The sequence below is a fragment of the Sphingobacteruim zhuxiongii genome, assembly GCF_009557615.1.
In the GTDB taxonomy this organism is placed as follows: Bacteria; Bacteroidota; Bacteroidia; order Sphingobacteriales; family Sphingobacteriaceae; genus Sphingobacterium; species Sphingobacterium zhuxiongii.
Map to the genome: position 1 here is coordinate 288,358 of NZ_CP045652.1, position 461,373 is coordinate 749,730.

403 protein-coding genes, 8 tRNA genes, 1 other RNA gene and 3 pseudogenes (2 of these 415 cut by a window edge) are annotated in these 461,373 nt (G+C 38.7%); 232 read left to right on the plus strand and 183 right to left on the minus strand.

The window, feature by feature from the left end; genetic code table 11:
- From sufD to GFH32_RS01245, 4 genes are all read left to right on the plus strand, one after another.
- Positions 1–733 carry the 3' portion of a Fe-S cluster assembly protein SufD gene (sufD, locus tag GFH32_RS01230; RefSeq protein ID WP_202111307.1) on the plus strand. Its footprint begins 572 nt before the window's first position, so only the last 733 of its 1,305 coding nucleotides appear in the window; its start codon lies beyond the left edge, outside the window; it ends in the stop codon at positions 731–733.
- 257 nt (positions 734–990) lie between these two features.
- Positions 991–2,223 carry an MFS transporter gene (locus tag GFH32_RS01235; protein WP_153509351.1) on the plus strand — a complete coding sequence of 411 codons (1,233 nt, stop codon included), beginning with the start codon at positions 991–993 and terminating at the stop codon, positions 2,221–2,223.
- A gap of 192 nt (positions 2,224–2,415) precedes the next feature.
- Positions 2,416–5,517, plus strand: coding sequence for a SusC/RagA family TonB-linked outer membrane protein (locus tag GFH32_RS01240; RefSeq protein ID WP_153509352.1), 3,102 nt, complete (start codon positions 2,416–2,418; stop codon positions 5,515–5,517).
- Positions 5,518–5,524: 7 nt separating this feature from the next.
- Entirely contained in the window at positions 5,525–7,087 is a 1,563-nt protein-coding gene (locus GFH32_RS01245) for a SusD/RagB family nutrient-binding outer membrane lipoprotein (protein ID WP_153509353.1), read from the plus strand.
- 98 nt (positions 7,088–7,185) lie between these two features.
- Here GFH32_RS01245 and GFH32_RS01250 read toward each other — a convergent pair.
- Positions 7,186–7,258, minus strand: a tRNA-Gly gene (locus GFH32_RS01250).
- Positions 7,259–7,344: 86 nt separating this feature from the next.
- A complete protein-coding gene (locus tag GFH32_RS01255; protein ID WP_153509354.1) occupies positions 7,345–8,886 on the minus strand; it encodes an NAD(P)/FAD-dependent oxidoreductase in 1,542 nt (513 codons plus the stop codon).
- A 151-nt stretch (positions 8,887–9,037) separates the two neighbouring features.
- On the opposite strand from GFH32_RS01255, the gene GFH32_RS01260 reads away from it, so the two are divergent.
- From GFH32_RS01260 to GFH32_RS01280, 5 genes and pseudogenes are all read left to right on the plus strand, one after another.
- On the plus strand, positions 9,038–9,616 hold the full coding sequence (locus GFH32_RS01260; RefSeq protein WP_153509355.1) for a LemA family protein: 579 nt from the start codon (positions 9,038–9,040) through the stop codon (positions 9,614–9,616).
- Between the two features lie 87 nt (positions 9,617–9,703).
- Positions 9,704–10,138, plus strand: coding sequence for a TPM domain-containing protein (locus tag GFH32_RS01265; RefSeq protein WP_153509356.1), 435 nt, complete (start codon positions 9,704–9,706; stop codon positions 10,136–10,138).
- 4 nt (positions 10,139–10,142) lie between these two features.
- Entirely contained in the window at positions 10,143–10,979 is an 837-nt protein-coding gene (locus GFH32_RS01270) for a TPM domain-containing protein (protein WP_228384183.1), read from the plus strand.
- A gap of 46 nt (positions 10,980–11,025) precedes the next feature.
- Complete coding sequence (locus GFH32_RS01275; protein ID WP_153509357.1) at positions 11,026–12,153, plus strand: TlpA disulfide reductase family protein; 1,128 nt, start codon at positions 11,026–11,028, stop codon at positions 12,151–12,153.
- Between the two features lie 151 nt (positions 12,154–12,304).
- A pseudogene (locus GFH32_RS01280) lies at positions 12,305–13,825 on the plus strand (IS1182 family transposase); the annotation flags it as partial.
- A gap of 247 nt (positions 13,826–14,072) precedes the next feature.
- On the opposite strand, the gene radA reads toward GFH32_RS01280, so the two are convergent.
- Entirely contained in the window at positions 14,073–15,461 is a 1,389-nt protein-coding gene (gene radA, locus GFH32_RS01285) for a DNA repair protein RadA (protein ID WP_153509358.1), read from the minus strand.
- Between the two features lie 69 nt (positions 15,462–15,530).
- Here radA and GFH32_RS01290 point away from each other — a divergent pair, with 69 nt between their 5' ends.
- A complete protein-coding gene (locus tag GFH32_RS01290; protein ID WP_153509359.1) occupies positions 15,531–16,037 on the plus strand; it encodes an RNA polymerase sigma factor in 507 nt (168 codons plus the stop codon).
- Positions 16,037–16,660 (plus strand): hypothetical protein, encoded by a 624-nt coding sequence (locus tag GFH32_RS01295; RefSeq protein ID WP_153509360.1) that lies wholly within the window; start codon positions 16,037–16,039, stop codon positions 16,658–16,660. The genes GFH32_RS01290 and GFH32_RS01295 overlap by 1 nt, the downstream gene beginning before the upstream one ends.
- A 234-nt stretch (positions 16,661–16,894) precedes the next feature.
- On the opposite strand, the gene GFH32_RS01300 is transcribed toward GFH32_RS01295, so the two are convergent.
- Positions 16,895–18,073, minus strand: coding sequence for a dipeptidase (locus tag GFH32_RS01300; protein ID WP_153509361.1), 1,179 nt, complete (start codon positions 18,071–18,073; stop codon positions 16,895–16,897).
- Positions 18,073–19,803, minus strand: a complete 1,731-nt coding sequence (locus tag GFH32_RS01305; protein ID WP_153509362.1) for a serine hydrolase domain-containing protein — start codon at positions 19,801–19,803, stop codon at positions 18,073–18,075. The genes GFH32_RS01300 and GFH32_RS01305 overlap by 1 nt, the downstream gene beginning before the upstream one ends.
- Before the next feature lie 90 nt (positions 19,804–19,893).
- Here GFH32_RS01305 and xseA point away from each other — a divergent pair, with 90 nt between their 5' ends.
- The 11 genes from xseA (at position 19,894) to GFH32_RS01360 (ending at position 35,972) form a co-directional block, all read left to right on the plus strand.
- Entirely contained in the window at positions 19,894–21,162 is a 1,269-nt protein-coding gene (gene xseA, locus GFH32_RS01310) for an exodeoxyribonuclease VII large subunit (RefSeq protein WP_153509363.1), read from the plus strand.
- On the plus strand, positions 21,152–21,367 hold the full coding sequence (xseB, locus tag GFH32_RS01315; protein WP_153509364.1) for an exodeoxyribonuclease VII small subunit: 216 nt from the start codon (positions 21,152–21,154) through the stop codon (positions 21,365–21,367). The genes xseA and xseB overlap by 11 nt, the downstream gene beginning before the upstream one ends.
- Positions 21,351–21,914: a sigma-70 family RNA polymerase sigma factor gene (locus GFH32_RS01320; RefSeq protein ID WP_153509365.1), complete on the plus strand. Its 564-nt coding sequence runs from the start codon at positions 21,351–21,353 to the stop codon at positions 21,912–21,914. Before xseB ends, GFH32_RS01320 begins: the two co-directional genes overlap by 17 nt.
- A gap of 95 nt (positions 21,915–22,009) precedes the next feature.
- The gene (locus GFH32_RS01325; protein ID WP_153509366.1) at positions 22,010–23,041 is read left to right on the plus strand and encodes a FecR family protein; all 1,032 of its coding nucleotides are present in this window, start codon (positions 22,010–22,012) and stop codon (positions 23,039–23,041) included.
- Positions 23,042–23,148: 107 nt separating this feature from the next.
- Positions 23,149–26,703 carry a SusC/RagA family TonB-linked outer membrane protein gene (locus tag GFH32_RS01330; protein WP_153509367.1) on the plus strand — a complete coding sequence of 1,185 codons (3,555 nt, stop codon included), beginning with the start codon at positions 23,149–23,151 and terminating at the stop codon, positions 26,701–26,703.
- A gap of 18 nt (positions 26,704–26,721) precedes the next feature.
- Positions 26,722–28,191 (plus strand): RagB/SusD family nutrient uptake outer membrane protein, encoded by a 1,470-nt coding sequence (locus tag GFH32_RS01335; RefSeq protein WP_153509368.1) that lies wholly within the window; start codon positions 26,722–26,724, stop codon positions 28,189–28,191.
- A 22-nt stretch (positions 28,192–28,213) separates the two neighbouring features.
- Positions 28,214–29,383: a TlpA family protein disulfide reductase gene (locus GFH32_RS01340; RefSeq protein ID WP_160366910.1), complete on the plus strand. Its 1,170-nt coding sequence runs from the start codon at positions 28,214–28,216 to the stop codon at positions 29,381–29,383.
- Positions 29,380–30,891 (plus strand): TlpA disulfide reductase family protein, encoded by a 1,512-nt coding sequence (locus GFH32_RS01345; protein ID WP_153509370.1) that lies wholly within the window; start codon positions 29,380–29,382, stop codon positions 30,889–30,891. Before GFH32_RS01340 ends, GFH32_RS01345 begins: the two co-directional genes overlap by 4 nt.
- 128 nt (positions 30,892–31,019) lie before the next feature.
- A complete protein-coding gene (gene uvrA, locus GFH32_RS01350; RefSeq protein WP_153509371.1) occupies positions 31,020–33,821 on the plus strand; it encodes an excinuclease ABC subunit UvrA in 2,802 nt (933 codons plus the stop codon).
- 14 nt (positions 33,822–33,835) lie between these two features.
- A complete protein-coding gene (gene pafA, locus GFH32_RS01355) occupies positions 33,836–35,479 on the plus strand; it encodes an alkaline phosphatase PafA (RefSeq protein ID WP_153509372.1) in 1,644 nt (547 codons plus the stop codon).
- Between the two features lie 46 nt (positions 35,480–35,525).
- Entirely contained in the window at positions 35,526–35,972 is a 447-nt protein-coding gene (locus GFH32_RS01360; protein WP_153509373.1) for an RrF2 family transcriptional regulator, read from the plus strand.
- A gap of 3 nt (positions 35,973–35,975) precedes the next feature.
- Here GFH32_RS01360 and gloA2 read toward each other — a convergent pair whose 3' ends face one another.
- From gloA2 to GFH32_RS01395, 7 genes are all read right to left on the minus strand, one after another.
- Positions 35,976–36,365, minus strand: a complete 390-nt coding sequence (gene gloA2 / locus GFH32_RS01365) for an SMU1112c/YaeR family gloxylase I-like metalloprotein (protein WP_153509374.1) — start codon at positions 36,363–36,365, stop codon at positions 35,976–35,978.
- Positions 36,365–37,669 carry a UDP-N-acetylmuramoyl-tripeptide--D-alanyl-D-alanine ligase gene (locus GFH32_RS01370; RefSeq protein ID WP_153509375.1) on the minus strand — a complete coding sequence of 435 codons (1,305 nt, stop codon included), beginning with the start codon at positions 37,667–37,669 and terminating at the stop codon, positions 36,365–36,367. The genes gloA2 and GFH32_RS01370 overlap by 1 nt, the downstream gene beginning before the upstream one ends.
- 71 nt (positions 37,670–37,740) lie before the next feature.
- Positions 37,741–37,899, minus strand: a complete 159-nt coding sequence (locus tag GFH32_RS01375; RefSeq protein ID WP_153509376.1) for a hypothetical protein — start codon at positions 37,897–37,899, stop codon at positions 37,741–37,743.
- Between the two features lie 138 nt (positions 37,900–38,037).
- Positions 38,038–39,012 (minus strand): 6-phosphofructokinase, encoded by a 975-nt coding sequence (gene pfkA, locus GFH32_RS01380; RefSeq protein WP_153509377.1) that lies wholly within the window; start codon positions 39,010–39,012, stop codon positions 38,038–38,040.
- Between the two features lie 373 nt (positions 39,013–39,385).
- A complete protein-coding gene (locus GFH32_RS01385; RefSeq protein WP_153509378.1) occupies positions 39,386–41,086 on the minus strand; it encodes a protein-disulfide reductase DsbD family protein in 1,701 nt (566 codons plus the stop codon).
- A 73-nt stretch (positions 41,087–41,159) separates the two neighbouring features.
- Positions 41,160–41,612: a protein-disulfide reductase DsbD domain-containing protein gene (locus GFH32_RS01390; protein ID WP_153509379.1), complete on the minus strand. Its 453-nt coding sequence runs from the start codon at positions 41,610–41,612 to the stop codon at positions 41,160–41,162.
- A gap of 91 nt (positions 41,613–41,703) precedes the next feature.
- Positions 41,704–42,483, minus strand: a complete 780-nt coding sequence (locus GFH32_RS01395; protein WP_160366911.1) for a biotin--[acetyl-CoA-carboxylase] ligase — start codon at positions 42,481–42,483, stop codon at positions 41,704–41,706.
- Positions 42,484–42,532: 49 nt separating this feature from the next.
- Here GFH32_RS01395 and rsfS point away from each other — a divergent pair, with 49 nt between their 5' ends.
- The 4 genes from rsfS to GFH32_RS01415 are packed head-to-tail and all read left to right on the plus strand — an operon-like array spanning position 42,533 to position 46,340.
- The gene (gene rsfS / locus GFH32_RS01400) at positions 42,533–42,907 is read left to right on the plus strand and encodes a ribosome silencing factor (RefSeq protein ID WP_153509381.1); all 375 of its coding nucleotides are present in this window, start codon (positions 42,533–42,535) and stop codon (positions 42,905–42,907) included.
- Between the two features lie 34 nt (positions 42,908–42,941).
- Positions 42,942–45,020: an ATP-dependent zinc metalloprotease FtsH gene (gene ftsH, locus GFH32_RS01405; protein WP_153509382.1), complete on the plus strand. Its 2,079-nt coding sequence runs from the start codon at positions 42,942–42,944 to the stop codon at positions 45,018–45,020.
- A gap of 43 nt (positions 45,021–45,063) precedes the next feature.
- The gene (locus tag GFH32_RS01410) at positions 45,064–45,711 is read left to right on the plus strand and encodes a LutC/YkgG family protein (protein ID WP_153509383.1); all 648 of its coding nucleotides are present in this window, start codon (positions 45,064–45,066) and stop codon (positions 45,709–45,711) included.
- Positions 45,711–46,340, plus strand: coding sequence for a rhomboid family intramembrane serine protease (locus GFH32_RS01415; protein WP_194285658.1), 630 nt, complete (start codon positions 45,711–45,713; stop codon positions 46,338–46,340). The genes GFH32_RS01410 and GFH32_RS01415 overlap by 1 nt, the downstream gene beginning before the upstream one ends.
- A gap of 54 nt (positions 46,341–46,394) precedes the next feature.
- On the opposite strand, the gene GFH32_RS01420 is transcribed toward GFH32_RS01415, so the two are convergent.
- Together GFH32_RS01420 and GFH32_RS18685 are read right to left on the minus strand one after the other, a co-directional pair.
- Positions 46,395–46,787 (minus strand): magnesium chelatase subunit ChlI family protein, encoded by a 393-nt coding sequence (locus GFH32_RS01420; RefSeq protein ID WP_458296198.1) that lies wholly within the window; start codon positions 46,785–46,787, stop codon positions 46,395–46,397.
- Between the two features lie 9 nt (positions 46,788–46,796).
- Positions 46,797–46,841, minus strand: a pseudogene (locus tag GFH32_RS18685) (hypothetical protein); the annotation flags it as partial.
- Positions 46,842–46,843: 2 nt separating this feature from the next.
- Between GFH32_RS18685 and GFH32_RS01425 the strand changes: the two are divergent.
- Positions 46,844–47,320, plus strand: a complete 477-nt coding sequence (locus tag GFH32_RS01425; protein WP_153509385.1) for a helix-turn-helix domain-containing protein — start codon at positions 46,844–46,846, stop codon at positions 47,318–47,320.
- Between the two features lie 380 nt (positions 47,321–47,700).
- On the opposite strand, the gene GFH32_RS01430 is transcribed toward GFH32_RS01425, so the two are convergent.
- The 4 genes from GFH32_RS01430 to bla all read right to left on the minus strand — a co-directional run bounded on the left by GFH32_RS01430 (position 47,701) and on the right by bla (position 51,854).
- Positions 47,701–49,377, minus strand: coding sequence for a hypothetical protein (locus GFH32_RS01430; RefSeq protein ID WP_153509386.1), 1,677 nt, complete (start codon positions 49,375–49,377; stop codon positions 47,701–47,703).
- A gap of 380 nt (positions 49,378–49,757) precedes the next feature.
- The gene (locus tag GFH32_RS01440; RefSeq protein ID WP_228384184.1) at positions 49,758–50,588 is read right to left on the minus strand and encodes an IS3 family transposase; all 831 of its coding nucleotides are present in this window, start codon (positions 50,586–50,588) and stop codon (positions 49,758–49,760) included.
- Positions 50,566–50,838, minus strand: a complete 273-nt coding sequence (locus GFH32_RS18290; RefSeq protein WP_228384185.1) for a transposase — start codon at positions 50,836–50,838, stop codon at positions 50,566–50,568. The genes GFH32_RS01440 and GFH32_RS18290 overlap by 23 nt, the downstream gene beginning before the upstream one ends.
- A 113-nt stretch (positions 50,839–50,951) precedes the next feature.
- Positions 50,952–51,854, minus strand: coding sequence for a class A beta-lactamase (bla, locus tag GFH32_RS01445; RefSeq protein ID WP_153509388.1), 903 nt, complete (start codon positions 51,852–51,854; stop codon positions 50,952–50,954).
- Positions 51,855–52,114: 260 nt separating this feature from the next.
- Here bla and GFH32_RS01450 point away from each other — a divergent pair, with 260 nt between their 5' ends.
- From GFH32_RS01450 to GFH32_RS01460, 3 genes are all read left to right on the plus strand, one after another.
- Positions 52,115–52,426 carry a YtxH domain-containing protein gene (locus tag GFH32_RS01450; RefSeq protein ID WP_370659306.1) on the plus strand — a complete coding sequence of 104 codons (312 nt, stop codon included), beginning with the start codon at positions 52,115–52,117 and terminating at the stop codon, positions 52,424–52,426.
- An 89-nt stretch (positions 52,427–52,515) separates the two neighbouring features.
- Positions 52,516–53,004 (plus strand): hypothetical protein, encoded by a 489-nt coding sequence (locus tag GFH32_RS01455; RefSeq protein WP_194285659.1) that lies wholly within the window; start codon positions 52,516–52,518, stop codon positions 53,002–53,004.
- Between the two features lie 6 nt (positions 53,005–53,010).
- Complete coding sequence (locus GFH32_RS01460; RefSeq protein ID WP_153509390.1) at positions 53,011–53,562, plus strand: hypothetical protein; 552 nt, start codon at positions 53,011–53,013, stop codon at positions 53,560–53,562.
- Here the strand turns inward: GFH32_RS01460 and fcl are convergent.
- Entirely contained in the window at positions 53,559–54,500 is a 942-nt protein-coding gene (gene fcl / locus GFH32_RS01465; RefSeq protein ID WP_153509391.1) for a GDP-L-fucose synthase, read from the minus strand. The genes GFH32_RS01460 and fcl overlap by 4 nt on opposite strands.
- Before the next feature lie 56 nt (positions 54,501–54,556).
- Between fcl and trmB the strand changes: the two genes are divergently transcribed.
- The 8 genes from trmB (at position 54,557) to GFH32_RS01505 (ending at position 66,142) form a co-directional block, all read left to right on the plus strand.
- Positions 54,557–55,219 carry a tRNA (guanosine(46)-N7)-methyltransferase TrmB gene (gene trmB / locus GFH32_RS01470; protein WP_153509392.1) on the plus strand — a complete coding sequence of 221 codons (663 nt, stop codon included), beginning with the start codon at positions 54,557–54,559 and terminating at the stop codon, positions 55,217–55,219.
- Between the two features lie 197 nt (positions 55,220–55,416).
- The gene (locus tag GFH32_RS01475; RefSeq protein WP_160366870.1) at positions 55,417–56,016 is read left to right on the plus strand and encodes an RNA polymerase sigma factor; all 600 of its coding nucleotides are present in this window, start codon (positions 55,417–55,419) and stop codon (positions 56,014–56,016) included.
- A 72-nt stretch (positions 56,017–56,088) separates the two neighbouring features.
- Positions 56,089–57,327: a FecR family protein gene (locus GFH32_RS01480; protein WP_153509394.1), complete on the plus strand. Its 1,239-nt coding sequence runs from the start codon at positions 56,089–56,091 to the stop codon at positions 57,325–57,327.
- Positions 57,328–57,416: 89 nt separating this feature from the next.
- A complete protein-coding gene (locus GFH32_RS01485) occupies positions 57,417–60,722 on the plus strand; it encodes a SusC/RagA family TonB-linked outer membrane protein (protein WP_153509395.1) in 3,306 nt (1,101 codons plus the stop codon).
- Positions 60,723–60,732: 10 nt separating this feature from the next.
- On the plus strand, positions 60,733–62,247 hold the full coding sequence (locus GFH32_RS01490) for a RagB/SusD family nutrient uptake outer membrane protein (protein WP_153509396.1): 1,515 nt from the start codon (positions 60,733–60,735) through the stop codon (positions 62,245–62,247).
- 17 nt (positions 62,248–62,264) lie between these two features.
- Positions 62,265–63,587 (plus strand): Gfo/Idh/MocA family protein, encoded by a 1,323-nt coding sequence (locus GFH32_RS01495; protein WP_153509397.1) that lies wholly within the window; start codon positions 62,265–62,267, stop codon positions 63,585–63,587.
- A complete protein-coding gene (locus tag GFH32_RS01500) occupies positions 63,588–64,508 on the plus strand; it encodes a sugar phosphate isomerase/epimerase family protein (RefSeq protein ID WP_202111260.1) in 921 nt (306 codons plus the stop codon).
- Positions 64,509–64,702: 194 nt separating this feature from the next.
- Positions 64,703–66,142, plus strand: coding sequence for a M28 family peptidase (locus GFH32_RS01505; protein ID WP_153509398.1), 1,440 nt, complete (start codon positions 64,703–64,705; stop codon positions 66,140–66,142).
- Here GFH32_RS01505 and GFH32_RS01510 read toward each other — a convergent pair.
- From GFH32_RS01510 to GFH32_RS01540, 7 genes are all read right to left on the minus strand, one after another.
- Positions 66,139–66,936 carry a M48 family metallopeptidase gene (locus GFH32_RS01510; protein ID WP_160366871.1) on the minus strand — a complete coding sequence of 266 codons (798 nt, stop codon included), beginning with the start codon at positions 66,934–66,936 and terminating at the stop codon, positions 66,139–66,141. The two genes, GFH32_RS01505 and GFH32_RS01510, sit on opposite strands and share 4 nt — an antisense overlap.
- Positions 66,920–67,390, minus strand: coding sequence for a DUF4870 domain-containing protein (locus tag GFH32_RS01515; RefSeq protein WP_153509400.1), 471 nt, complete (start codon positions 67,388–67,390; stop codon positions 66,920–66,922). Before GFH32_RS01515 ends, GFH32_RS01510 begins: the two co-directional genes overlap by 17 nt.
- On the minus strand, positions 67,366–67,800 hold the full coding sequence (locus GFH32_RS01520; protein ID WP_153509401.1) for a DUF2752 domain-containing protein: 435 nt from the start codon (positions 67,798–67,800) through the stop codon (positions 67,366–67,368). Before GFH32_RS01520 ends, GFH32_RS01515 begins: the two co-directional genes overlap by 25 nt.
- Positions 67,776–68,117: a TM2 domain-containing protein gene (locus GFH32_RS01525; protein ID WP_153509402.1), complete on the minus strand. Its 342-nt coding sequence runs from the start codon at positions 68,115–68,117 to the stop codon at positions 67,776–67,778. Before GFH32_RS01525 ends, GFH32_RS01520 begins: the two co-directional genes overlap by 25 nt.
- A gap of 88 nt (positions 68,118–68,205) precedes the next feature.
- Entirely contained in the window at positions 68,206–69,177 is a 972-nt protein-coding gene (gene trhO / locus GFH32_RS01530) for an oxygen-dependent tRNA uridine(34) hydroxylase TrhO (protein WP_153509403.1), read from the minus strand.
- A gap of 88 nt (positions 69,178–69,265) precedes the next feature.
- Entirely contained in the window at positions 69,266–69,502 is a 237-nt protein-coding gene (locus GFH32_RS01535) for a DUF3820 family protein (RefSeq protein ID WP_153509404.1), read from the minus strand.
- Positions 69,483–70,241 carry a glycosyltransferase family 2 protein gene (locus tag GFH32_RS01540; RefSeq protein WP_153509405.1) on the minus strand — a complete coding sequence of 253 codons (759 nt, stop codon included), beginning with the start codon at positions 70,239–70,241 and terminating at the stop codon, positions 69,483–69,485. Before GFH32_RS01540 ends, GFH32_RS01535 begins: the two co-directional genes overlap by 20 nt.
- A 319-nt stretch (positions 70,242–70,560) precedes the next feature.
- On the opposite strand from GFH32_RS01540, the gene GFH32_RS01545 reads away from it, so the two are divergent.
- Together GFH32_RS01545 and GFH32_RS01550 are read left to right on the plus strand one after the other, a co-directional pair.
- Positions 70,561–71,361: a hypothetical protein gene (locus GFH32_RS01545; RefSeq protein WP_153509406.1), complete on the plus strand. Its 801-nt coding sequence runs from the start codon at positions 70,561–70,563 to the stop codon at positions 71,359–71,361.
- A 78-nt stretch (positions 71,362–71,439) separates the two neighbouring features.
- A complete protein-coding gene (locus tag GFH32_RS01550; RefSeq protein WP_202111261.1) occupies positions 71,440–72,132 on the plus strand; it encodes an FkbM family methyltransferase in 693 nt (230 codons plus the stop codon).
- Here GFH32_RS01550 and GFH32_RS01555 read toward each other — a convergent pair.
- Positions 72,129–73,052: a glycosyltransferase family protein gene (locus GFH32_RS01555; protein WP_153509407.1), complete on the minus strand. Its 924-nt coding sequence runs from the start codon at positions 73,050–73,052 to the stop codon at positions 72,129–72,131. The genes GFH32_RS01550 and GFH32_RS01555 overlap by 4 nt on opposite strands.
- Before the next feature lie 120 nt (positions 73,053–73,172).
- Here GFH32_RS01555 and GFH32_RS01560 point away from each other — a divergent pair, with 120 nt between their 5' ends.
- The 3 genes from GFH32_RS01560 to GFH32_RS01570 are packed head-to-tail and all read left to right on the plus strand — an operon-like array spanning position 73,173 to position 77,105.
- Entirely contained in the window at positions 73,173–74,621 is a 1,449-nt protein-coding gene (locus GFH32_RS01560) for a lipopolysaccharide biosynthesis protein (protein WP_153509408.1), read from the plus strand.
- A gap of 5 nt (positions 74,622–74,626) precedes the next feature.
- Positions 74,627–75,997: an asparagine synthetase B family protein gene (locus GFH32_RS01565; protein ID WP_153509409.1), complete on the plus strand. Its 1,371-nt coding sequence runs from the start codon at positions 74,627–74,629 to the stop codon at positions 75,995–75,997.
- Entirely contained in the window at positions 75,981–77,105 is a 1,125-nt protein-coding gene (locus GFH32_RS01570; protein ID WP_153509410.1) for a CapA family protein, read from the plus strand. The genes GFH32_RS01565 and GFH32_RS01570 overlap by 17 nt, the downstream gene beginning before the upstream one ends.
- On the opposite strand, the gene GFH32_RS01575 is transcribed toward GFH32_RS01570, so the two are convergent.
- The 4 genes from GFH32_RS01575 to GFH32_RS01590 all read right to left on the minus strand — a co-directional run bounded on the left by GFH32_RS01575 (position 77,102) and on the right by GFH32_RS01590 (position 80,782).
- Positions 77,102–77,845 (minus strand): DeoR/GlpR family DNA-binding transcription regulator, encoded by a 744-nt coding sequence (locus tag GFH32_RS01575; RefSeq protein WP_153509411.1) that lies wholly within the window; start codon positions 77,843–77,845, stop codon positions 77,102–77,104. The genes GFH32_RS01570 and GFH32_RS01575 overlap by 4 nt on opposite strands.
- Before the next feature lie 53 nt (positions 77,846–77,898).
- Positions 77,899–78,987, minus strand: coding sequence for a hypothetical protein (locus GFH32_RS01580; RefSeq protein ID WP_153509412.1), 1,089 nt, complete (start codon positions 78,985–78,987; stop codon positions 77,899–77,901).
- 117 nt (positions 78,988–79,104) lie between these two features.
- On the minus strand, positions 79,105–79,830 hold the full coding sequence (locus GFH32_RS01585) for a YebC/PmpR family DNA-binding transcriptional regulator (RefSeq protein ID WP_153509413.1): 726 nt from the start codon (positions 79,828–79,830) through the stop codon (positions 79,105–79,107).
- A gap of 4 nt (positions 79,831–79,834) precedes the next feature.
- Positions 79,835–80,782 (minus strand): NAD-dependent epimerase/dehydratase family protein, encoded by a 948-nt coding sequence (locus tag GFH32_RS01590; RefSeq protein ID WP_194285660.1) that lies wholly within the window; start codon positions 80,780–80,782, stop codon positions 79,835–79,837.
- Positions 80,783–81,214: 432 nt separating this feature from the next.
- On the opposite strand from GFH32_RS01590, the gene GFH32_RS01595 reads away from it, so the two are divergent.
- Positions 81,215–82,204, plus strand: coding sequence for an aspartate-semialdehyde dehydrogenase (locus tag GFH32_RS01595; RefSeq protein ID WP_153509415.1), 990 nt, complete (start codon positions 81,215–81,217; stop codon positions 82,202–82,204).
- Between the two features lie 305 nt (positions 82,205–82,509).
- Here the strand turns inward: GFH32_RS01595 and GFH32_RS01600 are convergent, their stop codons facing one another.
- Together GFH32_RS01600 and GFH32_RS01605 are read right to left on the minus strand one after the other, a co-directional pair.
- Positions 82,510–83,493 carry a Kelch repeat-containing protein gene (locus GFH32_RS01600; protein ID WP_153509416.1) on the minus strand — a complete coding sequence of 328 codons (984 nt, stop codon included), beginning with the start codon at positions 83,491–83,493 and terminating at the stop codon, positions 82,510–82,512.
- Positions 83,494–83,496: 3 nt separating this feature from the next.
- Entirely contained in the window at positions 83,497–84,867 is a 1,371-nt protein-coding gene (locus GFH32_RS01605) for a DUF4270 family protein (protein ID WP_153509417.1), read from the minus strand.
- A gap of 116 nt (positions 84,868–84,983) precedes the next feature.
- Between GFH32_RS01605 and GFH32_RS01610 the strand changes: the two genes are divergently transcribed.
- Genes GFH32_RS01610 through pncA form a run of 3 tightly spaced genes read left to right on the plus strand, consistent with a single transcriptional unit; the run spans position 84,984 to position 87,704 of the window.
- Complete coding sequence (locus GFH32_RS01610) at positions 84,984–86,414, plus strand: sensor histidine kinase (protein ID WP_153509418.1); 1,431 nt, start codon at positions 84,984–84,986, stop codon at positions 86,412–86,414.
- Positions 86,415–86,418: 4 nt separating this feature from the next.
- Complete coding sequence (locus GFH32_RS01615) at positions 86,419–87,093, plus strand: response regulator transcription factor (RefSeq protein WP_153509419.1); 675 nt, start codon at positions 86,419–86,421, stop codon at positions 87,091–87,093.
- 20 nt (positions 87,094–87,113) lie between these two features.
- Positions 87,114–87,704: a bifunctional nicotinamidase/pyrazinamidase gene (pncA, locus tag GFH32_RS01620; protein ID WP_153509420.1), complete on the plus strand. Its 591-nt coding sequence runs from the start codon at positions 87,114–87,116 to the stop codon at positions 87,702–87,704.
- Between the two features lie 11 nt (positions 87,705–87,715).
- Here the strand turns inward: pncA and GFH32_RS01625 are convergent, their stop codons facing one another.
- Positions 87,716–90,502, minus strand: a complete 2,787-nt coding sequence (locus GFH32_RS01625) for an outer membrane beta-barrel protein (RefSeq protein WP_153509421.1) — start codon at positions 90,500–90,502, stop codon at positions 87,716–87,718.
- A gap of 127 nt (positions 90,503–90,629) precedes the next feature.
- On the opposite strand from GFH32_RS01625, the gene GFH32_RS01630 reads away from it, so the two are divergent.
- The 11 genes from GFH32_RS01630 to GFH32_RS01680 all read left to right on the plus strand — a co-directional run bounded on the left by GFH32_RS01630 (position 90,630) and on the right by GFH32_RS01680 (position 106,197).
- Positions 90,630–91,169, plus strand: coding sequence for a TetR/AcrR family transcriptional regulator (locus GFH32_RS01630; RefSeq protein WP_153509422.1), 540 nt, complete (start codon positions 90,630–90,632; stop codon positions 91,167–91,169).
- 94 nt (positions 91,170–91,263) lie between these two features.
- A complete protein-coding gene (locus tag GFH32_RS01635) occupies positions 91,264–92,970 on the plus strand; it encodes a glycoside hydrolase family 3 protein (RefSeq protein WP_153512972.1) in 1,707 nt (568 codons plus the stop codon).
- Positions 92,971–93,373: 403 nt separating this feature from the next.
- Positions 93,374–94,801: an L-serine ammonia-lyase gene (locus GFH32_RS01640; protein WP_153509423.1), complete on the plus strand. Its 1,428-nt coding sequence runs from the start codon at positions 93,374–93,376 to the stop codon at positions 94,799–94,801.
- Positions 94,802–94,854: 53 nt separating this feature from the next.
- Complete coding sequence (locus tag GFH32_RS01645; protein ID WP_202111262.1) at positions 94,855–95,709, plus strand: MBL fold metallo-hydrolase; 855 nt, start codon at positions 94,855–94,857, stop codon at positions 95,707–95,709.
- A 210-nt stretch (positions 95,710–95,919) separates the two neighbouring features.
- Positions 95,920–96,480, plus strand: a complete 561-nt coding sequence (locus tag GFH32_RS01650; RefSeq protein ID WP_153509424.1) for an RNA polymerase sigma factor — start codon at positions 95,920–95,922, stop codon at positions 96,478–96,480.
- A gap of 72 nt (positions 96,481–96,552) precedes the next feature.
- Positions 96,553–97,677 carry a FecR family protein gene (locus GFH32_RS01655; protein ID WP_153509425.1) on the plus strand — a complete coding sequence of 375 codons (1,125 nt, stop codon included), beginning with the start codon at positions 96,553–96,555 and terminating at the stop codon, positions 97,675–97,677.
- Between the two features lie 249 nt (positions 97,678–97,926).
- The gene (locus GFH32_RS01660) at positions 97,927–101,316 is read left to right on the plus strand and encodes a SusC/RagA family TonB-linked outer membrane protein (protein WP_153509426.1); all 3,390 of its coding nucleotides are present in this window, start codon (positions 97,927–97,929) and stop codon (positions 101,314–101,316) included.
- 3 nt (positions 101,317–101,319) lie between these two features.
- Positions 101,320–102,813: a RagB/SusD family nutrient uptake outer membrane protein gene (locus GFH32_RS01665; protein ID WP_153509427.1), complete on the plus strand. Its 1,494-nt coding sequence runs from the start codon at positions 101,320–101,322 to the stop codon at positions 102,811–102,813.
- Between the two features lie 4 nt (positions 102,814–102,817).
- Positions 102,818–103,585, plus strand: coding sequence for a DUF4843 domain-containing protein (locus tag GFH32_RS01670; protein ID WP_160366872.1), 768 nt, complete (start codon positions 102,818–102,820; stop codon positions 103,583–103,585).
- A gap of 10 nt (positions 103,586–103,595) precedes the next feature.
- Positions 103,596–105,068, plus strand: a complete 1,473-nt coding sequence (locus GFH32_RS01675) for a PKD-like family lipoprotein (protein ID WP_160366873.1) — start codon at positions 103,596–103,598, stop codon at positions 105,066–105,068.
- Between the two features lie 10 nt (positions 105,069–105,078).
- Entirely contained in the window at positions 105,079–106,197 is a 1,119-nt protein-coding gene (locus GFH32_RS01680) for a TlpA disulfide reductase family protein (RefSeq protein WP_153509430.1), read from the plus strand.
- 64 nt (positions 106,198–106,261) lie between these two features.
- Here the strand turns inward: GFH32_RS01680 and lipB are convergent, their stop codons facing one another.
- The 4 genes from lipB to GFH32_RS01700 all read right to left on the minus strand — a co-directional run bounded on the left by lipB (position 106,262) and on the right by GFH32_RS01700 (position 111,042).
- A complete protein-coding gene (gene lipB, locus GFH32_RS01685) occupies positions 106,262–106,960 on the minus strand; it encodes a lipoyl(octanoyl) transferase LipB (protein ID WP_153509431.1) in 699 nt (232 codons plus the stop codon).
- A gap of 27 nt (positions 106,961–106,987) precedes the next feature.
- Complete coding sequence (gene hflX / locus GFH32_RS01690; protein ID WP_153509432.1) at positions 106,988–108,178, minus strand: GTPase HflX; 1,191 nt, start codon at positions 108,176–108,178, stop codon at positions 106,988–106,990.
- A gap of 88 nt (positions 108,179–108,266) precedes the next feature.
- Entirely contained in the window at positions 108,267–110,372 is a 2,106-nt protein-coding gene (gene recG, locus GFH32_RS01695) for an ATP-dependent DNA helicase RecG (protein ID WP_153509433.1), read from the minus strand.
- A gap of 283 nt (positions 110,373–110,655) precedes the next feature.
- Positions 110,656–111,042, minus strand: a complete 387-nt coding sequence (locus GFH32_RS01700) for a RidA family protein (protein WP_153509434.1) — start codon at positions 111,040–111,042, stop codon at positions 110,656–110,658.
- Positions 111,043–111,242: 200 nt separating this feature from the next.
- Between GFH32_RS01700 and nagA the strand changes: the two genes are divergently transcribed.
- The 12 genes from nagA to GFH32_RS01760 all read left to right on the plus strand — a co-directional run bounded on the left by nagA (position 111,243) and on the right by GFH32_RS01760 (position 129,440).
- Positions 111,243–112,352, plus strand: coding sequence for an N-acetylglucosamine-6-phosphate deacetylase (gene nagA / locus GFH32_RS01705; RefSeq protein WP_153509435.1), 1,110 nt, complete (start codon positions 111,243–111,245; stop codon positions 112,350–112,352).
- A gap of 72 nt (positions 112,353–112,424) precedes the next feature.
- Positions 112,425–114,077, plus strand: coding sequence for a glycoside hydrolase family 10 protein (locus GFH32_RS01710; protein ID WP_228384187.1), 1,653 nt, complete (start codon positions 112,425–112,427; stop codon positions 114,075–114,077).
- Between the two features lie 692 nt (positions 114,078–114,769).
- Entirely contained in the window at positions 114,770–116,002 is a 1,233-nt protein-coding gene (locus GFH32_RS01715; protein ID WP_153509436.1) for an exo-beta-N-acetylmuramidase NamZ family protein, read from the plus strand.
- A gap of 188 nt (positions 116,003–116,190) precedes the next feature.
- On the plus strand, positions 116,191–119,676 hold the full coding sequence (locus tag GFH32_RS01720) for a SusC/RagA family TonB-linked outer membrane protein (protein WP_153509437.1): 3,486 nt from the start codon (positions 116,191–116,193) through the stop codon (positions 119,674–119,676).
- An 11-nt stretch (positions 119,677–119,687) separates the two neighbouring features.
- On the plus strand, positions 119,688–121,547 hold the full coding sequence (locus GFH32_RS01725) for a RagB/SusD family nutrient uptake outer membrane protein (RefSeq protein WP_153509438.1): 1,860 nt from the start codon (positions 119,688–119,690) through the stop codon (positions 121,545–121,547).
- 60 nt (positions 121,548–121,607) lie between these two features.
- Entirely contained in the window at positions 121,608–123,437 is a 1,830-nt protein-coding gene (locus GFH32_RS01730) for an outer membrane protein assembly factor BamB family protein (RefSeq protein WP_153509439.1), read from the plus strand.
- A 435-nt stretch (positions 123,438–123,872) separates the two neighbouring features.
- Entirely contained in the window at positions 123,873–124,691 is an 819-nt protein-coding gene (murQ, locus tag GFH32_RS01735) for an N-acetylmuramic acid 6-phosphate etherase (protein WP_153509440.1), read from the plus strand.
- A gap of 8 nt (positions 124,692–124,699) precedes the next feature.
- Positions 124,700–126,211 (plus strand): sodium:solute symporter, encoded by a 1,512-nt coding sequence (locus GFH32_RS01740; protein WP_153509441.1) that lies wholly within the window; start codon positions 124,700–124,702, stop codon positions 126,209–126,211.
- A 71-nt stretch (positions 126,212–126,282) separates the two neighbouring features.
- On the plus strand, positions 126,283–127,092 hold the full coding sequence (locus GFH32_RS01745; protein WP_153509442.1) for a purine-nucleoside phosphorylase: 810 nt from the start codon (positions 126,283–126,285) through the stop codon (positions 127,090–127,092).
- A 49-nt stretch (positions 127,093–127,141) separates the two neighbouring features.
- Positions 127,142–129,127, plus strand: coding sequence for a putative porin (locus GFH32_RS01750; protein ID WP_153509443.1), 1,986 nt, complete (start codon positions 127,142–127,144; stop codon positions 129,125–129,127).
- A gap of 152 nt (positions 129,128–129,279) precedes the next feature.
- Positions 129,280–129,357, plus strand: a tRNA-Val gene (locus GFH32_RS01755).
- An 8-nt stretch (positions 129,358–129,365) separates the two neighbouring features.
- Positions 129,366–129,440, plus strand: a tRNA-Val gene (locus GFH32_RS01760).
- Between the two features lie 100 nt (positions 129,441–129,540).
- On the opposite strand, the gene GFH32_RS01765 is transcribed toward GFH32_RS01760, so the two are convergent.
- The 3 genes from GFH32_RS01765 to GFH32_RS01775 form a co-directional block, all read right to left on the minus strand.
- On the minus strand, positions 129,541–129,864 hold the full coding sequence (locus tag GFH32_RS01765) for a DUF6686 family protein (RefSeq protein ID WP_153509444.1): 324 nt from the start codon (positions 129,862–129,864) through the stop codon (positions 129,541–129,543).
- A gap of 404 nt (positions 129,865–130,268) precedes the next feature.
- A complete protein-coding gene (locus GFH32_RS01770; RefSeq protein WP_153509445.1) occupies positions 130,269–130,955 on the minus strand; it encodes a 3-keto-disaccharide hydrolase in 687 nt (228 codons plus the stop codon).
- Positions 130,956–131,028: 73 nt separating this feature from the next.
- Positions 131,029–131,550: an NADPH-dependent FMN reductase gene (locus GFH32_RS01775; protein ID WP_153509446.1), complete on the minus strand. Its 522-nt coding sequence runs from the start codon at positions 131,548–131,550 to the stop codon at positions 131,029–131,031.
- Positions 131,551–131,763: 213 nt separating this feature from the next.
- On the opposite strand from GFH32_RS01775, the gene GFH32_RS01780 reads away from it, so the two are divergent.
- Genes GFH32_RS01780 through lepB form a run of 5 tightly spaced genes read left to right on the plus strand, consistent with a single transcriptional unit; the run spans position 131,764 to position 136,448 of the window.
- Entirely contained in the window at positions 131,764–132,561 is a 798-nt protein-coding gene (locus GFH32_RS01780; RefSeq protein ID WP_153509447.1) for a ParA family protein, read from the plus strand.
- A gap of 1 nt (position 132,562) precedes the next feature.
- The gene (locus GFH32_RS01785; RefSeq protein ID WP_153509448.1) at positions 132,563–133,486 is read left to right on the plus strand and encodes a ParB/RepB/Spo0J family partition protein; all 924 of its coding nucleotides are present in this window, start codon (positions 132,563–132,565) and stop codon (positions 133,484–133,486) included.
- Positions 133,486–134,247, plus strand: a complete 762-nt coding sequence (locus GFH32_RS01790) for a DUF5683 domain-containing protein (protein WP_153509449.1) — start codon at positions 133,486–133,488, stop codon at positions 134,245–134,247. The genes GFH32_RS01785 and GFH32_RS01790 overlap by 1 nt, the downstream gene beginning before the upstream one ends.
- Before the next feature lie 20 nt (positions 134,248–134,267).
- Positions 134,268–135,011 (plus strand): 4-hydroxy-tetrahydrodipicolinate reductase, encoded by a 744-nt coding sequence (gene dapB, locus GFH32_RS01795; protein ID WP_153509450.1) that lies wholly within the window; start codon positions 134,268–134,270, stop codon positions 135,009–135,011.
- A gap of 6 nt (positions 135,012–135,017) precedes the next feature.
- Entirely contained in the window at positions 135,018–136,448 is a 1,431-nt protein-coding gene (gene lepB, locus GFH32_RS01800) for a signal peptidase I (RefSeq protein WP_153509451.1), read from the plus strand.
- A 62-nt stretch (positions 136,449–136,510) separates the two neighbouring features.
- Here lepB and GFH32_RS01805 read toward each other — a convergent pair whose 3' ends face one another.
- Positions 136,511–137,227: a pyridoxine 5'-phosphate synthase gene (locus tag GFH32_RS01805; RefSeq protein ID WP_153509452.1), complete on the minus strand. Its 717-nt coding sequence runs from the start codon at positions 137,225–137,227 to the stop codon at positions 136,511–136,513.
- Positions 137,228–137,333: 106 nt separating this feature from the next.
- Between GFH32_RS01805 and cdaA the strand changes: the two genes are divergently transcribed.
- The 3 genes from cdaA (at position 137,334) to GFH32_RS01820 (ending at position 142,070) form a co-directional block, all read left to right on the plus strand.
- Positions 137,334–138,128 carry a diadenylate cyclase CdaA gene (gene cdaA / locus GFH32_RS01810; protein ID WP_194285661.1) on the plus strand — a complete coding sequence of 265 codons (795 nt, stop codon included), beginning with the start codon at positions 137,334–137,336 and terminating at the stop codon, positions 138,126–138,128.
- A 105-nt stretch (positions 138,129–138,233) separates the two neighbouring features.
- A complete protein-coding gene (locus tag GFH32_RS01815) occupies positions 138,234–139,139 on the plus strand; it encodes a DUF1338 domain-containing protein (protein WP_153509453.1) in 906 nt (301 codons plus the stop codon).
- A gap of 3 nt (positions 139,140–139,142) precedes the next feature.
- Positions 139,143–142,070, plus strand: coding sequence for an FAD-binding and (Fe-S)-binding domain-containing protein (locus GFH32_RS01820; RefSeq protein ID WP_202111263.1), 2,928 nt, complete (start codon positions 139,143–139,145; stop codon positions 142,068–142,070).
- Positions 142,071–142,132: 62 nt separating this feature from the next.
- Here GFH32_RS01820 and GFH32_RS01825 read toward each other — a convergent pair whose 3' ends face one another.
- The 5 genes from GFH32_RS01825 to GFH32_RS01845 form a co-directional block, all read right to left on the minus strand.
- Positions 142,133–142,978 carry a DUF2911 domain-containing protein gene (locus GFH32_RS01825; protein WP_153509454.1) on the minus strand — a complete coding sequence of 282 codons (846 nt, stop codon included), beginning with the start codon at positions 142,976–142,978 and terminating at the stop codon, positions 142,133–142,135.
- 93 nt (positions 142,979–143,071) lie between these two features.
- The gene (locus GFH32_RS01830; protein WP_153509455.1) at positions 143,072–144,334 is read right to left on the minus strand and encodes a sugar MFS transporter; all 1,263 of its coding nucleotides are present in this window, start codon (positions 144,332–144,334) and stop codon (positions 143,072–143,074) included.
- Positions 144,335–144,645: 311 nt separating this feature from the next.
- Entirely contained in the window at positions 144,646–145,068 is a 423-nt protein-coding gene (locus GFH32_RS01835) for a hotdog fold thioesterase (RefSeq protein WP_153509456.1), read from the minus strand.
- A complete protein-coding gene (locus GFH32_RS01840) occupies positions 145,058–145,594 on the minus strand; it encodes a DinB family protein (protein WP_153509457.1) in 537 nt (178 codons plus the stop codon). The genes GFH32_RS01835 and GFH32_RS01840 overlap by 11 nt, the downstream gene beginning before the upstream one ends.
- On the minus strand, positions 145,575–146,798 hold the full coding sequence (locus tag GFH32_RS01845; RefSeq protein WP_153509458.1) for a sensor histidine kinase: 1,224 nt from the start codon (positions 146,796–146,798) through the stop codon (positions 145,575–145,577). The genes GFH32_RS01840 and GFH32_RS01845 overlap by 20 nt, the downstream gene beginning before the upstream one ends.
- Before the next feature lie 80 nt (positions 146,799–146,878).
- On the opposite strand from GFH32_RS01845, the gene gltX reads away from it, so the two are divergent.
- Entirely contained in the window at positions 146,879–148,408 is a 1,530-nt protein-coding gene (gene gltX, locus GFH32_RS01850) for a glutamate--tRNA ligase (protein WP_153509459.1), read from the plus strand.
- Between the two features lie 22 nt (positions 148,409–148,430).
- Complete coding sequence (locus GFH32_RS01855) at positions 148,431–149,300, plus strand: sugar phosphate isomerase/epimerase family protein (protein ID WP_228384188.1); 870 nt, start codon at positions 148,431–148,433, stop codon at positions 149,298–149,300.
- A gap of 315 nt (positions 149,301–149,615) precedes the next feature.
- Here GFH32_RS01855 and GFH32_RS01860 read toward each other — a convergent pair whose 3' ends face one another.
- Complete coding sequence (locus GFH32_RS01860; RefSeq protein ID WP_153509460.1) at positions 149,616–152,495, minus strand: DEAD/DEAH box helicase; 2,880 nt, start codon at positions 152,493–152,495, stop codon at positions 149,616–149,618.
- A gap of 336 nt (positions 152,496–152,831) precedes the next feature.
- Here GFH32_RS01860 and GFH32_RS01865 point away from each other — a divergent pair, with 336 nt between their 5' ends.
- Genes GFH32_RS01865 through GFH32_RS01880 form a run of 4 tightly spaced genes read left to right on the plus strand, consistent with a single transcriptional unit; the run spans position 152,832 to position 159,390 of the window.
- Positions 152,832–156,011, plus strand: a complete 3,180-nt coding sequence (locus GFH32_RS01865; protein ID WP_153509461.1) for a SusC/RagA family TonB-linked outer membrane protein — start codon at positions 152,832–152,834, stop codon at positions 156,009–156,011.
- Positions 156,012–156,021: 10 nt separating this feature from the next.
- Entirely contained in the window at positions 156,022–157,590 is a 1,569-nt protein-coding gene (locus GFH32_RS01870) for a RagB/SusD family nutrient uptake outer membrane protein (RefSeq protein ID WP_153509462.1), read from the plus strand.
- Between the two features lie 17 nt (positions 157,591–157,607).
- Positions 157,608–158,324, plus strand: a complete 717-nt coding sequence (locus GFH32_RS01875; protein ID WP_153509463.1) for a hypothetical protein — start codon at positions 157,608–157,610, stop codon at positions 158,322–158,324.
- Positions 158,325–158,331: 7 nt separating this feature from the next.
- On the plus strand, positions 158,332–159,390 hold the full coding sequence (locus tag GFH32_RS01880) for a DUF5007 domain-containing protein (protein WP_153509464.1): 1,059 nt from the start codon (positions 158,332–158,334) through the stop codon (positions 159,388–159,390).
- Positions 159,391–159,465: 75 nt separating this feature from the next.
- On the opposite strand, the gene dapF is transcribed toward GFH32_RS01880, so the two are convergent.
- Entirely contained in the window at positions 159,466–160,254 is a 789-nt protein-coding gene (dapF, locus tag GFH32_RS01885) for a diaminopimelate epimerase (protein WP_153509465.1), read from the minus strand.
- Positions 160,255–160,450: 196 nt separating this feature from the next.
- Between dapF and GFH32_RS01890 the strand changes: the two genes are divergently transcribed.
- From GFH32_RS01890 to GFH32_RS01935, 12 genes are all read left to right on the plus strand, one after another.
- Positions 160,451–162,007 carry a Do family serine endopeptidase gene (locus GFH32_RS01890; RefSeq protein WP_153509466.1) on the plus strand — a complete coding sequence of 519 codons (1,557 nt, stop codon included), beginning with the start codon at positions 160,451–160,453 and terminating at the stop codon, positions 162,005–162,007.
- Positions 162,008–162,126: 119 nt separating this feature from the next.
- Entirely contained in the window at positions 162,127–162,570 is a 444-nt protein-coding gene (locus GFH32_RS01895) for a low molecular weight protein-tyrosine-phosphatase (RefSeq protein ID WP_153509467.1), read from the plus strand.
- Positions 162,571–162,581: 11 nt separating this feature from the next.
- Positions 162,582–162,929 (plus strand): hypothetical protein, encoded by a 348-nt coding sequence (locus GFH32_RS01900; protein ID WP_153509468.1) that lies wholly within the window; start codon positions 162,582–162,584, stop codon positions 162,927–162,929.
- A gap of 1 nt (position 162,930) precedes the next feature.
- Positions 162,931–163,689 (plus strand): peptidylprolyl isomerase, encoded by a 759-nt coding sequence (locus tag GFH32_RS01905; RefSeq protein ID WP_153509469.1) that lies wholly within the window; start codon positions 162,931–162,933, stop codon positions 163,687–163,689.
- Between the two features lie 2 nt (positions 163,690–163,691).
- Positions 163,692–164,456, plus strand: coding sequence for an exodeoxyribonuclease III (locus GFH32_RS01910; protein ID WP_153509470.1), 765 nt, complete (start codon positions 163,692–163,694; stop codon positions 164,454–164,456).
- A 177-nt stretch (positions 164,457–164,633) separates the two neighbouring features.
- Entirely contained in the window at positions 164,634–165,662 is a 1,029-nt protein-coding gene (gene proB, locus GFH32_RS01915; RefSeq protein ID WP_153509471.1) for a glutamate 5-kinase, read from the plus strand.
- On the plus strand, positions 165,662–166,921 hold the full coding sequence (locus GFH32_RS01920) for a glutamate-5-semialdehyde dehydrogenase (RefSeq protein ID WP_153509472.1): 1,260 nt from the start codon (positions 165,662–165,664) through the stop codon (positions 166,919–166,921). Before proB ends, GFH32_RS01920 begins: the two co-directional genes overlap by 1 nt.
- Before the next feature lies 1 nt (position 166,922).
- Entirely contained in the window at positions 166,923–167,312 is a 390-nt protein-coding gene (locus GFH32_RS01925; protein ID WP_153509473.1) for a hypothetical protein, read from the plus strand.
- A gap of 661 nt (positions 167,313–167,973) precedes the next feature.
- The gene (locus GFH32_RS18295; protein WP_228384189.1) at positions 167,974–168,372 is read left to right on the plus strand and encodes a TonB-dependent receptor plug domain-containing protein; all 399 of its coding nucleotides are present in this window, start codon (positions 167,974–167,976) and stop codon (positions 168,370–168,372) included.
- A 63-nt stretch (positions 168,373–168,435) separates the two neighbouring features.
- The gene (locus GFH32_RS18300; RefSeq protein ID WP_228384190.1) at positions 168,436–169,674 is read left to right on the plus strand and encodes a SusC/RagA family TonB-linked outer membrane protein; all 1,239 of its coding nucleotides are present in this window, start codon (positions 168,436–168,438) and stop codon (positions 169,672–169,674) included.
- A gap of 20 nt (positions 169,675–169,694) precedes the next feature.
- Entirely contained in the window at positions 169,695–170,837 is a 1,143-nt protein-coding gene (locus GFH32_RS18305; RefSeq protein WP_228384191.1) for a TonB-dependent receptor, read from the plus strand.
- A gap of 11 nt (positions 170,838–170,848) precedes the next feature.
- On the plus strand, positions 170,849–172,390 hold the full coding sequence (locus tag GFH32_RS01935; protein WP_153509474.1) for a RagB/SusD family nutrient uptake outer membrane protein: 1,542 nt from the start codon (positions 170,849–170,851) through the stop codon (positions 172,388–172,390).
- Positions 172,391–172,432: 42 nt separating this feature from the next.
- On the opposite strand, the gene GFH32_RS01940 is transcribed toward GFH32_RS01935, so the two are convergent.
- Positions 172,433–173,572 carry an acyl-CoA dehydrogenase gene (locus GFH32_RS01940; protein WP_153509475.1) on the minus strand — a complete coding sequence of 380 codons (1,140 nt, stop codon included), beginning with the start codon at positions 173,570–173,572 and terminating at the stop codon, positions 172,433–172,435.
- Positions 173,573–173,825: 253 nt separating this feature from the next.
- Between GFH32_RS01940 and GFH32_RS01945 the strand changes: the two genes are divergently transcribed.
- Positions 173,826–174,461 (plus strand): peroxiredoxin, encoded by a 636-nt coding sequence (locus GFH32_RS01945; protein WP_153509476.1) that lies wholly within the window; start codon positions 173,826–173,828, stop codon positions 174,459–174,461.
- 43 nt (positions 174,462–174,504) lie between these two features.
- Here the strand turns inward: GFH32_RS01945 and GFH32_RS01950 are convergent, their stop codons facing one another.
- The 4 genes from GFH32_RS01950 to GFH32_RS01965 form a co-directional block, all read right to left on the minus strand.
- The gene (locus GFH32_RS01950; RefSeq protein WP_153509477.1) at positions 174,505–174,702 is read right to left on the minus strand and encodes a hypothetical protein; all 198 of its coding nucleotides are present in this window, start codon (positions 174,700–174,702) and stop codon (positions 174,505–174,507) included.
- 152 nt (positions 174,703–174,854) lie between these two features.
- Positions 174,855–175,922 (minus strand): S1C family serine protease, encoded by a 1,068-nt coding sequence (locus tag GFH32_RS01955; protein WP_153509478.1) that lies wholly within the window; start codon positions 175,920–175,922, stop codon positions 174,855–174,857.
- A gap of 17 nt (positions 175,923–175,939) precedes the next feature.
- Complete coding sequence (locus GFH32_RS01960) at positions 175,940–176,518, minus strand: RNA polymerase sigma factor (RefSeq protein WP_228384192.1); 579 nt, start codon at positions 176,516–176,518, stop codon at positions 175,940–175,942.
- 185 nt (positions 176,519–176,703) lie between these two features.
- Positions 176,704–177,063 carry a DUF4870 domain-containing protein gene (locus tag GFH32_RS01965; RefSeq protein WP_202111264.1) on the minus strand — a complete coding sequence of 120 codons (360 nt, stop codon included), beginning with the start codon at positions 177,061–177,063 and terminating at the stop codon, positions 176,704–176,706.
- Positions 177,064–177,212: 149 nt separating this feature from the next.
- Here GFH32_RS01965 and GFH32_RS01970 point away from each other — a divergent pair, with 149 nt between their 5' ends.
- Complete coding sequence (locus GFH32_RS01970; protein WP_153509479.1) at positions 177,213–177,440, plus strand: (4Fe-4S)-binding protein; 228 nt, start codon at positions 177,213–177,215, stop codon at positions 177,438–177,440.
- Between the two features lie 99 nt (positions 177,441–177,539).
- Here the strand turns inward: GFH32_RS01970 and GFH32_RS01975 are convergent, their stop codons facing one another.
- The 8 genes from GFH32_RS01975 to GFH32_RS02005 all read right to left on the minus strand — a co-directional run bounded on the left by GFH32_RS01975 (position 177,540) and on the right by GFH32_RS02005 (position 181,639).
- The gene (locus GFH32_RS01975; RefSeq protein WP_237249276.1) at positions 177,540–178,388 is read right to left on the minus strand and encodes an IS3 family transposase; all 849 of its coding nucleotides are present in this window, start codon (positions 178,386–178,388) and stop codon (positions 177,540–177,542) included.
- A gap of 14 nt (positions 178,389–178,402) precedes the next feature.
- Positions 178,403–178,831 carry a helix-turn-helix domain-containing protein gene (locus GFH32_RS18310; RefSeq protein ID WP_228384109.1) on the minus strand — a complete coding sequence of 143 codons (429 nt, stop codon included), beginning with the start codon at positions 178,829–178,831 and terminating at the stop codon, positions 178,403–178,405.
- Between the two features lie 93 nt (positions 178,832–178,924).
- Positions 178,925–178,998: transfer RNA gene (locus tag GFH32_RS01980), tRNA-Asp, on the minus strand.
- A 49-nt stretch (positions 178,999–179,047) separates the two neighbouring features.
- Positions 179,048–179,124: transfer RNA gene (locus GFH32_RS01985), tRNA-Asp, on the minus strand.
- Positions 179,125–179,206: 82 nt separating this feature from the next.
- Positions 179,207–179,280: transfer RNA gene (locus tag GFH32_RS01990), tRNA-Asp, on the minus strand.
- 73 nt (positions 179,281–179,353) lie between these two features.
- Positions 179,354–180,427: a peptide chain release factor 1 gene (gene prfA, locus GFH32_RS01995; RefSeq protein WP_153509480.1), complete on the minus strand. Its 1,074-nt coding sequence runs from the start codon at positions 180,425–180,427 to the stop codon at positions 179,354–179,356.
- A gap of 96 nt (positions 180,428–180,523) precedes the next feature.
- Positions 180,524–180,853 (minus strand): DMT family transporter, encoded by a 330-nt coding sequence (locus tag GFH32_RS02000; RefSeq protein ID WP_153509481.1) that lies wholly within the window; start codon positions 180,851–180,853, stop codon positions 180,524–180,526.
- A 21-nt stretch (positions 180,854–180,874) separates the two neighbouring features.
- Positions 180,875–181,639, minus strand: coding sequence for a UDP-2,3-diacylglucosamine diphosphatase (locus GFH32_RS02005; RefSeq protein ID WP_228384193.1), 765 nt, complete (start codon positions 181,637–181,639; stop codon positions 180,875–180,877).
- Between the two features lie 81 nt (positions 181,640–181,720).
- Between GFH32_RS02005 and GFH32_RS02010 the strand changes: the two genes are divergently transcribed.
- On the plus strand, positions 181,721–183,871 hold the full coding sequence (locus GFH32_RS02010; protein ID WP_153509482.1) for a prolyl oligopeptidase family serine peptidase: 2,151 nt from the start codon (positions 181,721–181,723) through the stop codon (positions 183,869–183,871).
- Positions 183,872–183,934: 63 nt separating this feature from the next.
- Here the strand turns inward: GFH32_RS02010 and GFH32_RS02015 are convergent, their stop codons facing one another.
- The 17 genes from GFH32_RS02015 to GFH32_RS02095 all read right to left on the minus strand — a co-directional run bounded on the left by GFH32_RS02015 (position 183,935) and on the right by GFH32_RS02095 (position 200,622).
- Positions 183,935–185,191, minus strand: coding sequence for a thioredoxin family protein (locus tag GFH32_RS02015; RefSeq protein WP_228384194.1), 1,257 nt, complete (start codon positions 185,189–185,191; stop codon positions 183,935–183,937).
- A 107-nt stretch (positions 185,192–185,298) separates the two neighbouring features.
- Positions 185,299–186,480, minus strand: a complete 1,182-nt coding sequence (locus GFH32_RS02020; protein WP_153509484.1) for a C1 family peptidase — start codon at positions 186,478–186,480, stop codon at positions 185,299–185,301.
- A 167-nt stretch (positions 186,481–186,647) separates the two neighbouring features.
- Complete coding sequence (locus GFH32_RS02025) at positions 186,648–187,682, minus strand: TerC family protein (protein WP_317162869.1); 1,035 nt, start codon at positions 187,680–187,682, stop codon at positions 186,648–186,650.
- A gap of 22 nt (positions 187,683–187,704) precedes the next feature.
- Positions 187,705–188,679 carry a polyprenyl synthetase family protein gene (locus GFH32_RS02030; protein ID WP_153509486.1) on the minus strand — a complete coding sequence of 325 codons (975 nt, stop codon included), beginning with the start codon at positions 188,677–188,679 and terminating at the stop codon, positions 187,705–187,707.
- Positions 188,680–188,734: 55 nt separating this feature from the next.
- Entirely contained in the window at positions 188,735–189,301 is a 567-nt protein-coding gene (locus GFH32_RS02035; RefSeq protein WP_153509487.1) for a DUF3109 family protein, read from the minus strand.
- Between the two features lie 3 nt (positions 189,302–189,304).
- Positions 189,305–190,096 carry a DUF3108 domain-containing protein gene (locus tag GFH32_RS02040; protein WP_153509488.1) on the minus strand — a complete coding sequence of 264 codons (792 nt, stop codon included), beginning with the start codon at positions 190,094–190,096 and terminating at the stop codon, positions 189,305–189,307.
- 30 nt (positions 190,097–190,126) lie between these two features.
- The gene (locus GFH32_RS02045) at positions 190,127–190,642 is read right to left on the minus strand and encodes a DUF2480 family protein (RefSeq protein WP_153509489.1); all 516 of its coding nucleotides are present in this window, start codon (positions 190,640–190,642) and stop codon (positions 190,127–190,129) included.
- Positions 190,643–190,706: 64 nt separating this feature from the next.
- Positions 190,707–192,809, minus strand: a complete 2,103-nt coding sequence (locus GFH32_RS02050) for a peptidylprolyl isomerase (RefSeq protein ID WP_153509490.1) — start codon at positions 192,807–192,809, stop codon at positions 190,707–190,709.
- Between the two features lie 154 nt (positions 192,810–192,963).
- Entirely contained in the window at positions 192,964–193,581 is a 618-nt protein-coding gene (gene lptC, locus GFH32_RS02055; RefSeq protein ID WP_153509491.1) for an LPS export ABC transporter periplasmic protein LptC, read from the minus strand.
- Between the two features lie 5 nt (positions 193,582–193,586).
- Positions 193,587–194,933, minus strand: a complete 1,347-nt coding sequence (locus tag GFH32_RS02060; protein ID WP_153509492.1) for a hypothetical protein — start codon at positions 194,931–194,933, stop codon at positions 193,587–193,589.
- Between the two features lie 166 nt (positions 194,934–195,099).
- On the minus strand, positions 195,100–196,083 hold the full coding sequence (locus tag GFH32_RS02065) for a DUF6427 family protein (protein ID WP_153509493.1): 984 nt from the start codon (positions 196,081–196,083) through the stop codon (positions 195,100–195,102).
- A gap of 10 nt (positions 196,084–196,093) precedes the next feature.
- Positions 196,094–196,300 (minus strand): CcmD family protein, encoded by a 207-nt coding sequence (locus tag GFH32_RS02070; RefSeq protein ID WP_153509494.1) that lies wholly within the window; start codon positions 196,298–196,300, stop codon positions 196,094–196,096.
- A 3-nt stretch (positions 196,301–196,303) separates the two neighbouring features.
- The gene (ccsA, locus tag GFH32_RS02075; protein WP_228384195.1) at positions 196,304–196,966 is read right to left on the minus strand and encodes a cytochrome c biogenesis protein CcsA; all 663 of its coding nucleotides are present in this window, start codon (positions 196,964–196,966) and stop codon (positions 196,304–196,306) included.
- A 13-nt stretch (positions 196,967–196,979) separates the two neighbouring features.
- Positions 196,980–197,639, minus strand: a complete 660-nt coding sequence (locus GFH32_RS02080) for a heme exporter protein CcmB (protein ID WP_153509496.1) — start codon at positions 197,637–197,639, stop codon at positions 196,980–196,982.
- A gap of 53 nt (positions 197,640–197,692) precedes the next feature.
- A complete protein-coding gene (locus GFH32_RS02085; protein WP_153509497.1) occupies positions 197,693–198,070 on the minus strand; it encodes a YtxH domain-containing protein in 378 nt (125 codons plus the stop codon).
- 97 nt (positions 198,071–198,167) lie between these two features.
- The gene (locus GFH32_RS02090) at positions 198,168–200,003 is read right to left on the minus strand and encodes an ABC transporter ATP-binding protein (protein ID WP_153509498.1); all 1,836 of its coding nucleotides are present in this window, start codon (positions 200,001–200,003) and stop codon (positions 198,168–198,170) included.
- A 58-nt stretch (positions 200,004–200,061) separates the two neighbouring features.
- A complete protein-coding gene (locus GFH32_RS02095; protein WP_153509499.1) occupies positions 200,062–200,622 on the minus strand; it encodes a hypothetical protein in 561 nt (186 codons plus the stop codon).
- A gap of 542 nt (positions 200,623–201,164) precedes the next feature.
- On the opposite strand from GFH32_RS02095, the gene GFH32_RS02100 reads away from it, so the two are divergent.
- A complete protein-coding gene (locus GFH32_RS02100; protein WP_153509500.1) occupies positions 201,165–201,443 on the plus strand; it encodes a hypothetical protein in 279 nt (92 codons plus the stop codon).
- Positions 201,444–201,476: 33 nt separating this feature from the next.
- Here GFH32_RS02100 and GFH32_RS02105 read toward each other — a convergent pair whose 3' ends face one another.
- The gene (locus GFH32_RS02105) at positions 201,477–202,265 is read right to left on the minus strand and encodes an SAM hydrolase/SAM-dependent halogenase family protein (RefSeq protein WP_153509501.1); all 789 of its coding nucleotides are present in this window, start codon (positions 202,263–202,265) and stop codon (positions 201,477–201,479) included.
- A gap of 256 nt (positions 202,266–202,521) precedes the next feature.
- Here GFH32_RS02105 and GFH32_RS02110 point away from each other — a divergent pair, with 256 nt between their 5' ends.
- From GFH32_RS02110 to GFH32_RS02160, 11 genes are all read left to right on the plus strand, one after another.
- Positions 202,522–203,496: a PhoH family protein gene (locus GFH32_RS02110; RefSeq protein WP_153509502.1), complete on the plus strand. Its 975-nt coding sequence runs from the start codon at positions 202,522–202,524 to the stop codon at positions 203,494–203,496.
- Positions 203,497–203,530: 34 nt separating this feature from the next.
- Positions 203,531–204,481 carry a phosphoribosylaminoimidazolesuccinocarboxamide synthase gene (locus tag GFH32_RS02115; RefSeq protein WP_153509503.1) on the plus strand — a complete coding sequence of 317 codons (951 nt, stop codon included), beginning with the start codon at positions 203,531–203,533 and terminating at the stop codon, positions 204,479–204,481.
- A 10-nt stretch (positions 204,482–204,491) separates the two neighbouring features.
- The gene (locus tag GFH32_RS02120; protein WP_153509504.1) at positions 204,492–204,869 is read left to right on the plus strand and encodes an STAS domain-containing protein; all 378 of its coding nucleotides are present in this window, start codon (positions 204,492–204,494) and stop codon (positions 204,867–204,869) included.
- A gap of 4 nt (positions 204,870–204,873) precedes the next feature.
- Positions 204,874–205,785 carry a ribonuclease Z gene (locus GFH32_RS02125; RefSeq protein ID WP_153512981.1) on the plus strand — a complete coding sequence of 304 codons (912 nt, stop codon included), beginning with the start codon at positions 204,874–204,876 and terminating at the stop codon, positions 205,783–205,785.
- 55 nt (positions 205,786–205,840) lie between these two features.
- Positions 205,841–206,893 (plus strand): histidinol-phosphate transaminase, encoded by a 1,053-nt coding sequence (gene hisC, locus GFH32_RS02130; protein WP_194285662.1) that lies wholly within the window; start codon positions 205,841–205,843, stop codon positions 206,891–206,893.
- Positions 206,894–206,898: 5 nt separating this feature from the next.
- On the plus strand, positions 206,899–208,038 hold the full coding sequence (gene hisB, locus GFH32_RS02135; protein ID WP_153509506.1) for a bifunctional histidinol-phosphatase/imidazoleglycerol-phosphate dehydratase HisB: 1,140 nt from the start codon (positions 206,899–206,901) through the stop codon (positions 208,036–208,038).
- A gap of 33 nt (positions 208,039–208,071) precedes the next feature.
- Positions 208,072–208,662: an imidazole glycerol phosphate synthase subunit HisH gene (hisH, locus tag GFH32_RS02140; RefSeq protein WP_153509507.1), complete on the plus strand. Its 591-nt coding sequence runs from the start codon at positions 208,072–208,074 to the stop codon at positions 208,660–208,662.
- Between the two features lie 15 nt (positions 208,663–208,677).
- Positions 208,678–209,430, plus strand: a complete 753-nt coding sequence (locus GFH32_RS02145) for a 1-(5-phosphoribosyl)-5-[(5-phosphoribosylamino)methylideneamino]imidazole-4-carboxamide isomerase (RefSeq protein WP_153509508.1) — start codon at positions 208,678–208,680, stop codon at positions 209,428–209,430.
- 1 nt (position 209,431) lies between these two features.
- Positions 209,432–210,187 carry an imidazole glycerol phosphate synthase subunit HisF gene (gene hisF / locus GFH32_RS02150; RefSeq protein ID WP_153509509.1) on the plus strand — a complete coding sequence of 252 codons (756 nt, stop codon included), beginning with the start codon at positions 209,432–209,434 and terminating at the stop codon, positions 210,185–210,187.
- 11 nt (positions 210,188–210,198) lie between these two features.
- Positions 210,199–210,786 carry a bifunctional phosphoribosyl-AMP cyclohydrolase/phosphoribosyl-ATP diphosphatase HisIE gene (hisIE, locus tag GFH32_RS02155; protein WP_153509510.1) on the plus strand — a complete coding sequence of 196 codons (588 nt, stop codon included), beginning with the start codon at positions 210,199–210,201 and terminating at the stop codon, positions 210,784–210,786.
- Between the two features lie 125 nt (positions 210,787–210,911).
- Positions 210,912–211,835, plus strand: coding sequence for a WD40 repeat domain-containing protein (locus GFH32_RS02160; protein ID WP_153509511.1), 924 nt, complete (start codon positions 210,912–210,914; stop codon positions 211,833–211,835).
- Here the strand turns inward: GFH32_RS02160 and GFH32_RS02165 are convergent.
- The 5 genes from GFH32_RS02165 to dacB form a co-directional block, all read right to left on the minus strand.
- Positions 211,795–212,631, minus strand: a complete 837-nt coding sequence (locus GFH32_RS02165; RefSeq protein WP_153509512.1) for a hypothetical protein — start codon at positions 212,629–212,631, stop codon at positions 211,795–211,797. The two genes, GFH32_RS02160 and GFH32_RS02165, sit on opposite strands and share 41 nt — an antisense overlap.
- A gap of 46 nt (positions 212,632–212,677) precedes the next feature.
- Positions 212,678–213,160: a GAF domain-containing protein gene (locus tag GFH32_RS02170; RefSeq protein WP_153509513.1), complete on the minus strand. Its 483-nt coding sequence runs from the start codon at positions 213,158–213,160 to the stop codon at positions 212,678–212,680.
- Positions 213,161–213,242: 82 nt separating this feature from the next.
- Positions 213,243–213,827, minus strand: coding sequence for a Holliday junction branch migration protein RuvA (ruvA, locus tag GFH32_RS02175; RefSeq protein ID WP_153509514.1), 585 nt, complete (start codon positions 213,825–213,827; stop codon positions 213,243–213,245).
- A 9-nt stretch (positions 213,828–213,836) separates the two neighbouring features.
- Positions 213,837–216,116, minus strand: coding sequence for an NADP-dependent malic enzyme (locus GFH32_RS02180; RefSeq protein WP_153509515.1), 2,280 nt, complete (start codon positions 216,114–216,116; stop codon positions 213,837–213,839).
- A 39-nt stretch (positions 216,117–216,155) separates the two neighbouring features.
- A complete protein-coding gene (dacB, locus tag GFH32_RS02185; RefSeq protein WP_153509516.1) occupies positions 216,156–217,586 on the minus strand; it encodes a D-alanyl-D-alanine carboxypeptidase/D-alanyl-D-alanine endopeptidase in 1,431 nt (476 codons plus the stop codon).
- A gap of 128 nt (positions 217,587–217,714) precedes the next feature.
- On the opposite strand from dacB, the gene GFH32_RS02190 reads away from it, so the two are divergent.
- A complete protein-coding gene (locus GFH32_RS02190) occupies positions 217,715–219,490 on the plus strand; it encodes an aminopeptidase P family protein (protein WP_153509517.1) in 1,776 nt (591 codons plus the stop codon).
- A 219-nt stretch (positions 219,491–219,709) separates the two neighbouring features.
- On the opposite strand, the gene rpsO is transcribed toward GFH32_RS02190, so the two are convergent.
- Both rpsO and GFH32_RS02200 read right to left on the minus strand, forming a co-directional pair.
- A complete protein-coding gene (gene rpsO, locus GFH32_RS02195) occupies positions 219,710–219,988 on the minus strand; it encodes a 30S ribosomal protein S15 (protein ID WP_153509518.1) in 279 nt (92 codons plus the stop codon).
- A 116-nt stretch (positions 219,989–220,104) separates the two neighbouring features.
- Positions 220,105–221,316, minus strand: coding sequence for an acyltransferase family protein (locus GFH32_RS02200; RefSeq protein ID WP_153509519.1), 1,212 nt, complete (start codon positions 221,314–221,316; stop codon positions 220,105–220,107).
- 206 nt (positions 221,317–221,522) lie between these two features.
- Between GFH32_RS02200 and GFH32_RS02205 the strand changes: the two genes are divergently transcribed.
- From GFH32_RS02205 to pnp, 5 genes are all read left to right on the plus strand, one after another.
- Positions 221,523–222,698 (plus strand): ROK family transcriptional regulator, encoded by a 1,176-nt coding sequence (locus tag GFH32_RS02205; RefSeq protein ID WP_153509520.1) that lies wholly within the window; start codon positions 221,523–221,525, stop codon positions 222,696–222,698.
- A 65-nt stretch (positions 222,699–222,763) separates the two neighbouring features.
- Positions 222,764–226,048 carry a SusC/RagA family TonB-linked outer membrane protein gene (locus GFH32_RS02210; protein ID WP_228384196.1) on the plus strand — a complete coding sequence of 1,095 codons (3,285 nt, stop codon included), beginning with the start codon at positions 222,764–222,766 and terminating at the stop codon, positions 226,046–226,048.
- Between the two features lie 11 nt (positions 226,049–226,059).
- Positions 226,060–227,643: a SusD/RagB family nutrient-binding outer membrane lipoprotein gene (locus tag GFH32_RS02215; protein WP_153509522.1), complete on the plus strand. Its 1,584-nt coding sequence runs from the start codon at positions 226,060–226,062 to the stop codon at positions 227,641–227,643.
- 161 nt (positions 227,644–227,804) lie between these two features.
- The gene (locus GFH32_RS02220) at positions 227,805–229,601 is read left to right on the plus strand and encodes an alpha-L-fucosidase (protein WP_153509523.1); all 1,797 of its coding nucleotides are present in this window, start codon (positions 227,805–227,807) and stop codon (positions 229,599–229,601) included.
- Positions 229,602–229,753: 152 nt separating this feature from the next.
- Positions 229,754–231,937, plus strand: a complete 2,184-nt coding sequence (gene pnp / locus GFH32_RS02225) for a polyribonucleotide nucleotidyltransferase (RefSeq protein WP_153509524.1) — start codon at positions 229,754–229,756, stop codon at positions 231,935–231,937.
- Between the two features lie 269 nt (positions 231,938–232,206).
- Here the strand turns inward: pnp and GFH32_RS02230 are convergent, their stop codons facing one another.
- From GFH32_RS02230 to GFH32_RS02240, 4 genes are all read right to left on the minus strand, one after another.
- Positions 232,207–233,925 carry a hypothetical protein gene (locus GFH32_RS02230; protein ID WP_153509525.1) on the minus strand — a complete coding sequence of 573 codons (1,719 nt, stop codon included), beginning with the start codon at positions 233,923–233,925 and terminating at the stop codon, positions 232,207–232,209.
- Positions 233,900–234,061 carry a hypothetical protein gene (locus GFH32_RS18230; protein WP_194285663.1) on the minus strand — a complete coding sequence of 54 codons (162 nt, stop codon included), beginning with the start codon at positions 234,059–234,061 and terminating at the stop codon, positions 233,900–233,902. Before GFH32_RS18230 ends, GFH32_RS02230 begins: the two co-directional genes overlap by 26 nt.
- A gap of 592 nt (positions 234,062–234,653) precedes the next feature.
- Positions 234,654–234,977, minus strand: a complete 324-nt coding sequence (locus GFH32_RS02235) for a DUF493 domain-containing protein (protein WP_153509526.1) — start codon at positions 234,975–234,977, stop codon at positions 234,654–234,656.
- A 66-nt stretch (positions 234,978–235,043) separates the two neighbouring features.
- Positions 235,044–237,308 carry a GH92 family glycosyl hydrolase gene (locus GFH32_RS02240; protein WP_202111204.1) on the minus strand — a complete coding sequence of 755 codons (2,265 nt, stop codon included), beginning with the start codon at positions 237,306–237,308 and terminating at the stop codon, positions 235,044–235,046.
- A 159-nt stretch (positions 237,309–237,467) separates the two neighbouring features.
- On the opposite strand from GFH32_RS02240, the gene GFH32_RS02245 reads away from it, so the two are divergent.
- On the plus strand, positions 237,468–238,496 hold the full coding sequence (locus GFH32_RS02245) for a LacI family DNA-binding transcriptional regulator (protein ID WP_153509527.1): 1,029 nt from the start codon (positions 237,468–237,470) through the stop codon (positions 238,494–238,496).
- On the opposite strand, the gene GFH32_RS02250 is transcribed toward GFH32_RS02245, so the two are convergent.
- On the minus strand, positions 238,468–238,926 hold the full coding sequence (locus tag GFH32_RS02250) for a methionine-R-sulfoxide reductase (RefSeq protein ID WP_153509528.1): 459 nt from the start codon (positions 238,924–238,926) through the stop codon (positions 238,468–238,470). The two genes, GFH32_RS02245 and GFH32_RS02250, sit on opposite strands and share 29 nt — an antisense overlap.
- Before the next feature lie 241 nt (positions 238,927–239,167).
- Here GFH32_RS02250 and GFH32_RS02255 point away from each other — a divergent pair, with 241 nt between their 5' ends.
- The 16 genes from GFH32_RS02255 to GFH32_RS02330 are packed head-to-tail and all read left to right on the plus strand — an operon-like array spanning position 239,168 to position 256,276.
- A complete protein-coding gene (locus GFH32_RS02255) occupies positions 239,168–240,448 on the plus strand; it encodes a cytochrome c3 family protein (protein ID WP_153509529.1) in 1,281 nt (426 codons plus the stop codon).
- 41 nt (positions 240,449–240,489) lie between these two features.
- Positions 240,490–243,501 (plus strand): TAT-variant-translocated molybdopterin oxidoreductase, encoded by a 3,012-nt coding sequence (locus GFH32_RS02260; RefSeq protein ID WP_153509530.1) that lies wholly within the window; start codon positions 240,490–240,492, stop codon positions 243,499–243,501.
- Between the two features lie 27 nt (positions 243,502–243,528).
- Positions 243,529–245,010 carry an NrfD/PsrC family molybdoenzyme membrane anchor subunit gene (nrfD, locus tag GFH32_RS02265; RefSeq protein ID WP_153509531.1) on the plus strand — a complete coding sequence of 494 codons (1,482 nt, stop codon included), beginning with the start codon at positions 243,529–243,531 and terminating at the stop codon, positions 245,008–245,010.
- A 5-nt stretch (positions 245,011–245,015) separates the two neighbouring features.
- Positions 245,016–245,552 (plus strand): DUF3341 domain-containing protein, encoded by a 537-nt coding sequence (locus tag GFH32_RS02270; RefSeq protein WP_153509532.1) that lies wholly within the window; start codon positions 245,016–245,018, stop codon positions 245,550–245,552.
- Entirely contained in the window at positions 245,545–246,174 is a 630-nt protein-coding gene (locus GFH32_RS02275) for a c-type cytochrome (RefSeq protein WP_317162870.1), read from the plus strand. Before GFH32_RS02270 ends, GFH32_RS02275 begins: the two co-directional genes overlap by 8 nt.
- A gap of 18 nt (positions 246,175–246,192) precedes the next feature.
- A complete protein-coding gene (locus GFH32_RS02280) occupies positions 246,193–247,428 on the plus strand; it encodes a quinol:cytochrome C oxidoreductase (RefSeq protein WP_153509534.1) in 1,236 nt (411 codons plus the stop codon).
- Positions 247,429–247,470: 42 nt separating this feature from the next.
- Positions 247,471–248,814, plus strand: a complete 1,344-nt coding sequence (locus tag GFH32_RS02285) for a cytochrome c oxidase subunit II (RefSeq protein ID WP_153509535.1) — start codon at positions 247,471–247,473, stop codon at positions 248,812–248,814.
- A gap of 27 nt (positions 248,815–248,841) precedes the next feature.
- A complete protein-coding gene (locus tag GFH32_RS02290) occupies positions 248,842–250,713 on the plus strand; it encodes a cytochrome c oxidase subunit I (RefSeq protein ID WP_153509536.1) in 1,872 nt (623 codons plus the stop codon).
- 54 nt (positions 250,714–250,767) lie between these two features.
- Complete coding sequence (locus tag GFH32_RS02295) at positions 250,768–251,838, plus strand: COX15/CtaA family protein (RefSeq protein WP_153512983.1); 1,071 nt, start codon at positions 250,768–250,770, stop codon at positions 251,836–251,838.
- Between the two features lie 14 nt (positions 251,839–251,852).
- Positions 251,853–252,758: a heme o synthase gene (cyoE, locus tag GFH32_RS02300; protein ID WP_153509537.1), complete on the plus strand. Its 906-nt coding sequence runs from the start codon at positions 251,853–251,855 to the stop codon at positions 252,756–252,758.
- Positions 252,759–252,764: 6 nt separating this feature from the next.
- A complete protein-coding gene (locus GFH32_RS02305) occupies positions 252,765–253,367 on the plus strand; it encodes a cytochrome c oxidase subunit 3 (RefSeq protein WP_228384197.1) in 603 nt (200 codons plus the stop codon).
- A 9-nt stretch (positions 253,368–253,376) separates the two neighbouring features.
- Entirely contained in the window at positions 253,377–254,114 is a 738-nt protein-coding gene (locus GFH32_RS02310) for a cytochrome c oxidase subunit 3 (protein WP_153509538.1), read from the plus strand.
- Positions 254,115–254,145: 31 nt separating this feature from the next.
- Entirely contained in the window at positions 254,146–254,523 is a 378-nt protein-coding gene (locus GFH32_RS02315; RefSeq protein WP_153509539.1) for a cytochrome C oxidase subunit IV family protein, read from the plus strand.
- Between the two features lie 11 nt (positions 254,524–254,534).
- Entirely contained in the window at positions 254,535–255,257 is a 723-nt protein-coding gene (locus GFH32_RS02320) for an SCO family protein (RefSeq protein WP_153509540.1), read from the plus strand.
- Position 255,258: 1 nt separating this feature from the next.
- Complete coding sequence (locus GFH32_RS02325) at positions 255,259–255,801, plus strand: DUF420 domain-containing protein (protein ID WP_153509541.1); 543 nt, start codon at positions 255,259–255,261, stop codon at positions 255,799–255,801.
- Between the two features lie 13 nt (positions 255,802–255,814).
- Positions 255,815–256,276 (plus strand): ABC transporter ATPase, encoded by a 462-nt coding sequence (locus GFH32_RS02330; RefSeq protein WP_153509542.1) that lies wholly within the window; start codon positions 255,815–255,817, stop codon positions 256,274–256,276.
- A 38-nt stretch (positions 256,277–256,314) separates the two neighbouring features.
- Here the strand turns inward: GFH32_RS02330 and GFH32_RS02335 are convergent, their stop codons facing one another.
- Positions 256,315–256,710, minus strand: coding sequence for a DoxX family protein (locus GFH32_RS02335; RefSeq protein ID WP_153509543.1), 396 nt, complete (start codon positions 256,708–256,710; stop codon positions 256,315–256,317).
- A gap of 149 nt (positions 256,711–256,859) precedes the next feature.
- Between GFH32_RS02335 and metG the strand changes: the two genes are divergently transcribed.
- Positions 256,860–258,926: a methionine--tRNA ligase gene (metG, locus tag GFH32_RS02340; RefSeq protein ID WP_153509544.1), complete on the plus strand. Its 2,067-nt coding sequence runs from the start codon at positions 256,860–256,862 to the stop codon at positions 258,924–258,926.
- A 295-nt stretch (positions 258,927–259,221) separates the two neighbouring features.
- Here the strand turns inward: metG and brnQ are convergent, their stop codons facing one another.
- From brnQ to GFH32_RS02365, 5 genes are all read right to left on the minus strand, one after another.
- On the minus strand, positions 259,222–260,517 hold the full coding sequence (brnQ, locus tag GFH32_RS02345) for a branched-chain amino acid transport system II carrier protein (protein ID WP_202111205.1): 1,296 nt from the start codon (positions 260,515–260,517) through the stop codon (positions 259,222–259,224).
- Positions 260,518–260,526: 9 nt separating this feature from the next.
- A complete protein-coding gene (folP, locus tag GFH32_RS02350; protein WP_153509546.1) occupies positions 260,527–261,369 on the minus strand; it encodes a dihydropteroate synthase in 843 nt (280 codons plus the stop codon).
- A 102-nt stretch (positions 261,370–261,471) separates the two neighbouring features.
- A complete protein-coding gene (locus GFH32_RS02355; RefSeq protein ID WP_153509547.1) occupies positions 261,472–261,951 on the minus strand; it encodes a DUF4920 domain-containing protein in 480 nt (159 codons plus the stop codon).
- 2 nt (positions 261,952–261,953) lie between these two features.
- The gene (locus GFH32_RS02360; protein WP_153509548.1) at positions 261,954–262,532 is read right to left on the minus strand and encodes an L-threonylcarbamoyladenylate synthase; all 579 of its coding nucleotides are present in this window, start codon (positions 262,530–262,532) and stop codon (positions 261,954–261,956) included.
- A 19-nt stretch (positions 262,533–262,551) separates the two neighbouring features.
- On the minus strand, positions 262,552–263,376 hold the full coding sequence (locus tag GFH32_RS02365; protein ID WP_194285664.1) for a 2,3,4,5-tetrahydropyridine-2,6-dicarboxylate N-succinyltransferase: 825 nt from the start codon (positions 263,374–263,376) through the stop codon (positions 262,552–262,554).
- Positions 263,377–263,478: 102 nt separating this feature from the next.
- On the opposite strand from GFH32_RS02365, the gene GFH32_RS02370 reads away from it, so the two are divergent.
- The 7 genes from GFH32_RS02370 to GFH32_RS02400 all read left to right on the plus strand — a co-directional run bounded on the left by GFH32_RS02370 (position 263,479) and on the right by GFH32_RS02400 (position 274,224).
- A complete protein-coding gene (locus tag GFH32_RS02370; RefSeq protein ID WP_153509549.1) occupies positions 263,479–263,886 on the plus strand; it encodes an RNA-binding S4 domain-containing protein in 408 nt (135 codons plus the stop codon).
- Positions 263,887–263,935: 49 nt separating this feature from the next.
- A complete protein-coding gene (locus GFH32_RS02375) occupies positions 263,936–265,534 on the plus strand; it encodes a DUF6377 domain-containing protein (RefSeq protein ID WP_153509550.1) in 1,599 nt (532 codons plus the stop codon).
- 195 nt (positions 265,535–265,729) lie between these two features.
- Positions 265,730–268,708, plus strand: coding sequence for a SusC/RagA family TonB-linked outer membrane protein (locus tag GFH32_RS02380; protein ID WP_153509551.1), 2,979 nt, complete (start codon positions 265,730–265,732; stop codon positions 268,706–268,708).
- Positions 268,709–268,726: 18 nt separating this feature from the next.
- The gene (locus GFH32_RS02385) at positions 268,727–270,247 is read left to right on the plus strand and encodes a RagB/SusD family nutrient uptake outer membrane protein (protein WP_153509552.1); all 1,521 of its coding nucleotides are present in this window, start codon (positions 268,727–268,729) and stop codon (positions 270,245–270,247) included.
- Positions 270,248–270,258: 11 nt separating this feature from the next.
- Positions 270,259–271,749: a glycoside hydrolase family 30 protein gene (locus tag GFH32_RS02390; protein WP_153509553.1), complete on the plus strand. Its 1,491-nt coding sequence runs from the start codon at positions 270,259–270,261 to the stop codon at positions 271,747–271,749.
- Entirely contained in the window at positions 271,746–273,077 is a 1,332-nt protein-coding gene (locus GFH32_RS02395; protein ID WP_153509554.1) for a DUF5125 domain-containing protein, read from the plus strand. The genes GFH32_RS02390 and GFH32_RS02395 overlap by 4 nt, the downstream gene beginning before the upstream one ends.
- Before the next feature lie 187 nt (positions 273,078–273,264).
- Positions 273,265–274,224, plus strand: coding sequence for an isoaspartyl peptidase/L-asparaginase family protein (locus GFH32_RS02400; RefSeq protein ID WP_228384198.1), 960 nt, complete (start codon positions 273,265–273,267; stop codon positions 274,222–274,224).
- 21 nt (positions 274,225–274,245) lie between these two features.
- Here the strand turns inward: GFH32_RS02400 and mtgA are convergent, their stop codons facing one another.
- The gene (gene mtgA / locus GFH32_RS02405) at positions 274,246–274,989 is read right to left on the minus strand and encodes a monofunctional biosynthetic peptidoglycan transglycosylase (RefSeq protein ID WP_153509556.1); all 744 of its coding nucleotides are present in this window, start codon (positions 274,987–274,989) and stop codon (positions 274,246–274,248) included.
- Positions 274,990–275,352: 363 nt separating this feature from the next.
- On the opposite strand from mtgA, the gene mutS reads away from it, so the two are divergent.
- Genes mutS through GFH32_RS02420 form a run of 3 tightly spaced genes read left to right on the plus strand, consistent with a single transcriptional unit; the run spans position 275,353 to position 279,187 of the window.
- Complete coding sequence (gene mutS / locus GFH32_RS02410; protein ID WP_153509557.1) at positions 275,353–277,959, plus strand: DNA mismatch repair protein MutS; 2,607 nt, start codon at positions 275,353–275,355, stop codon at positions 277,957–277,959.
- 11 nt (positions 277,960–277,970) lie between these two features.
- Positions 277,971–278,678 carry a tRNA1(Val) (adenine(37)-N6)-methyltransferase gene (locus GFH32_RS02415; protein ID WP_153509558.1) on the plus strand — a complete coding sequence of 236 codons (708 nt, stop codon included), beginning with the start codon at positions 277,971–277,973 and terminating at the stop codon, positions 278,676–278,678.
- 14 nt (positions 278,679–278,692) lie between these two features.
- Positions 278,693–279,187, plus strand: a complete 495-nt coding sequence (locus GFH32_RS02420; RefSeq protein WP_153509559.1) for a metallophosphoesterase family protein — start codon at positions 278,693–278,695, stop codon at positions 279,185–279,187.
- A gap of 1 nt (position 279,188) precedes the next feature.
- On the opposite strand, the gene GFH32_RS02425 is transcribed toward GFH32_RS02420, so the two are convergent.
- Positions 279,189–279,524 (minus strand): MerR family transcriptional regulator, encoded by a 336-nt coding sequence (locus tag GFH32_RS02425; RefSeq protein ID WP_153509560.1) that lies wholly within the window; start codon positions 279,522–279,524, stop codon positions 279,189–279,191.
- A 103-nt stretch (positions 279,525–279,627) separates the two neighbouring features.
- Between GFH32_RS02425 and GFH32_RS02430 the strand changes: the two genes are divergently transcribed.
- Entirely contained in the window at positions 279,628–279,969 is a 342-nt protein-coding gene (locus GFH32_RS02430) for a hypothetical protein (protein WP_153509561.1), read from the plus strand.
- 186 nt (positions 279,970–280,155) lie between these two features.
- Here GFH32_RS02430 and GFH32_RS02435 read toward each other — a convergent pair whose 3' ends face one another.
- The 6 genes from GFH32_RS02435 to dprA all read right to left on the minus strand — a co-directional run bounded on the left by GFH32_RS02435 (position 280,156) and on the right by dprA (position 285,820).
- Positions 280,156–281,553: a sialate O-acetylesterase gene (locus tag GFH32_RS02435; protein WP_228384199.1), complete on the minus strand. Its 1,398-nt coding sequence runs from the start codon at positions 281,551–281,553 to the stop codon at positions 280,156–280,158.
- A gap of 242 nt (positions 281,554–281,795) precedes the next feature.
- Positions 281,796–282,638 carry an acetyl-CoA carboxylase, carboxyltransferase subunit beta gene (gene accD / locus GFH32_RS02440; RefSeq protein WP_153509562.1) on the minus strand — a complete coding sequence of 281 codons (843 nt, stop codon included), beginning with the start codon at positions 282,636–282,638 and terminating at the stop codon, positions 281,796–281,798.
- Positions 282,639–282,735: 97 nt separating this feature from the next.
- Positions 282,736–282,833: signal recognition particle sRNA small type (ffs, locus tag GFH32_RS02445), an RNA gene on the minus strand.
- Positions 282,834–282,916: 83 nt separating this feature from the next.
- Positions 282,917–283,144, minus strand: a complete 228-nt coding sequence (locus GFH32_RS02450) for a DUF6814 family protein (RefSeq protein WP_153509563.1) — start codon at positions 283,142–283,144, stop codon at positions 282,917–282,919.
- Position 283,145: 1 nt separating this feature from the next.
- Positions 283,146–284,687 (minus strand): MFS transporter, encoded by a 1,542-nt coding sequence (locus GFH32_RS02455; RefSeq protein ID WP_153509564.1) that lies wholly within the window; start codon positions 284,685–284,687, stop codon positions 283,146–283,148.
- Between the two features lie 32 nt (positions 284,688–284,719).
- Entirely contained in the window at positions 284,720–285,820 is a 1,101-nt protein-coding gene (dprA, locus tag GFH32_RS02460) for a DNA-processing protein DprA (protein WP_153509565.1), read from the minus strand.
- 95 nt (positions 285,821–285,915) lie between these two features.
- Here dprA and GFH32_RS02465 point away from each other — a divergent pair, with 95 nt between their 5' ends.
- The gene (locus GFH32_RS02465; RefSeq protein WP_153509566.1) at positions 285,916–286,149 is read left to right on the plus strand and encodes a hypothetical protein; all 234 of its coding nucleotides are present in this window, start codon (positions 285,916–285,918) and stop codon (positions 286,147–286,149) included.
- Between the two features lie 179 nt (positions 286,150–286,328).
- Here the strand turns inward: GFH32_RS02465 and rsmG are convergent, their stop codons facing one another.
- Complete coding sequence (rsmG, locus tag GFH32_RS02470; RefSeq protein WP_153509567.1) at positions 286,329–286,964, minus strand: 16S rRNA (guanine(527)-N(7))-methyltransferase RsmG; 636 nt, start codon at positions 286,962–286,964, stop codon at positions 286,329–286,331.
- 18 nt (positions 286,965–286,982) lie between these two features.
- Positions 286,983–288,125, minus strand: coding sequence for a glycosyltransferase (locus GFH32_RS02475; RefSeq protein WP_153509568.1), 1,143 nt, complete (start codon positions 288,123–288,125; stop codon positions 286,983–286,985).
- 129 nt (positions 288,126–288,254) lie between these two features.
- Here GFH32_RS02475 and tgt point away from each other — a divergent pair, with 129 nt between their 5' ends.
- The 6 genes from tgt (at position 288,255) to GFH32_RS02505 (ending at position 295,789) form a co-directional block, all read left to right on the plus strand.
- Positions 288,255–289,385 (plus strand): tRNA guanosine(34) transglycosylase Tgt, encoded by a 1,131-nt coding sequence (gene tgt / locus GFH32_RS02480; RefSeq protein ID WP_153509569.1) that lies wholly within the window; start codon positions 288,255–288,257, stop codon positions 289,383–289,385.
- A 7-nt stretch (positions 289,386–289,392) separates the two neighbouring features.
- On the plus strand, positions 289,393–290,475 hold the full coding sequence (locus GFH32_RS02485) for an LptF/LptG family permease (protein WP_153509570.1): 1,083 nt from the start codon (positions 289,393–289,395) through the stop codon (positions 290,473–290,475).
- Positions 290,476–290,486: 11 nt separating this feature from the next.
- On the plus strand, positions 290,487–291,365 hold the full coding sequence (locus GFH32_RS02490) for a DMT family transporter (protein WP_153509571.1): 879 nt from the start codon (positions 290,487–290,489) through the stop codon (positions 291,363–291,365).
- A gap of 756 nt (positions 291,366–292,121) precedes the next feature.
- A complete protein-coding gene (gene der / locus GFH32_RS02495) occupies positions 292,122–293,423 on the plus strand; it encodes a ribosome biogenesis GTPase Der (RefSeq protein ID WP_153509572.1) in 1,302 nt (433 codons plus the stop codon).
- Between the two features lie 16 nt (positions 293,424–293,439).
- The gene (gene cysS, locus GFH32_RS02500) at positions 293,440–294,906 is read left to right on the plus strand and encodes a cysteine--tRNA ligase (RefSeq protein ID WP_153509573.1); all 1,467 of its coding nucleotides are present in this window, start codon (positions 293,440–293,442) and stop codon (positions 294,904–294,906) included.
- Positions 294,907–294,928: 22 nt separating this feature from the next.
- Positions 294,929–295,789 carry a YybH family protein gene (locus GFH32_RS02505; protein ID WP_153509574.1) on the plus strand — a complete coding sequence of 287 codons (861 nt, stop codon included), beginning with the start codon at positions 294,929–294,931 and terminating at the stop codon, positions 295,787–295,789.
- A gap of 76 nt (positions 295,790–295,865) precedes the next feature.
- Here GFH32_RS02505 and GFH32_RS02510 read toward each other — a convergent pair whose 3' ends face one another.
- Positions 295,866–297,236: a peptidylprolyl isomerase gene (locus GFH32_RS02510; protein WP_194285665.1), complete on the minus strand. Its 1,371-nt coding sequence runs from the start codon at positions 297,234–297,236 to the stop codon at positions 295,866–295,868.
- 171 nt (positions 297,237–297,407) lie between these two features.
- On the opposite strand from GFH32_RS02510, the gene GFH32_RS02515 reads away from it, so the two are divergent.
- Complete coding sequence (locus GFH32_RS02515; RefSeq protein ID WP_153509576.1) at positions 297,408–298,505, plus strand: lactonase family protein; 1,098 nt, start codon at positions 297,408–297,410, stop codon at positions 298,503–298,505.
- Here GFH32_RS02515 and mnhG read toward each other — a convergent pair.
- Genes mnhG through GFH32_RS02550 form a run of 7 tightly spaced genes read right to left on the minus strand, consistent with a single transcriptional unit; the run spans position 298,502 to position 304,254 of the window.
- Complete coding sequence (mnhG, locus tag GFH32_RS02520; RefSeq protein WP_153509577.1) at positions 298,502–298,918, minus strand: monovalent cation/H(+) antiporter subunit G; 417 nt, start codon at positions 298,916–298,918, stop codon at positions 298,502–298,504. The two genes, GFH32_RS02515 and mnhG, sit on opposite strands and share 4 nt — an antisense overlap.
- A complete protein-coding gene (locus GFH32_RS02525) occupies positions 298,911–299,183 on the minus strand; it encodes a monovalent cation/H+ antiporter complex subunit F (protein ID WP_149527151.1) in 273 nt (90 codons plus the stop codon). The genes mnhG and GFH32_RS02525 overlap by 8 nt, the downstream gene beginning before the upstream one ends.
- A complete protein-coding gene (locus GFH32_RS02530; RefSeq protein WP_153509578.1) occupies positions 299,180–299,656 on the minus strand; it encodes a Na+/H+ antiporter subunit E in 477 nt (158 codons plus the stop codon). The genes GFH32_RS02525 and GFH32_RS02530 overlap by 4 nt, the downstream gene beginning before the upstream one ends.
- Positions 299,653–301,170 carry a proton-conducting transporter transmembrane domain-containing protein gene (locus tag GFH32_RS02535; protein ID WP_153509579.1) on the minus strand — a complete coding sequence of 506 codons (1,518 nt, stop codon included), beginning with the start codon at positions 301,168–301,170 and terminating at the stop codon, positions 299,653–299,655. Before GFH32_RS02535 ends, GFH32_RS02530 begins: the two co-directional genes overlap by 4 nt.
- A complete protein-coding gene (locus tag GFH32_RS02540; protein WP_153509580.1) occupies positions 301,167–301,523 on the minus strand; it encodes a Na+/H+ antiporter subunit C in 357 nt (118 codons plus the stop codon). The genes GFH32_RS02535 and GFH32_RS02540 overlap by 4 nt, the downstream gene beginning before the upstream one ends.
- A 4-nt stretch (positions 301,524–301,527) precedes the next feature.
- Positions 301,528–301,941 (minus strand): Na+/H+ antiporter subunit B, encoded by a 414-nt coding sequence (locus tag GFH32_RS02545; RefSeq protein ID WP_153509581.1) that lies wholly within the window; start codon positions 301,939–301,941, stop codon positions 301,528–301,530.
- Positions 301,942–301,944: 3 nt separating this feature from the next.
- Positions 301,945–304,254: a putative monovalent cation/H+ antiporter subunit A gene (locus tag GFH32_RS02550; protein WP_153509582.1), complete on the minus strand. Its 2,310-nt coding sequence runs from the start codon at positions 304,252–304,254 to the stop codon at positions 301,945–301,947.
- A 92-nt stretch (positions 304,255–304,346) separates the two neighbouring features.
- On the opposite strand from GFH32_RS02550, the gene GFH32_RS02555 reads away from it, so the two are divergent.
- Complete coding sequence (locus GFH32_RS02555; RefSeq protein WP_228384200.1) at positions 304,347–305,483, plus strand: metallophosphoesterase; 1,137 nt, start codon at positions 304,347–304,349, stop codon at positions 305,481–305,483.
- A gap of 299 nt (positions 305,484–305,782) precedes the next feature.
- Here the strand turns inward: GFH32_RS02555 and acs are convergent, their stop codons facing one another.
- Positions 305,783–307,705: an acetate--CoA ligase gene (gene acs / locus GFH32_RS02560; RefSeq protein ID WP_153509584.1), complete on the minus strand. Its 1,923-nt coding sequence runs from the start codon at positions 307,703–307,705 to the stop codon at positions 305,783–305,785.
- A 185-nt stretch (positions 307,706–307,890) separates the two neighbouring features.
- Between acs and GFH32_RS02565 the strand changes: the two genes are divergently transcribed.
- The gene (locus tag GFH32_RS02565; RefSeq protein ID WP_228384201.1) at positions 307,891–308,757 is read left to right on the plus strand and encodes a UbiA prenyltransferase family protein; all 867 of its coding nucleotides are present in this window, start codon (positions 307,891–307,893) and stop codon (positions 308,755–308,757) included.
- Positions 308,758–309,037: 280 nt separating this feature from the next.
- Here the strand turns inward: GFH32_RS02565 and GFH32_RS02570 are convergent, their stop codons facing one another.
- Genes GFH32_RS02570 through rsmA form a run of 3 tightly spaced genes read right to left on the minus strand, consistent with a single transcriptional unit; the run spans position 309,038 to position 311,915 of the window.
- Positions 309,038–309,964 carry an NAD(P)-dependent oxidoreductase gene (locus tag GFH32_RS02570; RefSeq protein ID WP_153509586.1) on the minus strand — a complete coding sequence of 309 codons (927 nt, stop codon included), beginning with the start codon at positions 309,962–309,964 and terminating at the stop codon, positions 309,038–309,040.
- Between the two features lie 6 nt (positions 309,965–309,970).
- A complete protein-coding gene (locus GFH32_RS02575; RefSeq protein WP_153509587.1) occupies positions 309,971–311,134 on the minus strand; it encodes an FAD-dependent monooxygenase in 1,164 nt (387 codons plus the stop codon).
- A 1-nt stretch (position 311,135) separates the two neighbouring features.
- A complete protein-coding gene (gene rsmA, locus GFH32_RS02580) occupies positions 311,136–311,915 on the minus strand; it encodes a 16S rRNA (adenine(1518)-N(6)/adenine(1519)-N(6))-dimethyltransferase RsmA (RefSeq protein WP_153509588.1) in 780 nt (259 codons plus the stop codon).
- A 133-nt stretch (positions 311,916–312,048) separates the two neighbouring features.
- Between rsmA and pdxA the strand changes: the two genes are divergently transcribed.
- The 6 genes from pdxA to GFH32_RS02610 all read left to right on the plus strand — a co-directional run bounded on the left by pdxA (position 312,049) and on the right by GFH32_RS02610 (position 320,063).
- Positions 312,049–313,104: a 4-hydroxythreonine-4-phosphate dehydrogenase PdxA gene (gene pdxA, locus GFH32_RS02585; RefSeq protein WP_153509589.1), complete on the plus strand. Its 1,056-nt coding sequence runs from the start codon at positions 312,049–312,051 to the stop codon at positions 313,102–313,104.
- Positions 313,105–313,175: 71 nt separating this feature from the next.
- Positions 313,176–314,588 carry a CCA tRNA nucleotidyltransferase gene (locus GFH32_RS02590; protein ID WP_153509590.1) on the plus strand — a complete coding sequence of 471 codons (1,413 nt, stop codon included), beginning with the start codon at positions 313,176–313,178 and terminating at the stop codon, positions 314,586–314,588.
- Between the two features lie 63 nt (positions 314,589–314,651).
- On the plus strand, positions 314,652–315,236 hold the full coding sequence (locus GFH32_RS02595) for an IS1096 element passenger TnpR family protein (protein ID WP_153509591.1): 585 nt from the start codon (positions 314,652–314,654) through the stop codon (positions 315,234–315,236).
- Positions 315,237–315,323: 87 nt separating this feature from the next.
- Positions 315,324–316,235 (plus strand): tRNA (adenosine(37)-N6)-dimethylallyltransferase MiaA, encoded by a 912-nt coding sequence (gene miaA, locus GFH32_RS02600; protein ID WP_153509592.1) that lies wholly within the window; start codon positions 315,324–315,326, stop codon positions 316,233–316,235.
- A 221-nt stretch (positions 316,236–316,456) separates the two neighbouring features.
- Positions 316,457–318,553, plus strand: a complete 2,097-nt coding sequence (locus tag GFH32_RS02605) for a glycoside hydrolase family 2 protein (protein WP_153509593.1) — start codon at positions 316,457–316,459, stop codon at positions 318,551–318,553.
- A 4-nt stretch (positions 318,554–318,557) separates the two neighbouring features.
- The gene (locus GFH32_RS02610; protein WP_228384202.1) at positions 318,558–320,063 is read left to right on the plus strand and encodes an alpha-L-fucosidase; all 1,506 of its coding nucleotides are present in this window, start codon (positions 318,558–318,560) and stop codon (positions 320,061–320,063) included.
- A 106-nt stretch (positions 320,064–320,169) separates the two neighbouring features.
- Here GFH32_RS02610 and GFH32_RS02615 read toward each other — a convergent pair whose 3' ends face one another.
- The 7 genes from GFH32_RS02615 to recJ form a co-directional block, all read right to left on the minus strand.
- On the minus strand, positions 320,170–320,523 hold the full coding sequence (locus GFH32_RS02615; protein WP_153509594.1) for a hypothetical protein: 354 nt from the start codon (positions 320,521–320,523) through the stop codon (positions 320,170–320,172).
- Positions 320,524–320,549: 26 nt separating this feature from the next.
- Positions 320,550–322,496 (minus strand): RagB/SusD family nutrient uptake outer membrane protein, encoded by a 1,947-nt coding sequence (locus GFH32_RS02620; protein WP_153509595.1) that lies wholly within the window; start codon positions 322,494–322,496, stop codon positions 320,550–320,552.
- Positions 322,497–322,507: 11 nt separating this feature from the next.
- Positions 322,508–325,777: a SusC/RagA family TonB-linked outer membrane protein gene (locus tag GFH32_RS02625; protein ID WP_153509596.1), complete on the minus strand. Its 3,270-nt coding sequence runs from the start codon at positions 325,775–325,777 to the stop codon at positions 322,508–322,510.
- A 364-nt stretch (positions 325,778–326,141) separates the two neighbouring features.
- Complete coding sequence (locus GFH32_RS02630; RefSeq protein ID WP_153509597.1) at positions 326,142–327,212, minus strand: branched-chain amino acid aminotransferase; 1,071 nt, start codon at positions 327,210–327,212, stop codon at positions 326,142–326,144.
- A gap of 959 nt (positions 327,213–328,171) precedes the next feature.
- Positions 328,172–329,683, minus strand: coding sequence for a GH3 auxin-responsive promoter family protein (locus tag GFH32_RS02635; protein ID WP_153509598.1), 1,512 nt, complete (start codon positions 329,681–329,683; stop codon positions 328,172–328,174).
- A gap of 21 nt (positions 329,684–329,704) precedes the next feature.
- Positions 329,705–330,439 (minus strand): LPS export ABC transporter ATP-binding protein, encoded by a 735-nt coding sequence (gene lptB, locus GFH32_RS02640; protein WP_153509599.1) that lies wholly within the window; start codon positions 330,437–330,439, stop codon positions 329,705–329,707.
- A gap of 30 nt (positions 330,440–330,469) precedes the next feature.
- Positions 330,470–332,170 carry a single-stranded-DNA-specific exonuclease RecJ gene (gene recJ / locus GFH32_RS02645; protein ID WP_153509600.1) on the minus strand — a complete coding sequence of 567 codons (1,701 nt, stop codon included), beginning with the start codon at positions 332,168–332,170 and terminating at the stop codon, positions 330,470–330,472.
- 116 nt (positions 332,171–332,286) lie between these two features.
- On the opposite strand from recJ, the gene GFH32_RS02650 reads away from it, so the two are divergent.
- The 3 genes from GFH32_RS02650 (at position 332,287) to GFH32_RS02660 (ending at position 334,930) form a co-directional block, all read left to right on the plus strand.
- Positions 332,287–333,069, plus strand: a complete 783-nt coding sequence (locus GFH32_RS02650) for an MBL fold metallo-hydrolase (RefSeq protein ID WP_153509601.1) — start codon at positions 332,287–332,289, stop codon at positions 333,067–333,069.
- Between the two features lie 70 nt (positions 333,070–333,139).
- The gene (locus GFH32_RS02655; protein ID WP_153509602.1) at positions 333,140–333,619 is read left to right on the plus strand and encodes a cation:proton antiporter regulatory subunit; all 480 of its coding nucleotides are present in this window, start codon (positions 333,140–333,142) and stop codon (positions 333,617–333,619) included.
- A 9-nt stretch (positions 333,620–333,628) separates the two neighbouring features.
- Positions 333,629–334,930 carry a cation:proton antiporter gene (locus tag GFH32_RS02660; protein WP_153509603.1) on the plus strand — a complete coding sequence of 434 codons (1,302 nt, stop codon included), beginning with the start codon at positions 333,629–333,631 and terminating at the stop codon, positions 334,928–334,930.
- A 40-nt stretch (positions 334,931–334,970) separates the two neighbouring features.
- Here the strand turns inward: GFH32_RS02660 and era are convergent, their stop codons facing one another.
- Entirely contained in the window at positions 334,971–335,849 is an 879-nt protein-coding gene (gene era / locus GFH32_RS02665; protein WP_153509604.1) for a GTPase Era, read from the minus strand.
- A gap of 113 nt (positions 335,850–335,962) precedes the next feature.
- Here era and GFH32_RS02670 point away from each other — a divergent pair.
- Positions 335,963–336,035 (plus strand) — tRNA-Met (locus GFH32_RS02670).
- Positions 336,036–336,083: 48 nt separating this feature from the next.
- Positions 336,084–336,156: transfer RNA gene (locus tag GFH32_RS02675), tRNA-Met, on the plus strand.
- 300 nt (positions 336,157–336,456) lie between these two features.
- Here the strand turns inward: GFH32_RS02675 and GFH32_RS02680 are convergent.
- Positions 336,457–337,923, minus strand: a complete 1,467-nt coding sequence (locus tag GFH32_RS02680; RefSeq protein WP_153509605.1) for a glutamate synthase subunit beta — start codon at positions 337,921–337,923, stop codon at positions 336,457–336,459.
- Between the two features lie 18 nt (positions 337,924–337,941).
- A complete protein-coding gene (gltB, locus tag GFH32_RS02685; RefSeq protein ID WP_153509606.1) occupies positions 337,942–342,441 on the minus strand; it encodes a glutamate synthase large subunit in 4,500 nt (1,499 codons plus the stop codon).
- 208 nt (positions 342,442–342,649) lie between these two features.
- Between gltB and GFH32_RS02690 the strand changes: the two genes are divergently transcribed.
- From GFH32_RS02690 to GFH32_RS02705, 4 genes are all read left to right on the plus strand, one after another.
- Positions 342,650–343,750, plus strand: coding sequence for a mandelate racemase/muconate lactonizing enzyme family protein (locus GFH32_RS02690; RefSeq protein ID WP_153509607.1), 1,101 nt, complete (start codon positions 342,650–342,652; stop codon positions 343,748–343,750).
- Positions 343,751–343,943: 193 nt separating this feature from the next.
- Entirely contained in the window at positions 343,944–344,924 is a 981-nt protein-coding gene (locus GFH32_RS02695) for a deoxyhypusine synthase family protein (RefSeq protein WP_153509608.1), read from the plus strand.
- Positions 344,925–344,951: 27 nt separating this feature from the next.
- Entirely contained in the window at positions 344,952–345,503 is a 552-nt protein-coding gene (locus tag GFH32_RS02700) for a hypothetical protein (protein ID WP_228384203.1), read from the plus strand.
- A gap of 61 nt (positions 345,504–345,564) precedes the next feature.
- Positions 345,565–346,140 carry a non-canonical purine NTP diphosphatase gene (locus GFH32_RS02705; RefSeq protein WP_153509609.1) on the plus strand — a complete coding sequence of 192 codons (576 nt, stop codon included), beginning with the start codon at positions 345,565–345,567 and terminating at the stop codon, positions 346,138–346,140.
- A 121-nt stretch (positions 346,141–346,261) separates the two neighbouring features.
- On the opposite strand, the gene GFH32_RS02710 is transcribed toward GFH32_RS02705, so the two are convergent.
- The gene (locus GFH32_RS02710) at positions 346,262–348,457 is read right to left on the minus strand and encodes an OstA-like protein (protein ID WP_153509610.1); all 2,196 of its coding nucleotides are present in this window, start codon (positions 348,455–348,457) and stop codon (positions 346,262–346,264) included.
- A 238-nt stretch (positions 348,458–348,695) separates the two neighbouring features.
- On the opposite strand from GFH32_RS02710, the gene tilS reads away from it, so the two are divergent.
- From tilS to GFH32_RS02745, 7 genes are all read left to right on the plus strand, one after another.
- Positions 348,696–350,018 carry a tRNA lysidine(34) synthetase TilS gene (tilS, locus tag GFH32_RS02715; RefSeq protein WP_153509611.1) on the plus strand — a complete coding sequence of 441 codons (1,323 nt, stop codon included), beginning with the start codon at positions 348,696–348,698 and terminating at the stop codon, positions 350,016–350,018.
- Positions 350,019–350,023: 5 nt separating this feature from the next.
- On the plus strand, positions 350,024–350,509 hold the full coding sequence (locus GFH32_RS02720; RefSeq protein ID WP_153509612.1) for a hypothetical protein: 486 nt from the start codon (positions 350,024–350,026) through the stop codon (positions 350,507–350,509).
- An 82-nt stretch (positions 350,510–350,591) separates the two neighbouring features.
- The gene (locus tag GFH32_RS02725; protein ID WP_153509613.1) at positions 350,592–350,891 is read left to right on the plus strand and encodes a DUF4834 family protein; all 300 of its coding nucleotides are present in this window, start codon (positions 350,592–350,594) and stop codon (positions 350,889–350,891) included.
- Between the two features lie 36 nt (positions 350,892–350,927).
- A complete protein-coding gene (recF, locus tag GFH32_RS02730; protein WP_153509614.1) occupies positions 350,928–352,037 on the plus strand; it encodes a DNA replication/repair protein RecF in 1,110 nt (369 codons plus the stop codon).
- Positions 352,024–352,338, plus strand: a complete 315-nt coding sequence (locus GFH32_RS02735) for a DUF721 domain-containing protein (protein WP_153509615.1) — start codon at positions 352,024–352,026, stop codon at positions 352,336–352,338. The genes recF and GFH32_RS02735 overlap by 14 nt, the downstream gene beginning before the upstream one ends.
- Positions 352,339–352,364: 26 nt before the next feature.
- A complete protein-coding gene (locus tag GFH32_RS02740; RefSeq protein WP_153509616.1) occupies positions 352,365–353,261 on the plus strand; it encodes an EamA family transporter in 897 nt (298 codons plus the stop codon).
- A 4-nt stretch (positions 353,262–353,265) separates the two neighbouring features.
- Positions 353,266–353,826, plus strand: a complete 561-nt coding sequence (locus tag GFH32_RS02745; protein WP_153509617.1) for a Crp/Fnr family transcriptional regulator — start codon at positions 353,266–353,268, stop codon at positions 353,824–353,826.
- Positions 353,827–353,833: 7 nt separating this feature from the next.
- Here the strand turns inward: GFH32_RS02745 and GFH32_RS02750 are convergent, their stop codons facing one another.
- Entirely contained in the window at positions 353,834–354,667 is an 834-nt protein-coding gene (locus GFH32_RS02750; RefSeq protein ID WP_153509618.1) for a nucleotidyltransferase domain-containing protein, read from the minus strand.
- A gap of 85 nt (positions 354,668–354,752) precedes the next feature.
- On the opposite strand from GFH32_RS02750, the gene GFH32_RS02755 reads away from it, so the two are divergent.
- A complete protein-coding gene (locus GFH32_RS02755) occupies positions 354,753–355,193 on the plus strand; it encodes an SRPBCC domain-containing protein (RefSeq protein WP_153509619.1) in 441 nt (146 codons plus the stop codon).
- Here the strand turns inward: GFH32_RS02755 and GFH32_RS02760 are convergent.
- From GFH32_RS02760 to hemA, 5 genes are all read right to left on the minus strand, one after another.
- Positions 355,190–355,810, minus strand: a complete 621-nt coding sequence (locus GFH32_RS02760; protein WP_153509620.1) for an L-threonylcarbamoyladenylate synthase — start codon at positions 355,808–355,810, stop codon at positions 355,190–355,192. The two genes, GFH32_RS02755 and GFH32_RS02760, sit on opposite strands and share 4 nt — an antisense overlap.
- 93 nt (positions 355,811–355,903) lie before the next feature.
- Complete coding sequence (asnS, locus tag GFH32_RS02765; RefSeq protein WP_153509621.1) at positions 355,904–357,349, minus strand: asparagine--tRNA ligase; 1,446 nt, start codon at positions 357,347–357,349, stop codon at positions 355,904–355,906.
- A gap of 70 nt (positions 357,350–357,419) precedes the next feature.
- Positions 357,420–358,391: a porphobilinogen synthase gene (gene hemB, locus GFH32_RS02770; protein WP_153509622.1), complete on the minus strand. Its 972-nt coding sequence runs from the start codon at positions 358,389–358,391 to the stop codon at positions 357,420–357,422.
- 49 nt (positions 358,392–358,440) lie between these two features.
- Positions 358,441–360,027: a hydroxymethylbilane synthase gene (gene hemC, locus GFH32_RS02775; protein WP_153509623.1), complete on the minus strand. Its 1,587-nt coding sequence runs from the start codon at positions 360,025–360,027 to the stop codon at positions 358,441–358,443.
- A gap of 107 nt (positions 360,028–360,134) precedes the next feature.
- Positions 360,135–361,376 carry a glutamyl-tRNA reductase gene (gene hemA / locus GFH32_RS02780; RefSeq protein ID WP_153509624.1) on the minus strand — a complete coding sequence of 414 codons (1,242 nt, stop codon included), beginning with the start codon at positions 361,374–361,376 and terminating at the stop codon, positions 360,135–360,137.
- Positions 361,377–361,708: 332 nt separating this feature from the next.
- Between hemA and GFH32_RS02785 the strand changes: the two genes are divergently transcribed.
- Positions 361,709–362,110 carry a hypothetical protein gene (locus GFH32_RS02785; protein WP_153509625.1) on the plus strand — a complete coding sequence of 134 codons (402 nt, stop codon included), beginning with the start codon at positions 361,709–361,711 and terminating at the stop codon, positions 362,108–362,110.
- Positions 362,111–362,182: 72 nt separating this feature from the next.
- Here the strand turns inward: GFH32_RS02785 and GFH32_RS02790 are convergent, their stop codons facing one another.
- The 5 genes from GFH32_RS02790 to rbfA form a co-directional block, all read right to left on the minus strand.
- Positions 362,183–363,949, minus strand: a complete 1,767-nt coding sequence (locus GFH32_RS02790) for a mechanosensitive ion channel family protein (RefSeq protein ID WP_153509626.1) — start codon at positions 363,947–363,949, stop codon at positions 362,183–362,185.
- A gap of 305 nt (positions 363,950–364,254) precedes the next feature.
- Positions 364,255–364,893 (minus strand): hypothetical protein, encoded by a 639-nt coding sequence (locus GFH32_RS02795; protein ID WP_153509627.1) that lies wholly within the window; start codon positions 364,891–364,893, stop codon positions 364,255–364,257.
- Positions 364,894–365,150: 257 nt separating this feature from the next.
- Positions 365,151–365,969 (minus strand): aminotransferase class V-fold PLP-dependent enzyme, encoded by an 819-nt coding sequence (locus GFH32_RS02800; protein ID WP_153509628.1) that lies wholly within the window; start codon positions 365,967–365,969, stop codon positions 365,151–365,153.
- Complete coding sequence (gene aat, locus GFH32_RS02805) at positions 365,947–366,615, minus strand: leucyl/phenylalanyl-tRNA--protein transferase (protein ID WP_153509629.1); 669 nt, start codon at positions 366,613–366,615, stop codon at positions 365,947–365,949. The genes GFH32_RS02800 and aat overlap by 23 nt, the downstream gene beginning before the upstream one ends.
- Before the next feature lie 13 nt (positions 366,616–366,628).
- Positions 366,629–367,003, minus strand: coding sequence for a 30S ribosome-binding factor RbfA (gene rbfA / locus GFH32_RS02810; protein ID WP_153509630.1), 375 nt, complete (start codon positions 367,001–367,003; stop codon positions 366,629–366,631).
- A gap of 840 nt (positions 367,004–367,843) precedes the next feature.
- On the opposite strand from rbfA, the gene argH reads away from it, so the two are divergent.
- Positions 367,844–369,178 carry an argininosuccinate lyase gene (gene argH, locus GFH32_RS02815; protein WP_153509631.1) on the plus strand — a complete coding sequence of 445 codons (1,335 nt, stop codon included), beginning with the start codon at positions 367,844–367,846 and terminating at the stop codon, positions 369,176–369,178.
- A gap of 57 nt (positions 369,179–369,235) precedes the next feature.
- Here the strand turns inward: argH and GFH32_RS02820 are convergent, their stop codons facing one another.
- Positions 369,236–370,300, minus strand: a complete 1,065-nt coding sequence (locus GFH32_RS02820) for an aldose epimerase family protein (RefSeq protein ID WP_153509632.1) — start codon at positions 370,298–370,300, stop codon at positions 369,236–369,238.
- Between the two features lie 107 nt (positions 370,301–370,407).
- On the opposite strand from GFH32_RS02820, the gene GFH32_RS02825 reads away from it, so the two are divergent.
- The 6 genes from GFH32_RS02825 to GFH32_RS02850 all read left to right on the plus strand — a co-directional run bounded on the left by GFH32_RS02825 (position 370,408) and on the right by GFH32_RS02850 (position 376,721).
- Positions 370,408–370,881, plus strand: a complete 474-nt coding sequence (locus GFH32_RS02825; protein WP_153509633.1) for a hypothetical protein — start codon at positions 370,408–370,410, stop codon at positions 370,879–370,881.
- A 49-nt stretch (positions 370,882–370,930) separates the two neighbouring features.
- The gene (locus GFH32_RS02830) at positions 370,931–372,277 is read left to right on the plus strand and encodes a deoxyguanosinetriphosphate triphosphohydrolase (protein WP_153509634.1); all 1,347 of its coding nucleotides are present in this window, start codon (positions 370,931–370,933) and stop codon (positions 372,275–372,277) included.
- 135 nt (positions 372,278–372,412) lie between these two features.
- Positions 372,413–374,524, plus strand: coding sequence for a type IA DNA topoisomerase (locus GFH32_RS02835; RefSeq protein WP_153509635.1), 2,112 nt, complete (start codon positions 372,413–372,415; stop codon positions 374,522–374,524).
- Between the two features lie 18 nt (positions 374,525–374,542).
- A complete protein-coding gene (locus tag GFH32_RS02840; RefSeq protein WP_153509636.1) occupies positions 374,543–375,193 on the plus strand; it encodes an alpha/beta hydrolase in 651 nt (216 codons plus the stop codon).
- 83 nt (positions 375,194–375,276) lie between these two features.
- The gene (locus tag GFH32_RS02845) at positions 375,277–376,257 is read left to right on the plus strand and encodes a hypothetical protein (RefSeq protein WP_153509637.1); all 981 of its coding nucleotides are present in this window, start codon (positions 375,277–375,279) and stop codon (positions 376,255–376,257) included.
- Positions 376,258–376,280: 23 nt separating this feature from the next.
- The gene (locus GFH32_RS02850) at positions 376,281–376,721 is read left to right on the plus strand and encodes an energy transducer TonB (RefSeq protein ID WP_153509638.1); all 441 of its coding nucleotides are present in this window, start codon (positions 376,281–376,283) and stop codon (positions 376,719–376,721) included.
- A gap of 51 nt (positions 376,722–376,772) precedes the next feature.
- Here the strand turns inward: GFH32_RS02850 and uvrA (GFH32_RS02855) are convergent, their stop codons facing one another.
- Entirely contained in the window at positions 376,773–379,616 is a 2,844-nt protein-coding gene (gene uvrA, locus GFH32_RS02855) for an excinuclease ABC subunit UvrA (RefSeq protein ID WP_153509639.1), read from the minus strand.
- 152 nt (positions 379,617–379,768) lie between these two features.
- Here uvrA (GFH32_RS02855) and GFH32_RS02860 point away from each other — a divergent pair, with 152 nt between their 5' ends.
- Positions 379,769–380,815: a DUF2157 domain-containing protein gene (locus GFH32_RS02860; RefSeq protein WP_153509640.1), complete on the plus strand. Its 1,047-nt coding sequence runs from the start codon at positions 379,769–379,771 to the stop codon at positions 380,813–380,815.
- An 82-nt stretch (positions 380,816–380,897) separates the two neighbouring features.
- On the opposite strand, the gene lpdA (GFH32_RS02865) is transcribed toward GFH32_RS02860, so the two are convergent.
- Positions 380,898–382,286 (minus strand): dihydrolipoyl dehydrogenase, encoded by a 1,389-nt coding sequence (gene lpdA, locus GFH32_RS02865; RefSeq protein ID WP_153509641.1) that lies wholly within the window; start codon positions 382,284–382,286, stop codon positions 380,898–380,900.
- Positions 382,287–382,476: 190 nt separating this feature from the next.
- Between lpdA (GFH32_RS02865) and GFH32_RS02870 the strand changes: the two genes are divergently transcribed.
- Positions 382,477–382,773 (plus strand): DUF3817 domain-containing protein, encoded by a 297-nt coding sequence (locus tag GFH32_RS02870; protein WP_153509642.1) that lies wholly within the window; start codon positions 382,477–382,479, stop codon positions 382,771–382,773.
- Here the strand turns inward: GFH32_RS02870 and GFH32_RS02875 are convergent.
- From GFH32_RS02875 to GFH32_RS02910, 8 genes are all read right to left on the minus strand, one after another.
- Positions 382,770–383,177, minus strand: a complete 408-nt coding sequence (locus tag GFH32_RS02875) for an acyl-CoA thioesterase (protein ID WP_153509643.1) — start codon at positions 383,175–383,177, stop codon at positions 382,770–382,772. The two genes, GFH32_RS02870 and GFH32_RS02875, sit on opposite strands and share 4 nt — an antisense overlap.
- 60 nt (positions 383,178–383,237) lie before the next feature.
- Complete coding sequence (lpdA, locus tag GFH32_RS02880; protein ID WP_153509644.1) at positions 383,238–384,644, minus strand: dihydrolipoyl dehydrogenase; 1,407 nt, start codon at positions 384,642–384,644, stop codon at positions 383,238–383,240.
- Positions 384,645–384,836: 192 nt separating this feature from the next.
- Positions 384,837–385,376 carry an azurin gene (locus tag GFH32_RS02885; protein ID WP_153509645.1) on the minus strand — a complete coding sequence of 180 codons (540 nt, stop codon included), beginning with the start codon at positions 385,374–385,376 and terminating at the stop codon, positions 384,837–384,839.
- An 83-nt stretch (positions 385,377–385,459) separates the two neighbouring features.
- Entirely contained in the window at positions 385,460–387,067 is a 1,608-nt protein-coding gene (locus GFH32_RS02890) for a response regulator (RefSeq protein WP_153509646.1), read from the minus strand.
- 8 nt (positions 387,068–387,075) lie between these two features.
- A complete protein-coding gene (locus tag GFH32_RS02895; RefSeq protein ID WP_153509647.1) occupies positions 387,076–387,645 on the minus strand; it encodes a chemotaxis protein CheB in 570 nt (189 codons plus the stop codon).
- Between the two features lie 2 nt (positions 387,646–387,647).
- Positions 387,648–388,481 (minus strand): CheR family methyltransferase, encoded by an 834-nt coding sequence (locus tag GFH32_RS02900; RefSeq protein ID WP_153509648.1) that lies wholly within the window; start codon positions 388,479–388,481, stop codon positions 387,648–387,650.
- Positions 388,469–391,903, minus strand: coding sequence for a response regulator (locus GFH32_RS02905; protein ID WP_160366816.1), 3,435 nt, complete (start codon positions 391,901–391,903; stop codon positions 388,469–388,471). The genes GFH32_RS02900 and GFH32_RS02905 overlap by 13 nt, the downstream gene beginning before the upstream one ends.
- Positions 391,904–391,925: 22 nt before the next feature.
- Positions 391,926–393,056, minus strand: a complete 1,131-nt coding sequence (locus GFH32_RS02910) for a hypothetical protein (protein WP_153509650.1) — start codon at positions 393,054–393,056, stop codon at positions 391,926–391,928.
- Between the two features lie 134 nt (positions 393,057–393,190).
- Between GFH32_RS02910 and floA the strand changes: the two genes are divergently transcribed.
- The 3 genes from floA (at position 393,191) to GFH32_RS02925 (ending at position 395,726) form a co-directional block, all read left to right on the plus strand.
- Entirely contained in the window at positions 393,191–394,168 is a 978-nt protein-coding gene (gene floA / locus GFH32_RS02915; RefSeq protein ID WP_153509651.1) for a flotillin-like protein FloA, read from the plus strand.
- 449 nt (positions 394,169–394,617) lie between these two features.
- Positions 394,618–395,136, plus strand: a complete 519-nt coding sequence (locus GFH32_RS02920; protein WP_153509652.1) for a KdsC family phosphatase — start codon at positions 394,618–394,620, stop codon at positions 395,134–395,136.
- Entirely contained in the window at positions 395,136–395,726 is a 591-nt protein-coding gene (locus GFH32_RS02925; RefSeq protein WP_153509653.1) for a Maf family protein, read from the plus strand. The genes GFH32_RS02920 and GFH32_RS02925 overlap by 1 nt, the downstream gene beginning before the upstream one ends.
- Before the next feature lie 24 nt (positions 395,727–395,750).
- Here GFH32_RS02925 and GFH32_RS02930 read toward each other — a convergent pair whose 3' ends face one another.
- The 10 genes from GFH32_RS02930 to GFH32_RS02975 all read right to left on the minus strand — a co-directional run bounded on the left by GFH32_RS02930 (position 395,751) and on the right by GFH32_RS02975 (position 406,033).
- A complete protein-coding gene (locus tag GFH32_RS02930) occupies positions 395,751–398,306 on the minus strand; it encodes a TonB-dependent receptor domain-containing protein (RefSeq protein ID WP_228384204.1) in 2,556 nt (851 codons plus the stop codon).
- Between the two features lie 172 nt (positions 398,307–398,478).
- Positions 398,479–398,913, minus strand: coding sequence for a hypothetical protein (locus GFH32_RS02935; RefSeq protein WP_153509655.1), 435 nt, complete (start codon positions 398,911–398,913; stop codon positions 398,479–398,481).
- A 278-nt stretch (positions 398,914–399,191) separates the two neighbouring features.
- The gene (trpA, locus tag GFH32_RS02940) at positions 399,192–399,947 is read right to left on the minus strand and encodes a tryptophan synthase subunit alpha (protein ID WP_153509656.1); all 756 of its coding nucleotides are present in this window, start codon (positions 399,945–399,947) and stop codon (positions 399,192–399,194) included.
- A 4-nt stretch (positions 399,948–399,951) separates the two neighbouring features.
- Positions 399,952–401,136, minus strand: a complete 1,185-nt coding sequence (gene trpB, locus GFH32_RS02945) for a tryptophan synthase subunit beta (RefSeq protein WP_153509657.1) — start codon at positions 401,134–401,136, stop codon at positions 399,952–399,954.
- Positions 401,114–401,755 carry a phosphoribosylanthranilate isomerase gene (locus GFH32_RS02950; protein WP_153509658.1) on the minus strand — a complete coding sequence of 214 codons (642 nt, stop codon included), beginning with the start codon at positions 401,753–401,755 and terminating at the stop codon, positions 401,114–401,116. Before GFH32_RS02950 ends, trpB begins: the two co-directional genes overlap by 23 nt.
- Positions 401,748–402,737: an anthranilate phosphoribosyltransferase gene (gene trpD / locus GFH32_RS02955; RefSeq protein WP_153509659.1), complete on the minus strand. Its 990-nt coding sequence runs from the start codon at positions 402,735–402,737 to the stop codon at positions 401,748–401,750. The genes GFH32_RS02950 and trpD overlap by 8 nt, the downstream gene beginning before the upstream one ends.
- A 203-nt stretch (positions 402,738–402,940) precedes the next feature.
- The gene (locus tag GFH32_RS02960) at positions 402,941–403,402 is read right to left on the minus strand and encodes a hypothetical protein (RefSeq protein ID WP_153509660.1); all 462 of its coding nucleotides are present in this window, start codon (positions 403,400–403,402) and stop codon (positions 402,941–402,943) included.
- 92 nt (positions 403,403–403,494) lie between these two features.
- Positions 403,495–403,716, minus strand: a complete 222-nt coding sequence (locus GFH32_RS02965) for a DUF2795 domain-containing protein (RefSeq protein ID WP_002996718.1) — start codon at positions 403,714–403,716, stop codon at positions 403,495–403,497.
- 139 nt (positions 403,717–403,855) lie between these two features.
- Complete coding sequence (locus tag GFH32_RS02970; protein ID WP_153509661.1) at positions 403,856–404,602, minus strand: lysophospholipid acyltransferase family protein; 747 nt, start codon at positions 404,600–404,602, stop codon at positions 403,856–403,858.
- Between the two features lie 60 nt (positions 404,603–404,662).
- Complete coding sequence (locus GFH32_RS02975) at positions 404,663–406,033, minus strand: dipeptidase (RefSeq protein ID WP_153509662.1); 1,371 nt, start codon at positions 406,031–406,033, stop codon at positions 404,663–404,665.
- Between the two features lie 210 nt (positions 406,034–406,243).
- On the opposite strand from GFH32_RS02975, the gene GFH32_RS02980 reads away from it, so the two are divergent.
- Together GFH32_RS02980 and GFH32_RS02985 are read left to right on the plus strand one after the other, a co-directional pair.
- The gene (locus GFH32_RS02980; protein WP_153509663.1) at positions 406,244–409,036 is read left to right on the plus strand and encodes an outer membrane beta-barrel protein; all 2,793 of its coding nucleotides are present in this window, start codon (positions 406,244–406,246) and stop codon (positions 409,034–409,036) included.
- Positions 409,037–409,038: 2 nt separating this feature from the next.
- Complete coding sequence (locus GFH32_RS02985) at positions 409,039–409,830, plus strand: GLPGLI family protein (protein WP_153509664.1); 792 nt, start codon at positions 409,039–409,041, stop codon at positions 409,828–409,830.
- Positions 409,831–410,181: 351 nt separating this feature from the next.
- Here the strand turns inward: GFH32_RS02985 and GFH32_RS02990 are convergent, their stop codons facing one another.
- Both GFH32_RS02990 and GFH32_RS02995 read right to left on the minus strand, forming a co-directional pair.
- Positions 410,182–410,364 (minus strand): histone H1, encoded by a 183-nt coding sequence (locus GFH32_RS02990; RefSeq protein WP_153509665.1) that lies wholly within the window; start codon positions 410,362–410,364, stop codon positions 410,182–410,184.
- A gap of 127 nt (positions 410,365–410,491) precedes the next feature.
- Positions 410,492–412,630 (minus strand): S46 family peptidase, encoded by a 2,139-nt coding sequence (locus GFH32_RS02995; RefSeq protein ID WP_153509666.1) that lies wholly within the window; start codon positions 412,628–412,630, stop codon positions 410,492–410,494.
- 111 nt (positions 412,631–412,741) lie between these two features.
- Here GFH32_RS02995 and GFH32_RS03000 point away from each other — a divergent pair, with 111 nt between their 5' ends.
- The 6 genes from GFH32_RS03000 to GFH32_RS03025 all read left to right on the plus strand — a co-directional run bounded on the left by GFH32_RS03000 (position 412,742) and on the right by GFH32_RS03025 (position 419,246).
- Complete coding sequence (locus tag GFH32_RS03000) at positions 412,742–414,088, plus strand: DEAD/DEAH box helicase (protein ID WP_153509667.1); 1,347 nt, start codon at positions 412,742–412,744, stop codon at positions 414,086–414,088.
- Positions 414,085–414,327 carry a hypothetical protein gene (locus tag GFH32_RS03005; protein ID WP_153509668.1) on the plus strand — a complete coding sequence of 81 codons (243 nt, stop codon included), beginning with the start codon at positions 414,085–414,087 and terminating at the stop codon, positions 414,325–414,327. Before GFH32_RS03000 ends, GFH32_RS03005 begins: the two co-directional genes overlap by 4 nt.
- Before the next feature lie 2 nt (positions 414,328–414,329).
- Positions 414,330–414,680, plus strand: coding sequence for a gliding motility protein GldC (gene gldC, locus GFH32_RS03010; RefSeq protein WP_153509669.1), 351 nt, complete (start codon positions 414,330–414,332; stop codon positions 414,678–414,680).
- 13 nt (positions 414,681–414,693) lie between these two features.
- Positions 414,694–415,098: an EVE domain-containing protein gene (locus GFH32_RS03015; RefSeq protein ID WP_153509670.1), complete on the plus strand. Its 405-nt coding sequence runs from the start codon at positions 414,694–414,696 to the stop codon at positions 415,096–415,098.
- Between the two features lie 194 nt (positions 415,099–415,292).
- Positions 415,293–416,024, plus strand: coding sequence for a LytR/AlgR family response regulator transcription factor (locus GFH32_RS03020; protein ID WP_153509671.1), 732 nt, complete (start codon positions 415,293–415,295; stop codon positions 416,022–416,024).
- A 9-nt stretch (positions 416,025–416,033) separates the two neighbouring features.
- Positions 416,034–419,246: a sensor histidine kinase gene (locus tag GFH32_RS03025; protein WP_153509672.1), complete on the plus strand. Its 3,213-nt coding sequence runs from the start codon at positions 416,034–416,036 to the stop codon at positions 419,244–419,246.
- 5 nt (positions 419,247–419,251) lie between these two features.
- Here the strand turns inward: GFH32_RS03025 and GFH32_RS03030 are convergent, their stop codons facing one another.
- The 7 genes from GFH32_RS03030 to GFH32_RS03060 all read right to left on the minus strand — a co-directional run bounded on the left by GFH32_RS03030 (position 419,252) and on the right by GFH32_RS03060 (position 427,089).
- Complete coding sequence (locus GFH32_RS03030) at positions 419,252–419,779, minus strand: acyl-CoA thioesterase (protein WP_153509673.1); 528 nt, start codon at positions 419,777–419,779, stop codon at positions 419,252–419,254.
- Positions 419,769–420,698 carry an SDR family oxidoreductase gene (locus GFH32_RS03035; RefSeq protein ID WP_153509674.1) on the minus strand — a complete coding sequence of 310 codons (930 nt, stop codon included), beginning with the start codon at positions 420,696–420,698 and terminating at the stop codon, positions 419,769–419,771. Before GFH32_RS03035 ends, GFH32_RS03030 begins: the two co-directional genes overlap by 11 nt.
- A gap of 1 nt (position 420,699) precedes the next feature.
- Positions 420,700–421,650: a M20/M25/M40 family metallo-hydrolase gene (locus GFH32_RS03040; RefSeq protein ID WP_153509675.1), complete on the minus strand. Its 951-nt coding sequence runs from the start codon at positions 421,648–421,650 to the stop codon at positions 420,700–420,702.
- A 70-nt stretch (positions 421,651–421,720) separates the two neighbouring features.
- A complete protein-coding gene (locus GFH32_RS03045) occupies positions 421,721–422,371 on the minus strand; it encodes a lipoprotein signal peptidase (RefSeq protein ID WP_153509676.1) in 651 nt (216 codons plus the stop codon).
- A 54-nt stretch (positions 422,372–422,425) separates the two neighbouring features.
- A complete protein-coding gene (locus GFH32_RS03050; RefSeq protein ID WP_153509677.1) occupies positions 422,426–422,809 on the minus strand; it encodes a TraR/DksA family transcriptional regulator in 384 nt (127 codons plus the stop codon).
- A 3-nt stretch (positions 422,810–422,812) separates the two neighbouring features.
- The gene (gene ileS, locus GFH32_RS03055) at positions 422,813–426,226 is read right to left on the minus strand and encodes an isoleucine--tRNA ligase (protein ID WP_153509678.1); all 3,414 of its coding nucleotides are present in this window, start codon (positions 426,224–426,226) and stop codon (positions 422,813–422,815) included.
- A 509-nt stretch (positions 426,227–426,735) separates the two neighbouring features.
- A complete protein-coding gene (locus tag GFH32_RS03060) occupies positions 426,736–427,089 on the minus strand; it encodes a HesB/IscA family protein (protein WP_153509679.1) in 354 nt (117 codons plus the stop codon).
- 89 nt (positions 427,090–427,178) lie between these two features.
- On the opposite strand from GFH32_RS03060, the gene GFH32_RS03065 reads away from it, so the two are divergent.
- The 7 genes from GFH32_RS03065 (at position 427,179) to GFH32_RS18315 (ending at position 433,593) form a co-directional block, all read left to right on the plus strand.
- Complete coding sequence (locus GFH32_RS03065) at positions 427,179–427,703, plus strand: DUF7935 family protein (RefSeq protein WP_153509680.1); 525 nt, start codon at positions 427,179–427,181, stop codon at positions 427,701–427,703.
- A gap of 110 nt (positions 427,704–427,813) precedes the next feature.
- Complete coding sequence (locus GFH32_RS03070; protein ID WP_153509681.1) at positions 427,814–429,085, plus strand: serine hydroxymethyltransferase; 1,272 nt, start codon at positions 427,814–427,816, stop codon at positions 429,083–429,085.
- Between the two features lie 238 nt (positions 429,086–429,323).
- Positions 429,324–429,914 carry an RNA polymerase sigma factor gene (locus GFH32_RS03075; RefSeq protein WP_153509682.1) on the plus strand — a complete coding sequence of 197 codons (591 nt, stop codon included), beginning with the start codon at positions 429,324–429,326 and terminating at the stop codon, positions 429,912–429,914.
- Between the two features lie 276 nt (positions 429,915–430,190).
- Positions 430,191–430,874, plus strand: a complete 684-nt coding sequence (locus GFH32_RS03080; RefSeq protein ID WP_153509683.1) for a zinc metallopeptidase — start codon at positions 430,191–430,193, stop codon at positions 430,872–430,874.
- A 289-nt stretch (positions 430,875–431,163) separates the two neighbouring features.
- The gene (locus tag GFH32_RS03085; RefSeq protein WP_153509684.1) at positions 431,164–432,396 is read left to right on the plus strand and encodes a phage integrase SAM-like domain-containing protein; all 1,233 of its coding nucleotides are present in this window, start codon (positions 431,164–431,166) and stop codon (positions 432,394–432,396) included.
- A 10-nt stretch (positions 432,397–432,406) separates the two neighbouring features.
- Complete coding sequence (locus tag GFH32_RS03090; protein WP_153509685.1) at positions 432,407–432,688, plus strand: hypothetical protein; 282 nt, start codon at positions 432,407–432,409, stop codon at positions 432,686–432,688.
- A gap of 215 nt (positions 432,689–432,903) precedes the next feature.
- The gene (locus GFH32_RS18315) at positions 432,904–433,593 is read left to right on the plus strand and encodes a hypothetical protein (RefSeq protein WP_228384205.1); all 690 of its coding nucleotides are present in this window, start codon (positions 432,904–432,906) and stop codon (positions 433,591–433,593) included.
- Positions 433,594–433,608: 15 nt separating this feature from the next.
- On the opposite strand, the pseudogene GFH32_RS18600 reads toward GFH32_RS18315, so the two are convergent.
- A pseudogene (locus GFH32_RS18600) lies at positions 433,609–433,962 on the minus strand (HNH endonuclease); the annotation flags it as partial.
- A gap of 189 nt (positions 433,963–434,151) precedes the next feature.
- On the opposite strand from GFH32_RS18600, the gene GFH32_RS03100 reads away from it, so the two are divergent.
- The 24 genes from GFH32_RS03100 to GFH32_RS03215 all read left to right on the plus strand — a co-directional run bounded on the left by GFH32_RS03100 (position 434,152) and on the right by GFH32_RS03215 (position 454,020).
- Positions 434,152–434,625, plus strand: coding sequence for a terminase small subunit-like protein (locus tag GFH32_RS03100; RefSeq protein ID WP_153509687.1), 474 nt, complete (start codon positions 434,152–434,154; stop codon positions 434,623–434,625).
- On the plus strand, positions 434,622–435,932 hold the full coding sequence (locus GFH32_RS03105) for a phage terminase large subunit (protein WP_202111208.1): 1,311 nt from the start codon (positions 434,622–434,624) through the stop codon (positions 435,930–435,932). Before GFH32_RS03100 ends, GFH32_RS03105 begins: the two co-directional genes overlap by 4 nt.
- 173 nt (positions 435,933–436,105) lie before the next feature.
- On the plus strand, positions 436,106–437,488 hold the full coding sequence (locus GFH32_RS03110; RefSeq protein WP_153509688.1) for a phage portal protein: 1,383 nt from the start codon (positions 436,106–436,108) through the stop codon (positions 437,486–437,488).
- 160 nt (positions 437,489–437,648) lie between these two features.
- Positions 437,649–438,440, plus strand: a complete 792-nt coding sequence (locus GFH32_RS03115; RefSeq protein WP_153509689.1) for an NCBP1 family protein — start codon at positions 437,649–437,651, stop codon at positions 438,438–438,440.
- Between the two features lie 97 nt (positions 438,441–438,537).
- The gene (locus tag GFH32_RS03120) at positions 438,538–439,230 is read left to right on the plus strand and encodes an HK97 family phage prohead protease (RefSeq protein ID WP_153509690.1); all 693 of its coding nucleotides are present in this window, start codon (positions 438,538–438,540) and stop codon (positions 439,228–439,230) included.
- A gap of 4 nt (positions 439,231–439,234) precedes the next feature.
- Complete coding sequence (locus GFH32_RS03125) at positions 439,235–440,491, plus strand: phage major capsid protein (RefSeq protein ID WP_153509691.1); 1,257 nt, start codon at positions 439,235–439,237, stop codon at positions 440,489–440,491.
- 86 nt (positions 440,492–440,577) lie between these two features.
- Entirely contained in the window at positions 440,578–440,778 is a 201-nt protein-coding gene (locus GFH32_RS03130) for a hypothetical protein (protein ID WP_153509692.1), read from the plus strand.
- Positions 440,779–440,780: 2 nt separating this feature from the next.
- Positions 440,781–441,089 (plus strand): head-tail connector protein, encoded by a 309-nt coding sequence (locus GFH32_RS03135; protein ID WP_153509693.1) that lies wholly within the window; start codon positions 440,781–440,783, stop codon positions 441,087–441,089.
- Positions 441,089–441,424, plus strand: a complete 336-nt coding sequence (locus GFH32_RS03140) for a head-tail adaptor protein (RefSeq protein WP_153509694.1) — start codon at positions 441,089–441,091, stop codon at positions 441,422–441,424. Before GFH32_RS03135 ends, GFH32_RS03140 begins: the two co-directional genes overlap by 1 nt.
- A complete protein-coding gene (locus GFH32_RS03145; protein WP_153509695.1) occupies positions 441,417–441,890 on the plus strand; it encodes a hypothetical protein in 474 nt (157 codons plus the stop codon). Before GFH32_RS03140 ends, GFH32_RS03145 begins: the two co-directional genes overlap by 8 nt.
- On the plus strand, positions 441,890–442,348 hold the full coding sequence (locus GFH32_RS03150; RefSeq protein WP_153509696.1) for a hypothetical protein: 459 nt from the start codon (positions 441,890–441,892) through the stop codon (positions 442,346–442,348). The genes GFH32_RS03145 and GFH32_RS03150 overlap by 1 nt, the downstream gene beginning before the upstream one ends.
- A gap of 4 nt (positions 442,349–442,352) precedes the next feature.
- Complete coding sequence (locus tag GFH32_RS03155) at positions 442,353–442,808, plus strand: hypothetical protein (protein WP_153509697.1); 456 nt, start codon at positions 442,353–442,355, stop codon at positions 442,806–442,808.
- Between the two features lie 2 nt (positions 442,809–442,810).
- Complete coding sequence (locus GFH32_RS03160) at positions 442,811–443,221, plus strand: hypothetical protein (RefSeq protein WP_153509698.1); 411 nt, start codon at positions 442,811–442,813, stop codon at positions 443,219–443,221.
- A gap of 203 nt (positions 443,222–443,424) precedes the next feature.
- On the plus strand, positions 443,425–443,568 hold the full coding sequence (locus GFH32_RS03165; RefSeq protein WP_153509699.1) for a hypothetical protein: 144 nt from the start codon (positions 443,425–443,427) through the stop codon (positions 443,566–443,568).
- The gene (locus GFH32_RS03170; RefSeq protein WP_153509700.1) at positions 443,565–445,451 is read left to right on the plus strand and encodes a hypothetical protein; all 1,887 of its coding nucleotides are present in this window, start codon (positions 443,565–443,567) and stop codon (positions 445,449–445,451) included. The genes GFH32_RS03165 and GFH32_RS03170 overlap by 4 nt, the downstream gene beginning before the upstream one ends.
- Positions 445,451–447,760, plus strand: a complete 2,310-nt coding sequence (locus GFH32_RS03175) for a hypothetical protein (RefSeq protein ID WP_153509701.1) — start codon at positions 445,451–445,453, stop codon at positions 447,758–447,760. The genes GFH32_RS03170 and GFH32_RS03175 overlap by 1 nt, the downstream gene beginning before the upstream one ends.
- Positions 447,761–447,773: 13 nt before the next feature.
- A complete protein-coding gene (locus GFH32_RS03180) occupies positions 447,774–450,080 on the plus strand; it encodes a hypothetical protein (protein ID WP_153509702.1) in 2,307 nt (768 codons plus the stop codon).
- Between the two features lie 50 nt (positions 450,081–450,130).
- On the plus strand, positions 450,131–450,583 hold the full coding sequence (locus tag GFH32_RS03185; RefSeq protein ID WP_153509703.1) for a lysozyme: 453 nt from the start codon (positions 450,131–450,133) through the stop codon (positions 450,581–450,583).
- Between the two features lie 4 nt (positions 450,584–450,587).
- Positions 450,588–450,884 carry a hypothetical protein gene (locus tag GFH32_RS03190; protein ID WP_153509704.1) on the plus strand — a complete coding sequence of 99 codons (297 nt, stop codon included), beginning with the start codon at positions 450,588–450,590 and terminating at the stop codon, positions 450,882–450,884.
- Positions 450,881–451,048, plus strand: coding sequence for a hypothetical protein (locus tag GFH32_RS03195; RefSeq protein WP_153509705.1), 168 nt, complete (start codon positions 450,881–450,883; stop codon positions 451,046–451,048). The genes GFH32_RS03190 and GFH32_RS03195 overlap by 4 nt, the downstream gene beginning before the upstream one ends.
- The gene (locus GFH32_RS03200; RefSeq protein ID WP_153509706.1) at positions 451,035–451,682 is read left to right on the plus strand and encodes a hypothetical protein; all 648 of its coding nucleotides are present in this window, start codon (positions 451,035–451,037) and stop codon (positions 451,680–451,682) included. Before GFH32_RS03195 ends, GFH32_RS03200 begins: the two co-directional genes overlap by 14 nt.
- A gap of 102 nt (positions 451,683–451,784) precedes the next feature.
- Positions 451,785–452,846: a fatty acid desaturase family protein gene (locus GFH32_RS03205; RefSeq protein ID WP_153509707.1), complete on the plus strand. Its 1,062-nt coding sequence runs from the start codon at positions 451,785–451,787 to the stop codon at positions 452,844–452,846.
- Positions 452,847–453,130: 284 nt separating this feature from the next.
- Entirely contained in the window at positions 453,131–453,322 is a 192-nt protein-coding gene (locus GFH32_RS03210) for a cold-shock protein (RefSeq protein WP_153509708.1), read from the plus strand.
- Positions 453,323–453,783: 461 nt separating this feature from the next.
- Entirely contained in the window at positions 453,784–454,020 is a 237-nt protein-coding gene (locus GFH32_RS03215; RefSeq protein ID WP_153509709.1) for a hypothetical protein, read from the plus strand.
- A gap of 33 nt (positions 454,021–454,053) precedes the next feature.
- Here GFH32_RS03215 and GFH32_RS03220 read toward each other — a convergent pair whose 3' ends face one another.
- From GFH32_RS03220 to GFH32_RS03230, 3 genes are all read right to left on the minus strand, one after another.
- The gene (locus GFH32_RS03220) at positions 454,054–454,521 is read right to left on the minus strand and encodes a hypothetical protein (protein ID WP_153509710.1); all 468 of its coding nucleotides are present in this window, start codon (positions 454,519–454,521) and stop codon (positions 454,054–454,056) included.
- A gap of 54 nt (positions 454,522–454,575) precedes the next feature.
- On the minus strand, positions 454,576–455,265 hold the full coding sequence (locus tag GFH32_RS03225) for an SOS response-associated peptidase (protein ID WP_153509711.1): 690 nt from the start codon (positions 455,263–455,265) through the stop codon (positions 454,576–454,578).
- Positions 455,266–455,373: 108 nt separating this feature from the next.
- Positions 455,374–455,571, minus strand: coding sequence for a CsbD family protein (locus tag GFH32_RS03230; protein ID WP_153509712.1), 198 nt, complete (start codon positions 455,569–455,571; stop codon positions 455,374–455,376).
- A 135-nt stretch (positions 455,572–455,706) separates the two neighbouring features.
- Here GFH32_RS03230 and GFH32_RS03235 point away from each other — a divergent pair, with 135 nt between their 5' ends.
- Complete coding sequence (locus GFH32_RS03235) at positions 455,707–456,249, plus strand: ferritin-like domain-containing protein (protein ID WP_153509713.1); 543 nt, start codon at positions 455,707–455,709, stop codon at positions 456,247–456,249.
- Between the two features lie 128 nt (positions 456,250–456,377).
- Here GFH32_RS03235 and GFH32_RS18605 read toward each other — a convergent pair whose 3' ends face one another.
- From GFH32_RS18605 to GFH32_RS03270, 7 genes are all read right to left on the minus strand, one after another.
- Positions 456,378–456,749, minus strand: coding sequence for a helix-turn-helix domain-containing protein (locus GFH32_RS18605; RefSeq protein ID WP_153509714.1), 372 nt, complete (start codon positions 456,747–456,749; stop codon positions 456,378–456,380).
- Positions 456,746–456,916 (minus strand): hypothetical protein, encoded by a 171-nt coding sequence (locus tag GFH32_RS03245; RefSeq protein ID WP_153509715.1) that lies wholly within the window; start codon positions 456,914–456,916, stop codon positions 456,746–456,748. The genes GFH32_RS18605 and GFH32_RS03245 overlap by 4 nt, the downstream gene beginning before the upstream one ends.
- A gap of 1 nt (position 456,917) precedes the next feature.
- The gene (locus tag GFH32_RS03250; protein WP_153509716.1) at positions 456,918–458,711 is read right to left on the minus strand and encodes a DNA cytosine methyltransferase; all 1,794 of its coding nucleotides are present in this window, start codon (positions 458,709–458,711) and stop codon (positions 456,918–456,920) included.
- Positions 458,708–459,103: a hypothetical protein gene (locus GFH32_RS03255; protein WP_153509717.1), complete on the minus strand. Its 396-nt coding sequence runs from the start codon at positions 459,101–459,103 to the stop codon at positions 458,708–458,710. The genes GFH32_RS03250 and GFH32_RS03255 overlap by 4 nt, the downstream gene beginning before the upstream one ends.
- 35 nt (positions 459,104–459,138) lie before the next feature.
- Positions 459,139–459,750, minus strand: a complete 612-nt coding sequence (locus GFH32_RS03260) for a hypothetical protein (protein ID WP_153509718.1) — start codon at positions 459,748–459,750, stop codon at positions 459,139–459,141.
- Between the two features lie 686 nt (positions 459,751–460,436).
- Entirely contained in the window at positions 460,437–460,763 is a 327-nt protein-coding gene (locus tag GFH32_RS03265; protein WP_153509719.1) for a hypothetical protein, read from the minus strand.
- Positions 460,763–461,373 carry the 3' portion of an AP2 domain-containing protein gene (locus tag GFH32_RS03270; RefSeq protein WP_153509720.1) on the minus strand. 40 nt of this gene lie beyond the right edge of the window, so the window shows 611 of its 651 coding nt (coding positions 41–651); the start codon falls outside the window, past its right edge; its stop codon occupies positions 460,763–460,765. The genes GFH32_RS03265 and GFH32_RS03270 overlap by 1 nt, the downstream gene beginning before the upstream one ends.

Below are 461,373 nucleotides of genomic sequence, written 5' to 3' on the forward strand. Positions count from 1 at the left end.
AAATGCTGAGTTGGAGATTGTTGAGAGTTTCATCACATCTGAAAATACAGCCAACAACTTAAATAATAAGGTTACAGAAATAGTTGCGCAAGAGAATGCAAAGATTCAACATTATTACTTGCAATTAGCAGCAGAGTCTGGACATTATATCAATCATACGGAGGTTTATCAAGAGAAGCACAGTCTGTATAACAATTACAACTGTAATTTCCCTGGTCCTTCATTTGTTAGAAATGATATTAACGTACGTTTAGATGCCGAGCAAGTAGAATCGCATTTATACGGGATCAACTTATTAAACAAAAAGCAATTTGTAGATAATCACACTGTTGTGGATCACATGAAACCACACTGTGAATCATACGAATGGTATAAAAATATTCCTCAAGAAGAGGCGACAGCAGTATTTAACGGAAAGATTTTTGTGCGTGAAGATGCCCAAAAAACAAATGCCTTTCAACAAAACAACAATATGTTGATCGGTGAGAAATCGACCGTATTTACTAAACCACAATTAGAAATTTTTGCTGATGATGTAAAATGTTCGCATGGTTGTACTATGGGACAGTTTGATGATGAAGCTTTATTCTATTTGCGTGCTCGCGGTATTGGGGAAGACTCAGCTCGTATTCTTTTGGTACATGCTTTTGCATTCGATGTTACATCAAAGTTCTCGAATGAAATTGTTAAGCATTATGTTGAAGAGTTAGTAGCTCGAGGTTTAGAAAGCTAATAGTAGTGTAGTTTTAGTATAGAGAGCGTTTAGGAGAAATCTTAGACGCTTTTTTGTTTTATAGAATCGCGTCGTGGTAGGGGGTGACTTAATGTCGCTTGCAAATTTGATGTATTGTCTTAATTTTGTGTCATGCTAGTAATTCATTATACAACATCTGCTTATAGACCTTGGACTAAATAATTGGTCTGAACAGTTTATTTATTAATTAGTTGTACTCCGCGACTGGAGTTGTATAATCATTTCATTTGTTTTTTATGGAAAAGAGAAATTGGGTTAAAACCTATCTATTTATATGGGCAGGGCAGTTTGTTTCGTTGCTAACGAGTTCTGCAGTAAACTTTGCTGTTATTATTTGGCTGAGTATTGAGTTTAAATCGGCAGAAATTCTAGCCTTGTCGGCTATAGCTGGATTGTTGCCTCAGGCAATCATTGGTCCATTTGCCGGTGTATATATTGACCGATGGAACAGAAAATATGTGATGATATTTGCTGATGCATTCATCGCTTTTTGTACTTTCTTGATGACTTTTGTATTGCGTGATGGGGCGATACATTTGGAGCTTGTATACTTGATAATGGCGCTTCGATCTGTAGGTTCTGCATTTCATTCTCCCGCCATGCAAGCAATTGCTCCGCTCTTAGTACCAGAGGACCAACTATTACGTGTCTCTGGCGTAAACCAGATGTTGCAATCGATAAGTAGTATTGCAGGGCCAGCATTAGGAGCCCTGGCAATTGCAGCATTTCCAATCAATAAAGTCTTATATCTAGATATTATCGGTGCGTTGGTGGCAATTACTAGCCTGCTCTTTGTTCAGATACCTCATGTTAAGAGTGGTGTTTCCGGTTCTATTAAGCAAGTATGGAATGACTTAAAGCTCGGTTTGTCCGCGATATATGGTAATCGAGGATTGAGCCGCATGTTTATATACTCAATGCTCGCAACAGTGGGTATTATGCCGGTTGCTATTATGTTTCCATTATTGACGATAGATCATTTTAAAGGGGCAGAGTTTGAAATGAGTGTTGTAGAAATTGTATGGGGAATTGGGATGTTAATTGGCGGATCACTTTTGTCAATATTTAAAGTAAACATCCGGAAAGTCATTATGGTAAATAGTATGCATATGCTGTTGGGTTTTACTTTTGTCCTCTCAGGAATCCTTAACCCTGATCTATTCACCGTGTTTGCTGTTCTTACCTGCTTGGGAGGGGTGGCTATGTCAATTTTTTCTGCAGCTTTTATGACGATTATTCAAGAGGAAGTTGCGCCAGAGATGCTAGGTCGTGTGTTTTCTCTGTATTTCAGTTTTGCAATATTGCCTAGTCTGATTGGACTTGTATTCGCTGGAAATATAGCTGACAAGATTGGCGTTGCGAATGCGTTTGTTATTGCTGGAATTCTATGCTTTCTAATCGGTATAGCTTCATTTTTTACTCCTTCGCTCATGAATATAGGTCGAAATAAAACGCATAATAAAGAATAAGCCTTCAATTTTTTGCTGTTAATTTAACTATTTTCGATAAAAATCGCGTTGTTATCGTTAAATTTTCGCGTGTTTGTAAATAATGGCGCATAAAAACGCAAAGTATTGTTTTTTTTTCGTAGAATTGTTTCGACTAAATTACTGATATCCATATCCGTTTTAATCGAAACCATTTTTTAAACATAATCAAACATGAAAAGAAGATTTTTACTTACTTTTTTCGGGGTTTGCCTCTATGCAACTTGTTTGATGGCACAGCAAAAAGCAATTACAGGGAAAGTAACATCTGTTTCTGGGGAAGCAATGAGCAATGTTACTGTTATTGTGAAAGGTTCAACTCGTTCTGTTCAGACAAATGCAGACGGATCGTTCTCTATTCAAGCGGCGCCAGGAGAAACATTGATTTTTAGAGCAATTGGCTCGAATGGAGCACAGCAGATCGTTGGCTCCGGAAGTATCTACAACATCGAATTAACGAATTCTGAGGAGTCCATTGATGAGGTAGTGGTAACAGCGCTAGGTATCAAAAAGGAGAAGAAAGCATTAGGTTATGCTGTTCAAGACATCAAAGCAGATGAGTTGATGAAGAACAAAAATCCTAATATGATCAACTCCTTAAATGGTAAAATCGCAGGTTTAAATATTACGAATTCTGGCGGCTCGCCAGGCGCGTCGGCATCCATCGTTATACGTGGCGGAACTTCCTTAGAGCGTGATAATCAGCCATTATTTGTAATTGATGGGATGCCTATGGATAACTCCACAGGTATGGGTGATATGTCTGCATTCGACGGTAATACCAATATTGCTACAACCAATGGTAACCGCGCGATGGATATTAATCCGGAAGATATTGAGTCTATTTCTGTATTAAAGGGGCCTACAGCAGCCGCGCTTTATGGTATTCGTGCGGCAGCAGGTGCAATTGTAATTACAACTAAAAAAGGTAAAGAGGGAAGCGCTTCTGTAGGTGTAAATTCTCGTGTAGGAGCAAATTGGGTGAATAAGCTTCCTGAATTACAAAAGAAATATAAGTTAGGGACAAATCCTGATGGCAAACTATTGGATTTAAATACAAATTTGTCCTGGGGAGATCCTTTTGCGTCGGGAGAGACAGTTTACGACAATCTAGAGGATTTTTATGAAACAGGTTACACCTACGATAACAACTTCAATGTAAGTGGTGCCTCAGCGAAAAACAGCTATTACTTATCGGGAGCTCACTTGAAACAAACCGGAATTGTTCCAACCACTGATTACGGACGTTATAACTTCCGCTTTAATGGTGAGCAAAAAGTCGGTGTGTTTACTTTCGGTGCGAATGCAGCATATTCACAAAGTCAGACTCGAAAAACCTTGACAGGTACGGGCCTTTGGGGGACGGGAGGAAATGGTTATATGGAGTCAATCATAGGGTTTCCTCAAAGTGTAGATATGCGTGACTATTTAAATGTCGACGGATCGCAAAAATTCTTATACAGCCGCGGAGATACGCCAGAGGCGATTCTTGAGAACGGAATGGACAATCCCTATTGGACGATATACAAGAATCCACAAACAGATAAGACAAACCGTTTCTTGGGGACATTTTACACTAATGCTCAGTTGACTGATTGGTTGAATTTTACATATCGTTTGGGTGTAGATAACTATACGTCAACCTATCGTTCATTGGTATCTGCTGGATCTGCAGTAATTAAAGAAAATCAAAAAGGTATGTTGTCTCAGAATGTAAGGCAATATAATTTTATAACAAACAACTTTTTGTTAAGTGCAAATAAGACCTTTGCGGAAGTTTGGGATTTAAGCGTATTGTTAGGTGCATCAACTGAAGATATCAATTCTAAATCAACTGCAAATAAGGCTCGTAATTTTAAAGTTCCAGATTTTTATTCTTTTAGTAATGCTCCAGACGCAGATCGCTTTGTTTTAGATAATTTAACTGAGATTAGAAGAGTGGGTGTATTCGGAGATGTAAAACTTGGTTATAAGGGGATGGCTTACGTCGGTATGACGCTTAGAAATGACTGGTCTTCGACGCTTCCTAAGAAAAACCAATCTTTTATGTATCCTTCCTATAGTGCCAGTCTTGTGTTTACGGAACTATTCGACAAGAATGACATCTTAAGTTATGGTAAAATTAGAAGCTCTTGGGCGGAAGTAGGTAAAGATGCACCAGCATACCAGACCAACTCTTATTTGGATCCATACGAATTAACGGTTGGAGGAGGCTTTAAGAACTCATGGACTCTTGGGAATCCAAATTTGATTCCAGAGAAGACACAGTCTTTTGAAGTTGGAGCGGACTTAAAGTTTATGAAGAATAGATTTGGTTTAGAGTTTACATATTATAACAATAAATCAGTAGATCAAATTCTTTCTCCTCGTGTAGATAATGCGACAGGAGGTATATTTCAATACGTGAATTCGGGTATTCTACAGAACAAAGGTTTTGAATTAACGCTTTCGGGAGAGTTAGTGAAAAAAGACCACTTTTCTTGGGATGTCATGTTAAATGCATCTCATAATAAAGGAAAAGTAAACGCTTTACCAGGTGGATTGGCGATACTTTATGTGACGGATGTTCAAGTTGCTGATGGTAAAGCCGCTTCATTTAATGATGGTGACTTTATGGGGATCTCGGGTAAAGACTGGACAAAAAATGAAGAAGGAAAGTATATTCTAAATTGGAATACTGGAGAACCAGCTGCTAATACAAATGCTACGCTTCATTTGGGGAATAGAGAGCCCAAGTTTATCGGCGGTTTAACAAATAATTTCAGATATAAAGACTGGGGTTTATCCTTTCTAATTGATTTCCGTAGAGGTGGAGATATCTTCAATGGAACGGAGGTGTTATTAACGCAATATGGTTTAAGCAAACGAACAGAGAATAGAGGCGAGAAAGTAGTATTGACAGGTGTTGCTTTGAATCCGGCGACTGGAAACTATGAAGATGTCACTCGTGAAATTGTTGCGGATCAAAAATATTATTCGAATTTTTATATCAATCAGACAAGTAACTTTATTGAAGAAGTCAATTGGTTGCGTTTAAGATCTGTAAATCTATCTTACGATTTGCCACAAAGTTTGTTAGTAAAATCTGGCTTTATTAAGGGAGCTTCATTTAACTTGAATGCGACCAACCTATTATTATTTACGAATTACTCAGGTATGGATCCGGAAGTAAGTGCAGCTGGTGCAGGTGTTATTGGTTCTGGATCTGTGGGCATTGATTACGCTGGTGTTCCAAACACTAAAGGAGTAACATTTGGTGTTAACTTAAAATTCTAAGACAGACATGAAAAAGATATTTTCTATAATGGCGGTTGCAGGAGCTTTGATGATGACATCTTGCGATAAGTGGCTCGATGTAAATGACAATCCTAATATACCAAATACAAAGGTTCCAACGGTGGACTTACGCTTACCTTCAATCATTGCTAGGTTTGCTGAGGCTTATGAAAGTGGAGGAACACGTGCAGCGATAATCTCGCAACAGTTAGCTGGTACTACGGTGAATAACTGGGCGCTATCACGTTGGAATATTTCCACCGCTGCTGTGAACTGGCCTTATCAACCTTGGTACATCTATACAGCGAATAATATTCCTGATTTAATTGAAAAGGGAGAGGCGACAGGAGCAAACCACTATATCGGTGCCGGTAAAGTTATTTGGGCATGGGGTTTTGCAGCGTTTTCTGACATGTATGGTATGTTGCCTTACGAGGAAGCATTTCAAGGAGGTCTAATGACCCCGAAATATGATCAAGGCGATTTGATCTATGATAAATGTTTAGCTGAACTAGACGAGGCGATAAGCTATTTGCAGATGGGGCAAGATGCTGCTGCACCTGCGTTATCCGTAGGTGACTATCTTTTCCAAGGAGATACAAAAAAATGGATCGCTTTGGCAAATGGTATCAAAGCACGTATGCTAAACCACTTATCGAAGACCGACAAGTTCAAAGCCGCTGATGTTTTAGCGTTATTAGAGAAAGCGCCAAAAACAGCATCAGAAAGTGCGTTGTATCAATATCAAGATCGTATAGTCTCAACAAGACCAGAAACGGAATCATTGCAATTTCAGAACAACTCTTCGAACCGCTTAACCAAATTGTATATTGATTATGTGTTAGGAAACTATACTGGTGCACCGACAGGAGCAAACAATATGGAAGATCCTAGAGCAGATCTGTTAATTCCTCGCTTCGTTGCTTCGGGGCTGCGTACACCAGGAGTTGATATGAGTCAAATTCCTGAAGCAGGTTTCGCTTCTTCGATAACAACTTACGCTGCATTAAGACCTACAGCATCGGTGTCAACCGGTTCTGCATATGTTGCACCTGGCGCAAAAGGTCTCCTTTTAACGAGCTCTGAAATGCATTTTATTAAAGCGGAAGTATTATTCAACCAGAATAATAAAGCGGGTGCTTTGCAAGCTTATAAAGATGGAATAAAAGATCACATGGAAATACTTGGTGTTCCTGCGGCGAATATAACGAGTTACTTAGCGAGTACTTCAGTAGCGCAATCTGCTAGCGCGCTGACCCTAAGTCAAATTATGATTCAGAAATACATCGCTTTGTCGTATTCACCAGAGGTATTCAACGATGTTCGCCGTTTAGAATACTGTACGGATGCTTCAGGTAAATACAATGAGTCTGTAGGTATCTACAAGGGCTTAAAACGCCCAGGAGCAGTATTTACAATTGCATTGCCATCTGAAGATATGTGGCCTCGTCGCTTTACAGTTGCGAGTTATAGTATCAACTATAATTATGAACAAGTGATTAAAGCTGATCCAGATGCTGCTGATGCTACTTATACAGCTAAGCGAATTTGGTGGGATGTAAAGAAATAAATTTTTAATTGTAAAATAGAAAGCCTGTGGAAATCGCAGGCTTTCTTGTTTTTATGTCTAGAGCAAAAAAAAAGCTCCCAGAATATGGAAGCTTGATGAGCGAAAGACGAGATTCGAACTCGCGACCCCAACCTTGGCAAGGTTGTGCTCTACCAACTGAGCTACTTTCGCTTATTGTGATACAAAAATACAATAATATCGCATTCTTGTCAATATTGAAGATGAAATAATTGTTGAATCGACTATAAACAAAGATTTTAAAGTTTTATTGCATCCACACAATTTATACCATCAATCGCTGCAGATACAATTCCGCCGGCATATCCAGCACCTTCGGCACAAGGATAGAGCCCTGCAATTTGTGGGTGTTGGAAGCTGTCTTTGTCGCGAGGGATGCGGATAGGAGAAGAAGTTCTTGATTCAACCCCGACAAGAATTGCCTCATTCGTATAGTAACCGCGCATTTTTTGTCCGAAAATAGGAAGAGCCCCTTGTAGAGATTGATGAACGAAGTCCGGTAATACTTCTCGAAGGTCAACAGAGCGTGTGCCTGGTTTATAGGAATTGCTCGGTAGATCATTTGAAACCTTATTCTGTACGAAATCTACCATACGCTGTGCAGGAGCTACTAAGTTCCCACCTCCTAATTGAAAGGCCTTCTGCTCAATCGCACGTTGGAAATCAAGCATCGCAAAGGCATCTTCAGTTGATTTTGCAACGTCCTCTAAGTTTATTTGAATTACTGTTCCCGAGTTTGCATGCGGATTATTGCGTTTGGATGGCGACCAACCATTAACTACAATTTCGTCTAAATCTGTTGCGCAAGGAGCGATAATTCCACCCGGGCACATACAGAAAGAGAATACACCACGGTTATTCACCTGTTCTACCAAGCTATAATATGCTGGGGGAAGATTCTCCGGACGGATAGAGCAATGATATTGTGCTTGGTCAATAATGGATTGCGGGTGTTCGATTCGAACGCCCAATGCGAAAGGTTTTGCTTCTAATAACCAACCCTTTTTATGGAAGAGCTCAAAAATATCTCTAGCGGAGTGTCCTGTCGCAACAATAACGTGTTCTGCTTCAAACGAATTTCCATCTGCAGTTTTGACACCTTTTACACTGCCAAATTGATCAACGATATCAACCACCTTACAATCAAAATGTACTTCGCCACCACATTCAATTATTCGCTCTCGCATACTCTGGATAATATGTGGTAGTTTATTCGTTCCAATATGAGGACGAGCGTCGACCATAATATCCTCCGGCGCGCCATGCTCTACAAAAATGGAGAGCACTAACTGTACATCGCCACGCTTGTTTGAACGAGTATAAAGCTTCCCGTCTGAATAGGTTCCAGCACCTCCTTCGCCGAAACAATAATTCGACTCTGGATTTACAATTCCCTCCCTATTTATCTTCGCTAAGTCGCGACGTCGATCCTGAACTTGTTTGCCGCGTTCCAATATAATCGGCTTTAAACCACGCTCTAAGCATCGATATGCTGCAAATAGACCTGCGGGGCCAGCACCGATAATTATGACAGGCTTCCCATTATTTACTTGCTGAAGTTTGGTGTAAAACTGGGGCTGTTCGAATGGTTCGTCGACAAAATATACAACACGCAATCGGAAAAGGACTTGCTTCCCGCGAGCATCGATGGAGCGCTTGCGGACATGAAAACCTTGAATACGTTTTTCGGATATGCCTAGCTTTTTAACACCTTCTTTTAGGATTAAAGACTCGTCATTTACATGCGCTGGGCTAAGGGCAATTTCAATTTCTTTCTGCATATGCTTGTGTTGGGGTTTTATCCCAAAAGTCTTGCAAAGATATTAAATCTCAAATAATTTCGGTTACGACATCATTTGGTATGTGCTTTGATATTGCATGTTTATAAAAACAATTTCTTAAATTTAAACGTATACTAAGAAAAAATTGCACATGAAAAGATTATTAATCGTATTTGTTGGCCTACTTACTGCTCTTTCGTTTAGCTCTTGTGGATACAATACCATGGTATCTCAAGACGAGAATGTAAAAGCGAAATGGGCGCAGGTCGAAAATGCGTATCAACGCAGAGCCGATCTTATTCCAAACCTTGTAGGTACTGTAAAAGGTGCAGCGCAACATGAAAAAGGAACGTTAGAAGCGGTGGTTGAAGCACGCGCGAAGGCGACTTCGGTAACAGTGGATCCATCAAATTTAAGTGAAGAAGCAATCGCTAACTTCCAACAAACGCAAGATGCGTTATCGCAATCTATCGGTCGTTTATTGGTTAGTGTAGAGGCATATCCTGATTTGAAAGCGAATTCAAACTTCCAAGAGCTACAAGCGCAATTAGAAGGTACTGAAAATAGAATCTCGGTAGAGCGTCGCGCCTATAATGATGCTGTTCAGGAGTATAACACTACAGTACGTAGCTTCCCGAACAATATTATGGCAGGTATTTTTGGTTTCAAATCTAAAGGTACTTTCAAAGCTGCTGAAGGGGCTGACAAGGCACCAACAGTATCATTTTAATGATTTTAATTGGTATTAAATCATAAAACGAAGATGAATGTTGGTAATCTTTTTTACCAAGCATTCATCTTTTTTATTGGAATAAAAATGGAAATATTCAATCAAGAGGAGCAAGAAAAGATAGTACAAGCCATTAGTTTGGCAGAGAATCAAACCTCTGGTGAGATTCGTTTGGTGGTTGAACGTCAATTACACGGTTTAGAAGCGTATGATCAAGCTAGACATTACTTCGAAAAACTAAAAATGCATCATACGAATTTACGCAACGGTGTATTAATATATCTAGCGACCGAGGATCATCAGTTTGCCATTATTGGTGATGCCGGTATCCATGCCAAAGTAGGGGATGATTTTTGGCAGAGTACAAAAGAGAAAATGGTTTCTTTCTTCCGACAGGGAGATTATACGAATGGATTAATTGAGGGGATTCACGAAGCGGGAACGCAATTAGCAACCTTCTTCCCAAGACGGTCTGATGATGTGAATGAACTTCCTAACGATATTTATTTTGGTAAACAATAAGAATATGTTCGAGAAAATGCAGAGCTATAAGAGCTCATCAAAACTAGTATTTACTTTTTTCTTGAGTTTACTATTGTCAGTTGTCGCAATGGCGCAGGATTTTCCTGCGGTTCCAAATCGATTAGTGACGGACTATACAAATACCCTAAGCTCAGCGCAACAGACAGATTTAGAGCAAAAGCTTCTAGCCTTTGAAGATTCCACATCCATACAGGTTGCTGTTGTCGTCATGAAATCGACGGGAGACTACGATATTGCAGACTATGGAGATCGACTCGCAAAACAATGGGGAATCGGAAACAAAAAATACGATAATGGTATTCTCTTCCTTGTTGCGTTAGGCGATCGTGCTGTTACTATACGAACAGGATACGGTCTTGAAGGCGCTGTTCCAGATGTTATCGCTTACCGAATTATTGAGAATAAGGTGAAACCCTTATTCAGACAAGGGAATTACTTTGCAGGAATCGATAATGGAGTGAATGCGCTTATCTCTTACACTAAAGGGGAGTATAAGGCAGATCCAAATGAAAAATACTCTACTGAAGGCGGTGGAGGAATCCCAATTATTTTTATCATCATAATAATCTTTATTGTTTTAGCGTTAATTTCTCGTTCCGGTGGTGGTGGGAAGAATGGTGGCGGACGTGTCATGAACGGTAGAGGTTCCTCAGATTTATTCTGGTGGACACTATTAAACTCATTAGGTCGAGGTGGAAATGATGATGATGGCTTTGGTGGAGGTGGCTTCGGCGGTGGTTTCGGCGGCGGCGGAGGTGGCGGCTTCGGAGGCTTCGGTGGAGGTGGCTTTGGCGGAGGCGGTGCCAGTGGGCGATGGTAGAATTAATAAAAATGTTTAACTTTATGGTAAATAATATATGAATATAATGAAAAGAGAAATTTTATGTTTGTTAGGAGCAATTCCTAGCTTATTGTTTGCCCAAGAAGGATTTTCTGTAAAGGGTAATCTAAAGAACGCTGATGCGCCAGCGAAAGTATTTATTCAGTACGCTGCAGATGGGCAACGCGTTCTTGACTCTGCGAATGTAGTAAAAGGTGTTTTTACATACAATGGTACGGTTGCGGAACCTACTCAGGCTCAGTTAATTCTTTCACCAGAAGGTGCGGGAATCAGTACATTGCGAAATCCAGATCGTACTAGTGTTTATTTATCAAAAGGTGTTATCAATGTAGTGGGAGCTACTTTGAAAGATGCGAAAGTATCGGGAAATGCAATCAATGATGACTACGCTAAATATAAGGATGCGTTAGCTCCGTTAACTGCCGAGTTTGAAGTGTTAAATAAAGAATATCAAGCAGCAACAGACGCTCAGAAAAATGACGAAGCATACGTTGGTGCATTACAAGCACGCGCAGGTGCAATCTTCGATAAGCAATCAAAAATCGGTGAAGAGTTCGCATTAAACAACCCAAATAGCTACGTAGCAATGGGTTTATTAGAGGAGTTAATTTCAGCTGAAAATGTAATTTCTGTTGGTGAACCCGCTTATAATAAGCTATCTGCGGCATTGAAAAACACAGTAAAAGGAAAAGCTATAGCGAAGAAAATTGAAACTTTGAAGAAAGTTGCGATTGGTGCTACAGCTCCTGAGTTTGCGTTGCCAGATACAACAGGTAAAGTACTTGCATTGTCCTCATTACGTGGGAAATATGTGTTAATTGACTTCTGGGCAAGCTGGTGTGGTCCTTGTCGTGGTGAGAACCCGAATGTAGTGGCTGCTTTTAATAAGTTCAAAGACAAGAACTTTACTGTATTAGGCGTTTCTTTAGATCGCGAAAATGGTAAAGAAGCTTGGATGAAAGCTATTCACGACGATAAATTGGAACAATGGCCACACGTGTCAGATTTGAAATTCTGGAAATCTGAAGTAGTAGGCTTATATGGAATCCAAGGAATTCCTCAAAACTTCTTAATTGACCCACAAGGCAAAATTATTGCTTCAAACTTACGTGGTGAAGCGCTAGAAGCGAAGTTAGCAGAGCTAATTAAGTAACAATTTAGTTGGTTTTAAAAAAATTACAAATTGAAAGGGGCTGTCTAAAAAGGTCTCTTAAAGAAAGAACCCCGTCATTAAAAAATGGCGGGGTTTTTCTGTTTTTTTGTCCTTAAGATTTTGTATCTTAAGGTGCACCCAAAAAAACAATATGGCAAACATACAATTCAAAGCGCTTCCATCCAATAGTCCGAGTCTATTTCCTGAGAATATTTTAGATCGTATTCCAATGAACCATCGGGTTCGGTTGGTGAGTCAGGTTGTTGATCAGTTGGATCTAGATCATATTATCCGTCAGTATAAAGGCGGAGGCACCACTAGTTTTCACCCTAGAATGCTCATTAAGGTGCTGTTCTATGCCTATTTAAGCAATATCTATTCTTGCCGAAAAATTGAGCGCGCCTTACAAGAGAATATCCATTTCATGTGGCTTTCGGGCAATAGCACACCTGATTATCGTACGATCAATTATTTTAGAGGAAAGCGTCTTAAAGGACAGATACAAGAGCTGTTTGCAAGTATCGTTCGTATGCTGCATGATATGGAGTATGTTAGCCTGAAAGTTCAATATGTTGATGGTACCAAGATCGAGTCGGTCGCTGGTCGTTATACGTTCGTTTGGAAGAAATCGGTCGAGAAGAATAAGGTAAAGTTAGAAGCAAACATTGCTTCGGTTCTTTCGGAAATCGAGGCTCAGATCGCCCAAGACCAATCTTCATTAGGGCATCAAGAAGTTAGCAAGGCCATTGATAGCAGTCGGTTGAAGGAAAAGATCGAAGCGATCAATGCCAAGTTCAAAGGAGCCAATAAATCTACTGATAAGCAGCTTAAGAAACTTGAAGAGGACTATTTGCCTCGACTAGAGAAATATGAAGAGCAACTGGAAGTACTGGGAGATCGCAATAGTTATAGCAAGACCGATACCGATGCTGTGTTTATGCGGATGAAAGAGGACCACATGAAGAATGGCCAGCTTAAGCCAGCCTATAATACCCAAATCAGCACCGAAGATCAGTTCATCACCCATTACAGCATCCATCAAACAACTGCCGACACCACAACCCTGCCGGAACATTTGGAAGGCTTTGAGTCCCATTACGGAAAACAAAGCGAACAGCTTGTAGCAGACGCCGGTTATGGTAGTGAACAGAACTATGAATTGATGGAAAAACAGGGCATAACTGCCTTTGTCAAGTACAATTACTTTCATGTGGAACAGAAGCGCAAGCATAAACAGGATCCTTTCTCGGTACAGAATCTGTATTACAACCAGCAAGATGACTATTATGTATGTCCGGCCGGACAGAAGCTCAGCTATATCGGTCATGCAACCAGAGTTAGTACCAATGGATATACTGCCCGGGTAAGCTGTTATCAGGCTCAGCGATGCGAAGGCTGCCCAATGCGCAGTGGGTGCCATAAAGCAAAAGGCAATCGTATTATTGAAGTGAACCACAGGCTTGATCAGCTCAAGGCTAAAGCCCGAAAAAGACTGCTATCAGAAGAGGGAATGTACCATCGAAGCAAGCGACCCATAGAAGTGGAAGCTGTTTTCGGTCAGATGAAAAGCAACAACAAGTTTACCCGGTTCACGATGAAAGGACTGGAGAAAGTCGCTGTAGAGTTCGGTTTGATGGCCATTGCTCATAACCTCAGAAAATGGGCAAAAAAGTGGGCAAACGATGTCTTGTTTCGAAATGGTTATAGCGATAAAACACTATATACGATAAAAATTGGAGTCAGGAGCGTTAAAACCACAAAATATAGACTTACTGCTTAAAACTCAAAAATGAAAACAGTAATGGAATCGCAAAAGCTATAAAACAGAAGAAGGTGCCTTTTTAGACACCTTCTTTTTAATTCAAATATCTTGTACCGTATCGCTGTTTTATACGCAAAGTATGGATTAAATATTTTTCTTATCCGAATAACGCAGTAAATACGTCTTCCAATGTGGCTACTGGACGAATAGCGATATCATACTTTTTCGCGTCTAAGCCTTTTGTGTTGTACTTGGAAATAAAGATTTGCCCAAATCCTAGTTTTTCTGCTTCTTGAATTCGCTGCTCAATACGATTGATTGCACGTATTTCACCAGACAGACCTACTTCCCCCGCAAAAGTGATATTGGAACCTAAAGGAATATCTTGTTGAGAAGAAATAATAGCGGCTATAACCGCTAAATCTATCGCAGGATCTTCTACACGTATACCTCCAGCAATATTCAAAAAGACATCTTGCGCGCTTAATCGAAAGCCAAAACGCTTTTCCAAGACTGCAAGTAGCATATTCAGTCGTTTGGTGTCAAAGCCAGTTGAACTACGTTGCGGTGTTCCATATGCTGAGTTGGAAACTAATGCCTGTACTTCAATCATCAATGGTCGCATGCCTTCTAACATGGCTGCAACAGCGGTTCCACTGACTTGCTCCTCCCGTTGAGAAAGCATAATTTCCGAAGGATTAGAAACTTCACGAAGTCCTGAACCTTGCATTTCATAGATCCCTAATTCCGAAGAAGAGCCAAAGCGATTTTTTACTGCACGTAATATGCGGTAAACGTGGTTTCTGTCGCCCTCAAATTGCAAAACCGTGTCGACCATATGCTCTAATACTTTTGGACCAGCTATTGAACCATCTTTGGTAATATGCCCAACGATGAAAACAGGTGTATTCGTTTCTTTTGCAAATCGAAGCAGCTCTGCCGTACATTCTCGAACCTGAGATACCGAACCAGGTGCTGATTCTATCTGTGCAGAATGCAAGGTTTGTATCGAATCAATGACCAACAAGTTCGGTTGAACTTGATCGATCTGTTTGAATATATTTTGCATTGACGTCTCCGTCAAGATGTAGCAGTTCGCGTTTGATGTCTGTACAAGACGTTCTGCTCGCATTTTAATCTGTTGCTCGCTTTCTTCTCCAGAGATATATAAAGTCTTAACATGGGAGACGGTTAGCGCTAATTGAAGCATCAACGTTGATTTTCCAATGCCCGGTTCTCCACCGATGAGCACTAAAGACCCTGGAACAATACCTCCACCCAATACACGATTAAATTCCTTATCAGGAGTCTCGATGCGCTGTTCCTCCGAATAAACGATTTCGTGGATAATCGCAGCTTTATTCGCGCGTTTCGTTTCGCTTTTTGAGCTTGATGTGCTTCGCCACTCGGGAACCCTAGAAGATGCTTTTTCAACCACTTCTTCTACAAATGAGTTCCATTGTTTGCAGGAAGGACACTGTCCCAACCATTTAGGAGATTCATATCCACAGGATTGACAGAAATATGCTGATTTCGTTTTTGCCATTGAGCTAAATTAAAAAAAGATAAGAACATGTTGTAACAATACTGTACTATTGTCGACAAATAAGCATAGATGTACAAAAACCTGGAACAAAAATTTGTGTCGTTGCTGGAGGAAAATCAAAATATTCTCCATAAGATCTGTAAGCTATATACTGCAGATCTAGCCTCGCATCAAGATCTTTTTCAGGAAATGGTTATCCAACTTTGGCGCTCTTATCCGAAGTTTAAAGGCGATTCTAAGTTCGCTACCTGGGCTTATCGTGTTTCGTTGAATACGGCAATATCGCTCTACCGTGGCCGAAAAACAAAGATTACAACGGTAGATTGGGATAATTCACTTGCTAATATTCGTTATGAAGAGTATAACTCCGAAGCGGAAGAACGTTTGAAATTCCTATATGAATCCGTGCGTCAACTAAATGATATTGATAAGGCATTAGTCTATATGTATCTCGAAGACAAAGATTATGTCGAGATCTCCGAAACCTTAGGTATCAGCGAAGTGAATGCACGTGTAAAGATGAATCGGATTAAAACCAAATTGAAAAGTATGTTGTCAAAACAAAAAATAGCGTAATGGACGAATTGGATTTTTTAAAACAACATTGGAAAAAAGATGATGATTTTCCGAAGGTCGATAAGGAGGGCATACGCAAGATGTTGCACAATAGTTCCTCGTCAATCGTCAAGTGGATATTCTATATCAGTCTTATTGAGTTATTTGTCGGGCTAGCGCTAAATTTCTTCATTCCTTCCGATAGCAATTCGGAATTTGATTCGGAATTATTTACTCTCTTCGAATATATTCTATCTGGTATTTTTTATATCATTGTTGCTTATTTTATTTTCAAATTCTTTTCCGCATACCGCAGTATAAAGAATACTAATAATACGAAGGTTCTGCTTCACGATATTCTAGAAACTCGCAAAGCCGTTGATCAGTATATACGTTTCAATATCTATTATATATCATTTATTTCCGTCCTTGTGACGATATCTATGTTCTTTGAAGATCACATATTTGAAAGAAGTTGGGGAGAGGCTTTATTTATGGTTATTGCCATCTCAATTGTAATGCTTCTGGTTATGTTGGTATTTTTATGGATCGTCAAATTATACTACAAATTGCTTTACCGTCGATTAGTCAATAAATTGAATAAGAATTACGAGGAGCTTGTAAAACTCGATGAGGAAGAATAGTGTATCGGTATATCAAATTAGAGTTTATATCACATAAATTTCAGCATACTTAGCGCTCAAGTACGTAAACCGAACCGGACAACGAATACTAGCATTTTAGCTTACATATGGACTGCGCCGCATCCGAATGGGTCTGCTCCGAAGCAGTCTCGAAGAATTCCTAACTATATTCTAATTTTTCTTGCGATGTAAGGAGAGTGAACATGCGGCTGAATAGGTGATTTATAAAACTTATTAGTGAGTTTTGGTAGCGGAATCGGTCTCATTTTCTTTCAAAACCCTTATAAAATTTAATCCCATTATCTTTGCTAGATCTTGTTGACTATAGCCTTTTTCCAGTAGTGCTTTTGTTAGAATTGGGAACTTGGAAACATCTTCCAATTGCTGAGGAGCCGAGTTTATTCCATCAAAATCAGAACCAATAGCAACATGATCTATCCCAACTTTGGAAACTAAATAATCGATATGTTTTAAAACATGCTCAAAAGGGGCATCTGCCTTATATTTTACCTTTGCCGGTAGTTTGCTATACATCTTATCGACAGAGATATTTGCTTCTGCCTTATCTTTAAAGTGAGCTTTATAAAGGCGCTTGACACGCGAGCGAAAGTTTGAATCGAGAAACTCCGAATAGAAATTTACGCCAACAACACCTCCATTTTTCTTCAGTGCTACTAATTGTTTATCATCAAGATTGCGGTAATGCGGTGTTAATGCTGCAGCATTGCTGTGAGAAACCAATACCGGTTTTGTCGAAATACTTAAAACATCATAGAATGTTTGTTTTCCAGCATGAGATAAGTCAATCATCATTCCCAGTTCGTTCATTCGTTTTATGATAGCTTTCCCCTGCTCGTTTAGGCCCTTATTTTTGGTGCCTTTCGTTTTTACTTCAATGGCTGCGGCACTCGCCCAAGGTAAATTGTAATTCCAAGTTAGGGTAAGATAACGAGCCCCACGGTCGTATAGTTTCTCTAAATTACTAATACTTCCCTCAATCATGTTGCCCCCCTCAATACCAATTAAAGCTGCGATTTTTCCGGATTGTTGAATACGGTCAATATCTGCGCTATTTTTAGCAAGTTCAATCTTACTTGTATTCTTTTGGATCATGGATTCCAAGGCATCGATCTGATCATTCGCATGTTTAAAGGCGCCTTTCTGATATTTTTTATCGTCAGACCAAACAGCGAATACTTGAACATCGACCCCACCTTCTTGGAGTCTAGGTAAATCCGTATGCCCCGTTTTTAACCGCTTCCCTATATCTTTTCCTGGTAATATACTTTCAATGATTACATCATTATGGCCATCAACGACTAAGAGTTCCTGATGGATCTTTTTATAATCTTGCGCTTTTACCGAAGTACAGCAAGCTCCTATGATTGCGGTAAGTAAGAGAAACTTGTTCATTATTTAGCGTTGTTGATCGTTTGATAAATAACGTCTTGTATGCGACTGCGAATATTTAGTTCAGATAATTTGGGGCTCACTTGCGGATGAACACGATTGGATAGGAAAATATAGACAAACTGATTCCTTGGATCGATCCAAATACAGGTTCCCGTGTATCCCGTATGCCCATATACCGATTCATTTGCTAGTTTCGAAGGATAATCAGCACCTGGTTTGGGATCATAGCGATCGAATCCCAAGCCGCGTCGAGAGCTTGCCGATTGTTTCGACGTAAACAAATCGATCGTTTCTGGCTTAAAATACTGAACGCCACCATAACTTCCGCGATTTAATAGCATTTGACCGTAAATTGCTAAATCATTGGCGGAAGAAAAAAGTCCAGCATGACCAGCAACGCCTCCCGCCATTGCGGCGCCCTCATCGTGCACAAATCCTTGTAATAGTGATTTACGAAAAACAGTATCGTTTTGCGTTGGAACTATTTTATTTATGTCGAAGCGGTTTCTTGGTAGATAACCCGCGGTTTTCATTCCAATGCGCTTATATAAGATTTGTTGTACATAGTCCTGCATAGGGACAGAAGTTTCATGTTCAGAAACTTCTTTCATCACGTACATACTAATGTCGGAATACACATAATTGCCAATAGGTTTAACCGGGGAGTTCAGCATCTCAGGCCACATGACGTCTTGGTAGTAATTATTTTTCAAGAAAGCATTGTCTGCCACTTGAACTTGATGCTCGGCATCTTTTGTTCTTAGTAAATCTCCGGGTTTTAACTCTTTATAAAACGGTATAAACGGGGTAAAGCCTGCTTCGTGTAGTAACACCGTACGCAGCGTGATGTTGGCTTTGTTTGTCTGTTTCGCCTGCCATAGATAGTGCCCCATGGTGCTATCTAAATTGATAATACCTTTCTCTTGTAGATGCATGACAACAGGCGTGGTTCCAGCAATCTTACTAACCGATGCCAAGTCGAATATGTCATTTAATTGTGTCGCTTGTTTTTTGTCATAGGTGTGACTTCCATAAGCTTTTTCAAAGATGACCTGTCCATCTTTTACTGCCATAACGACAATAGCCGGTGCTGCATGTTGATCTATTGCTTCCTTCGCTATTGCATCAATACGTTTCCCCATTTTTTGTAGATCCATATCAGATCTTACCCCATCAACATACTGTAGACGTGTTTGTTCTGTTTTTAAAGTGTCTTGTGTAATCCCAAGACCTCCAAAAATAGACATCGCCGCATATTCTTGTGCCTGAGCCCCTGTGTCAGCAATGCGAAGCAGGCTAGTAAATTTGCGCAATTGTTGGGGAGTTACACTTAGATTGGTGAAATCATACTCGGACCCGAATTGGCAGAGAATGACGTTTTTATTGTTTACCGCTGACTGAACCAACATAGCGAGTTGAGCCGGATGCAGCTCACTAGCAGTGCCAGCAACGATTATCGTATTGTAGTATTTTGTTTTTTCATCGTATTGTTGAAAATCTAGCGTCTGAATTTCGGAATAACGCTGTAATTGCTCGATGAACGCATTGTATTTAGTGCTATTCGGCGTTACTACAGCAATCTTATATTGATCAAGGCTCTTTAACGGGATAATGTTGTTTACATTGCTTTCTAGCCTAGTTTTGTTTTCTACAGTTTGTTTATACTGAGCGTTAGAAACTTGCGCTTGTAGGATCAGCGCAAGGAATGCGATGCCGATGGTACGAATCATACGATGATGTTGGTTTATTCATGTAAATGTACTAATAAAACGCACAAACGTGCATCGCTGTGCTGTAATAAATTCAGTATATTTGATTGTATGCCCGAATCTGTAGACAATAAAACGGTTTTTACCCTGCTTGAAGTTTCCCGAAGTATTCAGAAAACAATTGCCGATAGGTATAAAAGTTTGTATTGGATCAAAGCGGAAATGAACAAGCTGAACCATTATACCCATTCTGGACATTGTTACCCGGAGTTATTGGAAAAGAATGATGGACGTGTAGTTGCTGAAATGCGGTCTATTCTTTGGAAGATGGACTACCAGCGCATAAATCGGCAATTTTTAGAAGTCCTAGGTGAACCACTACGCGATGGGATTACGGTTTTGATGCAGGCAGGAATATCGTACGATCCGCTTTATGGTTTTAGTCTAAAAATTGTTGACATCGATCCAACCTTTGTTTTAGGTGAATTGGAGCGGGAAAAAAAAGAAGCTATTCGACTTTTAAAAGAAGAAGGGCTCTATGATGCAAATAAGCAACTTCCGTTTCCGTTAATTCCTAAACGCTTGGCAATTGTATCGGTTGAAACAAGTAAAGGATTGTCCGATTTTTACAAAATTATAAAGGGAAATCCATGGGGTTATAAAATCGAAACAACGCTTTATCCGGCTTTATTGCAAGGGGATAAATCCATTGCCTCGATAATAAATCAACTTAGCAATATTGCTGAAAAGATAGAAGAATTTGACGCTGTTGCTATTATTCGAGGTGGAGGCGGTGAAGTTGGATTAAGTTCATACAATAACTATTTGCTAGCAAAGGCAATTGCCATGTTTCCGATTCCTGTTCTGACAGGTATTGGGCACTCGACTAATGAGACGGTGAGCGAGATGGTAGCCTATAAAAATGCCATTACACCGAGTGAATTGGCAGATTTTCTTTTGCAAAAGTTTCATAACTTTTCCATTCCTACGGATAAAGCGAAAGAACGTTTGCTTCGTGCAGTGCGCGAGCAGTTTGTTCAGAATGAGCAGCAATTGAAGCAGCTAGCACAAGCGATAACATGGAATAGTAAAGCGGTATTTTTAACCGAGCGGAATAAATTAAGTCATTTTGGAATTCATATGCAGCTGTATAGCAAGAATTTGATTAAAGACGAGAAGTCTAAATTAGTGCATATTGAACAGAAGCTAGGCTTGTTAAGTCCTATTCATATTTTGAAACGAGGATTTAGCATTGTTAGGAAAAATGGTAAAGCTGTTCAGCACGTTAATCAAGTTGAATTAGAGGATTTATTAGAAATTCAAGTGGAAGACGGAATTTTACAGTCAAAAGTGGTTAATAAAGAGCAATATGGAAAATAAGTATACTTACCAAGATGCCTTTCTTGAATTGCAGCAAATAGTTGCAGAGATTGAAGAGGGTGAAGTATCTGTCGATGAGTTGTCGGCAAAGATTTCACGAGCATCTTCGCTATTGGCAATCTGTAAAGCCAAACTTACGGATTCAGAGAAAGAAGTGGAAAAATTGCTAGAGAAGCTGGATAAAAGCGATGCCATTAGCGAATAAAACAAAGCGTCTACCTGTGGAAGAAATTCCATTGCTGTTGTCTGCTATTGGTCGTGACAGGGACCAACAGGCCTATAAACGTGTGTTTTATTTTTACTATCAAGATTTAGTGCGCTATAGTTTCTCCATTGTTCGAGATTATTCGATTGCAGAAGATGTAGTAGCCGATGTATTATTGAAGCTATGGCTCCTGGAGGGTAAAGCGATGGAAATACAAAATCTCTCTTTCTACTTGTTTCGAGCTGTGAAGAATTCTTCGCTTAATGAGCTTACTAAGCTACAGCGGCAAGATAGCCTAGATCAAAATTATGAGGTCATGGATCCTCAGAATCCAGAACAACTAACAATCTCTAAAGAATTTGTTGCGAATATTGAACATGCGATAGAACTACTACCTCCAAAATGTAAAACGGTCTTTTTGTTAGTGCGGGAGCAACAACTTTCGTATGCAGAAGCAGCCGATCTTCTTGGGATTTCTATCAACACGGTTAATAGACATGTGCAGCTTGCTTTGAGCAAACTGTATGAATTGATTAATAAAAAATAAAATTAATATACTGACAGTCAGCTAGATGAAAAATAATTTCATTTTTGATTGGCGATTTTTGAGTATATCGTTGTCTTCTCTTTAAAACCTGCTTTATGCACCATTCGGAAAAGGATCATTTTTTTACATTGCTAGATAACAAGCTTCAAGGAACTTTGTCGGCTGACGAGCTGAAAGAGTTAGAGGCTTTAGTCGCTTCCAATCAGGATTACAAGCAATTCTACTCCATGGTATTTTCTTCATCACAGGTAGACATTACGAATGTGGATCTTGCTTTCGATCGGCAAATAGAAAAAATTGAAGCTTTACAGAAACCTCAAATTCGTTCTATTTGGCCTAAATATTTGCGAATTGCCGCAAGCATTTTGTTGCTGGGCTTGCTAGGCTATTTTGCGTTGTATTTTACTAATTCTAATTCGGAGCAAGTGTATATGACGATGAATGGAGAAAGGGAGTTCTTTAAATTGGAAGATGGTACTGAGGTTTGGTTGAATGGCGGTAGTAAATTACGTATTTCATCGGAGTTTGGGGAGCAGGATCGTCGTGTTGAATTGGAAGGTGAGGGATATTTTCACGTGGCGAAAGATGCCAAAAAACCTTTTTTCGTTAATGCAAAGAATACGCAAATTCGAGTGTTGGGAACAACCTTCAATGTACGTGCTTACGCTGAGGAAGACAAAACCGAAACTATCCTTATCGAAGGAAAAGTGGAATTAAAGGCAGGAGAAAAACATCAGCCCTATACCATGTCGCCCGGAGAAAAAGTTGCTGTAGTTTCAAGTTCTGATGCGCAAGCGGCATTATCTGCAGATGATGGTCGTGTAACGCAACTTGGGGATGTCGCATTAGTAGTCTCGAGTAAGGATCTTGGTAATCTTACAAATTCCAAAGAGATCCAATGGCGTTCAAATAAGCTGGTTTTTGATAATGAGTCGATGTCTATTGTGTTTTCAAAGTTGGAGAAATGGTACAATGTGAAGATTGAGACGACAGTAGGTGACATCAATAAAAGCCGCTTTTCCGGTTATTTCAATGATGTTCCTATTGACGAAGTGTTGAAAACATTGAAAGAGACAGGTAATATCAAATCTTTTAAACGTGTAGGAAATAGCTATACGGTAGAGTAAACTAAACAATATAAATTTTTTGTTTTTCAAAGACATTACCCACTGATTTGGGTGAGGTGGAACTGTATTGCCTTTGATTTTATTAACCAGAAAATACACTAACTAATATGAAAATTAAATTACTGATGTATTTAGCGTTCTCGTTTTCCTTATTATCCATAGGAAATACGACGCTTGCACAGCGAACAAATACTTTTACGCTACAACGATCTGTTCCATTGAAGAGCAGTTTAAAGGAGCTGGAAAAAAAATTTAATGTGCATTTTAATTTTAATGATCAACTTATTGAGCGGTATCAATCAGGTCCATTGCATGTGGAAAATGGAACTGTTGAAGATTGCTTAAGAAGTTTATTACAGAAAACAAACTTGTCCTTTCGTAAACTCGATGCCAATACTTACTCAATTTTTGAAGATAAAACTAAGCAATCTAAATTCGTCGTTCGCGGTCTAGTTTTGGACGCTTCGGGAGCACCTTTACGTAATGCAAGTGTGAAGGAACTTGGAGGAGCTGCAGCGACAGAGTCTGATAATCAGGGACAATTTGAAATAGAGGTTTCTGATTCTAAAAGCAAGATTCGAGTGAGTCATGTGAGCTTTCAAGCCATTGAAACTAAGTTGGATACCGCAAGAGCAAAGGCCTCCGCTAATGGGATTGAACGCTTAACAATTATCTTAAATACCAAAGATCAGTTGATCGACTCGGTTACTGTTGTGGTGAATTCGGGATATCAAAAATTATCGAAAGAACGCAGTACGGGTTCCTTTTCGGTTGTGAAAGGAAGTCAATTGGCCGAGAAGAGCGGGAGTATGAACGTACTAGATCGTTTAGAAGGCTTGACACCTGGCTTGGCGGTGAATTACGGTGAAGGGAATGACAAGATGTTAATGCGTGGGGTTTCCTCTGTGAATTTGAGCAGGAAACCACTTGTCGTATTAGATGGGGTTCCGATGGCTGAGTACAATGACATTGAGTCTTTGGTGAACCCTCAGGATGTTCAAGATGTGACCATGTTGCGTGATGCGACTGCAGCATCTATTTGGGGAGCGCAGGCTGCAAATGGCGTTATCGTGATTACGACGAAGAGCGGTAATTTTAATAGTGAAGGGGTGAAAATTAACTACGACGGCTTTGTGTCGCTACGGGGAACACCTTCATATGATTACATGAACAGAATGTCTTCGTCGGAATTTATTGACGCGGCAAAGGGAATAATGCTGGATCCAGCTTATGTTAACGCTTTTCCGCTTTCTACAGTCAATAGTTCAGGGTATCCAAAGATTTATCCTCATGAGCAGTTGTTTTACGATTTGAATGCTGGTTTAATCAATGACGCTAGTGCCAATCGTGGATGGGACTCCCTTTCGGTATTGAATAATCGCGCTCAAATCGAAAAGTATTTCTATTCGCCCTCGTTACTTACTTCACACAACATGAATTTCTCTGGAGGGGGCAAAGTGAATCGATTTTATTCTTCAGTAAGCTATAACCGTAATAACAAATATGATAAATCTTCCAAAGATCGCTTTACTGTTTCATTAAAGGAAGAGTGGAATCTGTCACCTCGCCTTAATATAGATCTTACGGCGAATATGGCTTATGAAAACTACAATACAAATCAAATGAGCTATCCTATGGGCTTGGATGACTATACGCCATATGCGATGTTTGCAGATGCTTCGGGAAATGCACTAGATCAATCTTATCTCTACCTGACAGAGACAGCAAGGCAGGCGGCCATTTCTAAAAGTAAACTCCCGCTTTCTTATGTTCCGTTGAACGAAGAGGGAAATTTACTTAATAATAATAAGAATTTTGTAGGTCGTGTAAATGCGGGGTTCCGATTGGGACTTATTGATGGTTTAAATTGGTCAAGTAGAGCACAGTTTCAAAAGGGATTTGATAAGGGATATTCATTTGCCAATGATAATGTGTATCGTACGCAATTGGAGAAGATTCAGTTTACCGCGAATCCAACTGTAGCAGGCGGAAACCCAACCTATTATTTACCTATTAAAGGAGGAGAGTATAGTACGCAAGATAATAGGAATACTTCATGGACATTTAGAACGCAACTTGACTACGAGAAAAAAATAAATGAGCTGCATCAATTGACTTTATTGGCGGGTTTTGAAAGTAGAAATACCATTTACGATATTCAAAGAACCTATACGAAAGGCTACGATTTTCAAACGCAAAAATACTCATCTTTTGATCAGAAATTTTTAGAATCGACAGGTGTTTCCAATCCTGTTCTATCTAGTAGTTCGAGAGGTGTAGGGAATAGTATATTAGCCTATATACCGTTGCAAAACGCCGAAAGTGAACTACGATTCGTGTCTTTTTATGGTAACGCCGCATATAGTTATGATAACCGTTATAACTTTAATGGTAGCTTGAGATATGATCAGTCCAATTTATTTGGAAAGAATAGTAGCAGCCAAAATAAACCTATATGGAGTACTGGCTTAAGCTGGAATATTCATAATGAATCCTTTTTCACTGCAGCCGATCAGACTAAATTAACGTTGCGTGTTACCTACGGTATTGCAGGTAATTCACCCAAACCAGGATTGGGTGGACCTTATGATATACTCTATGCGGTAAACGACCAACGCTTTGAGGGCTTAGGTACAGGTTATATAATCATTAGCCCGGCAAATAATCAATTAGTGTGGGAAAAAACCAATACATTCAATGCAGGAATTGACTTTGCATTTCTCCAAAACCGTATTTCAGGATCTTTAGACTTTTATGATAGACAAACCTCTAATTTATTAGGAGAGCGCCCTGTTGACCCTACGACCGGCTGGAGTTCTTCTTTTGGAAATTTAGGCGATCTCTATAACCGAGGGTTTGAATTAGGGATCAATACAAGAAATATAAGTAAAGAAGACTTTCAATGGTCAACGAACTTCAATATAGCCTACAACAAAAGTAAGATAACTAAATTGAAGAATTATGTAAGTCCAAATGCTTTAAACACTGTTTCAAAGCCATTTGTTGAGGGCTACTCGGCCTTTAGTTTATTGGCATTTCAATATGCTGGATTAGACCAGAATGGTAATCCGCAAGTCGTAAAAGAAAACGGTGAAAAGATAAGCTTTACTAGGGACTTAGAGCTTCAAGATGTAAATTATGAGGGGACCACACAACCCCTAGTCTACGGTGGTATGACGAACACTTTTAATTATAAGAATGTTGGATTGTCATTTCTCCTAGTGTATAATTTCGGTCATGTGATGCGTCAGGAGCTAAATAATGTCTTCTCTGGTCGGATACAGCAAAACTTGAGTCGGGAATTTGATAAGCGGTGGAAGCAGGCCGGAGATGAGGCGATAACGAATATTCCTAAATATATTCCTAGTGACTCGCAAAGCGAAAATGATAGAGCGATTACGTTTTACAATTATGCAGATGCGAATGTGCAATCAGCATCCTATTTGAGATTGAGGGATGTAACGCTTTCTTATGTCTTACCAAAAGATTTAATCAGACGTTTGACACTAGAGCGTGTTCGCATCTATGCACAAGCGAATAATATCTTATTATGGACTAAGAACAAAGATAATATAGATCCTGAATATTATAATCTTGCATCTGGATATCGTGTTCCAAAAATGCCAGCTTTCTATACGTTTGGACTCAATCTTAACTTTTAAACCTTCCATGTAAATCTTATGAAAAAATTAAATATACTTTTCATTGCTGTGCTGACTCTTGTTACGGGGTGTAAGAAGTTTCTAGACGTTGAACCCAAAGGAAAAGCGATTCCAACTCATTTCGATCATTATAATGGATTGTTGAATAATCCTTATTTAGGAGGGTTTCAACACTTGAAATTCACGTCCACTTCGAATGCAGAGACAGGAGAGATCGGTTACTCTTTCAGTATTCTTGGCGATGTCTCGGCACCCTTTTATATGTCAGATGATTTGCAAGCAAATCCTAGCTCCTTTAACAACTTTACTTTGGTGGAACAGAAATACTACCGATGGGATGATGAGTTATACCTCCCGGAAGATAACTCACCTGATTGGGGAGGTTTATATAGCTTAAACTATGCCTACAACTTAGTTATTGCAGGGACTATGAATAGCGAAGGCGGTACTGCTCAACAGAAAGAAGCGGTAGTCGCCGAGGCGAGGGCAGTACGTGCATACTTACACTTTTGGGTGGCGCAAATGTTTGCTGTTCCTTATAACGAAGCAACTGCAGCTAATGATCTTGGTATCCCAATGGTGGTAACCCCTTCTACCGAAGAGAAAAATTTCACGAGACCTAGCAATAAGGTGTTGTATGATTTCATTATTGCTGAATTGCAGGCTGCCATTCCTAAACTTAGCGAGACTACTATCAATAGGAATCGCTTATCGAGACTTGGCGCTCAATATATGTTGGGACAGGTTTATTTTCAAATGAAGAAATATGATTTGGCGCTAAAAGAGTTTACAACTACTCAGGCATTGCTTTCAAAGAGCCAGGTGCCGATGAATCTCTATGATTATAATACAAAAGTTGCAAGCTGGTATGTTCCATTTATGTCCTATATGGGGCTGGTAAATCATCCGCACCCTTCTGTTAGCGAAGAAAACATATATGTGAAGCAAACAGCAGTTCCTCTTATGAGTGCGATGAGTACAAAGATGATTCTCACGCCAGCGGTATACAGTTTATTTGGCGATAAGGATGAGCGCAAGAAGATATACGCAAGTCGTGGTATATTTTCGTCAGAACAGCTTCCTGGTGTTCAGCGTGCGGGTCCAGGTACTGTAAATATGGCGCCTTCGATCCCTAATCTTTTGCTGATGAAAGCGGAGTGTGAAGCTCGTTCTGGAAATCTGACTGCAGCACAATCGGATTTGTTCCAGTTGAGAAAGAATAGAATGCCTGAAAGCGATGCGAAGCAAACTTTTACTGAAAAAGAACCATTGGTAAAAGCAATTCTTGATGAACGTCTTCGAGAGTTCGCCGCGACAGGACTACGTTGGTTGGATATGAGACGACTATATGATGATCAGACGTATAATAATGTCAACACGAAGCGCGTGCTTGATGGAAAAACGTATACGCTAAGAAAAGAGCGACTGACCTTACGTATTCCGGCTAATATCTTAGGATACAACCCTAATATGCAGAATAACCTTTAATAATATGCTGATGAAAAAATATTTGAAATCAATAATAATGGGTGTTGCAGGGCTGTTTGCGCTGACAGGATCTCATGCACAGACACAAAAAGACTGTGTACAACTAGAGCTTCGTGGAAATAAAGGTTCTAAAACGATTGTGATGTTAATGTACTCAGACAATAGCGATTCAAAATCTGCGAGGTTAATGCCAGATGTAGAAGGTCGCTATTTGTTCAACCTGCCCAATACTCCTTTTCAAACAGTAAATGTAATGTTGATGAACGAGCAGAGTATGTTGGTAACAGAGTCCGGCTTTACACCAAAGCCTCGTCCAACGTTTCTGATCGAGGCAGGTAAAGAAAACATCATCGAGCTAAATGAGGTCGATCAACTAAATTCGAGATTATTGAAGGGCGGGGAAGAGTCAAAGCTCTATGAAGAAATTGCAAAACAAGAAAGAAAATACGCCCAACAAAGTTGGGAAGTTATACTGAAAAAAGATTCTTTGAGCAAGTTAAACAAGTCTGCTGACGACTTGAAGAAAGGATTATCGAAAACAGGGGAGCAATTATCCGATAACATGAAATCGTTCGTCGCAACACATAAGAATAGCGTCGCGGCATTAGAAGTTTTCTCTTCCTATTATACCGGATTAACCATTGAAGAAGCGACATCTGAATTTGATGGCTTTAGCAAAAAGGTTAAAGGTTCAGAGCTTGGGAAAGTCTTGGCGCAGAAATTACTTGCAGGGAAAAGTACGAATTCAGGAGAACAGATTCCGAACTTTCAGGTCATTACAAAAGATGGTAAATCTTTCAATTCGAAGAACTTGGAAGGCAAATATTGGTTGATTGATTTTTGGGGTAGTTGGTGCGCGCCTTGTCGAGCAAGTCACCCAGAATTAAAAGCGCTATACGAACAATATAAAGATGAGAATTTTGATATTCTTGGAGTTGCTTTTGAGTCAGGGCCTTTAGATAATCAATTGAAACAGTGGGGTAAAGCAATTGATGAGGACGGTATACAATGGCATCATGTATTGAATAATAAAGAGAATGAATTAGTAAAGAAATTTGGTGTTACTTCTTTCCCTACAAAATTGTTGGTTGATCCTTCCGGGAAGATTATATATCGTAGTACGGGTGGACACGGGGAGGATTTGGCGAATAAACTAGTAGAGGTTTTTAGTAAAAAAGAAAAAGTACAATGAAAAAAGTGAGCTTATACACGGCGTATACATTGTTTCTGCTGTTGTTCTGTATGCAGGTTGCTGATTCGCAAACGATCAGCATGTCGAATACAGCATCTAATAAGCCTCAGAGTTTAAGAGATGAACTGAATATACTCATTAATCAAAATACGAACGAGGCAAAAGAACAGCTAAATGCAAAAGTCGCCATATTAGCCAAATCAAATAAAGAAGATGAGCTCATGTTGGCTCGAGGTGTCTACAAGACGATTGAAGATGAAGTAAAGCTGAAAGCAATTGAAGCGCAAATATTGAAGAAGTTTCCGAAAGGTCAACTTGCTCGAGATTATGCATTCGAGGATAAGATAGGTAGTTCAATTGATCAACTTAACGCTAAAGAGCTTGATAAACGGTTCAAGGCTTGGAAAAAGCAGTTCCCAAAGGAAAGCTTTGAAATAGCACAACAGGGACGCCAAGACTTTCTAGCCATGCTTTTAGTAAAGCGATTTGCGAAGCTTGGCGAAAAGGATTATCTAGATACTTACTTAGATGAAATGGCAGATTTGAATTGGAAGACTGTCGCTTACTTCGACGCTGGAAAGCAAATGTTTGATGGGAATGATTTCCAAGCCGCAAATGCGTATTTAGAAAAGGCACTATCGCTTAGTAAGCAAGCAAAATCATCTGACTCAGCAGCATTGCAAAAAGGTTTTGCAGCAATGATGTATAACAATATCGTTAATCTGTTGGCAAAAAATCAATTGCAGTTGGGAAATCCAAAACTAGCTGTAGATCTAATTCAGCCTATATTAGAAGAGAATAACTATAAAATGTTCCAAGGTGATTCACTTGTGAATACATTAGCCAATAGCTATTTGAAACAAGGTACACCATTTCTAGGCTTCATAGCAATGGATAAGTATTTGCAGGTTAATAGTCTCGATAATGGATCTGTGTTACTCGCAAAACAACTCTATACAGCAGTCAACAACGGAGAAGATGGCTTCGATTCCTATATCTCTTTCTTGAAAACACGTAAACAAGCTGATTTAAGAGAAGAACTTTCGAAAAAGCTAATCGATAAACCTATGGAAGATTTTACGCTAAGGGATATTTCTGGAAAGTCTGTTAGCTTAGCTGATTATAAAGGGAAAGTGCTAGTTATCGACTTTTGGGCAACTTGGTGTGTACCGTGTATCAAATCTTTTCCTGGTATGCAGGCCACAATCGAGAAGTATAAGGACAATTCAAATGTCGCGTTTCTCTTCGCTAACGTTTGGGAAAAAGGAGCTGACTTTAAGAATAAAGCAACAAAACTGATGCAGGATAAAGGCTATGATTTTAAGGTTGTGTTTGATGAAAATCAAGAAGGAAATAGCCTATTAGTTGAAAGATTGGGGATTAAAAGCATTCCTACCAAAGTGTTTGTTGATGCGCAGGGTAAAATTCGCTTCATTGCTAGTGGTTCCGAAACAGATAAAGAGTCTGTTGTTGCAGAAGTTTCAAGCATTATTGACTTAATAAAATAGGGAAAAATCAAAAAAGAAAGGATGGGCTTTCGTCCATCCTTTCTTTTTTGTAATTCCTGTGTTGCATTTACATTTTTGTTTACGGCAATAGTCTGTCTTTTGTAGAGTTTTCCATAACTTTGATAGTTATGCAAGAACGTGCAAGTCATAGTCCAAAGTCTCATATCCAAATCAAAGGTGCTCGAGTAAATAATCTTAAGAACATTGATGTAGATATCCCCAAAAACAAGCTTATTGTAATTACTGGTATGTCAGGTTCAGGGAAATCCTCGCTGGCATTCGATACCCTTTATGCTGAAGGACAACGCCGATATGTCGAAAGTTTATCGTCTTATGCCCGTCAATTTATGGGGCGTATGAATAAGCCTGATGTAGATTATATCAAGGGTATTGCACCAGCAATTGCTATTGAGCAAAAGGTTATTTCAAGTAATCCACGTTCTACGGTTGGAACTTCAACCGAAATTTATGATTATTTAAAGCTTCTCTATGCTCGAATTGGGCGAACAATATCGCCGATTTCTGGGCAAGAGGTGAAAAAAGACTCTGTGACTTCGATTGTTGACAAAATGTTGGCTTTCGAAGATGATACAACAGTTACTATATACAGCGCGTTAATCCCACTTAACGACCGAAAATTAAAAGAGGAACTTTCCCTATTACTTCAGAAAGGGTTTACCCGAATTAAATATCAAGGGGCAATCAAGAAGATAGAATCGATTATTGAAGATAAGGAGGTGGCGAATACAAGCTTCCAAGTCGGAGAAATCTTTATTGTTATTGACCGTATTGTTTTGGATCATTCTGAGGATACGATTAATCGATTGGCGGATTCAGTTCAAACAGCATATTTTGAAGGGAAAGGAGAGTGTGATGTCGAAGCTGGAGATCAATCTTTTCATTTTTCCGATAAATTTGAACTCGATGGGATAATCTTCGAAGAACCAACACCTAATTTTTTCAGTTTCAATAATCCTTACGGAGCATGTAAGCGCTGCGAGGGCTATGGTAAAGTTATTGGGATTGATCCAGACCTTGTTATCCCGGATAAAAGCCGATCTGTATTTGACGGTGCAATAGCACCGTGGCGCGGAGAAAAGATGGGCGCATGGTTAGATAAACTTGTCAGGTCTGCGATTAAATTCGATTTTCCAATCCATCGTGATTATAGCGAATTAACGAAAGAGCAGCAAGAGCTATTGTGGACAGGTAATCAACATTTCCGTGGATTAAATGAATTCTTTGCAGAACTCGAAGAGCAAACTTATAAAATACAATACCGCGTAATGCTATCCCGCTATCGCGGAAAAACAGACTGTCCAGATTGTAAAGGTACGCGTCTGCGCAAAGACGCTTCCTTTGTAAAGGTCAATGGACGTTCCATTACAGATATCGTTTTACTGCCCCTAGACAAAGCGTATGATTTGTTTAATAACCTCGAATTGACGGAGAATGAAACGATAATTGCAAAGCGTTTGTTAGCGGAGATTGTGAACAGATTACAATTTTTGTGTGATGTTGGTCTTAGCTACCTGACATTGAATCGCTTAAGTAATAGTTTGTCTGGCGGAGAATCTCAGCGGATTAATTTAGCAACATCCTTAGGTAGTTCCTTGGTGGGATCGATTTATGTGCTTGATGAACCTAGCATAGGCTTACATCCGCGCGATACGCAGCGATTAATATCGGTGTTGAAGTCTTTGCGCGATGCTGGTAACACGGTGATTGTTGTAGAGCATGAACAAGAGATGATGGAGGCCGCCGACTATTTGATTGATATCGGGCCAGAAGCAGGGATACATGGCGGAGAGCTTGTCTTTGCAGGGACCTACGATCAAATTATCAAAGATAAGGAGAGTTTAACGGGCCAATATTTGAGTGGTGATATCAGCATTCCTGTTCCAAAACGCCGTAGAAAATGGGCGGATTCAATTCGGATCAAGGGAGCACGTGAAAATAATTTACAAAACATTACAGTTGACTTTCCATTACATGTTTTTACTGTTGTTTCTGGAGTGTCTGGTTCTGGGAAAACATCCCTAGTCAAGCGTATTCTATATCCAGCCTTACAAAAAGCACTGGGAAGTTATTCTGGTGAACAAACAGGTATTTTCGATGCTATTGAAGGCGCGATGGATCTTGTAGAGCAAATTGAAATGGTGGACCAGAATCCAATTGGTCGTTCTACCCGTTCGAATCCTGTAACTTACGTTAAGGCATGGGACGAAGTACGGGCGCTATACTCGAGCTTGCCGGCATCCAAAGCAAATGGGTTAAAACCTTCCGCATTTTCATTTAATGTAGAGGGCGGTCGTTGTGAGATGTGTCAAGGCGAAGGTGTTGTTAAGATAGAAATGCAGTTTATGGCAGATATTGTACTTCCATGTGAAGCATGCGGTGGTAAGCGCTTTAAACAACACGTTCTTGATGTGACCTACAAAGAGAAATCTGTTGCAGATATATTAGACTTAAGTGTGGATGAAGCGGTGGAATTCTTTGCTGATCAGCCGAAGATATTGAACAAACTAAGCCCTTTACAGGAAGTAGGTTTGGGCTACGTGAAGCTTGGGCAATCATCCAGCACACTATCTGGTGGGGAAGCGCAGCGTATCAAACTAGCTTCTTTCTTAATCAAAGGCAATAATCAGAAGAAAACGCTATTTATATTTGATGAACCTACAACAGGTCTTCACTTTCATGATATTGAAAAGTTATTGAAAGCCTTCAATGCACTTATTGAACAAGGCAATAGTGTTTTGGTTATTGAACATAACCTTGACATGATTAAATCGGCCGACTGGGTTATTGATATTGGTCCAGAGGGAGGAAATAATGGGGGTAAGGTCGTCTTTGCTGGAGTTCCAGAGGATCTTGTTAAGCAAAAAGACTCTTACACCGGAAACTATTTACTAAGACACCTAAATTCTTAAATAAAACAAGTACTATGTTAAAACGAGTATACGCAACATTGTTATTTCTAGGTTTTTGTACTGCGCTAAGTGCGCAAGTTGAAAGACCTAAGTTGGTCATAGGCTTAATGGTCGATCAAATGAGATGGGACTATCTTTATCGCTTCGCTGACCGCTACGGAAACGATGGTTTTAAACGCCTACTAAATGAAGGCTATTCTTGCGAGAATACAATTATTGATTACGTCCCTACGTTTACAGCAATAGGGCATAGCTCTGTATATACTGGGTCTGTGCCGTCCATACATGGAATTGCGGGGAATGACTGGATTGAACAACAAACTGGAAATCCTATGTACTGTACACAGGATGATGCGGTTGTTGGTGTAGGCACCGTAGAGAAAGAAGGTAAGCAATCACCAAGAAATCTATTGGCTTCTACTGTGACGGATCAATTAAAGCTTGCTACGAATTTCAACTCTAAAGTCGTAGGTATTGCGATTAAAGACCGCGGTGGTATTTTACCAGCAGGTCATTTTGCCGATGCTGCGTATTGGTTTGAGGCAAAATCTGGAGATTGGATTTCAAGTACGTATTACATGAAAAATCTACCAACCTGGGTAAATTCTTTTAATAAGCAGAAGCTTGCTGATAAGTATTTGAAGCAAGATTGGAATACGTTATACCCGATTGATACCTATGTGAATAACAGCGTGTCGGATGATAATGAGTATGAAGGTAAATGGGCAGGAGAAGAGAAACCTACCTTCCCAAGAAAGACTTCCTTGTTAATGAAAGATGCAGGATACGAACTGATAAAATCTACGCCTTATGGGAATCAGATCACGTTAGACTTTGCTAAAGAAGCTATCAAAAACGAAAAATTAGGAAACAATCCCAAAAAAGCAACGGACTTTCTTTGCGTGAGTCTTTCAGCGACTGATTATGTAGGTCATCGCTATTCTTTATCTTCAGTTGAAATCGAAGACATCTACCTTAGATTGGATCAAGAACTAGCAGCCTTTTTTAAATATCTAGATCAAACTGTTGGAAAGGGAAATTATACATTCTTCTTAACGGCAGATCATGCTGCATCTTACAATTCGCGTTACTTCATGGACATGCGTGGGAATGGTGGTTATTTCTTTTCTAGACAGCTTCATAGAAACTTGAATGAAAAGTTAAAAGCAGAATTTGGAGCTGAGAATTTAGTGAGAAGTCTGATGAATTACCAAGTACATCTAAACTATAAAGTAATTGAGGATAATAAATTAGATGAGGAGGCAATTAAGAAATCAATTATTAAGCAGTTGCGCCATGAAGATGGAGTTGCTTATGTTGTTGATGTTGAAGGAGGTGAAAACATGTTATTGCCAGCGCCTTTGCGAGAGAAGATCATCAATGGATATAATCGTAAACGAAGCGGAGCGATTCAGATTATCACTGAGCCTCAATGGTATGATGGCACGCCACGTTCTACCGGTACTACCCATGGAACTTGGACGCCTTATGACTCTCATATTCCATTAGTATTTATGGGTTGGGGTATTAAACATGGTAAGTCGAACAAAGTTGTTCACGTAACAGATATTGCACCTACCATATCCTCACTTTTACATGTGATGGAACCAAACGGATCGATTGGTCAACCGATTGTTGAAGTTTTAGGGAACGATTAAATTTAGTACATTTGAGGAACAGGGAATAGTTCACCTATTTATAAATATGCTTTCTAAGAAAACAAAATACGCAATCAAAGCCCTAATGGTATTAGGCAGGAATTTCGGACAAGAACCCATGCAAATCGGCAAAATAGCTGAGGAGGAACGTATTCCGAAAAAATTTCTTGAGCAAATCCTATTAGAAATGCGAAATGCTGGGATTTTGTACTCCAAAAAAGGTGCTGGCGGTGGATATAGCCTTAATAAGGCCCCCGAAGATATCTACTTATCGCAGGTTATGCGATTGATTGATGGACCAATTGCCTTACTTCCATGTGTTAGCTTGAATTTTTATCGCTCTTGTGAAGAGTGTGTAGAAGAACATGCTTGTGGTATTCGCGATGTGTTTGTAGAAGTACGAAATGCGATGCTTCAAATCTTGAATGATACAAGCATCTCGCATTTGATCAATAAAGAAAAGGAATTGAACCTAGAAGACGATTCCAACTAAATATTAAGTCTCGTATAGTTCGATGGGTAAGCCATCGGGATCACTGAAGAAAGTGAACCTTTTTTCAGTGATTTCATCTATACGAATCTCCTCTACCGCTATCCCTAAATTCAACAAACGGTCCCTTTCAGCCTTAATATCAAGAACGGAAAAAGCTAGATGGCGTAAACCAAGTGCTTCCGGAAAACTCGGACGTGCCGGCGGATTAGGAAATGAAAATAGCTCAATAATATATTCTCCATTTAAGCTGAGATCTAACTTATAGGAGTTTCGTGTTTCACGGAAAACTTCTCGCAGAATACCTAGGCCTAATACCTCTGTATAGAACTGCTTTGATCTTTGATAATCGCTGCAGATAATAGCAATGTGATGTACTCCAGTTAGACCAAGCATTACAAGAGATCCATTAGATTTTCGAATGCCATTCCGCGCGATGCTTTCAATAGGACCATCGCGTCTGATATAGGCTTTGAAGCAAGACTTTTTCGAAAATCCTCGGTCGTTTCATAATATTCGGCAGACTCATCTCTCAAAGCATAAAAAGCTTTACCAACGAAAACTAATTGGTCAACAGCAATAGATTTTGCGTGTTCAATCACTTTGCGGTGCTCTGCTTCACTTTCATCCCCCATTTCGAACATATCACCCAAAATGATCACTTTTTTCGGAGCTTCTATAACCTCCATATTACCCAATGCTGCGGCCATGCTGCTCGCGTTGGCATTGTAATAGTCCGCAATAACCGTATTACGTGATGTCTTAACAACCTGTGAGCGATTGTTTTGTGGAACGTAGCTGCTTAATCCATGGTTGATTTGCTCTGCGCTTAAGTCAAAATGTAAACCTAAAGCAACAGCTGCTAACATATTCTCCGTATTGTAGGCTCCAGTTAGGTTACTATTTACCTCGTATGTTACGTCATGCCCTTGTTGTTTCCAAAATATCGTTAACATGGGGTTCGCCTTTACTAAGCCGCCTTGAACAGCATTCTCTGCTGAAAATCCGTACCAAATGATGTGCTCTAAACCACGCGCCTCTGCCATGGCTCGTAGTTCCTGATTGTCGCCTTGTATAAAGGCTAATCCTTGATGTTCTTTTAGAAAGTCGTATAATTCACCTTTCGTTTTCTTAACACCTTCAAATGACCCGAAACCCTCTAGGTGTGCTTTTCCAACGTTTGTAATCAAGCCATGGGTAGGCAAAGAAATACCGCTTAAGAAAGCGATTTCTTCCTGATGATTTGCTCCCATTTCGATAATCGCAATTTCTAGATCTTTTGGAAGGGAAAGAATAGTAAGGGGTACACCGATATGGTTATTCAGATTTCCTTTGGTCGCAAAAGTTTTAAATTTCTGAGATAGAACTGCGTAAACCAATTCTTTGGTAGTCGTTTTCCCATTGGTTCCTGTGATACCAATAAAAGGGATGTTTAATTGCTTTCTGTGGTAACGAGCAAGATCTTGTAAACTTGTAAGCACATCATCTACTAGTATGTAGTTTTCCTCGTCTTTTGCATATTGAGGATCGTCAATTACAACGTATTTTGCCCCTTGTGCTAAAGCTTGCGCTGCAAAACTGTTTCCATTGAATGATTCTCCTTTTAAAGCAAAGAAAATACAATCTTTACTGATTTGTCGAGTATCGGTACAAACCTGTGGAAATGCTAGATAGAGTTGATAAAGTTGTGCTGTTTGCATTACATTATTTTTTAACAAAGGTAAGTATGCATTTAGCCATTGCCAATAAAATCAAGCAATTTTTTATCGCTCTATTTTTGATTATGAAGTGTAGAAACCGTTCGATTTCTTCCCATCTGATCTTTTGCAATCTCCTTCTCTTTACTTGCCACATATGCGCCTATTGCAAACCCAGCGAGTAGACATAGAAGTGCAATGGTGAGCACCATTTTCTTCTTTTTTGAGTCCATGTACTTTTTATATTTATATAATAGTTGTTGTGTAATATACAAGATAAGGGGTATATAAGTTTTAATCAAATTCGAATAATGCAAAAAGGTATCCCATTGGGATACCTTTTTGTTGATATTTTATGCTTGAAGAAGCGATTATAATGATAAGATTTCTACAATACGTGTTAAGTTTGTGTTGATTTTATCGATATGCTTAATTGCTTTCGTGAATGGCGTAAATTGTACGTTGCCGCAAATCAAGCCAGCCATCTCACCTTGGCGACCTTCTAAAAGACCTTCAACTGAGGCAACGCCTAAGCGGCTCGCCAATACGCGATCCATACAAGTAGGTTTTCCACCGCGTTGGATATGGCCTAAGATCGAAACTCGCACATCGTACGAAGGAAAGTTTTGTTTTATTTTCTCTGCAACGACTAATCCGCCTTCTTCATCCCCTTCAGCTACAATGATAATACGGGAAGATTTATTCTTACGCGTTTTATCGAGGCGTTTCATGATTGCGTCATAGTCAACTTTAAGTTCAGGGATTAATACGGCTTCCGCACCAGTGCTGATACCAGAGCGAAGGGCAATTAATCCAGAGTCACGGCCCATCACTTCAACGACGAATAAACGGTCATGCGATTCTGCTGTGTCGCGGATCTTATCTACCGCGTCAACAACGGTGTTGATTGCCGTGTCATATCCAATCGTAAAGTCAGTTCCTGCAAGGTCATTGTCGATAGTACCTGGGATCCCGATAACAGGAACCTCAAATTCTTCAATTAATTTCGCTGCTCCAGTAAATGTCCCATCCCCACCAATTACGACAAGGGCGTCTATATTTAGTTTCTTAATGTTCTCGTAAGCTTGCTTTCTTCCTTCAATCGTGCGAAATTCATCGCTACGTGCGGTTTTCAAGATTGTACCACCACGCTGAATAATGTTTGCTACAGATTTCGCATCCATAGAAATAATATCCCCATGAACTAATCCGTCGTATCCGCGACGGATACCAAACATATTAATACCATGATAAATACCTGTTCTTACAACTGCGCGAATCGCAGCGTTCATACCAGGTGCATCTCCTCCTGAAGTTAATACGGCTATGTTCTTTATGTTGCTCATATTTCAAATATACCAATTCCTTGGCGTTAGTATTGTTTATTGTATAGGTTGATCACAAAATTACATGAAAATCACCAAATCAGTGTCAAACGATTGCCGAATATGCGAAATCTTTTTCTAAACTGAAAAGTTCTACTTCCCTTTCAAATCCCTTACAAAGTCCTTACAATTCCCATGCGAATCGGAAGTGAAAGGGTAATATATTGGCTTAGATTGAAATCGAGTGCTTGCTTAATGGGTCGGGGATAGGAATAGAATCTTGGGAATGAATGCAATCCTTGTTTTTGTGATAGAGGGAGTCTTGATGACATTAAATAAAAAGCGCCGTATTGTTGGAAGACAATACGGCGCTTTATTTCTTTATTAGGGATTTTTATTTCGCTTTATAAGCGTCTATAGCGCTCTGCAAATAGGCTGCATAGCTCTCAATATCATAATTTGCGCCACTTGCTGGAACCAGTAATTGCTCATCAGCACCTACGATTGCATACAAGGGTTGGGAATTGCTCTGAAAGCGAGTGATCTGAAAGTCCGTATTTTTCTTACCAACCGTATTGATCTTTTTGCCTGTTTCTTTGGAAACATATTGCTCCGCTTCAGGTAATTTCAAATCGTGCTCATCAACATATAACTCGACTAAAATAAAGTTTTCATTGATTAGACCCTTCACTTTTGGATCCGACCATACCGAGGCTTCCATCTTGCGACAGTTTACACAAGTCCAGCCGGTAAAGTCAATCATCAATGGCTTATTCTCTGCCTTTGCTGCTGCCAATGCCTCATCATAATCATAGTAAGGATCGAATCCTTTAATTGTTGCACGACTGTGGAAATGGCTATAATGCTTTCTGCTAGCCGCATCCGTTGCCGTTGCGCTATGACCACTAGCACTAGAGATATCAAAATCCTGTGTTCCAATTGGAGGAAGGAAGGCTGCAATCGATTTTAATGGAGCGCCCCACATTCCTGGGATCATATAAACGACAAAGGAGAATACAACAATTGTTAATACTAAGCGAGGAACCGATAGAAAAGCTAAGTCACTATCGTGAGAGAACTTGATTTTCCCCAATAGGTAAAGTCCCATTAATCCAAAGATTACGATCCATAGGGCTAGGAATATTTCCCGATCCAATAACTGCCAGTTGTACGCTAAATCCACGTTGGAAAGGAATTTCATCGCTAAAGCTAGCTCTAAGAAACCTAAAACCACTTTCACACTGTTTAACCATCCGCCTGATTTAGGTAATGATTTTAATAATGAAGGGAACATCGCAAATAATACAAATGGAATGGCTAAAGCTAAAGAGAAGCCAAACATACCCACAGCAGGTCCTAAACGCTCGCCTTTGGTTGCCGCTTCTACAAGCAGGGTCCCGATTATCGGACCTGTACAAGAGAAAGAAACAACTGCTAAACTAGCCGACATAAAGAACAAACCGACCAATCCGCTTTTATCGGAATTGGAGTCAATCTTGTTGACAAATGAGCTTGGTAAGGTGATCTCGAATGCTCCGAAAAATGAAGCCGCAAAGACAACCAGTAAAAGGAAGAATAGGAAGTTGAAAATTCCGTTGGTGGAGAGTGCATTTAAGGCCTCTGGACCGAACGCAATGGTAATCAACATACCTAATGCTACATAAATAACGATGATAAACAGCCCGTATAAAAAGGCTTGAGAAATGGCTTTACTTCTGGAGTCTGATTTCTTGGTAAAGAAAGAGACTGTCAAAGGCACCATCGGGAAGATACAAGGCATTAGAAATGCTGCAAAACCGCCGATAAGGCCAGCGATAAAGATTCCCCAAAGAGATTTTGATTCCTGCGGTGCCGCAACAGCACTTGCAGAAGCTTTTGCTGTCGAGTCTTGACTCAAGGTATCTTGTCCATCAGAGAAGACAACATCTTCTGTGGCAACAAGCGTATCCTGTGTTGCGTCGCTTTCTACTTCACCTGCACCAAAATCTACATCTTCATAATTAACCAAAGAATCTTGAGCGAAACTGCTTGTAGGGAATGATATACTTAGAAATAACCACGAAAGGGTTATGAATAGGAATTTTAATTTGCACATATTCGAAAATTAAAGTTCAAAAATACAAAAAGGCAGGGGATTCCCTGCCTTGTAAATTGTAAATCTTAAAGTTTTACTTTATGGTTACAGCAAACTCGTACTCATCGGGTGGAAGACAACGTTCTTTATCACACGCCATAAACGATGCAACACCTTTTACAGTTGTAGGTTTGTTGTTAGCAAGTTTTACCTTTTGTTGGAATACAACTTCACCGTTGTAATAAGGAACGTTCATTTTGAACACGTCCTCGAATTTTGACTTAGGTTCTTTTGCTAAAGTTTTACCTTGAACTTTTGCTCCGTTCGCAGGAGTGTAAGTAAAAGTTGTTGATTCTGGACCACCAGCAGGTACGTTCATACCGTAGATATGCCATCCCTCTTCAACATTTGCTTTGATCAAAATAACTGCTTCATTGTTGGCTAGTTTTTTGAATCCTACCGACCATTTAACCGGGTTATGAACCTGTGCCATAACGCCTGAAACGGCAAATACTAAAAACGCAATTAATAAATTTATTCTTTTCATGTAAATTACTTTTAATCATTGACTGCTAGAAGCCAATAAAGTTTAAATCAAAGGTAGGATTTATAATGAAATTTAATTCTATGTAATCGATTTATTGCAAAAGAAATTCGACTTCTTTAAAATAAAATGTTGTTACCCCGTCATTTGTTTCTAAATATAGCTTTCCATCCTCGTCAACGCGCAATATTTTTGCCTCGAAAATTTCATCGCCAGCACGATACTTCGATGTCTGATTGCGTAGAAATAGGTTTTCGTTATATTCCGCTAGTAAATTTTCATGCGAAATCTCCTGCTTCTCTAAAGCGATATATCGTTTAGTTATGTAGTTAATAATTTCTCGGCACGAATTTTCTAGGGAGGGGACGGTATAATTTGTTTCTCGAAAAATAGAGCTTGCTTTTTCTGCAATCTCTCCTGGGAATTCTTCTTGATTGGCGTTTATTCCAATTCCAATTATGGACTCCTTAATTCCTTTAGAATTGCTCTTGTTCTCAATCAAAATGCCGGTAACTTTTTTATCGTTAATCATGAGGTCGTTCGGCCATTTGATTTTCGCGTCGATTTGTAACGAATGAAACCAATCGATAATGCCCAAACTAACACACATATTCAGTATAAAATGATCTCTTAATTTGAGAAAGACGGGGTATAGCAATAAACTGAACGTAATATTGACATTTGGGGCTGAAAGCCACGTATTGTCGCGTTGTCCACGACCATTTGTTTGCTTTCTTGCCATAATGGCAGTAAACTCGGGAAGTGGCTTGAATTTTGACAGTTGACTTTTTAAATAATCGTTTGTGGAAGTAACCTCGTCTAAAACAATTAAATTTAGGGGTCGTGAATCTCCCGAAAATATGTTATTTTGCAAAAGATAATAGCGTTTAAAAATTTATCAGTCAAAAGTATAATAAATCTTGATGAGTAAAAACAAAAAGTCTTCGTTGTCCGAGAAGCTAGCGGATGTTGTCATACACGGTATGCAAGAAAAGAAGGGAAATGAAATAGTGAGATTGGATATGCGCGAAGTGAATGGGACTTTGTCTGATTATTTTGTTATCTGCCATGCCGACTCCAATGTGCAGGTAAATGCGATCGCCAGAAGTGTTGAGGAAGAAGTTTATAAAGCCTTTGGCCAAGATACTTGGCATAAAGAAGGTCATGGAAATGGCGAATGGGTACTGCTCGACTTTGTCGATGTTGTTGTTCACATCTTTAAAACAGCGACTCGCGATCATTACAGAATAGAGGATTTGTGGGGGGATGCCCAAATTAGCACGTATCAAAGTGCATAGAGTTTAAAAAGTCAAACGTAGTTTAAGTGTATAAATGAAGAAAGTTCCTAGTAAAAAAATTACGCCAATGCCACCGAAATTTAACATGATTTGGCTTTGGATTGCAATGATTGTAGGATTTTTCGGTCTTCAATACTTATTTAGTAGTGAAGGAACGAAAAAGATTACCTACAAGGAGTTCGAGACAAAGATGCTTATCCCTGGCGACGTGGAAAAGCTTGTTGCAACAAAAAGCAACGACTTAATAGATGTAGAAGTATATATCAAAAAAGATAAATTAGCAGACGAGAAATACAAAGATGTTGCGCCAAATCCAAATTCACTAAGCATTTCGCCTAGTGTGGGTCCTCAATATCAATTTACGGAACCTTCTGCTGAAATATTGGAAGCCAAGTTAAAAGCTTCTCAAGATAGTTTAGCGACAGGGCAACCTAAATTAGGGGTTTCTTATGAAGATAGAACAAATCCTTGGGCTGGATGGTTCATTTCGTTTATGCTTCCGTTGTTAATTATTGTTGCGATTTGGATTTTGCTGATGCGCCGTATGAACGGTGGTGGCGGTGCCGGTGGTGGTGCTATCTTTAACATCGGGAAATCGAAAGCTCAATTATTTGATAAAGAGTCTCAAATCAATATCACCTTCAATGATGTTGCTGGTTTAGAAGAAGCAAAACAAGAGGTGATGGAAATCGTTGATTTCTTAAAAAACCCAAAAAAATATACTGATTTAGGCGGTAAGATTCCTAAGGGAGCTTTACTTGTCGGCCCTCCGGGAACGGGTAAAACTTTATTAGCAAAAGCAGTTGCTGGTGAAGCGCAGGTTCCATTCTTCTCTTTATCAGGTTCTGATTTCGTAGAGATGTTTGTTGGGGTTGGAGCTTCTCGTGTTCGCGATTTGTTTAAGCAAGCAAAAGAAAAAGCGCCTTGTATTATTTTTATCGATGAGATTGATGCCATCGGCCGTGCTCGTGGAAAGAACTCCGTTATGGGTGGTAACGATGAGCGTGAGAACACATTGAACCAATTATTGGTTGAGATGGACGGTTTCGGTACGAACTTAGGGGTTATCATTTTAGCGGCAACTAACCGTTTGGATGTGTTGGATTCTGCATTATTGCGTCCAGGACGTTTTGACCGTCAGATTTCTATTGATAAACCAGATTTAATTGGTCGTGAACAAATCTTTAACGTTCACTTGAAACCATTGAAGCTTGCGGAAGAAGTCGATGCGAAAAAACTTTCTGCACAAACTCCAGGGTTTGCTGGTGCAGAGATTGCGAACGTATGTAACGAGGCGGCGCTAATTGCTGCTCGTAAAAATAAAAAAGCAATTAACATGCAAGATTTCCAAGATGCGATTGATCGTGTTATTGGAGGTCTTGAGAAGAAAAATAAGATCATTTCTCCTGAAGAGAAAAAGATCGTGGCTTATCACGAGGCTGGTCATGCGATCGCCGGTTGGTTTTTAGAACATGCCGATCCATTGGTAAAAGTTTCTATTGTTCCACGTGGTGTTGCTGCCCTAGGTTATGCGCAATATTTGCCAAAAGAACAGTTTCTATATACAACTGAGCAATTAGTGGATAGTATGTGTATGACAATGGGTGGACGTGTTGCGGAGGATATAACATTTGGAAGAATTAGTACTGGAGCGCAGAATGATTTAGAGCGTATAACTAAATTGGCTTATGCCATGACAGCTGTATACGGTATGAACGATAAAGTTGGTAATGTCTCCTTCCGCGATAGTTCTGGCGAGAGTCAATTTCAAAAACCGTATTCGGATCAGACTGCAGAGTTAATCGATGACGAAGTTCGTATTTTGATCTCAGCGGTATACGATAGAACAAAGCAATTGCTGTTGGATAAACAAGAAGGCTTGATTAAAATTGCTGAGAAGCTTTTAGAAAAAGAGATCTTATTTCAACAGGATTTAGAGGAGATCTTAGGTAAGCGTCCTTTCCAAAATAAGACGACTTATGATGAGTTTGTAAATGGTGGTGCAGACGGTGGAGGAGTTCCTCAGACGGATCTGACCCTTCCAGCAAGCGACAATGATAGTTCGCCGCAAAGTACTCCTGATAATCAGTCTAGTCAAGAAAATAATCAATAATACTTAACAGACATGGTTTACCAACCATGTCTGTTCTTTATATATGAATATTCGAAATACAACAGCCAAAGAGAAGATGCTGAAGAAGATTCGGCAGGCCCTGCTTCAAAAACGTGAGAATCCTAATCCTGCGTTTGAGGACAGCCCTTTGTATAAGGATGAAGAGGAACCTTTGGACGTTACCTTTGCCCGTGAGTTCACTTCGGTTGCAGGACAGTTTGTTTACTGTGATGGAGAGATTAATCTAGTTGAAAACTTGATTATCCTGTTAGAAAAACTGAAGTTAACGAAGTTATATGTATGGGATAAGTCGCTGCAGAAGTTTCTTGATCAATATGGATTCCCTTACCATAAAAACAGAACGGATTTCGACGATATAGAAGTCGGATTAACCGCTTGTGAAGCGCTAATTGCTCGTAATGGAAGTATATTGATTAGCAATGCCGATGCATCTGGGAGACGATTAAGCGTTTACCCACCGGTCCATATTGTGATTGCTAAGACTTCCCAATTGGTGATGGATATTAAGCATGGCATGGCTTTAATGCGTGAAAAGTATGGGCATAATTTACCAAGTATGATAAGTACGGTAACTGGTCCCAGCCGAACTGCAGATATTGAGAAGATGTTGGTTCTTGGCGCACATGGCCCTAAGGAATTATACCTATTACTCCTAGAAGATAGATTTTAATGATTCAATACTATATATTAAATATGCCGGTGGCAAGTGTAATTTTTGCATTGACTGTCGGACTTAGTATTTATGTTTTTTCCAATCCAGAATGGTTTGGACGTTTAATGTTGCATCCCTATTCGATTCATAGAGATAAAAGCAAATGGTACCTGATATTGACAAGTGGATTGATCCATAAGGATTGGATGCACTTGATTTTCAATATGATTACCTTTTACTATTTTGGTTTTGGCTTAGAGGCTATTTTTGTTGAGATTAGTGGTCCTTTCGGACATGTTCTGTTCGCATTATTGTATATCGTAGCATTAATTCTCAGCGATATCCCGACCATTCGTCAGCAAAAGGATAATTATGGATATCATAGTTTAGGAGCATCTGGAGCCATAAGTGCAGTGTTGTTCAGCTATATTTTATTTAATCCTAAAATGATGCTGTATATTTTCTTTGCGATCCCAATTCCAGCCTTTGTATTTGCATTTTTGTATCTAGGTTATTGTATTTGGGCTTCAAAGAATGCGAGAGACGGTGTAAATCATGATGCACACCTATTTGGTGCGCTAACCGGAATTGTCTTTACATTGATTACGTATCCTTGGATTATCAAGCATTTTATAGATAAGTTCTAATCAGTATTACTGCTTAACGATATTAAAGCGTTCCGAATTGTCGGGACGCTTTTTTTATCCTAACCATGTCTGCCTATCCAAGCTTCGGAAGTGAATAGCTTCGGCAAGGTGTTCATTCGTGATGTCTATCGATTGTTCTAAATCTGCTATTGTACGCGCTACTTTTAGAATCCGATCATAAGCTCGGGCGGATAAGTTTAACCGTTCCATCGCAGTCTTCAAGAGGTTCTTGCCTGTCGCGTCTATTAGGCAAATATCTCGGATTTGTTTAGCGCTCATTTGTGCGTTACTGTGAACATTTTGATGGTTCTTAAATCTACTCTCTTGCACTTTCCTTGCTAAGATAACACGAGATCGTATAGACTCGCTGTTTTCTGATTTACGACTCTCTAGGAGTTCATTGTATTCGACCGGAGTAACTTCTATGTGTATGTCAATTCGATCCAAGAGAGGTCCTGAAACTTTGCTTAAGTACTTTTGTACATTGGCGCTTCCACAAATACATGGTCGGTTGGGATGGTTGTAAAATCCGCAGGGACATTCATGCGTTGCCCTGTTTGCGTTTTGAACAACAAATCAGGAAACCTCCATCAATATCAAAACCAGTAAATCCGCAGTCTCTTGGAGAACATATCCGGAAGAAACGGATTGAGCTAAGGCTGTTTCAAAAGGATGTAGCAGAAATATTTAATGTCAGCAAGGACTGTATCACCTATTGGGAGAACAACAGAAGTGAACCTCAAATCCAATACTATCCATACATTTTCCGGTTCTTGGGATATTGTCCGTTTAAATTTGATACGTCTACATTTGCAGGGAAGATTAAAACTTATAGATATTTAAATGGGCTTAGTCAAAAGCGATTTGCAAAGTTGATGAACGTTGACCCTGCTACGGTTAGTCGTTGGGAAGAAGGAACAGGGCGAGGATTCAAGAAAAACGAGATTGATATTGTTTTATCGGTAAACTTCCCTTTTTAATTAATTGCAATATAAGCCTTATCTACATTTTTTTTCGGCTTACACTTTACAATAAATTGAAAAAAGGGTAGCTTGGAGCATATATCCTTAAATACAAAAACTACAACTTAGGCGCCTTAGTAAAAAATAAACCATCAATTACTTACGAATTCGGATACCTAAAAGAATCAAAGGATGACTGTTAGCTTTAATACTGCGACATAGAAAAGTGTAGGTCTATGATTAGCACCAAGACAGGTATGCATAGCATTGCAGGTAAAAATGCGAGACGAACAAAAAGAGTTAACGAGCATTGGAACGGCTTTTTGAAGGTACATTTTATGTCAGCCTTTCGGCTCGGTCCTTAGTGGAGCCGAAGACAGAGCCTGAGGCCCAAACAATTACAAAGGCAAATATTTAGGGTCCGTCCCTGTACATTCAATAATCCCTTGCAACAAACTCTGCCATACCACCTTGAAAAAAGGGTGATTTGGATTTCGTTCATAATCAACCTGAGCAACATGATACTTCCCATTTGCATCGGGATTGCTGTCATTGATAAAGAATTTGTTTGCTATAAAAGAAAGAATGCCTTTCTTGCCAGGTCCCTTTTCAGGATGCTTCAATACATCAACCTTCAGATGGTTGTAGTCAAACGTGAACTTCCCCCAATTCTGCACATCATTGCCATGCATATCAAAAGTAATCTTTTCAATATTTCCATCAGCCAATCTAATATTTAATAGCGGTTCCAAAATCCGGTTGTAAGTACCTACTTTCATAGCCGTCAAGCCCCCCTTATAAGAGTGATTGCCAGCCTTGCTGAGCATGTCAAAGCTGAAAAACGCACTCAAACGACCTTCCCCATAAATATTGCCCACCAAGTCTGCCGTCATAATCTTGTTTCTGCACAAAACAGTTGTATCGTTGCTGACATTCTTCAATGTCCCCCTGATATTTTTGAACTCTATTTTTCCTTCCCTAAAGTACTTATCGCTGATCTGTGCATAACTGAGGTCTATGCCACTTACTTTTACTGCCTTTACAGAAAATGGCAAGCCTACTTTCATGAACTGTTGGGCTGGCGATTGGCCTACCTTGGACACGTTCTCCAATTGATAGCGTTTGTCCTTGGAAAGATCAAAAACTCCACTGACAACATGAGCACTATCGGCCTCAAATAATTTTTCTGCCAATAGTTTCTGCATATTTATACCTGTAATCCATGTTGAATCCAGATCCAGTTCTATCCTTGGTTTGTTAAGTTTGTCCTGTTTTGCAAAAGCCTCCAAGCTCAGTGTAGGCTGCAAGCTCAATTTGGAAATCTGTGCATCCCGATTTTTTGAGCTGAACTTTAGGTCTTTGAAGCTAAAGGTATAGGGCGCCCCCTCCAAATTGGTCTTGAACCCCGGAATGTGCAATGCAATATCCTTGGAATACAGAAACCTCGTACTGTCAGTGCCCGAATGTTCATCAATCAGAAAATTGTCAACGGCTATGTCAACCCCCTTCACCTTTTTTGGTTTAGTAGCTTCCTTGTTTAGGTCTGCAAGTTCCAAATCAATGCCATTCGCCCGAAACTTATCTACTCCCAAAGACTTAAAACGATCTTTGATCATATCATAAGGGTCTTTCTCTTCCTTTTCATTATATGGCCTATCCCGGAGTAGAACCTTCGCTTTCAAGGAATCCAAAGCAATGGTTCCGATATCGATCTTCTTATTGACCAATATCCCCCATACACTGGCACCACTAATCGCCAAACGATCCGCCCTAGCTTCAAACCTAGTATTAGGTGCTTTTTTGGCGCTATCCAACTTTATATATGCGGTACTGTCATTTTTGAGAAGAATGTCTTTTAGTGTAAGGTTACCACCCACGATATCTAAGTCCAGGTCACTGTACTCAATGCTGTAAAGTCCTTCGGAGGATTTGGTGATTCCTTCCTTCAGCTTCTTGTCCAACATGGGTTCCAATTTATAAGAAACAAAATATAGCCCCCCTAATATCAATAAAACCAAGGCGGCAAGGATGCCTACCCAGATTTTCCATCTGTGTGATTTTTGTTTGTTATCCATTAGATAAATAACAGATAAGGAAAGGGGATTGTTTTGTTGATAGCTCTGGTATTCAACAGAATACCAAAGGTGAGAGTTTCAGAATACCAAGGTTGATAGATAGAGAGAACAAGGGTGTTGGCAACACGAACGTCATGGTTGGTGTCCTCACCAACCATGCATAGGAAATGTTTCGGTGATAATCTCATTTGGGCAAAAAATAGAAACTATATTTGGTTTTATAACGAGAATAACTTAATCCATCTTTTTTTAAGCTTCCAAAAAATGAAATCGGGTATAAATTGGATTACCTTAAGTACAACATTGGGGGAGGGGTACAATCTGCTATTTATCTGTAGCCTTACCCTTTTTCAAACAGTGAATAAATATAAAAACGCGTATTAAGAAACCAATTGTTCTTCAGCGTATAACCATGGGCTTAATCCATTTAAAGCTTTGTGAGGATGATTACTATTGTAATCAATCTGCCATTCATAGGCCAGTGCATTTACGTGGCTGATTGATTCAAATAAATAAGCGTCTAACACATCTTCTCTGAATGTACGATTGAAGCGCTCAATATAAGCATTTTGAGCAGGCTTGCCAGGTTGGATATATTGTATTTCTATTCCATGATCGCTACAAAAATCTTTGAAAACTTTAGCTATAAATTCTGGTCCATTATCTGTTCTGATACGCTTTGGTTTTGCTCTGTGTAACAGTAATTCTTGTATTTTTTGCACCAACCTTGTTGCAGGAATAGAATAATATGCTTCGTTAAGTAAGGCTTCTCGATTATAATCATCAATAATATTGATAACTCTAAACCTTCTCCCATTAGCTAGAGAATCGCTCATGAAATCGATCGACCAGGGGTCATTAATGGAACCAGGAACAAATAATCGTTCTTTGATTCTAGCTGGTAGGCGTCGTTTCCGCTTCACTCTAAGCTTTAAATTAATATTACGATATACACGAAGCACTCTTTTTCGATTCCATAGAAGACCCTCCATTCGGATCTTACCAAAGTAAGTTTCAAATCCTCGTGTATGATATTTCGTTGAGAGATCCATCAGTTTATTAATAATGATCTGGTCATCTTTTTTATGAGCATAGTAGTACATACTACGACTCATGCAAACAATTTTGCAGGCTCTATGAATACTGATCCCTTCCGCTTCAATTACACCTTCAATCAGCTCTTTACGTTCACAGAAAGCTTTTTTTTTCAATGATGTCTTTTAAAATACGATGATCCAAGCTCAAATCAGCAAACATTCGCTTTAAACGGCTATTTTCTTCTTGTAATGCTTTCAACTCTTTCAAATGCTGGGCATCCATACCGCCATACTTTTGCTTCCATTGATAGAAAGTGGATGATGTAATACCATGTTCCCGACAAATGTCGCGTGTCGATTTACCGGATTCATATTCCTTTAGAATACTGACAATCTGATGCTCTGAAAATTTGCTCTTCTTCATAATGTTTAACAAACTAATTTAACATTTTTAATTGGTCTGAAAAACGGGGAAGTCTACCAAAAGGGTAAGGCTACAATATCTATATGCTTGTTATCGATTTATTAAGGTATTTGCTAATTAACGTATTTCCAAGTTGCAGCAGCTACTTCGGCAATAATCTTTGCAGAGACAGGCTCTTCTTCCTTACTGTCCGTAACATAAACAGAAATAAAGAACACTTTATCATTGGGAAGGCTTACCACCCCAATGTCATTGACCGCTGCTGTGATTCCCGTCTTCTTGTTTTTTCCTGAATAACCAGTTTTGTGCGCTACGACTGTGCCAGGGGGCAAATCGCCCTTTAAACGATTGAGGCCAGTCCTGGTGCCACGCATCGTATCCCAAAGGAATTGATGTGAGGTTTCTGAAAGCAGGTGTTTCGTATTCCTGTAATAGTCGTAAAGAATTTTATTACTTGAACCGACAGTTGTCCAGTTTTGAAATTGCTTTTCCCAATCTTTTTGCTGTACTTCCTCGGTAAGTTTAATCGATAAATCTTGATATCCATTAGCAATGAAATAAGCTTGAACTTTATCGGGACCGCCTAGTAACTCAAATAAAATATCACAGCCTACGTTGTCGCTATCTGCAACGGTGAAGTCAATTACTTTGCTTAGTGGTAATGTAACTCCATTTGGATATTGTTCTTTGATTGGACTATATAAGTCCGTCGTAACAGCAGCTTTTGAAATTGTTATAGGTTGATCAAGTTTTAGGACACCCAAATCGACTTGATTTAATACAGCAATAGCGAGATGGAATTTATAAACACTTTGAAATGGATAATGATGTTCGGCATTGACCGTCAGACTGTCAGTGTAATCATCGTTGTGTATCGCGATACCGACTTTAGCCTTGTATTTAGAAAGTATCGTTTCGATATCTTTTTTTAATTGTGCTTTCTTAAGGGATTGCGCATTGGCATTGAAGGAAAATAACATTAGAATTAATATCGAAAAAGCTAAATTATGCCTCATATAGTTACGTTTCAAGGAGAACGAATATCCCCAAATATTATTGTATTTCAACAATATTTGGATTTAAACTTTTTGCTAATGTATCGGTCGAACTAATTAAGACGTTCTAGGAATAGGATAGGTTTTCGAAAAGTGCTAAATATGCAGCGGCTTATTTATTGAAACATAATAAATGAAATTTTGTCATTTAGGTTTAAGTTTCTGGAAAGTTTTAGCAAATAAAAACGAAACGGTCTTTTTTTTGTTATATTAAATGAAAGTTGAATTTAAGAATTGAAAAACTTACAAAACACTATATTAAGATGAATGATAATGGAAAAATCGTAACAGCTTTATTAGCTGGTTTGGCAGCAGGTGCTGTATTAGGGATTTTATTTGCGCCTGATAAAGGGTCTGATACAAGAGAAAAAATCAATGAGTCTCTTGCGGATTTAGGTGACGCAATTAAAGAGCGTGCAGAAGAGCAATTCGATCAGTTAAATGATTTGAAAGAGAAACTTGCAGCGACTTTAAAGACGAAGTTAGGTAGAGCGGAGTCTATTATCGACGAAGAAATTGAAGAGCACGCTTAAAACTTGTTTACGCTAGTGTAAACATTTTCACATAATTTAATAGAGCTGTCTGCAATTATCGGAGCGGCTCTATTCAATCAAATCAATGCATGGAAGAACAAAAATTTTCTTTTTCAGAATCCTTTAAGAAGTCAAAGGAATACCTTGACACACAAGTTGAACTATTAAAGTTGCAGGCAATCTCGCGAATGACGCGAATTATGGGTTCTTTAATTGTCGATGGTAGCAAGTTATTGTTGACACTTTTGGTTGTGTTTTTCTGGTCGCTAGCGCTAGGCTTTTATCTTGGGGAAGTGTTAGGAAGTTATTCCCTAGGATTTTTAGCTACCGGAGGAATATTTTTGATCATCGTGTTGTTGATTCGTGCCTTTGAGCCAAAGTTAGAAGCGAAGTTTATGGATCTTTCAATCAAACGTATTCTTGCCAAGTGGGATGATCCAGATGAGGATGAAGAAGATGTTTTAGCTGCAGAGTCGGATGATAGAAATTCTGCGCAGACAGCAAATGATAATTCAGCGCCAGATTTGGAGAACGAAGAAGTAGTTAACGAAAGTGAGAACGATAAAGAACGAGTGTAAACAGTTATGAGAATAAAAATTTCAAATATTACAGATCTACAATCGGAGATTGCTCGTTTAAAAGGTAAAAAAAAGGAGCAGGAACGCTTTTTGGTAGATCAGTATCAGCTTTTAAAACATAAGGTGGAAGCGCCAGCACGTATCTTTAATATGGTTGTTTCTAACGTACCAGGTGTTGATATGGTGAAAGGTCTTGTTTCTGGTATTGGTTCTCTTAAAGGAACAAAGAAATCAGATTGGTTGACTAAAACTGTTCAATTGGGTTTACCTTTAGTGCTTAATCGTACGCTGTTGAGGAATGCAGGATGGTTGAAAAAAGGTTTGGTGCTGTTTGCTTCGGAGACAGCCGCACGTGAAGTAAACCAAACAACGGTATCTTCTATTATTGATAAAATAACTTCTTTCGTGAAACCAAAGAAGAAGAAAAAGAAAGATAAGGTTGCAGATGAAATCGAAAGGACTGAAGTTGCGCCTCCTTTACACCCTCCAATGATTACTGCAGAGGAGAGTGTACAAGATAACGCCTATGGCATCCCGAAGGATAGTGAGACTTATTAGTCTTTTAATTCTTTCTCTTTCGTAAGAAAATCTTGGTAAGCTATTGCAATACCTTCCTTCAGATTGACTTTATGTTTCCAGCCTAGGTTATGTAGTTTACTTACATCCATGAGTTTTCTCGGTGTGCCATCAGGTTTGCTACTATCAAACTCCAATTTCCCTTTGTAACCAACAACTTCTTGAATGGTTTCGGCTAACTCTTTGATACTAATATCTTCACCGACACCGATATTTATAAACTGTAATTCATCATAGTTTTCCATTAAGAAGACACAAGCATCTGCCAGGTCATCTGCGAATAGAAATTCACGTAAAGGAGTTCCTGTTCCCCAGATAGTAACCGAAGGAGCATTGCTTTCCTTGGCTTCATGGAAACGACGGATAAGTGCTGGAAGTACATGTGAATTCTGGGGGTGGTAATTATCATTAATGCCATATAAGTTTGTCGGCATAACAGATACATACTTATCTCCGTATTGTAATCGATAAGATTCAACCATTTTAATACCTGCAATTTTAGCAATTGCATAAGGTTCATTCGTGTACTCTAATGTTCCAGTCAAAAGAGAATCTTCATTTAATGGCTGTGGAGCTAACTTCGGATAAATACAACTTGAGCCCAAAAACATAAGCTTTTGAACATTGTTTTCATGCGCGAAGTGAATCACATTGTTTTGTATTGCTAAGTTTTCGTAAATGAAATCTGCACGATAAGTATTATTAGCCATAATACCCCCAACTTTGGCAGCGGCAAGAAAGACATATGCTGGTTTTTCTTTTTCAAAGAATTCCTTTACTGCTTCTTGATTACGAAGATCGAGTTCTTTGGAAGTACGTGTTACGATATTAGTGTAACCTAGTTCTTTTAGTTTGCGGTAAATTGCAGACCCTACCATACCACGATGTCCTGCAACGTAGATTTTTGCTTGTTTTTCCACGAGAATGTATTGATTAGTACAAATATAAGGTTATTTTTGCGACTTAATTCAAAGTAATGGGTAAGGATAAACTAAGAAAGTTTGCAGAAGTAGCTACATTTCTAAATGTTGTACAGCTTGACGAAGGGAAGCCGTATAAAGGTAAGTGGGCATCAGAGTTTTTTAAGAATGAGAAACCATTAATTCTTGAACTGGCTTGTGGCAAAGGGGAATATACAGTCAACTTAGCGAAGCTTTTCCCTGAAAAGAACTTTATTGGTATCGATTATAAAGGGAATCGTATTTGGAGAGGAGCGAAAACAGCGTTAGAAGATGGAATTACCAATGTTGGTTTCCTAAGAATTCAGATCGAGACTATATTAGAATACTTTGAGAAAGGTGAAATCTCCGAAATCTGGATTACATTTCCGGATCCTCAACCTCAAGATAGTCGCGAAAAGAAGCGCTTAACAAATCCTGTCTTCCTAGAACGCTATAAGCATATTTTGATTCCCCAAGGTATTATGCATTTGAAGACCGATAATGATGGGTTTTATGCATATACGTTAGAACAAATCGAGTTGCAAAACCTCCCAAAGAATAAAGAAACAACGGATCTATATCAATCTGATTTGGTTGACGAGGTATTGTCTATCAAAACTTATTATGAGAAGAAATATTTGGCTGTTGATAAGAACATTAACTATGTTCAATGGAGATTCAATAAAGAAGGAGAGTAAACAATTCGAATAAATAGCCATTCTATTTGATCAAATAGTTCGTCACGTGTAGGTGTCTGTTCGACATCGAGAAAAATTGTAAAGGATTATTCTAAAAGAGCTTCCTAAGATTGGATTTATTTCAACATCTTAGTTTTTTAGTTATATTTGAGAAGCAACCAAAACCATTTGCAATAATTTCTTGAATTCTAACGATATTGAACACGTGTGAACCACATATTGTTGAGCAATCTTTAGTTTCCCGATTAGTAAGCGGGGATTATGATGCTTTTACGCAGCTTTATCAGCAATATAGTCTACGTTTATTAGGTCGGATTATCCGTTTAGTCAAATCAGAAGAAGTAGCCGAGGAAATTCTACAAACACTTTTTCTTCGGGTTTGGGAGCGGCGGGCGCAAATTGATCCCTCAAAACCATTAAAGCCATTTCTATTTACTATTGCACAAAATTTAGTCTACGATCATTTTCGAAGAATTGCGCTGGATGAGCGATTTAGAGATGAGTTTATAAAGCAATATGCAGAGGACTACCAACATATTGAAGAAGAGCTGACCTTCAAACAGACCCAAGAAAGCGTAATGAACGCGATTAAGGCGTTACCTCCCCAATGCCAGAAAGTCTTTATCTTGTTTAAGATCGAGGGAAAGAGCTATGCAGAAATCTGCGAAACCTTGAATATTAGTAAATCTACCGTCAATAATCACCTCACAAAAGCCAATAGTTTGTTGAAAAGTAATCTACCGCTTTATCAATATAGAATACTGGCAACCTTTATCTATCTCTGGGCTAATTTTTAAATTTCTTTTCATTCGTGTAGGTACTTTTTGGGAGTTAAGCGTATTAGCTTATATACAACCTAAAACCAACCGATGCCGAAATCTGATTTACAAATCGTTTTTGACAGGTATATTGCTGGAATCTCAACAAAAGAAGACTTACTAAACTTACTGTCAAGTCTACAACATGGAGAAGATGAGTTTCTTAAGCAACATATCCTAGAGGAACTTTCAAAAGAAGACTTAAGCCTTTCTGAGCAAAGGCATAGTGTTATTGTGGATCGTGTCCTCCAGAACCTGCAAAGGAAGCGAGCAGAAGAAGAATTGCAAACCGGCGGAGACAATGGTTCATTTGGAAACGAAGACTGCCCTGAGGGCCTAAAACTAGGAGATTCAAAGATTAGAAGGTTGAGGAGAAAATGGTTTCTTGTAGCCGCTTGTTTTCTAGGTATTTGCCTGATCATCCCAACATTAAGGAAAAGCAGTTCAAAATCGAATTCAAATAAGAAGCTTGTAACCAAGGAAATCTATCTCCCTTCCCATAATGAAGCCACAATACTCTTTGAAGATGGAGAGATTTTATCGGTGCTTCATACCGATAGTGCAGTTCTAAGAAGTCGAGGAATTGAAATCATAAAGGCAGCCAATAAAGAGCTTGTGTTTAAGATCCATTCAACAACGAACCAAACCAATCAAAAGCAAACTTTTAGATCCCCTAAAGGGATGGTTTCTCAGCTTATATTATCCGATAATACCCATGTTTTACTTAATTCGGGAAGTCAGTTGCGCTATACAAATTCATTTACGCAAGCCGAACGTCGAGTTTCCCTAGAAGGTGAAGCGTATTTCAAAGTGAGCCCAGATAAGAAGCACCCCTTCATAGTTAGCGCCAATGAAACTGAAATTAAAGTATTAGGAACTTCATTTAATGTGTCGACCAAGCAGAGTGAACGGCAAGTCATTACGACACTAGAGGAAGGATCAGTATTGGTGAAAAACAAAGCAAGGGAGATACGAATGTCCCCTGGCATGCAATCTTCTTCTAACCAACTCGGAGTAATAGATACCGTGCAAGTAAATGTTGCACAAGAGACTGCATGGAAGGATGGCTTGTTCAAATTTAAAGGGGAAGAGATTCAAAGTGTTTTGGAGAAATTACAGGCATGGTATGCTATTGAATCCGTAGAGATCGATGTCGTTACCAGTGATCGATTTACTGGAACTATAAAACGAACAAGGCAGCTTTCTGACGTACTACAAAATCTAGAAAAGATATCCAATTATAAATTTCAAATTAAAGACAGGAGGATCATCGTTAGCAAAAACCAATAAAACTGATTTATTGGAGAGGCTAGAATCATATTCATATTTTGTCTCTTCACTGGAATCCCAACTAAACTTAAAACCTTAACTATTAACCAATGAGAAAACTCAACCCTAAAAGTAACCTCTTTGATCGGCGCCGGCTTATTAGAGGAATTATGACCGTTAAACTTATTGTATTCTTGGTATGTTTAATGTTTGTACAATCATCTGCTGCAATATATGCACAGAATGTCTCCCTGAAGTTCAAGAATGCACATCTGCAAAAGGTATTGGATGAAATACAAGAACAAACAGGACTAGAGCTACTATATAACAACACTTTGGTCAATAGGTCGAATAAAAAAGTGACCATTGATGTAACCAATCTACCTTACAAAAACGCATTAAAACAAGTCTTAGCAAATACTGATTTAACGTTTGAGATCAACAATCAAACGGTCGTTATTAAAAATGCAAGAGGCAATGCCATGAGTACCGATCGTAATGATAATCGCCTTCATGCCGCTAAGCAACAGTCAACGATTTCAGGTAAAGTTATCGACGACCAAAATAATCCCTTAAGTGGGGTAACAGTGTCAGTAAAAGGCACTAGCGTGGGAACTTCAACGGACAACGAAGGTAATTATAGCTTAAGTCTACCGACTACCGCACAAGTATTAGTGTTTTCTGCCATGGGATTTAACAGTCAAGAGCTCGCAATCAATTCCCAATCTATAATAAATGTTACTTTGGTAGGTCAAGTTGACAACCTTGATGAAGTTGTGGTTGTTGGTTATTCTACACAAAAGGTGCGTTACTTATCGAGCTCTGTCAGCACGATATCGGCTGAGAAATTAAAGGATGTAACCGCGAATGATCTTCCAAGTATGTTACAGGGTAAAGCACCGGGCGTTGTGGTTTCAACTGCTTCTGGAGACCCTTCAAGTACACCTCGCGTATTGATTAGAGGAGCAGGTACAATTTCAGCAAGTACTTCCCCATTAACTGTTGTTGACGGAAATATTGGAGGAACCTATAACCCAGCAGATATTGAATCGGTCTCTATTCTGAAAGACGTTGCAGCAACAGGGCTTTATGGTTCACGTGCCGCAAATGGAGTAATCATCATTAACACAAAGACCGGAAAGCCTGGACAAACTAAAGTTGAATTCAATAATTCTTTTGGAGTTGGAAATGCAACCACAGGTAGCTTCCGATTAATGAATTCACAAGAATTGTATGATTTTCAAAATACATTCTACAATCGTGATGCTAAGCTATTGGAAAATAACACGAATTGGTGGGATTTAGCATTTAGAACAAGCTATGTCAACAACCATAACTTATCGCTTTCTGGAGGTTCTGAAAAAGTACAATACTATACCTCGGGGGTGTTTTTTAAAGAACTTGGAACCCTGCAAGGAACAGGAAACACGGGATATAACTTCCGTAACAACTTGAATGTGCAGATCACTGATAAGTTTAAAGCGGCAGTCTATATTAATGGGCTTGTCAATAAGAACGATTTAGAAAATAGTAACACCATGTATGATGCTTACACAGGGTTACCATTTGACCCAGCATTTGATGCTGATGGAAATCCTACCGACGGCCGTTTTTATGAAGGCTGGACGGGAAGAGAAAAAGAAAACTTCTTACATTCTCTTCAGTACAACTATAATCGTTCGAAGAATTGGGAGGCAAGTGGAGATCTGAATCTAGACTATAATTTAAGTAGCAAGTTGACGCTTTCTAGTTACAATCGTATACAGTTGGGAAATGGCAGCTCTGCGAGTTATTATGATCGTCGAACAAAACAAGGAGGCGCTAATATAGGCGAGCTATACAACGGTACAGATGAGTATCGCAGATATTTGACCTCTAATCGTGTTCGCTACGCTGAACAGTTCGGCTTACATAACCTTGTGCTATTAGGTGCTGCGGAAGTAGAAACCACGACAACCGCTTGGGGGAATACTTCAGGAAAAGGTCTACCTGCAGGGAAAGATGTGATGTCTGTAGCAACTGGGATCTTGCAAAACCCTCGCGGTGCAAGAGATCAAGTCGGATTCCGAAAGTATCTTGCGCAAGCTGATTATAACTATAATGATCGATATTTCTTAATCGGGTCTTTCGTTAATGAATTCTCGTCGAAATTCGGAAAAAACAATTCTACCGCCAACTTTTATCAATTGGGAGCTTCGTGGGCACTATCGAATGAGGACTTCTTAAAGGACAATACAGTAATTACTTTCGCAAAAATTAGAGGTTCTTACGGTACTGTAGGGAATGCTGACGGTATTTCGAATTTTGGTGCGCGCGGTTTATACAGTATCACACAAGACGCGAGCTATTCTGGACTTCCAGGCGCTGCTCCTTATCAAAAGGGAAATCCAGATTTAAGTTGGGAGAAGATTGAGTCTGCCAATATTGGAGCAGACTTTTCGCTATGGAATCGTATATCTGTAAGCTTGGATATTTACGAAAAGAAAGCCAGCGAACTCTTGTATAGAAAACCCCTAGCAGCAACTACAGGCTATAGCTATGTTTGGGTCAATGCGGGATCGGTAAGAAATAGAGGTTTAGAATTTAATATCCTTTCACAGAATATTAAGAAAGAAAACTTCACTTGGGAAACTAGTTTTAACATGGCATTCAACCGAAATAAAGTGCTTGAACTAAGCGACGGAGCAGATGTTTTCAATCCTGGGGCTAGACAGCCAATTGCTGTAGGCTATGATATGGATGCATACAATTTCCCAATTTGGGCTGGTGTAGATCCAAATAATGGAGACCCTCTTTGGGAGAAAATAACAATAGATGGTAGTGGAAATCAGACTAAATCTACGACCAATAAGTATTCTGATGCAGCGTCTTCAGATTCTAGACAATTTACGGGTACCTCGGCCGCTCCAAAGTTTACCGGGGGAATGAACAATTCATTGACTTATAAAGATTTTACTTTATCGGCTTTCTTCAATTTTGTTTACGGTAATTATGTTTACAACGATACCAGAGCATATTTTGATAATGATGGTCTTTATGAGGCTTTCAATTCGATGGTCTTGCCAGATGGATGGACACGTTGGGAGAAGCCAGGTGATGTTGCGACACATCCTAAGCCAATCGTAGGCGGGAACAAAGAGTCAAATCAATCTTCATCGCGCTATTTAGAGGATGGTAGCTACTTACGTTTGCGTAATATCAAACTAGGCTATAATATTCCAACTTCGGTGATTTCTAAAATGAAGATATCTAAGGTACATGTGTTCGTTAGTGCAGATAACTTGTGGACTTTAACAAAGTTTTCTGGACCAGATCCAGAGGTTTCTTTGAGCCAAGTTGACTTAGCCTCAGGGATGTCCAGCTTTAAATATCCGGTAACGAAGCGTTTGCTTTTTGGTCTAAACTTAACCTTTTAATCTTAGAGAAATGAAAATATCATCAATATATCGTTCAATAACATTGATTGCATGCTTTATGTTATTGTTCTCCTGTGAGAAATATTACGACCCAACTGAATATATCGACGAGGAATCAGCATTAACGAATGAAGCCGATGTGGCAACAGCGACGATTGGGAGCTATGCGCTCTTAAAAAGTGAAGCCTATGTTCGTAGTGGACATTTTTTGATGGAGTATCCAGGAGATGCCGTAGCACAAGGACAGTCCTCTGGAGATGACTTGACACGCGCATACCGCTATAATCATATCAATACATCGGGGCACGCGACGAATTTTTGGTCGCAATCTTACAAAATTGTGGCAGCGGCTAACAAAGTCATTGAATTTGTGCCTGATGACGCATCTGCCGGTCTTCAACAATTAAAAGGGGAGAATCTGTTTCTACGAGCAATGGTTCACTTTTATCTTGTACGCGTATTTGGTCGACCATATCCGCAAGGAAATGGGGAAAATATGGGCGTACCAATCCTTAAAGAAGGATTAACGGATGAAGAAACAGCCGTTTTGACAAGAAACTCGGTAAAGGAAGTTTATAATTTTGTCATTACCGATTTATTGAAAGCGGCAGATTTAATGTCTGAGAATAAAAGTAATTCCTTTGGTTCGAAAGAGGTTGCTTATGCGCTTTTATCGCGAGTTTATCTTTATATGGAAGACAATGCGAATGCTATAAAATATGCTAACTTAGTAATCAATTCGGGTCGTTACTCTTTACTTGAAGGATCAGAATACCAAGGGTTCTTTAAGAGCTCTCCAGACAATAATAGAGAAACCATTTTCTGTATTCGACATACGAAAGTGGAAGATAGAGGGATGAGTTCCATTAACTCCATGTACTTCAGTGGCGATGTGGCAGGAAATCCACTAGGTCAAGGCGTTAGTGGATGGGCTGAGATCTATGCGTCGAAAAAATATTATGATCTCGTACAGAGCTATCCAAATGACTTGAGAAACTCTTTTATTACTCCTTTCTTAATCGATGGGAAGCTGCAATACAATCAAAAACTAACGCCCGTTACGCCAATGTATTATGTAAATAAATATGCATTACAGGAAGGGCAAATAAACTTAAGTTCACCGATATTCCTTCGACTTGCAGAAGTTTATCTAATACGTGCGGAGGCGCAAGCCAAACTAAGCAATACGGCAGCGGCATTAGCTGATGTCAATTTATTACGCCAACGAGCAGGGCTTAGTGGAGCAGCGATTCGTACGCTGAATAATCTGCAAACAGCAAATATGACCGTGATGGATGCCGTAATGGAAGAACGATACTTGGAGCTAGCATTTGAGGGACATCGAGCATATGACTTATTTAGAAATAATAGACCCATGGAGAGAAACTATCCAGGGACGCATTCTTTAAATAATACACCGACAACCAATATTACCCAGAAAGTATTACCTACCGACGCTCGCGTAGTATTTTATGTACCGCAGGCGGAAATAAATAGAAATAGTAATCTGAAACAAAATCCTTAATCAATAAACCTAAAACAATGACATTTTCAAGAAGAAAATTTATCAAAGCTGCTGGGCTAACCACCATGTCAGGAATTTTATTAAATCAATCTGGCATTGCGTCCGAGCGCGTATGGTCACTAAATAACAAAACATTAAAGATTGGGCTGATTGGATGCGGTGGTCGTGGCACTGCAGCAGCAATGGAAGCTCTTAATGCAGATCCAAATGTAATCTTGTATGCGATGGCTGACGCATTTCAAGATCATATTGATGAGTCTCACAAAACTCTAACGGAGAAGATGGGGCAAAAAATACAAGTGGCAAAAGAAAACAGATTTGTTGGATTAGATGCTTATCAAAAGCTTCTTGCGACAGATGTTGATGTTGTATTATTAGCTGCGCCACCAGCTTTTCGTCCGAGTCACTTGGAGGCAAGTGTAAATGCAGGTAAGCATGTATTCTGTGAGAAACCTTTCGCTGTTGACGCGCCTGGCTTACGTCGCGTTATTGCGGCTTCGAAGAAATCTAAAGAGAAAAACTTGGCCTTGGTTGCTGGATTCTGCTGGCGCTACCATTTGCCAAAAAGAGAAACATTTAGCCGTGTGTTAAATGGACAAATAGGAAAGGTCCTTTCTTCTGAGAGCACCTACAATACAGGCGAACTTTGGTATAAGGAAAGACAGGCGGGCTGGTCTGATTTTGAATATCAATTGAGAAACTGGCTTTACTACAATTGGTTATCTGGTGATCATATCATCGAGCAGGCTATACACAGTATTGATATGTTGCAATGGGCAATGGGCGATCAATTACCAATCCAGGTTACAGGATCAGGAGGACGCCAAAAAAGAACAGACCCTAAGTTTGGAAATATCTATGACCACTTCGCTTTGGTATACGAGTATCCTAACGGTTCGAAATCTTATTTCTCATCAAGGCAGCAAAGTAATACAGCGCCATCTTACATGGTCGAGCTGGTTGGTGATCAAGGAAAATGTTTAGTGGATTGTCGTACTGGAGAGCATAGCATTACTGGTAAGACACCTTGGAAATTTGCTGATGAAACCAAGTTTACGGATGAAAATGCTTATAAGAAATCCAATTCTAGAAGCATGTATCAACAAGAGCATGACGAGCTATTCGGCTCGATCAGAAAAAATAAACCAATTAATGATGGAGAATGGATGGTAAAGTCTAATTTAGTGGCATTAGCAGGTCGTATGGCAGCCTATTCTGGACAAACAGTGACTTTAGATGCAGCATTAGCATCCAATGAAACTTTAAGTCCGGCGGCATTTTCATGGGATTTGAAATATAATCTACCAATTGCGATACCAGGTATTGATACAAAAATCTAAATGATGAATAGAAAGAACTTTTTAAAATCCGCAGCACTATTAGCAGGGTCAACGTTCGTAGCACCACATCTTCAAGCAGCGGCTAGTGTGAATGTGGGCGGCATGCCTGTTGCGGGAAAGCTTAAGAAAGCCTTGGGCTTCGATATGATCAAGGAGGAACTCTCCTTGATCGATAAGTTTAAATTAGTAAAAGATTTAGGCTTCGACGGGATTGAATTCAATAGTCCAGTCGCTCATACAATTAAAGAACTTCTCCAAGCGAAATCCGCATCAGGAATAGAAATCCCATCCTTAGTGAACAAGGATCATTGGTCAAAACCATTGTCGGATCCTGATCCTGCAGTTCGCAAGTTTATTATCGACTCCGTATCGACTTCGCTACAAGAGGTGAAAGAATTAGGGGGCGATACAGTTTTAGTCGTACCTGGTGTTGTCAATGAGAAAGTATCGTATAAGACAGCTTATGCTAACGCGCAAGACTCTGTACGTAAGTTAATTCCTGCTGCCGAAAAAACAGGGATGAAGATTGCACTTGAGAATGTTTGGAATAACTTTTTATTGAGTCCACTAGAGGCTGCTCGCTTTGTTGATGAGATCAACCATCCATTGGTGGGTTGGTACTTTGATATCGGTAATGTGTTGCGCTATGGTTGGCCAGAACACTGGATTGAGGTGCTTGATAAGCGAATCTTCAAACTACACATCAAAGAATTTAGCCGTGAAAAAATGAATAACGAAGGTTTATATAAAGGCTTTAATGTGGAACTAACGGAGGGAGATATTAACTGGGCCTTAGTTATGAAGAAAGTACGTGAAGTCCAGTACAAAGGGCAATGGATAACTTCCGAAATTGCAGGCGGCGATAGGACAAGATTAAAAACCGTTGCCGAGCAAATGGACAAAATTATTAGCCTTTACTAAGCTTTCTTTATGCTGCGGTTTGTATATGCAGATTGATAGCGTTTGAAAGCATAAATAAGAACGGCTCTACACTTGCTGTATTCAAGAATCGCTAGTTGTGCATAACAAGCTAGCGAGAACTCGGATACAATGAGTATAGAGCCGTTTCATTTCTAAAGACCTTTTCCGTAAAGAATTCGTAAATTCATCCAATTATGAAAAGAATCTACCTCCTAAGTCTATTATTTTTGGGCTATTTTGCCAATGCTCAAGATGCCCTGAAAGAAAATTTTGAAAAAATATATCAAGAAGTTAACCTCCATGGAGAAGCTTATGATCGACTAAAGTATAGTACTGAAAAGATTGGGCACCGACTTACCGGGTCGAAAAATGGAAAGAAAGCGGAAACCTATGTACATGATTTACTGAAATCCTACGGTTTTCAAGTTTCATATCAGCCTTTTACAGCACAGGCCTGGTCCCGAAAGTCATTAAAGCTACATTTTAACAAACAAGAAATTCCATCAGTTTCCTTGGCACATGCGCCTGTTAGATCTAAAATTGAAGCAGAGCTCGTTGATCTGGGAAATGGATTGGAGGCTGACTATGAGCGTATTGGTGATAAAGTAAAGGGTAAGATTGCACTAGTCTTTTTACATATCCTTCCGAATTCAGGTCAAGGCTTAAAAAACCTGCACCGCTCTGAAAAAACTGCGCTAGCTGAGAAATATGGTGCTGCAGGAATCATATTTATCAACAGTGTGAAAGGCAATGTTTTACTGACTGGTACAGCATCTATTACTGGAAAACTTATCGATATCCCCGCAATTTGTATTGGTTTTGAAGAGGGTATGAAATGGAAAGAAAAACTCGCTAGTGAATCAATCGTCGCGGCAATAGATATGAAGAATAAAGCCGGGGAAGCAACAGCGCGTAATGTGTTGGTTCATATACCAGGAAGCAGTCTTGCTAAGGAGAAAATCGTTATTGGCGGACATCTTGATAGCTGGGATTTAGCCACAGGCGCTGTGGATAATGGCATTGGTTCTTTTGCTGTCATAGATATCGCTAGAGCTTTTAAAAAGCTAGCTCTAAATAGTAAACGCTCTATAGACTTTGTGTTGTTTATGGGCGAGGAACAGGGACTATTGGGGTCTAAAGCTTATGTAGATGATGCAATAAAATCCGGCACTATCGATCAAATTAAATACATGATTAATCTGGATATGATCAATGCACCAACAGGCTTCGTAACGACAAGAAAAGAAATGAAAGGACTTATGGATGAATGGGGCGCGTTGTATGGACAAGTTGATGCATTATTCAAGAATGAGAATGCTGTTGCCGCTGGACTGCATAGTGACCATCAGCCCTTTATGTTACAGGGTATTCCGACGGCGACAGGCCGCGGAGGAGCTTTGCCGAATAATGCGGGGATGTATTATCATTCCAATAGAGATGTATTTGGACTCGTTGAAAAAGCTGGCTTATTACAAACTACACGTGTAGCCGCTATTTTACTATATGCACTAGCTAATGCAGATGAAATTCCAGCATCTAAACTTTCCGATAATGCTATAAAGCAATTTCTTGACGATAATGGAATGAAAGAGCCTTTACAGATTTCCGGTGAATGGCGCTGGGGACAGGATTAATCCTGATCTTCTTCGGAATCGTAAGCTTTTACAAGTTCTTTAAATCTTTTCCAAGTTGCTTGCTGAATTGGAGAATTGAAACTCATAGAAAGGTCAATTTCTCCAATTTTCTCCTCTATATATTCTTTTCTATCACTAGGAGATGGGTGTGTGGAAGCCCAAGTAAGGTCCAAATCGCCAGTTAAATAAACGTCGAATAATTCCATCACATGCGTTAAGCTGTGCGGGTTTACTTTTGCTTTATTCAAATAAACAACCGCCTGTTCATCAGCTTCGCGTTCCAGGTTCCGGCTGAAAGCCTGTCCGGTAAGAAAATTAGTCATGTTTGAAGCTCCCGATCCGGACAATAGTAAGTCTAATCCAAACTTGGTAATCAATGACTTCATGACGTGTTTCTTCTCACAATGCGCTAACTCGTGGGCTAAAATAGCTGATACGTAGTTTGCACTGTCAAGGAAGTTAATTATTGTAGTTAATACGATTTGTTTATCGGGTAATGCAAAGGCATTCACCTGCGCATCTTGAAGGACTAACACCTTATAACCCTTGCGCGAAATACCGTTTTTTGCCAATAAAGGATGGAAAATAGAGTCTACGATACGATTGATACTATCGTTTTTAATCAAGGACATACTGGATTCCAGGTCATCTAAAACCAATTTTCCTAAGCGCTTTTCTAATTTTTCTTGCTTCTCATCGACTTCAAAAATACGACTCCAATTTATTTGAGATAATCCCAAATACAATATTCCGATTGATAGGACGAGTAGCAGAAGTTTACCTATGATTTTCATTTCTAAACAAGTTATCAGTGATGTCCCCAAACAAGAACCAACGCACATGAATGCCTTTACGTGTCTGAATTGACGTGTAAATCGTTGAAAAAATTTCTATGATATTGATGAAAATAACGATACCGATATAGGAAACGTAACGATTGAAGTCAGCATCGCTTAAAAACTCCTCTTGCCAAAAAATAATTCGAATAGTCCACCAAAAGGCAACAGTATTGAAGAAAAAGATGAATAATTGAGAGATTAGCGCCTGCGTACAATGCCATTTCACAAAGGCTGTAGATTTCCTATTCCCCAAGTAGAAAATGACGGTTGCTAAAAGATTGAAAATGGGAAGAGGGAGGCCTACGAAAAGTGCAAATAGTGACATAAGGTAGCTATTAGAGGCATATTCGCGTTCATCTGCTGTAACCGCTCTAGGAGAGAAGTTTATAGTCCTTTCGAGATGTTCCATATCCAGTTCAACAAAATTAGAAGGATTAAAATAGCACTTAAAATCCGCTGGGTTTGCAAAAATTGTTCAATCCAACGGTAAGTACGAAAGAAATAGTCTTTTCGAAAAATCAAATCAATCGACATGAGTAAGATAATTCCGACCGCGATCAGCACAGCGACTAAACCGAGCGGATTAATGAGTAATGCCTGATTGATATCCCCTTGCAGAAGGCTTTTCACAGATCTTGTTGTGCCGCATGATGGACATGGATAGCCAGTGACCTGCTTTATGGGGCATAACGTAGCATCTATTGGACTATGATAGTCGAAGTAGAGCCAGACAAAACCAAAAAAACAAATTACACCTGTAATGAGATATAGTTTGTTTTTTGCTGATATGCGATTTAGTAGCTCAATGACGTTACTAATTTTTCGAAGTTCTTATTTTTAGTAGCACCCATGATTAAGAAGTAATCGATGATTGCCCAAATACCAAAGCCGCCACAGGTTAATAACTTACCAATACCAAGGCCTGTATCGCCAATCATAAAGCGGTCAATTCCTAATGGTCCAGCCAAAAGTGAGACGATAAGTACTGTTGTGGGATCTTTATATTGTTGAACTTGTACGTTCGTAAATTTGCTATCGTCAGCTTTTAAAAGCATTTCCTTGATCTCCATTAGATGATAAGATTCAAAAAACTTGTTTTGAGACATCAGAAACATGTCGACTTTTTGGCTTTCCATTATTTTTAATAGTTTATAGTGTTAGTAAATAAAAAATCCATTTATTCTATTAAGATAAATGGATTTTTTTTTAAAATTACAAAAAACTTTAATTTTTGATAAGTTTTTTGTGCTTGCGTTTACTAATTTTTTCAATATTGACTTCCTGTGGTACCTTTACGTAGTATCCCGTTCCATCATATTCACGTTTGCGTGGATGCGTTTTACAGGCATCCGAACAACAACCATCCAATTCCCATCCACATTCATCACATTGCGTGAAATGCTCATTACAAACCGGATTGGCACAGTTAATCATTTTTGAAGTGGTCTTTCCACAGTTTCTACAAGTGGAAATAATCTCCGGATTCACGGAGTTTACTTCAACCGTTACTCGGTTGTCGAAAACATAACATTTGCCTTCGAAATCCTTTCCGCCGGCCTCTTTACCGTATTTGATGATACCGCCGTGAAGTTGATAAACATCCTCAAAACCTTCTTTTAAAAGTAATGCTGACGCTTTTTCACATTTGATACCTCCAGTACAATACGTTAGGATCTTTTTGCCTTTATACTGTTCAAGTTCTTTTACTTTTTCAGGAAACTCACGGAAGTTTTCAATATCTAATGTTACAGCATTCTTAAAACGGCCAACAGAGTGTTCATAGTTGGAACGAACGTCCAAAATCACCACATCTTCATCGTCTTTCATTTTCATGAAATCCTGAGGTTCTAAGTGTTTTCCCGTTTGTTTATTCGGATCGATTATTTTGGGATCTCTCAAGCCAGAGTGTACAATCTCTTCTTTATAACGACAGTGCATTTTAATGAACGATAGTTCTTCGACATCGTCAATTTTAAATTCTGTTTTTGCGAATCTAGGATCAGCGTGTACAGCATCCATATAGGCCTTACAAGACTCAGGTGCTCCAGAAACGGTTCCATTTAAGCCTTCGTCAGCAACGATAATACGACCTACAAGATTCAGGGATTTACAAAAATTTAAATGATCGTCAGCAAATTGTTCTGCATTTTCGATCGGGCTGTAACAGTAGTACAGCAGAGTTTGATATTTTGCCATATATTCATTGATACCGCTGCAAACGGCGTTTAATGTTAAAAATTCTATGCAAAGATAAGGAAATCGGGAAAATAAAAATTGATGCTAATCACTTTTTAATTAATGGACGTAACAAATATTCAAGACCATTAACTTTGATTTCATAGAGACTGGCTAATTGGATGCCCAATTTTCCCGGCGGAAAGCCCTTCTTTTTAAACCATACTAAATAAGGCTCAGGCAAATTACATAGGAGATACCCCTGATATTTTCCAAAGGGCATCTTGCTGTTTGCTAATTCTATCAGCATTTCAGGGCGAAAGAAATCAGTCTCTTGTTTTGCCATTTTTTAATCGATATAACATCAAGCGGAATGCGATGACGCCGTGGTTGAACAAATTAGGTAAAAAGCCGTAGTATCTCTTGAAAATCTCGTATCGCTCTTTCAAGCTCTGTTTATGGCGTTGTTGTGACATGCCACCGACTAGGTATTTTGCGACATAACCTCTGACGTTGACGATTTTCTTAGCTTTTTTCGCTGCACGAATAACCCAGTCAATATCGGAGCTCAGTTTATATTGTAAATCATAGGGTTCTGCAATGTCCCTTTTTACGTAAATAGCCTGATGACAGACGTTCATCCCATATTTAAAAGAAGTCCAGTCAAAATGTTCTGGACAAGCATGGCGACGATCACCTATGATTTGTCGATCTTCATTTACCAATTTCGTTTCGCCATAATAGATGTCGGCATCGCTTGCTGAATTAAAAACTTTGGTCAATGTGTCTGTCGCAAAAAGCTCATCTCCCGAGTTCAGGAACAAGACGTAGTCGCCTGTTGCGGCATGGAGTCCTTTGTTCATGGCGTCGTAAATACCATTGTCCTTTTCTGAGATTAGTACTTGAATATGCGCTTTATATTCTTCAATAATCGCTAAAGTTCCATCACTTGAAAGTCCATCAACAATGATATATTCAATATTTGAATAATCTTGCTTTGCAACCGATTCTAGGGTATAACGTATATCCCGAACATTATTGTAAACAATCGTAATTATGGAAATTTTTGGATTCTTCTCCAGCATGATTTTTCCCGAGTTTCAAAGTACAAAAGTAACGATTATTGATGGATTGTATGAATTTCTTGAATCTCAAAAATAAACTGAATCTGTAATTCTGATTCGGACATTGCTTGTACCTCGTTCGAGGAAAGACCAATAAGTACCGAAGCTGAACAGTACATGGCTCCTGCTCGTGTCGAAAGGGTAGGAAGATATTCTTATAACAACAATTTTCGTTTTTGCGATATTTTTTTAAGTTTGTGTTGTGGTTTTTATCATCTGATAATATGCCGCTCGGGACGAAAAACGTTACTTTTCTTAACCAATTACTGATTTTAGCTACATGCGTTATTATTTCCTGCTATTTGTCTGTTGTGTGTTTTTCAATTCTTGTCGTTCATCAGGCAATGAGGTTCGAATCTCTGTCGAGCATTTAAATCTGGATTCTGTTGGACTACAGTTATCGCATTATATGACTGGCCAGGAGATTCTTGACACCATGATTCCTGTGGCGGATTACGTTGCGGTATCGGGACTTCCGGCGGATATGTATATCGTCACCTTACGCTGGCCTAGAACCTATATTCCGCATCACTATTTGAAAAATCGCAGCTTTCAGGATGGTTTAGGGACACAGTATATGGTCAACAAAACGTTTTATATCGATTCGGAACAGCAGCCGGAATATAAATTTTCATTCGATCATGGACTTCAGGTTGAAGAAATTGAAATGAATGAAGTAGGGGAAGTTAATATCGATTACGGTGCCTGTGAAAATTGTAAAATTGCGGATCGGTATTGGAAAGTTTATACCGATTTCTTGAACCGAAAGGATTCTGCCATTACTAAATTGAGTGAAAACTATTATAGCGCATTAGCAAAGAAAGATACATCGAGTAGACGCCAATATCAGCAGATTGAAGCTTATAAGTCGGATGTCAATACGGATGATCTATTTTTGAATCAATTTGATCAGCTAACTTCTTCCTACTCGAACAATCCCGTGAGTAGTTTTTTCGTTTATTTCCAATCGAATATGGATTCGAAAAACAACCGTTATCGGGCTAATTTTGAACAGTTAAAAGGAGATGCTGTTTCCTCTCCTTATTATCAAAAGATCGCTGAAAAGCAGCGTGATAAATAATTTATAGCACTATTTCTTACTTATCAGATACTATTTGTAACCTATTACGGTTATTACTAAAGTTAAACCTGCAATTGGATGCCCTCATTAAAAAAGACCATTTTAAAATACTTTCCGATCGATAAGTTTTTATTTTCTAGATCCTATTCACAAGAAGGCGAGGATATGTTAATCCGTAGTTTCTATGAGACTCGGAAGCACTACAAGGGCTACTTTGTTGACGTAGGTGCGCATCATCCCTACCGCTTTTCGAATACCATGTTCTTTTATAAGCAGGGTTGGCGGGGTATCAATATAGAGCCTTCTCCGGATGCGATGAAATGGTTTCGTTGGTTTCGTCGTCGCGATGTGAATTTAAACATCGGAATCAGTGCGAGCCCGCAGGAGTTAACCTATTATTGTTTTAATGAGCCGGCATTAAATGGTTTCTCTAAGGAGATATCTGAGAAGAGAGATGGACTTAACCAAAAGTATCATTTGGTGAACAGCATCCCTGTCCCAACCTTACCACTTGCAGAGGTGTTGGACAAGCATTTGCCGAAAGGGCAGGAGATTGATTTTCTATCCATCGATGCCGAAGGGTTCGATTTCATCGTTTTACAATCGAATGATTGGGAACGCTATAGGCCGATATTTGTGTTGGTAGAAGAAGAGTTGAGTATTAAGGATTTGAGCCAATCGGCAGTCTATCGTTTTCTAAACGAAAAAGGTTATGAGTTGGCGGGTAAAACCAAGCGAACCTTAGTGTTCAAACGGGCCGACACACTTTAACGTAATCCCTTTTTTGCCTTCCTTTGATTTATTTTTTTCTCTATATACCGCGCTAATCTTTCAAAGAAAGTACCTTTTCTATTTTTATAAAAGTGTTTGATAGCTGACAGTGCAATCGGATCTTCTTCCACAATACTTGGATATTTGCGTATCGTTGTTTTGGCGAGTTGAACTTTATATACTTGATCCACATCTGAATGCGTACCGGATCCGTCGGTGCCGGTGTTTTGGATGTAAGAATTTCGCGGATATAATACCATCCCTTGGTGGTTGAACACAGATAAATACCAACGTATAGCCCAGGAATTGATTTTCCCTGCCTTAAATTGTTTTACCTGTTTCCAGAAGTTTTCGGTGTGATCTACGCTAAATGCCTTAATGTCGCGACGTTTAAGATTCTTTGTTAGCTCTTCAATATCGGGATTGAAATGTTTCCAGGCGCGATCCCATGTTGCCCAACCCCAACTGCTTGCGACGCGAAAGAAAAAGGATTCGGGTAATGCTTTGGGATTTTCTACAGGATACATGTAGCCCGCGATTTGCATCACCTTGTCGTTTTCTGCATATTGGTTAAGTGCACTATTGAAATAGGTCAACGCGAAGCGAGACGTTTCCAAGTCGTCTTCAAGCACAATAATACGTCCATGTTTCTGCACAACTTGTGTTACTCCATCGATAACACTACTGGCCAGACCTTTATTTTGACCACGTTCGATTATATAAATATGCTTGAATTTCCAAGGTTCACGAATGATTGCACGTACGGTATTAACATCGTCAATATCGTCTGCAGTTTTCGCGGCATCCGAAAAGATGTATATTTCAGACTGATCGGCAAGTCTATTCGCCTCTAGGGCTAATAAAGTTTTACGAGTGTGAACGGGTCTGTTATAAACAAATAATGCGATTGGTGCTAACATGAAGGGCTTTACGTTCTTTATTGTTCAAAGATATGGTTTAATCTAACAATGCTTATGTATATTGGCATTTTTTATATGCTGTACAAATATCTTTCCTAAATTTGATGAGTTTTAATATTCATGAGCGATAATACAAAAAACATCACCCTTAACGGCTTGTTCTGGAATGCACTAGATCGTTTCGGGAACCAAATCATAGTAACGATAGTCACGATCATCACATCGCGGATATTGAATGAAGAAGACTTTGGTGTCATTGGTGTATTAATGATTTTTTCGACCATTGCGACGGCTTTTGTTGATAGTGGATTAGCGACTTCGCTCGTGCGTTCCAAGAAAGTAGATGAATTGGACTACTCCACTATGTTTGTTTTTAATTTGTTGGTCAGCGTATTTTTCTACCTCATCCTGTTCTTTTCGGCGCCTTATATTGAAGACTACTATGGTATTCCCAATTTAGCCTTATATGCGCGCGTATTGTTTCTACAGCTTTTAATACACGCTTTTGGTATAGTACAATATGTTAAGATATTAAAGAATTTTCAGTTTAATGTGACGGCACGCATCAACGTGCTGGCTATCCTATTCTCGGGCATTATTGTGGTCATTCTTGCTTTAACTGGTTTTGGTGTTTGGGCTTTATTGTTGCAGACCGTATTGTATACCCTGTTTAGAACGGCGATGTTATGGTATTGGGGAAACTGGAAAGTGAGTATGCAGGTCTCTATGGCATCGTTAAAACATCATTCTTCATTCTCGCTCTCTTTTATGGTTGCGAATATGATGGGGAAAGCATTGTCTCCGCTATATTATTCATTTATTGGCAAGCATTTTAGTATTCGAGAGACTGGTTATTACTATACTGGAAATAAATGGGGCGAGACTCCCGGCATGATGATTTCCGCAATTATTCAAGGGACGACACTCTCGACTTTAACACCTATCCAGGATGATTATCCTCGTTTTTTAAATGCGTGTAGAAAAGCGATGTCTTCCTTGGCGTTTGTTTTATTGCCGGTTAGTATGTTGGCAATTGCTGTTGCAAAGCCGGGGTTCAGTTATTTCTTAACGGAAAAGTGGCTTCCTTCTGTTGAGTATTTTCAATGGTTATGCTTTGCGGGTTTCTTTATATCTTTTGCCGATATGAATGTCAACTTCCTAAACATTAAAGGAAGGTCAAAATATGCTTTAGGGTTAGAGATTGCCAAGTTTTTATTGGCAGTAATCGCCTTGCTATTAACTTATTCGCATGGCATTATCTACATTGTTTACGGGCAAGTTGTGGTTCGAGTATTAATTTATATTGCAACGACGCTGATGAGCGGAAAGGTCTATGGATATAATTTGCGGTCGCAGATTATAGATTTAGGACCTTCGTTTTTGATTAGTTTATTCGCTGCTTTGATTGCTTATTTACCGCTATATTTTCAGCTTATTTCGCACGATTTGCTGCTCATCATTTGTCAAAGCCTTATATTCGTAATCATTTATATTGGAGTTAATCACCTGATTCGTCAAAATATATGGATGGAAATACTGGGGATGATAAAAAAGAAATTAGCTAAATAGTTTTCATGAATTTTGTTGCAAAAGGAAATTGGGTTGGATACCAAACTGTGTTTTATAATGAGACCACAGGCGATTATGGGTTGAATATCAACGATGTGATTGACTATGCAAATCTAGAAATAGACTTGCAAGGTTTGGCGGCCTATCTAGATTTTGGTTATTCTGTTTTCGGACATACCCCTGTAAAGGGCGTAAAATTTCTGCTCCCTAACCAATCTTTATATTTTTCTGACGGAAAACTATTGGTTCATGAATCCGAGGATACCATCTCCAATCAATTGGGTAAAAAGACTCACGAAGAGGATGTGCTTCATATGATTCATCAGCGTGTGAACAATTGGGCCAATGGCTTCTCGGAGAACATCTTAATTCCGACAAGTGGAGGCTTCGATTCGCGATTAATGAATGTCATGATTGACGATAAATCACGAATTCACGCCTATACGTATGGTACATCATTTAATCAAGGGGCATCCCGCGAGTCTGTTTATGCAAGTTTGCTAGCTGAGCGATTGGGGACAAAATGGAGTCGAGTTCCCTTGGGGAAATTTAATCTGTATATGGATGATTGGTATTCCCAATTTGGACCCGCCGTTGCGGCTTCTGGTACTTACCATATCGAATTCTATCATAAAATTCGGGAGCAGGAGCGTCAAGCGAAAATGGGCTTACTCAGTGGGATTATCGGGGATGCCTGGGCTGGAGCAGTAAAGGTTCCAGAGATTCAGTCAGCATCAGCGTATCGCACTTTAGGATATACACATGGTATGAGTGCCGATTCAAAGCTGGCGATGGATGTCGATTATACAGGTCTAGCGGAAGCATTATTTGATAAACAAAAGGAGGATCTCAAGAGTGCTGATTTTCGGATAGTTACCGCTATGCGGACTAAGATGATGATGTTACAGTATTTAATCGCTGTGCCGTCGCATATGGGCTTTCCTGGCTATTCTCCCTTCGTCGAGGAAGATATTGCACTAGCGATGCTCAACTTGCCCGTAGAGCGTAAGAATGAGCGTGCTTGGCAGCGTGATTATTTTAGAAAGCATAATTTACTTTTCGAAGAAGAAAAGCATAAATATACCTATCAGAATTCTTTGAACTATTATGCTTTAGTTCATGAGACCTTGGAACCGTTAGATGTTTCACTTCTGCGGGAGGTGATAAAGCCTGAATATTTGGATTGGGTAAATCAGCGTATCTTGCATATTGGTGCTAAAGAACGCGTGTTTCAGACGCTTATGCATACGCCAAAAGTGAAAGGCGTGCTGAAATTATTGGGCGCTAGAAATGGATTATTAGCTGCTTATTTTGCGTATATCACGCTTAAACCGATTGAAACTTTATTGAAGAAAAGAAATGCCAGCATCTCATAATCATCGATTTTTATTTGTAGGGGACGCTGTGTTGCAGACCGAACCGGATTTGTCAGAAGAACTGAAAGGTTTGCTGTTTTCAGCGGATATTCGTTCGTGTAATGTTGAGGCACCATTGAAGGGCTTTGGTAAAGCAATTCATAAAACTGGTCCTTTGGTTGCTCAAAATCCATTGGCGGCTGACTGGTTAATTTCTTCTGGTTTTAATCTCTTCCCGATGGCTAACAATCATATTTGTGATTATGGTGTTGAAGGGCTGTTGCATACCATGGAAGCTTTCCCTGCCGATGCCACTTTAGGTGTGGGAACGGAGGAAGATGCTTACGATATGCTCGTTTGCGTATTTGATGACGTTAAGTATGGTTTTGTAGCTTATGGTGAGAACGGTTATGGTGCCATTAATGGAGATCGCGATGCCGGACATGCCTGGGTAAATAGTCCACGAGTCCAAGACGATTTACAACGTTATAAGAAAGAGGTAGATGTTCTGATTGTTCAGGTACATGCAGGCGTAGAATTATTGGACGTTCCAATCCCGGAATGGCGCGCTAGATATCGTCGGCTAATTGACCTAGGTGCTGATGCAGTGATCTGCCATCACCCGCATGTAATGCAGGGGATTGAAGAATACAAGGGAAAACTAATTTGTTATAGCTTAGGGAACTTCTATTTTGATTATCCGAGTAATCATCCGCAATGGAATTTGGGTGCGGTATTAACGTTAGACTTTCAAAATAAGGAACGAGTATCTTATGATTTTCGAGTAGTCAAAAAAACCGGAAGTCGATTGACCATGGAAGATGAGGCAGTTTCAGCGATGTGGTTGAAAAACTTAAATGAGAAACTGAATTCGAGTGCTTATATTGATTATGTAAATCAAGCGGCTGTTCGTGATTGGGAACAGCATCATGCAGGTTATTATGCGAAACCTTTCAATGGATTGGCGAAATATAGTTTAAAGAATCTATTGAAGCATACGAAACGTGTATTGTTCAATAAAAGCATTGATTATAACATGATTTGGCATAACATGTTTATTGAAAGCAACAAATGGCTCGTTGAAAGAGCCATTCGATATAAGTTTAATCAAGAACAAGGTAAGGATTAAATTACGGTGACTTGGTTTCTAAATTCTTTTAAACTAGGGTGACTTGGGTCTAAATCGGTAATCAAGTAATTGATATCACGTAAAGGAGCAACGCGCATTTTTTGATTCGAATTTAACTTTTCAACAATACTCAAAACGCCTAGTTTCTTTGAGCATTTAATCATTGCTTTCTTGATTTGTACAACTTCCCAATCCGAATCGGTAATACCCTCCTCAACCGATAAACTGTTGGTTCCTAATAAGCATAAATCAACTTTGATTTCTGACAAAGCATTGATTACTTGTGATCCGGAAACAATGTTTGTATTTCGTGAAAGATGTCCACCCAATAAAATAACCTCTAAATTTTCTTTCTCAGCAAGTTCTAGCGCTACTAGGGGACTGATTGCAAAGAAGGTACATTGGATGTCTTTTGGCATAAGACGTGCCAATTCAATCATGCTCGTGCCTCCACCTACTAAAATAGTCATGCCGCTTTGAATCAATGAAATGGCTTTGCTTGCAATCTCTTTTTTCGCCTCTTTTGCATAAACATTATTCTCTTGAAAAGGATAATGAAAAGATTTGGAAAGTGCACCGCCGTATACTTTTAAGACCTGGCCACTCTCTGCCAACTCATTTAAATCCCTACGGATTGTATCCTCCGAAACGTTAAGTTGAACACTTAGATCAGACGAAAGTACTTTATTGTGTAAATTGATTTGATGGATAATAAAAGCCTGTCTCTCTTCTTTTAACATAACTTATGTGTTGATTAGGATTGTAAAAATATAAAATTATTGGATAGTACGAATTATCTAGCCTCATCTGAAGGAGAATCATTTCCTTCATCTGTGATTTTCTTTACTTTAAATCGTGGAGTGAAGCCTTTAGGCTTCGCTGGATTAATAACGGATGTTTCTTCCGATTTTGTATCATCAGCTTCCGTTGATTCTTCTGCTTTTTGTTCTTTGGATTCTGGTTTAGGATCTGTTGAATTCGATGTTTTGGTTACTCCGGCTTTGAAACGAGGTTTAAAACCCTGAGGTTTTGAAGCTGTTGTTTCTTCTTGTTCCGTATTGGTAGATGTATTTTTGGGAGTTTCTTCTATTGCTGTTTCTTCCACTTTTTTTGGAAGATTCGCGGCATTAAAGCGGGGTCTAAACCCTGCTGGTTTTGTTGTTACAGTAGGTTTGTCAACGGTATTGGCTGGTTTTTCTTGGACAGAATCGCTTGATCCTTCTGCAGTCTCTTCGATCTTTTTCGGGAGGTTTGCAGCTTTAAAACGAGGTTTAAATCCTGCTGGTTTTGCAGCAGCGGTTTTTTCCTCATTAGTATTTGTCGATTCTTCAGAATTTGAGGGTGTATCGTCTAAATTCTCATTCTCTATTTTCTTCGGTAGGTTGGAAGCTTTGAAGCGTGGTTTAAATCCGCTTGGAGCCGCTTTTTTTGCTTTCTCATTAGGATTCTCTACTTGCTTTTCTGTGATTGGGTCTATTCCTTGAGCTGTCTGCGGATTGTCTTTCGGCTGAACGGCTGGTTTTGTTTCAGTCTCCCCTGACACTTCGTTTTCTACAATAGCGTTCGCCTCGTTCGTTGGATTGTTCAATGCGATTTTAATCTTAGGACGGAAACCGGCAGGTTTTGAAGTTGTTCCTTCGACTTTTATGGAGTTGCTTTCAGATTCTTGAATCGGTTTTTTAGGACTCGTTTCCACAATGGCTTCTTCTAACAAAAAGTTCTTGCGGAGTCTATTGAACCAGAACTTCTTACTATGGTCAAAGCTCTTTTCGCCCATCAATTCATAATGCGCTGCAAATTCTTGATATAATGCGGGCTCTGCCTTTTTTAAGGCTTTAATGTCGATTTTTTTCTTGGCAAAAAAGTCTGCGAATGTCAGCATTCACAAATGTACATAATCGATGTTAATTTTCTGTTATGTCCTTTACCTCGCGTTTTTTTGAGTTTTAAGCATAAAAAAAGAGGGCATTGCCCTCTTTATATTCTGTTCTTGATGGAATTAGTCCATGTTGTGGTAAACTGCTTGTACATCATCATCCTCTTCAATCCTATCGATTAATTTAAGGACGTCTGCGGCTTGATCTTCTGAAAGGGTACTATGTGATGATGAAATGCGTTCAAGTTTCGCAGAGCTAACCTCAATGCCTTTCTCTTCCATTAATTTCTGCATGTTACCAAAGTCTTCAAAAGATGTTTGTACAACAACTACGTCGTTTCCTTCTTCATCCGACTCTACGTATAATTCTTCTAAGCCTCCGTCAATTAGTTCTAATTCTAATTCCTCTACATCTAGTTCTTCAGTTGCAGGGAAACGAAAGATTGATTTACGCTGAAAGATAAAATCTAATGATCCTGTCTTACCTAAGGAACCTCCAGCCTTTGTAAAATAACTACGAATATTTGCTACCGTTCTGTTGGTATTATCCGTTGCGGTTTCAATTAATACAGGAACGCCATGTGGACCATAACCTTCGTATACATATTCTTCGTAGCCTTTAGCGTCTTTTTCGGAAGCACGCTTAATTGCAGCTTCTACTCGGTCCTTCGGCATGTTTACTGCTTTCGCATTCTGAATAGCAGTACGCAGTCTAGAGTTGTTTTCCGGGTGAGGGCCGCCTTCTTTTACTGCGATTGCAATTTCTTTTCCAAGACGTGTGAACTGGACAGCCATTTTGGCCCAGCGTTTAAATTTTCTTTCTTTTCTAAATTCGAAAGCTCTACCCATTTTATTATAATTTTGATTTCAGATTCGATAACATATCCTCTGTCATCGCTTTTAGATCAAAAGTTGGTTTCCAACCCCAATCTTTTCTGGCTTCATCATCATTAATGCTTTTCGGCCATGAATCAGCAATTGCTTGACGAGGATCATTCTCGGAATACGAGATTTCAAAATTAGGAAGAATTTTTTTAATTTCTTCGGCTATTTGTTTAGGAGTGAAGCTAATTCCTGCTAAATTATAACTCGAACGAATGTTTAATGACGATTCTGGAGCATCCATCAATTCAATTGTTCCGCGAACAGCGTCATCCATATATAACATTGGGAGTTCCGTGTTCTCGGACAGGAAGCTCGTATATTTCCCCTGTCTAATGGCTTCGAAGAAAATATGTACAGCATAGTCTGTCGTTCCACCTCCTGGTTCTGTTCTCCATGATATAATGCCTGGGTAGCGTACGCTTCTGATGTCTAATCCGTAACGGTTGTGATAATATTCAACTAGACGCTCACCAGCTAATTTACTGATACCGTAAATGCTGTTTGGATCCATCACGCAATATTGAGGCGTATCGATCTTTGGTGAATGTGGACCGAATACTGCAATAGAGCTTGGCCAAAAGATTTTCTTAATGCCTAACTCAACAGCAAGGTCTAAAACGTTTAATAACCCGTTCATATTTAAATCCCACGCTTTTTGCGGGTATTGCTCACCTGTTGCAGATAACATAGCGGCAAGTAAGTAAATTTGAGTAGGCTTATATTTCTCTAATAATGCGCGGATTCCTTCTTTGTCAAGGACGTTTAGTGTTTCAAATATTTCACCTTCGGCAATTTCTTTGGGAGGTCGGATATCCGAGGTAATCACATTTGCTTTTCCGAATTTAACTCGTAAAGCGGCTGCTAATTCTGAGCCAATTTGACCGTTGGCTCCAATCATCAAAATGCATTCTTTCATTGCTGCAATGATATTTATGTAAGGTATTTTCTGTTATTAATATGTAATAATATTACTCGGCGAAATTAGTAAATTAATGCTGGGTAATACTGCTCTACAGTGATTTTACGCAAACGTATGAGTGAGAAATCAAGGCATTTAAGCCGATTTTTTTACTGTTTTTATGAATAAAATCAATGATTTTACGAAAGTACGAAATCGTTAAATTCTAATGTTGTTGTTGAGTTTGATATATTGTCAACAAATAGGTGTTCTTTCTGAATATATTTCAGTGAAAATGAGGATGTCTTGAATAATGTTTCGTGTATGCGTTAATTGTTTATTAATAGCTGAATTTAATTGTAAACATTGCTGTTTATTTAGTATGTTTGCCCAATTAGATACCATAAGTTATAATCTATTTTTCTAAAATTTAAAGCAAAATTTGAAACTATGAAAGTTGCAGTAGTAGGCGCGACAGGACTTGTCGGGTCAGAAATGTTGACAGTATTGGCGGAACGTAATTTCCCAGTAAGCGAATTAATTCCCGTAGCGTCTGAACGCAGTAAGGGTAAGGAAATCGATTTTAAGGGAAAGAAGTATAAGGTTGTGACGCCTACTGAAGCTATTGCACTTAAACCGGATGTTGCTTTGTTTTCTGCAGGTGGTAGTACTTCCACGGAGTTTGCTCCTTTGTTTGCAGAAGCGGGAATTACAGTGATTGATAATTCATCGGCTTGGCGCATGGATCCTAGTAAGAAATTAATCGTTCCTGAGGTAAATGGGGATGTATTAGAGGCTAGCGATAAAATTATTGCGAATCCAAATTGTTCGACTATTCAAATGGTAGTGGTAATGAAGCCGCTTCACGAGAAGTATAAGATCAAACGTGTTGTTGTTTCTACTTATCAGTCTGTTACTGGTACAGGTGTGAAAGCAGTAGATCAATTAATGAATGAACGTGCCGGTAAAGATGGTGAAAAAGCATACCCTTATCAAATCGACTTAAACGTTATTCCTCATATTGATGTATTCCAAGATAATGGATATACAAAGGAGGAAATGAAGATGATTCAAGAAACCAATAAGATAATGGGCGATGACTCAATCAAGGTTACAGCAACGACTGTTCGTATTCCTGTTGTCGGCGGTCACTCTGAATCTGTAAATATTGAATTTGAGAACGACTTTGATCTTGCTGAATTAAGAGCAGCATTAGAAGGTCAAGAAGGTATAATCGTTGTAGATAATCCTGCAAAGTTAGAGTACCCAATGCCTAAAGATGCACATGGAAAAGACGAGGTTTTTGTTGGTCGTATCCGTCGTGATGAATCTCAAGCGAATACTGTAAACCTTTGGATTGTTGCTGATAACTTACGTAAAGGTGCTGCAACTAATGCTGTACAAGTTGCTGAGTTATTGCAGAGAAAGGGTCTGATATAATAAGATATAAACGTTTAACATTTATACTAGAATGGCCACCTACTCAGGTGGCCATTTTTTTATGTTGCCTATCAAGACGAGCTAATAATTCTATTGACTGCTATCCACTAACAATCAACAAAATGCCGCTGAGTTGTCTGGAGGCAGTGCTTTTACGCCCTAAATATCTCTTTGTTTTAAGTAGGATAGCGTTATCTGTATTTATTGTGCTGTTGTTATTATGGATGATCTTTAGCTTGTTGCATATCATTAAAAAAGGCTGTATCGATAGGATACAGCCTTTTTTATATTGTTTTATTCTGTTATTATCTAACAGGAACGAATTGCCAGTTCTCATCTAGGTAAGTAGACGCTGAGATACCAGTCGCTACATAACCTTTACCGTCGATTGAGAAACCGATTGCTTTTTCACGAGCAACTGATAATGCTTGGTGTTTGCTAGTCCAAGAGTCATCAGATGGGCTGTATTTCCATACGCTAGTTACAACGCCTGAAGCAGAACGACCACTAACTACATAACCATTGTCACCGATTGCGAATGCTGCTGCATTAGCACGTCTAACATCGATATCATCAGTTTTTAAATCACCTAATTGTGTCCATTCAGTTCCATTGAACGAGAAGAACTCCTCAGGGTATGAGTTATTTGAAGTACCACCACCAACGTAAGCAACATTATTGATTACGAATGCAAATGCATTTGTTTTCTTTGATGTAAATTTCGTTGTGATTGGAGTCCAAACATTGTTTACTGCGTCGTATTTGTAAAAGTCGCTGAATGTTTTGTCAGTAGGTGTTGAACCTAATCCTACATAAGCGTTATTACCAATTGTGAAAGCAACCGCACCAAAGCGAGCTTCACCAGGGAAATTTGCAACTTTAGTCCATGTATTTGCCGCTGGATCGTATTGGTAAAAATCGTTTAATGCTTTTTCACCATCATAACCCAAACCAACATATCCTTTGCCATTTACAGCAAATCCTACTGCTGAATGTCTAGCTGAACCAGTAAACTCGGCTTTCTTTACCCATTCACTGCCGTTAAAAGCGTAGTTGTCATTCAATACATTCCCTGTTTTGATGTAACCACCAACTAAGAATGCTTGTTTATTAATTGTGAAAGTAGCAGCGTTACTACGAGGGTCGTCAGTAAATACAGATGCTCTTGTCCACTCTGTCGGTCCATTGTCCGTTGTATCTGTAGTCTCGTCGTCTTTCTTACATGAATTTAAGGATGTAATAGCAAAAACGCCGACAAAAAGTAATACAAGCCAGTTTCTCTTGTTCATAAATTATTTAAATTTTGTATATACGATGTTTAATTTAATTTTTGGTTTGTTATTCTCGGTAGCTAAAATACTAGTATTTGCGCTATTGAACAATTCGTTTGGAGTGACAGATAAAAATAAAGACTTACTTTTAGCATTTTCGTCATTTGCCGAGCGAATGTATTGGATCATATTAAATACATACCGACCATTACGTCCAGTATTGTTTCCGATGATATAAGCTCCTTCTTGAATTGTGTTTGCAAATGGCGTAGTAACAAAACTTGTAGGAATATTATCGGTAGCAATCCAAAGTACAGGTTTTGGAGCCGCAACGAAGGAACCAACCTCCTTAGAAGCTACTTCTACAACCAGTTCAGCTTTGTTAATTGCAATGTCTTGAGTCTGCATAAACTCTGCTAGACCAGGAATTGTGATTTTTGTTGCAACGCCATTTCCCGCTTGAATAAAACTTACACCTTGACTTGCGTCGCTTTTAATTTCTTTTGTTGTACTTAAAGTTTCAAATGCGGTTCCTGTTCTATCAGCTTGGAAATTGTTGTATTGAAATCTGCTATCACCAGTTTGTAGTGTTTTTACACCTCTCTTTTTGAATCCATCTGTTCCAACGTAAGAGTAGTGAATACGTACAGATACTAAGTTGTGAAAGCCTACAATCGCGGTATTACTTGCTGCAGGTACTAAGGCTAAACCTTTAAAGTACTCTTGAAAGTTTGCTGTCGAGTTGAATACGTAGTCTGCAGTGCGTATCTTATTGAACAATTCAGTACCCCAAGCATCACTTAAACGGATACTTACTGAATCACGTCTGTTCATATGCGGTAAAAAGGTTACTGAACCCAATGGGGTAGCATCATAAGCGAACTTTTGATGTCCAAAGATTGCTGCACCAGAAATATAAATAGGATTTGGTAAACCTGTCATTGTATTATTCAACGTTGTTTGTTCTAACGTTTGAGTTACACGATGTGCTACAATGGTTTGTGTTTTTGTTGTGTCTCCATGCGTATAAGCTCCCGTTGAAGGACGCATAACTAACGTGATGGAGTCGTATTTTGCCGAAGTTGGAAGATCATTACTCACATTCCCTGGCATTAAACGGATGTACGCATTTGAAGACAAACTTCCTATAGGTCCTTGCGAAACTTTACCTACTAATATTCTTGTTGTTGTATCACCAGCACCTGAAGTCGGAATGTTCGGCATAAGTACTGTGGAAACTACTGTAGATAAGGTATCGGTAGAAGTTAAGTTTAAGTTATCGATGCTTTCATTTTTTAATGAAATAGACATATCCTTATCGCAGCTAGCAAAGAATAGGGCTACACTCAAACCTAGGGTAATAATGGAAGTTAATCGTATATTTTTAATCATAAAATCACCAGTCATGCAAAAGTAGTTAATGGGAACTGTTAATCAGTGTTATATTTTGTTAAAAGTGACCCTGAACCTATGCGGTGCAAATCTACTAATTTAAATTTGTTTTAATTATGTTAAAAAAGTATAAAATATTGATACTGGCGATTATCCTGACGGCCGGAGGGATAACCCTAGTACTTAGCATATGGTTGTATGGGAACTACCAGAATCGCAAAATGTATTTTCTTGGTGCGGCAGATCATGTCTTGTTCGACGTGATTCAAGACTTCTATCAAGAAAATGAAGTAGATCTGGTTAAACAGAACCAACTTCAGCGCTTTGATCGTGTAGAACGTGTCGTTGCGGCAATTGAAAACCGTTATCCCGACGTGAATCGTGATACGATTAAAAAGATCGTGGAAACGAATGGGCACAATCATGACAGCATTTTAGACGAGATGGCCATCTCTAAACGTGGAAAGTTCTCTGGAGGTAAAATATCTAGGCATCTAATCTCCACAATGGCTATTCGAAACATCAATTGGGATCAAACAACGGTCGATAGTTTATCTAGGCGATTGGAGTCTACTTTGCGAGATAGAAATCAGTATAGTCCGTTTGAACTGCATATCGTTAAGTTGGTAGGTGTCGACAGCATGAATCGAGACGAAGTCTATCAATCGCGCTTTAAGCAATTTAAAACAAGACCTATATTGATAGACCCTTCAGAAGATAAATACTTAGAGATCGACTTTATCGATCCACGATCCTTTTTGTTGTACTCTATTGGCTGGCAATTGACGACCTCGGTATTGCTAGTACTAGCGCTTATTGGGACATTCTTTTATCTATTGTCAACGATTAGGAAGCAAAATCAATTAGCTATGTTACGTCGTTCTTTCGTCAACAATATGACGCATGAACTCAAGACCCCAGTGTCTACGGTCATGGCGGCGGTTGAGTCTATTCAACGTTACGGGGCAAAAGACGACAAGGAGCGCATGGATCGATATCTTAATATTTCGAAACATGAGCTAGAGCATCTTTCTGACATGATAGAGCGTGTATTGCAGGTTGATATTGCTGAAACGAATGGGGTTACGCTCAACAAAACAAGCTTTAATCTCGCCGTGTTGATTGACGAATGCGTAGAGAATACACGACTATTTGCGAAAAAGGTAATCCGGATTAATTTTCAAAATAGCACCCAAAGCAGCATAATTCAAGCGGATCATGCGCATATAAAGAATGTGTTGACGAATCTTTTCGACAATGCCGTTAAATACTCCTCAGAGGAGGTGGAAATTGATGTACATTTGGAAGAAATAAATAATCAATTTTTACTGCAGATTCGGGATAATGGACATGGGATTCCAAAAGCTTATCAAAAATCTGTATTTGAATTATTCTTCCGAGTTCCGTCAGGCGACATTCACGATGTGAAGGGCTTTGGATTAGGATTAGCTTATGTTAAGCAGATTATTGATCAGCACGGCGGAAGTATTCAACTTGATAGTGAACTCTCAATTGGCAGTAATTTTGTAATTAGATTACCAAAATAAGGCGATGTATAATATTCTGTACGTAGAGGATGAAGAAAGCCTAGCGATGATTGTTTCCGATAGCTTGGAGGCTCATGGTTTTATGGTTAGGCACGTTTTAAATGGGCAACAGGCTCTCTTGTTTCACGGGAAATATAAGCCTGATATTGTCGTTCTGGACGTAATGATGCCCCTGATGGACGGATTTACTGTTGCTAAGGAAATCCGAAAAACAGATCTACACACCCCAATTATTTTTTTAACGGCACTCACGCAAACCGAGGACCTCGTAAAAGGCTTTAAGCTCGGTGCAAACGATTATGTTCGTAAACCATTTAAAATCGAGGAATTAATCGTTCGTATTGAAGCAGCACTTAAAAAAAGCGGTCAAGGAATGTCCGAAAGCAAATTCGTTGTTGGTAATTTCACGCTTGACACCGTTAAGAATTTGTTATCACACGGCGACAGTATCGAGAAATTGTCCTATCGAGAAGCGGAACTATTGAAACGCCTAATTGAAAGCAAGGATAAAGTCTTGCCTAGAGATGAGATCATCCGTACATACTGGAGTAACGACACCTATTTTACGGGACGCAGTCTGGATGTTTTTATTAGTCGTATTCGTAAATATTTATCAGCAGATGAGCGTATCAAAATTACAAATATCCGGGGTGTGGGATATATGTTGTCGTTGGATTAATTAGCAATAAAATAACCTTTATGAAAGCACTTATTATCGTAGATGTTCAATATGATTTCTTGCCTGGAGGAGCCTTAGCGGTGGCGAAAGGTGATGAAATCATTCCTATAATTAATACCATTCAAAAGGAATATGATCTGGTGGTCGCGAGTCAAGATTGGCATCCTGCGCAGCATAAAAGTTTTGCAAGTCAGCATGAAGATAAAATTACATTCGATGTCATATCTTTAAACGGTTTGGACCAAGTGTTATGGCCTGACCACTGTGTGCAAGAATCTTATGGCGCGAGCTTGTCTGAAGACCTAGATAGTACGCGCGTCGAGGCGATATTTCGTAAAGGGATGGATCCAGAGATCGATAGCTATAGTGCTTTTTACGATAATGGAAGACGTAAAAATACAGGACTTGCAGGTTATCTAAAAGATAGGGATATAGATGAAGTTCACGTTTGTGGATTAGCTGCAGACTATTGTGTATTTTTCACCGCAATGGACGCTTTAGATGAAGGTTTTAAAACGAGCATTATCTCCAAAGCAACAAGAGCGATTGATAAAGGGGCATTTATGGAGAAGAAAAACGAATTTATTCAAAAAGGGGGCTCCTTGTTATAGCCCCTTATATATTAAATTCTTTCTCTTCGCGTCCCGCGGGGTCTGTTCCCGCGTTCTCCTTGATCCTCTCCAAAGATCATTTTCCCACCAAAACTTCTCAAATTATACGTAAAGCTTAGTAAGAAATATCGGTTAAGGGTATTTGATGTAATGTTCGATATCGCTGTTTCGGATACAGATCGATTTATACTTGATGCATTATTTAGTAAATCGAACGCCTTTAGAGATAATTCTGCATTCTTAGGCTTAAATAGCTTATAGCCCAAGGAAGCATTTAGAAGTGTCGTCGAAATACCCGAAGACTCTCCGACACCAGAATTGTAGAAATAAGATAGATTATAGGAAACAGCCATACGCTGTAAAAACTCTAAAGAGAATGAATTGCTAACACGATGTGTTTGAACCGTGTAGTTTTGAATCGGAACCGCAGAGTTGTTTGTGAAATTCAGATTGGCATTATAGTTTAACCCAAAGATCAAAGTCTTGCTGAAATTTGTATAAATGCCGATTTGTTGACTAAATCCATAACCTTTGCTCGGGATTAATTGATCGTTTAAGTACGTGAAGTTTTTATTGTAAAATAGATTACTATTTAGATTTAAATTAATGCCTAATTTCTTGATAGGCACGCCATAGCTATTATCTGCGCGGAAGGAATACACGCCATTGACATTGACAGGGACCGAATATTGTCCACCTGCACCAAGAATGACATCGTCAAATAAAACCACCGTCGTATCCGTCATGAAAGTCGATCTTACGATCTTATCATTGGTATAGGTGAAATTAATATTGCTATTAAAACTACGGCCATTTGTTCGATTAACATCCCTATAGCTTAATCTAGCAGAGTGAATATATTCTTGATTTAAATCTGGATTACCATTGCGAATATTTAATTCATTTGACACATCCACATAGTCTTGCAAATCATTGATATTGGGTGTATTTGTTTTACCGTTATAGTTGAATTCAATATTTCTGTATTTATTGAAATAGTAAACGGTCGTAATCTCAGGGAGTAAACTAGCGAAATCTGCGGTGGTACGAAGATCAATGGGGAATGTACGATCATTTACACGGACCCCATGTTGATAGTTTAATCCAACTTGAATGCGTAGGGTGTCACGTTTATTGTAGCCATAAGAAGCTCCAACACTATGAAAATTGAAATCGTTTTGAAACTCATTTGATAGGCGTTCATTTAATTCGTCGAATTGCCCTGTCTCGGCAAGAAACTCCATCGTCTTACGATCTGAATAATTTCTCGTATTTCTAAAGTTATAATTTGCTTGCAGTCTTGCGTAGCGAGACACCCGATGCGTATAGCTTAATCGACTGTTGAAACCTGAACCGTATCCATTGGTGATGCTTTCACGATTATTGGTGTCGATGCGGCTTAGCATCGCGTCCTTATAGTATTCATTGAATGCCAAGGTTTGTCCAAAGCCCTCATCATTGCTTTTGTTTCCATTGACGTTTAGAGAGATCGTCTGGCCAGGGCGCTTTAACCGACGCATATAGGTCATATTTCCGCCGAAGCTGAAATTGCTTCTATTGTTTATATTATCTCGGTTAGAGGTGTTTAATAGCTCAGATTCGCCAATTTTACGGATGCTATTTCCTTTGTTATGATTATCGTTTCCTGAGTAGGTGAGGTTCGGAGCAAAATCAAGTTGGTTTAAACTATCAATTTTCCATTTAACGCGCGTGTTAAATTTGTGCTTGATATTTCCAAGGTTAGCTTCGGATTGTGAGCTTTGAAACTGATTTGCACGAGTCGGAAGGAGATATTCTATCTCGGACAAGGAGTTCGTATAGGAATCAGACTTGAGGAAGTTATAGTCAGCACTAAAGTCCATTTTATTCTCGATGAAGGTATTGCTGTAGTTTATCGCGCCAGCATAAGTATCTGCTAAGCCTCGGTCTGTATTTCCGTTGCCAGCACGTAATCCTCCTAATCCCTGTTCAGCAAAGTTCGTTTCGTTGATGTTATTTGCCATTAAATTAAGGGCCATCTTTTGATCTCCATTAAAAGCGTTCACATTGCTGTTGAATGTAAACTTATCCGAATCTCCTTTACCCGCATTTGCACGACCAAAATAACCCTTGCGTTTGTCTGGTTTCGTAACGATGTTGATGATTTTATTGCGTTTTCCGTCATCAAAGCCGGAAAATCGAGATTGCTCGCTCTTTTCGTCAATAATCTGAAGTTTATCAATAATATCTGCTGGAAGGTTTTTTAAGGCTACTTTCGGATCCGTGCTGAAGAACTCTTTGCCGTCTACAAGAATTCGCTTTACTTGCTCCCCATGAGCAGAAACATTCCCCTCTTCATCGATCGTAACACCGGGAACCTGCGCTACCATTTCATTCGCCTCGGCATATTCACGGGTTGCAAAGTTCCGGGCATTAAACTCTAAAGTATCCCCTTTAACGGCGACGTTTGGCGCACCAGTAACTGCAATTTCCTCCAATACGATTTCGCTAGGTTCCAATTGGTAATTGATGATAACAGGGGCACCAGTCAAATGAACCCCTCGGCTAACGACTTTGTAGCCCAAAATAGAACTGTTTAATCGGAATCGACCGTTTGAGACTTTGTCAAATGTAAAAAGACCCTTTTCATTGGTTTTTACACTCGCTAATATCGAATCTTTCTCGTTTAACAATTGTAGTGTAACATCATTCAGGGGATTGTTGTTTGTTTTATCAACAACAGTTCCGGTAATCCGTTGTTGCGCAAACGTGCATATGCTGATCAACGCAAGGCTTAGGACAACGAGGATTTTTTTCATAAATTTAAGTATCCAGGTGGTTTGACGGCTCAATATTAGTTTTTTTTGTTCAATGCTAAGGGGCAATCACAAAAAAGATACATTGGGGACTCTGAGCGAAAAAGGGTATATTTGTGATGAAGTTTAAATGAAAGAGTCAACAATAAGTAGGAAAGAGCGGATATTACAAACAGCGATGCAGTTGTTTGCAAACAAAGGTTATTTGGATACATCTACCAAGGAAATCGCAGCAAATGCTGCCGTCTCGGAGGCGCTTATCTTTAAACATTTCGGAAATAAAGACGCACTATTGTCGCATATTGTGAAAGCAGGCTACCGAAAGGTACTGATGCATCATAAAGGCATGATGAGTTATAAATCGGCTAAAGATTTCTTAAGAAATATGGTCAAATTACCATCTGAGCTTGTTGCTGATGATCCACAATTTTGGAAACTGCAAGAACGTCTATCCCACCATTCTTTTTCAAAAACCCAACACGAGCTTTTTATAAAGCCCGTTCAGCCCATTGTTCTCAAAGCATTCAATGAGCTCAAATACGCGAATCCTGAATTGGAGACGCAGTTTTTGCTGCTTATTATCGATATGTTATGGAAGAAAGAAGCATGTGGTGAGATCACTAATGCACATGAGTTGGCATCCTTGATCGAGGAGAAGTATCAACTTTAATACATGCGTGTTTATGCGTGTTTCGACACGAATATGCATAAATATTTCATTTTCTAGTATAAAATCCCTTATTTCGTAGCAAACTATTTTTATGATGATCAAACGTATACTTAGCTGTGGATTATTGACTTGTCTAATTTCGACGGCTGTTTTTGCTCAAAAAAAACCTGATTTTGTCCCATTTATCAATCAAAAACATGCATGGGTTGATTCCGTTTTTAATACATTATCTCCAAAAGAAAAGATTGGACAACTGTTTTTGGTTCGTGCGCATACGAATTTAGGGGTTAAATATATTGATTCGGTTGCCAAGGTGATTGAGAAGGAACAATTGGGTGGTTTAGTCGTGTTCCAAGGAGGTCCGGTTCGTCATGCCGATATGTTTAATAAATACCAAAGAGTCAGTAAGGTTCCTTTGATGGTGACCTTTGACGGTGAGTGGGGTTTAGGAATGCGCATGCCGGATTCTACAATCTCTTACCCGTATCAGATGACATTGGGCGCTATTCAGAACAATAGTCTGATCTACGACATGGGGCGTCAAATTGCAAAAGATTTCCTACGTATCGGTATGCATTTCAATTTTGCTCCGGTAGTTGATATCAATAACAATCCAAAAAATCCGGTGATCAATTTCAGATCCTTCGGTGACGATAAAAATAATGTAACTCGGAAGGCAAAAGCCTATATGGATGGAATGGTTGCAGGCGGTATATTGGCATCGTTAAAGCATTTCCCAGGTCACGGGGACACGGATGTCGATTCGCATTATGACTTACCTCAGCTGAAGTTTGATAAAAAGCGTTTGGAAGAATTAGAAATGTTTCCTTTTCGCGAACTAATTAAAGCAGGCGCTCCATCGGTAATGGTTGCGCATATGAATATTCCAGCATTAGACGCAACTCCAAATATTCCGTCGTCGATTTCTAAAAAAGTAGTAACCGATTTGTTGCGAAATGAGTTAGGATTCAAAGGGCTTACGGTAACGGATGCTATGGATATGAAAGGTGTTAAAAAGCATTTTCCAAATGGTGAGGCTGATGTGATGGCGATTGTTGCAGGACATGATCTGTTAGAAGTGTCTGAAAATAGTGCTCGTGCAATAGATTTAATTGAAAAAGCTATAAAAAGTGGTCGAATTAATCAAGCAGACTTGGATGCTCGTGTAAAGAAAGTCTTGGCAGCTAAACTTTGGTTAGGTTTAGATAAATACCAAAAGGTAAACACGAATAACTTAATTAGTGATTTAAATAGTGCAAGTTCCAAAACCTTAGTGCAACGTTTGGCGGATGCTGCGGTAACTGTGGTTAAATCGGATCGAGCAATTAAACGTTTTGATAGTAAGAGTAAAACGGCCATTGTTTCTGTGGGAATTGAGAAAGCGCAGGATTTTGAAACGGGAATCGCTGCTCAATTGTCGGATTATACGCAAATCTTCGTGAAAGGCACAGAAAAAGAAGAACAGCTTGATAGTTTATTAAAATTAGCGAGAGATCATAAACAAGTGATTCTTGCTATCCACGATAATCGTTCTAGACCTCGTAGTGAACTTGAACTTAGTGAAGATGTTAAGATATTTGTTGATAAGCTTGCCGGTCGTCGCACGGTATCCGTATTGTTCACGAACCCATATGCGCTAAATTCAGTTGATGTTATGCGTAGTGGTTCTGTGATCCTAACTTATCAAAATGATAGCTTTATGCAAAAGGCAGCTATTAAGGTCTTCACAAAACAGCTGAAAGCTAGTGGTAAACTTCCAGTGACCATTAGTAAAAATTTAAAATTCGGAGATGGTTTCTAGTTCAAGCGGAGTCTAGAAATTGATCCTTTTACATAACATTTAAGACAGAAAAGGCTTGCCACTCGGCAGGCCTTTTTTTATTCACTGTGAATCCTTTGTTTTTTCTAGATCCCTTTCACTTCCCTTTCAAACCCCAATCATACGCCTTTCAATTCCCATTCGAAAGGGTTGTAAAAAGTTCCTCATAGGACTTACCTATAAACATTTTAGAGCTTTCAAACTTTTTATGTGAATTCCTTTTTTCTCTAGAAATACTTGTATTTAGAAAAATCTTCAAATGATATTCGGAGATTTTTGCGATTACGGCTTGTTTTTGATAAAAAACTTTAAAAAGTCATATATTTTTCAACACGCTTTATAATGATAAAAGAAAGGTTAATTTTGCTTTGGTTACCTCAATTATATGGCGAAAGAGCAAATTTCTGTTTTTGATATGTTTAAAATCGGGATTGGACCATCCAGTTCCCATACCTTAGGTCCTTGGCGAGCGGCGCAACGATTTGTGCAAGTGCTTAAGGATCAATCTGTATTGCAGGAGGTAGAACAAATTAATATTTTGCTTTACGGGTCTTTGGCAAAGACGGGCGTAGGACACGGCACTGATATCGCTGTTCTATTAGGTCTTAGTGGCGACGATCCGGTGACCTTTGATGTACATGATGTCGTACCTAAAGTAGATCGGATTAAAGAAAGTCAAAAACTTCATCTTGGCGCAGAACAAGAAATCGACTTCTCATACGTCGATAATTTATTGTTTTTATTCGATCAAAGTCTTCCATTTCACCCTAATGCAGTCACTTTTCAAGCTTTCTTAAAAGATGGGAAAGCGATTTCTGAAACTTACTATTCCATAGGTGGTGGATTTGTGGTTCAAGAAAATGACACAGAAGGTGTGTTGTCGGAGGTCGACTTACCATTTCCTGTAGATACTGCACAGGAATTAATGGTCGCTTGTATGCGTACTGGGCTTAAAATTTCGGAGCTCGTGCTCGAAAATGAACTTTCCTGGCGATCAGAACAAGAAACGAAAACGGGTATATGGAAAATCTTTGAAGCGATACGTGATTGTATATACAAAGGTTGTCATACGGACGGCGTCTTACCTGGTGGTTTACATGTCGAACGTCGTGCTGCGAAACTAAATAAACGGATGCTGAAAGGACGCTCGTATTCAGATTTTGATAGCTGGGTGCAAGCGATTCGCGAAGGTGGGCGTGATTTTGGTTACATACTTGACTGTGTAAGTTGCTTCGCTTTAGCGGTTAACGAAGAAAACGCTTCTTTTGGTCGTGTGGTGACCGCCCCGACGAATGGAGCTGCTGGTGTTATCCCCGCAGTTTTACAGTATTACATCGTATTCCATGATTGCTATACAGAAGATAAGATAATTCAGTTCATCGCTACCGCTTCGGAGATTGGTTCGATCTTTAAGAAAGGGGCGACGATTTCGGCTGCCATGGGTGGCTGTCAAGCTGAAATTGGGGTATCCTCCGCTATGGCTGCTGGTGCGTTGACTGAATGTTTAGGTGGCTCACAACGCCAAGTCTTAATGGCGGCAGAAATTGCTATGGAACATCATCTCGGATTAACTTGTGATCCAATTGGGGGCCTTGTACAAATACCATGCATTGAACGAAACACCATGGGTGCAATTAAGGCGATCACAGCAGCACAATTGGCGCTTCAATCGAATCCCGATAAGGCCAAAGTGAGCTTAGATGCGGTAGTTAGTACGATGTGGGAGACCGCTCAGGATATGAACGTTAAATATAAGGAAACTGCGGATGGTGGTTTAGCAATTAAGGTTCCTTTGAGTTTGCCGGAATGTTAGGCTGTTTTGATTTTTTACAAATAGAGCCCTAAGGTTTTTATATCTTTGTCATCATGATTCGGTATTGCGCACTTGCTTCTGGAAGTAATGGAAATTGTTATTATGTTGCGAAAGACGATACCGCTGTATTAGTCGATGCAGGTATTAATAACAAGCATATCCATTTGCGAATGGACAGCCTGGGAATCCTTCCTACGCAGATAAAAGCATTGTTTATCACACACGAACACACCGATCATATTCAAGGCTTATCGGTGTTTGCAAAAAGATATCAAATTCCAATTTATATCACTGCCGGCACATTAGCCGGATCTAAATTAAACCTTCCAGCGCATTTAATTCGAATTATCTTACCGCAGGAAGTGGTACAAATTGGGCCACTGACAATCTATGGTATTCCAAAATATCATGATGCAAAAGAGCCCTGTAGCTTTATGATCTCCGACGGTAGTATTAACATTGCCGTCTTGACGGATTTAGGTCGCGTCTGCGATAATGTGAAGACAGCCATTCAGCATGCAGATGTACTCTTCTTAGAATCTAACTACGATGAGGAAATGCTGGATAAAGGTCGTTATTCTTATTATTTAAAAAATAGGATTAGAAGTGGTTGGGGACATATTTCAAATGCAGTTGCGCTTCAAGCGTTGCTGGAAAATCGAACAAGCCGATTACGTCATTTGATCTTAGGACACCTTTCTGGTGAAAATAATACGATTCAGCTAGTTGAAGAGACTTTTGCTCCTCATTGTACGGATATTTTGCTTTCAATCGCTAACCGGTACGAACATACCACAATGTTTGAAGTTGGAACTGCTGTCATGCATGTCGAGCGGATGCTTGTTGTTGAAGAAACACAAGACTCACAAGTGCTCATAGCGAGTGAAAAGATTGAAATTCGTAGCTAAAATACGACAATCACCAACGGATACTTATTTAAGTTAATCGACCATTTTTTAAAGGGATCGCGAAATTAATTCCTCTCGTGAAATTTATCTTCAACGAGGGGTAAAAGATTTGCGAACCCAAAAAGTTCAGCCTAACATTCATCTACTTAGTTCCTTAGCTCGTTTGTTTGTGTTTTATGAATATTCTATATTTGGGCACGAATTAGCTCAATGACTATTCCCACTCACACGACAGATGACGAATTATTAGCGTTGATTCTAAAGAATCAAACGACAGCTTTTCGCGAGCTATATGATCGCTATAAAGCTGCCATGCTGTTATTTGCGGCTCAACGTGTTCATGCGGATCTTGCGGAAGATTTGGTGCAAGATGTTTTTCTAAACCTCTGGAAGAACAGGTCACAACTTGAAATTCAAGAGCGCATTTCTGGTTATCTTTTTAAAGCATTAAGGAGTAGGATTATTGATAATATGGCGAAGAATAGTCATGCAAAGAAATATTTAGATTCCATTGATGCATTTGCACAATCACATATGCCAACCGACGCGAAAGTAAGAGAAGAGACTTTTATGGATAGTATAGAAGCATTATTAAAACGCTGTGGTCCGCAATATCAATCCATATTAAGAATGAGAATAGAAGGTTTTAGTAATCAAGAGATTGCTGATGCATTGGGTATTTCAGAAAAAACAGTTCGAAATCAGTCGTCGAATTTGATGAAAATTTTACGCTCACGGTTGTCAAATTGCATTTTATTTCTTTTTTTTTAGGGACATTTATTTCATTCGCTCGTTTTTTATATATAGCACTAATATGGAAGGGTTGTTAAAAGGGAAAACCTAATGAATTTAGATAAAAATATTTTAGAGAAATATAACCAAGGAAATGCCAATGAGCAGGAACGCGCATTGGTGGAATCTTGGTTTGATCAGTTTTCAATAAACGAACCCTTGCAGGATGAAGAGATTTTAGGAATGCTTAACTCGTTGGACGGGAAGGTACTTCCTGTAGTTGAAAATACAGGAACGCCTTGGCTTAGAATCTTTGCTATTGCTGCCAGTCTATTATGTGTCTGTGCTTTATCTTATTACTGGTTTGTATTCAAAGATTCGAGTGCAAATCAGGAGGAGGTTTTAGCGCAATATGAGTCGCCAAAAACAGCGAGCCCAATCATTGTGTTGGAAGACAACAAAGAATTTAATATCGATAGCTTAGTCAAAGGTGATACATTGAATGCGGGGAATTATTTGATAACAAAGTTGCCAAACGGCGAGTTAAAATATATTATCGAGGATGAAACAACAGAGGTCATCTACAATACCGTGCGTACGAAAAGTGGAAGCACTGCGAGTTTGCAGTTGTCTGATGGAAGCCATGTCTGGTTAAATGTGAATTCTGAAATTAAATATCCTATTCATTTTTCTTCCAATAAGCGCGAAATCCACTTGAAGGGTGAAGGATATTTTGATATTGAACATCAAGAAAAATCAGGGGTACGTATTCCATTTTATGTTCGTGGTGAAGAGTATACCATCGCTGTCCTTGGTACTAAATTTAATGCTGACTTTTCCAAAAATAATGTGACCGCATTGATTGCTGGAAAGGTTGCAATTGCAAAAGGACAATTGAATACGCAGGTAGAGCATTTGAGTTTCGATGTCAATTTGAGTCCAAATCAAGTGTATAATGCAGGAAGAGTGAGTTTTGCAGAAGATATTTATCAGTACTTAGATTGGAAGGAAGGATATTTTAGTTTAACTAATCGAACTTTAGAGACTGTAGCGGAAAAAATTTCTGATTGGTACGGACTTGATGTTGTTGTTGATGAATCCATCAAAAGAAATGTATTGCTTGGTCGTATCAATCGTCGAAAAACCCTTAAAGAAGTACTTAGTGTAATATCCGCTGCAATACCTTTAAAGTATAAAATTGAAGATAATGTGCTCTATCTAAAGGAGCCAAAATAGTCCACTATTGATGAAAAAGCAGTAAACCTGCCTATTGGAAAATATTTTTTAAAAAAGTTTGGGACAAAAGTCCTACTGCCTCGTTTTACTTGTTACAACTTCCCCATTTGACCTTTGTCCGAATGCTAAAGTTTATATGATGATAGACAGTACATTCCTGTATATCATGGATAATACTTCAATATTCTGTCATGTCTTGTGGAGAGGAACCTAAGAAACAACCATTAATAACTAACAAATTTATTGTTTATGAAATTCAAAAAGCACCTCAGGGAAAAGGTAGGCTTCAGAAAAAGAGCTAATTGGCGGGCCTATGGTTCGACAGTTAAGTTTGTCTGTAGTTTGCTGCTTTCTTTAATGACAGGAATGCTCTTTGCACAATCCGTTTCTCTGAAGGAGACGAATGCAAAGATGGGTACTGTCTTGGAAAAGTTAAGCAGACAAACGCAGAGTGATCTCGTTGGGGATATCGCTCTGTTAAAACGCACAAGTCCTGTGAGTATCCAAGTTCAAAACAAAGATATTCACGCTGTTCTACGTGAGCTGTCAAGAAATCAACCTGTTAATTTAGTTTTTAGGAATAATACAATTATTGTACAACCTAAAGATCGGAACCTGTCGGACACTGATAAAACAGAGGTTTCGAATAATCAACAGAGCTACCTCTTGCGAGGTCAGGTAAATGATGAACGCGGTCAGCCAATTTCTGGGGTCAATATCCAGAATATGGCAACGGGGCGATCGCTAGGTCACACGCAGGCACAAGGACAGTTTTCGGTAGAAGTTTCTGGTGATCAGGAATTGAGAATATCAATCGTTGGCTTCGAATCTCAAGTAGTTCAAGTTGGTCGTAGAAAGGAAATTTCGGTTGTACTGAAGGCTACAAATACAGAAATTGAAGAAACGATTGTGACGGGATATACAAAGGCGCGTCGTGAAAACTTTACTGGCGCTGCAACAACGGTGACCAGGAAAGAAATAGAGAAGTTTAATACGGGTAATATCTTCAGTATGCTGCAGGCATTGGATCCATCATTTAAAGTTGATGAGCGGGTCAATGTTGGTTCGAATCCGAATGCACTGCCGGAAATAAATATTCGTGGTATTTCTAGTGTTGGAGAATACGCAGTGAATGCTCCATTGGTTATTTTAGATGGTTTTGAGGTGGCGTTATCGACACTTTATGACTTAGATGTTAATCGTGTGGAGTCTATTTCGATTCTGAAGGATGCAAGTTCTACAAGTTTATATGGATCGCGAGGTGGTAATGGTGTGATTGTTATTGAAACGCGTATGCCTAAAGATGGGAAATTTACGATTACGTACGACGTAAAACCTTCCACTTCATTTGTCGATTTATCAGATTACAATCTAATGAACGCTGCGGAGAAGTTAGAATACGAGCGATTGGCAGGAATTTACGTGGCGGATTCTGAAGATCCTGCGTGGAATAACATGCAGCAAGAGATGTATAATAATTTGTACAACAAGCGATTACGTGATGTTCAGTCGGGCGTTGACACCTATTGGTTAAAGCAGCCTGTGCGCAATACGTTTTCTGTTGGACACAGTATCCGTATGGAAGGCGGAGGAAATGATGTTCGCTATAGCTTAGAGGGGAATTATAATGACTATAAAGGAGTTATGAAAGAATCTGGGCGAACTAGAGGTGGAGCATCATTTAATTTGATTTATCGTATTCCAAATCGGATTACGTTTAGAAATGTGGCATCTTATCAATATACAAAAGCATATAAAAGTCCTTACGGTACGTTTAGCGATTATGCGGCGTTAAATCCATATGAACGCATTAGAGATGATCAAGGGAATTATATAGTTCGATTTGGTGAGTTAGGGGCATTCTATGATTTTGGTGAAGACATGATGTTTAATCCTTTGTACAATGCTTCACTGGGACATAAGGACGAGAATAAGACACATTATATCAGTAATAATATGTCTTTAGAATGGTTTGTCAATGATAACTTTATCGTTAGGGGAAAGGCGGCAATATCTCGCGAAATGCATAATTTTGACACCTATACTTCGCCATTCAATACTCGGTTTTATAACGTTACTGATCCTAAACTTCGTGGAAGTTACGCGGTAGGCGATTCGTCACGTATCGCATATGAAGGTAGAATCGAATTGCAATACAGTAAAACGTTCGATAAACACCAGATTAATGCTGCCGCAATATCGGAAATTCGTTCTTCTGATATCACTGGTAACTCGCACTTATTGACCGGATATGTGGATGATCGATTTTTGACTCCTCAAATGGCTTTGACCTATTCTCCAAATAGCTTACCAAAGTCAAATTCTACACCCGTTAGAGAATTAGGCTTTATAGGTAACTTCTATTATACCTATGACAATAAGTATAACTTCAGTTTAACCGGTCGTTCAGATGGAGCATCCATCTACGGTCGTGAGAATCGCTTTGCTTCATTCTGGAGTACAGGTCTTTCTTATAATGTGCATAATGAATCATGGTTTAAAAATTCCTATGTTAATCGACTTCGAGTATTTGCGAATGTTGGGACCAACAGTACGGTATCGAATTTCAACGCGGGGATGGTCAGTTCGGCATTCACATTTTTAAATGGGAGATACTACAATAATCAATATGCGGCAATATTGGTAAGTCAGGGGAATCCGAAAGTTCGTTGGCCAGAACAAATGCAATGGAGCTTTGGTGCAGACATGTCCTTTTTCGAGAATCTAGTTAATTTGAACTTATCCTACTATGATCGGATTACGAATCGTATGATTTCTAAAGTGACCGTAGCGCCTTCATTTGGTTTTCCTGAAAACAATTTCTTCGCAAACTTAGGGAAAGCGAGTAATAAAGGCTTTGAAGCAATGGCGAATATCCGTTTGTACGAAAGCAATGATAACGCCATTCTATGGTACCTAAATTTAGGAGCAGTGCAGAACAGGAGCAAGTTACTCTCCATTTCCAATGAGTTACGCGAGCTAAACGAATCGCTGGTTTCTAAAGACGCAAATGGAAATATTGTTAAACCGTCGACTTATTATGAAGAGGGACAATCGTTGACTGTGCTTCGTGCGGTTCCTTCCTTAGGAATTGACCCAGCGAATGGACGAGAAATGTATAGAACCTTAAATGGTGATGTTACGTACACATGGAATGCGAATAATCAGGTTGTTGTCGGAAATGAAGAGGCTGACTTATATGGAAATGTGGGGACCTCATTTAATTATCGCGGTCTTAGTTTACAGGTGATTGGTAATTATTCGATTGGGGGAGATATTTTCAATGAGACGTTAATGAATAAGATTGAAAATAATAAACCATTTGAGAATGGAGATAGACGCGTTCTAGAGGAAAGATGGAAAGAACCTGGTGATATAGCTAAATACAAGTCGATTTCTGATCAGTCAACAACACAGAACTCGAGTCGTTTTATACAAACCGAGAGTTTTCTACGTTTGTCCGCTATTAATATAAACTATGATTTTAATCAAGCGTTATTGCAGCGACTAAAATTACAGCGGTTAAAGCTTAACTTTTCGATGAATGATGCGCTTCGATTTAGTACTGTTCGAATGGAAAGAGGGATAGATTACCCTTACGCAAGGGATTACAATTTAGGTGTTATGATTCAATTCTAGATTATGAAAAAATTAATATTTAGTATTATCTGCATATTGCTTTTCTCCAGTTGTGAGAAGTTTTTAGACGTTAATCCAATCAATAAAGCTTACGAAGACGACTTGTTAACTGATCGTTCAGGCTTTGAATCAGTGTTGGCTGGAGTTTATTTAGGGATGTCATCCAGCGCATTATATGGTAAGGAATTGAAGTTTGGATTCCTTGAAACCTTAGGAGCAACTTATAGAACTTTAGGAACTACACATTTCTATTATCGTGCTTCAAGACACGAGTATGGCTATCCAAACCCAACCAGAAATATAGAGCAAATTTGGGGAGGTTCTTATCAACTTATAAATCAATTAAATATATCGTTGAAGAACGTTGATGCAATTAAGTCCGATCCATATTACAATATTGTTAAAGGAGAAGCGCTCGGATTAAGAGCATTGATGCACTTTCAACTATTGAAATTATTTGGTCCTGTGATTGTTCGTGAAGGATTAAATGCTTCAGCAATACCTTATCTAGACAAAATTGAGTTCAAAGGCGTTAAGTTTTCGACGGCAGGTGAAGTAATCGTCAAATTGCAGGCGGATTTAGCAGAAGCGAGAGCGCTTTTGGAGAAGGATCCGATTCGTACGACTTCAAGAACTGCTAATTCAAACTTGTATGGTTATGAGAAGTATAATAGCTTGATTGATCATCGTGGCGCCCGTATGAATTACTACGCTGTTGTTGCCTTACAGGCTATGACTGCACAATGGGGAGGGGATGCTAAAGCAGCGGAGGTATTCGCTGAAGAACTTATTAAGGAGCTGGAGTCTAGAGATAATTCCATTCATTTGACTACAGCTGGTGAATTATCTCAATCTACAAATAAAAGAACGCCAAACGAGTCTCTATTTGCTCTTTTAGACGCTGAATTGCTAAATAAAAATATTTTAGCAAATCCACTTGTTGAAAATACCGCATCATCTTCAACGTCTCCTTTTTTGTTTTCAGACTATAATGCCCTTAGAAACGGCCTTTATAATGCTCCAAATCATGGCTCGCTAAATGATAAGCGATTGGTGGATTGGTTTGCGCTATCTGCTAACTCGACCACAGTTCAGAAACTCGTTAAATACCACTTTTCACAAAATTATCAGTTTAATGACGCGAACTATAAGTTATATTTTGAAAACAAAATAATCGGTTTGCATCAGATGTACATGATTGCTGCTGAGGAATATGCTAAGAGCAATCCTACGAAGGCAATGAGCTACATTAATAAGGTTCGAGCCGCTCGAGGACTTGTAGTAAACCTTTCATATGACGCTTCGAGAACAGAAGAGAATATTAAGGATTTAATCTTTAATGAAGTCAGAAAAGAGAGCACGGGCGAGGGGACAATGTTCGCTGAGTATAAACGTCTTTTTAAAGCGATTCCAAGAACAACCCCAATTGAACCGAAGCTGGAGATATTCAAATTTCCTATTCCTGCGGATGAAAGTTTATATAACCCACAAAATTAAGGATATGAAAAGATTATTAATAATTACGCTTGCATGTTTGAGTTTGTTGGGCTGTAAAGAGAATGATTTAGTTGAATTTCAACCTGACGAGTCTTTTATAAGCTTTGCGCTTCCGGACTTGACGAATAGACCTGCAGAACGATATGTAGATAGTACGAATTATAGTTTCGCAACGGACACGACGATTGGTATTCAAGAAAAAACAATTGCGATTCCTGTTGCTGTTGGCGGAGTTGCAAAAGCTGAAGCTAGAAAGTATACATATGATATTAATCCGCTTTCAGATTATGATAAATCGCTAGTTGAAATTTCTGAGCCTGTGATTGCAGGGGGCGAATATATCGATACGCTGTACGTCAAGCTTAAGCGCTCAGCGAAATTGAGTGAGAAGGAGATGACTTTGATTTTGAATCTTAAAGAAAATGAGAACTTCAAAGTTGGGCATCAGTATAATAGTGAATTGAAAATAGTATTCAGCGATATCTTGAATGAACCTACTTGGTGGAATACTTGGATAAGAGTGATGGGGCCATATCATAAAGAAGTGCTACAGAAATGGATGCAAATCTATTATTTAGGTGCAGACATGTCTCCTGATCTTTATACTGGAGTAGCCGGACCAATTTATTATTGGAACAACATGCCGAATTCAGCAACTTCAAGTTGGTATCCAATCACTTTCATGTATATCGAAGTTCTTAAAAAATATTTTCAAGATAACGTGGTTTATCCAAATGGCGATAGCAGTATGGAAAGAATATTATTACCATAAATCCAAACCAATGAAAAGTATTAAATTATTTATATATAGCCTATCGATAAGTTTTCTGTTATTATCCTGCTCAAAGGATTTGGGGAACTACGATTATCACGATGTAAATACCCTTAGAATTACTGGGCTACGAGAGGGCGATCATAACAGTAATCGAATTTATGATTTACCGTTCAAAGACACCCTTAAATTGGCGCCGACAATAACTGGCAGCTTGAGTGGTACGGACTTAAGCAATGTAACCTTTCGCTGGAAAGTCGATGGTGAAGAGTTGTCGACAACTAACAGCCTCGAGTATGTGGCTGATAAAGAGTATGGAAAACTGAATGCCGATCTAGCAGTAACGGATACAAAGACGGGAATTGTAACTTCCTACAGTTTTTTTATCAATGTGATTAATCCTTATAAACTAGGTTATTATGTGTTGTCAAAGAGACAAAATGGGGAGTCTGTGTTGTATTGTAAATCGACAATTAGTCAGAGAGATCAACTTGAGGAAGTGACAATTCCCAATATATCTCTCGGCTCCAATCCGATAACTATTGATGGGAATAGGGAATATGGTAATTCGTCAACCGATTATTATAATCGATTGGTGTTAGGGATGAAAACTGCTCCATTCCCTGTTATGATGATTGATTCTAGAGAGTTCCTACCAACTTTGCTTTATAATAAGGAAAGCTATGTAGGTGACAAAGACGATTTCGTTCTTTCACCACAAGATGTTGTAACTGATCGATATCAAGATGTGATTTACATGGTCAATAACGGGAAATTGCATATACTTCAAAAGGGCGCGATCAGTCTTCCAACCTTAGGCTCTGATCAACTAGATTATCAAATCAGCAAAGGAGGGATGTCGGGTGGTACTTATTATTCTCCGTATCTGTTTAGTTTCTATGATTCGAAGAATAAGATGATACGTGCATTGGATAACGGCATTAACTCGGGAGCACTGTTTACCTACGTTAATGTTCATGACGATATTACTAAATCAAATTTATATAAAGATCAAGAGCATGTAGTCAGTCAGTTGGCCGATATCGAAGGAGGCGCCAAATTTGTTTATCTAATGAAGAATGCCAATAAGCTCTTCGCTTATAGCGTTTCCTACAATGATGATCTTAAACCGACTGCTTTTGGGAAAATTGCTGAAAGTACAGTGCCTGGGAATGGAATTATTCGTTCGGCTTCGTACGATAGCGACGCCAACTATTGGTATTTAGCCACTGATAAAGTGATCTATAATGCTTCTTATTTAGGTCTTGAATTTCAGCCCTTCATCACTCTTCCAGCCAGTGCAGCAGGTTATATTACAAAGTATGAAATGAATCAAGGAAAGTTAATGATTGTTACGTTCGACCCGAACTATTCTGGGGAAAAGAAATCTTCGGTTTATATCTATGATCTAAACAACATGTCTTTAGAAATCTCGATGCCTCACGTCGTGGAAGAGGCTGTGGATATCCATATTGGAATTTAATAAAACGAAAATGAAAAGAATTTTAATACAAACATTATTGCTAGCCCCATTGTTGGGATTCAGTCAATCAAAACCTTCATTTGAATTAGAAGGGAAGAATATTAAAGATGCATCGAAGGTTTATGTCTTGCACTATTCCTTTGATGATGACGCGCAGGTTATTGATTCTGCGATTGTGAAGGACGGTTCCTTTACATTAAAGAAGGAATTTGCAGGAACGGCTTATGCGGGTGTACTTTTTCGCAATCAATTTGAGTCACAGCAGGCTAATCCGAAGGATTTCTTCTTTTACCTTTCTCCAGGAAAGACAGTAATTGACTTCGCCGCTAAACCAAAGGTTGTTGACGGTGGTGTTGAAACAAAACGCTATCTGAAATATTTGGAAGAGATGGAGAATAGTAAAGCCATATTTAATACAGCCGAGTACAAGGCAGATCGAAAAGAAATTGATAGCTTAAAGGAGAAAGCTCGCGTATTACAGAGTGCATTAGATGCTAAATATGGACATCCTGGTGAAGGGAGAATAAAAACCAAAATAGACTTCATTAAAAGCAATCCTAGCAGTGATATGAGTCTGGTGTTGTTGGAAACCTTAGCTGGCAGCGAACCGGATGTGGCAACCATTGAACCTTTATTAAGTTCTTTATCACCCGAATTGCAGGCGACTAACAAAGCAAAGCGATTAGCGAGTTTGTTAAAGGGGATGGAACTAAAGATTGGAGCGAAAGCGTTTGATTTCGAGCAACCAGATACGGAAGGGAAGTCTATTAAGCTGTCTGACTTCAAGGGGAAATATGTCTTAGTTGATTTTTGGGCATCCTGGTGTGTTCCATGTAGAAAGGAGAATCCGAATCTTGTGGCAGCCTACAACAAGTTTAAATCTAAGAATTTTGAAATATTAGGAGTTTCTTTAGATAATAAAAAAGACAATTGGGTGAAAGCAATTGCTGAGGACAAGTTAACTTGGAAGCATGTATCCGATCTAAAAGGTTGGAGAAATGAGGCAGCAGAAATGTATGCAGTACGTGCCGTTCCTTCCAATGTCTTGTTGGATCCTAATGGCGTGATTGTAGCAAAAGATCTTCGTGGTGAAGAGCTAGAAGCCACCTTAGCCAAGATCCTCAAATAAGTTGAACAGGGTAAAATGTTAAGTATATTGAAAAGTTCCGATCCAATGTGATCGGAGCTTTTTTTTATGTAAGTTCCATCAGGAACAATTTCGCTAAATTGTTCTTTAATTTACTCTTTACTTCCTCAAGATCTACTGGGTAACCAAGCTCTCGTTCCATTGAAGTTACATCTTTATCGTCTATTCCACATGGAACAATGTTGCCAAAATAAGTTAGGTCGGCATTGACATTAAATGCAAAGCCGTGCATCGTAACCCAACGAGAAGCACGAACACCCATAGCACATATTTTTCTAGCCTTCTCATTATCTGGATCCAGCCAAACGCCCGTATAGCCAGGATAGCGTCCTGCGGATATTCCATATTCTCCTAGCGTTTGAATGATCGCCTCTTCTAAGGTTCTCAAGTAAAGATGGATATCTGTGAAGAAATTATCCAAATCTAGAATAGGATAACCGACGATCTGACCAGGGCCATGGTATGTTATATCCCCGCCCCGATTAATCTTGTAAAAAGTCGCGTTTTTAGCTTTTAAGCCTTCTTCATCTAACAATAGGTACTCCATATGGCCGCTTTTACCAAGCGTATAAACATGGGGATGCTCTGTGAAAATAAGATAGTTTGGGGTTTCTAAACTAGTGTCATTAACCCTGTTATCATGTTTAATGGCAAGTGTTTTCGCAAAGATCTCCTCTTGTCGATCCCAAGCTTCCTGATAATCTACTAAACCCCAGTCAATAAACTGCACTTTTTTATTCTGCATGCTGTTTTGTTCGAACTCCTAATTCGATTAATACAAAAGGTTGTTATAAGGATATCGAGCGTTATGCATCTTCACAACGATATCATAAACCTTTTCTTTGAACTCTTCTACGTTAATTTTATCTGTCGCTGAGATAAAGATAGCTGGATCTGCATTTTTTGCCATCCAAGAATTTCTGAAGTCATCAAGTGTGATCTTAATTTCTTCTCCTTCTTCATCCACTTCAACAGGAGGTTTGTAGGCATCAATCTTATTGAACACGGTAATAATAGGCTTATCAATTGCGCCTATATCCTTCAATGTTTCATTTACAGCGATAATGTGGTCTTCAAAGTATGGATGAGAAATATCCACCACATGAATCAATACATCGGCTTCGCGAACCTCGTCTAAAGTCGATTTAAAACACTCTACTAAATGATGCGGTAGTTTTCGTATAAATCCAACGGTATCCGATAACAAGAAAGGTAAATTATCGATTACGACTTTTCTCACCGTTGTATCCAAGGTGGCGAATAGTTTGTTTTCGATTAATACATCCGATTTTGATATCATGTTCATAATCGTAGACTTCCCAACATTGGTATAACCAACTAGTGCAACACGAATCATCTCACCACGATTCTTACGTTGCGTTTCGTTCTGTTTATCGATATTACGTAGACGCTCTTTCAATAAGGAAATCTTGTTCAAAATCATACGTCTATCACTTTCGATCTGACTCTCTCCAGGACCACGCATACCGATACCCCCACGCTGACGTTCCAAGTGGGTCCACATACGTGTTAATCGAGGTAGTAAGTATTGCAACTGCGCAAGTTCTACTTGTGTCTTTGCTTGTGCTGTCTTCGCATGTTTTGCGAATATGTCTAAAATAAGATTAGAACGATCAAGCACCTTAATTTCAAAGAACTTCTCGATATTCCTCAATTGTGACGGAGAAAGCTCATCATCAAAAACAACAATATCGATTTCTTCTGCCTTAATAAATTCTTTAATCTCTTCCAATTTTCCGCTACCAACGAATGTTGCGCGGTCAGGAAAACTTAATTTCTGAGTAAAGATGCCTTTGGTTACCCCTCCAGCTGTCGTTACTAGGAATTCTAGTTCTTCTAAGTATTCTTTAGCAGTTTGATCGGAAACATCCGGTGTGATCACACTGACCAAAACGGCTGTTTCAGGTTTTACTGCTGTATCATATATTTTTATTCTCGCCATGTGTTTAATTTAAATCGATTAGCAAGGATGAATCATCCAAGCTTGACTATGTTCTATAGTATAGAACAAGGATACAAAGGTAAGGTTTTTAAGATATTTTGTCCCAAGAAATCGCAGAGCCTCTTTGCTTTAAGATTTGGACTAAAGCATGGTTCTTCTCTGCTGAAAGATTTGGATCCTCTTGGAAAATTTGGATAACCGAATTTCTCGCCTCTGCAAGAATCGCTTGATCTTTTGCCAGGTCAGCAATTTTCATCTCCAGAATTCCAGATTGTTGAGTGCCCGAGATATCCCCAGGTCCACGAAGTTGCAAATCAACCTCCGCAATCTCAAAGCCGTCATTCGTTCTAACCATGGTTTCCAAACGTGTTTTTCCCTCTTTGCTCAGCTTATTACTTGACATCAGAATACAATAAGACTGCTCCGCACCGCGACCGACACGCCCCCGTAACTGGTGAAGTTGAGATAATCCAAAACGTTCTGAATTTTCAATGACCATGACAGATGCGTTGGGCACATTTACACCAACTTCAATAACAGTCGTAGCGACCATAATCTGTGTTTGTCCTTTCACGAAACGTTGCATTTCAAAGTCTTTCTCTTTTACCGTCATTTTCCCATGAACAATGCTGATCTGGTATTCAGGCATTGGAAATTCACGAAGAAGGCCTTCTAATCCCGCTTCTAAATAGAGTAAATCCATTTTTTCAGATTCCTTGATTAGAGGGTAAACGATATAAATTTGCCTTCCTTTGGCAATTTCTTCTCGCATAAAGCCAAACACGCGAAGTCGTTTGTTCTCGAAAAAATGTACCGTCTTTATTGGTTTTCTACCTGCCGGCAATTCGTCGATAACGGAAATGTCGAGGTCACCATACATTGTCATGGCTAGAGTTCGCGGAATTGGCGTTGCGGTCATCACAAGCATATGAGGGGGAATAATATTCTTCCGCCATAATTTGGCGCGTTGCTCTACTCCAAATCGATGCTGTTCATCGATCACGACAAATCCTATATTCTTAAATTTTACCTTATCTTCAATCAGCGCATGCGTCCCTATCAGGATATCTAAGGTTCCATCTTCCAATTCTTGATGAATAATCCGCCTTGCTTTGGTCGGTGTTGAGCCAGTTAGTAATTTAATTTGACAAATATCATCTCCCAACAATTCTTTGAGACCATTATAGTGCTGTGTAGCCAGTATTTCTGTCGGCGCCATCATACAGGCTTGATAGCCGTTGTCAATAGCCAATAGCATACTCATCAAAGCCACTACAGTTTTTCCTGAGCCTACATCACCTTGTACCAATCGATTCATTTGTGCTCCCGTATTGGTATCCAAACGGATTTCTTTAACAACCCGTTTTTGTGCATTTGTCAATGGAAAGGGGAGTTTTTCGTTAAAGAAGCTATTGAACTTTTCTCCAACCTCAGTAAATCGATGACCACGATAGCGTTGCGTGTTTAATTGTTTGTTTCTTAACAAACGCAACTGTATAACAAATAGCTCTTCAAATTTGAGACGACGTATAGCCGCAGCCATTAACTCTTCGTTTTGAGGAAAATGTATCGATACCAACGCTTGTGCGTATGGCATCAGACCATGCTGTTCAATGATATATGGCGGAAGTGGATCTATTAAAGTCCGAAAGACTGTAGCCAAAGCGACCTCTTGAAGTTTTTGAATCCCGCGACTATCCAGATTAAATTTCTTGAGCTTTTCTGTAGAAGAATAAACTGGCTGCATACTCATATTACCAATCTTTTTTTCCTTCTGCTGATAGAGTTCCATTTCTGGATGTGTAATAGAAAGGGTTCCATTGAATTCGTTCGGCTTCCCGTAAATAATATAGGCGGAGCCGACGGATAGGGTTTTCTTTAACCAAGAAAGGCTTTGAAACCAAACTAATTCTAAGGTGCCTGTATCGTCTTTAAATTGCCCAACAAGTCTCTTTCCTCTTTTCTCCCCGAGTTCCTGTAGGGAAACTAAGCGGCCTAAAATCTGTGCCCCAATCATATCAGGATGCAATTCCTTTACCTTATGGAATTTTGTCTTATCAATATATCGAAAAGGATAGCATTGTAGCAGGTCGCCAATAGTGAATACTTGCAATTCCTTTTTGAGTACATCGGCCTTTTGGGGACCAACGCCCTTCAAATATTCAATAGGGGTTATTAATGATAGATCTGCCATGTTGGAACCCTACTAAATTAGGGAAAAACCTTTATTTGAACAAGAAATGCTAATTATTTTAGTTTTCAAATAAAAAAAGCTAAACATTATGTGGTATGTCTAGCTTTTTTAGGTTGTGTTTCAACAATTACGCTGCGCTGTAGGGCTACAGTCAGACTTTTATAGTAATAAATAAAGTGTCCAAGATTCAAAATCGAGCTATATCAGTAACTCTATACAAACTTCGATTTTTTTAGCTTGCTAAAAAGTGACACGTATTATTAAATAAAAGGATTGATTTCACTTACGCTTTCCAAGCGATTACTGAAATTTCAACATTGACCTCCTTTGGTAGGGTTTTTACAGCAACACACTCGCGTGCAGGTTGATTTTCCTTGAAATAAGTCGAGTAAACTTCGTTTACAGTAGCAAAATAATCCATGCTACTTAAGAAAATACTAGTTTTTACCACGTCGTTAAAATCATATCCAGCATTTTTCAAAATTGCACCAACGTTCTTTAGTACCTGATGAGCTTCATCGGCAACACCAGTGCTGATTAATTCCATCGTCTCAGGAATCAATGGAATCTGACCTGATACATATAATGTTTTATCCGCTTTGATAGCTTGATTGTAAGGACCAATTGCTGCAGGTGCTTGATCTGTATTTAAGATTTCTTTCTTTGACATGATCTGTTTTCTTTGTTCTACGCTATGATTAATAAAATGATTTTTTGTTGTATAATTTAGTACTAAGATACAATTAGACACTCGAATTTGTCAAATAAAAAAAATATCATCTCATGGAATTAGACAGAAAAAATAGTGTTTCAGTGCATTGTTCATGCTTGACATTTTCATAAAAAAATGAAAACTCTTTATATTGCAGCATGAATCAGAACCTAGCCTTTACCAATGGCCGCATTTTTAGCCAGAATCAAATATTGGATCAACATACGCTTTTAATTAGCGGTGATCGTATCGTGGATATTATTCCTAATCATGATATCCCTAGCGATTTTGAAATAAACGATGTAGGAGGCGCAATTGTCTGCCCAGGATTGATTGATCTGCAGATTTACGGGACAGATACCGATCTGTTCTCTGCCGAATTGAGCGTTGAATCATTAAATCGTATAGATCAGAAGTTGCTAAAACAAGGTTGTACGTCCTATATGCCAACGCTTGCCACGAATACCCTGGAGGTATTTGCTGAAGCGATCGCTGTTTTTAAAGAAGCAAAGTCTCAAGTCGCACTAGGATTACATTTAGAGGGTCCTTTTTTAAACCCTGCAAAACGAGGTGCTCATCCAGAGGAACTGATTATTCAAGCAACAAAACCGATGTTGCAAGAGCTTTTAGAAGGCCAGGAAGTAGTCAAAATAATGACAATCGCTGCTGAGCTAATGGATCAAGAATGTATTGATTATCTATTAGAATTGGGTATTCATTTGACGCTTGGGCATAGTACGGCAACGTTTCAACAGGCTACGCAGGCGTTTGACAATGGCGTTGGGATGGTTACACACTTATGGAATGCGATGTCGCCTTTTCACCATCGTGAAGTTGGAATTCCTGGGGCTGTGTTTTCACATGGCTCTGCATCTGCGTCGATTATCGTCGATGGAATACATGTAGATTATCAAGCAGTTCGATTGAGTAAAGAATTAATGGGTGATCGATTGTTCTTAATCACAGATGCTGTCGCTGCATGCAATAAAGGAGTTTATCAACACGTGTTAAATGGGGACCATTATGTGATGCCCGATGGCACATTGTCTGGGTCAGCACTCAGTCTTCTACAGGCGGTCAAGAATTGTGTACATCATGTCGGGATACCGCTTGATGAATCACTTCGAATGGCTACGCACTATCCTGCAAAGTTGATAGGGCGGGCAGATCTTGGGAATTTAAACAAGAACAGTGTTGCCAATGTATTGGTTTTTAATGATGATTTTGAAGTGCAACAGGTTGTTTTTCAGGGTGAAAAAATAATTTAACACATAACTTATCTATTACAATTTGAATTGAAGCTTTAAAAAGACGTAGTTTTGTAAGTTAAGAAAGTGTATATGATGAGAAGATGTATTAGTCTTTGTTTTTTTGCGATGATGCTGATCGCGATAGCTTCCTGTAGTTCTAAGAACAAACAGAGCAAAGCGAAAAAGCAGAATCCTACAGAGATAGCGAAGGAATCGCAAGTTGCTAACGAAACTCCTGCGACAGAAGAAGCGGAGAAACCGGCAGACAATAAGCCTGTCCAACCAGCGATAAAAACGGAGAAAAAGGAAAAGGTAAAACCTGTTTTTACAGCAAAGTTACCGCAAGTTCCACGTGAATTTCGTGCCGCTTGGATTGCTACTGTTGCAAATATCAACTGGCCTTCAAAAAATAATCTAACTACAGAACAGCAAAAAGCCGAAGCTATACGCCTGTTGGATATACTGAAAGAGAATAACTTTAACGCTGTAATTTTTCAGGTACGACCATCTGCCGATGCACTTTATAAATCAACTTATGAACCATGGTCTTATTTTCTGACCGGAGAAATAGGTAAAGCGCCATCGCCTTATTATGATCCTTTAGAATTTTGGGTTGCAGAAGCGCATAAAAGAGGATTGGAATTGCATGTTTGGTTAAACCCTTACCGCGCACATCACTCCAACGGCGGTTCTGTTACAAGTGAATCAATGGTTCGAAAAGCGTCTGATCATGTCGTGCGCCTTAAAAATGGAATGTACTGGTTTGATCCTTCAAGTCAAAAAACACAAGACCATGCTGCGGCAGTCGTTCGCGATATTGTGAAACGCTATGATATCGATGGCGTACATTTTGATGATTATTTCTACCCGTATGCAACTTATAATGGTGGATCTGATTTTCCAGATGACGCAACTTGGAATGCTTACCGCAATACTGGAGGCAAATTAAGCCGCGCAGATTTCAGAAGAGATAATGTAAATAAATTTATCAAACGCGTTTATAGTGAAATTAAGGCAGAAAAACCATTTGTAAAATTCGGGTTAAGTCCTTTTGGTATATGGAAACCTGGTTATCCTGCTGGAGTGACTGGTTCTTCACAATATGATGAGCTTTATGCAGACGCAAAGTTGTGGTTAAATGAAGGATGGATAGATTATTTTACACCGCAACTTTATTGGCCAATTGATCCTCCAAAACAAAGTTTTACCAGTCTATTAAAATGGTGGCAATCTGAGAATACCCATAACCGTCACTTATGGCCTGGACTAAACACCGTTGAAGTACGCTCGGCTAATAGAATTGAGGAAATCAAAAGACAAATTCAAGTAACTCGTGAAGTTGTGCCAAACAGTGTGGGCGCAGTGCATTGGAGTATAGCTGGTTTGACCAAGAATCCATCCATGCTGCGTGCGTTACATGAAGGTCCTTATAACCAAAGAGCATTGGTGCCTGCTTCGCCATGGTTAGCACACAATCCAATTTTAAAGCCGACCTTGTTACTGACAAAGCAGTCAAGTAGTGTTTTTGCAAAATGGCTTCATAAGCAACCTGAGCAAGTATTTAAATGGGTTGCCTATGCCCGTTATGGAGATACTTGGAAAGTTGAAATCTTAGATGGCCCTCAAACAGAAATAAGCTTCCCTAAAACGAAAGATGGACAAAAGTTAAACGCGATTGCCGTAAAACCTATCGATCGATTGGGTAATGAGGGAGATTACATAGGTGAAAATATTGAAGATTAATCGGGCCTTATCCTTCCTGTTTTAGTTGAAGGTAAATTTTGATAATTATAATACGAAGGCTCCATGCAAAAGACTGCATGGAGCCTTTGTTTTTATGGCCTTTGTGCTACCCCAATACCTGTTAAAATCACTAGTTAAATTTCCATTTTTTAGCATTTGTACTCCATTAATGTTTTCGTATTTGTAAGCTTTGCTTCGTAGCTCAGGCCTAGCTTAGCCCAAGCTAAGGCGTAGTTGAGCCCTTCTAAAATCCATTTTAACGATTAAGCTGTGTATGGAATAGATTATAGATATGTGTTTTGCGCTATGTGTGTGATTGCGATAAGGTGAAATGACTTTTCAAATGTTAGGCGGTGGACTATTCTGTACAAAGATAATTTGGCGCTGCTCTTCAATGAAAGTTACTGTACCTTTATTTGTAACCTGATTGTTACCGTATGGTGTTATTTGTACACTATGCTTTCTCGGTTGGTTTATTGAAAAACTTCGCTATTCATTTATTTGCCGCGATTTTTGTGATTTATTCGCCTAAGCCAGAATTCTTTTATATTCGTTTTTGTGCATGTTTCAAATTGTATTTTGCTTAAAGGTGTAATAATTGCGCTATCGATTGCTTTAATATGCGGTATTTATTTTATTTTTACCCTTGTAAAGTGCAGGATTCCTGTTTATTTACACCAAATCGATGGCTTATGAAACTTTTTTTGCTGAATACTGCACTCTTTGGAGTGTTATTAACGAATAGCTGCGGCACAGCCTCAAATTCCATTGTCAAACAAGAAGTGGCAAAGGAAAAAACGCAAAACAATGCAAGTGTTATTCTTCCAGGTGCGGATCAATTGCAAGCTTATTTACCTCTACTTAAAGGAAAGAAAGTGGGTATTATGGGGAATCAGACATCCGTTGTTGGAACAGGTAAAGAGCATTTGTTGGATGTGTTGATTCGCGAGAAAGTAGATTTGAAATTTGGCTTTGCACCGGAGCATGGTTTTCGAGGAGATATTGAACGTGGTGAAAAAGTAGATAACGCGGTAGATTCGAAAACTGGCTTGCCTTTATTTACTTTATATGGAGGTAATGATAAACAGGACTCTATCGTAAAGTCAATCGATGTAATGATTTTCGATTTGCAGGATGTCGGCGCACGTTTCTATACCTATATTACTTCGCTCCACCGGGTGATGGAGCTTTGTGCAAAGCATGATAAGCAACTGATTGTTTTAGATCGCCCAAATCCATGCGGGGATCAAGTGGACGGCCCTGTTCGTAAAGACGATAAATTCAAGTCGAATGTTTCTTATCATAAAATCGCTATGATTCACGGTTTAACAGTTGGTGAACTTGCGAACATGATCAATGGTGAAAAATGGTTAGAAGGCGGAAAACAGTGTAAAGTGACTGTTATTCCTGTTGAAAACTGGGATCACAGTAAAATGTATGAACTTCCGGTGATTCCTTCGCCAAGTTTACCAAATCACCTTTCTGTGCGTCTATATTCTTCATTGTGTTTATTTGAAGGTACGGAGATATCAGTAGGACGAGGTACAGATTGGCCTTTCCAAGTGGTTGGATATGATAATCCTACTTATGGTGATTTTACCTATACGCCAGGTGAAAAAGCCGGTATGGTGAAACATGTGGAAGGCAAAGGAGAGAAATTGTATGGATTAGACCTGCGTAATCTTGATGCAGACCAACAAAAATTCACTTTAAAATATATTCTTCATTTCTATAATAAAATGCCAGATAAGTCAAAATTCTTCACACGTGCAGAATTCTTTGATAAACTCGCTGGAACAGATCAATTACGTAAACAAATTATTGCTGGAAAAACCGAAGATGAAATTCGCAAGAGTTGGGAGCCGGAATTGAAAGAATATAAAGAAATGCGTAAAAAATATTTAATCTACCCCGATTTTAATTGAAAAACATGCAAAAGGCTCAAATAACTATTTGGGCCTCTTTGCTTTTATTTCCGCAAAAACACTCATAAAAACGTAAAAGTGTTATTAAATCGGGTAATTATCTTTAATTTAGTGTCGGTTTATTCGTTATCTAAAAATGAAAACGCCGAATTATGATAAATCAAACTTTTAATTTTAATCGATAAGCAATGCGAAGACTTCTACTCTTTTCTCTCGCTCTAGGCTTAACTATGCCGTCCTACGCTTCATTTGCAGAAGCGGCGACTGCAGGTAACCTTAGAAAAAATGCAAGCTGGACGACTGCTTCTTCAGTTCTTCAAAATACGGTACAGGGGACCGTGTCTGGATCTGATGGACCAATCGCTGGTGCAACAGTTACAGTTATCGGTACTACAACGACAACTGTATCGGATGGCAATGGTAAATTCTCCATTCTAGCGCCTGTTGGTGCAAAATTGAGAATTTCGTTCATTGGCTACAATTCAAAAGAAGTAACAGTGGCAGGTAATACTGTAAATGTAACTCTAGATGATGCTGCTGATGTATTGGATGAAGTGGTTGTGGTAGGTTATGGTACGCAAAGGAAAGGGAACTTAACCGGTGCTGTATCATCTATCAGCGTGAAGGATAATCTTCAAGGGCGTCCAATTGCGGATGTTGGTCGTGGTATGCAGGGAACTACTCCTGGTTTAACCGTTACGATCCCTTCGGGAGAAGTTGGTTCAGATCCTCGTATCAAAATTCGTGGAGCGCTTGCGTCCATGCAAGCGAATGGTGATCCGCTAATTTTGGTGGACAACGTCGAGATACCAAGTATTCAATATGTAAATCCTGACGATATTGAATCGGTTACGGTATTGAAAGACGCCGCATCCTCTTCAATTTATGGAGCGAAGGCCGCATTCGGTGTTATTTTAATAACTACGAAGACAGGGTCTAAGTCTGAAAAGATTGACATTAGTGTTTCAAGTAACCTTTCACTACAAAATCCATTCAAGAAATATGAAGTAGGTGGGATTAACTCATTGAAATATATCAGAGATGCTTTCCAACGTGTTGGTGATAACATCGCGGGAGCTTTCTATTATGTAACTGCCGATAGTTATGATAAAGCCGTTGAGTGGGAAGAAAAATACGGTGGTAAGTTAGGTGTAAATGATCCAACAGTTTATGGACGTGACTGGATTGTCGATCCAACAAATACAGGCCGTAAATTAGGTTTACGCACGTATGACCCTTATGAATATATGGTACGTGAATGGGCGCCAACCTACACTAACAATGCTTCCATTAATGGAAATATGGGTAAAACGCGCTTCACAGGAAGTTTTGGACATATCGCACAGAGTGGGATGTTGAAGCCTGGAAACTCGGATAAATTCCGACGTTCAAACGCTGCTGTTCGCGTTAATACTGATTTAAGTGATTACGTAACTGTACGAGGTGGAATAATGTTTTCACAACGTAATAAGCTGTATCCATACGCAACGAACTCTACAGGAGCGGATCCTTGGTACTACATGTACCGTTGGAGTAACATATACCCAATGGGAAATGATGAGCATGGAAATCCAATCCGTTCACCTTGGAGCGAGTATGGAGCTTCGAACGAAGCATCAATGAAGCGTAACTATGTGAATATGAATGTGGGTACTACAATCAATATCAAGTCAAACTGGAAAGTGGATATCGATTACAACTTCACAAACGAAGAGTATAATTGGTTTAGACCAGGAACTCGATTTACAGGAGCGAATAGCTGGACTGCCCCAGTTAAGCGTTTAGATGCAAGTGGAAATCAAGTATATGTGAATAATGAGGGTGTTGTTGTTGATGCTTCGTCAACAGGAGCGATGCCGGCGTATGATCTGTTAAATCATGAATATACGTCTCCTGGTGCAAATCCGGATCATGTGAGTCAATATACAGGGAATGAAAACAAGCATACATTAAATGCATTCACGACCTACAATTTGAATTTGAATAACGATCATGATTTCAAATTTATTTTAGGTACGAATTTGGTTTCTGATAACGGTCGTTACAATTCGATCACAAGAAATAACATCTTGGATATAACGAACCCACAGATTGACCTAGCAATGAGTCAAACTCCAACTGTATCCGGTGGAACAACTTGGGCTGGACAGTTAGGTTATTTTGGACGTGTAAACTATGCTTACAAAAACAAATATTTAGTTGAGGCGAACTTACGTTATGACGGTTCTTCTAAATTCTTGGAAGACTTAAGATGGAGATGGTTTCCTTCATTCTCTGCGGGATGGGTAGCCTCAGAAGAGAGCTTCATGGACTGGGCAAAACCTGCATTATCGCAATTGAAATTTAGAGGATCATATGGTGTGATTGGTAACCAAGCGGTTCCCGCAAGTTTATACAGTCCAACAATGGATTCAAAAGAATCGACTTGGATAGCGGCTGGCTCTAAATTGTTGTATCTAACCTCACCAGCATACAGTTTGAGTAATATTACTTGGGAAGATTTGGAGACAATTGACCTTGGTGTTGACGCACGTTTCTTAAATAATAAGTTAGGCCTTGTGTTTGATTATTATCAAAGAACAACGAAGAACATGTTCGCGCCAGTGGAAGGTACTACTTGGACTTTAGGTGGAAACGCACCTCTGGGTAATTTTGGAGACTTGGAAACGAAAGGATTCGAGATCGCGGTAGATTATAACACTCGTTTTGAAAATGGTTTAGGGATTAACATTCGCGCAAACTTTGATGATGCGATTTCTAGATTTTATAACTATACCGATAAGCGTCTGATGACTTCAAACTATGACGGACGTGCTTATGGTGATATCTGGGGATATGAAACTGATCGACTTTATCAGTTAGATGACTTTGTCTTGGGTCCAGATGGTAATGCGCAGTTATTTGCTCCAACAGAAGCTATGACTAAGTATTATAAAAGTGGAAACAGTCAAACCTATTTACAAAAGGCAGGTGCAAATGGAGAGGATCCTATTTATCAAATGTATTTGGAAAATTCTGCAACCTTCAATTTTGGTCCAGGTGACGTAAAATTCAAAGATTTAAATGGTGATGGTGAGATCGACAATGGCGATGGGTCAATCGATAACCCTGGTGATATGAAGATTATAGGTAATTCAACGCCGCGATATAATTACGGTCTTCGTTTAGGTGCTGACTACAAAGGCTTCGACTTCTCTATATTCTTACAAGGCGTTGGAAAAAGGGAAATGTGGGGTAAAGGTGCTTTGGTAATTCCTGGTTTCAATACAGGTGACGGTGCAATGGCTACTGCTATCGCAAATGACTACTGGACTAAAGATAATACAGGAGCATTTTATCCAGCTGCTTATAACAACGCAAATGGAAATACCACCAATAACATGCAGATACAAACTCGCTACTTATTAGATATGTCTTATTTGCGTATTAAAAATATGACATTGGGTTATTCTATTCCGCAATCGGTATTAAGCAAAGCGAAGATAAATTCATTGCGCGTGTACGTGGCGTTAGAAAATTTTGTGACTTGGGATAACTTAAAAGGTTTACCTGTAGATCCTGAAACTGTAGATGGATATAACTTAATGAACACTACGAATTACAATGATGGAAGAACGGGTATCGGTACTCCAACATTCAAGAGTGCGTCATTTGGTTTACAATTGAACTTTTAATAAAAACGAAGATGAAAAAAATATCATATATTCTTCTTAGTGCGTCCTTGCTTTTGACTGGTTGTGAGAAGCTATTGGATAGACCTGAATTAAATAAAGTAACGGATTCAGACAAGACATTTTGGCGTAATGAAACAGATATTAGACTATTTGCAAATGGTTTTTATCCAAATACATTCGTTGGTTATAATAGTGGTTTTGCTACTGATTACGCACCCTTAACGGGTTATAATTTCTCTGATGATCTCACATCAGAGAGTCAACAAGCGGCACTGCTTGGTTCTGTTCCTACAAACGTGGGGGGGAGTACATCAGATATTATCGCAAGTTTGAGATCTGAGCATCCAGGTCCGAACTGGAATTTTTACTGGGTGAGAAGAGCAAACTTGATGATTCAACGTCTAGAAACGCTTACTCAACCTAAGTTAGACGAAGCGAGCTATAAACACTGGATGGCTGTAAGTCGTTTCTTTAGAGGAAACGAATACGCTAAACTTGTGAGCAACTTTGGAGATGTTCCATACTATGATGCTCCGATTGAGCCGACAGATTACGATGCGCAATACAAGGATCGTACAGCACGTGGCGAAGTAATGGATAAGGTGTACGACGATTTTAAATATACCTTAGAAAATATGCGCGAATCTGATGGGGTAGGTTTTGTAAATCGCTATGCAGCAGCTGCATTGATATCAAATGTGATGTTGTTTGAAGGTTCTTGGCAGACTTACCATAACTTGGACAAGACGAGAGCAAAAAAATATCTTGAGTTGTCAAGAGATGCTGCGCAATATGTAATGGATAGCGGAAAATGGAGCTTCGGATCAGACTTTAAAAGTCTTTTCGCTTCGGAGAGTTTGCAAGGTCATAAGGAGGTTATTTTCTCCCGCGTTTACGACGATTTGCAGGCAGTTAGACATTCCGTTGGTTCCTACAGCAATGGTACAGAGAAACAAAATAGATCTATAAATTTGAATTTACTTGATGCATTTATTTGCAACGATGGTAAGTATTGGAAAAGTTCGACAACGGCGGATGCTTCTAATTTCAGATTGAAGGAATTGGTGAAGACTCGCGACCCTAGGCTAGAAGCAACCATTATGGATACTGTCAATACGCCAGCAATTGGAACGCACGTTTATGCACATAAATTTGCAGGTAGAGAAGTTTTAAGTTATTTATATAGTGGAGATGCGTATCCTGCGAAATGGTACTCTAGCACGAATACGAATGACGCTCCTGTAGCCCGTTTAGCAGAAGTTGTGTTGAATTGGGTCGAAGCTAAACAAATACTAAACGAAAATTACGGTGGTGTAGCGGTAACGCAGTCGGATTTAGATAAGTCAATCAATGCTATTCGTCAAAGACCACTCGATGCAACTGCGACTGCAAAAGGTGTAAAACAAACGGCACCGTTAAGTTTGGCGTCTTTGCCTGTTGATCCGAATCGCGATTCGGATGTATCTCAATTAATGTGGGAGATTCGTCGCGAAAGACGTATGGAATTTGTATTCGAATATGCTCGGATTCAGGATTTGAGAAGATGGAAGAAGCTACATTATCTAAATTTTGAGAAGGTAGACTATAAATTAGGATCTTGGATAATCGGTAAATTAGATTACAAAGATGAGGCGAAACCAGGGAAAATTCTAGCTTCCTATATCAATCGACTAAAGGTTATGAAGAAAGACGGTACGGTTGTAACTTATAATGGTACTAATGATGCCGAAATGGAAGGTTTTTATGTGGTAAATAATTTTGTAAATCGTCTAGCAGTAGAGAATAGAAATTATCTCTCTCCTGTAAGCCAGGCCTTACTTCAAGAGTATGAGGCCGCAGGTTATAAATTAACGCAAACCCCAGGCTGGTAAATTATATAATAGAATATTCACAAAAGGTCAAGTAATTGACCTTTTGTTTTAAAACGCTATATGAAAAGAATTCTTTTTTTATTGTTGCTTGTTCCAACGTTTCTAAACGCCCAATCTTTTCGTTTCGCTCAGGTGACCGACACGCATGTTGGGGGTGCAACAGGTGCTGATGATCTTCGCAGAACTGTTCAGGATTTGAATCAGATGCGAGATATCGATTTTGTGATTTTATCGGGGGATGTTACTGAGTTTGGTTCTGATGAAGAACTTGCCTTAGCAAAACGTATATTGGACAGTCTAAACCTTCCATTATACGTTATTCCAGGAAATCATGATAGCAATTGGTCAGAGAGTGGAGCAAATACGTTCCGTCGTGTATTCGGGAGTGAGATGTTTTTCTTTAAGCATAAAGGATATCAGTTTATTGGAACGACCTCTGGGCCAAATATGCGAATGAGTCCTGGGCAGATTCCTCGTGAAAATCTGGTATGGATGGATTCGGTTTTTAATGCAAATAAAGACGCAGAGATGCCCTTGATTGCGATCAATCACTATCCGCTAGATGAGTCGTTGAATAATTGGTATGAATCAATTAATCGCCTTAAAACACGTAATGTGCAATTGGCCCTTTGTGGTCATGGACATCAAAATCGTTTATACGATTGGGAAGGTATCCCTGGCGTTATGTCAAGGTCGAATTTGCGGGCAAAGGAAGTCATTGGAGGATATAATATAATAACGATTAAAAATGATTCGGCAATTTTTCAAGTGCGCCGACCGTTATCCATTACGGAGGATGCATGGTTAACTGTTCCTCTTCGTTCTGTACGTACGAATTCCACCAACGTGTCGGCTCGTCCAAACTATGATATGAATAATACCAGTAAAGCAAAGCTTGTTTGGGAATATGAAGATCATGGAGATATTGGCGCGGGGATGAGTACCGATCAGCGATATGTTTTTACAGCCAATACCGTAGGTGAGGTCTTTGCCTTGGATATGAAATCTGGGAAATTAATTTGGAAGTTTAAGACTGGAGGAAAAGTATATTCTACACCGGCTTTTCACCAAGGAACAGTCGTTGTTGGCTCTTCTGATCATTTTATTTATGGGCTTGATTCAAAGACTGGTCTTTTAAAATGGAAACTTGAGGCTGGTAAGGCGGTCTTGGGATCGGCAGCAGTCGATCAAGGGAAAGCTTATATTGGGGCCTCTGACGGAATTTTTCGATGCATCAACGTGTCAGATGGTAAATTGATTTGGGCTTTCGATCAGGTAAAGGGCTATGTTTCAACAAGACCAACAATAGCCAATGATAAAGTTATCTTTGGTTCCTGGAATAACGGTTTTTATGCGCTGGATAAATTAACTGGAAAGTTGGTTTGGGAATGGTCGAATGGGCATCAGAATCGTATGTTTTCAGCAGCGGCCTGTTATCCAGTCGTGAGTAATAATCGGGTGTTTATAGTGGCCCCCGATCGTTACATGACGGCAATTGACTTAAAATCAGGAAAAACGATTTGGAGAGAAAAAATTGATTCTGAAAAAGTAAGGGAATCAATGGGGCTTTCTCATGATAAGAAGCATGTCTATGCAAAGACTATGGACGGTGAAGTTATCGCGGTTCCAGTTCATGCAGACAAGATGGATGTGGTTTGGAAGTCTAAATTGAAACTTCCGTACGAATTGGCGCCTACAGCACTACAAAGTAATCGACACTTGATATTTGTTCCAAGTGATAAAGGTTTATTTTCAGCAGTAGATAATAAATCTGGAGAAGTTAAATGGCAGTATAAAATATCAAACGGTATGATCAATCCACCTTTGTTATCGAAGAACAGCGTCATTGTCAGTACAATGGATGGGAAAATCGTAATGCTTTCCTACTAGAGTTTTTGTTAGGAAGATGAAATTGTAATTTGATAAGTCTTAATCGTGTTGTCAATCGTTTATACCGATGATTAGGCGGCTGCCTGAGATGAATAGGAAATATTATTAAACAAAACATGCATAGTGTTGCATATTATTCATGGATGGCAGTAATGTTGTTATGATTCTGTTGAAAGACGGCAACAGGATTTTGCTTAATATTTAAAAGAATCGTGTCTTGTTTGGACTTGCAAATCTCTGATTTATTCATTCTAACCGAGGCTTACAGATAATTTTTTAATCGATAGTGTGAAAATTCTGATTGATTGAATTGGAAAAATGATAAATTCGCCTATCAAAACTAAATGAAAAACGCTTTTGCATGTTGTTGCGTTTTTTAGAAAATAATCGCATATTTACGGAAAGTTATAGAAGTATTTCAAAATGCTACACAGTATGATCAACACAACGGAGAAGGATTCCAATTATCAGGAATTAGACAAAATGTCTGTTCAGGAGATTCTGATTAATATTAATAATGAAGATAAAACCGTTCCGTTGGCGGTGGAGAGGGAGATTGCTCACATTGAATCCTTAGTAAAAGTGATCGTGGAGCGAATGAAAAAAGGTGGACGTTTATTCTATATCGGTGCTGGAACGAGTGGGCGTCTAGGTATACTTGATGCTTCGGAGTGTCCTCCGACCTATGGTGTTCCGTTTGATTGGGTAATTGGACTAATTGCTGGAGGAGACACTGCCATTCGTAAGGCTGTAGAATTTGCGGAAGATGACGAAGAGCAAGCTTGGAAAGATTTAGAAGAGTATGCTATCAATGCCAATGACGTTGTTATTGGAATCGCCGCTTCTGGTACAACCCCATACGTAATTGGTGGTTTGAACCGCGCAAACGAAAAAGGAATTGCTACCGGTTGTATTGTTTGTAATGGGAACTCCCCAATTGCAGCGATTGCGCAATATCCGGTGGAATTGATTGTTGGACCTGAATTTGTAACGGGATCGACACGTATGAAAGCTGGTACAGCACAAAAATTAGCCTTGAATATGATTAGTACCGCAGTTATGATACAATTAGGCCGTGTTAAGGGGAATAAGATGGTCGACATGCAACTTTCCAATCATAAGCTTGTTGGGCGTGGCGTACGTATGGTGATGGCTGAAACGGGAACAGATCAGGAAACAGCTACAGCGCTAATCGAGAAATTTGGTAATGTACGAAAGGCTATCGATAATTTTAACCTTCAAAAGAACAGCTAAACAAATTTATGTCACCTATTATATTATTATCTTTTCTAGTTGTTTATTTCGGAATCTTGTTGGCGGTGTCGTATTTCACATCCAAGGATTCTTCCGATAATTCAACATTTTTCGTTGCCAACCGTAACTCTAAATGGTATATGGTTGCCTTCGGAATGATTGGTACAGCATTGTCCGGTGTAACATTTATCTCCGTTCCTGGAGATGTAGGAAATACCCCTGGAGGATTAACTGAGCCAAACAACTTTAGTTATTTTCAATTCGTTATTGGAAATGCAATTGGATTTGTGGTGATTGCCTATGTTCTATTGCCTCTTTATTACCGAATGAATCTAACTTCTATTTATACCTATCTAGAAGAACGCTTAGGTCATAAAAGTTATAAATCGGGTGCCATGATCTTCTTGATCTCTAGAACAATTGGTTCCGCATTTCGCTTATATCTAGTTGCTATCGTTTTGCAGCGCTATATTTTTGATGCTTGGAAAGTTCCATTTATTCTTACGGTAGCTGTTTGTTTATTCCTAATATGGTTATATACCAATAAAGGAGGGCTTAAAACCATTATCATTACCGATACGCTTCAAACAACATTTTTGTTATTAGCTGTTCTGCTTTCGATTTACTTCATGGCTGACGGTCTTGGTTTAACAGTGTTCGAAGCTTTTGAGAAAGTGAAAGAAAGCTCTTACTCGAAAATCTTTGTTTGGGAGAATTTGTTAGGCGATACGAGACATATCTTGAAACATATAATCGGAGGTGCTTTTGTTACGATTGCCATGACTGGTTTAGATCAGGATTTGATGCAAAAGAATTTGAGTATGAAGACGATTGGCGAGGCGCAAAAGAATATGATGACTTTTACAGGTATCTTCATTGTCATCAATTTATTCTTTTTAGCCGTTGGAGCTCTATTGTATTTTTATGCGGATGCAAATGGGATCAAATTATCGGATATTGGGAAGTCAGATTATTTGTATCCGGAAATAGCATTGCGCCATTTGACGCTTCTTCCAGGAATTATCTTTATGATGGGATTGACGGCAGCGACATTTGCAACGACTGACTCGGCATTAACCGCTTTAACGACTTCATATTGTGTTGACTTTTTGAACTTCAACAAAAAGGAAAATCCAAATGATCCGAAGCTGGTTAAACAACGTAATTTGGTACATTTTGCTTTCTCTATTGTGATGTTATTGGTGATTCTATTGTTTCATTGGATAAATGATGAATCGGTAGTTTCTGCTATTTTCAAAATTGCTGGTTACACTTATGGACCGTTGCTAGGCTTATTCTCTTTTGGTATTCTGACTAAGCGAAGAGTGAATGATAATCTTGTTCCTATTATCTGTGTGATATCGCCATTATTGATTTTCTTACTAAATCATTATGTGTTACCGCATACGGCTTATAAAATTGGTTTTGAACTGATTGTCTATAATGGTTTGATTACTTACTTATTGTTATTAATTACTTCGCCAGGTAAGGTTGAAGGTAAAATAGCAGGTAGCAAATAATTGCTAATCTGAATGATTTGTGTGTGCAAAAAAAATCCAGTAGTTTTGACTACTAAGTATATTTTGCACACATGTATCATTTAATCGAAGAATCTATCCAATCTATACGTCGCAAAATAGGCGACTTCTCACCAGAATTTGGTATTATTTTAGGTACAGGTCTTGGTAAACTCGTTAACGAGATCGAACATCAAATGATGTACTCCAATATTCCAAATTTTCCAATATCTACGGTAGAATTTCATACCGGTAAACTCATCTTTGGTAAATTAAATGGACGTCGCGTAGTTGCAATGCAAGGTCGCCTTCATTTTTATGAAGGTTACTCGATGCAGGAGATTACCTTTCCGGTTCGTGTTATGAAGGCCTTGGGGATTGAAAAGCTCTTTGTTTCCAATGCCTCTGGTTCATTAAATCCATCGATTAAGAAAGGAGATATTGGCATTATTGAAGATCATATTAACTTGTTGCCTGACAATCCATTGAGAGGCGCTAATGATGAGAACTTCGGGCCTCGTTTTCCTGATATGAGCCAACCTTACGATCGTAAAATGATTAAGCAAGGTATGAAAATTGCGAATGAGCATGGAATTACCGCGCATGAGGTTGTTTATGTTTCTGCACCTGGGCCAAATTTAGAGACCAGAGCCGAGTATCGCTATATGCGAATTATTGGCGGGGATATTGTAGGGATGAGTACTGTTCCGGAGGTCATCGTTGCTAATCATATGGGTTTACCTGTCTTTGCAATATCTGTCATCACGGATGAAGGGTTTCATGATGATCTAAAGCCTGTTTCTTTAGAGGAAATTGTTGCAGTTGCGACTGAGGCGGAACCGAAGATGACGAGTATATTAAAAGAATTGATTGCATTGCAATAATCTTGGATTTTTGCCCTATTTTTGAGGTCGTTTATTTAGAGATCCTTACATGAGTATACTGAGTAGGTTGTTATTGATATTGCTGTTGTTCGCTCTTGGTCCAAAGGCTTACGCCCAAGTGGAAGAGGAATTTAGTTCAGCGCTCGATTCAGCCCGTGCGAAAGAAGATAATAAGAAAGATTCTGTTGTATTTACGGCAAAATATGTACGCTATACGAATTTAGCGACCATGAAACGTTTGACAAAAACATATCAGTTAGATACGTCTCACGTAAATTTCCAATATTACAATAAGCAAAATTTACCTTGGAATCCAAGTATTAACTTAGGGTCTTATGGCTTAGCAACACGTGATTTGTTGTATACGCCAAATAAGAATATTGGTTTCCAATCTGGTTATCATGCGTTAGAACGCTATATATTACATCCTGATTCGGTTGAATACTTTCGTGCTAGAGCAAGATTTTCTGAGCTCTATGCAGTGGGGTTTTTCTTTGATGATCAGGTGTTTCGAGCACGTATTGCTCAAAATATAAATCCTAACCTTAATATTGGCGCAGAATATCATGCAAGTAATACTGATGGGTATTATAAGAATCAGGAATATAGTGATCGAAAGGGCGCTGTTTTTTCTTGGTATGAGTCGCCAAGTAAACGTTATAATTTATTAACGAATTTTACCTTTAACACCGTTGATGCTTCGGAGAATGGATCCGTTCTAAATGACACCCTTTTTAGAGATACGGGTGATGACTCAGGAAATCCGGCGCGGTATCCAGTTCGTTTGAACGGTCAACAAAAGAATCGACCATACAATAAGTGGAAAGACTTCGGTTTATTCCTTAGGCAGTCGTATTACATGGGTAGAATTGATACCGTGAATAAGGGTTTGCCAGACGCAGAAATTCATCCCACGAATGTGATTGCACATAATTCTAGTATTAGACAGCAAAAGTTTCTATTCTTTAAAAATGAAGCTGATGGTAATAACGCTTTTCCATTGGCCAACTATACGGAAGTGCACGATACAACGAAAATTACAACCATTTCGAATGATTTTACGTATAGCTTCTTCCTGAGGAGTAAATCGTTGAAGAATGAGGCTAGAGTTGAGTTGGGATTTCAAAACGATTTGATTTGGTATGCCGATAGTGTACTCAGCCAAATGTATCAGAACAGTATGGCAAAAGGTAATATTGGGTATAAATTTAGCGATAAAGTCGATGTGAATTTTTCTGCGAAGCAAATACTTCTAGGAAGGAACATTGGCGACTTCTTGTATGAAGCTTATGCAGATGTTCATTTGAACGATGCGATCGGGAAATTACGCATTGGCGCGTATACGCAAAATCAATCGCCTGAGATGATTTATCAAACGGCTAACCTAACTTATCACTCTTGGGCAGATCTTGGCTTAGATAAGATTAAAACGCAGAATTTAAACTTTTCCTACGCGAATAAGAAGATTGGCTTTAGCGGTAAGGTTGAATATTTTCTAATTAACAATTATACCTACTTTACAGAACGAACTGATCCCGCGACAGGCGGATTGATCGAGAAGGATATTACTCCAACACAAGCGGGAAATCTAAACCTTTTGAAAGTGACCGTCGGGCAGAATTTTAAGTTCCGAAGATTTCACTTAGATAATATGGTGGTTTATCAGAAGTCTGATGCGATGGATGTTTTAGCAACGCCTGAATTGTATACTTTTCACAGCTTGTATTACGCGAACATACTATACAATGTAATGGATTTCCGAATTGGAGCAGATGTTCGTTTTAACACGCCTTTTCGTACACCTTCTTATGCAATCAATGCTGGACAATTCTATAACGATAATTTAGGGATCAATTTCTCGACTTATCCCGTTGTGGATTTTTGGTTAACGGCGAATATTGATCGTGTGAACTTGTTTCTAAGTTATAATTTTGCGAATCAACATGTGTATCCGAACGGATATTATACGGTTCGCCGATACCCAATGAATCCAGCAAACTTGCGTTTTGGAGTGTCTTGGAAGTTCTATGATTAGCGAAGTGGCGACTTGTCGGTTTAAAAAACAAGAGGGCCTCATAATTTATCTGTTTGGAATTGAATAAATTGCCGATATTTTAGAAAAAATGTTTTAAAATAATTTTGCAAATCGATTTTTAGACCTATATTTGCACACCGCAAGACGGAAAAGGAGAATTAGCTCAGCTGGTTCAGAGCATCTGCCTTACAAGCAGAGGGTCACTGGTTCGAATCCAGTATTCTCCACCAAAATAAAAGGAGGCTTAGCTCAGCTGGTTCAGAGCATCTGCCTTACAAGCAGAGGGTCACTGGTTCGAATCCAGTAGCCTCCACTACCGAAAAAGCATCAAGAGATTGATGCTTTTTTATTTTAAACTAAATTTGATTCTGCCAGCTTCTTCTAAATCATATTTTATCAGACGATAGTCTTCGCTATTGCATATAAGAATAGATAATTCGCATGTAGTAGGCTTCGTCTAATGAACTTATCAATTGATTTAATTCAATGCTATTAAACGAGAAATTCAGCCCATCATAGGGGGTGTTTAGTAGGATACGCATGGTTCCGTCAGGGAAAGGGATGTGACAGTCTTCTTGAACCAGATCTTTTACGATCTTGCGAAAGGCGATAAATTCATCTGTTGTGAAATTGATGTGAAGATTGTTAAAACAAAGATGGATTAAATTTGTGCCGTTTGGCATACTAATAAATCCTAATTCATTTCGGGCAAGTATAGTTGGTCTGTTGCAGGCCATATATTTTCGTATTTATATCAAGAAATGTTCATCTTGTGCCTGGTTTACCCGCATACCTATCTTATGCGGGTAAACAGGACTTTGTATGAAAATGAAGTTTTCGTCCTTCGAGATATAAATATACACCTTATTTAGAATCGTTATAAATAAATTATCATTCCATAGACTTTATGACAATTACATTATAAATCGACTGTTTAATAGGGTTACTATTTTCTTCTTAAACGAACTCTAAAACGGAATAGTATGTGGCTTTTTATTTTAACGGAACTTAACGTTTCACCGAATGTGTTGGCGAAACATTAGCGCTTTTTCAATTCAACTGATGTTGAATCGGGAGTGTAATCAAATGGGAATCGATATTTCGAGGTTTATTTAGGCTGTTTATACAAAAACGTGTAGAGTTACAGTTTTTTTAATGTTATGTTTCGGAACCCTACAGAGCCTGTGTGATTTTGAAAGGCAATTTTTCCGCTTTTAAAGGTGTTAAATGCGGGATAATTCTTCATGTTGCTGCTCGCCACGCGCTGATTGAAGGAGGGGCTATTGATGTCGTCCTCGAAAGTCAGGAGGCCGTTTAGCCAGAAACTAACTTTTCCATCCTTTTGAATAATCTTTGCTGTATTCCATTCGCCATAGGGTTTTGGCTTAGAGTTGCTAGCGATGCATTCCACGGAGTAAAGACATCCTGCCCAATGCGTGGAGTCTATCTGATGGCGATGTTCTGCATTAGCATTGTCTAATAACTGCATTTCCAATCCAGTAGCAAAAGTAGCAGCATAGGCGCTATCTTCCTTGACATTGATAAATACACCGCTATTTCCACCTTTCTTCACCCACCATTCAAAGTTTAGTTCAAAATTCTCGTATTCATGATCGGTTATAAGGTCGCCAAAAATACCATCAGCTTTTGGGTCGCATAATAAGGTTCCTTCTGAGACTTTCCACTTTGAAGCGGTCTTCATTAGATTGTAGATGTGAAACCCATCAAGATTCTTACCATTGAAAATTAATTGGGAATTATTTAGCTTGTCGTTCCCACAAGAAGTTGCTAGGAATGCAAAAAGAAGGATACTTAGAACTTTAGACATATCGTGATATCGATGTTAGGGTATATCGAATTTAAGTAATTAAAGCTAAAGAGCGCAAGTCATTGCTGCAAAATTAGTATTTGGCAATTTCTTCGAGCTGCTCGTCAATAAATTTTAAGGTGAGCGGATCTGCAATGTTACCTTCTTCGTCAATCTCGTTCTGGACGAGAGGGATATGTATTTTTAATGGTAATACATGCATGCGCAGGTAGTTGCATACGCCAGTAAAATGATCTATTCCACGTATATTTCCATATTTACCCGTTGAAAGACCTACGAGTGCCGCTTTCTTATGGTAAAACGAGCTAGGGAAAGAACAGGCGTCGATAAATAATTTAAGAATACCAGGGTAACTTCCATTGTACTCAGGTATGATAAATATGAATTTACGGGCTGCAGAAACCTTCTCTTGGATGGGGGCAAACAATTCGCTTCGTTGACCATAGAGATCTGTTACAGAAAGGTTGTCCGGCAGGTCCTCTAGAGACAAAATTTCAAACTCTTCTCCTTTTCTTAAAAGTTCTTGTTGGTAGAATTTTGCAACTCTAAGGGAGTTTGAACGTTTGCGATTTGTGCCTGAGATAATTAAATTCATTGTTTATATGTTACTTATAAAAAGCATGTTAGATGGGTGTCGATACCTAATTCAATTTTTTGTATCTTAGCATCCTGAGTAGACTGTTCCTAAGAATAGCTTCAAAATTACAAATTTAACATCATTTAAGTGTCTTATGTCACAAAGGTATGTTAATTTGCAATTTCAAAAGTGTAGGGAACAGTGCACCGTTTCAAAATCTGAGGAATCATCATGGGAAAAATTATTGCCATAGCCAATCAAAAAGGAGGAGTAGGAAAAACAACTACTTCTATCAATCTTGCAGCAAGCTTATCCGTATTAGAATATAAAACTTTGTTGGTGGATGCTGATCCACAAGCTAACTCTACATCTGGAATTGGTTTTGATCCTCGTGCAATTAAAGCTAGCATTTACGAATGCTTAGTGAACGACTTGGATCCAAGAGAAGCCATTCAGCATACAGATACGCCAAATTTAGATTTATTGCCAGCGCATATCGATTTAGTGGGCGCTGAAATTGAGATGATTAATCTAGACGAGCGTGAATTTAAAATGAAGCGTATTCTAGAGGAAGTAAAAGATGATTATGATTTCGTCATTATTGACTGTTCACCGTCATTAGGCTTAATCACGATTAACGCATTGACAGCATCAAATTCGGTAATTATCCCCGTTCAGTGTGAATATTTCGCTTTAGAAGGATTAGGAAAGCTTTTGAATACGATTAAGATTGTTCAAAATAGACTAAATACAGAATTAGAGATCGAAGGAATCTTGTTAACGATGTATGATGTTCGTCTAAGGTTGTCGAATCAAGTAGTTGAAGAGGTTAGAACACATTTTCATGATTTAGTATTCGATACCATTATCCAACGCAATACGCGCCTAAGTGAGGCGCCGAGCTTCGGTATATCAGTTATTATGCACGATGCATCGTGTAAAGGAGCCATCAACTACTTAAATCTTGCTCGTGAGATTCTAGAAAAGAATGGATTGTTAAAAGAAAATACGCAAACAGTAACAGTATAGTATGGCAGCACAACAGCGTAAAACGGGTTTGGGTAAGGGATTAGGTGCTTTATTACAACAAGAGAATATTGGAGTTGATAATACTGCGCCAGTTAACGCCTCGGCGCCGAAAAGCCCAAGTTCACCTGCGGGAAGTATCAACTTTATTAAGATGGATCAGATTGCTATTAATCCATTTCAGCCTAGAACAGATTTTGATGAGCAAGCATTACGCGAGCTTTCAGAGTCTATTGAAGTGCAAGGATTAATTCAACCAATTACCGTTCGTCAAGTTGGGAAAAACGAATATCAGCTTATTTCAGGTGAGCGCAGGTTAAGAGCTTCGAAAATGGCGGGTATCACAGAGATTCCAGCCTATGTTCGCACAGCCAATGATCAGCAGATGCTGGAAATGGCACTTATTGAGAATATACAACGTGAAAATTTAAATGCCATTGAAATTGCATTGAGTTTTCAACGTATGATTGAAGAGTGTAGTCTGAAACAAGAGGAATTGGGGGATCGCGTTTCTAAAAACCGTTCAACAGTTACTAACTACCTAAGATTATTAAAATTACCTCCAGTTATTCAAGCAGCTATTCGCGATGGAGATGTTTCAATGGGACATGCTCGTGCGCTGATTAATGTTGGAGAGGTTGATAAGCAGTTATTTGTCTTCCAAGAAATATTAGAAAAAGGATTGTCAGTGCGTAAGACAGAACAATTAGTTCGAGAAATACAGCAAGCTGACGAGAAGAGAAGACGTAAGCCAAAAAGAACTGATCAATTAGATTTTCAATATCAAAAGATTGAAGACGATCTTGCATCTAAATTTGCTACTCGTGTAAAGCTAGACCTTAAAGCGACAAAAGGGAAAGGGTCTATCGTAATACCTTTCACTTCTGAAGATGATTTAAGTCGTATTTTAGAACTTTTAGATTGGTAATGAGATTTGCTTTCCTTATAGGCCTTATATTATTTTTTACAAGTGCATTTGCGCAAGTAAAGGATACGATTCCTGATAAAAGTAAAAACGTTAAACTTCAGGATTCAGTGAGTATGAAGGCTGTTCAAGATTCTGCGAAGATCAAAGCGGCTCAGGATACAGCGAAGAAAGAAACTCGTGCAGAACGTAAGGCACGGGAAAAAGCTGAAAAAGAAAGAGCAAAATACTATTACAAAAACATTAAGAAAGATTCAGCGCGTTTAGAGATTGAACATTTATCTCGCGTTGCTTGGAAACGATCACTAATTCTACCTGGTTGGGGTCAATATACCAACAAGGGACTATGGTGGATTAAAGTTCCAGTAATTTATGGAGGTTTTGTGACCTCTTATCTTGTTTTCGACTATTGGCAATGGTATTATAGGGAATTTCTTGGCGAATTAAAATATAGGCAAGAATACGGAACTGGAACAGATACAGCGTTAGGTCAATGGGATGAAGCGGGATTAATAAAGCAAAAGGATTACGCCCGTAGAAATCGAGACTTAACTGTTTTAGTAACGGTAGGCTGGTACGGATTAAATATTGTAGAAGCTTATGTAGATTCGATGTTGAAGAATCGTTGGAACGTTAGTGACGATTTAAGCCTAAAAATATCTCCGACTTTTATGCCAACTTACGCATATACACCTGGAATGGGCACATTTAATGCGCGCAGTTTGATTACTCCAGGGATGAAAATGACTTTTACCATCAAATAAACATAACCAATTAACCACATATGAAAATCGTTTTATTGGGATACGGCAAAATGGGACAACTGATTGAGCGCTTTGCAATGAAGCGTGGTCACGAAGTTGTGTTAGTTGTCGATGAAAATAATAGAGAGAGTATTGAGATTGAAGATCTACAAGATGCAGATATCGCAATTGACTTCAGTACGCCACATGCAGCACTTGAAAATATAAGCCTTTGTTTTGAGGCTAATCTACCTTTGGTTGTTGGTACGACTGGCTGGTATGATCATTTAGAAGAAGTGCGTGAAACTTGCTTAGAAGCTGATCAAGCATTATTATATGGCTCTAACTTCAGTATTGGCGTCAATATTTTTTTCCATATTAATAAAATGCTAGCAAAGGCAATTAATCCTTACAAGCAATACGATGTTCAGGTGGAGGAAATTCACCATATTCATAAACTTGATGCACCAAGTGGAACTGCAATTACCATTGCGGAGGGAATTTTAGAGAATACGGATGGGAAGAAAAGCTGGGTTAACTCAATTGAAGGATCAGGTGAGGAAATCATTCCAAAGGCAGAGGAATTATTGATTGAGAGTTTGCGTATCGAAGAGGTGCCGGGGACTCATACTGTGCTTTATAGTTCAGAGGTTGATCAGATTGAGTTTAAGCATACAGCTCATAGTCGCGAAGGGTTCGCCTTAGGCGCGGTTATTGCAGCGGAATGGCTTTTAGGAAAAAAAGGATTCTTTCAGGTAACTGAAATGTTTGATTTTAATAACTAGAATTATATGTGGTATATTATTTTTGCCATAGCGACAATCGGAGCGCTTTACGGTCTTTGGTTGTTGTATAAAAAAGCAGGTAAACAAGGCTGGGAAGCAGTCGTTCCAATTTACGGACAATATGTAATGGCTCAATTGGTGGGGCGTCCAACATGGTGGATAATCTGGTTGTTTGTGCCGATTGTGAATATCTTTATATTCTACGATCTATATTTAAACCTAATCAAAGCGTTTGGTAAGCGTCGTTTTTGGGAGAATGTAGCGGCGGTATTGGTTCCGTTTATCGTATTGCCTATGTGGGGTCGAGATCCAAACGTGAAATACTTGGGCGAGTCTACTACTGAAGAATTCAAGCAAAAATATCCATATAGAAAGTCTACAGGCCGCGAATGGGCAGATGCAATTATTTTTGCAACTGTTGCAGCATCTTTAATTCGTGGATTTCTAATCGAAGCTTACATGATCCCTACTGGTTCTATGGAGCGTAGCTTATTAGTCGGAGACTTTTTATTTGTGAGTAAATTAAACTATGGTCCTCGTATCCCGATGACTCCATTAGCCTTCCCATTTGCACATCATACGATGCCAATTACAGGTGGAAAAGCTTATTCTGAGTTAGTCAAAGTTCCTTATAAACGTCTTCCAGGATTTCAAGATATTAAGCGATACGATGTCGTCGTGTTTAATTTCCCTGAAGAAATTGAACGACCAATTGATAAGCGTGAAAACTATATTAAACGCTGTGTTGGTTTACCTGGGGATGTAATCTCCATGGAACGTGCCAAGCTTTTCGTTAATGGTGAACCAGCATTTACAGATCCCGATTTCCAAACAAACTATATTGTCGAAACTGATCCCAATGGTTTAAATATGCAACGTCTTTTAGATATGCGTATTGAAGTCGATATGGTTAATACTGAACCTGGAATGGGTTTCTATGTGTTGCACATGACAAAAGATGAAGCAGAACAAGTTAAATCTTGGGAAAGCGTAAAGAGCTTTAGAGAGCAAATCTTTGATCCTCAAGATGCGAGTCCAGGAGCTTCGGCCTTCCCACATTATAAAAGCGGTGTAGTTTGGAATTATGACAATTTTGGACCTATTCATGTGCCAGCTAAAGGTTGGACAGTGAAATTGGATAGTCTTACTGTTCCTTTATACGAAAGAGCAATTCAAATTTATGAAGGCAATACTTTTGAACATAAAGGAGATGGTTATTATATCAATGACGTAAAAGCAGATTCTTATACTTTCAAGATGAACTATTACTGGATGATGGGCGATAATCGACACAACTCCTTAGACTCACGCGGTTGGGGATTTGTACCTGAAGACCACATTGTTGGTAAAGCCTTATTTACATGGATGAGTTGGGATAAGGACGGAACCTTCTTATCAAAAATTAGATGGAATCGTATTTTTAAGGGGATTGAGTAAACCCCTAAACCATAAAAAAAAGCGAGCTATAGATTCTATAGCTCGCTTTTTTTATGATTATATTATTTCAATGCGGCTAGATAGCGCTTGATAGTTTCCTCTAATCCTAAATAAAGAGCGTCAGCAATTAATGCATGTCCAATACTAACCTCTAGAAGCTCGGGAATATGTTGATTGAAATAAGCTAGATTGTTAAGATCTAGGTCGTGTCCGGCATTCAAGCCTAGACCAACCTCTCTTGCCTTTAAAGCTGCTTTAAAATAAGGAGCAATAGCTTCCTCTTTGTTAAAGCCATATTCTGCAGCGAATGCTTCGGTATATAATTCAATTCGATCAGTTCCGGTTTCTGCTGCAGCTTCTACCATATCTTCAATAGGGTCGACGAAGATCGAAACACGTATACCTTGATCTTTGAACATCTTCACCATATCAGATAAATAATCTTTATACTTAATGGTATCCCATCCGTGGTTGGAGGTAATTTGTCCTAAAGCGTCTGGTACTAAAGTTACTTGTGTTGGTGTATTCGCTAAGACAAGGTCAATAAATTTCTGCTCTTGGCAATTTCCCTCAATATTAAACTCGGTTTGAATGTTCGCTTTTAGATCATAAACATCTTGATAACGAATATGGCGCTCATCGGGTCTTGGATGTACTGTTATTCCTTCAGCACCAAAGCGTTCACAAGCTAGCGCAGTAGCTAATACATTCGGGACATTTCCACCTCGTGAATTACGTAGTGTCGCAATTTTGTTAATATTTACGGATAGTTTAGTCATATCAATCGTCTTTTTACAAATTTACATTTTTAAGCAGGGATGTTCAGTCATTTTATGAATTATTATACCTGCTTCAATGGATAATATTTTTTAAATTGCATGCTATATGGATGGACTGGACTTCAATCTTTTAAGTGGCTTTCGTCTACTAGACTTCATAGATATCATTCTGGTGGCTATTATTATCTATTATGTATATAGCTTAATCAAAGGAACAATTGCCGTTAACATATTAATTGGCGTTGGACTGTTCTATGGTATCTACCTAGTGGTAAAGCAAATGGAGATGCGTTTATTAACGGAGATTTTTGGTGGATTTATTTCAGTAGGGTCTATTGCGCTAATCGTCGTATTCCAGCAGGAAATAAGACGTTTCCTTTTACATATCGGAAAGAACATCTCACTTCGACGTAAAAAATTCTTCTGGTCAGTGTTTGGGACTAAAAAGGCAACCCACGCTGATAATAAGGAATTTATTCGCCCGATTGTCGAGGCCTGCCAAAACATGGCAAAGTCCAAAACTGGAGCACTATTAGTTTTCTCACGATATTTTGATGAGGATTACTATCAAACGAGTGGTACGACGATTGATGCGCCAGTGTCAAAGCGTCTACTTGAAAGTATATTCTTTAAAAACTCTCCTTTACATGATGGTGCGGTTATTATAGTTGATAACCGAATTATGACTGCAAGTTCTGTACTTCCATTATCCGATTCAGATGATCTCCCTCCGCAATTTGGACTCCGACATCGTGCAGCGATTGGTGTAACCGAAGTTTCAGAGGCGGTAGCCGTAATCGTTTCAGAAGAAACAGGTGAGATCTCTTTTGCAAAGGATGGTAATATCAATATGAACCTTTCGCCACAAGAGTTAGAGAAGATTCTTTCGGAAGAGCTTTAGTTTGCTGAATAAAATTTATCAATTACTAATATTTTTTGGATAAATGTTGTTATTTATCGGAATTTAGATAACTTTATTCATAATATAAATCTAAATTTTATTGCTATGCATTTCGAGGAGAAGAAGCCTATCGACATTGTGTTAAACGACTTATTCGAACACTATCGAGCAAATGTTGCTGATGTAGATAAAATTACCAAAGCGCTCTTAGAGCGACAAGTTGTCCATGCACAGGATGATATTGTTAATGATCATATTGCTTTCCGGACTTTAGGAGTTCCAAATTTAGGTATCAAATCTTTTGAAAAGATATTCCTTTCTTTTGGATACCAAAAACGAGATTATTTCTATTTCGAAGGCAAGAAATTGGATGCCTATTGGTTTGCTCCACCTTCCTCTGAATATCCGCGCATTTTTGTTTCTGAGCTACGTGTGTCTGAGTTAAGTGCCGCTGTTCAAGAGATTATCCTTAAATACACCAGAGATATTACTACAGACCCTGTGGATGAATTGGATTTGAATGATGGGGAGCAGGTTGCTGCATTTCTACAAAAACCATTATGGAATTTGCCAACCTCTGCAGAATATCAAACCTTGCTGGCTGAGAGCGAATATGCCGCTTGGGTGATCTACAATCGTTATTATCTAAATCACTATACGATTAGCATCCATGAATTGAAGGATGGCTACAATACGTTGGAGGAATTTAATGCGTTTCTTGAAAGTATAGGCGTTAAGTTAAATACATCGGGAGGAAAGATTAAAACGAGTGAAGATGGATTATTGCGTCAGAGTAGTACGGTTTCTGCGCTTTATGATGCCACGTTCGCCGATGCAAATACTATTCAAATCGCGGGCAGCTATGTAGAGTTTGCCGAGCGATCGATATTGCCTGAATACAAAGATTTGCCAAACGATAAAATTGAATCAAAGCATCGCAGAGATGGGTTTGAAACCAATAATGCGGATAAAATTTTCGAAAGCACCTATACTACACAAATAAAAGGATAGAACATGATAGAAGAGGAGTTGGCTTTGCTTGCACCTCAATTAGACGGTGAAATTTATTGGGATGATCAAATGCGTCTGTTGTATGCAACAGATGCATCGGCATACCGTGAGATTCCTTTAGCTGTTGCATACCCTAAGAATGAACAAGATATTGTTCAGCTTATCCAATTCGCTAATCAACACAAACTTTCTTTAATTCCTAGGACTGCTGGTACTTCACTTGCGGGGCAAGTCGTAGGTGCAGGAATTATTGTCGATGTTTCGAGGTATTTTACGTCAATTTTAGAAGTTAATGCGGAGGAACATTGGGTGAAAGTTCAACCAGGAGTGATTCGCGACGAACTGAATATGTTTCTGAAGCCTTATCAGTTATATTTCGGTCCTGAGACCTCAACCGCCAACCGCGCGATGATTGGAGGGATGGTTGGCAATAATTCTTGTGGCTCAAATTCCTTAATCTATGGAAGCGCAAGAGAGCATACCTTAGAAATTAAAGCGTTATTGAGCGATGGTAGCAGTGTGGAGTTTAAGTCTTTATCATTCGAAGAGTTTACTGAAAAGTGTAATCTTAACAGTCTAGAGGGTAAAATATACAAGGATATACGAGCGATGTTGAGTAACTATCAAAATCAACAAGAGATTCGTTCACATTTTCCAAAAGCATCGATAAAAAGACGAAATACTGGTTATGCAGTCGATATGCTATTGGAAACCGATCCTTTCACTGCAGGGAAGGAGCCTTTTAGCTTCTGTAAGCTAATATGTGGCTCTGAAGGTACGCTTGCCTTCATCACAGAAGTAAAGCTTCATGTAGACCCTCTAAACACGAATCCTTCTGGGTTACTGTGTGTACACTTCGATAGTCTTCAGGATGCATTAGCCGCTAACCTGATTGCCTTAAGACACGATCCGTTGGTGAGTGAGCTGATGGATAGTTATATACTTGAGCGTACAAAAGAAAATTTAGAACAATCTAAAAATCGTTTTTTTGTAGATGGAGATCCTGCAGCGATTTTAATTGTTGAATATGACGGATTAGACGAAGCTACTATTCGCCTAAAAGTGCAAGCGGTAGAGCAAGAGATGCGTGCGAATAATTTAGGCTATCATTTTCCGTTAGTTCTTGGCAGTGATAAAAAGCGAGTTTGGGATTTGAGAAAGGCGGGCTTGGGCTTGCTGAGTAATGTACCAGGAGACGAGAAGCCTGTTGCGGTTATCGAAGATACCGCGGTAGCCGTAGAAGATCTGCCAGCTTATATTGCCGACTTCAATCGAATTCTCGCGCGCTATCAGCTTTATGCGGTGCACTACGCGCACGCTGCAACTGGAGAACTTCATTTACGACCAATAATTAACCTGAAAACGAATGAAGGGAATCAATTATTTCGAACGATTGCCTTGGAAATAGCTGAGTTAGTCAAGAAATATCAAGGTTCTTTAAGCGGTGAACATGGCGATGGACGTTTAAGAGGAGAGTTTATCCCTTTAATGATTGGTGAGCATAACTATCAATTGCTGAAAGATATAAAACATAGTTGGGATCCTAACGGAATATTTAACCCTGGCAAAATCGTCGATACCCCTTCGATGAATAGCTTTTTACGATATGAACCCGGGCAAAAGAATCGGGAAATTAATACGGTATTTCGATATCCAAATCAAACATACATCCAACATGTTGAGCAGTGTAATGGTTCAGGAGATTGCCGCAAAACTCATCTAACAGGGGGGACCATGTGTCCATCTTATATGGCGAGTAAGGATGAAAAAGATACAACAAGGGCGCGGGCGAATATTCTACGGGAAATGATAACGCATTCCACTAAAGAGAATCCATTTGATCATCAAGAGATCAAGGAAATCATGGATTTATGTCTGAGTTGTAAGGCTTGTAAGTCAGAATGTCCATCTAGTGTCGATATGGCGAAGCTAAAGGCGGAATTTCTTCAGGGATTTTACGATGCCAATGGAATTCCGTTACGGGCCAAAATGATTGGACATGTTGATTCATTGACGAAGTTGATGCAGCCGTTTGCTGCGGTATATAATGGGTTGGTTTCTAATGTGTTCACTGGGGGAATTATCAAAAAAACGTTAGGGTTTTCGGAGAAGCGACATATCCCTAAGATAGCTAGAAAAACACTCCGAAAATGGTATGCTGAGCAGGATAAAGATTATATCGCATCTAAACAGCCCATCAAATCCGTTTACTTCTTTTGCGATGAATTCACAAATTATAATGAGGTTGATCTAGGTAAGAAAGCCCTCCAACTACTAGAACGGCTTGGATATCAGGTGCTCATAATACCACATGCCTTTTCTGGTAGAGCCTTAATTTCAAAAGGACTACTTCGTGAAGCGAAGAAGCTTGCTAATGAAAACGTCCGTATTTTTGCCGATCGACTTCATGTTAATTGTAAGTTGATTGCTGTCGAGCCGTCAACTATCTTAACCTTTAGAGATGAATACGTTGATTTGGTCGATGAAGATCTTATGGATGCCGCCCAGCGGATTGCTCCACTTGCATTGACGATCGAAGAATTTATTTGGGAAGAATTTCAAGCAGGGAATATATCTTCTTCACAATTTCGTACAGAAGAGCGGGAAATATTGCTTCATGGGCATTGTCAGCAGAAGGCATGGGGTTTATTGCCCACCGTTCATCAAGTGCTGTCAATTCCTGCAAATTATAAAGTAAAGAATATTCCTTCAGGCTGTTGCGGTATGGCCGGATCTTTTGGCTATGAAAAAGAACATTATGATATGTCCATGCAAATTGGTGAGCTTGTCTTATTTCCAGCGATACGGTCGAAGGCTACCGGAACACTAATTGCCGCTCCTGGGGCGAGCTGTAGGCATCAGATTATGGATGGTACAACAGAAACCGCTTTACATCCTGTGGAGATATTATATCAAGCATTAAATGATTAAAATCAAAGAAAAACGCCCATCGGAAACCAATGGGCGTTTTTCTTTGATATCTTAAAAGGCGACTATTTCTTCGCCGCTTCTAACGCTTGTGTATTTAACTTAACGTATTCACCGTTGTTTTGTGACTTCGCCATTTTCAAACCTTCTTCAGCCGCTTTGATTGAGCCTGCTTTATCGCCAGATTTTGCAAGGATCAATGATTTCCAATATTTAATATGTGGAGCTTTCGAATTACCTTTATCCGCCTCAACCATCCATGCTGCTGCTTTCTTAATATCTATATCGTGTGTATAGTAATATTGAGCTGCTTGGAAGTAAGGTTTTTTCTCCGCTTGCATTGCTTCATCAATACTCGCTAGAATTTCTGCTTTCTGATCAACTTCGATTAAGAAAGAAACTTTTGTCTTCTCCCAAAGAAGACAGGCTTTTAAATGTTGATCATTCACTTCTTCAAAAGCAATAGTGAAAGTTTCGATCGGATTTGTTAGTGCACGAGGTTTAACTTTTACACGCAAAATATCGTCTGCCTTATCATACGTATAAGCGCCCCATTGTTTTGCATTTTTATTGAAAATAATAGTCCACTCATCTTTTCCAGGGATTGTAAATAAGGCATATGTACCTGCCTCCAAAGCCTGACCTTCAATTTTTACATCACTTTGGAATGTAATGTTTGTCGCATTGTTTGCACCTGTACGCCAAATTTGTTCATAAGGAACAAGCTCTCCGAAGATTGTTCTCCCTTTCATATTTGGACGTTGATAAACAACGCTGACTTGGCTAATGCCTAAATCTTGAAGGATAAACTGCGTGCTACTTGCAGGAGGTAATTTAATCTGCGCGTCTGCTTGTTGCGCGCTGAACATTAATCCTGAAGCTAACAGGAGTGTTATTGCAATTTTTCTCATAGAATCAAAACTTGAATTCCCGAATATACGAAGCCTAGCTTAAAAAACAAACGGAGATAGCTAGCTATCTCCGTTTACTTGATGTTAAAACTCTTATTTTCTAACTTTATGTCCCGCTACTGCGTAGTACAATATGTATAAGTAACAAGGTAATGCAATCCAGTATGCTTGGTGAGAACCTACTGAGTGTGAAATCTGTCCGTATATCAAAGGAATTACAGCTCCACCAGCGATACCCATCACTAAAATTCCAGACGCTGCACCAGTGAAACGACCCACACCCTTTAAAGCTAAAGGCCAAATTGCTGGCCATACTAGAGAGTTTGCTAAGCCTAATAGTCCAACTAAGGTTAGTGAAACCATACCATCAGTAAATACAATACCTACTGTTAGAATAATACCTAGGATTGCACATAGTTTTAGGGCAGTCTCTTGCGCTAAGTGTTTTGGTATTGCAATAATACCGATTACGTAACCGACAACCATCGAAACCATAGTGAAGGACGTAAAGAATTTTGCTGTATCTAATGGAATTCCTAAATACGTACCATAAGCGATAATGGTATCACCCGCTAAAACTTCAACACCAACATAAAGGAATAAACAAATAAATCCTAAGATGACATGTGGGAAATCAAAAATACTTTGTTTGCCTTCGGAAGCATTGTGGTGAGAAGCATCTTCTTCTTCATCTCCTTTAACCTCTGGTAAATTAGCCTTAGAAATCCATATTCCTAATAAAATAAGTACAACGACAATCCCGATGTATGGATTTACTACCTGTAGTGCAATTTTATCCAAAGCTTGTGCCGACTCTTCAGGACTCATGGTCGCTAAAGATTTTTGTACTTTATCTGCCTCTCCTAGATTTAAGAAGTAGCCAAGGATAATTGGTGCAAGCGCACCGGCAAATTTGTTGCAAATACCCATGATACTGATACGTTTAGCAGCAGTTTCCACAGGCCCAATAATCGTTATGTAAGGGTTAGATGCGGTTTGTAAGATCGCTAAACCACCACCCATGACAAACAGTCCTGTTAAGAATAACAAGTATGTTCGCGAATACGCAGCAGGAATGAATAATAATGCGCCGACGGCCATAATGCCCAACGAGATAGCCATACCATTTTTAAATCCAAATCTATTTAAGACCCATGTTGAAACGGGAGCCATCACTAAGTAAGCAATGTAGAATGCGAATGTTACAAAGTAAGATTGAACTTCGGTAAGTTCACAAGCGATTCTTAAATAAGGGATTAAGAGGGAGTTTAGCCAAGTGGCGAATCCAAAAATAAAGAAGAGGGCGCCAATTATAATCATTGGTCCGACGGTTGATTGATTATTCTGATTGGTCATAAAATTGATTTAATCGATTATGAATTTTTTGATAGTCACAAGGCTAACAAAATAAATCGATATTTTAAAACGGAATTTGTTAGTCAAACGATTGCATTTATTAGAAATTGTTGAAGATTCCGAATTTTGATTACTTAGATTTTCAGTGCTATCAACTCGTTGTCAATGGCTTTTAAAAGTAAGAGAGACATCGAATGGGCGACATCTCTCTAAAAACCTAAACCGTATCATAAAACCAAAAAATGGTAGTATATAGGGTTAAACAATAGTTTTAAGCTATTGTTTTGAAGAATCTTTGGTTGTGCTCAAATTTATTGAGGCTTTTTTATGATGGCCATCGTGAGCCTGGAAACACAGACTAACTTATCACGTTCGTCAACAATTCTGATATCCCAAACGTGGGTTGTTTTTCCGATATGAAAAGGTTTGCAAGTCGCAAATACTTTTCCTTTAGTCACAGGACGTAAGTGATTTGCATTGATGTCTAAGCCAACAGCTGCAAATTTATCCATGTCAATGATCAACGCTGAAGCAATACTGCCGACAGATTCGGCGAGAACAACAGAAGCCCCTCCATGAAGAATTCCAAAAGGTTGTTTCACTTTTTCGTTTACGGGCATTTCTGCAACAAGAGCATCCTCAGTAATGGATATCGCTTTAATATCCAAAAAACCTGTCATGTTTATCGCAAAATAAGAGTTGATCTCCTCTAATGAGTAACTTCTAAACCACATCGTTGCTCAAGTTTTGGTTCTTTAAATAACGGGCCTTTAATATAATAGTATGATGATTAAGGTGCCCCGCGATGACATATAGTAAAGCTCTTACGCTTATTAATCGGTCAGATGCCATCCCTTTTCTTGCAAGTTCATTCTCGTCAAATGCTTCGAATAAATATAAATTCGCTTTTCTTAAATGAATAAACTCCTGGGCGATATCTGCTAGTTGACGTTCATTGTGACGACCGTTAGAGACAAACTCATCCTGCTCGAATGAAGCTAATGCGGTCATGTCATTTCTGCCAAATCGTAATGCACGATAAGCCATTACCCGTTCACAATCTAATATATGGCAAAGTACTTCTTTAATTGACCATTTATCTTCCGCATAAGCATAAGATCCCATGTTTTCAGGAATGCTGTCAATAAATTCGGGGAATGTGTCTAGCTGAGTCTTTAGTTCTTCCATAACATCGCCTGTTACGGTTTCTATATAGTCACTGAAGATCGCTGGATATTCGTCAGATTTGAGTTGGTTCATAGCGTAAATTACTTTTTAAGATAATTCTAAATGTAGTTCCTTTTCCTATTTCAGATTCTTTAACAAAAATTTGTCCTTGATGGTAGTAGACCATACGTTTTGTCAAACTTAGCCCTAAGCCCCAGCCGCGTTTACGTGTTGTATATCCTGGTTGAAAAATGACCTCCCAATTTGCTCTTGGGATCCCTTTCCCGGTGTCGCTAATGTCTATAAAAATTTCTTCTTTTGCAATGTTTTCCGAAATGTTGATGCTGATTTTACCCTCGGCTTCAATCGCATTTACAGCATTTTTTAAGAGATTTTCTATGATCCAGTCAAATACCTGAACATTCAATTTGGCTTCAACTTGTTGGTCTCCCACCAGCTCAAAAGTAATACGCTGGCTCGTTCTCACCTTAAAATAGTTGACATATTCTTCTACAACAGGATAAACGGCATGATTGGTCAAGGATGGTGTCGAACCGATTTTAGAAAAGCGATCCGCAACAATTTCAAGACGTTTGATGTCACGCTCCATTTCGTTAAAAACACTGTCATCTTCGGCATCGTAAGTAACACGGGCAAGTTCCAACCAGCCCATCATCGAGGAAATCGGGGTGCCCAATTGATGTGCCGCCTCTTTAGCCATACCTACCCAAACTAAGTTTTGCTCCGAATCACGAATAGAGTTAAAAACAGTATAGGCGATAATCAAGAAAATAGCAATCAATGACAGCTGTAAGTATGGAAATATACGTAATTGAGCTAAAGCATTTGAATCGTGATAATAGACTCGCCATTCTTGACCGCTATCCAACGAAATATGGATAGGCGGGTGAGCCTTTTTCATTTTGTTTAACTGCTTTTGGAAATAATCAGGATCATACTGTTTTAATGAATCAGGATCATTCGGATTATCAGTTTTGGTACTATCCAAATCGCGCCAAGCGACGATTGCTTCATTCTTGTCTGTAATAATTGCAGGCAAACTTAAGCTGTCTCGAACGGCTGAAATAAAACTGATAAACTCATCGTTGACATCCGGCATCGTTACGATACTTTTGGTGGACATGGCCCAAACCTCAGCCTTCGTACGTTCCGATTTAGAGAGACTTTTTACGAGATAATTGCTATATAAAAGGGATGCCGTAGCAATTAATGCCGCAAATAAAAACAATAGAAATTTCCATTGTTGCTTATTATATCTGTACGGATGTTGCTTCATAGACCCAATAATTGTCAGCAAATTAATGATTTTCCTATAGCTTCAACAAACAAAATAAAGAAATGCGTAATTTTGCGCTTATGAGTTCACAAAACAAAGTTAGGGTTCGTTTCGCGCCAAGTCCTACAGGCGGGTTACATTTAGGCGGTGTGAGAACCGCGCTGTTCAACTATCTATTTGCAAAACATCACGGAGGTGATTTTATCCTGCGTATTGAAGATACCGATCAAACACGTTTTGTACCCGGTGCTGAAGAATATATCAAAGAGTGTTTAGCATGGTGCGGATTGACGCCAGACGAAAGTCCTTGGAATGAGGGCGCGTTTGCACCCTATCGCCAAAGTGAGCGTAAGCCTTTATACCGTCAATATGCGGAGGGTTTAATAAAGAAAGGATATGCTTATTATGCCTTTGACACGTCGGAAGAATTAGAGGAACAGCGTAAACTGCATCCTAATTTTCGTTATGCCCATGACAATCGAATGAGTCTTCGTAACTCGTTGAGCCTGGGTGATGAGGAAACTCAGCGTTTATTAGCTGCTGGTACCGCACATACGATCCGAATCAAAATGCCCGAAGAAGAAGTGGTTTCTTTTGATGATATGATTCGTGGTCGAGTTAGTTTTGAAACAAAATTAGTTGACGATAAGGTTTTATTAAAAGCAGATGGTATGCCAACCTATCACCTTGCTGTCGTTGTTGATGATAGAGCAATGGAGATTTCGCATGTGTTTCGTGGAGAAGAATGGTTGCCATCAGCACCTGTACACATCCTATTGTGGGAATATTTAGGTTGGAAAGAAGAGATGCCTCAATGGGCGCATTTACCATTAATCCTAAAACCAGACGGTAAGGGTAAACTAAGTAAGCGTGATGGTGATCGATTAGGATTTCCAGTATATGCCATGAATTGGAGCGATCCAAAATCTGGTGAATTAACGACTGGATTCCGCGAGCGCGGGTTCTTACCGGAAGCATTTGTCAATATGTTGGCTATGTTAGGATGGAACGACGGAACGGAACAGGAAATTTTTACAATGCAAGAATTGATTGAGAAATTCTCTGTTGAACGTATTAGCAAAGCGGGTGCAAAATTTGACTTCGAGAAAGCCAAGTGGTACAATCAGGAATGGATAAAAATTACTGATAATACTGTATTACTGCCAAAAGTAAAAGAAATTATGGCTAATCATTCATTGGATACAACTGGAATAAGCGATAATTTTATCAATTCTATCTTGGATTTAGTTAAAGAAAGATTAACTTACGTCGAAGATTTTTGGGAGCAAGCCTCTTTCTTCTTCCAAAAGCCTACGCAATATGACGTAGATGCCGTTAAACCGAAGTGGAACACCGAAAAAACAGCCTTCTTCAATCAAATTTCTGTTGACTTTGCTGAGCAAACAACTTGGGAAGCGTCTAGTCTAGAAACCTTCTTTAAAGGTAAGATAGCAGAATCAGGAATGAAAATTGGTGAATTGATGATGCCATTCCGCATCATGCTTGTTGGGGGGAAATTCGGTCCGGATGTATTTAAGATTGCAGAGCTTTTAGGCAAAGAAGAAGTTGTAGCACGCATTGCGTTGGCATTGCCTCAATTTGAAGCATAAATAATCAACTAAACGAATACGAATGAATTTAATTAAGAAGTTACTCTTTGGATGTGCAGCATCAGCGATGTTGTTTACCACATCCTGCGCGACAACAGGTAAAGCGCAACAGGGCACAAGCCAACAACGTTTTCCAGAAGAAAAATTAGGTTGGAAGTTAGGAGCACAAGCTTATACCTTCCGTTTATTCTCTTTTGCAGATGCACTAAATAAAATCGATAGCGCTGGACTTCGCTATGTAGAAGCTTTTCCAGGTCAAACGATTGGTGCTGGCAGTAGCGAGAAGATGACTTATGATCTTTCTGCAGAAGGCAGAACTCTTGTGAAAAAACTTCTTAAAGACAAAAAAATCACTTTACATGCTTATGGCGTAGTGGGTGCAAAAGATGCTGTAGAATGGGAGAAGGTATTTGCATTTGCTAAAGACATGGGTGTTAAAGTCATCAATTGTGAACCGGATGATGCAATGCTTGATGTAATTTCAAATCTTGCCGACAAATATGATATCCTTGTGGGGATTCATAACCATCCTACACCTTCAAAATACTGGAATCCTGACGTCGTGCTAAAAGCATTGGAAGGAAGAAGCAAGCGAATGGGAGCAACTGCAGATGTTGGTCACTGGATGCGCTCTGGCTTGAATCCAATTGAGTGTCTGAAAAAATTAGACGGTAAAATTGTACACCTTCATTTTAAAGATCTGAATGAGTTTGGTAATAAAAAGGCTCATGACGTTCCATGGGGAACAGGAAAATTAGGATTGAAAGAGGTACAGGCAGAATTGAAGCGTCAAAACTTTAAAGGAATGTTATCCGCAGAATATGAGTACCACTGGGAGAACAATATGCCGGAAGTGAAAGTTTCTGCAGAAAACTTCAGAACAGCTTTGTAGTACTCAAACACCGAAAAAAAATAAAAAGCGCTAGGATCTTTCCTAGCGTTTTTTTTTGGCTATGTTTTTTTTGCCTTCCAAATTCGAACGAAGTAGCTCAGATAAGGGCTTTACTTTAAATCGGAAATTATTCCGTTTGTTCGACCAAGGGCCGAAGCATGTACGAAGAAAGTATAACCAATGCATCACTTTATCCTCTTTCCCATCAAACGGATTTCGAAAGGAATATTTGCGATAAATTAAATCGCAACGGCCAAAAAGACGAAAAATAAATTTACGGTAGATTCAGGATGTTGAGTCTATAAAAAAATCAGTTTAGCTGAATAATTCGCTGATGTCTGCTTTGCTCAATGATTTTACAAAACTTTCTTCCGTAGTGATTAGTGAGCTTGCAAGTGTCTTCTTCATTCCTTGTAGGGCAAGGATCTTCTCTTCTATACTATCCTTACTAATGAATTTATAGATAAATACATTCTTCACCTGGCCAATACGGTGGCTTCGGTCGATTGCTTGCTGTTCTACGGCTGGGTTCCACCAAGGGTCGAGTATGAAAACGTAGTCGGCTTCGGTGAGGTTGAGCCCCACGCCACCGGCTTTAATGGAAATCAAAAAGACTTGTACATCATCGTTTTCTTTAAACGTTTTAACAGCACTATTTCGATCAGCTGTTGAACCATCTAAATAAGCATAACGTATTTTTTGTTTTTCGAAGTGTTCTCGGAATAGTTGTAAATGTTTTACGAATTGAGAAAAGATTAGAACCTTATTGCCTTCCTCAATGATTGATTCCATCAACTCGATAGCCGCTTCAAATTTGCCAGAACCACCTTCATAACCTTGATCAATCATTGATGGATGATTTGCCAACTGACGAAGTTTTGTTAAACCTTGTAGGAGTGCAATTTGGGATGCTTTTCCGGAGAATGCACCATCGAGTAAGGCATTTCTGTATTCAGATTTGACACGCTCATAATATTCGGACTGCTCTTCAGACATGCTGCAGTAGAAAATCTGTTCAGATTTTGGGGGCAGTTCGGTTGCCACTTGGGATTTTGTCCGGCGCAGTACGAATGGTTTAATAATCGCCTGCAAGCGCCTTGCTTTTTCCTCATCTTTTTTCTTTTCAATCGCTTGCACAAATTCTTTCTGGAAATAAGTAAAAGAGCCTAATAATCCAGGGTTGGCAAAATGCATTTGCGACCAAATATCAAGAACACTATTCTCAATTGGAGTACCACTAAGGGCGAGTTTGTTTTTACTTTTAAGCTGCTTTATTGAGCTAAATGATTTTGAACGCGGATTTTTAATGTTTTGGCTCTCATCAAGAATGATGTAATTGAAGAAGAAACTCGACAATAGATCTTCGTCGATACGAGCAATACCATACGTACTGATGATTAAGTCGAAATGGCTGAAGGCAAAACTATCCTTACTACGATTACCCCCAGTATGCAGAAGTACGCGCAGGTTTGGAACAAAGCGTTCCGCTTCTTTTTGCCAATTAAAGATTAGAGAGGTAGGTACAATCAATAAGGATGTTTTGGGGTCTTGTGGACCTAAGGTTTCCTTTTGATGCTGTAAGAGCGCAAGGGTCTGTACTGTTTTTCCCAAACCCATATCGTCAGCAAGTAATCCACCAAATCGGTATTGTTGAAGGAAATGAAACCAATTGTAGCCGGCCTTTTGGTACGGACGTAACGATCCCTTGAATTTTATAGGAGGGTCTATATCTTCAATTTGATCAAACTCACCTAGTTTATTCAACTTTCGTTGCATAGCTACTTCGGTATGTTCGCTGACATCATTTAACAAGCCGATGTGTAGTCGACTAATTCGGATTTCATCCTTTTTCGAGGAGAATTGGAATAAATGCTCATATTGCGAAAACCATTCCTGAGGAATAATCGCAATTTCCCCATTCGGCAAAGCAAACTCTTGCTGTTTATTGATGATGTGTTGGCGTAGTGAGGTAAATGGGATTTCATAAGGGCCGAATCGAACAATTGCTCTGACATCAAACCAATCGTTCTGCTCTGCAATCTCGATGCTTATACTGGTTTTTCCAATCAGAAATCGCTTTTCTTTATGACTTTGTGTAATATGAAACCCTTGTTCTTCCAATTGAGACAAATGTTCATTGACCCATTCGATAATCGATGGGTTGAAGCCTAAACCAACATCCTTCGGTTTAAAAGTACTAAAGAGTGCGTCTGCTTTCGCTAAGCCTAAACTAAGAAGCGATGCTTCCTTTTTTTCTTCCCAAGAGGTCGCCCTTTTGATACGGAAGAACTGGTGCTTGTCATTTTCAGCATCAGGAACATAGCGGACAGTAACCGTTTGATTTCCACCTGCCGGAAAACTATATGCACCGTATTGAAAGAATAATTGAAGCTGCGCATCTCCTTCCGGACTATAAATAATCCGAAGTTCGGGACTTGCTTGCTCTTTATAGTTAAGTATTTCGAAGCCCTCCGCGTAAACATGATGCTTCTCAATTAAACCTGTTACGAAGGTCTCAAAGTACTTTTTCTCCGTGTTTCGAGGAATGGAAATAAAACGCTTGTTTAGAAATGGGGTTAACTTTTTCCCCTCCAAATCCTCATCAAAATGATACAAGGTGTTTTCTAATAATAACCAAGCTTGTTGATTCACGATGACTTCGGCATCCTTAAACATGAACTCCATACGATGCCCCTCATATTTCAGTGTAGGAAAATAACGAGTTTCAGATTCATTTCGTCGAAAATGGAAAAGTACGGAGGTTGCTGTTGGTGCAATTTGCAATTCTTGTTCCGCAGGATAGCCATCTTTGCTCATGAGGAATAAGGGTTTGTCTGCAACTTGCTGTAGAAAATTCAGCATTCGTTGTTCGATTTTTGGACGAATGTAATCGTACATGTTTTGGTCAAATACCTTGGTAAAGTAATCGACGGGTCGGATTGCTTTTTTATGAAAACGCTTTATAATATGCGTTTGTTCGATTTCATCGAGGAGTTTTATTAGTTTATAATCCAGGTCATCCAGTGCGGGGGCAAATTCATCCACCGTATTGCTAAACACGCGCTTATAGGACAACGAATAGGAGCCATTCTGATTCAAATGAACGATATGCGGTTCAATTAGAAAACCTAAGTAAGGATGTTTTCCCAAAGAATATACCAATCGATATGACAATGAAGTCTTTCCGTGCTGCATGCTGGATCTTGTACGCTAGAAAAAGCTACTAATATACGTCAAATATTGCCTCGGCAGGAAATCAGGGTATTAATTTATTGTTATTTCACTTTTTTCCTTAAAAAGTGAACTTGAGTTTCTTGCAGTTTTAACAAAAATTTAACTATGAAACACAGCATTGTTACAATTTTTTGAAAATTGAGCAAACGTTTGTGTTGTTGCTGAATGTTTTTCGCAAACGTTTGCGAAACGCGTAGCGATATTTCTATAGCGTTTTAGCTATTGCAACTTATTTTTCGCTGCTTAATTTTAGAAACGAAATTATTAACAAAACCATCACATTTATCAAGCCTTTTTATGTATCAAGATTTACGCAGATCTTATCTGGAGTTTAAAGGGATTTTTGTCGTCCTTTTGCTCATCTTATGTTGCAGTTTCTCTGCAATAGGTCAAATTAAAGTTACTGGTATCGTGTCTGATTCAAATGGAGCATTAACGGGAGTTTCTGTTCGTGTGAAGAAAAACAACAAGGCTTTGGTAGCAACCGATCAAAACGGTGCTTTCGAAGTGAGTGTTGCAGGCAATGACGTCCTAATTTTTGACCTCGTAGGTTATCAACGTCGAGAAGTTCCCGTTGAAAACCGAACTAGAATTAACGTAACGTTGGAAGAGTCTTCAAATGCTTTAGAAGAGACGATTGTTACAGGTTATACGACTATTGATCGTAGAAAAACAACAGGTTCCATTTCCAGCGTTACGGCGAAGGATATCGAAAACCTGCCTGCAGCAAGTATCGACGTTTTATTGCAAGGTAAGCTTCCTGGGGTTAACGTACAGAACTTTACGGGTATGCCGGGGGTGAAGACATCTTTAGTTATTCGTGGTAACTCAAATATCCCACGTTCAAGTAGTATGTTTGATACAGAAAACTTAACGAGTAATCCTTTGTACGTTATTGATGGGGTACCGATCGCAGACGACGAAGTTCGTGCTTATAACGTTACGGGAACAAACTTTTTGTCAAGTTTAAATCCGAACGATATCGAGTCGGTCGACGTATTGAAAGATGCATCTGCAGCGGCGCTTTATGGTGCTCGTGCGAATAATGGGGTAATCTTAGTAAAAACGAAACGTGGTCGCGTTGGGCGTCCAAGAATTAGTGTGAATACTTATCAGGGTTATATCACGCAACCAGAAAAACTAAACACTTTATTGGGAGTAGCGGAGCGTAATCAAAAACTAGATCTCCTTTATCGTTACGGATCGCATGCACAGCAGTCAAATTTGCCAATTATGTTGACTGATAGTTTAAATCCAGCTTTCAATAGTAATACAGATTATCAAGAGATTTTCTTCCGTCCTGGAGGAATTCAAAATTATGATCTTTCTGTTTCTGGTGGTACTGAACATATCAATTATCGTATTTCTGGCGGTTTATACAATGAAAAAGGGGTTGTAATCAATACAGGTTTCAAACGTTATTCATTTACCAGTAACGTCAATTTCAATTTCTCTAAATCCTTAGAATTATTAACAAACTTTAAAGTTTCTACGATGAGTAGAAAAGAAGGTCGAGGAAATACTGCATTCATTCGAGAAGGATCTTATCGGGATGTATTTGGTATTAATCCAATCGATATGTACTCGTCCTTATATAGGCTTTCAGACGAAACGCTTGATGGAATTTTAAATCCATACAATCATCAACGTAATGATAATATCAATGTGGATTTGACCGGGGTCGGGGAATTGCGCTATTCGTTTTTAAACGATTTTCGTTTAAGCACACGTAGTATTATTAGCTATTCTACAGCAAAGAATGACTTTTTCTCTCCATCCTACATGAACTCCGATGGACTTGCAGCAGGAAAATCAACTTCGACTCAATATAGAAAATATCTATTGACGAATAACTTGTTATGGACAAAGACGTTTAATGATGTTCATAATTTTACGGCCAACGCAATTCAGGAATACGAGGAGCGTACAAATAGCGGTTTGTATCTTCGTGGAAGTGGTATTCCAAATGACAATATTCAGGTTATTAAAGGAATCCAGTCTGGGAATTTAGCTGGAAATTCAGATCTTTCAAGCTACGCTAAATTATCCTATTTAGGAGCGATTCACTACGACTATGACAATAGATATTTGTTAGATGCGGTTTGGAGAAGAGACGCTTCATCGCGTTTTGGAAAAAACAATAAATGGGGAGATTTCCCATCGCTAGCATTTGGTTGGATTATCTCAAATGAGGAATTTGCTTCAAAACTAGGCTGGATAAATGAATTGAAGCTAAGAGGTAGCTGGGGTAAAACTGGTGATGAATCAAGTATTACGGATTATGACCGTTATAATGCTTATTTAGCGGGAGATGCTAGTTACGAGGGTTCGGGTACGGTTCTTACCTATGGTGGACAATCTGCTGTAATCCCTGACTATTCGGGTATTACAAATGATAACATTACTTGGCAGGAAACTGAAACATGGAACTTAGGTTTGGATGGAAGTTTATTTGGCAATCGTCTATTCTTCAATATTGATGCCTATACTCGTGAGACTTCCGGTCAGATGTTGAGTATTACTATTCCTGAGTACACAGGTTACCTAAGCACATTTACCAATGCGGCTTCTGTTCGTAACTCAGGTATTGAGCTAAATATTGGAGGTCGCGTTTTAAACAATGAAAGTGCGTTTCAATGGACTCCGTCCATCAATATGGCCTTCAACAAAAATATGGTAACATCATTGCCTAACGGGAACCGTGATATTTACTATGGTCAGGCTGTTTATGTTGTGGGTAAACCTTTAAATATGTACTATGGCTTCTTAGTGGATGGCGCAATAAGTACAGCTAATGATATCACTGTAAATCCTTATACAGGGGCAGTGGGTAGTACGAAGTGGGGTACATTGAAGCCTGGTTATGCCAACTGGGTTGATGTCAATGGTGATTACAAGATTTCTGATGCCATTGGTGAGGATGACCGCACATTCTTTGGGGACCCAAATCCAAAAGTAGTGGGTGGTTTTACGAATTTATTTACATACAAAGACTTCTCTTTGCAAATCTTAACAACCTTCACGTTAGGTAGAGATATCATGAACCAATCGTTCGCAAGGCGTATGTCGAATAGTTTCTTCTATGGAAATCCGTTTGACATGGCGAGACGTTCAATCGGTGATATGGAGCAATACAGCTATTGGAAGCAAGATGGTGATGTGGCACAATATCCAGCGTTTAACCCATATTTAGCACTGTATACTTGGAGAACAGGGCAGTCGATGTTTATGGAACCAGGTTGGTACGTGCGTATCAAAAATGTCAACTTAACTTATCGTTTTGATCCTTCTAAGCATGAATGGATGCAAAGAGCAAAGCTTAATACGCTTAGACTTTATGGGTCAATGGACAATGTCTTGATGATTCAGAAATTCTCAGGAATTGATGCTGAACGCGTCGACGGACAGGGATATGATATGGCAGACGGTTATCCGTTGCCTACAAAATTCACTTTAGGTATTCAGTTTGATTTTTAACGGAGAAACAATGAAAGCAAAAAATATAATTAGATCGATCGCAGGAATATGCATGTTGGCTAGTACTAGCATGTTTGTTTCCTGTGAAAAGCAACTTGACAACGTTTTAAAGAACGATACATATAGTAATGCTTATTGGAAGACGCAAGGGGATGTGGAATCAGCACTGAACGGAGGCTACGGTCTTTTCCGCAAAGCAATTAATACAAACCAAGCCTTCTTTATATGGGGTGACGCACCTATTGGTAAATTTGTAACCAATGGAAATACGAATGAATCGGAGGTCTATAATTCCGGAAATTTTGTGACACCTTACCGCGAGACAGGGGTCCATAACTGGACAAACTGGTATCGTATCATTGACGTTGCGAATTTAGTTATTAGCAAAACTCCAGGAATTCCTGATGCGAGTTTTGGAGAAGGTAAGAAGAAGAATTTGATTGGGCAGGCTTACTTCATGCGTGCATTAGCGTATTTTTATATGACGCGTGTGTGGGGTGGAGTTCCTTTGCAATTGACTCCTACGGAAACGGCTGATGATGCGGAAATGAAAGGTGTAACACCGTCTGACGAAATCTTAAAATTAGTAGTTAGCGATGCGCAAAAGGCGTCGTCTATGATGGATTGGAACTCGGTTGATGATTCGGAAAGACGAAGAGGGAATAAAGGGGCAGCACTGGCATTATTAGCACATGCAACTGCTTTTCAGAATGATTATGCAAAATCGTTGACTTACGCCGATTCCGTAATCAATAACACGAGTAACTTTGCTTTGCAAGCTGGCGGAAATGTTCGCGAACTATTCAAAACTGCAACTGCAAAGGAAAATATTTTTGTTGTAACGCAGAAGGATTCGGAAACTGAATCAACAGGAAATACAGGCAATTCTTCTACCAATAATGTAGGGTTCTTGTTAACAAGTAATCTTACATTTCCAGGATTTCCTTATCAGGTTCCAGGATACTACGTTGATCTCTCTCGTTTGAACAGATTGTATACTGATCCTAACGACTTGAGACGCAAGGATTTTTTCACAAAATTTGATGACGGACCAGTTTTAGCAGATAACAGTCTAATCACTGAGCGATTTGCTTTAACGAAGTATACAAATTTTGTTTTTAAGAACGCATCTAATCAAGGAAATCTTCGTGTAGAAAGTAATATTGTGATTTTTAGACTTGCCGACTTGATTTTGTTAAAATCGGAAGCGTTGTTTCAATTAAATCGCATGGGCGAAGCGCGTACAGCCGTTAACTTAATCAGATCTCGCGCAGGAATTCCAGCAATTAGCGCTGCTTTGGACAATCGAGATCTATATACCGAAATTTTATTGGAGCGTCAACGTGAATTAATTGGTGAAGGTCATAGTTACTTCGATCTTGTGCGTAACATTTGGAAGAAGAAAAGTCTAAATGATTTCCAATTTAATTCATCCTCTCTTATTTCTTGGAGCCTATCTCTGGGTGCTGCTGGATCTGATCGCTTAGCGTTAAAGGGTTATTACTTTCCAATACATAACAGTAATTTAAACTCTAACCGACTGATTACACAGATTCCATATTGGATGGGTAAATATTAATCTTAAAACTGAAAACAATGAAAAATATAAATAAGCTGTTTTTTATTATTCCTTTGATTAGTCTCTTGTTTTACTCATGTAAGAAGGATGCTGTAATCGATGGCGGAACTAGCGATCCGCATGTGAATATGACAACATACGACTATTTAAAGTCGCATCCAAAAGGGCTATTTGACACCTTGATCATGATCATCGATAAGGGTGAAATGAAAGACTTAATTAACGGCAAAGGGACGATGTTCGCGCCGACAGATTATAGTATCAAAAACTTCTTAGCCTTGCGTCAGGCACAAGAAAGGAAGATTGATGAGCGCCGTGATTTTACCTTAGATACTTTGTTTAAACGGTATACACCGAAAATGTTGAGAGACTCCATGTCCGTTTATTTGTTCCAAGATAATATCATACGTGATGTATTAACTGAAACAGGGAAAGAATTCACAAGTAAATTAAGTAATTATAAGTTTCTTATTAGTTTGGAAAGACATGGTAATGATGATTATAATGCTGGTGGTTTGATTCCAGAACGACCAAGCTTTATGTATTATACGCGTGTGATTGGAGAGCGTGATGTGCTAGTTTCTGGTCAGATTAAAGATCCTTCCGGAAATGCGAATCTATTGGATCAGAAGTACATCTGTCAGACAACAGGGATATTAACCACGAACGGCGTTCTAAATGTGTTGGTGAATTCACATTCATGGATTAGTAGTCTAAAACTAAATGTTAATTAAGAAGTCAATGAAAAATTTATATAAAATTGCAGTTTCCTGTTTTCTTCTGATTGCGGTTTTTGCAGGCTGTAAGAAGGTTGAGGTAGGATATTTGAGCGATAACATTCGTTATGGATCGAATCCTGTTGTCGCAGATAGAGGTGTATTTAAGATTGTAACTGGTATTATTCCGGACAATTCTACACCACCTTTTAAAGTAACGATTTTAAATATTCGTAATAAAGCAACAGGTAAACGCGAGGAGGCTTTTTTCAAGCCTTCTGAAGTGACGGTTTGGAAAGAAAAATATGATCCAACGACGGATACAACCTTGGCTTTGATCGAAGCAAAACGTGCGAAGGAAATGAAGCTTCCTTTAGAAGTTATAGAGAAAAGTGGACAACTTATGTTTACGCAAGCAACAGAAAATGTTCCTGTTGGTGAATATTTACTTGATTTGGAGGTTGAAAATCCGAAAGGCAAAAAGCAATATGAAGGCGTTACGACACTGCAAATCAAAGATCCACTATTCTTTGAGCATATCAACGCACCATATTTTATTTTAGTCAATCCGTCAGACGGATCAAGCAAACGCTATCCTCATGACGTCGACTGGTTTGATATTTCAAAACAGCAAAGTGCAAATACAACTTTCAAAGTGACAAGAGATGCGGAAGGTCCTAATCAGATTATCTTAAAAGTATATGATAAAAATGGAGCTGTATTCCCTGGTAAGGCCTTAGAGCGTCGTCCAAGTGGAGATACGTTCTTGAATACAATGGCGACTTTTGCGTATAAAACGACAGTTACTGAGAATTCTGTTATCCATGATTACGCTCAGGCGAGATTCCCAGATGTTTATTGGGATAATATTGGCAATGGTATTTTATGTTACTATCGTATATACGATAAGTATATCGAGTCGGTTGATTTTGTAGATGTATGGAATCCACCGTATAAAATAACTTATAAAACGGATCCTAATCCATATATCTTACAAATCAGATTCGGAATGAAGTTTAATTTACCTGGAACTTATCTAGTAGAAATGCATTTGACAGCGACGAAAAAGCCTGGTGTCAATTAAGGTAATAGTTTGAAGTAAACAAAATTGAGTGTTTGAAAATAAAAGGGGGATTCGTACAATCCCCCTTTATTATTTCTATGATAATTTGATAGCCCCTTGAAAGACCTGTAAGGCCGGTCCAGTAAGAAAGACATTGCTAAATGAGCTTCCTTTTTTGTGAAAGGAAATTTGAAGTTGCCCCCCAATAACGCGGATAGGGATATTGAAATCTCCGTCTTTTCCTTCTTTGAGTGCGACACTCATCGCTGAGGCAACCGCGCCAGTTCCGCAAGCATAGGTTTCGTCTTCCACGCCACGTTCGAATGTACGAACGAAATATCCTTCGCCTTCCTTTTCTATAAAGTTGACATTAATACCCTTTTCAATATACGTTGGATTATTGCGGATAGCATAGCCCTCTTTAAACATGTTGATATCGTTGAGTCCTTCTACAAACTTTACAAAGTGTGGTGATCCTGTATTCATAACATAAGCCTCACCATCCCTATGGTGTTCGTTTACAGGAATCATTCCTAAATGGACTTGATTGTCATGTATATCCGCATCATGTGGGCCGTCTACTGCCAAAAAGGCAGTTTTGTTTTGAATAATATCGAGATCACGTGCGAAAGCCACGATGCAGCGACCTCCATTACCACACATGGTTCCTTCATTGCCGTCTGCATTGTAATAAACCATTTCGAAATCGAAATTTTTCGTATCTTGAAGGAGCATCAAACCATCTCCGCCGATACCAAAACGACGGTCACATAGGTGTTTTATTAAATCGTTATCCTTGGCATTGAAAGCCGAGTTTCTGTTATCAATTAGTACGAAATCATTCCCTGCGCCTTGATACTTATAAAATTTAATTTCTTTACTCATTTGGATTGAAAATATGGCGTAAATTTAATATTCTTGTTACAATTCGAATGCCGATTGTTAAAAGCTGTTAAAAGTAGACTGATTCAACGTTTTGTTAACATTATTTAACTGACAAAAGCTAATTGTTCAATTCTAATGGTATTACATTTGAACAAAGCTATACGAAACATGATTTTTTAGATTATTTAGTAAAGATATGAAAAAGATAGGAGCAACATTATTAACGGCCATCGTAGGAGGAGCTATAGCTGTAGGAGGTTACAAGCTCTTTGAAAACAAACAGATGGATAACATGACGTTTGAAGAACGTCAGAAAGTATATTATGCCAACAATCCGGGAGACGAAGCTTTAATGTCGTCGACAGGCAACCCCGATTTTACACAGGCGGCTGCAGCAGTAACTCCAGGCGTCGTTCACATTAATGTGACGATGAGCGGAAGGGGTTCTCGTGAAGGCTCTTCAGAGGGAATGCCTTTTGATATGTTTGAAGAATTCTTTGGTGTTCCACAACAAAGAAGAGGACAAGCACGTCCGCAGACTGCATCAGGATCTGGGGTTATTATTTCACCTGACGGTTATATCGTAACGAATAACCACGTGGTAGAAGACGCAGACAAAATTGAAGTCGTTTTGACCGACAAGAAAACTTATGAAGCAAAGGTAATTGGTCGTGATGCGAATTTTGACCTTGCCTTAATCAAAGTAAATGCTAACAATTTGCCAATCGTGAAATTGGGAAATTCTGACAACGTACAAATTGGCGAATGGGTGTTAGCAGTAGGTTATCCGCTTGGTTTACAGTCAACAGTTACTGCGGGTATCATTTCTGCGAAAGGACGTCAGATTGGTATCCTTGGGGAGTCTCAACAACAGCAACAACGAGGTTATGGCTATGGTCAACAAGAACAAGTGATTAATACAGCTGTCGAATCTTTCCTTCAAACAGATGCGGTTATCAATAAAGGGAATAGTGGAGGAGCTTTGGTTAACGCACGTGGTGAGCTGATCGGAATTAATTCAGCTATTGCATCTCCAACAGGTACCTATGCGGGTTACGGTTTTGCGATCCCAATAAACTTAGCGAAGAAGATATTAGATGATTTTAAAGAGTTCGGAAGCGTTAAGCGCGGTTATGTCGGTGTGACATTTGCTGAAATAAACGATGCCTTGCGTAAAGAGGTCGGAATTACAGATGTAAATGGTCTATATGTTCGTGATGTAGTTAAAGGAGGCGCCGCTGAAGCCGCAGGTATTAAAGCAGGCGACGTATTAACAAAAATCGAAGGTAGAACAATTTATGGTTCGCCGGATTTACAAGAACACGTAGCTAGATTGCGTCCGGGTGATAAGGTTAAATTAACTTATAAGCGTGCAGGCAAAGAAAAAGAAGTAGTAATTACCCTGAAAGGTGAAGAATCTAAAGCGAAAACAGATGCTGGCGATGAATCAAGCGCTTCTGCTACTGAGATTTTTAACAAATTAGGCGCAAGTTTCGTTCCTGCAACCGATGCTCGCAAAAAAGAATTGGGTATCAGTTCCGGAGTTATCGTTTCTCAAGTTCATCGAGGCGGTGTTTTTGATTACTTCGGTGTTGAGCGAGGTTTAGTCATTACAAAAATTAACGGAAAGCCAGTTAATTCTGTTGATGAAGTTGAATCCGCGCTATCAGGGACACGAAGAAATATTGTCCGTGTGACCGGTGTTCCTGAAAAAGGAAGTACAGTCGAATTTAATGTACCTTTAAAATATTAGGTATAAGCATATTGTTCATATTAGAAGGGATGGTTTTATGATGAAACCATCCCTTTTTTACATCATCGTGATCTTCAATCTAGACTGCGATTGCGTCAAATAATGTTATATTTGAAACCATGAAAATATTGATGGTGTGTTTGGGTAATATATGTCGTTCGCCATTGGCGCATGGCATTATGGAGCATATGGTTCGTGAAGCAGAATTAAGTTGGGAAATAGATTCTGCTGGAACGGGAGACTGGCATATTGGTCATGCGCCTGATCATCGTTCCGTAGCTGTTGCTAAATCAAATGGCATTGATATATCGGGACAACGCGCACAATTTTTTGTTCCAGACTTGTTTGATAAGTTCGATCGAATTTTCGTAATGGATCGGAATAATTATAAAGACGTTTTGGCATTGGCAGAATCAGAGGATCACAGAAAGAAAGTCAGTTTATTTTTAGATAACGACATTGTTCCTGATCCTTACTATGATGCTGATCAGTTTGAACCTGTCTTTCGTATGATAGAGGTGCGTTGCAAGGAGTTGATCGTGGAGTTGAATCAATCAAATTAAAAGAGAATAGCATGCAAGCTGCAGAGATAAATAAAAAGTGGTCGAATTTACAAAGTGTAATTGCGACCACATTCGATACAGACATCCCGGATATAAAAGTGATGTTGTTTTTAATAGGAGTTCAAGAATTGGGGAAGGGTGCATTGGAATTTTCAAAACGTGAAAAAGAAGAGCTCATGCACATAGCAACATGTCGTTTGTTTAGTAGTTTAGGTTTTTATGAGCTGACCGGACTTGATGAACAAGGTTGGCCGCATTGGAATCTGATTAATCCAATTCCAAATTATACGTTGATGGAACAGGAGATGATTATTAAGTCATTGATAATCGATTATTTTGAAGATGTAAATGTTATATAATATGAAGAAACTCATTCTTTCGATTTCCTTTTTGCTTGCTTTTGTGATGTTGCAGGCGCAGACACCGAAGCATTATTACGTTAAGATTACAACTCCGAAAGGAGAGAGTGTCTTGCAGTTAAATAATGAGACACGTAAGCACCGCGATAATTTTGTAAAGCTAGTAAAGGAGGGTTATTATGACTCATTATTATTTCATCGCGTTATACACAATTTTATGATTCAGGGTGGAGACCCGGATTCACGTTTTGCTGGAAGTCGTCAAGAATTAGGAAATGGCGGCCCAACTTATCGTATTCCTGCAGAGATATCGCCTTCGATTATCCATAAGAAGGGAGCTATCGGTGCAGCGAGGGATAATAATCCAGCGAAGGAGTCTTCAGGATCGCAGTTTTATCTTGTACAAGGCCGTGTTTTTACGCAGGCGGCACTAGATTCATTAGAACAGTTTCGATTGAAAGGAGTGAAGCTTACGCCTTTGCAAAGAGAGACCTATTCGACCATTGGCGGTACACCACATTTAGATGGAAATTACACGGTGTTCGGAGAATTGGTTAAAGGTTTGGAGATGGTCGACGCAATTGCCGCAGTCAAAACGGATGATAACGATCGTCCGTATAATGATGAGCGATTTAGCATGCGACTGTTAACGCGTAGCGAAGCGAGAGATTTAGAAAGAGAATTACAAGGTTTAGGTCCCAAAAAAGGTTTGTCGAAATTGTTCGATTCGATGAAATCAAAAGAATATAAATTACCATAAGCATGAAAATCATCACCTATAACGTTAATGGCATACGTGCAGCTTTAAAAAAGGGCTGGATTGATTGGTTGAAAGTTGCTAATCCGGATGTTATCTGTTTGCAAGAAATTAAAGCTAACCTAGAGCAGGTTCCTGAGATTACATTGATCGAAGATCTAGGTTATGAGCACTATTGGTATCCTGCGCAGAAGAAAGGGTATAGTGGGACGGCTATATTTACGAAGAAGACTCCAAAGCATGTGGAATACGGAATCGGGTTTGAAGACTATGATTTTGAAGGTAGAGCTATTCGTCTAGATTTCGATGAGGCATCCGTTATGAGTGTATACTTTCCATCCGGAACAACCGGGGATGTTCGTCAAGATTTTAAATACAAATTTCTAGATGATTTCCAGAATTACAGTCATGAATTGTTGAAAGAGAAGCAGAAGCTTGTAATTTGTGGGGATTACAATATTTGCCACCGTGCAATAGATATTCATAATCCAAAATCGAACGCCAATAGTTCTGGTTTTTTACCTGCAGAACGGGAGTGGATGGAGAATTTTATTAATTCTGGCTATGTTGACTCTTTCCGTCATCTGCATGCTGATCCACATCATTATACATGGTGGAGTTACCGTGCCGGGTCAAGAGCAAAGAACTTAGGTTGGCGTATTGATTATAATATGGTTTCTAACGCCTTAAAGGATAATATTAAAAGTGCAAAAATTTGGACAGATGCGGTACACTCAGACCATTGTCCGGTAGAGCTAATTTTAGATTAGTATTACGCTTATCGCGCTTTGGAAAGCGGGTCACAATAGCTGTGACCCGCTTTTCTTTTAGTATACTATTTCAATAGATATTTTCTAACTCTGCTGTTTTGTTTGGAATATTATAATTAGATTTGGGTTTTAGTGCTAAAATCAAACCTATTCTATTATACTGTTATAAATTTTTAAATGAAAAAGCCGGTACTTGTCGTAAAGTTTGGTTCTGCATCGATTACCCGAGATGGGGAAATTGATGAGCAGATTGTGTTGGAGATTGCTAGGCAGTGTGCTCAATTGCAACCAAAGTACAATATTGTGCTGGTTTCTTCTGGGGCTGTCGCGGCAGGCAAGCGTTTTATTCCTAAATACACGGGTTCATTAGCACAGCGTAAAGCTGCAGCTGCTATTGGGAATCCGTTATTAGTTAGGACATACGGTACATATTTCAGGCCGTTTAAGATTGCTTTAGCGCAAAGTTTATGCGAGCGTCAGCACTTTGCTAATCGGAGTCAGTTTCTTCAATTAAAGAGCACTTATGAGACTCTTTGGAAGAATAATATTATTCCAATTGCCAATGAAAATGATGTGGTGAGTAATAAGGAACTTAAGTTCTCAGATAATGATGAATTAGCGACTTTAATCGCGGTAGGTTTCGGTGCAGAACAGGTGTTGTTTGGTACCTCGGTTCCAGGTGTATTAGATGAAAAGGGTAATGTTATTCCTGAAATTAAAGTCATCGATAAAAGTGCCCTTTCTTTAGCGCGAAAAGAGAAATCATCCGTTGGACTTGGGGGTATGACATCGAAGTTGAATTTCGCTCGACTTGCTAATCAATTGGGGATAAAAGCGGTCATTTTTAGCATGCAGACAGAAAATGCTATTTTGAAAGCTGTTAAAGGTGAGACTGGGACAGTTTGCCAAGCGCAGAAATCGCGTGTATCGTCGAGAAATAAGTGGTTAGCGAGTGGAAGTTTAATCGCTGGAATGGTTCAAGTAGACCAAGGCGCGATTGAGGCATTGATGAATAGAAAGAGCTTGCTTGCGGTCGGAATACAGACTGTTATTCAAGATTTTGAAGTTGGTGAAGTTTTTCAAATCGCTGACGAAAATGGTGTAGTTCAAGCTGTAGCAAAGTCGAAAATAGACTCAGTGAGCTTGAAGTCGGGAAATAAAAAGAATTTAGAAATCGCGCATGCGAACGATATAGTGCTACTGTAATGGAAGAAATGAAGGGTACAATTCAGCCACAATTGATTGCGGCAAGGAAAGCGAAGCAGGTGATGTTAAAACTGAGCTTGGAGCAAAAGAAAGAGGTGCTGACTGGTATTGCAAGGTCTCTGGTAGAACATTCGCAGGAGATTATGGTGGAAAACAAACGTGATTTAGATCGTATGGATCCCGCAGACTCTAAATATGACCGCCTTTTACTTGACAATTCAAGAATTGAAAATCTTGCAAAAAGTGTTTTAGATGTCGCTAATCTTGCAGATCCTACTGGGCAGACCCTGAGTACTCGAACGATGTCTAATGGTCTTTATGTTGTGAAAAAGACTGTTCCCTTGGGTGTTGTGGGCGTGATTTATGAATCAAGACCCAATGTGACTGTGGACGTCGCTTGTTTGTGTATTCAATCGGGAAACGTATGTCTATTGCGCGGAGGATCAGATGCATGGTATACGAACTCCTATTTGATAAGTTTGATTCAAGAGGTTTTGCGGAAGCAGAATCTTGATACCAGTATTGTTCAATTGTTACCGACAGATCGTGAATTAGTTACTGAATTATTGGAGGCAACCGCATTTGTAGATATAATTATTCCTAGGGGTTCTCAGTCCTTAATTGATTTTGTGCGCGAGAATGCAAAAGTTCCTGTAATTGAGACGGGGGCAGGAGTTTGTCATACTTTTGTTGATGCTTCTGCTAATATTGATATGGCGGCAAAAATCGTTGCAAATGCGAAGATTTCAAGGCCTTCTGTTTGTAATTCCCTAGACACAGTTTTATTGGAGAAGACCATAGTAGAATCCTTTTTAAGTACGCTTGCTCCACTTTTTCTTGAACATGAGGTTCAAGTTTTTGCAGATGAACGGAGTTATAATGTGCTTAGTGCTCTGGGATATCCCCATTTAAAGATGGCGCAAGAATCTGATTTTGGTAGAGAATTCTTGGATCTTATTTGCTCAATTAAAGTGCTAGATGGGTTGGATGACGCATTAACACATATTGCAAATTATTCTTCTAAACATTCTGAGTGTATTGTTTCGGAAAATCAACAGAATATTACGACATTTATGGAGCTAGTTGATGCAGCGGCGGTTTATGCCAATGCTTCGACGCGTTTTACGGACGGGGGGGAATTTGGACTTGGAGCAGAGATTGGAATATCAACCCAGAAGCTACATGCCAGAGGTCCATTCGCGCTCGAAAAACTAGTGACTGAAAAATGGTTCGTTATAGGACAAGGACAAATACGATAATATGGGAATTCGATACGAAAAGGATTCAATTCTGAATTGGATTAATGAAATGGGTAAGTTTTTACGCCTATTAGTTGATAAATATGATGCATTTGAGAAGATTGAAGAACGTTCGTTGGATGAAGATGGGTATCAATCATTTTTTGGACAATCACGCGAGTTTTTCGTTCGGCTTACTGAACAGGATCTAAAAGATTTCGTGGGAACCATTCAAATGGAACAAATTAGACCATTGGCGCAGTTAATGATGTATGATGGACTACATTTGAAAGATCGATCCATGCTTGAAAAGGCTAAATTTTTATTCAATTATCATATGCAGGTTAGCGGATCTTTTTCCTTTGAAGATTATCGCTACCTAGATAAAATTGAAAAAGGTTTGACATCCTAAATGTATATTCCAAAATAAGAGATAGATGTCAGAATATCGATATCTTTCTCCTCTGTAGGTTCCATTTAATTTATGTTTTTGGAGCTCACATTTTTCTGTTTCTTTTCTCGAATATCTTAATCCGCTCGTGTTCCTGCAATTCCGCTTCCGAGCACTCCTCTTTTTTACCTCAACAAGTCTTTATATATATCTATAGTTAAATTATGTAACTTAACGTCTACAGTATTTAACATTGTGTATTCTCGGGGTTTTCTATCTTAATTGTGTGATAAAGGCGTTTTTAACTAAAAATTATTTGGCTCTTCTGTTGGTAGTTATGCTTTTCTTTAAAGACTCTACATTAATTTAATGTTTAACAATATTATTTTTAAGTGCTGATTATTAAATAATGGCGAAAAACACTTTCCCTTAGTGTTTTTTAACCAAAACAATTAACACTAAAAACAATAAATTAATATGGAAAGAAAATTGCTTAGCTTTTTTCTGTCGTGTATGCTCTTAGTGGGATTTGCATATGGACAGAATGTACAATTACGGGGAAAAGTAACGGGTAGGAATGGTGCTGCACTAGCAGGTGTAACTGTAATTTCTGAGTCCTCCTCAAGATCTTCTAAAACCGATAACATTCCGATTTATCGGGTATGTAGACAAAACGGTTACTGTGGGACATCAATCAAACTTGGATGTGCAAATGGAAGAGTCGAATGTGGATATTGAAACGGTAGTTGTTACCGCCTATGGGAAACAAATTAAAGAAGCAATAACCGGGGCCGTAGCTAGTATTACATCAAAGGATATCGAAAAGCGTCCAGTAAGTTCTGTTACAGCTGTTTTAGAAGGGTCGAATCCGGGTTTACAGATTAATAATTCCTACGGTGAGCCGGGGTCGTCTCCCAGTATTCGTGTTCGTGGTTTTGGATCAATTAACGGAAGTTCAAACCCAATGTATGTGCTCGATGGAGTGATTTTTACAGGAAATATTTCCGATATCAATCCTGGTGATGTTGAATCTGTGTCTGTTTTGAAAGATGCCACGTCCTCCAGCTTATACGGAAACTGAGGAGCGAATGGTGTAATTGTTATTACTACGAAAAAAGGAGCGGCGGGTGCTTCTAGGCTAAATTTGAAAGCAAATCTGGGTGCTTTCTCTCGTGGAATCCCAGAGTATGATAAGTTGGGGCCTAGGGATTATATGAACGCTTCATGGTTAGGTTATCGAAATCAATTGTTGTCTTCGAATCCAAAATGGACTGTAGAACAAGCCAACGCTGCTGCTAATCGAGGTTTGATTCCGACCATTTTAAAGACGAATATTTTTGATCTTCCTGATGGGGAACTATTTGATGCTGATGGGAAACTGAAGAATGAAGCGAAAATTAAAGGGACCTACGCTGATGATTTAGATTGGTTTGATCCGATATTACGGACTGGGTTCCGTCAGGATTATTCGCTATCTGGTAGAGGGGGGAATGAAAATGCGAATTATTACTTCTCTACTAGCTACTTGAATGAAGAGGGCTATATTAAATCTTCTAATTTTGATCGACTTTCTGGTCGATTAAGTGGAGAAATTATTCCTAAAAAATGGTTAAAAGCCGGGATGTCTATAAATGCATCTCACCAGCTTGGTAATTTTACAACTGGATCAGGTAGTGCTTTTGTAAATCCTTGGTTATTCGCTCGTCAAATGGCTCCAATTTATCCGGTTCATAGACATGATAAAGTTACAGGAGACTACATTTTAAATGAACTGGGTCATAAAGTTTATGATTCAGGAGACTTAACTAGAAGTCAGAATGTCGGCAGGCATATAATTTGGGAAACTGAATTGAATGAAGATAAGAACAAGAGAAATACAATCAGTTCTCAAGGATATGTTGATGTGAAATTTCTTAAAAATTTTACTTTTTCAGTATTGGGAAATTTGGAACTTCGCTATGACGAGACTAGATCTTATGATAATGCAATCATAGGAGATGGGCAAGGTAATGCAGGGCGTGCTTCGACGACTGTATACAACTATAAAAATTATACTTTACAGCAGTTGTTAAACTATAGCAACTCGTTCAATACACGGCATAATATCGATATTATGATTGGCCATGAGAATTATGGGAATATATATACCTATCTCAACGGTTTTAAAAATTCTGAATCATTTCCAGGTGAAAATTATTTAGCGAATTTTTCGAAAATTACTAGTCTGACTGATTATGAACATAACGATAAAAGTGAAAGTGTTTTTGGACGTGCTCGATATAACTATGCTGAAAAGTATTTTTTGGAGGGCTCATTAAGAAGAGATGGTAGTTCGAGAGTTACATCTGCGAATAGATGGAAAAACTTCTGGCGTAGTAGGTAGCTTAGCTAGTTTAGGATTATATGCTGCTATATACACTTGGTCAGAATCAAAATAATTCGGCAGTGTATAGGTCAAACCTGGGTAACATCGACTTAACGTGGGAAGGAAGTCAATCTTCATCCTTTGCGTTAGAGGGACGCTTGTTAGGAAGGATGAATTTTACGTTTGAATATTTTGATAAGCGTTCAAAAGACTTATTATTTAAACTAAATGTACCATTATCGACTGGCTCAACTTTTACTAATGGCTCTGCATATATAAATAAGAATATCGGCGAATTGGTCAATAGAGGTTTTGAATTTGCAGTAGACGTGGACGTTTTAAAAAACAAAGATTTTAGATGGAACCTAGGCCTCAATGGAACGATTATTAAAAATAAAATAATAAACCTGCCTGAACAAAATAGGGAAAAAGGAATTATTAGTTCTCCCTTTAAGTATCTAGAAGGCCATAGCGTTTATGATTACTATTTAAGGCAGTTTGTTGGTGTGGATATGATGACAGGTCAGTCTCTTTATCAAGCAGATATCGATACCTATGATCCAAACGATGCTAGTGGAGCGTGGTTCAAATTTCAACAGGAAATTAATGGGGTAACATACACTAGAAATGCTAGTTATGCTAAAGAAGAGTTTAGTGGTTCGGGGATACCGAAATTGATGGGAGGTATCAACACTTCTTTTGATTACAAAAATTGGAGCTTGTCGGCCTTATTTACTTATTCAATTGGAGGGAAAGCAATCGACTATAGTTACAATAGCTTGATGAGTTTTTCTTCCTCAAGCGCTGTCCATGTTGATATTCGTAATTCATGGAATGGCGTACCGAATGGTATGACCGAATCTTCAATCGATCGTATTAATCCAAATGCGATTCCACAGATTAATTTTACCAATAGCCAATACAATAATGCGCTGTCAAGTAGATTTCTAATGAACAGTTCTTATTTCACTGTAAAGAACATTACGCTGGGATATAGATTACCAAAGCTTTTGTTAGAAAGATACGGCCTCGACCAAGTTGGGCTTATTGTTAGTGGAGAAAATTTACATACTTTTTCTAAGCTTAAAGGCTATAGCCCTCAACAGTCTTTCGGAGGGTTTAGTCAAAATCAATTCGTACCTGCCAGAACTATTTCTTTCGGAATTAATGTTGGATTTTAAGGATTTTAGATATGAAACTATTAACAATTATAATACAGTTAGCTACAATTTCATTTGCGCTAACATCTTGCTCTAAAGATTATTTGGAAACAAAGCCGACGACGGAAGTGCCAATTAAGAAAGTCTTTGAAACTACAGATAATGCTAAATATGCGGTTAATGGATTGTCGCGATTAATGAAAAGGCAATACATTTCCCAAGGGTTTAATGGAGAGGGTACTATTAAACTATACTATGGAAACTATATGGGGAATCATATGTCGACTCCGCTAGATGCTTCATGGTCTTCAATTACAAATTTTGACTTTCTTGCTAATCATACAAGTACTTACACCTACTACCCTTGGTATTACTATTATATGATAATAAGTAATGCAAATGCCATCATTGAAAATATAGAAAATGCGGTTGGTCCGCAAAAAGACAAGGAATTTATTAAGGCTCAGGCGTTAACATTTCGAGCTTATTCGTACACGATGCTTGCGCAGATATATGGCGATAGATGGGCGGATTCGAATAATGGTGCAAGTAACGCTGTTGTACTTCGTCTTCAAAGTGGATTGGATGATTTGCCTCTTTCTAGCCTCGCAGAGACTTATAAATTAGTATATGACGATCTGGATATAGCCATCGCGTTGTATACTTCCTCTGGCTTAAAGAGAGCTTCTGGTGCCAATTATCAAGTAAATATTGATGTTGCGCACGCAATTTATGCCAGAGCAACACTTAATAGAGAGGATTTTGCAAATGCCGAGAAATACGCAAAGCTAGCACGGAAATCCTATCCGTTGATGAATAATGTAGATTACTTAGATGGTTTTGCTAATCCTACGAGAGAGTGGATATGGTCTGTTTATGATTCTTCTGAGGAGACTATTTACTTCTATTCTTATCAGGCTATGATTGCCTATAATTCTACGGCCAGTGCAGTGCGAACCGCCCCTAAAAGTATAAGTAAGGAATTGTATAGTCAAATTCCGGTTACCGATATTCGAAAACAGTTATTTCTTGATCCGATTGCATCGGGGCTCACTTTCAATGAAATTACAGGTCAGGGGAATGCCGCAGGTGTTAACTATATTCGCAATCTTTATTCTTCAATACCGAGAACAGCTCAAGCCTACGCGTATATGCAATTTAAAATTAAGGCTAATGATATGCCGGGTGTTGGTCATACGAATAATTTTCGATCGTCTGAAATGGTTCTGATAGAGGCTGAGGCAAAATATCCACAAGGCAAGCCTGAAAATGAAATACAATCTTTGTTAAATGAGTTGAATAGAGATACGGGACGAGATCCGTCTTACAATTGTTCGTCTTCAGGAGATCAGTTATATTCAGAAATCAAGAGATACCGAGCTATAGAACTCTGGGGAGAAGGTTTTGATTGGTTCGATGCAAAACGATGGGGAGATCCGATTGTTCGAAAATCTTTCAAGGATGGCGGAAACTTCCAAGATATTTTTGCAATTGAGATTTTGCCTTCTGACAAGAATAAATGGAGATTTGTTATTCCAGCGAAAGAAACAGATTTTAACAAATTAATTGATTAGGAAATGAAAAAGGGACATTAAGTAATGTCCCTTTTTCATTTCCTAATCTTTAAGGATCTCTCTAGCGATTACTAATCTTTGAATCTCTGATGTGCCTTCGTAAATTTGTGTAATTTTTGCATCGCGCATAAGTCTCTCGACATGATATTCTTTAACATAACCATAGCCTCCATGTATTTGAACGGCCTCTATGGTATGTTGCATTGCGACTTCAGATGCTTTTAATTTAGCCATTGCCGCTGCTTTTCCGTATGGTAAACCTTGATCTTTCGTCCAGGCTGCCTTATAGGTTAATAATCGCGCTGCTTCAATATCAACTTCCATATCAGCGAGTTTGAATTGTATTGCTTGGTGATTGCTGATTGGTTTTCCAAATGTCTTCCTTTCTTTTGAATAGGCTAATGCCAATTCGTAGGCACCGGCGGCAATTCCCAAAGCTTGTGCGGCAATACCGATACGTCCGCCGTCTAAAGTCTTCATTGCGAATTTGAAACCAAATCCATCGTCGCCGATACGATTTGCTTTAGGTACTTTGACATCAGTGAACATGAGCGAATGGGTATCTGAACTTCGAATTCCTAATTTATTCTCCTTGGGACCAATGCTAAAACCAGGGGTGCCTTTCTCAACGATAAGCACGTTAATTCCTTTATGACCTAATTCAGGGTGTGTCTGAGCGATGACTAAATAGATATCAGCATTTCCACCGTTCGTAATCCAGTTTTTTGTGCCATTCAAAAGATAATAATCACCCTTGTCTTCAGCGGTAGTATGTTGGGAAGAAGCGTCAGAACCCGCCTCCGGTTCAGATAAAGCAAATGCGCCCAGTTTTTCGCCCTTAGCCAAAGGAACTAGGTATTTTTGCTTCTGTTCTTCGGTTCCATATTCGTTTAGTCCATACAGTACTAATGAATTATGCGCCGACATAATCACAGCCGCTGAGGCGTCAATCTTCGCTATTTCTTCCAGTGCGAGTACGTAAGCTAAGGTGTCCATGCCTGAGCCACCATATTGTTCGGGGACCATAATTCCCATAAACCCTAATTCCCCCATTGTTTTTACAAATTCTGTCGGAAATTTAGCTTGCTCATCTCGGTCAATTACGCCTGCCTTCAACTCGATTGCAAACTCTTTTGCTGCCGATTGAATCATTTTATGTTCTTCTGATAATTCGAATTGCATACTCTTGTTTATTATGGTTTAAATCAAATATAATTAAAATATACTATGCAAGCATAATAAAGACGAGAATAGTTTACGATATTTTATTATATTTTTTTTCCTCTCAAAACACTATTAGCCTTCGTATGTTCTTTATTTGTACTTTTTGATTATCAGGAGAATATCAGTTTTTTGGAAATGTAATTGTAATTAATGATAAAATCTACTATATTGGTAGAGTATTATAATTTGTTTAATATTAAAAATATAGAATATGAGTTTAAGACTAGGTGATTTAGCGCCGAATTTTCAGGCAAAAACAACTGTAGGAGATATAGATTTTTATGAATATATAGATGGCTCTTGGGCGGTATTATATTCGCACCCATCTGATTATACACCGGTTTGTACGACAGAATTAGGTAGGACGGCAAAATTAAAATCGGAATTTGATCAACGTAATGTTAAAGTCTTAGCACTGAGTGTGGACTCGGTAGAGGACCATCATGAATGGATTAAAGATATTAATGATACGCAGCAAACTGAGGTCAATTTCCCGATCATTGCAGATGAGGATAAGCATATTGCTGAATTATACGATATGATTCATCCAAATGCATCGGCAACAGCTACTGTTCGTTCGGTATTTGTTATAGGGCCTGACAAAAAAGTGAAGTTGACACTTACCTATCCAGCGTCAACTGGTAGAAATTTCCAAGAAATACTTCGTGTGATTGACTCACTACAGTTAACAGATCAATATCAAGTTGCTACGCCAGCAGACTGGAAAGATGGTGAAGATGTAATTGTAGTTCCTGCGGTTAAAACCGAAGAGATCCCTGCTAAGTTTCCAAAAGGATATACTGAAATTCGTCCTTATTTGAGAACAACGCCTCAACCGAATAAGTAATCGCAAACAACGATATTAAAAAAGCCAGCTATTAGCTGGCTTTTTAATTATATACCTTTTTCTTTTTCCTTCGATCTATGAAGGAAGTAATCGTTGCAATTAAGAATACGATGATAATTTGTTTCACTAGTGTAATGACGTCAAATTCTTCATGGGTCTCCGCATTCCAATATGCAAAAGTTTGTATCGCCAATACGATTACCATGAAAATGCAAAAGAAAGTCCAAAACGTCCGCATCATTGTAGGTTTGTGTGATTAAATATACTTAATAAATATCTTTATATCAGCATTTTATTTTTTATTTGATAATAATATTGAATCAATTTGCAAGGTAAAAGAAAAAGGTGTTACGTTTTGTAACACCTCATTTCATACATTAGTCCAATTTATTTTTAATATACCTTCACCATATAGATAAAATCTTGCAGTTTTTTAATCTGCTCGGTTCTAGGTAAATTTGATAGGCTATTCTTATTATTTAATACAATATTCCCGCGTAAAGACTCTTGAGGAATTCGGTTTAAAGTTTCTACTAGAGCTTTCGTCTTGATTGCGAATGCCGCACCATCAATCCCTTTCTGTTTTCCAGATATTATACCGATAATATTTCCAAATTTATCAAGTACAGGACCACCACTATTACCAGGGTTTACAGGGACAGAAATCTGATAAGCTGTGGTGTCGCCACTATAGCCGGTTTCTGAGCTTAAATAGCCTTCGCCATAAACAGCTTCGTCTCTAGGATATCCAATTGTATAAATTCCCTCGCCTAAGTCTAAGTTTTGACGTTTGAACGTATATGGGATAAACGTAGGTTTTGTAAAAGTGCTGTCTGAAATATGCAAGATGGCAATATCTTTCTCTGGATCCGTATGGATAATGGTAGCACGGAACGACTCTCCCTTGTTATTTTGAAGATGAATAGAGTCCGCACCATTGACTACGTGATAGTTGGTCACAATATAGCCATCCTTAGTGAGCATAAATCCTGTCGCTCCATATTGTAGGGTTGCCTGATTCGTGTTTTCTTTCTTAATATTCCGAATAGCATTGTGGTGTGCATTTACATTACGCTTTACATTATTTACTTCACGGCGTAATGCACTATATTCAGATGTTGTCTTTCTAATGGTTGAGAAGTAACCGGTAAGATATAGCGTAGCTAATGAAGAAATGATTGCTACTGCGGCAGCAGCCACAGCATTAATCTTCAATTTCTTCCACATTCTGTAGATCACAGCTTCTTTTGGCTGTTCGTTAATATTTGCGGCAAGTTTATTTTTGAATTCTAATCGAGAAGCTTGTTGCTTCATCGTTAAAATGAAAGCCTTATGAGACTGAAAAACCTCATTCAATTCAGAATCCTCATTATAAAGCGCGTCGAATTCTGCGCGCTCTTGCGCATTCATTTCCCCGCTCAAATAGCGATCTGCTTGTTCTATAAATTCTTGATGTCTCATAAAAATATTAATCCTTCTTACTTTTGATCAAAAAACAGTTTTTTTAATCGTTGTAAACACTTGTACTTTTGATTTTTTGCATTGTCAGCGTTTGTATAACCCAGTTTATCGCAGATGTACTGCATTGATTTGTTCTTAATATAGAAATCTCTTAAAATGGTACTGCAAGGCTCTCCAAGAGCTTCTAAAGCGTGATCCATCTTGTCGAATTTCAACTCCAATTCCATATGTTGCTGAATGTCTTCAGATACGTCTGGAATTTCGAAATTCTCGTTATCTGTTATGCTGTAGGAATTGCCTTTCTTGTTTAGGCTCTTTAACCATAAGCGTCGACAAATCGCGTATAAGAACGTACTGAGCTTACTGCTGAGTTCAAAATCATTATGAGTAATCTTGTCGTATAATACCATCACCGCCTCCTGGAAGATATCTTGTGCCTCTTCCTCGGTTCCGTTATTATTGAGGACCAAATGGGAGATAGATGGGTAGAATGATTTGTAGATATAGGATATCGCATCATTGTCGCCCTTTCGCATCCCTTCGAGTATCTCTTTATCTTCCCGCGTCTTTGGTAATATCTTTCTTAATTTACTCACTTATTAATACGCTAATTTTCAAATAGTAACCCAAAGTAGATGAAATATTTTTTGTCCATTCAATCTTTCAAACGTAATAGAAATTTTATGAAAAATCAATAAAATTTCTGCCTTTCTATTATCTAGATGTAAAAAAAGGGACTTCTCGAAGAAAAGTCCCTAATGCTGAATATCTTAGCGAAATATTAAATTCCGGCGAATATTGTATTATACTGTTCTCCAAGAATCGGTACTACTTTTTGTTTCCCATTGGCAGCATTCATAATACCGATGACCCACATGATGACGCCAATAATAACGCCTGCAATAGCGATAATCCATCCGATATATGGAATGTATGAAACAATGCTCACAGCAAAAAGCGTGATGAAAATTCCTAAAGACTGGCGGATATGAAATCTCGCAAATTCGTTTTTCTTTTCGTTATTTAATACAAATGCAATAATTAGCCCAATTATAGTTAAGTAAGCGATAATTGCGATGTTTTTACCTTCATCGACATTGTTGAAAGGTTGGTTTTCCATTGGATTTTGGGGTGTTTCCATATGTTTAGGGTTATAAGTTCATTTAAATTTAAGATAAATATTTGATAATGATATAGATAATTCGCTAAAAATTTTACTGATTCGAAACAGAATCAATTGTGTAAACAAATGCTTATATTCATATGTTAATCTTAGTACAGAATTTACTTATGGAAGAAAAAACAATAAAATATCCTCATCCTAATGGTGAAATTACCGTGTTGTGGAAACCTGAGCTTTGTATACATTCTGGCATTTGTGTGAAATTACTGCCGAATGTTTACCATCCTAGAGACAGACCTTGGTTAAGACCAGAAAACGCAAATACCGATGAATTGATTGCTCAGATACAAGAGTGTCCTTCTGGGGCATTATCATTTATTGATCATCGAAAATAAAAGAAAAGGGACAGCTGTTAAGCTGATAAAAGATTGAATATTTCAGTGACTAGTCCTGAAAAATAGATACAGTTTTTCAGTGATTAAAAATACATAATTTTATGCAGTAGTAGCCGAGAGGTTTCTACTGCTTTTTGTTTTATAAGTTTTGTAATTCATATTTGATTTGAGATGCATTTGATTGGGAGTTAGCATATGATTAGACCAATGTGGTCTGTCATTGTTGTAGATATTGATTGCTTCCTCTACAATTTGCTTCATCAAAGTTAGATCTAAATGATAGGTATCAATCATGAACTCTTGTTTCAGAATACCGTTTATACGTTCAGCAATGGCGTTTTCATAAGGATCAGAGTTTTCTGTCATACTGCACTTAATCTTGTATTTGTTTAGATAATATTGATACTCGTCTGAACAATATTGGATACCTCTGTCGGAATGATGGATTAATGATTCCTTTATTTTTCTTTGTTTTTGAGCCATTTTTAATGCTTTTACAACATGACTTGTACACATTGTGCTTGAGATTTCAAAGCCTACTATCTTCTTAGAATATACATCTGTAATCAAACTTAGATAACAAGGTTTTTCTCGCTTTCCGATGTAAGTGAGGTCACTCACCCAAACTTGATTGGGACGATAAATATTCATTTCTTTAATAATATTAGGATATTTTTTAAATCGATGATGTGACATGGTCGTGGTACGATAACTCCGTTTTGGAATAATTAATAAGTGATTGGCTCGTAAAATATCAAAAAACTTGTCTCTGCCAACTTTTAATACCTGTAGCTCTTGGACCAATAAATGATAGAGTTTCCGTGTACCAATTCTTGGCTGAACAGCGCGTAGTTCCTGGACTAAGCTCACAACTTTACTCGCTATATTTTGACTTCTTTTAGTTCGTCTGATTCTTCGATAATACACTTGCCTACTTAACCCGAACAACCCACAAGTAAAACTTAGGCTTTTTTGTTTTTCTTGTCGGAAACAATCGATTGTGCGGGTTTGAAGTTTTTTCTTACGTCTATTTTATATTCTTGTTCGGCAATATCGATCATCATATCAAAGATAATCGCTTTGGAATCAGCAATGTAATTCTGTCGCTCAAGCTGCGCTTTCTGCTTCTCCAACAATTTGATTTTGGCTTCTAATTCTAAAATGCGTTGTTCTGGTGACTTTGCCATACTGGATGGTATTTGATTCTCCCAATCAAAGTTACCATATTTTTTCAACCAGTTACGAATTGTGCTATCTCCTTGGATACCATACTTTCTTTGTGCTTGTGTGCTTGTCAATTCTCCGGATTCAACTTCTCTGACAACATTCAGTTTGAAGCTTAAAGTGTAATCACGCTGCGTACGTTTTACATAATTGGATATTTCTTTCATAACGATTCTTTTTATGTATCGCTATTTCAGGACGAGACACAGGTATAAAACAAAAAAGGTGTTAAACTCTACGTTTAACACCTTTTCTTTAAGCGGTCTGGACGGGACTCGAACCCGCGACCCCATGCGTGACAGGCATGTATTCTAACCAGCTGAACTACCAGACCTAACATTTTAAAAAGAATTTAATTTATCCGCTATAAATTGGATATTTTTTGGCGGTCTGGACGGGACTCGAACCCGCGACCCCATGCGTGACAGGCATGTATTCTAACCAGCTGAACTACCAGACCTAAAATCTTTTTAATTGTTGTTAAAGAACTTTGTTGAAGGTTTCCCTTCAGATTATAGAGCATCGCGCTCTTTTATTTTTAGCGGTCTGGACGGGACTCGAACCCGCGACCCCATGCGTGACAGGCATGTATTCTAACCAGCTGAACTACCAGACCATTGCCCTTCTTTTGAGAAGGTGTGCAAATATAGTGTTTATTTCTAAATTCGCTAATAAAATTTTTAAAAATCTTACTCTACAGCGCCTTCTTTCATCTTTTCTGCATTCTCAGCAAACTGTAATGCGTCGATAATATCCTGAATATCACCGTCCATAATCGCTGGAAGATTATACATAGTCAATCCAATACGGTGTTCTGTAACACGGCCCTGAGGATAGTTATATGTTCTAATTTTTGCAGAACGGTCTCCTGTTGACACCATAGTCTTACGTTTTGCGGCAACATCACCGTGCTTTTTCTGAACTTCAAGCTCATAAAGTTTATTACGTAACATCTCCATCGCAAGTTCACGGTTTGCTAATTGAGAACGCTCAACTTGACAGACAACGACAATACCGCTGGGCTTATGTGTTAATTGAACTTTTGTTTCTACCTTGTTGACGTTCTGTCCACCAGCACCTCCCGAACGGGAAGTTTGCAATTCAATATCGCCTGGATTTAACTCCACATCGACTTCTTCTGCTTCTGGTAGCACCGCAACTGAAGCGGCAGAAGTATGGACACGACCTTGTGTTTCTGTATCAGGTACACGTTGCACACGGTGAACTCCAGATTCATATTTTAACTGACCATAAACATCATCACCAATAACTTTCAAGATTACCTCTTTATAGCCACCGGAAGTACCTTCTGTAACGTCCATAACTTCGTTTTTCCAGCCTTTGGTTTCGAAGTAACGGGTATACATGCGATAAAGATCTCCAGCAAATAATGCGGCTTCGTCACCGCCACTACCGCCACGAATCTCGAGGATCGCATTCTTAGCGTCTTCAGGATCTTTAGGGATCAACATTAATCGAATCTCTTCTTCCTTCTCTTCCTTGTCAGTTAAAAGGGTGTCTAACTCCTCTTTAGCCATCTCGCGCAATTCCTGATCCTTTTCGTTCGCTAGGATATCTTTGCTGGTATCTATGTTGCTAACAATATTTTTGTAGATATGATACTGCTCAACGATTTTTGACAAGTCTTTATATTCTTTGTTCAATTTCGCGAAACGCTTCATATCTGAGATGATATCAGGTTGGCTTAATTCAGCTTCAACCTCTTCCCATCGTCCTTTTATTGCTTGTAATTTCTCTAACATATTTGTATAATTCGATTTCTATAGACTCGTGTATTGCGTTGATTTCACGAGCCAACCGACAAAAATAACTAAATTTTATCGGTTTTTTGTTGTTTTCTAGTGTGAAGAAACAGCTTTAAGTCCTATAATAGACGCTATTAAAGTAAGGATAAAGAAAATTCGCCAAAAATCTGCGGCTTCTTTGAAGATAAAGATCCCCATTAACACCGTGCCTACAGCTCCTATCCCTGTCCAAACCGCATAAGCTGTACCCAAAGGCAGGGTGGCAGTTGCTTTGATCAACAAGCCCATGCTTATCGATACAGAAATAATAAAACCGAGGTACCATAACCATTTCTCAGTGCCGACAGCGTCATTTGCTTTGCCGATACAGAAAGTGAACATCACTTCGAAAAGTCCGCCAATGATCAGTAATATCCAATTCATTCCATTAATTATGTTTTTTAATTATTCCCACTTTTTGAGCTCAAGTTCGTTTCCATCCCAAACTGCGTAGGTATGAAAATTAATCCACTCCCCCAGATTAACAATACGGCTATTGTTAGAAAGGTTGACGTCGTATGGTAAATGTCGATGTCCAAAGATCATATAATCGAAGTGTTCTTTTGCTAGTAGTTCTTTTGCATAAACAATTAACCATTCATTCTCTTCTCCGAGAAAATGTTCATCTTCGTTATTAGAAATACGACTGTGTTTTGACCATTGCTGCGCAATTCCTATTCCTAAGTTAGGGTGTAATCTCGCGAAAAGCCATTGACAAAAAGAACTTCGAAATATCTTTTTTAGAAACTTATATTTTCGGTCTCCGGGACCTAGTCCATCACCATGATGAATATAGAATTTCTTATTATTGTAAGTTACTTCTAATTCATTGCTTATGATTTCGGCGCCCAATTCATCTTTGAAATAACCAAACATCCACATGTCATGGTTACCCTTGAACAGTTTGATTTTAACGCCTAGATCGGCCAATTCGGCTAATTTTCCTAAAAATCGGATATAACCTCTCGGTACAACGGTTTTATATTCAAACCAGAAATCGAAGACGTCTCCAACAAGGTATAATTCTTTTGCGTCGACCTTAATAGCATCTAGCCAACTGATAATTTTTTGTTCTCGTAGTACGCTTGCTTCCTTTGGATAGGAGCCCAAATGGAAGTCAGAAGCAAAGTATATTTTATCGCGAGAGCTCATGAACGCCAAAACTACCATATTTAATATTTAATATCAAATAATGGTTTTTTGCAGAGCCGATTAATTGATTAGTTTTGTTTGAGAACAATTCTAATAATTATGAGGAAAATCTTAAGCTATGCTGTGCTTGTTGTAGGAATAAGTGCATGTAACCAAGAAAAGACAATAGACTCCAAAACTGATATTACTGTGAAACCCTACCCAAAAAGCCAAAAAGGAACCCAACAAGACAATTACTTTGGGACTTTAGTCGACGATCCATATCGTTGGTTGGAGGATGATCTGTCCGGAGATACTAAAAATTGGATAAAAGCAGAGAATGAAGTAACAGATGACTATCTCGGTCAAATTCCATATAGAGAACAAATACGTGCGCGTCTGGAAAAACTTTGGAATTACGAAAAAGAAGGAGCTCCATTTAAAGAAGGTGAATATATCTATTATTACAAAAATGATGGACTTCAAAATCAACATGTGCTCTATCGTAAAAAAGGGGAAAACGGAGTTCAGGAAGTGTTTTTAGACCCCAATCAATTTTCAACTGATGGTACAACCTCGTTAGCAGGTGTCAATTTTAGTAAGGATGGTTCTTTAGTTGCTTATCAAATCTCTGAAGGAGGCTCTGATTGGCGTAAAGTAATTATCATGAAGACCGAAGACAAGTCTATCGTCGGCGATACGCTTGTCGACGTTAAGTTTAGTGGACTTGCTTGGAAAGGTAATGAAGGTATTTTTTATAGTTCATACGACAAACCTAAACAAGGATCAGAGCTGTCAGCACTGACTGATCAACACAAACTTTATTTCCATAAACTAAATACCGCGCAAGCGACCGATGAACTAATATTTGGAGGGGCCAAGACACCAAGACGTTATGTGGGTGGTTACTTGACTGAAGATGAGCGTTTTTTAATTGTGACTGCTGCAAATACAACATCTGGCAATGAACTTTATGCGAAAGATCTGACGATTCCCAACGCACAATTTGTAACTGTTGTTGATAATATGGAGAAAAATCATTCCATACTGGATAACGATGGTACCAAGCTTTTAATTTATACGGAACTGAATGCCCCCAATGGCCGAGTTGTTACAACGGAATTCTCGAGTCCTACCTCGAAGGACTGGAAAGACATTATTCCTGAGGTTGAACAGGTGTTAAGTCCGTCGCTTGCGGGAGGAAAGATTTTTGCTACTTATCTAAAGGATGCGATTTCTCAAGTTAAGCAATTTGACAAAACTGGAAAATTGGAAAGGGAGATTGAATTACCTGGAATTGGTACGGCTTCCGGATTCTCTGGAAAAAAGACAGATAATGAACTTTATTATTCGTTCACAAATTATGTAAATCCAGGAACTATTTATAAATATCAAATTGCATCAGGTAAATCGGATAAATACAAAGAACCAGCGATTCAATTTGATTTTTCAAATTATGAATCCAAACAGGTGTTTTACACTTCAAAAGATGGAACTAAGGTTCCCATGATTATAACCTACATGAAAGGTGTTAAGTTAGATGGTACAAATCCAACGATGTTGTATGCTTATGGTGGCTTTAATGTTAGTTTAACCCCCTCTTTTAGTGTCAGTACATTAATTTTGCTGGAGCAAGGTGGGGTATACGCGGTAGCTAATCTACGTGGTGGGGGCGAATATGGCGAAAACTGGCATATTGCAGGCACCAAGTTGAAAAAGCAAAATGTATTTGACGACTTTATTGCTGCTGCTGAATATTTAATTAGTGAAAAATACACAAGTTCTGAGAAATTAGCGATTGCTGGAGGTTCTAATGGGGGACTGCTAGTTGGCGCAGTGATGACGCAACGTCCTGAGCTCTACAAAGTCGCTTTTCCGGCAGTAGGGGTGCTGGATATGCTACGCTATCACAAGTTTACTGCTGGGGCTGGTTGGGCCTTTGATTACGGAACAGCAGATGACAATGCGGAAATGTTCAAGTACCTTTATAGGTATTCGCCTTATCATGCTTTGAAAGCAGGAACAGCTTATCCTGCTACAATGGTTACAACGGCCGATCATGATGACCGAGTAGTACCTGCTCACTCCTTCAAATTTGCCGCAAGACTACAAGAATACAATACCGGTAAAAATCCGGTTTTAATTCGAATTGACACTAAGGCGGGACATGGAGCAGGGAAGTCGACAGAAATGGTAATCGCCGAACAAACTGATAAATGGGCTTTTATGTTTCAGAATATGGACTTTAAGTATAAGGATATTAGCAAATAGAAGTGCTACAAATAAAAAAGGTGATCCGAAAGATCACCTTTTTTATTGTTTTAATGAATTTGTCTAATTCATAATTACTTCTTCATCTTTAACCCAAGTAGGTTCTCCTTTTTTCATTTCGTCTAATGTCGCTTGATACGCTGCTTTAGAATCGGCATCCACTTTTGCTAAAGCTTTTTCTTGCCATACAATAGCTTCTTTAGTGTTTCCAGATTTATATAGAAGATTTGCATAGGTGTCTAATAATGCTGGATCCTCATTATTTTCAATTGATTTCTTGCTCCAAGCTAAAGCTGCTTTTACACATGCTGCATCGTCACAATTCTCAAATATCGCCCATGCAAAGCTATTCAATGTACTTGCGTTTACTTTTCCATCTTGTGACGCAATATATTCTTCAACGGCTTCTTTGAATGCAGGGAAATTCTTTTTTCTTAGGAAATACTGAGTTTTAAAACCTATTATATTTTCTTTGATTTTAAGATCACTATATTTTTTCTCTGCATCTGCGACTACAGTAGCATACTTGTCCCCTTCGGAACTCCAAAGCAACGGTGCGATTTCAGAATTAATTACAGCATTCGCTAGTACAGCATCTGCCTTACCTTCGCCCAATGCAGCGTCAACCTTCGCTTTATTCTCACGGATAATGCTGAAAGCCTTAGATTTTGTGTTTGAAGCACTTTTTAGAAGGAATGCCGCATTTTCTTTAGATAGTAACTCTTCTGTTGATGAATTAGCAATCACGGCTTCTGTGGCTCTCTGTTGAAGATTTTTGTCATATGCACTTTCTGCTGCAGCAGCTGTCGCTCTAGCAATCGCAACGTCTGTTGGATTAGCTTCAAATTTCTTGACCACTGTAACAAACTGCGTCTCCGGATTTAATCCCTCGCCAGCTTTTACGATAAAAGCGTCAGCCTCCGCTCCACCTACAATACGATGAACAAGTTCACCGTCAGGGTTGAAAATTAAGAATGTCGGATAGGCGTTAATAGAATAATCTTTAGTAAAACGCTTCGCTTCTTCATACCATGACTTAACATCAGCATTGTCATCTTTGGTTTCGTCCATTTGAATCTTCAAATTGACAAACTTCTCATTGAAATAAGTACCAACTTTTTCTTGTGGAAAAACCTCGCTAGCCATCCATTTACATGGACCACACCATGTTGTGAATGCATCAACAAAAATAAATTTGTTCTCCGCCTTTGCTTTCGCTTTCACTTTAGCCCAATTCGTATTATGTTCGAAATGGATTCCTTTTTCCTGAGCGACCGCCAAGAATGGAATGATAAATAATAATAACAGTGCCTTTTTCATAATCAATTCTAATGGTAATAAATTATTGTTTGAATAAAGTTAGTTATTAGAAACGGAAAAAGTCTCTGATAATTCAGAGACTTTTGTATAAATAATGTTAAATTAAGTTAAACCCCAAGTTGCTTCTGCATATTCTTAGTTAATGCTTTTTTGTGCAACAATAAAGAGATTGTCTTGTAGCGTACAAATTCCTTTGTAGCATACATGTAACCTTTGTAATCGTTGGATGCTCCCCATGAGTTTTTCACAATATAGTATTCCTTACCATTTTGATCTTTTACTAAACCAACAATGTGCATACCATGATCGTCAGTCGTCGAATAGTTATCGAACGCTTCTTGTCTTTGTGCCGCTGTGATATTCGCTTCTGTTTTCGGACCATTGAAAAGGTTATCTACCTCTTCTTTGTTCATTTGCTCGATTGGTTTCTCAGGAACGAAAGCAACACCATTTTTCCAGCTAAATGTTTTTTCTGATACGTCGGTTGCCCATGCTACAGTATATCCATTTTCTAATGCATTATCAATAATGTCAGTCAAATCATTAATCTTCACGTTGTAAAAACTTTCGAAAGACCAGTTGTCTGGAATTAATAATACAAACGGTTTGTAATAAGCATGCTCGTCAAATGAGGAGATTCCAATATAATCCGAAGGATTAATACCAATTACTTGATCAGCAAATGTTCTCGGATTGTACGATTTACCATTGTATTGGAAAGTTTCTGGAACTTCACCTAAATAGGAATCCATCGCGGCAGTAAAAGCCTTTAACCAATCTTTGCTTGGTTTTTTGCTTTTCGCTACATTCTCTGTAATACCTTGCAATAGCGGACTCATCTCGCCAAAGTTGTTTCGAGTCTGTCCATCTGGTAAGCCAGTATAAACTTCACGTGGAACTGCGCCATACTTTTTAAAGATAGTTAATACATCATGCAGTTGACCTCCGTCACCTTGAGCTTGATCGCCATGCAAACGAACAAAGTTTTTCGCTTTCTCAATGTACGTATTACGAGCAGTATAGATTTGTGAAATTTCGACCGGTTGTTTTCCCATACGGATCATTTCAGATTCTAGAAAAGAATTTCCTGAATATGACCAACAAGTACCAGAAGATCCTTGGTCTTTAATTGAAGTATTTCCTAGGTTAATTACCTCGGTAAATTTGAAACCTTCTTTGCTGTTGTCACTAGCATTCCCTTTAAGGGCATTGATTAAGTTATCTTGAGCTTGTGTTTGAGTTACGGCGAATAAGGCTGCCGCAAAAAATATAGATTTGCTCCAATTCATTGTTTGTGATTTTAATTAAAGTTCACGAATATATAAAATAGTAGAGATTGTAACCCCTCAAAAGTGTAAAAATATTAGCACAATGAAGAGATACTTTTATTAAAAAGCAAATAGCGGATGGGGAATAGAAAAAAACGCCCTCTTATGCAGAGGGCGTTTTAAATATTTTAAGAGTTTTCGAACTCTTTTTTCTTCGGAAAAACCAGGGAAGCAACTATACTCAAGGCTAAGATACCTAGAATGACAAATAATGAGTGTGCCGTCGTAAAGCCCCAATCTGCTAACCAATGGTGCAGTAACATTTTCAATCCAATGAAGATCAATAAGAATGCTAATCCCACTTTTAAATAGTGGAACTTGTGTATGATGTTGATCAATAGGAAAAACATTGAACGCAGACCAAGTATTGCAAAAATGTTCGAGAAGAATACGATAAATGGATCCTTAGTAATCGAGAATATTGCTGGAATTGAGTCTACCGCAAAAATTAGATCTGTAAATTCGATCACCAACAAAACTAAGAACAGAGGCGTCATGTATTTTACGCCGTCCTCAATATGGAAGAATCGACCTTGATCTAACTTGTGTGTCACCTTGAAGTGCTTGGATGCAAATTTAACAACAGGGTGATTTTCTGGGTCAACTTCTTCTTCTTTATTTCTATTGATATACATGTTGAAACCGGTGTATACTAAGAAAGCACCGAAAACATATAGAATCCAACCAAATTTGGTAATGAGTGCTGCACCAACAAAAATGAAGATACAACGCATAATTATCGCACCTAAAATTCCCCATACAAGTACTTTATGGTAGTATTTTTCAGGGATACCAAAGGAACTGAACAACAACACCATGACGAAGATATTATCGACAGAAAGCGCATATTCAACGACGTAACCTGTTAAATATTCAATTGTTAGGGTCTTATTATAAAGTTGAATACTTGCCGCTAAATCATTTTCATTGATATTGATATTATGGAAATGTTTGGCCACAATCTCCTTTAACCTTGCTAAATCATGGACATTATGAAGTTCATTCCCCCAATAATACAGCAATAATGCAAATAGAAGTGCGAATGCTACCCAAATCGCGCTCATGATGGCGGCCACCTTTAATGATACAGGTTTATCGCTTTTCGAAAAAAGACCTAAATCTATTGCTAACATCAGAATTATAAAAACTATAAATCCGATCATAAATAACGCTTCGTGGCTCATCTTATTTTTTTCTTTCTGTTGTAAATCGTACTAATTGTTCTAATCCCGTTTTAAATTCCCCTCCGTTTGGGATCGTTGCTAAAATATCAAAAGCTTCCTGTTGATATTGCAACATGCGTTCGGTCGCATATTCTAAACCTCCATTTGATTTTACAAATTCAATCACCTCGGCAACCTTCTCTGTATCTTCGTTATGGTTTTTTACCAAATTAATAATCTTTCTTCTTTCGGATTTGGCAACCGTATTCAAAGCGTAAATTAATGGTAGAGTCATCTTTTTTTCTTTGATGTCATTCCCTACTGGTTTCCCGACATCATCAAGACCAAAGTCAAATAAATCGTCTTTAATCTGGAAAGCAATACCAACTTTCTCTCCAAACAAGCGTAATTTCTCGACGGTGTCTTCATCGGCGCCGGCAGATGACGCTCCGCAGGCACAACAAGACGCAATTAATGAAGCAGTTTTCTTGCGAATAATTTCGTAGTATATCGTCTCTTCAATATCGAGGTGTCTCGCTTTTTCAATTTGTAATAACTCGCCTTCACTCATGTGTTCTACTGCTTCCGAAACGATTCGGAGTAGCTCGAACTCTTTATGCTTAACCGATAACAATAAACCTTTTGACAATAGAAAGTCGCCAACAAGAACGGCCACTTTATTTTTCCAAAGGGCATTGATCGAAAAGAATCCTCGGCGTTCATTGGAATTATCAACAACATCGTCATGTACTAACGAAGCTGTATGTAATAATTCGACAAGTGAGGCCCCATGATAAGTAGATTCGGTAATTCCTCCACTAACACCCGCGGAAAAGAAAACAAACATCGGACGCATCTGTTTTCCTTTTTGTTTAATCAGGTAGCCCGTAATACGGTCTAATAGAGGTGCTGAACTTTGCATAGACGCTTTGAATGTTTTTTCAAAGCGTTTCAGGTGTTCTTTTATAGGAAGTTGTATTTCGTCTAATGTTAACATGAAAATGGTTTAATACCATCAGTAATCACTGAAATTGACCATAAAAATAATAAAATTATGGTTGAGAAGCTAACGTATTTTCAAGCTCTTTGTACCATTCTTCTCCATACTCGCGAATCAGCGGGTCTTTTAAGAATTTGTATACCGGAATTTTTAACTCCTGGCCGAAAGTACATGCATCTTTACAGATATACCAGCGGTCGTAGTGCAACACATCAAACTCTGGATAATGTGTAGCACGAATAGGGTATAAGTGACAAGAGATGGGTTTCTTCCAACTTACTTCCCCTAACTCATAAGCTTTCTCAATAGCACATTTGGTGATGCCATTTTCCCAAGTTACATAGGCGCACTCTTTATTTCCATCAACGCAGGTGGTCGTTAAATCACCATCGGCATCAATTACGTGGGTTCCTTGTTCCTCGATCGCTTGAATTCCTTTTTCTGTTAAGTAAGGTTTTACGATAGGGTAGATATCTGCTAATATCTTAGTTTCAGCCTCCGTCAAAGGAGCACCGGCATCGCCTTCAATACAACAAACTCCTTTACATTTGCTTAGGTTGCAAACAAAATCATTGTTCACAATATCTTCGTGAACAAGCACATTACCTACTTCTATCATTTTTTACTTTGAATAACTTACTCGTTTTCCTAGTGGATATTTTAATCCATCAGCGCTAACTAATTCCATAGTAACCGAACCAATTAAAATATCTACTTGAGCTTTTACTGGAATGCGATTACCGTCGTTGGTGACCCAAAGATACAAACGACTATTCTTTTTAAAAATTCTTCCGGGACTTATTTCTGGACTAAGCTTGATACACTCAAGTTCTCCCAATACAGATTTTACCTTTTCGACACCAACATATTCTACTCCTAATTGAGCAACTTCATCGTTTAAGAAGTAGGTTATCTTAAACTTATCGCCTTTGCTTAGCCCCGAGAAATCCAAGTTTCTTGAAAAATAGTACGCAGAAACAAGGTCAAATGTCTGAATCGTAGGGCTGCTAAATGTTCCTTTCTTTCCACTGACTTTACGTGTTTTATGATCGAAAGTAGCATATTCCACTCGACGATAGTTGTTCTCGCGGATATTCTCTGTATAAAGAATAGGAAGATAGTTTTCCTTGTTAATATAGGAATCGTATTGATTCTTTACAGTATAGAACGCGGAGAATGCACCGGAAGTTTGTCCAAATGCATGAAGGTGAATCGGATCTTCCATACCAAAACTGTGTTTAGATTTTTGAACAGATAGTGTCCCAGTCGCAGCAGACATGATACCGTACTTCAATTTATATTTTAGTACTTCGCCTGGCTGAAAGGTCGGGTTCGATAAATGCGGCAATGTTTGCGCTGTGGAGACAGTTCCTAAACTTACAATCAGGGCTAGTAGCGTAAAAATTCTTTTCATACAATTATGACGAGGTAAAATAGCAATAGTTTAAGATTTTCGCTTGAACACAGGCACGGTAGAGCATGGCTCTCCATACATAATGCTTTTCGCACGCAGACTCAACGCTGCGGTAAACGTAACAAAAGCGCTCTCAGGGATGGCAATATCACCACATCCTTTGACAACAATACGCTGATCTTGATATTGACTAAAATCAATGTTTTCCAAGGCTTTTTCAAATAGCCTTGTACGAACAGAGTCTTCGTCTCCAAAGCGAACAGAAGCCGCGTAATCAATCATCTTCGTTGTCAATAGCATATAGGCCCAAGTTGGTACAATCGCATCTGTAGAGCAAATAATGCCTACGTGTTGCCCACTGTATTGTGACCAATCATGTGTTTTGATAAATTCTCTGAAATCCTTCTCCTTCAAAATTAAACCGTGGAAAAGGTTATCCTTGATGTCATAGATAACAATAGGTTCTTTTGGCGCATAATTCGCCAAATCAACTGTGATTAACCCACTTTGCGCTACCTTGTTGACTATGTTTTCTTGAATATCCATTTCTTAAAAATAAAAAAAGCTGGATAACATATTGCTATCCAGCTGTAAATTTAACTATTATATGTTAATAGAATTTAATACGATTGTCAACAATCTTACCGTTGTCTTGTAATGCTTTAAAAATAACACTCCAAGAACGTTGAGCTTTCGCTGCAGTAATTTGTTTTTGTTGAGCCGTTAATTCTTCAGCCGCAATAGCCTTAGGATTTACAAAACCGTTTACTTGTACAGCATAAACACCTTGTTTACCTTCAATTGCTTTAGATGGCTTATTTGGTTGCAAGCCGAAAACTGTACCAACGACAGCATTTTCAACAGCAACACCAGGGATAACTGGATTCGCTAAAACGATGTTTTCAACCGATAAAGCATTCTTGCCTAATTTTTGAGCAACTTGATCGATAGAGCTAGCACCATTTAAAGCGTTGTTTACTTTCTCTTTTAACATTCTAGCCTTAACCAAATTTTTAACAACAGGCTCAATTAAAGTCTTTACAGACTCTAACGTTTGTTGACCCTTTTGTTGAACTCCAGTCAAACGCGCTACGATAAAGTTTGATTCAGTTTCATAAATCTTATCCGAAAGATCACCAACTTTCGCTTCATATGCCCAACGGATTAATTCACGTGGAACCTCTACAGCACCTAACATGTTATCCATCGCTACAGTACGATCATTCGTTTGAACTGCCGCATTTTGTTGTTTCGCAATATCTGAGAAATTATCTTTGTTTACTGCAGTAAAGAATGTATTCGCTTTGGCATATGCTGCGTCTGTAGTTTCTTTACCAGCAACAATCGTTTTGTCGACGATTGCTAACTTCGCAATTTTCGAATTTCCAGTTTGTTTCTCAATTTTTAAAACGTGAACACCGTAACTCGAGTTTACTACAGTAACATCACCTGCTTTTCCGCTAAATGCTGCTTCTTCAAACTCAGGAATCATACGGCCGCGAGTAAATGTGCCTAATTCTCCTCCGTTGTTCTTGCTACCTGGATCAACGCTGAATTCAATTGCTAACGCCGCCATGTTTCCACCAGCTACAATTAAGTTCTTAATCGAATCAGCTTTCTTTAATGCCTTGTCAACACCACCCTCAGTTGCTGGATTCAATAGAATATGTGAAGCAGTTACTGAATCTGGACTAAATTTAGTTTCAATTACTTTTGCAATCTCATAAACTCCTTGTGTTAAGAAAGGACCAACAGTTGTACCTGAAGCAGCGTTAAATACAGTAGAATCTAAAGCTGGGCTTAATTGACCCTTACTGTAATATTTAACTGGGTATTTGTTGTCAGAATTCAAAGAAACAAATGATGAGTCATTCGTTGCTGTTTGAAGTTCTGCTTTTACTTTTTGAATATTTCCTAAAACAGTCGCTGTATCGGCAGCATTTGGACTTGCATTGAATAATACATACTCAATTGCTCTAGTCTCTTCTGCGTTTTTAAACGCATTTTTGTTCTTGTCAAAGTATTCTTTATAATCAGCGTCTGTTAATTTGATTTCCGCGTCATTTACTGAAGCGTAATCTAACATCACGTATTTAAAGTTCGCTAATTTGTTGCGTGAGTTGTAATCATACTCAGCTTCTAAAGAAGTCGTGTAAATACAGCTGTTTACTAGGTTTGAATATTTTTCATTCAAACGCTCGTTTTTAACAGACTCTAATAATTGATTCCATTGTTGACTTACTTCAGGATTTGTTTTTGCCTGCTCGATTACTGCATTAATATATGCGGCATCAACTTTCCCTGTCTGTGGATTTCCAAATTGTTGTAAAATCTGTTGTGATGGGTTATTACCGTAGATTAAGCTATTTAATTCTGCTTTACCAACTTCAATTCCAATTTTTTCAATTTCTTGTTTCAACAACTCTTGTGACACAAATTGATTCCAAACTTGTTGTACCGCAAATCCTCTCATTTGAGGAGTAGCATTGCCACCCATTTGTTGTTGATACATCGCGCTCGCCTGATCAACTTGTTGGTTGAAGATTTGGTAATCAATACCTTCACCGTTCACACTGCCGACTTCCGATTGACTACTACGCCAAAATGGAGTACCCATGTTAATGATGTCCCCAAGTAAAAACGCAACGATTGCTAAACCGATCACGAAAATGACTAAGCCCGCACGGTTTCGCAAATAGCTCATTAATCCCATAACTCTATTCTAAATTTTATTAAATGCTTAATTTTAGTTATTTAATTGTGTTTTTCTAAAACAAGGCGCAAGATACAATTTTTATGAAAAAAATAGTAAAAATTTATCAAACGCTAGGTTCTATTTTTTTTATATCCAAATGCTTCAAAACCTGTTAGTTCCCAAAGCCCGGAAGCTGCTGGTTGGAGTTCAAGTAATAAAGTCCAGTGGAACCTTGAAATTCAACGTCGTTGAAATTTGAATCTGAAGTAAAGGAAGTGCCTTGCATATGACCTCGACCGTCAGTGAATTCAATGCTAATCGGTTGAGTATTATAGTATTTTGAATTCTTTTCGTCGTAAAATAGCTCTTCCGTTTTAACGATAGACCCATTTTCCATAATCAAGACTACATTATTACGAAATTCAATAATACCTGTCTTTGCATATTGCTTTGCGTAGTTGGAAGTAATCCGTTGGTTTTCTTTCGCCTCTTCATCAAAAAAGATAATTTTCACACCTTTCTTAAACTCGTAGTCCCCTTGATTACGGTTGGTGGTATCATGATAAACGCGCATTTCTGGAGCCGTTAGCTCAGCTTTCACACGAGCGGAATCGCTATAAATCACCGTGACATGCTTCGAAATATCAACAGCCTCCTCTTTTTTTATATTGGCAATGCGATCAATATCTTTTAGATCGTTTTCACACGCAAATGACAAGATTGCCCCTAGCAATATAATTGTTAGGGGCAAAACATGAAATTTCTTTATTTTAATGCAAATACGCTGCATAGCTCTTAATCATAACTTCTTCTTAGGAACCAAGCATCATTGATGGTGAAACCTAAGTTGATATTTATATATCGCTCGCGGATTAGATTGCTTTTCAATGTTCCTTGTTGTCCAAACTCAGCAGAGATATTAACACTTGAGAACGTACGTCCAAAGTTTGTCTCCGATAGAGGTAAACCAAGGCCAACGGTGACTGCCATATCTGTTAAGCGATTGTTTTCCACCGAGATGTGACTCTTGTTGTAACGAAAGCCTAAACGATAATCGATTACATTCCAATATTTTAGCGAGGTTGCGTCTGGTTTAAACTGACCACCAACAGCAACACCAATGTTCTTTCCTAATTTCTGCTCGTTTTCACGTGTTTGAAAATCTGACCAATCAGCATACTTAAAGTCGGCTCCAACCATCCAATTTACACCTTTAGAAATCGTAAAACCAACATTATGTTTCAACGGTAGGTTCACTTTGCGGTCAGAAACTAAATTAAACGCCGATGTATCGATAGCGACTTGGTCCCCGTAATCCGATGATTGATCGGTTTCGGTTAATGTCACCATAGAAGTTGTTTTATTATTGATTTGGTTATTCAATGAACCGGAATAGCCAATCGTAAAGTTCATCTTATTACCTAATGCTTTGAAATATTGCACACCATAATCAACAGAGGCTCCGCGAATACGTCGAGTTGCTGTTTGTACGGTGTTATAATAACCGGCGTTGTACGGGAATTCAATCATTGCTTTGTCATACAAGTTACCGAATAGAAATCCTACGTTGGCACCAATACTCAAACCCTTGATTGGAGAAACTCCGTAGCCAAAATAGGCTTTGTTTACTCCACCTTCTCCGATTAAACTCGATTTATAATTAATATTTTCGAATTGACGTATCGTAGAAGAGTTATATCCTACATCAGAGAAAGGCATTAGACCAAAAGAAAGACCACCCGCTTTTGCCAATGGAATACCGATTGTAATGTGACTGAATGCAAAATCGGCCGTATTATCCTTGGCACCATTTTTCTCTAACTGCGTAATATTCCCATAAAGACCTGCGTCTAAAATGGTACGCGTAAATGCGGAATAACTTGCAGGATTCGCGATGTTTAAGCTCGGTAATCCACCAACATAGCGAACTCCGGTAGACAAACCACCCATACCGCGCGTTTGAGGTAATAAATCTTCACGCATTTGACCTAATCCGAATTGGGAATAGGGCGAATGGGAAGTTGAGGATTGTGCAGAACTTTGCAAACTACAAAACATCAAAGAGCTTGCGCCCAGTAGAGTAAGCAGTCGCGAATATGATAAAAATGGTTTAAACTGTTTCAACATATTTATTTGATTCATCGATTTGAAGAACACATTTCCGATCTTGTAAATGGACCAAAACGATGAGGTTAATTCTTCTGTAATGGTTGTATTCTCTTGAATTTTCGCTACAAAACTATCTATTTTTTAAATAGGACGTCAATTTTGTTTGTTAAAAAAGGTTAAACAACTATTAGACAATGTTTTAGAAAAACTGAAAGTAGAGGATCGTTAATAAGATTACTAAATACAGTGATTCATAGAACCATTTGGTCTTCGCATGCGTGAAAAAATATGCAAGATAAATGGATACCGGAGGTACACAGAGTAAAAAATGATTGACTGAGCGCTCCTGATTTAAATAAAATGATCCGAATATTAATAGAATCATGAAAAAGAGTAACTGAAAGCTTTTTCGAACCTGAACAACGCTCTTGAAGAAGTTATCCTTCAGGATAAATAAGAATCCCACCAGGGTAATCACGATCGGAATCAGTACGAAATAATCATACACATCCATGTCTAAGCGTGTTGGGAATGGATAGGTAAAAGGGATGAATATTTGAAAGAATTCATCCATTCGCTCTAACCAGTAGTAGCCAACAGCTAGTAAAAAATAAACCAATATAACGCCCATTAATGGGGTTATCCACTCACGCCATGAAAATGGTCTAAATATGATTAAGCTTATCCATATTAAAGCGAGCATGACAATAAATGGAAAGTAAATGATACTGCCCAATGCGACGAGTAATCCCAAGTCGAACATGATCCCCTTGACGTCTCCTTGTTTATAGATGTTGAACAGCTTATATAACATCCAAATGGTGATGAAATTACAGATAAGCGTCGGAGAGAGTACCAGAAATGGGATGAACAAACTCACTAAGGTCATAAACATTAATGCCGTTAGGAAATTTGGTTTACCTAGAAGATTGAAATGATTAACTACTCTATTTAGGTTAAAAGCTTGCAGAATAGTGAGTGCTAATGTGATCAGCACATTGATTTTTGGCGATAGGTTTTGTCCAACTTCAACACCGATTAAGTTCGCAACTGCGGGCTCAAATAATACGGGGGTTAAGCGATCTGGCAAATGCAGGTAAACTCCCAAACATAAAACAGTGCCGACGAGCGATACGATAAAAATATTTAGCCCTGAAAGCGTCCTATGTTGGTTAATAAGCATCTATTTTCGCCTATTTGTCGTTTTCTAATTTCTTAACCTTACGATCCAAGATAAATAAATAGATAGCGACTGCACTAAAAATCACTAACATGACAGCAACTACAACATATATTTTCCCTTCTGAACGTAATGTGTCAGCCATTTCGATCCCATTTTGAGCAAAAATATTGGGGATAACTGCTAATAAAGCGATTAGCATTAAGGCAATTTTTTTCATAATCTAAAACGAATTCTTTTTATCTTCAATTAAGCGCACACGATAACGTAAAGTCGTAATCCAAACGCCGATTAAAATCCAACCAATTACGGCCGTGTAAAACACAGGACGCATAAAATTGTCCATATCTAGGTCTCCAAAAGTCGAATTACCACCACTGCCAGGATGCAAGGAGTCTGTTAATTTTGGAAGGATATAGATTAAGACAAACATGATAGGAAAGGCAAAAACATTATAAATCGCCGATATCTTCGCGCGTTTTTGCTCTTCTTCAAGGGCATTTCTCAATACTAAATAAGCTAAATACATCAAGGTCGCAATCGCCGAACCATTTAATTTCGGATCATTCGGCCAAGGAGCACCCCAAGTAATATTTGCCCATAGCATTCCCGTTAGCAAACCACATGTACAAAATAAAATACCTGTATTAACGGCTTCCACAGCCAAGAAATCATATTCTCGCTTGCCGGAATTTAAATACTTAATACTGTATATCACCGAAATCAGATATAATGAAATCATCGTAAACCACATCGGTACATGGAAATACACATTTCGGATGGTTTCATGAAGAATCGGGAGAACAGGGACAGGTCCTAATAAGCCGGCAACAATAGAGGCTGCTACCATAAAAACAGCAAGGACTTTCCACCAATTTTTTCTCATAGCTGTATAAAAATCAATCTCGCCAAAGGTAAGGAAATAACAGCAAAGAAACGGCAATCGTAACGAGATTAATTGACAGTAAGACGCCTATATCTTTCCAGCTGCCTTCGAAAGTTCCGCCGACAACACCTTGCTGTGAAAGGTTAATTAAAACAATTAAAAGAGGGATGATAACTGGAAAACTCAAAATCGCCATGATGGTACTGTTGTTTCCAGCTTTTGCACTAATCCCCGCAACCATCGTAAACACGGTTGCAAAACTGATACTACCCAAAAGAATGCTGAGCATATAGATACCCCAATGACCAACTTCATTGGAGAAAATAAGGTTATAAACGATAAAGGCGATGCTGGATAGCAAAACCATAACAAAAGTATTGTAGATGATTTTTGCGAGAATAATCGCTTTTGGACTTACGATACTGTAATAATAAAGTTGTCGTGATCCGGTCTCTTGAAGGAAGCTTCGGCTCATCGCATTGATCGCCGCGAATAGTAGAATAATCCAGAACAGGGTGTTCCAAATTGGAGAATCCACGGATTTGAATGATTGATAACAGACAAAAACCGTGGATACTACATAAAGTAAGATGCTATTGATGGCATATTTTGATCGCCATTCGAGTAAAACATCTTTATATATTAAGGTCTTGACTTGTGTAAACAGATTCATTGCATACAAAGATACAAATCAATCTGTTGAGGCAAGACTATGAGCCTATATAATTAAGCGTTTTTGATGTCAGATTTTGCGCGATCAGCAAGATTTTCGGCTTTATCAGCTACACCATGTGCCGCGTCCGATGCCTTACTTGCCCATTCATTCGCTTTTGAACTTGCTTTATCTAAAACACTCTTCCCAGCATCTTTTGCACGATCCTTCAGGTCTTCTAAGTCTTCTTTTGCAGTTTTCGCGAATTTTTGCGCACGCTTAGCTTCTTTTTTTGACAGATCCTTGATAGATTTAGTTAAGCTCTTAATGCCGTCGTTCGCACGATCTAATTGTTTTTTGCCGTCTTCTGTACCTAGTAAATAATAGGCAGCAGTTCCAACTGCTAATCCTAATAGGGCAAATGCCACTAGTCCGTTTCTATTTTTTTCCATGATTATATCAATTAATATCCTATTTAATAAATGTATCGTTTATTATCATAACAAGCAAAAAGCCAAAATGTTTAAGCTTTTCAGAAATTAACAAAAATTAACTTTCGATTGTTTGCAATGATTGTAGGTTATACAAATGATGGTAGAGACCGGATCCTTTACTCATTAATTCTTGGTGTGTGCCGGCATCAGAAATAATACCATCTTCGACAACAATAATCTTATGTGCGTCTCGAATAGTAGACAATCTGTGCGCAATAATGACTGAGGTACGATTCTTCATGAGTTCTTCCAATGCAAGTTGTACTAAACGTTCTGATTCAGAATCAAGGGATGATGTAGCTTCATCCAAGATCAAGATTGAAGGATCTTTTAATAAGGCGCGAGCAATTGCAATTCTTTGTCGTTGTCCACCAGATAGCTTTACGCCACGTTCCCCAACAATTGTATCATATCCCTCCGGGAAGTCCATAATAAACTGATGCGCATTAGCACGCCTTGCAGCGGCGACAATGTCATCACCGTCGGCATGAAGGTTTCCATAACTTATGTTTTCACGGATTGTACCTCCAAACAAAAGGACGTCTTGCGGAACGATAGCAACCTGATTCCTAACATCTGTCAGTGCAAGTTGATTGGAAGGGATTCCATCGTAATAGATTGTTCCCCCTTTAGGCTGGTAAAACTGTAAGATAAGTGACGCAATAGTTGATTTGCCGGTACCGCTCGGTCCGACAATCGCTAGCTTTTTACCCGATTGAACATGAAAAGAAATGTCTTTTAATATTTCAATATCTGGACGCGTCGGGTAGGCGAAACTGACATGATCAAATAGAATATCGCCAGTAATGCGCTGTTTTATTTCTTTGTCACTTTCTGTTACACGAATGTCTTCTTGTTGTTCGTCTAAAATTTCGAGTACGCGTTCACTCGCACCTAGCGAACGTTGGATGCTGGCGTATAGTTCAGGGAAAGAGCCCATGGACCCAGCAACAAACATGGAATATAAAATATATGTGGTTAAATCACCAACCGAAATTTCATGTGAAGAGACTAAGGAGGCACCATACCAAATTACAAGAATTACAGCACCGAATATGCAGAAAATGATAAATGAGGCAAACATCCCTCGAAAGGTCGCTCCTTTAACTGCTAATTGTACCGCCTTGTTTAATTTTTGACCATAACGTTGGGATTCAAAATACTCATTTACGAATGCCTTGACATTCGATATTCCAAGGAGCGTTTCTTGCACAATGGCATTAGAGTCTGCTAGTTCGTCTTGGGATTCCTTGGATAGTTTACGAATGAATCGGCCAAAGATCAAAGCTGCAACAATAATGATTGGCAATATGCTCAAATTCATTAAAGCTAATTTCGGAGAAACGAGCACTAGTAATACCACACCAAAACCCAGACTTATCGTTTGACGAAGAATCTCTGCCAAAGTCGTTGTCATGGTGTCTTGTATTTGTGATAAATCCGAAGAAAGGCGGCTATTTAGTTCGCCAACACGACGATTCGCAAAAAAATCTATGGGGAGTGTAATTAACTTATGGTAAGTGTCTTTTCTAATATTGGCTAATGCTTTTTCCGCGATTTCGACAAATAAGCGAATTCGGAAGAACGACATAATTGATTGAAAGGCAAGGATACACATCGCTATCGAGCCGATTTGCATAACGTTAGCCGGTAGCCAAGTGTATGTTTGACGACCCTGAGCCGCATCAATCATCGCACCCAACAGCGCAGGGAACGTGAGCATAGTAAGACTGGAAAAAATTAAGAACATCATTCCTATCAAAAATTTCCATTTGAAAGGCTTGATGTATGAAAATATCTTAATCGCTTTTTTGAGAATTTCCTTACTTAACTTGGGTTTGGGTAATTCCTCTGAACGCGAGTCTCCACTATTCAATCTCGGTCTGGCCATGAAGTTTTAATAATTACAATAGAGGCAAAAGTAATTATATAAATAGGTCTTCTTATCACTATTCCGTCAATTTTTGTACATTTTTCTTTTTGTATTGGGAAAATAGCAAGATACTCAGCACAATGACCGCTAAGATGGCTAAATAGAGTAGTGCATTATTATTTGTCTCACGTTTCTGTTCAGAATTGATTTCCTCACGCAGCTTTTCATTCTCATCTTGCAGTTTAGTAATCGTTTTCATGTAAGCAGAGACCTGATTATCATATTCGGATGCTAATTGTTGGTAGCGTTCGCTTTGCGCATCCTTTAAATCTAAAAGTTTCCTAGTCTCTATAAAGATATTATTATCATTAAGCACCAAGGCTCGTAAAATATCAATAGACTTTTGCATATCTCCCTTTGTTTTGAATAAACCAAAGACGCCTGTCTTTTTCTCGAGCGACGCTGCATATTCTCCGAATTTGGCAGATCTTTCGTCTAGAAGTTTATTGACGCGCTGTCTTTGTGATTCGTAGGATAGTGAATCTGTTTTTTGGAGAATACTATCTTGGGACGCCGTTGCAATCGTAATGCTTAAAAATAAGCAAATTAGGCTGCTGAGAATATGTTGTATTTTCATGAAACTAAGTTTAATGTGTTTAAACGCCCATTCTGGGCTTTTGGTATAAAGTAAGCCATTTTCACGGCGATATCAAAAAAGATCCCTCAGTTTTTACTTATAAATTAATTTGTTCGAGACTGCTTCGTCTCTGCGACGAATTTTGACGTCTTTTTTTTGAATAAGATCGGGTTGAGTCCTGCTTGATTGAGGTTGAGGTTTATGGTGAGTAAATACGAAATGTATTGCAGAATACTTAATTATTGATTTTCTTTAAGGTTAATTAGTTGTTTGTTGTAGCGAATGGCTTCCATTGTTCGTTTTTACAGCTAATTAGGCCAATTATCACTTGATAAATGTGTCGTTCAATCAGTTTTATATTTAACCAGCTTAATTGTATGTTTAAAAAAGTAAAGATTTTTCCCTTCCTTCTTTCTTTAGTTGTAATTTAATTATTCGCCTGTGAGAAAAAAGAAGGGTATGCAGAGCCCCCAATTTTCGACAAATCAAAGTTTGATTTTGATGCAAATGCGAAAGATACCGTTCTAATAACAAAAAACAATGTGCATTGGTGGTTTTCGGACGTTAGCATAAATAAAAGAGTAGTTATAATTACGGAGCTCAAGTATGCTAGCAAGGATGTTCCAGCGGGAGCTGATAATGATTGGGCTCAGATTTATAAATTCGAAAACGACTGGTTTATTATCGAAAAACTTGATAATCGAAAAATCAAGGTTTCATTAAAAGCGAATCCGGATGCTGCTGCTAGGGAAATGAGTTTTGGAGCTACAGTAGGTAACGCAGGTGCGGGAATTACGATTTTGCAAGCGGGGAAAAAGTAAGTTTCCAGGAATCTACTAAACGGATGTGTGTTTTTATCGTTTATCGAGAAACTCGATTAAGATAGTCTCATCCTGATGGAGGCCTAATAGCTGTGCTGCATGCCCCTTATTGATGGCGATCTCTAAGAAGTTGGATATACCAAAAAGACAGAGTTTTTCCCCTTCGGAAACTTCGTTATAATGCCAACTCATCTTGGAGATCGTTTCATTACGTTTGAAGCGGAGAATAAACTCACGTCCTTCCTGAACCTTATTGAATAGTTCTTTGCTAATATTACTGATGACATTACCAAAAGAGTCAATATAACTTACATGTCCTTTGATACTGTTTTGATTGTAAACCGGTTGGAATGTTACTTTTTGCATCGCGTTGTTAATTGGCATGCCAATCCCCGATAAGCGTCCGCCGTTTGCGATATGGCATGCTGCTTTAGTCATGATATCTGCAAGGGGGAAGTGTAAGTAACGAAGGTCTTGCATAATGTTAATTTCCACCATTTCATCAGCATGATCCTCTCCTAAGATAATACTTAATATTCCATTGTCTGCTCCAACAAAGTATTGCCCTTTATAAGCCATCGCTAGGTAACGAGCTCCTTCTTGAAATACGGTGTCAACACCGATTAAGTGAACTGTTCTTTTTGGGAAATAAGGATATGCATTGTTTATAACAAAGGCGGCATGCTGGATACTGAAGGATGGTATATCGTGAGAAATATCAACAATCCGCACATCGGGCAATTGCGATATGATGCTCCCTTTGAGCGCAGCTTGATAAAAATCGCGATGTCCTAAATCTGTGGTTAACGTGATGACTCCCATTTGTTTTTTCAGACCTTCTGAAGAGAAATGTACTAAGTTTTATTTTATTTGTAAAGTACAAAAGTAGGAAAAGTAAACTGATTGCTAAATCCTAATTGAATTAAAGACTGCAAATGCTTTTAATTCTGCACAATTAGTTTGTATTTTTGAGTCATTATCGAATAGTTTGCTTAAGAAAATTGAATAATTGGTATCTTTAAGGAAGATATCAAAATTGGTAGAAATATTTATTCTAGAACATTAATAGCGATAAAATTTGAGCGAATTAGAAATTAACTTAGATGGCGTTAATTTAGCGACGCTATGGGGAGCACAAAATGAGAATTTTGAGTTCATCAAGAAAACATTTCCAAAGTTGCGTCTTGTTGCACGTGGAGATAGCTTAAAAGTACTAGGCGAAGAAGGAGAAAGGAATAAATTTCAACCCATATTCGAGTCTATCCATGCACATGTTAACCAATTTCAATCACTTTCATTATTAGAGTTGGAAGGACTTTTAGGCAACGTTGTGGTGCCAAGTTCATCACCGATTGCCATTAAAGAGGAGGTTGAAGGGAAACCTGCGGCATTTAAAGGAGAGCCTATAGTCTACGGTCCAAATGGTATTGTTGTTCGTGCGCGCACACCCAACCAACGCAGGATGGTCGATAGCATTGTTAAAAATGATGTACTTTTTGCCATTGGTCCTGCAGGTACTGGAAAAACCTATACGGCGGTCGCTTTAGCCGTCAGAGCTTTACGTAATAAGGAAATAAAACGAATTATTTTAACTCGGCCAGCTGTTGAAGCAGGAGAGAATTTAGGATTCTTACCTGGCGATTTAAAAGAAAAAGTAGATCCCTATTTACGCCCATTATATGATGCCTTGGACGATATGATACCGGCGGAGAAACTGAAGGGTTATTTAGAAAATAGAACGATTGAGATAGCACCGCTAGCATTTATGCGTGGACGAACGTTAGACAATTGTTTTGTGATTTTAGATGAGGCTCAGAATGCGACGGAAATGCAGTTGAAGATGTTTTTAACGAGGATGGGGCCGACTGCGAAATTCATCGTAACGGGTGATATGACGCAAGTGGATTTGCCGAAGAAAAATCAATCAGGTTTGGTGAACGCCGTGAAGATTTTAGACAACATCGAAGGGATCGATATTATTTACCTTAGTGGGTCTGATGTTGTGAGACACAAATTGGTAAAACGTATTTTGGAAGCTTACGGAGATATTTAATAGTGAAGATTAGCGCGTGAGGAACGCATTTGATATGAATACAATAAGAGAAACAAATTTCAACTTTGACAAGCAAACAGCCTTCTACAGAGGGAAGGTGAGAGATGTATACAGTATTGCTGAAGATTATTTAGTAATGGTTGCATCGGATAGGATTTCAGCATTTGATGTGGTCCTACCAAGAGCAATTCCTTACAAAGGACAGGTGCTGAACCAGATTGCTTCGAAGTTTTTACAAGCAACTTCAGATATTTTGCCAAATTGGGTCGTTTCAGTCCCTGATGAGAATGTAACAATCGGCAAGCGCTGCGAGCCTTTCAAAGTAGAAATGGTTATCCGTGGATATGTTTCAGGACATCTATGGAGAACTTATCGCGACGGTGGACGCGAGCTTTGTGGTGTAACATTGCCTGAAGGGTTACGTGAGAATGATAAATTGCCTGAGCCAATTATTACTCCGACGACAAAAGCTGCAGTTGGACATGATATGGATATTTCTAGGGAAGAAATTATTGCACAGGGCATTGTTTCGGAAGAGGATTATACGCAATTAGAGAAATATGCGCGAGCATTATTTCAACGTGGGACAGAAATAGCTAAAGAGCGTGGATTAATTCTAGTGGATACGAAATATGAATTTGGTAAGCAAAATGGCGAGATCTTTTTGATTGATGAAATCCATACGCCAGATTCTTCGCGTTACTTCTACGCTGAAGGCTATGAAGACCGTCAGGCGAAAGGTGAGGCACAAAAGCAGTTGTCTAAAGAATTTGTACGCCAATGGTTAATTGAGAATGGTTTCCAAGGTAAGGACGGTCAAAATGTTCCTGAAATGACCGATGAAATTGTTAATTCCATTTCAGAACGCTATATTGAGCTTTTCGAGCACATCACAGGAGAGAAATTTGTGTATCCAGGACAAGGAGATGTTCTAGATCGCGTTCAACGGAATGTTGATGCGGCTCTAAAGACCTTAACTTATTAACAACAACATTATGAAATTTACGGTAGATAAGCATGAGCGATATGTGGTGATTGAACCTCTCCAAGAGAAATTGGATGGGGATGCTGCCGCAAATTTAAAAGGAGAGTTTATGCTTCGCAATACTGGCGGGCAACGCAATATTGTTTTAGATATGAATCAGGTTCAAGATACTGATGAGGCAGGAATTCGTACTGGGCTATTAGCTCGTCGATTATGCAAGTCCTCAGGTGGTCTTTTTATCTTGACGAACTTAAATGATGGCGTTAAGGACTTTATCAAATCTTTAGGATTGGATAAGTACTTTATTATTACCACGAATGTCGAGAAGGCGAAGGATCTTATCTTTGGGAATGAGATTCGCTTAGACTTGAAGCAGGAGCAAAACTAAAATGATCCGCTTTGAGGTTTTAATACTTGGCAACAGTTCTGCGACCCCGATATACGAGCGTCATCCGACTTCGCAGGTTATCAATTACAATGAGCAATTATTCTTGATTGATTGTGGAGAAGGTACGCAAATGCAGCTCAGTCGGTATGGTATTAAAAGCAATCGTATCAATCATATATTTATCAGCCATCTACACGGAGACCATTACTTGGGCTTGGTTGGATTGTTATCTTCCATGCACCTTGTAGGCCGTAAATCCGCTTTACATATCTATGGCCCCGCGCCCTTAGAGGAAATTCTGAACTTGCATTTCAAGTATTCAGAAACGGTCATCCGTTACGATATTATATTTCATACCAATAATCCAGAAAAAGAAGAGGTAATCTATGAATCGAGAATGTTATCGGTTACCTCTTTTCCGTTGATACATCGAATTCCTTGTACGGGATTTCGATTTAGTGAAGGAAAGAGAAACGCTATTTTACGCGCAGATCTGGTGGAAGACTTAGGTATTCCTGCTCCCTATTATTCTGCTTTGAAGCGAGGTATGGATTATGTGGATCCAAGTGGGAAAGTATATCCTGCTGCGGAGCTTACATTTCCTGCTCCCGCATCGCGTAGTTATGCATTTTGCTCCGATACAGTGCGACATCCAATCTATCTGAATTCCATTCAAAATGTCGACTTGTTATATCACGAGTCTACATTTTTGCATGAGATGGTGGATCGTGCCAAGGAAACGTTCCATACAACGAGTTTAGAGGCGGCGGAAATAGCAAAAGAAGTACAGGCGAAGAAATTACTACTCGGGCATTACTCCGCACGCTATAAAACATTAACTCCTTTGTTGGAAGAAGCGCAGGCTATTTTCCCATCAACGGAGCTTTCAATGGAAGGTAAATGGTTTTTAGTCTAGTGATTTAATTAATTTTTCCTCATATTTACAGCTCTAATTTTTTATAAACATTAACATGTCGTTCAACTTAAACGCACTGCTTAGGGACAATATCAGAAAATTGGTTCCCTATTCATCTGCTAGAGATGAGTTTAAAGGTGAAGCCTCGGTTTGGCTTGATGCAAATGAAAACCCTTTTGGATCTCCACTGCCTCATGATTACAACCGATATCCTGATCCCTTACAACATCAACTCAAACATAAACTTTCGAAAATTAAAGGGGTTCCTGCCGAACATATGTTTTTGGGTAATGGATCCGATGAAGCTATCGATCTTCTTTATCGTGCTTTTTGTACACCGCAAGTCGACAACGTTATTTTAGTGCCACCGACCTACGGAATGTATGAGGTATCTGCAAATATTAACGATATAGCAGTTAGGAAAGTAAATTTGACAAATGACTATCAATTGAATTTAGATGGTATTGCTGAGGCTATCGACCAGCATACCAAACTCCTATTTATTTGCTCACCGAATAACCCTACTGGGAATAGCATAAATGCACAAGATATAGAGACTATTTTGGTCAACTTTAATGGCATTGTGGTTATAGATGAAGCTTATATCAACTATTCGAAGCAAAAGTCTTTTACACAAGCCTTGGCGGAGTTTCCAAATCTGGTGATTCTTCAAACCTTATCCAAAGCTTGGGGATTGGCGGCATTACGCTTGGGACTAGCATTCGCTAGCAAAGAAATTATCGAGGTATTCAATAAAATTAAACCACCATATAATATCAATCAAGCGACGCAGGATCTTGTCCTTGAAGCATTAGATGGGGTGGATATCATTAACGAGTGGATTAAAGCTACTGTGGCTGAGCGCGAAGTATTAGTTTCAAAATTAGCGACTTTAGCGCAAGTAGAACATATTACGCCTTCGGACGCAAATTTTGTGTTGGTAAAATTATCAGAGCCTCGTGCTCTATATGCATACTTGGTTGAACAAGGTATCATCGTTCGCGATCGTTCAAAAGTAACTTTATGCGAAGGGTGCCTTCGTATAACGGTGGGAACCAAGCCAGAGAACGAACGTTTATTAGAAGCAATCCAAACCTTTTACAATTAATAATAATGGCGAATCAACTGAAACCGATTCTTTTTATTGACCGAGATGGCACTTTAATTCTGGAACCTGAAGACGAGCAAATCGATTCATTTCAGAAGTTGAAGTTTTATCCTGGCGCACTTCAATATTTACCACGCATAGCTAAGGAGCTTGATTTTGAACTCGTATTAGTTTCGAATCAAGATGGCCTTGGTACGGATTCTCATCCGGAGGCAAATTTCTGGCCTGTGCATCAATTTGTGATCGACACCTTTAAAGGTGAAGGCGTTGATTTTGTGAAAGAGCATATTGATAAGACTTTCCCACATGAGAATGCCCCAACCAGAAAGCCTGGAATTGGGATGTTGACGGAGTATTTCGATGAATCGAAGTATGATTTAAGAAACTCTTTTGTTATCGGCGATCGTGTCAATGATGTGAAATTGGCACAAAATCTTGGTGCAAAGGCGATCTGGCTTCGTAGTAATGATGATCTTGGGAAATTAGAGAATCATAGTTTTGCGGAAGATGCAATTGCTATTGAAACGACCGATTGGAAGTCGATTTATGAGTTTTTAAAGTTAGGAACACGTGTTGCTGAGCATCACCGTAAGACTAATGAAACCGATATTTATATTAAAGTAAATTTAGATGGTTCTGGGAAGTCGGATATCGATACAGGTTTGCCATTTTTTGATCATATGCTTGATCAATTAGCGCGTCATGGAGCTTTAGACTTGACAATTAAGGCAAAGGGCGATTTGCATATTGACGAACACCACACGATTGAAGATACAGGTATTGCACTTGGAGAGATCTTTTTAAAGGTTTTGGGTGACAAGCGCGGCATTGAGCGTTACGCCTATACCTTACCGATGGATGATTGTTTGGCTCAAGTAGCCTTGGATTTCGGTGGTCGTAACTGGATTGTTTGGGGCGCTGAATTTAAGCGTGAGAAAATAGGTGATATGCCAACGGAAATGTTTTTCCATTTCTTCAAATCGTTCTCAGATGCTTCTAAGTCGAATCTAAATATTCAGGCTACGGGAGATAACGAACATCATAAGATTGAGGCGATTTTTAAAGCCTTGGCAAAAACAATAAAAAAGGCCGTTCGTCGGGATGCTGAGAATATGCAGCTTCCTAGTACAAAAGGCGTATTATAAGATTTTAAGGGCTAGGAGACTAGAGAAGAGCATATGATTGGGATTGTAAATTATGAAGCGGGGAATATATTTTCTATTACAGCCGCTTTAAAGCGCCTAAACATTGACTATGGCATGATTGATACGGCTGATCAGTTTGATCAATACGATAAAATTATCATTCCTGGCGTAGGGCATGCTGGTGCGGCGATGGCAAAACTTGAAGCGAGAGGCTTGGTCGACGTCATTCGCAATTTAAAAAAGCCTGTATTGGGAATTTGCGTTGGTATGCAGCTATTGACTGATTTTTCCGAGGAAGGAAATTCAGATCTAGTAGGCGTTATCCCTTTAAAAACGTTACATTTTCAAGAACGAATCGGGGAAAAAGTTCCTCATATGGGCTGGAACAGCATTGCTTTTGAAAATACTTGTCCGCTATTCCAAGACATACCGAATAATTCCTATTTTTATTTTGTGCACTCGTACTTTATTGAGTATGATGCAACCTATACCATAGCTCGATGTGATTATGGATTACCATTTTCTGCGGCGATTTCCAAAGATAATTTCTGGGCAGTTCAATTTCACCCTGAAAAATCTGGAGCTGTAGGCGAGCAACTTTTGCTTAACTTTGCTAAGTTTTAACCGAAATTAACGAATATGTATATAATACCTGCAATTGACGTATTGGACAAGAATGTTGTCCGCTTAAGAGAGGGAAACTACGACGACGTAACAACATACCCTATTTCATTAGAAGAACAAATTGAGAAATATCATGCTAATGGAACAGAGATCGTTCATATTATTGATTTGAATGGTGCTAAAGGAGATTTTAGCAATCAATCTTATTTATTTGATATCATTCGTAGGACAGAGATGAAAGTTCAATACGGCGGTGGAGTTCGTAGTATCGAGAAAGTGAAAGAGCTTGTTGATGCTGGCGTTTACCGTGTGATCGTAGGTACACAAGCGATTACTAATCCAACTTTCTTAGAAGAATTGAGTAAGTTGAATGAAGGACGCACTAAGTATGCTGATCATATCGTAATTGCAATTGATGTGCTGGATGAAGTCATTAAATATTCGGGTTGGTTAGAAAGCTCTCCAATCAAATTAGTTGAATACATTGATAAATGCCTTAGTTTAGGTTTTTACCGTTTCCTATGTACTGATATTTCTAAAGATGGTAAATTAGGCGGTGCGGGCGTTGAGTTATATCAAAAATTATTGGATCATTCACCAATTATTAAATTAATTGGTTCTGGCGGCATTAGTTCGTTAGACGACGTTGAAGCATTAAGTGCTTTAGGAAGAATGGAATCTGTTGTGGTTGGGAAAGCGATTTATGAAAATCGTATAAGTATTGAACAGATAAAAGATTGGAATTTAAAAGCGTTAATTCGTTTCTAAGATGCTTGCAAAGCGTATAATTCCCTGTTTAGATGTCAAAGATGGTCGTACGGTCAAAGGAGTTAACTTTGTTGATCTTCGCGATGCGGGAGACCCAGTAGAACTTGCTTGGCAGTATTCTCAACAAGGTGCAGATGAACTGGTTTTCTTAGATATTACGGCTACACACGAAAAGAGAAAAACAACTGTTGACTTAGTGAAAGCGGTAGCATCACAAATCAATATTCCGTTCACAATTGGTGGAGGAATTAATGAGTTAAAGGACGCGGATATTCTACTTAATGCTGGTGCTGATAAGATATCAATCAATTCGGCGGCAGTTCGGAATCCTAAACTTATCGATGAACTTGCGGCTGCATTTGGTGTACAATTTGTTGTAGTTGCAGTCGATACGAGATTTGTTGATGGTAAGAACTATGTACATTTGCGCGGCGGTCGAGATAAAACAGAGATTCAAACCGAAGATTGGATTAAAGAAGCGGAGCGTAGAGGTGCAGGTGAAATTCTTCTGACTTCCATGGATCATGATGGCACGAAGAATGGGTTTGATATCCATTTACTAAATAAAATAAATAAGCAAATACGTATTCCATTGATTGCTTCTGGAGGCGCGGGAAATCAGCAGCATTTTGTTGATGTATTTGAACAAGCACAGGTGGACGCAGCATTAGCTGCCTCAGTGTTCCATTATGGTGAGATATTAATTCCAGAATTAAAACAAACCTTACAGCAACATCAAATTCCTGTAAGATTATAGCTATTTGTAGGATGACCATAGATTTTAATAAAGGCGATGGATTAGTGCCTGTTGTAATTCAAGATGATCAAACACTAGAAGTGTTAATGTTGGGTTACATGAATGAAGAAGCCTGGACTAAAACCCAAGCGGAAAATAGAGTTACCTTTTATTCAAGAAGTAAGAATAGGCTTTGGACTAAAGGTGAAGAGAGTGGCAACTTTTTGAATGTGGTAAGTTCGCATATTGATTGTGATCAAGATACACTACTAATTAAGGTTAATCCAATCGGCCCGACTTGTCATACTGGCAATAGAAGCTGTTTTAATACTGACTATAATCAAAACTTCTTGTTAAAGTTAGAAGAGATTGTGAAGAATCGTTTCGATTTTCCTACAGATGATTCTTATGTGAATCGTTTGCGAAATAAGGGGATCAACAAGATCGCTCAGAAAGTTGGTGAAGAAGCGGTTGAGACCGTTATTGCAGCCTTGTATGAGACCGAGAAAGATTTTGTTAATGAATCGTCCGACCTAATCTTCCATTTGATTGTTCTTCTACGCGAAAAAGGGATTAGCTTAAAAGACATTGCAAAGAACTTAGAAAGTAGACATCAGTAAGCTATATTTTAAGATATAGAAAAAGACCAATCCATTGATTGGTCTTTTTTTGTTCATTGATTCTTTACCATGTGTAAACAAACAAATTCAGGTATTCCGAAGGAATCCGCTTATCTTTGCTACACATGCAAAACATTATCGACATTTACTTAGAAGGAACATTAACGGGGCATCAGAATCCAATTTTCGCGGTGTCACAGACGAGCAATTCTAACCTACTTTTTACGGCAGGGAATGATAAAGGTGTGGTCATTTGGGATTTAGAAAAAATGGCATTTCAGAAATTACTCTGTAAAGTTGGGTCTTCTGTTTATGTGTTGAAAGCGCTTCCAAATAGCGACTTGCTCGCCGTTGGTATGCGTTCGGGGCAGCTGTTAATTGTAGATACGATAAACCAAACCTTGGTTGCAAACTTAAAAACAGAACAAGGTGCAATCTTCGCTATAGATTTCATAGAAGGTAAACAAGAGATGATCGCAATTGGCGAAGAGGGATTTGCTTACGTTTGGGATTTGAATAGTTTTGAATTACTGTATCGTTTTAAAATTGCTGATACAACGGTGCGAACGATTGCTATATCAAAAGATCAACAAACATTGGTATTTGGCGATAAAAAGGGGAGGATTCAGTTATTTGATGCGTCAGACTATCAGAAGCGTTTGGAAAAACAAATTCATAGTATGCCCATTACAAGCCTTCTTTTTATAAATAATCATCTAATTTCTGGTGGGCGAGATGCTCAATTGTACAAGTTGAAAGCGAATGATTTGGAGATTATTCAGCAGGTAACTCCGCATATGTTTACCGTATATGGAATTGATCAAGGAAGCGGAGAGGAGTCATTTGCTACAGTTAGTCGTGATAAGACCTTAAAGATATGGAATGAAGAGGACTTCAGTTTAATAAAGAATGTTTCTCGCGATCGTGGATATGATAGTCATCACCTTTCCATCAATGGAATGTTATGGAATCAGGATCGTATTTTTACTGTTTCAGATGATAAGACTGTTAAGGTATGGAAGTTGAATTCGCTTGAGCCGCAAGGTTAATTGCAGTTCTTTTGCTATTACATCGATAAAAGTTATATAACGAGATCATTAGTCCAATGCCAAATAGAATATACAGAGGGATTAAGATATTGTGTTGCTGATAGTTTGGATAGTTTATGTTTTGGTAGATTACCCCAAATAATCCCCATGAGAACGCAGCAGATACGGACGGCAACATTTTGATATATGAATAGTACATGGCGAAACCAAAGCTGAGAACTAGGAAAATTAGATCAATAGTATATTGTTCAGTTTCAGATTGAACTAATTCGTTTTTCACAAAGGTAGTAACTACGTTAAAAGCAAATACAAACATTAACCAGCCTGTATATAAGCCAAAAGCTAATCGGATAAAATATTTGGTGAAAGAATTTGCCGTTAATTTTTCGATTTCTACTCGATTATTAACAATCAAAATGGTGATGATACATGCAATGGTGAAGATCACTGATAGTACCATTTGATGATTTAGCTTTAAGACCATACTTAATCCGCAGAATAGCTGATTCAAAATCAACATATAATCTACTCGCATAACCTTCCGGACACTACGTATATTTAAATGCTCATTTCCTGTCTCTCGATACATTAAGACCGCGACAATAATCATAGTCACGGCAATAAGTAACCAGGCTTTGAAAGTGAAATCTGCAGGGGTTAAATGTGTGGGGAGAACGTTAAATGCATGAAATAGCGACGTTCCAAATAAAGAATTAGCATCTACGACTAAAATCCAGATGAAATTGATGCTGATAATAATCAGATTAAATAGTGCTAAAGACCTTACGCCATGCATTTTGATAGCTCAGTAATTGGTTTGTATGTTCTTTGAACAAAGATACTTAAATAATGTTCTCGCTAAAGAATTTTACTATTTGTTGAAGATATGTTACATCAACGTCGTCAAAAGAGTTAAGTTCCGCGCTATCTACATCGAGTACACCGATACATTTTCCATCACTCATAATCGGAACAACAATTTCCGACTTAGAAAGTGAACTGCAGGCGATATGTCCTGGGAATTCTTCGACATTGGGAACAACGATCGTTTCTGATTTTGCCCAAGCTGTACCGCAGACGCCTTTGTTAAATGCTATGCGCGTGCAGGCAACAGGCCCCTGAAACGGTCCGAGCACAAGTTGTTCACCTTCTACTAAATAGAATCCAACCCAAAAGAATCCGAATTGTTCTTTCAAAGCAGCCGCTATATTTGCCAAATTTGCGACTTGATTCGTTTCACCCGTTAGGAGTCCTTTGATTTGCGGAAGAAGGGAACGATATTGTTCTTCTTTTGTACCTTTTGCAATGGATAAATCTTCTGCCATTATGAAATGCTTTTTGTCTATTGGTGTAAGTAATAGAATTGATAGGTATTGAAAGAGGAAGCGACGCTTCCTCTTTGGTGTTTTATAGTCGTTTTAAGGCAGCTTTGATTAGCTGTTCAACAGAGAGGTCAGGTTCTGCAATAAGAATCGCTTGTAGAGCTTTTTCTGCTTGCGGTTTTGGAAAGCCTAACATCACTAACGCTGACAGTGCCTCCTCAGATGAGGTAGGTTTGCTCAGAACAAGTGGGATTAGCGCATCTGGTCCTTGTTTCTTCAGTTTGTCTTGCAACTCGAGAATAACACGTTGTGCTGTTTTCGGTCCTATGCCTTTGATTTTCTGAATAACATTAACTTGCCCTGCCACAATAGCTTGTTGGATCTCTTCTGGCGTGATCGAAGAAAGCATCATTCTTCCTGTGTTTGGCCCTATTCCGGAAACGGATATCAGATGGTGGAAAAGATGGCGCTCGCCTTCCGTAGCGAATCCAAACAAGGTTTGAGAATCTTCGCGAACTTGGAAGGAGATGAAGAGTTTACATTCTTCTTGATCTTTGATCTGGCTGTAAGTAGTTAATGATATATGGACATAATATCCAATGCCACCTACTTCAATGATTACATGAGTAGGGGCTTTGAATACTAACTTACCTTTAAAATATTCGTACATCTTAAACGTTTAATTATTCGTTGCTTGATGCTCTATCGCATCTACAACTGCGATTGTCACCATGTTGACGATTTCGCGAACAGAACTATCTAATTGCAAAACGTGTACGGGTTTGTTCATGCCCAATAAGATAGGGCCAACAGCTTCCGCATTGCCAACTGACTGTAATAATTTATAGGCGATATTTCCAGATTCTAGATTCGGGAATACCAATGTATTCGCAGGTTCTCCATTTAACCTCGAGAACGGGAAGTTATCAGCAAGCATTTCGCTATTCAAAGCAAAGTTTGCTTGAACTTCACCATCTGCTACAATTTCAGGATGTTCAGCATGTAATATCTTTATAGCATCACGTACTTTTCCTGAAATAATACCATCATTGGAACCGAAGTTCGAATAGGATAACATAGCTAAACGTGGTTTAACATTAAAGCGTTTAACTGCTGCATCTAGTAAAACACTGATCTCAGCTAATTCTTGAGCATTTGGATTCTCATTCACTGTGGTATCTCCAAAGAATAGCGGACCTTTGTTGGTCATCATAATATACATCCCTGCAACGCGAGATCCTGGTTTTGCTCCAATCACTTGTAATGCTGGACGGATAGTTGAAGCGTAATTTCTAGTTAATCCTGAGATCAAGGTATCTGCATCGCCAAATTCAACCATACTAGCTGCAAAATAATTTCTATTGGTCATTAATTTGCGTGAATCTAATTTGTTGATTCCACGACGTTGTCGTTTAGCATATAGATGCTCGGCATATTTTTCAAAGCGATCTGATTTGATTTCTGCTTGTGGATCGATAATTTCTACACCCTCTAAATCAAATGCAAATTCTTCAATTAGGTCTTTTATTTTTTTCTCGTTACCCAATAAGATTGGGAAGGCAATTCCTTCTTCTTTGACGATTTGTGCAGCGCGTAAAGTTTTGTAATTATCTGCTTCCGCAAATACAACTTTCTTCGGGTTGTTTTTAGCTTTCGCAGTAATATTTCTCATTAATCGATCTTCCTTACCCAAGCGTTTGTGTAATTCTTCACGGTAAGCATCCCAATCTTCAATTACTTTTCGTGCTACACCTGAAGCTATTGCAGCTTTTGCTACCGCAATAGAGACTTCCGTAATCAAACGTGGATCGGTAGGTTTCGGAATAACGTAATCTGTACCAAAGCGTATATTATTTGCATTGTATGCAATGTTTACTTCTTCAGGAACTGGTTGTTTCGCTAATTCAGCAATTGCTTTCACTGCAGCAATCTTCATTTCTTCATTGATTGCTGTTGCACGAACATCAAGTGCACCACGGAAGATATATGGGAATCCTAAAACATTATTCACTTGGTTAGGAAAATCCGATCTACCTGTTCCCATAATGATGTCGTCGCGTGTTTCTACAGCCAACTCATAAGCAATTTCAGGGTTTGGATTAGCCATTGCTAATACAATCGGTTTCGCTGCCATCGACTTCAACATGTCTTGAGACAATACGTCGGCTTTCGATAAACCTATAAATACGTCGCTATCTTTTACGGCTTCCGCTAATGTATTTATATCGCGATCCGTCGCCCATTCCGCTTTTGTCGTATCTAAGCCTTCTCTATCAGAACGGATAACCCCTTTGCTATCTAACATGACGATATTTTCTTTTCTCGCTCCTACAGCAACATACATTGCAGTACACGAAATTGCAGCAGCACCTGCACCGTTTACAACGATTTTAACTTCTGAAATATTCTTTCCTTGTAATTCGCAAGCATTGATTAATGCCGCTCCAGAGATAATAGCGGTTCCGTGCTGGTCATCATGCATAACAGGAATGTTCATCTCCGCTTTTAAACGGCGTTCAATTTCAAAACATTCTGGTGCTTTAATATCTTCTAAGTTTATACCGCCGAAAGTAGGTTCTAAGGCTTTCACTATGTTGACAAACTCGTCAACATTCTTTGTGTCTAATTCGATGTCGAAAACATCAATGTCAGCAAAGATTTTAAATAAAAGACCTTTACCTTCCATAACCGGCTTTCCAGCTTGTGCGCCGATGTCTCCTAAACCTAATACAGCTGTACCGTTACTGATAACAGCGACTAAGTTACCTTTCGCAGTGTATTTATACGCATCTTCACTATTTTCAGCGATTGCTAAACATGGTTCGGCAACACCAGGTGAATAAGCTAAAGTTAAGTCTCTTTGTGTACTGTGTGGTTTTGTTGGAACGACTGCAATCTTTCCTGGACGTCCCATCGAATGGTACTGCAGTGCTTCCTTTTTTCTATTGTTATTGCTCATAACGTTTTTAAATTTACTATTCTAGTAGGTTGTTGTTTTCTATTTTAATACGTCTAATAATTTAAACATTTGCTGACGCATACGCGTTGCTCCACCGTGGTAGTTGTTCAGCAATAGGGAGAAGGTGTATTCATTTCCGTCTGCCGCTTTTTGATAGCCTGTATAGCCTAAAGTTCCACCAATGGTGCCGCTTTTCATACTCATTCCATTGATTGTAGGCAGGCTTTTTTTGAACTCCGGAAACCAAGGTCTTCCTAATGCATACCGCATGATGCGTGCTAATGCATTGCTAGTAACGCGGTTTTGAGGCGATAGGCCCGAACCATCGTAAGTTTTTATCTCTCCAACAGGTAACTTCAATTTATTTTCCCAGTATTTTGCGACTAAAGAAGCAGCGTCCTCAGTTTCGTATTTATTGGCAGAGATTCCGCCGATTACTTTCAATATCGCTTCACCATATAAATTGATACTCTTTTGATTGAACCAATGAATAATCTCGATAAGCTTAGGCGACTGCAGTGTTAATATTTTTTGTTTGTTTACATCCCAATTTTGTACTCCAGCATTTTTTAAAAGTGTCGCTGTCGTAATCAAGCTGTCGGCTACGATAATGGAATCTGCTGTTAATGCTTTTGATAGGTCGTGAACGAGACTGTAGGCAGGGTCTGGAGTAGAAAGTTCAATTGTTTTTTTTAAATCTGCGGCATATGTTCCACGTAGATAAATAGTGCTTGAGTACGGCGCCGAGTAACCATAAACATTGTCTCCTGAGCCATTAGCGCCAGTTTTTACTTCGTTAATTACTTGATAGTTTGTCGGGATGTTATGTGATTTTATGCTTGTCAGGCTGCCTGGACGTGCAGCGTTGAAATCTACTTCGTAGCTGTTTTCTTTCCAGTTGAGAGCAGATACACCTGTTCCATAATAATTGCCCATGTCTGTCCACATCCAAGTGCCTGGAACTTGATTGCCATTATAAAACTTATCGTCAGCGATTACTAAACCATTGATTTGTTTTATACCGAGCTCCATGATTGCGGACTTCCATCTCTTTAATATGGTCTCCGCATTATGCGTTGGAAATCGATCACTTCCTAAGGTTGGGTCACCAAATCCTTCGACGATTAGGTTTCCATTCAACGTTCCTACGGAATCAATTGTTCCCGTGTAGTATAAATGTGTTGGAAAAGTGTAATCAGGGCCTAATAGATCTAATGCGGTTATAGAGGTCATTACCTTCAAAGTTGATGCTGTAGGAAGGCCAATTTTGGCGTTATCTTCAAATACGATTTCTCCGGTTTTTGAATTGATAACGGTCAATGAAGCAACCCCATTTGCTAAAGAAGGTGCTGTTTTGAATTGTTGATAGGCGTTTTGGATTTTTGTATTTGCCTGTTGTGCGAATGTAGTTTCAATTCCCGCAACGACTAAAATAGCTGATAGACAAAGACAAGAAAAAAATCTTCTCATAAAGAGCAAATATCGCATTATAGTACACAAGTAGTACATTATAATTGTAAAATTTCAATTCTATGATGAAGTAAAACTTTTAATTAGTATAGTTTTTATAACTTGCGATGATTATTAAAAATAACGTAATGAATTACATCGAAAAATTAGCTTCCATCCGTCTGGTGATGAAAGAAAAGGGTGTAGATGCCTATATTATTCCTTCCTCCGATCCACATATCAGTGAGTACCTTCCAGATCGTTACAAATGTATTGCATGGACCTCCGGTTTCAATGGCTCGGCAGGCACTTTAGTGATTACACAAGATTTTGCAGGTCTTTGGACTGACTCTCGATACTTTGTGCAGGCCAATGAACAGCTTGCAGGTACCGGCTTTGAATTAGTGAAATTACAAGCCCAAGGACGCCCCGAGTATGTAACATGGTTGGCTAATAAATTAGAAAAAGGTCAGTTAGTAGCATTTGATGGTAATTTAGCAGCAGTTGCAGTTGCGCAAGCCGTTCAAGCGGAGTTGCTACCTTTGGGAATTCAAGTTGATGGTCATATTGATATTCTAGCGGATATTTGGGAAGGACGTCCAGCTTTGCCAACGGCAAAAGCCTATCTCTTGAAAGAAGAAACGACTGGTCAAAGTACCAAGTCGAAATTATCCGCAATTCGTGAGAAACTTAAAGCGAAGCGTACATCAACACATTTTGTATCATCCTTAGATGATTTGGCATGGATTTTAAATATTCGAGGAAATGATGTCAAATGTAATCCAGTCGTATTAGGCTTCCTATTGATTGATGGTGATAAAAACACGCTATTTATTCAGTCAGGTAAACTTGATGAACTTGATGTTGCAAATTTGAATGCTTCAGGTGTTGATGTTCTTGATTACGAAAAAGCTTTTGAAGCAATTCGTCAGATTAAATCGGAGAACATTTTATTGGATCCAAAGCGTACTTGTTTTGCTATTTATGATGCGGTACCAAATTCGGTGAAGATCATCGAAGAAATGAATCCTTCAACACTATTGAAAGCTGTTAAAAATAAAGTAGAATTAGCTCATACACGTAACGCCATGCGTAAGGATGGGGTTGCGTTAACCAAATTCTTTAAATGGTTAGAAGAGAATGTTGGTTCAGAGACTCTAAGTGAGATCTCGATCGCTGAACGCTTACAGCAATTCCGCTCGGAATTAGACGGTTTTGTTGATATTTCTTTCGATACCATTGCCGGATATTTAGAACATGGCGCTTTACCACATTATAAGGCGACCGAAGAAAGTAATGCGACTTTGAAACCTGAAGGTCTGTTATTGGTCGACTCTGGTGGTCAGTATGTCGATGGGACAACAGATATTACACGCGTTATATCGTTAGGAAATATAAAGCCAGAGGAACGTATTGACTATACACTTGTCTTGAAAGGTACCATTGAAGGTTCTACAGCTATTTTCCCGAAAGGAACACGCGGATATCAGATTGATGCGATTACTAGACATCCTCTTTGGGATAAGTTACGTAATTATGGTCATGGTACTGGTCATGGTGTTGGCTTTTTCTTAAATGTTCATGAAGGCCCTCACGTATTCAACAGCGCTGCAATTGATATCGCCGTTGAAGAGGGAATGATCACTTCGATTGAACCTGGTTTATATCGTGAAGGACAGTATGGAATTCGTATTGAGAACCTTGTACATTCAAAAACAATTGAAAGCAATTACTTTGGTGAGTTTATGGATTTTGAAACGCTGACGGTTTGTTATATTGCGACAGACCTAGTCGATAAATCTATTTTAGATCAGAAACATGTTGATTGGTTGAACCAGTATAACAGCTGGGTGTTTGATCAGTTGAGTCCTAGTCTAACAGCGGATGAAAAATCTTGGTTAGCGGATAAGACAAAAGCAATTTAGTAATTATAATTAGCAAATATAAAAAGCCCTGAACAGGGCTTTTTTCATTTTTAAATGAATTGTAATTATCACACGTATTGTTCTTCTATATTGCCTTTGTGAATCAAATATTTCATCTGGACTGTCTATTCTTGTATGGAGCCATGACTGAGTACCCATAAAATGAAAAGCGTCTATAACACAGTTATAGACGCTTTCAAAAGCTTTTTACTAAAAAGCTTACTTGATAATATCACGTAAACCTAATCCTTTAATAATAGCACGGTATCTTTCGATATCCTTTTTGTACAGATAAGCTAATAATGAACGACGTTTACCTACTAATTTTTGTAGAGAACGTTGTGTGTTAAAATCTTTTCTGTTGTTTTTTAAGTGCCCTGTTAAGTGAGCAATTCTCTTAGTGAATAAAGCTACTTGTCCTTCTGCAGAACCAGTGTTTGCTGCTGCACCTGCAAATTCTGCGAAGATGTCAGCTTTGTACTCTTTACTTAAATACATTCTTGAATAATATTGAAGCGTTAAAAAAATTATTAATTGGCTGCAAAGATAGCATGTCCAATTGGATTCTTAAAATTTATTTCTAGAGTTTGTTTAAAAACAGGCATTTAAGCCTATTAAACTTTAATATAGATTCTTTTTTTGTCAAGCCAGTAACATATCACCCACATAAATGCTAGAAATACAAGAGAGTAGGCGAACGAACCTACTTCTGGAGGTCCGGGTAATTGTGCACAAACATTTTTGTAAAACCAACTCAGTGGACTGCTGAAAATTGCTTCGCCGGCTTCGTTAGTTCCAGCTGGTATGCGAATCAATCCTAAGGCTTTTGGTAGTAATCCGCTTAATACAAAGATAAATAATGGGTTTTTTCCAAACACATCGAAGAACTGTGTTAATTTGTTTTTTACTCCTTGAACTTCGATATACCAAATCATTCCACCAATCGTCATGATACCTAGACCTGTAGTATAAAGAACATAGGAACTAGTCCATATCTTTTTGTTGATTGGGAATCCTAAAGACCATGCCCATGCAAGTACTACAAGGATAAATCCGGTTACAAATAGTCCCGATAGTAATTTAAAGTGAGGCTCATTACTTGCTGGAACCTTTGTCCAAAGCCAATTAACCGAGCCATGGTTTTTAATAAATACGCCTGCCAAGTATCCGAATACAACTTGTACTATAGCAGGTAAAGTGCTCATTAAACCTTCTGGATCGAATGGAATGCCCTCACCTTTATACATATGCGCAACGCCTAGGATAGCTTTATCATAGTTTGTCCCAAACCAAGATTCCAGAGAATAAGGATCTCCTGTTCCTAAAAATGCACATAAGCCCCAATAGGATAAAAGTATAATGGCGGAAATATAGATCAGGTTTCGAGGCTTAAAGTAGTAAGCTAATACCGATGCAAAGAAGTATGCAATTGCTATTCTTTGCAAAACACCTAATATGCGAACACCTTTTTCAGGGTCGGTACTGCTAACCCAATCCCTAAATTGTAATGTGCCATCGACCCATTGTACAAAAGGAAACCAATTTAACCCTAAACCAATTAAGAATATAAGGATTGTTCGCTTAATTACTTTCTTCCAAAATATAGCGTCACCTGCTTCTTGCAAACGAGGGATGACAAAAGACATGGCATTCCCTACAGCAAACAAGAAAAATGGAAATACTAAGTCGGTAGGTGTGCATCCATGCCATGGAGCATGTTTCAGAGGGGCGAACATATGCGACCAGGTACCTGGATTGTTCACCATGATCATCAGAGCGACTGTAGCACCCCGAAATACATCTAAGGAGTAATAACGTTGTTTCATAGCTAATAATTGAAACGAAGTTACAATTATTAGGCGTATTGGAGGTGTTTTAGAAGTTTTTTGACGAAACGGAAAATGGGTTAGCGTAGAAATTAAACCACAATAAATTAGGTATGCTACGAATACTTATTAAATAATTTAAGAAGTATTTGGATGTTATATAATTTTTAATTTAACTTTACCATAATATTACCAAACCATAAAACGTGGACAAGCTAAAATTATCGATAATCAGGCGTTTATATTTCGCAGGTGCGCAATCGATTGCGGAGATTAGCTCTGCTGTTGGTAAGAGTGTACCGAATATTACAGCATCAATCAACCAGCTTGTGGAAGCAAATATTGTTGTTCAGAATGGATTAGCGCCGTCGACTGGGGGGAGAAGGGCTGCTAGCTTTGTTTTGAATGCTGAAGCGCTTCCTTCTATTCTATCGGTTGCGGTTGACCAATATTATACTTCTGTCGTTGTTTTAGATTTTGCAAATAAACCTAGGACAGAAGTCTTAACAGAAAACATTCGATTAGCTGAGCAAGACGCCTTTGTTAAAATATGCTCGTTGATTTCAAAAGCAATGGAGCGTGTAAAGAAGGATTCTGTTTTTATGATTGCACTAACGATCCCAGGTTTTGTGGATAGTTTGGAAGGAATTAACAATTCTTTCGCTACAGACACGCCATTATTTGACATCGGGGGGAACATTGAAAAAGAATTCGACCTTCCAACGTTTGTTGAGAATGACTCTACTGCGATCGCTATTGCTGAATATAATTTCGGACAAGGAACGGATGCTAAGGACGTAATGGTGGTCAACTTGAATTGGGGAGTAGGTTTAGGGATGATTATCGATGGTGATTTGTACAGAGGACACAGTGGTTACGCTGGAGAGTTTAGTCATATCCCGCTTTCGAATATGAGTAAGCTATGTTCATGCGGAAAGAAAGGTTGTTTGGAAGTCGAAGCTTCCTTAATCGCGGCAAGAGATTCGGCAAATGAGATGTTAGCTTCCGGAGAAGAATCTGTTTTACAATCATCATACGCACAAAAGGGATTCATTACAGGCGACGAACTTTTAGAAGCATCCAATGGAGGAGATCAATTAGCAATTAAAGCAGTACGTAGGATTGGTTACATGCTAGGAAAGGGAATAGCGACCTTGATTCACATTATTAATCCAGAAAAGGTTGTCATTTCTGGACGCGGAGCAAAAGCTAAGCGGGTTTTATTACCGGAGATACAAAGTGCGGTTTTAGAGTTCGCAATTCCAAGACTTTCTAAAAACACCAAAATAGAGTTCTCTGATATAACAAATGTACAACTACTAGGATCCTGTTGTGTCGCTGTGGCCAACATGGACAAAACCATAATGAAAGCAATTAACTGAATTATAATTTTAAAACATCAACAATGAGCAATTTTTACTTAAAATGTTGCAGTCTATCGTTACTTATGTTCTTAGGCATAACAACGATTTTCGCACAACAAGCTGTTACTGGAAAAGTAACAGACGGTAATACAGGAGTTGCGGGCGTAAGTGTGACGGTGATTGGGACGACACGTGGAGGACAAACTGATGCCAATGGTAACTATTCTGTAGAAGCGGCAAATGGAGAAAAACTTCGTTTTTCCATAATTGGTTATGGGACGCAAACGATTACTGTTTCGTCAAGAACGCATGACGTAGTCTTACAATCAGACGAAGGAAACATTGATGAGGTGGTCGTGACTGCCATGGGAATTAAGCGTGCTCCAAAGGAGTTGGGCTATGCGATGAGCACCGTAGAATCAAAGGAACTTACTAAAACGGGTTCTCCGAACTTTGCAGGTGCTTTATATGGAAAGGCTCCAGGAGTTCGAGTTTCTGCGGCTCCAGGAGGTGCAACTTCCGGAATCAATATCAACGTGCGTGGGATTAACTCAATCACAGGAAATTCACAACCTTTAGTTATCATAGACGGAGTGCCAATGCGTCAAAGCACATTTAATAACTCTGACTACTGGGGTGATCAGCGCGCGAGAGGTAATGGATTAGAGGATTTAAACCCTGAAGATATCGAATCAATATCTATCTTAAAAGGAGCGTCTGCGGCTGCTCTTTATGGATCGGAAGCGATGAACGGTGTTGTATTGGTGACGACCAAATCAGGAAAAGGTGGACAGGGTTTTTCAGTTGATTTCAATGCAACGTATACGCATGATCAAATTGCGTATTTGCCAAGATTTCAAGACGTAAGAGGACCTGGTTTTCATTTAGGGTACAATAACAGTGGCCAATCACCAGATATGTTCGTCTATTATCCAGACAATATGGCTGTTGATGGAGTAAAAAGGGGAGTGATGGCATCGTCGATAAACTTCGGGCCAAAGTTCGATGGTCAACCTATTGTTTCTTGGGATGGTCAAGTAAGACCTTATGTTGCGCAAAATGCATATGGAAAACTTTTCAACAACCCTAATAATACTATTTTCAACTTAGCGATCGGTCATGCTACCGATAATTCGAATACTCGTATTTCATTTACGAGACAGGATAATCAGATGACGGCTCTTGATTCTTATAATAAAAAGAATATTGCGAGTTTAAATAGTTCTGTAACGCTTTGGAAGAAGTTGAAAAATGATATCGTTATTAACTATATAAATCAAAATACACATAATCGTCCATTACTTACTGACAGGTTGATTAACAACTTTACAGGGATGATTTCAACCTTCGACAATCCAGACTGGTATCTTGATAAATACAAAACTAGTTTAGGCTATAAATTTGTTGATGGTACGAATCCAAGTTTGACACCAGAAGAAAATTTGGTGTATAATGGCTACAAAGCAGATGTGTTATCTTACATGTGGGATACAAAAGCTAAAAAATACGACGAATATTCAAATCGAGTTTTAGCTTCCTATACAGCTACTTGGAACGTAATTGAAGACTTAGATTTGAGAGCAAGATTTTCTGCCGATGTAACATCTCAAAGATTTGAAGACAAACAACCTACCGAAAAGCCGTTAGCTTACGAATACACCGGTTCTTTTTCTATTGGGAATCAAAACGCTAACGTCTACTACACCGATTTATTAGCTACCTATCGTAAGAACCTTACTGACGATCTTAAATTGGGTGTTAACCTAGGTTATACGGCAACAAAGACAGATGACACTTACGTTCAATCAGAAACAGATGGCGGTTTGAGTGCTAGAGATTGGTTTGATCTAAATGCTTCTTATAACTTAGTGAAGCGCAATGATCGCTTCAATTACCGTAATAGAATGCTACGTGATGCATTCTTTGGAACATTGAATTTCAACTTCAAAGATTATTGGTTTGTTGAAGGAACCTTGAGAAGAGAAAGAATTTCAACAATGCATCCAGACAGAAATGTACTATACTACCCTTCTGTAAACAGCAGTTTGATTTTGAATGAAGCTTTTTCTTTGCCAGAAATCTTTAATTATGCAAAGCTTCGCGCTTCGTACGGTATTGTGGGTAACTACCCAGATATTTATAAAAGCGCATTATTTTATGATCAAAAAAGTTTAGGTACGCAACGTTTAGATGGACCATCGGTGATCTATGCTACAGTTCCAACTGCAGATTTTGGAAATGAGGATATTAAACCAGAGACAAAGCGTGAATTTGAAATCGGTTTGGAAGCACGTTTACTAAACAGTCGATTAGGATTTGATATTACCTATTATGATGGCTTAATTAAAGACCAAATCTTAAATTATTCCTTAGCATATTCTTCGGGAGCGAAATCTGTACTGGCGAATGTTGGTACACTAAGCAATAAAGGTTGGGAATTTGCCATCAATGGTACGCCTGTGAAAACATCAGATTTTACTTGGACATCAGTGTTGAACTTTTCGATGAACAAGAATAAGATTTTAGAATTGCCAGGAGGTGCAGGATTACTATTACATAGAGATTATGATGGCGCTGCTGCACAATTAGTGTCAAGAGTCGGTCAACCTATGGGTGATATTATGGTTCGTCCGGTTGAAACCGATCCTAATGGTAACAAAATTGTATCGGCAAGTGGCTTGCATCAAATTGATGGAAATAGCTGGATTAAAGTTGGTAACGCAATGCCTAAAGCCGTTGGCGGTTTTATGAATACCTTCTCTTACAAGAATATTACTTTGGACGCGCTTATTGATTTCCGTTGGGGAGGATACGCCATGCCAACGGGTATTAATTGGATGAAGAGTAGAGGTTTGCTTGAAGAAACACTGACCGCTATGGACGAAGAACACGGTGGATTAAGTTACTATAAAGATGCGTCTGGTAAAGGTATTGCTTTCACAGGAGCAACAGGTCCTAATGGAGAAACGGTTTACCATGATGGTATGCTTATGGACGGAGTCTTGGCGAATGGAGCTAAAAATGATAATATCATTTCACAAGCAACTTATTATGCCAATACTTACAATTGGGGAGGTCCACAATATTCGAATTCTCGCTATGAATTGTACGTTCAAAAGAACAACTATATCAAGATGCGTGAAATTTCCTTAGGATATAGATTACCTTCATCTTTTACTTCGAAGCTGCGTGCTAAGAATGTTCAAATTTCTGCATTCGGTCGTAATTTATTCTTCTTATACCGTAGTATAAAAGATCTAGACCCTGAGCAAATGACAGGTGGTTCAAACTGGATAAATGGAGTTTCAAATGCAGGAACAAGTCCTGCAACAAGAACGTTTGGTTTAATGCTACGTGCTAGCTTCTAACAATTAATCTAATGAAAAAGCAATATATATTAATGAGCTTGGCTGCAACAGCGCTAATGTTCAGTGCCTCTTGTAAAAAAGAAAATTTTGATAGTCGATATCGAAATCCTGCAAAGGTTGAATCGGCGAGTGTAGATAAGGGCTTTGCTGGGATGATCTATTCCTATAGAGAGCTGATTGTACCTTCGTATGGGAATTATTTTGTGACCTTGAGACCAACAATCTTCAGGTATACGCAAACCACCGGTTATTTCAATGAAACGAATTTATTGACCCCTGGTGCTGCGGCGTTAGACGAGCGTTGGGAAAGATACTATAGAGGCTTGACGCAATTTCGCGACATGACCAATGTATATAATAGTCTGCCTGAAGAAGAAAAGACGGAAAGACAAGCATATTTGTGGTTTGCAAAAATTGTTCATTTCGACCAAACTCAACAAGTCGTTGATCTACATGGATCAATTCCTTGGTCTGAAGCCGGAACGCTAAGAGAGAATAAAGGAGATTATAGTAAAACATTTGCTAAGTTTGATAAGGCAGAAGATATCTATAAGACAATGCTCGATGAATTGAAAGTAATCAGTGATGCATTGGTGACTTATAAAATTCCTGCTTCCCTAAACAATAATTTTGCAACCCAAGATTTAATTAATGGTGGTAATTTAGATTTGTGGAGAAAGTATTGTAATTCACTTAGATTAAGAATGTTAACGCGTGTTCAGTCTTCAGCTGCTTTTTCGTCTCGTGCGACTGCTGAATTGAAAGAGATTATTGATAATCCGACTAAATATCCAGTTATATTAGTAAATGCTGACAATGCACAATTAGATGTATTTAATCCATCAAGTGATATTAATTCGAGAGGCCTAAAGGATGCTTTGGAATCAGGAGGAGATTGGTATGCGAATTTAGGAAGCAAGGGAATGATTGACCAAATGAACACATTGAAAGATCCAAGACTTCCGATTTTATTTGAAAAAGGAGCTAAATCACCAACTGCGTTTATTGGCTTAGACCCATCACTGACTGCTACAGCTCAACTTGCTCTAGCGCGAGGAGGTACGATTTCCATTTATAATAAGTCGACGTTCTCCCAGAATCAAGTGTTCCCAGGTATACTATTCTCTGCTGCCGAAAGTAATTTCTTAATTGCGGAATACTATGTAAGAAATGGCCAAGCGACTTTAGCAAAAGCAAAATTTGATAATGGTGTTCGTGAATCGATAAATATGTATTATGCTATTCGTTCGAAAAGTAATAATCAAATCACACCAATTACGCCAGCACCTACCGCTGGTGAAATTGATACTTATTTGACGGCATTAAATTGGGCAGCAGCGCCTAATAAATTAAATTTAATCGCCAATCAGAAGTGGATTCACTTTAATATTACTCAACCAATTGAAGGTTGGTCTGAAGTGAGAAGGTTGGATTATCCTAAATTCTCATTTGTATTAGAAAATTCGGATATTCAGAAGACCGTGCCTGTAAAATGGCAAATGGCACCATCTGAAGTTACCTACAACAACGATAACTATAAAGCTGTTGAAGGAGAAAGTAATCCAAACACTAAACTTTTCTGGGATTTAAATTAATAAGTCCTATAAAAAGATCAAAGGTGCTCTATGAAAATAGTGCACCTTTTTTATAAGATTGATTTTAACTACTCGCATTCAATCCTGATAAGATTAGGATGTCGATCTGAAGAAGGAATTTGTAAGAAAAAATTATTGCCGCATAAATCACAACAATATCCATGAAAAAATTAAGCCTATTATTTTTATTTATCAGTTACCTATTATGTTCCAATGCGCAAGAAAACAAAGCGCAGTGGTTAGAAGATGCCCGTTATGGTATGTTTATTCATTGGGGTTTATACAGTGCAACGGAGGGAATTTGGAAAGGCGAGCGATTGCGTCACCCAAACAATTATGCCGAATGGATTCGTTATCGAAATCGAATTGGTGAGGCTGAATACGGTGAACTGGCTAAGCGTTTTGACTGGGAGAAGATCAATCCGGAGGAATGGGTGTTATTGGCGAAAAAAGCAGGCATGAAATATATCATCATTACTTCAAAGCATCATGATGGTGTGGCATTATGGGACACGAAAGTAGGAGATTACTCACTGCCCAAACTGAGCGGATCGAATCGTGATGTAATCAAGGAAATCGCCGATGCTTGTCGCAAGCACAACATGAAGTTAGGTTTTTATTATTCTCATTGGATAGATTGGCAGCACCCGTACGCTTGGAATCACAACCAAGAGGTTACTGGGCGTGTGACCGATGCACAATACAATCAATATTGGCAGGAGAAGGTAATTCCACAAGTTCGTGAACTCTTGACAAATTATGGAGACATTGCATTAATGTGGTTCGATATGTGGATTCCTTATCAACAAAGTATAATTAAAAAGGAACAGCTAGATCAATTAGCGAATCTGATTCATGAAATCCAACCGAATTGTTTAATCAATTCTCGATTGGGATTGCCGATAAGTAATAAAAATGTTGACTTTGAAACCTTGGGTGATAATGTGCTTGGAGAAGCATATACAGACCACGTTTGGGAGACGCCAGGTACTATAGCACATTCTTGGGGCTATAATGCGTTAGAATCTGAATGGAAATCCACCAATCAAATCTTTCAATCCTTGATTAACAATGTAAGTCTAAATGGATCTTACACGCTAAATATAGGGCCTAGAGCAGACGGAACTGTACCCTATGAAGGTGTAGAACGCTTGGAAACGATAGGGAAGTGGTTAGCGACCTATGGTGAAGCATTGTATGCCAACAAGGGAATTAAACTGCGTAGTTCACAACACGACTGGGGAAAAATCACTCAGGATAAAACAGGGAAGAAGCTTTATCTACATGTTTATAATTGGCCCTTGGACAAGATTCTCCGCGTTTCCGGTTTGATGGGTAAACCCCAAAAAGTAGAACTGCTAACAACAAAGGGAGCACAATCTCTGGCCTTTGAACAATGGGAAACGTCAATGCATATACATGTCCCTGATGAGCAAGCCGATCCATACGTGTCGGTTATCAAATTAACATTCGACGAAGTCTATCTGGATGAGCAAGTTGTTGCCGAGTCTACTTTCGGCGGATATGCTTTAAACTCACGTAATATCGTAACACCAAATATGAGTGTTAAAGCATTTGATGGAACAAGACCCGACTATTTGGATTTACTAGCAGATCAGGAAATAGCGTGGAAAGTCTATTTACCAAAGGCAGGGAAATACCAGCTCACAAGCAATATTCATAATGGAAATAAGCAAGCAGTGGCATTAAACATCAAAGTGCAACGATTATCAATCGAAGCGAGCGCTGCAGCGAAGAAATACAAACAAGAATATCAAATAATAGCTAATCCAAACGGAAAGGTTACTGTTGAGCCTAATGAAAATTGGTATGTGGAAGAGTTTTTAGATCAATCTGTCGGGGTCTTCCAGGCCGATCGCCCAGGTTACTACGAGGTTCATTTTTCTGCCAAAAAGCCGGTATGGTTTAACAAGATTTGGATGGAAGAGCTAAAATAATATCTCATTAAGAAACATTCCCTTTCTAGCTGTCAAAAAATAAATCGGTTCTAGGATAAGGGCAGAAATTTTAATTACCTTTGTGCGATTAAAAAGGTCAAAATTAAATTGATGCATTCCAATTGACGCAAATGCATCACAATGAAAACACAATGAGTTATAACGAAAAGAAAGTAACGATTGAGATGGGTGGCGGACTAGCGCCTATCGAATTGTCTACTGGGAAATTAGCCAAACAAGCTGATGGATCTGTAGTATTGAAACAAGGGAACACGATGTTATTAGCAACTGTTGTTTCTGCAAGAGAAGCCAAAACAGGTGTTGATTTTCTCCCATTATCCGTAGACTACCAAGAAAAATATGCTTCGACAGGCCGTATCCCAGGAGGCTTTTTACGTCGCGAAGCGAGACTTTCAGATTATGAAGTCTTAATTTCCAGATTAATAGACAGAGCTTTACGCCCATTATTCCCAGATACTTACCATGCAGACACACAAGTTATGGTGAGCTTAATTTCTGCGGATAAGGAAATTATGCCTGATGCATTAGCAGGATTAGCGGCTTCTGCTGCGATTGCTGTTTCTGATATTCCATTTAACGGCCCTATTTCGGAGGTTCGTGTAGCTAAAATCGATGGTCAATTAGTTGTTAACCCTACAGTTTCTGCATTAGCGAATGCTAGCTTAGAATTTATCGTAGCGGGTTCTGCACAAGACATCGTCATGGTAGAAGGTGAAGCAAAAGAGATTTCAGAAACTGAAATGGTTGAGGCGATTGCTTTTGCACATGAGGCAATTAAAAAGCAAGTTGCTGGACAGATAGAATTAGCAAAATTAGTAGGTGCTGAAGTAAAACGTGAATTTGTTCACGAGCCTTCAAATCCTGAATTAAAAGAGGCAGTATATGCTGCAACATACGCTCAAGTATACGAAGTAGCAAAATCAGGTTCAACGAAGCATGAACGTTCTGAGCGTTTCGCTGAAATTGGAAAAGAGTTTTTTGCAACGCAAGGTGAAGAGATTGATGACGATACAGCATTCTTATTGAAAAAATATTACCATGATGTTCAATATGATGCGGTTCGTAATCTAGTGTTGGATGAAGGAATTCGTTTAGATGGCCGTACAGTTCGTACAGTACGTCCTATTTGGTCAGAAGTGGATTATTTGCCAGCTGCACACGGTTCAGCAGTATTTACACGTGGTGAGACACAATCATTAACATCTGTTACTTTAGGTTCTAAAGACGATGAGCAAATGATCGATGGAGCATTCTTCCACGGGTATAACAAGTTTATCTTACACTATAACTTCCCAGGTTTCTCTACAGGCGAAGTAAGACCTAACAGAGGTCCTGGTCGTCGTGAAGTAGGTCATGGTAACTTAGCAATGCGTTCATTGAAACAAGTATTGCCTACTGGTGAAGACAATCCATATACAATCCGTATTGTTTCAGATATCTTAGAATCTAACGGTTCTTCGTCGATGGCAACAGTATGTGCTGGTACATTAGCTTTAATGGATGCAGGTGTTAAGATTGCTGCGCCAGTATCAGGTATTGCAATGGGATTGATTACAGACGAGAAAACTGGTAAATACGCTATCTTATCCGATATCTTAGGTGACGAAGATCATTTAGGTGACATGGACTTTAAAGTTACAGGTACACAAAAAGGTATCGTTGGTTGTCAAATGGACTTAAAAATTAACGGTTTGAAATGGGAAGTATTAACCCAAGCTTTAGACCAAGCGAAAGAAGCTCGTTTACACATCTTAGGAGAGATGGATAAAACAATTCAAGCGCCTCGCGAAGATTATAAGGCACATGCGCCACGCATTATCCAAATTTCTATCGAGAAGGAATTCATTGGTGCTGTAATTGGACCAGGTGGTAAAGTAATCCAAGAGATTCAACGTGAAACAGGTGCTACTATTTCCATTGAAGAAGTTGATAACAAAGGTATCGTTCAATTCTTCGCTGAAAATAAAGATTCTATCGATGCTGCAATGGCACGTGTAAAACAAATCGTTACGAAACCTGAAATTGGTGAAGTTTACGAAGGTAAAGTGAAGTCTATTATGGCTTTCGGTGCTTTCGTGGAGATTATGCCAGGAAAAGATGGTTTATTACATATCTCTGAGATTGATTGGAAACGTCTAGAAACTATGGACGGAGTATTCAAAGAGGGTGATATTGTAACCGTAAAACTGTTAGATATTGATAAGCAAGGTAAAATGAAACTTTCTCGTAAAGCTTTATTGCCTCGCCCGCCAAGAGAAGATAAGCCAAAACAAGAGGAAAAACCAGCGAATGATGCTGCTGCCCCTCAGGCATAATTCTTTTGATATAAGGATAAGAAAGAGCTACCAATTTGGTGGCTCTTTCTCGTTTAATGCCTCTATATAACACGGAATGTTTTAAACGCGAATGGCATCCATTTTCATATACTGTTATTAGAGAGATTTAATCTGTTAATCTATCACTTAGGGAAAAGGAATGGAATTAATGCTAGAAAGGTATTTATATCAATAAGCTTGAAGTATAGGAAATAAAAAAGCGAGTTGCCTTTTTAGGTAACTCGCTTTTTTATGATTATTTACAAGCTTTAATTACAATTGACTTTTGATGTACCGTAGCCGGTTCCAATCACGAATGTATTGTTCGAAACTTTCTGGCTATCCACAGCTCGATTGTTTGCTCCGCTCTGTTTCCAAACAACGGTGTTGAATTGCAAGTTATTCTTTAGGACCATTTCTACTAAAGGACCGCCGGAATACTTACTTCCAAATATTGTTATTTTTCCAGTACGACTAATTACAACTTTCAAAATTGGATTAGCTGCCGTTCCTTGCATTTTCCATATGTCGGGTATGGCTGTTCTCGTTGGATTATTTGCAGCTGAAGTGCCATGTTCGTCACCATCGATGAATCGAATGTTACGTTCAACGATACCTTCGCCATTTGCAGTGTTGTCGTACGTTTGAAATTGAATCTGCTCTTCTTTTGGATCAGTTAGAATATCAATTCCATTAATACGCATATTAAATGCATTATCTAATTTGGTCATCTCAAAGGTGAAACCGTAGTCAGTATGAGGTACATCAAATTCTTTGGTAATTTTTTGACCATTTGGAATAATAGTCCCTGCGCTATCGATTCCGGTATTACCTGGTAGCTCCGGATATTCCCATACCAAAGCACCATCGGCTAAATAGACAGGATTTACACAAGTCTTAAACGTTAGATAAAGATTATAGCGATGACCTGGATTAACTTTAATGTTAGGTATTTGTACCGATGCCTTCGTTTCACCGTCAATTGTGATATTATTTAATGTCAGCACTCGGTCTGTTGTGGTTGGATTAATAAGTAATGTCGCATTACTTTGGACGTTTCTAGTTCCGATGCCTGTTAAAAACGTAACTGCTGCATTATGATCATTATTACCATTATAGGTAAGGCTCTCGTCGCTAAATTTAAAATTAGCAGATTGGTATGTAGCGCCAATCGAACCATTTTGCAGTTGTGTAATCGCACCAGTCATCGAAGGGTCCATTCCTAAATGGATTGTTATTTCGCTGAAACGATGCTTTAAAATAACGCTTAATAGGTTTGTGCCATGGGTTAATGTAACTTGTTTTTTGAAGAACATTAAATCCTTGCTAATATTGTTTAATTGAGCCGTCGATAATGTCGAACCATCAACTGTTGGAAGTGGATCTGTTTTGCTATTAATCGAGTAAGCAACAAAAATATAGCTTTTGCCAGCATCTAGCCTAAATTCTGGGGTGTAGTTTTCACTTCCGTAAGTATATTCGCGTTCATCTACAAATAAGCCTGCGCTAGTGTAAGCCATCAATTTGTATTTTGTTCCGATACTTAATTCAAAACGAACTGGAGTAGACGTGGCAGAAAGCTGGTTACTACGATCTTGTTTTGCGGTAGATTGAATTGTTTTTTTAGCAATGCTCCCTTTGTTCTCCAATACGTAGTCGACGGAAAGAGATGGGCCTAAAGCGACGGTGCTATCTTGTACGATTCTATTCGACGTAAGGCCTAAACGCGTAGCATTTGCTGATTTTGGCTTCGTGTTAACCGTGATGTCTTCAGAATTTACGGTGATATCGCCAATTTCGACTTTGATTAATGCGTCGCCAGCGGAGACAGCGATCTCATTGTTTTCTTTACAGGATTTTAATCCAAATCCTAAAAATAAGATGAATGTGCTAATTGTAATTAGCTTAAATATGTTGTTGAATTTCATGTCTATTATATCTAATGATTTAACAATTAGGAACTTACCAATCGATTGTGCGACTCTCATCGCTATCTTGGATCCATTCCTCTTCAACAACATTTTGATTGTTCTGTGGCTTAACGATTGCTGAGCCAGCTGCGATACAGTTTTCACTGAGCACGTGAAAGACCGTGACCGTCGGTTTAATGTAACGTGTTTTCATTAATAGTGTGTGTGTGTGTAATAAGTGTGGGTGCAAGGATAATTCCCGAATTTTCGCTTATTCGAATTCCTTCTATAAACTGTTTTGTTTGTAGTTGATTCACTATATTGTTTAAGGTAAAAGATAAAATGTATATGTGTAACGAAAATTAGAGTGGTATATTTATGTAACCCTCCCTGAGAAAATTGATAGTTTGCGTAAATTTTGCTTGAATTTCCTTAAGTAAGGAAGTTATAATTTGCTGTCAATATGACACCTTTATCGGATTGCACGATAAGATGTTAGCGTCGATGCGGGCGTTGTAATAAAAAACAGTTATAGTAGCACCCTTACGAATAATGAATAATAAGGAATGCTGGCTTATTTAAATCGTCTGCTAAAACAGAAGATTGGTTTTCTTCAATATTCACTTCAAGTTGGCTTTGAATTCTTCGAAGAAGGTACGGAGGAGAGTCGAGAAAGTCGCTAGTCTGACCAATTACAAAGAAGGTTTGCGATTGCAAGACTGAATAGTGGAGGTAAAAGAAAAGGCTTTCTAATTTCTTAGAAAGCCTTTTTTATGAAAATTAGTCTTATGCTAATTCTTATTCTTTTATAGCATCATTACATCGGGTATTTCCCCTACTTTTTTATAGTAATCGACTACTTCATCAGCTGAGTTTACGTAGTTTTCTATCGTCAACGATGTGTATTTTCCGGCTGAAGATGTTTTTTCTGAAAACTTTGCTGAAGCATGTGTAAAGATTGCTTTAACCTTTTCGGCTTGATCAGTATCTGTTTTTACGATAAATTTAAAAGTATAAATAGAAGGAAATTGTTCAACTTCCATCAATTTCTCTTTAAAATTTTTGAAGAAATCCTGACCGTTACTGTTGTCTTGGATATCTTTTATGTCAATGTTATTGAAATCACTCATTTTATTATTCTCCTTTCTCTTTTGATATCAAAATGTATACCTAATGTAGAAACATGACAATGTGTTCTAATTTTCCATGGAGCTCGGTTGGTCTTTTCGCTTCATGCCAAACCTCTTGTTTGGCTTATCTGTCATTTCAATAACCAGCTCATGAGGAGTCAACATATCTTGATGACGAATATAGGATTTTGTATATTTTTTGCCATCTAATTTGATGGAATTAATATAGACATTCTTTTTACTGTTGTTTTTTACTTTGATGCTGAAGCTGTTACCATTCGGCATTTTAATTGTTGCCGCATCAATGGTTGGGCTTCCGAATACATACTCGCCGTTGACTGGTGAAGCGGGGTATAATCCCATCATTGACCAGACTGCCCAAGCGCTCATTTGTCCTGCATCTTCGTTGCCTGCATAACCATCTGGGACATCATGATACATGGAATCAATAATTGCGCGTACCTTCTCTTGCGTCTTCCAAGGTTTGCCGATGTAACTATACATATATGCAATGTGATGGCTAGGCTCATTTCCGTGGGCATATTGACCAATAAATCCAGAGGCATCGGGCGATTGGTTTTCTCCTGTCATTTCGGAAGGTGCTTTAAAAAGTGTATCAAGCATTTTTTCTAAGCCACCTTTTTTCGGGAATAGTTTGTCAAGACCGCGTACGTCGTGGGGTACAAAGAATGAATGTTGCCATGCATTTCCTTCGATGTATTGACTTTTTTCGAAATCGTGTTCAGAGTGAAAAGGATCGAATGGCTCCATAAATTTTCCGTTTTTCAGTCGCGCGCGCATAAAACCTGAGTTTGGATCGAAGTGATTGATGTAGTTTTTCGCTCTTTTGGTGAATTTGATGAAATCGTCTTGTTTGCCTAACTTTTTTGCAACAAGAGAAATACAATAGTCATCGAATGCATATTCTAATGTTTTAGTGACTGAACCGCCATTTACATCTTGCGGCACATATCCGTATTCAATATATGCGGGCACCTCGCGTATTGACTGATTTGCGCTTGCTAACATCGCTCGGTAGGCACGTTCTTGGTCTAGGCCTGGCCAATCTTTTAATATGGCGTCAGCAATAACCGAGATTGCGTGATAACCCGTCATAGTATTGGTTTCAAAGGTGCTTAAGTCCCATACAGGCAAAAGTCCATTTTCATCGTAAAAGGCGAGCATGCTATTTACTATATCGCTATACCGCTCAGCTTGTGTAATTGTAAATAATGGATTGAGGGCTCTAAAAGTATCCCATAAGGAGAATAGAGTGTAGCGTTGTCCATGATTTGGCATTTTATGGGATTCTCCTTTGTAATTCTTGTAAGATCCATCTTGATCAGAATATAAGGTTGGAGAGATCGCGGTATGGTATAACGCAGAATAGAAGATTCGCTTAATGCGATCGTCATTCGTTTCGATTTTTATTTTACTTAGTTCTTTTTCCCATTTTTCGTCGGCAGCTTTTTTTACTTGAGGGAAAGACCAATTTGAAATTTCATTTAGGGCTTGTTGCGCATTCGCCATACTACTGGTTGAAAGCGCGACTTTCATTTCTACTTGGCTTTGATTCGGGAAGGTAAATTGTGCGTTTACGGTGGCTTCTTGCTTCGAGTCTTTTTTGGAATCGAATGCAATAACTTTATTCTTTGTTGCTTTTCCGTTTAATAAATAGTATGTAAAAGGTTTAGCAAATCGGATTGCAAAATAGATGTGTTGTTGGTTTGCCCATCCATAGGAATAGCGTTTTCCAACGACAGTACTATCATTTAAGATGCTAATTTCAGTGTTGGTAGGCTTATCCCAATTATAGGCGTGATTTAGATCTAAACGTATGGTTGGTTCAGATCCAGTAGGATAGGTATATTGGTGATATCCGACCCGTTCAGTCGATGTCAAGTTGACCTTAATCTGATTGTCTAATAGGACCGAATAAAATCCTGGGCTTGCTTGTTCGTTTTTGTGAGAAAAAGAGACACGGGTATCTATCTTTTCTTTTTGTATGGGTTTTAACATGGGCATGACAGCAACATCAAGCCAATCGCCGATACCTGTTCCGCTCAAATGCATATGACTGAAGCCGGCAATTGAGTCTGATGAAATATGATAACCACTCACCCAATCCCATCCGTTTTTGCCGTTATCGGGTGATAATTGTACTAATGCGAAAGGAACTGTTGCACCAGGGAACGTGTGTCCGTGTCCGCCCGTTCCGATAAAGGGATCAACGTAATTTGTTAATTTCTGCGCTTGGCATATGCCGAATTGAAAAGACATCAACACGCATATACTCAAGTATTTGGTAATCTGAGGGCAATGAAAAATCATAATATTCGTTAATAATAGTGTATAGACACAAAAGTAGCGTTATTTTTAATATAAAACCTTTTAGCTAAGTTTTTAGCAATTAATTTAGCATTTGTTTGCTAAAATTTAGCTGAAATTATATATTTGGTAATTATCCCAATAATCCACTGTTGACCTAACATGAGAAAACGTATTTTAATTAGTGATATTGCAAAAACTCTTGGAGTTTCTGTGACTACTGTTTCTTTTATTCTGAATGGAAAAGCCAAAGAAAAGCGTATTAGCGAGAGTTTGACGAAGCGAGTTTTAGAGTATGTTAAAAAAGTAGGGTACAAGCCAAATCAATTGGCACAAAGTTTACGAACCGGACAGTCTAAAATATTGGGACTTATCGTCGAGGATATCTCAAATCCTTTTTTCTCGAACGTTGCCAAATATATTGAACGTATTGCCTATGAAAACGGGTACCATATTATCTACTGTAGTATGGACAATGATGCGACCAAGGCAAAGGAACTCATACAATTATTTTATGATCGCCAAGTCGATGGATACATTATTACACCGCCAGAAGGGCTAGAAGAAACCCTAAGTAATTTGAATAAGAACAATGTCCCTTTGGTTTTATTTGATCGTTATATTCCGCAATTGGAAACACATTATGTCGTTCTAGACAATTTCAAGGGTGCCTATGAAGCGACAAAGCATTTATTAGATAATCCTAAAAATAAGAAAGTTGGTTTTGTTTCGCTGTATTCGAATCAAACACAAATGCGGGATCGATTAGAGGGCTATATGAAAGCAGTTGATGATTTTCAGCAGCAAGCCTATATCAAAAAGGTTCGAATGGATGAAAATGAGCAATCGGTTGTTGAGCAACTTTATAGTTTTATTCACGAAAATAACTTAGATGCTGTTTTGTTTGCGACGAATTACTTGGCAATTGATGGTTTAAAAGCCGTTAAGGAATATGGCATTGATTTACCGAATATGGTCGCCTTTGATGACCACACGTTATTTAAGCTACATGAACCAGATATTTCAGTGGTAACGCAAGACACCAGTGCGATAGCGAATGAACTTATTCACACGCTATTGAACGAAATAAAAGGAAAAAATAAGGAACTACAAAAGATTGTAATTCCTTGTGAATTGTTAGTTCGCGGTTCGTCCGCTACGGTTAATGAGCTGAAGGAACAAACTTCATAGAAATAGAATTTACACAATGTCTCGTGTTTTTGGCGGTGAATCCTTCACCCTCAAAAACATGACCTAAGTGGGCTCCACATTTCGCACATAATATTTCGGTTCTTCGACCGTCTACATCAATCTCTCTTCGAACTGCTCCTGGTATTTCATCATCAAAACTTGGCCAGCCACAATGTGACTCAAACTTCGCTGTCGATTCATATAAAGGGGCATCACAACGACGACAGATATAGGTTCCAGTAACTTTATTGTCTAATAGCTCACCTGTGAAGGGGCGTTCGGTTCCTTTATGAAGAATAACATATTCCTCTTCTGGCGTCAATTTATTGTATTTCGTTTCCTCGTTCATAGTCTTGGGGGTATCCTTTGATTGTGATTGCGCACAACTTGTAAATAAAAAATAGGCGATTAAGAAAATTAACCATTTCATAGTAACACTAAGATAATAATAAAAGCGCAGGATAAAATCACATTATTGTTATATTTAGGGCACTTTATGACGATTATATGATAACTATTTAGAATGATTATAAATTGATAAATTACGTCATCAGATTGTCAGGGATTGCTTAATAAGTTATACTTTTGTGCATTGTTTTGTACGCTTTTGTGTACATGCTGGAAGTGTCAACAATTAATTATTACACATAAAATAGTATAAAGTGCTAAATATGAGAAATATCTCATCCGTTTTGGGAAGACTTGCGAAGTCAATATCGATCAGTTTGGTATTGTTATTTGCCGTTACAACAACCTCGCAAGCACAGGATGCCGCGAATGGTGCAGCGCTCTTCAAATCGAACGCTTGTAATTCTTGTCACGCTGTTGGTAAGAAAATTACTGGTCCAGATTTAAAGGGATTATCTGAGCGTCGCGAAGAGGCTTGGATTATTAAGTGGGTTCATAACCCGCAGGGAATGGTTGATTCAGGTGATAAGCAAGCCGTTGAATTGAAGGCAGAGTATCCGACAATGATGGCTCCTTACGCTCATTTATCAGAGACTGATATCAAAGATATCATTGCCTTTTTAAAAGCTGAGGAAGTTAAGTTAGCTGAAAAAGCTGCAAAAGCTCCGGCTGGAGGTGCTGCAGAGAATAGCAATGCTAGTACAATGATGATTTTAGGTTTAGTTGCCTTATTCGTTGTTGCAGTAGCTGTTATTTTTGCTTTGAACCGTGTTACAAAAACCTTAGAGAAAGTAATTTCTGCAAACCAAGCAACAATCGCTGCGAATCAAGCAGCCTACGAGGAAGCTGGTGAAAGTAGTTACGCTAAGTTTGCGAAAGCATTCTTAAAGAACAAGAAGCTTGTTTTCTTTGTTGTCTTAATGGTGGTTGGCTTATTAGGTGCTGCTGGCTGGAAGGCGATGTGGAACGTTGGTGTACACGAAGGTTACAAGCCTGTACAGCCAATTAAGTTCTCTCACCAAATTCACGCGGGTGTAAACCAAATTGAATGTCAATACTGTCACGGTGGTGCATTTAAATCTAAAAATGCTTCAATTCCATCGGCGAATGTGTGTATGAACTGTCACAATACAGTAACAGCTTCAGATCATTATGACGGTGAGATTTCACCAGAGATTTTGAAAATCTATCGTGCGGTTGATTTTGATCCAGAGACAAAAACTTACGGAAATAATCCGCGTCCAATCGAATGGGTTCGAATCCATAACTTGCCTGATTTTGCATATTTCAACCACTCACAACACGTTGTTGTAGCGGGAGTTGAGTGTCAAACTTGTCACGGTCCAATTCAGGATATGGAAGAAGTATATCAGTACTCTCCATTAACGATGAAATGGTGTGTTGATTGTCACAAAACAACAGAAGTAAATGGCGATAACGCATATTACGATCAATTGATTAAAGCGCACGAGAAGTTGAAAAAAGGTGAGAAGATGACTGCTGCGATGATTGGTGGATTAGAGTGTGGTAAGTGTCACTATTAATAGAATATAATTAGAAATACGGAATCTTATATATAGCTTAAATGGAAAGCAATAAAAAATATTGGAAAGGTTTAGAAGAGTTAAATCAGACTCCAGCTTTTGTCGAAGGAAGCAAGGGGGAGTTTGCTGAACCTATTCCCGTAGAAGATGTGTTAAATGAAGCGGGTTTAAGTACTAAAACTCCTCGTCGTGACTTCTTGAAGGCATTAGGCTTTGGATTAGGTGCTGTAACTTTAGCTGCATGTAACCGTACGCCGATTCATAAGGCTGTACCTTATGTAATCAAGCCTGAGGAGGTAACTCCGGGTATCCCTAACTTTTACGCGTCATCATTCAATGGTCAGAGTGTAATTGTAAGAACTCGTGAAGGTCGTCCGATCTCTTTAGAGGCTAACCCGAATTCAGTTGGATTAAATCAAGGTACTGATGCGCAGACAGCGGCTTCTGTACTTGACTTATACGATATGTCCAAATTACAGAACCCTCAAATTGGAGGAAAGGATGTAGAGTGGTCTCAATTGGATAAAGCGGTTGTTGATGCTTTAAACAAGGCGCAAGGAGCTGGTAAACAAATTACGATTGTTGCCAATACAGTAAATAGCCCAACAACTTTAGCGGCAATTGCTGCTTTAGCTGTAAAATACCCAACGACTAATTTGGTTCAAGTTGACGCTGTTTCTTATAGCGGTATCATTGAAGCAAATAAAGCGGCATTTGGAAAAGCAGTTATCCCATCGTACCATTTTGATAAGGCACAAGTTGTTGTATCAGTAGCAGCAGACTTCCTAGGATCATGGGTAGCAGGTGAGGAGCATACACAAGATTACATTAAGAATCGTGATCATAAATCGCTAAAAGGCGGTAAAATGTCACGTCATATTCAATTTGAATCAGGTCTATCGATGACAGGTTCAAATGCGGATGCACGTGTTGCGATTAAGCCATCAGAAGAAGGAGCTGTTTTAGTTTCATTATACAATGAGATTACAGGTCAATCAATTGCTGGTGGTTCTAATAATGCGAAAGCGAAGAAAGTAATTGCATTAGCGGCAAAAGAATTGGTATCGGCGAAAGGTTCTGCCTTAGTTGTTGCGGGTTCTAATGATTCGAATGTTCAATTACTAGTAAATGCGATCAATACAGCTTTAGGTGCTTACGGAGCAATTATCGATTTAGATAATTACTCTAAACAATACCAAGGTTCTGACGCGGCATTCCAACAATTTTTAACTGCTGCAAAAGCAGGACAAGTTGGTGTAGCATTCTTCTTAAACAGTAATCCTGTTTATGATTATTTCAAAACTGATGATGTTAAAGCAGCAATTGCGAAAATCGATTATTCGGTATCTTTCGCAGATCGCGCGGATGAAACAGCTTCAGAATTGAAAGCGATTGCACCAAACTGTACGTTCTTAGAAGCTTGGGGTGATTCATCATCAAAAGAAGGATTGTTTACTATCATTCAACCGACAATTAATCCAGTATTTAATACACGTCAGGTTGAACAGTCATTGTTAGTTTGGGCTGGTGTTACTAAGCCAATTCATGACTTTGTAAAAGAAAACTGGGAAACAAATATATTAGCAGGAACAGGTAAAACGTGGAAAGATGTTTTACAACAAGGTTTTGTATTTAAAGGATCAGCTACGGGTTCTTCATACACTGCGGCAGTTGATGTAAATGCGGTTGCAGCGGCTATCGCTAATGATAGCAAACGTATTTCTGGTGCTGTAGAATTGAAATTATACGAATCTACAACATTGAGAGATGGTCGTTTTGCAAATAACGCATACTTACAAGAATTGCCTGATCCAGTATCCAAAGTAACTTGGGACAACTACGCAGCGATTAATCCACAGGATGCTGCGGAGTTAGGTGTTAAAGAAACTGGAAAAGTAACTGTTGAAGCAAACGGCTATAAAGTTGATTTGCCAGTTATATTACAACCAGGTCAAGCAAAAGGTACTGTATCTGTAGCCGTTGGTTATGGTCGTACTAAGGTTGGTAAAGCGGGTAACAATGTAGGTGTGAATGCTTATCCATTTGCAAGTTTAGTAAATGGTACAGTTCAATTTACAGCTAAAGCTACTGTTACGAAAGCTTCTGGTATCTACGAATTAGCGCAAACACAAACGCATCATACGATTGAAGGACGTAATATTATCCGCGAAACATCTTTCGCTAAATATTTAAAAGATCCGAATTCAGAGTCTGGTCGTTTTGCAGATACGCATCAATCTTATGACTTATGGAATAAGTTTGAGCAACCAGGTCACCGTTGGGTGATGGCAATCGATTTGAATGCTTGTACGGGTTGTGGATCATGTATTGTTGCATGTAACGTTGAAAATAACATTCCAGTTGTTGGACGTGATGAGGTTCGTCGTCGTCGTGAGATGCACTGGTTGCGTATTGACCGTTACTATACAATCAATAGTGGTGAAGCGAAACTTACAAAAGAGAATGATATTGCGGATGCGGAAGGATTAGATTATGAAGATGTAACTGTTGTTCATCAACCGATGTTATGTCAACACTGTGAGCATGCTCCATGTGAGACTGTATGTCCGGTATTAGCGACTGTTCACTCTTCAGAAGGTCTAAACCATATGGCTTACAACCGTTGTTTCGGTACTCGTTACTGTGCAAACAACTGTCCATATAAAGTACGTCGTTTTAACTGGTTTAACTACTGGAATGATTCACGCTTTGACAACTACTTAAACAACGAGTTTACACAATTAGTATTGAATCCAGATGTAACAACACGTTCTCGTGGGGTTATGGAGAAATGTTCAATGTGTATCCAACGTATTCAAGCTGGTAAATTGAAAGCTAAGATCGAAAATCGTAAAGTAAAAGACGGAGATATCAAAATGGCGTGTCAATCGGCATGTTCTGCAAATGCGATTATCTTTGGAGATGCTAACGATCCAGAATCAGAAGTTTCAAAAGCACTACGTAACGAGCGTGTTTATTACGTACTAGAAGAAATCAACGTGCAACCAAATATTGGTTACATGACTAAGGTAAGAAACACATTTGAAGCGTAATTTATTCAATACTGAAATAAAATAACTATGTCATCGCATAACGAATCAATATTAAGAGAACCATTAGTAACCGGCAAGAATATCACGTATGCAAAAGTTACAGATGATATCTTGCTACCGGTTGAAAATAAACCGAACAAAGCTTGGTGGATTGGCTTTACAGTAGCTGTCCTAGGAGCAATGTTATGGGTAGTAAGTGTTGGATATACTTTCTGGACAGGTATCGGCGCATGGGGTTTGAACAAAACCGTAGGTTGGGCTTGGGATATCACCGACTTCGTATGGTGGGTGGGTATTGGTCACGCCGGAACCCTAATTTCTGCTGTACTATTACTTTTCCGTCAAAACTGGCGTAACTCCATTAACCGTTCGGCTGAGGCGATGACTATCTTTGCCGTAATCTGTGCTGCAACGTATGTAGTTGCTCACATGGGTCGCCCATGGTTAGCATACTGGATTTTCCCATTACCAAATCAATTTGGTTCACTTTGGGTAAACTTTAACTCACCGCTTGTATGGGATGCATTTGCGATCTCTACATATTTCACAGTTTCCTTAGTATTTTGGTACTGTGGTTTATTACCGGATATCGCGTCTGTTCGTGACCGTGCAACGGGTTTAAAACGTAGAATTTATTCGATTCTTTCTTTTGGATGGAATGGTTCTGTAAAGACTTGGCAGCGTTTTGAGATCGTTTCATTGATCTTAGCTGGTATCTCAACTCCTTTAGTACTTTCCGTACACACTATCGTATCTATGGACTTTGCTACTTCGGTAATTCCTGGATGGCACACCACGATTTTCCCTCCATACTTCGTTGCTGGAGCGATTTTCTCAGGTTTCGCGATGGTACAAACATTATTATTAATCCTTCGTAAGGTAATGAACTTTGAGGACTACATTACGATGTTCCATATTGAAGCGATGAACAAAATCATCATGACAACAGGTTCTATCGTAGGTATCGCTTATTTAACAGAGTTGTTCATTGCTTGGTATTCTGGTTCAGAATACGAGATGTATGCATTTGCTAACCGTGTTGCGGGTCCTTATGCTTGGGCATACTGGGCGATGATGACATGTAACGTAATCTCTCCGCAGTTGTTCTGGTTTAAGAAAATTAGAACAAGTATTCCAATTTCATGGGTATTATCGATTGTTGTAAACATCGGTATGTGGTTTGAACGTTTCGTAATTATCGTTACTTCATTACACCGCGATTACTTACCATCTTCATGGGCGATGTTCTATCCAACATGGGTTGACGTAGGTATCTTCGTTGGATCAATTGGTTTATTCTTCACTTTATTCTTATTGTTCCTTCGTTTCTTACCAGGTATTGCGATTGCAGAGGTTAAGTTATTGTTGAAGAGCGCGAGTTTACAACAAAAAACTAAACTTGTTCAAGAAGGTGCTTTCCCTGAGGATCAAGTTGAGTTCTTCAAAAATTCTTTGGAGAAATACGACACAGTAACAGAAGAGGATATTAAAGAATTACGTAAAAAATAGGAGCAATGAGCAATACAAAATATATACTAGGTAGTTTTGCGGATCCTGATGAAATGATGCACGGGATTGACAAGTTGCAAGCAAATAATATTAGCATTTACGATTGTTTCACACCAATGCCTATCCACGGTATTGAGGCGAAATTGGGAGTAAAGCCATCACGTTTACCAATTGCAGCATTTCTTTTTGGCGCAACAGGTACCATCTTAGGTTTTAGTTTATTGTTTTACACAATGGCTTACGATTGGCCGATGAATATTGGTGGAAAGCCTTCAATGCCTCTACCTAACTTTGTGCCAGTAACTTTTGAGGTTACTATTTTAATCTGTGCTTTAGGGATGGTTGCTACATTCTTCTACCGTAACCATTTGTTTCCAGGGCGTGCTCCACGTGTAATGGATCTACGTGCTACGGACGACAGATTTATTATTGCAGTTGATGCTCGTGAAAACACTGATCATGCATTAATCGATAATCTATTGAAAGAAGCAGGAGCAGTAGAAGTTAAATACAATGAAAGAAAATATGTTAGCTATGAATAAGAAGAATTTTCTTGGAACTGTATGTGTTGCTGCTGCGTTAGCTGCAGTAGTTTCTGCCTGCGGAGATGGTACTACACGCAGTACAGGTTTAGAATTCTCGAGAAATATGTATGATCCGATTGCTTTTAATCCGGATCAGCCGAATGATAACTTTAAGAATAAGCAAACAGCGCAGTTACCTCCATCGGGAAGTACTCCGCTAGGTTTCGAGCGTTTTGATTATCCAAATACCGTTGAAGGCTATCAGTTAGCTGGCGCGGAAGTTAAGAATCCATTGCTTGTTAATCAAGCAAATTTAGCGCAAGGAGAGACGTTATTTTTAACATACTGTGCGGTATGTCATGGTAAAGACGGTGCTGGTGATGGTCCTATCACAAAAGATAGATCTGTTACTGATTCTAGAGGAACTAGAGCTTTAGAGAATTTCCCTCCTCCACCATCGTATCATCAATCTGCTGGTATTCCATCATCTAGAGGTGGTAAAATGTCAGAATTAACGGACGGAAAAATTTATCACACCATCACTTATGGATACAACTCAATGGGTGCACATGCGTCTCAATTGACACCAGAGGAGCGTTGGAAAGTGGTTATGTACGTTCATGAATTACAAAAAAAATAATTAACATCGATATTATAAATGGGAACTCACAATCATCATCACGATTATAATTTCAGCGAGCAATTTCAATTCGCCGGCATCGCTAAGGTGTTGAGCTTAGTTGCAATCGTTGTAGGAATTGCCGCAGTTGCACTTGGCTTACTTTCCAGTGACCATATCATGGTTGAGCGTACATATGCCAATTTATTATTGATGGGCTATTATTTCACTTGTGTATGTGCTGCTGGCGCTTTTTTCGTAGCGTTACAATTAGTAACTCAATCTGGTTGGTCTGCCGGATTAATTCGTATCCCTCAGGCAATGGCAAGTGTATTGCCAATCGCTTCTATCTTACTTTTAGTGATTGTCGGTTTAGGTTTAACAACACATAACCTATACCACCACTGGCATGCAGAAGGGTTAACGGATCCAAACAGTCCACACTATGATAAATTGGTAGCTGGTAAAGCTGCTTTCTTAAATGTACCTGGATTCTTGATTCGTCAAGTATTATTCATGGGTAGTTACAGTATTTTTGCTTTTATTCTAGCGAAATTATCATACAATGAAGATTTGCAAGGTGGATTAAATTCTTACAAAAAAGGATTTAAGTTATCTGCTATCTTTTTAGTAATCTTCGGATTTACAACTCCAATTTGGTCATTTGATACTATTATGTCTTTAGAGGCACACTGGTTCTCTACGATGTTCGGTTGGTATAACTTTGCAGCAATGTGGGTTAGTGGTATTTCTGCTATTGTTATTATTCTTGTTCTTGTTAAGAAAGCTGGCTATATGGCTTGGGTTAACGAGAACCACCTTCATGACTTAGGTAAGTTAATGTTTGGTTTTTCTATCTTCTGGTGTTACGTTTGGTTTGCGCAATTCATGTTGATTTGGTATTCGAACATTCCAGAGGAGACGGTTTATTTTTATAAACGTTGGGAACCTGAGTACAAACCTTGGTTTTGGTTAAGCATTATTATTAACTTTGTGGCGCCATTATTATTATTAGTGGACAGAGATGCTAAGCGTAAGCAAAATGTAATGTTATTCGTGGCTATTATGTTATTATGTGGTCACTGGTTAGATTACTATATTATGATTATGCCAGGTACTGTTGCATCGCACAGAGGATTTGGTTTTGTAGAGATCGGTACTGCTATTGGATTTGCTGGTCTATTTACTTTCTTAGTATTATCTAAATTGAGTAAACATGCCTTAGCTCCTAAGCATCATCCACTTCTTGATGAAAGTTTACATCATCAGATATAGTAAAGATAAAGTTGGAATAACGTTCAAACGTCTTATAAAAAAATGAAGTTTACATTAAATAACAGATTCAAGTCCTTAGTTGGAGGTTTATTAGCGATCAACATGATGTTGGCTGCACCTACCTTTGCTTCCATTCAGGATACGGCTACCGTTGCTACCCAAACCGAGCAGGCAGCTGTAGCTGCTCCGGCAGACTCAGCGGCAACTACGGTTGCGGATTCGGCAGTAGCTCCGGCGGCGACTGATTCGACGACTGTTGCAGCAGCTTCTAGTTCGTCATCGTCTAGTACGGCAGCGGCAGCACCTAAAGAAGAAAAGAAAATTGATCCTCAGGTTTATAAGAACCTGATGTATTATGTTTTTATTTTATTAATTGCTTGTGCGGTAGTAGGAGTAATTTTTAAAGTTCTTTCGATTTATTCACTTACAAAAAGAGTTAATGGAAAGTATAATCCATTAGCTGGTAATACAGTTCAGGCAGTCCTTCTGTTTGTTTTCCTAATTGGTTTCCTTGCATTTACATATTATGGTTATGCAGTTTGGGGAAGCTGGGCATGGAGAGATGCTGTTACCGAGCATGGTAAGGATATTGATCGAATGTTTATTATTACAACGGTAATTATTACAATCGTTTTAGTATTAGTTCACATTTTATTAATGACATTCTCATTAATTTATAGAATGCGTGCTAAACGTACAGCTTACTATTATCCACACAATGATGCAATCGAGAGATTGTGGACTATCATTCCAGCTGTTGTATTGACGGTATTAGTTTTATTTGGTTTCTTTACTTGGAGATCAATTACTAACATTCCAGAGGATTTGAAGAAGTCTGCACTACAAATTGAAGTGTTAGGTGAGCAATTTCAATGGACAGTTCGTTACCCAGGTAATGATGGACAGATTGGAAAACGTAATTATAAATTGACTACACCGACGAACTCTTACGGTATTGATTTCAACGATAAAAGTTCTTGGGATGATGTAAAAGGTGACGAGATTGTTATTCCTGTGAATAAACCAGTTCGTTTCCACATTATGTCTAAAGATATTATTCACTCATTCTTTATTCCTGATTTCCGTGTTCAAATTAATGCGGTACCAGGTATGACGAATTACTTCCAATTCACGCCGACTGTAACGACAGAAGAGATGCGTGATCGTCAGAACGATCCTGCTTACGATTTCTACATGTTATGTGCTAAGATTTGTGGAAGTAGTCACTACAATATGAAGAAAAAAGTGATCGTAGTTTCTGAAGCTGAATATAAAGAATGGTTAAGCAAACAAGCTAAGTTCTTTACAGAGGATCTTCAAAAGGAATTCGCGCAAAAAGAAGACAATACAGTGAAAGAGAGCCGTATTGCAGCTTCAGTAAATTAATTGAATAGAGAGAATTTATATTAGAATATGTCAACTACAGTTATATCGCACGACGCAGCTCATCACGGTCATGATCACCATCATGAGACGTTCTTGACGAAGTATGTCTTCAGCCAAGATCACAAGATGATTGCAAAGCAATTTTTGATCACAGGTATTGTGATGGCAGTATTTGCCATGCTTTTGTCGATCTTATTCCGTATTCAACTTGCATGGCCAGATGCTGAGTTTCCAATTTTGGAAGTTTTCTTAGGCAAATGGGCTGAAGGTGGTCGTATTAGACCAGACTTCTTCCTTTCATTGGTTACCATTCACGGTACGATGATGGTTTTCTTCGTATTAACAGCAGGTTTATCCGGTACATTCAGTAACTTATTAATTCCTTACCAATTAGGAGCACGTGATATGGCATCGCCATTGATGAACATGCTTTCTTACTGGTTTTTCTTCACTGCATGTGTGATTATGATCGCATCTTTCTTCGTAGAAAGTGGTCCCGCATCTGCAGGTTGGACAATTTATCCTCCTTTATCTGCTGTTCCTACAGCGATCCCTGGATCTGGATTAGGGATGACATTATGGTTGGTTAGTATGACCTTATTCATCGCTTCTCAGGTATTGGGTGGTGTTAACTACATCAGTACGGTATTGAATATGCGTACAAAAGGGATGGAATTATGGAAAATGCCTTTAACAATTTGGGCTTTCTTCCTAACGGCTATTGTTGGTTTATTATCGTTCCCGGTATTAGTTTCCGCAGTAGTATTATTGTTTTTTGACCGTTCAGTTGGTACTTCATTTTATTTATCAGATTTAGTTGTTGGTGGTAACATTCTTCCAAATGAAGGTGGTTCACCTATTTTATTCCAACACTTATTCTGGTTCTTAGGTCACCCTGAGGTATATATCGTTGTTATGCCTGCATTAGGTTTAACTTCAGAAGTAATCTCTACGAATTCACGTAAACCAATCTTTGGTTACCATGCGATGGTTTACTCTTTAGTAGGTATTACTGTATTATCATTTATCGTATGGGGTCACCACATGTTTGTAACGGGTATGAGTCCGTTCTTAGGTGGTGTGTTCATGATTACGACATTGATTATCGCGGTTCCTTCCGCTGTAAAAGCATTTAACTACATCGCGACATTGTGGCGCGGTAATATTCGTTTTACACCGGCAATGTTGTTCGCTATCGGTATGGTATCGTTCTTCGTATCTGGTGGTTTAACGGGTTTATATTTGGGTAATGCAGCATTAGACATTAACCTACATGATACTTACTTCGTTGTAGCTCACTTCCACTTAGTAATGGGTTCTGCATCTATTTTTGGTATGTTATGTGGTGTTTATCACTGGTATCCAAAAATGTTTGGACGTATGATGGATGATCGTTTAGGTTATTTCCACTTCTGGTTGACTTTCATCGGTGCATACCTTGTATTTTTCCCAATGCACTTTATGGGTATTGACGGTGTTCCTCGTCGTTACTACGCTTTCACTGAGTTCCCTTTCATGGAGAAATGGGTATCGGTTAATATTTTGGTTACTTGGGCTGCAATTGTTTCGGCTGTTGGTCAGATTGCTTTCTTATGGAACTTCTTCGCATCGATCTGGTGTGGAAAACGTGCTCCTCAGAACCCTTGGAATTCAAATACATTAGAATGGACTACACCTGTAGAACATATCCACGGAAACTGGCCAGGAGAGATTCCTACAGTATACCGTTGGCCATATGACTATAGTAAGCCAGGTCATGACGTTGACTTTATTCCTCAAGACGTTCCACATTCTCAAACGATGAGTTCAAATATGATCCACGATTGGGAAGGTAATGAAGATGGAATTGCTGCTCAACGTGTATATGACAAAGAGCATAACAGAGAATCAGAAGGGTAGGTTCAAACCTACCTCTCTTTTATACGATAAATTTTTGTAAAGGGAGGGATATTGATGTTCCCATCAGCTGAGAAGCGATTTATTCGCGCAACAAAGATTACGATCTTCGTTCTTTTTTTAGTGATTACAGCAGGCGGAATTGTCCGTAGTACAGGTTCAGGAATGGGCTGTCCGGATTGGCCTAAGTGTTTTAATCGAATTATTCCACCGACAGATATTTCGCAATTGCCAGCTGGCTATGAGCAACATTATGTGGATGGACGAATTAAGAAAAACACGCGCTTTGCCAACATGATTGAGTTTTTTGGATACAAGGAACTTGCAGATCAGATTCGACATGATGAAACAATACATCAGCATGAAGAGTTTAACCCTGTAAAGACTTGGACAGAATATTTGAATCGTTTGACAGGTGTGGTCGCTGGTTTCTGCTTGTTATTTTCAGCTATTTATTCTTTTACCTATTGGAAAAAGAAAAAGTCCATAACAGTATGGAGCGTTCTTAATCTTGTTGTCGTTGTTATACAAGCCTGGTTAGGATCTATTGTGGTTTCCACGAATTTGACGCCTTGGGTTATTACCGTGCACATGTTATTGGCGATCGTTATTGTTTGTATAAGTATTCATACTTATTTTCTAGCGGTAACATTTCGTGATCAGTCCATGTTGCAGTCAAACTCAAGTGATCGTCGTATTTTTGTCTTATCGATTGTTTCCATTGTTCTCTTGGTTATTCAAGTAGTTTATGGAACGGAAGTAAGAGAAGCGATAGACCACCTAAATGCTCAGCAAATAGAACGTGATACTTGGATCGATTCAATTGGTTCAAATTATCATATCCATCGAGTATTGGCATATGTTACACTTGCGATTACTGCCTATCTTTTTTTTAAAACAAGATCGGTTTATGTTCAGTCAAGTCAACAATATCGATTTGCCTTAATTGCATTTGTACTAGTATGTATACAAATGTTAACAGGAATTATTTTAGCGAGGTTTCATGTTCCTGCCGTTGCACAGACAGTGCATCTCGTAGTTGCTACTTTGTTCTTCGGAGCACAGTATTATTTAATGCTACTTGTGAGTAAACCAAAGCAAAGAGCTTTGAGTAACTCGGCGGTTTAGGATATATATTCATTATGAAGGAATTTATTTCAGATTTTAACAAGCTTGTTAAGTTAAGACTTACTTTAACGGTAGTTTTCTCAGCTTCAATTTCCTTTTTAATTGGGGCTACCCAACAAGGTGATATAATCTGGTTTAATTGGGCGTTGCTTACCATCGGAGGATTCTTAGTGACGGGTGCAGCAAATGGTTTTAACGAAATCATTGAACGTGATTTGGATAAACTGATGGAGCGCACGATGGATAGACCTTTGCCATCTGGTCGTATGACTAACGGGCAAGCTTTAGTACTTAGCGTGTTTATGGGAATTGCTGGAACGCTTGTTTTAGTTAATTTGAATTTCATTGCTGGTCTAATTTCGGTGTTTTCTATTTTTTTATACGCCTTTGTATATACGCCTCTAAAGCAGAAATCACCCATTGCAGTTTGGGTAGGAGCTATTCCGGGCGCATTACCACCATTGATTGGTTATTATGCTGCTTTTGAATCGTCTGGTTTTGGTTTGGCTTATGCAGCGGTAAGTGAAAAGGCAGTTGTTATTACGCCGTTGGTGTTGTTTGTAATACAGTTTTTCTGGCAATTTCCTCATTTTTGGGCAATTGCATGGGTTGCAGATGATGATTATAAGCGTGCTGGTTTTAGACTGTTGCCAACTACAAGGAAAGATAAAGGTTCTGCTTGGATGATTTTTATTTCAGCAGCATTAATGATCCCCGTAGGTTTTCTACCGATGTACTTTGGTTTTGGAGGTTGGATCTTTACAATAGTTTCGCTCATAGGCGCATTGATGTTTACCTGGTACGGTATCCAACATCTTCAGAAAATGGAAATTAGTACTGCAAAGCGAATTATGTTTACATCTTTTGCTTATTTACCGATCACACAGTTGATCTTATTATTAGATTTTAAACCTTTTTAAGTTTAAATGGAATTGAATTTAACAATGGATAATCAGAGTTTGTTAAGCGAAGAAGCAGTAAAATCAAGAAAAGCTAAGAAGTTCAACTTATGGCTTGGAATGATTGGTATGTTTATGATGTTTGCAGCTCTTTCCAGCGGTTTTATAGTATATACAGCGAGTGGAGTGGATAAAGGAATCAAAACTATCCTTCCTTATGTTTTTATCTATAGTACTGCGGCTATTGTGCTTAGTAGTTTGACGATGCACTTAGCTTATAACGCTGCGAAAGCACAGAATTTTGCAAAGCAAAAGATGTTTTTGATCGTTACGATCGTACTTGGTATTATTTTCTTGGTTCTACAAGTAAATGCCTGGGAGGTTTTTAACGCAAGAAAGATCACGTTTGTGAATAACAATGCGTCACAGTCGTTTATTTTTGTGTTCACAGGTTTACACTTGGCGCACATTATTGCTGGAATCTTGGTATTAGTGAGATGTCTTTTAGGAGTCTTTAAGAACATCCCTTATATCAATAATCTATTCCGGATGGAAATTGCCGCTATTTTTTGGCATTTTCTAGATCTATTATGGATATATATTTATGTTTTCTTACTTTTGAATCAATAACACTAAACAATGAGTACAACAGTATCGCAATTGGATAAGGTAAAAGAGGGCCCTTGGAGCGGAGGTAAATCTCCATGGAATTTGGAGTACGGAAAAATCATGATGTGGTTTTTCTTAGTGTCGGATGCATTTACATTTTCTGCATTCTTAATCTATTATGGTGCTCAAAAGTTCGCTCAACCTACTTGGATTGACGCAGATAAGATCTTCCAATCTATCCCTGGAATCGCTGAGTCAGGTCAACCACTAGTATTCGTGGGTATCATGACTTTTATTTTGATTATGTCTTCTGTGACGATGGTTTTAGCTGTAGAAGCTGGACACCGTAATTCGAAACATGAAGTCGTAAAATGGATGTTATGGACAATCTTAGGTGGTTTATGTTTCGTAGGCTGTCAGGCTATCGAATGGAGTCACTTACATCATCAAGGTTTTTGGTTTGGTCGTAACCCAGCAAGTGGTTTAACTGATCCTGATGCTATTGTGAATGCATTGCAACCATACTTTACAAAAGAAATATCTTACACTGCAGCGTTACAATTCTCTAACTTATTCTTTACGATTACAGGATTTCACGGATTCCACGTATCTATCGGTATTTTGTTGAATATCATCATTCTATCGATGACTTTAAACAATACATTTGAAAGAAGAGGTACATATTTGATGGTTGAGAAAGTTGGTCTTTACTGGCACTTTGTAGACTTAGTATGGGTATTCGTATTTACCTTCTTCTATTTAATCTAATTTTTGGACTAATATTTATAACAAAGATATAATGAGTAATCACGATCATATTGCAGCACACGATGCGCACGGACATGAAGAGGGCATGGATAAAAAACGTATCTGGTCCGTATTCTTCATCTTATTAGCATTAACTGCCTTAGAGTTCTTAATCGCATTAGGATTTGTACATCACTGGGGTATTCTTCAAAAAGGAATGTTAGTGAATGTGATTTATATTGCGCTTACACTTGTTAAAGCATTTTATATTGTTGCATTCTTTATGCACTTGAAATTTGAGAAATCAGGATTTATAATCTGCTGTAGCGTGGTGTTTTTATTTATTGTGTATTTTATCATCTTAATGCTTACAGAAGGTGATTTCTTACACGGGGCTATGACTCACCAGCCACTATTTCCTCATAAATAAGAAAGCTTGTAATGAGTAAAAATACTCGTTCTAAGAACATATCAAAATTAATAATCCTGGCACTTGTTTTATTTGTGCCAGGATTTTTATATATACTGGTTAATAGTATGGGCTCCAATGAGTACGTTAAATTGCCAGTTTTCGGTGAAAAGAGCCTCTCAGGTAAGATGAATAGGGTAATGGGAAGAGAGATTCCTGATACTGTCTTTCACCAAGTTAAACCACTTGATTTAGTTGATTTGAATGGAAACGAAGTACCGTTTCTAAAATCTGATACGATCATCTCTGTCGTTCATTTGTTTTATTCTCGTGATTCGGCACTTTCGAAACAGCTGATTCATGATCTGAGCAGTATAGCTGAGCGATTTAAAGAAAATCCAAAAGTTAGGCTTTATTCGATTAGTGTTGATCCCCGGGATACCAAAGCAGATTTGGAACGTCAAATTCTTCCCTATAACAAGATTGTAAATCCCAATTGGTTTGTGGTATTTAAGCCTAAAGAGGACATCTTAAGTTATGCAAGAGAGCAATTGCTTATCGAGGGGATGGTTAATCATACGGATAGTAGTCGTTATATTATAGGTAGTAATTTCGTGTTACTTGATTCTAAGCGTCGAATTCGCGGTATCTATGATATTAGTTTGAAAACAGAAACTGCTCGATTGGAAGATGAGATTAAAGTTCAATTGGTTGAAGAAATAAGAAATAATCCACTTAAAGTTGAAAGGAAGTAAGATGGCAATGACAGAAGAAGAGAAGAAATATAAAGGCGTTATATGGACCTTGTCTATTATAATTCCTTTAGCTGTAGCTGCACTTTTTGGAGTTAATTTGAAACGTTTGGGTTTTGATGTAGAACCTCTAGGTTTTCTTCCTCCAATTTACGCGACAATCAATGGAATAACAGCAGTACTTTTATTTGTTGCTGTTGCAGCAATAAAAAAAGGCAATGTAAAGTTACATGAGAATTTGATTAAGCTATGTATGGTTTGTTCGGCATTATTTCTTGTAATGTATGTGGCATACCATATGACCTCAGAGTCTACAAAGTACCTTGGTGAAGGAACAATTCGATATGTATACTATTTCATTCTGATTACACATATCGTGTTATCTGTGATAATTATTCCTTTTGTCTTATTTACTTTTGTAAGAGGTATTGCAGGGGCCTATGAGCGTCATAAACAGCTTGCACGAATAACATACCCGATGTGGTTGTATGTTGCTGTAACAGGTGTGATTGTTTATCTGATGATATCGCCTTATTACACGCACTAACAAGAGAAGGAATATGAAGAAGATTTGGATATATCAAGCCAACCGCTTTTTTACTCAACCAGAGTTGGAACTAGCGCAAGCAGAATTAAAAGATTTTGTTGCGGAATGGACTGCGCATGGAAGTCAGTTAGCAGGTACTGCAGAGATTAAGTATAACTTATTTGTGATTTTGACAGTTGACGAAGCTTTGGCGCAAACCACAGGCTGTTCAATTGATAAATCGGTGCACTTGTTAAAGAAGATTGAATCGGATTTACAGATAGACCTATTCAATAGAATGTTAATTTCCTATCGAGACATCGACGGACATATACAGCTTGTTTCTCGTGATGTATTCGAAGCCTTGTATAAAGAAGGAGTGATTAAAGAAGATACGATTGTTTTCAACAATCTTATTCAGCAAGCAGAAGAGTTGTCATCAAAATGGGAAATACCATTTAAGGATAGCTGGCACGCTACTGTATTTAAGAAATAAAAAAAGAGAGCCTTTCACACGTGAAAGGCTCTCTTTTTTTATTTCTTATCTATGCTTATTTTTCCCGGTCCCATAATTCCGAATGCGACATAAATAGCAAGGAACTCTAGCGCATGTGATGCGCCTGATAATCCATCGCCCTTACTGAAGTGCATTACTGCGGCTACAAGCATTGTAAATGCTAATAACCATGAGGCTGGACGTGTCCAAAGTCCAAGGATGAGTAGAAAGGACGCTACTGTTTCCGTAAAGCCTGCTGAAAACCCCCATACAGTAGGGAGAAAGTTGATTCCAATGTTTTGCATGGATTGACCGATCTTTGTCCAAGTGTCGACGCCGCCCATTAATTTAGGGAGACCATGGAATGCCATCATGCTAGCACCAATGACTACACGGATAATCAATAAGCCGATATCTGTTTTTGAATAACGCATGTTTTTTACTCTTTTATTTAAAAATCTAATCCCAATATACTGATTTTTTATAGCTAATAGTGCTGAGATGCATTGGAATAGTACATTTTGACGTATCTTTGTAATGTACGTAGCAGTATATTTTTTAAAATTTTAATCAGCAGTTCACATTGGATATTTTTAATAAACAACGCTATACCATTACGTCGGCATTACCTTACGCTAATGGTCCTTTACATATTGGCCACCTTGCAGGGGCTTACATTCCTGGAGATATATTCGTTCGCTTTTTACGCCTAAACAATAAGGATGTTGTTTATGTCTGTGGGTCTGATGAGCACGGAGCTGCAATCACCATTAAAGCGAAGAAAGAGGGGGTGACGCCTCAGCAGATTATTGACAAATACAATCAACAGATCAAAGAAAGCTTCGAGCAATTCGGTATTTCTTTTAATATTTACCATCGTACTTCTGAGCCAATTCATCATCAACTTTCTCAAGAGTTCTTTTTGAACTTATATGAGAAAGGAGAGTTTGTTGAGCGCTTTTCTGAGCAGTATTATGATGAAGAATATCATCAATTCCTTGCCGATCGTTATATCGTGGGAACCTGTCCACATTGTGGAAATGAAGGAGCGTATGGTGATCAATGTGAAAAGTGTGGAACCTCGCTTAATCCGACGGATTTAATTAATCCTAAATCAACGTTGAGTGGAAAGACACCGATTCTTAAAGAAACAAAGCACTGGTATCTACCTTTGGATAAATATCAGCCTTGGTTAGAACAATGGTTAATTGAGGGCAAGAAGAATGTTCTAAAGTCTAATGTATTTGGACAATGTCAGTCTTGGTTGAAATCAGGTTTACAACCGCGTTCAATGACCCGTGACTTAGACTGGGGGGTAGATGTTCCTTTGGCAGAGGCAGAAGGCAAGAAATTGTATGTTTGGCTTGATGCTCCAATAGGATATATTTCTGCGACCAAGCAATGGGCGATAGATGAAGGCAAAGATTGGGGGTTATACTGGAAGAAACAGGCGAATGCTGAAAATGAGTCTACGTTGATCCACTTTATTGGTAAAGATAATATCGTTTTCCATTGCATCATCTTTCCTGCAATACTTCATGCACATGGTGATTATATCTTGCCCGAGAATGTTCCTGCGAATGAATTCCTAAACTTAGAAGGAGATAAATTATCAACATCTAGAAACCATGCTGTTTGGTTACATGAATATTTGGAAGAATTCCCTGGAAAACAGGATGAGCTTCGTTATATGTTAACCTCAATTCTTCCGGAAACGTCTGATAGCGAGTTTACTTGGAAGGATTTTCAAGCACGTGTCAATAACGAATTGGTTGCCATTTTCGGTAACTTCGTTAACCGCGTAATGGTGTTATCACATAAGTATTTTGACGGTAAGGTATTAATGGGATCCGCATTAACGGATGCTGATCAAGCCGTATTAAATGAATTAGCGACTTTCCCAGATTTAATTAAACAGTCCTTATCACAATATAGATTCCGTGAAGCATTAGCACAATTTATGAATGCTGCACGTCTTGGGAATAAATACTTAGCTGATGAAGAACCTTGGAAAGTATTTAAGACAGATGAAGAGCGCGTTAAAACGGTATTGTTTGTTGCAGGACAAATTGTTGCAAACTTAGCCGTATTAGGGCAACCATTCTTACCATTTACAAGTACTAGAATATTTGAGATGTTGAATCTAGCACAAAGAGATTGGTCAGCAGCTGGGAATGCAGATTTATTATCAGCAGGTCATGAGTTAGGAGAAACCCAACTATTATTTGATAAAATTACGGATGAGCAAGTCGAATTCCAATTAAACAAATTGGCTCAAGCGAAAGCGACAAATGCGTTAGCTGCACCTAAAGCTCCCCAAAAGGCAAATGTTTCTTTTGATGATTTCGTTAAAATGGATATCCGTGTAGGGCGTATCTTAACGGCGGAGAAAATTGCAAAGACGAAAAAACTATTGAAACTTACAATAGACACAGGGATTGATAAGCGTACAGTTGTTTCTGGTATTGCGGAGTATTTCCAACCTGAAGAGATTGTGGGCAAGCAAGTGTCAATTTTAGTGAATTTAGAACCTAGAGAAATTAAGGGAATCCAATCGCAAGGTATGATTCTGATGGCAGAAGATGCCGATGGGCGTCTTGATTTCGTGAATCCAACATCGGATATTTCTGTTGGTAGCGGGGTTCGCTAGTTAAAATATAAAACAAAATTATATATGAAAGGCCGTTCTGTTAGAGCGGCCTTTTTTATTACACTGATTGATGTTCGTTGAAATAAAAGTGTGATTATGTCATCTCAATGTACCAGATAGACTGTATTTAATGGATCTCTTGTTAAAATTTGTTAATTCAGATATCCTTTGAGACGAAAGGCATAGCAATTGCGTTTATGTATTAAAGCAAAAGTAAAAGAGTAAAAATTTCATAATTTAGGTTAATAATTGGTTTGGTAAAATCCTGAGGTTCCCCGCCTCAGGATTTTTTATTTTATGAATCTCTTTTTTCTATAGTTTTATCAATCACTAAGAATATAAGAAAGAATAGTGCTGATGGGACCACCCATCCAAGCTCATAAGCGAAGAATGGAATCTCGTTTAGAATCCTTAGCGTATGTTCATTAAGTAAACCTAGAAACTTTAATAGATTAAATGAAGCGATAATCGTCGATGCGATTAGTGCTCCAATATAAGGGAGTTTATGTTTAATAAAAGTGCCAAAGAATACGGTGTACAACACCAATGTAATTACGATCGGGTATACGAAAATCAATACTGGATAAGCAAATGATATGATGTTATCGACACCTGTAATGGATAGTAAACAGGATACAATACAGCAGCCCGTAACTAAGGCTTTATAGGATAGCCTGTTCTGTGTTAATTGCGAGAAGAAAGTTCCTACGGCTGATGTGAGGGCAATTGCTGTTGTTAAACAAGCTAATGCAATACTCAAAGCAATAGCAATCATACCGTAGTGGCCCATTAAGGCTTTCGAAATATGTATCAGAAGCTCAGAACGTTTAACCGTTAAATCGCTGATACCTGACGTGGCTCCCAATTGAATTAATCCACCATAAATCAGGAATAAACATATCGCAGAGAGTAGGCCTGATGCAATAACCACTTGATTTTTTGCTCTAACGCTACTGTAACCTTTTGTTTTTGCTGCAGTGATAATTATCCCTGCAAAAATGACTGATGCTAGTACGTCAAGTGTTTGGTAGCCTTCTGTGAAGCCCAAAGTAAAGGACTGCGATGCATCTAAGGATTGTGTATTATATTCGGAAATTGGGGCGAATACGCCGATACCAATGAGCCCTAAGAGCAAAACAAGCAATAGAGGGGTTAATATGTTTCCAATGATGTCGACGACTTTAGAGGGCTTAATAGTCAATAACCAAGTAACAGCAAAGAATATAATCGAAGTCCAAATTGGGCTACTATTAGGAAAGGAAGGAAGAACTCCAACTTCAAAGGTCGTAGCCGCTGTTCTAGGAATCGCAATGAGCGGCCCAATACAGAGCATTATGATGGTTCCAAGTACTGGTGCAATGCCTTTGTTTATTCGATTTCCAAGATCATTAAATGTGTCTCCAGAATTTACAATAGATAGGATTCCAAAGAATGGAAGTAGAATGCCTGTGAGTCCGAATGCTAAGATTGTAAGCCAAACATGGTTTCCGACTTGTAGACCAATAAAAGGGGGTAATAAAAGGTTGCCAGCTCCAAAAAACATGGCGAAAAGTGCAAATCCGATAGTAACGATATCTCCGGTCTTCTTCAAAATATGGGGTTAAATAAAAAATAAATCAACTAATTGTTTGGCTTCCTTGACGTCGTGCACTCTTAATATTTGCACGCCACGTTCAAGAAGCAATGTGTTTAGTGCGGTCGTTCCAGTCAATACTTGGTCTGCAGTACTATGCAGTTTTTTATAAATCATTGACTTACGAGAAATGCCACCTAAGATTGGTAGTCCGAAATAATGGAGTTCATTCACGCGAAGTAGTAAATCATAATTCTGATCAATGGTTTTCGCAAAACCGTAACCCGGATCTAGAATGATATCTTTCACACCCAATTCTCTCAATTGCGCAATACGTTCGCCTAAAAAGTAAGCAACCTCATTTACAACGTCGTCATACTGCGTCAACTCTTGCATGGTTTGTGGAGTGCCTCGCATATGCATTAGGATGTAGGGTACTTTCAATTTAGCTACTGTTTCAAACATTCGGGAATCCAGAGTACCACCAGATACATCATTGATGATATTTGCGCCAGCTACAACACAAGCCTCTGCTACATCAGCTCGAAACGTGTCGATAGAAATAATTGCCTGAGGATATTCCCGCACGATTTGTTCTATAATAGGGACTGCGCGTTCGATTTCCTCCGCAGCACCAATTGGCTTTGCACCAGGACGTGTCGAATAAGCTCCAATATCGATAATATCAGCTCCCTCGTCTAATATTTGTTTTGCACGTTTTATTGCGGAGTCAAGCTGAGTATATTTTCCGCCATCAAAAAAGCTGTCCGGTGTCAAATTGAGTATTCCCATGATTCTTGGGCGCTCGAAAGTCATTAGATGACCAGATAGATTGATACTTTGAGAAGGAGAGGTCTGAAAGATGGGCATATGTCAGGGAGAGATTAATAACAAGAGGAAATGGGTAACTAAATTAATAAATTATGAGCCCTAATAGCTTAGGGCTCATATTCATGCCTTGATAAAAAAGGATTATTTTACGACAAGTACAGCATCTGCAACAACAGAGATGTCTTGTTTAGGCTTGTTGATTTTGGCAATCTCTTCTTTACTTTTTCCCATGTCTTCCGCATAGTGCTTTTGCCATTCAACAGTAGTTTCTTTAACTTTTGCTTTCCCTTCAACAACAACTGTCTTTCCAACTAAGTCTTCTGGAACAAAGTAGGCGTAATCAGTAAAGCGAACCATAATCGGGTCTTGATCACCTTCTCGCTTCAGTGTTAAGAAACAGCCCTTTTTCTTGCAAACTTGGACAACTTGTCCTTCGATTTTACCTTCAAAAGTTTTGCTCTTACTCAAGTTGGATTCTAGTTTCTTAACTGAAACAGCTCCACTTTTCTCGATCTTTTTACCGTAGTTAACTCCAACTTTTGCCGGTTGGATCTTGCTTTGCGCCTGGCTTATACTCGCCAAGGCAAATACGAAAACTACAAATGCTAATAACTTTTTCATATCTATTTTCGAATAAATTCAAACTTTCCGCTTCCATCGATCTTCATTATTGTTGAAGCTTGATGTTTACTTAAATCAGACTGTCCATATTGTACAATATAATCAACACCGTCTTTGATTTCTTCAGAAATCTCAACGAAGTTTTGTGCTGAAGGTTCACCTGATAGATTTGCTGAGGTAGAAACAATTGGCTTGCGAAAGCGTTGAATCAATTCCTCGCAAAATGGATGACGAACAACACGTATACCAATACTTCCATCTTCAGCAACAACATTGGGTGCTAAGTTTTTTGCTTTTTGGTAGATAATCGTCAATGGTCGATCTGCAACCTCAATCAATTGATAGGCAACTTCTGGAACCTCTTGAACATACCCTTCAAGTTGATAATCATTTCCTAACAAAACAATCATGCTCTTCCCCTTATCGCGGCCCTTCAATGCAAAGATCATTTCCACAGCCTCTGGATTGGTTGCATCGCAACCAAGACCCCAGATTGTATCTGTCGGGTACAAGATAATACCACCAGACTTTAGTGTATCTAAAGCCTGCTTCATATCATCTTTATCGTACGGAATTCTCATTCTATTTTTACTATTTCGATTATACGGCTACGTTGTGATCACGTAAAGCATCGTTTAATGAAGTTTTCTTGTCTGTTGATTCTTTACGTTGTCCGATGATAATTGCACATGGAACTTGGTATTCACCAGCTGGGAATTTCTTTGTATACGATCCTGGAATTACAACAGAGCGAGCAGGAACATAACCTTTATATTCAATTGGTTCTGCACCTGAAACATCAATAATTTTAGTCGATGCTGTTAAAACAACATTCGCACCTAATACTGCTTCTTCTTCCACACGAACACCTTCTACAACAATAGCTCTAGAACCTACAAATACGTTGTCTTCAATGATAACTGGAGCAGCTTGAACAGGTTCTAATACACCGCCGATTCCAACACCTCCACTTAAGTGTACATTTTTACCAATTTGAGCACATGATCCTACGGTCGCCCAGGTATCAACCATGGTTCCCTCACCAACATAAGCTCCGATATTTACATAAGAAGGCATCATAATCACACCTTTTGCTAAGAAAGCACCATAACGTGCAGACGCACCAGGAACGACACGAACACCTAATTCTTTGTAATTAGTTTTCAACTTCATCTTATCGTGGTATACGAAAGGCTCGTTCTTAATGACTTCCATATTGCGAATTGGGAAGTATAAAATTACGGCTTTCTTAATCCAGTCATTTACGAACCAAGTTTCTCCCATCGGTTCAGCTACGCGCAACTCGCCTTTATCTAGATGCTGAATAACAAACTCAATCGCTTCGTAATATTCTTTATATTCTAATAATTGTCTGTTTTCCCAAGCTTCTTCAACAAGTTTTTTAAGGATTGTGCAATCGATCATATGTATAATAAACTAAATTTTGTTAATCACAAATATGGAGATTTTTGCCGAGATGTATGTCAAAATTGGCTAAAATTAAGAAGATATGTATATTTTTGTTAAATGGCAGAAGCAGAGAAATTAAGGATCGATAAATATTTATGGGCGATTCGTATTTTTAAGACACGCAGTTTAGCTACGGAGGCATGTAAAGCCGGCCGTGTAAAGCTTAATGGACAGAATGTGAAGCCTTCCTATGTTGTCAAAATCGGGGAAACATATCAAATACAGAAAGGAATTGAGCGCAAAGTTATCTTTGTGACAGGCCTATTAGATCGTCGTGTAGACGCAAAGACTGCTGTACAATTCTATGAAGATCGTACGCCAGAAGAAGAAACATATGCTTTCAAGTCAACTTTCCATGCGCCAATGTTGAAGCGAGATCGCGGAACAGGTAGACCAACAAAACGAGACCGTCGAGAGATTGATGATCTCAAGAGTGATTGGTGGGAAACTGAAGATGAGAAGTAAGCTTCATAAAATAAGCATCCTTGTTTTGCTTAACTGTCTTTTGATAGTTATGTCCTATTCCTGTGTTTTTTCACAGATAAAAAATCAGAAATTTCCTTTAGATTCCATAGAAAGAGAATTAAAGAAAACGCTGAGTCGAAAAACTGCTTTCGACAGAGATAAAGTTGAACAACTCAATCAACTAAAATCCAAGTTAAGACAAGCCAATAATGACCAGGAACGCTATGAAGTTCAAACCGCTTTATTTCATGCTTACGAGTCTTATCAAATTGACTCTGCAATACGATACGTTTCAGCGAATCAACAATTAGCAAATAGCCTCCAGGACATGGAGCTACAATTTGAGTCGTCGATTCAGTTAGCTGGCCTATATTCTTACGCAGGTCGCTTTATTGAATCGAATGAAATTCTTCAAAAGATTCCACGGACGAAATTATCGACAAATCAGTTGAGAAACTATTATCGAACCTATTCTGATTTCTATTCGCATTATGGTCAAAGTACGAATTTTCACGATTACTTCATGGCGAGTGAGCGATACAGAGATTCGTTGCTTCATATATTACCAAAAGATTCATACGAATATCGCTTAGCGATTGCGACGAAGAATTTGTTTGGAAACAATGACTCTTCGGCAGAGGCCGAATTACGGCAGCTTTTGTCGGAGTTGAACGAAACAAATCGAGAGCGTGCTGTAGTCGCCTATCTAATAGGTTTGATCTACAAACAGCGTAATAATATTGATGGTCAAATTTATTATTTCGGATTGTCGGCATTGACGGATATCAAAAATACTATTCGCGACAATGCATCCTTGCAGAGCCTTGCTTTAGCTTATTTTGAAAAAGATAACATCGATATGGCTTATGTTTTTATACAGAAAGCTGTCGAAGATGCGATATTTTGTAATGTACGATTCCGTACCGTTGAAAATTCAGCCTTTTATCCAATCATTAATTCGGCATTTCAAGAAAAGGAGTTGGAGCGGAAAAATCAATTAGAGGGATTACTGTATGTGATTAGTATACTATCAGTCTTGCTCTTTATAGTTTTAGTGGTTGTCTATCAACAGATGAAGCATCTAAAGGTGGTACGTCGAGATTTGAAAAAACTGAACGTAGAGCTTTTCATTTTAAATGATCAACTTTTGGCAACCAATCGAGACCTTCAAGAAGCGAACCACCTAAAAGAGGAGTATATGGCGCAGTTTTTTGAACTCTGCTCATCCTACATCGATAAGTTGGACTCTAGCCGAAAAGGAATACTCAAGAAGCTTTCCAATAAACAGTATGATGAACTAACGAAAGAGTTGAAATCTCCAGATTTTATTAAGACTGAACTCGATGATCTCTATCATAACTTTGATATTATTTTTCTAAATCTCTTTCCGACATTTATTCAGGACTTCAACAAACTACTTAAAGAAGATGAACGCATCGTTTTGAAACAGGATGAATTGCTCAATTCTGAACTGCGAATCTTCGCCCTTATTCGTCTTGGAATTTCTGATTCCAATAAGATTGCTCGCTTCCTTAGATATTCCCTACGTACCGTTTATAATTATCGAGTGAAAGTTAGAAACAAAGTCGTCGGATCCAAAGAAGACTTTGAGGAAAGCATCAAAAGCATCGGAAATCTACATATTTAGCCTAACAACTGGGTTACTTTTATCGGTCAATTATTTGTATTAAAAAACTGATATTCAAGCGCTTTGTTTTGATGTTTGTTTACTTTTTTCGCACGCGTAGTGAAAAAGCAGCGAAACTTGTGAAATTGCTATCTACATTTGTTCTTGAGGAAACTCACCTAAGTTATTTTTAACCCACAAACAATTATACATCCTATGAAGCTTTTTACAAAAGTAACATTTGGTCTATTCTTATTCCTGTTTTCGATACTGGGTACGCTTGCATATGCGCAGAGTAGTATCGCAATTCAAGGACGAGTAATAGACGCAATATCCCAGGAGCCTATTGCTGGGGCAACGATTTCGGTCATTGGCGGAGAGATCAAATCTTCATCTGATGGAGAAGGTCGATTCTCATTGAACGGAGTTTCAAATGGCGCAAGACTTCGTGTATCTTATATTGGGTACGACAACAAAGAGGTCATCGCACAGTCAGGGGAAATGACCATTAGCTTAACAGCATCGACGAACGCTTTAGAAGATGTCGTAGTCATTGGATACGGGTCAGTTAAACGTAAAGATGTGACCACGGCAATATCTTCTGTATCATTAGAAGATATGAACGAGCGTCCTATAGTGAATGCTGCGCAAGCTATTCAGGGACGTGCTGCTGGGGTTACTGTGACTCAACCTAGCGGTGCTCCGGGGGGAGGCACCGCTATTCGTATTCGCGGTACCACTTCCATGAATGGAAGTAATAATCCTACATACGTTGTCGATGGTATACCTGTTGATAATATAGACTTCCTAGCGCCGACGGATATTATAGATATGCAAATCCTGAAAGACGCGTCTTCCGCTGCCATTTACGGGTCGATGGGAGCGAACGGAGTAGTCTTAATTACGACAAAAAAGGGACGTGCTGGAGACGCTAAAATAGGCCTAAATTTACAGACGACTCAAAACAAAATTACCAGCAAAATTGAGCCTTTGAACACGGCGCAATACAAAGAATTAATGGATGAAGTTGGAGTCGTTAACCTTCCTATAAATTTGACTGATCAAACCAATTGGTTTGATGAAGCATTCCGAAACGGTGTGACGCAAAATTATCAGGTATCGGTATCTGATGGAACTGAGAAATTAAAGTACTTCTTATCTGGTGGCTATTTAAACGAAAAAGGAATTTTGAATACTGCTTTTTTCAGACGTTATAGTTTCAGAGCTAACATTGAAAACAATATTCGTACTTGGTTAACCGTTAATGCGAACATCTCTTACACGGATAATAACCGTAACGGAGTTTCTGAAGGACTAGGATCAAACCGTGGTGGTACGGTCTTATCGGTAATCAATACGCCGACATATGCGCCAATCTGGGATCCATATCTTCCAAATCAATATTTCAACCAATTCTACGGGATTAATAACATTACTAGTCCGTTAGAAAATATGGCTAGAAGTAAGAACAATAGAGATCGTGAGAACCGTTTATTAGCGGCAGGAAGTGCCTTGGTGAAATTCATGCCGGAATTGCAATTCAAAACATCTTTTGCGCTTGATCGCAGGAATGGTTTAAATACACAGTTCTTAGATCCGTATTCTACAGCATGGGGTCGGGAGAATCGTGGGTTAGCATTCGATGGTCGTAATATGAATACCGTATTGACATTTGATAATGTGTTAACATACACTAAATCATTCAATCTACACAACGTAGAGGCGATGGTCGGTAGTTCATGGATTAATTCAGATTATACGAACAGTTATATAAATGCATCACACTTCCGCAATGATCTCATTCAAACGCTGAATGTAGCCAATAAAATAGCATGGGATAATACAGGTTCTGGAGCGTCTGATTGGGCGACCATGTCCTACTTTAGCCGTTTATCTTATAATTATGATGGTAAATACTTAATAACTGCCAATTTCCGAGGCGATGGTTCGTCAAAATTAAGCCCTGAAAACAGATGGAAGTATTTCCCGTCGTTCTCAGCAGCATGGCGTTTATCGTCGGAAGAGTTTATGCAAGATATCAGTTGGATAAACGATTTAAAAATCCGCGGTGGTTGGGGTAAAACAGGTAATCAGTCGGGTATTGGTGATTATTCTTATTTAATGCAATATAATATCCGTCGAATTGAATGGTGGCTTGAAAACCAACAGAATGCATTAGCAACGGTAAATCCTGCAAATTTAAGAACACGCGATTTGACTTGGGAAACGACAACCCAAACAAATATTGGTTTAGACTTTACGGCTTTCCAACAGCGATTAACTGTCAATATGGATTACTATTATAAGTATACGACAGATATGCTCACCTATATCAGTTTGCCAGAGGGACAGTCCTTTGCGAGTTCTATTCGTCGAAATGAAGCCGAAATGAGTAACCGTGGGTTTGAACTGAATGTGAATAGCAAGAATATTCTTCGCGATGATTTCAAGTGGAGCACAAACTTTAATATTTCCTTCAACAAGAATAGATTGGAGCATTTAGACTTCCAACAAATTTATGATGGAGCGAAAACTTCTGATTTTGTCAATGCTAACGTCGTTCGTAATACACCTGGGCGTCCAATGAGTAGCTTTTTTGGTTATATCAGCGATGGCGTTGATCCGGAGACAGGAGAGTTAAAATATAGAGATTTAAATAACGATGGTCGATTGTCGGTGTCTGATCGTACATACATTGGAAATCCAAATCCAAAGTTCACTTATGGATTCACGAACGATTTATCCTATAAAGGTTTTAACCTAAGCTTATTTATTCAAGGATCCCAGGGCAATGATATATTCAACGCCTCTCGTATGGAAACCGAAGGTATGTACGATGGGAAAAACCAAACAGTAGCGGTTTTACAGCGTTGGAGAGTACCTGGGCAGGTGACGGACGTACCGAAGGCAGGGTTTAATATGTTAAACTCCACCTATTTTGTTGAGGACGGAAGTTACTTACGTTTAAAGAACGTTGCGCTGTCTTACAATATTAAGTCAGAAGCTTTAGGTAGAGCTGGCATCAGTAAGTTACAGCCGTTTATTTCTGCGACTAACCTATTTACCTTGACGAAATATACGGGTTTCGATCCAGAGGTAAATCAATGGGGAAATAACGGGGCAATTCAAGGGATTGACTGGGGAACTTATCCGCAGGCCAAATCATTTGTTGTCGGTTTAAGCATGGAGTTCTAGGATTTAAATGTGTTAAAGATGAAAAGATATTTCAAATATATATTGTTAGTGCTAGGGTCTGTCGCTCTGGTAACTAGCTGTTCTTTGGATAAAGATCCATTGGACGGATATTCCGATGTGACTGAAGGTGTCAATAGCGAGGGGAAAACAGTTGTATTCAAAGATAAGGCTGCTGTAGATAATCAAATGACTACAATCTACAATCAACTGCGTGACAGACAAGAACATTGGTATATGGATCAGCTTCTAATTGCTGAGTCGCACGCAGATAATGCATATGCGGGAACTACAGGCGCAGAAGTAATGCCATTTGAGAACAACGGTATCGAGGGTTCGAATTCTGTGATAGAACGCGATTGGCGAAGATTTATGGAGGATATTGGACGAGCAAATGTTTTAATAGTCAATATTGATTCAGTGACCGATCAATCCTTGACGACGGCGCTACGTAATCAATATAAAGCGGAGGCGAAAATTTTCCGCGCCATGATTATGTTCGATATGGTTCGATTATGGGGAAACATTCCCATCACAACCACGGTAGGAGGAGATATTACAGAAGAGACTTTAGAAGATGTTTATGACGATTATTTCCCAGAACAAAAAACGGAGAAGGAGGCTTATGAGCAGATTGTTAAAGATTTAACTGAAGCTATACCTTATGCTCCTTCCAATAACAGTAGTGATAAGACGAAGCTTTCTAAATCGGTAGCCAAAGCTATTTTAGCAAAAGTTTATGCAGAAAAACCTTTACGCGATTATGCAAAGGTTGTTCAATATGCAGATGATCTTGCTGCAGATGGGTTTGATCTAGAGGCTGATTACACCGATTTATTTGGCGTAGTTGAAGGTTCGGCAGATCCTAAAAAACGAAATACACGGGAATCAATCTTAGAAGCACATTATTCGCAGGGAAATGGAAACTGGGTAACATGGATGTTCGGGCGCGATTTATCAAATTGGGATAGCAATTTTACTTGGGCAAAATGGATAACCCCATCACGCGATCTTATTAAAGCTTTTCAAACGGAGAACGATCAAATTCGTGCGAATGAATCAATTGTTTATTACCAAACAGGTTGGAGCAATTACTATCCTTCGAGCAACTACCCTTTTATGTATAAGACACGTTCTGCATTTAGTAACATTATTAAATATCGATATGCTGACATTCTACTATTAAAAGCGGAAGCGTTAGTTATGGGCAATTCAGCGAATTTATCTGCTGCTGCAGAGATTATTGATAAAGTTAGAGCGCGTGTGAAGCTTTCAAAATTAGCAAGTAGTGTCCGAGGAAATAAAGAGGCTATGTTGGAAGCCGTTCTAAAGGAAAGACGATTAGAACTAGCATTTGAAGGAGAGCGTTGGTTTGATTTAGTTCGCTTAAACAAAGTTGAATCTGTGATGAACAGCGTTTTTGCGAAAGATTCAGGTCGCAAGCCTCAAATTTACCCTTTTACAGAGAATTCTTATAAGATGCCTATACCTCAGGGTATAATCGATCAGAATCCTAAAATTAATCAAAACCCAGGTTATTAAAATTCTACACTATGTTTAATCTAAAGAAACTATTATTATTTGGAACCATATATAGCTCAGTACTAATCGCATGTGGCAATGATGCCGTTAATGTGACACCTGAGCAGCCTCAAGGTCCGCAATCTGGAGATGTTAAAATCTTTACGACAACGGCGTCTTTGAGTCATGATTTTGAAAAAACGTTCGTAAACTTCAGTAAGACTTCCAATATGTCGCCAAAGACGATTAAACTCGTTGAAGGCACGAAGTATCAAACGATGGATGGCTTTGGTTCAGCAATTACTGGTTCTACAGCATATAATTTATTAAAAATGACGGCGGCTGATCGCACGAAATTTTTAACAGAGACGTTTTCGCCGACCGAAGGAATGGGCCAAAGCTATATTCGTATCGCAATTGGATGTTCTGACTTTTCATTAAGTGAATATACGTTAAATGACAAACCAGGCATTGCCAATTTTGCTTTGCAAGAAGAGGAATTAAAATATGTAATTCCAGTATTGAAAGAAATTTTAGCGATTAATCCAAGCATCAAAATCATGGGATCTCCATGGACGGCACCTTTATGGATGAAGGTGAATAATTTGTCGGATCTTCAAGCCTACGATTCTTGGACTGGAGGACACTTAAATCCTAAATATTATCAAGATTACGGAACCTATTTCGTGAAATGGATCCAAGCGATGGCTGCACAAGGGATTAAGATTTATTCCATTACCCCTCAAAATGAGCCATTAAACCATAAGAATTCAGCATCGATGGTCATGTTTTGGCAAGAGCAATTAGCATTTGTTAAAACAGCTTTAGGGCCGAAATTAAAAGCTGCCGGATTGAGTACTAAAATCTACGCTTTTGATCATAACTACAATTATGATGATATGGCAGATCAGCAAGATTATCCCGCAAAAATATACGAAGATGCGGTTGCTGCTGCGTTCTTCGCAGGGGCGGCCTACCATAACTACGGCGGTGATAAGAAGGAATTATTAGATATCCATGCGAAAGCACCAAACAAAGAGTTGGTTTTTACAGAAACTTCAATAGGTACTTGGAACGATGGAAATAATTTAGCCAAGCGATTACCCGAAGATATGCGTGAAGTAGCGCTAGGTACTGTTAATAACTGGGCTAGAGGAGTAATCGTATGGAACTTAATGTTGGATACAGATAAAGGGCCTAATCGGGAGGGCGGATGCCAAACTTGTTACGGTGCGGTTGATATCAGCAAACACGATTACAAAACTATTCGCAAAAACTCACACTACTATATAATAGGGCACCTGTCATCAGTTGTAAAGCCTGGAGCCGTTCGTATCGCTACGGAAGGTTACAACGCTATTGGTCTGGCGTACTCAGCTTTCAAAAATTCTGATGGCAGCTTTGCCTTTGTATTGTTGAACGATTCTGGCGAAGCAAGTCGTATAACGCTAAGCGATGGAAAGAACCATTTTAGCTATGAAGCACCTGCTAGTTCTGTTGTATCTTATACTTGGAAGCCATGAGAAAATTGATCAATTATACCTATTTATTGTTTTTACTCTCCATTATCGTGGGCTGTAAAGATGAACTAATTGTGCCTACCGGTGGTGGTAGTCCGACAATTGAAGTAGTTAGTAAACCTACGGCAGCCTTCTTTGCAGATAGCATTAGCTATCACGTCAAAGTCGCAGATCAGGGCGTCAATCTTTCTACCTTAAAAGTGGAGTTGCTATACAGCGAAGACGTCGTTGCATCACAAATTATACGTACCAAAGAATATGGTGACTATCAAGGGAAACTCTTCGCGCCATTCTTGAAAAATGTACCGAACGGTACAGCAACATTGCGTTTTACTTTGCAAAACATTGAACTAACGAAGACGGAGGTTTTAGTGGATTTACCACTTAGCCGTCCTGATTTCCCTTTCTTAAATCTAATTGTCGAAGGGAAAACCTACAAAATGTTGCGTAAAGGACCCAATCAATATGAAGTATCAGACAATTTCTCAACGAAAATAAGTGGCTATATTGAAGCACCCGCATTTGGTGCGAACGGAAATGTGGTTCAGTTCGGTTGGGATGGTGATGGAATTAGTGAGGGCTTGACGGCGCAAATACCTTTCTCCAATATTATCGAAGGCGTTTATCCAATTAGCTTTAATACGCTGACCTATCTTGGAAGTCCTTTTATATCTTACAAGCTAAACGGCGAGGATATGAATTTAATCGCAGATGATGTGTATAGCATTGATGTGGAGTTAGATAAAGATCAGGAGTTGACGTTTGAAGGATTAGTTGGCTTAGACAGTTGGTGGATTGATTCTGATTATATCCGTAAGGATGGGGATAAATTATTTTTTAATGCTGCAAAAGGTAAATACCGTATCACTTCCGATCTGAAGAAGAAATACTTCATTGTTGGAGCGATGAACGGTTCAAATTTAGCTTCGTTGAATGCTGACGGAACGGGGGCAATCTGGATTATCGGTGAAGGTATCGGAAAACCAAATGTGACGAGCAATGAGGTCGGTTGGAATACAGACAAAGCTTTATGTTTAGCACCAATTGGCGGGAAGAAATACCAAGTAACAGTTGTCGCAGGTACAACCATTAAAGCGAATTCCATTAATTTCAAATTCTTCCATCAGAAAGGATGGGGCGGTGAGTTTGGAGGCAACGCGATCTCTACGACAAGCGACATAATCTTTGTTGGGAACGGTACGAACGGACGTGATTCTGGAAACTTAGGAATTTTGACCGGAAAACAATTGGAAGCTGGTGCAACCTATACCTTCGTCGTAGACCTGTCTGCAGGCAATGATAAAGGCGTCTTAACAGTGACTAAACAATAAGAAGACATATAAACACTTTGTTTATTTTTCCTCAATGAGCCGTTTCTTAAAAACGGCTCATTTTTTTATGAAAAAACTACTAACTTGAGCGCAAAGTCTAATATTTATGAAATCTCGATTAGTCTATTATTTCTTTTCTATACTAGGATTAATTTGTCTGTCAAAGATCAGTTTTGCACAGAAAAAAATGGAAACATCCTATGTCTTGGTGATACACGGAGGAGCGGGGACAATTCTGAAAAAAAACATGACGGATTCCTTAGAACGCGCCTATATTGCTGTTATGACTGAGGCATTACAAAGTGGATATAAGCTTATCGAGCGTGGACAATCGAGCTTGGATGCGGTTGAAGCAGCAGTACGTGTTATGGAAGACTCACCTCTCTTCAATGCGGGGAAAGGTGCAGTGTTTACCCATGATGGAAAGAATGAACTCGATGCTTCCATTATGGATGGTAAGACATTAAAAGCAGGAGCCGTTGCCGGTGTTCGGACCATAAAAAATCCAATCTCTGCTGCCCGAGCAGTGATGGAAAAATCAGAACATGTGATGATGGCAGGAGACGGGGCGGATGCTTTTGCTAAAGCGGTAGGTTTGACAATTGTGGATCCATCGTACTTCTGGACAAAATCCCGCTTTGACGCATTACAAAATATTTTAAAAAGAGATGCCGAGAAAACCGAATTGGATCATTCCAATCCACAAACTACAATTGCGCCTTTTGTGAAGGACGAGAAATTTGGAACGGTGGGAGCTGTTGCATTGGATAAATCCGGGAATCTTGCGGCAGCGACTTCTACAGGAGGTATGACGAACAAGAAATTCGGACGCATTGGCGATTCTCCAATTATCGGTGCTGGGACATATGCCGACAATCAGACTGTTGCGGTTTCGTGTACGGGATGGGGCGAGTTTTTCATTCGTTCCAACGCTGCTTATGACCTGGCGGCAAGGATGAAATATGCGAAAAGCAATGTGACCGACGCTGCTGCTCAAGTTATTGAACGTATCGCTGCAATGGGCGGTGACGGTGGTTTAATTGCCTTAGACCGCAATGGGAAAATCGCAATGCCATTTAATACCGAAGGAATGTATCGCGGTACGGTATCGAAAGACGGTACGATAAAGGTTGAAATCTATAAATAGGGAATACTAAACAATTTGGATTTACTCCGGGATTTTATAGTAATTTAAATACCGGACAATACTATTTGCTCTGCGATTAATATACGCTGAAGGACGTCGAGCATCCCATTTTTGTGGACTCGGTAGAATAGCAATGATCAACGCAGCCTCCTTCTTTGTCAGACTTTTTCCCGATTTATGAAAATAGTATTGCGATGCAGCTTCGGCCCCATATACGCCTTGCCCCATTTCAATAACATTTAAATAAACTTCGAGAATCCGCTTTTTACTCCAGAATAACTCGATTAAACCAGTGAAGTAAGTCTCTAAGCCTTTTCGAAGCCACGATCGCTCTGGCCACAGAAAAACATTCTTTGCGGTTTGTTGACTTATTGTGCTTCCTCCACGTAATTTTTTACCTTCCTGATTTTTCTCAAATGCTTTCTTAATGGCATCCGTGTCGAAACCATTGTGCGTCATAAAATGGGCATCCTCGCCTGCTAAAGCAGCACGCTTCAAATTATCCGACATGTCTTCGTAGGATAACCAAGATCGCTCAATTTTCCAATCCTTACCCGCTTCTTTTCGCTCGAATCCGCGCTGAAGCATCAAATAAGTTATCGGAGGATTAATGAAGCGTAAAACAATGACCCATAAAATAGTCATCACAAAAAAGGCTAATATGCCCTTTAGAACCCAAGGAAGAATCTTTCTTGTTAAGACGGAGCCGGTTGTTGGTTTGCTTTGCTTTTTTTTATTCGTCTTTGTCGAACGCTTAATAGCCATCTGCACTAATTTTAATGCAAAGCTAATAGGTATTTTTTAATTTCCATGTCATAAACATTAAACTTCCTCAATTTTGTGATTTGAAATCGTTTGTCTCCAAACTGTTTTTTTTTCATTGCTTAAGCATAGCTCATTCGTACTTCTATCGTACCTTAACCCATTGATTTCAATTTTCATGGGACGAACTTAGGAACATCTGCATTTGAGTTTCAACACAAGCCAACCGAGCTCGAATACTTGATTCAGACCTGCTTATTTAGCATTCGAAAGGCTTTTAGCTAGCGGCTATTATCTCCTGTCTGATTGTTTGGCAAATCGACACAATTCTGCTATTTTTACAGCTTATATATAAAATAAAATACCTTGGCAAAAGAAAAGAAGCAAACCCCTTTAATGCAGCAATATAACACCATTAAGGCCAAGTACCCTGGCGCATTATTGTTGTTTAGAGTGGGCGATTTTTACGAGACGTTTGGAGAGGATGCGATGAAAGCGGCTAAAATATTAGGCATCGTTTTGACAAAGCGTGGAAATGGCTCGGAATCGGAAACTGCGTTAGCTGGGTTCCCACATCATTCTTTAGAAACTTATTTGCCAAAATTGGTGCGTGCTGGTCAGCGGGTAGCAATATGCGATCAGTTGGAAGACCCCAAACTAACGAAGACCATTGTAAAAAGAGGCGTGACAGAATTAGTGACACCAGGCGTGTCCTATAGTGAAAATATTGTTCAGCAGAAATCAAATAACTACTTAGCATCGCTGTTTATTGACAAGCAGATTGTTGGGATTTCTTTTTTAGATATTTCTACTGGAGAGTTCTTAGTTGCTCAGGGTAGTTTTGATTATATTGATAAGTTATTGCAAGGCTTTAAGCCGACCGAAATTATCCTTCCTAAAAAGCAGTATAAAGAGTTTGTAGAACATTTTGGATCTTCCTATTATACTTATCCGTTGGATGAATGGCCTTATTCGGGAGATTATGCAACAGAGTGTTTACATAAGCACTTTGAAGTAAATTCAATGAAAGGTTTCGGTATTGATCGTTTACCTGTTGGGATCATTGCGGCGGGTGTTGCGCTACATTATCTAAACGAAACAGAGCATCGTAATCTACAGCATATTTCAAATATTTCTCGAATTGAGGAAGAACGATATATGTGGTTAGATCGCTTTACGATTCGTAATCTTGAATTGATTGGTTCTCAAAATGAAAATGCAACCACACTATCTGACGTACTCGATGAAACATCTTCCCCAATGGGTGCACGTTTGTTGAAACGTTGGATTGTGATGCCTCTAAAAGATGTGAAGTCTATTAATGAGCGTTTACAAGTTGTAGAGTACTTTCACAAGAATCGAGAATTGCGAGAACAGTTGATTCATGAGATCAAGCAAGTAGGGGATTTGGAGCGCCTAATTAGTAAGATTGGCTTACAGAAAGCAAATCCTCGTGAAATTAGCCAGCTAAAGCGTGCTTTATATGCTGTTGAGAAGCTTAAGGAGTTAACAAATGTTCCATCTTCGGAAGCGTTGCGAATCATTTCAGAACAATTAAATCCTTGTGCATTAATTCGTGAAAAAATCGAGACGACTTTACAAGCAGAACCACCTGTTGCTTTAAATAAAGGAAACGTGATTGCCAATGGTATTGACGCCGATCTAGACAAATTACGTAAAGTTGCGTTTGGAGGTAAAGATTACCTGTTGGAGATTCAAAAAAGAGAATCTGAATTAACGGGAATTCCGTCACTGAAAATTGCTTTTAACAATGTGTTCGGGTATTATTTAGAGGTAACGAATACCCATAAGGATAAGGTGCCTGAGGGCTGGATAAGAAAACAAACCTTAGTAAATGCTGAACGATATATTACCGAAGAGTTAAAGGAATATGAAGAGCAGATTCTTGGCGCGGAAGAAAAAATCCAGTTAATTGAAAACAGAATATATGGGGAACTTTTAATATCCATCGCAGAATATATCAAACCCATTCAGTTAAATGCACAACTGATTGCAAAGCTCGATGTATTGTTAAATTTTGCAACAATCGCTGAGCGTAACTTTTATGTCAAGCCTGAAGTTAACGATGGGAAAGAGCTGGAAATAAAAGGTGGTCGTCATCCCGTTATCGAGAAGAATCTCCCAATTGGAGAGGACTACATTACGAATGATACTTCCTTAGATCCCGAGAATCAGCAGATCATTATTATTACGGGTCCTAACATGGCGGGTAAATCAGCCTTACTTAGACAGACCGGTTTAATTGTACTGATGGCGCAAATAGGTTCTTTTGTTCCCGCAAAGGAAGCTGCTATTGGCGTCGTTGATAAGATTTTTACTAGGGTCGGGGCCTCCGACAATTTGTCGTCTGGGGAATCGACTTTTATGGTCGAAATGAATGAGACGGCAAGTATCATGAATAACCTATCTGATCGCAGTTTAATTCTATTGGATGAGATCGGACGTGGAACAAGTACATATGATGGTATATCTATTGCTTGGGCGATAGCCGAATATTTGCATAGTCATCCGACAGCTCGAGCAAAAACGTTATTTGCCACACACTATCACGAATTGAATGAACTTTGCAATTCGATGCCACGCATTAAGAACTATAATGTGAGTGTGAAAGAGGTGAATAATAAAGTGATATTCTTACGCAAATTGGTTCCTGGAGGATCTGAACATAGCTTTGGTATTCACGTTGCTAAGCTTGCTGGTATGCCACCAAAACTAATCGGCCGTGCGGGTGAAATTCTAAAACGTCTAGAGCAGGAACGCACAGGAGGGGAGAAAATCAAAGATAGCATGCGTAAGATTCAGAAGCAGGCTTATCAGTTGCAGATGTTTGCTATTGACGATCCGGTATTGGAAAAGATTCGCGATATGTTAAATAATTTAGACGTTAATACGTTAACTCCTGTTGAGGCTTTAATGAAATTGGATGAAATTCAACGTTTGTTGAAGAATTAATACAGAAAGAGATGGGGAGTATATTCCAATTTAAGCAGTTTCAAGTGGATCAAAAAGATTGCCCAATGCGTATCAATACGGATGGTGTAATCTTAGGCGCGTTTGCTAGCGCAAAAAATCCTCAACAGATTTTAGATATCGGGACAGGTACTGGGGTAATCGCTTTAATGCTAGCGCAGCGTTTCGAAGAGGCGAAAGTTGTAGCTGTTGAGATTGATAAATTAGCGGCACAAACGGCACAAGAGAACTTCTCTGTGTCTCCGTTTGCTAAACGACTATCACTGGTTAACTCGGATATCTTTCTATGGAATTGTACGGAATCTTTCGACTTGATTGTTTCAAATCCTCCTTTTTACATCAATTCCTTGCACAATCCGGATGAACGCAAAAAAACAGCAAAGCATACGGATACTACTTTTTTTGAAGGTTTGATGCTTTTCGTTTCTCAGCGTTTGAATAGGGAAGGTAAACTTCAAATTATCGTTCCTGTGGAATTAAAAGAGTTTTTGGTAGGTAGTGCGCTAAGAAATGAACTACATCTGCTGGAGGAGCTTAAAATACATTCCTTTGACGATGCAGAAGCCATTCGCCTGGTGCTAACATTTGGTAAGCAAGAAGGAGCCGATAAGGCTACTGAACGTTTTGTTATCTATAAAGAACGAGCTGAACACTCGGATGCTTACCGTGAATTATTAAAACCATTCTTTCTCGCTTTTTAATAAGAGGATATCATATGAGAATCGGGTTAATATCAGATACACACAGCTACTTAGACCCTGCAGTTTTTACTTATTTCGAAGCATGTGATGAAATATGGCATGCGGGAGATTTCGGTGATATGGCGGTGATTGAAGAACTGCGTGCTTTCAAACCCTTGCGAGGAGTGTATGGGAATATCGATGATAAGCCAATACGTCTTGAATATCCGGAAAATTTACGTTTCAATTGCGAAGGGGTAGATGTATGGATGACCCATATTGGCGGTTATCCAGGTAAGTATAATCCTTTAGTACGTGCTGAAATACAGAAGAATCCTCCGAAGCTCTTTATTTGTGGTCATTCACACATCTTGAAAGTGCAATTTGATCCCAAATTAGGTTTATTGCATTTGAATCCTGGAGCGGCAGGTAAGCAGGGCTGGCATCAAGTTAGAACATTGATGCGGTTTGATGTTAATGGGGATAAGATTGAGAATCTGGAAGTAATTGAGTTAAACCCTCGGTACTAGTCTATAGACTGTCGCGCACGTCAAGTAAAAAGCTTTTTAATTTCTCTAATGAATCTACAACGCGTTGGTTTTCTTTTGCTTCGTTTTTGTTGCTACGTAAGAAATCGCGTGCACCTTGTAAAGTATAGCCTTTATCTTTTACTAAATTGAAGATAATCTTCAAATTGGAAATGTCACTCTGTGTGAATAAACGGTTTCCTTTTTTATTCTTCTTCGGTTGAAGAATATCAAATTCACGCTCGTAGAATCGAATTTGGGAAGCATTGACACCAAACATTTCGGTGACTTCTCCCATGGTGTAATACAACTTATTAATTTCTCGATCTTTATAAGGCATGTGTTTTCGCGTTGATGATACAAACAAATATACAACCTAGTTTTGATATTCAAAAAAAGCAAGACTTTAATAAAGTTGGTACCTATTTTGTAAATTTAACCCTATGAGAGGTAAGGTTATCGTCAGCAACTTCTGGACAAGGTTTTTTTCTTTCGGGAAAGCGCAAGCGATTACGATCTTTCCGTTTATTTTTTTACGCTATCGGATTGATAAGTCAGATCAAATTCTATTGAATCATGAGCGAATTCATATTCGTCAAGCATTAGAACTATTCATTATCCCATTTTATATATGGTATTTAACCGAATTCCTTTACCGCTTATTGCAACATAAGGATTTTAATACTGCATATTTTCATATTTCATTCGAACGGGAGGCTTTTAGCAATCAACATGATATGGAATATCTTAAAACGAGAAAGCCCTTTGCTTTTATTCGAAATTAGACGTTAGTCGCAGCACATAAAGAATGTTGTTTTCTTGTTTTTTAATGGTACCCTATAATTTGGTTGTAGGTCAAATGATCCAATTAAAGATTTGGAATCTAATGACTAACCACTAACGATGCCATCATTGTCCCATTACATGGGTTTTATGTGCTATGACTAATGTCTAAAACTTCCTCTTTTAATTTATTTATCAGTTCTAAATGGAGAAACTGGTAATCCTTGACTATTAAATAGGTTTGGCATTGCAGTTTCCGAGAACCCAAAACGTACAGCTACTGGGTTTTTTACTTCTTTCGATTGAACAATCAGTTTATCTCCTTTAATTGTTCCTTTTGCTACCTGAAATTGTTGGTCTTCGCCCGCAATAAAGAGTTCTGTGATATCACCTTTCGACTTTAATCCGTTTTCAGCGTAATGGAAAGATATTTCAATGGTGTTTCCCTTTACAACATGCGATTTATAGATTGGCGATTTGCAGTCCTTTATCGGTTTGTCGTATACTTCAGCAAGGGTCATATCTGCTAATCGTTTTGCAACGTCTTTCTTTAGATTTGGATGTATGTTTTTTATATCATCAACTAGGTCAGTAATCACTACCATGCCTGATTTTTGAAGCTCTAAGGCCGTCTTTGACTGTAATTCACGTAAGTACGCAGCTCTCGGTTCATTTTTACTATTGTAAGCATAGGGTGCTATCTGAACAAAGTAGAATGGGAAGTCATAATTCCATGCTGCTCTCCAAGAGGTAACAAGAGTTTTCATAAGTTTATCATAACTCGGGTAATAGCCTACGTTACTCTCTCCTTGGTACCAATAGGCAGCTGTTAGATTATATCCTGCATAGGGATGCACCATGCTGTTCCATAGTACACCACCTTCGTAGGGGCGATATGCATTTATATCTTGCATTTTCGCATATTTCAATAGGAAAGGGTCATTTTCTATGAGATGATTAGGTGTCCAGACCTCTGCACCTGTACCTCCCCAGCTTGCGTTGATAACGCCAATGGGTACATTCAAATCTTTGTTTAGTTGTTTTGCTATAAAATATCCGATTGCCGAAAATGGTTTTAAGGTTTCTGCACTCAATGTAGACCAGTTGTTGTTGATGTCTTCTTGTGGATTATTTGCGGCAATGCGACTTACTTGTAGCAAACGAATATTCGGATTGTTTGCGCTCGGTAGTTCGTCCATAATTTCCTTTAGGTTTTGATTTCCTCCCCATTCCATGTTCGACTGACCAGAACATAGAAATACATCCCCTAATAGGATATCATTTAAAAGAATAGATTCATTGTTCGAAATTACCTTGATCTGATATGGACCTCCGGCTTCGCCCTTGGGAAGTTTTAACGACCATTTTCCGTTATAATCGACTTTTGTACTTACGGTATCTGTAAACCACGAGCCAATAACTTTTATTGGTCGATTCGATCCGCCCCATCCCCAGAAGTTGATTTCAGTATTTCGTTGTAATACCATATGATCGGAAAGCACGTTTGGCAACCGAAGCTGAGCAATTGCGGATTGAAAAATCAACATGCTCGCAATAAAGGCAAGTGTAATTGTTTTTAATTTCATAGTGTTGTTATAGGTTTAGTTATAAAGGTAAACAATCTATATTATTTGCTGTCCTGTGCTTACAGGGATATTATTGGTTTTATTTATTGCTCCGTGATAGTTGCTTGTAGTCGGAAGGTTGCGGGTCAATAGGATGTTTCCTTTGTTGAATAAAATGGATAGGCTTGTTAAATGGAAGAGCTCAGAAACGAAAAAAGCCACCCTATAGGGTAGCTTTTACATATCTTGATTGTATGTTTTTCTTATTTTACGAGTTTCAAGAAAGTTGCAACTTTTTCTTTTAGTTGTCTTCTGTCAACAATAAAGTCTAAAAATCCGTGCTCAAGAACGAATTCCGATGTTTGGAATCCTTTCGGCAGATCTTTCTTGATAGTTTCTTTAATTACGCGCGGGCCAGCAAATCCTATCAATGCACCAGGCTCCGCGATATTGATGTCACCTAGCATAGCGTATGATGCAGTAACACCTCCAGTCGTTGGATCGGTTAATAGACAGACGTAAGGAAGTTTTGCTTGTGCTAGCAAAGCTAATTTCGCTGATGTTTTAGCCATCTGCATTAACGAGAATGCGGCCTCCATCATACGTGCACCACCAGATTTTGAAATAAGCATAAACGGTAGTTTGTGCTCAATACAATAATCAATCGAACGTGCAATTTTCTCTCCTACAACTGAACCCATAGAACCTCCAATGAATGAAAAATCCATACAGGCGATGACAATTTCCTGTCCTTCTAACTTTCCTACAGCAGAACGTAATGCATCATTTAAGCCAGTTTTAGCTTGGCTTTCGACAAGACGATCTTTGTAAGGTTTTGAATCGATGAAGTTTAAGGGGTCACCAGCTTTTAGATTTGGGAAAAGCTCTGTATACTCATTATTATCAAATAATATAGAGAAATAGGCAGTTGAACCTATTCGAATGTGGTAATCACAGTAATGGCAGACAAACTTGTTTTCTACCTGCTCAACGTTTAAAAGGGGCTTCTTGCAATTAGGACATTTATTCCACATGCCATCAGGAGCCTCTTTTTTATTTTCTGTCGCAGTATGAATTCCTGCTTTGTTTCGTTTAAACCAACTCATAGACTAATGTTAATCGGATTACAAATAAACAAAAAATATCTAATATGTAGTGGGAGAAATCGAAATGAGGATGAGGTTTACTTGGTATTAAATAAAAAATGGGTAAGCCCCCTTTATCGCACCGCTCAACCAAATACCCTTGCTTTGTTCCCAACCTGGGGGAGTCAATGGGAGCTGGTCGTAAAGGACTTACCCACGGCAAAATTAACAAAATTTTAATGTTTTGGAAAACATATTTGTCTTACCGAGTTATCCTGCTGACAGTCAGTCAGGAAAAATTACATTTTCTCTTTATCGTACTCGCCTTTTAGCGCGTAATATCCAAATATCCCTAATCCACAAGTGATAATTGGGGTTAAGATAAACAGGATTATAATGCCGAATACGACATCTTCTTGGTGTCCGGATACAATTTTTGGGATTCCAAATTTGGCAATACAGAAATATGCGGTTAGAAGTGCAAGGATTATCCAAACAATTCCTAATATCTTTTTTAATGATTCCATCTTAATCTAAGTCTTTAGCTACCATGTTTTTGTTAATATATAATGCTCCTATAATAAAGCATACGGCGGAAATAATAATCGGATACCACAATCCCTCTAAATAAAAGGTTGGGTTATTCGATATTTTGGCATTACTAGCCAAATAAGTAGATACCGCTGGTAAGAGTCCCCCAAAAATACCATTTCCAATATGATAGGGAAGTGACATGGAGGTGTACCGTATTTTGACAGGGAATATTTCTACAAGGAAGGCCGCGATTGGTCCATACACTAAAGTGATGTAAATTACCTGAATAAAAATCAAGAAGATGAGATAGAAATAATTGGCACCTTCAATGTGTACCGTATTTTTAACGGTTATGTTGGTTCCTTCGCTATTTGGTTTTTCTACACCATTCGCAAAGTAATGCGCAGTCTCCGAAGTTTTAAGACTTGTTCCATCGGTATATGTTGTTTGCGTGGTGCTAATCTTGTCAAATCCATTTTCTGTTGATACTTCTACTGGTTCTGATTTAACTGCTGCGGCAACTTCGGTCTTGTTCTTCAAATTGGTAACCTGATACATGGCTTCGTATATAGGTCGGTAGGTTAAGACGGCTAGCAACATACCTGTCAACATCACCCATTTTCGCCCTATACGATCAGATAGGCGGCCGAAGACGACGAAAAAAGGAGTAGCAAAGAGTAGTGCAATCCCCAATATCATATCGGCTTGATCGGAGTCTAAATTCATGACGGTTTTCATAAAACTCATCGAATAAAACTGTCCTGTATACCAAACTACACCTTGTCCCATCGCTGCTCCAAATAGAGCAAGTAGCACAAATTTTAAATTGTATTTGTTACCAAAACTTTCTTGAAGTGGACTTTTTGATGTTTTGCCTTCAGATTTTGCTTTTTGAAATTCTGGAGATTCATCCATATTCTTACGAATAAGATAGGATACATACACCATCAGGATAGACAATAAGAATGGAACGCGCCATCCCCATTGGTCAAATTGGGCTTCGGATAATAGTGCTCTAGTGATTAAGATGACCACCAAAGAGATGAATAAGCCAAATGTCGCGGTCGTTTGAATCCATGAAGTCCAATAGCCGCGTTCGCCTTTAGGTGCGTGTTCTGCAACATAAGTTGCTGCTCCTCCGTACTCTCCGCCCAAAGCTAAACCTTGTAACAGACGAAGAACTAATACGATGGCAGGCGCAAAGTAGCCTATACTGTCGTAACTTGGGATACAACCGATGAGGAATGTCGCACCTCCCATAAGTATGAGAGTCACCATAAATGTATATTTACGGCCAATCATATCACCTAGTCGACCGAAGAATAAAGCGCCAAATGGGCGGACAACAAAACCTGCTGCAAAGGTGGCTAATGTCGATAGAAAGGCAGCTGTTGGGTTGTCTGCGGGGAAAAATTTTGTTGAGATAACGATGGATAAACTTCCAAAAATAAAGAAATCATACCACTCAATGAGCGTTCCTAATGAGGAGGCGCCAATGACTTTCCAGATTCCTTTTTTACTTACTTGTTCTTGCATGATTAGTTTAGGTTTATTAGGTATTATTTATTTTATAGCATTTTGTATATTTTTCCAGGTAGTGCGTATATATATCCAGCCATTTCCATTTCCAAAAGGACGACCGCTAGCTTACTTTGAGGCCAATCGCTAAAGCAGGAGATGTCGTCGACACTTGCTTCTTTCTTGCTTTTTAGAAAGTCATAAATGATACGTTGATCGTCGGTAAAGTTTGGGATCAAAGTCAGTTGAATTCCTTCTTCAGCTGTTCTATCACTTTCGCGCTGCCATTGCATTAGGTTTAACAAATCTTGACTATTACGTATAAGATGTGCCTCATTGTCTTTTATCAGTCGATTACAGCCGCTAGAGTAAGGTTGATCGATCGCGCCCGGAAAGGCGCATACATCGCGGTTATATTCGTTGGCTAATCTAGCCGTAATCAATGCGCCTCCTTTTTCGCCTGCTTCGACGACAATTGTAGCGTCCGACAATCCCGCGATTATGCGATTACGCATCGGGAAGTTACTTTTATCGGGTTGTGTTTGATATGCGAATTCTGTTAATAGAGCGCCATTGTTGATGATTTCACCGGAAAGATCGCGATGTTGAGAAGGATAAATTCTACTTAGTCCATGTCCAAGGACAGCGATGTTTGGTATATTTCTTCTTACACTTGCGAGGTGTACTAGGACATCTATGCCCATCGCGAGACCGCTGACAATTAGAACTCCAGCTTCTTTTAAACCGTCCACTAACTCCTCAATAATTCGCTTGCCATAGGCTGTTGCATTTCGAGTTCCAACGATACTCACTACTTTTTGAGCGTTATAATCGACCCTGCCATAGCTATAAAGGAGCATTGGAGCGTCTTCGCAATGCACTAAACGTTTAGGATAATCGTTGTCTTCAATCCACAACAGATCAATACCATGCTTTTCTACATGACGTAGTTCGGCTTCGGCTTCAATAAAACAAGCTTTTGATTTAATCTGCTGTACAATATTCCTGTTAAGTCCTGGGATTGCGTTAAGCTGTTGGCTAGAGCTAGAGAAAAGGTCAACTACATTACCAAAATAAGCCAACAACAGTCGACTATACTTCGGTCCAATACCCTTGATTTTGGTTAATGCAATCTTCTCTACGACACTCATAAATGGTTAGTTCTGTTAAAGATAATTATTCAGTACTCCCTGTGCAAGCTTCTAATGGAAATTTATGGTTAACTTTGCATTTCAAAAAAATGTTTATGGAATTACAAGAGCCTTTTGATATAGAATTAAACGGTATTACTTATTCGGTATTCCCAGATGAAAAGGATACATATACCATTTTTAAAGATGGTGAGGAATATGTTCAGATAATAAAAGATACAGAAACAAGTTGGTTGAAGCTCCACCCAGAATCTGGATTGCCTTTATTTGGAATGGATGAAGAGATTCTTTTGATTGGCGCTGAAATTAGTAAGAATATCAGCGAATAACTGCTATTTAGGTAAGCTACAAAGTCGCGGAAATCAAAATGCGCTAACTATTGATTAATAAACTAAGCAATAGTTAGCGCATGGTAATTATGAAGAGGAAGTGCGTTTTGGTTGCCTCTCTCGATTTTTAACCATTAGGTTTTATACGGATACCTGATGGTTATGCGAATTCTTAAATGTTACATTGGAACGTAAACCACATACTTCGTGTCGAAGAACTCATCTTTGAAGTATGTTGAAAGGGGATGAAGTTCTGCTTTTACTCTAGCTTCCTTAATTTCTTCTTTTAAATCTCCACCTTTTAGATAAAGAATGCCGTTTGGAATACCATTCTTGTCTTGCTTTTCGAATTTGTTTCTGATCCAAGGGATAAATTCTCCCAAACGTGTCACAGCTCTAGAAACGATGAAATCATACTTGTAGTCGATTTGTTCCGCACGCATGTGATCGGCTTCTACATTGGTTAATCCAAGTGCTTCGGCGACACCGCGTACCACTTTAATTTTCTTGCCTATAGAGTCTACTAAATGGAATTGAACGTCTGGGTACATGATAGCTAGTGGAATACCGGGAAATCCACCCCCAGTTCCTACATCAAGGATCCTTGTGCCTTTGGTGAATTCGGTAATGAATTTTGCAATTCCTAGCGAATGAAGAACGTGTTTTAGATATAAACTTTCGATATCTTTTCGAGATACCACATTAATTTGGTCGTTCCAAAATGGATAGACTTCAGCTAGCTGAGCGAACTGTTGTTTTTGTTTTTCACTAAGATTCGGAAAATGCTGGTAAATGATATCGACTGTTGGATTCACTGTATTTCAATTTGGTAATTATTTCCAACTCACCTGTTTCTTTGATCGATTGAACAGGCCGTTGAAGCATATGTAAAAATAATAATATAAATCGAGGATTGGCAACCAGAAAATAAGGTCTGATACGCCAAGCTTTCTATAGATCGGACGGAATACGATTATTTGGGTAATTAATCTCAATAAATAGGCGCCTAAGCTGATGTACCATAGGCCTGGGATAAGAGCAAGACAAAGGAATACACTGCAATAAAATAACAATGCCGTTATTAATTGTGTTGCTAGCATGCGCTTATGTCTTCCTTTATACATTACAGAAGCGCCGGCATGCCTTGCTTTTTGTTTATAATAACTTTTCCAAGTCAATTTAGGTTCTGAATAGACATGAGCATCTGGATGGATTGCTATATCGACATTTGTTTTAGTTGCATTCTGATTGATAAACAAATCATCGTCACCAGATTTGATATGCATATGCGCATTAAAGCCCTTTCCTTTAAAAAAGAGCGACTTCTTGTAAGCGAGGTTTCTTCCAACACCCATGTAAGCATCCTTCTTCAAAGCGTAAGAGAGATAGCTCATCGCGGTATGTGTGGTCTCAAAGCGAATAAGTTTATTTAAGAATCCTGGATATTTAAAGTATGGCGAATAACCTAAGACAATTTCTTTTTCATTTTCAAAGGCGCTGGCCATCTCTTTAATCCAATTTGGACTATTAGGTTGACAATCTGCATCGCACATAACCAAGATTTCATGCTTCGCACTCTTAATTCCCATGGTAAGCGCAAATTTCTTACTATGCTTCAGTTGAATGTGTTCTTTGATCTCAACAACACGTAGATGGGCGTACTTTTCGCAAAGGTCTTTTAATATCCATTTACTTTCATCAGAAGAACAATCATCAACGATGATTACTTCAAAGTCAGGATAATCTTGTTCCAATATGCTGGGTAGAAATTGCTTTAAATTCTCCTGTTCATTATGCGCACAGATAATTAGAGAAACAGGCGGGTATGCTGTCATATCTTGCCGATCCTTAATGCGATATTTTGCTAATTTGCTGTAAACAAATAGGATATAGTAGAGTTGGAACAATAACAAAAGCGCTAGAATTCCGAAAGGAAAATAGGAAATAATTTGCGGAATGTTCAGTTCGATACCCATAGAATAGGGGCAAAGATAAGGTATATCTGCCCAATTCTGTCGCCTGTGTGTTAATAAATGCGAATTAACAGGGGCAAATGCATTGCGCTCGAAATTTTATAGTATTTTTGCGCTTGATTAAGGAATAGTATGAAATTTACGCTTCAAGCACAAGATAAACTCTCAAGAGCCAGGGCAGGAGAGATTGAAACAGCCCATGGAACAATAAAGACTCCGATTTTCATGCCAGTAGGTACAGCTGGGACGGTAAAGGCTGTTCATCAGCACGAATTGGTGAATGATATTCAGGCACAGATAATCTTAGGAAATACTTATCATTTATATCTACGTCCCGGGCTTGATGTGTTGAATAAAGCCGGTGGCTTGCATAAATTCAATAATTGGAGTGGACCTATCTTAACTGATTCTGGAGGTTATCAAGTTTACTCATTAACTGAAGTTCGTAAAATCCGTGAAGAGGGTGTTACTTTTAGATCACATATCGACGGTTCGAAGCACTTGTTTACGCCAGAGAATGTTATGGATACGCAGCGTGTTATTGGTGCCGATATTATTATGGCATTTGATGAATGTACGCCTTATCCTTGCGACTACCGTTATGCTCGTCGTTCGTTAGACATGACACATCGATGGTTGAAACGTTGTTGTGATCGTTTTGATTCTACAGAGCCAATTTATGGTTATGATCAAACGCTCTTTCCAATCGTTCAAGGTTCCGTTTACAAAGATCTTCGTGAAAAATCCGCTGAAGTAATCGCTTCTTTCAATCGAGAAGGAAATGCTATTGGTGGTCTTTCGGTAGGTGAGCCTGCAGAAGAAATGTATGCGATGACAGAAGTCGTGACAAATATCTTACCTAAAGAGAAGCCTCGTTATTTGATGGGCGTTGGAACTCCAATAAACATTCTCGAGAATATTGCATTGGGTATTGATATGTTTGATTGCGTGATGCCTACAAGAAATGCACGTAATGGAATGTTATTTACACAGAACGGTATTATTAATATTAAGAACGAAAAGTGGAAGGATGATTTCAGTCCGATTGAAGCGGAAAGTGATTTATTAGTCGATCAAATTCATACAAAAGCTTATTTGCGTCACTTAATCCGATCTCAAGAAATTTTGGGAGCGCAAATTGCTTCTTTACATAATTTGCATTTTTATCTTTGGTTGGTGGAACAAGCGCGAGAGAAGATTATCGATGGCACGTTCTACGACTGGAAAAATAAAATGGTAAAAGTCTTAGGTCAACGCTTATAGTATTGAAATGAATATTATCGATCGTTATATCATAAAGAAATATCTGTCAACATTTGCGTTCACGGTGGCCATCTTCTGTGTGGTTATTGTGATCTTTGATGTGTCAGAGAAGATCGATGATTTCAATAAATATAAAGCTCCTATGTCACGCGTATTTCTTGAATACTACGCGCTAGGAAGTCTTCCGTTCTTTATCAATATGCTAACGCCTTTGTTTAATTTTATCGCGGTTATCTTCTTTACTTCGAAGATGGCCGATCAAACAGAGATTGTGCCGATATTGAGTGGAGGGATGAGCTTTAATAGGATGTTGAGGCCTTATATGTTTTGTGCAGGCCTTATCTTCGCCCTTACCTTAGTTTCCAATATCTATATCATCCCGTTTACCAATAAAATCAAAGTTAACTTTGAAAATGTGTATGTTAAGCCTGATAAGGTAAGTACTTCTTCCACATCAACACATATGCAAATCGATTCCAATACCTACGTATATATGGGGTCGTTTGATACACAAGGTAAAGTTGGCTACAATTTCTCCTTAGAACGTTTCGATGGTGATAAGATGGTAGAAAAGCTCATGGCCGATCGCATTACTTGGGATTCAGTCACAAATAAGTGGAGTGCACATGCCTATACCAATCGCCATATAAATGGTTTTAAAGAAACGATGGAAGCAGGGGAAAAGCGCGATACCACTTTAGATATGCGTCCTCAGGATTTCGAAGTCTATGAGAATATCTTTACGACAATGAATCAGTTAGACTTAGAAGATCGTATTGCAAAGGAGGAAATTAGAGGGACGGGGATGATGAATGATTTATTACTCGAAAAGTATAAGCGATTAATAAATCCATTTTCAGCTTTTATTCTGACTCTGATAGGTGTTTCTTTGTCCTCTAAAAAAGTAAGGGGCGGAATCGGACTCAGTTTAGGGGTTGGGATAGGCTTGAGTTGTGTGTATATTGTTTTAGAAAGGTTCACCAGCATGTTCTCACTCAAAGGGGGATTAGACCCACTAATCTCCGTGCTGATACCAAATGTTATTTTCTTATTCTTGAGCTTTTATCTACTGAAAAAAGCACCTAAGTAAATTTTTTGTTCATGTCAAAGTTGGCAACTAATCGCAATATCTTAATATTGCATTTTACTGTGTTAATCTGGGGTTTCACTGGAGTTTTAGGTGAATTAATTACAGTTCCCGCATTGCATTTGGTTTGGTATCGGGTGTTAATTGCGGGGATTTCATTATGGCTTTACTTCTTATACAGCAAGAAGTCTATACGGGTATCCAAAGCACAAATGTTACAATATCTAGGCGTTGGAATGCTTGTCGGTACACATTGGATGTTATTCTTTCACGCAATTAAGATTTCAACCGTTTCGGTGACCTTGGTTACGCTTTCTTCTGTGACCTTGTTTACAGCAATACTTGAACCCATAATTAATCGCACTAAGATTTCTGTCGCCGATATTGTTGTAGGGCTTGTCATCATCTTTGGTATCTATTTGATCTTCAAGTTTGAGTTTCAATACTTCTGGGGTATTATATTTGGATTGTCTTGTGCTTTTTGTGCTAGTATATTCTCAATTTTCAATGCACGAATGGTTAAAAAGGGAAGTCCAACGTCAATAACCTTCTATGAGATGATTGGTGCATGGGTAGGTGTGTCCTTGGTTATGCTAGTAACGGGTCAGTTCAATGAACATTTGTGGTTAAGTCTGTCCGATCTAATTTATCTACTTATTCTGGGGGTTGGTTGTACTGCAGTTGCCTATGTGCTTGGCGTTGCGGTGATGAAAGAGTTGTCGGCATTCACTGTGGCGCTGACGACGAATATGGAACCGGTGTATGGAATTATCCTTGCGCTACTAATTTTTGGACAGAAGGAGACCATGAGCACGGGGTTTTACTCAGGTGCAATAATTGTTCTCGCAGCGGTATTTGTTTATCCATACCTTAAAGCGAAGCTGAAGTTCTAGGCATTAACTTTTTCTACACTAATCTTGAAATGAATATTATGCTTCAGCATATAATGGAAGGGTTCCATTTTGCTGATGTTGTATAATATATAGAATTTTCAACTGCCCTTTAATTTTATTATCCCATCATCAAGACATTTGCTTGTCAATATTATGCTACAATTCAATAAATATATCGTAACGAATCACTAGCGAAATCGATTGCGTGTTACCGAAGGCTTGTCAGCTACCTAATTTCACCGTATCTTTTTAAAAAATTTCAGAGGAAACTTATTTCTCGATTAAAAAAATAAGTAAAGACCTCTGTCGTTCTTTTCAAATGAGAGTAATTCCTAAAAGCTAAATAGCTTTGAAAAATGATATGAGTCACTTTTTTGCATATTAATAATGTCAATAATAAGTTTCTAATCAATTAATGTCACTGGAATTCAAATCGCTTAGTAAAACTTGCACGAAAATTGTATTGTTCGAAGAGCTTACTGGTTTAGATAATTATAAAAACCGTTTTTTTAGATAAACAAACCGTTTTTATTCGATAGAATCTCTAACTATTAATTTCAAAACGAGAAATGAGGTTGCTTTTCACACAAGCAACCTCTCTTTTTTAGCCTAAAATCCTCTTCTGTCATCTCCGAATAAATATTCCATTGATTTTGGCAATCTAGCACCAAGATGTTTGTTTAAATCGTAACTTTGTACCTTTACAAAAAGCTGAAATAATAAGTTGCCGTGAGGGTAACGATTCAATAGAATAATATGGCAAATATCGTAGCAATAGTTGGAAGACCAAATGTAGGTAAATCCACCTTATACAATCGTTTAACAGAAAGTCGTAAGGCTATCGTTGATGACTTTAGTGGGGTCACAAGAGATCGTCATTATGGACAAGCAGAATGGATCGGTAAGAAATTTACTGTAATTGATACAGGAGGTTTTGTACATGGTTCAGACGACGTATTTGAAGCTGCAATTCGTGAGCAAGTACATATTGCCATCGAAGAGGCTTCAGTAATTTTATTCGTCGTTGATGTGACGACTGGGATTACAGATTTGGATGATGAGATTGCAGATATTTTACGTCGCAGTAAAAAGCCTGTTTACATTGTTTCAAACAAAGTTGATAGTGCAAAACAAGTAAATGACTCAGCAGAGTTTTACTCATTTGGATTAGGAGAGCCCTATAATATCTCTTCGATGACTGGATCTGGTACAGGAGAGTTATTAGATGCAGTGGTTAGCCATTTCGAAGTGGATGAGGATGAAGAATCTGAGCTTCCGAAGTTTACGATTGTAGGACGTCCAAACGTCGGTAAATCGAGCTTAACAAATGCATTATTAGGTAAAGAACGTAATATCGTTACACCAATTGCAGGAACGACTCGCGATGCAATTCGTATCCATTACAATCAATTTGGACATGAGTTTCTATTAGTTGATACTGCAGGTCTACGTCGTAAATCAAAGGTGAATGAGAATATCGAGTTTTATTCGGTGATGCGTACCATAAAGGCATTGGAAGATTCTGATGTGGTTATCTTGATGATCGATGCTAAAGACGGAATCGAAGCACAAGACATTAATATTTTCCACCTTGCTGAGAAAAATAAAAAAGGTCTTGTTATCCTGGTGAACAAATGGGATACTATTGAAAAGGATCATAAAACAGCGAAGCAATTCGAGGATACGATTCGCAAGAAAATTGCTCCTTTCTCCGATGTGCCAATATTATTTACCTCTGTAACAGAGAAGCAACGTATCTTCAAAACTGTTGAGACAGCAATGGAGGTATATAAGAATAAGACGAAGAAAATTCCTACATCCAAATTAAATGATGTAATGTTGGATATCATTGAAAACTATCCTCCACCATCCACAAAAGGAAAATATATTAAGATTAAATATGTAACGCAGTTGCCAGGCAGATCACCAATGTTTGCTTTCTTCTGTAATCTACCTCAATATATCAGAGATCCGTACAAGCGTTTTGTTGAAAACAAGCTACGTGAGAACTTTGATTTTACTGGTGTTCCAATTCAAGTATTCTTTAGACAAAAATAAGCTACTTCCAATCGCTATGCAGCATAACTTAGTATTGTACAATACCCTTACGCGTAAGAAAGAAAAATTCGAGCCAATACATCCTAACTTAGTTGGTATGTATGTGTGTGGACCTACTGTTTACAGTGATGTTCACTTAGGGAACTGTAGAACCTTTGTTTCCTTCGATCTTATCTTTCGCTATTTGCTTCATCTCGGATATAAAGTACGCTACGTACGTAACATTACGGATGCAGGGCATTTAGAGGGCGACAATGATGAGGGCGATGATAAGTTTGCTAAGAAAGCAAAATTAGAGCAATTGGAGCCTATGGAGATCGTACAGAAATATACGATTGGATTCCATGATGTACTTCGTTTATTTAATACAATTCCTCCAAGTATTGAACCTACGGCAACGGGTCATATCTCTGAACAGATTGAAATGGTTCAGCAGATTATTAAGAATGGCTATGCCTACGAGGTGGATGGAACTGTATATTTTGATGTAGAGAAATACGTAAAGGAGTATAACTACACGATTCTAACAAATCGCAATCTAGAAGATTTGTTAAATAATACAAGAGAGTTAGGTGGTCAAGATGAGAAGCACGGTCGTTTAGACTTTGCTTTATGGATAAAAGCCAAACCAGAGCATATTATGCGCTGGCCTTCTCCGTGGGGAGTTGGATTTCCAGGTTGGCATATCGAATGTTCAGCAATGAGTAGAAAATACTTAGGTGATCAATTCGATATTCACGGCGGTGGAATGGATTTGGCGGCAACTCATCACACGAACGAGATTGCGCAGTCGCAAGCATGTAATCACACGACGCCAGCGAAATATTGGATGCATACCAATATGTTGACGGTTAACGGTGCGCGAATGTCTAAGTCGGCAGGAAATGGGTTCCTTCCGGGCGAACTCTTCACCGGGAATCATCCCTTGCTAAATAGAGGCTATTCGCCAATGGCGGTTCGCTTCTTTATGTTGCAAGCACACTATAGAAGCACATTGGATTTCTCTAATGAAGCTTTGGAGGCTGCAGATAAAGGATTCAAACGATTAATTACTGCAATTAATTTATTAGATAAAATTACAGTATCCGCAAAATCTAACTTCGGTGATCTAAAAGCGATTAAAGAAAATTGTTATGCAGCAATGGATGATGATTTTAATAGCCCTGTATTAATAGCCGAGCTATTTGAGGTTGTGCGAATCATTAATTCTATTTATGATGGTAAGCTAACAATTAATCAGGTTGATCTTGAGGAGCTTAAGAGCTTTGTTCATGCTTTTGTGTTCGATATATTAGGACTGAAAGATGATCAGCTAGAAAACACAGACAATGTCGATGACTTGATACAAATCATTATTAATTTGCGCAACGAGGCGAAGAAAAATAAAGACTTTGTTACTTCGGATCGTATCCGTGAACATCTAACATCTATCGGAATTCAGTTAAAGGATAGTAAGGATGGAACACTTTGGAATAAGATTTGATTGGTAAGGTAAAATTTATACAATGATTAATAAAAAGGCCTTTACGGTATTAACATCCGCATTAATAGCCTTATCTAGTTTTGGACAGTTACCAGACAAGATTGGGGGATTGTTAACAGTAGATCGGACGGCAGCAAATCTTTCTAAAACAGAGAGTCCTCATACTGGATTAAAATACATGGTAGATAAGCAATCTACCTTCTTTGTACCTTCCCCTGTTAATGCAATGAATTATTTGGATAACCGTCCAAATATCCCCGATGTGCTAACGTGGAATCCTAATTTCGTGTTAGTTGCACGAAGTTTAGATTGGGGAGTGACTTCCGGACCTTTTGAGTTTCAGAAAGTGGGAGCGATTAAACGTTATGGCCAGTATCTGACGGTTTGGAGAAGAGATAAGAAAGGGAATTGGAAAGCGCATATTCGTACAGAAGTAGAAAATTTAGGGAAAGGTAAGTCTAGTCCTTTAGAGTATTACGAACCCGACGACAAGAACTATCTTAAACATCGTTCAGACAAGCGCTTAGCGCAACGAGAAGAAGTTGTTTTACAGACGGATGAGTTATTCTCTACCATTCTAAAAGCGGATACTAAAACAGGCTATACGGAGTTTCTAGCGGATGATGCTCGTTTCTATTTTCCTTGGCAGCCAGAAATTGAAGGTAGGGATAAGATTTTAGCTTTCCTAAAAAAGGAAAGAATTGAAATTGATACCGATCCAACAGGAGTAGGGCGTGCTTATAGTGGCGAATTCGCTTACACCAATGGTACAGCAACGGTAGGAATGAAAGATAAGGTAGTTAAGTTTAACTACGTTCGTATTTGGCAATTGAAAGAGGATTTCCAGTGGAAAGTAATCTTAGAGATGATGTTCGAAAGATAGTCAGCTTCATGTAAATAGCTATAAAAAGAAAAGCGAACCATTTGGTTCGCTTTTCTTTTTATAGTATTGAATCGCTTTACTTAGCTGCGATATCATTATCTTTTGGAGTAAGCCATATCTTCAACTCTTCACATTGTTGGAAATCATCACTCACATGTACGAATGTTGCCTTTGTTTTCTTCTCAAACCATTCGCTGAGTTTTCTTCTCGTTTTATCTTCTTGCGCAGCCTCTTGAATCTTAGCGAAATCCTGATCTAGACTTGCTTTATGAGGAGGTATACGAGTCTTCAGGTAGTTAAATTTATAAGCAAGCTGTCCAGTTCTATCGGTAAATTGAAAAGGTTTGGAATATTCACCTGGTTTTAAAGGGTCAATAGCAACGAATAATTCTTTCTCCAATATATCTACTGGAATAAGCGTAGTTCTTGATTGTGATTGCTCATTAATCACCATACCACCGTTAAACTTTGTCTCTTTATTATCTGAGTATAAAGTCGCTGCAGTATGGAAAGGAAGCTTCCCAGAGCTTACTTTATCATAGATACTGTCAATCTTCGCTTTTGTACGCTCTAAGCTCGCTGTAGTTGGCTTTGTTTTTACTAAAACGTGTCGTACGTTCACTTCTTCTCCTCGTCGCTCTAAGACCTGTAAAAAGTGGAATCCAAACTGAGTCTCAAAAACTGGAGAAACTTCTCCCTCTTTTAATCTGAATGCCATTGCAGAGAACTCTTTTACATAAGCATCACGTGTTGCGAATCCTAGTTCACCGCCATATGGAGCAGAACCATCTTCTGAATAGAAACGTGCGACTGTACCAAAGTCTGTTCCGTCGATAACTTGCTTTCTAAAGCCTTCAGCTTTCTCACGAAACACACTCTTTTCCTCTTTTGTTAATACAGGATTTACAACAATCTCTCCGATTTCAACTTCTGTATTAAAGTGTGGTAAACTATCTTGATTTAAGCCTTCAAAATAACGTTTTACTTCTTGCGGAGTAATAGTGATCTTTTGAACGATAGTCCCTTGAAGTTTATTTGCCTTAAGCTGTTCTGAAAGAATAGGTCTCATTTCCTCTTTATATTGTAATAAAGAGCGTTTTAAGAAGCCTTCCAACCGTTCTTGATTTCCAGCACGACGAACCATCTCACGCATACGTGCATTTAATTGATCATCAACTTCTGATTCGGTTACTTCAACCGAGTCAATGACAGCTTGCTGAGCAAGCAACTTAGTCATAATCAATTGTTGTAATGCGCTACATTTAAAGTCGCTGTCTGGAGTACCGCCATTGGCAAGGTACTGCATGTACTGGTTGTCAATATCGGATTGTAAGATAATCCCAGAGCCCACAGTTGCCACAACACGGTCAATAAGCTTTTCCTGTGCTTTTGCTCCGAAGGAACAGAAAGACAGTAAAAGTGTTATTATAATAAGGAGGTTTTTCATTATATTATTTCAATCAAATTGAGATAGTCTAGGGGCAAAATTATTAAATATTATGCCTTTTTTCTACATTTATACTATAATAAATAATATAAGTCAAGATTACTATCCTCTCGCTGGCGCTAAAATACCGATTTGAAGATAAAATTATCGCGTTTTAACCATATTTAACAGATGAAAACTACCGGTCCATTAATTTTAATAATGCTATTAACAGCGCAAATTTCTACTGCGCAAAGTAAACTCATTCCTATGTTTGTTGGTACTTATACTTCCGAAGGCGGGAGCAAGGGGATATACTCCTATTTATTTGATATGGAAACTGGCGATTCGGAGCTACAAAGCGAAGTTGAAACGCCGAGCCCTTCTTTTTTAGCACGAACAGATAACTTCTTAATTGCTGTAAATGAGCTTGGTGGAGGCAATCAGTCTGTGTCATCTTTTAATTTACAGGATGAAATCTTAACTTTTGAAAATAAGGTCTCCACTAAAGGTGCTGCTCCTTGCCACGTGTTATTGGGCGACAAAGGACAATATGCGGTAGTCTCAAATTATTCCGGAGGATCGTTGACCTTATACTCTATCGATAAAAATGGTCATATATCCGAAATGGACGACTTTCGCGAGTTTAAAGGAAGTAGTATCAACAAGTCTAGACAAAACGCATCTCATATACATTCAGCGTTCCTAGGGCCGGACAAGTCGGTTTATGTATCTGACCTTGGCGCCGATCAGATCTATGTTTTTGATGTATTGAAAGAGGGCGGGAAATACAAATTTCAAGAGAAAGAAACAATTGATGTCCCAAAAGGGAGTGGCCCTAGACATATAGCTTTTCATCCAAAGGGAAAGACTATGTATTCTTTGCAGGAGCTTACGGGCGATATTATTGTCTTTAAAAAGGAAAAGTCCAAATGGGTGCAGTCGCAAGTAATCAATATGAACGACGCGGAGTTCAAAGGCGAGCATGGTGCTGCTGATTTAAAAATCAGTACAGATGGTAAATATTTGTACAGTACAAATCGAGTTGATGCCAATACAATCTCCACTTTTGATATCAAGAAGGATGGAACCCTATCATTGAAGCAAGTGCTCTCAGTGGAAGGAAAAGGACCAAGAAATCTAAATATTACACCAAACGGAAAGTTTATCCTAGTGACAAATCAGTTGTCTGATGAAATTGTTGTGTTTTCTAGAGATGCGAAATCAGGTGAATTGAAAGATTCAGGTAAGCGTATTGAAGTATCAAAACCAGTTTGCGTAATCTTCTAATCCGTCGCGTCGTCCGTATCGGCGATATTATCTTCCTCCGATTTGTTGGCTTTCTTCGGGTCACTTTCTAAGATGTTCTTCTCGGTATTATACATGCCCTGAAGTTCATCTACAACAGTGCCTTTCCACAGTGGGGTATGTGTCATATAGGCTGCTCTACCAATCATATGCGCGGCAATGGGTGCAGTCAAGATCAGGAAAAAGATAATTGCAATGGACTTCGTAGTTACCGAAACATCATCTGGGAACATAATAGCAGCGCAAATCAGCAACAGACCGACACCTAATGTTGATGCTTTGACGGTTACAGAAAGGCGTAAGTAGAAATCAGGCATACGAAGTACACCTATTGATGCAAAAAGTATCGAAAGGGCACCAACCGTGCTTAATACAGCTAAAATAATATCAATCATCTCTTTGTTTTTCTATGTAATAGGAGAAAGCGATAGTTCCCAAAAAGGCAATTAGCGCTAATATAATCGCTACATCCAGTAGCACTTCCTGTTCCTGACGGATACTGTAAACCGTGATAATTCCAATACCAATGGTGATGATGAGATCTAGCGCAATAACGCGATCAACAACTGTAGGGCCTTTGAACAAACGGATGAAGACCAGCAACACCGAAATGGTCAAGATGGGTAATATCACAAAATCAAAATATGCTTCTAAACTCATCGAATGATTTCTAATAGTCTACGTTCAACACCTGTTTTTAATTGGCGGATGAATTGCTGCTCATCCTTCAAATACATCACATGAATATATATCGCTTTTTTATCATCGCTTATGTCCAAAATCAAGGTTCCTGGCGTTAGGGAAATAAAAGTCGATAGTAAGTTTATCTCAAAATCTGTTTTTGTATTAACGGGGTAGCGAACGATACCTGGTTTAAAAAAGTACTTGGGTGTAACAACATCGTATGCTACCTGAATATTAGCCTTTACTAACTCATAAAGAAAGTATAGGAAAAAAGACAGGATTTTCGGAACACGATAGAAATACCGTTGATCGGTTTCATTTCTATTCATAATCCACAATACCGCAAATCCGAGCAAGTAACCAAACAAGAAGTTTGAATAAAGCAGGGACCCTGATAAAGCTACCCAAATGAAGGATAGCAATAAGTTCATCAAGAAAAACTTAATCATTTCTCAAACACTTTATCACCCAATACTGTTCTGATGTACGAGCTTGTATCCAACAATTCATTACTTATACGATCAACCACGACAACAACATTTTCCGCATTTAGACCGATATATAAAGTTACCGAACATAAAATCACAATCGGCATAACCAATAAAACCTTTTTAAAAGGAGGTAAATCTTTAAAATTATCTTCCATGACGCTTTCGTCTGGACATTTTTTCCAAAAAACATCCGCCCACATTTTCGCGATAACATACATCGTGACTAAACTTCCGACAATTAAAGCGCCGACAAAGAAGTATTGCTTTCCTACGAAAGCCTCCTGAAACAAGTAAATCTTCGGCCAGAATCCCGATAGTGGAGGAACGCCAACTAGGGAGAATAGCACTAAAGCAATAACTAGGGATATCAATGGATAGGAGGCATATAGTCCACCTAATCGGTTCATGTCCATCGTGCCGCGTACTTGCCGTATATAACCGGCAATTAAGAACATATTTGTTTTGACCATGATATCATGGATCAGGTAAAATACAGCTCCCATTAATGCGGCCTTGGTAAACATCGCGACGCCTCCCAGCATAAAGCCAATATGACAAACGATAAGATAAGAAAATAAGCGTCGTATATTCGTTTTAATCAATGCACCGAATGCCCCAGTAAGTATGGTTAATACGGCCATTACCATCAACAGATTTTTCGTGAATTCATCAGGAATAAACATCAAGCTGAAGACGCGTAAGATTGCATATACGCCCACTTTGGTAAGTAAACCACCAAAGGTAGCGGCCACTGCCGAAGGCGGCGTATGATAGGAGGATGGTAGCCAATAATACAATGGGAATACGGCAGATTTGATACCAAAGCCCAACAAGAAGAAAATAGCAGCAATATCAATCAGTGATTGGTTATGAAACTCTCGAATCCGAATGGAAAGGTCAGCCATATTCAGAGAACCAGTAATTCCATAAAGTATCCCGATCCCCGTTAGAAAAAATGTAGAGGCCAAGATATTCATCGCCATATATTTTACGGCTCCTTCTAACTGCGCTTTTCGACCTCCGAGGGTCATTAACACGAAAGAAGAGATAATAATCACCTCAAACCAAACATAAAGGTTGAAGATGTCGCCAGTCAAGAAAGCGCCATTCAATCCCATTAATAGAAAATGGAAAATTGGGAAATAACCATACAGCATCCGTTGTCTAGCAATGCCGACGGATGAAAATATGGATACCGTAAATCCGGCGATGGAGGTCAATAAGACCATAGTGACAGCGAGTAGATCAGCGACAAAAACAATTCCAAATGGGGCTTCCCAATTAGAGGCATTCATGGTCAAACTGCCTTCTGTGTATACCTTCGCAAAAAGCCGAATTGCAATCAACAAACCAATGAAGGTCCCTCCGACACTCATAAAGCGCTGCGTTACAGTTTTCCGCCAAGCAATAAGCTGCAGAATAGCTGTAAACAGGTGTATAAAAACGGGAGCTAATATGTGGTTATCAATCATAAATCTTCTTCTTCCGGCGTGTTTAAATCATCTAAATCATCTGAATCCACCAATGCATAAACACGTTTTAATAATACAATCGCAAAAGCCGTCAATGCGAAACTGATGACAATCGCTGTAAGTATTAAGGATTGGGGAATAGGGTCGGCATAAATATCTTCAAAGACATTATGGTTCTGGTCAATAACAGGCGGCTTCCCTTTTGTAATCGTACCTAATAGAAAGATCAAAATGTTCGTTCCATTGCCTAGTAACATGATTCCTAAGAGTAGTTTCACCATACTTCGGCGAAGGATTAAATAAATCCCCGCGGCGTAAAGCAAGCCTAAAACAACGACTAATAATAATTCCATATTCTTAGTCCTTGGTTAATGAAATAGTAAATAATATCGTTAATACGACCCCTACAACAACCATATAGACACCTAAGTCGAAGAAAAGAGCAGAGCCAATCGACCCGATTACAGGGATTTTTTCTTCAAACCATAAGCCAGTCATCGGAGGTAATCCAAAGAATGTAGGGGTAATTACACTTAAGGCGGCAATCCCCAAACCCATCGGTATTAATGATAATGGTTTTCTACCCAATAACTTCATGGTCTCCTCGGTGCCGTGTGCAAAACTATGTAATACAAACGCGATAGAAGCGACCAATCCCCCAACAAATCCTCCTCCAGGGAAGTAATGCCCTCTCAATAATAAAAAGAAAGAGAACAATAGTAAGATCGGTAGCAGATACCGTGTGGCAGTCTGTAAGATTATACTTTTCATAAATTATTCTTTCTCTGATGGTTTTAATCTCAATTTTAATAAACTATATACCCCAACGGCGGCAATACTCAATACAACGGTTTCAAACATCGTGTCAATCCCTCTAAAATCCGCTAGAATCACGTTTACAACATTTTTACCCTTGGCCAAAATATAGGCATTCTCACCATAGAAGTTGGTCGTGTCTTTAACAACCGGCTCATAAATCACTTTTAGGGCAATAATGGAAAGTATCGTTCCAAAACCTAATGCAACGAACATGTCCCTAATTTTCTGTTTAGGGGAGGCTAGACTTAAGAAACTTGGTAATTTATACAAAACCAATACGAAAAGTACCGTTGTGAGGGTGTCAATAGTGAACTGGGTCATTGCTAAATCTGGTGCACTATAAAATACAAACATCAAACAGATACAATAACCAATAACACTCATCGATACAACGGAGGTTAATCTCGATGGCGTGATAATAACAATTAGCAAAGCGCCGAGCAAAATGATAACGACGGCGACCTCATAGATGGTTAGCGGAGAAAGGTTGTCAAAATTAATAAGGATAGGACCACTTAACCATAATCTATAAATCAATAAAGCCTCAGCAAATAAGATAATTTTCAAATGGTAGGAACGTAAATATCCGTTGTGAAAGCTATTCGTGTACCAACTTGAGAATTTGAAGATATCGTTCGCATAACGGGTGAATATTGCTTGCGGCGAAAAAGCACTCCACTTCTCTATAAATTTAACTTTCGATTCATTAGGCTTATTGACTATATAAAGTATGGTACCGACGATAAGTGTGACTGCACTTAATAGTAAAACGGTATTGAAACCGTGCCAAATAGCTAAATGCATTGCTGTATCTTTTCCAAAAATGGCATTCGCAGTTTGGTAACTCAATAAATCACCAACGATACCTGGGAATAAGCCAAATAATAAGCTTAAGACACCTAAAACCAAGGGTGGAATCCACATGGAAAGGTAGGGCAGATGCAATTTACTATACTGTTCGGGTAATTCTCCAAAGAAGGGTTTGAGCCCTGCCATAAAGCCAGCGGCTAGGAGACAAATATTCGTAATCAGCGCTAATGCTGTTAAGATTAAACTTAGCTGCGGTGCAGCATGTAAAGTCGACTCGTAGACTAAATCTTTACCAATAAAACCAAAAGTTAAAGGTACACCAGCACTGGACAGTGCCGCTAACCCTGCAGCAATCCCTACAGGCAATAGCACTTTCCGTAATCCGGATAAAACGGTGATATCACGGGTGCCTGTCTCATGGTCGATAATACCTGTCACCAAGAATAAGGTCGCTTTATAAAGTGCATGTACTAAGATGAAAACACTAGCGGCTATTATTGCCTCTTTAGTTCCTAATCCAAGTAGGAAAACAAGAATCCCGAGTGCTGATATCGTTGTATACGCTAATATGGATTTTAAATCAATGCGAAATAAGGAATGGATAGCAGCATATAACATGGTAAAACCACCGACAATCATTAAAGGGTAAGACCACATTTCTGTCCCTCCAAGTATTGGGAAAAAGCGCGCTAAAAGATAGATCCCCGCTTTGACCATGGTTGCGGAGTGGAGATAAGCAGAAACTGGAGTTGGTGCTTTCATCGCTCCAGGTAACCAAAAATGAAAAGGGAATTGGGCGGATTTTGTAAACGCCCCAATAAATAAAAAGCCTAATATTAATGGATACAGCTGATGTTGTATAATGGTTTCTCGTTGGTCAACTAATGCAGATATGGAATACGTTCCAGCGATATTGCCGATTAAGACTAATCCCGCAACTAAAAAGAAACCGCCCATACCCGTTATTGTCAATGCGGTTAATGCACTTTTCCTAGATTCCTCTTGTTCATTATTGAATCCGATCAGGAAAAATGAACTTATACTCGTTAATTCCCAAAAGACAAATAAGAGCAAAAGATTGTCGGAAAGCACAAGGCCTAACATGGCCGACATAAAAAGTAATAGATATCCGAAAAAGCGATCAAAATAGGGATGTCCTTTCAGATAAGTACGGGCGTAAAAGAAAATGCCCGTCCCAATTCCGGTAATTAGAAGGCAGAATAGCAAGGAGAGACCATCCAGTCGAAAATCAAAATTGATATTTAAGGATGGGACCCAATTGGTTTGCTGAAAAAATGTACTTCCTTCGGCGATCTTAGGGATGTATCCCAAATAGTATGCAAACAGACATGCAGGTATAAATGGTAGAATAATACTCCATTTCGATTTGATTTTTTTGCCAAAAGGCACCAGAAATAAAGTAGCTATTAAACCAAATAAAATTGTAAAAAGCATGAAATATATTATAGTTAATTTGGGGATTGCCCTAAAAATAGTAAAAAACTACGATTTTTCCATGTTAAATTAACGTGAAACTTTAATTAGACATGGAAAACCTTACAATTATTACTAGCTTTAAACAATCAATTACTCGAATTGTTATGAATAAACAACCTTTCCTTACGCTAGGCCTACTGTTCGGCCTGCTATTATTTGTATTCCCGAGTTTCGCGCAACAAGCATATGTGAAGCCGAAACTTTCTAATCCCGAATCTTGGTCCTTAGTATTGATTCCTGACCCGCAAACCTATATGAAGTATGAGCGAAACTTAGGAACTTTTCATACGATGATTTCTTGGATTAAGGAGAATAAAGATTCCCTAAACACCCAGTTTGTATTATGCACAGGAGACCTTGTTGAGCAAAATGATTTATTAAATCCAGATGGAAAGCAAGCCAATCAAAATAGTAAGCAACAATGGACGAACGTGAGTTCTGCCTTCCATCGTTTGAATGGATTGGTTCCTTATGTTTTGGCGACAGGAAATCACGATTATGGGCATGTAAGTGCAGAATATCGTTCTACCCAATATGACAAATATTTCTCTTCGGATCAAAATCCATTAAATGGAACCGCTATTCGCGAAGTTGGGCCGAATTTAAATGGAGCCTCAACAGCAGTAAATGCAGTGTATGAATTCAAAACTCCACATCAGCAAAAGTTTTTGGTAATGGTCTTGGAATTTGCACCAAGAGACGAAGTAGTGGAATGGGCAAAGAAAACAGTAGATCAACCGAAATATGCAGACCATAAAGTGATCTTACTAACGCATGTTTATTTAGATAGAAATAGTAAGCCTATCGCTAAAGAGGGTTATAAAATTGAAGATGCCAATTACGGGGAAGCCTTATTCGAAAAATTAGTGAAACCGTCGAAGAATATCCGTATGGTGTTTTCTGGTCATATCGGCTCTCCGGATAACTGGGATGGACATTTAGGATTTCGTGAAGATAAAAATGCCGCAGGCAAGTCTGTAGCGCAAATGACGTTCAATGCCCAAGCGATGGGTGGTGGCTGGCATGGAAATGGTGGCGATGGCTGGTTAAGATATTTAGAGTTCTTACCTGATGGTAAAACGATCAAAGTGAAAACGTTCTCTCCATTATTTGCTATTTCACCTGCAACAAGACATTTGGCCTATAGAACAGAGAAAACTCAAGAATTTGAGTTCAAACTAGATTAACTTTTAAAAGAGAATAGTTCATCTTTCCAGTAAAGCGTTGCAGTTTTAAGGTCGTTCATTTATTGATTACGCGGATGAACACTTAAAATCGCAGGCTCGGAATTTCTTGCTAATTGCGCGGGTTGAATTGGGTTAAGATCCGAAGGAGTCTTATAGCATCTCCGTTGCATATGGATGTTGATAGAAATAGATTTGAAATTAATTCAATCCGATTTGTTGTAGAAGAATGAACGGATGATATAATAAAAGAGCGGCTAATCCATTGGATTAGCCGCTCTTTTATTTAATATGTATTGCGTTTAAGATTTCGATTGGAATTCTTCTGCGCCTTTGATGATCGCCTCAACAACAGTTGGATCTTGAAGAGTTGAAGTATCTCCTAAGTTGTTTAATTCGCCTTCAGCGATTTTTCTTAGGATACGACGCATAATTTTACCTGATCTGGTTTTTGGTAGATCCTGTACGAATTGTATAATATCAGGTTTCGCAATTGCACCGATAATACGTTGTACAGTTTGCAAAATGTCTTGACGAGTTTTCTCAGCGTCAATATGATGGTTTGCAATGACGTATGCGTATATACCTTGCCCTTTAACAGGATGCGGATAACCTACGATTGCAGATTCTACGACGTCAGCGTGCATATTGATTGCATTTTCTACTTCAGCCGTACCAATACGGTGTCCTGAAACGTTTAATACATCATCTACACGGCCGGTGATACGGTAGTATCCTTCAGGGCTACGATAACATCCATCACCTGTGAAATACATGTTTTCATAAGTTGAGAAATAGGTTTGTTTACAACGTTCGTGATCTCCCCAAGTCGTGCGTAGCATACCTGGCCACGGGAATTTGATACAAAGGTTACCTGATACATCATTTCCTTGAATCTCCGCGCCACTTTCATCCATTAATGCAGGTTGTACACCTGGTAGAGGTAACATGGCATAGCCTGGGATCTCTGGAGAAATTCCTGCTATTGGGGTAATTAAGTGACCACCATTCTCTGTTTGCCACCATGTATCCGCTATTGGACATTTTCCTTTTCCGACTTTGTTATGATACCATTCCCAAGCTTCCTGGTTTATTGGCTCACCAACAGAACCTAAGACGCGAAGCGATGATAGATCTTTATTGTCAATGTATTCGTCTCCAAATGCCATCAATGAACGAATCGCTGTTGGAGCGGTATATAGGATATTTACTTTGTATTTATCCACAATATCCCAATAACGACCTGCGTCAGGGAATGTTGGGATACCTTCAAACATTAACGAAGTCGCACCTTGCGATAATGGTCCATAAACAATGTAGCTATGACCTGTTATCCAACCGATATCTGCGGTACAAAAATAAACTTCGCCAGGTTGATATTGAAACGTATTGGCGAACGTATAGCCTGTATAGACCATGTATCCAGCAGTAGTATGTACTACACCTTTTGGTTTGCCTGTTGATCCAGAAGTGTATAGAATGAACAGAACGTCTTCAGCGTCCATTTCTTCTGCTGGGCAAGCTGGGTTACCTTGGGTTTCGACTTTCTTAATTTCATCTTCCCACCATACATCTCTTCCTTTCAGCATGGAGATTGGCGTGCGAGAACGCGTTAGAACGATTACTTTTTCGACAGATTTACATTGCATTAAAGCATCGTCAACAATCGTTTTTAACTCTAACACTTTTTTACCGCGGAATCCTCCGTCAGCAGTAATGACTAATTTACATTCCGCATCGTTAATTCTGTCTGCTATAGATTGCGCTGAGAAACCTCCGAATACGACCGAGTGGATCGCACCAATACGTGCACATGCTAGAACAGCGATTACTAGCTCTGGTACCATCGGTAAATAAATACACACACGGTCACCTTTGCGGATATTGTTGTTCTTTAATACGGTTGCGAATTGTTCTACTTTCTGCAATAATTGCTTGTAAGAAAGGATGCGGTGTGCCTCGTTTGGATCATTCGGTTCCCAAATAATCGCAGGCTTATCACCATTTAAATAAATATGACGGTCTAAGCAGTTCTCGGTAATATTTAGTTTACCGCCTTCAAACCACTTGATATTAGGTTCACTGAAATTCCAATTAAGTACATTGGTCCATTTTCTTTTCCAAAAGAAGTTATCGGCAATCTCTCCCCAGAACTCTTCGGGTTGCTCTACGCTCTTCTTATACGCCTCTTGATAGGCCTCAAAAGATTTAATTTGAAAACTCATTTTTAAATAACAAAAATTATAGGTCTACATTATCTTTATAGGAAGTTTTATTTGATTCGGTCAAATTGTTATTAAAAACGAAAAAATAATACCTCTTTAGCACTAATCTAGCGATTTTTATGAAGATATGCTAATTTTTGTGTTCGTCAGGCAGGCAAATAATGTCGTATAATTGCTATAATAAAATGAAATTTATTAGGACCATTTATCATTTTTTTGTGCACAGCAATTTGCTGATTGCACTAGCTGCAGTAACTCAATGCGCGCTGACTTATCATGTCCTAAACTATCCGATCAATTCGGCAATCTTACTTATTGAGGGAACCACCACTTTGTTACTGTACAATTTGAGTCTTTTTCTTTCAAAACCAGCTCATCCCGAGAATTCCCCATACTTACGAACAAGATGGGTTTTTAAACACGAATGGCTACTCTGGATTAATAGTGGTATTTCGGTATGCCTACTTTTATATGCTTTAACACAGATTAAACTCTACACCTTAGTTTACCTAGGCTTTATCGGATTGATTAGTATAGCTTATGCGGTGCCCTTTGTGCGCTTCAACGGTGAGTGGAGGGGACTTCGTCAAGTTCCTGGACTCAAATTATTCTATATCGCTGTGGTTTGGTCCTTAAGTAGTGTTGGTCTTCCTGTGGTTGAGCTATACCTTGAAGGAGACTCGATTAATTGGTTTACAGCAAATTACCTTGGTTTGGTGAAAATCTTATTCTTATTGGTTTGTACACTTCCTTTTGATATTCGCGATATCGAGCAGGATACGAAATACAATTTAAAGACGCTGCCGACAATCGTAGGCGAACAAGCCGCCATTAACTTGGCTTATTTACTTGGGATCGCACATCTATTCCTCATAGCGTTCTCGCCTTATAGTATACCTGTTAAGGCTGGGATGCTGCTGACCACAGTTTTGATTTTAGTGTTGATGAAATCTGTTCTGTTTACGTCCAAGAAGAATTATCATTCGGTTTATTTATTGGATTTAGCACTCATTGTGCAATGGTTGCTCGTTTTATTGTTTCTGATTAGCTAAATCAGTGTCACTACTTCGATATCAAAATTTAAAAGTCCTCTGTTTATGTTAGCTTTGAATAAATATGAATAGTAGGGATTTGAGATATGGATAAGGTATAAAAATAGGATACTTCCATAGCTTAATATGTTGGGCTAAGTCTTGGGATTCTTATTGGAACAATTGGTATACCATGTTGTCCATTTGTGTTTGCTAAAGTGTAGGACTGATTTTTATGTATTTGCGAAATGATATTATTGGGACGTTTGGGAAACGTCCCATTCTTTTTGTTCGCTGGTTGTTATTCTTTTATAAATGAGATCATTTTCTCGACTAAAAAGAGGGATAATTTGTAGTAACTTTCAAAAGTCCATCCTGCGACATGGGGACTCAAAAGTACATTCTCACGTTTGATCAAATCTTGATACCAGTCTTGCTCAGCCAAAGCTGGGAACTTCTCGATCGGTAGCACATCAAAAGCGGCACCCAATATTTTTCCACTATCTAAATATTTTAATACTGCAGGAATGTTTATTATACCTCCTCTAGCGCCCATCAAGAAGAAGATAGGTTTGCGAAAATGAAATAGATATTCTTCGTCAACCATATTTTTGGTTTCTCGAGTAAGCGGTATATGAAAGCTTAATATATCGGCTTGCCTTACAACTTCTTCCATCGAAACTTCTCTTGCATATTGATCCGAAAAACCAGTTTTATATTTATCGTAGGCAATTACTTGCACGTTAAATCCCGCGAGTTTCTTAGCCATGGCTTGCCCGTTATGTCCGTACCCAATTAGAGCTACAGTTCGACCTTGGAGCTCATATCCGCGGTTTTCTTCCCTTAACCATTTTCCACTACGCACTTGGTTGTCACCCCTCCGAAGATTGTTCATTAGTGATAATAACATCCCAATCATATGTTCTCCGACGGCATCTTTATTCCCATCGTTGGCGCTAAATAATGCGATTCCTTGCTTCTTCGCGTAGTCTTCGTCAATATTGTCCATTCCTGCGCCTGAGCGACCGATTAGTTTTAATTTTGATCCCAAGTCTATAAAAGCACTGTCGACTTGAAACTTCGATCGAATTACTAAGCCTTCGTATTCAGGGATTAAAAGTTCCGCTTCCTCACGTGTGATACCCGGTTGGTAGTTATATGCAATCTTTGCTTCGTCTAATTTTTCTAAAAAGACTTTATGAAGATCATCTACGATTAAAATATTCATATGGGGTTACTTATTAAGGGTCATGAAATCTTGTTTAAAAAGCTTCTCTAGCGCTTTTTGATTTAACTTTGCTGGCATCATCTTCATAAGCTTATTGCGCAGGCTAATCATAAATTGATTATCCCATTGTGAAACCTGCCCAATCCTTTTGGATGTGTCCGTGATATACCTAGTCCGACTTAGCCTTCTTTTTTCAAATGCTTTAAAAGCTGCAACGACATCAATCTTTCTTCTTAGTTCGTCCTGTAATACAGCAACGTCTTCAATTGCTTGACAGGCTCCTTGTCCCATATTTGGTGTAGTGGCATGCCCTGCATCTCCGATTAATAGGATGTTATGGTAGGCGAGGTTTTGTAGTGGTTTTATATCGATGATATCACTCCAAATCAAATCTGCGTCTTTGCTGTTTGAAAGAAGTGTTTGAATAGGATCATGGTAATCTGCAAATTGTTTTTGAAGATCTGCAATGCTGTAATTACGGAAAATTTCGCTATTCTGGGGGCCATTGATACAGGCATACCAGTATATGCGGTTGTTAACCAATGGAGTCATTCCAAAACGGCCCTGTTTTCCCCAAGTTTCCGTTCCTTGGTTTAGCTTAATATCGGTATTGTCGATTGTCGCTCTCCAGCAACTGTATCCAGCGTAGCGAGGTACAGAAGAGGGGATAAGTTGTTGGCGAAGGGGTGATTTGACCCCGTCCGCGATAATCAGATAATTGCATTCATGTTGCGTGCCGTCGGCAAAGGTCAATAATACCGTCTTTTCTTTTTGCAAGAATTTTGTTGCTTGTTTTCCTAAATGCAGTCGTTCCTGTGCGATCTTACTGAGTAAATATAAATGAAGATCTGCGCGATGAATGGCGAAGTTTTGCTGATTGTATTTATGTGAAAGACTGTTTGTGTTAGGGTTGACGAGGATGTCCCCCCACTGGTCGAGTATGGCGAAGGAATTTAGATAATATCCTATTTGTTCTACTTCTTCTCTAAGCCCGATAATTTCTAAAGCCTGCATCGCGTTGGCGGCTAAACCAAATCCTGCACCTATGCCTTTGACGATTTTAGTTTGTTCAAAAAGTTGAAAGTCCCGTCCCAATTGTTCGAGTGCAATGCTAGCGGTCAAGCCAGCTACACCTCCACCGATGATGGCAAATTCACTCTTTGTAATCATATCATTTGGTATTCGATATCTCGCGGGTTAATGCTTCGAAATCTGCGACTGTTAATCGCTCCGCACGTAATTCATATAAGGGATTGTCGCTCATCTGGTCTTTAGGTACAACGGCCGATAAGGCATTTCTCAATGTTTTACGACGCTGATTGAAACCAGCCTTTACAACACGCCAAAAAAGTTTCTCATCACAGTCTAAAGTTTCACGGTCGTTTCTGACCATGCGCATTACGCCGGAGAGTACCTTTGGCGGTGGGTTGAATGCACCTGCTTTTACAGTGAATAGGTAGGAAACGTCGTAATATGCCTGCAAGAACACCGATAAAATACCATATTCCTTATTTCCAGGTTTTGCAACGCATCGCTCAGCTACTTCTTTTTGAAACATGCCGACCATTTCAACTACACGATTGCGCTCTTCTAAGATTTTGAATAAAATTTGTGAAGAAATGTTATATGGGAAATTTCCAATAATTGCCATTTTGTCCTCAAAGTATTGACTAAAGTCTAAGGCTAAGAAGTCACCATGGATTAAACGATTGCCAACTTGAGGGTATTTATCGGCGAGGAATTCAATGGACTCATCATCTACATCTATCAAAAAGGTCTGATAAGAATCGTTCTGCAATAGGAAATCCGAAAGTACGCCCATACCTGGGCCCACTTCTAAGACTTGCTTAAATCCTAAACTTGGTGTCAAAGCCTCTACAATGCGTTGAGCGGCATTCTTATCATTCAAAAAGTGTTGACCTAAGTGTTTCTTCGCGCGTACTGAACTCATACTGTAAATATATCCGCAAAGATACTATTTTATGTCGGGTACTGAGTTAGGTTGCAAATAAGTATTTAAATGGTAATTGAAACTGCTTCTTTAGGTTTTTTTGTTATTTTTGACATACTAAAGAGCTATTACGATGAGTGAAAAGTTAAAAATTGGTATTTCAATAGGTGATATAAACGGAATTGGTTTAGAAGTGATTATTAAATCCTTGTTAGATAATCGCATTTTAGATTTCTTTACACCGATTGTTTATGGAAATACAAAAGTTGCTTCTTTTCATCGGAAGGCTTTAGGCGTTAATGATTTTAGTTTTAACGTGATTAATTCAGCTGATCAAGCGAACCCTAAGCGCTCAAATATGATCAATTGCTGGCAAGAGGATGTTAAGATCACGTTAGGTGAGCAAAATGAAGTAGGTGGTAAATACGCCTTTCTTTCTTTACAACGTGCTACTGAAGATTTGAAGGCTGGTTTAATCGACGCATTAGTAACAGCGCCAATCAATAAACATAATATTCAACAAGAAGGCTTTAATTTTCCTGGGCACACGGAGTACTTACAGGCTGAATTTGGAGCGGAGGATGTTTTGATGTTTATGGTGAGTGAGGATTTGCGCGTAGGTGTCGTAACAGGCCATATTCCGGTGAAGGATGTCGCGGCTGCCATTACAGTGGATAGCATATTACATAAATTACGCATGATGAATAATAGCTTGAAGACCGATTTTTGGATTAAAAAGCCGAAAATTGCAGTATTAGGCTTAAATCCACATGCAGGTGACGATGGATTAATTGGAAAAGAAGATCTTGAGATTATTCGTCCCGCTATCGAGCGTGCAAACGAAGAGGGTATTTTCTGTTTTGGACCATATCCAGCAGATGGATTTTTTGCGGCTGACACGTATACGAAGTTTGATGCGGTCTTGGCGATGTATCATGATCAGGGGCTTATTCCTTTTAAACATATTGCTTCTAGAACGGGAATTAACTTTACAGCTGGATTACCGGTTGTTCGTACTTCTCCCGACCATGGAACTGGATATGATATTGCAGGACAAAATATAGCATCGCACACCTCGTTTGTAGAGGCCATGTTTGAAGCGGTACATATTGTAAATCGTCGTCGCGAGCAAGCAGAATTGACTGCAAATCCACTTGCATTCCGTAGATTATCGAAGGATAGAGATTAATACATCCATGTTTGCTGCTTATTACGGTAAGCATTTTCTTTAATTTTTACTTACTTTTGCACTTTGTTGCTATGAGTGAAGATTTAACACACCCCATATTTCCCATTATAAAAGATTTGGCTGAGGAGCTACATGTAGCCTGCTATGTTATTGGCGGCTATGTGAGGGATAGATTAATGGGTCGTCCTTTCAAAGACGATGTCGATATATTAGTATTAGGCAGTGGGATTGACTTCGCTACCGCATTAGGAGAGAAATTACATACTAAAGTTGCTGTTTACAAATCCTTTGGGACAGCAATGTTAATGTTTCAAGGTCTACAAGTTGAGTTTGTTGGAGCACGCAAGGAATCTTATCGTAGTGAATCTAGAAAGCCAATTGTAGAAGACGGCACATTAGCCGATGATCAAAATCGTCGAGACTTCACGATTAATGCGATGGCCTTTTCGTTAAACGAATCAAGTTATGGAGAACTCGTTGATCCATTTCAAGGGCAGGATGATATTCAAAATCGAATTATTCGTACGCCTTTAGAACCGGGGATTACTTTCTCGGATGATCCTTTACGTATGATGCGGGCGATACGTTTTGCAACTCAATTAAATTTCAAGATAGATGCTGTTGCTCTAAATGCAATTCATGAACAAGTAGAACGTATTAAAATCATATCTAAAGAACGTATTGCCGACGAGCTAAATAAAATTATACTTTCTGACAAACCTTCTATCGGCTTTAAGTATTTATTTGATACAGGATTGCTAGCGCATATTTTTCCAGCGATGCAAAACCTTTATGGCGTTGAGTATATTGATGGAAAGGGACACAAAGATAATTTCTACCATACGTTAGAAGTGTTAGATAACGTTGCGGAATTGTCGGATGATTTATGGTTACGATGGGCTGCAATTATGCACGATATCGCCAAACCAGCGACTAAGCGTTTCGACAAAAAAGCAGGCTGGACATTTCATGGACATGAAGATAAAGGAGCTAAAATGGTTCCTAAGCTTTTTGCCGAATTGAAATTACCTTTAAATGAGAAGATGAAGTTTGTGCAAAAACTCGTTTTACTTCATTTGCGACCAATCGTATTGGCGAAGGATATTGTTACTGATTCTGCAGTACGTAGATTGTTATTTGAAGCTGGCGATGATATTGATGCTTTGATGATGTTGTGCCATGCCGATGTTACCACGAAGAACGAGTTTAAGAAAAAGAAATATCGTGAGAATTTTGAGCTTGTTAAGCAAAAATTAAAAGATGTTGAAGAGCGCGATCACCTTCGGAACTGGCAGCCACCTGTCGATGGCGATGATATCATGAAATCCTTTGCCATTGGGCCAGGAAGACATGTTGGTATAATAAAAAATGCTATTCGCGAGGCGATTTTAGAAGGAGATATATCAAATTCTAGAGACGCCGCTATGGCGTTTATGATTCAGAAGGGAATAAGTTTAGGTCTACGTCAAGTTGAGAAAGCTTAAAAACAAAAAAATTATTAACTTTATTGGTTGAAAATTAATCACAGACAACATTTATAATAAGAAATGGCAATTTATAGATTTAGAATAACCTTTGAGGATTATGAGGATGTATATAGGGAGATAGATGTGCCTTCTAAAAGCACTTTCCTTGAATTACATCAAGCGATTCACACGGCTACGGGTTATGACGTAGAACGTTCAAGTTCTTTTTATGTTAGTAATGATCAATGGAAAAAAGGAACAGAGATTGCCTATTTGCCGAACGATCGTAAAAAGAATGCAGGTGTATTGGAGATGGACCTTATCAAAATGAGTAAGTTTATTGACGATCCACATCAGAAGTTTTATTATATCTATAATTTTGATCGACCGTACGATTTCCACGTAGAGTTAATCAAAATCTTAAAAGAAGAAGACGGCAAGAGTTATCCTTCACTATTCAAATCTGTTGGTGAGGTGCCTAAGAATATCATGGCGGCAAACTTTCCTGTTGCTGGAGCAGAGGATGATGACGACGAAGAGTTTGTAGATGAGTCGGCCGAAGAGTATGGCGTTGATGAGGAGGATGATTACGATATGTTCGATGATGAAGAAGAGGGTGGAGAAGAGGAAGGACAAAGCGAAAAAGGAATGAGCGACGATTACTAGTCGATAAACATATTTACAATGATACGAGGAACTAGTGACTCAAATTAATAGGTACTAGTTCCTTGTTTTTTATATCGCCAAAAACCAATGCAGTATCCGAAATCATTAATAGTAGTTGTAGGCCCTACAGCGGTTGGTAAAACTGCTATGGCAATTGCCTTAGCAAATCATTATCGAACAGCCATTATCTCCGCAGATTCTCGGCAGTTTTATAATGAAATGAGTATTGGAACAGCAAAACCAACAGCGGAAGAATTAAAGCAAGCAAACCATTATTTTATCAATTCGCACTCGATAAATGATGAGTATTCCGCAGGGGATTTCGAAAGAGAAGCATTGATTAAAGTTTCAGAACTATTCAAGAGTAATGATCATGTCATTGTCGTTGGAGGCTCAGGTTTGTTTGTTCGGGCACTATGTGAGGGCCTTGATGATCTTCCAAAAGCGCCTGATGAAGTTCGAGCGCAGTTGAATGAAAGCCTAGAAAAGGATGGTTTAATAGCTTTACAGGAGCGTTTACGTGCAGTGGATCCAGAGAATTATGAATTCATGGATTATGATAACCCACAGCGTGTCGTTCGAGCGCTAGAAGTATATGAAGCGACAGGACACCCCATTTCTTACTATCAGAAAAATCAAAAGCAATGCCGTGAGTTTAATATAATAACGATCGGGTTAAACACAGATCGCGCGATGTTATATGATAGAATTAATCAACGCGTTGATTTGATGATGCAGCAAGGTTTGCTGGAAGAGGTGAAATCTTTAGCCATTCATAGAAATAAACCCGCATTACTTACAGTGGGTTATGCCGAGCTGTTTGATTACCTCGATGGAGAGATTTCTATGGAAGAGGCAGTAGCTCGTATTAAACAAAACTCCCGTCGCTATGCAAAGCGTCAAATAACCTGGTTTAAGAAATACGGTAATACAACTTGGTTTGAACCCAATCAATTCGAGAAGGTTGTAGAATTTATTGATCATCAAGTCGGTCAATAGGTTCAGCAGCATCCCCAACCCACCAATACTACTAAATTGGAAATTAGCAAAACTCCTTGATGCTACCAATATTTCTAATTGTTTAAACTCACAAGGTAGAATTCTTTATACTATAGAATAAAGCGTTAAATGATAAAACGTTTTCGTAGATTGTGCAATCGATTGAATTCCTTTAGGCACAATTAAATGTTTATTTTAGAACATTATAATCCGCACAATCTATGAATATTTTTAAGAGACTTTATATAGCTGCTTTTGCAGTTGTTTTCTGTCATTTATGTATAGCGCAATCTCGGATCGAACAGTCATTTAACGAGAATTGGAGATTCTATAAAGCCAATAATTCAACCTTTTTTACTGATTTCGAAAATGGTCAGAAATATTATGAAAGTCAAAGTCAATGGACAAAATTGGAGGTCTGGGAAGATATCACGCTGCCGCACACTTACAATGCTATAGACATGCAAAAGGACCGTAATTTCTTTGAAGGGAAGGCTGTTTATACCAAGACGTTTGATATAGATCCTTCTGCTAAGGAAAGACGCACATTTATCAAGTTTGAAGGAGTTGGTGCAATAGCAAAACTTTATATTAACGATAATTTTATTGGAGAACACAAAGGTGGTTATAGCATGTTCACCTATGAAATAACGAATTCTGTCAATTATGATAAACCTAATACGATTACTGTCATAGCGGACAATGCCTCAAGGAAGGATGTAATACCGACTAATCAATTTCTTTTTCCAGTTTATGGTGGGATTTATCGTCCAGTTCATTTGATATCGACCAATAAGACAAGTTTTGTTGTGACTGATCGAGCAGCGCCAGGAATTCAGATTCGTCAGCATGATGTATCAGCTAAACAAGCCAGTATTGAAGTATCGGCCAAGTTAGAAACTAAAGAGAAGTCGGCGCAGAATGTCGAGCTGTGGGTAGAAGTCAGAGATTTTAAAGGAAAGCTTGTGCAAACTGAAAAGCAAGCTGTGAGAATCAATCCACAGGGCGTTACCTACGTTAAACAAGCGATAAAAATGAAGTCTCCACACTTATGGGATGGTGTTCGAGATCCTTATCTATATTCGGTTACTGCTAAACTGGTGGCAGGAGGCGTGGAACTTGATGCTGTCAAGCAACCTTTAGGAGTAAGACATATTGAGATTAACGGAGGTAAAAATGTCCTTCTTAATGGAAAGCCGTATCCTATGTATGGCGTTTGTAGACATCAAGACAGAGAAGGTTTTGGTTCAGCTCTAAGTTTTGCGCAACATAAGGAAGATATGTTGATGATTAAAGAAATGGGTGCAACGACTATTCGTCTCGCACATTATCAACAATCTCCAGAGATTTATGCCTTAGCTGATACTTTAGGATTTTTGACTTGGGCAGAAATTCCTTTTGTAAATCGAGTTTCCTACTATGAGAACGACAATGCAAAGCAACAGATGACAGAGCTTGTTAAACAGAACATGAACCATCCGTCAATCTATATTTGGGGAGTTCACAATGAAGTTTACTCTAAAACTGCAGATGAGCAAGTACCTGTTTTGTCACGAGAACTAAATGATATCGCTAAAACACTAGATCCAGATCGTTATACTGTCGCAGTTACAGGCTACAATATTGTTGATCGGCAAGAAAACCTGTCGACCGATGTGCAGGGCATCAACCACTACTTTGGATGGTATGGAGGTAAGATTGAAGACCTCGGGCCATGGGCTCAAAAAGTACAACAAGAGTTTCCGGGGTATAAAATTATGCTATCAGAGTATGGTGCTGATGGAAATATGGATATCGGTCAGGAAGAATTGAAAGTTCCCGATGATGTTGTTTCTGGTAAATCATTCCCAGAAAACTATCAGACAGAAACTCATATTCAACAATGGGCGGCGATTCAAAAAAGTCCTATAATAGTTGCATCCTACCTTTGGAATATGTTTGAATTTGCCGTTCCTGCTTGGAATCGTGGAGGAGTCAATGCAAGAAATCTAAAGGGACTAGTAAGCTTTGATCGTAAACGAAAAAAGGACTCATTCTTCTGGTATAAAGCGAACTGGAATCCTGAACCTATCATTTATTTAGCAAATAGAAGGGATAGTGAACGTACGATAGCAACTAGTAAGGTTCAAGTTTTCTCTAATTTGAAAGAAGTTCGATTGGAAGTTAATGGTGTGTTTTATACAGCAAAACAAGGGGTTAATGATAAACACTGGGTAGTTGAAAATGTGGTGCTTCGTCCAGGGCAAAATAAGATTGTAGCAATAGGTAAGAATGGGTCGAACGAGTTGAAGGATGAAATGACTTGGAATTTAAAATAATTAAATGATGAAGATATTTAGAAAAACGATGCTCACCTTGATGGGTATGAGCTTAGCGATCGGGCCTTTGTCCGCACAGTGGACAGGACCAAAGCAAAAGCCAACTGAACGCAAGGAAATTAAATACGGGCCGATTACTCCGAAACATCGTACTGATGCAAACATGGAATCTTTCCGTAATTATGGATTAGGACAATTTATTCACTGGGGGTTGTATGCCATCCCTGGAAATGAATGGGAGGGAGTCTCTGCTAGAAAAGGAGCCGCTGCTTCAGAATGGATTAGAACATGGTCTGGGCCTGATGCACCAAAGAATTGGAAGGAGACCTATGACAATCTGTATAAGCAGTTTAATCCGAAATCTTTTGACGCAAAGGCTTGGGCAAAGCAAGCCAAAAATATGGGTGCAAAGTATATGATCTTTACGACTAAGCATCATGACGGTTTTGCTTTATGGCCGACGCAGTATTCTGACTACAACATCTCTGCCTCTCCTTATAAAAAAGATATTGTAAAAGAGGTTGTTGACGCCTATACCGCGGAAGGAATAGATGTGTACCTCTATTTTTCTATACTTGAATGGAACAATCCTGACTATTTAAGTAAGGAGCCGAAGTCCGAAGAGGAGAAAGCTAAATACAATAGGTTTCTTCAATACACGAAGAATCAATTGTTAGAATTGTTGACAAATTACCCACAAATTAAGGGTTTTTGGTTTGACGGTACATGGGATGCTTCTTGGAAAAAAGCTTATGAATTTACTTACAACTTAGAGAAAGAATTGAGGGAGAAGCATCCAGGCTTAATCATCGGATCTAGATTCCGAAACGATGAATTCGAATCGCGTCATTTTGATAGCAATGGCGATATATTAGGCGATTATGAACAAGGTTGGGAAAGAAAACTTCCACAAAGCTATGAATGGTTGGATGGTAATGATTGGGATGCGGTCATGACAATCCCTCCAAATGGGTGGGGATATATGAAAGATTGGACTGGCTTGTATACTAAAACTACCGATGATTTATTGGATATGCTAATGCATTCTGTATCGATGAATGGAAACTTTGTGCTAAACTTTGGGCCCGATGGACAAGGGAATATGCATCCTGGCGAGGATAAACTTGCTAAAGAGTTAGGAGATTGGATGAAAGTTAACTCAGAAGCGGTATACGGCACAAGACATGCAGAACTTCCAGTTACCAAATTAGGTTATTATACAACGAAAAATAATACATTATATCTAACAGTGTTTAATCGGCCGGTGAATAATATTGCCCGCATTGCCGTTCCTAAAAAGAGCAATAGTGTTCCCGTGAGTGCGGAGATTTTAGGAAATAAAACTACGCTGAAAGTCGTTCACTCAGATATAGGATTAGACTTAGATAAAAATACTTATTACGATGTAGTGCTACCTAAAGGATTCAAAAGTACGCGAGCATTCGTGATTAAAATGCAGTTAGGGGAACCAAAAAAGAATGCAGATAAGTTAATGGACGCGAAGATGTAGACACTTCTATTTCTAAATAAATGCCCCCATGCTTCGGAGAGAAGAGTGGGGGCATTTTGTTTTATTGAAACTTTAATTTTATCTGCCTAAACAGAACCAATACAACTTACTTCGTGACATTCACGACATACCAAACTTGCAAGTTGCCTGAGGAGATAACGACGGTATCTTTCCCTTCACTAACTCCAGTGACTAAGCCAGAGCTAGAGAATGTAGAAATATCGGTATGCTTGTTCTTATAGCTCGCATCTGTAACCGTTCTATTTCCAGGGGTAATTGCTAAATTTAATTGTAGTGGTGTTCCTATCTTCACTGGAATCTGCATGTTTCCACCTGCATTGACAGCTTCTCTAACTGTTAAGTTTTCTCCAAAGTCTACGTCATTCTTTTTACATGAATAAGATAGCGCTGTTCCAAAGCCAGCTAGAATTAGTAAACGTATTATATTTTTTGTCTTCATGATTTTTCTATTAATTGATCATTTTATTACTCACCTAACCACCCTGGATTTTGTTTTAATTGACTACCGTCCAGTGATAATTCAAATAGAGGAATTGGCCAATAATATCGGTAATCTGCCCAGAGTCCTTTTCCTTGAACAATATTTGGACTTCTCGGATAGGCAATAATGAATCCCTCACCATCAACAAAAACGTCTTTATCCAACTGTTCCTTCAATGCGATAATCGGCTTTTGTAGGTGACTGCCGTCATACAGTTTTTGTTTTTCACTATTAAATTTCATGCCGCGATAAGGAATAGTCAAAAACTTACCCGCTTTCCAGCGTATTAAGTCTTCATAACGACGATCTTCTAAAACCATTTCGACTCTTCGTTCCCGTCTGATCTCTCTTAGAATAGGACTTACTTCATAATCTAGCAACTGTGCGTTTATTCCGTCTAAACGTGGGTCTGGAGCTATGTTAGCTAGTTGTAAGCGACTATTTGGATAAGTAGCAAAATTAAACCCTGCACGCTCTCTTAGAGCATTTATCGTGCGGTCAAGATCTGCTTGCGTTAAGGTGCCTAGAATTGCTTTTGCTTCAGCAAGCATTAACAAGACTTCTCCATAGCGGAACTCAATAGCTGTTTGTTGTCCGCTGGTCGTTGCGTCATGTTCTTTTTTATCTCCCATCCAGTGTTTAATGGCTAAATAACCAGTAATAGACGATCCTCCCCCTACATTGTAGGATAATCGAGGATACGTTATACCATTCTCCGTGATGCTCGTTAAATCGTTGTTAACGTTGTAGATAGAGCGATTCTCTCCAGGATAATTAATCGTTTGTTTTAAACGAGGATCTCTGTTTTCCATTTCTGTCCACAGACCATCATAACCTTTGAATAACGGATTTGCGGTGTAGTTTCCTTCGGAGCCTGACAGATAGATTGGGCGTCCATCGATACATAAGTATTCCTCAACTAAGTTACGTGTTGCCCCACCCGCTGGACGAGCGCCACTGATACTATTGTTCTGTTGCCAATAACGTTGTGTGGCGTGCCCTACTTTAACACCATCATATACTCGAGCTAGAATTGCTTCTTTGTTCTGATCTGACTCTGGATTATTTTTGAATGTAAATAATTTCCAATAAGGATTGGTGCCTGTTTTATAAAGTTCATACTTACCTGAACTAATTATTTTTTCACAAGCATCGACACATGCTTCTAAGAAAGGAGTGGCAGTGCTTTTTAACTGTAGTTCGCTATGGTACGTTCTGAAAGAGCCCTCAAATAATGCGATCCTTGCTTTTAAGAATAAAGCCATGTTTTGATTAATGCGACCGTCAGCGCGTCCAGTTACACCTTCTAACTTAACTATCGATTGATTGATAGTACTCATTAGTGAGTCTGCAACTAATGTTCTTTTATCCCGAGCTTTGTATAAGTCCTCGCTGTCAATGTTCAAAGTGGCATTATACCAAGGAACATCGCCGAATAACATAAGTTTCCTATAGTAATCCCATGATTTAAAAAATAGCGCTTCACCAACATACTTGTCTAACTTTTTGGAGTCGTTGCCTACCGAAGGCAATGCGTTTTTATAGTTCTCTAGGAAGTAGTGAATCGATCTCAAATCCTCCCAAACCCAACCGACTTCAGTTCCGCTCGTTGGCGTCGTATAAGTCTGGTCTAAGATTGAATGAATATTACCATATTTCACCATATTATCCGTCATAAAGTCGCCTGCTATTAGATGACTACCGCCGGTAATCGTTGGGTTCAATTTCGCATCTCCCCAAGTGTCAAAATGACCTTTAATATAGCGACTATACAGATTGTTTAGATAAAGAGTAACTTCCGTTTCTGATTGTAAAGAGTTTTCTGAAGCAAGTTCTGTTTCTGGACTTAAATTCAAGAAATCTTTTTTGCAGGATTGAAGCAATGTTGTTGCTATTATTCCCGATAATATATATTTAAATGTTTTTTTCATGATGTAGATGATTAAAAGGTTATCTGAGCACCGAATGCGACTGAACGTTTTTGTGGATAAGCTGAAGAAATTTGATCCACATCGAAAACATTAGGTATCTCCGAGATCTCAAATAGGTTAAAGCCAGACACTGTAAAACGAAGTCGATCAATTTTAAGCTTCTCGGTAATTGTGCTAGGAAGAGTATAGCCCAATACCGCTTGTTTCAATCTTAGATAAGAGCCGTTTATTAAGTACTGATCATTAACAGAAGGTGCTCCGCCATACATTGGGAATTCTGCATCTGTTCGTTCTGGAGTCCAAGATCTTTCTAACATCCATTTGGAACCAGCACCGCCACCCCAATATGCTGAATTTCCTGTCCAAACATCACGCTTTATTACTCCCTGGATTAAGACGTCTAGATCAAAATTCTTGAATTGAACATTTCCTGTAATACCAAATCTATATCTCGGTGTCGAATTACCTAACACAATCCTGTCGCCTGATTTACCAATTTTATTTAAACCTTTATCAATCTTACCATCAGGAATGCCTTCAGGACCTCCGATATCTTGATATCTTAGGAAACCGGGATGTAAGGTTCCTTGAAAAGCACCGGGATAGATCCAGTTTCCATTTGCAGGGTTTTTTCCGTTAAAATCCGATTCTTGTAGGATTCCTCCACTCTTATATCCCCAGATTTCTCCGATTGTCTTTCCGCTGTACATTATCTCTGTTCCTGAGGCATTTTCAATGTTTAGGCTTGTGTTTCCTGCGAAATGTTTCACTTTGGTAAGATAGTCTGATAGATTGACCCCAACGCGATAACGAAGACCATTATCTAAGGTTTCCTTCCAAGCAATAGCTAATTCCATCCCTTTAGTTTCAAGCGTTCCAGAGTTTACATAAGGAGGGTTCGCGCCTAAGGTGTTAGGATACGCAGCGTCCCCATTTGTTAGGATATCCGTTGTCGTTCTGTTATAGTATTCAAAAGTAAGGTCTAGTTTATTCTGCAAAAACGCCGCATCTAAACCAATATTCCAAGTTGCTGCCTTTTCGAAAGTCAAATGTGGAGACACCAAGCCCGGAGGGTTGATATAAACAATTTGTTGTCCATTTAATAAAAAGGAGGCTCGTCCGGAACCTAATGTTGCTTGATAAGGGTATGCAGAGCCTGGTTGGTTTCCTAATTTACCCCAGCTTCCTCGTAGTTTTAACTCGTTTACCGTGTTACGTAAGCCTTCCATAAAAGCTTCTTGGGATATTCTCCAGCCTGCTGAAAACGAAGGGAAAGCGACGAAGCGTTCATCTTTCGTGAATTTTGCATTTCCATCATAGCGTAAATTACTTTCCAAGAAGTATTTCTCAGCGTAGTTATAGCTTACTCTACCAAACACTGCTCTACCGGCTAATGTTTCTGCATATCGAGTAGCCTCATTTAATGTAGGATCCTCGACAGCATTAGGATTTTGGATATCCGGATTAATTAGTCTACGATAAGTGTTGGTGATTTGCTCATAAGTAGTTTGCTCTTGGTTGTAACCAAGAATGGCGGAGAAGTTATGTTTGTCGGCCCAAGTATTGTTGTAGTCCGCATAGATGTTCACCATATAATTATTCCGATCGTTGTTGTCGAGATATGCTCGGTTTTCTTGAGCCTCAGTTTGGTTTGTTGTTAAGCCGCTCCAAGATTCTAAGACTTGTGCCATTTTAGGACTATATCGATTCAAGCTATAGCTCTGCGGCTGATAGGCCAAATCTGCCTTAACTTTCAGTCGGCTCGGAATGATGATAAATTCCGGTGAGGCTAGCAACGAGATGCGTCGATTTACCGACCTATTTCTCGCGCCATAACTGATCCAAGAAAGAATGTTGTCGGTGTAAGCATTCGGGATAGGGTCATTTGGTCCCGTAGTCAAAGGCATATTGATATTACGGCCGGGTTCAATCAACATGGACTCCCAAAGGTTTCCTTTTCCGCCTACCAAATATGGAGTTTCGTAGTGAGTCTGGTCGAAACTTACTTTTCCAAATAAGTTGAACCAGCTTGTGATTTTTGCATTGACATTAATGAGAGCATTATAGCGTTTGAATTCATCTGTATTTATCTTATACATTCCAGATTGGTTTTGCAAACCTGTAGATATGTAGTAATTTACGGCCTCACCACCACCGCTGAAGTTTAAAGTATGCTTTTGCATTGGAGTCCATTTCTTAACAGCGGTTTCGAAAGGATTTACGTTTCCGACCCAGATAACCTTACCTGACTCTTCGTACCATGCATTTTCAGGTATCGGATTGTCGAGGTACTTTTGGATCATAGCCATTTTATTTTCCTCTGAACTGTTTACAGATCCATTGGTCCATGTAGTTCGGTCCATTGACGCACGTTGGATTTCATAGGAATTTAAAACATCAGGTAGAGCTGCAGGCGTATCAAAATTACTGTCGAAGTTATAGGATATTCGACCTTTTTGGTTGAATTCACCAGTTTTCGTACGAACTAATATAACCCCGTAAGCAGCTTTTGTACCGTAGATTGCACCTGCAGAAGCATCTTTGATGAACGACATGTCTTGGATGTCGTTCGGATTCAATTGATTTAAAGCTGCTGTTGTGTTTTCAACGCCATCGATTATCACTAATGGATCACCATTTACAGTTTCAAATTCTCTTTTATTTTGATTATAGGCCATTGATGTACCTCCACGGAGGTTGAAGCCCGGTGTTGTGTTCGGAGACCCGTTTCCGAAGCTTATATTTAAGTTAGGAACTAAACCCTGCAATGCTTGTCCGATATTGGCAACAGGTCGGTTTTCAAAGGCCTCCTTGCCCACATGTGAAATCGCTCCTGTTAGATTCACTTTCTTTTGTGTTCCAAATCCAACGACGACAACTTCCTCGATTTGATCTTCCTCTGCTTGTAAAGTAATGGTTGAAGCTTGGTTAGCAGGGATTTCCTTTTGTCCAAATCCGATGGAACTGATGATTAATGTTGAACTAATTGATGATACCTTAATGGTAAATGTACCATCCTGACCACTTTGAGTAGTCTGCTTACTGTTCTTCTCTCGGATAGTGGCGCCGGAAATTGGCTTGCCCTGTTCGTCAACAATTTTCCCCGTAATCTCTTGTTGAGAATGAAAGTAATAGGAATCATCTAAAAATAATAGCGATTCCGTGATGGGACTATGACCGACATGATTCATCTCGGCATAAGATGGGTGTGAATTCAAAAATGCTAAAGTACAGCATAAAGGAATCCACCTCTTCTTGGAATTAGTAAAGAAAATTCGCATGATTCTTTGTTTAAATAATTGTAAAAGATTTACCTTTTGGTTATCAATGCGAATGTGACGAAAAAAGAATAAGGTTGAAGGAGAAATTAGTGCGCAATCGTTTGAGTAATCTACGAAAACGATGTAAACTTGTCAACTTTAGAGAATTTTGTAAAAACTATTGGTTTAAATAAATAACCCGAATAATTGAAATTAACGATGGTATTTACTGATTTACAATGTGTGCAAAATACAAGTACATTTATTATTATGCATTATTTATCAGGTGTTTATGTGTGATTTATTCTGATGTTATCAATAAATACAAAGGGTCTCTTTTGTTAAAAAGAGACCCTTTGTTAAAATCGTTTAATAGGATGGTAATTTACTTTACAATTAAATTCCAGCCGTGCGTATCTTCACTTTTTCCATAGCGTAGATCGTTTAAGTATGCAAGTACTTTTAGCGAGAATTCTCTACCTTCAACTGGAGGAAGAGTATAATCTTCTCCTTCGAAACCGATTCGATCGATATGGGTAATGGTAGCCGCAGTTCCAGCAGCAAAAGCTTCTGTAACAGTTCCAGCTTTAATGCCTTCAATTAATTCTTGAACGGAAACTTTGCGTTGCTCAGCTTTGTATCCCCATTCGCTAGCAAGCTCCATGATTGTACGACGTGTAACGCCGTGAAGAATTGTGTCGCCATGTGGTGTGATGATTGTATCACCAATACGGAAGATTAAATTAGCAGTACCTGCTTCTTCGATATATTTATGCTCATTAGCATCTGTCCACATAATTTGATCATAACCTTCGTTATTCGCTAATTGTGTTGGATACAATGATAAAGCATAGTTACCTGCATTTTTCGAGAAACCAACACCACCTTCAGCGGCACGTGTATAATGCGTCTCAACTTTTAAACTGATGGGTTTGCTATAGTAAGCTCCAACAGGGCAAGTAATAATAATAAACTTATAGGAGACGGAAGGATGTACACCTAATGCTGCTTCCGTAGCAAACATAAATGGACGGATATAAAGTGCTGTTCCTTCGATTGAAGGTATCCAATTACGATCTACATCCAATAATTTCTTTAGGCCATCCATGAAAATCGCTTCAGGAACTTCCGGCATCTGTAAACGATCTGCCGATTTATTGAAACGCTCCCAGTTTTTGTCTGGACGAAAGATACTAACTGTTCCGTCAGCAAATTTGTAACCTTTAATTCCTTCAAAAATTGCTTGTCCATAATGTAGAGCAGACATCGAAGGGCTCAAAGTCAAATCACCGTAAGGAACGATAGCAACGTCTGTCCATTGTCCTTTGTCATAATTTGCGACCAGCATGTGGTCTGACATGATTTGTCCAAATTTTAAATTGTTAAAATCTACTTGCGAGAGTCTTGATTGTTTTGTGGGCTCTACGCGAATTGAGATTTGTTCTGTCGCGCTCATATCAATTGATTGTTTTTATGCGTGCAAGTTAACAAAAAAATAAAACCTAAGCTTTATAAGCAGCTAAAATTTATTAGCTCGTTGGGTTGGGTATGATTGTGTAAGCGTTTATATTTACATGTTTAAACATATATGATTTAGGGTTGTTGTTTCTCAAATCAGTTTATGTATGTTTTCCTAGGCATTACTGTCTACTGTTTGCTATACCTAAAAATCGCTGGTATATACTCAAAGCGTTGCGGGAGCTGTTTCCGCTTCTCGGTACTGTTATTGCATATTGGGTAATGCATTTGTGGCATGTTGTCTACACAATGTAAATTAAAATAGGAGAGCCAGTTGTAGCTTTTTATGAGGATGTGGTTGACGTCATTGAAACAATATCATCTCGAAATTAGGAATCCGAATAATCAATATTCTACAACGCAGCTGACAATTTTAAGTCAACCCAATTAATCAATATGGAAAGAAAATTAGTAAATATCGGTACTACAGAAACTAAAGAAGTTGGAGTTTTTAGGTTCATTCTCGGATTTTTAGTTTTTTTATATAAAACGGCTATCCGTCCATAGTTTTCGCTTTCCGTCAAGAAAGGTATTCCCATTATGATTCTTTTTTAAGCGTCATTACTTTTGATTTGTCATGTGCAACGCTAGGCCATGACCTCCATCCTCGAAATATATTCCTATTCAAAATCTTAATTCATTTGAGCAAACATGCAGATGTTACTGTTGGCGCATGAAAATTCATGATGTTAAATGTGCTTCTATGCGCTAGTTCCCTTTCACTTCCCTTTCACATCCCTTTCACTTCCTTTTCAAAACCGTACACCGAAGGTTCTGTATTGGTTATGTAAGATCTCTGAATAGGACGTGTAAAGTCGTAAGGACGTGGCGAGTTGCATCGTAAGATATTTACAATGTCAGCTAAGGGAAAAGATTACTTTCCCTAATTGTTCTCTGCTAAGAAATAATTTTTAAAATAGACTCTAAGTATTCTCGATTGTTAGCTAAGCGAGGGACTTTGTTTTGCCCTCCCAACTTGCCTCGAGACTTCATCCATTGGTAGAAAGTCTCTGCCGGAGCATTATGAATAATAGGAGCCGACAAGGCCATATTCTTATAACGCTTTGCGTCGTAATCAGAATTAATTTCTCGTAAGGTTTGATCAAGCACTTCGCAAAAACGAGTAAAGTCTTGCGGTTGTTTCTCAAATTCGATAATCCATTCGTGTGCGCCTGCACCCTTCTCTTTGAAATAAACCGGGCCGGCGGTATAATCTTTTATACTTGCTTCAGTAGCTAGGCAAGCAGCTTCTAACGCGTGATCGGCATTATCAACAATTACTTCCTCTCCGAATGTATTGATGTATTGTTTGGTACGTCCAGAAATCTGGAAACGGTAAGGGGCTAGTGAGGTGAATTTAATCGTATCACCGATTTTATAGCGCCATAATCCCGCATTGGTTGTAATGATTAGTGCATAGTTTTTACCAATCTCGACTTCATGCAGACCCAATGTTTTCGGATGTTCATCATTTAGATTTTCCATCGGAAGGAATTCATAGTAAATTCCATAATCTAGCATGAGTAATAGATCATCGGAATCCGAACGATCTTGTAATCCAAAATATCCTTCAGAGGCATTGTAGTTCTCTAAGTAATACATGTTGTCGGTAGGGATCAGTTTCTTGAACTGCTCGCGATAAGGTTTAAAGCTAACGCCTCCGTGTCCGTAAAACTCTAGATTAGGCCATACTTCTAATAGGTTTTCTTTTCCTGTTATTTCTAGTATTCTATTGGCCATAACCATATTCCAGGTTGGTACTCCTGCCAGACTGGTCACATTCTCCTTCAGGGTGATTTGACAAATCTGTTCAATCTTTTCTTCAAAATTTGGATTCAAAGTCACTTCCAAATTGGGTGTTCTTTTGAATTCTACCCAGAATGGCAAGTTTCGAATTAAGATCGACGATAAATCACCATAATAGGAGTCCGGACTAAAATTATTTATTTGCGATGAACCACCAATGACTACAGATTTTCCAGTAAAGATCTTACTTTCAGGTTTGTTATGACAATAGATAGAAAGCATGTCTTTCCCTCCTTGAAAATGACATTCCTCTAGGGCTTCTATACTAACTGGAATAAATTTGCTACGGTCGGCTGTCGTGCCGGAAGACTTCGCGAACCATTTGATGTCGGAGGGCCAAAGGATGTTCTGCTCTCCCTTAATCATACGATCGATATAACCCTTTAGGCTATCGTAATCTTGAATTGGCACGCGTTCTTTGTAATGTTCTGGAGTCAATATGCTGTGATAGTCATGTTTTTTTCCCCATTCGGTAGCCTCTGCCGCCGATATTAAGCTCTGGAACCACTCTTCTTGTACGTCATGCGGATACTTCAAGAAAAGCTCGATTTGATGTATTCGCTTTTTCATGATCCACGTAAAGAGAGAATTGAGTAAGGCCATATGGTATGTTAAAACCTAAATTTAAAACTTTTTGCGGCGTAATTCAAAATGTCTACCTAGATAAAACTTACGCGCAAGTTCATTGTTCGCAATTTCCTCAGGTGTGCCTGTCAACATAATCTTTCCTTCCGTTAGTAAATAGGCTCGGTCCGTAATAGATAATGTTTCTTGTACATTGTGATCGGTAATAAGAATACCAATGTTACGTGTTTTAAGTTTTGCAACGATTGTTTGAATCTCTTCTACGGCAATCGGGTCGACGCCGGCAAAAGGTTCATCTAGTAGAATAAAATTGGGGTTGGCAGCAAGCGCTCGTGCGATTTCCGTACGTCTTCGTTCTCCTCCAGATAATAGATCTCCGCGGTTTTTACGAACACGATGTAAGCTAAATTCCGTTAGGAGCTCTTCCAGTTTTTCTTTTCGTTCGGCTTTGTTTGGATAATGGATCTCCAAAACCGATAGGATATTATTTTCTACCGATAACTTTCTGAAGACCGAGGCTTCCTGTGCAAGGTACCCTATACCTCGTTGCGCTCGTCGATACATCGGATCGGCTGTGATTTCCAAGTCATCAAGATAGACATGACCTTCATTGGGTTTAATCAGACCTACAATCATATAGAATGAAGTAGTCTTACCAGCACCGTTGGGTCCTAATAGTCCGACAATTTCACCTTGTTCCACATGAAATGATACGTCATTAACAACTGTACGTTGTTTGTATTTCTTGATGAGATGTTCTGCTTTAAGAATCATGGGCTTAACCTTTCCTTGCAAAGATATTTTTTAAAATCGAATAGCTTTTATATTTAGCTGCAAATTCTTTTTGCCACGCCAATTATTTTCCTCGATACTGTAGCAGATATCGAATGATTTTCCTGAGTTTATACTGTTCACATGCTCTCCTAATCCGAATCCTATGCATTCAAATGTGGATGAATCTTCGTGTTTAACGGTAAGTTTCAAATGAGTGCTGCCAACAATATAAGCTGGAGCAGCAACCGTTACATGTTTAGTCATGAAGATGGGTGCCTCATTTTGAGGTCCAAACGGTTCAAATTGCTTTAATATTCGATAGAATTTACTGTCGATTTCACTAAGCTTGATGTCTTTTTCGATCAAGACTTCTTGCTGTAGCATTTCTGGCTTAATAGAACGGCTTACTACTTCTTCGAAACGCTCTTGGAATAAAACCACGTTGCTCTGCTGCATCGTAAGTCCTGCCGCATATTTGTGGCCTCCATACTGATCTAATAAATCGCTACATTCACTCAATGCTTCATATAAATCGAATCCTAATACCGAACGTGCTGAGCCAGCAATATGTCCATTGGTTTCCGTTAAAATAATGGTTGGTCTGTAATAGCGCTCGGTTAAACGAGACGCCACAATTCCGATTACTCCCTTGTGCCAGTCAGATTTATAAAGAACAGTCGTTTTCTTTGTTTTTTGTTGAGCGTCGTTGTCTAAGAGGGACAATGCCTCTTCGGTAATTCGCAAATCAAAGTCTTTGCGGACATTGTTTTGATCGTCAATATTAACTGAGAACTCTTTTGCTTCGGATAATGATTTTGCAATCAGCAATTGTACTGCATCTTTCGCGTGGTCAATTCGTCCTGCAGCGTTGATTCGTGGTCCAATTTGAAAAACGATATCGTTTACTGTGAATTGTCCGGTTTTATGAGAGGACAGATTGATTAAGGCTTGTAATCCGCAACCTGCATTGCCATTTAGCTTAATCAATCCAAAATGAGCAAGAATTCGATTCTCGCCAGTTATAGGGACAATATCGGACGCGATACTTACGGCTACCAAATCTAAATATTGGTAGGCAAGCTCCATGTCCATGTCATTCTGTAAAATGAATGCTTGTATGATTTTAAAACCTATCCCGCATCCAGATAATTCTTTGTAGGGGTAAAGACAGTCTGCGCGTTTAGGGTCGAGAACAGCAACGGCCTCTGGGAGTTCATCGCCAGGTAAGTGGTGATCGCCAATAATAAAGTCTATGTTCTTGGAATTGGCGTATGCAATCTTATCATTGGCTTTAATTCCACAGTCTAGTGCAATAATTAACGAGAATCCATTTTCATGGGCGTAGTCAATACCCGCTGTGGAGATTCCATAACCCTCTTTATAGCGGTCAGGAATATAATATTCGATTCGAGAATGGAAATTGCGAAAAAAACTATAAACGACCGATACGGCAGTGGTACCATCTACGTCGTAATCACCATAGATCAATATTTTTTCATTATTGCCGATTGCTTTTTCAATGCGGGCAATAGCTAAGTCCATTCCCTTCATTAAGAAAGGGTCGTGTAGATAGTTTAACGAAGGTCTAAAAAAGATGCGTGCTTGCTCGAATGTTTCGACCTCACGATTTAACAACAATTCTGCAATAATACTACTGACACCTAACTCATCCCTCAGCTTATTAATCTTCTCGACATCTTTTTTTGGTTTCAGCACCCACCTTTTTTGCATATCTTTGCGTTAAATTTTAACGTGTAAATATACATTTTATAGTGTTACCTACCTAATAGGTGGTAGGCTATATATAGACACACTTACTTAACTCGCAAGTAAACAAATAAATAGATATGGTTAAAGCATATTCCCTTTATGAGGGCTCATATTCTGTTGATAAATCCAAGAAATTCATTCCGTTTGATCCAAAAAAAGATGATCCTAAGGATCGTCCGGGATCTTTATTTGTTCATATCCATCCTTTTTTGTTGGAGACCAAAGCGGGCTTAGTTTTGTTGGATACAGGCCTAGGGCGTCGTACAGACGACGATGAATTGGTAATCCATGCGAATATCAAAAAGCTGGGATTTGATATCGACGATGTTCGTTATGTCCTAATGTCCCATTTACACAAAGATCATGCGAATGGTATGGTAGACTTTAAAGATGGGTCAAAGCGTGTAGCATTCCCTAATGCCGAGTACATTATTCAAGAGCAAGAGTGGGAGGCCGCATTTAGTACCGAGTCGCCATCTTATCGTACCGACGTTTTTGATGTGCTACAACGCAGCGGTAATTTGGTCTTTGTTAATGGCGATGGTCATTTAAACGACGAGATACGTTATGAGCTTTCCGGAGGACACTCTGAGTTTCATCAGGTTTTTCATATTCAAACAGAAGAAGAGCATTTCTTCTTCGGAGGGGACGAATTACCAGAGCCTGAAGAAATCTTTCGAAACTTCATTGCTAAGTATGATTATGATGGTCGCCGGGCGAAGAAATTGCGTGAAGAATATTGGGCTGCCGGTGCTCCGGAAGGTTGGGTATTCATGTTTTATCACTCAAAAAGTATCGCTATTGGAAGGCCTGAGCAACGAGAGGATGGCACTTACAAGATCATCGATGCCACAAAGTAGCAGGATTATGCCTATATTTGGGTAAACCGAGTTTTAATATTCTTAAGTTTTATTTAATTTAAAAGTTAACATGTCGATAGTTAGAGAAAGTGATCTAATAGGCATTGGGAAAAAATATCAGATTGAAACCGAAGCAGGTGACAATATGGTAGTTGTTATTCATGACGATGGTCGTCGCGAACTATATCGCCACGAAGATGAAGACAATGAAACCCACTGTGTAATGACTTTGTCGGATGAAGAGTCACGACAGGTTGCAGGTATTTTAGGAGGATTATCCTATAAACCGAAGGCCTTAGAAACCATTGAAGTTGCTTTAGACGATTTACGTATTGAATGGTACAAGGTTGAGTCGTCGAATGACGGTGTCAATAAAAGTATCGGTGAGCTGGAAGTAAGACAACGTACAGGAGCATCAATTATCGCGGCTATTCGTGATGATGAAACGATTATCAATCCAGGTCCCGATTATGTAATTCAACCCGGCGCAACGTTAGTTATTGCAGGGAAGTTGAAAAATATCAAACTCTTAAAAGAAATCCTTCTATAATATTCGCCTATGCCTAATACAATTATTATTGAAATTGGAATTGCTGTTTTACTGGTAGCCTTGGTTGGCTTACTTGCCAATAGACTTCGTTTTTCAGTTATTCCCTTTTTTATCGTAATTGGAATGGTATTAGGCAACGAATCCTACCCAGGGTTTGTTGCTGATGGATTGGCTAGCATTGGGAACGAAAGTTTAACCAATTTGGTTAACTCAATTTGGAAGTTCTTTACGTTTACTGAAAGCAAACCCTTTATTGATTTTATGGGGCGTTTGGGCGTATTGTTCCTTCTATTTTATTTGGGTTTAGAGTTTTCTGTTGGCCGTTTGATAAAATCCGGTAAATCTATTGTTGCTGGCGGTAGTTTCTATGTTGCGTTGAACTTTGTTTCGGGGCTGTTGGTCGGCTGGATGATGGACTTACCGTTTAAGGAAATGATGGTGCTTTGTGGTATTATGACGAGTTCTTCTACTGCAATTGTAGCCAAAGTGTTAACCGATCTGAAGCGTACAGCGAACCCAGAAACAGAAGTTATCATGGGGATGATCATGTTCGATGATCTCTTTATTGCCATGCATATCTCCTTTTTATCAGGATTGATATTAACGGGAAGTAGTTCTTTCTGGGCTGTTGCTGGAACTTCATTGCTTGCTTTAGGCTTTATCTTAACGTTCCTGATACTTGGTAGAAAATTAATTCCCTTTATTGACCGTCTTCTTCAGGAAAAGTCTTCAGAGCTATTTATCCTTATTATTTTCAGTTTACTTTTTACAATTGCAGGATTCTCTGAGACAATCCACGTTGCAGAGGCCATAGGTGCTTTGATGGCAGGATTAGTATTTGCGGATTCTAAATATCTGAAAAAGATTGAGGGTATGGTTTTGCCGTTCAAAGATTTTTTTGGTGCAATGTTCTTCTTTAGTTTCGGACTATCCATTGATATGTATTCTCTAGGAGGGGCAGTAGGATGGGCTGCGTTTGCCGCATTAATCACTGTTATCGGAAATGTGGCTTCGGGTTATTTTGCTACAAAGTTTTCGAATCTGCAACCGAAGAACTCCGTGGATATCGGTTTTACCTTGTCAGCAAGAGGAGAGTTTTCGATTATTATGGCGAATATTGGTAAGGCTGGTCAGCTTTTGCCGGTCATTCAATCCTTCGTAGTAGTTTATGTGTTGATTTTATCCGTTGTTTCGCCGCTTCTAACGAAAGAATCTAGAAATATATGGAATAAGTTGTCTGGACAAAAAGAAGCTCCTAAGAAGGCTAAGAAGAGGCTTAGCGACTTAGAAGCTACTATACAAGAACCCTAAGGGCCTTATATTTTTCTTTTTATTTTGTTAGAGATGCCGATTAGTCCTCGTATCCGAATCTCTTAAGATAGTTTTTCTTACTACGCCAGTCAGGTAAAACCTTGACGAACATTTCTAAAAAGACCTTTCTTCCAATAAATTCCTCAATATCTTGACGTGCATAGGTTCCAACCTTTTTAATCATTGCACCAGCTTTCCCAATGATAATATTCTTTTGAGAATCGCGCTCTACGATGATTTCTGCAGCAATCCTTGTAATCTTTGGTTCTTCTTTATATGAAGTGATAATCACCTCTGTGCTGTATGGAATTTCTTTGTCATACAGTTTGAAGACTTTTTCACGAATAATTTCCGACACGAAGAAACGAAGTGATTTATCTGTCAATTCGTCTTTTTCATAATATGGAGCATGCTCAGGCAATTTTTCCTTAATGTAGGCCATTACAGATTCTACATTGTACCCTAATAACGCCGAGATAGGGAAAATAACTTCTGGATTAATCTTCTCTTTCCAATACTCTATTTTCGCTTTGACTTCTTCTTCTGTGGATTTGTCAACCTTATTGATTACAACGGCTACTGGAGAGCTTGTATTGCGTAATTTCTCCAACACATCGTTTTCATCATACTTTTCATTAATATCTGTAACAAATAAAAGAATATCAGCGTCGATGATCGATCCCATCACGAAATTCATCATAGATTCCTGAAGAGAATAGTTAGGTTTGATAACACCAGGAGTGTCAGAAAAGACAATTTGATGGTCTTCGTCGTTAACAATACCAATAATTCGGTGTCTTGTAGTTTGCGCCTTCGGCGTGATGATTGACATCTTTTCCCCCACTAACGCGTTCATTAGGGTAGATTTACCCGCGTTAGGTTTTCCTATGATACTTACGAATCCAGCTTTATGCGACATTATTTTCTTTTTTATTTGTTTTACAAAGAAACAAATAATATCTTTGTGCTCCAATTCGGAGATAATATAATCTGCATCTACGACGCAACGAGATCAGATTTCATAAAATATATTGCGGGGTGGAGCAGTTGGTAGCTCGTCGGGCTCATAACCCGAAGGTCATCAGTTCGAGTCTGGTCCCCGCTACTAAACGGATTAAGCGCGAGGCTTAATCCAAAGACATTCAAAATATATTGCGGGGTGGAGCAGTTGGTAGCTCGTCGGGCTCATAACCCGAAGGTCATCAGTTCGAGTCTGGTCCCCGCTACTATTTAAGGTTTCAATCGAAAGATTGGAACCTTTTTTTTTGATAGTAAACGGTAGATATTGTTAGTCGAGTAGCAATAGGTAATCTTGGTTCTCTTTTTTGTGCTTGTATTAGTTTGATTGAGATAACTGTAGAAAATAAGTCGTCATCTGCCTTTCATACTTCGCATTCGTTTTCCTATGAAACTATATCTAATGCGATTGCTCGTTGCTAAATGTAATAGGTCTAAAAATGAGTATAGCGACAATTAAATTGCCGCTATACTCGTATATCAAATGAATAAGATTTGATAACTACTTTTTAGGCGTAGTTATAAACCGCTTCTTTACTTTCTAAGACAGATGATCCCATTAGGAATTCATCAACTTTTCTTGCGCATTCACGGCCTTCAGAAATAGCCCAAACGACAAGAGACTGTCCTCTGCGCATATCACCAGCTGTGAAAACATTGCTGATATTGGTTCTATATTCTGCTTCACTAGCCAATACATTACCTCGAGGGTCTAAATCTACACCGAGCTGTTGTAATAAGCCCTCGTGTTGTGGATTCAAGAATCCCATCGCCAAGGTTACTAATTCGCAAGGGATTTCACGCTCAGATCCTTCTACTTCTGCAAACTTGATTGGACGTCCAGTTTCATCGGTTTCCCAAGCAAGATCCACGACTTTTGCGGCACGAAGATTTCCGTTTTCATCGCCTAAGAATTCCTTGGTGCTAATGCTCCAATGACGCTGACATCCTTCTTCATGAGAAGTGGTTGTTTTTAACAACATCGGATAAGTTGGCCAAGGCATAGCTTCTGTGCGTGTTTGAGGAGGGGTAGGCATTAGTTCAAATTGAGTAACAGATTGTGCCCCGTGACGGTTAGACGTACCAACACAGTCAGATCCTGTGTCACCACCACCGATTACTAATACATTCTTACCTTTTGCATGAATCTCTTCAACTTCAATAGCTGAATTGCCAACTCGCTTATTTTGTTGTTTTAGGAAGTCCATTGCGTAGTGTACGCCATTAAGCTCTCTTCCTGGAATCTTTAAGTCGCGAGGAATCGTTGAACCTCCTGCTAGAACAACCGCATCGTATTCCTTTAGTTCTTGTGTTGGAACATTTTTCCCAACTTCTGAATTGGTTCTAAATTCCACGCCAGATTCTTCCATTACAGCGATACGACGGTCGATAACTGATTTATCTAATTTAAAGTCAGGAATACCATAACGCAGTAGTCCACCTACTTTGTCGTCTCGTTCATAAACGACAACATCATGTCCAGCTTTGTTCAATTGAGCAGCAGCAGCTAATCCGGATGGACCAGAGCCTACAACCGCAACACGTTTACCTGTCTTTAGGAAACTTTTATTTGGTTGCACATAGCCCTTCTTATAAGCAATTTCAATAATGTGCTTTTCAATTTCTTCAATGGCAACTGGAGATTTGTTGATACCCAATACACATGCTGATTCGCACGGTGCTGGACAAATACGGCCAGTAAACTCTGGAAAGTTGTTCGTAGATGATAATATCTGATATGCTTCTTCCCATTTGCCATCATATACTGCATCATTAAATTCCGGAATGACATTCCCAAGCGGACAGCCTGAGTGACAAAATGGAATTCCGCAGTTCATACAACGTGCTGCTTGATTACTTAGTTGATCATCCGAGTAGGGTTGAACAAACTCTTGATAATTTTGTTTTCTGCTTTCCACAGCATCTTTCTGAGGAAGCGTTCTTTCATATTCTAAAAATCCTGTTGGTTTTCCCATGATAATATTCCTCCTTGCTTATGCTGTTACTAATTTTCTCTGAATAACTTGTTTGTATTCTCTAGGATATACTTTAATAAACTTATTCTTCTCTGCTGCCCAATTAGTAAGAATAGCATTTGCTCTTTCACTCTTGGTAAGTAAGACGTGCTTTTTCAATAAATTGATAATTGCTGTTTCATCTTCAGATTCTAGTGGATCTAAATCAACCATTTCTTTATTGCAGTTTTCACGGAAATTTCCCTTTACATCGTAAACCCAAGCGATACCGCCACTCATACCTGCTGCAAAGTTTCTTCCCGTTTCACCAAGGATGAGTGCTCTACCTCCCGTCATGTATTCACAGCCATGGTCACCAATACCTTCTACAACTGCTGTTGCTCCGGAGTTTCTCACTGCAAAGCGTTCCCCTGCACGACCATTGATAAATAAATGACCTGATGTTGCTCCGTATAATGCCACGTTACCAATAATGATGTTTTCATCAGGCACTAAAGTGCTTTCTGCAGCTGGATAGATCGCTAGTTGCGCGCCAGACAAACCTTTTCCGACGTAGTCATTGGCTTCTCCTTCTAGCTCGAAAGATATCCCTTTGGTATTGAAGGCGCCGAATGATTGACCAGCAGATCCTTTAAATTTAAAGTTGATACTATTGTCTGGAAGACCTTCTGAACCGTACAGTTTAGAAATCTCATTCGACAATAATGTACCGATTGTTCTGTCTGTGTTTTTCACGTTGAACGTTCCGAATACTGGAGTTTTTCCTTCTAATGCTGGTTTTGCTTGTGTCAATAATCCCCAGTCTAAGATCATGCTCATGCCGTGATCTTGTTCTTCGGTATTGTATAGTGTCTGTCCGTTTGCGTTTGCAGCAACATGTAAGATACCCGAGAAGTCAATTTTAGATGCTTTCCAATGTGGTAAATCTTCTCTTTTTTTCAAGAATTGTGCTCTACCCACCATCTCGTTGATAGTACGGAATCCTAACTGAGCCATAATTTCGCGCATCTCTTCAGCTAAGAAGCCAAATAGATTTACAACGTCTTCAGGTTTTCCAGAGAACAGTTTTCTTAAATCTGGATCTTGTGTTGCAACACCTACAGGACATGTATTTAGGTGACACTTACGCATCATAATACATCCTCCTGCAACTAATGCAGCTGTTGCCACTCCCCATTCTTCAGCACCAAGTAGTGTTGCGATAACTAAATCTCTACCAGTCTTCATTTGACCGTCGGCTTGTAATACGACGCGACTACGAAGTTTGTTTTGTACAAGAGTCTGATGTGCTTCTGCAAGACCTAATTCCCAAGGTAGTCCGGCATGTTTGATAGAGCTGATGGGGGAAGCTCCAGTCCCCCCGTCATAACCAGCGATTAAGATTACGTCAGCATGCGCCTTTGCCACTCCTGCGGCGATAGTACCAACGCCGGCCTTGGAAACCAGTTTTACGTTGATACGGGCGTCTCTATTAGCATTTTTCAAATCGAAAATTAACTGTGCTAAATCTTCGATAGAATAAATATCGTGATGTGGAGGAGGAGAAATTAATCCCACTCCAGGTGTTGAGTGACGAACTTTTGCAATCCAATCATCAACCTTATGTCCAGGAAGCTGACCACCTTCGCCAGGTTTTGCTCCTTGAGCCATCTTGATTTGAATCTCATCAGCCTGCGTTAAGTAGTTTGATGTTACCCCGAAGCGTGCGGATGCGACTTGCTTGATCGCTGAGCGCATCGAGTCTCCGTTTGGTAATTTCGCATAGCGAATTTCATCTTCACCACCTTCACCAGTATTTGATTTACCGCCAATACGGTTCATTGCGATCGCAAGTGTGCTGTGTGCTTCATGGGAAATAGATCCAAATGACATGGCACCTGTTGCAAAGCGTTTCATAATCTCGCTTGCCGGTTCTACTTGGTCAATAGCGATTGGTGTGCGATGTTTAGCAAACTCTAATAAACCACGAAGCGTAAACATATGCTCTTTTTGGTTGTTAATTAGACTTGCGTATTTTTTATAAGTTTCAAAACTGTCGGTTCTACAAGCTTGTTGAAGTAAGTGAACAGTTTGAGGATTCCATAAGTGACCTTCACCACGACGTTTCCATTGGTATAGACCTCCTTCAGGTAATAACTTTGGCGTTACTCTGCTGTGTTCAAAACCTCGCCAATGTTTAGCTAAAGCTTCTTTAGCAATATCATCTAATGTAAGTCCACCGATTCGAGAAACGGCACCACAGAAGTAATTGTCTACCACAGAAGAATCAATACCTAAAACCTCAAAGATCTGAGCGCCATGGTAAGACTGTAAAGTCGATATTCCCATTTTCGAGAAGATCTTCAATAAGCCATTACATACCGCTTTTACATAGTTTTTCTTCAAGTCATCCCAAGTCAAATCCGTTTCAAGTTGACCTTGCTCGCGCATAGTTCGAATACTTGCTAACGCCATGTATGGGTTAATAGCAGTCGCTCCGAATGCTAATAAACATGCAAAGTGATGAACTTCCCATGCGTCGCCAGCCTCTACGACTAGTCCCACTGCACCGCGGTTTCCGGTTTTAATTAAGTGGTGATGAACGGCAGAAACGGCTAATAAAGAAGGTATCGCGCAGTGTTGGGAGTCTATTGCTCTGTCTGATAAAATAATGACCTCAAAGCCATCTTTTACAGCGTCATCAGCGTAGCGACATAGTCTATCTAGACCAGCTTCTAAAGAGCCAGGTTTACCATCCGCGCGGAAATAACTTTGAATAGTTTTCGCTTGAAATACACCTGTGTCAATTGAGCGCAGTTTTTCTAACTCACTCGAAGTTAAAATAGGGTGCTCTAGTGTTACACAATGACAGAATTTTTTATCCTCGATAAGTATATTTCCTGCGTTTCCAATAAAGGTTGCAAGACTCATGACCAATCGTTCACGAATCGGGTCGATTGGAGGGTTGGTTACTTGAGCAAAGAATTGTTTGAAATAGCTAGAAATATGCTGAGGTTGATCAGATAAAACTGCTAATGGTACGTCTGTTCCCATCGAGCCGATTGGCTCATAACCGGTTAAGGCCATTGGAGTTAATATTGTTTCAATATCCTCACGAGAATAGCCAAAAGATTGTTGGTATCTAAATACAGATTCCTTCGATAGGTAAGTAAAAGTAACACGAGGATCTGCTAATTCTTCTAATTTAATTTTATAGTTATTAATCCACTCACCATAAGGTTGTTGACGAACAAGTTCGCCTTTTACCTCTTCGTCTGAGCGAATTTTTCCAGCTTCCATATCTACGACGAATATCTTACCTGGTTGTTGTCTACCTTTTAGAATAATGGTCGATTCGTCGATTGGTAATGCACCAGCTTCAGAAGCAACGACAACACGGTCATCATTTGTAACAGCATAACGCAATGGACGGAGACCGTTGCGGTCTAATGTTGCTCCAATGATATTACCATCCGTAAAACAAAGGGCAGCAGGACCATCCCATGGTTCCATCAATGTTGCGTGGTATTCATAGAATGCTTTTTTCAATGGATCCATTTGCTCATTACCATCCCAAGCTTCAGGAACTAGCATCAGCATCACATGCGGTAAACTTCTCCCACTATGTAGTAACAGTTCAACAACGTTATCTAAACAAGCAGAATCGGACTGACCACGGTCAACCACAGGCAATAGGATTTCCATTTCCTCGTCGGTAAAATACGGCGACGACAATGCACGTACGCCAGCATAGAACCAATTTAGATTTCCGGTCAAAGTATTGATCTCGCCATTATGAGCAATCATACGGAAAGGTTGCGCCAAGGACCATGAAGGGAAAGTATTTGTTGAGAATCGCGAGTGAATTAAGCCGAAAGCAGATACAACGCGCGGATCATGTAAGTCTTTAAAGTAAGATCCCACTTGGTAAGTGGTTAATTGACCTTTGTAAACTATTGTTTTGCAAGAAAGTGAGGCAATATAAAGAGGAAGCGGGTAGGCTTGATACGTTTTGATTTTTTGGATTATTAGGCGTCTTAAGACGTATAGTTTTCTTTCAAAATCTTCTGTATTACCAACTCCTTCCGGTCTAGAGATAAAGAATTGAACAATCTCAGGTTCTGCGCTTAAAGCTGTTGGACCAATTCCGCTACGATTTACTGGGACTGTCCGGAAACCTAAAAGTTCCATCTTTCGCTCTTCCGCAGCCTCAGCAATCACTTGACGACAGATTGCATTCATTTCAGCTTCCTTCGGCAGGAATAACATACCGACTCCGTAGTAACCAGGCTCTTGTAATTGTATACCTAGATTAATACACTCTTCCCAAAGAAATTCATGAGGTAATTGAATCATGATCCCTGCTCCGTCTCCTGATTCAGGGTCGCATCCGCATGCTCCGCGGTGCTCCATGTTCTCTAACATGGTCAGAGCGTCTTGTACCTGTCGGTGAGATTTTTGTCCTTTGATATGGGCTACAAAACCTACCCCGCAGGCATCATGTTCAAACGCTGGATTATATAGTCCTTCTTGCTGCATTGTGTTGTGAATATTTTATATTTTAACAATAGGTTTGCTAATATACGAATAAAAATAACAGTTTATTGAAAAACTAATAAAAAATATAAGAATATGTTGAGTAATACATAAAATATGGTCTTATTATTATTGATATCGTATTTGATTCGCCAATCGATTGTAAAATTGAAATATCATTCGCTAATTTTGTTGATATAACAAATGAATTATGATTATTACCGAAATTGAAATATACCGACTGAGTATCCCCATGGAACCGTTCGTTATTGCGACAGGAACTATGGACTACGCTCAAAACACATTTATTCGAATAAAGACAGATTCTGAATACTATGGCGTAGGAGAATGTTCAGCATTTCCAATGATCGTAGGGGAGACACAAAATACCTGTATTGCGGTTGCAAAGGACTTTGCCAAGATTCTATTAGGGAAAGATCCCTTGCAAATTGAAGAACGCATGGCGGAACTTCATTTGTATATCGCCGGAAATGCAACAATCAAGTCCGCATTTGATATGGCGCTTTACGATCTGTCTGCAAAGAATGCAGGGGTTCCTCTTTATCAATTTCTCGGAGGAAAGGTTAGAGATATTGTAACAGACATCACGTTGGGAATCGCGTCGCCAGAAGTTATGGCAGAGAAAGCAAGAAAACTGCACGAAGGCGGAGCTGTAGCACTCAAAGTTAAACTTGGAAAGAAACCAAAGGATGATATTGCACGTATCAAGGCAATTCGTCAATCTGTTGGATTTGATATTCCAATTCGAATCGATGCAAATCAAGGTTGGAGTTATGAAGAGGCGGTGGAAGCCTTACAAGGCTTAGAGCCGCTGAAAATACAATTCTGCGAACAGCCAATGCGTACCTATAATGATCATCTACTCGCGCAATTACGTACGGAAACTATTGTGCCTATTATGGCGGATGAATCTGTTTATAATCATCATGATGCTGAAAGACTTTGCCGCACGGATAGCTGCGATTATATCAACATTAAATTTTCAAAATCATCTGGCATTGCGGAGTCTCTCAAGATTCAGTCTGTTGCGCAGGAATACCATATTCCATGTATGATTGGAGGAATGCTTGAGAGTCGGTTAGCACTTGCGGCGAAAGTTCATTTTGCATACGCTGCACCCAATGTGAAATTCTATGATCTGGACACCTGTATGGTTGGACATCTGGAAGATCCAGTTATTGGTGGAATTCAATATGATGGATACCAAATACATATCCATGATGGATTGGGGATAGGTGCTGATATGGATCCTGCATTTTTAGAAACTTGTGATAAATGGACAATCTCTTAATAAAAAGCTATGTTAAATAATGACAGTTGGACATTAGGGATGTCTGAAGTGATCATCCTTATTATTTTACTCATCATATTGCTTTTCTTTGCCTACATTTTTACCAAGCTTCTCAAGCGAAAGTAAATCGGTAATGAGCCAAGAATAGGGAATAAATCAGTACATTTGTCCCCAATATCAGATATAAAAAAATATGAGCACACAACGCGGACCTATTTCTCAATTTATCGAGAAAAACTATCTTCATTTTAACGCTGCTTCTTTAGTAGATGCGGCAAAAGGATATGAAACACACCTTGCTGAAGGTGGAAAGATGTTGGTTTCTTTAGCAGGAGCAATGAGTACTGCTGAATTGGGTATTTCATTAGCTGAGATGATCCGTCAGGATAAAGTCGCTATCATTTCTTGTACTGGAGCGAACTTAGAAGAAGACGTGATGAACTTGGTCGCACATTCACACTATAAACGTGTTCCGAACTACCGCGACTTGACTCCTCAAGACGAGTGGGAATTATTAGAAAACCATTACAATCGTGTAACCGATACTTGTATCCCAGAGGAAGAAGCGTTCAGACGCTTACAGTCACATCTAGAAAAAGCTTGGAAAGATGCCGAAGCTAATGGCGAACGTTACTTCCCACATGAATTTTTATATAAAGTAGTATTATCTGGTGATCTTGAGCAATACTATGAAATCGATCCAAAGAATTCTTGGATTTTAGCGGCTGCAGAAAAGAATATTCCAATTATCTGTCCAGGATGGGAAGATTCAACGACTGGTAACATCTTTGCATCGTACGTTATTAAAGGACAATTAAATGTTCATACCGTAAAAACAGGTATTGAGTACATGATTTACTTAACAGAATGGTACCGTGCGAACTCTGCTGGTAAAGGTGTAGGATTCTTCCAAATTGGTGGTGGTATCGCTGGTGATTTCCCAATCTGTGTTGTTCCAATGATGTACCAAGATTTAGAGTGGCATGATGTTCCTTTCTGGTCTTATTTCTGTCAAATCTCTGACTCGACAACCTCATATGGTTCGTACTCTGGTGCCGTACCTAATGAGAAAATCACTTGGGGTAAATTAGATACAGAATCACCGAAATTCATCGTGGAGTCGGATGCGACAATTGTTGCGCCTTTGATCTTTGCTTGGGTATTAGGTCAATAAGCTATTATAACAAAATCGGATATCAAATTGGCATCGAACCTAACAACAGATAACGTAGTTGCACTTCAGACATTAATGTCTGAGACCATTTTTACAATGGGTGAGCAATCTACTTTGCCTGGAGGATCGATTCACGATCATCCGAATCAAGATATTCCTCAGTCTGCTGAACCTATTTCAGCAGCTGAGGAATTTATTTTTCAGGGAGATAAAACGACGGGTGTTCTCTTCATTCTGCGCTATCCTGATTATCCGTACTTCTCAGCAGAAGCAGAGGAGGCTTTCCTAAAAACGATTGGAGCTTTACAATTAAACGCAAGTAATGTTGCCGTTGTTAATCTGGCGAATAAGCATAATCCCAATGACTGGGGACGTATTATGAAATTCTTTGAACCCAAGAAAATAATCTTACTTGGCGTAGAACCAACCTCACTTAAATTACCTGTTATTGCCCATAACTCCTATATGAAAGGGCGTATCGCAACTGTTTTCAATACGTTTAGTTTTGAAGAGATGTTTGCAGATGTTCAAAAGAAAAAACTCTTTTGGGGAGAATTCAAAACCTTTATAGGTTCCTAATTTCAATTTTTTCCAATTATTACCTTTTCAGAATGTTAATTTTGGCAGATATTTATGCACTATGGAATTAATATTTGCTACAAACAACGCTCATAAGTTAGAAGAAGTACAACAAATGGTTGGCGATCGATTTATACTGAAAACATTGGCCGATATTAATTGTCACGATGATATCCCTGAAACAGGTATTACCTTCCAAGAGAATGCGAAGCAAAAGACAGACTATTTGGTCGAACGTTTCGCTGTAAATTGTTTTGGAGATGATTCAGGATTGGAAGTTGATGCTTTAAATGGAGAACCTGGCGTATATTCTGCACGTTATTCAGGATCTCGTGATATGGAGAAGAACATTGACTTAGTATTAGAAAAATTAGGCGATAGTTCGAATAGAAATGCGCGTTTTAAAACCGTGATTTCGCTTTACTTAAATGGCGAGCAGCATTTTTTTGAGGGAACAGTTGAGGGAAACATTATCACAAATCGTATCGGAACAGAAGGATTCGGATACGATCCTATTTTTATTCCTGAAGGCTATACGCAGACTTTTGCGGAAATGAGTATGCTAGAAAAGAACAAAATTAGTCATAGAGCAAAAGCGATTGCTAAACTGGTGGATTTCTTAAAGTCGGAGATCTAGAAAGGGATACGGCTTTTTAAAACAGCAGGTAGTAGACTAGTTCGGACCTTAAGCCTAGCTCAACCCATCAAATTCGAAAGAGAATAGGTTGAACTAGGCTCAATTAGTTAAAAAGAACTAGTTAATTCTGGATTTTTTCTTCGATTTTTTTAGTGGCAGGATTCAATTTTTTTACTTCGCCTGCTTTTGTCTCGACAGGACTACTGCTCTCATTAGCATCTTTTTTATCGTCTTTTTCTGTGTCTGGGACACTACTCTGTGGAGCTCGCTTCCGGTTTAACATGTCTTCGACAGACTTCGGCCTATCCTCGGGTTTCCATTGAAAGCCTGGTAACACTTCAATTTCCTGTGTAACGAGTTTAAAAGGGTATATCTTTTGATCTATTTTGCGGATAGAAACGTAATCAATAATTTTATTGTTCTCCATCGTAATCTTGATTCGACTACTTCGGTCGTGAAACATCTCTGTAATTGTTTTCGTTTTATCGTTCGTTGAAAACACGAGATTCTCGGCGTTACCATCAACGAAAAGACGTTCTATACTGTTGTTAGCGAAAAATGCAGTAATTTTTCGACCCTTTAATTGATTGAATTTTAGGGTGTCTAATACCGCATTCACCATAAAGGCATTTTGCTTAAGTAAGGCATTATCCATCTTGCCATTTTTTATTTGCATAAAAATGGTATCCGCGGATATCTGAGATCCATCAGACCAAATCATTGGTTTTCCCATAAAGCGGAACATGGAATCAACCATGCCATAATAAACAGAGTCGGCAACAGCTTGTAGGTCAGATTTAAATACTCGCACATTATAATTTGCACGAACAATACGCGTCCTCGCCGTGTCTGCAAATAGCTGTGTGGAATCTTTCAATAGCGTATCAGCGGTTTGTGCAGATTTAAGCGCATCCGTTATTAACTCGTCATGCTCATTTCCTGTTGGCATCTCTGCTTTCTTTCTCAAAACACTATCTGCCTTTGTCGTCAGCTCTATGTTTAAGGAGTCTGCTGCTTTGGTTTTCTCTGGCGCTTTTTTAGGTGCGATAACTTTTTTAGCACCCTCAATTTTTTTACTATTAATTTGCGGACTCTTATCCGCTATTTTGTTCGAATCAAGTTTTAAGGACAATGAGTCCGCGTTATCAAAAGAGGTCGAGTCGTCTAGGTCTCCATAATCGACTTCAGTGGTTTCTTCTATTTGCCCACCATTTCGGTCTAATTTAAGGTCTAGGGGTTTATAATCCCGAACAAATATTACGCGAGAATACAAGGTGTCTGCCGTCATATAGGCGGTGTCAACCTGAGGTGCTTGCTTTGACGGAACCAATGGTTTGTTTTCCGTTGTATCTGTAACAGCCTTTAGTTCCTGTTCGTTCTGTTGTTTTTGCTTCTCTTTTAGCTCTTTTTCCTTTTCTCGTTCAAGCTTTTTAATTTCTTTTTTGGACAGACTTTTATCCGTTTTCAGACTATCTGCGTTTGTCGTGTCGACCTTACTATTGCTGGAATCATTTTGAATGACATATTTAACTAAGGGTTTGTCAGTCATTAAGATCGATTGATCGGATTCAATGTATTTGCCGTAGCCTCCTTCGGAATAAAACTTATCCAAGGTATCTACGAATACAACATTGCGAAAAGCCTCACCAAGCCCTTTATTTCGGTCATAAAAAAGACTATCGCCTTTCAAAAAGCGACTGCCTTCCGTATAGAGGTTATTTTTGTTGAATTTTGCGATTCCAAATGCGGTGTTGTAGGTCCCTTTCTCGGTATAAAGATTTTCACCCTTGCGGCCCTTAATATTTGTTGGACCGAAGAAAAATGCATCTCTATACATGGTGTTATACTGCATGGTATCTGTATAGATTATCACATTTGGAGAGCGGACAACCACTTTATTATTAAAATATGCGTCTTTGGAGGTTTCGAAATAATAAGCACTTTGGGAAGTAATGGTATCGCCTTTCCCTTCAATACGACCACCGTTGCGGTATGTTCCACGTTGGCTACGCATATTATAAGTCAGGTAATTTGTCGTTAAAGTTGTTTCACCATCAACCATGCGGACATTTCTAGTCAACACCGCTTGTTGCGACTCCGCATCATAGTGTAAGTGCGTTCCGTAGATGGTGGTACCAGAAGGTTGATTAATGACAATATTACCATGCGCTTCAAAAAACTCGCGGCCTAAATCATCTTTGTACAGGTCTCCACTGTCTGCAGATAGGGTTGAACCTTTGTGCTCATACATGGGACGATAACTCCTGAGGATTTTTTGATTGATAAATCGACTGCGATCAGAGGATAATAAACGCATTTCACTGCCGGTTGGGGCAGGTGTTGGAGTTATTTGTCCGTAACTCGAGACAAAGCACAGTAGCGTTAGAAGAATAAATAGGTACCTCACAAGCGCAAAAATATGTAAATAATTAGCAAAAAATTGTTAAAGGCTAAATTTTAATCTACAAATCAAAAGATATTAAATAACAGCGAAAAGTAGACCAATTTTTGTATTGAAATTAGCGGTCAAGAAATGGAATGCTTATTTTTGATTTATGGCAACCATCAATAAGTTAAAAAGCTTTATTAAAGAGGAGCACCTGCTCGATGCATCAGATAAGATTCTGTTGGCTGTGAGTGGGGGTAAAGACTCGATGTTGATGGCTTGCTTGTTTCATGATTTAGGCTATAATTGCATCATTGCACATTGTAATTTTAATTTGCGAGGGGCGGAGTCTGATTTAGATGAGGCGCTTGTTCGCGACTATGCCGCAGAATTGGGATACCCCTTTTTTGTAAAACACTTCGAGACGGAAGCTTACGCCAAAAAGCATAAAGAGTCTATCCAAATGGCGGCTCGATCTTTACGTTATGCTTGGTTTGAAGAGCTGATGCGCGAAGAAGCTTGTCAGGTTGTATGCGTTGCTCAACATCTAAATGATCACATCGAAACGGCGCTGTTAAACCTGACGCGTTCAACAGGACTACAAGGACTATTGGGAATTGCACCTAAAAGGGACCCTATCGTTCGACCACTACGTTGTTTAACGGCTGAAGAAGTGGAGAAGACTGTAAGCGAATACAATGTTCCCTATAGGGATGATCAGTCGAATTTCTCGACAAAGTATGCAAGAAATAAAGTTCGTCTGTCCATTATTCCAAAATTCAAAGAGATACAACCAGACTTTGAGTCCATCATGGTTCAAAATATTAAGCATTTTGAAGATAGTTATCTGTTCATAAAACGACAGGTTGACGCGATTCGTTCTCAAATTTTTCAAGAAGAGACAGCGCGAACAGTGATTGTAAAAGATGCTTTAGGGAATTATATCAATGACAGTTATTTACTGTTTGAATTGTTTAAGCCTTATGGTTTTAATAGGGAGATTTTGATTGATCTTCAAGATTGTTTTATGCGAGGTATGGGACAGTTATTTGAGTCGCCAAGTCATGAACTTCTATTAGATCGAGATACACTAATTCTACAAGCGAAGGACAGCGATGTAGAATTGGATATAAAAATTGAGAAAGGCGATACATCTATTCAAATTGGAAATGCTTCGTTGACATGTTCGATTGGCGAAGTTGAATTCAGTAAAGAAAGTGATCGCGTTCATATCGATGCCGATTTGCTAGTTTATCCATTAACGATTCGCAACTGGCAATCGGGCGATGTTTTTGTTCCGTTCGGAATGAAAGGGCGTAAGAAACTTAGTGATTTCTTTATACAGCAGAAAATTGATCGTTTTGAAAAGAAGCGTATTGCACTTTTGGTAAATGGTAATGCTGAGATCATTTGGGTGATTAATCATCGCTTAGATAATCGGTATAAAGTGACTGAAAATACAAAGAAAGTACTTACTTTAGTATTCAAATAGGAAGCATGGAGGAACAATTACTATTTAAGGAGAAGCAGTATTTAGGTAGAGATATGACTTGGATTAGCGTTCGATTAATTCTAGCATTGTTCTGCTTTATTGCCTACTATATCAATTTGGAACATGTACTCTCGCGACAGTTGTTCTTTATTGTTGGTGGAGGTATTCTAATCGTTTCTATTATTATGCTTTATATGATAAGTTATAGAACGAAGGTGTTTCCTACACATATTTTGCTTAGTGGCTTATGGACGACTTCCGTTGTAAAAATTGATTTGAGCTCGGTCGTTAAAGTAGAGAAAAGGCGTTATTCTTCCTTTATTTTTAATAATCCCGTGTATAATTTGCATAAGAATGGGAAAATTAGATTTTACTCAGGAGGTAAAGATGCTGTTTGGTTAACTGATCGTGACGGATTAATCTACGTAATTGGTTCTCAACATCCGCAAGAGCTTTTTAACGCGATTGAAGAGGCTAGATGCAAATCGTAAAAATTTGTTAACTGATATTAGTCTGACAATTGTATTTAGTTTGAAACCAATATTTTTTTAAATTTGGTAAAAAGCATTAGAAATGACATTTATCTATTTCCTTATATCGATTATTTTATTTTACTACTTATTCAAGTTTGGTATGCGTTTGTTGATGCCGTTCTTCATGCGAAAGCTGACAGAGCGATTAATGAATAAGCAACAACAGTATGCGAATGAGGGTCCTTTTCAACAATCTTATGGTGATCCGTTCAGAACTTATAATGAACGCGAAAAGCGTACTGATGGGAAAGTGAAAGTCGAATTTACTCCAACAAAGGATGCACCTAAAAAAGGGACTGCTACCGCGGGCGAGTTTATCGATTTTGAAGAGGTAAAGTAAGATAGAGCAACATAAAAAGCCTATCTTTGTGTTGCTATGTGGCTCAAACACCTTTCTGTTTTAAATTTTAAAAACTATACGGAATCTACCTTAGAATTTCTTCCAGCTACGAATGCCTTTACGGGGCAAAACGGCGCAGGGAAGACAAATCTGCTAGATGCTATTCACTATCTTTCGCTCTGTAAATCATATTTCAATCCGATTGATTCGCAGCATATTAAGAAGGGGGAAGATTGGTTTATGGTTCAAGGAGAGTTTGATCGAGAATTGATGTGCGATCAGGTCTCTTGCAGTTTGAAGAAGAACCAGAAAAAACAGTTTAAGAAGAATAAGAAAGAGTACGGGCGCCTTGCTGATCATATCGGACAATTTCCGTTAGTGATGATATCCCCTAATGATTCCTTTATTATTATGGATGGGAGTGAGGAGCGTCGCAAGTTTGTCGATAATGTGATTTCTCAAACAGATAATCATTATCTAGATTACCTCATTAATTACAATCGAATCTTATTGCAAAGGAATACCGTATTGAAAAACATCCGGGAAACTGGTGTTTTCGATATTGGACTTTTGGAAGTTCTCAATATGCAATTAGTTGATAGTGGGGAGAAGATCTTCGCAAGACGACGCGAATTTATGAATGAATTCTTGCCAGAATTTCAACGCTATTATCAATTTCTTTCTGATGATGCCGAACAGGTTAGTTTGATTTACGAATCACAGTTACTGACGAACGACTTTATGGATTTGTTGAGTTCTCAACTAGATAAGGATCGTGCGTTGGAACGTACTACGGTAGGTATTCATAAGGATGATTTGCTATTTAGTATTCATGAAGGGATGCCGCTTAAGAAATTCGGTTCGCAGGGTCAGCAGAAGTCTTTTTTAATCGCTCTGAAGCTTGCTCAATATGCATTTTTGAAGAACAGAAAGCAATTTAAACCGCTATTGTTACTTGATGATATCTTTGATAAATTGGATGATCAGCGGACGAAAAAGTTAATGAAATTGGTTTCTGAAGACGAGTTCGGACAAATCTTTTTAACAGACACAGATTCCTTCAGAATACAGCGTATTTTTAAAGAAATTGGTAAACCTATTCGTATCTTTGAAGTTGAAGGAGGACAGGTTCATGGCGAAATATAGCGACGATTCATTTAGACGAAGTGACGACATCACAATCAAACAAGCAGTTGAGAAGTTACTTGATGTTTATCGCTTACGCCGTAAATTTGACGAGACTTCGATTATATCCGCTTGGCCAGAGTTAATTGGTGCTGCGATCGCCAACCGAACCCAACAAATCTATATTCGCGACAGAAAGTTATTCGTCAAAGTAGAGTCTGCAGTTATAAAGAATGAATTAGCAATAATGCGCCGTCAGATTATCGGTCGCGTCAATGAATATGTAGGTCAGGTCGTGATCGAAGAGTTTGTTATCCTTTAGTTCTACTATTACTGTATTTTCGATTTATGAAGTACTATACGTCAGCTTTGCTGGGTTTTGTTATTTGGGGCACTTTTGCCTTGGTCTTAAAGCCACTCGGAGCATTCGGAGCGCTCGATATTCTTATTCATCGGGTAATTTTTGCAGCCATTTCAATTGTAATTGCTTGTTTTTTGTTCCGTAGGAAACAAACTTTAGCGAGTATCCATTATATCAAAACCTTAGATCGTAGTCGAAAAACGAAATTGCTTATAAACGTCGTTTCGTCTGCTATATTCCTAGCGTTTAACTGGTTTTCATTTATCTACGTAATGAATGCTATCAGTGTAAATGCAACCTCTTTAGCGTATCTTATCTGTCCGATCTTAACAACTATACTCGCCAGTCTATTCTTAAATGAGAGGCTTAATAATGGGCAATGGTTGGCAGTATTTATAGCCGCAGTTAGTTGTATTATTTTAGCGTATGGTCATTTTATGGATCTATTCTATAGCATGATGATTGCCCTATCGTATGCAATCTACCTTATCTTACAAAAGAATAGTTTCCAGATTGATAAGTTTTTTTCACTAACGATACATATCGTAGTGAGTATGTTTCTCCTATTACCACTTTTAGGTATCGTCGACACTAGCAGTGTCAAGACTCCTGAATTCTATGGACTCGTATTTGTGATTGCTGTTGGGTATACCATTATTCCCTTATTCATGAATATCTTCGCATTGAAGGGATTAGATTCCTCAGTCGTTGGAATATTAATGTATTTAAACCCAATCATCAGTTTCTTCTTGGCAGTTTTTTATTACCGAGAACCTATCAACACACAGCAAATTGTGGCATTTTCTATGATTATGTTGGCTATATTAGTGTTCAATGCGGCTTATATTTACGAACGGCGTAGAAAATTGAAAATCCAATCCTAGAAAAATGGACTTTAAAGCTTCCTTATTTCAAATGTTTGACCTTTCTGATAAGCAGGCTGATTTAATATTGAGCAAGTTTAGGCGAGAGCGTTTAGAAAAGAACGAATTGTATTTAGAGGAAGGGAAGAAATGTGAAAAGATGAGCTTTATTCAGGCTGGATATTGTCGGGTTTTTAGGCAAACTCCGGATAAAGAAGTGACCCAATGGATAGGAGGGCAGGGGTATTTTGTCACCGATTTGGCGTCCTTTCTATTTGATCAGGAAGCCAAATGGAGTATTGATGCGTTAACTTCAGTAGAGCTTTTTACGTTGAACAAGAAGGATTATCAAACCATAGAGGGCGAGATTCCAGATTGGAATATATTGGAGAAACGTTTTATTGCAAAGTGCTTTATGGTGCTAGAGCAACGTATCTTTAACTTTATTGCACTTTCAGCAGAGGAACGCTATCGGCAATATTTTGAACAACAGAAAGATCTTTTCAATCAAGTTCCGCTTCAATATATAGCTTCCGTCTTAGGCATGAGTCCGGAGACACTCTCTAGGATAAGAAGTAAGGGATAATTAGTAATTAATAAAATGATATGAGGTTCTGCACATCTGCGGATAACTCCTCTAGAATTTTAAAGCTGACGGGCTCCTTTTCGTAAAGTTTTTCAAACACTTCATTAATTCGTACTTGATACATACTAGGGGCAAACTCAAAACTGTCAATTCTTAGTACGGCATTCTTTTCGTTCAAGAAGTAAATTTTGTTTTTAGCAAATATGACTTGATTGAGAGCGGATACGACTCGGAATATTAGTCCATTGAGGTAATATTGATCTCCAGAAAGTTTAGCTTTTTTCGCAAGTTTTAGGCTGAAATCGGCTTCAAAAAGATAGAACTGTATAATTGAAGCCTGTAAATTGTCAGGATACTGCTGAGCAATCGTTTTAAGATCGTTGAATTGCTGATTTTTAGAATACAGTATATTGCAGGTTGCCAATTCTCCACGATACATATAGCTTAGATAGGCGTGAGGATGTCCGACATGGTAATTATTGGAGAAGATACCCGCATTAGTTTGATCGATTATATTTTCGACTCGTCCAATGTCTCGAAAGATTAAGTCTACGGCATGTCCATCAATTTGTAACCAAGCGCCGAAGTTTACCCATTGACCCCAGTCACCTTCTTTTCCGATAAGTGAATCTCTCTTTTGATCATCGAGCAAGCTGGCTATATCGTTGAGTAATTCGTAGTCAATGCAATGTGGTTGATAATATAATCCAATATCTATATCAGAGTCTTTGTTGAATGTTCCCGTTGCTCTAGATCCGCCAAGAACGATACCTTCTATACAATCTAAGCTTGAAAATGCATGTGTTACTTTCTGTAATATGCTATCTATTATTGTACTCATAGTCTGTTTCTTTCCCTTAATTTACTAAAAAATCTTCTTGATAAATGTCAAGTGGCGTTGAAAATACAGCTACTATCTTTATTGTATGAAAGAAATTATAGAAACACATGTACTGATTAATAAGTCTGCTAAGGCAATTTGGAATATATTGAGCGACTTTAAATCCTATCCATCATGGAGTCCAACGATTCGATTCTTTGAGGGTGTCCCAGTTGTTGGGAAAAGGAGGCAAGTAAGTTTACAGCAGCCTGGTGGTACAGCGATTAAAATGAATCCTATTTTCTTGAAAATAGATCTGAATGAAGAGCTTCGATGGAAAGGTCGTTTAGGACTTAATGGTATCTTTGATGGGGAGCATTACTTTATTTTGAAAGCAATATCAGATCAACAGACCCTATTAATTCAGGGAGAGATATTTACTGGAATCCTTGTTCCATTTCTTAAGAAAATGATACATGGAAATACATTGGCTGGTTTTGAAGCTTTCAATCAAGCGATAAAAGAAAGAGCAGAAGCAGTTCTTTAGAGATAAAGATTTAAATCTCCTTTACCTTCCCTGATGATTTCGAATTCTCCACTTGTTAGATCAACTACAGTCGAAGCTACGTTATCACCATATCCACCATCAATTACTAGATCGACTTTCTCCTGATACTTTTCATATATTAATTCAGGATCAGTAGAATATTCAATGATCTCATCTTCATCGTGAATTGATGTGGTTACGATTGGATTGCCAAGTTCTTTTACGATTTCACGAACGATATTGTTGTCCGGAACACGTATACCAACGGTCTTTTTCTTAGAGCTTAGAAGCTTAGGAACTTGCGAACTGGCATTGAAAATAAATGTAAAAGGTCCCGGGAGAGCTTTTTTCAAGACACGGAACACAGCCGTATCAAAAGGTTTGGTATACTGTGAGATATCTGTAAGATCATAACAGATAAAAGATAGATTAGATTTATCTGGTTTTAAGCCACGTATTGCACATACCCTTTCAATCGCCTTTTGATTGGTGATATCACACCCTATACCATAAACGGTATCCGTAGGATAGATAATGACACCGCCTTTACGGAGAATATCTACAGCCTGCTGAATAGATTTCGGATTCGGGTTATCGTTGTATATTTTTAGTAGCATAAAATTAGATTAAACTAGCTCTCTTTTTATAGTAAAACAAAAACCGTCAAAATTAGTTTGTTTTGACGGTTTTTGATATTTTCTTGAAGCAGATTAAAATTCTGCGTTTTTTGGTGTTCTTGGGAAAGGTATCACGTCACGAATATTTGTCATCCCTGTAGTGAATAAGACTAAACGTTCAAATCCTACACCAAATCCAGAGTGAGGTACAGATCCGAAGCGGCGTGTATCTAAGAACCACTCCATTTCTTCTGTAGGAATTCCTACTTCACCCATTCTAGTGATTAGTTTTTCTAAGTTTTCTTCACGCTGAGAACCGCCAACCATCTCTCCGATACCTGGGAATAAGATGTCCATTGCACGAACAGTATTTCTACCTTGCGCGTCCACTGGATTCTGCTTCATATAGAAAGACTTGATTTCTCTAGGGTAGTCAGTTAAGATAACAGGCTTTTTGAAGTGTTTCTCGACTAAATAACGCTCGTGTTCTGATTGAAGATCAGCTCCCCATCCTTCGATTAAGTATTTAAACTGTTTCTTTTGGTTAGGCTTGCTCTTCTGCAATATATCTACTGCTTCAGTATAAGTTACTCGTTCGAAATCATTATCGATAACGAAGTTTAGTTTTTCTATTAAGTTAAGTTCCGAGCGATCTGCTTGAGGTTTAGATTTTTCTTCTTCCAACAAGCGATTCTTTAAGAACTCGATTTCTTCAGGGCAATTTTCTAGTGCATAGCTGATGACGTATTTCAATAGATCTTCAGCAAGATCCATATTGTCTTCTAATTCGTAGAAAGCCATCTCTGGTTCAATCATCCAGAATTCCGCAAGGTGACGTGTGGTGTTCGAATTCTCCGCACGGAACGTTGGACCGAAAGTATATATATTTCCGAATGCCATCGCGGCTAATTCACCTTCCAATTGACCAGAAACCGTAAGGTTTGTTGCTTTACCGAAGAAATCTTCTTTAAAGTCAATTGCGCCAGATTCTGTACGTGGGGGATTGTTTAAATCTAAAGTCGTTACTTGAAACATCTCTCCAGCACCTTCTGCATCCGAACCTGTGATAATAGGGGTATGCATGTAAACGAAATCTCTTTCGTTGAAGAACTTATTCACAGCAAATGCTAAAGCATTACGTACTTTGAAAACTGCATTGAAAGTTCCTGTACGGAAACGTAAATGAGCGATTTCGCGTAAGAACTCTAAGCTGTGTTTCTTCGGTTGCAGAGGGTATTTCTCAGGGTCAGAATCTCCAATAATTGAAACCTCCGTAGCTTTTACTTCTACGCGTTGTCCTTTACCTTGTGATTCTACTAGAACACCTTGTACGCGAACCGCTGCGCCTGTTGTTATGCGCTTTAAGATTTCATCAGCTGTATTTTCGAAGTCGACTACTGCCTGTATATTATTGATGGTTGAACCATCATTGATTGCAATAAATTGATTATTACGGAAAGTACGAACCCAACCTTTTACGATTACTTCTTTTCCGAATTCTTCCGATTTTAATAAGTCTTTAATTCTTGTGTGTTCCATTGTATTCAAAAGAATGATAGTAGGCTATTCTGTAAGCCCTACAAAAATAGCCATTTAATTGATTTATCAGCTATTTTACCCAGCCTTTTTCAATCACTTCCTTCGCATGGTAAGTTAGGATTGACGTTGCTCCGGCGCGTTTAAAGCTCATTAAGGTCTCTAAAATTACTTGTTCATTTAACCAACCATTTGCAATTGCGGCTTTTAACATAGCGTATTCGCCTGATACGTTATAGGCTGCGATTGGTAAATCAAAGTTGTCGTTAAGTAATTTGATTATATCAAGATAAGGAAGTCCAGGTTTAACCATTAAAAAGTCAGCACCTTCTTGCATATCTAATTGCGCTTCGATTAATGCTTCTCGACTATTTGCAGGATTCATTTGATAAGTTTTTTTATCACCTTTCTTCGGCGCGGAGCCTAATGCATCTCTAAATGGTCCATAATATGCGGAAGCATATTTTGCAGTGTACGACATCAATGAAACATTGGTGAAGCCATTGTTATCCAAGACTTCACGAAGGTAGCCAATGCGGCCATCCATCATGTCAGAAGGAGCAATGATATCAGCGCCAGATTGCGCATGAGCAAGTGCCATCTTTCCGAGAACTTCTAAGGTTTCATCGTTTAGAATCTCACCATTCTCGACAATACCGTCGTGACCATCCGAGCTATAAGGATCCATAGCAACATCTGTTACGATACAAGCTTCAGGGAATCTTTGTTTTACCGCCTCGATAGCACGCAAGTACAAAGTTCCTTTACGGTAGCTTTCCGTGGCATATTTATCTTTTAAAGACTCCTCAACGGCTGGAAATAAATCAAAGGCTTTTAGGCCAAGGTTCATACAGCTTTCCACTTCGCGAAGCAAATTATCGACAGAATAGCGGTAAATTCCAGGCATAGAGGATACTTCAACCTTTTGGTTTTCTCCATCTACAATAAACAAGGGGAAAATCAAGTTAGCAGCGAATAAGTGATTCTCTTGAATCATATCTCTAACGACTGCTGATTTTCTGTTTCTTCTAGGACGGTGTAACATGATAATTAATTAATATGAAAGGGGGCATGCCCCCTTATATGTTATTGTTTTAATAGTCTAATCCAAATATTGCTTCTGCCAATCCGATCTCATCAGGAGAGTAAGGAAGCGTGTATTTTAATCCCATTTCGGCAATTGCGCTTGCGGTACTGTTACCAATACAGATAATTTTCTGACCAGGGTCAACCAAGTTCTCTCGAAAGTAGGCCTCCACATTGCTTGGGCTAGTGAAAATTAGTACATCTGCGTTGCTCTTATCCACCTCTTCTTCGATTACCGTTTCGTAGATTGGCATATCGATGATTTTAGTGTTTTCGGTTAAAGCTTTACGAATCGTTTGCAACGAACCTTCCGCACGTGGAAATAAAACAGTTTGTCCATCTACCAATTTAGCAAATTCAGAACCAATACCATCCGTATTAATTCCTAAATGGTCTCCCGTGAAATCTGCTGTTCTATTAAATTTACGTAGGGTTTCTTCTGATCCTCTTCCCAATACAGCAATCTTTGTCTTCTTTAAAATTAAAGGATCCAATTTGAAGAAGTGCTCAATGGCATTTCTACTATTGAAGAATATCCAGTCCGCACGTTTTAAAATAAAAGAATCTAATTTATTGATTGTTGGGAAAATACGTATTAATGAACGGTCGTCAACTTCAATGTTATGTTTCTTCAAAGAACGCGCTAAATAGGAGTTCTCGTCTAAATCACGAGTAATGAAAATAGACTTAGGAAGCTTTCTTTCTTTGTTGTATTTGGAGAAAATTTTCTCTGCCATTCCTTCTGAAGTCTCTGACTCTAGAAATACACGATCAGGGAAATCCTCATTATCATCAGCAATGGACGTCCAAGATTGGAAAACACCATCTTTCTTACGACAGTAGCTTCCAAGTGGAGCATGGCATCCTGCATCGAATAAGTTTAATACTTTACGTTCTACAGCGATAGTCTCTGCTACATCAGCATCGTTTATGCCCTGAAGCGCATTAAACAACTCTTGGTCGTTTTCGCGAATCTGAATAGCTAAAACCCCTTGCGCTGGAGCAGGCACCAACATAATTGGTGATAATTCTTCAATATGAAAATCAGAAAGATCCATGTTAATACGACTAACACCTGCTTTCGCTAGCATGATCGCATCATATTTCTCATCTCTCAATTTTTGAACGCGCGTTTGCAAATTACCACGTAAATCATCAAACTCTAAATCAGGACGTATAGATAAAAGTTGCGCTTTTCTACGGTTTGATGAAGTTCCGATTGTTGCAGCATGCTTAACAGAAAGACGTTTGCTAATATCCACACAATCTTTATGAATAATAAGTACCTCTGATGGATCTTCACGATCAGATACTGCAGCAATAATTAATCCTGGAGGATTTACCGTAGGAAGATCTTTATGCGAGTGTACTGCTAGGTCAATTTGTCCAGAAAGCAATTCCTCTTCTAATTCCTTAGTAAAGAATCCTTTGCCCTCTAGCTTATCCAAACGTAGATGTTGAATGATATCGCCTTGAGTTTTAATAATTTTTAGTTCGGCCTGAACACCAATCTCTGCTAATCGGTCCTTCACAAAGTTAGCTTGCCATAATGCCAATTCACTGCCTCGGGTACCGATGGTAAGTTTTCTATTCACGTTCAAAGATTTACAAATGAATGATTCGGTTGCAAAGTTAAGGAAAATAGGGTATTAGTTCCGCCCTTTTAATGTCAGAATACCGAATAATTTAAGAAATTTTAAGACTAATTGCTCTCTGATTCTGCGGATTTTACTAAAATCTCCTTAGCCATTACCATAGGAACTTTGATGTATTTTTTCTCCATGTAATTTATGACCTTATTGAGAATCTCACGAGCTTGTGGATCAAGTTGTTCTACTTCATTTGCAAACACCTCAGTCATCGCCATTGAACGGATTTCCTTGATCTTCTCAGGAACCTGTTTCATTGCAACTTCAACACGACGTTGTTTCAATATGGGTAGGAACTCTTTAATATTTTGTGCGATAATTTCTTCAGCATTCTCCAATTCATCATATCGCTCTTGGATATTCTTCTCTGCGATTTGCTGTAAGCTACTCACTTCGATATATTGAATAGGATATTTTGCAATAACTGCTGCGTCAATATCATTAGGAACAGCTAAATCAACGATTACTTTTCTATCATCTTCGCCATTTAGCAAAGAAGCGTATAGTTCTTCATTAATAATTGCCTCAGGCGCACCTGTGCAGGTAATCATAACGTCGAAACCTTTTTTATAATCTTTCAATTCGCTCAATGGGAATGCTTGTCCTTGCAATTCTTTAGCTAAAGATTCTGCGTTGGCAACCGTTCTATTGAAGATAGTGAAATTGCTGTACTTATGTTTTTTAAGGTATTTTGCTAAGTTCTGATTTGTTTCACCTGAACCGATAACCAGAATTCTTGGGTTTTCTGATAATTTAATCTCGCGAAGCTTCCTGTAGGCTAATGAAACAACCGAAATTGGGTTACGTGAAATATTGGTGTAAGTATAAACTTCTTTTGCTGTTTTTACTAAGCGATCCATCATTAAACGAAGGAAGTCACCTGTAAAGCCCGCTGCTCTACAACGATCATACGCACGACGAATCTGTGCTAAAATCTCTTTCTCGCCAACAACTAAACTCTCTAAAGAACATGAAGTACGGAAAAGGTGGTTTAATGCATCTAAGCCTTGGTATCTATCTACCTGACCTAAATAGCATTGCATACGTTCGGCAGGAACACAGAAGTTCATCTTATCTAAGAACTGCACTACAAAATCATCATTTAGCTCATGCGCACCATAGAATACAAATTCAACTCGGTTACATGTACCGATGTAGAATATTTCTGAAATGTCTAAACTATTTTTAAGGTTAATAAGGCGGCTATCCAACTCCTCATTGCATATAACCAAATTCCCCAAATCTTTTATATCGACATGTTTATGGGTAAACGCTATAACTTTTAAATTCTTCAAAGCCTAATATTTCGCCAGTAATTTTGTTATGCAAATGTAGACTAAAACATCCTGTCAAATGTCAAAAATCTGTCAATACAGCGAATTTAGAACGATTATAAATAATGTTAAATAAATGTTAAAATACTGAAATAAAGCCTGTTAAAAAGATGCCGCTGGAAAAATGTGATTACAATCATAATGCTAAAGAATAATAAATGACTTATTTCACTGTTTAGGATAGCCCTTTCGGTATAAAAATACCAGCGTATAAGTTATTAATTCCATAAAAGCCCCACTATTTTCGCTAGTAATTAATCTGTGAAATGCTCATCTTTGCTAAAATTTAGTTTATGAAAGTTTTGCTAAAACCACTTGCTTTACTAGGATTTATTGTTGTATTCCTTTCTTCAATATTCTGTCCCTTTTTAAATATTCCTTTGAAAAAAGACTGGAACCTCTACCAGGTTGATACGTCTCTTTTTCTAATTACCATGGGTATTTTGGGGTTAACGGTATTATTATTCTTTATGCGAAAGTTGAGAGGCTTTCAGATCGCTAGCTACGTCCTTCTTGGCTGGATGATATTGGCGCTTGGTGCCGTATATTTTCAGATCAATAATTATTTCGGGACAAAGTTAATTGATGGTTTAATTTCCAAAGCGGTAACAATGAGTTGGGGATGGCTTGTCATATTTGTGGGCGTTATCATGATTTGCTTTAGTGTGAGAACGATAGCAGAGAAGAAAGATTAATACTATTTAGGCGTAAAGCCATATTCAATCTCTCCGTGATTGTTGAGTTGATTCGAAGGAGGGGGGAGCGCTTCATTTCTGGTTTAATACATGATAATTTGGCGAAAGGAGTTCAATGCCCACGTTTTGAAACACCTTTTGAATATTTTCTAGTAAACTGCTGTATATCGCTGCTTGAACATTTGCATTTCTTGTATAGGCATTAATTTGATAGGAGATATTAAAGTCGTTTAACTGTGTCTGAAGAACGAAGGGTTCCGGTAACTCTTCAATGCCATCGCTAGCGAGTGCAGCAACAATTAGTAGTCTATATACTGTTTCCCACGGCACGTCATAGCCAACAGTTACTACATAATGTATGATTAATCCTTTATTTTCCTGCTTCGTCTGATTCGAATAATTGATTGTACTGCTTGAAAGAACCATAGAATTGGGCACTGTAATTTCCTCATTCTTGCAGGTCTTTATTCTTGTGACGAGCATGGTCTTTTCTAGAACATCACCAACCGTATCTCCGATTTTTACGCGATCTCCTAATTGAAATGGCCGCATATAGGTAATGACCAGACCAGCCACAACATTGGCAATCGCATTCGAAGATCCTAAGGATACCAATACCCCAATGAATACGGTAATACCTTTAAATGCTGGAGAGCTCGAACCCGGTAGGTACGGGAATATCAATACCATCATAAAGGCATAGCATACGAATTGGACAATTTTAAAAGTAGGTAATGCCCATTCAGGATGAAAATCTCGAAAGTGAATATTCTCTCGTTGGATTTCTTGGAAGATATATCGAGCAATTCTGACGAGATATTTAAATAGAAAGAAGATTACAATGACTCGAAATAGATTGGGTAGATAATCAATAAAAGATCGAAGAATTGCGTTTAAAGGATTTGAAATTAATTTGATCAAAGTGCTTGTCCAAGCTTTTGTTTCTGGGAAAACACTAAATAATAGCGGAAGACTAAGGTAAACACTGAAAAATATAACGATAATTTTCAACAGCTTATTGAGGCGTATCAATGCCTGTTCTACATGATTTGAACGTAATACTTTTACTTTTTGAAAAACCTTGCCATTCATAATATGGTCTTTGATAGTGGCAATATTACGTGCTGTAAATCCAAAAAATCTATTAATGAGCAGCAATAAGCTAGACGTTAACACGATAATAAGGATCACAAGGCCAATACGCTTTGTAATATTGAAGAGGCTGTATGCCTCCCGCTCTTTTTGGATAACTGCGCGAATGGATTCTACGTACGACTGAGCAAGTTCATCGGTGCTTTTGTCTTCCCAAATAGCGTCAAGTATACTAACAGATATGATATGTTCTTGCTGATTATAAATAATATCTCGTCCTTCCGCATTGACTTCGATGCTTAGTAGATTGGGGTCAAAGTTGTCAGCATCGTATAAGGCATAAATCTTATTGGAGATTGCGGATGCCCGCTCTTGTGGTAGAAAGGAACCTATACGTGTATGTATATAGAAGAGTGTGTCTTTATGAAGTACAACCGGAAATGCGGTATTTGAAAGTTTTAGCTTTTTTATCTTTTCCTTGAACTCGGCTTGTTGGAATGAGTCTGACGCTTGTTTAGCCTTAATTAAGGTGTCCCCTCGATGGTTTTCATTGGAATTGAATTGTAGTTGCTTGAATGCATTCATCAAGTTTATATAGAAAATTGAATCATGTTCAATTCGGTTGCTGATTTCTTCCATCAGTAAACTTTTGTCTGAATGTTTTGTGTCGATCGTTGTTGTTTGTGCCCTTATAATTAATGGAAAGAAAAGTAGCGAAAGAGAAAGAGTGATGGTTGGTAATCGCATTGTTTTTGTAATCGTAAATTACAAATGTAGCGATTTAATATCGTTTTAGGATATATAATACCGTAATAATAAAATATCATGTCTTTTTGTGAACAATCAAAAGACTTCTGCAGCGATTATTTGATTGTTTGAAAGATGCATTTTATATGCATGTGTACGGGGAGGTGTCACTAAATAGATTTTCGAATCATTGACTTCATGGTTCACAACGAGTCTACATCAGACTTATCCTTTTCGACAAGCGAGCGCTTGCTGAAATCAAATGATTCGAAAATTATATCTTTTTTACAAATTACGATAAAGCTCTATTTTGGTCGATGAGAAATAAAATGGGCCTTTAATTTATCTAGACCTATATTTTCTTCAATCTTATCCAATTCATACAACCAAGCTTTATCGGGCAGTACCTCTGAGCGTTCCTTTGAATTGATCAAATCTAAAGCTTTCACTTTAATGGTCTTTTCAATAGGTGGAACTTCATTATGCTGTCTTCTTGAAGTACGAAGAATTTGAAACTCTAGATTTGGCCATTTATTAATATTTGCAAAGTTGGCGGTATAAATTTGATTATACTCGCGTGCAGGTATTACATTATTGTATATCCCCGTGCACTTATTTCCGATTACTTCCTTTACCGCGACCAACAACTCATAACTCGTCTCATTCGCAATAAAGAATTTGACTAATCCGTCTTTCTGTTCGCCAGTTAAGGCAAGGAAAATTCCTTTTTCGATAAACTTCGCTGTCAAATTAACCTGCTGAGGCTCTTCATCTTCTTCCATACGCATGTTACCATGCACCAAAGTGATCTTATCCTGCATTACCGGAATTTCAAATCCCGTATCATCTGTTACTCCTACTAGACCGTTCGCTAGAAAAGAAGTAATGTGCCCTTCGATAGGTTCGTCAACAAACCTAACTAAATCTCCTATTTTAAAATTCATCTCAATTTATCTATAGTCGCAATTAATCTATGTATATCGGAAAGTTCATTATATAAATGAATTCCAATTCGAATGCCTGTTCCACGTGGGAAACATTTAATACCCGCGGCCACTAGTTCTGGGTATAGAGACTGGTCAATCTGGATATTGATCAATGCCGATCGTACTTGACGGGCGGCGATCTCAGGTAATAGGAGTCCGCGATCTTCCAATAATTTGTAGGCTTCGTCGCTAAGAACTTCAATATGTTTAGCAATTTACTCAAACCCTAATTCTTCAAATAAACTTAAAGATTCACGTAGTGTTCCTTGGCTTACGGTGTCTACATGTCCAGGTTCAAAAAACGTGTCTAGCACACTTTTTGTTTTCCAGAAATCAGCAGTCGGCTTTGGAATAGAGACGAGCAGCTGATCCAGTAGCGCTTGAAACGTTTTATTTATCAATAAAAAACCATTGCCGAAGCCCGCACATAACCACTTGTATCCACTACATGCTAAAGCATCGATCCCTGAATCCGTAAAGGAGAAGTTTTCAGTTCCTAAATATTGGGACCCATCGGCAAGAATCAATAGATCTGGGAATTGTTGTTTTAATCGCTTAAAAAAACTAGGGTCAACCTTTAGGCCACTGATGTATTGAACAATACTGATCACTAAAACATTTGTATGTTTTTCGTGTAGTGCTGCAATAATGTTTTCCTCAATTTGATGATCTGCTTTTACCGTATGGTACGAAAGATTGCGCGTAATTATAGGGTGCAGGATTGAAGGATATTCACCTTCGATAGCCAAGTAATTGTAATCTCGCGGTAAACGGTCAATTAATGTAGAATACGCAAAAGAGAAATTTGGCGTCAAATAGATTTTGTGCCCCTCTGCATGAAACACGCGCGCAATGGTTTCCTTAACCGTTGCTAAGAATGAAGCTTGCTGATCACGTAAGTCGGTTTCAACTAGGAAAAACTGCTGCTCCCAATCACGGCGCCATTGAAGGCTACGTTTTGAGATCAATCCATTTCCCGAACTGTTCAGATAGCAGATTTCCTGTGATAAGTTAAAGTGTTCGCTGAAAGTCATGCGCTTTGATTTTTTGTTGTTGAATAATTGCTAAAAACTCCGCTTGGGGTATTAGTTTTGCACCCATGCTTTCTAGATGATCAGAATGTACTTGACAGTCAATCATTTCGAGATCAAATTCCTGAGCTAAACTAATTAAGGCAATTTTAGAGGCGTTTGAGGTCTTAGAAAACATACTTTCACCGCCAAATACCTTCCCAACTTGAACTCCGTATAGTCCGCCAACTAATTGGTTTTCCTCCCAAACTTCAATGCTATGCGCGTATCCTTGATGATGTAAGGATATATAAGATTCCTTCATCTCCGGTAATATCCAAGTACCCTGTTGTCCATCGCGCGAAATACGTGCGCACTGTTCTATCACTTGTGGAAATGCCTCATTAACGCTTACTCGGAATCTTTTAGAACGGATGAGCTGACGCATACTCTTGGAAATCTTTATCGCGCCCTTCGGAATAACAAAACGTTCATGAGGGGAATACCATAATATGGGCGTATCCTCGTCATACCATGGGAATATTCCATTTTGATAAGCAAGCAGGAGACGTTCTTCCTTTAAGTCGGCTCCAATGGCCAGCAAGCCATCTTCATCCGCTAGGCGAGGATGTGGGAAAGCTAATTGAGCTTCATCCAGTAAATATGGCATGCTTTATAAACGATTATTCTTCTGGTTGACGGGGTTCTTTGCTGATTTCCTCAAAGATCTTGTCCATGTGTTCGACATATTCATTGGTGTCATCTAAGAAGAATTCCAATTGCGGCACAATGCGCGCTTGATTTTTGATTCTTCCACCTAGTTTGTAGCGAATTTCGTTGGTTTTAGTACGGATATGATCAATATCAGCCTTTGCCGTATTGGTATTTAAGAAACTTAAAAATACGCGGGCAATGGATAAGTCAGGTGTTACACGAACTTTTGTTACGGTAATAAAGGCACCAGGAGCCCACGATTTACCTTCTCGCTGAAACATTTCTGCTAAATCTTGCTGAATAACGCCGGCGAATCGTTGCTGTCTTTTACTTTCTGTTCCCATAATGATATTGAATGCGAAAACGTTTCATTACGTTTCCAATAACGCAAATATAAGGATTTTTAAAAAGATGCTTTGTTAACTGATTTCAATATTCATAGGATTACTATATAAAATAATCGTAATCCTATGGATGTTCGAACTTGACTCGAAGCAATTCTTTTACAGACTCCTATTACATCCATAGCATATCCGTTGGTAAGGGGATTTGAATGGGAAGTGAATTGGGTATGAATTGGGTTTGAAAGGGATGTAGAATGTATTTACCCCAAAAATGTGACAACGACGTAAACTTGAGTAGACTCCGTATGTGGGATAATAATATCGCGAAAAGGATATCAGCTGTCTAGAGCGTTCTAAAAAATATGAGACAAAAAAAAAGACTTGTCGTGGGCATAGTGACAAGTCTTCAAATCAAAATTAGTTTATAATTGGATAGAATAATATTTTTAAAGTTTAAAGACTTTTTGGGTCTATCATGTTTAGTATTTCTAGGTGGTTATTAACGTGAGTTTCTACTCACTATTTGTTTTTTTCATTCCCCTTTACATCACAAACATAGGGCTTTAATTCAGACCTCACAAGATGTTTTTTAAAAAAAAGTAAGTGGTTACTTAGTTTCATTTAACATAAATTAACTCTATTTAATTAGTATAGATTAGGTCGCTAGGGGGAAGGTGGGTATTAAGTTTTTATTGTGATTAAGTTAGAAAACTGTGTCTAAGTCAATGTGGGTGGGGAAAATGGACTCGGGAAGGCTTGGTCTATCGAATGAAAAACAATCGGAAAAACTACCGCTTTTTGTCTGTTTAATTGGTATTTTTGCAACACAAAAGATTGATCATGAAGATTTGGCAAAAAAATATTGATGTGGATTCGTTTGTAGAATCCTTTACCGTTGGGCGAGATCGTGAGATGGATTTGCAACTTGCGGGTGCTGATGTTTTGGGTTCCCTGGCACATACCAAGATGCTTAGTAGCATTGGTTTGATGACCGAAGAGGATTTAGCGGCTGTTCAAAAGGAGCTGAAAAACATTTACCAAGAAGTATTGGACGCTAAGTTTCAAATTGAGGACTCGGTAGAGGATGTGCATTCCCAGGTTGAAATGATGTTAACGCAACGTATCGGCGACGCTGGTAAGAAAATCCATTCAGGCCGTTCTAGAAACGATCAAGTGTTGGTAGACTTGAAATTATATTTTCGTTCAGAGATCGAGAGTATTTTCAAGAATACGGAGGTTCTATTCGGGCAATTGATCCTGCTGAGTAATCAATATAAGTCTGTATTAATGCCGGGTTATACCCATTTACAGATTGCAATGCCTTCGTCATTTGGTCTTTGGTTTGGCGCATATGCAGAGAGTTTAGTTGATGATTTGCAATTGCTGAAGGCAGCATGGGCTATTTGTAATAAAAATCCATTGGGTTCAGCGGCAGGATATGGATCTTCTTTTCCTTTAAATCGTACAATGACCACGCAGTTGTTGGGTTTTGACGATTTAAATTATAACGTCGTTTATGCTCAAATGGGGCGTGGAAAGACCGAAAGAATCTTAGCGCAAGCAATGAGTTCGATTGCAGCAACTTTAGCCAAGTTCGCCATGGACGTGACTTTATTTATCAATCAAAATTTTGGTTTTATCTCGTTCCCGGCGCACTTAACGACAGGGTCTAGCATTATGCCACACAAGAAAAATCCTGATGTTTTTGAATTGATTCGTTCCCGTTGTAATAAAATTCAAGCCTTGCCGAATGAAATCGCAATGATGACGACGAATTTGCCTTTGGGCTATCATCGCGATTTACAACTATTGAAGGAGAATTTATTCCCGGCTTTCCAGTCTTTAAATGACTGTTTAGCGATTGCGACCTATATGCTGCAAAATATTACGATTAAAGATAATATATTGGACGACCCTAAATATGATTACTTATTCAGCGTTGAAGTGGTAAACAACGAGGTTTTAAAAGGTGTACCTTTTCGTGAGGCGTATAAAAATATTGGTCTAGCAATTGAAGAGGGTACTTTTAACCCAAGTAAAGAAGTGAACCATACGCATGAGGGTAGTATTGGTAATCTGTGTAATGATCAGATCGAACGAATGTTTGCGGAAGTAAAAGCGTCTTTCGGATTTGAGAAAGTAGAAAAGGCATTAGCAGACTTGCTAAAAGCATAGAAGAAATATTGTTTTATAGCGCTTATTGAAGTGCTATGGGAAGAGAAAAGGAGGCTTTTATGCCTCCTTTTTTATGCTAAACTTGAATTTGATAGTGCTTTGAAATTCTTCTCCAGGCTTTAAAATTACAGAAGGGAACGTTGCATGATTCGGACTATCTGGATAATGTTGCGCTTCGAAACAAAGCCCACCATAGCGCAGATATTTATGGCCGGATTTTCCGGTATCATCGGCTAAGAAGTTACCCGCATAGAGGTGTACGCCAGGTTCTGTCGTAAACACTTCCAATAATATTCCGCTTTCTTTCGAATACGCAGAAGCAACTGCTTGACTGGGTTCCTGATTGTTTACAAATGTATGATCGAAACCGCCCGCATTTAACAACTGCTCATCTTGGCTATCGATAAAATCTACAATTTTTTTAGGCTGTCGAAAGTCAAGTGCAGTTCCATCTACAGGGGATATATCTCCAGTTGGCACTTGGTTTTTGTCGATAGGAATGAATTCTTCGGATTTAATACATACTTCATGGTTTAATACATCGCCGTTTCCCTCTCCGTTAAGGTTGAAGAATGCATGATTGGTGAAATTGATAATTGTTTCAGCATCAGAGGAAGCTCGAAAATGTATTATAATTTCATTCTCATTGCTAAGTTCGTAAGACACATTGGTTTTAAGTTCTCCAGGGAATCCTTCTTCGCCATCAGGCGAGGTGTAGTAGAAATCAACCACTTTATTGAAGCTGACTTGACGGTCCCATACACGGTTGTGGAAACCATTGGGGCCACCGTGCAAACTATTGCTACCATTATTTTGGGCGAGCGTATAGCATTTGTCGTTTAATGTGAATGTCCCCTTGGCAATACGGTTGCAAAATCTACCAATAGTTGCGCCATGATAAGGTTCTTGAGCGGTGTAATAATCTTCGACGCTCGAGAAGCCTAGGACAACATCGATAAGATCTCCATGCTTATCTGGAACCAGAGCGCTAACCAATCGCGCACCATAATCTGTTAAGGCTACTTGCATACCCGCACGGTTAGTGAGGGTGATAAGATGAGTGTTTTTGCCATTTAGTTGGCTTTCAAAATCTTTTTTCTCGGGGAGTTTATAAACAGTCATTTTGCGATGGATTTCTATGCCTAAAGATAACAATAAAGCGATGCTTAGCCAAAAGAAAAACTTGAGCTTCCTCTGTATTTTTCGTAAATTAATTGAAAATAAGTGTCATGAGACCTATATATCCCTATTTCATTACAATAGCGATTTTATTGATTTTAATTGGCTTTTTTTCGGTCAGTTCAGAAGCTAGTTTTATTATTCAGCCGAAGTTTGGAACAACATGGGTCGTTCCCTTAAAAGATACAGTGCTGTCGCTAGCGTTCTTTGCGGTACTCTTTAGCACCTTATATCGATATACCGAGCATTTATTGTATTCACATCGCTGGTCGATTATGCATTTTATTTGTTTCGTATGTTTATCCTTGAACTTTTATACATGGAATGCACTTTCTGTGCGTTACTCACTTCGCATGGAAGAGCTAAAAGAGAATGCGCAACAACTGAAGTCATTAATGGATATGTTTCTGCGCATGGAGAGTTTTTTTAGCATTTCTTTTTTGATTTTAATTCTAATGCAAGGGCTATATTTACTCAACTTGATGGTCGGGATGATTTATCAAAAAAGGGGGGATCTGTCCTAAGCTCCCGTTTTAAAAATGTATATTTGCCTAGCAAAATCTGGTATTTTTAATGAATTGGAATCAGTTAATTTCGGCAAAGCGCTGGGGGTATGAACATCGCGAGCAAAATGAACACTTTGATGCTCGCTCGGAGTTTCAGCGTGATTATGATCGTTTGATCTTTTCCTCACCTTTCCGTCGATTACAAAATAAAACGCAGGTGTTTCCGCTTCCTGGTGTGGTATTCGTTCATAACCGACTAACGCATAGTTTGGAGGTTGCTTCAGTTGGTCGTTCATTAGGACGTCTTGTATATAACCTTTTGAAAAAGAAGCATCCCAACATAGATCAAGAGGCGCCATTTCTTCAAGAAGTGGGGAATATTATCTCTGCAGCTTGTTTGTCACATGATCTTGGGAATCCAGCTTTTGGTCATTCAGGAGAGGCTGCCATTTCGACGTTCTTCACCGACGGTAAGGGACTGAAATATCAGGAAATGGTTAGCAAAGAACAATGGGCAGACTTAACCCATTTCGAGGGTAATGCAAATGCTTTACGCATATTAACGCATGCTTTTAATGGGAAAGATCCGAAAGGGTTTGCTTTGACTTATACGAGTCTAGCATCCATTGTGAAATATCCTTGTTCAGCAATCGATGGACATGTTAAAGGGTCGCATCACCGGAAAAAATATGGCTTTTTCGACTCTGAGAAAGGTGGATTTGAGCAGATTGCTAGGGAGCTTGGCATAGCTAAAGATCCGCATAATCCGAAAGGTTATATGCGTCATCCATTGGTGTATCTTGTAGAGGCGGCTGACGATATTTGTTATAATATCATTGATTTGGAAGATGCGCATCATTTAAAGATTCTTTCCTATAAAGAAGTTGAAGATTTATTATTGCCGCTTTGCGCAGGCGAGGACCTTCGGGCACGTTTAGATAGTTTAGCAGATACCGCTAGTAAGGTATCATTGCTTCGTGCAAAAGCCATCAATACGTTGATTAATGGCTGTGCGCAGCTATTTGTGGATCGGGAAGCTGATTTTCTGGAAGGGACATTTGATAAAGCGCTGATGGACGCACTAAGTCCAGAAATTGTGGCTCATATGAAGTTGATATCGGATATTTCGGTACAACGAATCTACAATGCGCCAACGGTCGTACAGATTGAAATTGCAGGTTTTAAGGTGATGAATGCGCTATTAGAAGAGTTTGTTCCAGCCTATCTAAAAACCAATAAGTCGATGTTTGATAAAAAAGTGGTTGCTATGATGCCTGAACAGTTCCATTCTGAACGAGACGATACGTACTCCAAGATTAGAGCCGTACTCGACTATGTTTCGGGAATGACGGATGTTTACGCGGTGGATTTATATAGAAAGATTAAAGGAATTTCGATAGCGTCGTTGGATTAGTATATAGAAGTGGGATTTTAGACATGTGTGTGTGGCTGAGAATTGAAGTCTCGGTATCACAAATTACAATGCTTGTCTAATAATCAGAATCTTGCTTCGTTTGATGTATCTAAGGCCAGACGTCTAATGTCTAAAATGAAAGTAGTAATAGCAGAGAAACCCTCCGTTGCGCGGGATTTGGCAAGAGTAATGGGCGCCAAGGAGGTGAAAGATGGATATATTGCCGGGAATGGTTATGCATTTACCTATGCTTTTGGGCATTTGGTACAGCTTTGCACGCCGCAGGCCTATGGTTTTCTGAATTGGTCGGTGAAGAATTTGCCGATTATTCCGAAGGAGTTTGCTTTGGAGGTCAAGAAAGTTCGTAAGGACGGCAAACAGCAGGACGATATGGGTGCCTTAAAGCAGCTCAATACTATCAAATGGTTATTGGAGCAGGCAGAGGAAATTATTGTAGCAACGGATGCTGGACGTGAGGGCGAATTGATCTTTCGCAATATCTACTATTATTTAAAATCGAATATTCCATTTAAACGACTATGGATTTCATCGCAGACTGATAAAGCTATCAAAGAGGGCTTTGCGAATTTGAAAGACGGTACAGCGTACGACAGTTTATATATGTCTGCGCGTTCGCGTTCAGAATCAGATTGGCTAATTGGTATTAATGCAACCCAAGCTTTAACATTAGCTGCTGGAAATAAGGGACTGCTTTCGTTAGGGCGTGTGCAGACACCGACTCTAGCCATGATTTGTTCTCGCTATTTAGAAAATAAGGACTTTAAGCCACAAGCATTTTATAAAATTCAGGCTGGGTTTGAAAAAGAAGGTATTCAGTTTAAAGCGACTTCAAATAGGTTAGATAATAAAGACGTCGCTGAAGAGACTATTGGAAAGATTCGAGTTGGTGATGAAGCGAAAGTTGTTAATGTTGAAGCGAAAGAAACGAAAGAACCGCCTCCATTATTATTTGATTTGACGTCCCTTCAACAGGATGCCAATAAGAAGTATGGCTATTCGGCTGATCAGACGTTAAGTATTGCACAGACGCTTTATGAGAAAAAGGTGATTACCTATCCACGTACTGGATCAAGGTACATAGGAGAGGATGTCTTTGAAAAAATCGACGAATTGTTTCAGCATTTAGCAAATACGGCAACGGAGAGCATTGCGGTTATTAGTAAGAATCTGGTAGGAGCAAAGTTGAATAAGCGATCAGTAGATGATAAGAAAGTTACGGATCACCATGCTTTGTTGGTTACTGATGAGAAGCCAGGTCCAATGCCTATGGATCAGCAGCATATCTATAATATGATTGCGAAGCGCATGGTTGAGAGTTTTTCAGAGGTTTGTTTGAAAGATATCACAACGGTGACGATTGATGCATCAGGAGTGGAGTTAATTGCCAAAGGAACAGTTATTCGACAATACGGATGGCGTTTGTCCGCTGATCAGGTTGAGGCGCCAGATGAAGATAAGAATACCGACGATCAAGATAATGAAAACGCGCAGCTCCCAAGGCTTAGTGCGGAAGAATTACTAGAGATCTTAACGCTGGAATTAGCAGAGCGACACACGAAAGCTAAACCAATTCATACTGAGGCTTCATTGTTAAAAGCGATGGAGACTTCGGGGAAAGAAATTGAGGACGATGAAATGCGTCAAGCGATGAAAGACTGTGGTTTAGGAACGCCAGCAACACGTGCGGCGACTATTGAGACGCTTTTTCAGCGGGATTATATCAAACGCGATAAAAAGAAACTTATTCCTACAGAAAAAGGCTTGGCTGTTTATTTCTTAGTCAAGGATCGTTCGATTGCGAAGGTTACATTGACAGGTAAATGGGAACAGAAGCTGGAGGAAATGCGCGCGAATAAGGTGAGTTATGATGTGTTTATGAAACATATTAAAGACTACACCGCGAAGATTACAACCGAGTTAATGCAATTAAGAGTGGCAATAGCGCATGAAGAATTGAAGCCCCAGCAAAAGGGGAAGATCAAATGTCCTAAATGTACGGAAGGTCAAGTTCAGTTATACGATAAGGTAGCTCAGTGTAGTCAATATGCGCGTGGATGTGACTTCAAGATTTGGCGAACGCTACATGGCGTATTCCTCGATGAGAAAGAAATGAAGAGTCTTTTGGAGAAAGGAAAAACTTCAGAACTGAAGGGATTAAAGAATACAGACGGTACGATGACTAATGGATCGTTAGTCTACGAAAATAATAAAGTCCTTATCGGCTAATTTCAGTAACTTGGTTTAATGAAAACCATTTATTTATTCTCTGGATTGGGGGCTGACCGGCGAGTTTTTCAAAATTTGGACTTGTCAGGCTTTCAACCTGTTTATATTGATTGGTTAACACCTCGACCATTAGAAAGTCTAGAAAGTTATATCTTTCGCTTAGCGGAACATTATCAGATTCCCAAACAAGGCGCATTAGTTTTAGGCGTTTCGTTTGGAGGTCTCTGTATTTCGGAACTCGCAAAGTACTATGATTTTGAAAAAAGCATATTAATCTCCTCGGTTAAGAATAAATTTGAAATCCCAACGGTTTTTAAGCTTTCTAAGCTATTTTCTGTTTACAAACTAATTCCTACAGGTTCTTCCGGTCTGCTTGCTAAGAAAGCTTTGGAATGGGCTTTTGGATTGAAGTCCGATGAGGAAAAAAAACTTTTTGATGCAATTATTCAAGACACCGATTCTACCTTTTTTGATTGGGCGGTAGATAAAATAATTCATTGGGACAACACACAAAATCCAGTAAACTGTCTGCAGATTCACGGAGACAAGGATCGAATATTTTCAATTTCCAATGTGGACTGTGATATCAGGATAAAAGACGCAGGTCATTTCATGATCTACAATCGGGCAAAGGAGCTTTCCTTTCCTATTCGAAATTTTCTACTGTAGACTCCATTATTTTAGGTCATTCGATAGTAATATGTGCATGTAGGATAGCGTTGAAGTTGGCATTTCTGTTAACTTTGCAGCCTATGGAAACGAAACTTTACAATCCATTTTTAGATTTCAAATTTGATAATTCTATCTGTTTTTTAACAGGGAAGGCCTTACAGTCTGGCGATGAACAAATTCAAGTGTTTCCAACCTGGATGATGCGTGCTTTTGATCTAGAAGAGAAACCGTTTAAAATGCTTGACGAGAGCTTCAGTACCTATAAGAAGCTACAGTTGCCTTGTTCAATTGAAGTGGCAAATGCTATTGAAGCATTGGATAGACGAGTGGAATATGCCGTTGAACAGGGATATGAAGCGGTTGAAGCGTTGGAACAGGAAGTTTTGTTTCAATGGATAGCGAAGATTCTTTATGGTGTCGTTTTCAATGAAATTCAAGCAGGTATTCGTCAAGCAGTAATGACGGGTGAGGAAATGAATTTCTCGCAAGCTTTGGTACAGAAGTTTCGGAATTTGCACGCCATGTTGCAATCGTTAATTCTTCCCATGGAGTTTGAGCATAAGAATCCATTTACGATTGAAGTTTTTCATGTAGATAATGCAGATGACACCTTTCTTTATCGTGATGAAATCAATACATTGATCTTTTCATTACGTATGAAAAACTTTGGATTGATCGCGACACTGCAAGATAATGGTACGAATGCTGTTTATCATGAAGAAGCACTTACATTGAGTAAAGGTCAAAAGTTACATCCTATTCAATTTGAAGAAATTGGTGCGAAGTATTTTTACACGGCTTATTTATTCAATCGCTTACCAGCATATACTTATATGGAGGTAGGAGATCAAATATTTGTAGAGCCAATGGCTTTGAATGACTGGACCATGAAGCCAATATTTGATAATTGGCAAGCGAAAACGTATGGTCAGGTATTAGAGAATTTTTGGGAACCATGGGGGTATACCTTATTTGAGATAATTAAAGATCCTGAAAATCCGATGAGCTTTTTAAAAGATGAGCAAGGGCAATTTAGACAAAATATAGAGCTTCCTCGTTAAAGAATTATTGTGTAAATTTAAGCATGATGCGTATACTGCTGTTTTGTATAGTATTTTTCAGTTGTTCTTCTATGTATGCACAGGAGGAAAATGCTGTTGTAAAACAAGACACGGGTATCGTACGTCAAGTGGATAAGATTCCCGAGTTTCGAGGGGGAGCTTCTGGATGGGCGACGTTTGTTCGGAACAACTTTAATGCGTACCGGGTGATTGAATCTTTAGATAGTGTCGATTATGTCAAGTATGGTGCTCGACAAACTGCTATTCTCGAATTTATCGTTTGTGAGGATGGCACTATCTGCAATATCGAAATAACAAATAGAGATAAAATTAGTCCTGCCTTTGCGAAAGAAGCGCTACGGGTTATGAAGCAATCTCCCAAATGGGAACCAGCTATTTATAAAGATCGAGCGGTCAAAACGAGAATACGACAGAATATCGTTGGCGTTTTAGAATATTTATAACAAAAGAGCCCTCACATTTGCGAGGGCTCTTTTGTTATAAAAATTTTGCTATTATGCTTTCATTTCTAATTTTAAAAATCTTCCTGTTTCGGAGTTCTCTAATTTTATTAGTCCTTCGGGTGTGCCTTGGAATAATACTGTTCCTCCATTTTTTCCACCTTCTGGGCCCATGTCAATCACCCAATCGGCAGCTTTTATTACGTCCAAGTTATGCTCGATGATCAAGATTGAATTTCCTCGATCAACAAGTCGATTGATAACGCCTAATAAAACATTGACATCTTCAAAATGTAATCCAGTCGTCGGCTCATCTAAAATATAGAAAGTTTTTCCAGTATCTTTCTTCGATAATTCTGTTGCTAATTTTACACGTTGCGCTTCTCCACCGGAAAGCGTCGTTGATGACTGCCCTAAGGTGATATATCCTAAACCTACATCTTGTAAGGTTTTTATCTTACGATAAATAGAAGGGATATTCTCAAAAAAAGTGACAGCATCGTTGATACTCATATCGAGGACATCGGATATCGATTTACCACGATAGCGTACTTCTAATGTTTCCCTATTGTACCGTTTTCCATGGCACGTTTCACAAGGAACTTGAACATCAGGAAGGAAATTCATTTCGATAATTTTCATTCCAGCGCCTTGACATGTTTCACAACGCCCGCCCTTCACATTAAATGAAAAACGTCCAGGTTTGTATCCGCGTATTTTTGATTCTGGAAGCTGCACATATAATGCTCGGATATCCGAAAATACGCCGGTATAGGTGGAAGGATTCGAACGTGGAGTACGACCAATCGGGGATTGATCAATTTCTATCACTTTGTCTATATGTTCTAAACCTTCAATTTTTTTGTACGGAAGTGGTTTTGCTTTCGCTCTGAAGAAATGGTGATTCAGTATTGGGTATAGTGTATTGGTAATTACAGAAGACTTTCCTGAGCCAGATACACCAGTTACCGATACAAGTTTTCCAAGTGGAATTTCTATATCTACATTCTTTAAATTGTGCCCAGTTGCCCCTTTCAGTGAAAGTACATGCCCATTTCCCTCTCGTCTTTTTTCAGGTATCGCGACCTCTTTTTTTCCATTGAGGTAGGCTGCCGTTAGTGAATCTGCTTTTAGGATTTGCTCTGCTGTACCCTCAGCAACAACTTTGCCTCCGTAAAGCCCCGCAGCAGGTCCCATATCAATAACGTAATCTGCATTGAGGATCATGTCTTTGTCATGCTCCACGACTAATACAGAGTTTCCTATATCGCGTAAATTCTTCAAAGCTTTGATTAGTCGCTCGTTATCTCTTTGGTGTAAGCCAATGCTCGGTTCATCGAGAATATACAAGACGTTCACTAATTGAGAACCAATTTGGGTGGCTAATCTAATTCGTTGCGCCTCTCCACCCGATAAACTCTTTGAGCTTCGATTTAGGGTAAGATAATTTAAGCCAACGTCAAGTAGGAATCCTAATCGAGTTCGGATTTCTTTAATAATTTCCGTAGCGATAACAAGTTGTCTTTCGTTCAATCGGCTTTCAAGGCCATCAAACCATTCATTTAGTGCTACAATATCTAAAGCTGATAGTTCAGCGATATTTTTGCTGTCGATTTTAAAATTTAAGGATTCTACTCTCAGGCGATCGCCATGGCAAGAAGGACAAACAACTTGCGTTCTGAAGTCTTCTAATGCAGGACTTTCGTCGGAATATTTCCCGCTCATTTCTTCTAGTAATTTGAAGATACCCGCAAATTGGATCTTATATTCGCGAGCGCCATATGAGCCATAAGAAACGGTTAAGGAAATCGGTTCTTCTTCTCCAAAGAGAAGCATATCAATTATTTCATCGGATAGTTTTTCCACCGGGGTAGTTAACGAGAATTCATATTTTTTCGCTACCGCTTTCAAAATTGCAAAGTTCCAAGACTCTCGAACTGGGCCCAAGGGTACAATTGCACCTTTCTGAATGCTTAGTGATCTATCTGGAATTACAATATTTTTATCAATTTCGAAGATATAACCTAGTCCATCGCATTTAGGACAGGCACCATAAGGGGAGTTAAATGAAAAGGTATTGGGTTGCGGTTCATCGTATGAAATTCCCGATTCTGCATCCATCAAATAGCGACTAAAGAACTGTTCTTTGTTCTCTTTATTGGCAATTTTGATAATTCCCTTTGCTGTTTTCAGGGCTTGACCAATGGAAGTGTATAGGCGTTTTCGACTATCTTTTTCCACCATAATACGATCCACAACAATTTCTATATCATGTATCTTATAACGGTCGACTTGCATTTTTGCAACTAAATCTAAGATTTCCCCGTCTACGCGTACTTTGGTATATCCCTGCTTTCTGATTTGCTCAAAGAGCTCTCTATAATGTCCTTTACGGCCCTTAACTACAGGGGCGAGGATGAAGATACCTTCGCCATCAAATTCTTTTAAGATACGGTCTGTTATTTCATCGTCAGACATCCGTTCCATTTTCTTTCCTGAAACGTAAGAGAACGCTTCTCCTACTCGAGCATATAATAAGCGTAGAAAGTCGTAGATTTCAGTAATCGTACCTACCGTTGATCTCGGATTCTTAGATGTGGTTTTTTGCTCAATAGAGATAACTGGGCTTAATCCAGATATTTTATCTACATCTGGGCGTTCCATCCCACCAAGGAATTGTCGACTGTAGGCAGAAAATGTCTCCATATAGCGACGCTGTCCTTCGGCATAAATGGTGTCGAAGGCTAAGGAAGATTTTCCACTACCGCTTAAGCCAGTAATAACAACTAATTGGTTTCTTGGAAAGGAAACATCGATATTCTTCAGATTATGTTCGCGCGCTCCAAATACTTCAACTTCACTTTGATCTCCTAGGTCTACTACTTTATGTTGGGCCATTAATATCTCCTGTTTTGCAAGATGCAAAGTTACAGATTTTTATAGGAAGATTTTCAGCAGCTTTTCCTTTAATCTGATATATCAGTGGTTCCCGAAAAAGTATTACCTTTATTCAACATAAGATTGAAATATAAACCAACTAAAACAAGCACTTGAAGAAGCTAGATGTAAGTAAGAATGAACGTGAAATAATTGAGGACGCGCTGTCACACTGGCAATCGGAGTCCTTACTTGATGCGGAAAAAGTGCGTGAGCTTAAAGACAATTTAGACGAAAAGGGGTTTGAATGGGGGGTACTCGCCCGTTATGCTTTTTGGGTAGCGTTGGCGTCATTAATTTTTTCCGTTGTTTCGCTTTTCTCCGATGATTACCTCAGTACGCTTATTGAGCGATTTTATGATACACCAAATGTCGTGTTCTGTTTAGTTTTCGCTGGATTGGCCGCAATCTTTTACATATTGGGATTCCGTAACAAACAGAAGAATCCGGAGAAGACTTTTTCTAACGAGACATTGATGCTTGCGGGCTCGTTTTCTACTGCCGCTTGTATTGGATTTCTGGGACAAATTTTAGACCGTTCTGATCACTACTTTACCATTTTGTTTTTCCTATCCATAGTCATTTATGGTGTCCTGTCCGTCAAGTTAAGCTCAAAACTGATTTGGGTATTTACGCTAGTTGCTTTAGGAATATGGTTTGCAACAGAGACTGCACTACATAGTAATTGGGGGTTTAAATTCTGGGGGATGAATTATCCCTTGAGATTCACAATTTTTGGTGGCCTATTAACTGTATTTGCTGTCTTTGCGCAGGATAAAATTAAACCCATTCAACCTTTTAAGTCAACAACATACGTAATAGGTTTATTGTATTCGATGATTGCACTTTGGCTGCTTTCTATCTTTGGGAATTATAGCGATTTGGAGAAATGGTCTTCCGTCCGTCAATATGAAATCTTTTATTGGGGATTATTAGGAATCGTTGTGTCACTAGGTTTAGCGTTGTATGGGATGAAAAACAAGGACAATGTTTCTAGAGATATTGGCTTTGTGTTTTTTATTCTCAACCTGTACACCCGATTTGTAGAGTATTTATGGGATAATATTAACCGCACGGTATTCTTCTTAGTGCTTGCGATATCCTTTTGGTTTGTAGGGCAGTGGGCAGAAAAAATCTGGAAAAAGAAAGATAAAGGCTAGATCGCTAGTAAACATATTTGCACATATAAAAAAAGACGCCAATAAGGCGTCTTTTTTTATAACGTTTAGCTTGCGAAAGCTATTATAAATGGATTACTTCACCGTAAGCATCTGCTACGGCTTCCATAATGGCTTCACTCATTGTTGGGTGTGGATGAACTGCTTTTAGTACTTCATGACCAGTAGTTTCTAGTTTACGAGCAACTACAACCTCTGCAATCATTTCAGTTACATTTGCACCAATTAAGTGTGCACCTAAGAATTCACCATATTTTGCATCGAAGATTACTTTTACGAAACCATCTTTAGCTCCTGCTGCAGATGCTTTACCTGATGCAGAGAATGGGAATTTACCAATCTTCACTTCGTATCCAGCTTCTTTAGCAGCTTTCTCTGTAAAGCCTACTGAAGCAATTTCTGGGGAACAGTAAGTACAGCCTGGGATATTATTATAGTCGATTGGATCTACATGTAATCCTTTGATTTTTTCAACACAAGTAATACCTTCTGCCGATGCAACGTGAGCTAAGGCTTGACCTTTAACGATATCACCAATAGCATAAACACCTTCGATATTAGTTTTGTAGAAATCGTCTACTAAAACACGGCCTTTATCGGTCTTAACACCAACTTCTTCTAGACCTAGGTTTTCAATATTAGGAGAAATACCTACTGCTGATAAAACAACTTCAGCTTCGATTACTTCTTCACCTTTTGCAGTCTTAATATGTACTTTTGAAAGCTCACCTTTAGTATCCACCGAAGTTACTTCCGATTTTGTTAAGATGTCAATTCCTGCTTTTTTCAACGATTTCTCTAATTGTTTAGAGATTTCTTCATCCTCAACTGGAACGATACGATCCATAAATTCGACAATCGTTACTTTCGTTCCTATTGCATTGTAGAAATATGCAAATTCAACTCCAATTGCACCAGAACCAACAACAACGATTGATTTAGGTTGTTTAGGAAGGTTCATTGCTTGACGGTAACCAATTATTTTTGTACCATCTTGAGGAAGGTTAGGTAATTCTCTTGAACGAGCACCTGTGGCTAAGATTGTATGTTTCGCAGTGTACTCTTTAGTTGAGCCGTCAGCTGCTTTTACTTCAATTTTACTATCTTTTTTAATTTTTGCAGTACCCATGATCACATCGATCTTGTTCTTTTTCATTAAGAACTGAATACCTTTGCTCATACCGTCAGCGACGCCACGACTTCTTTTAACGATAGCACCAAAATCAGCTTCCCCGCCGTTTACTTTGATACCGTACTCTTCTGCATGATTTAAATATTCGAATACTTGCGCACTTTTTAGAAGTGCCTTTGTTGGAATACAACCCCAGTTAAGGCAAATTCCTCCTAATGCTTCACGTTCGATAATGGCCGTTTTGAATCCCAATTGAGATGCTCTGATGGCAGCTACATATCCACCTGGTCCACTACCAATAACAATAATGTCGTAATTCATAAATATTAAGTGTCGTTATGTTATGCTTATACAATTATCCAAAAATACATATTTTTTATTTAGTCTTTCCATTTCTTTACCCTAAATGGGATGAAAAAGGCATAGAAGTGTCATAAAGCCTGGAGAATAGCTGTGTCTTTTCGGAAACTGCGTTATTTGCTTTATTTTGCAACAAAATAAGAATTTAAGTATGTTACGTATTTTTCAACAAGTCGCTCTTTGGGAAGCAATCTCTACCATTTTATTATTCTTCGTGGCTATGCCATTAAAATATTTAGCTAATATACCAGAGGCAGTTCGCGTAGCGGGATCAATTCATGGATTTCTTGTTGTGATTTTTGTTGTTCTACTCGTAGCATGTTGGCAGACATACAACTGGACTTTCAGTCGTGTTGCCAAATACTTTGTTTTAAGTTTAATTCCCGTTGTTTCCTTTTGGGTTGAGAAAGATCTTAAACGCGAAATTCAAGCACAGAAGGCAGCTTAATCGCGTTTCTTAACATCTCTTTCGATCCCCATATAAGCATAGGTGATTTCAGTTCTCCCATGTGGAACAGGATTTCCTTCTGGATCTAGATTTACAAATACTAATTTATCGATGGAAAGTATGGTTTTCCTGCTTATTTTATTGCGGACTTCACAGCGCATGGTAAGCGAGGTATTCCCAAAATGAATAGCTTCAATTCCTAATTCGATAATATCTCCTTGCTTTGCCGAAGAAACGAAATTGATTTCCGAAATATATTTGGTGACCACATGTGGGTTCCCCAACTGTACTATGGCGTAAATAACTGCTTCTTCGTCAATCCAGCGTAGTAAGGTGCCTCCGAATAAAGAACCGTTTGGGTTTAAGTCTTCCGGTTTAACCCATTTTCTTGTATAAAAATTCATAGGATAAATTAACACAAAAAAAAGGCAAACCTAAGTTTGCCTTTTCTATTTTTTGTACGTTTAAGCGTGAATCGCTCTATTTGAAGTAGCTGCTAATGCGGCTTCTTTTAATGCTTCCGTAAATGTTGGGTGAGCATGACAGATTCTACCGATATCTTCTGCAGAAGCACGGTATTCCATCGCTACAACCGCTTCAGCAATCATATCAGCAGCACGAGGACCAATCATATGAACGCCTAATACCTCATCTGTGTCAGCGTCTGCAAGAACTTTGATAAAACCATCTGTATCTCCAGATGCTTTCGCACGTCCAGATGCTTTGAATGAAAAACTTCCAGCTTTATATTTTTTACCAGCCTCTTTTAATTGCTCCTCAGTCTGACCAACAGAAGCAACTTCAGGCCATGTATAGACTACACCTGGAATCAAGTTGTAATCAATATGCGGTTTTTGTCCTACAATACGTTCTGCAACATAGGTACCCTCGTCTTCAGCTTTGTGAGCTAACATCGCACCACGAACAACATCACCAATTGCATATACGCCTTCTACTGAGGTTTCCATATGCTCGTTAACTGTGATTTTGTTTCCGCGTTCTTCAGTTTTAATACCGATGTTTTCTAGACCTAAACCTGCTGTATATGCTGTTCTACCAACTGCAACGATACAGTAATCTCCTTCTAATTCAACATTTTGTCCTTTAGCATCTTCAGCGGTTACTGTAACCTTCTTGCCTTTCGCTGTTGCACCGGTTACTTTGTGATTTAGGAAGAATTCCATGCCTAAGTTTTTCTTTAAGACACGTTGCAATTCTTTTCCTAATCCAGCGTCCATTGTTGCAATAATTGATTTTGCATATTCAACAACAGATACTTTTGCTCCTAAACGAGCGTATACTGAACCTAACTCTAATCCAATAACACCACCACCGATAACGATTAAATGTTTTGGAACTTCAGTTAAGTTTAATGCTTCTGTAGAAGTAATGATACGAGTTTTGTCTACTGGTAAGAAAGGTAGGGCTGTAGGTTTTGAACCTGTCGCGATAATAATGTTTTTACCTTTTAGTTCTTCTGTAGAACCATCTTCTTTTGTGATTTTGATGGTATTCTTATCAACGAATGATCCAATGCCTTGGAAACTGTCAATCTTGTTTTTCTTGAATAAGTAAGTAATACCTGCCGTATTTTGAGCGATCACGTCGTCTTTACGAGCGATCATCTTTTTCATGTCAAGTTTTAAGCTACTTAGGGAAATACCGTGTTGTTCAAAGTTATGAGCAGCATTATGATAATGCTCAGAAGAGTCCAATAATGCTTTTGAAGGAATACAACCCACATTTAAACAGGTACCACCAAATGTACTGTATTTTTCGATAACAGCAGTTTTCAAACCCAGTTGAGCACAACGGATAGCTGCAACATATCCACCTGGACCACTACCGATTACAATTACGTCGTATTGCATAGAAATTTTATTTGTTTAACGGTCTCAAATTTACTATTTATCTAACGATTTAACGAACGCAAATAAACATTTCCATTGGCAATCGTTTGTCTAATTAGCGATGTGATAAGCGCTTAGTAAGATCAGCGTTAATAAAAACGAAAAAAGCCCCGAGGGTATCGGGGCTTTTAATATGTTTGAAGCTAAATAATACTATTCAGCAACGATTTTACCTTGCATAATTCCGAAGTGTCCTGGGAAACTACAGATGTAAGAGTAAACACCTTTTTCTAACGTAACTGAAATCTTATCAGACTCACCTGGACCTAAAAGTTTTGAATGAGCTACGATTGAAGTAAGAGATGATTTAGGGATGTATTCGCTATCCGCAGCTGCAGAAGCTTCACTTCCAAATGTAGGGATATCGATACCTGGTTTCAAAATAACCAAGTTGTGTCCCATTGACTCTTTTGGCATTGAACCAACATTTTTTACTGTGATTTCTACAGCCTCGCCCGCTTTGACGCGAATCAAGTTAATGTTGTATTGCATTTGGTCATTTCCTTCAACTGTCCAAGTTTGCGATGATGTAACGTTTTCAATTCCTGGAACTGTTTCTTCTGTAGTTGTTGCAGGAGCTTCTGTTGGAGTGGTTTCGGTAGATGTAGTCTCCTCTTTCTTCTCTGCATTATTTCCGCAAGAAGAAACCGCAATCGCTAAAGCTAGTGCAGGAGCTAAAATTAATTTTTTCATAACTGAACTTTAAATTTAATATCTCCGAATTTACTACAAATAATTTATTTAAACGAGTGTTAGTCTTTGAAATACCTTACTATTTAAGAATTTATCTTTGCTGACACATCAACAATCTTTTGATAAAGCTCAATTGGGTCGAAAGGCTTGCCTATTACACCGTCAGCACCCGCTTGAAAGGCTGCTGCCTGTTCATGCTCTAATACAGAAGCCGATATCGTAATGATTGGGATCCCATGTTTCTCCGGAATAATGTGGTTTTTGATTTCTTTTATTGCTTCAAAACCACTCATGATTGGCATGTGTGTATCCATCAAAATGAGATCATAATGATTTGCTTCAACATTTTCCAACGCTAATCGGCCATTACGGACGATGTCTACTTCGCAATTCCAACTCCTTAGCATGTGCGCAAGCATAAAGGAATTTAGGTCATTATCTTCGGCCACGAGCACGCGCATGTTGTTGAACTTAGGAAAAGTATTGTACGATGGCGCATTGTTTTCTTTTTGCTCTTGGTCATGGTCAGAAGCCTCAAACCAGCCTTCAAAGAAGAATTCAGAACCTTTGCCATATTCACTGCTAGCTCCAACTTGACCATTGAGTAATTTGGCAAGACGTTTAACAATAGCTAAGCCTAAACCAGTTCCACCAAATTTCTTCGTAATACCATCATCAGCTTGTTCAAAGGCCATAAAGATTTTCTCGACAGAATCTTCTTTTATACCGATACCTGTATCCTTCACAATAAAACGCAATAGCGATTTATCCTCTTTCTGTTCCATAAACTTAACGGTAAGCGTAATGGAACCTGATTCTGTAAACTTTAGACTGTTGGAAATGAAGTTGCTTATTATTTGTTGCAATCTTAATGAATCATAACGAATATATTGAGGGACTTCACTATCCACTTCGATCTCAAAATCTAAATTCTTGTGTGTTGCTTTGATTTTGAATATTTTATTAATATCCTCAATCATTTTCGACAAACTAAAATCCTCAAATTCTATCTTAAGCATACCAGAATCAATTTTCGAAAGATCGAGAATATCATTGATAATTAATAAGAGCGATTGAGAAGCATTGTCTAGACGTTTAAGCCAGTCACGTTGTTCGGTAGAGAGTTCAGAACTTTTAAACATGTGCATAATGCCCATGATGCCATTGATTGGCGTACGGATTTCATGACTCATATTCGCAAGAAAAATTTCCTTAGATTTTCTCGCCTGAATAGCTTCTTCTTTTGTTTTTAATAACTCTTGACGTGATACCTCAAGCTCACGATTCTTCTCTTTTAATTCTTGCTGAACTAAAATCTGCTGAACAAAGGATCGTACTTTGGCAATAGTTATTTCCGGCTTAAGGGGTTTGTATAGGTAATCCACGGCACCACTTTCTAAGCCCTGTAAGAGGTATTTATCTTCTTTAGAAATAGCTGTCACCATGATTGCCATGATGTGGCTAGTTTTTGGATTGGACTTAAGAATGGATACGAATTCAAAGCCATTAATTTTTGGCATTTGAACATCGACTAAGGCAATAGAAACATCTTCTTTCCAACAAATCTTTAACGCGTCGTTGGGATCTGTCGATGAAATCAGGTTAACATGTTCAACATCTTCCAATAATGCACTTAAACTGATGATGTTTTCTTCCTTATCATCAAGAAGCAAAATGTTGATAGTCTTCATTCTAGCAATTATGTTAATGAGCTAAAATAGTCAATTATTTTAGCATTGGTGAGGGTTATAACTTTTTTTGATATTTTCTGAGCACTTCTAGGCATTGTGTCTATTTTAGCTTCCTCGGGCGACTGTACAAAACAGGCTGCATTCAAATCGGCTAGTCTTTTTAAGCCCTCTGCACCGTCTGTATTCGCACCAGATAATAAAAATGCGGTGCAATTTTGACCATAAATATCGGCTACTGACTCAAAAAAGACGTCGATTGATGGGCGCGAGAATTGAACCGGCTCAGAGATGTCTAAGGAGAATCGAAAGTTCGGTTCTACCAATAAATGATAACCAGGAGGTGCGAAATATATATTATTAGCCAATATGGGTACCTTGTCTTTAACAGAAGTAACTTTTCTATCTAAACGACGCGATAAACTAGACTCTACTTTCGTTTCATACTTTGAATTGCGGTGTAAAACAACGACGATTGCAGCAGAGAAATAAGTCGGGAGATGGTCTAAAATATCGACAATGATTTCATAGGCACCTGCTGAGCCACCTATTACAATAATATTTTTTGCAATTTCTTCCATCCTTATTTTATCTTTTGGTAGATGTTAAATTCCTTGTCAACGACCTTAAAATTCTTCATCACATCATGCCTCAATAGAGTTTCCTTAGTACCTAAGCATAAAAAGCCAAAAAGAGCTAGTGACTCGTAGAAGAGATTCATCACTCTTTCTTGAAGCTTTAGGTCGAAATAGATCAAAACATTCCTACAGGTAATTAAATGGAATTCATTGAAGACCTGGTCTGTCGCTAAATTATGTGTCGAAAAAAGGATGTTTTGACGTAAATCATGATTAATGATTGCCGCATCATAACGCGCTGTATAGTAGGATGCAAAATGTTCCTTTGAATGATAAGCATTGAAGTTTTCGGTGTATTCCTTAAACTTTTTAAGTGGATAAATTCCCTTTTTTGCTACATCAAGTACTTGGCTATTAATATCTGTTCCGTAAATAAACGAGCGATCACTTAAGCCGTGTTCTTTTAATAATATTGCTAATGAATAGACTTCTTCTCCTGTTGAACATCCAGCACTCCAGATTTTTATCCGTGGAAAGGTCGAAAGATAGGGGATAATATCGCTACTTAATTTATTGAAAAACCCTGGATCTCTGAACATCTCCGTGACATTAACAGTAACCTCTTCGATAAAGTATGTTTGAAAGCCCGGAACATTGACCAATGCATTTTTTAAATCAACGATATCCATGTTTTCCAATCCCATAATTCGCTGTATTCTGCGCTTTAGGGAAGAACGTGTATAACCAGAAAGATCGAAATCTGAGATATTCTTTAATAGAAAAATCAGGTCTTCAATTTCTGAGAAACTTATTTCGTAAGTGTTTTCTAACTTAGCCATACCTGCATTAATGATACTAACTTATCAATATCTATAGGTTTACTAACATAATCGCTAGCTCCTAGTTCTATTGATTTCTCTCGATCTCCCTTCATTGCTTTGGCTGTAACGGCTATTATTGGTAAATTGTTATTCTTTTTATCTTTTCGAATAAGTTGAATTGCCTCATAGCCATCCATCTCTGGCATCATAATATCCATTAAGACAATATCAATCTTATTTTCGGGATCACTAACTAATTGAACAGCTTCTCGACCATTATTAGCAATCTCTATCTGCATATTATATTGCTGAAGGGATGATGTTAACGCAAAAACATTTCGCATGTCATCATCCGCAATAAGTACACACTTGCCTTCTAAATTGCTCTTTCCGTAGCTGTTATGATTTCCAATTTTATCCATGTTTTTGACAGGATTGTAAGAGGACTCCGTCAGCTTATTCAAAAACAGATTTACCTCATCCGTCAGACGCGTATTGGACTTGCTGGATTTCAACACCATGGATTGTGTATGACGCATAATCCGTTCAGTCTGCTCGGTAGATAAATCGTATGCTGTATTTATGATTACGGGAAGTTTCTCGTATTTCTTATCGGACTTAATCTTATCTAACATCTCTAAGCCACTACCATCAGGTAATTTAATGTCCAATATGATACAATCGAAATTCTCTTCTTGCTCTAGCTTCTTCAATCCCGACTCAACGGTGAATGCTTGAATTACATTGATTTGTTGTTCGGCAAATGCTTTCTTTATTAAATCGCTTTGGAATTCTTGGTCCTCAATAAGCAATATCTTTTTAACACCTTTATTTAGGTTTAAATTAATGTTTTCAAAAGCAGATTGTATACTTGCCTCACTTACTGGCTTTGACATAAAGCCGATTGCTCCATCTTCTAAGAATTCCTTTTTATCAAAACTCGCCGCAGACATCATATGAATAGGAATGTGCTTAGTCTCTTCATCATTTTTCAACGTTTTTAAGACTTCCCAGCCGTCGGCAATTGGAAGCATAACATCGAGAATTATGGCATCTGGAAGTTTAGATTTCGCGAGTTGAATTCCCGTCTCTCCATCATAAGCTTGAAGGGCCGTAAAACCATAATTTTCAGAGAAGCTTTTTAGGATTTCAGAGAAGTTTACATCATCTTCAATTATTAGAATGACTCTTTCTGTCGATGATTCTTTGGTTTCTACAGAAGGTTCTTTCTTCAATTCTTCCGGTTTCACTGAAACTGGCGTTGGTAAATCTTTTACTGCAGTTACTTCTGGTATCGAAGAAAATGCTTCAGATTCAAATGTAGAAGCCGCTTCAAATGGAATAATGAGCGTAAACTTGCTGCCGACGTTTGGTTCACTTTCAAGCGTTATTCTACCACCTAGGAGAGATGCGATTTCTTTAGAGATGGAAAGTCCTAATCCTGTACCCCCGTATTTACGACTAGTAGAACCATCTTCTTGTCGGAATGCTTCGAAAATCAATGACTGTTTTTCTTTAGAGATTCCAATTCCAGAATCTGTCACCGTAAAGTTCAGGTTGTTTTGATTCAAATATATTTTGAGATTGACCTGTCCATTTTTCTCTGTAAACTTGAAGGCGTTCGAAAGGAAGTTTTTAGTGACTTGCTCAAGGCGGTATTCATCGGTGATAAACTCTGTAGGTGCTTCGGAAAGATCAATTTTGAAATCGATTTTCTTGTCGTCTGCAATTTCCTTAAACAGCGAATCGATATTATTTGCAAATTCTTTACTTAGAATCGTTTCTTTATTAAGGTCAACTTTTCCAGATTCTATTTTTGCTAGATCAAGTAATTCATTGATTAACTGTAATAAATCAGAACCTGCATTATAAATTACCGAGGAGTATTTAATTTGATCCTCTGATAAATTCTTTTGTTTGTTGTCTTGCAATAGTTTGGCAAGAATCAGAATACTATTTAGCGGTGTTCTTAATTCATGACTCATGTTGGCCATAAACTCAGATTTGTACTTACTCGCTTGCTCAACTTCCGCAATTTTCTGTTCTACAACTTGCTGCGCACTTTTCAAATCATTGTTTCGCGTTTCTAGTTCGGCGGCTTTAACATTCAGTTCTTTATTTGCCTGGGATAATTCTTCTTGCTGCACACGAAGTTCCTCTTCAGAAGCTTCCAATAAGTTGGTTTTATAAACTAACTCCTCATTGGTTATCCGTAATTCTTCCTGCTGAGCTTCTAATTCTTCAGTTTGTTGTTGTGTTTCGGTCAGTAGGTCTTCAACTAAGCTTTGATCCTGCCTTGACTTAATTGCCGATCCGATTGCTCTACCCGCACGTCCTAAGAAACTAAGGATCGTTTCTTCACGTTCAGATGGGAAAGAACCAAATACCTCAAGAACGCCAATGCAGTAGTCTTCAAAAACAATTGGGAAGAGAATCACCTTGGCAGGAAGCGAAGCGATAATGCCCGTGCTGAGCTTAACTTGGTCTAATTCGGTGATATCAAGAACCTTGGCTGTTTTCGTTTCTGCAACTGTACCTACCAAACCTTCGCCAATCAATAGTGTTTTTAACAGTTGTTTCGAATCTAAACCATAAGTATCTCTCAGCGTCAATTCGTACGAATCAATCTTACGTATATAAAAAGCGGACGCGTGACTTGCTAATACTTCACGAACAATCGTAAGCGAGTTGTTCGCAATTTGATGTTCCGAAAGATTGCCATTTACGGTATTATAAACCTTTGCAGAATTTTGAAGGACCCAATTCAGTTCTTCAAGTTGATCGGTAGTTTTTTGAAACTCTGCATTCAACTTTCGCTCTGCGGCTGTCGTTTTACTAAGATATAACGACAGCTTCATGATTTGGTAAATCACATAAAGGATGACCAACAAAGAAACTATTCCTGAAAGAAGGGTAATTGTTCGAGTAGACTCTAATTTGGCTAATTTCAAGTTTGTTTTTTCTGAACGGGTTGCAATAACCTCATTGGTCATTTGGTTGCTTGCATTGGTAATCATTTCTTGTTCATCGCTGAGATGATTAGAAATGGTGTCTAAATTTCTTTTTGCATTTAGATCACTCTTGTCAAGAATTGATTCACTGACCGACCGAATTGGTTCTACGCTTTTTGGTATAGAGTCAAATAAGGCATTAGTCGCCGCTAGCTTTTCTAAAGTTGAATTGATATTTGCTCTAGCTCTTTCTCGAGAATAAGCACTAATGTCTTGATTTAATGAATTGAATTTGGAGACACGTTGTATCTCTACTTCCCAATCCTGAATTAGATAGAACTTCTCTTGCGCGAGATCCATATACTCTTTCATTGCACCTGTATATTCCTTCTGCTTGGCAGTGAAATACCAATATGAAAAGATAATTACTAACGTCGCAACGATAATACTTACTATGGCTTGCAATCGGGTTGACTTGAGTTTAAACATGTCTAATGACATAATATTTTTATTAAAATGTTAATCGATAAGTACAATGTGTCTTATATTTTTCAGCAGAAATGGATTCCAAAACTGCTATCATTCGCTTGTTGAAATCGCCAATCCAATTCATTTGAATTTCAGTATATGCTTCTGAACCCAATTGTGCTATTGATTTGGCGAACATCAGAATCATTGCGCTTTCAACGCCTCTCCCTTGGTAGGACGGATGGACTCCGAATACCATTCCAACTATGGTTGAGGATTTTCTAAATGTTTTTCGATACAAAAATCGAATTTTTTGCCATATGTTTAAACTTCCATTTCGTAAAAATTTTACTAAGAGTTGATTTAGGTCGGGTAAATTGATAAAAAAACCAATCGGTTGTTGCTTATAATAAGCGAACCAAATAATCTTTTTGTCCATTACTGGGCTCATATGGGCAATTATTTCTGCTATTTCAGCTTCGCTGAGCGAGTTTACGCCGTCAAAATCTTTCCATGCAGCGTTATATACTTCCCTGAAATTATTAATTATTTCTTTTTTCGAGAGCAGGCTGATATCGGAAAAGCGATAGTTGGAATCATTAAGTACTCTGTTGGCACGTCGTAACATCGCTGGACTAAAATCAGTATTGATTTTACGACGATAGGTATATTGTTTGAATAATATATCGAAAGAAAAATTCTGAAATAGTTTTTGGTAATATGGCGGGTGGTAGAACATACCATAAACTGGAGGATAATATCCATCGATTAGTAGCCCCCACCATTGATCTCTTGTTCCAAAATTGATAGGTCCATCCATCTGTGCTATCCCTTTGGATAGGAGCCAATTCTTCGCCTGATTAAACAGCAGATTTGCTGCTTGTTGATTATCAATGCATTCGAAGAAGCCAAAGCCTCCAGTGTATTCTCCGATTTTGTCATCAAAATGATAAAATGCAGCAATCCTGCCAATAACACGATTATCCAATTCATATAAATTCCAACGAATACAATCGCCATTGGCAAAGAAAGGATTCTTTAATCGGTCAAAAACAGATTCAATGTCCTTGTTAAGTGGATGTATGTAATTAGCGTTCGCCTGGTTAATAAGGGCAGGTAATTCTAGGAATTGTTTTAAGCTTGTGGCGTTAACCACTTCCTTTAAATGCATCATCTAAAATCACGATATTTTGTTTAAATATAATTAATAATGCGGCATTATCGGTTAGCAAGCTTAAATAATCGTCTAATCTTCTGAATAAATTTTATATCTTTAGTAAATTGAAATTTTTATTAATCTACAATTAAATGGATCCAGCAATTCAACTTGTGCTCATCATTATCGGAGCCGTAATAGCGATATTCTTTCTTTTATATTTATTGCCTGTTAATCTTTGGTTTACAGCGCAATTATCCAATGTAAAAATTAGCTTATTGAACCTCGTATTAATGCGTTTAAGAAAAGTATCTCCCGCATTAGTAACCAATGCAATGATTACCTCAACTAAAGCCGGTTTAAAAATTACATCCAATGAGATAGAAACCCATTATCTAGCGGGTGGAAATGTGAATAAGGTCATTAAAGCACTAATCTCTGCTGATAAAGCTAATATTCCTCTAGACTTTAAGCTGGCAACAGCGATCGATTTAGCAGGTCGTGATGTATTTGATGCGGTACAATTATCGGTAAATCCACAGGTGATTAATACGCCTCCCGTTGCTGCAGTTGCTAAAGATGGTATTCAATTGATCGCTAAAGCGCGAGTAACCGTACGTGCTAATATCAATCAGTTAGTCGGTGGTGCGGGTGAGGAAACGATCCTAGCTCGTGTTGGTGAGGGTATTGTTACCACTATCGGTTCTGCAATGAATCATAAAGAAGTATTAGAAAATCCAGATAAGATTTCAAAGACAGTATTGTCAAAAGGATTAGATTCTGGAACCGCATTTGAAATTCTTTCGATCGATATTGCTGATATTGATATTGGCGAGAATGTTGGTGCGAAATTGCAAACCGATCAAGCTGAAGCTGACTTAAAAGTCGCTAATGCGCGTGCCGAAGAACGTCGTGCAATGGCAGTCGCAACCGAACAAGAAATGCGTGCAAAAGCACAAGAAGCAAAAGCAAAGGTGATTGAAGCGGAATCACAAGTTCCCTTGGCGATGGCTGAAGCTTTTAGAAATGGTAATTTGGGAATTATGGATTACTATAAAATGCAGAATATACAGGCTGATACAGATATGAGAACTTCAATCTCGAGACCAAATGGTCCGGAGAAAAAATAGTAGCCTGTTTCAAAAATAAAAGCATAGAAGGCTGTCTAATAAGACAGTCTTTTTTTTGTTTATAACCTACTCCCAAGACTAAATATTAATACAATTATTTCGGAAAACTAGTATGAAGAACGTATTGCAAATTTGCTGCAGTGCTTCAGTTAGGGTAAAAAATAAACCCTGACGATGGGCGCCAGGGTTTGATACTAACCAATTATAAACCTAAATTATGAAAAGACAAATTTTAACTAATAATTCTACTATTCCTTCGAATTATGATACAAAGGTAAAGCAAGAATTCATTTCTGCCAAGAGATTAGTAAAAAAAGTTTCCTTTGCAACTACTTTCTGACAATTCTCTGATTTATGTGTTTTAACAAATAATGTTTTGGCATTTTTTGATTAATCTTGCATAATAATAACTCTGAAACTTTCCCTAATTTTGGGAATAAATTAAAAATATGATCTTTCAAAAGTTCTCACAGATAAAAGTAGTTGTGCTCGATGTGGATGGTGTGCTGACAGACGGAACACTTCAAGTCACTGAATCAGGTGATCAATTAAGAACATTCTATGTCAAGGATGGGTATGCCATGCAGCTTGCTGAAAAGATGGGTTTGAATTTGTGGGTTATTTCCGGAGGGAAGTCCGAAGGAGTTAGGAAGCGACTACAAGGTTTGGGAATACAAGAAATTCATTTGGGCGTTAGTCAAAAGATGGATGTATTAAACGATCTGCTCGCGAAATATAACTTAACACCCGATCAACTTATGTATGTAGGCGATGATATGCCAGATTATGAAGTTATGCAAGTTGTAGGGATCGCGGCTTGCCCTGTTGATTCAGTTGAGGATATAAAGGCAATAGCACATTATATGTCACCATTTAAGGGGGGACACGGTGTTGTTAGGGATGTTCTAGAGAAGATCTTAAAAATACAGGGTAAATGGGGGATACAAACTCATATTAAAAGCGTTTAATGCTACAGGATAAATTAAAGGATATTTCGGTCATACTAGGGTCGAAGTCCCCCCGGAGGAAGGAATTGCTTTCTGCCATGGATATTTCGTTTGAAGTTGAGGTCATCGAAACGGACGAAAGCTTTGATACGACACTTGATTCTGTTTCAATAGTGAAATCGATTGCCGAAAACAAATTGTCGGCATTTGACAGCGAAGGCTATTTCGATCGATTAGTAATCTGTGCGGATACAGTTGTTGTTGATGATAAGGGGTCAGTATTGGGGAAACCAGCGAATCTTGCGGAAGCAAAATCAGTAATCAGCAGCCTCGCGGGTAAACCTCATACGGTATATACGGCAGTGGCTATCGCTTATAGAGATGTTTCGCTAAGTTTCGTCGAAGAAACTACCGTTTGGTTAAACCCGTTAACAGTAGAGGAAATTGATTACTATGTGGAGCGCTACAAGCCTTTAGATAAGGCCGGATCTTATGGCATCCAGGAATGGATAGGCAGGATAGGTATTAATAAGATTGTAGGGTCTTATGAGAATGTCATTGGACTACCTACAGCTCGATTACAGCAAGAGCTAAAGACAATATTTAAATAAAAAATGGGGCTTAAGCCCCATTTTTTATTTAATGTGATATCGAATTCCAGTATAGAACATTCGTCCAGTAATTGGTCCCCAAACCAAATTAGTGTCGAAATTTGTACCGAAAGGATCATTGTATGCTAATATTGGATCTTTCTGATAGAAATTCGTTAAGTTCTCTCCGCCAACATAGATATCAAAGTTTTTATTTTTTCCGAAGGTGCGACTAACTTGTGCGTTCATTGTGACATAGCCTTTAGATTGCGTAACGGCTTGGTAAGCATCCGGTTTAGATGCTGTGCTTGGCAATCGTTTTTTGCCTACTATATTCAGTGTGTAGTCGAAAGCCCATCCAGAATGTAAGTTATAAGCTAAATTTAAGAATCCACGATGCTTAGCATTCAACGGTTTTTCTAATCTTCCTACGTTGTAATCTGTTTGAACATCTAGGAGACGGTATGCCATGCGTGCTTCGAAATGTTGCAATGGCATAAATCGGAATTCAGCTTGAATACTATTGGAGAATGATTTGCCGTCTAAGTTGTAGAAGCTAACTTGGTATGGATCCTCGTAATCGATTACTACTTGATTTTGAAAACGATTGTGGAATAATTCAACCGATACGCCTGATTCTCTTCCAAATAGTTGGAAGTTTTGGTCGATGGTCAAGCCTGTGTTCCATGAAACCTCAGGTTTTAAACCGTAAGCATTTTCGCCATTGATCAATCCATTCATGTTACTAATTTGGCGTGAGGATGCGAATATTCCTAAATTCTCTGCAAAAATATTGGCCGTTCGTTGGCCTCTTCCTGAGCTAAGTCGCAAGGTTGTACCTAACGTTGGCTGATAGCGTAATACAGCTCTTGGCGTTGTAAACCAGCCGTAGAGATTGTTGTAATCTTGACGAATACCTAAAACCGCGTCGAACTTTTCAGTTGGGCTGTATGTGTATTCGGCAAAAACCCCAGTAGTTGTTTCTTGACGTCCAAAATTGTACCGATATTGTGTTTGTCCGGCTAAATATTTGGCCATATCTTCATCATATTTATCCATCTGAACAGACGCACCAACCTTGTATTTATGGGTAACAGAACCTAAAATGTCTTGAAACAACAAATTGGCATAGAGGGATTTTTGTTCGTTATCATATGCCTGTAATCCAAAGAAGCTTTCCTGCTTAAATCGAGAAGCGGAAAGTTGAAGACCGATGCTGCGGTGTTTATTTGTTGGAAATACATACCCCAGCTTACCGAAACCTTCAATACGTTGGTTTTTGAATCCAAGTCCGTAGACGTCAGTTCCGTACTTATCAGTTTTTTCGTCAAAGTCGATTTGCCCGCCAACGCGGTCGTCGTGAAGGAATTTTAACCCAAATTGGGCAATGATACCTTTACCATTTTCAAAATGCCATCGATTAATCCCTGAGAACAGATTTCCTACTGGCATATCGCGGAAACCATTATCACTAAAATTCATCGATTTATTATACATGAAATTGTCATGTAAAAGGAGGCCAACCGACCACTTTTCATTGATATGGTGAGAGGCATTTAAGTTGATGTCAGTCCGCCCCATATTGTTCGCATAAGCATTGAAAAATAGCTTGTCTGAATTATGGGGTTTCTTAAGTTCTACATTGATTTGCCCTGCCATATTTTCAAATCCATTAGCAACGGAACCGATTCCTTTACTAATATTGATGGTTTCTATCCAAGTTCCTGCAATCGAATTTAAACCCAAAGGCGCTGAAAAGCCACGAGGTCCAGGTAAATTTTCTACGGTAATTTGCGTATAAATTCCACTCAGACCTAACATTTGAATTTGTTTGCTTCCCGTTACAGCGTCACTGCTAACAACGTCAACGGAAGCTGTTGTGGTAAAGCTTTCGCTCAAATCACAACAAGCTGCTTTAAACAGTTCTTTTGCAGTTAGGGTTTCAATTCTGTTGGGAGTAAGCTTGGAAATGTAATTGGACTTCTGCTTTCTAGAGATAACGATCTCTTTTAACACATTGTTTTTCGCTTGAATAACAACAATCTCATGTAAGTTTTTAACCTCTACGGTATCACTCTGCATTCCTGCATGTGAAACAACGAGATGGCGAAATGGCTTTTTATGGGTGATTTTGAATACACCATTTTCGTTTGTCTTCACTTTCTTAGCAGGATCATCTGCCCAATAAACGGTTACTTCAGTTATAGGGTTAAGATCCCCCTTGTCATTTTCATTAACGACAACTCCTGTAACTTCATGATCATGGTCGTGATTATGTCCGCCATCATCATCGACATGTTGTGGTTCATCATGACCTTTACCTTCTGAAGTCTGGTATTGTGCGTGATCATGACCTTCATGATCATCTTCTTCAGCCCCTAAACGTTCGTAAAGACAGCATTCATGAAGTTCTTTGTACACATCGTCTGGTGCTTTAAACTCGCCGGCATCATGTCCAATGGCAGCGATTTGCTTTTGAATATGTGCTACTTTTACTTTAGTTGTGTCTAATTTTACTGTCGCGAGGTGACTGTTTATGCTCCATTCGATTGCTGATGCGCCGGCATCTTTTCCAGCTTTCTCAATTCGTTTTTTACACATGCCGCAATTCCCGGCAACTTCAAAACTAATAGTCGTAAGATTGCTTTGAGCAACTGAATTTTGCCCGCAAAATAATAATATAATTAAGGGTAGTATTCTAAATAAATGCATAATGATTTTAATATTGAAACAATTCTTCTAATGAATAAATTAGATTGATATCAATAAAAAATCAAATTCTAAAATTGCAATTTAAGATGTAGACGGGATCTACATAGGCGAATTGAAGTTCCTCGGCACTACTTCTCCATTTAACATCTTGATCCAGCCTTTGTTCCAAAAAAGAAATTATCCAAGGGATGATCACAACGGCAGGAGTAAAGCTAAATAGTTGCTGTAAGGATGATTGCTGTTGATCGGTGTCATTTTTCAGTTCCAATTGAACGTCTTGACACATGTCTTTGTTTTCACAACAGCTCGCGTTTTGTTCGCTATGTTCTTGATTGTGATGGTGTTCAGTGCAGAGTGGACATTGATCATGCGATACTTTTTCCTCATCTAGCACAGAAATTAATGTGCGTTTTCCACAATGATGCATATAAATCGTAGCTCCTGTACTGCATACAGAATAAATCGTCAAAAGCAATATGGCTACTATTTTCCTCATGTCTTGTTTCAAATATAGAAACTATTAAAACATTTGTGGGTAAAAAATATTAAATTTTACTTGCGAAAAAGAAACAGCGATTATATATTCGTCTAACTTAATAGTATAAACCTAATAATATTATGGAACAATTAGCTGCACATCCAAGCTTGCTGTTTATTGGCGTCGGAGGACTTACTTTGGCGGCAGGTGTGGTCATTTTTTTATTTAACAAAGTGCTTAACCGAGTTAACTAAATAAAAAAGGGGATTTTTTAAATCCCCTTTTTTTATGCCTTCTTATCCTTTGATCGACTTAATGAATTCAGGAATTCGGCTTAAGTAGTTTTCTTCGGCCAGTAATTTTACAAATGCTGTACCTACAATTGCGCCATTAGCGAAATTAGTCGCCTTTGTAAAGGTCTCTTTATCATGAATTCCAAAGCCTATTATAATCGGATTCTCTAGCTTCATGTCTTTAATGCGTTGGAAATAACTACTTGCTTGATCTTGGATGTCTAACTGTTTTCCAGTTGTCGCATTCGAAGACAATAAGTAGATAAAACTCGTCGATAGATTATCAATTTTTCTTATTCTTGATTCGGATGTTTGAGGGGTTACCAAAAAGATATTACTGATTCCATTCTCTTCAAACATGTGCTGATATAGTTCCTCATACTCATACATTGGTAAGTCAGGAATGATGGTACCATTGACACCAACTTCTTTGCATGCCTTACAGAAAGCTTCTACACCAAATTGTAGAACGGGATTTACATAGCCCATTAAGTATACGGGAATTTGAACGTGCTTTCTTAAGTCTTTAAGTTGTTCAAATAATACCTTAAGCGACATTCCGTTTTTGAGAGCGACCTCTGAGCTGTGTTGTATGGTTGGCCCGTCAGCAACGGGGTCAGAGTAAGGAAATCCTATCTCTAAGAAGTCTGCTCCAGCAATTTCTAAGGCTTTCGCAATCTCTATCGTACTATCTAGATGCGGGTATCCGGCGGTGAAATAAATGGATAGTAATCCATTAGCGTGCTTTGTTATTTGCATGGTTTTAAAATCCAAAATAGTTCATGTAATTATCTAAATCTTTATCACCGCGTCCTGATAAACAGATTACGACGGTTTCATTGCCTGTAAAATTCATCTTTTCAAGATGTGCGAGTGCATGGGAACTTTCAATAGCGGGGATAATTCCTTCTAATTTCGTTAACTGCAATCCAGCCTGCATAGCCTCGTCATCCGTTGCACTAACATAAGTTCCACGTCCTGATTTAAATAACCAAGCATGTTGTGGTCCAATGCCTGGGTAATCTAATCCTGCAGAAATAGAATAGGGTTCGATAACCTGACCGTCATCGGTTTGCATAAGAATAGAACGGCTGCCGTGCAAAACGCCTTCGTGACCTAAGACTGTTGTAGCAGCAGATTCGCCGCTTTCAACACCATGTCCCGCAGCTTCTACAGCAATAAGTTGTACATCTTCATCATCTAGGAAATGATAGAACATACCTGCAGCATTCGATCCTCCGCCAACACAAGCCATTACGATATCTGGAGTCTCTTTGCCTGTTTTTTCTAATAGTTGTTTTTTCGTTTCTTCGGAAATAATTGACTGAAAACGAGCAACCATATCTGGATATGGGTGAGGGCCAACGACTGAGCCAATGATGTAATGCGTGTCGACAGGGTTATTTATCCAATCTCTTAATGCCTCATTGGTTGCATCCTTAAGCGTTTTGCTTCCAGAAGTTGCAGCGACGACCGTAGCTCCCATCATTTTCATACGCGCAACGTTAGGTGCCTGACGTTTAATATCAATCTCTCCCATGTATACAACACACTCTAAGCCTTTTAGCGCGCAGACTGTAGCTGTTGCTACTCCATGTTGGCCAGCTCCTGTTTCTGCGATTATACGCTTCTTACCTAGCTTCTCGGCTAAAATAATTTGCCCGATGGTGTTGTTGATTTTATGCGCGCCAGTATGATTTAAGTCCTCGCGTTTTAAAAAAATGTTTGCATTGTATTTTTCTGACAAACGATTTGCACGATAGAGAGGCGAGGGGCGACCCACGTAGTCTTTTAATAATTGTTCGAATTCAGTTCTAAAGGAAGGATCTTCTAAAATGCTTAAGTATTGCTCCTGTAGCTCTTCTACATTCGGGTATAGCATTTCTGGGATATATGCTCCACCAAATGGACCGTAGTATCCTTTGCTATTTACTTGATATTTGCTCATTTTCAATTATTTTCAATGCTTTACTGATATTGTCGAGGTCTTTTAAACCTGCTGATATTTCGAATTTTGAATTTAAGTCTAAACCGACTAGGTATTTATCTTTGAAGTTTATTGCTTCTGTAATATTATCTAAGGATAATCCTCCGCTAAGAAAATAGGGTTTAGCGTATGGGTAGCTTTTTAACTTTTCCCAATTGAAGGTTTTTCCTGTTCCACCGTAAGCGTCACTTTTGCTGTCGAATAGGAAAAAATCTACTAAATCCGTAAACTCTTCCAATCTCTGCCATTCAAAATCATCACTGATCCCAAAGGCTTTGATGACTTCTACGTGTAATTCTTTTAGATTCCTACATAAATTGGCCGATTCATCACCATGCAGCTGAACAGTTTTTAAATTGTGTTCCTTAATCTTTTCCTTTATTTCGTCAAAAGTAGCGTTGACAAAAACACCAGTCTTTTTGATTCCGTCCGGAATTTCTGTTTCAATAACTGATGATACATAACGTGCTGATTTAGCATAAAAGATATGTCCGATATAGTCTATAGGAAGTTTTACGAGTCCTTCAATATTGGCCGGATCTCGCATACCGCACACTTTAACAAGGAGTTCTCTAGCCATTGATCAGTTTCTTAAAACTATTGAGGGCTTTTAATCCTAATAACGATGATTCAGCCTCGTAGAAACAATCCCCGAAGCTTTTTTCTGGATGGAAAGTTTTTATACCAAATGCTGCATTGGTTAATACCGTGTTGTTTTGTTCATCCGTACCTGTTCCTTCAATAATCTGTTTGAAGATTTTAGCAGCTTCTTCGACAGTTTCTCCACCAGCTAATGCCTCTGATTTTACTGGAGTAAACCCAAGCTCTTCAACATTATAGTAGTTTTCGCCCTGATTGGTAATAATCTTAAAATCTCCTGTCAACGAGATCTCATCGTATCCATCTAAGGCATGCATAATACTATATTGTTTGTCAGTTCCTTGGTACAGATATGCATATAATCGCGCTAATTCCAAACTAAAGACACCTACGGATTGAAATTTAGGATTGGCTGGATTAGTTAATGGACCTAACATATTAAAGAATGTCTTAACTGCAAGTGCTCGTCGGATTGGAGCGACTGTTTTCATTGCAGGATGAAATAGAGGAGCATGTAGGAAACAAATGTTCGCCCGCTCCAATTGGCCCTTTAAGGTATCCGAATCATTGGTAAATTGATAGCCTAGGTGTTCCATCACGTTGGAAGACCCACAACCGGATGATACACCAACATTACCGTGTTTTGCTACATGGTAACCTGCGCCCGCAACAATGAACGATGCCAGAGTAGAGATGTTGAAGGTGTTCTTTCCGTCGCCACCTGTGCCGCACATATCAATTAAGTCATAGCCATTGAAATCAACTTTATTGCATAAGTCATACATGGCATCTCTAAATCCACCTAATTCTTCGACACGTATGCTTCGCATACCGTATATCGTCATAAAAGCGGCAATTTGATGGCTGTCATATTTACCAGTTGCAATATTCGTTAGGATATCATAGGCTTCCTTTCTGCTAAAGGACTTGTATTCAAATAAATGTGCTAGTATCTCTTTCATAAAATTCAATAAAAAGGGCTTGCCGAAAAGGCAAGCCCGCTATTTTTTGTTTCGCTAAATTAAACTAATAGGTTATTGCCACAACATTATATGCTGTGCCACCACCAAGTTTTATTTGCTACGATTGTTTTCATTAGTTATTAAACAAATATCAAAGATACTTTTGAGAATTGCAAGAAATCTGGTAAAAAAATATCGTTTTGTTAATAGGTCACAAAATGTGCTAGTTCATTCCCTTTAGAAACGAGGGTAAAAGAGGCAATTTTACCATCTTCAACATATAATGAAGTCAACAACCTGTTTTTGTAGTAAAGGAATATCATATTTTCTACAAGCTTTCCCTCAGGATCGATATCGCGTACCTCTTTACGAGGCAGTTCATTAAATCTTTTATATTGAATCTCTTCGATATCCTTTGATAATAAATTGATTCTTATTTCTTGTAAAGATGCTTCAAGATAGTCATATAGCTCATTATTTGGCTTGTTAACAATGACTTTCTCACTCAAAATTACGTCAAGCGCTACATCCAAATCAGCCATATCATTGATGAAATTCTTCGCAATTGCCACACTTTCATTAGTTCGTGGCGAACCTTCCGTAGATTGTGCGAAAGATATAATCGGAAGAAAAATAGCTAATAAAAAAAGTAATCGCTTTCCCATATTTAAAATATTTTTTGAGTCTTTGACCTTACTATTGGTAAAAGGATTAAATAAAAAGCGCCTTTTTTATAAAGGCGCTTTTTATAATGATGTTAATATTCGTCTTCGTTGAAAAAGAAATCATCTTTTGTCGGATAATCTGGCCAGATCTCCTCGATGTTCTCGTAAGGTTCACCGTCGTCTTCTAACGCTTGAAGGTTTTCAATCACTTCAACAGGTGCTCCTGAACGAATGGCGTAGTCAATTAATTCATCTTTTGTCGCTGGCCATGGAGCGTCTTCTAAATGCGAAGCTAATTCAAGTGTCCAATACATATCTCTTTAATTAAGTTTTACATTTTCGCAAAAATAATATTTAATTTAACTATTGCAAGTAAAATGTGTGTAAATCTTTTGTTAATAATATAACGAATTGATTATTAGTTTTTTAAATAGTTCAGTTGCTGCTTGAATATCAATATTTGCTTAGGTTTTCAATCCAAACTTTATTCATCTTTTCGTATACTTCCGTCTCAATTCCATTTACTTTGCCGTTTTCCAATTCAGAATGATGAATAGGTTTTAGTATTGTTATTTCAATCAGACCGGGTTTTGATCCGTATTGACGTCCATCATCCCACATGATTTTCCAAGCATTATGTATGATAACCGGTAAAATTGCGGTATGATTTTCTTGCGCCATTCGGAAAGCGCCAGGTTTGAATTTATGTAGAGTCGGCGGATACTTTTCTTCAATCGCCCCTTCAGGGAAAATAACTAATGATTTTTTTTCCTGAAGTAATTCTAGCCCACGTTTAAAAGCTTTGAATGCGGATATTTTACTTTCTCTTTTTACGGGAATGTCAATAGATTTAAAGAATATTCTAGTTACCGGATTCTTCAATAGTTCAATCTTACCCATAAATGAGAATTGTTGCGGACAGAGATAGGTAAGTGCCGTAATATCTAGAATAGAAGTGTGGTTTGGGCAGATGATGTAAGGTTGCGACCAATCAATCGGCTCTTCGTAATTTATTTTGAAACGAATACCAACTAGATGTACGCTTAAAACAGATATCCATTTGCGAAACCAAACAATAGCCGCATAGTTCTTATGTGGATTTCTCGACAACACGAAGAGCAATGGATAGCAAAGGATAAAAAAGAATAATACAGAAATGAAGTAGAGTAGTCTATGTATTTTTCTTAAAAGTAACAACATTATCTTTGATCAGTTGGTCGAAGATAAAAAAAATGCTTCACAGCGTGAAGCATTTTTATGTTATTTGCTTAATTCAGCGTAATATTTATGAAAAAGTGGAATTGTCTCTATACCCTTTAGGTAGTTTTCGATACCATACTTCTCATTTGGAGAGTGTAAGTTGTCACTGTCTAAACCAAAGCCTAGTAATACTGTTTTGATTCCTAATTCTTGCTCAAATAAAGCTACAATTGGAATCGAACCACCACCGCGTGTAGGAACAGGCTTTTTATTAAATGTTTCTTCTAAAGCTTTCTCAGCCGCTTTGTAAGCAATACTGTCTGTTGGAGTAACGACAGGCTCGCCACCATGATGCGGTTTAACATCCACTTTGATGTAATTTGGAGCAATGCCTTCGAAGTGATCTTTGAATAATTTTGTAATGCGCTCTGATTTTTGGTTAGGAACTAAACGCATTGATATTTTAGCAAATGCTTTCGAAGGTAAAACAGTCTTTGCACCCTCACCAATATATCCACCCCAGATACCGTTTACTTCCAACGTTGGACGAGTACCAGTGCGCTCAATAGTAGTATATCCTTTCTCTCCCCACACTTCCGCAACTCCTAAATCTGTTTTGTATTCTTCAATGTCAAAAGGAGCGGCATTTAAAGCTTTGCGTTCTTCGTCTGTCAGCTCTACAACATCGTCATAAAATCCAGGGATAGCAATATGGTTGTTCTCATCATGAAGTGATGCAATTAACTTCGCTAAAATGGTAGCTGGATTCGCTACAGCACCTCCGTAAACGCCGGAGTGTAAGTCGCGATTAGGACCAGTAACTTCCACTTCAACATAAGATAAACCACGTAGTCCAGTTTCCAATGAAGGGGTCTCAAGACTAATCATTGAAGTGTCTGAAATAACGATTACATCTGCTTTTAAACGTTCTTTATTTGCACTAACAAAGATGCCAAGATTTGCTGAACCAACCTCTTCCTCACCTTCAATCATGAATTTGATATTACATGCTAATTCATTGTTCTTAACCATATATTCAAATGCCTTTACGTGCATATAGAATTGGCCTTTATCATCGGCAGCACCACGTGCATAGATTTTACCATCGCGAACAGTAGGCTCGAAAGGAGGAGTATCCCATAACTCTAATGGATCGGCTGGTTGTACGTCGTAGTGACCATAAACTAATACAGTTGGTAATGATGGATCGAAGATTTTCTCTCCATAAACAATCGGATAACCAGCAGTCGGGCAGATTTCAACGTTATCCGCGCCAGCATCTTTTAATTTTTGAGCGACAAACTCTGCAGTGTTTAAGACACCTTCTTTAAATTGTGGATCTGCACTTACAGAGGGAAAGCGCAATAATTCAAATAATTCATCCAAGAAGCGATCCTTATTCGCTTCTACATAGTCTTTGATTTTTTGCATTTCAAATGGTTTTTACAAAGGTAGTGAAATAAATTTTACTATATCTGTAACTTTTCGGCCAAGTAAACGACCTATAATTAGTTCTGTAAATCGAATAGTACGTGTTAATTATTTGTTAATCAATGTTAAATCGTTCATTCGGATTACTTATTTCACGGAATTGTGATAATTTCGTAGTGCCTAAAGAATAGCAATATTTTTAATTGATTTATGAAAACACTAGCCAACGCCTTTCTCTGCCTTTTCTTTGCTCTGACTTTTGTTAATGCATCTGCACAACATAAAATATCTGGATCAATAATCAACGAATCAGACAAGAGCAAATTGACCAACGCGTCGATCATGTTGCTCCAAGCAAAAGATTCAATTTTAGTTGACTTTACTCGTGCTAAAGCTAATGGAAATTTTGAGCTTAACAATCCAGATAGTTTAGACTATTTATTAATTGTATCGTATCCTAAGTTTGGAGATTATTTTCAGTCGATTAAAAAGGGCTCAGGAAATGTAGACTTAGGTCAAGTGGAACTACAGAGTGCTGCGCATCTGATTGAGGAAGTCTTGATAAAAGGTAAGATACCCGTAGTAATTAAAGGGGATACGACGGAATATGATGCTTCTAGTTTCGTGACCGAGAAGAATGCAAAGGTTGAGGACTTATTAAAAGTATTGCCCGGGATATCGGTTGATGCTTCTGGAAAGATAACAGCGCAAGGCAAAACCGTGGAGAAGGTTTTAGTGGATGGAGAAGAGTTTTTTGGCGATGACCCAACCTTAGTGACACGTAACATACGTTCAGATATGGTGGATAAGGTTCAGGTATATGAAAAGAAATCAGAACAAGCGGAACGTACAGGTGTAGATGACGGAACTCGAGTTCAAACGATTAATGTGAAATTAAAGGAGGATGCAAAGAACGGTTCTTTTGGTAAAGCTGAACTAGCGGGTGGCTTAGACGGGGACAGAGAGTATTACATGGGCAAGTTAGCCTACAATAAGTTCAAAGGCAGTTTTAAGCTTGGGGCTTATCTGATGTCTTCAACGGACGGGAAATTTAGCCTAAGCTGGGAAGAACAAGAAAAATTTAATGTGTCGGATACGGAGTCTGGGATGAACGCTGATGGTGGATTTTATATGTTCTCTAGGGGTGATGAATTTACTCACTGGAACGGAAAAGGGAATCCGAAGGCGATTTCGCTAGGCGCTTCGGTTATGGATGCTTGGAAAGACAAAAAGCATAAACTCAACGCGAGTTATAAATACGCAAAGATTGAGAATGATGTTTATGAAAATACTTTATCGCAGAATGCCACAAACCAGGGCTTGATTAATAGTAATAAGGACGATGCGGTACGGTCGGATGCTAACAAGCATAGAATAAATGCAAAATATGATGTTGCAATTGATTCATTAACATCGCTTACAGTACGGGTTTCAGCGGATAGAACACATTCAGAACGCGCAACCAATATGAATGCAACGACCCTAAGAGATAATGTGCTAGCTTCTGATAATTTTAGTCAACAGCAAAGTGAGTCGGATAAAACAAATCTTACTTATAACGCCTATTATACTAAGAAATTTAAGAAAGAAGGGCGTTCAATTGCGTTGACTCTGAATGGAAATAATGATGAGAATAGAGGAGAATTGTACTTACAATCAGAATTGAATAATCATATACAGCAGAAACGGGATACGGTTGATCAATTTAAGGATATTAAATCCAATACAAATAGTTTCCGTACATCAATTGTCTATTCAGAGCCTTTATCAAAACGTTGGCGGTCGGCTATTGGATATGATTTTAGTAATTCGAAGTCGCACTCCATAATGAGTTCCTTCAATAAGGATAATACAGGGGCGTATACTGATTTTGACGATCTGTATAGTAATGACTTTGATGTTAGGACATTATCTAATGCTGCAAACTTAACTTTTGCATACAAATCCGATAAGGTAGATTTTAATTTAACGAATTTGATTCGTCATGATGACATGTCGATGAATAATATTTTAGAGTCAAGCGAACTTAATCGAAACTATTTAACATACAATCCCAATGCTCGCATCCGTTATAATATTACAAAAACTAAATCTATTGGATTTAGCTACACAAGGAATAACCAACTTCCAGGTTTAACACAACTTCAACCTTTACGTCAGAATACCGACCAAATGAATCAAACAATAGGTAATGAAAATTTAAAACCTTCAGTTACAAATAGCTTTAATGTGAATGGAGGCTCCTATGAGATGATGAAGGGGATTTATATGTATCTAGGAACGGGCATTACGCAGAATAAAGGGGCAATTCAATTAAATGAAACAGTTTTCCCTGACGGTTCTAGAATTATGGTGTATGATAACGCAAAGAAAGATGCCATTACTGGATACGCTTGGGGGGGCGGTGGATTTCCTGTCGTCAAGAAGTATCAAATCAAAGCTGATATTAGTCTGAATGCTAATTATAATAATTCTTATAATATGATTCGCGATGTGCCGTCCAATAACTACGATGCTATTCCATTTGAGTTGAATAAATCAACGAGTTATAACTACAACTTCCGAACAGCACTTGAAAAGAGTACAACAAAAGGATTAGACTTCGTTTTTGGTGTCTCACCTGGTTGGAATATTATGCGTTCAAGTTTCACACCTACCCGAAACTCAGAAGGTTTTGTATTAAATGGAGATGCTAGTTATAAAGCTTATTTACCAGGCAAGATTCAGTTATATGGGGAATTAACCTACGAATACCAAGCTCCTACAAAAGCATACGCTGAGAAGTTTGAACGGTTATTATTTACCCCTGGAATTCAAAAGAAATTCTTAAAAGGAGAGAATCTGGCAGTTGACTTTTATGTGAGCGATGTCTTCAAGCAGAATAAAGGTTTCTCTCGTAGACAATCTGGAAGCTCATTTACTCAACAATCATATAATACGATTTCCAGATACTTTATGCTAAAAGTAAGTTGGGATTTTACATCAATGAAAGGAGCTCAATAATCATGAAAATGAAATATTATATCACTATTGTATTGTTACTAGTTCTGGGATTACAGCAAACTTATGCCCAGAATGCATTCTTTCCAGAACAAGGTATTATCACATACGATAAAACAGTGCATGTTAAAAATATGCTACGTCGACAAATAAGCTTAATGAAAGATGGCGACTTTCAACGCAAGTTTTTTGAAGAAATGCTTGATAAGGTGCCAGAGACAGCTGTATTACAGCGTAAGCTTACTTTTGCCGGGAGTGAGTCGATTGTAGAGCCGTTGGCCAAAGAACAACCTGCGGCGATTGCCCAATTACTTCGATTCGGTTTTCTAGATTACGGAACGAAGATCTACCAAAATTTGGCGACAAAGCAAACATCGATGACTTTAGAAATAGGAGGCTCACCAATAGCTATTTCAGACTCGCTAACGAATGTTAAGTGGAAGATCACAAATGAGTATAGGAATATTGCGGGATACGATTGTAGACGCGCAAACGGCGTTACATTGGACTCTGTCTATGTGGTAGCATTCTATACGGAACAAATACCACTCGCGAGTAGTCCGAGTAGTCTACATGGTTTGCCCGGTATGATACTAGGTCTTGTTGTCCCAGAGCAGAATTTTAATATGTATGCCTCCAAAGTTGAGACGATTGGGGCGACAGTAAGCGATAACCTCATCAAGAAGAAAAGCTCTGCTGTTACGCGGGAGCAGACCAGAAAAAAGATGAAGGAGATCATTGGGCAATGGTTATCGGACAAACAATTCGGCTTTTTCTTTGCAGCCATGATGCTTTAATCGGTTTTTACACGAATATAGAAACCTATCACTAAGTAAAGCAGCGCACGAGGGGCCATTTATAGTAACACGATTTGCGGTATTTCAATGGAATTTACAGAAGGACTAAGTCGAGAGCGTTTGGATTTTAATGTTATTGAGTACCCTTGAAAGATACCTAAAGAATTATTCCGAGAATATAGAACTACCTGTAGTTGGGGTAGATGATTGGAAATCTATTACTTTACGGTTCTTATTTGATTTACACGGATTATCGGGAATAAAAGCTTCTTCTTAGACAGGATGTCGAAAGCTCTAAAATAAAAAAACCTGAATCATATGATTCAGGTTTTTATTTTCTAAACGGGTCGATTATTTCTTACCGTCGTTTTTCTTAGCAGTAACTTCGTTACGAATTTCTTGTGCTAAAGTTTTGATGTCTTGTAAACCTTTACGAACGCGAGTTCCAGCAGCTGAATTACCGTTGTTAAAGAATTTTTCTGCATCAGCTTCGATTGAAGCTACTAGCTCTTTTAATTTAGTGTAGTTTTCCATTTTTTTAATTAATATAATTTTAGTTTTTCTTAATTAATTCTCTAAGATATCATAAATATACAAAAGGAATGTAAACAAAGCTAATTTATGCGCTTTTTTTTGTGTTTAAAACCCTTTTGCTTAAATATTACTCTACAATCTTTAACTCGTCAATAATGTTTTGCGCACCTGCAAATTTATCAATCACGAAAAGAACATAACGGATATCTACGGATATAGTTCTCTGCAATTTTGGATCAAAGATTACATCGCCAGCCATAGCCTCGATGTTGCCATCAAAAGCCAAGCCAATTAATTCACCTTTTCCATTTAAAACAGGCGATCCTGAGTTACCACCAGTGATATCTTGATCACTAAGGAAGTTGACAGGTAGGTGTCCAGCTTTATCTGCATAACGTCCATAATCCTTTGTTTCGTATAATTCCATTAAACGTTTTGGAAGATCAAACTCCTCATCGTTTGGTTTATATTTTGCAATTGTACCTTTTAAGGTCGTGTAATTATTCACTTTTGCATCGTTACGTTTATCTTTAGGTAATGCTCTGATTGTTCCGTAAGTTAAACGTAATGTAGAGTTTGCGTCCGGATAGTATTTTCCATTTGGATCCATTGCTAATACACCAGCAATATATTTGCGAGATGCTGCTTGGAAATCGTTTGTTAGCTTTTCAGTCTCTGGACTCGATTCACGGTATTTATTCATCAAAGCTGTAGAAATAGCTAATAATGGATCCGTTTCAACTTTTTTCGCATCAGGATTAGCTAAATAAGCGTTTAATTTCTCTTTTGATCCAAATACACTGTTTTCAAAAGCTGACTGAATATCGGCTTGGAAATTACCGGAATTTTTGTCGGCCATTTGACGAATTGAAGGTGCAATTTGTCCTCCTTTAGCAGCATATAAGTTCAATTCATCAGCCAATACGTCAACTTCTAATGGAATATATACACCCTCATAGTTGTCATTGATGTAAGCTTCAAGACGCGGTTTCATTTCATTACGTTTCGCTTCATTTTCATTTGCATATTGGATTAACGCAGAGCCAAGGCTGTACGGTAATGCAGCAAAAGTAGATGAACGTAGCATGCCAGTTAAATAATTGTCATGTCTTGCTTTTTCGTTGGTCGCAGCATAATAAGCGTTGATTGTCGAAATAACATCACCGTATTGTTCTTTATTAGCTGGTTTATTTGCCCATTTGTCGAATTTTTTCTCCTGTTTCGCTTTAGCCTTCGCTGTTTTATGCTTGGTTAATGCATCGATCATACCTTGTCTGTTTTTCCAGTAATTGGCAACACCCGAATATTTAGATGCGTAGTTAATACGAACAGCTTGGTCTTTATCCATGTATTTTTTCATCGCGTCCATCCCTGTTTTAGATGCTTCGACCCAAGCTGGATAAGCGAATTTTACATTTTGATCAATACCTGCGGCGTTCATCCAACGGTTTGTACGTCCAGGGTAACCTAGGATCATTGAAAAGTCACCTTCTTTAACTCCTTTGATGCTAACTGGAAGGAAGTATTTTGGCTTTAATGGAACATTTTCTTTCGAATATTCTGCTGGGTTGCCGTTTTTATCTCCATATACACGGAAGATAGAAAAGTCACCAGTATGGCGAGGCCATTCCCAATTGTCGGTATCTCCACCGAATTTACCAATGCTGTTTGGAGGGGTACCTACTAAGCGTACGTCTGTATAATCTTGATAAACGAAATAATAATATTCATTGCCGTTATAGAAAGGACGAACGGAGACGATGTATTTACCATTCTCACTATTCTCAGCTTGAATCTTAGCAATTTCTTGATTAATTACTTTTTCGCGCTCTTTTTCCGACATTTTATCATTTACTAAACCTAAGATACGTTTAGAAACATCATCCATGCGAACGAAGAAACGAACCGATAATGATTTTGGTTTTAGTTCTTCAGCGTAGTTTTTCGCCCAGAAACCGTTTGTTAAATAATCGTGTTCCGGAGTCGACAATTCTGCGATTGCACCATAACCACAGTGGTGATTCGTAAATACTAGACCTGATCCAGAAACAATCTCCGCAGTACATCCACCATTGAATTGAACAATGGCATCTTTTAAGCTGGAATTATTGATGCTGTAAATTTCTTCTGCAGTAAGTTGTAATCCTTTTTTCTGCATGTCTGCCTCGTTAAGGCGCTTCAAGTGCATTAAAAACCACATGCCCTCGTCAGCGAACGAGAAGGTACTAACAAATGCCAGTACAATTAGTAAACCTATTTTTTTCATATCAACCTTATTTGTAATTGACAAATTTGCTGGAATTTGCTCGTATATCAAAATGATTTGTCAGGAAATCCATACACAAGCATGTGCTAGCTTTTCCCTATCTTTGTCGCAATGGCATCATTCGAGGACTTTAAATTAAATAGACAGCTATTAAATGCGATAGCGGAAGCAGGCTACACCACGCCTACAGAAATACAGCAAAAAGCAATCACTCCCATACTCGCGGGTCAAGATGTGATGGGCGTTGCTCAAACAGGTACAGGAAAGACTGCCGCCTTTGTATTACCGATGCTGATGAAGCTAAAGTATGCACAGGGAAATGATCCTAGAGCATTGATTTTAAGTCCAACTCGCGAGTTGGCCATGCAAATTGAAGAACATATTCGTTTATTTTCCGCCTATCTTGATTTAAGAACGGTCTTGCTCTATGGTGGTTTAGGCCCAAAGACTCAAAAAGAACTTCTAGCGAAAGGTTGTGACATTATTGTTGCTACACCTGGACGCTTTTTAGATTTATATCTCGAGGGAGATATCAATGTAAAGTCTTTGAAGTTCTTAGTTCTTGATGAAGCTGATAAGATGATGGATATGGGCTTTATTGGTAAGATCCATAGGATTTTAGAAGTCGTTCCACGGAAACGTCAAAACCTGTTGTTCTCTGCAACCATGGGTGAATTGGTTAGAAAGATTGCAGGTGATTTTCTTGCGTTTCCAACCATAATTGAAGTTAGCGAGCAAGCAACTCCTGCTGCGACGGTAGTTCAATCCCTCTATTATGTTCCCAATTTAAAGACGAAACTAAATCTATTACAGCATTTCTTAAAGGATGGTGATAACTTTAGTCGTATTATCGTGTTCTGTAGGACGAAGGTTGTTGCGGATCAGATTTTCTCTTTTCTAGAGCGGAAGTATGCTCAAGATGAGGTTCGGGTAATCCATGCGAATAAAGGACAGAATACACGTATTAATTCTATTAATGCATTTAAAGAGGGAAATGTTCGAATTCTAGTAGCGACGGATGTTGCTGCCCGTGGATTGGATGTTTCTCAAGTTTCACATGTATTTAATTTTGATGTTCCAATTGTTATAGAAGATTACGTTCACCGTATTGGAAGAACTGGACGCGCATTTAATACTGGTGATGCAATTACTTTTGCAAGTCCTTCTGAAGAATACAATGTAAAGAAAATTGAGAAGTTAATTCGTCAATCGATTCCTGTATATAACATTCCAGATGACGTTGCTATTGAAAAAACTGGCTTTGAAGAGAAGCAGGCAATTGCTAGGGAGATTGACACCCAAAAGAAAAAGGATGATCCTGAATTTAAAGGAGCTTTCCATGAAAAGAAATATGTGATAAAGGCGGCAGCTGCACGTGCTTCAGGTGCTCGTCCGAATAAAGGTAAATCGGGGAAGCCTGTAAAAAAAGGAACAGGTAAACCGGGAAAAAGAAAATGAAACTAACACCGCTGAATATAACATTAGCCTGTGTGCTTGTTTGGGCAATCTCGGAGTTGGGGAACGAAGGGGAGCCTTTGTTTTCGTGGGTATGGCTTGTTATATTATCAGTTTTATTGGTGTTTGTGGATATTCTTTTTCGCTTATGGATAAAAGATGTTCAACGTTTATGGACCATGCAAATTGGATTTATGGTTATTGTTGGCATCGTAACAGTTTTGATTAAATTACAGTTTTAGATATGAAAAAAGCGGAAATAAAGCTTAATGTGACGTTGGATGAAACAAACGTGCCTGAAAGTATTCAATGGACCTCTTCTGATGGTCAAAGCGCAGAAGAGCTACCAGCGAAGGCAATGTTCTTAGCGTTATGGGATGCTCAATATAAAAATACCCTTCGTATTGATTTATGGACTAAGGATATGCCTTATGATGAAATGAAACGTTTCTTTTATGAGACTTTACAAACGATGGCAGATTCTTTTATTCGTGCCTCTGGAGGTGATCCGATGGCTGAAAAGGTAATTGCAGATTTACGTGATTACTGCGCACACTATGCGGATAAAATGGAGATATTAGAACAACAAAACTAACGATTAGCAATACATGAACTACTTTATCGTAAAGTCTGAACCTTTTAAATATAGCTGGGAACAGTTTAATAAAGATGGTGAGACCTTCTGGGATGGTGTCCGAAACTATCAGGCAAGAAATAATCTGAAAGCAATGAAAACAGGAGATTTAGTGCTGTTTTACCATAGTAACGAAGGTAAAGAAGTTGTGGGGATAGCTAAAGTTGTTAAGGAATTTTATCAGGATCCAACGACCGACGATGAGCGTTGGGTAGTCGTGGATTTAGCGCCGGTTGAATCCTTTAAGACTCCAGTAACATTGGAAACGATTAAAGCAGATCCATTATTACAGGATATTGCTCTTGTAAAACAAGGTCGTTTGTCGGTAATGCCTTTAAAAGCAGAAGAGTTCGATCGTTTAGTTGAGCTAGGTCAATAATCGATGTAACAATCCAAAGAAATAAAATATTAAAAGAGAAAGCGCTTCCAATTGGAAGCGCTTTCTCTTTTAATAAAATCATCAATACGATTGATTTACACATTCAACTTACTTGTTCACTCATTAAAAACAATTTCATTTCCTAAATGATTTATTTTTATCTTGAGTGATCATTAACTGCAATTAAACCAATTATGATAAGGGCGGTAATATTAGACGATGAGCTAAAAGGAAGCAGTCTTTTGCAACATAAGCTTCAAGTATTTTCTAAGATTTTAGAGGTAGTTTCGATATTTAATGATCCTACGAAAGCCTTGTCGTGTATAGTCGAACAACAGCCTGATGTCCTGTTCTTAGATGTAGAAATGCCCATTATGAATGGTTTTCAATTTCTAGAATCCCTGGGTCAATTCGACTTTGAGGTCATCTTTGTTACAGCATATAACATTTACACCTTGGATGCACTCCGGGCAAATGCACTGGATTATCTATTGAAGCCAGTCGATCACGATGAGCTTGAGAAGGCTATTACGAAGTTAGAAAAGCGAATTAACGGAAAGCTTGAATTGCGAAAAATGGATGCCCAATCCTTAAAAATCAATAGTTCACGCATTGCATTGCCAACCGCAGAAGGTATTCATTTGATAAAGAGAGAGGATATACTTCGTGTCGAAGCAATGAGTAATTATTCCGTATTTTATCTGATAAATCAACCTAAAATCATTGTTTCTAAGACCCTGAAAGAATATGAACTATTATTAGATAACCCTAATTTCTTCAGAATAAACCGAGGTGTCATTGTCAACTTAGATTACGTCGTTAAATACCGTAAAGGAGATGGAGGACAATTGGAAACCATAGATGGGGCAGAATTGGAAGTTTCATCCAGCAAAAAGCAATTGTTAATGGATCGCTTATTCTCCTAAATATGCCGCATGATAGTAGTCAAGCCTATTTTTTCGATTCTATTTCTCATCGTCGTATCAGCTTTTTGTAGCGTCGCGCAGCAAAGGATTCACAACTTTATTCAATATTCCGAGCAGGATGGGTTACCGAGTAATTCGATCAATGGTTTGGCTGTTGACAGTGCGGGGATTCTTTGGTTGACGAGCAAGCATGGCTTAGCATATTTTGATGGTACTAGATTTACCCATGTTCCTTTTCAGCAAGGGACGAGTACCTATTCTAATTATTTGGGAACACTAGCCATCGATCGGGAAGACAGGATTTGGATAACAACGAATGATAGAGGGCTTCTGTGCTACGATCGCTCCAAACCTGCCAATGAGTCGTTGAAACAATTTCATGCGATTGCGGGGGCTGAAAAGTTGATTAAAACGAATTTCTATGATGTTGTACTCTCCTCCTCTGGATTAATTTATTTTGGAGGGCAAGAAACAGATTTGCAAGTGCTGAATCCTAAGACTGGGCAGGTTCGACAGATCAAAATGGTAGGAATCAATACGGTAGAACCTTTAACAATCTATAGCATTCGAGAGGATCGTGAAGGGAATCTATGGCTAGGGACACGCTATCATGGTTTTATACAGTACAATCCAAAGTCTAAACAATGTATTCAAGTCGATTTAAAGAATGCGGGGGAGAATGGTGCAACCGGAATTTCCTTTGTCAATAACCGTGTTTTTTTAGGCTACTACGATTATGATTTGGTATCCTACGATCCGAAATCAAAGCAATTGAGAAAATCCATTCTTGGTTTAGGAAAGAACAAAGAGTACTACGATAATTTTATCTCAGCACTTGCCTATTGGCCAGAAGCGAATTCATTGTTGATTGGTCATAATGCAAAAGGTCTTTGGAACTTAGATTTAACAACGAATACTATGGATTCTATCCATTGGGATGATTTGATGCCGATCCTTCCGAAGCCTAGTCGAGTGCAAACAATACTGCCGATTAAAGATGGTTATTGGTTGGGGACGGAATCAGGATTATTCTATTATTCATCAGTGAGAAATAAGATTAACACACTTATTCCGATATCGAAAAAGGAAGAAGCAATTTTAAAAATTATAGCCTGGGGAGAGGAGCTTTGGTATCGTACCGATCATTATTTTGGTCAACTCGATTCCAATTACCGGCGAATTTCATCCTATCCAATAGGAGATATCCGAATCAGTGTGATGACTGGAATTGGAGGTAAGCTTTATTTCTCAACATTCGAGGATGGCGTTTATGTTTTTAGTCGTTCGGAGCGGATTTTAAAAGCATTGCCCATCGATGGTAATTCTTATGCCTTTCGAAAAGCAGATTGTAATACGATTATTCCAGATACCATTTCGACGGTTCCAGTGTTATGGATCGGGTCCTGGAACTCCGGACTATACAAGTATGTACCTGATAAAAAAAGTATCGCGTTATATAGTAAAGATGCAGGTTTGCCCGATCATAAAGTGATTACGGTAGGGAAGGACCCTAAAGGTCGAATTTGGTTAGGGATGGATGGATTTGGAGCTTTACGTTTGTTGGACAAGGAATCACCACGATTTAAGTCCTATTTTCAAGGGAAAAAGAAGGGAGAATTGCTTTCCAATACCATTTTCGCGTTTTACACCACGCAAAATGGAGACTTTTGGTTTTCAAGTGCTGCTTCAGGTATTGGTCGAATCATTGAAAATGAGGGCGGTGAATTTGAGTTTGCACACTATTATGATCGTAATGCATTTCCTTGGCTATATGCTGTCGATATGAAGGAAGATCGCATGGGCTCTCTATGGGTTAAGGCACTTGATGGCGTGATGTTGTTCGATCAAAAAAAACAGTCATTTCGACATTTATTGGATGGGAGAGGTGTATACCCTGATAAGTCGATAAATACAACAGGCTTTTTTATTGACCATAAGACATTGATTTGGACAACCTCGAGAGGTTTAATCACAGGAAATCTAGCGGATGTTTATGCCGGTGACCGTATAACGGCTATTCCAGTGATCAGTAAATTGTCGGTATTGAATCAAGATCAAACGCATCGATTAATGGCTGATGTCGTTCAGTTAAAAGCTTTCGAAAATAGCTTTTCATTTGCTTTTTCATCGGATCGCCAGCAACTCGGAGCCGGCTTAAAATATGCTTATCAGTTGGAAGGTTTTGATAAGGAATGGATTCCTGCTGGAGAAGATTTGCAAGCTTTTTATAGTAATTTGCCCGCGGGCAACTTTAAGTTTAAAGTTCGTGTAGACGATGGTATGGGTAACTGGTCAACACAAAATGCGGTGGTATATGTTACGCTCAAATCGTATTGGTATTTGACTTGGTGGTTTAAAACATTGTTAGTTCTTCTAATTTCTTCCGCTATCATTTCCTTCTTTTTATATCGCATAAAACAACAGAAGTTGATTAATAAAATGCAGCTTTCTTACAGTTCAAAATTAGAGCAAGAACTCGCGTTGAAAGCGCAGAAAATACAAGAACAAGCGATAGACATCGAAAGAGAAAAGCAAGAGAAAATAGCGAAGGATTTTAAGCAAAAACTTTATGAAAGTGAACTGAAAGCTATTCGTTCACAAATGAATCCACACTTTATTTTCAATGTTTTGAATTCGATTGAGGCGTATGTGGTAGAAAACGATAGTAAGAATGCCTCGATGCTGATACAAAAATTCGCAAGCTTAAGCCGTATTGTATTGGAAAACTCTCAGTTCTCCATCGTCAGTATGAGATCCGAATTACAGCTAGTGAAATTATACTTAGAATTGGAACGATCTCGATTTGATCAAGCCTTTGAGTTTAAAATTGATGTAGATCCTGAAATTGAGGCCGAGGAAACGAAAGTACCTTCATTGTTAATTCAACCTTTGGTAGAAAACGCTGTTCATCACGGTGTTCGTCATCTTCAAGATCGAAAGGGAATGATTCATCTACGAGTATACCAGCAAGATGTGGAAGTGATTATTGATATTCGCGATAATGGAATTGGATTCTCAAGTTCGAAAATGGCCAATAAACCAAGTTTTAAAAGCACATCTTTCGGGATAAAGGGTATAGAAGACCGGCTAAAGATGATTAATGATAATTACAGTTCTCCTATCGCTCATCTGCATATCATTGAACTCGATTTAGCAGAAACCGGATTTAAAACGCTGTTGAGGATTATTCTCCCCAAAAGAGGAATAGTAGAGGGGGACTAGCCCCCTTAAATAGCATGGTTGAATAGCTCAACCAATGTCTTAATGCCTTTTGCGTTTTCGGGTTTTAATTTGCCACCTAACAGTAGGCGTAATTCGCGACGCTGAAGTGCTTCCTCAAATAATTTCTTCTCGACATCGGTCTCCGGAATCAATCCAGGAATAGCCTTTGGTTTTCCATTTTCATCGATGGATACAAAGGTATAGTAGGCTTCATTGGACTTGACTTTAGTTCCCTCAGGCAGGTTTTGCGCGAAGATTTCCATGCGCACTTCTACAGAAGTGTTAAATGCACGGGTCACTTGTGCTTGAATCGTCACGACCTCGCCCAACTTAATAGAACGCTTAAACGATACATTATCTACAGATACGGTTACGACCTGATTTTTACAATGCTTTTGAGCAGCCATTGCTGAACAAATATCCATCCAATATAATAAGCGTCCGCCCATTAGATTACCAAATGTATTGGTATCGTTCGGGAGCACTAATTCATTCATTTCCGTATAGGATTCTCTAGCGAAATTATCGTTCATCTCTTTTTTCTAATTCTTTTATCTGTTGCTCGATACGTTCGAACGACTCGTTTAGTGGTGTTGGACGATAGCCCAATTCCCGTATAGCTTTATTTAATATAAACCCCGTTTTTCGCGGACGGTTTGTTGCCTGTCCAATTTCTGCTGCAGAAACAGATCCAACAAGTGATTTATCTAGGTTCCAAAAATCAGCAACTTGTTCGACCACCTCTTTGACACTGTATAAAGTGTCGCTTGAGATATGATAAATGCCTTTAGCATCTTGCTTAATAGCCAATAAACAAGCGTTAGCTAAGTCATCAACCCATGTCGGCATTCTCCACTGATCGCTAACGGCTTTAATAGCTTCACCCGCTTCAAGTTTATTCTTTGCCCAGAGCACAAGATTAGAACGTTTTTTATCTGCAATTACGCCGTAAACCAAAATTGTTCTCAATATGGCTGCTGAACATCCAGAACTTAGTATTGCCTGTTCGGCATCTAATTTACTTTGTCCATAAGCATTGATTGGATTACAGGTTGCGTCTTCGCTGTATGGCCCTTCCTGACCATCGAAAACAAAGTCGGTCGAAAGGAATGTTAAATGAATATTTTGCTCCTTACAAAGCTCCGCCAAAAAGGCGGCAGAACGAACATTGACTGCTTGACACAATTCAGGGTCATTCTCACAAACTTCAACACTGCTGAGTGCTGCACTATGAATAATATGGCTTGGTTTAAAATCTTCAACGAGGGAGGCTAAACCTTTTAAGTCAACTAGATTGAGTTGTTCAAAACGGTAACCTGTATCTTGAGGATTTCTATTTATGGATGCCGAAGTACAACAAAGGTCGTAATCGGGATGCTGAAGGATGTATTCCGTTAGTTTATGGCCCAGAAAGCCGTTCGATCCGGTGACTAATATGCGTTTCTTATCCATGTTAATTGGTCCACTGAAAGTCCATCTTATCTTGCTTCATTGATTGATCTATAACCTCGATTTCCAATCGTAAAATTGCTTCTAATGCCTTGTAATCTATTTTAGGTTCATCATCCGTCGACTTATGGTAATCTTCATGTCCACCGGTATGGAAGAATAAGACAGGGATGTTTTTTCTATAGAAGGAAGTTTGATCAGAACCGCCATTACCATCTCTACTCAAATTGAATTTTATCGTACTCTTCAAACCCTGAAAGATTTTTGGAAATGCACTGCTGGTTCCGTAACCAATAACTGCAAGTCCATTTTGTTCTTGATAGCGACCAATCATGTCCATATTCAACATCCAATGAATTGCTGATAGGGGAATAGTTGGATGTTCGGTGAAATAACGAGAGCCTACTAAACCTAGTTCTTCAGCGCCAAAACCAATAAACAAGATATTAAAGGTTTCTTTTTCTTTGTTTGTCGCATAGTGGCGAGCTAATTCCAATAGACCAGCAACACCCGAAGCATTATCATCTGCACCATTGTGCAATTTGCCTACGCCCAAAGAGTCACGACTCCCCCCAATCTCCGCATATCCTAGATGATCGTAGTGCGCACCAACAACAATTGTATATTGCGATTTGTTATCTAGAAATCCAATGATATTGTCAGATTGACGAATGGAATCTGCGAGTTTTACACGTCGTATTTTTGCTTCAAAGGTCTGCCTATAGCCTTGTTCTCCCTTAGGTATTAGGCCATATTTCTTGAAGTGTTTTTCTACATAATCTGCGGCTTTATGTGATCCGGGACGGCCTGTTTCGCGACCCTTCATCTTATCTGAAGCCAAGAACTGAATATGCTTTTTCAGGTTTTTAGGATTGACCTGAGCAGCGACAGTTGAAACTAAGCCGACAAGAAATAGGCAAACTAATGTAGAACATAGAATTCGAATCGTTCTCATGCTCCAAATATACATTAAATGATAAAACTGCTAAGCCTGAATGGGTTAACTTTCCGTTATTTTACTGAAATTAGTCTTCTACCACCTCATTATTCACATCATGTTTTTCAACATGCTCTTCTTTGAAATAGCGATTGTTGAAAATCAGAATTAAGAATACACCAATGGAGATTGCAGAATCTGCAACGTTGAAGATTGGTCGGAAAAAGACGAATTCTTCACCGGACCATATAGGGAACCAAGTAGGAAAGGTTCCTTTCCAAATCGGTAGATGGAACATATCCACTACATAACCGTGTAGAAATGTCGCGTAACCACCTCCATCTGGAAATAATACTGCCTTTTGGTAAGGCGTGCTCTCACTAAAGATTAAGCCATAGAATGCACTATCGATGATATTACCTAAAGCACCTGCGAATATCAAAGCAACATTGAGAATAAAGCCTCTGTTGTATTTGTTTTTCACCATGTAGACCAATCCGTAACCAATGCCGGCAACCGCAATAATTCTAAATACACTTAAAAATAATTTGCCGTATTCACCGCCGAATTCCATGCCATAAGCCATACCTGGGTTTTCAATGAACTGAATCATGACCCTATCGCTAATAACTTTGAAGCTTTGACCGATTGTCATGTTCAGCTTTACCCAAATCTTCGAAATTTGGTCAACTAATAAAATAATGGTGATCAGTAATAATGGCTTGGTATATCCTTTCATAATACATAAAAATGGTCTTTGTGAATACAAAGACCATTGGAGCTAATCTTGTGCTTAATATTGTTTGTTCTTCGCCTCAATACTCAAAGTAGTATGAGGAACTGCTTTTAATCTTTCTTTTTGGATAAGCTTTCCCGTTTCACGGCAAACGCCGTAGGTCTTATTCTCAATGCGTACTAAAGCCGCTTCAAGATTATCAATAAATTTCTTTTGACGCGCAGCCAATTGGTTTATTTGTTCTTTCTCCAAGGTTGCAGAACCGTCTTCTAGTGTCTTGTAAGTGCCTGCTGTATCGTCAGTTCCGTTCGCATTGCTATTGCTTAATGATTTTGTCAATGATGACAACTCTTCGCGCGCTATACGTAACTTCTCAAGAATTATTGCTTTGAACTCTTGCAATTCAGCATCGCTGTACCTAGTTTTTTCTGTGTTTCCCATACTTTAATTTTTTTCGATTAATAGCAATAAATTCTTACCATCGATTTCAATAGGTTCCCCTATAGCCAGCGAATTGTCGATTTTAAGGGCGTCAGCCAAAATTTCCGTACAAATATACGAGAAATTATTCTCTACAGCTTGTTGAATTTCAGTATTTTGACTTAAGGTAACCACAATGCGATCAGTAACTTCAAATCCCTTGTCTTTACGCAAGTTTTGAATACGGTTAATTAGTTCGCGTGCCAAACCTTCATCTTTCAAATCCGGGCTGATATGAACGTCTAACGCAACTGTTAAACGACCTAAATTGGCAACCTGCCACCCTTCAACATCCTCTGCGATGATTTCTACATCTTCACTGCTAATAACATATTCCGTGCCAGTTAACGTAATATTACCATTTATTTCCAGCTCACTAATTTGCTCAGCACTCATCGCTTGAATCGCTGCAGCAACGGTTTTCATGTCCTTCCCAACCTTCGCACCTAAAGCTTTAAAGTTCGGCTTAATCTTCTTCTTAATGATTCCAGTAGTGTCGGTAATAAACTCGATATCCTTGATGTTTGTCTCAGAAAGTATCAAATCTTTTACACGTTCTACTTTCTCTTGAAATGCATTGTCTAAAACTGGTACTAGTATTTTTCCTAATGGTTGGCGAACATTGATTCCAGACTTTTTACGTAGTGATAAAGCAAGGGAAGAAATGTCCTGCGCTAAAGCCATGCGTTCTTCTAGTGCTTTATCAACCAATTCTGAATGATAAGCAGGGAAGTCAGCAAGGTGTACAGATTCAAACTGTTCTTTATTGGTAACTGCATTTAAATCTAAATACAACTGATCGGCAAAGAACGGAGAAATTGGAGAGATTAACTTAGCAATCGTATCCAAGCAGGTATAAAGCGTTTGATACGCAGAAATCTTATCGGTAGAGTATTCACCCTTCCAGAAACGACGACGACACAAACGAACATACCAATTACTCAAATGCTCATCCACAAAGTTTTGAATCGCACGTGCGGCTTTCGTAGGCTCATAATCTGCATAATATTCATCTACTTCTTTGCTTAAGCTATTTAACAATGAAATAATCCATCTGTCAATTTCCGGGCGCTCATCGAAAGCAATATCTGCCTCGGAGTAGTTAAACTTGTCGATGTTCGCATATAATGCAAAGAATGCATAGGTATTGTATAAGGTTCCGAAGAATTTACGGCGAACCTCATCTAACCCTTCTTCATTGAATTTCAAGTTATCCCATGGAGCAGCATTGCTAATCATATACCAACGAGTAGCATCAGCTGAGTATTTTTCTATTGTCGCAAACGGATCAACACCATTCCCCAGACGCTTGGACATTTTATTTCCATTTTTATCTAGGACAAGTCCATTTGATACGACATTCTTGAAAGCAACAGATCCACGTACCATGGTTGAGATGGCGTGTAATGTGAAAAACCAACCACGAGTTTGGTCAACCCCCTCTGCAATAAAGTCTGCAGGGAATGCTGAGAAATACTCCTCTTTAAATGGTAAGGCTTCACCTTTTTCTAATTTATCGTAGTCAAGACCCCATTGGGCATAAGGCATCGCGCCTGAATCAAACCAAACATCAATTAAATCTGGTTCTCTATATAGCTTTTGTCCAGCCTCGGAAACCAAGATAATATCGTCTACATAAGGGCGGTGTAAATCAAGTTGATCTGTACCAAACTTATCTAAGTAGGATTGATTTACAGCTTTTTCTTCGGCGGATAGGGCGTCAGATTGAACAGCTGCTTCTAATAAAGCTTTTAGTTCTGGCATCGAACCCACACAGATCTCTTCATTTTCATCCTCTGAACGCCAAATTGGAAGTGGTGTACCCCAATAGCGAGAACGTGAAAGGTTCCAATCTACTAAGTTTTCTAACCAATTTCCAAAACGACCCGAACCGGTAGCTTCTGGCTTCCAGTTGATTGTTTTATTTAAAGCGACTAGCTCATCTTTCAAAGCTGTTGTGCGAATAAACCAACTATCTAATGGATAATATAAGACTGGTTTGTCTGTTCTCCAACAATGTGGATAAGTGTGTTCGTATTTCTTAACGTCAAAAGCTTTGTTTTCTTCTTTTAACTTAATTGCAATTAATACATCGGTAGGACGGAAGTCTTTGTCTGCGCGTTCTTCAGCAGAATAGTATTCTTCTTTTACAAAACGGCCAGCGAAATCAGTGATTTCTTTGATAAAACGACCTGTGCGGTCTACCGTCGGAACATCTTTGCCGTTTTCGTCTTTTACCAATATCGCAGGTACGTCGTTTTCACGTGCAACTTTAAAGTCATCTCCACCATAGGTCGGAGCAGCATGCACGATACCTGTACCATCTTCAGTGGTCACAAAGTCGCCAATAATCACGCGGAACGCATTCTCAACAAGCTCGTCCGATGTAATATATGGCATTAGCTGATGATAGCGTAATCCGGCTAATTCCTCGCCTCTAAATTCTGATGCAACTTCCCATGGGATAACTTTGTCACCGAAATTATAGTCTTGGAAAGAAACCTGCTGTCCTTCTGCCTTAAAGTGTTTGCTGATTAAAGCCTTTGCAAGAATAACCGATACAGGAGCGCCTGTATATTGGTTGAATGTTCTTATTTTAACATAATCGATATTCTTTCCGACTACCAAGGCTGTATTACTTGGAAGAGTCCAAGGTGTTGTTGTCCATGCGATAAATACAACATCTTCCTCTTCGCTATCAACTAAACTGCTCATCATCGGATGAATCTGAGCTTTATCTAAACGGAATTCAGCAACAATCGTTGTGTCTTTTACGTCTTTGTATGTTCCTGGCTGATTAAGCTCATGAGAACTTAAACCAGTTCCCGCAGCTGGAGAATAAGGTTGGATGGTATAACCTTTGTAAAGTAATCCTTTTTTGTATAGATCTTTTAATAAGAACCATAAGGTTTCGATATACTCATTTTCATAAGTGATGTATGGGTGTTCTAGATCTACCCAGTAGCCCATTTTCTCTGTCAAATCATTCCAAACATCGGTGTATTTCATGACCTCCTTACGACAAGCGTCATTATATTCTTTTACACTGATCTTTTTACCGATATCTTCTTTGGTAATGCCTAAGGTTTTTTCAACAGCTAATTCAATAGGAAGGCCATGGGTATCCCATCCACCTTTACGTTTTACCTGAAATCCCTTTAAAGTCTTGTAACGACAGAAAATATCTTTAATAGCGCGGGCCATAACGTGGTGAATACCTGGCATACCGTTCGCCGAAGGAGGTCCTTCGTAGAATGTGTATGGCTTACTCGCCGGACGATTAACAATACTTTTCTCAAAGATGTTCTCCGCTTCCCAACGTTTCAATACTTCTTTGCCGATTTCTGGTAAGTTTAACTGCTTATATTCCTTATACATCACGAGTTCTTATTCTATTTTAAAGGTCGCTAATTTAGTGATTTTAAAGGAAAGGAAAAATAGCATATCGTAACTCCAATGTACTATTTTACTTCGAGAACCTAGATATTTCTACTTTTTGGACTTTTTCTGCATAGCTGAGCCAAAACGTAAAAAGTTTTGGGTGATGTTGATGAGATCATTCGACTGAAGATTGCTAAATCAACGCCTAAATTGAATCGTTTCATAGCCCATAGAAGTCGAGCTTGAAAGGGAAGTGAAAGGGATGTGAAAGGGGAGTGAATTGGGTTTGATACGAGCGAAGTCTATCTTACTGAAAAAAGGGATTTATTCAGACTTGTATTCAGCTCTCAGGAATTAAGACAGAAAAGCGATTGGTAAAAAGCTAATGGGAGTTTTCTGGAGTCTCCGCTTTATGGATTATATCGGAGGTTGCTGGGCCTAAATGACAGAAAAAAAAAGGTGTTCATATGAACACCTTTTGAATTTTTTATAGAAAAAATAGTCGTTTACGATGAGAAGCTACTTCCGCAACCACAAGTGCTTGTTGCATTTGGATTGTTGAAAGTAAAACCCCGCGCATCTAAACCATTTTTAAAATCAATTTCCATTCCCGCTAGGTATAAGCCATGAGCTTTATTCATAAATAATCGAATCCCGTGGATATCATATTCTGTATCGCCATCTTTCTTTTGGTCAAAACCCAAAATATAGCTCATACCCGAACATCCGCCACCTTCAACGCCAACACGAAGACCGAAATCTTCACTGATTTCTTGTTGGTCGATCAATTTTTTAAGTTCATTTAATGCACCTTCGGTTAAAGTTACTGGAGCTACCGCTGTTAAATTATCTGATGCCATATCCTTTCCTCGTATAAAATGTTTGACAAAATTACATATTTTTAGCCATTATTTAATATTCACGACATTTTTGACAATCAGGTAACAGTATGAGTTTGAGCCCAGAATTAATCGATTTTATAAAGTCATTATTTGTAGTAGCATTTGGTGTTTTTGCAGGTTTACTTCTCGCATTTCGCTTGGCTTGGCCAAAGATCGAACGTTTTTTGGTGGGATTAAATGTTATGAAACGTCCTAAAGCGGTCGGTAAGGAAACATTGAGAACTTCAGCCTATGAGCGTCTCTTGCTGCTGATTCATCGTATGGATGTACAACAGGTTATGCAACGCAATTATTCAAATGAGTTAAGTGCCGATCAATTTCAACAGGTATTAATTGCAGATATTGATGCGGAATTTGAACATAATTATACGCAACAATTATACGTTAGCGATACAGCATGGTTAGCTGTGCTTCAATTAAAGAAATATACCATCGATTTAATACGCAATACAGCGAGTCAAACACGCTCAGTCGATAGCTTTGTTGAAACTATTTTAGCTTACTCGAGCCAGAAAAGTGAAAATTTGAACTTGCAAACACAAATTTTGTTGAAAAAAGAGCTAAATGCTTAGCAATATCATAATAAAGAAAAATAAATAATAAAAGTTAAGTAATTGATAGTCCAATTCTTTGATATTATCTATATTTGCGGATAATTCTAAAATTGTAAAAATTCCCAATCATGGAAAGAGATCAATCCATTTTTAATCTTATTGCCGAAGAGCTAAAACGCCAAGAAGAAGGTGTTGAGCTAATCGCTTCGGAAAACTTTGTTAGCAAGCAGGTTATGGAAGCTGCTGGTTCAGTATTAACAAACAAATATGCTGAAGGACTTCCAGGAAAACGTTACTATGGTGGATGTGAAGTTGTCGATAAAATCGAGACTATCGCTATCGATCGCGCTAAAGAATTATTTGGTGCAGAATGGGTAAATGTTCAACCTCACTCTGGAGCGCAAGCAAACGCTGCAGTGTTTTTAGCAATTTTGAAACCTGGTGATAAGATTTTAGGATTCGACCTTTCTCATGGCGGTCACTTAACGCACGGTTCTCCTGCAAACTTCTCTGGTAAATTATACCAACCGTTATTTTATGGTGTAAAAGAAGATACAGGATTAATTGATTACGAAAAATTAGAAGAAACAGCACGCGCAGAAAAACCAAAAGTAATTATCTGTGGTGCATCGGCTTATTCTCGTGATTGGGATTATGCACGTATTCGTAAGGTTGCTGATGAAATCGGTGCACTAGTTGTTGCTGATATTTCTCACCCAGCAGGATTAATCGCTCGTGGTTTGTTAAATGATCCACTTCCACATTGTCATATTGTGACAACAACAACACACAAGACATTGCGTGGCCCTCGTGGTGGTATGATCATGGTTGGTAAGGATTTCGAAAACCCATGGGGTATTAAAACTCCAAAAGGAGAGATCCGTACGATTACACAATTATTGGATTTAGCGGTATTCCCAGGTACACAAGGTGGTCCTTTAGAGCATACAATTGCTGCGAAAGCGATTGCATACGGTGAAGCACTTTCTGATGAGTACTTAACTTACATCAAACAAGTGAAAAAGAATGCTGCGGCATTAGCTCAGTTTTTCGTAGAGAAAGATTATAAAATCATTTCTGGCGGAACAGATAACCACTTAATGTTAGTTGACCTTAGAAATAAAGATATTTCAGGTAAAGAAGCAGAAGCGGTATTAGGTTTAGCTGGAATTACGACAAATAAGAACATGGTTCCTTTCGATACACGTTCTCCATTCGTTACTTCTGGAGTTCGTTTCGGTACTGCTGCGATTACTTCGCGTGGAATCGGTGAATTGGAAATTGTTCAAATCGGAGAGCTTATCGATGAGGCCTTAACTAGTAGAAACGATGAAGCAGCGCTTAATCGTATACATGGTAAAGTTAAAGAGATGATGGCTCAATTTCCTTTGTACAAGTAACATAAGTATATATTTTACATAAAAATGGCTCTAAACGATAAGTTTGGAGCCATTTTTGTTTCGTTTGATTAATGTGAAGAAATGTTAAAATCAATCGTAACTTTTTGAATACTCAGCATTTTTTATTCTCTTTGGTTTATTAAAAAAATATAAAAACGCCTATCGAAACACGAATACGCTTAAATAATATATTGTAAGTACATAGCAGATACTCTAGCATTTTTGTGGAGGAATAATTATGAAACTATTGAATAAAAAGAGTGACCAGAAACTGGTTCAAGCGTACGTTAAAGGCGAAGAAAGAGCAATACAAGTTTTATTAGAACGCTATAAAACTAAAATCTATACGTCTATTTACCATCAGGTAAAAGATCAATATCTCGCAGAGGATATCTTTCAAGAGACTTTTATTAAGGTGATCAATACTTTAAAGGCTGGTCGTTATAATGATGAGGGTAAGTTTTTACCTTGGGTGATGCGTATTGCCCATAATATGGTAATCGACCATTTTCGTCGGGAGAAACGAGCGCCAAATATTGTAAATAATGATGGCTTCGACATCTTTGAGGTTTTACAGTTTTCGGACGACAGTGTCGAAACGAAGATGGTGAAGACACAGCGCGATGTAGATTTAAAGAAAATTATACAATTGCTGCCTGACGATCAGAAAGAAGTGCTAATAATGCGCCTGTTCTGTGATATGAGCTTTAAGGATATTGCAGATATCACCGAAGTGAGTATTAATACTGCATTAGGTAGAATGCGTTATGCGCTCACAAATTTGCGGAAGATGATTGAAGAGAACAATTTGATGTTTCAAATTGGATAAAAGGGATATCAAAAAAAACAAGAGCCGCCTTTAAAGGTGGCTCTTGTTTTTTTAATCGTAGCACGCATGTTTTTTATCGGTCATTAACGTATCAGCAATACCAAACATACCTATCCCTAGATTGTTTCACTAATAGAATTACTTCATGCTAAATAGTAACGAAGCGCACTTTTTCTGTCATTTTGTCGTTTTTATTTAGTTTATTTGAGGAAAGTCGGGTTTGGAATTAGATTTGATGAGTATTAATAAATTAGAAAATTAAAAGAAATACAATAGATGTACTGGATTATTTTTATTGGAATTATGTTAGTGAGCTGGATAGTTCAGTTCCGTTTCAAGAGTAAGTTTAAGAAGTATTCGGAGATGCCTTTATCTTCAGGTTTATCTGGTGCGGAGATTGCGCAAAAGATGTTGAATGATAATGGCATTAATGATGTACAGATTATTTCGGTTGAAGGTCAATTAACAGACCATTACAACCCTGCTAATCGTACAGTTAACTTAAGCCCTGAAGTTTATCATGGACGTTCTGTGGCAGCAGCCGCTGTTTCGGCTCACGAATGTGGTCACGCGGTTCAACATGCTACAGCATATAGCTGGTTGCAATTTAGATCTGCCATGGTGCCTATCGTTAGTGTGGCATCCCGTTTAACGTCGTGGGTTTTATTAATCGGTGTGATGATGATGGCTTTTTCGGGTAGTTACATTGTTTTAGCCGTTGGTGTTGGTGCACTTTTCTTAACGACCTTATTTAGTTTCATTACTTTGCCTGTGGAGTTTGATGCATCGGCAAGAGCACTTGCTTGGTTAGATCGTTCTGGTGTGACACATAGCACTGCTGAACATGATGGGGCAAAAGACGCGTTGAAATGGGCAGCGATGACCTACGTTGTAGCCGCTTTATCAGCCTTAGTAACGTTACTATATTACGCTTCGATTCTTTTCGGAAGAAGAGACTAAGCGGTTCAAAGATATTACCGATGGGGTGAATTTGCTTTCACCCCATTTTTTATGGGGAATAGATTCCCTTTCAATAGGATTTCGTACATTTGCACAATTAGCAACAGGATTTCAAGAGATTAAACGATGTTTTCAAATCTACAGGATAAATAAAATATATCGTTTGTAACAGTCTGGAAATCAATATAAACCAACCTTAAAAGCAAATAAGCCCATATTTTTAATAAAACTATTTTGCTAAGTAATTTAGTATTATTATAATTGTTTTATAAATGTTTTATAAAAAATCATGGCTACGCTAAAAATAATAGCACACAATACAAGTCAGAGATCTATACTTGTCAATTTCCGAATTACTCATAAAAGAAAGCATCGTCTAATAAACTCTAAAAAGTATATAGATCGTGACGAGCTTGTTAATGGTGAGGTGCCTTTAGATTTCATATTATCCTATCTTTCCGACGACTACAAGCTCTATAAGTCGCGATTGGATGGGATATCTAATATAGAAAGGTTAGAGATAGACGAGGTCAAAAGAATTGTAGAGTTCGGAGACCAGGAAGACAGGCGAGCTACGATAAAAGAAACTATTGATTTTTGCAAATTTTACAGTGATCGAATTTCGTCATTTAATCTTAAATCTGATAAGAGAGAAGGGAATACAATATCGGGCTACGAAACAGCAATAAAAAAACTTAAAGAATATTTTGGGGAAGAAATCTTACTTAAACAACTTACCACAAAATCTGTAAAGTCGTGGTATAATTGGATGATCGATAATCAAGAGTCGCCGCTTAGAATTGATACAGCTAGACTTTATCATTCTAGGGTGAGCAAGGTGTACAATGATTTGATGACATCTGTAAACGATCCTGATCGCGACTACATGCCGTTATTGTATAATCCGTTTGATAGCGTCAAGCCTAGTAAAGAACGAAGAAAGAAACGGCCTTTGATTAGTCTGGAAGAAGTCCGAATGATTCGAGACTATCAAGGCGAGAATATCGGTGCTGGAAGAAGTTTTTTTATGTTGTCTCTTTACATGTGTGGGGCAAACTATGCTGATATATTCGACAACTGCGAGAAATGGCTTAAAAATGGCGTTCGCGCGGAATACGAGCGACGAAAAACCCGAAACAAACGGGATGACTTTGCATTTATCTCTATCAAATTATTGCCGGAAGTAGTGTTCTACCTCAAAGAGTTCGTTTGGTATAAGAATATCTATAAAAAGAAGGTTAAATATTACGATCGCATATCGCTCGAAGTGGGGTATCTAGAAAGAGACTTAAAGCTATCGGTCCATATTGTGCCCTATACCGCGAGATATATGTTTTCCAATATTGCTAGCGACCAATGTGATATTCAGGACGACTACATATCTAGAGCAATGAATCATAAACGCCCGGAGTTCTCCGAGACATCAGGGTATTTACATAATCACTGGAGAAAAATAGATGAAGCTCAACAAGCCGTTATCAATAAAGTAAATGAAGATTTAATCACTCTGGAAACCAATTAAAAACTTTAACATGGAAAACTACAACATAACATTAACTCTCGATGAGCTAAAACATCTAGTTACAACCATCATAGCAATGGATAAAGTAGATAAAACACTTTCTAAGCCGCAATTATCAAAACTTGAAGCCGAGCGTCTTTATGGAGATCAAAGAGTAAACAAATGGATAAAAGCCGGGCTTTTAAAACCACAAAGCCAAAATGGGAAGAACAGCAAAATATATTACTCACATAAGAAAATAACCGACCTTAGCTTAAAGTCATTCCACCATCTAAATTATTTGGGCAAATAGATCGTTAATAATTGTAATTACTAAAAATATTAGTAAATTTGAGTTATCGCATATTTAAGTATATCCATATAAGGGAGATAATAGGATAGGTGCGGATCTCCCTTATTTAATTTGTCTTTTCATAATTTAGGTTTATAATTGGTTAGTAAGAATCCTCTATCGCTCGGTAGGGGATTTTTTAATATATTAGCAATACAAACCAAAAAACAAAGATTATGAAAGGGAAACAGCCCAACATGAGCGTCAATAAATTGGCGGAATTTATTATTGCCAATCCGGCTAGACAACGAGCAATCCTGAAACAGCTGAAATACCCAAGCAAACACGTATTTGCATCTACGTATTACCAAACGTCAAGGGAGACCATTAAAGAATACTTTAAGAGTTCTTTCAATACCCAGGTATTATTTGATTCTATTAACGATATTAAGAGTTCAAATCCAACGGGAGATCATCAAAAGAAATTAGCTAACTCAGAAATAGAAGCATTAAATTATGTGGCTGCTTATTTGTTTTTGGAAGACAACTTCGAGGGATGGGAGTTTGAGGAGTACACTGGTGACAATGACAAGTTTATAATTCACGGGGTTGAAGTGAGCGTTTTCCCAGACCTAGTAGTAAAAAATAGGGTGAAAACGAAGCAACACTTTGGACTACTAAAAATTCACTTGTCTAAAAGTTATAGTTTAACTGATGGGTCGGGTGAATACGTAGCAAATACCCTTTACAATTACGGCTTAAAATATATGCAGCCGCCAGCGGGTTTTACACTAAGCAATGATCACTGTGCGTCGTTTGACGTGTTTACTGAAAGTGTTATAGTTTGTCCCAAAGGGACTAAGCGGAAATTTGCTGAGATTGAGGCCGCTTGCAAAAACATCGCTGCTATTTGGGATTCTATTTAACGCTTTTGTTTTTTCTTTATGGCAACAAGAACATAAGGTTTGAAAATTGTCTAATGAGCAGGCAGCACCACCCTCCGATACTGAGAGTATATGGTCTGCTTGCCATTTTTCATCGTATACGCCACACGATCGACAAAATCCCCCATCTAACTTAAATAGCTCTTCTCTTATTACTGAAGTGTCGCCCTTGATAATTTGGAATTGTGTAAGAGAATTATGCATGCATGTTTGAGAGTACCACTTTCTCTTACGACCATATAGTAGGTTGCCGCAACCACACGCGCAAGTGTTATCCTCCCTTTTTGGGAATAAGTCTTCCATTGATAGACCGCGCTGATATCTGCTATATTGATTAAGGACGCTTATCATTTACTTATGAAATGTCTTACAAAGTAAATAATAGATAGGATAAAATACAAATGATTTTTGTTTTAACAATATTTCAAGCCCCTTCCTTAATTGGTTGGGGCTTTCTTTTTGCTATGATTTTTAGCATTTGTTTGGTAGCTAAATATTTTTAGCTTAGTTTTGTTATTATTTTTAGCAAAATTTTAGCAAGTGGCAAATCCAAGAGAATTATCAGACGAAGAAAAGAAACAGGTACTAGAATACGTGCTTGAGGAAATAGCTTTGTCTAGCGTTTCTCTACGGAAAGCAACCCGTATTGCTTTAGGGCATTTCAAATTAGATAGCTTAGACCATACAACAGTTTTAAAGTGGATTAATCACTTTGATTACAGTAACCAATACGCGAGCGCGCGCGAGACCAGAGCAGAAAACATCTTCGAGGAAATAATTGATATCGTTGATTGCGAAGATCACGACATGGGTATCGATGACAACGGTAATCCAAGAGTTAACCACGATGTTATCCAAAGGGACAGGTTGAGAGTAGATGCTCGTAAATGGATGTTAGGGAAGATGCAGCCTAAGAAGTACGGTGATAAGATTGATGTTACTAGCGATGGGGAGAAAGTCTCTACAACGATAATAAACCTCGGTAGTGGAGTAAAACCACAGGAGGATGAATGATAAAGCTTTTACCAAAGCAGGAGAATGCAGTTTACTACCTCAACGATGAAGTTACGAAGGAGGTCTTATATGGCGGTGCGGCTGGAGGTGGTAAATCTGCATTTGGTTGTATGTGGCTTATACAGAATTGCCAAAAATACCCTAAGTCACGGTGGCTTATGGGGCGTTCTAAGCTCAAAACACTAAAGGAAACAACCTTAAATACGTTCTTTGATATCTGCGCACAATTAGGAGTTTCAGATCAGTTCCATTACAATCAACAGTCTGGAGTAATTACCCACACAAACGGTTCTGAAATAATTCTTAAGGACTTATTCCTGTATCCGTCGGATCCAAACTTTGATAGCTTAGGATCACTGGAGATAACTGGGGCTTTCATTGACGAATGCAATCAGATCGTTTTTAAAGCATGGCAAATCGTTAAGTCGCGTATTCGATATAAGCTAAAGGAGTTCGGTCTAATACCTAAAATGCTTGGGAGCTGTAACCCTGCTAAAAATTGGACTTATTCTCAATTCTATCATCCATTCAGAAAGAAGGAATTAAAGCCATACAGAAAGTTTATTCAAGCGCTACCAACGGATAACCCACACTTACCGGAAAGTTACTTAGAATCGCTTAGACAGCTTGACGAAAACAGTAAGCAAAGGCTTTACTATGGTAATTGGGAGTATGACGATGATCCAGCGGCATTGATAGATTTTAGAAAGCTACAGGATGTCTTCACAAATAAGTTTGTCAAAGGTGGGGAGAGATTTATAACGGCTGATATTGCCCGTTTTGGGCGTGACAAAACTGTTATAGGTTGTTGGGATGAGTTTAGGCTTGTCCGTATTGTTGAGTTCGACAAGAACAAGGTTACCGAAGCCGCGATGAAGATACAGGAGCTTGCAGAGTACTATTCTGTTCCGATGTCAAATATTGTTGTGGATGATGATGGTGTAGGCGGCGGCGTGGTTGATATCCTCGGGTGTAATGGCTTTGTGAATAATAGTAGGCCATTAGACAATCCGGAAACTAAGCAACCAGAAAACTACATGAACCTTAAGAGCCAAATGTATTATGCTTTAGCCAAGCTCATAAACGATTCAGGTCTTTACATTGAGTGTGATAGTGGTACTCGTGATATTATAACGCAGGAACTAGAGCAAGTCAAGCAGCATAATATGGATAAGGATGGCAAGAAGCAGGTATTACCAAAGGATGAAGTAAAAGAACTGTTGGGTAGATCACCTGACTACGCAGATATGATAATGATGAGAATGTGGTTTGAGTATAGATTTAAATTCGAGTTTTATGTTCGATAAAGATAAAGTGATAGTATTTGGATTAAGATTGTTGCTCATGGCTTTGGTTAGCTATGGGCTTCATTCGTTTGTATTGGTCGATCTTAACATATTTGATTGGTCTATCCTTGCTAGAATAACCTATTTAACCCTAACAGCAGTATTTATGGTATTAATCAATTTAAAGCAATCAAATGGCTAGTTTCGGGCAATACGTCAATAAGGCATTAGGTTTCAATCCCCAAAAGAGGGAATACGAGAACCAGTTAAATGCTATCCTATACGGTAACCTTATCAACTTCAAGGATGTTGTATTTTACAACTACTGCAGGGAGGACTTTATTCTAAAAGGGTACAAATCCAATGCAGAGGTTTACTCAATCGTCAAAAAGATTGTGGATAAGCTCTCGTTCGCTCCACTTTACCTATACGAGGAAAAAGAGGACAAGAAAAGCTTAAGGTACAAAAGCTGTAAGAAGTCGGTGGATAAGGTTGAACACGCTAAATACAACATCTATCGAACTAAGGCACTCGATTTTGTCAATGACAACAACAACTTTTCAAAGCTGATCGAGCAACCTAACGAACATCAGTCCTGGAATGAGCTTATCGAACTGTTCCGCATATTCTACTTTGTGCAGGGTGAAGCGTTCCTGTATCGGGAAACGGCAGACGATAGCGACATCGCATTGTCCATCCACGTGTGTCCGGCTAACCTTATGGAACCGGTATTCGGTGGAACGATAAACGATCCCATCACAGGATGGAAGCTGAACCTTTTGAATGGTCAGATTCGCAAATTGGATGCTAAGGACGTTTTCCAATTGAAGATGGCAAATCCCGAATTTGATTCGATGGGTAGCCAACTTAGGGGAATGTCACCACTACAGGCAGGACAGAAGTATCTCCAATTAGATGATACAGCAGTAAAAGCGTGGTTAAATAGTACAATCAACGAAGGAGCTAAAGGTATTGTTTCCCCTAATGTCAATGATCCAAAGTTATGGCCAACAGCGACACAAGCTCAACAGATTGATGAAGCTATTGAGAAGAAAGTTCACGGTTCAGAAAATAAAAACAAAGTAGTGTATGCTAACATGCCACTACAATACAGTGCCATCGGTCTAAGCCCACAGGCATTAGCTATCGTTGATGGTCTTAAGTACTCCAATGTAAAGCTATGCGACCTTTGGGGAGTTCCTCCGGTACTGTTCGATCCTAACCCTACCTATCAGAACATGAAGGAAGCAAAGGAAAGATTCGTTAACGAGGTTATCATTCCATATCTGAACAAAGAGGAAGAAGGACTTAACAGATGGCTTACAGAGCCGTTTAAACGTGCTGATAAAAAGAACTATGTATTGGATTATGATACGAGTGTCTACGATGAATTGAAACTTGATTTAGAGGAAAGGAGAGCATTGAGCGAAATCCTATCTATCAATGAAATGAGAGTATTGGAAGGATGGGGAGAAATCGAGGACAGCGATGCAGCCAATCAGGTATTCATAGCATCGGGTAAAGTTCCTTTGAATGAATTTGATATGGGATTAACATTAAATGACGATAAGTTATGATTAATGCATTGAAAGTTGTTTTTCAAAACTCAATTGGTATTGGACTACTCGGCAAGGAAAAGAGAAGATTCAGAAGGGTTCAAAATAGAGGTAAATTAAACACCAAAGAAATTGAACCAGATATTCAGAGGATTTTAAATGATAATTTCTGGGATTTAATATGAACCCAAAACTACAACTAAGAAGATACGCAAGAGCAGAGGACAGAAAGCTAAAGGCATACGAGAAGAAGTACGCCAAAGCGATCCTACGTGTCCTTAACCACCAACTTGATGAAGCAATCCGAAACCTTGAATCAGGGGCTATCTTCTTAGATGTAACCATGAACGATGTACTATCAAATCTTTACAAAGAGGTAGGGGTAGACCTCGCCAACAGTCAGTATGATGCCCTAACATCATTCAAAACAAAAGCAAACGAATTCTTCTTAAACACCTGGTTGGACTTCATGACCAATTATATCTTATCCTCAATGGCAGGAAGGGTAACCGGTATCAATGACACTACACGAAAGAAGATACAGGAAACAATAGCCATCGGTTTTAACTTAGGTCTGGAAACCGAACAGATAGCACAGTTCCTAAGAGAGCGTGTCGGACAGTTCAATGTTTACCGTTCTATAATGATCGCCCGTACCGAAATAGCAGAAGCAGCCAACATTGCCAAAGATAGAAGCTCTGAAGATTGGGAAAGGGAAACAGGGGAGAATCTGTATAAGGTATGGATTCATCGCTATGCAAAGGAACCGAGAACCTTTCACGAGGAGCAAGATAACGGCAAAGCGATACCGAAATCTGACAAATTCCAAGTAAGAAACCCTAAAACGGGGGGCATTGATGAAATGTCACGACCTCATGATCCAGCAGGCGGGGCTATTCAAAACGTACAATGTTCGTGCTGTGTAGTCTACGTTTCGGAGAGTTACGCACGCCGTTTGAACTCAGCTAAATAGCGTTTGCTAAAATTTAGCTAAAATTATGCTAAAACTTTGCTAATAAATTTGGTAATATGCTAAATCTATTTTAGCTTTGCTAATATCGTTAGCAGAAATGAGTGAGTTAGTATACAAGAATGCTTCTGTTCCTTTCAAGGATATGGATGACCAAACAGGGTTCCTGATTGGTTATGCCAATATTTATTCCATTAAGGATTTAGTAGGGGATATCTCAAATCCTGCATCTTTTGTGAAAACAGTTTCCGAAAGAAAAGCTAAAATCAAAATCTATAAAAACCACGACAATAATTTATTGGTAGGAGTTCCAAAAGAGCTTAATCCTTATGATTCAGTAGGACTTCATTTAACTGCTAAGATGTTAATGGACACCGCGTTGGGTAGGGATACTTATTTTGAATCTAAGTTTTTGGTTGAGAATGGATTTGAAAGCGGTTTTTCGATTGGGGGTTACGTCGTAAAGCGTAATCCTAAGCAAAGAGCAGAGGTCATGGAGTATAAACTTGATGAAGTTTCCGTTCTGACTAAAGAACAGGCTAATCAAGGCTCCATGGTGCAAATTGTGAAGTCTATCCAAGATCAAGAGGAAATAACCCAAGAATCATTCTGGAATATCATCACCAAAGCATACGATAATCACAAATTCAGTGATAACGTGCTGAAATCATTAGAACAGTTTTTGAAAATGTCACTCGAAAATCAGGAGCCGAGCGATAGCGCAATCGAAACCACTCCACAATCAGAGCCGACTAGTATTATAAAATCAATTTATTCAAATTTTTTACCATAAGATCATGGCAGAATTAACGGAAGAAGAAGTAAAAAAAGCGGCTCAGGAGAATATCGAAAAGATTGCAAAGGATGCCGCAGAGAAAACGGCCGAAGAAAAAGCAAATCAAGCCGTAGAAAAGTCCTTAAAGGACAAAGGTTTCGTAACCAAAGAAGATGCTGAAAAATCAGCAGAAGAAGCTGTAAAAAAGGCTTTGGACGCTAAAACAGTAGAAGATAATAAACGTTTCGACACATTGTCGTCACAAATCAAGAAAGCGTCACAGATTGAACCAGTGGAGAAAGTAAATAAATCGTTCAACGAATATTTAGCGGAAGCTATCGAGGAAAACAAAGAAGCTATCCAAAACTTTAAAAAGGGTAGTCCAGAATTGACCATCGCTATGAAAGCAGTTGGTGATATGTCAATCGCTAACAACTTCCCTAATGCTACTCCATTCGTACAGGATGTGAGAACAGGATTGGTCACTGTTCCTCAAAACCGTGTTTGGTTATCTGATATTATCCCTGGCGGTAGTTCTACAGGTAACTCAATCCTTTATCCAAAAGAAAATGGCGGTGAGGGTGCAGTAGGTTTATGGACTAATCCAGCTGTTGACAAACCGCAGGTTGATTACGATTTGACAAGCCAATCGGCTTTTTTCAAATGGATCGCAGGTTATGTTATCATCGAGCGTGAAATGTTGGATGATATCGCATGGTTACAGTCGTACTTACAATCTAAGTTGCTTATTTCATACAAGACAGCGGAAAACAATTTCATCTTAAACGGTTCTACTGACACAAACCCTGTTACGGGTATGTTGACTGCAGCCACTGCTTATAATGGAACGTTTACAAACGCTGTTGACCGTGTGATTGATGCAGGATGGGGGCAGATCGTTGAGACTACTCACGAATTCTATAATCCTACTCATACAATCCTTAATCCTCGCGCAGCTGTTAGCTTAGGCTTAAACAAAGCAACTGGTTCGGGTGAGTATGATTTACCTAATGGATCAGTAGCATTCAGTAACGGTAAATTATCTGTTGGCGGATTAGATGTAGTTACTACAACTGGATTGCCTGCAACTGATTTCTTAACGTTCGATCGAAACGCGTTAGCATACGTAACTCGTATGGCTCCAGAATTGAGAATGTTCGAAGATGCTGCTTTGGCAAAACGTAACAAAATCATGTTCCGTATTGAAGGTCGTGCAACACTGGCAATCTTCAACAACAACGCATTGGTTAAAGGGCCTTTAGTAGTGCCTACACCATAATAAAGGCTGTTTAATTAGTTCATATAATAGGTTAGTTGAATTTAGTTAGGGTGGGGTAACCCGCCCTTTCTTTTACACACGAAGAAATGAGCAGAATCAAGTTTTTAAAGGATCACGTAAATGGCATTAAGAAGGGCGACGAGGGAGAATTTACCGAGGGTAGAGCTAATTATCTTGTACGCACTGGTGTAGCCGAATATGTGACCGAAGCGGAGCCGAAACAAGCGGTAAAGCAAACAAAACAAAAGTTAAAAACCACGAAGTCTGAACTCTGTAAAACCTGCTAACAATGGCATTCCCTACTCTCGAAGAAGTTAAAGCGCACATGAACCTTACGGGAATTGATGATTTTGATATGATCCTAGACATGTATCTGCAAGCGGCTAAAGCTGACGCAGAGAACATCTCAGGGCGTAACTTCTCAAATCCATTAGATGAAAACTATGAAGAGCCTAATAGCTCTATCAAGGTAGCGATTTTAACGCGTGTAGCAACGAGTTTCGATTGTAGACAGGATAACGACGAGGAAGGGCAGAAAGAAGCTGTAAACGCTTCTATTTTCATCTTCCGTCAATACTCTAAAAGACCAATATTCTAATGAAGCTCGGAAAGTACGATCAAAAGATTCAGTTTGTAACCTGGGGGAAAGAGCCCGACGGAGCAGGAGGTTACAATCCTGTCGAGATCGTCGAGCTGACAACCTTCGCGCAAATCAATCAGCTCCAACAATCCTCGGATTTAGAGCAAGCGCAGTTGTTACTTCCCGAAACATATCGAGTTAGGATGATTGTTAGGAGTGGTTTTAATCCGGTAGTAGGGAAGGACGTGAAGTGGAGAGGTGAAATCTTTAAGATAAGCACAACACCACGAGTTGAAAGTGTAAGGCTTCAAAAGGAATGGATCTTTGATATAGTGAGGGGAAACAATGGCTAAGGGGGCAATTATCAATACGGTTGGAAGGGATTTAGAGAAGTACCGGAAGGATGTTTTGAAAAAAGTCAAAGACCTAATCGCGGAGTTTGCATCTCAGTTGGAAATTGATGCTATTCGGGACTTGGATAAAGCAAGTAGTGACAGGGATTACATATTGGATGAAGGTCTTGAGAATTTAAACTTCATACATATTGATAAAAAGTTTACTAACAGTGGGTTTAAAGCTGAAGTCGGAGTAATGGGAGAAAATGACTTAGCTGCTTACATAGAATTTGGAACAGGATTGAGTGCAAAGGAAATATTAGCTCCATATCCACAAGAAATTAGAGACATAGCAATGAAATTTTATGTCAACGGCCAAGGTATCATGCAAGGACACCCATACTTGTACAACAACTATCTACGATTGATGCACGCATTTAGGGTTGAATTGGATAAAATACTAAAGGTTAAAAGGAAATCATAATGGACGTGTCAGAAGCATTAAGAAGGGCATATTTCACAGCGTTAACGCCTTTGGTTGTTGATGGTGTAGAGATTCCTGTATTTGATGAATTTTTCAACCCAAATGAGACAATCCCGAAGCTGAATACATGGGCTTCTACCTATGTAGTTATTCAAGATCAGCAAGAGATTGAAGGAGTTCAGAACTTCTGTAACTACCGTCAAAACTGCTCTTTAACACTGCGTATTGTAACGAAGTTTCCTACTAATCAATCGATCGGTAAAAAAGTCGCTGAGAAGGTATCAAACATCGTTCAAACGAAGATCAAGCCAACAGGTAAAACCCACGCGCTTATAAACGCAAACGGATACTCATTTCAACGAGTAAACAAAGAATTAAGCAGAACCATATTTGAAGAAGCTAACGGAACAACAGCAATTAGCAAAGTAATCATTTACAATAACATAGTAAATCAATAAGAAGATGGCAGGAGAAGTATATATCAAAGGAGATACAGGTACGCTCGCATATTGGGATGGTGACGCATACAAGCCAGTGGTTTGTTTAACATCATCTTCTCATGAATTAACAATGAACACCGTAGAGAAGGTGAACATGTGTAATGCAGGTAAAACGATTCAAAGTCCGCAATCTATTTCGGAAAGCGTTCAAATCGAAGGAGAGGTGATCGATACTACCGCAGTAGGTGGGGTTACTCCAGGTGTTACCGTAGGTGAATTAAAAGCATTAGCAAGAGCGCAGGTTACTGCTGGAGTTGGTGACGATTTCAGATTGAACAGAGGGCCGGAAGGATTCATTTATTTTAAAGCACTTTTATCAAACGTATCAGATAGTTACCAAGCAGGTGAGGACGCTACTTTTAGCGCAACCCTTACAATCACTAACGATCCAACAGAAGTAGACCCACACACGCCTTAATCATGGAAACTTTAAAGATTAATGTAAACAGCGAAAAGGTAATCGAGCTTCATTTTGGAAGTTGGGTTATGGGGCAATTAGCTAAGCAAGGGTGGGGTTACGATCTTGCCGGAGTGTTGACCAAGATGGCTTCCAATCCGTTTGAAAGCATGGCACTATTACTTCATTTGGGCTTATGCAGTGCACAAAAGAAATCTCTTTCTCTGAATGAGTTGAGTTTAGATGATGCGTACGATACGCTTGATGAAATCGGTAAGTATAGCGAAGATGAAGCTATGAAAATACGCGACTCGTTCCTTATTTCAGCCTTCGGTGAAAAAGTGCTTGATGCGCTTAAAAACCTCAACGAGGACGATATCGAGGAAAGCGAATCCGGTAGCAAAAAAAAAGTAGTGACAATGAAATCCAAGTAAATTGGGAAATAGATTGTGTAGCCTTCGCGGTGGGAGAGTTGGGATTAAGGCTACACGATTTTTACAATATGTCTTGGTATGAGTTTACTCTTAAGCGGTTCGCTTACTACCGAGAAAGAAACCATAAAGAGAAGGAATCGTGGTACAGAACGAGGTTTATTGCTTATAGGACAGCAATAGCGCCACACAGTAAACCGAATCCGATGTGGTTTACAAAGGACGGTTTAGAAAAGTTCCTTCCGATGGACACGGACAAGAAAGCAATCGCACGGATAAGTGATGAAAAACGTTCTAGCCACCTAAAGGAGTATGAAGAGTATCTAAAACAAAAGAATAGCAAGAAATGAGTTTTGTAGCAACTATAGAAGCCGACATCAATAAATGGACTCCTAATTTAGATAAGGCGGGGAAAGATGTTAGCAATTTTGCCAATAGAACAAAGCAAGATCTTGATAAGGTTTCCAAAGCTCAAAGAGGCGCTGGTACCGTAGCTATGGAATTCAATAGGGTTATCCAAGATGCTCCTTTCGGGATGATGGGTATTTCCAACAACTTAACCCAATTATCGGATAATTATAAAACATACGCTAACAACGTTCGTCAGGCGGCGCTAGAGCAAGGGAAGTCTATTAGTAACTTCCAGATATTTAAAGGAGCTGTCGCAGGAGTATTAAGCCCTATTAACCTCTTTAGTTTAGGTTTATCGGCTGTTACGTCTGGAATTATTCTTTACCAACAATGGAAGCAAAAAGCAAACAAAGCAACTAAGGAAAGTACAGATAAATTTAAGGAGCTAAACGATAGTTTAAGCAACTTAAGTACGACGATGTACAAGGCTGCTCAACAGTCGGGTGCGGAAGTTGCTCAACTAGGTACGCTGTATAAAGTTACTCAAGATGTAGCCCAAAGTACAGGAGCTAGAAAGAAAGCGGCTAAGGATTTGATTGATCAATATCCTGCATTATTCGGGAAGTTCTCTCAAGAACAGATTATGCTCGGTAAGGCTAAAACGGCATATGACGAGGTTAGTAAATCTATCATAGCTACTGCACGAGCGCAAGCGGCTTACGGTCGAATAGGAGAAAAGGCATCCCAACAGTTAGCGATTGACGAGACCAACAGAAGTCTACAAAAAGAAATAGCTCTTCTAGACATCGCTATTCAAAGACAAGAATCTTTAACAACCGCGGGAAAGAGTGCCGGTGCTGTTTCCGAATCTGTTGAAGCTGGGAATGTAGCTAGATTAAATAACTTATTCAGTGAGCGAGCGGACATTCTAAAACAGGTATCCGGTAATTTGCTAGATAGAGCAAAACTACAAGAGGATATCAACCAGCTAGAAGGTTTTGCGGCTACCAATCAAGCTAACACAATAGCTTTAACTGAAAAACAAGCAAAAGCTACAAAAGACCTCGGGAAATCCTACGCGGATCTTCTGAACGATATTAAAGGTGCGTCGCTAAGTGAGTATGACAGAAAAGTATTCGAAATCGGTGTTAAGTATGAAGGCATCTTTAAGCAGATACAGAAAATAGGGGATGCATCGAGAAAAGCTGACGCTTTCGGATTGGCCACACAGAATCGACAATTTGAGTTACTTAACGCTCAAGCTGAAAGGTTTCTAGGGACTACGAAGAATTTACAATTATCCGGTCTTAGTGGACTGTCTAATTCCGCAATAACTATCCCCGCGCAAATTAAATTCGATGCTGATGTTAGTGTTCTAAACGAAAAGCTAAATAGCGTTCGTTCAACTATGGCAGGAATAGTCCTAGATGTTCAATCGTTAGTGGGCAACGGTATATCCGACATGATGTCAGCACTTGGTAATACTATAGCAGAGGGAGGAAACTGGATGGAGGGAATCGGCAAAGGGCTACTCAAAGGCTTAGCTGGATTATCAAAATCTATTGGTGAACAAATGATTGCGTTTGGTGTAGCCGGTCTAGCATTAAAGAAATTGATGCTTAATCCAATGTTGGCCATAGCTGCAGGAGCCGCTTTAGTTGCCTTAGGATCAATCGCGTCCGCTTCTGTTGGCAGGCAGACGTCAAATTTTAATGGCACAAATACAGGTAGTTATGGGAGTAATATAACGTCTTCACCTAGTAGCGTGCCTCGTGGGGCATACTACAACAACGATCGCCAAGAAGTAACTCTTAGAATTAAAAACGGTGACTTGGTTGGTTCTTTCGACTATTCACAACAGAAGAAATCAAAGCTTTCGTAATGTCGTATAACACTAAATATATTCTAAGTTACTGTAATCGCAATATGGTACCATTGCGTGTCGAATTACAGCTATGGGATTACGTAGGTGAACAGTTTATAGTAGTCAATGATAATCAGTACTTACAGGATTTAGAAGGGAAATATGTAGTATCGAATATTGACGGCGAATACGATTATCAAAGAGATAAAAATTCAATTGAAGCTGGCGCAAATCCATTCACTTTATCTTATCAGAACGATTTAGGCAAGAAAGGCGGGTGTATTCGCGCGACATCAGCAGAAATGGGCTTCTTCGAGGATTTGCAATTTAATATTGATGACCTCTCAACATCGGATGAAACAGAGATACGATGTGTTTTTTATTACAACAATGAAATTGAATGGATAGGGTTTGTTTATCCAGACTTTTTTAACGTAGCAATTGAGGAAAATCCGCTTATAAATTTAACGGCATCGGATAGAATTGGCGCGTTAAAGCACGTTGATTATGAGATCACACAAGATATTGAAGACAAGGTTTCATACCTAGATATCATTCGGTTATGCTTAAAAGAAACGGGTTTAGAGTTAAATATAAATGTTATATGCGGTATCTATAGCGACGAAATTCCATCTGAAACATCAGATGCTGACTTCGAAGGCTACGAAAAAGTCAATCCATTAGAGCATGCTTTTGTGAGTGAATGGCGGTTATATAAAGACATTGAGAAAAAGGAACTTCATGACTGCTATACTATACTTAAATCGATACTAGCTCAATTTAATTGCCTGCTTACTCAGTACAAGGGGGAGTGGTGGATCGTTAATAAGTACGAATTAGAATTAGGATACGGGATATTATTTGAATACGATACGAACGGAACTCTATTAGGTATTAGTCGAGAGACGATGCCTGAGGTTTACTTCAGTAGCGTAAATGTTGGTGCAGAAAAAATATCACATCCGGCAGGAGCAAAGAACACCATATTGCTAGACAATGGGCAAGATATGATATACCCATTAAACTATTCATTGGATAGCGATAATGAACTATTATCTAGTGTAGAATATTGGACAGCAAAAGCAGGAACTACCTCTGAAACAACGCTTGATATACCAGCGTCATACAATGGTAACGGCTCTATCTCTTCAACTTATCCTAATGATATTCGTGAAGTTAAGATCAAAGAAAGTAATATCACCGTCCTTTCAAACGACACAACGAATTTTGCTCCGGTACCTGATAAGGTGATCGGTAACTCATTCATTCTAGAATCAACGAAATTTAAAGTAGTTACGTTAGATAAAAAGAAGTCGAGCTTTACGGTTAACGTTAAAGGCACTGGCAAGCCCAATACAGCAATAATGATCGGTCTTTTTATGGAGATTGAAGAAGGAAATATCCCAGGGGTAAAGCACTATTTCTCTCTTCAAAACCGTATCGATATCGAGAATAATTATACAGGCGATAATCGGTTTGTTTTAGTGTCGGATATCAATTCTAGTGGGCAAATTACAGTATATCCATTTGGTTTTGAAGATAAATTTAATTCGTTAAATATTGCTGTTGAACAAGAATGGAACTTAGATATCAATATAGCCGCTGGATCTCAGCAATCGTACGATATCGAGACAGCAAAGTTTTTTGTTAGAATCTACCCAAATTCAGCGTTCAAGAAAAATACTTACAATCCTGATTTAACAGAGATTCACAACGTTTTAAAGAATTTTACTATAACGTTTAAAAACGATAATCAAAATCCGATCGGTACAGTTTTTCAGACAAAACTTACCGAAGGCAAATTTACTACCCCAACAGAGCAACAAACAGCATTTTATGGGGATTACCAAACGTTTGGCCAAAACGGGTACTTCTATGCATATCGTGAAGATTCGTTAAGTATACATTACAATGCTTCGGGCGAAAGATTAAAAAATTGGTATACAAATTCTGATTCGTCGAGACAACCTTTATTGCTTCATTCACTAAGACAATTCACTTTTCAATACGGTAAGGCACACGATATATTGAGTAATATAGGCTTTGACATGGAGCGTATAAATCCATTTGCTCACTACGCAGTAAGATGCAGGAGCGAAAAGAAAATACTAGTCAATCCAGAGGATGACTACTTACAAGAGAAGAACAGCAAATACATTACAGCAACCATCGGCAAATATCTAAACAGCAAAAGATTCGTATTTGTCGAGGGGAAAATAGACTACCTAAGAAGCCACTTTGAAGGTGTGCTTGCTCAAATAAGAACTAATGAAGTGCAGCGGCAGGAGTATATCTACTCCTATTTTGAACAGGGGGATATTAGTTAAATGAGTATAGAGAATGGCTACAGTTAAATTTCCAAGCGAAATGAGCCCAGCTACAAGCATAGGGGGCAATGACAAATTAATGATCTCGAAAGAGTCAACAGGTGAAGCTTATCAAGCTACCTTCAATCAAGCAAAAGATTATCTAGCTATTACAGGCATTGAACTAGAGCCGTTAGTAGGGGGTACAACTTCGGGTACAGCATTAGTAGTACCTAACGGACCAGCAGGAGAACAGCGTACTGCGGAAGTTGCTAGCGGTTTATGGTATAACTTTGGATCCGGAGCAGTACAGTCCGATATTACAAAGCGTTGGAAAGCTTATTGGAGCGGCTCTTCTTGGTCTTTAAAAGACATGGGGGCTTTGCCAGTAACACCGATTGCTAATGTAGTAGTAAAAGACGGGACAGAAGCCACATCACAGAAAGCTGTTTACGACACTTTTTCTTCTGTAGCATCGCTACCTAATGCCAATCAATTGCCATTTACTTTAGTTGCCGGACAATATCATCCTACTACTGGAGAGAATGCAGGGGGGTTAAATTGGATTGGTACAACTAAGATGGCAAGTAATCCGAGTAAGTTTTACAAAATATTTGGGTTTGGCATCTCGGCAAGTCAGGCAATATTATATAGGGTACACTTTTGGAATGGATCTACATATTTAGGAAACAAACCTTCTACAGGATTTCCTACTGATTTCACATTTCAACCATTAGCCACAGCAAATCAAATGGCTATACAAGTTGACGGCGGAACGAATGTAGGTGCGAATCCATCTACTTCACCATTCAACAATACCTTTAAGATTTACGAATCTGACTCGAATGAGTTTGTTCTTGATACTAGTGTTAAGGCTGAAACAATTAAGGGTAAAATAGAAACCACACAGATTAAAACTATTGAACAGTCGATAATGACATTAGGGGCTTCGGGAAATGGTGCGCCATCGCTAGCGCAGACAGGCACTTCTTATGTCGACGGATCAACAGGATTGCAATACACAAAATACGCTGGCAAATGGGGTAACGGCGTATCTCAAGGATGGAATAGAAAGGCAAATTATCCTGCTGAATTCACTTTCAGACCATTTAACCTATTCTTATTGAGTAACGGATTAGTAATTCCTGAGGTGACAGATATTACTAACAATGTTATCGATCAAATCATCGCTATTGCTCCGTGTTATATTGACCCAATAAATGGTTCAAATGGTAATGATGGAACGACCAGAGAGAAAGCGTTGAACACTGTAGCGAGAGCTATCGAGTTAGGGAAAAGAAGAATAGTATTGATGTCGGGATGGTACAACAGAGATAAAGGAGTCGGAAACCTTACGATTACAGGAACTACACCTTTTATCATACATGCCGATGAAGGAGCTTCCCCATTAATCAGCTCCGCAGACGATGCTACAGTGTTGACATGGTCGGCAGATGAAAATGTATTCCAAGCTCCAAGAGCAGGATTGTCGAACGTATATGATTTAAGACGCTTTGTATCGAAGCAGGAAGGATATTTCGAATACTTATCCGTACCAACATTGGCAGAGTGTAAATCAACAGTTGGAAGCTATTATACAGATGGCACTAACGCTTACATCAATACTATTGACGGAAATGCACCTACGGCAGATGTAAAGTTAGGATTGAGCGTGCCAGTATTTCAGATAGCTGTAAATGCAGAAGTTCCATTTATCTACTTAGATGGTATTGACTCTTATGTTCAACGTTCGACAGCCGCTATCTATATAGCCAACAATACGACGACACAGTTCAGTACTAAAGTATACGTGAAGAATTGTAGCACATATGGCAATAAGTTAGGGAACGGCATTGCAATCGATAATTTCAAATACTGCTACACACAAAATTGTGGAGGTGCGAATATGCAACGCGACGCACTCAATTATCACACAACGAAAGTCGGATATGAAGTCATGAAAGTCGTTGAGGTAAACGGTTGGTCTTTTGACACTGGAAAAACTTCTCCATTGGAAACCTCAGCTAATGGCACTACTGCCCATGACGGAATTCAAATCATCCGTATAGGAGGGAAGTTTAGAAAGTCTAGAGGAAGTACAGTTGCGGACGTTGGCGCTGGGACGATGTCATTAAACTTTGATGTTGATGCAGGAGGAGCTTATTTAGAAAACTCTGCCGCATTCCAAAATGCTGACGGAAAGGCATGGTTGTTCAATTGTTATCTACATGATTCTTTCTATAGCATCAGAACCTCCGGTTCGGAAGCTGTTCGGAACACATACTATGATAGCAGATGTTTATTAGAAGGTGATACATCAGGTATCGTAACGCCAATTTAACGTTAATGGACGCCCCTATCTCGGTAGGGGTTTAATAAAAGGGGAAGAGAATGAGAACAGGAGAAAAGGGAATAGCGCTTATTAAAAGCTTCGAGGGATTCTACTCAAAGCCGTACAAAGATCCAATAGGCATTCCGACGATTGGATACGGATTTACATATTACTTACCGGATAGACGCAAGGTCACCATGCAAGATAGACCATTAACTGAACATCAGGCTACCTGTATGCTGCAGGAGATTTTGAAAGGATATGAGAGCGATGTGCTACGGTTGGTTAAAAAATCACTGACGCAAAATCAGTTCGACGCGCTAGTAAGCTTCACTTTCAATTTGGGCGGGGCGAATCTCAGCAAATCGACGCTGTTACGTAAGGTGAATGCAAACCCAAACGATCCAACTATCGCAAGTGAGTTTGTAAAGTGGAATAAAGCAGGCGGCAAGGTTTTAAACGGACTGACACGCAGAAGAAAGGCAGAAGCAGAGTTGTATTTCAGTAAGTAAGAGAATGGCAGAGCAAAGAGAAAATCAGCAACCAACATTCATGCAAATAGTAAAGCATCCAATTACGTATGCTTTGCTAGTTGTTGTGTCAGTGTTTTGGTATGTATTGTATTACACAACTGATGGGAAAGACGAGCAGATGGAGCGTGAAGCCAAACTTTACGAGCGGATTATCGAAGAGGTGCGCAAGCAGTCTAAACAAGAGATTACCGACCAAATCGAGCCGATCGCAAAAAAGGTAGATACCATCAGTGCAAATGCTGATTCAACATTCAATTACGTAAAGGAGAGAATGAAATGAAAAAAGCAGTTATCCTATTGATGGTGCTATTGTGGGTAATAGTGACATCGTTAAGTCAAAGTAAGCCGATAGAGCGCACAGAGCAACCGCTATTGGTAAAGTCATTAGATAGTTTAAATAGTTCTTTAAATAAGCTTAAAATAGCATTAGATGGGAAGGATTAAGATAGTGGCAATGGCGTGCGTAATGTGCGCCTTTGCATCATGCGGGATATTTAAAAGTAAGACCAAGCAGTCCTCAAAAATGGAGGTATCCGAAGGGGCTAAAGTCGAGGTCAAGCAGATAGAACAATCCGCAAGTAAAGGAGAGGTTAAATCTCAGGAGATTGACAAAGGAACGGTAGTCACCGAGCGCGAGACAACGACGGTTACCACTCGCGATGGATCAAAAGGAAGTGTTACCATTAAAAGAGGTGATCTTAAGCCTGGGGAGAACGTCCTTCCGATGGATAGCGCAGTAGGATTGATTAAAGCTGTCTTGGACACGCTTAATAAAACACTGACCATATCTATCGATCAGCCTGCAGAACGCACGGAAACAATAGTCAAAGAACGTATAACTGAACAACGTGACTATAGTAAGCAAAGTGAAGAGCGAACGCAGGACACGACTAAAAAGCAAGTGGCCATTGCTGCAGAACAGCACAGGCGTGAGGAATCTATGGAAAGTGCGAGCGAAAGCAAGCCCACTGTTAAGGGCATGCTTTGGTTTTGGATTGGCGGAGGGGTGTTCGTTGTGATCGTCGGTATTGCGATTGCGTTATGGGTTAACAACTTTTCAAAAAAAATGAGAAAGTAATGCTTCTGCTTTTTTTTCCAACACTAATTTTTTAAATTAGTAACATTAAAGCCATTCATTTAATTGTGAATCGCTTAACGCATAAAAGTAGTATAGTAAAACATGAATACCGTAGTAAAGTTTAACAATGTCAATGCATTGTTTTCGAAATCATTGAAACAAAAGGTCAACAATTATTTCCAAGAAGAGTCGATTAATAAAACAGGTAATGGACTATTAATCGTAAAGGCAATCATCCTTCTCTCTTCTTTATTCCTAATCTATTCAATTCTTATATTCGTTCAACCACATTGGATAGTCAGTGTTGTGTTATGCCTTCTATTAGGGGTTAATTTAGCCGCTATTGGATTCAATATTATGCATGATGCTGGACATAATTCGTTTTCAGAGAATAAGGCAATAAATACGATCCTTTCCTATTCTTTAAATTTGCTTGGCGGGAATATCTTTTTGTGGAAGTTGAAGCATAATATAGCGCATCATACATACACCAATATCGATGGTGAGGATCACGATATTGAGATAAAATTCATGAGAATTCACCATGACCAACCGCTAAAAGAACATCACAGATATCAACATCTGTATTTTATATTTCTTTATTCGATTTCATATTTGGCGTGGATCTTTTATCAAGATTATGAAAAATATTTTAGACAGAGGTTGAGCATATCATCAGAAAAATTTAACTTTCCAATCAATGAAAGAATAATTTTTTGGATTAGCAAAATTATTCACTTCACGTTGTTCGTCGTGATCCCCATCATCTTTGTTGGCTGGATTCCAACCCTTGTAGGCTTATGTTTAACTAGTATCGTCTGCGGAATTTGTTTGGCCACCGTATTTCAACTAGCGCATGTCGTTGACGAAACTGAGTTTAAAACCCTGGTTGACGAACGTGTTGAGGCACAATGGATGATACATCAATTGCAATCTACGGCCAATTTTGCTACCGATAGCCCGGTGTTAACTTGGTTGCTTGGGGGATTGAATTTTCAAGTTGAGCACCATTTGTTTCCAAAGGTCAGTCACATTCACTATCCGAAAATTAACGAAATTGTTAAAGCGACTTGCCTAGAATATAATGTTAAGTATAATGAATATCCCACATTCTATGCTGCTTTCCAATCGCATATAAAAGTGATAAAAGCAATGTCGAAATAAAAATTATTTTGATCTTAATTAAATTTTATTATCTTTGTGTTATAATCAGGCCCTGCCGACGCTTTCTGAAACCGATCAGTTCACTCATCTTTTTTAGTTTCCGCATTTTCAGTTGCTAATTTGTTTTCATCTAGATGATGTTTGACGAGAAATGTTTTGTGACATGTCATAGCAACCTTCTCTTATCCTCAACTTTTGATTTTATAAATGATTATTTGGACTCAATTGTCCAGAAATATGAGCGTTTGCTCACTAACAAGATATTTTATTTAATACACAACACAATGCAAGAAGGAAAAATTAAATTCTTTAACAACACAAAAGGATTTGGATTTATTACACCAAATGATGGTGGAGATGATTTATTTGTACACAGTACAGGATTAAGAGACGATATTAGAGAAAATGACCACGTTACCTACAATGTTGAAAGAGGCCAAAAAGGTCTTAACGCAACGAACGTACGCATAGCATAACCATACTCCATTTGTTATTAATGAGATCGCGATTATAATGTAAAGTTATAATCGCTTTTTTATTTGCTGATTTTAGTATAAGAAGCTGGATAAAATCACAGTATAATGTGGACGCAAACAAATTTGACAATAGTTTGATAATTATTCTACCCCAAATAATTATTTTAAATCGCTATTAGCAAACTATAGTTTAAGTGTTTAATTTTCTAAAGCCCCTCACCAAGGGGCTTTTTTGTGAATAACAATGTGATCGAGAAGTAAGCGCAGAAAAAAAGCTCCACGATCGCGGAGCTATAAGCATTGTATGTTACGAGCATCAAGGTTTTAAAATGGGTGTATTAACTGATACTACAAACAAAATATTCAAAAGTTTGCAATCTGTTTAGCTTTAATTCATTTTTTTTAAAACTCATTCTTATTCAGTGTGTTCTAACATATACAACACACTAACTTTATAGAACATGGCACTAGACACAGCAAACGAAGACAAAGTAAGCAAGACTATTGAGAGTCAAACCGCAAAGATTCCTTCCGTAGTATTTTTGGGAGCCGCATTGTTGGCAATGGGCGTATCGGCTGCTCTAAAATGTAGTAGATGGAAAGATGATAAAGACGCACTTTTTATTGGCCAATGGGCAGCACCGTTTTTACTTTTGGGTATTTACAATAAAATTGTGAAGACCGAAGGACATGATTAACATCAATTAGCCCCTAACTAAGGGGCTTTTTTATCACCTATCTCCCTTGTACCATGATATCTCGCCTGTTCCAATCTTCCCAATATACTTCCGGATGTGATCGTCAGTAACGACTCCGGTTTCATCTTCTAGATTGTATTCGAATCTCTTGGTAAATTTATCGTAGGAAATCGTCGCTACATAATGTAGGTTAACATAAATATGCCATAAATTACCCTGTTTCTCGCGCACTTCAACCAATTTGCGTTCGCCTTTATAATAGAATATATCGCAGATTGTTTTATCGAATCGGATAATCAGCGCGTTGATAACGGCTTCTTTAATATCCTCGTCAAGATAACCTAACGTACATTTCCAATGACCTTTCTCTTTGGTAAATACATACAGCGAAATTCCATCCTTTCCGGTCAACACATAATCGCGTTGGCCAGACCCACGGTCGCGCACCGATATCTTCGCATACATCACTTTATTTCGACAATGGATCTCCAATGGTTTCATCTTTGCAAGTTTACTAAAAATATTAGTAAATTGTCGAGAGTAAAAACGTTAAAATCAAATAGCTTTCTGAATATCAGGATGGTTGGTGTCTTCGCCGCGCGCTCCAGTGACACGGTATACTTGGTGTGAGCCTAGTTCGCCATTGTAGGGAACCATAAGATCAGTAATTTCGTCTTTTCCGTCAGCGAATAACCATGCATCGCGATCTTTCTCTCCAATAATTAAAGGCATTCTTTTCTTTTCGTTGTGGATTTCTCCCAGTAATGGATTTGCAGGAGTTGTAATAATGGAGAATGTCGGATATGTTTCGCCTGTATCTTGGTCGGTAAAATCCGAATAAACGACACCGAGAGTAAAGATTTTCTTATCAGGATGGTAGATATAGTAATTTTCCGTGTCCTTCACACCCTTTACTTTGTGAGGTTCATAGAATCCATTAACGTATAACAATCCTCGGTTCTTTGTGATGTAGTTCTTATAGCTAGCCTTTTCGAATATGCTTTCGCTTTCTGCATTCAGAGTATTGGCATATTTAGCGGCATCTGCTTCATTCTTCACCCAAAAAGGTATAAGTTTCCATCGAGCCTCACGGATAATTTCAGGGGAGCTATTTAGCGTCACAGGAAGGAATGGACGAGCAAATCCCGATACGTGGAAAATTTCATCTCGCTTATATTGGACACCTAGCGATTTAAATTCTTTTCGTAAAGCCTTTTCATCAGGATGTGAAGTGTGATAGCACATAATTTTATGCCTTTCTCAATTATAACAATAATCCATGGGATTTGTTGGGGTATATTATGCAATAAGCCTAACTAGGTGGTTAGGCTTTTTTGTAAACCGTTTGATAAGTTAAACATCTTTATCTAAATCGTTTAACCAAGATTGAACTTCTTCACGAGTTTTTCCGGTCTTCTTCTGAAGCCTTCCATATAATTCGTCTTCTTTACCTTCGGCGTAGAGTAAATCGTCGTCTGTTAAATCAGCAAATTCTTGCTTTACTTTACCTTTTAGAACGTTCCATCTACCTTTTAAATCTAAAGTATCCATAGTTAATTTTTTAGTGTATTCTTATAACAGCTTAAAACGTAAAATGTTCAATTTTTATTCTCTTCACATTAAAATCGTTAAAACATTTTTGAATTATTGCTGTTCTAAAGAGATATAAACATATATATAATCATTATGGCAACTACAACGAAAACCAAAACACCAGAAACAAAAATAAAGGCAAAAGCTGATGCCGCTAAAGATTTACAAGATTTATTCGAAGATGGAATGAAAGATATCTATTGGGCAGAGAAAGAGCTTGTAAAAGCGTTGCCTAAGATGGAAAAAAATGCATCTTCTAAAGAATTAAAATCAGCTATTGCATCCCATCTAAACGAAACGAAAGAACACGTCGCTAGATTAGAAAAAGCCTTCGAATCAATTGGGGTTAAAGCAGAAGCTGTTAAATGTGATGCAATGGCTGGTTTATTAGAAGAAGGCGAAGGAATTATGGAAGAAACCGAAGTTGGTTCTGTACGAGACGCTGGAATTATAGCGGCGTCGCAAAAGGTCGAACATTATGAAATTGCTACTTATGGTACTTTGGCAGCTTTCGCAAAGGTATTAGGTCATAAGGAAGCTTTGAAATTACTTTTGTCTACCTTAGATGAAGAAAAGACTTGCGACGAAAAGTTAACATCTATTGCTGATACAAACTTAAATTCCAAGGCTGAATAAATATTATGCATCGTTGCGGAAAAGGTTAGTAATTTACTAGCCTTTTTTTTATTCTTCCTCTCTAATTCTGCAAGATTGAGGAAATGCCTAAACATATGTTTCAACATATATGTTATGACTTATACCTGTCATACTCGGGATTTTGACCGTTTTTGGTCAAGGTTAGCTAACCTAGATTGTATCTTATCCGCTAAGCTTCTGAAATGCTTATCAGTAGCGTACAAGTCTTTATACTGATTAATCTGATAGATTACAGTGCTATGATCGCGACCGCCGAATATTTGACCGATCTCAAGCAATGACATTGAAGTATTGCGTCTTAGAAAATAGGAGATAAGGCACCTAGCTACTGACAGCTTTCGAAGTCTCGATTTGCTTGCTATTTCTTCCTGTGTGACGTTTAACAGTTCGCATACAGTGTAGACTATAGGGTCTTGATATCTGTTGGTGAAAGCCATTCTAAATGGACGTTCTAGTCCTGCGTATATAAGTGGGGTCATCCCTCAAATATTTTAATCTGCTTATTCGGTTTATTTAATCGCTCTTCTGCCTTAATGCCTTCGAGTTTCTTCCTTGCTATGGAGAGTACTTCCAGCATCTGCTCATTTGATAACCCATTCTCCTGGAGATAGGCTATTATCATATCTGCTTGTTCTTGGATGGTCATGTTATGCTACCATTTTTAAAAGTACCTCACCTTGGCATTCAGCCCAAGCACGTACTACATGAGGAACTACACTGTTGCCAATAAATTTCTTTTGATCTGATTGATTTCCGTACAATTTGTAATCCGCTGGAAACCCCTGAATTAGTTTCAACTCTGAAACTTTCAGCATTCTCATACGGATATCTGATATCCCATACATCGCCATAAATTCCTTGATCTTGACCATGGTTTCAGAATCATCTTGATAGATTTCAATTCTAACTGACTGATCGATTGAATACTGGATAAAGTATAGTGGAGCTTTGTCTTGACGTGCAATGATTGTTGGGCAAGGTTGCTCAATATGCATTGTATGACCACCATGTGAAGGATTGTATATAAACCCTTTTGCAGTCATCAATGCATGCTTATCCGATGTTAAAATTGTGCCTGCTGGCTGATCGATTGACTGATGATTATGTTCGCCTGAATACTGCTTATCTAGCCAATGAGCCTGAACCAAAGAAAATCGATCCTTTGTAGGGATGGTATCCAATGGATCGTTGATTGATTCACAACCTTTTTCGTTACCGTAGTATTTAGTCAAGAAACAAGGATTGATCAAGTAGTGATGTTTTCGACTTGCCAAAATTGTTGGTACGGGTTCATCAACCGACTTAGATACACCTTTATAGGAAGATGTTAATACAAATGGTTCAACATTTACCAATGCTTGATTAGCAGCGGTAGTAATTGTCGCTAACGGACTATTGACTGATGCTATCTTATTCATTGGTCTACCTGAAAAGTACTTAGTAATGAATGAGGTCTGAGCCAAAGCTAGTCTTCCCTGGCAGGCTATTGTTGGTAATGGACTATCTATTGATTGAGCAGCAACCTTTCCGTGCTGGTTCATAGAGTTGTATTTTACTACAAAAGAAGCTTTACCTCCAGCCACTTCTTTGATTAATCCTGCATAAATACGTTTGAGGGAGTTCTCAACCAATGGTTTTTTGCGTCCGAAAATACTTTCGCCTTCATCCTCAAAATCCAATAGATCCTTAACTGCATTCCATTTCTTCAAATCGCTTCCAAATAGATTGGTTTTATTTGATCCTGTTTTGGAATGTGTAGGCTCTGGCCAAACAATAGGCAATCCATTCTTGGTAAAGCAACCAAACAATCTATTTCGGGAAGTGTAAGCTCCAAAATCAGCTGAATTTAGTTCTCGCCAATCATCACGGTAACCGAATGATTTAATATGCTCTCTCCATCGCATCCAATCAATTCCCGATTTCATGCTCAATGGCTTTCCATGTTCATTAAGCGGACCCCATGACATAAACTCTACCACGTTTTCAATCTGAATGTAATCAGGATTTAGAGCAATAACATATCTGTCCAAGTGGTCTGCTAATGTCCTCGAATCAGCATCCCGAGATTGACCACCTTTAGCCTTACTGAAATTCGTGCATTCCAAAGAAGCCCAAAGAACTACTTTTGCGTTGGGGTAAAGCTTTCTGTATGTTTTGACAATTTCTACTAAAGGATCGAGGTGAAGCGTTCTGATATCCTCCTCGAAGTGGTATACTTCGGGATGGTTTTCCCAGTGACTACGGATTGCTTTGTGATCATGGTTGACACAAGCTGCAACAATGGCGATTTGATTTCCATCTTTATCCTTTGCTTTTGCAAATCCAGTTGTTGTACCTCCAGCTCCGCAAAATAGATCGACTACTATATAGCGTATTGCTTCTGGATTCTTTACTATCTGAGGGACGAATGGTTTATGTTGTAATATGAATGCGTTGATCATCCCTCCACCTCCTTTCCCTCTATAGGTAGAGCGAGGCGTATCTCGGTCACGTATCTGAATGAGTTGTACTGGTCTAAAACTTTTTCTATGCGTTCAGATACATCTTGAAAATCAATTTCTTTAATAGCATCGTATATCGTATCTGTATCATCTCCCGTATTGTCCTCGTGATTTACCCAAATATGCTCAGCAATGAGTTCTTTTAGTTCTTCATTTGTTAAGCCACATGGTCTAAAAGTGTGTTTCCCTGCTAGGTATAACTCACTATCTTTAATATCATCATCCGTAAGTTCTGATAGTTCATGTAAGCTTTGAAATCCGTTGCTTGGATGTCCGTAAGCAAAATGTGTATAGCCTTGCTCTAAGGCCTCCTTTATCGTTAATCTTTCCATTCTTTCTCTCCTTCTTTATGCTGCCGGCTGAGGGGCTAGACAGCAAGGTTTTTAAGTGATAATTCTTGTTTAATTCTCCATTCAGACCTGATCTCTTCAGGGTTTCTTAAGTCGTCTATATCGACGAAAAGCACGGTGTTTTTACTGTCAAACATTGGAACGGACTTCTTAGGCTTGTGGACTCGGTTTGGAAGGATTTTCTCGTTCTTTTGGAGCTTAACATGACCTTTTTGCATTACGCTTTGATCGATTACAACAACGTCCTTTTTCTTTTTAGTTGGCTTAGGCTTGAGCTTTGGCTTCTTTGCTTCTTTGTTGTGTTCCTTCGGCCTTCTAATAGGCTTCGGCTTGAAAAAGCGAGGTCTTAGCGGATGGTCTTTTGTTACTTCTGAAATTTGACGCTTTCCTATTTTATATTTTGCGGATACTTCACTTAATGACATGGTTAATCGGTCGTTAGCTATCTGCTCGTAGGTTTCTTGTTTTGTCAAGACTCCATCCGACGCTCGTTTTAACTCACGCCTAACGACTCTCTTTACCGTCTCCAAATGAACGGACAGGGTAGTGGCAATAACCTTTTTGCTAACTCCGTCAAAATGCATCTCCATTAACTTTTTTATGATTTCTTTCTTAATTGGTGCAGCCATGATTTTAGGGTTTAAGAAGTCCTTATTGCGTATTCCTCAATAGTTTCGAAATCGTGATATAGTGGTTTAGAACAGCAAGGGCAGTATTCCTCGAAAGTAGGAGGTGTGAGAAAGTCCCCTTTGCAGACTTCTCTTACTTCGGTTCTGTCGTAGTTTATGACCCATCGGCAATTGCTGCAGACTTCTACTCGTTCCTTTGGGTAGTCACGCTTTATACATTCGATTTCCTCCGTATCGAAGTGATCGGATAGTCTATATTCGGTACTCATAAGGACTTCTGTTTTTGGGTTAATTAATCTTGTTTCTACTAAAAGAAAAACCCTCGCGAATAGCGAAGGCTGAATCTTCTGTTATCTTATTGTGGCAGTTCCTGCATAGCGGTAGCCAATATTCAATCTTGTTAAGGTTTATTCCTCTGGACTTCATGTGATGTACATCGGTAGTCAAGTGAGTGCATCCATTTAATTTTGCTTTGCAGTAGGGGTTATCCTCTTTGAATTTCTTAGCAAGTTGGTAGTAAATCCTATCTTCTTTTATTCCCTTTTTGGATCGTTTTGGAATAGGCTTCTTTACTTTATTTTTCCGCTTTTGGACAACAGTTTTGTTAAAACAAAAAAGGCACATATGCTTACTGAATATGTACCTTTCTTCTTTGCAGGATTCGCAAACCTTTTTCTTTCGCTTAATCATGCCGAATCAATTTTAAACCTAAAATATTCTTCTCCTTTTTTGACCTTGATCTTTTTTACATTCCCCTCGGAAATAAGCTTGTCATTAATACCGTACTTCTTACAGATAATGTCCTGTGTAGGTTTAATAGGGTTATCCCAATCCGATAGGGAACTGGATAATCCGAATTCAAAATCTATTCTGTAAGGTGGTGGGGGTAGTGTTATTTTACTTGGGAGGAGTAGGAGAGTGTGCTTTTCGTATGCTTTGTATTTTGGAGTCTTGAACTTCCTGCCTTGGAAAGCTTCATTGACCGATAGGGGTTTAATACATATTTTTATCATTAAACAGGTTTTAATATCTCTTTATCTTCCCAGTTTGATATGAAGGCTCTGTGATGAATTGTTTGCCATTTAATGCCACTAATTTCAGCCCATTCACCGATAGTTTTGGTTACTCCATCGATTGTAAGGTATCTATTGTTTCTTTGATTTCTAGTCTGTGTTTTTTTTGAAGCCCATCTGCAATTTTCCTTAAAATATCCTTTTTCATTATTTATTCTGTCTAAAGAAGAATCTTTATTAGGCTTACTTCCCATGTCATTATAGAAGTTGGAAAAAGAGTTTTTCCAAGAATCACAGATGGTTATTCCTCTACCACCATAATAATCATAAGCTTTATGGTTCGGGTTTAAACATCTTTTCTTCATAGATTGCCAAGTGTTATACTCTGATGTTCCATACATCTTATGCTTAGTATTCCGAATAGTAGTGTTTTCTTTAGCTAACTCACGAGAATAGCATCCGCAACTTTTAACATATCCATTAATAACTTCTGACATAACTAATATTTTTTCAACACCACAATTGCATAGACACGAAATCATTCTTTTTTTATTTCCTCCTTTAGTGAAAATTGCATCAACTTCTTTAATAATGGTTAGGTTGTTGTATT

Bases quoted from the DNA above. Each gene is read 5' to 3' on its own strand.
- GFH32_RS01235 (WP_153509351.1), top strand. From the start codon at position 991: ATGGAAAAGAGAAATTGGGTTAAAACCTATCTATTTATATGGGCAGGG.
- GFH32_RS01240 (WP_153509352.1), top strand. From the start codon at position 2,416: ATGAAAAGAAGATTTTTACTTACTTTTTTCGGGGTTTGCCTCTATGCA.
- GFH32_RS01245 (WP_153509353.1), top strand. From the start codon at position 5,525: ATGAAAAAGATATTTTCTATAATGGCGGTTGCAGGAGCTTTGATGATG.
- GFH32_RS01255 (WP_153509354.1), bottom strand. From the start codon at position 8,886: ATGCAGAAAGAAATTGAAATTGCCCTTAGCCCAGCGCATGTAAATGAC.
- GFH32_RS01260 (WP_153509355.1), top strand. From the start codon at position 9,038: ATGAAAAGATTATTAATCGTATTTGTTGGCCTACTTACTGCTCTTTCG.
- GFH32_RS01265 (WP_153509356.1), top strand. From the start codon at position 9,704: ATGGAAATATTCAATCAAGAGGAGCAAGAAAAGATAGTACAAGCCATT.
- GFH32_RS01270 (WP_228384183.1), top strand. From the start codon at position 10,143: ATGTTCGAGAAAATGCAGAGCTATAAGAGCTCATCAAAACTAGTATTT.
- GFH32_RS01275 (WP_153509357.1), top strand. From the start codon at position 11,026: ATGAAAAGAGAAATTTTATGTTTGTTAGGAGCAATTCCTAGCTTATTG.
- radA (WP_153509358.1), bottom strand. From the start codon at position 15,461: ATGGCAAAAACGAAATCAGCATATTTCTGTCAATCCTGTGGATATGAA.
- GFH32_RS01290 (WP_153509359.1), top strand. From the start codon at position 15,531: ATGTACAAAAACCTGGAACAAAAATTTGTGTCGTTGCTGGAGGAAAAT.
- GFH32_RS01295 (WP_153509360.1), top strand. From the start codon at position 16,037: ATGGACGAATTGGATTTTTTAAAACAACATTGGAAAAAAGATGATGAT.
- GFH32_RS01300 (WP_153509361.1), bottom strand. From the start codon at position 18,073: ATGAACAAGTTTCTCTTACTTACCGCAATCATAGGAGCTTGCTGTACT.
- GFH32_RS01305 (WP_153509362.1), bottom strand. From the start codon at position 19,803: ATGATTCGTACCATCGGCATCGCATTCCTTGCGCTGATCCTACAAGCG.
- xseA (WP_153509363.1), top strand. From the start codon at position 19,894: ATGCCCGAATCTGTAGACAATAAAACGGTTTTTACCCTGCTTGAAGTT.
- xseB (WP_153509364.1), top strand. From the start codon at position 21,152: ATGGAAAATAAGTATACTTACCAAGATGCCTTTCTTGAATTGCAGCAA.
- GFH32_RS01320 (WP_153509365.1), top strand. From the start codon at position 21,351: ATGCCATTAGCGAATAAAACAAAGCGTCTACCTGTGGAAGAAATTCCA.
- GFH32_RS01325 (WP_153509366.1), top strand. From the start codon at position 22,010: ATGCACCATTCGGAAAAGGATCATTTTTTTACATTGCTAGATAACAAG.
- GFH32_RS01330 (WP_153509367.1), top strand. From the start codon at position 23,149: ATGAAAATTAAATTACTGATGTATTTAGCGTTCTCGTTTTCCTTATTA.
- GFH32_RS01335 (WP_153509368.1), top strand. From the start codon at position 26,722: ATGAAAAAATTAAATATACTTTTCATTGCTGTGCTGACTCTTGTTACG.
- GFH32_RS01345 (WP_153509370.1), top strand. From the start codon at position 29,380: ATGAAAAAAGTGAGCTTATACACGGCGTATACATTGTTTCTGCTGTTG.
- uvrA (WP_153509371.1), top strand. From the start codon at position 31,020: ATGCAAGAACGTGCAAGTCATAGTCCAAAGTCTCATATCCAAATCAAA.
- pafA (WP_153509372.1), top strand. From the start codon at position 33,836: ATGTTAAAACGAGTATACGCAACATTGTTATTTCTAGGTTTTTGTACT.
- GFH32_RS01360 (WP_153509373.1), top strand. From the start codon at position 35,526: ATGCTTTCTAAGAAAACAAAATACGCAATCAAAGCCCTAATGGTATTA.
- gloA2 (WP_153509374.1), bottom strand. From the start codon at position 36,365: ATGCTTGGTCTAACTGGAGTACATCACATTGCTATTATCTGCAGCGAT.
- GFH32_RS01370 (WP_153509375.1), bottom strand. From the start codon at position 37,669: ATGCAAACAGCACAACTTTATCAACTCTATCTAGCATTTCCACAGGTT.
- GFH32_RS01375 (WP_153509376.1), bottom strand. From the start codon at position 37,899: ATGGACTCAAAAAAGAAGAAAATGGTGCTCACCATTGCACTTCTATGT.
- pfkA (WP_153509377.1), bottom strand. From the start codon at position 39,012: ATGAGCAACATAAAGAACATAGCCGTATTAACTTCAGGAGGAGATGCA.
- GFH32_RS01385 (WP_153509378.1), bottom strand. From the start codon at position 41,086: ATGTGCAAATTAAAATTCCTATTCATAACCCTTTCGTGGTTATTTCTA.
- GFH32_RS01390 (WP_153509379.1), bottom strand. From the start codon at position 41,612: ATGAAAAGAATAAATTTATTAATTGCGTTTTTAGTATTTGCCGTTTCA.
- rsfS (WP_153509381.1), top strand. From the start codon at position 42,533: ATGAGTAAAAACAAAAAGTCTTCGTTGTCCGAGAAGCTAGCGGATGTT.
- ftsH (WP_153509382.1), top strand. From the start codon at position 42,942: ATGAAGAAAGTTCCTAGTAAAAAAATTACGCCAATGCCACCGAAATTT.
- GFH32_RS01410 (WP_153509383.1), top strand. From the start codon at position 45,064: ATGAATATTCGAAATACAACAGCCAAAGAGAAGATGCTGAAGAAGATT.
- GFH32_RS01415 (WP_194285658.1), top strand. From the start codon at position 45,711: ATGATTCAATACTATATATTAAATATGCCGGTGGCAAGTGTAATTTTT.
- GFH32_RS01425 (WP_153509385.1), top strand. From the start codon at position 46,844: ATGGTCGGTTGGGATGGTTGTAAAATCCGCAGGGACATTCATGCGTTG.
- GFH32_RS01430 (WP_153509386.1), bottom strand. From the start codon at position 49,377: ATGGATAACAAACAAAAATCACACAGATGGAAAATCTGGGTAGGCATC.
- GFH32_RS18290 (WP_228384185.1), bottom strand. From the start codon at position 50,838: ATGAAGAAGAGCAAATTTTCAGAGCATCAGATTGTCAGTATTCTAAAG.
- bla (WP_153509388.1), bottom strand. From the start codon at position 51,854: ATGAGGCATAATTTAGCTTTTTCGATATTAATTCTAATGTTATTTTCC.
- GFH32_RS01455 (WP_194285659.1), top strand. From the start codon at position 52,516: ATGGAAGAACAAAAATTTTCTTTTTCAGAATCCTTTAAGAAGTCAAAG.
- GFH32_RS01460 (WP_153509390.1), top strand. From the start codon at position 53,011: ATGAGAATAAAAATTTCAAATATTACAGATCTACAATCGGAGATTGCT.
- trmB (WP_153509392.1), top strand. From the start codon at position 54,557: ATGGGTAAGGATAAACTAAGAAAGTTTGCAGAAGTAGCTACATTTCTA.
- GFH32_RS01480 (WP_153509394.1), top strand. From the start codon at position 56,089: ATGCCGAAATCTGATTTACAAATCGTTTTTGACAGGTATATTGCTGGA.
- GFH32_RS01485 (WP_153509395.1), top strand. From the start codon at position 57,417: ATGAGAAAACTCAACCCTAAAAGTAACCTCTTTGATCGGCGCCGGCTT.
- GFH32_RS01490 (WP_153509396.1), top strand. From the start codon at position 60,733: ATGAAAATATCATCAATATATCGTTCAATAACATTGATTGCATGCTTT.
- GFH32_RS01495 (WP_153509397.1), top strand. From the start codon at position 62,265: ATGACATTTTCAAGAAGAAAATTTATCAAAGCTGCTGGGCTAACCACC.
- GFH32_RS01500 (WP_202111260.1), top strand. From the start codon at position 63,588: ATGATGAATAGAAAGAACTTTTTAAAATCCGCAGCACTATTAGCAGGG.
- GFH32_RS01505 (WP_153509398.1), top strand. From the start codon at position 64,703: ATGAAAAGAATCTACCTCCTAAGTCTATTATTTTTGGGCTATTTTGCC.
- GFH32_RS01510 (WP_160366871.1), bottom strand. From the start codon at position 66,936: ATGAAAATCATAGGTAAACTTCTGCTACTCGTCCTATCAATCGGAATA.
- GFH32_RS01515 (WP_153509400.1), bottom strand. From the start codon at position 67,390: ATGGAACATCTCGAAAGGACTATAAACTTCTCTCCTAGAGCGGTTACA.
- GFH32_RS01525 (WP_153509402.1), bottom strand. From the start codon at position 68,117: ATGGAAAGCCAAAAAGTCGACATGTTTCTGATGTCTCAAAACAAGTTT.
- trhO (WP_153509403.1), bottom strand. From the start codon at position 69,177: ATGGCAAAATATCAAACTCTGCTGTACTACTGTTACAGCCCGATCGAA.
- GFH32_RS01535 (WP_153509404.1), bottom strand. From the start codon at position 69,502: ATGGCAAAACAAGAGACTGATTTCTTTCGCCCTGAAATGCTGATAGAA.
- GFH32_RS01540 (WP_153509405.1), bottom strand. From the start codon at position 70,241: ATGCTGGAGAAGAATCCAAAAATTTCCATAATTACGATTGTTTACAAT.
- GFH32_RS01545 (WP_153509406.1), top strand. From the start codon at position 70,561: ATGCGTTATTATTTCCTGCTATTTGTCTGTTGTGTGTTTTTCAATTCT.
- GFH32_RS01550 (WP_202111261.1), top strand. From the start codon at position 71,440: ATGCCCTCATTAAAAAAGACCATTTTAAAATACTTTCCGATCGATAAG.
- GFH32_RS01555 (WP_153509407.1), bottom strand. From the start codon at position 73,052: ATGTTAGCACCAATCGCATTATTTGTTTATAACAGACCCGTTCACACT.
- GFH32_RS01560 (WP_153509408.1), top strand. From the start codon at position 73,173: ATGAGCGATAATACAAAAAACATCACCCTTAACGGCTTGTTCTGGAAT.
- GFH32_RS01565 (WP_153509409.1), top strand. From the start codon at position 74,627: ATGAATTTTGTTGCAAAAGGAAATTGGGTTGGATACCAAACTGTGTTT.
- GFH32_RS01570 (WP_153509410.1), top strand. From the start codon at position 75,981: ATGCCAGCATCTCATAATCATCGATTTTTATTTGTAGGGGACGCTGTG.
- GFH32_RS01575 (WP_153509411.1), bottom strand. From the start codon at position 77,845: ATGTTAAAAGAAGAGAGACAGGCTTTTATTATCCATCAAATCAATTTA.
- GFH32_RS01580 (WP_153509412.1), bottom strand. From the start codon at position 78,987: ATGCTGACATTCGCAGACTTTTTTGCCAAGAAAAAAATCGACATTAAA.
- GFH32_RS01585 (WP_153509413.1), bottom strand. From the start codon at position 79,830: ATGGGTAGAGCTTTCGAATTTAGAAAAGAAAGAAAATTTAAACGCTGG.
- GFH32_RS01590 (WP_194285660.1), bottom strand. From the start codon at position 80,782: ATGAAAGAATGCATTTTGATGATTGGAGCCAACGGTCAAATTGGCTCA.
- GFH32_RS01595 (WP_153509415.1), top strand. From the start codon at position 81,215: ATGAAAGTTGCAGTAGTAGGCGCGACAGGACTTGTCGGGTCAGAAATG.
- GFH32_RS01600 (WP_153509416.1), bottom strand. From the start codon at position 83,493: ATGAACAAGAGAAACTGGCTTGTATTACTTTTTGTCGGCGTTTTTGCT.
- GFH32_RS01605 (WP_153509417.1), bottom strand. From the start codon at position 84,867: ATGATTAAAAATATACGATTAACTTCCATTATTACCCTAGGTTTGAGT.
- GFH32_RS01610 (WP_153509418.1), top strand. From the start codon at position 84,984: ATGTTAAAAAAGTATAAAATATTGATACTGGCGATTATCCTGACGGCC.
- GFH32_RS01615 (WP_153509419.1), top strand. From the start codon at position 86,419: ATGTATAATATTCTGTACGTAGAGGATGAAGAAAGCCTAGCGATGATT.
- pncA (WP_153509420.1), top strand. From the start codon at position 87,114: ATGAAAGCACTTATTATCGTAGATGTTCAATATGATTTCTTGCCTGGA.
- GFH32_RS01625 (WP_153509421.1), bottom strand. From the start codon at position 90,502: ATGAAAAAAATCCTCGTTGTCCTAAGCCTTGCGTTGATCAGCATATGC.
- GFH32_RS01630 (WP_153509422.1), top strand. From the start codon at position 90,630: ATGAAAGAGTCAACAATAAGTAGGAAAGAGCGGATATTACAAACAGCG.
- GFH32_RS01635 (WP_153512972.1), top strand. From the start codon at position 91,264: ATGATCAAACGTATACTTAGCTGTGGATTATTGACTTGTCTAATTTCG.
- GFH32_RS01640 (WP_153509423.1), top strand. From the start codon at position 93,374: ATGGCGAAAGAGCAAATTTCTGTTTTTGATATGTTTAAAATCGGGATT.
- GFH32_RS01645 (WP_202111262.1), top strand. From the start codon at position 94,855: ATGATTCGGTATTGCGCACTTGCTTCTGGAAGTAATGGAAATTGTTAT.
- GFH32_RS01650 (WP_153509424.1), top strand. From the start codon at position 95,920: ATGACTATTCCCACTCACACGACAGATGACGAATTATTAGCGTTGATT.
- GFH32_RS01655 (WP_153509425.1), top strand. From the start codon at position 96,553: ATGAATTTAGATAAAAATATTTTAGAGAAATATAACCAAGGAAATGCC.
- GFH32_RS01660 (WP_153509426.1), top strand. From the start codon at position 97,927: ATGAAATTCAAAAAGCACCTCAGGGAAAAGGTAGGCTTCAGAAAAAGA.
- GFH32_RS01665 (WP_153509427.1), top strand. From the start codon at position 101,320: ATGAAAAAATTAATATTTAGTATTATCTGCATATTGCTTTTCTCCAGT.
- GFH32_RS01670 (WP_160366872.1), top strand. From the start codon at position 102,818: ATGAAAAGATTATTAATAATTACGCTTGCATGTTTGAGTTTGTTGGGC.
- GFH32_RS01675 (WP_160366873.1), top strand. From the start codon at position 103,596: ATGAAAAGTATTAAATTATTTATATATAGCCTATCGATAAGTTTTCTG.
- GFH32_RS01680 (WP_153509430.1), top strand. From the start codon at position 105,079: ATGAAAAGAATTTTAATACAAACATTATTGCTAGCCCCATTGTTGGGA.
- lipB (WP_153509431.1), bottom strand. From the start codon at position 106,960: ATGCAGAATAAAAAAGTGCAGTTTATTGACTGGGGTTTAGTAGATTAT.
- hflX (WP_153509432.1), bottom strand. From the start codon at position 108,178: ATGGCGAGAATAAAAATATATGATACAGCAGTAAAACCTGAAACAGCC.
- recG (WP_153509433.1), bottom strand. From the start codon at position 110,372: ATGGCAGATCTATCATTAATAACCCCTATTGAATATTTGAAGGGCGTT.
- GFH32_RS01700 (WP_153509434.1), bottom strand. From the start codon at position 111,042: ATGTCAAAGAAAGAAATCTTAAATACAGATCAAGCACCTGCAGCAATT.
- nagA (WP_153509435.1), top strand. From the start codon at position 111,243: ATGAATCAGAACCTAGCCTTTACCAATGGCCGCATTTTTAGCCAGAAT.
- GFH32_RS01710 (WP_228384187.1), top strand. From the start codon at position 112,425: ATGATGAGAAGATGTATTAGTCTTTGTTTTTTTGCGATGATGCTGATC.
- GFH32_RS01715 (WP_153509436.1), top strand. From the start codon at position 114,770: ATGAAACTTTTTTTGCTGAATACTGCACTCTTTGGAGTGTTATTAACG.
- GFH32_RS01720 (WP_153509437.1), top strand. From the start codon at position 116,191: ATGCGAAGACTTCTACTCTTTTCTCTCGCTCTAGGCTTAACTATGCCG.
- GFH32_RS01725 (WP_153509438.1), top strand. From the start codon at position 119,688: ATGAAAAAAATATCATATATTCTTCTTAGTGCGTCCTTGCTTTTGACT.
- GFH32_RS01730 (WP_153509439.1), top strand. From the start codon at position 121,608: ATGAAAAGAATTCTTTTTTTATTGTTGCTTGTTCCAACGTTTCTAAAC.
- murQ (WP_153509440.1), top strand. From the start codon at position 123,873: ATGATCAACACAACGGAGAAGGATTCCAATTATCAGGAATTAGACAAA.
- GFH32_RS01740 (WP_153509441.1), top strand. From the start codon at position 124,700: ATGTCACCTATTATATTATTATCTTTTCTAGTTGTTTATTTCGGAATC.
- GFH32_RS01745 (WP_153509442.1), top strand. From the start codon at position 126,283: ATGTATCATTTAATCGAAGAATCTATCCAATCTATACGTCGCAAAATA.
- GFH32_RS01750 (WP_153509443.1), top strand. From the start codon at position 127,142: ATGAGTATACTGAGTAGGTTGTTATTGATATTGCTGTTGTTCGCTCTT.
- GFH32_RS01765 (WP_153509444.1), bottom strand. From the start codon at position 129,864: ATGGCCTGCAACAGACCAACTATACTTGCCCGAAATGAATTAGGATTT.
- GFH32_RS01770 (WP_153509445.1), bottom strand. From the start codon at position 130,955: ATGTCTAAAGTTCTAAGTATCCTTCTTTTTGCATTCCTAGCAACTTCT.
- GFH32_RS01775 (WP_153509446.1), bottom strand. From the start codon at position 131,550: ATGAATTTAATTATCTCAGGCACAAATCGCAAACGTTCAAACTCCCTT.
- GFH32_RS01780 (WP_153509447.1), top strand. From the start codon at position 131,764: ATGGGAAAAATTATTGCCATAGCCAATCAAAAAGGAGGAGTAGGAAAA.
- GFH32_RS01785 (WP_153509448.1), top strand. From the start codon at position 132,563: ATGGCAGCACAACAGCGTAAAACGGGTTTGGGTAAGGGATTAGGTGCT.
- GFH32_RS01790 (WP_153509449.1), top strand. From the start codon at position 133,486: ATGAGATTTGCTTTCCTTATAGGCCTTATATTATTTTTTACAAGTGCA.
- dapB (WP_153509450.1), top strand. From the start codon at position 134,268: ATGAAAATCGTTTTATTGGGATACGGCAAAATGGGACAACTGATTGAG.
- lepB (WP_153509451.1), top strand. From the start codon at position 135,018: ATGTGGTATATTATTTTTGCCATAGCGACAATCGGAGCGCTTTACGGT.
- GFH32_RS01805 (WP_153509452.1), bottom strand. From the start codon at position 137,227: ATGACTAAACTATCCGTAAATATTAACAAAATTGCGACACTACGTAAT.
- cdaA (WP_194285661.1), top strand. From the start codon at position 137,334: ATGGATGGACTGGACTTCAATCTTTTAAGTGGCTTTCGTCTACTAGAC.
- GFH32_RS01815 (WP_153509453.1), top strand. From the start codon at position 138,234: ATGCATTTCGAGGAGAAGAAGCCTATCGACATTGTGTTAAACGACTTA.
- GFH32_RS01820 (WP_202111263.1), top strand. From the start codon at position 139,143: ATGATAGAAGAGGAGTTGGCTTTGCTTGCACCTCAATTAGACGGTGAA.
- GFH32_RS01825 (WP_153509454.1), bottom strand. From the start codon at position 142,978: ATGAGAAAAATTGCAATAACACTCCTGTTAGCTTCAGGATTAATGTTC.
- GFH32_RS01830 (WP_153509455.1), bottom strand. From the start codon at position 144,334: ATGACCAATCAGAATAATCAATCAACCGTCGGACCAATGATTATAATT.
- GFH32_RS01835 (WP_153509456.1), bottom strand. From the start codon at position 145,068: ATGTGGTTTAGAAGTTACTCATTAGAGGAGATCAACTCTTATTTTGCG.
- GFH32_RS01840 (WP_153509457.1), bottom strand. From the start codon at position 145,594: ATGAACCAACTCAAATCTGACGAATATCCAGCGATCTTCAGTGACTAT.
- GFH32_RS01845 (WP_153509458.1), bottom strand. From the start codon at position 146,798: ATGAAGCAACATCCGTACAGATATAATAAGCAACAATGGAAATTTCTA.
- gltX (WP_153509459.1), top strand. From the start codon at position 146,879: ATGAGTTCACAAAACAAAGTTAGGGTTCGTTTCGCGCCAAGTCCTACA.
- GFH32_RS01855 (WP_228384188.1), top strand. From the start codon at position 148,431: ATGAATTTAATTAAGAAGTTACTCTTTGGATGTGCAGCATCAGCGATG.
- GFH32_RS01860 (WP_153509460.1), bottom strand. From the start codon at position 152,495: ATGCAGCACGGAAAGACTTCATTGTCATATCGATTGGTATATTCTTTG.
- GFH32_RS01865 (WP_153509461.1), top strand. From the start codon at position 152,832: ATGTATCAAGATTTACGCAGATCTTATCTGGAGTTTAAAGGGATTTTT.
- GFH32_RS01870 (WP_153509462.1), top strand. From the start codon at position 156,022: ATGAAAGCAAAAAATATAATTAGATCGATCGCAGGAATATGCATGTTG.
- GFH32_RS01875 (WP_153509463.1), top strand. From the start codon at position 157,608: ATGAAAAATATAAATAAGCTGTTTTTTATTATTCCTTTGATTAGTCTC.
- GFH32_RS01880 (WP_153509464.1), top strand. From the start codon at position 158,332: ATGAAAAATTTATATAAAATTGCAGTTTCCTGTTTTCTTCTGATTGCG.
- dapF (WP_153509465.1), bottom strand. From the start codon at position 160,254: ATGAGTAAAGAAATTAAATTTTATAAGTATCAAGGCGCAGGGAATGAT.
- GFH32_RS01890 (WP_153509466.1), top strand. From the start codon at position 160,451: ATGAAAAAGATAGGAGCAACATTATTAACGGCCATCGTAGGAGGAGCT.
- GFH32_RS01895 (WP_153509467.1), top strand. From the start codon at position 162,127: ATGAAAATATTGATGGTGTGTTTGGGTAATATATGTCGTTCGCCATTG.
- GFH32_RS01900 (WP_153509468.1), top strand. From the start codon at position 162,582: ATGCAAGCTGCAGAGATAAATAAAAAGTGGTCGAATTTACAAAGTGTA.
- GFH32_RS01905 (WP_153509469.1), top strand. From the start codon at position 162,931: ATGAAGAAACTCATTCTTTCGATTTCCTTTTTGCTTGCTTTTGTGATG.
- GFH32_RS01910 (WP_153509470.1), top strand. From the start codon at position 163,692: ATGAAAATCATCACCTATAACGTTAATGGCATACGTGCAGCTTTAAAA.
- proB (WP_153509471.1), top strand. From the start codon at position 164,634: ATGAAAAAGCCGGTACTTGTCGTAAAGTTTGGTTCTGCATCGATTACC.
- GFH32_RS01920 (WP_153509472.1), top strand. From the start codon at position 165,662: ATGGAAGAAATGAAGGGTACAATTCAGCCACAATTGATTGCGGCAAGG.
- GFH32_RS01925 (WP_153509473.1), top strand. From the start codon at position 166,923: ATGGGAATTCGATACGAAAAGGATTCAATTCTGAATTGGATTAATGAA.
- GFH32_RS18305 (WP_228384191.1), top strand. From the start codon at position 169,695: ATGCTGCTATATACACTTGGTCAGAATCAAAATAATTCGGCAGTGTAT.
- GFH32_RS01935 (WP_153509474.1), top strand. From the start codon at position 170,849: ATGAAACTATTAACAATTATAATACAGTTAGCTACAATTTCATTTGCG.
- GFH32_RS01940 (WP_153509475.1), bottom strand. From the start codon at position 173,572: ATGCAATTCGAATTATCAGAAGAACATAAAATGATTCAATCGGCAGCA.
- GFH32_RS01945 (WP_153509476.1), top strand. From the start codon at position 173,826: ATGAGTTTAAGACTAGGTGATTTAGCGCCGAATTTTCAGGCAAAAACA.
- GFH32_RS01950 (WP_153509477.1), bottom strand. From the start codon at position 174,702: ATGATGCGGACGTTTTGGACTTTCTTTTGCATTTTCATGGTAATCGTA.
- GFH32_RS01955 (WP_153509478.1), bottom strand. From the start codon at position 175,922: ATGAGACATCAAGAATTTATAGAACAAGCAGATCGCTATTTGAGCGGG.
- GFH32_RS01965 (WP_202111264.1), bottom strand. From the start codon at position 177,063: ATGGAAACACCCCAAAATCCAATGGAAAACCAACCTTTCAACAATGTC.
- GFH32_RS01970 (WP_153509479.1), top strand. From the start codon at position 177,213: ATGGAAGAAAAAACAATAAAATATCCTCATCCTAATGGTGAAATTACC.
- GFH32_RS18310 (WP_228384109.1), bottom strand. From the start codon at position 178,831: ATGAAAGAAATATCCAATTATGTAAAACGTACGCAGCGTGATTACACT.
- prfA (WP_153509480.1), bottom strand. From the start codon at position 180,427: ATGTTAGAGAAATTACAAGCAATAAAAGGACGATGGGAAGAGGTTGAA.
- GFH32_RS02000 (WP_153509481.1), bottom strand. From the start codon at position 180,853: ATGAATTGGATATTACTGATCATTGGCGGACTTTTCGAAGTGATGTTC.
- GFH32_RS02005 (WP_228384193.1), bottom strand. From the start codon at position 181,639: ATGGTAGTTTTGGCGTTCATGAGCTCTCGCGATAAAATATACTTTGCT.
- GFH32_RS02010 (WP_153509482.1), top strand. From the start codon at position 181,721: ATGAGGAAAATCTTAAGCTATGCTGTGCTTGTTGTAGGAATAAGTGCA.
- GFH32_RS02015 (WP_228384194.1), bottom strand. From the start codon at position 185,191: ATGAAAAAGGCACTGTTATTATTATTTATCATTCCATTCTTGGCGGTC.
- GFH32_RS02020 (WP_153509484.1), bottom strand. From the start codon at position 186,480: ATGAATTGGAGCAAATCTATATTTTTTGCGGCAGCCTTATTCGCCGTA.
- GFH32_RS02025 (WP_317162869.1), bottom strand. From the start codon at position 187,682: ATGATCGGATTTATAGTTTTTATAATTCTGATGTTAGCAATAGATTTA.
- GFH32_RS02030 (WP_153509486.1), bottom strand. From the start codon at position 188,679: ATGTTAACATTAGACGAAATACAACTTCCTATAAAAGAACACCTGAAA.
- GFH32_RS02035 (WP_153509487.1), bottom strand. From the start codon at position 189,301: ATGATAGAAGTAGGTAATGTGCTTGTTCACGAAGATATTGTGAACAAT.
- GFH32_RS02040 (WP_153509488.1), bottom strand. From the start codon at position 190,096: ATGAAAAGAATTTTTACGCTACTAGCCCTGATTGTAAGTTTAGGAACT.
- GFH32_RS02045 (WP_153509489.1), bottom strand. From the start codon at position 190,642: ATGGATATTCAAGAAAACATAGTCAACAAGGTAGCGCAAAGTGGGTTA.
- GFH32_RS02050 (WP_153509490.1), bottom strand. From the start codon at position 192,809: ATGGGATTAATGAGCTATTTGCGAAACCGTGCGGGCTTAGTCATTTTC.
- lptC (WP_153509491.1), bottom strand. From the start codon at position 193,581: ATGCAGCGTATTTGCATTAAAATAAAGAAATTTCATGTTTTGCCCCTA.
- GFH32_RS02060 (WP_153509492.1), bottom strand. From the start codon at position 194,933: ATGAATCAAATAAATATGTTGAAACAGTTTAAACCATTTTTATCATAT.
- GFH32_RS02065 (WP_153509493.1), bottom strand. From the start codon at position 196,083: ATGCTTATTAACCAACATAGGACGCTTTCAGGGCTAAATATTTTTATC.
- GFH32_RS02070 (WP_153509494.1), bottom strand. From the start codon at position 196,300: ATGAAAAAAATTGCCTTAATGCTAATCGCTTTATTAGCAGTTATCCCC.
- ccsA (WP_228384195.1), bottom strand. From the start codon at position 196,966: ATGAGAAAAAATTGGTGGAAAGTCCTTGCTGTTTTTATGGTAGCAGCC.
- GFH32_RS02080 (WP_153509496.1), bottom strand. From the start codon at position 197,639: ATGAATCTGTTTACACAAGTCAAGACCTTAATATATAAAGATGTTTTA.
- GFH32_RS02085 (WP_153509497.1), bottom strand. From the start codon at position 198,070: ATGGAAAAAAATAGAAACGGACTAGTGGCATTTGCCCTATTAGGATTA.
- GFH32_RS02090 (WP_153509498.1), bottom strand. From the start codon at position 200,003: ATGGCCAGACCGAGATTGAATAGTGGAGACTCGCGTTCAGAGGAATTA.
- GFH32_RS02095 (WP_153509499.1), bottom strand. From the start codon at position 200,622: ATGAAAATACAACATATTCTCAGCAGCCTAATTTGCTTATTTTTAAGC.
- GFH32_RS02105 (WP_153509501.1), bottom strand. From the start codon at position 202,265: ATGGGAGTCATCACGTTAACCACAGATTTAGGACATCGCGATTTTTAT.
- GFH32_RS02115 (WP_153509503.1), top strand. From the start codon at position 203,531: ATGAATACAATAAGAGAAACAAATTTCAACTTTGACAAGCAAACAGCC.
- GFH32_RS02120 (WP_153509504.1), top strand. From the start codon at position 204,492: ATGAAATTTACGGTAGATAAGCATGAGCGATATGTGGTGATTGAACCT.
- hisC (WP_194285662.1), top strand. From the start codon at position 205,841: ATGTCGTTCAACTTAAACGCACTGCTTAGGGACAATATCAGAAAATTG.
- hisB (WP_153509506.1), top strand. From the start codon at position 206,899: ATGGCGAATCAACTGAAACCGATTCTTTTTATTGACCGAGATGGCACT.
- hisH (WP_153509507.1), top strand. From the start codon at position 208,072: ATGATTGGGATTGTAAATTATGAAGCGGGGAATATATTTTCTATTACA.
- GFH32_RS02145 (WP_153509508.1), top strand. From the start codon at position 208,678: ATGTATATAATACCTGCAATTGACGTATTGGACAAGAATGTTGTCCGC.
- hisF (WP_153509509.1), top strand. From the start codon at position 209,432: ATGCTTGCAAAGCGTATAATTCCCTGTTTAGATGTCAAAGATGGTCGT.
- hisIE (WP_153509510.1), top strand. From the start codon at position 210,199: ATGACCATAGATTTTAATAAAGGCGATGGATTAGTGCCTGTTGTAATT.
- GFH32_RS02160 (WP_153509511.1), top strand. From the start codon at position 210,912: ATGCAAAACATTATCGACATTTACTTAGAAGGAACATTAACGGGGCAT.
- GFH32_RS02165 (WP_153509512.1), bottom strand. From the start codon at position 212,631: ATGCATGGCGTAAGGTCTTTAGCACTATTTAATCTGATTATTATCAGC.
- GFH32_RS02170 (WP_153509513.1), bottom strand. From the start codon at position 213,160: ATGGCAGAAGATTTATCCATTGCAAAAGGTACAAAAGAAGAACAATAT.
- ruvA (WP_153509514.1), bottom strand. From the start codon at position 213,827: ATGTACGAATATTTTAAAGGTAAGTTAGTATTCAAAGCCCCTACTCAT.
- GFH32_RS02180 (WP_153509515.1), bottom strand. From the start codon at position 216,116: ATGAGCAATAACAATAGAAAAAAGGAAGCACTGCAGTACCATTCGATG.
- dacB (WP_153509516.1), bottom strand. From the start codon at position 217,586: ATGAGAAGATTTTTTTCTTGTCTTTGTCTATCAGCTATTTTAGTCGTT.
- GFH32_RS02190 (WP_153509517.1), top strand. From the start codon at position 217,715: ATGAATTACATCGAAAAATTAGCTTCCATCCGTCTGGTGATGAAAGAA.
- rpsO (WP_153509518.1), bottom strand. From the start codon at position 219,988: ATGTATTTAAGTAAAGAGTACAAAGCTGACATCTTCGCAGAATTTGCA.
- GFH32_RS02200 (WP_153509519.1), bottom strand. From the start codon at position 221,316: ATGAAACAACGTTATTACTCCTTAGATGTATTTCGGGGTGCTACAGTC.
- GFH32_RS02210 (WP_228384196.1), top strand. From the start codon at position 222,764: ATGTTCTTAGGCATAACAACGATTTTCGCACAACAAGCTGTTACTGGA.
- GFH32_RS02215 (WP_153509522.1), top strand. From the start codon at position 226,060: ATGAAAAAGCAATATATATTAATGAGCTTGGCTGCAACAGCGCTAATG.
- GFH32_RS02220 (WP_153509523.1), top strand. From the start codon at position 227,805: ATGAAAAAATTAAGCCTATTATTTTTATTTATCAGTTACCTATTATGT.
- pnp (WP_153509524.1), top strand. From the start codon at position 229,754: ATGAGTTATAACGAAAAGAAAGTAACGATTGAGATGGGTGGCGGACTA.
- GFH32_RS02230 (WP_153509525.1), bottom strand. From the start codon at position 233,925: ATGAGAGTCGCACAATCGATTGGTAAGTTCCTAATTGTTAAATCATTA.
- GFH32_RS18230 (WP_194285663.1), bottom strand. From the start codon at position 234,061: ATGAAAACACGTTACATTAAACCGACGGTCACGGTCTTTCACGTGCTC.
- GFH32_RS02235 (WP_153509526.1), bottom strand. From the start codon at position 234,977: ATGAGTGATTTCAATAACATTGACATAAAAGATATCCAAGACAACAGT.
- GFH32_RS02240 (WP_202111204.1), bottom strand. From the start codon at position 237,308: ATGATTTTTCATTGCCCTCAGATTACCAAATACTTGAGTATATGCGTG.
- GFH32_RS02245 (WP_153509527.1), top strand. From the start codon at position 237,468: ATGAGAAAACGTATTTTAATTAGTGATATTGCAAAAACTCTTGGAGTT.
- GFH32_RS02250 (WP_153509528.1), bottom strand. From the start codon at position 238,926: ATGAAATGGTTAATTTTCTTAATCGCCTATTTTTTATTTACAAGTTGT.
- GFH32_RS02255 (WP_153509529.1), top strand. From the start codon at position 239,168: ATGAGAAATATCTCATCCGTTTTGGGAAGACTTGCGAAGTCAATATCG.
- GFH32_RS02260 (WP_153509530.1), top strand. From the start codon at position 240,490: ATGGAAAGCAATAAAAAATATTGGAAAGGTTTAGAAGAGTTAAATCAG.
- nrfD (WP_153509531.1), top strand. From the start codon at position 243,529: ATGTCATCGCATAACGAATCAATATTAAGAGAACCATTAGTAACCGGC.
- GFH32_RS02270 (WP_153509532.1), top strand. From the start codon at position 245,016: ATGAGCAATACAAAATATATACTAGGTAGTTTTGCGGATCCTGATGAA.
- GFH32_RS02275 (WP_317162870.1), top strand. From the start codon at position 245,545: ATGAATAAGAAGAATTTTCTTGGAACTGTATGTGTTGCTGCTGCGTTA.
- GFH32_RS02280 (WP_153509534.1), top strand. From the start codon at position 246,193: ATGGGAACTCACAATCATCATCACGATTATAATTTCAGCGAGCAATTT.
- GFH32_RS02285 (WP_153509535.1), top strand. From the start codon at position 247,471: ATGAAGTTTACATTAAATAACAGATTCAAGTCCTTAGTTGGAGGTTTA.
- GFH32_RS02290 (WP_153509536.1), top strand. From the start codon at position 248,842: ATGTCAACTACAGTTATATCGCACGACGCAGCTCATCACGGTCATGAT.
- GFH32_RS02295 (WP_153512983.1), top strand. From the start codon at position 250,768: ATGTTCCCATCAGCTGAGAAGCGATTTATTCGCGCAACAAAGATTACG.
- cyoE (WP_153509537.1), top strand. From the start codon at position 251,853: ATGAAGGAATTTATTTCAGATTTTAACAAGCTTGTTAAGTTAAGACTT.
- GFH32_RS02305 (WP_228384197.1), top strand. From the start codon at position 252,765: ATGGAATTGAATTTAACAATGGATAATCAGAGTTTGTTAAGCGAAGAA.
- GFH32_RS02310 (WP_153509538.1), top strand. From the start codon at position 253,377: ATGAGTACAACAGTATCGCAATTGGATAAGGTAAAAGAGGGCCCTTGG.
- GFH32_RS02315 (WP_153509539.1), top strand. From the start codon at position 254,146: ATGAGTAATCACGATCATATTGCAGCACACGATGCGCACGGACATGAA.
- GFH32_RS02320 (WP_153509540.1), top strand. From the start codon at position 254,535: ATGAGTAAAAATACTCGTTCTAAGAACATATCAAAATTAATAATCCTG.
- GFH32_RS02325 (WP_153509541.1), top strand. From the start codon at position 255,259: ATGGCAATGACAGAAGAAGAGAAGAAATATAAAGGCGTTATATGGACC.
- GFH32_RS02330 (WP_153509542.1), top strand. From the start codon at position 255,815: ATGAAGAAGATTTGGATATATCAAGCCAACCGCTTTTTTACTCAACCA.
- GFH32_RS02335 (WP_153509543.1), bottom strand. From the start codon at position 256,710: ATGCGTTATTCAAAAACAGATATCGGCTTATTGATTATCCGTGTAGTC.
- folP (WP_153509546.1), bottom strand. From the start codon at position 261,369: ATGCCCATCTTTCAGACCTCTCCTTCTCAAAGTATCAATCTATCTGGT.
- GFH32_RS02355 (WP_153509547.1), bottom strand. From the start codon at position 261,951: ATGAAAAAGTTATTAGCATTTGTAGTTTTCGTATTTGCCTTGGCGAGT.
- GFH32_RS02360 (WP_153509548.1), bottom strand. From the start codon at position 262,532: ATGAGAATTCCGTACGATAAAGATGATATGAAGCAGGCTTTAGATACA.
- GFH32_RS02365 (WP_194285664.1), bottom strand. From the start codon at position 263,376: ATGATCGATTGCACAATCCTTAAAAAACTTGTTGAAGAAGCTTGGGAA.
- GFH32_RS02370 (WP_153509549.1), top strand. From the start codon at position 263,479: ATGGCAGAAGCAGAGAAATTAAGGATCGATAAATATTTATGGGCGATT.
- GFH32_RS02375 (WP_153509550.1), top strand. From the start codon at position 263,936: ATGTCCTATTCCTGTGTTTTTTCACAGATAAAAAATCAGAAATTTCCT.
- GFH32_RS02380 (WP_153509551.1), top strand. From the start codon at position 265,730: ATGAAGCTTTTTACAAAAGTAACATTTGGTCTATTCTTATTCCTGTTT.
- GFH32_RS02385 (WP_153509552.1), top strand. From the start codon at position 268,727: ATGAAAAGATATTTCAAATATATATTGTTAGTGCTAGGGTCTGTCGCT.
- GFH32_RS02390 (WP_153509553.1), top strand. From the start codon at position 270,259: ATGTTTAATCTAAAGAAACTATTATTATTTGGAACCATATATAGCTCA.
- GFH32_RS02395 (WP_153509554.1), top strand. From the start codon at position 271,746: ATGAGAAAATTGATCAATTATACCTATTTATTGTTTTTACTCTCCATT.
- GFH32_RS02400 (WP_228384198.1), top strand. From the start codon at position 273,265: ATGGAAACATCCTATGTCTTGGTGATACACGGAGGAGCGGGGACAATT.
- mtgA (WP_153509556.1), bottom strand. From the start codon at position 274,989: ATGGCTATTAAGCGTTCGACAAAGACGAATAAAAAAAAGCAAAGCAAA.
- GFH32_RS02415 (WP_153509558.1), top strand. From the start codon at position 277,971: ATGGGGAGTATATTCCAATTTAAGCAGTTTCAAGTGGATCAAAAAGAT.
- GFH32_RS02420 (WP_153509559.1), top strand. From the start codon at position 278,693: ATGAGAATCGGGTTAATATCAGATACACACAGCTACTTAGACCCTGCA.
- GFH32_RS02425 (WP_153509560.1), bottom strand. From the start codon at position 279,524: ATGCCTTATAAAGATCGAGAAATTAATAAGTTGTATTACACCATGGGA.
- GFH32_RS02430 (WP_153509561.1), top strand. From the start codon at position 279,628: ATGAGAGGTAAGGTTATCGTCAGCAACTTCTGGACAAGGTTTTTTTCT.
- GFH32_RS02435 (WP_228384199.1), bottom strand. From the start codon at position 281,553: ATGAAATTAAAAACAATTACACTTGCCTTTATTGCGAGCATGTTGATT.
- accD (WP_153509562.1), bottom strand. From the start codon at position 282,638: ATGAGTTGGTTTAAACGAAACAAAGCAGGAATTCATACTGCGACAGAA.
- GFH32_RS02450 (WP_153509563.1), bottom strand. From the start codon at position 283,144: ATGGAATCATTAAAAAAGATATTAGGAATTGTTTGGATAATCCTTGCA.
- GFH32_RS02455 (WP_153509564.1), bottom strand. From the start codon at position 284,687: ATGCAAGAACAAGTAAGTAAAAAAGGAATCTGGAAAGTCATTGGCGCC.
- dprA (WP_153509565.1), bottom strand. From the start codon at position 285,820: ATGAGTGTCGTAGAGAAGATTGCATTAACCAAAATCAAGGGTATTGGA.
- GFH32_RS02465 (WP_153509566.1), top strand. From the start codon at position 285,916: ATGGAATTACAAGAGCCTTTTGATATAGAATTAAACGGTATTACTTAT.
- GFH32_RS02475 (WP_153509568.1), bottom strand. From the start codon at position 288,125: ATGGGTATCGAACTGAACATTCCGCAAATTATTTCCTATTTTCCTTTC.
- tgt (WP_153509569.1), top strand. From the start codon at position 288,255: ATGAAATTTACGCTTCAAGCACAAGATAAACTCTCAAGAGCCAGGGCA.
- GFH32_RS02485 (WP_153509570.1), top strand. From the start codon at position 289,393: ATGAATATTATCGATCGTTATATCATAAAGAAATATCTGTCAACATTT.
- GFH32_RS02490 (WP_153509571.1), top strand. From the start codon at position 290,487: ATGTCAAAGTTGGCAACTAATCGCAATATCTTAATATTGCATTTTACT.
- der (WP_153509572.1), top strand. From the start codon at position 292,122: ATGGCAAATATCGTAGCAATAGTTGGAAGACCAAATGTAGGTAAATCC.
- cysS (WP_153509573.1), top strand. From the start codon at position 293,440: ATGCAGCATAACTTAGTATTGTACAATACCCTTACGCGTAAGAAAGAA.
- GFH32_RS02505 (WP_153509574.1), top strand. From the start codon at position 294,929: ATGATTAATAAAAAGGCCTTTACGGTATTAACATCCGCATTAATAGCC.
- GFH32_RS02510 (WP_194285665.1), bottom strand. From the start codon at position 297,236: ATGAAAAACCTCCTTATTATAATAACACTTTTACTGTCTTTCTGTTCC.
- GFH32_RS02515 (WP_153509576.1), top strand. From the start codon at position 297,408: ATGAAAACTACCGGTCCATTAATTTTAATAATGCTATTAACAGCGCAA.
- mnhG (WP_153509577.1), bottom strand. From the start codon at position 298,918: ATGATTGATATTATTTTAGCTGTATTAAGCACGGTTGGTGCCCTTTCG.
- GFH32_RS02525 (WP_149527151.1), bottom strand. From the start codon at position 299,183: ATGAGTTTAGAAGCATATTTTGATTTTGTGATATTACCCATCTTGACC.
- GFH32_RS02530 (WP_153509578.1), bottom strand. From the start codon at position 299,656: ATGATTAAGTTTTTCTTGATGAACTTATTGCTATCCTTCATTTGGGTA.
- GFH32_RS02535 (WP_153509579.1), bottom strand. From the start codon at position 301,170: ATGATTGATAACCACATATTAGCTCCCGTTTTTATACACCTGTTTACA.
- GFH32_RS02540 (WP_153509580.1), bottom strand. From the start codon at position 301,523: ATGGAATTATTATTAGTCGTTGTTTTAGGCTTGCTTTACGCCGCGGGG.
- GFH32_RS02545 (WP_153509581.1), bottom strand. From the start codon at position 301,941: ATGAAAAGTATAATCTTACAGACTGCCACACGGTATCTGCTACCGATC.
- GFH32_RS02550 (WP_153509582.1), bottom strand. From the start codon at position 304,254: ATGCTTTTTACAATTTTATTTGGTTTAATAGCTACTTTATTTCTGGTG.
- GFH32_RS02555 (WP_228384200.1), top strand. From the start codon at position 304,347: ATGGAAAACCTTACAATTATTACTAGCTTTAAACAATCAATTACTCGA.
- acs (WP_153509584.1), bottom strand. From the start codon at position 307,705: ATGAGTTTTCAAATTAAATCTTTTGAGGCCTATCAAGAGGCGTATAAG.
- GFH32_RS02565 (WP_228384201.1), top strand. From the start codon at position 307,891: ATGAAATTTATTAGGACCATTTATCATTTTTTTGTGCACAGCAATTTG.
- GFH32_RS02570 (WP_153509586.1), bottom strand. From the start codon at position 309,964: ATGAATATTTTAATCGTAGATGATCTTCATAAAGTCTTTTTAGAAAAA.
- GFH32_RS02575 (WP_153509587.1), bottom strand. From the start codon at position 311,134: ATGATTACAAAGAGTGAATTTGCCATCATCGGTGGAGGTGTAGCTGGC.
- rsmA (WP_153509588.1), bottom strand. From the start codon at position 311,915: ATGAGTTCAGTACGCGCGAAGAAACACTTAGGTCAACACTTTTTGAAT.
- pdxA (WP_153509589.1), top strand. From the start codon at position 312,049: ATGAGTGAAAAGTTAAAAATTGGTATTTCAATAGGTGATATAAACGGA.
- GFH32_RS02590 (WP_153509590.1), top strand. From the start codon at position 313,176: ATGAGTGAAGATTTAACACACCCCATATTTCCCATTATAAAAGATTTG.
- GFH32_RS02595 (WP_153509591.1), top strand. From the start codon at position 314,652: ATGGCAATTTATAGATTTAGAATAACCTTTGAGGATTATGAGGATGTA.
- miaA (WP_153509592.1), top strand. From the start codon at position 315,324: ATGCAGTATCCGAAATCATTAATAGTAGTTGTAGGCCCTACAGCGGTT.
- GFH32_RS02605 (WP_153509593.1), top strand. From the start codon at position 316,457: ATGAATATTTTTAAGAGACTTTATATAGCTGCTTTTGCAGTTGTTTTC.
- GFH32_RS02610 (WP_228384202.1), top strand. From the start codon at position 318,558: ATGATGAAGATATTTAGAAAAACGATGCTCACCTTGATGGGTATGAGC.
- GFH32_RS02615 (WP_153509594.1), bottom strand. From the start codon at position 320,523: ATGAAGACAAAAAATATAATACGTTTACTAATTCTAGCTGGCTTTGGA.
- GFH32_RS02620 (WP_153509595.1), bottom strand. From the start codon at position 322,496: ATGAAAAAAACATTTAAATATATATTATCGGGAATAATAGCAACAACA.
- GFH32_RS02625 (WP_153509596.1), bottom strand. From the start codon at position 325,777: ATGCGAATTTTCTTTACTAATTCCAAGAAGAGGTGGATTCCTTTATGC.
- GFH32_RS02630 (WP_153509597.1), bottom strand. From the start codon at position 327,212: ATGAGCGCGACAGAACAAATCTCAATTCGCGTAGAGCCCACAAAACAA.
- GFH32_RS02635 (WP_153509598.1), bottom strand. From the start codon at position 329,683: ATGGCCTTACTCAATTCTCTCTTTACGTGGATCATGAAAAAGCGAATA.
- lptB (WP_153509599.1), bottom strand. From the start codon at position 330,439: ATGATTCTTAAAGCAGAACATCTCATCAAGAAATACAAACAACGTACA.
- recJ (WP_153509600.1), bottom strand. From the start codon at position 332,170: ATGCAAAAAAGGTGGGTGCTGAAACCAAAAAAAGATGTCGAGAAGATT.
- GFH32_RS02650 (WP_153509601.1), top strand. From the start codon at position 332,287: ATGGTTAAAGCATATTCCCTTTATGAGGGCTCATATTCTGTTGATAAA.
- GFH32_RS02655 (WP_153509602.1), top strand. From the start codon at position 333,140: ATGTCGATAGTTAGAGAAAGTGATCTAATAGGCATTGGGAAAAAATAT.
- GFH32_RS02660 (WP_153509603.1), top strand. From the start codon at position 333,629: ATGCCTAATACAATTATTATTGAAATTGGAATTGCTGTTTTACTGGTA.
- era (WP_153509604.1), bottom strand. From the start codon at position 335,849: ATGTCGCATAAAGCTGGATTCGTAAGTATCATAGGAAAACCTAACGCG.
- GFH32_RS02680 (WP_153509605.1), bottom strand. From the start codon at position 337,923: ATGGGAAAACCAACAGGATTTTTAGAATATGAAAGAACGCTTCCTCAG.
- gltB (WP_153509606.1), bottom strand. From the start codon at position 342,441: ATGCAGCAAGAAGGACTATATAATCCAGCGTTTGAACATGATGCCTGC.
- GFH32_RS02690 (WP_153509607.1), top strand. From the start codon at position 342,650: ATGATTATTACCGAAATTGAAATATACCGACTGAGTATCCCCATGGAA.
- GFH32_RS02695 (WP_153509608.1), top strand. From the start codon at position 343,944: ATGAGCACACAACGCGGACCTATTTCTCAATTTATCGAGAAAAACTAT.
- GFH32_RS02705 (WP_153509609.1), top strand. From the start codon at position 345,565: ATGGAATTAATATTTGCTACAAACAACGCTCATAAGTTAGAAGAAGTA.
- GFH32_RS02710 (WP_153509610.1), bottom strand. From the start codon at position 348,457: ATGCGTTTATTATCCTCTGATCGCAGTCGATTTATCAATCAAAAAATC.
- tilS (WP_153509611.1), top strand. From the start codon at position 348,696: ATGGCAACCATCAATAAGTTAAAAAGCTTTATTAAAGAGGAGCACCTG.
- GFH32_RS02720 (WP_153509612.1), top strand. From the start codon at position 350,024: ATGGAGGAACAATTACTATTTAAGGAGAAGCAGTATTTAGGTAGAGAT.
- GFH32_RS02725 (WP_153509613.1), top strand. From the start codon at position 350,592: ATGACATTTATCTATTTCCTTATATCGATTATTTTATTTTACTACTTA.
- recF (WP_153509614.1), top strand. From the start codon at position 350,928: ATGTGGCTCAAACACCTTTCTGTTTTAAATTTTAAAAACTATACGGAA.
- GFH32_RS02735 (WP_153509615.1), top strand. From the start codon at position 352,024: ATGGCGAAATATAGCGACGATTCATTTAGACGAAGTGACGACATCACA.
- GFH32_RS02740 (WP_153509616.1), top strand. From the start codon at position 352,365: ATGAAGTACTATACGTCAGCTTTGCTGGGTTTTGTTATTTGGGGCACT.
- GFH32_RS02745 (WP_153509617.1), top strand. From the start codon at position 353,266: ATGGACTTTAAAGCTTCCTTATTTCAAATGTTTGACCTTTCTGATAAG.
- GFH32_RS02750 (WP_153509618.1), bottom strand. From the start codon at position 354,667: ATGAGTACAATAATAGATAGCATATTACAGAAAGTAACACATGCATTT.
- GFH32_RS02755 (WP_153509619.1), top strand. From the start codon at position 354,753: ATGAAAGAAATTATAGAAACACATGTACTGATTAATAAGTCTGCTAAG.
- GFH32_RS02760 (WP_153509620.1), bottom strand. From the start codon at position 355,810: ATGCTACTAAAAATATACAACGATAACCCGAATCCGAAATCTATTCAG.
- asnS (WP_153509621.1), bottom strand. From the start codon at position 357,349: ATGGAACACACAAGAATTAAAGACTTATTAAAATCGGAAGAATTCGGA.
- hemB (WP_153509622.1), bottom strand. From the start codon at position 358,391: ATGTTACACCGTCCTAGAAGAAACAGAAAATCAGCAGTCGTTAGAGAT.
- GFH32_RS02785 (WP_153509625.1), top strand. From the start codon at position 361,709: ATGAAAGTTTTGCTAAAACCACTTGCTTTACTAGGATTTATTGTTGTA.
- GFH32_RS02790 (WP_153509626.1), bottom strand. From the start codon at position 363,949: ATGCGATTACCAACCATCACTCTTTCTCTTTCGCTACTTTTCTTTCCA.
- GFH32_RS02795 (WP_153509627.1), bottom strand. From the start codon at position 364,893: ATGAATTTTAAAATAGGAGATTTAGTTAGGTTTGTTGACGAACCTATC.
- GFH32_RS02800 (WP_153509628.1), bottom strand. From the start codon at position 365,969: ATGACTTTCAGCGAACACTTTAACTTATCACAGGAAATCTGCTATCTG.
- aat (WP_153509629.1), bottom strand. From the start codon at position 366,615: ATGCCATATTTACTGGATGAAGCTCAATTAGCTTTCCCACATCCTCGC.
- rbfA (WP_153509630.1), bottom strand. From the start codon at position 367,003: ATGGGAACAGAAAGTAAAAGACAGCAACGATTCGCCGGCGTTATTCAG.
- argH (WP_153509631.1), top strand. From the start codon at position 367,844: ATGAAGATTTGGCAAAAAAATATTGATGTGGATTCGTTTGTAGAATCC.
- GFH32_RS02820 (WP_153509632.1), bottom strand. From the start codon at position 370,300: ATGACTGTTTATAAACTCCCCGAGAAAAAAGATTTTGAAAGCCAACTA.
- GFH32_RS02825 (WP_153509633.1), top strand. From the start codon at position 370,408: ATGAGACCTATATATCCCTATTTCATTACAATAGCGATTTTATTGATT.
- GFH32_RS02830 (WP_153509634.1), top strand. From the start codon at position 370,931: ATGAATTGGAATCAGTTAATTTCGGCAAAGCGCTGGGGGTATGAACAT.
- GFH32_RS02835 (WP_153509635.1), top strand. From the start codon at position 372,413: ATGAAAGTAGTAATAGCAGAGAAACCCTCCGTTGCGCGGGATTTGGCA.
- GFH32_RS02840 (WP_153509636.1), top strand. From the start codon at position 374,543: ATGAAAACCATTTATTTATTCTCTGGATTGGGGGCTGACCGGCGAGTT.
- GFH32_RS02845 (WP_153509637.1), top strand. From the start codon at position 375,277: ATGGAAACGAAACTTTACAATCCATTTTTAGATTTCAAATTTGATAAT.
- GFH32_RS02850 (WP_153509638.1), top strand. From the start codon at position 376,281: ATGATGCGTATACTGCTGTTTTGTATAGTATTTTTCAGTTGTTCTTCT.
- uvrA (WP_153509639.1), bottom strand. From the start codon at position 379,616: ATGGCCCAACATAAAGTAGTAGACCTAGGAGATCAAAGTGAAGTTGAA.
- lpdA (WP_153509641.1), bottom strand. From the start codon at position 382,286: ATGAATTACGACATTATTGTTATTGGTAGTGGACCAGGTGGATATGTA.
- GFH32_RS02870 (WP_153509642.1), top strand. From the start codon at position 382,477: ATGTTACGTATTTTTCAACAAGTCGCTCTTTGGGAAGCAATCTCTACC.
- GFH32_RS02875 (WP_153509643.1), bottom strand. From the start codon at position 383,177: ATGAATTTTTATACAAGAAAATGGGTTAAACCGGAAGACTTAAACCCA.
- lpdA (WP_153509644.1), bottom strand. From the start codon at position 384,644: ATGCAATACGACGTAATTGTAATCGGTAGTGGTCCAGGTGGATATGTT.
- GFH32_RS02885 (WP_153509645.1), bottom strand. From the start codon at position 385,376: ATGAAAAAATTAATTTTAGCTCCTGCACTAGCTTTAGCGATTGCGGTT.
- GFH32_RS02890 (WP_153509646.1), bottom strand. From the start codon at position 387,067: ATGAAGACTATCAACATTTTGCTTCTTGATGATAAGGAAGAAAACATC.
- GFH32_RS02895 (WP_153509647.1), bottom strand. From the start codon at position 387,645: ATGGAAGAAATTGCAAAAAATATTATTGTAATAGGTGGCTCAGCAGGT.
- GFH32_RS02900 (WP_153509648.1), bottom strand. From the start codon at position 388,481: ATGGCTAAGTTAGAAAACACTTACGAAATAAGTTTCTCAGAAATTGAA.
- GFH32_RS02905 (WP_160366816.1), bottom strand. From the start codon at position 391,903: ATGTTTAAACTCAAGTCAACCCGATTGCAAGCCATAGTAAGTATTATC.
- GFH32_RS02910 (WP_153509650.1), bottom strand. From the start codon at position 393,056: ATGATGCATTTAAAGGAAGTGGTTAACGCCACAAGCTTAAAACAATTC.
- floA (WP_153509651.1), top strand. From the start codon at position 393,191: ATGGATCCAGCAATTCAACTTGTGCTCATCATTATCGGAGCCGTAATA.
- GFH32_RS02920 (WP_153509652.1), top strand. From the start codon at position 394,618: ATGATCTTTCAAAAGTTCTCACAGATAAAAGTAGTTGTGCTCGATGTG.
- GFH32_RS02925 (WP_153509653.1), top strand. From the start codon at position 395,136: ATGCTACAGGATAAATTAAAGGATATTTCGGTCATACTAGGGTCGAAG.
- GFH32_RS02930 (WP_228384204.1), bottom strand. From the start codon at position 398,306: ATGTGTAAAAAACGAATTGAGAAAGCTGGAAAAGATGCCGGCGCATCA.
- GFH32_RS02935 (WP_153509655.1), bottom strand. From the start codon at position 398,913: ATGAGGAAAATAGTAGCCATATTGCTTTTGACGATTTATTCTGTATGC.
- trpA (WP_153509656.1), bottom strand. From the start codon at position 399,947: ATGCAAATAACAAAGCACGCTAATGGATTACTATCCATTTATTTCACC.
- trpB (WP_153509657.1), bottom strand. From the start codon at position 401,136: ATGAGCAAATATCAAGTAAATAGCAAAGGATACTACGGTCCATTTGGT.
- GFH32_RS02950 (WP_153509658.1), bottom strand. From the start codon at position 401,755: ATGGCTAGAGAACTCCTTGTTAAAGTGTGCGGTATGCGAGATCCGGCC.
- trpD (WP_153509659.1), bottom strand. From the start codon at position 402,737: ATGAAAGAGATACTAGCACATTTATTTGAATACAAGTCCTTTAGCAGA.
- GFH32_RS02960 (WP_153509660.1), bottom strand. From the start codon at position 403,402: ATGGGAAAGCGATTACTTTTTTTATTAGCTATTTTTCTTCCGATTATA.
- GFH32_RS02965 (WP_002996718.1), bottom strand. From the start codon at position 403,716: ATGTATTGGACACTTGAATTAGCTTCGCATTTAGAAGACGCTCCATGG.
- GFH32_RS02970 (WP_153509661.1), bottom strand. From the start codon at position 404,602: ATGTTGTTACTTTTAAGAAAAATACATAGACTACTCTACTTCATTTCT.
- GFH32_RS02975 (WP_153509662.1), bottom strand. From the start codon at position 406,033: ATGCAAAAAATCAAAGACTATGTAGAAGCGAATAAGGATCGCTTCTTG.
- GFH32_RS02980 (WP_153509663.1), top strand. From the start codon at position 406,244: ATGAAAACACTAGCCAACGCCTTTCTCTGCCTTTTCTTTGCTCTGACT.
- GFH32_RS02985 (WP_153509664.1), top strand. From the start codon at position 409,039: ATGAAAATGAAATATTATATCACTATTGTATTGTTACTAGTTCTGGGA.
- GFH32_RS02990 (WP_153509665.1), bottom strand. From the start codon at position 410,364: ATGGAAAACTACACTAAATTAAAAGAGCTAGTAGCTTCAATCGAAGCT.
- GFH32_RS02995 (WP_153509666.1), bottom strand. From the start codon at position 412,630: ATGAAAAAAATAGGTTTACTAATTGTACTGGCATTTGTTAGTACCTTC.
- GFH32_RS03000 (WP_153509667.1), top strand. From the start codon at position 412,742: ATGGCATCATTCGAGGACTTTAAATTAAATAGACAGCTATTAAATGCG.
- GFH32_RS03005 (WP_153509668.1), top strand. From the start codon at position 414,085: ATGAAACTAACACCGCTGAATATAACATTAGCCTGTGTGCTTGTTTGG.
- gldC (WP_153509669.1), top strand. From the start codon at position 414,330: ATGAAAAAAGCGGAAATAAAGCTTAATGTGACGTTGGATGAAACAAAC.
- GFH32_RS03015 (WP_153509670.1), top strand. From the start codon at position 414,694: ATGAACTACTTTATCGTAAAGTCTGAACCTTTTAAATATAGCTGGGAA.
- GFH32_RS03020 (WP_153509671.1), top strand. From the start codon at position 415,293: ATGATAAGGGCGGTAATATTAGACGATGAGCTAAAAGGAAGCAGTCTT.
- GFH32_RS03025 (WP_153509672.1), top strand. From the start codon at position 416,034: ATGATAGTAGTCAAGCCTATTTTTTCGATTCTATTTCTCATCGTCGTA.
- GFH32_RS03030 (WP_153509673.1), bottom strand. From the start codon at position 419,779: ATGAACGATAATTTCGCTAGAGAATCCTATACGGAAATGAATGAATTA.
- GFH32_RS03035 (WP_153509674.1), bottom strand. From the start codon at position 420,698: ATGGATAAGAAACGCATATTAGTCACCGGATCGAACGGCTTTCTGGGC.
- GFH32_RS03040 (WP_153509675.1), bottom strand. From the start codon at position 421,650: ATGAGAACGATTCGAATTCTATGTTCTACATTAGTTTGCCTATTTCTT.
- GFH32_RS03045 (WP_153509676.1), bottom strand. From the start codon at position 422,371: ATGAAAGGATATACCAAGCCATTATTACTGATCACCATTATTTTATTA.
- GFH32_RS03050 (WP_153509677.1), bottom strand. From the start codon at position 422,809: ATGGGAAACACAGAAAAAACTAGGTACAGCGATGCTGAATTGCAAGAG.
- ileS (WP_153509678.1), bottom strand. From the start codon at position 426,226: ATGTATAAGGAATATAAGCAGTTAAACTTACCAGAAATCGGCAAAGAA.
- GFH32_RS03060 (WP_153509679.1), bottom strand. From the start codon at position 427,089: ATGGCATCAGATAATTTAACAGCGGTAGCTCCAGTAACTTTAACCGAA.
- GFH32_RS03065 (WP_153509680.1), top strand. From the start codon at position 427,179: ATGAGTTTGAGCCCAGAATTAATCGATTTTATAAAGTCATTATTTGTA.
- GFH32_RS03070 (WP_153509681.1), top strand. From the start codon at position 427,814: ATGGAAAGAGATCAATCCATTTTTAATCTTATTGCCGAAGAGCTAAAA.
- GFH32_RS03075 (WP_153509682.1), top strand. From the start codon at position 429,324: ATGAAACTATTGAATAAAAAGAGTGACCAGAAACTGGTTCAAGCGTAC.
- GFH32_RS03080 (WP_153509683.1), top strand. From the start codon at position 430,191: ATGTACTGGATTATTTTTATTGGAATTATGTTAGTGAGCTGGATAGTT.
- GFH32_RS03085 (WP_153509684.1), top strand. From the start codon at position 431,164: ATGGCTACGCTAAAAATAATAGCACACAATACAAGTCAGAGATCTATA.
- GFH32_RS03090 (WP_153509685.1), top strand. From the start codon at position 432,407: ATGGAAAACTACAACATAACATTAACTCTCGATGAGCTAAAACATCTA.
- GFH32_RS18315 (WP_228384205.1), top strand. From the start codon at position 432,904: ATGAAAGGGAAACAGCCCAACATGAGCGTCAATAAATTGGCGGAATTT.
- GFH32_RS03105 (WP_202111208.1), top strand. From the start codon at position 434,622: ATGATAAAGCTTTTACCAAAGCAGGAGAATGCAGTTTACTACCTCAAC.
- GFH32_RS03110 (WP_153509688.1), top strand. From the start codon at position 436,106: ATGGCTAGTTTCGGGCAATACGTCAATAAGGCATTAGGTTTCAATCCC.
- GFH32_RS03115 (WP_153509689.1), top strand. From the start codon at position 437,649: ATGAACCCAAAACTACAACTAAGAAGATACGCAAGAGCAGAGGACAGA.
- GFH32_RS03120 (WP_153509690.1), top strand. From the start codon at position 438,538: ATGAGTGAGTTAGTATACAAGAATGCTTCTGTTCCTTTCAAGGATATG.
- GFH32_RS03125 (WP_153509691.1), top strand. From the start codon at position 439,235: ATGGCAGAATTAACGGAAGAAGAAGTAAAAAAAGCGGCTCAGGAGAAT.
- GFH32_RS03130 (WP_153509692.1), top strand. From the start codon at position 440,578: ATGAGCAGAATCAAGTTTTTAAAGGATCACGTAAATGGCATTAAGAAG.
- GFH32_RS03135 (WP_153509693.1), top strand. From the start codon at position 440,781: ATGGCATTCCCTACTCTCGAAGAAGTTAAAGCGCACATGAACCTTACG.
- GFH32_RS03140 (WP_153509694.1), top strand. From the start codon at position 441,089: ATGAAGCTCGGAAAGTACGATCAAAAGATTCAGTTTGTAACCTGGGGG.
- GFH32_RS03145 (WP_153509695.1), top strand. From the start codon at position 441,417: ATGGCTAAGGGGGCAATTATCAATACGGTTGGAAGGGATTTAGAGAAG.
- GFH32_RS03150 (WP_153509696.1), top strand. From the start codon at position 441,890: ATGGACGTGTCAGAAGCATTAAGAAGGGCATATTTCACAGCGTTAACG.
- GFH32_RS03155 (WP_153509697.1), top strand. From the start codon at position 442,353: ATGGCAGGAGAAGTATATATCAAAGGAGATACAGGTACGCTCGCATAT.
- GFH32_RS03160 (WP_153509698.1), top strand. From the start codon at position 442,811: ATGGAAACTTTAAAGATTAATGTAAACAGCGAAAAGGTAATCGAGCTT.
- GFH32_RS03165 (WP_153509699.1), top strand. From the start codon at position 443,425: ATGTGGTTTACAAAGGACGGTTTAGAAAAGTTCCTTCCGATGGACACG.
- GFH32_RS03170 (WP_153509700.1), top strand. From the start codon at position 443,565: ATGAGTTTTGTAGCAACTATAGAAGCCGACATCAATAAATGGACTCCT.
- GFH32_RS03175 (WP_153509701.1), top strand. From the start codon at position 445,451: ATGTCGTATAACACTAAATATATTCTAAGTTACTGTAATCGCAATATG.
- GFH32_RS03180 (WP_153509702.1), top strand. From the start codon at position 447,774: ATGGCTACAGTTAAATTTCCAAGCGAAATGAGCCCAGCTACAAGCATA.
- GFH32_RS03185 (WP_153509703.1), top strand. From the start codon at position 450,131: ATGAGAACAGGAGAAAAGGGAATAGCGCTTATTAAAAGCTTCGAGGGA.
- GFH32_RS03190 (WP_153509704.1), top strand. From the start codon at position 450,588: ATGGCAGAGCAAAGAGAAAATCAGCAACCAACATTCATGCAAATAGTA.
- GFH32_RS03195 (WP_153509705.1), top strand. From the start codon at position 450,881: ATGAAAAAAGCAGTTATCCTATTGATGGTGCTATTGTGGGTAATAGTG.
- GFH32_RS03200 (WP_153509706.1), top strand. From the start codon at position 451,035: ATGGGAAGGATTAAGATAGTGGCAATGGCGTGCGTAATGTGCGCCTTT.
- GFH32_RS03205 (WP_153509707.1), top strand. From the start codon at position 451,785: ATGAATACCGTAGTAAAGTTTAACAATGTCAATGCATTGTTTTCGAAA.
- GFH32_RS03210 (WP_153509708.1), top strand. From the start codon at position 453,131: ATGCAAGAAGGAAAAATTAAATTCTTTAACAACACAAAAGGATTTGGA.
- GFH32_RS03215 (WP_153509709.1), top strand. From the start codon at position 453,784: ATGGCACTAGACACAGCAAACGAAGACAAAGTAAGCAAGACTATTGAG.
- GFH32_RS03220 (WP_153509710.1), bottom strand. From the start codon at position 454,521: ATGAAACCATTGGAGATCCATTGTCGAAATAAAGTGATGTATGCGAAG.
- GFH32_RS03225 (WP_153509711.1), bottom strand. From the start codon at position 455,265: ATGTGCTATCACACTTCACATCCTGATGAAAAGGCTTTACGAAAAGAA.
- GFH32_RS03230 (WP_153509712.1), bottom strand. From the start codon at position 455,571: ATGGATACTTTAGATTTAAAAGGTAGATGGAACGTTCTAAAAGGTAAA.
- GFH32_RS03235 (WP_153509713.1), top strand. From the start codon at position 455,707: ATGGCAACTACAACGAAAACCAAAACACCAGAAACAAAAATAAAGGCA.
- GFH32_RS18605 (WP_153509714.1), bottom strand. From the start codon at position 456,749: ATGACCCCACTTATATACGCAGGACTAGAACGTCCATTTAGAATGGCT.
- GFH32_RS03245 (WP_153509715.1), bottom strand. From the start codon at position 456,916: ATGACCATCCAAGAACAAGCAGATATGATAATAGCCTATCTCCAGGAG.
- GFH32_RS03250 (WP_153509716.1), bottom strand. From the start codon at position 458,711: ATGATCAACGCATTCATATTACAACATAAACCATTCGTCCCTCAGATA.
- GFH32_RS03255 (WP_153509717.1), bottom strand. From the start codon at position 459,103: ATGGAAAGATTAACGATAAAGGAGGCCTTAGAGCAAGGCTATACACAT.
- GFH32_RS03260 (WP_153509718.1), bottom strand. From the start codon at position 459,750: ATGGCTGCACCAATTAAGAAAGAAATCATAAAAAAGTTAATGGAGATG.
- GFH32_RS03265 (WP_153509719.1), bottom strand. From the start codon at position 460,763: ATGATAAAAATATGTATTAAACCCCTATCGGTCAATGAAGCTTTCCAA.